Origin of the sequence: Fructobacillus papyriferae, from assembly GCF_018437225.1 — a bacterium.
GTDB lineage: Bacteria > Bacillota > Bacilli > Lactobacillales > Lactobacillaceae > Fructobacillus > Fructobacillus papyriferae.
On record NZ_JAAMFI010000001.1, the window covers coordinates 400,315 to 753,209 of the forward strand.

The window sequence follows — 352,895 nt, forward strand, 5'->3', positions numbered from 1 at the left end:
ATTTTATTCTGTTGACCAGCCCAATCTGCCTGACCACCAGGTTGATCAGCATCTTTTCCACCCTTACCGTTGTTGCCATCAGGGTCATGACCATCTGAATCATCCCCACCGCCATCACGATTACCAGGATTGTCCGGTGTATCACCACCATCAGATCCCTTATGGCCTTCTGTTGGCAATGGTAAATTGTTGATTCGTTCAACCCCATCAAGAGCGGCATCAAGCACTTCTTCCTTCTTTTCGGCTGCATCAATGGCGTGACTTGTTTCAGAAACAACGTCGGCCATGTCGCTTAGAATCTCAGTTTTTTCATCTTGATTAGGGTTTTCAACTTTATTGATCAGCTTCGTCTTCACTTTGGCCGCGTTGTTAACTCGCGCCTTAGCACGTCGCCGGTCGGCACGAGTCGCGGCATTCGCATCAGGGTCAGGTACGTTTTGAATCATGTAGATCGCAAGTGACTTGGTCCGGTTCAACTCTGCAACCGTTTCACTTTGACGAAGGGCTGGTAATTGGCTATTTACAAGAGCTGTCACCATCTTTTGTTGCTTACGTAAGATTTCTCGGACAACATTTTTGACCTCAGCCATTTCGTTTTTACGTTCACGGCCGGCCTGACGCACTTCTTGGATAGCCTTTTGAATCATCTTTTTGGTTGGCTTTTGATGATCAGCATCTGACGCTGGATTGGCCACTTCATTGATCGCCTTTTGTCCGGCTTCCACTACGCGGTCCAATTCGCCAAGGGTTTGACTCTCATCGACTTGCTTTAAGAAGTCAGCCAACAGATCATCGACAACTTGCTTTTGACGAGCCAAAGCTTCTTCTTGAACGAATGGCACCATATCAAAACTACTCTTTTTCGCGTCGGCGCTATCCGTCAAAACTTGTTTAGCATGGGTACGATCAATAGCCGTTGGGAGGGCGTGGTCCCGATCGATGTCTGGTCGTTCGACCATCTGAATCTCACCACGGGCAACAGCCATAACAGGGGCCAGTTCCCGGTTCAACTTCAACGGTTGAATATTGTTCTCGCCACGTTGCAAAGCTTCATCCACCAGCTGCTTTTGGCGCTTTAAGGAATCAAGCTTGACTCCAGCAAGGCTATCGAAGTCGCGTTTTTTCTGACTGGCCAAGTTCACCAGTTCCTGAATGGCGTTCTTCTTAGCCGCTTCACTCAACGAACGATATCCCCATTCAACATCGGGATTTGGTACATCATTAATCTTCGAAATACCGTAAACTAAAGCAATTCGTAACTCGTATTGTCGCTCACACGTATACAATTCAGCATCTTGACGCTTGTGCTCAATGTTCAAAATAGCCAGCTTATCCTTCAACGAATCGGCATCAACATGCGGGATACTTCTCATCGTCTTTTCTTTGTCCTTAGCCACCTTATCCAAGGCATCAAGTGCGGCATCTAACTCCTCATCCGTCACAAAGTCTTTGCCAGGAAGTAAGTCAGGTTCTGGTACGTCGGCAATTTCACCCATGAAATCGCCGTGAATCCGGACAAGCGCATGACGAGTTGAGGCTTGTTCGATAATCGCAATGTATTTATCAACAATATGGTCCAAAACAAGGCATTGCTTTTCTAAGCTCTTTGGATCAACATATTCGATCTTACGGAAGACGTCTTTGCGGTTCTCAGCCCCACGGCGAAGATGCGTAATTTCAGCGTCAATATCCACCTGGGTAGGCTTTTGATAGCCATATTCGACCTGTGGCGCTGCGACTTTTTGAACCATTTCGACCGCTTCGTGATAGGCTTTTAGAACCTCAACATTTGTCTTAGCTTCTTGAATATTCGTATCACCTGCTTGGGCAGCCTCTCCCAACTCCTTTAGAGCGTAATAGAGGGAAAGATCATCCACGTGCTCAATATTCTCGAAGACAAGACGGCGTTTGTTCGCCAGATCAAGAAGTCGATCCTCGTAAAGCTTCTTCATCTCGTCGCTTGCAGGACGATAATCATCATCCAAAACAGGATCAGGAACTTGCTTGATATCCTGAATTGCTTCTTGCACGATCCGATCTAAGTCCCCGTTCGTCTTTGCCATTTCAATCTGACCATTGGCCGTCATCGTGATACCATCGACGAGCTTCTTTTGTTGCACCACACTTTCCTTCTTCGCATGGACAACACGGTCAATCGCTGACTTACGTTGGTTGGCTTCGACCATGATACGTCCTTTAGCAGCTTCACGGTCGATGTCTGTTGCTGGGACATAGTCATGGGCCAAACGCGGTGCCTTGACATCGGCCACCGCTTGCAGTCCCTGCCTCAAAGCATGGTCCACAGCACCCTTTGTTGTTGCTGCTTGAATGTTTTGTGTTCCCGTTTCCTCCGCATCGTAAACCGCCTTCTTTTGCTTCGTCAAACTAGCTTCATCTACGTGCTCAAACGCTTCAAAGTCCTTCACCCGACGGTCGGCTGCAGCATACAAGACGGCTGTCGCCCGGTTGCGGTCTTCTTGATTAGCAGGACGGTAGGCCGCCTCCAAAGAAGGTTCACTCACCTTCATAATGGCTGCTTCGCCCTTCTGTCCTTCAAAAGCAACCTGACCACGCGTTTTCGCCTGATCAATTGCCTTCATAGCTGCCGTTAAGGCTAGGTCAACGAAGCCACGTTGAGTCTTCAAACTGACAAAGTCCGTGTGTGGAATGCTATCGAAGTAATTCTTGCGCTGGTTAGCAATTCCCGTTAAGCGTGTCTTTTCACTTTCACGATCAACCTCAGAAGCTGGCTTCAATTCGTCCACAACGGCTGGGTCCGGTACCTGATCGATGTCAGCCAAGCCATCTCGGTAGGCTTTATCGACGTCACCTTGGGTGCCAGCATGGTCAATATTCGATTTTGCCTTTTCAGCCGCTGCATCCACTGCCTTCTTTTGCTTATCCAAATCCGTTGGATCAACACCTGGAAGACCATCGAAGCGCTGCTTCTTATCGGCACCCGCATGATCAATGCTCTGCTTAGCGCTGTCCTTTGAATCAGGAGTAGCTGGTAAATAGGGCGCTAAGAGGCTCGGGTCAGCCACGGCGCCAATGTTTGTCAAGCCAGCATCCAACGCATTTTTCAATTCGCTTTGAATCGATGCTTGCTCAATGGCTGTCTTCGCGTTCGATCCAGCTTCCTCAACACTTTGGCTTTGTTCAGACAAACTATCGGGATCAACGTGATCGATTTTGCTAAAGGTCTGCTTTTTAAAGTCAACGGCCCGATCAATTAAGTTCTTCGCGTTGTTCTTTTCAGCAGCGGTTACTGGTCGGTAGTCTTCTTCAACATCTGGTGCCAAAACGTCTTGAATGGCAGCCAAGCCATCACGCACTGCTTGATCAACTTGTCCCTTCGTTGACGCCTTTTCAATATGCTCTTTAGCTGTCAAAACCGCATCATCAATCTCAGCAAGTTGACTCTTCAAATCATCTTGGTCGACATGATCAATCTTATTAAAGGCGATCTTTTTCGCCTTTTTAGCATCTTCGATTTGCTTGATACCAGTGGCCCGATCAAGATCAGAAGCCGGCTGGAAGGCTGTCTGTACCATCGGATCAGGGATCTGATCTAAAGCGTTTAACGCCTTATCTAAGGCCAGGTTCATCTCGCCATTCGTCTTAGCAGCATCAATGGCTTCTTTCCCATCGTTCACCACTCGGTCGACTTTTTCAGCTTGCTTATTCAAGCTACTCAGGTCAACGTTTGGAATGTTTCGAAAGCCGGTCTTCTTCAAATCACCAGCTTGGTCTAAGGTTTCTTTAGCTTGCTTGCGGTCAACATCGTCTGCTTGTCTGTAATCAACATTTAACTGCGGATCAGAAACAGCGTTGATATCCGTCATCCCCTGCTTTTCGGCAACGTCTACATCCTTATTCAGGTAAGCATCACGCACCGCATCCTGCGCCACTTTTAACACGTCATCCACTTGCTTCTTTTGGGCCACTAGGGAATCCTGATCCACGTGAGCGATCTGGTCCATTAAGCTTTTGCGGGTGTTAGCGGCAATTTCAAGACGCTTGATCGAGCGGTTCTTAGCTGCCTGAGATGCTTGACGATAATCTCTTTCAAGGGAAGGTGTAGCAATCGCTGCAATGCTTTTCTTGGCATTAGCCAAAGCCTTGGCCACATCCCCCTTCGTCTTGGCTTGTTCAATGTTTTCTAATCCATCTGCCCAAGTCGTATCAATCAAATTCTTTTGCGTATTTAATGAATCGAAGTCAACGTGTTGGATTTGGCCGAATTCCGCCTTCTTCCGGTTCACAACGTCTGTCAACTTCTTTTCAGCCCGCTTCTTATCGTCTTCTGTGGCCTGCTTATTTTCTTCAATGACAGCAGGTGCTGGAACAGCATCAATTGCCTTTAAGCCCTTGCGATAGGCATCGTCAACATCGGCGGCAGACTTAGCCTGATCAACTTCGTCAATGGCTTCAAGCAGAACTTGGTCGACCTTCTTTTTGGCATCAGCCAAACTTTCTTCATCAACGCCATCTAATTGGTCAAAGCTATCTTTCTTCGCATCTGCTTCTTCCGTCAGCCCCTTCTTAGCCGCTGCTTGATCAGCAGGATCCGGCTTACGGTAGGCCGCTTCCTTGGCAGGATCGGCCAACTGGTCAATGTTTTTCAAGCCTTGTTCGACTGCCAGTTTCAAATCATACTTCGAGTTCGCCGCATCAATGGCGTTCTTGGCTTTGTCAACAATTGCCTTTAATAAGGTGACTTGCTTTGTTAATGAATCTTGATCAACGTGCGCAATAGCGGCCATCTCTTGTCCGCGTGTGTCAGCCGCGGCATCAATCTCAGCCTTGGCCTGCAAACGATCTTCCTTTGTCACTGGTTGGTAGCGGTCTTCAACCAATGGATTGGCAACCTTTTCCAAAGCCTCCAGTCCATTGTTCAACGCTTGCTTCACCTCGCCCTTCGTTTCGGCTTGGTCGATCGCAAATTCCGCGTCTCTAACCGTCTGGTCAACCTTCACGTTTTGCTGTGCCAAACTGACTGGGTCAACGTGGGCAATGGCAGCAAAAGCAGTCTTCTTCGCAGCAGAAACCGTGTGCAAAGTCTGTTTAGCTGCTTCACGGTCATCATTAGAAGCAGGCATAAAGTCAGGCTGCTGGTCTGGTCGGCCGACAGCATTAATCAACAGCTCTGCCTTTGTCAAAGCATCACGTATTTCAGACATCTTCTTTGCTATCTTGATCTTTTCAGTGTATTCATCGACAATCTTATCAATGTCCCCACAGCGAGCGCTCAAAGAATCTGGGTCGAGGTGATCCATGCTATAGAATTCGGTCTTTTTCAAATCACCGGCTTCCGCCAACTTCATCACTGCAAAGTTACGGGTCGTGTCGGCAATGAATTCATCATCGTCACCATATGGGAAAAGCTTGTTCAACCGATCGATAATGGCCTGTGCTTCATCATCGTAGTAACCCTTTGAGAAATCGTTAGTAAAGCGGGCCTTTCGCTTTGAACGTCCTTCTTGATCAGCGGCTTTCACTAACTCCTTCAACGCTTCTTCAACAAAGGCATTCATCTTTTCAATGGTCTTTTGCTTTTGTTCAAAAGACAAAGTCTGATCATCATTGATATGAATCGTTTGATTATACGCCCAGTCGTGCACTTCCTTGATAGCGGCCGCTAAACTCCCTTTTTGATAGCCAGAGGCAAAATTCTCGTCATTGGCCAAGCCATCAAGATCGTGCAATAAGTCATGACGAGCCGTCACAGCCAAATCAAAGATACCATCTTCCGTCTTTTGGTCTTCCATCTGCCGGTTCACTTCAGCCAATTGCTGTTCTTGTTTGACTAGCAGTTTTGCTAACTGGTCATCCTTTAGTTTGTTTGCCATGTTAGAAGCGGTATTCTTGATGACCTTGGCCTGCTCTTCTAGGCTCTTCATTGTGTCTTGACGTAAATCCGTCAACAAGTCCACGTGCTTTGAGTCCTGCTGGACGACGGTCATCTTCGTTGTTCGAAGCGGAATCCGTTCTCCTGATGAAAGTGTCGTTTCACCAGAGTAGTAAACCGTAAATGGTCGATTATAGATGGCAAAGTCTGATTCCTTAGTCAGTTGACCATCCGGATCAGTTGATTTGACCAGCTTGATCGACTGCACCTGATCATTTTCATGGAACCCGTCCTTATCCAGCAAGACATCGCCAGTAAAATAATCAATCACACGATCAAAGCGATCACGATTACCATAGAAGGAATCCCCGTCATCTAAAATCAACCGTCGGTTATCAAAGTCTCGGCCAGGTAATACTTCGCGCTGTCCTTTTTCTTCCACCCACTCTGCTGAAGAAGCCGTTACCTTCTTCAAATTATAAGAGTGCTTTTGATCAATTGGCGAAATATAGGCACGCCAAGTTGCAATCGGCGAGGTCTGCAAGGCATGGTCGTGAATTTTATCTGGAACAACAGCCAAATCAGTGCCAAAGTTACCACCATGAGGCCATGAATGCTTTTTACTTGAAACTAAGCCGTTGGCGTCAATGGAGTTGGCTTTCACCGTTAGCCTGCCATCTGCGTGCGGTGGTAACTGCCCACGGGTCAAGATCTTATAAGGACTATTATCTGCATAAGCCATTAATGGATCGGCTGTTGAAATACCATTTTGCTTTAATTCAGCAGCCGAAGGATTCCCCTCGTAACGGTCAACGTCAAAGTTCAGATAGCCGTAGGCTGCACCGGCAATATCACCCACCCAAGCCATGGAATTCATGACAAACTTTGTGACCATGATCTTAGCCTTCAAATAAGTCGAATCAAATTGACTTAGTTCAGCACCGCGAACAAGCAAGTAAACACCCCGCGGATCTTCTTTCACATTGGTCTTAATATCATTTGGGTAAAGAGTAATGGGATAAAATGGACTTTCAGCGCCCTTTTCAGAAACGTGAGTACCAGCTTCATGGTTAATTTCCCACAAAGCAGATTGTGTTAACAAGTCTAAAACCGATCCTTGGTAGCCTGACAAGGAAACCCCGATGGTCCGTTGCACGTACTCATCGATACCAGGGATCTGTTGCATGAGTTTATCGATGCCAAAGTTCACGTTAAAGTCCATCTGGGCGCCAAACTTCGCCTTGTCGAGATTCAACATTTTCACAAAAGTATTTGGATCCGTACCTTCTGGCGCTTCCAAACGGAGATAAATACCGTAACGACCGTCTTCATAATCACGATCAATGTAGCTATGCAAACGACCACCAGTGGCAATCGACCCAATGGACTGCATCACTTCTTCGATGTTCGTCAGATAAAAGTTCGGGCTCAAAAGGGAGCCGTTACTTGATTGCAAAACGGCATAAAATGGCAGTCCACCAGAATAGGCCAACGTTTTGCTAACTGGCAAATAAGTCATCGACGTGCCTTCATAGGCCCCACCATTTGCCAATTTCTTTAGCTTATCCGCAACCGACTTTACAAAGGCCTTGTCTGTCTTTAACCGCATGTATGAAACTTGCGAATAATCATTTTGCTGTCCACCAAGGCCAAAGAGGAAGTAAGCTGGCTTTTGGAACTGCATCACAGCCGGTTGATTCACATAATTTTCAAATTCGTCCATCTGTGTATGACCGGGATAGGCGAAGTTTGGCAAATAGCCACCCAGCTTGTCGACCAGCTCTTCAAACGAACTCGTCTTCGTCAATTCATAGATTGGTTGAAGCGGGTCGTTGTTGGGGTTACTTGAATAACCAGTCTTCTCGTCTGTCTTTAAATCAGTGGAGACCTGCGTCAAAATTTCCTTTGCCACTTCTGAAAGCTCCTGCTTATCCTGCTTTGACACGATTAAATCAGATTCTGGTAAGAGATCTTGATCTTGTTGGTAAGCCTTGCTCAAAACGTCTTTGACGGCTTGATCATTAAAAAGCGCGTTGCTTTCTTCGGAGCCACCCTGAGCCGCCGTCGTTTTGTCATGAACCGTTTCTTTTTGGTCTTCAGAAGATGTCTTTTCTTGGTCCTTTGCTCTTACCGACTGTTGACCAGCACTGTCCGCTGCCGATTGTCCCGAATCGGCCGTTTTTGCTGTGGTCGTCCCAGCGGTAACAACAGCTGACGAAGGCGCATCGACTAAGCGCTTTTCGTTGTCTTTTGCTGCAGTCGGTGAGAACTGTTCGTTATTTGGTCCTTTAGCCTGACTGACCGATTGGTCGTCTGCATGTGCGAGCAGATGATTTTTCTGCGTCATTTCGCTGACACCAGTTGACATCAACATGGTGGAAGCCAAAAGCCAAGCTTTCTTAGAACGCACAATATTGAAGCGGGATCGATTTTCTTTTGTCATATATTCATCCTTTCGTTTAGGGGTAGCTCATATAAATCAAATTATATATGATACTTTTTAAAAAACAAGGCCATGATTTTCAATAATCAAAAGTTATGAATATATAAGAATTGAAACTGTATAATAAAATTGAATAATTTAAACATTTTGTTCAGCATGGGCATCTTTGCATATTTAAAAAATCCGCTTTCTTGCTGAACTTTGGTCAAATAAAAAAAAGACTGTTTTCACAGTCTTTTTAAAAATATCAAAAATCATCAAAATTTATGCCTATGACACGATTGCATAAATTATTTTTTTAACATTGGTTTGGCCCAATACTGAAAATAGTCAACGCGCAGTTGTCCGTTATACAGTTTGCGCTTTTTAGTCGCTTTTTGACCGTATACTTTTTCAAAGGACAAGTCCGAAGTCAAAATGTACTTCGACCAGTGGGTTAATGGTTTGTACAGCTGCCCCATCACCTTGTATAGATCCTCCGCCGCTTCAATTTCACCAAGGCGTTCCCCGTAAGGCGGGTTGGCAACCAAGACTCCCTGCTCTTCTTCTGGCCGCCAGTCGGCTAAGTCCAGCGTTTCAAAGCTAATATCTTGCGACAACCCCGCGTGTTTGGCGTTTTCTTTTGCAATCGCTACCATCCGTGGGTCAATATCGAATCCCTTGATGTTTAGCACGCTATCATAATCAGCCTTGTCTTCTGCTTCATCTCGGATGCTATCTGACAAGGAAGCGTCGAACCAGTCCATCTTTTCAATGACAAAGGTCCGCGTCAGGCCTGGCGCCAAGTTGCGACCAATCAAGGCCGCTTCAATGGCCAAGGTTCCAGAACCACAGGTCGGATCAACAAAGGGCAACTCTTTTTTCCAATTTGTGAGCAAAATCAGTGCCGCTGCAAAGTTTTCCTTCAAAGGGGCCGGCCCCTTCTCAACTCGATAGCCCCGTTTAAAAAGTGACGGACCAGTTGTGTCCAAAACTAACATGACCTGATCCTTATTGATCATCACTTCCAACTGGGCAAAGAAGCCGTTTTCGGGTAACCGTGTCCGAACGTGGTAAGCTTCTTGCAGCTTTTCAACGATCGCTTTTTTGGTAATCGACTGAACATCTGGAACGGAGTGCAAAACTGACTTTTGCGAACGCCCGGCCACTGGGAATTCCGAGTCATAGTTCAAATAGTCTTCAACAGGCAGCGCTTTTATTCCCTGGAAAAGCGCTTCGAACGTTTTGGCCTCAAAGGACCCAACCACGATTTTGACACGGTCGGCCGTCCGCAGCCAAAGGTTGGCACGCAGAATGTCGGCCTGGGTTCCTTCAAAGAAAACCCGGTAGTTATCGACACGAACCGCATAGCCCATGTTTTTTAGTTCCTGACCGACTACCGATTCCAAACCGGCTGCAACGGTCACCATTAAGGTGTATTTCTTTTCCATCATTTTCCTTTATAATAAAGCTATTATGACTGTTTTTGACTTTTTTACACTAACCACTTACATCGATCGACAAACCCCTCTTTTTGGCCAAGTCGATCAAGACCGCGATCACATCCAAGCCGTCAGCGCACTACGTTTCCTAGAAGACGATCGCGACGTCGCCTTGGTCCTTCAAGAAGGTGCACGACCACTGACCCTTGAACAAGCACAAACGCGCCTGTCCCAAATTGGTCAAAAGGCCAATCTTCACCTTCAGATTGCCGGACAAGCAAAACCCGTCTTAGGTTTCCACCAGGATGAAAAAGGGCGGATTGTCATTCAATAAAGTAGTCAAATTTCAAATGATACTTTACTAGCACTGACTCAGCAAAGCCGTCTTGTAACCAAACGATCCGAGTGCTTACAGGTCGTCCAACTTAAAAATGGGCACTGTCGGCTTTTTTTTATTGCCCTGCTGACCAGTCGTTTGACCACGACTCGGTCCAGAAGTCCCCGTTTTCCGCCGGTTACCCGTTTCATAGCTGACGCCACGCCGACGTTCTTTATCCAGCTGGACAGCCTGTGGGGAAGTCAAGTTCGCCTTCTGCCAATTGATCAAGATACTTTCGATGTAGCGAAGGGAACGCGCATTATTGGCAATCGCTTCGCGAATGGCCAGGACCATCATATTCGGATCGAAGTGCTCCACGTCAAACCATTGATGAATCGTTTGTAGTTCCATTGGTGACAATGGCCGACCAAACTCCCCTTGCAAGACGCGAACCACTTGACGACGGCTTTGCTCCCCAGCAGAGACAACTGGATTTTCGTTTGAAGCTGCCTGGCCCTTCAATAACTTGTCAAAAAGTGGCGTGAAATCGAAAAATTCCTGTCGATTGCCCAGGTTTTGGACGGTCATCCAGTCTTGTTGAACAAAGCGCTTTAAACGCTCAGAAACCGCTTGTTCCGTCACTTTCATTGTGGCAGCTACGAGTTGTGGGCTGGCTTGATCGCCTTGACCTTGCAAACGAGAAATCTGCAAATAAATCACCAGGTCGTCATTGTCCAATCCAAGGTCGCGGTAATGAAGCAGTAAATAATTGTGGATGCTGGTCGAACCAGCGCTTAATAAGCTTTTGACGTTTTCTTCCATCGCTTGCCTCATCTTTGTAGAAAAGCGCCCAAGTCAACTTGGGCGCTTTTTAGTTTGCTATTAAGGGCGCAAACGGTGCATCATCCGTGGGAATGGAATAGCTTCTCGAATGTGCTCTTCGCCAGTCACAAAGGTCACCATTCGTTCTAGACCAAGTCCAAACCCTGAGTGTGGTACAGAACCGTATTTGCGCAAATCCAAGTACCAATTGTACTCGTCTAAGCCTAAGCCTTCGTCTTCAATACGTTGCTTCAGATAATCATAGTCCGTATCACGCTCGGAACCACCAATGATTTCACCGTAGCCTTCCGGTGCCAACAAATCAGCAGAAACCACAACGTCTTCACGTTCGGGGTGACGCTTCATGTAAAAGGCCTTGATCGCCTTTGGGAAATTAACAATGAAAACCGGCTTGGAGAAGTGGTTAGCCAAGAAAGTTTCTTCTGGTGAACCAAAGTCGACGCCCCATTCGACGTCAAAGTCATTGTCCTGCAAGAGCTGAATGGCCTCATCGTATGAGATCCGTGGGAATGGCAATTGCGTATACGAACGCAAGAGTTCCTTATCACGGCCAAGCAAATCTAATTCTTGATCGTTTTGTTCCAAGACTTTTTCGATCAAGAAAGAAACATAACGTTCTTGCAACTCCAAGGAAGCATCTTGATCAAAGAAGGCCATTTCAGGTTCAATCATCCAAAATTCCGTCAAGTGACGACGAGTTTTAGACTTTTCAGCACGGAAAGCCGGTCCGAAGGTAAAGACCTTAGAAAAGGCCATGGCGCCAGCTTCAGCGTAAAGCTGACCCGTCTGCGATAGGTAGGCTTCCTGGCCGAAGTAGTCCGTTTCGAATAATTCGGTCGTTCCTTCTGGTGCAGAACCCGTCAGCAAAGGCGCGTCCAGCTTGATGAAGCCTTCCTTGTTGAAGAACTCGTAAGTGGCTGCGATCAGTGTATTACGAATTTTCAACGTGGCAAAGGGCTTGATGTGTCTCAAGTACAAGTGCCGTTCGTCAAACAAAAAGTCCGTTCCATGTTCCTTTGGCGTGATGGGGTAATCGTGGGATTCGCCAATCACATCGATCCGGTCGATCTTGATTTCGTAACCAAATGATGACCGATCATCGGCGTGAATCACACCATAAACGTACATGGAGCTTTCTTGCTTCAATTCTTTGGCCGTTTCAAAGACTTCTTCTGAAACGTCAGCCTTGGCAACAACTCCTTGGAAAAAAGCCGTTCCGTCGCGCAATTGCAAGAAAGCCATCTTGCCAGAACCACGCTTTTGACGCAACCAGGCGCCAATCTTAACACGTTGCCCTACGTATTTTGCTGCATCCTTAATCTGAATTGTCGGAATCGTTTCTGTCATATGCAATCGGGGGAAAGCCCCCGCCTCCTTCTCACTGTCGTGGCGATTTTTATCGTTTTATTTAAATTTCTGGTCAATGGTCGATCAGACAAGCCGCGACCAAAAACAAAATTTGGCGCTACAAACCATTCACAGCCCGGTAGACCGTTCCGTTCTTATAATCAAGCGTCAGGTAATTCAAACTACCGTCTTTTCCTTGGTAAGAAAGCTCCCAAACCAAGGCGTTTTGATATTCTGATAAGTTAGCAGAATAAATCTTTTTGGCCTGATAATCGCCCTTCAATTTGGCTTTAAGCTGCACCTTGGTCATGCCATTGCCAAAATCGAACACCTTGACCTTGGATGACTTCCCATGAATGATGGCCACTTTTTCTTTTCCGTTTTCGCTTCCTATCACCGCATAAGTCGAACCGTCCCGATAATCAACGGTCATATCATGCAAATTTGTCAGCTGGGTCTTTTGCTTGACCACTGCCTGTACATTGCTTTCGGCTTTAGCCATGGGACGTAAGGCAAGGTAGGCGTAAATCGCCAGACCCGCGCCGATCACAATGACAAAGGCTAGAATAATAACGAAAAACTTGGACCAGGAAAAGCGCTTGGGTCGAGCCATATTAACCCGTAAATTATCGTGTATTTCCATGGAAACCTCTTCAAAATTCGCTCTACTGTTACACATTATAGCAAAAAAGAGCCGCTCAACGTGCGAAAATTCAAAAGAAAAAAGACAGTTGTCACTGTCTTTTTTCAATCACTTATTTGACCTTTAGTTGGTCGACTTTGGCCAGGCGTCGGCCGCTATTTAGGACGAACAGCCGATTCTGAACCGAACGCAACTGCTTTTGGCTCAAAGTCCCCAAAAGCAAGGATTGCGGATTCTTCAGCATGGCCACCACCAGAAGCTGCAACGCTTCCTTTTTCAGATAACGGTTGGCCCGTGGCAACACGGCCACTTCGGGAATTGGGATACTCTGCTCAAAGAGTTCTTGGATGTAATCCGGTGTCACCACCAGAATCGATCGTTCTTCACCAGATGCCTGCCAGGCAGCCTTTTTCAAGGGAGCTGATAGGTCTTGTGCGTAGACGACGTATTGATCGCCATAATGATTGGAAAGCTTGTAATACCAATGCTTGACGGAAGCGAAATCTTCAACAACGAAGAGAAAATGCTTGCGGCCAGCCGCAAACACGGCCTGGATCTGTTTGTCTTCGTTTCGTTCTGCTGACAAAACCGCCGGAAGTTTGGGATCGTCGTCGCTTTTTTCCCATTCGACTGTATCCTGTTGGATCACGCCTTTTGGCACGTCTAACAAGAAATGCTTCAGCTCTTCTGGATAGAAAGAAGCGATAACCAGCAACTGACTGAGTTGCTTTAAGAAATACTTCTGATAGACGACATCCTCTTTAACCGCAAAGGTCAGATCCTGTTGCTTCTTTTCGTCTTCAATCGTCCAAAAAGCCCGCTTTAGCACTTCTTGGTGAGCAGCCAGCCAGCTCAGCTTGGCCCGCTTTTCGTTCAACTCAAAGCCGAGTAACTTGGTCGAAAAGTCGGCTTTTTCAGCCAGCTCTTCCAAGGCGATCAAGCGATCCAAGATGGCTTTTCCTGACTTTAGCGCCTCTTTTTCGGAAAGCGTTCGATCAATCTTTTGGCAAGCAACTGACCAGTTGTGCAGGTTAACTTGCCAGACCCCACGAGCTTTTGCTGGCAGCTGGGCGGCCTGATCGGCCAGTTTGGCGACCTGATCTTGGTAGAAACCAAGTGGTAACGTCAACCCTAGGCTATTTTGGATGGCCTTTTGAAGACCAAAGGGCTTTTCCAAGATGACAGCTGGTTTTTCTTTTTGGCCCTGGTCCTGATTTAGCTTTTTCCCCCAGGCAAAGAAGGTCTGGTAGGTCGAGATCACCACGTCAGCTTGCTTGGCCGCCTGGTAGGCCGCCTGGAAACTTTCTGACTGCGCATCAGCCGCCACTTCCTTCAAGTCTGGGTGAGCGCGAATGCCGCGAGGTAGCTCGGCGAATGCCGCAGTTGGCGTTTCGGATAGCCAGACTAGAATCTGAGCCTGCCAAAAAGTTCCCCCTTTGTTTCGGGCCCGCTTGATAGCCGAGCGGAACTTCTGCTCATCTAGGTAACCAGACGGTTGATAGAGCGAAGCAAAGCGAAGCGAATGCTCGGGCAAGCGTTCGTTCAAATCCTTTAGCAATTGCTTTTGATGAACAATTAAAGACAAGTCATCACTGAGCAGCCAGTTCGTTTTGCGGCCTTTCATAAAGAAAAGTGGCAACAAATAGGAAAGCGTTTTTTTGATTTGTGGTGCCGGTTGCAGCACTGACAGCTCATGTTGACTGCCATTTAGCAGGCGGTGAACCTGATTCATCAAACGGTTGCGCTTGGCATCAAGGTCGAGAAAGCGACCGAATAAAGCAACCTTTTCGGCTGCTTTAACTGGATAAGGAAGGCGCTTTTGCTCGCTTTTTTTCTTTTTGTTTGGCTGACGGTGTCTCAGAGCTCGCCTTTCAACGGTTTCAACCACTAAAGGCACCTTGGCATCATCAGCAAAACTCCCTTTCGACTTGGCGGCCATCGTCAAAAATTCCTGGCTTTGCCGGATCAAGCCCCAATCAACGGACAATAGCGTTCGCTTTGTCTTTTCAGGTAGCGATTGCGCCTTTTGCCAAAGGGCTAACATCAGATAGGCCGTTGCTTCCGCATCCGCGTTTGCCCGATGGGCCTGTACCAAAGGTAAATCCAGGTAGCTTGTCAAATCAGACAGCCGGTACCCGGGCGCGGTTGGGAAAAGAATCTGAGCGAGTTGCACCGTGTCGATGGCTTGCAAATCAAGTTCCGGCAAGCCGACCCGAAGGAACTCCGCATTTAGATAAGGAAGATCGAAGTTGACATTGTGTGCCACAAAGATCTGCCCTTTCAACAGGGCTTGCAACGACGGGGCGATCTCTTCAAAGAATGGCGCGTCTTGAACATCCTTTGGATTAATGTGGGTCAGTTGCTGAATCTTTTTGTCGATTGGCTGTGCTGGATTCACAAAAGAGTCGAAGTGTTCGACGATTTTTTTATTTTTAACAAAGGTCATCCCGATTTGGATAATGCGACCGCCGTTTTCAACGGAGGGCGACGTGGTTTCTAAATCAACGATGACAAAGGCGGCTGATTCTTTCATCAGGTCTCCTTTCGTAATCACTGGGTGTTTTTTTGAAATCAACGAAACAAAGCGAGCTTCTGACTCGACTTTTTAGCTCGTTTTAAAACACCGGTCAAGGCCATTTTACACTACTTAGGACAGTGCGGTACAATATGTTTAATTATTGGAGTCATTTACTTATGAAAAAACATGCTATTGGAACTGGCCATGCCCATGCTAAAGCCATTCTCATTGGCGACCACGCCGTCGTCTATAACCAGCCTGCCGTTGCCATCCCCCTGCTCGATTTGCAAGTAACCGCTCGCTTTCAGCCATTAGAAGCAGGACAAACGATTATTTTGGCCGGAGAGGCCATGGAACTATCCGATCTCGGCGCTGATCTAGAAGGCATTCGCCAATTGATCGTGGCCTTATTAAAGGACTATCAACTAACAAGCACCGGCTTTCTCCTTGAAGTCGAATCCATCATTCCTCAAGAACGGGGATTTGGTGCATCGGCCGCCTTAGCAACCGCCATCACCAGAGCTTTCTTTGACTGGCAAGGAAAAAAAGTTGCAAAAGAAACCCTACAAACATACACCAGCCTGGCGGAAAACATTTCCCACGGTTCCCCTTCTGGAATTGATGCAGCCACGGTGTCCTCTTCTGAACCTGTTTGGTTTGAAAACAAGCAGATCGCTACTTTTGAAACCAGTTTGAATGCAACTTTAGTACTGGCCGACACCGGCGTCCGTGGTCAAACGGTGCGCGCTGTCAACATTGTCAAAGAACAGCTGAAGAATCACTACAACGAAAGCTGGCGAGCCATCGAGCATTTGGGCGAACTCGCCTTTGCAGTCCGAGAAGCCCTTCAAGAAAATGATCCGGCCACCCTGGGTCAGCTCTTCACCTCAGCTCACCACGACTTGCAGGCCTTGCAGGTTTCTCATCCAAAGCTCGATCAACTCGTTGCTACTGCGATTAAAGCTGGAGCCCTAGGCGCAAAACTGACCGGTTCTGGCATCGGCGGGGCGATGCTCGCATTGGCGTCAAACGACAATGAGGCTAAAAGAATCGCAGAAGCCTTGCGCGAAGCTGGCGCCAGAGACTGCTGGATTCAGCCACTATAAGTCACTTTCCACGTTTGATTTTCGATTACTAAAAATTAAGAGGACCCTTTATGACGGATCAAAACGGCCAAACGGCCATTGCCCATACCAACATCGCTTTCATTAAATATTGGGGAAAGGCTGACTTAACGCTAAACCTTCCCACTACGTCGTCGCTTTCGTTGACGTTAAATGAGTACTATACGAAGACTCGGGTCGAAGAAGCAGACGAAGACAGCCTGCTGATTAACGACTTGCCTCAAGATGGCAAGCGAATTCACCAGTTCTTGGACGTCTTGCGGGCTGAAATGGGCGATTTTCCGCCTCTACGTGTGATTTCTGAAAACAAGGTGCCGCTGTCGGCTGGTTTAGCCTCTTCGGCTTCTTCCTTTGCGGCTTTGACCGCAGCAGTTGCCAAATTCAATCACTGGGATCTGTCACTAGAAGAACTGTCTCGCCTGTCCCGGCGTGGTTCTGGTTCGGCGACCCGTTCCTTCTTTGCCGGCTTTGCCATCTGGGAAAAAGGCGACAAGGATGAAAATTCCTATGCCCACGCGCTAAAAACCCCCGACCTGCCCATTGCTCTTGTGGTTTGCAAGGTGTCTGGCATGGTTAAAAAAGTATCCTCTTCAGATGGCATGCGTCGCGCGCAAACGTCGCCTGACTACCAGGCTTGGGTGGACGAATCAGCCAAACAATTAGACGAGATGAAGGCTGCCCTTGCTGCTGCCGACATCAAAAAAGTCGGCGAAATTGCGGAAGCAAACGCTTTGGCCATGCACAATCTGAATTTAACGGCTGAAGACCGTCGCTTTACCTACTTGAACCAAGAAACAGTCAAGGTCTTAGAGCAGGTCAAAGCACTCCGAAAGCAAGGCTTTATCGCCTATGCCACAATGGATGCGGGCCCAAACGTCAAGATTATTACAAAAAAGGATCAGGCACCCGCTATCAAGGAACATCTGGCAAAACGATTCCGAAAAATCCAGTTCGATATTGCTACGGCCGGACCAGGTATTTCCTATGAATAAACCCCTTCGTTTACAAATCCCGGGCAAACTTTTCTTGGCCGGTGAATACGCCGTGACGACTCCAGGACAGCCAGCTTTGCTTCGACCAGTCGATCGGGGGATGGTGATCGAAGCCAGCCTACAAGAAGAGCAAAGCGGCCAAATTACGCTTTATTCGGACCAGTTTGAAGAAGCCGAGAAAACAAGTTGGTCAGCCCTGTCCGTGCAAAACGAGCAAGCGCTCAAAGAAGACAACTGGTCCTTTACCAAAGTCGCCTTGCAACTTTTCCAAGAAGCGCAGTCTCAACTGTCGCTCAAGGAACGGCCCGGCATTAAACTGACCATCCGCTCGCAAATGACAAGCCAGGAGGGTAAGCTTGGCCTTGGCTCCTCTGCAGCCGTCACGGTAGCCATCATCATGGCCCTACACCAGGTTTATCTGCCAAAAAAAGAAAACAACCAAAGAGCAATCTTCAAGGAAGCCGCCTTCGCCCACTACTTCGTCCAAGGCTCAGGTTCTCTAGGCGATATTGCCACGGCCACTTACCAAAAGACCATCTTTTACCAAGCGCCAATCTGGATAAAAGAAAAGCGCCAATGGCAGCTTCAAGACTTCCACACGCTTGACTGGTCCAACTTACAAATAAAATCCCTTGACTGGCCAAAAAGTTGGTCCTTTGCCATCGTGGCCACCCATGAGCCCGCCTCGACTAAAAAGGCTTTAGCTAAAGAAAGTGACAAAGAAGCCCTGCTTGAGCCATCTAAAACAGCGGTTATGGCAGCCAAAAATGCAATTGAAGAAGCTGATTATGACGCATTAAAAAGCGCACTGAAAGAAAACCAAAAAGCCCTAAAAGCACACCTACCAAAGGGCTATGTCACAGAAAAGCTCCAGGATTTCTTAACGATCACCAACCGACTCGACTTGGCGGGAAAGATTTCTGGTGCTGGCTTTGGTGACAATGGCTTTGTGGTTGGTAACGAAACGCACTCTTTATTCCCAATGAAAACGGCCGCCCGCAAAGCAGCCCTGACGATCATCGATTAATTCTTAGAGGTATTGGCATGCAAACGCCCCACTCCAATCGAAAAAACGAACATTTATCTTTAGCGACTAAATTTTGGCGCGACGACAACAAGGAAAAAGTTGGCGCCGGCTTTGACGAAGTCCGTTGGCTGCCTGGTGCACTCAAAGACATTGCTGTAAAGGACGTACAGCCCCAAGTGCAACTTTTTAATCAGGAGTTCGCTTGGCCTTTTTACATCGAAGCAATGACTGGCGGTTCGGAATCCACCAAGAGGGTTAACGCCGAGCTAGCCCGAGTGGCTGCAACAACCGGCCTCGCCATGGCAGTCGGTTCGCAATCAGTAGCGATCAAGGATCCGACGCAGGCTGATTCTTTCCGCATCGTTCGTAAGCATCACCCAGAGGGCTTTTTGATTGCCAACCTCGGTGCTGATCACCCCATCGAAAACGTTCGGGCAGCAATCGACATGATCGATGCCAACGCCATTGAGTTGCATGTCAACATCGGTCAAGAAATCGCCATGGCCGAAGGCGACCGCTCCTTCTATTGGTTGGACAATCTAAAACAAATCATCGCCCAATCCCCCGTGCCCGTCATCATCAAAGAGGTCGGCTTCGGTATGAGCGTTGAACTACTCAAACAACTCGACGCCCTGCACCCAGCCGCCATTAACATTGGCGGAGGAAACGGCACTTCCTTTGCTCAGATTGAACAGGCCCGCGATAAAAAAAACGAAAACCCGATTGATCTATCCGCCTTTGGTCTGTCCACTGTCGAGTCGCTGCTGGCCGCAAAGAAAGCAGGCATTCAAACACCGATCATCGCCACCGGTGGCCTTAGCTCGGCTAAAGAAGTCACCACCGCCCTGCTGCTTGGGGCGACAACGACGTCATCAGCCGGTCACTTCCTTGAAGTCTTGATGCAAAAAGGACCAGACGGCTTACAAGAAGAAATCGAGCTCTGGCAGCAACAACTCCCCCTCTACATGACTTTGCTGGGGGCCAAAACAACGAGCGAACTAAAAAAGGTCCCACGCCTTTACTCCGCTGATTTACAAAATAGCATCCAACAATTTTAAACAAAAAACAGGCCACTGCATTAACAGTGACCTGTTTTTTTGTACAGAAAGCTAATTTTAGTATTGAACTTTCTTTTGCAAGTATTCCTCAGTGTCATCCCAATGTGACACATTGTCCTTCACACCGGTTTCTTCGGATCCCTTGTGCCAAGCAAAATCTTGGTGCCAAATCGTATGCTTTTCTTTATTCATGGCCTGAATTTGCTTCATTTCGTCTTCTGACAAAGCAAAGTCATCGATCGCCGCATTGGCAATAATGCGCTCTTCGTGAGCAGACTTAGGAATCGTGATGACCCCCATTTGGTAGTCGAAACGAAGAATCGTCTGAGCTGGCGTCTTGCCGTGCTTATCAGCAATCGCCTTGATTGTTCCATCATTCAAGGCTTCACCACCGCCCAGTGGTGACCAGGCTTCCATGGCAATGCCCAAACCGTTCATTTTGTTCAAGAGATGTTCTTCTTGAACAAGTGGATTAAACTCCATCTGGTTCACTTGTGGCATCAGGCGATGCAAGTTTTCGATATCAGCCAAGTTCTTTTCGTCAAAGTTTGATACACCAATGGCACGAACCTTGCCTTCGTGGTACAACTTTTCCAAAGCCGTCCACGTGTCCAAATACTTGCCGTCAACCGGCCAGTGAATCAAAAGCAAATCCACGTAAGTCAAGCGCAAGCGCTTTAATTGCTCATCGAAGTTTTTCAAAGTGGACAAGTAACCCTGATCCCCGTTGAAAATCTTTGTTGTGATAAAGAGGTCTTTTCGGTTCAAATGATTATCCACCAAAGCCTGTTGGATACCATAACCAACACCTGCTTCGTTACCGTATTGCTTAGCCGTATCAATCATGCGGTAACCATTTTTAATGGCGACCTGAACTGACTGAGCCGCTTCGGCGTTGGAAGACTTCCAAACACCCAAACCAAAAACGGGCATCAAAACGCCGTTTGACAGCTTCGTTGTTTCTTGTAAGATCTTGCTTGTCATGTGTTGCCTCCTTTATTTGTTCTCCTCTATTGTAGAACAAGACTGAGTCCACTTTCAAATGAAAAAAAAACCGGTCAATAAAAAAAGCGAAAAAAACATAAAAAAAAGCTCGCTTTCGCGAGCTCCCCGACAGGTATCTGTAGGCCATGTTTTGTTCCAGTTAGCATTGGGGAATCACTAACCTTCAGTAATCATCTATCTAAGCATTTAAGCCATACCGACCATCGTTTCAATTCACTAGGTCAGCCGCCCCTACCAAAGTTTGGGTTGCCCGCTTGTGGGGTTTACCTCGTCTCAAGTTCCAAGCTTTCGCTTGAAAATACGTTTCTATGGCACTTTCAGGTCTAATAAGGCATAGTCGAAACCTTAGCCTGTTCAACCGCCGTCGTGCAAAGCACGCCTGGGTTTATTTCTTATCCCAGCACAAACACTACACCCATCGCAGAGTGTGCGAGCATGGACCTTCCTCACACCGGATAACCGATGCGCAATTACTCAATACCTGCCAAAAGCCATCCGGCTTTCACCATCGTTTATAAAGCTTTCTTAGGCTTCGTGATCCGTTCCAAAGACAGCACGCTCCAAGTTAGCCACACGCTTGATCAGATCAAGGTTGGTTGGCGCTTCTTCTTTAGCGGGTGCTGGTGTTGGTTCCACTGGTGCAGCGGCCTGAACAGGTTCCTGTGGCGCCGCTTGTCCACCAGCCAGTTCGTTTTGTGCTTCTTGCAAAGCATTTTGCAATTGACCAACTTGGTCTTGCAATTCCTTGATCCGTTTTGTGAAGACGCCGTAATCGGAAATAATTCCGTCAAGGAAGTCATCCACATCTTCAGGATCATAACCAACGCCCATTCGCTTTTGCTTGAAGACGCGATCGTAAATATCTTTTTGCGTGTATTTTACTTGTGCCAAAAGAATCACTCCTTTGAATTCATTTCTTGAATTACCCTAATCATACCAGTTAAAGCCCATCAGGGCAAACTTTATGAAGATTTGGTTACGCTTATTATTCCTAATTAAGATTAAATGAGCGCTAAAGATTCGAAAAACGTGCCATCCTGCTCTTTTGAATCAGAAAAAACAAGCCACCCCGACAAAAAAGCCGCTCTTTTTGCTCTTATCCGTTCCAACGCTCCTCATTCACCGCTTCTTGATAATCATTGGCGTATTCTTGTAAAGCTTCCATATCGAGGCGGTTCACCGGATAAGGGGCTTTTTCTTGAAAACGTGTCATGGCTTGAGCGTCATAAGCAGACTTCCCTTCGAATTCATTATCATAAACCAAAAGCGCGCCATCGGTATGATTTAGAATAAAGTCTTGATAGCCCTGCAGCTGGAAGGGCCCTTGATAATCGCCCTTATAGGTAGCAGCAAAAAAATCAGCCTGGCTTTTCGCCTTTGCCAACTTCGCCTGGTTGGCCTCTTTCCAATTTTTGCCAAAGCCTTCAAAAGGAACAAAAACGGCCAAGTGCAATTGCGGGTAGTCTTTTTTCAATTCGACAGCCAAATCCGCTGCCCAGAGTTCGACACCGGGCTGGCCACCGGTAATCAGCCAATCCATCCCCTGCTCAAGCTGCTCAACTAGCCGTTTTTTCAGCGCATATTTTAAAACCGTCACCTTTGGATCCTTGTCTTTAAAAACCCCCAATTCATAAGAACGGTAGCCCGTTACCCAGATGCGACTCATGAAGGCCCTCCAGTTTTCTTACTTTTCTTTGGACGGTCAGTGCGTTTACCTGAAGCTAGATCCGTCAAATAAGCATCAACGGCTTTTAGATAATCAAGCGATGGGGTCAGTCGCTTTTCGACCAAATAAGCATCGTCTTTCAATTCAGAATAAGACAAGGACTTGTGTCCTTCCAAGCGTTGCCAGGCCGCCACTAATTCCGGTGCCGGGTACAGATAGGTTTCATCTAAGGTGGTAAACTTAATCAACAAAAAACCAACGCCACCCTGGGAAACAATGTTAGCAAGGTGGCGAACCTGGTGTTCATGAACGTTTTTCATTGGAAAAGACGTCTTGTTTTTGGTTTCTTTGGCATCAAAATCGAGGTAACGTCCTTGATAGACACCGTTGTAATCAGTCGTCGAAGGCCTTTGGAAGTAGGCTTCTGTAATTTTTGCAGCCGACCGCGCCGGATAGTCGACTTTGACGATGGTAACCGGGGTTGGTTTTTTATAGATTACCGCCAAGTGATCGGCCAAATAGAAATCGTTGGCGGCGTTGATTTCTTCTTCTAAGCCCATCCCCCGTTTTCCAAATGTTAGTCCCCGCTTGGATTGGCGTCCCGCCTTAATTTGATTGGAAACAGACGAGCCCGTATTGCGCACGCCCTTTGGATAATTCACCATGGCATCCTCCAAATCGATCTTTCTTTTATTTTAGCATAGGCCAGTCGACCTGCGGTCCTCTTGTAAAACAAAACTCTTCCACTCCCACTCTTGACTTTTTCTCATTTTATTTTAATATTAGATCAAAGAACTTAGGAAAGAAGGCAGCATATGAGCAAAGCAAAAGCAGCAGATATCGATTTTAACTCCCTGGATTTTTCCTATAAGGACCTTCCCTATCGCTATCAGGCCGAATACCATAATGGTCAATGGGAACCGGGCGAACTGACGACCGATTCCAACGTTCAGCTATCCGAAGCGGCCGTTGTTCTTCACTATGGTCAAGAAGTTTTCGAAGGATTGAAGGCCTATCGGCGCAAAGATGGCGGTGTTAACTTATTTCGGCCCGACCGTAACGCCAAGCGAATGCGCCAATCAGCCGAGCGTTTGCTCATGCCAGGCTATCCAGAAGCCGACTTTATTGAAGCGGTTAAGGAGGTTGTCAAAGCCAACTCGGACTTCATTCCGCCATATGAATCCGGTGGCTCCCTCTATATCCGCCCCTTCCTCATTGGCACATCACCAATTGTTGGGGTTAAGCCAGGAAATGACTTTATCTTTCGCATCTACGTCACGCCAGTTGGGGCTTACTATCCAGGGGGCTTAAGGCCGACAGCCTTTGTCACCTCAGAATTCGATCGTGCTGCCCATGGCGGTACCGGTCAGGCCAAAGTCGGAGGAAACTACGCCGCCTCCATGTTACCAGGCGAAGAAGCGCACCGGGCCGGTTTTTCGGATGTCGTTTACTTGGATCCACGCGAACACCACTATATCGAAGAACTCGGTTCAGCCAATTTCTTTGGCATTACCAAAGATGGCCAGTTCAAGACACCAAAGTCTCCTTCGATTCTGCCATCCATTACGAAATTCTCCTTACTGGAACTGGCAGAGGAAATGGGGATGCACCCCGTCGAAACGCCAATTGGCATCGACGAATTAGACCAATTTGAAGAAGCCGGGGCCATGGGAACGGCAGCTGTCATTTCGCCGGTCGGCTCCATTACCCACCAAGCAAAAAAGCATGTCTTCTACTCAGAAACTGAGGTTGGGCCAAAGACAAAAGCCCTTTATGACCGCTTAACGGCCATTCAATATGGTGATGAAAAAGGACCTGCTGGTTGGGTAGTCGATGTTCCGTTAGACAAATAAAAAAGCACTTAAAAAGTCGCCGAAGCAAGCTTCGACGACTTTTTTTACTTTGACAAGTTAATGAATTTGGACAAAGCAAAAATGATAATCCCACCAACAACCAGTGACGCCAATTCACCAGGCACCAGCATCAAGTAATAAGATAACCAGTTGGCCCAGATTGAACCGGCATGGTCAGGGGCAAAGGAGCCAGCTGCGTTAATGGCAAAGGCAAAGGTAAATTCCGCTGCCAAAATGGCCATCCCCACCGTCAAGACGGAGAAAGTCGAAATCACAATCTTTTTCAAAGGGGAAGCGATCCGACGGGTCAAGTAATAAGTCAAGGAAGTCATGATCAATGTATCCAACGTTCCAAAGACCCAGTCAATCCAACCCATTGGTGACATCAAATTAGCAATCAAAACACCAAGTGACAAAGCCACGATATAGCGCTTATTCCATGCCGCCAAATGATTTAATCCCTCTGACAGGCGCAACTGCACGGGGCCAAAACCAATGGGGGCCACCATCATCGTCACGGCAGCATACAAAGCTGCTACAACGGCTGTCAAAGTCAATCCTTGCACTCGCGTGCGCGAGTTTCTGTCCAAATTATTCATAAGTACTCCTAGTTTTGTTTCCGCGGGATGGTAGATGAACCGCGTGTTTTAGTCGAAGACCGCAGCCCGATTTTCACCGGGCCTTAGCCATAAAAAATCCGACCGAAGTCGGATAAATGAATCGAGCCATTCTTAGTTTTCGTCCATGAAGTCCTTCAAGTGCTTAGAACGCGATGGGTGGCGCAACTTACGAAGGGCCTTGGCCTCAATTTGACGGATACGTTCACGGGTAACGCCAAAGACGCGCCCAACCTCTTCCAAGGTACGCGTCCGACCATCTTCCAAACCAAAGCGCAAACGCAAAACGTTTTCTTCACGGTCGGTTAAGGTGTCCAAAACGGATTCGAGTTGTCCGCGAAGCATTTCGTAAGCAGCAGAATCAGCGGGTGAAACCGCCTCGTTATCTTCAATGAAATCCCCAAGGTGGGAGTCATCCTCTTCACCAATTGGAGTTTCCAAAGAAACGGGCTCTTGTGCAATCTTCAAGATTTCACGAATCTTGTCCGCCGTCAAATCCATTTCGGCACCGATTTCTTCTGGCAAAGGTTCACGACCCAAGTCCTGAAGCAGCTGGCGCTGAATACGGATTAACTTATTAATCGTTTCGACCATGTGAACTGGCACACGGATTGTGCGCGCCTGATCAGCAATGGCACGTGTGATGGCCTGACGGATCCACCAAGTGGCATAAGTAGAGAACTTGAATCCCTTGGTGTAATCAAACTTGTCAACGGCCTTCATCAAGCCCATGTTTCCTTCTTGGATCAAGTCCAAGAACTGCATGCCACGGCCGACATAACGCTTGGCAATGGAAACGACCAAACGCAAGTTAGCCTCAGCCAATTCTTGCTTGGCTTCTTCATCTCCTGCTTCGATGCGCTTAGAGATTTCGATCTCTTCGTCGCCCTTCAACAACGGTACCTTACCAATTTCTTTCAGGTACATGCGAACCGGGTCATTGATCTTAATCCCCGTTGCGGCATCAGCAGCCTGGCGTTCTTCTTCAGAAGGCTTGTTTTGCTTCGCCTTCAAGACTTCTGGTGCAGGTTCACCCTTTTCATCGACGATGGCAATTCCGGCGTCTTCGACCTTTTCCATCAAACGTTCGATATTTTCTGTATCCAAATGGAAGGGTTCTGCAATCCTTTTCGAAAGTTCAGCGTAGACGATTTCCTTAGCCGGCTTGTATTCCTTCAAAAGGTTCCGAACGGCTTCATCGTACTTCTTTGACTTCATTGGGCCAGACTTCTTAGCTGGCTTTTTGACTGGCTCATTCTTGGCAATCTCAGCAGCTTCCTCCGGCGTTTTACCTTCAGCCAAAGCCAACAATTCTGCCTTACGCGCACGGTTATGGTACGAGATGTGGTTCTCATCCAAATATGCCTTAATATCAGAAATTTTACTATTACTTGTAATCTTAGCCATGTTTTCTCCTATTGCTGAAAGTGCTCTTTTTTCAGATTGATGAGTTCTGTCATTAATGTCATCAGCGCGGCATCATCGTGCTGGTTTTTTGCCTGGGCAATTTTTTGCTGCAAGGACTGCAACTGTGCTTCGTATGGGGCCACGTCCACGATCACCTTCAGGTAATCCTTGGCTGCGTCCATTTGCGGCCGAATGGTGCCAAAAGTGCGGTCCATGGTGAGTAACTTCTGATTCAAGTCTGGCTTTTGCACATAATCCATGAAAGCCGCCAAGTCAAAGTCAGCCCCCGCCCGTTCCTCACTGTAAGCCTCATATAACAACAGCAGCAACTGATACTCCGGGTGAACAAATGAAAAGTCCGCTTGTTCTTTAGCATAGGCTAAAATCGATGGTTCTTGAATCATCGCCATCAGCAAGCCCTGTTCGGCCTTTTCCACCCGTGAGATCTTTGGCTTTGGCGCGTCTTGCCAGTTCGGCGCTGGCACGCCTTTGGCCGTGGCGGCCGGGGTTTCAAAACCACCGCCAGCCAGTGGGTCGATGTCGGGGATGAAAGAATCATCCCAGTCACCGGCAGTCGGATACGCCCCTTCTGAGCCATTGCCCGGACCAGCCGAATGTTTCTGACCACGAGAGCCAGACGAACGCTGACCGCCTTGACCAGCCCGACCCGGATTCTTTTGGGCCGGATGGGCTGCCTGATAATCCTTGAATTCGGATTGCAACGCCTCCAACGAAGACCCGTAATCCTCGCTGATTTTTTTCAAGAAGTAGTCCTGCTCAACAGCCGAAGCGTCAGTCAAGATCGGCCAGACATCCCTTAAGAAATCCAAGTACTGAGCCTGGTTTTGCAGGTTTTTGTCTTGCTTGGCCGCGTTAATCAAGTACTCGGTTGGTGTCTGTGTGGCCTGGTCCAGCGCTTGCTTCAAAGCAGGCAAACCAAGTTCACGGCGCACTTCATCAGGATCCCGGTTATCTGCCAAAGCAATCACACCGATTTCAACCTGCGGTGCCACCGAACGGATTAAGGGGATCGACCGCTTAGCGGCCTTTTGACCAGCCGCATCGCCATCGTAGACCAAGGTGATTTTATCGGTCAACTTGGTCAGAGAAGCGACGTGCTCTTCGGTCAAAGCCGTTCCCATCGTTGCCACGGCACCGCCAACACCAGCCATAGCCGCTGAAATAACATCCATGAATCCTTCAAAGATCATGGCAGGCTGACCAGCGCGAATATTGCCTTTGGCCTGATCCAAATTGTAAAGTAACTTTCCTTTATTAAAGAAAGAAGACTCCGGTGAATTCATGTACTTGGCTGGATTATCTGGATCTAAGGACCGACCAGAAAAGCCAAGCACCTGCCCCCGATCATTTTTGATCGGCCAAACGATGCGATTATTAAAGCGGTCACGCACGAGTTCTTCATCTCGATCAATGAACAATTCAGCGGACTTCATGACGGTTTCGTCAATGTTGTGCTCGCGGGCATAAGACAAGAGCACATTATTACTTGGTACAAAGCCCAGGCCGTATTGGCGAATCGTTTCTTCGTCCAGCTGCCGGTCGTCTTTCAGATAAGAAAGCGCCTGCTCCCCGGCCGTCGTATTTAGCAAAATGTGCGTGTAGAGTTTTTGCGCCGCATCGTAAAGTTCGTAAATTTTTTGGAATTTTTCTTGTCGCAAAGAAGGCTGACCCTGGTAGCGTTCCAAGCCAGAGATCCCTTCGTCTTCCGCCAACTTCAAAATCGCTTGCGGATAAGTATAGCCTTCTTTTTCCATTAGAAATGAAAAGGCAGTCCCCGAGCGCCCACATGAAAAGCAGTGGAAAACCTGCTTCTTATCGTCGACGAAAAAAGAAGGCCGCCGGTCTTCGTGGAAAGGACAAGAGCCGTTCCATTCACGACCCCGTTTGACCAGTTGGGTATATTGAGAGACCAAGTCGACCAAATTAGTCTGCGCCCGAACTTCGTCAATGACTTGTTGCGGAATGCGTTCTGCCATGGCCCCTCCTTCCATTTTTAGGGCGTACTCCGCCCGTGAATTCTGTCAATCGACTGGTTTTTATTATACGGGAAAAACGCCCCTTCTGTCAAAATTTCAAGCCGCGTTTTCGCCTCCAAAAATTCTTGTCAAAATCCGTGCAAGAATGTGTTCCATCAGCCGTCAACAGTGTTATTATAGGGTTAGAATCAATACAAGGAAGGAAGATAAAATCCATGCCTACATTTAATCATCAGGAATTCGTCAAGATTCGTCACTCCGTAAAAAAGGACGTCGAGGCGGCGATGGTTGGTTCTCTTCTTTTGGTGGCTGGTGCCGGTTTAACCGCCGGTGTGACAAGCATTGCGCCAAGCAGCTTACCATCTGTTCACATCACAGCCAATGCTGATGCGACCCACCAAAGCTTTACGATCACACCAAGTGGCTATTACGGCTACGATGGTCACTTACACGCCTACGGTGAAGACGGCATTAACTTTCCAAAAAATATTCAAAAAAGCGACTTTTACAAGACCTATACCCGTACGATTCGGTATCAAGACGAAAAGGGCAACACCGTGGCCCCTACCAAAACAGAGAGCGTGCCACTGGTTCGTTGGGGAACCTATGATTTTACCAATAACGTCATCACAAACTGGGGTGAGTACTCACGCGCTGAAGACGATAACCCAGTTGGCATTACCGGCACCTTCGATGCGGTTAGTTCCCCCGATCTATCCAGTCAAAACCTGGTCGATCCTTCCCAACAGTCTGTCCAAGAAGAAAGCTTCGATACGCAGCAGATTTCACCCGATGATTCCGGACAAACGGTGGTGGTCACCTACAAGCACAGCACCCGTCCCGTTCAACCAGAAGATCATGCGCAAACGCAAAAGACAGTCACTCGGACCATCAACTTCGTCAATCAAAAAGGCCAGCTGATGGGAACGATGAATCAAAAGGTCACTTTCCAACGGAAGGCCTTAGCCTACGATTTGTATGATCATCAAGTGCTCTACTCCGATTGGGAAAAGGGCTCGGCCGACAGCCACTGGGCATCCTTTAACGCCCCCAGTCAGTTTAGCTTCGATGGCAATCAATATGACCAGCCATCCCCCGCTAACCTAGCAGAAGTATCCGTTACAGCCGACAGTCAGGATCAGACGGATACCATTACCTATCAGGAGGAAAAGCCGGTTACCCCTACACCAAAGCCAACACCGGTTAATCCAACGCCTAACCCTACACCGGTTAATCCAACGCCAACGCCAAAGCCAACACCTAAGAGCGGCGGCGATACCCCTGCGCCAAATGGCGGAAATAACAGTCAACCAAAAGCGACGAACAGCGATCAAAACCACCAGTCCACTAGCACACAATCAACCGGACAAAGTGGCCAGACAAGCAGCCAATCGCAAACAGAATTACCAAACACAGCCAAGACTGATGACCGTCGGGTAACGGATCTCTTGCCTGCTTTCATCTTAAGTAGTGGCTTTATGGCTTGGCTACGTAACCGTCGTCACCAATAAACAACTATTCCAACGGTTCATCACATGATGAGCCGTTTTTTGCTAGACTAAAGCCAAGGAGGCAGGCTGCTCTTACAGCCTTGCCTCCTGCTTGGTCGCACTAATCCCTGCGATCAAGCACTCCTTTCTTTAATTCGCTTACGGTTTTCTCGTAAGCATCACCTCCTTTCCAGCGACGGGGCCGTCTTCTTCCCAGACGGCCCCGTTTTTTTGCACAAAAAAGGACAAGCCTCAGCTTGCCCACCTTTTTAGAGCAATGATTCATTTTAGCCAAAAATCGGTAAACATCAGAAAATAAAAAGACCAAGCCCTTTCGCACTTGATCTTTTCACTGAAAGAAAACCTTAATTCTTCTTCCGCATTGCTTCTGACATCAACCAGAGTCCTGCGGTCGCAGTTAATCCAATCGTGGTCATCAGCAATGAATGACTCTGGTTTGAGGCTTTACGAGCAGTCGCTGGTAAGACGACATTGTCCTTTGTCGCATTCGCCACATTGCCAGCATTGTTGGCTGGTGCCTGCTGAACATTGTCAGACGATCCGCCACCAGTTGATGGCAAAACAACGCCTGCCGTGTTGTTGCCGGCGTTGTTACCGCCGCCATTAGTATTTGAGTTATTGTTGCCGGCGTTGTTACCGCCGCCATTGGTATTTGAGCCATCATTACCGGCGTTGTTTGAACCGTTGCCGTCATGATTTGGCGTTACTTTGTTTTGGTAAGTTACCACAATGTTTTCATCGCTACTATCTACAGAAGGCGTTTCAGCATTGATTGCTGATACCGCCTGACCATTGAGCACAATGTCAGGGCGCTCATACTTAGCTGTGTCAACAGAATGCTGCACATCAACAGCTGACCAGGATGACGGTGTACCGACTTCATGCCAGTCATTGTTATACGCAACCTCGCCAGTATTCGAATCATAGACAGCCGAACGTTCGAAATGAACCGTTACTTTTTGAGATGGCGCGATCTCACGTCCGTCAATATCTTGGAAGATTACTGTACGAGTGACTGACTTTGAAAGGTTCTTCGTGATATCGTTTGGCACATTTGGTGTGTTAGGACCAACTGGCGTTGGTGTTTCACCATTCTGCTTATATGTCACCACATCATTGATATCTCGTGAATTGCCATCCACGGTTTGCGCATCGATCACAGCCTTATCAGGGGTGTAGCCCGTGATAGCCGGGCTATTTACAGCAGCAAAGGTCTGATCAGCCGACCAGTCACCGTAGCTAACATCGCCAGTCACGGCATCCGTATACTTTGGACGGGTGAAGGTAACTTCCTTGGTATAAGTATCCGCAGCCTTTGTCCCATCGGCATATTGGTATTGAATGGTCTCCTTGACCGTCTTTTTGTCCGTTGATTCAACTGGCGATTCTTTATTGTAAGTAACGGTGATATTCAGATCGCTTGAATCGGCGTTCACTTTTTGAGCGGTAACCGTCTTCTTATCGGGTGTGTAGCCCTTAATGGCTGGGCTATCTACTGCGGCAAAGGTCTGATCAGCTGACCAGTCACTATAGCTGACATCGCCAGTTTTTTCATCTTTAGTAACCGTCCGATTAAAGGTTACTTCCTTGGTATAATCATCAGCTGCCTTTGTTCCGTCAGCATATTGATAGTGAATCCTTTCATTGACCGTCTTGGTTTCAGTCGAGCTAGTTGTTCTCGCCTTCACTGTAACGTTGGCCGTCTTCGTATAAGTATTACCCGTTGAATCAGTATAAGTATAGGTCAACGGATAGACGCCTGGCTTTGATGTATCAACTGTTCCTTGAACATTAACATACTTCAGATCCAAACTATTGCCATTATCATCTTTTGCACTAACCACGTTATCCTTTGAAGACCAGGAGTCCCCAACCCAGAGCGTGGAATCTTTGACAGTAAGACTAGCCTTTGATGCAACAACCGTGACTTGAGCTGTCTTCGTTTGTTCCATTCCGCTCTTGTCTGTGTAGCTATATGTTACTGGATAATTTCCTGGCGTCTTTGGATCAACGTTGCCCGAAACCTTTAGATCAGATAAGGACACCGTCGAGCCATCGGAATTGATTGCCCGAAGGAAATTATCCGACGAATTCCAGCTAGCAGTTGGACCCGCTACAATGGTCGAATCTTGAACATTTAACGTAGCCTGATTGGCATTCTTTGTATATTTAACGGTATAGCTTGATGATCCAGAATCTTCACCAACCGTGGTAGCCGCAAAATCAGTCTGTTGCCCGGATTGAACGGTATAGCCAGCAATAGTAGGCGCTTCTACTTCTGAGAACTTGGGATCGCCTGAAATTAACTGCCAATCCGTGTAAACAGCTTGGCCATCTTGCAGGCTTCCCGTCCGGCGATATACTGCCTGTTGAACCGTTGGCGAAGCAATCTCATTCCCGTCCTGGTCGACGTAATGAATCGTTCTTGTCGCCGGGTTCGTCTGTGCTGGAACAAACTGGAAGGAATTAACCGAAACGGACTGAACGTTGTCAGCAATACCCGTCGATCCACCAATGGATAATGAGAGCGGGTCTTGATAATCATCAACATCAATCGTTCGACTGACGCCCAGATAAGACAGCGTCATGTGTCCTTGACCATCGTAGGTCAATGTGAATGGAACATCCTTACCAGCAATGTCTTCAACGTTCAAGTAATCTGGTTGACCCGCATAGCGCCAAGGATCATTCTGATCCTTCTGATCGACATCACTGTGAATACCAGACATATAAATCTTCGAATAATCCCCATCGTTTAAGGTCCAAGTATCAAAGACAAAGCCAGATGATTTAGGCAACCCCTTTACCGAAATACCGCCACCTTGGTAACCGATCTGACCATCCGTCCCGTGGTGGAAGGCCATGGCGATGCCATCACCACCATTAAGACCATCCAAAGTGGTCCCCAAATTAATGGTTCCGGAAATCGTAAAGGGAACATTAGCATTAATTTTGGTTTTTAGCGTGATGTTACCATCTTGGCCATTTTCATTCTGAGTCAGGGTCGTTTTATTGGTGCTGGCATCATAAGAAGCCGTTCCGCCTGTTTGAAAGTACTGGAGAAAGTTATCCTTAGTCACCGTCACAGGTAGATCATCCGTATCGACCGCTGCCCCAACACTTTGACTTGTTGTCGCCTGATTGGTTCCATCGGCCTGAGCCGTTTGGGCATTGGCTGCAATGGTGAAAAAAGCCAGCCCAGCTACACCAGTCAGCCAAAACTTCTTGGCTTTATACAATTTAATGGTCTGCTTTGTCTGCATCGTCATATTCCGTCCTCTTTTCGTGTTCATCACTTGGTTCGAAATCATACAAATCGTTCGAACTCGAGAGTTACGGGTATTCATTCTTAGTGCGAATGTAACAGCAAAACGAAACGATTCACTGCCTGGCGATTATTTTAAAAAAGAAACGTCCAGATCCTATTCTCGTCTAACTCTCTATCAATATTGTAACACGATGAAAATTAGAATGTAACCATTCTGAAATAAAAGAATAACCTGAACGCAAAAAAAGACCAAGCACTTTCGCACTTGATCTTTTCACTGAAAGAAGACCTTAGTTCTTCTTCCGCATTGCTTCTGACATCAACCAGAGTCCTGCGGTTGCAGTTAGTCCAATCGTAGTCATCAGCAATGAATGGCTCTTTTTCGAAGCTTCTTTAGCTGTCGCTGGTAAGACGACATTGTTCTTTGTCGCATCGGCCACATGAGAACCATAAGCCGGATTGGTAGTCGTGGCCGTACCATTCAAACCATTGTCATCATCGGTCGATGGCGTGTAGTGATAACTGGTTCCTGGCGTCGTGCCGCCATTATTGCCGTTATCACCACCGTTGTTCGATGGTGTGTTACCACCATTACCACCATTGCCGCCGTTGTTCGATGGCGTGTTATCACCATTACCACCATTGCCACCGTTGTTTGGATTTGGTGTTGGGTTTGGTGTTGGGTTTGGTGTTGGGTTATCACCCTTTGCTGGATAAGTAACAGTGACTGTAGCATCCGTCATATCGGCCGTCACATTCACTAGCTCAACGTCTTGCTTATCAGGCGCATCGAAACCTTGCGCTGACAAATCAGGCGATTTGACATCAGCCCACTGGTTCGTCCCATCAACTTGCCAATCGGTGTAGGAGATCACCTCCCCACTCTGATCATCCACGATGGCGTCACGTGTAAACTTGACGTCTTGTTTAACTGGATCAGCCACTTGTTTTCCATTTTTATCCACGTAATTGATGGTACGAGTGATTGTCTTCTCCAACGTCTTAACGTCAACATTACCAGGATTGTCAGGCGTCACCTTGTGACTTCCCTTGTCCGCGTAGGTAATATCAATCGTCGTGTTATCCGAACTTGAAGCGACTGTCTGGGCAGCGACGTCCTTGGTACTTGGATCACCATAGCCACTAAGAGCTGGTGATTGTACATTGGCCCATTGGTCCGACCCATCGACTTGCCAATCATCATATTGAATGTGGCCTTGGCCATCGACCGTCGCACCGCGGGTAAAGTTAACCGTCTGGATAACCGAATCGGCCACTTTCTCGTGCTTCTTATTCCAGTAATTAATCGTCCGCGTGATGCTCTTCTTCATCGTCTTAGGATCAACAGGTCCTGGGTTAACTGGCGTGTAATGGTGGCTTCCCTTCGTATAGGTTACCGTTACCGTTGAGTCTTGCGAATCAGCAGAAATGTTGTCCGCTTCAGCCACAGCGTCTGGTGTATTGTAGCCATCGACAGCCTTCGGTGAGAACCTGGCAAATGACCCCGTCTTAGCATCTGAGCCAGCAACGTGCCAGTCACCATAGGTCCACTCACCGGTCACAGCATCTTGTTCCGCTGAACGTTCGAAATTCACAGTCTGAACTTCAGGATCCATGTTCGCCATTGGCTGCTTGGTATCCCCATCGACGAAGTTAATCGTACGGGTGACGGACTTCGAGGTGTCCTTGTCACCATGGTTAGAAGGTGTTCCAGGAGTGAGTTTGTCAGCGTAGGTGACGTTAATTACTTCATCTTGCTCATTCGTTGTATCATCCACTTTTGGTGTTTCAGCATCAATCTCAGTAACGGACTTACCATTAACCTTAGGATCTACATACTTATCTGATATAGTTTGAGGGACGTTAAGGGAACTAAATTGACTTAGCTCACCTTCGGCTTTCCAATCACTATAGCTCACATCACCTAGAATATCAGTTGTCTGCGTTCGCTGATACTTTATTTCTTGGACAGTGGGATTCTGAATGTCATGAGCCATACTGTCCAGATAATGAACGGTTCGTTTAATAGTCTTTTCTTGTTGGACAGTGGTCCCTTTCTGGGTACTTCCTAAAACATACCAGCCAGGTGTTTTATAACTACCGGCATCACCAGCGTTGTTCCAATCGTCCAAGCTTTTGAATGTTGTTCCCTTTGGGTTGGTCAATGTACCGCCATCTGCTTCATCTACCGGTGTTACAGAAGGATACTGAAAACCTTCTTCCTGAAAAAGATCAGTCAAAAAACTGTCGTCTGATGTGGGTATGGCGGGGAGTTTAAGATAAAAGCTCTTACCATTCCCGATATTTTTAAACATTCCAGATGGGGAGGAACCCATATCTGCAAAATCCACAAATGAAACATCTAAGTAAGTTAGGGAAGTACAGTTTTGAAAGGTATAGAGCGAACTGATTACTTTCTTACTTTTAAAACTTGAAAAATCAATTTTTTCAAGTGAGGAGCAATTTTGAAACATTGACTCAATATCAGTACAGTTTGGAGCCGTAAAGTTTGATAAATCAATCGATTTCAATGAGCTATCGCCAGAAAACATTTGCGAAGCGATAGACAGTTGATCAAAATTAATTTTATTAAAGCCAGAAATATCTTGAAGCGATGGTAAGTTAGCAAACATCATTGAAAGATATTGACCCGAATCAATCGGTTGGCTAATCACAACGTGCTCAGTGTCAGGAAAAAGTGAGCTGATATATTGATCGGGATTATTACCGAACGTTCCGGAACCGGTAAACGTGAAGGTTTTGCTATTTGGATCATAGCTGTAAGATATTCCCTGAATGGTTCCGGTAGTCGGAGTTGTATCTGCATCCGCCTGCATTACTGTTTTAGGAAAGATTGATGGATGTACTAGATTCGCTGTCAATCCAATTCCACCAAACGCCGCCAAAGAAGTAAGGGATAACGCCAACCCCTTCTTTTGTACCTTTGACTTTAACTGATGTTCTTTCAAATAATCGTTATAGCGTTCAATTCGTGTTTGCATAATATAAATCCTCCATCAATCAATCTCTTGGGTGCTTTCTTCCATAAAAAAAGCACCGACTCTTATAGAATCGGCGCGGCGCTTAAGATTAGAAGTGCTTTGTCCTCGGGCGTTGCCCGGGAAAGCGAATGGCGGAGGAGTTTTGTGTCACTTCTTCGTAACCCGTTCTTAACTCTCTATAACATATTACAACACTTTAGAATGATTTGAAACAATAAAGATACATAACTTTCTTATTTTTGACCAAAAAAGACCAATCACTCGGATTGGTCTTCGATTTACTTGTAGCATCGGGCCTTACATTAGCCCTTTCCCTGATTATTTTGATCACCGTTTGCCTTGGCAACCATTGAACTTGTGGCCGCCTCATGTGAGCTCTTGTGAGAAGCAGTGGTATGGTTAACGGCGACCTCTGAAGAAACGTGGCTATTTTGCTGGCCTAGTACGAAGGCAGCGGTGATCACCACGACTGCCGCAATAAAGACACCCACGATATAGTATTCACGCTTACGGGTAACATGTGCTTTGATAAAGTTTGTCATGGAGTACTTCCTCCTTTGACTCAAGAGTAGTCCTATTCACCTGCTTTTTCAAGCAGTAGTTCCGCTTTTTTATGATCCTACTGCGCCAACACGAACCAAAAAACCTCTGAAAATGATTCCAGAGATTCTTTTTACTTACTTTAAAATGCTTAATCTTCTTTTCGGCTAAACTTTTTGTATGCATAGGCGGAAATCGCCATTAACGAAGCGGTCATCGCCATCATCAAAGACCACAAATTTTGTGCAAGACGCATAGCGGTCTGAGGTAATTCAGCAGGCTTCTTCGAGCTGACCTGTGTTTTGTTGGCAAGTGTTACCGGACCATTGGTAGCCGTCGAATTGGACAAATTACGCCCGTCATTGGTCGTCTGGTTATCCTTCACATCAACGGTCAGACTGTTATAGCCAGTCTGCACAGCATTGCCCATATCATCTAGATTATCACTCTTATCAAGATCACCATGGGCCTTTTTGGCATCACTGTCCAAACGGTCCTTCGCCTTTTGCTTTTCGTCAGGGGTCAGATTATCCATGTGGTCAATCTTATCCTTATCCTTTTGAACGGCATTATCAATGTCTTGATGAGCTGCTTTCTTAGCATCGTTAAAGACGTCTTGGTCGCCCTTCTTTCCAGCGGCTGCCGCATCTGGTCCGTTGGTTGCCGCGTCCGTTGCCTTTTTAGCATCATTGGCATCTTGATCAATCTTGGCCTTGGCATCCTTCTTCTGATCAGGAGTCAAATCGCCCATATTGTCGATCTTCGCTTTGGCGTTATCGGCGCCTTTATCGATATCTTTTTTGACGTTATCTTTTACATCGTTGTGAATGTCATTTGTGCCGTCTTGATCCGCCTTTTTGGCATCGGCTGGTGTTGTCGCGTTATCAATGTTCGTCTTCGCCTTGTTGGCGTCATTATCGATGGCTGCCTTAGCCGCCTTCTTCTGGTCAGGTGTCAGGTTAGGTAAGTTATCAATGGCATTCTTCCCATCTTGTGCGTGACGGTCAATATCGGCCTTCGCATCAGCTTTCGCCTTATCGGTATCCTTAGCGTTTTCGGCATCGTCATCAATGGCTTTCTTACCATTGGTCGTTGCACTATCGGCATCGTTGTCGTTAGATGCGTTGTCGATATTCTTCTTCGCATTGTCGGCATCGTTATCAATGGCCTTCTTAGCAGCAGCCTTATCATCTGCTGGAATGTCACCATTGGCATCAATTTCGGCCTTCTTTTTGTCGGCCTCGTCGTTAATCGCAGACTTATCGCTGGCCTTATTGCCATCTGTATTGATGTTATTCTCGCCATCACTTTGGGCTTTGTTCACACCATCTGTGTCCGTGGCGTTATCGATATTGCCCTTGGCCTTTGATGCATCATCATCAATCTTTTGCTTTTCTTTGTCTTTATCGGCTTGTGGCAGGTTGAGCCCATCGATCTTCTTTTTGGCTGCATCCGCTGCGTTGTCGATTGCGGCCTTGGCTGCTGCTTTTGCCTTACCAGCATCTGCCGCTTTATTCGCATCGTCATCAATGGCTTTTTTACCATTGGTCGTTGCACTATCGGCATCATTGTCATTGGCCGCGTTGTCGATATTCTTCTTCGCATTGTCGGCGTCGTTATCAATGGCCTTCTTAGCGGCATCCTTATCGTTTGCTGGGATATCGCCATTGGCATCAATCTCAGCCTTCTTTTTGTCGGCCTCGTCGTTAATCGCAGACTTATCGCTGGCCTTATTACCATCCGAGTTGATGTTTTTTTCACCATCACTTTGGGCTTTGTTCAAACCATCTGTGTCCGTAGCGTTATCGATATTGCCCTTGGCCTTTGATGCATCATCGTCGATCTTTTGCTTTTCTTTATCTTTATCGGCTTGTGGTAGGTTGAGCCCATCGATCTTCTTTTTGGCTGCATCCGCCGCGTTGTCGATTGCGGCCTTGGCCTTATCCTTGTCGGCCTGAGTTGGACCAGTTGGCTCTGATGGCACGTTACCATTAATTTGCTTAATGCCAGCGTTCTTCGCGTTGTTCACGCCGTCAGTAGTCGTGGCATTATCGATATTACTATCGGCTGCCTTTCGATCTGCTTCTACCTGCTTCTTCGCGTTATCTTTATCCGTTTGTGGAATATTCAAACCATCAATTGTGTTATCCGCAGTTTGAGCAGCACGATCGACGTCAGCCTTTGCACCGTCTTTTGCTGCGTTGGCTTTGCCGGCAGCGTCATCGGCGTTATTCACGTTGTTATCAATGCCATTCAAGCCATTAACGAAATCCGAATCCGTTCCGGTATTATTGACTTCATTGTGGAAGTCCGTCTTTTGACCATTCGTCAAATTCTTCTTATCGTCAATGTTGGCATTGGAATTCTTCTTCATCTGGTCCAAAAGCTGTTCGTTAAAGAGCTTACCAAAGTCGTTATAACCCAGTGTACGAACAGACGAGAAGATCACGTGGTTATTAATTGTATTGGTATCAGAAGAATACATACCTGAAATCTGATCGCTATTTGTGATCTTAACAGGATCAATATCAATCGTCAGCTTTGAAACACCACCAACGGCACCGCCGGCAACGAAGCTATTACTATAAACACCGTTTACACTAGACAGTGGAGTCGTCGTGTTGTTGTGGTTCACAGCAGTCAAAACCGTGTTACTAGTCTTTTTGGACATTGAATTCGAGAAGGCCAAATCGAAATAAGAAACACGACCGGCACCCGACGTCGTAATCTGAGGCGACGTAAAGGTCAGTGACATGGTAAACTTTTTCGTTTCAGAATTATAGGTCAAGCCGTCGAAGGTAAACGTCGTTTCTGACTTAACACGATCAACTTCTTTTCCAGTTGCCTTACCTAACCAACCATCTTGTTCTGATTCTGGAACAGTTGATGTCTCAGGAGTTTCCTTATAGTGCTTAAAGTAATCGGTACTTTGACCAAACCAATAAGGTAAAGAAACATCATCCGCCGAGACCTTCATGGCCGCTGGATAATGTGGTAAAGCCAAGCCGGTCGCAACGCCTTGGGCACCTGCGCCAATTGTTAATCCAATGATTCCGGCAAAAAGCCATTTCTTGCCGGCTTCATACATTTTCACGTGTTCTTTTGCTTGAACTTGATTTTGATTCTTCAACAAAATCAATACCTCCCAATTCCCCTTACTGCTTTTTGTTGACGCCTTTTTGAGCAAACAAAAAGCACCAAACTTTGATTCAAAGTGGCGCGTTTCTTGAAATATTCAGGATCGTTACGTGCTCGTCAGTCAGACGGCCGGCGAAAGAGCTTTGGCAACAAGAATTCACTCGATTAGCCAACCACTCTTGACTTTTTCCAGTTTTATTATAACACTTTTATGTCGAATGCAACGTCCTTAATTAAAATTAGAAATAAATGACATCGTTTAGAATTTAACGTCATCAAAAAAACACCTTTCTAATTTGAAAGGTGTTTTCGTTGAGGATTTATTTTTCCTTACGGTTCTTCTTGGTTAGCAAGGTGAAAGCCCCTGCTAGCACTGTGAAGAAGCCAAGCACTTGGTTACCCATGTTTCGAGCAAGCGTGCCGGCCTTTGGCATCGCACTTGCTTGATTCATCGTCTTATCATTAATCGCCTGACTTGTCTGGAGGTTTTCGTTAAACTTCTGACGACCATTAAAGAGCGCCTCGTCGATGTCAACCAATTCATTGCTATCGCGAACAGATTGATAGGCGTTGTTGGCGTCATGATCCAGCTTGTCCAAAGCGTTCTTTCGTTCCTCTGGCGTCAAGTTCGTCATGTTTTGGATGCGCTTTTTAGCCTGATCCACTGCATGGTCAATGGCTTGGTTGGCAGCCTTTTTGGTGTCATCTAAAATCTTGGCCTGGCCATTCTTATCGGCTGCTCGAGCATCGTTACTATCTGTGGCCGCATCGACTTGACCCTTGGTCTTGTCGGCGTCTTGTTGGATGGCATCGATCGCCTTTTGCTTGTCGGCGTCTGGCAAGTTATCCATCTTCTTGACCTTGTCCATAGCCTTTTCAGCGTGACGGTCAATGTCTTGTTTGACATCGTCTTTCATGTCAGCAGTGATCGCCTTTTGACCATCTTGTTGTCCTTGGTCGATACCGTTTTGATCGGTTGCATCGGCGACTGCCTGCTTCGCGTGGTTCGCATCGTCATCGATCTTTTTCTGAGCGTTGGCTTTATCATCCGGTGTCAAATTAGGCAAGCTGTCAATGATCGCCTTGGCGTTCTTCGCTTCATCATCAATCGCTTTTTTGGCTTGATCCTTTGCTTTCGCTGAAGCCGCGTCGTTATCCATTTGATCATGACCCTTTTGCGCCGCTTTGTTCACCTCATCGTCATTTTGGCTACTGTCAACAGCCGTCTTGGCCTGATCAGCATCTTGATCAATCACCTTTTTCGCCTTTTCTTTTTCATCTGGCGTCAAATGAGGCAAATTATCAATATCTTTTTTAGCCTTCTTGGCCCCCTTATCGATATCAGCCTTCGCCTCGCCCTTACTATCGTTACGCTTGGCCGCATTCTTGGCATCGTCATCGATTTTTTGCTTTCCATCGGTTGTGGCATCCGTCACACCTGAAGGATTCTTGGCTTCATTGGCCGCGTCGATTTTTTGCTTGGCTTTGGCCGCATCCTCATCGACTGCTTTTTTGGCGTTATCGCGATCGTCATCGGATAGGTGACCAAGGCCATCAATGCTTGCTTTGGCACTGTTGGCTTCATCGTTGATCGCCCCCTTGTTCTTGGCTGAATCAACGTCTTGGTTCATCTTGTCGTGCCCATCTTCTCTCGCGTTGTCAAAGCCAGTACTGTCGGTAGCTGCTTCCACGTTCTCCTTGGCCTTCTTAGCGTCTTGATCGACCATGTCTTCAGCATGCGTTTTTTCTTCTGGTGACAAGTTGTTTTGCTTTTCGATGGTTTTCTTGGCGGCGGCGGCATCCTCGTCGATCGCTTTCTTGGCCGCATTTCGAGCTGCTGCATTCTGAGCAGCAGCGTTGGCATCCCCTTCGATTTTGGTTTTGCCATCCTTCGTCTTTTGACTCATGTCCGTGTCATTTTTGTTATTGTTGGCTGAATCAACGTCTTTTTTGGCAGCGTCTGCATCATTGTCAACGGCCGATCGGGCCGCTTCTTTTTCCTTATCCGTCAGACCGTCTTGCCCGTTAATGTTTTCCTTCGCCTGATTGGCGGCGTCTGCAATCGCATCTTTGTCTTTGGCCGCGTCCACATCCCGCTTGAAGTCTGCTGCCCCTTGTGCTTTCGCCTTGTCATTATCGTCGTTTGACGTTCCTTTATCGACTTCGCCCTTGGCAGCTAGCGCATCGGTGTCAACCTTATCCTTGGCCTTTTGTTTTTCATCCGGGGTCAGATTGTTCAAGCCATCAATGGCCGTTTTAGCATTCTTAGCATCGGCATCAATGGCCTCCTTGGCTGCTTTTTTGCCCTTCGCAGCATCGGCGGCGGCTGCCGCATCTTGGTCAATCTTTCCTATTCCATCTGTCGTGTGATTGTTAATATCTTGATCATTATTGTCACTATCGATCACGTTCTTGGCATTGGTCGCATCCTGATCGATGTTTCCAGCAACCTTTTCTCGATCGGGTTGTGGCAGGTCAGCCAAATTCTGCACATCGCTCTTCTTTTGAGCAGCTTCATCATCAATGGCCTTCTTAGCACTGGCCTTCTTCACATCGCGATTAATGTCTGCTTGACCATTATTGCCGGCCCGATCGATGTCATCGGCGTTCTGGGCATTATCAATATGGCTTTTCGCTTCTTTTGCATGCTGATCAATGTCGTTAATCGCCTTGTTCTTGATCTCTTCTGGCAAATTGGCCACCGCTTTTTTGGCCTTGTCCGTTGAATCGTCGATATCATGCGTGGCATTGGCCTTCTTAGCATCGTTATTCATGTCATTTTGACCGTCAGAAGTCGCATCGGAGATTCCTTTTGAATCCGTGGCATCGTCAATTCGGCCATTTGCCTTGGCGGCATCGGCTTCAATCTTCTTAATTGCATTCCCTTTGTCAGGTTCTGGCAGGTCCTTTACCGCATCTTTGGCACTATTTTCAGCATTTTCGATCGCTTGTTTCGCGGCTGCTTTGGCTGCTCCGGCGTTTTTCGCATTCGTTACGTCTTGATCCATTGCTTGCTCCCCGTTAGTTGTCGCGCCATCGATTCCGTTTTCGTCTGACGCGTTATCAATCTCACTCTCGGCTTTTCCTTGGTCCGCTTTAATCTGCGTAATGGCTTGTTCTTCATCACGCGTTGGTAAATGCAGATTCTTCACAGCGGTTTGATCGTCTTCAGAACGTTGCCGAATGGCATTTTTGGCTGTAGCCCGGCCAGCTTCTTTGTCGATATTATCGATACCAGCTTGACCGGCCGCTTTGATATCATCTTGCTTAGACTTCTTATCAATATCGGCTTCAGCATTGGTGACCGCTTCATTGACTTTATCAATGGCTTGCTGTTTTTCGGTTGAATCCAAGTGGTCTGAGTGATTAATCGCAGCGATCTTTGCCTTAGCCTCGCCTTCAACGGCATCTTTAGCGGCTGCTTTAGCAGCATCCGTATCAATGGTGTTGATCGCCGCGTCCTTAGCCTGATTAATGTCGGCCGTTGCGTTCATCTTGTCGATATTCTTGATGGCGTCGCTTGCATCGTTACCGACCTGATCTTCAGCCTTTTGCTTATCGGTGTCACTCATGTTAGACAAACCAGCGATCGCTTGTTTCTTATTTTCTGCTTCAACGCTAATCGCTTTTTCAGCAGCTGTCTTAGCGGCCCCAGCATTCTTAGCATCATCATCGGCTTGATTCACATTATTATCAATGTTGTTCAAGTCGTTAACAAAATCATTGTCCGTATTTAAGCCATTAACCTGTTTATGGAAGTTCGTTTTTTGGCTGTCGGAAAGATTCTTCTTACCATCGATGTTGTCGTTGGAGTTATCTTTCAACTGCTTTAACAAGGCATCGTTATACTGCTGACCAAAATCATCAAAACCGATGGTACGTGGCGATTCGAAAATTGGATGATAGCCAACCGTATCGGTTGTTGACGAGTACATGGCCGTAATACGATCATTTTTCGTCATCTTAATTGGATCAAAATTAATATCCAATTCATACTGACCACCAATATCCGACCCTGCATTCAAGGCATTACTATAGACGTGATTTTTCAATGCCAGTGTCGTTTTTCCTTTGTTACGATCAGGTTGATTACTACGTGTAAAGTAAACGTCGGTCGAACGCGACTTCTTATTCAAAGAAGAAGTAAAGGCAAGATCAAAATAGGAATTACGTCCAGAACCAGACAGTTCAGGAGCGGTATAGGTTAGTTTGACGGTAAAGGAGCCGTCAGCTTGGTTATAGGTCAACCCATCATATTTAAAGGTGACGTCATTCTTAATTTTGGTAATCTCGCCAGTGATATCCCCGGCTTTATTGAATTTTGCCTGTGCTGCTTCATCAATTGAGTTATTTTGGGCAATATTAAGCGGATCATACTTTTGGAAATAGGTCGTATTCTGATCAAACCAATATGGGCGACTACCATCATCAGCATCATCATTAGCCGAAGCCGTCATGCTCATTGGCAGAGCCTGCAAATGCCAATTCTTGTTCAGATTTTCAACACCTGCTGCCACCGTCAGTCCGATCACGCCAGCAAAGAGCCACTGCCTGCCAGCTTTGTACATTTTGATGTGTTGTATCTGGTCGTTATTTTGCTTTGTTTTCATCTTAAAATCCTCAACGTTTTGTCCTCTTCTCATGGTTGAAAAGATCCATTATAAAAAAAGGATGATACCGATTATTTGATCCAAAGAACGGCTTTGCTGGATTCCGTTGATTCGATTCGATTAGTTGGTGGCAACTGTCATCTTGAACAGTTTTCAGAAAACAAAGGGAATGATCGTCAATTTCCGGGAGGTAAAGTCAATTCATCGGCCAAAACGCCTATATAAAGCGTGATTAGCGTATCGAATTTATTTTACAACCAGCAGAACTTTTTTCAATAAGATACAACAGAACTGTATTTTTTGACATTGAAAAGTAATAAAAAAAGAGGCCAGTTGGCCTCTTTTTCTAATAAATCGACATTGATTCGATCCTTATTCCCACTCAATAAAAATGGTATGTGTCATAAAACGCTTTCTAGTGCCCTTATAGCGCCCTTTAGTTCATCTTGGCGACGCATTTGGCGACACTGCTTGATTTCCATTAAATGAAAATTGCTTGCTTGTGGCTAAATTGATTTGAACAACCCCTGCCATTTCGTCTGCTAATTCCGTATCAATACCATGCCAAAGATGAGCATAATACTTCAAGGTTATATCCGGCGAACTATGGCCTAATCGCTTTGAAACAACCAATACCGATGCATTCAATTCATTGATGAGAAAACTAACATGCGAATGTCGAAGCCCCTTTGTTTGAATTGGTGTGACACCCGCTGCCTTGGCATAACGCGAAACAATTCTTCCAATAGTAGACTTAATCATTGGCTTACCATCATAGGAAAATATAAAGTCACTTGTTGTATGTTCTGACTGACGACTTTTCCATTTTGCCAATATATTAAGCGTATCATCGTCTAAAGCAATTACTCGCTTTCCATCAGCAGTTTTAGTATGATTAACACGAGTGTAATTATTGCGGCTCCTTACAATAAGCATGTTATGAACTCGCAATTGATGGTTTTTAAAATCAACGTCATTCCAAAACAAGGCAGTGCCTTCATTAACCCGAACTCCTGTCATGTAATAAACCCACAACATTACAAAGCAAAGGTGCTCATAATAATCAGCAAGGTAAATTTTAGAAATGACTTGCTCAAATTCCGACCGCGTCCAATAGCTAACATCTGTTGTTCCTTTCGAAATTCCCTTGACCTGTTGGGCAGGGCTTTTATCTAAATAGTTTAATGAGACTGCAAATGTTAGTATTTTTTTTAACGTACCAAAAGCCATAGCAGCATAAGACTGGGCATAATTAGCTCCCTCTCGATCCAATAACCATATTCTAAAAAACTGAACATCATTAACAGTAATTTTACGTAACTCTTTTGATCCAAATCGATCAATAAGAGTGCATAAAATCGACTGTCTCGATTCATAAGTGTTTTCGGTTACTTCAGTTCGATAGTGCGGCATGTAAACTTGATTCATAAACTGTTCAAAAGTTATTGCATAATTTGAGTAGCCCTGACCATGTTTCTGTAACCAGTCGTTTTTAACACGCACCGCTTCAGCATGTGCTTCCTTCAGTGTTTCGAATACTTTCCCCGTTTCTGTTTTTCTTCCTTTTTTTCTGATGCGTTTACCTGTAACTCGGTCAGTCCCGAGACTTACTTCAAAATAATAATGTCCTTTTGAGTCGGTAAAAACATCCTTCATACTTGTCTTTGGCATGGCTAATTTCCCTCATACGAAAAGTTAACGTCACCCAAGACTGCTTTAACTGCCTGCGCCGGTACAACTGCTACTCGACGACCGGAATAAAATTCATAACCCTGTTTTACCATATATGCTTTGGCTTGTCGAATTATCCCAGCAGCCGTATAAGGAGCAAACCCTGCTCTTATCAAGTCTTCTTTATTTATCATTTCCTTCATGATTTTCCTCCTTACTCTGTTTAATTATTTTGGAAACACTTTCATCATTATTTTCAACCATTGCTTTAGTGAAAAATTGTGTTGTTTGTTCTCTTGAACTTTGAATTAAATTCTGAGTATGATTGATGTTACGCTTTCCCCCTGACCATTTATTTACTACCCTATTTTCTTTATCCAAATCATAATGATAATGTCCATCGTATCCCTTAAAAGGTAATGCCGGATAAATAAAATCATCGTCAAAGTACAGCACCGCTGTTAAGCGCCGTAATAGTTGATCAAAATTATCATCTATCTCAAACACTTGTAAGTCTTCTACAAAAATATTAGGAGCTAATGGAGTAGTAATAATGTAAACGTCTACTTGTAAATTCTTGTCAGCATAGCGTGATCCGACCGATACTTCCGTTTCCCACGGATCAAACATCCGCAAAAGTTCTTCATATGAAAAGCTCCCTCTTGGCCTAATATCGTCCAAAATAACCTTATGAGCAAAAGTTTTAGTATAATTCTGAAACGGATCACGATTCGACCCCGTAACAAAGACATCACCATCATCCAATTTAGCCAAATAATCTTTAGCATATCTCGTCTTCCCAGCACCGGCTAATCCGTAAAACCAAAGAACTTGGACTGGATTTCCAGTTTTCTTCTTGTTTGCATACCATTGTTGAGCATTCAATTCCATACGAGTTTGATAAGCTGCTTGAAGTTTTGCCCGGTGCTTGCCTGTTATTCTCCCCGGCAAAACATTAAAGGCCTCAATAAGCGTTAAATTGCCGTCTAAGAGGTCATCAAGGACTTCATTCAACATCGCTCCATCTTTTTTACCCGTTCTTTGCTGAATACCCTGTTCAATTTGATCCATTCTTTTAACAAAATTAAAACTAGCCATGACCTCTTCTAAACCATACTGATAACGTTCTGCAGCAGCATTTGTACGATGTACAAGGTAAGAATACATATTATTCGCTGAACCACGCCATTGATCTATATATTGTGGTTCAACATTCAAAGACTTTGCAAGTTGTTTCAGGGAAACAGGGTTCTGAAAACGCAAAGCTAAATGAAGATGAACGTCAACCAAACTGCCATCATCCTTAACATCTTTGTCATGAACAATGTAGGCATACTCTAATGGCTTAATAGCTGATAAACGTTTGTTCAGGCCATCTAAGTCATAACCTAAGTATTGCAACTGTTGTACAAACATAAATTGACGATATTTTTTCCCTTCTTCAGCATTAATTAACTCTGGTTCACTTCTATCAGTCATTTTTAGACTTTTGTTGTTCATTATCATGTCACCTCCTTTTGTGGAACACTGGAACACCATTCGATTGACATAATAACAAGCCCATGTCAATCAAGAACGCTTTGACAGAGGGGCTTGGTAAAAAATTGGAACATAATTACACATCTTGCGGGGCTTTTTCGCTGTTGCCTATAGGCAAGCGAAAGCCCCATTTATCGAACTGGTACTTCTGTTCCTTCAATAACGAGACTGTTTCCCTTACGCTTTAGATTGGATAGCGTATAAGACTGTGTCATACTCACCAACTGAGAGACCAAATCTTCCGTTGAATTGAAGATTAACCGTTGAGTTTCGTGGTCATTGGGCAAATTAATCACTAAAGTAAGATTCTTACCTTGTACATTGACATACGCCCTTTTTGTAAAGTGGTTGTATCGATCGATCAGATCACCGTTGCCACTCATCTTTAAGTAATTTCGAAGCGTCAAAGTAAGCCTAACAGATTCTTGAAGATGGCTAACTGAATCATATCTTAATCGATTAATAATTTCTGGACCGCTAATGAACATAACTATCAATACTAATAGCAACAACAATGCCGCCAGTAGATGTACAGCCAAAATCATAAAATCAGCAGTGTTATGAATAATTTCTACGAACATCCCTGTCTGATGCTTCACTTGTAACAGCCATCTATTAAGTATAAAAAGCAAAAACATTATGATTGTATCCCACAATGATAACTTCAATAGACTCTTCAATAAATCAATAACTTTAAAAAAGTACCCCTCTCTCATCACAATACCTCCTTTGTCTTAAATGAAGGCGTAAGCAATGGTAACACTTGATATGGATGCTCCGAGTCGATAATCTGAATCAGTCCAGAACCAATTCCTTGTGGCACGACAATGCCATTAGGATCCAAGTCAGGCATCAGGAAACTGGTTGTTCGACTATTGATATTACCAATTTGAATTAGCACATTTAACTGTTCCCTAGTTGCTGTCGAAAGGGCATGGGCATCGAAGCGCTGAGATACCAAAATTAAGTGAACGTTTGTGGCTCTTCCTAAGAGCGCTATTTGTGAAATAACGCTTTGGAACGCTCCAGCAACGTTCTTTGCTACATTTTCAGTCAACGCAAGTAATTCATCTATGACAATGTAGTTATGCTCAAATTTAGCATTCGGATCTTTGTATAATTCTCTTTGACGGTCGTGAATTAGATCCAAATGTTGACTTAACATTGCTGTAACTGAGGAAACAAAATCGTTTTGATTTTGCACCTCTACTGGTGCTATAACCGGAATATCAAATTTTCGAGCAAAACGGCTTGGACTATCAAGCTTTGGATCACAAATCGTGATAGAACCTCTCTCCTTCAATAAGTAAAGCAAGAAAATAAGAAATGTTGATTTACCAGATCCACTTTGCCCAGCAATACCAATATGATTTATCTTATCTATATTAATATCTAAGTTCTCCATTATTGGTAGCTTATTGTTAACCCATTTTTCAGTAAACTCATCGATATCATCGATTACAAGTCTTTTCGCATTTCCCTCAACCCAGGGGAAGAAAAGAGCTCTTTGAGTATGAAAGTCTTGAGAATGAGTTGGAACAAAGTAAGCACCATTCTGTTTCAATAAGGTCCAGTTTGGATAAAGAATTGCGCCACTAATCCGATAAATTTTATCGTACAAAGCTGAATCAACCACAAAGCCCGCTGGAAGCCGGGGGATGAACCAGAAGCCATCTTGATTGGCTTGAATATCAAATGCATGGTTATAAGATGTCTCATTATCAATATTTAGTGCTAAATTTAATGATTGAATCAACTGCGTTTCAATGTACTCATAAGATTCTTGCATTACTTCACCTCCTTCACGGAAGAGGCCTTAAAGTATACGTTAGTCCGAATTTCTAAAGCCTCTAACTGCTCCAGGGCAACCTTTCCTAAGAATTTCGGTACAGTTGGTTCTGCATCAAATTTCACATTGAATGGCGGAAGTCCCTCTTGAACAAAAGTTAGCTGATATCCGGATACTTCATTAGTTGGCTTGTTGTCCTTCCACTTGTATTTGATCTCCGCGTTGGTGGACACGCTATAAACAGGCTTTGCCGTTGAAACATATTGAGCAGCAGTACTTTCCAGATACTGGTTGCTTTTATTAACGATTTTCATATAAAATTCCTCCTATATGACTACTCGTAACGATACGCCGCTACTACAGTGACAATGTTAATCAAACATATAATTGCGTATTACATTCAATCGACTTTCTTATTTTGATTAACGAAACTACAAAGCATAACTGCCTTGTGTTGTTAATATTAGTTGGTCTTCCTTTGAATCAACACGACACGCAGTGAGGCACTTCTACAAACTCCTTTAGGACAGGACTTAAAACTACATTGCAATAAAAAATATGATATTTTTTTTGTTCTTTTAACTGCTCCAAACAAAAAAATCCCCTCAATAAATGAGGGGATTTACTAAATTAATTTTCAATTATTTAATTCTAATCGATCCATTAAAGATTCGATATGTTCAATATTATCAAAATATGAATCATTTAAAATAATTTTTAATTTTATTCTATCTAAGCTATTAGTTAGATTCCATTCATATAAGTTAAACATTTCATGTCTAATTATTGGATTCAATTCTAAGCCCATGCAAAGCTTAACAAAATTTTTTCTACTGGGCTGATTGCCTCCCGACTCGATACGTTGAATGGTTTTAACTGGGATTCCTGCTTTTTCTTCTAATCCTTCTTGAGTTAATTCCTCTTTTTGTCGTAAATACTTGATAGCTTCATGAAACGTATTTGGCAGATTTTCCAATATTTTTTGCGTTCCTTCTGCTAATTTATTGATTTCTGAAGCCTCTTTGCTCAATTCCCGATCGTATTCTTCAGGATTAAGCACATCAAGTTTTTTAGATTCAACGTATTGAAATTGGGGTACTGGGTTATTACTTTGCAACTTATCTAAACGTATAGTGCCAATATGATCTTCATGAAGCATTTCTTTAAAATTACGAAACTTTTTCATACAATCAAACATTTTAACTATCCTTATTATTAAAAAGTTCTTCGATAGGCTTCCAATAATCACCAGTCATTTCATCGACCCAATCACCGTTATTAAGATAATATAGTTGCTCATTTAAGTCTCTAACAAAGGCCCATTGAATATTATGCTTTGAAGCATACTTTTTTAGGGCTTCATACTTAGCTGGAGCATATGCATCAATATTTTTATCATGTCCCTTAATGTCTTCTCCACCTTTTGTTTCAATGATGTAAATGTTTCCATTCTTCATCTTGATAATAAAGTCCGGATAAAAATGGGAAACGCCGCCATTTGTTGTATAAACAAGTGAAAAATATTGTGGACCCTTATCGCCATTTTTATACACGTAATCGATATTTTCAGGGTGATCCTCAACCCATCTTTCCATCAATTTTTCAACCAAACTTGGACGTGTGTTGATTGTAGCAGACGTATATTTTTCATATGCATTCGTTTCTATAACCGTTGAATCAGATTGCTTTGGATTATAGGTATAACGTTCAGTCAAAGGTATTGTAAAATCATTTTCTTGAATATTTTGTAAATCAAGACTTCCTTGAGTAGCTTGCAATACATCGATACGTCTAAACTCATTTCTTAGTTCTCTCCAATTATTTAAAATAAATGCTGTCCACTCATTGGCATCTAATTTTAGAATAGCGTTATCTGAAGGCGCCCCTTTCCATAAGAAGAAGCGCTTTAATATAGCTGTAACCCTACGTATTGGTAAATGCAGCACTCGACTAAGCTCATGAGAAGCATGTAGTATGTCAATATGGTTTTCTTTATAATCGGCCAATACCAAACGTTCATGATCACTAAGCTTTTCAGCGTTTTGCAAAGTATCAAAACGTCCTTGTTTAAACGTGGTAACAAGTTTATTTCCCATCTTGTAACCGTGATTTTTCAATATCATATAATTTTCATCTAAATCATCTGTGAAATTAAAACGTTCCTTTAATCCATCGTAAACATTTTCTAAAATTAGTTTTTCATTTAATATTGCATCATATTCCAAGACACGTTCAGAAATCAACTTTAAATCTTTTGCTTTATCTTTAAGTTGAAGCATTGGCGTTGGAACAACCGCACCACCTTGAGCAAATGCTCCATTTAAGAAATCCACATCAAACGTATAAAGGTATGCATTATCTAACACATCTACATTATAATGTCCTCGCCAAGGCTGAGGCATACGTCGAATTCTACCAAGAGTCTGAATGGTAAACTGTTCTCCCATATTCTCACGAATCTTAATAAGTATTTTAGCTCGTGGAGCATCCCAACCAGTAGCAATTGCTTGCTTTATTATAAGATACTCTACTGAACTATTAAGATTTGTTACATCAACAATGTTTTTTTTCCGCTCTGAAAGCCAAATTCCTAATTTTCCATTATCATAGGTTTTATTCATATTCTCTTGTAAAAAATTTTCTATTTTTAGAGATAAGCCCGGAGTAGATTCATCTGGAAGTTGTACTAATACTAGTGGATTTATATCGTCAATATTTAAATGATTGTACTCTTCAAGTATTTCTTGCCGCTTTTTTTCTGCCGCGTCAAAGAGTACAACAAACTCATCTAAATCATCATGACTAGTGTCAATGTTTTCATTAACGACAACAGATTTGGTAATAAGACCTGATGCAATAACTGTTTCTTCCGGTACTTCATAAAATTCAGTAACATTAGGATTTTTAGGATCATCAATTGTAGCTGAAACTCGTACCATTTTAGCTGCGTTAAAACGGTCAATTATATCTCTGGCCTTGTTAGTGTTATTACGGTGTGCTTCATCAATAATAACTATAAAATGTCTATTGTTCTGATTAGCCTTTTCTATTTTGTCAATAAGACTATCATGCTCACTAACAGTTAGCATCGCTTTTGTATTTGCACCCACCACTCGTTCATAATTGATAAATGTAACCGAGTTTCGCTCAAATCCATTCAATAGAGCATCATCCACTGACTGAGCAATGATACTAGAAAAATCATTAGCTTTATTATAAGACTGCTCTTCGAGTTCACCCGCACCAGGAGTGAACCAAACAAATGCGACATTATCGTTAACTGATCGAATATACTCATCAATCCATGATAAAAGAACAATAGTTTTACCTGCACCTGTTGGAGCTTTTATCACCAGCTCATTTACTCCATATTCTGGTGCAGTAAATGTCAAGAGCTTGTCAACAGCGTTTTGTTGAAAATCTTTTAATTCAATCATTTAATCCACAACTCCGATCCAAAAAAATAGTTTGGTATTTCTTGTATTTCGATTTGCAACTCTCTCAATACTTGATTTTGCTTTTGATCAATAAAAATGTCCGGATGCATAAACAGTGTTGAATTGCTAATCAATTGATTGTTATTAATCAAAGTTTCCAATTGCTCTTCACTCAAAACAATTTGAACTTTGGGATTATTAATATCAAGACCAAATTCTAATTCAACTAAAGGTGTTACATAACGTAAAAGTTCATATTCAAGAAAAACATTAGGAAACTTTTCTTTTACTACAAAATTTGTTTTGTAATATTTTAAGTTCATAGGAACTTTTTTATTTATATTCTGCATTCTCTTATATGTTGTGTTAATAACTTCGTCATTTGTAGCTAGAATAAATTCTCTTTTACCCTTATCTTCACTATTTAATTCAAGAACCGCTTCCCCAGTAGTTCCACTTCCTGCAAAAAAATCTAATACAATTCCATTTGGTCGGTTAGCCCACTTCAGCAACTGTTTAATAAGTCTTACTGGTTTTTTACCATTTTTTAACGAAACCCCTCCTTCCTTTCCAATATTTCCCATATCAATCCAGAAGCCCTTCCAAAAATCGCCTCTAGTTGTTGAACGCCCAAATACTGGCTTAAAATCATCTGTCCAATGGTATGTTGGCTCCATTGTCGCCAAATTAATTGGCATGTTATTCGCAATTGTCAAATAATATGGATCAGATCGTTTATCTGATATATATTTAATCCAATTATCTTCAGAAAGTTTAGCAATGACATCTTCTGGAATTTTAGGAACTTCATTTCTTGAACGTGCCAATCTGGCAACATTTTTTTTAGCAAATTCACTAAACACTGGCGATTGATCAAAATATTTTGCAAAACTTTTCAAAGTAAATCGTTCTTTAGGATCCGCAAGTCTCCCGAATTCCTTTACAAGGTCTAAATTATTTTTCAAGACATCAATAGTTTTTTCAATGCTTCCATCATCATTTAGAAACAGAGAAAAATGTGTGTCAAATCCAGGAACCAAGTCAAACAACGGTTGTCTATTGGTATTAGTAAAGTCAGATGCTGAATAAACTAAGATATATTCCCCATTCTTAACTAAGCCACCTTTTTTGGCTGCTGCTACTTTATTACCTGTAGTAGCTGACAATTCAATCATCAAACTTTCTTTAAACGAATTTTCACCGAACACATCATCCATTAATAATTTAAGTTGAGCAAATTCCTCATCACCGATACTTACAAAGATAACCCCATCCTCTTTTAATAATTTTTTTGCAAGTTTCAATCGGTTCGACATAAAGCTCAACCACATAGAATGTTTAAAAGAATCATCTTCCCTTACAAATCTATCATTATATTTAAAATCTTTGTTGCCAGTATTGTACGGAGGATCAATATAAATAACATCAATTTTTCCAAGATGTGTTTTTTCTAGTAAGTGTAAACTGTGTAAATTATCACCTTCTAAAAGAAAATTAAACTTATCTGTATCAGATGAAGAATTTATTTTTTTCTCTTGATTCTCAGTGAATACAGGTATTTTAAATTGCATTTCTTCTTCAACTTTTTCCGAGTGCTCTTCCCAAACCAATCCATATTTTTTTGTATCAATTATTTGAATTAATTTTTCAAGCTTATGAATATCACTTTCTCTTGATTCTTTTTGAGCTTTTTTAATTAATTCCTTGACATAAGCAATGGCTTCTTCTTTTTCATTTATATGACGTCGTTCAATAAAACTATTATCAGACATAGAAATCTCCTATCATTCTTTAAGATCAATAATGGTTTGAATATTAAAAAATACCCTAAGTTGTACCCAACTTTATCATCTGATGATCAACATATGGACACCCTAAATATACCAAATATATGAATAAATATCGAAAATATTAACTAAAAATATATACTTAAAATAAAAACCCTTATCTCATTATTTGAGTAAGAGTTTTTTGGCGACAATCCTGGCGACAATTTAAGTTAATTATCGCTATTTCATGTCTTATGAATTTTATTCAAATGCAGTTAAATCAACCTATTCGGCAGGATAACTCATCGTTCAATTATTCCCATTCCACTGTTGCGGGTGGCTTAGCGGTAATGTCGTAGACAACGCGGTTGATATGATCCACCTCATTAACGATCCGTGACGACACCTTTTGCAACAAATCCCATGGCAAGCGGGCGAAGTCCGCTGTCATGCCATCGATTGACGTAATGGCACGAATGGCAATCGTGTATTCGTAAGTCCGAAAATCCCCCATGACCCCAACGGACTTGTTGTTGGTCAAAACGGTGAAGTACTGCCAAACATCATCTTCAAGCCCAGCTTTGGCCACTTCGTCACGCAAGATCCAATCCGATTCGCGGACGATGGCTAAACGATCTTCGGTAATGGCGCCCATCACACGGATTCCCAGGCCAGGACCTGGGAACGGCTGACGCCAAACGAGTTCGTGGTCCATGTTGAGCTGTTCGCCCAATTCACGCACCTCATCTTTGAAGAGCGTGTTTAATGGCTCGATCAATTTGAACTGCATGTCTTCAGGAAGACCACCGACGTTGTGATGCGACTTGATCGTCTGAGCGGTTTCCGTTCCAGATTCGATCACATCCGTGTAGAGTGTTCCCTGCGCCAGATAGTCCATCCCCTTCAGCTTGGTTGCTTCATCGTTGAAGACCTCAATGAATTCGTTACCAATAATCTTACGCTTTTGTTCAGGGTCAGTAATCCCGTCCAACTTGGACAAAAAGCGATCCTTGGCATCTACCTTAATGATGTTCAACCCAAATTTACCACCAAGCATCGTCATCACCTGTTGGGCCTCGTTTTTACGGAGGAGACCATGGTCCACAAAGATACAAGTGAGTTGGTCGCCAATGGCTTTTTGCAAGAGAACACCAACAACTGACGAGTCAACACCACCGGAAAGACCGAGCAGGACTTTTTTATCGCCCACTTCTGCTCGAATCTTTTCGATCTGTTCATCAATGAATTCGGCCATTGACCAAGTTGCCTTGGCACCAGCCACGTTCATAACGAAGTTCTTAATAATTTCTTTTCCGTGCTCTGACAAAGTCGTTTCGGAGTGGAACTGAACCCCGTAAATCCCGGCTTCATCGTTTGCAATGGCAGCGATTGGTGTCTTCTCAGAAGCGGCGGCCACCTTGAAGCCTTCTGGCAACTTCGTCACGTTATCCGAGTGGGACATCAAGACGATTTGCTTTTCGGGCGTGCCGGCAAAGAGCTTGGATGGGGCCGTCAGGGTGATTTCGGTCTGACCGAATTCCCCGTTGCCTGGATTGGCTTCGACTTTTCCGCCCAAGTGCCAGGCAATCAACTGCATCCCGTAACAAACACCCAAGACTGGGATGCCCAGTTCAAAGATTTCCGGATCGATGGTAAAGGCGTCTTCGTCGTAGACGGACTTAGGACCACCGGAGAGAATAATCCCCTTTGGATTGTATTCCTTAATCTCCTCAACCGTCATCTTATTTGACTTCAGTTCGGAATAGACACCGAGTTCGCGGACGCGGCGGGTAATGAGTTGGTTGTACTGAGAACCGTAGTCCAGCACTAAGATTTTGTCATTTGAAATGGCCATCTTTAATCTCTTTCCTGTTCAACGTAGTTCGGTGCTTTTTTCGTGATTTCCACATCGTGTGGGTGGGATTCCTTCAAACCATTGTCCGTGATCTGGACGAATTGAGCCTCTTCTTTCAGTTCACTAACCGTGTGTGATCCAGTGTAGCCCATCCCGGCGCGCAAGCCCCCATCGATTTGGAAGATGGCGTCTTCTGGCACTTCTTCTTTCACCAAGTAATCAGAAACCATCACGGCATCAGCCCCACCAGCGATCGCTTTAACCACGTCTCCTGAATAGTGAATGCCACCTTGAGCAATCACGGCCGTTTTCTGCTCAACCAAAGCTTCGGTTAACGTCATCACCGTCGTTAAGAATGGATAATGCGCGTCATCCGCTTTTTTGGAATCCACGGCCCGACCAGCGATCACGGCATCGACACCAACTTTGGCCAATTGCTTAGCCACTGCTGGATCTTCAACCGTTCCAACGATCACCGCTTTGTCTGCAAAGAGGGTTTTGGCTGCCTTGATATCTTCCAAAACGCTGGCATCAAAATGGGCTGGCAAGTATAAGATAACGGCATCAATCTGTTCTTCAGACAACGCTTTCAACCGATCGGCATGGTTTTTCGTCAGCCAGATTTCAGCCGCTAACTTTGCTGTCTCGTTTTTGGCTTCGGCACGGATATTCTGGATCGCTTCAACTTGGTCCGCCACGGCTTCCATGGCCGGCACAATCCCTAAGCCGCCGGCTTTGGCCATCGCGGTCGCCACGGCATCAACCTTATGTTCCGTAAGATCACTGGCCATCAATGGATTGGTAAGGGTTAACTGGCCAATCGTCGTTTCGAGTTCGACCTTATGCGGCAAGACATTGGAGGCTGCTGGAACCAGCAGCGTTTCGTCATAGCCAAGGCCGTGCTTGGCCAAATCCTTATCGGCTTCAACCAAGCCCTTTTGATAGTCATAGGTCGGCGTTGTTTTCTCAATTGAGCTGGCATGGGCAATTGCTTCTTTGATCGTGTGAGCGCCCATTTTGGCCAAACCAGTCACCAAATGCGAGAGGATGGGCTGCAAAATATCCTTCAGTTCGCCCTTATAGGCCACGCGCGCCTCGATACCTTCTGGCACCATCTTCTTGGCCTCGTTCACCTCACCTTGGAAATAACGGTCTTTTGATCCGTTTTCCATGGCCGCAATTGATCCCATTCCACGGTAGAACTTAAATTGGTCGCCATTTTCCTCGAAAACATCGCCTGGCGTTTCTTTTGTTCCGGAGAACATTGAGCCAAGCATGACCGCATTACCACCCATGGTAATCGCTTTCAAAATATCGTCTGCCGTCTTAGCTCCACCATCAGCAATGATCGCCTTGTGGCGGCGCTTTGCCTCCTTTGCCGCATCACGAATCGCGGACAGTTGTGGCACACCGATTCCAGCCACCACACGGGTCGTACAAATTGAACCGGGACCGATTCCAATCTTGACGACATCAGCACCAGCGTCATAAAGGGCAGCAGCTCCAGACTCTGTGGCGATGTTCCCCGCAATAATGTTTAGCTTAGGAAAAGCGTGCCGAACCTCTGAAACCTTACGCAAAACACCCTCTGAGTGACCGTGGGCTGAATCTAAAATAATCGCATCGACACCTGCTTCAACCATGGCCCGGGCCCGGTCAACCGTGTCGTTTGTCACGCCAACGGCACCGGCTACCAGTAGCCGGCTTTGGTCATCAACGGCAGCCATGGGCGTCTTTTTCAAATCAACGGGGGTTTGCTTCACCTTGGCCACTTCATTAGCTTGAGCGGCAATGGTCATGTTTTTATGAATGACCCCAAGGCCACCAAATTGCGCCAAAGCAATGGCAAATTTAGCTTCCGTAACCGTATCCATGGCTGCTGAAAGCAATGGGATGTTTAAACGTAAGCTGTCCGTGAGTTCGGTTCGAAGCGACACGTCAGCAGGCGCCATTTTTTGTCCCTGTTCACCAGTCATCGCCATATCATCAAAAGTTAGGCCCATCGGCACAAACTTATTAGTCATCTGAAATGCTGCCATGATTCTCCTTCATCCATCCAAACGATATTGCACAAAAAAGCGTTCTGCAATCTCTAACCAGATCCGCAGAACGCCTATTGAAAAAGAGTCTTCTAGAAGCATTCACGGATAGTCACGACTTTTGGGGCGTGGTAGAGACTGCTGGCCATTTTCCAGCGATATATCTGTTTCTTACTTGAATTGTTATCCTTCATTATACAGAAAAACCTAAAAAATACAAGCTGAATGCCCCTTTCTACTTTCTTGTCCTCCCCCCCTTGCATTTGTTCTCATTTTATTTTAATATTTCAGTAACCAAAAAACTTTTTGACAATTTTTAGGTGCTTTCCATGAAAATTTTTTCTTCGCCAGTCGGCCCCATTCAAATTAAACGTGTCCAGGTCAAGTACGCCGCTTCGCTCTTTCACGCCATTGCGACAAGTCGTGAACAAATGGCCACTTTTCTGCCCTGGGCCAAAGAATTAACATTAAAAGACGAAAAGGACTTTTTATTTCGCGAAAAAGATCGGCACTATCACGGCCAACCGCTCGTCTTTGCCATTATCGTTAACAGCCAACCAGCTGGCATGCTCGATCTACATCAGGTGAACCAAAAAGACGCATCTGCTGAGATCGGTTACTGGCTGTCTTTTGACTACCAAAACCAAGGAATCATCAGCCAGGCTGTCGTCGAAATTCAGGATTACGCCTTTTCAAAACTCAAATTAACGAAATTAAGACTCAACATTAAGCCAGACAACATCGCCAGCCAACGGGTTGCCGAAAAAACGGGCTTTCTTCAAACAACAACCGATAACGAGTTCATCATCTATGAAGTAAACAAATAAAAAAAGAATGTGTTGACCCTGTCAACACATTCTTTTTTACTGCTCGTGATGTTCTTTTTGCGCTTGAATCTGAGCGAGTTGTTCTTCCAATTGCTGCTCGGCTTCCAACTGCGCATCAATCGTAACCGCCTTGGGCCCAATCGATTTTTTCATCTGCAGCTGCCGGTCAGCATCCCAGAATTCGCCGGCCACCGAAACCGTTGAAAGCAAGTTAATAAAGGCCTTGGGATCAACGGAGCGAACAGCCTCTTGCATTTCGAAGAGTTCAAAACGAGATAGGACCATCATAAGGGTCGTCGATTCACGCTTTGTGTAAGCACCAGACGATGGCAGAATCGTGATACCACGAATCAAGTCGCGGTGCAAAACATCGACAACTTCTTCCCCCTTTGACGTGACGATCATCGCAGTCAATTTCTGGTAACCCGTATAAAGGGTGTCGACTACTTGACCGGTCGCATAGATACCAATCAAGGTGTACATGGCGTTTTGCCAGCCAATGAAGAATCCGGCGATCAACACGATAACACCGTTGGCCACGTTCATGAAGGCCCCGATCGACTTACCCGTTCGCTTCTGAATAATCATGGCGATGATATCAAAGCCACCCGTTGAAAATCCATAACGCATGGCCACACCAATGGCCGCACCAACTAAGAGACCCCCAAAAAGGGTTGCCAAAAGTGGCTGTGTCGTGAATGGGAAAGTTGGCAAAAAAATCAAGAGAAAGGAGACGACCACTGCGTTCAAGAAGGATAGAATGGTGAATTTTCCACCAACCATCTTGAAGCCAACAATACCAATTGGAATGTTGAAGAGCAAGAAGAAAACTCCGGTCTGAATATGCCAGCCAAAGAACTGAGCGGTCGATAAGGACATCAGTTGCGCGATTCCGTTTAAGCCGACAGAGAAAATGTCATTTGGAATCAAAAAGAAATTTAGTCCGGCCACTTGCAGCGAAACGGACAAACAGAAAAAGATGATTGTTAAGGCGACCTTACGCCATTTCTTCGTTTGCTTTGGCATGGTGCACCCCCCTTTATTATGCGTTTTGATGCTGTTGCATCACTTTTTCCATCATATCACAGAACTGGCTTGCCCATAAGGGGCGATCTGCTTTATTTTTAAATCAAAAAAGCCCAGCATAGCTGGACTCTTCTTTATTTTTACCCGCGGTTTCGAAAAATTCAAAAAGCCGCTAGTTGGCATCATTCACAAGACCACGGTTTAATACTTGGCGGAGCAAGCCAAATCGCTTATAGAGATAAACGAGCACCCCTGCCCCAACTAAGACGGATAGGAAGGTTGCCAGACCGGCCCCAAGCTTCGAATTAGCTGGCATGAGTAAGGTCGTTGACAGCTTTGAAGTGAAATAAGCCAAAAGAGCCATCAAAACAGAAGCCAGATAAGCGGTCAACAAGGACTTTTGCATGGCTTTGAACGAGAGCTGATATTGCTTGACCAAGAAGGCCAGCATGGCATAAAGCGAGTAGCCAAGGCCTAAGCCAGTAGCGATCAATGCGCCCATTCCTTGGAACAAAAAGATCAAGGGCGCTTGGGTGAGCAATTTGATGACAAGCCCGAAACCAAAGGCCCGCATCACTACTTTTCCCTCGGATAAGGCCTGCAAAACAAAAGCCAAAAGCATGAATAGTGCCATCACAATTGTCAACAAAGCCGAAAACTGCAACAAATAAATCCCTGCCTGAGCCGTCTGGTCAATTGGGTAGAAGAATTTATACAAGACATCGGAAATCGCATACATCCCCAAAGCCGATGGCAAAAGAACCAAGGAGGTCAACTGCAAGGTAGCGACCAGTTGTTGCTTCAAAGCAACACCATCCTTTGAAGCCTTCTTCGCAGCCAAAATTGGCAATGCCGTTGCGGCAATCGACGTCGCAAAGGAAATGACAATCATCACTAATTTGTTCGGGTTGGCCGAAAATAAGGCAAACTGCACCTGTAAATCATCGGCATTGGTCTGGAAGAAAGCCTTCATCAATGGGAAAAAAGAATACTGATCGACAAACAAAAAGAGGTTAGTCGAGGCGCCAATGATGACAAAGGGCCAGGATTCTTTCAAAATATCTAGGACCAAGGATTGGGCCTTGTCCGGTTTCAAGAAAGAAAGCACATTCGCCTTGGCTTTGGACTTTTTCTGGTAAACCAAGGAGCCATCCCGAATGGATTTTTGGGGGTGGAGCAAATCCTTGTAGCGGATCCAGCCATAAGCCAAGACCGCAATGGCAAAAAGTGCACCGATAAAGGCAGCAAAAGTTGCCTGAACAACGGCACCCGTCCAATTATGGCTGTTTGCACCAAGTACAATCCAAGTCGCAATCAATAGATAAATAATTCGTCCCACCTGCTCGACGATTTCAGACAAGGCCGAAATGTGCATCAGTTGGTGTCCCTGGAAGATACCACGAACCATCGACATGGCTGGAAAGACCAGAACAGCTGGAGCAAGCGAATGCAAGACTGGAATGACGTTAGCATTTCCATTTGACAACAGTGGCGCTGCCAGATAAAGCAAAAGAGCAAAGAAGATACCCAAGAGCGTCCCAATCTGAAGGGATTGCTTGGTCAACGACCACAAGCCGTCCTCGTCTTCTTTTGCAATCAGCTGAGCCATCACCTTAGAAATGGCAGATGGAAAACCAAAGGTCGCAATGGACAGCAAGATACCGTAGATGTTGTACCCCTGCGAGAAGAGCGCGTTGGCTTGATTGGCTGCAGCGCCCAGCATGGCCAACCATGGCAAAATGAAAGCAGCCCCGAGCAGTCTGGAAATGATGTTCCCAAGGGATAACCAGAAAGAACCACGCACCAGGGCTTGGTCATCTTTGTTAGGGCTGGTCTTGGCTGGGTTGGCACTGGCCGTGTTCTGGGGCTGGCTTTGGCTTTCGGCCGGCTTAGAAACGGGAGCTTCTTGAGCTGCAGCATGTTCAGGGATGGCAGCTTCTTGGGCTGGCTCACCAGCCGCTGCCTTGGTCTCCTCTTCCGCCTGCTCCCCGACTGCCTCGGTTTGATCCATGGCTTCTTCAGCAGAAGCGGCTTGGTCGAAGTTTTGAGCGGGCATTGGCCAGGCGGCTAAGGATTCTTCTTCGGACGCTGGCTTTTCATCAGCTGGCGTAGAAGCAGGCTGCTGCTCATCTTGTCCCTTCTCCGCTTTTTCGAACCAGGCGTGGGTTTTTTCAGAAGATTCCGAGTGCTTGGATTCGCGGGCATTGCGGGCGATCAAGCGACGGAACTCGTTCTCTTCCTCGTCTTTTTTGTGCTTCAAGAGCGACCACTTGCTCTGCTTTTTCGGCTGCAAGTTGATTTCCAGTTTTTCCAAGAGCTCTTCGGCCGTCAAATACTGACCGTCGACTTCGGTCTCTTGGACGCGACCGTGCCCTTGTTTCGGATCCTTCTGGGTCATTTTCGCTACTCCCTTTAATTATGTACCCGGGCGGGCCTTATAAGACGATCTGCCCGGTTAATGTCTAACAAAGTGGTCTTATTTGGCCACGATGTTGACGAACTTACCTGGAATGGCAATGACTTTCTTCACGTCTAAGCCTTCCAAGTGGTGTTGAATTTTTTCATCAGCAAGAGCCGCTTCTTCCATCACTTCCTTCGATGTGTCGGCAGCCATCATCTGCTTGGCGCGAACCTTACCATTGACCTGGAAAACAATTTCCTTTTGTGCGTCGACCAAGGCCTTTTCGTCGTAGGTTGGCCAGGCAACATAGGCGATCGATTCACTTGAGCCCGTCAACTTGGACCAAAGTTCTTCTGCCAAATGTGGGGCAAAGGGTGCCAGGAGTTGCACAAAGCCTTCCATGTAGGCGGCTGGGCGCTGGTCTTGCTTGTAGACCTCGTTGACAAAGACCATCAACTGGGAAATGGCCGTGTTGAAACGCAGGTTTTCCAAATCATCGGTCACCTTCTTGACCGTTTCGTTGTAAACCTTTTCCAATTCCTTAGTCGTGCCGTCCGTCAACTTGTCAGTCAATGAGCCATCGTCTTGGACGAGCATGCGCCAAACACGGTCCAACCAGCGACGGGATCCCGTCACCCCTTCTTCGGACCATGGCTTGTTTTGCGTCAAAGGTCCCATGAACATTTCATAGATACGAAGCGTATCGGCGCCGTATTCGTTGACGATGTCATCTGGGTTGACGACGTTGCCCTTTGACTTGGACATCTTTTCGTGGTTTTCACCAAGAATCATCCCCTGGTTGACCAGCTTCTGGAATGGTTCCTTATTTGGCACCACCCCGAGGTCGTACAAGACCTTGTTCCAGAAACGGGCGTAGAGTAAGTGCAAAACGGCGTGTTCAGCACCACCGACGTAAAGATCAACGTTTGACCAATAGTTCAAGGCTGCTTGACCGGCCAAAGCATCCGGGTTCTTCGGATCCATGTAACGTAAGAAGTACCAAGATGAGCCAGCCCACTGTGGCATCGTATTCGTTTCGCGGCGGCCCTTGACACCGTCTTGACGCGTCACTTCCAGCCAGTCTTTGGCGTTAGCCAATGGGGATTCCCCAGTACCGGATGGCTTCATTTCATCTTGGCTCAGTTCTGGCAAACGCAAAGGCAGTTCGTCTTCTGGAACCAATGACTGTGTGCCGTCTTCCCAGTGGATGACAGGAATTGGTTCACCCCAGTAACGCTGACGGGAGAAGATCCAGTCGCGCAAGCGGTAGTTGACCTTTTTATTGCCCGCATCGTGTTCTTCCAACCAGGCGATCATCTTGTCGATCGCTTCGTCCTTTTCCATGCCATCAACAAAGCCCGAGTTGATGTGTACCCCTTCGCCCGTGTAGGCTTCCTTTCCGACATCCCCACCTGCGATAACCGGCTTAATTGGCAAGTCGAACTTCTTAGCAAAGTCCCAGTCACGTTGATCATGAGCAGGGACACCCATCACCATTCCCGTTCCGTAAGAAGCCAAGACATAGTCGGCGATCCAGATTGGTAACTTGTCACCATTAACCGGGTTGATGGCGTAAGCACCGGTGAAGACACCGGACTTATCCTTGTTCAGATCCGTTCGTTCGAGGTCGGACTTCAAAGCAATCTGCTTTTGATAAGCCGCGACCGCTTCTTTTTGCTCAGGTGTCGTAATGGCGTCGACCAAGTCGTGTTCCGGTGCCAAAACGATGTAAGAGGCACCGTAAAGCGTATCGGCACGAGTTGAGAAGACTTCGATCTGGTCATCTGCGTGGTTTTCGATGTTAAAGCGAATCGAAGCACCAATCGAACGACCGATCCAGTTACGCTGTTGTTCCTTAATGGCTTCCGGCCAGTCTAAATCATCCAGGTCGTCAATCAAACGATCCGCGTAGGCCGTAATCTTCAAGACCCATTGCTTCATTGGCTTACGGTAAACAGGGTAACCCCCACGTTCTGTTTTACCATCGACAACTTCTTCGTTGGCAACGACCAAGCCACCACCTGGAAAGTCCGGTGCCCAGTTGACCATCATTTCGTCTTCATAAGCCAAGCCCTTCTTGTAGAGTTGCTCGAAGATCCACTGTGACCACTTGTAATACTCCGGATCCGTCGTGTTGATTTCACGATCCCAGTCATAAGAAAAACCAAGGGATTGAATTTGATTCTTGAACGTTTGGACGTTCTCGTTCGTAAAGGTGCCTGGATTGTTACCAGTCTTCAACGCGTATTGTTCGGCTGGCAGACCAAACGCGTCCCACCCCATTGGGTGCAAGACGTTAAAGCCCTTGGCACGCTTATAGCGTGACACAATATCTGTTGCTGTATACCCTTCTGGGTGACCAACGTGTAAGCCTTGCCCAGATGGGTATGGGAACATATCCAAGACGTAATACTTTTGCTTTGAGGCATCCTCTGTCGTCTTAAACGTCTTGTTATCCTGCCAGTAGTGCTGCCATTTCTTTTCAATATTTTGGTGATCGTATCCCATCTTTTTCTCCTTTTTAAATAAAAAAGCCCTACGCCAGCCTAAAAAAGCCAACGTAGGGCGGTTGAAACCGCGGTCCCACCTACATTTTGCAAAAGCCTACGCCTTCGCCTCAGTACCTTAACGCGGCATAACGGACTGACTACTGCTTTTCACCAGTCGCGCTTTCAACCGAGTTCATAACGTTGGTTGGTAAGCTTGCAGCCCCGCTTACTTTCTGATGCTCCGTCGTTATTACTAGTGTTGAAAAGTACTGTTATTATACCACAAGATTCGCTATACTAGCAGTAGAATTCATTGGAGGACGGTCAAATGGCATTTTCAGCCGAGCACTTTTTACAAAACTTTTTAGAAAATAACGTCCAAACCGGGATGCTTGTGGTCGATGGCCGTGCTGGTAACGGTCAGAAGACCCGTTTCTTAGCTTCCCGCGTTGGCAAAGACGGCATGGTGCTCTCCTTTCATAAGGAGCGCGAGGAAGCCAATAAAACAGCTGCTTCACTTTTTATGGCCGGTCTGCAAGAACGGGTCACGATCGAAAACGGCCAGATTTCAGAAGAGAGTCTGACAAAAGAACTGGGTCGCCTGACCAAAGTCGACCTGGTCCTGCTTGACTACAGCAAGAACAGCCAAGCGGTCGCAGAGGAACTCAATGCCGATTCCGAAGCTGCCTGGCCCTTCCTCAAGGACGGCGGTAAGCTGATCTTACTGCTGCCAAATGACGTTGATTTGAACAACTGGCAGAAATCAATTCGAGAAAACCAAGACGACAACTTCTCTATGGCGGCATTTTCAGCAGAAGACAGCTCTTGCCTGCTCTTTGAAAAAGAAGCAGAGGAAGCACAAATACCCAGTAAAGCCTTCGATTGACTGATCCCATACCTTTTATCTGGGTTTAATCGACTATTTTGTATAATAACTATAGAAAAACCTAAAGGAGTACACGCATGGCACGTATCGTTAACCAAGAAGAACACCTAAACAATCCGCTTGAGGATTTCATCAGTTTTCCAGATCCAATTTCTGAAGAAGATAAGAAAGAACGAGCTAAAGCCCTGGGTCAGAATCAGAACAATAACGAATAATTTGTATTAGAAAAAGCGCGACCGATTTGCTTTGAGATCGGTCGCGCTTTTTTGTGTGCTTGAATGTTTTTTGAAACGTTTTATTTTAACGCTTCTTTTTCGTTAACCAGAAATTTAAACCAATAATCACTACTGGCAAAATTAGCCAGACATTGTTGGTCTTTTGCTCTTTAGCTGTTGCTGGCAGCAGGAGCTGGCTGTCATCTTCTCCTCCAGTATTTGGAAGAGCTGGCAGCGTTGGTTCTGCTGAAAGCACAGCATTCGAAGCGTCATCATCTCCTTCGCCCCCAGTGTTGGGTAATGTTGGCAAAGCAGGAGTTGGTTGGTTATTTGAAGGTGTTACGATGTTGTCATTGGTAGAATCCTTACCGTCTGAGTAACCAACACCATTGGATGAATCATTGCCGTCTGAAGAGCCACTGTTATCAGAAGAATCGCCGCCGGACGTGTTCGGCAGAACTGGCGTTGGTTCTGGCTGGACAGGTTCTGGCTCAGGATCAACGGGTGTGTTATCACCACCGTTGCTTGGCGCTGGTTCAGGAGCGGGGGTTACTGGCGTATCGTTACCACCGTTATCGCCCCTGCCTCCATCATTGTTGTTTGGCGTGTTGCTACCATCACTATTTCCGCCGTCATTGTTGGGCGTTGGTGTTGGTTCAGGATCAGGATTTACCGGTGTATCGTTAGCACCGTTATCACCCTTACCTCCATCATCGTTGTTTGGCGTATTGCCACCGTCGTTCTTCGGCGTGTTGCCACCATCATTGTTTGGCGTATCGCCACCATCACCATTTCCGCCGTCATTATTAGGTTTTGGCGTTGGTTCGGGATCGGGGTTTACAGGCGTATCGTTACCACCGTTATCACCCTTTCCGTCATCATTGTTTGGCGTATTGCCACCGTCGTTTTTTGGTGTGTCGCCACCATTGTTAGGTGTTGGCGTTGGTTCAGGATCAGGATTTACCGGTGTATCGTTAGCACCATTATTACCCTTGCCACCATCATCGTTGCTTGGCGTGTTGCCACCGTCGTTCTTCGGCGTGTTGCCACCATCACCATTTCCGCCGTCATTATTGGGCGTTGGTGTCGGCGTTGGTTCAGGATCAGGATTTACCGGTGTATCGTTAGCACCGTTATCACCCTTACCTCCATCATCGTTGTTTGGCGTATTGCCACCGTCGTTCTTCGGTGTGTTGCCACCATCACCATTTCCGCCGTCATTATTAGGTTTTGGCGTTGGTTCGGGATCGGGGTTTACAGGCGTATCGTTACCACCGTTATCACCCTTTCCGTCATCATTGTTTGGCGTATTGCCACCGTCGTTCTTTGGTGTGTTGCCACCATCGCCATTGCCACCATCGTTGTTTGGTGTGTCGCCACCATTGTTAGGGGTTGGCTCGGGATCAGGATTTACCGGCGTATCGTTACCACCGTTATCACCCTTTCCGCCGTCATTATCGGGCGTTGGTTCGGGATCGGGATTTACTGGCGTGTTGTCTCCACCATTATCATCCTTTCCGCCATCATCCGTCGGACCGTTCGAGCCACCATGACCACCGTATGCGGCGGTTGGCACGTTGTCGACCGTCTCACGATACTTGTTTCCAGTAAAGACGACACTATTGATATAAACCGTTCCCTTCGGGGCGTTTTCGTCAAATTTAACGTAGTAAAAAATGTTGTAGGCACCTGAGATATCACCAAGATCAACCGTGAAGCTGGTTAGGTCTTTATCAACCGTTAGGCTCTTTGGCGAAATCGTCCCGACTTGGCTGACGTTATCACCATCAACTTTACATGAAAAGACCGTGATGCCACGGCTCATATCTAAAGTCTCACCAGGACCAAGCGTATCTTTAATCACCGCATTTTGAACATTATCTTCCGTGTAGTTCACGCGTACAACCCAATAAATCAGGCCAGGGCCTTCACCAGCAAAGTCGCCGTCCTTTCGCAAAGGGCGCTTGCCATCACCACTAGTATCGGGCACAATGTCAGCACTCTTTGGCACGCTATTTGCTACCTTTCCAGACACACCCCAATCAATCGGAATCTGCTGTGCCTTGCTCTTATCCGACACATTAAAATGAACCTGTCGATCAAAATAGCCATGGAAGTCCATTTCAGAAACCGTCTTTTCGGCGGCCTTTGTCCAGGTAATTGTTAGCTTATTGTCATTTGCATCGATTTTACCAACACCTGTCTTGGCCTTGGTGCTGTCCCCGTTTTCATAAATATCAAATTCCGTAGGACCTTTAGCGACGAAAACATCCGGAAAAGCCACCGTCAATTGGTCGCCAGCTTTCAAATCCGTTCCCTTTGGAATCAGATAATCCCACTGGATCGTCATGTTGTCATAGGGGCCATAACTACTTGCACCAGGATGGCTATCGTCAGTCAGATGAATGGCGGTAATCCACTCACTTGTCTTTGGACCCGATTCATTTGTCGTGTCGGCCATGCCCACCACATTCATCATTCCAGAAAGAAAGACAACGGCCATGGCAGTCATTATTTTCTTTAACATTTGCTTTTCTTTATATTCTCTCAAAAACATGTCTTTTGTAACAAAACATTACGAATTATACAGGATTTTGATTTAAAAATAAAGAAAGATATTTTATTCAGGCGAGCATTTTGAATTTTTTCTAGACATTTTGGGTAAATTAAAAAAGCGCCCAACAAAGGGCGCTTTCCATCAAAGATTTTTTACTTTTTTGTCTGGATATAACCAAAGAAACTAGCAATGACAGCAAAAGTCGTCGCCAACGCTAATAGCGTTTGCTTAGCATTGACCTTATTCGTTTCAGGAAGTACAGATGTCTTCTGCCAGGAAGCTGTCTTATTCTTCTGATCACCAGCCGTATCCGGTAAGTCCTTGTTCTTTTTCCCTGACTGGTCCTTTGGAACTGGCCTTGGCGCTGGGCTCGGATCAACCGGTTCAGGCTGTGGCGCCGGACCTGGTTTAGGACTTGGATTTACAGGGGTCGGCTTTGGTTCTGGATTGGGTTTTGGGGATGGACTAGGATTCACAGGGTTTCCTCCAGGATCATTAGCGCCACCATCACCACTATATGCGCTCGTTTCTGTCTTCACCTCAACCTTGTCAATATCATCTCCAGTCAGCACCGCCGCATTTGTAAACTTTGTCCCCTGTGCGGCTTTGGTATCAAACTTAGTAAAGTAAAAGATATTGTATGGGCCTTTAATATCACCCAAGTCAACAACGAACTCGCGATCATTTAAGTAGGTCACGCTCTTTGGCTTCACCTCGGGTCCCTGTTTAACCGTGTCGCCATCCACTGTGCAAGAAAAAACAACAATGCCACGTTCTGGATCAAGCGACTGATCGGACCCGACCGTATCGGTCACCTTGGCATTATTAATCTGCTTTTGCGCCCAGTTCACGCGCACTGTCCAGTAAATCAGATTACTACCTTCACCAGCAAAGCCCCCGTCCTTACGCAAAACGGTATTTTTAGGACTGGGTGCCGGTGGCGCAGGTAAAATGTTAGCACTTCCGGGTACATTGGCACTATTGGTCACGTTCCAATCAATCGGATCCGTTGATTCTGATCGATAATCTTCACTTGCCAACGCGATGTGACTTCGAGATAACCCACTAAATCTTTTTGCGAAGCAATCGTCGTTGCGGTATCGGTCCAAGTCACCGTCAAATCTTGATGATTGTCCGCTGTTTTACAGTGAGCGATCACTTGTCCTTCGGAATCAGTGATATCAAACGACGGTGATCCTTGCAAAGAAAAGACCTTTGGCACCGTCACTGTCATTTGCTCCCCAGCTCTTAGAGCAGTGCCTTTTGCCACAAGAAAATCCCAATGAATCTTCATATTGTCATATGGACCATATGATTGACTATCCGGGTGATCCAAGTCGGTCAGACTCACCTTCGTGATATAGGGATTAGCAGCCGAATCGGCCTGAGCCTTAGAAAAACCAGTAACCATCATGATTACCATTAGGACAACAACTGGCCAGCATAAGCGCTTTTTTTGCATAACCTACTCTCTCCTTAAAAAGACAAAACGATGTCGTTTTTGCGTCTTTTATTTCAATTGATTCTAGTATACAACCAACAGCGTCATTTAGAAAGTAAAAGTGCAACAAAAAAAAGCCTGCCGAAGCAGACTTTTTTTTACTAATTAGAATTAGCCTTCGATTTCAGTAACCGTTCCGGCACCAACAGTGTGGCCACCTTCACGAACAGTAAACTTCAAACCTTGTTCAATGGCAACTGGTGCGATCAATTCAACGTCAAACGTTACTTGGTCACCAGGCATAACCATTTCAACACCTTCAGGCAATTCTACGACACCAGTAACATCAGTCGTGTGGAAGTAGAATTGTGGACGGTAGTTAGTGAAGAATGGCGTGTGACGGCCTCCTTCTTCCTTCGTCAAGACATAAACTTCAGCCTTGAACTTCTTGTGCGTCTTGATTGAGCCAGGGGCTGCCAAAACTTGTCCACGTTCGATTTGGTCGCGGTCAACACCACGGAGCAATGCACCGATGTTGTCACCAGCTTGTGCTTCGTCCAACGTACGACGGAACATTTCGATACCAGTAACCGTCGTCTTTTGGATTTCATCCTTCAAACCAACGATTTCAACTTCAGTACCAGTAGTCAAGACACCACGGTCAACACGACCAGAAGCAACAGTACCACGACCAGTGATCGTAAATACGTCTTCGACAGGCATCAAGAATGGCTTGTCAGCTTCACGGTCTGGCGTTGGGATGTATTCGTCAACGGCCTTCATCAAGTCCAAGATAACTTGTTCTTGTTCCTTGTCGCCTTCCAATGCCTTCAAAGCTGATCCCTTGATTACAGGAATGTCATCGCCTGGGAAGTCATATTCTGACAACAATTCACGAACTTCCATTTCAACCAAGTCAACCAATTCTTCATCGTCAACAAGGTCCGTCTTGTTCAAGAAAACAACCAAGTGTTCAACACCAACCTGGCGGGCAAGCAAGATGTGCTCACGCGTCTGTGGCATAGGACCATCAGTTGCGGCAACAACCAAGATAGCACCGTCCATTTGAGCGGCACCAGTGATCATGTTCTTAACGTAATCGGCGTGACCTGGGGCATCGATGTGGGCGTAGTGACGTGCTTCCGTTTCGTATTCGATGTGGGACGTGTTGATCGTGATACCACGTTCCTTTTCTTCAGGTGCGTTATCGATTTCAGCGAAATCAGTAGCGTCCTTACCTTCCTTTTCAGCCAATACCTTTGAGATAGCGGCAGTCAAAGTAGTCTTTCCGTGATCGACGTGACCGATCGTACCAATGTTAACGTGGGGCTTATTGCGAACGTAAGTTTCCTTAGCCAATGTAGTTTCCTCCAAAATTTTATTTCTCGGTTGATCCGAGAAAATCGTATGTTTATATTTTACAACGCTTGTCTGATAAAAACAACCATAACAACCGTTTTTCTGGCCTTCGAGCCGAAATCAATTATACTAAGTTCTTAATTTTTTGTAAATACTTTTTTATGCCAGGAAAGCATTGTCCAAAAAGAGGGTCAAATCCCTGATATAACAGCATTTTAATCAAGGTCCGGCATCAAGAAGCACCCATCTCTTCTAAGAAATGGTGCACCATTTCATGCAAGTTCTTTTGGTCGGCAGATTCCGCAAAGTCCACCCGCCCTTCCTTGTCATTAAACATGGCCACATCCGCTTGCACCCAGGCAATTGGATCGGTAATTCGGTCAAGTTGTGGAAAAACCGTATTCATCTCGAGTCGCAGCTGATCCAAAAGCATGCCATAAGCCACTGGGTCTTCTTGCCCGACAGTCCGGCTTAGATATTCCCGCGCCTTAGAAAAGGCAGGATCACGAAGGGGCTTTGGATGATCACACAGGATCGTCGTGTAAACCTCACCGTCAATGAAGCGGTAAGAAAACTTCTGATGCAAAAAGAGACACTGAATATCGGTCAGAATGGAAATTCTTATCAAAGCAAAGCAATCCGGATCTAACAAAACATTTCGAGCCGCATCCACAAAGTCCCGAACCGGCAAATTCAAGGCATCCTGGTAAATTTGTTGCTGGGTCAACACGTCAAAGGCTGCAATGTGGCGAAAGCGCCGAACCGCTTGGTCAATCACTTTTGGATTTTCCGCCCGTTCGTTTTCCTCGGCTGCAGCGACCTCTTCGATCCGACGTACCTTGTCGCTTTCTTCAATGGATTCGACCGCCATCCGACGGGCCATAATAAAATGTTTGGCCTTTAGACAAAGTTCAAAGTAAAACTGGTAATCCTTTTGTTGCCCAAGGTATTCACCGACATATTCTTGAGCGATGGTCAAAGCAGAGTCATTTTGACCATTTTTAGACAGCGCACGGGCGAAAAGTTGATTGTTTTCAAAGGTTCGGTCGTAATCGTAGACCTGATTCAGGCAATCCACTGCCAGTTGATAGTTCTCGGTCGCCAGAGCATCGATACCTTGCTCTTTTAACTGTTGGATCACTGTCATTTTCTTCTCCAAAATGATTGCTTCAAAAAGCAACACGATTTTTCTACGAACAAAAAGGGCTCACAACAAGGCGAGCCCTAAAACAATTAGTCAGCAGACTTTTCTGCTTGCTTTTGATCGTGCTTTTTTTCTTGACTCTTTGACTTCTTGTTTTTTCCGTTTTGCTTTTGATTCTTCTTATTGTTTGGCTTCTGACCCTTTTTATCGGATTCAGCCTTGTGGTGTGGCCTTCGGTTCTGATTGACTTCCATCACCACTGGCATCACCATTGGCCGACGTCTTGTTTCATTGAAAAGAAAACGGGCTAATTTTTCACGAACGCCATTCTTCAGTTCGTTCCAATCAAAGGCCTTGGCGTTTTTCAAATAATCTTCAATGGATTCAATGGTTAACTTTCCAGCTTCCTTCATCAGATCGCGATTGGCCTTCACATAGACAAAACCACGAGAAGTCATCTTTGGCTTCGAAACGACTTTGCGCTTCTTGCGATCAATCGTCACAACCGTAACAAAGACCCCATCTTCTGACAAGATTCGGCGGTCACGCAAGACAACGTTTCCAATATCCTTTAGCGAATCCCCATCGATCATCGTCTCTGCGACGGAGACCGCGCCGGCCTTTGAAAAAATCGACCCGTCGTAGACCAACTGATCGCCGCGCTTGGCCATGATCACTTGATCCTCTTTCATCCCGATCTCTTCAGCCGCTTGCTTGGCGGTCACCATCACGCGGAATTCGGCTGAAACCGGCATCAGCATGGCTGGCTTAAAGAAGTTCATCAAGAGTTGCAAATCAGCCTTTGAACCGTGACCAGACGAGCGTAGGTCACTTGAAATCTGCTTAACGTTGGCCCCCTTCTTGAAGAGCATGTTCCGCGTTTGGGCAACGTAAGACTCAACAGCAAAGGCTGGATTGGTCGTAATGAAGACCAAATCGTTTGAGCCAATGTTGATCACTGGGTCCTCACCCTTAGCCATCTTGTGCAAAGCCTTAACAGGTTCGCCAAGCCTGCCAGTTTCAAGAACAACCGTCTGGCTGTCTGGCATGGTAGCCAAATCCTTCACATTGGCAAAGAGCTTTTCTTTTGGTTCCGGTAAGGACAGTAAGTCCAACTTCAACGCCGTCGCCACAATTTTTTCAACGTCGTGACCGGTTAGCACTAGGCGGCGGTGTGTCTTAGCGGTTGCATCGATGACCTGTTGAATGCGTTGAATGTTGGAGGCAACGGCCGCCACAATGATCCGTTTGCCCTTTGCTTCTTCAAAGGCTTCTTGAATATAATCATGAATTTGCTTTTCAGAAGCTGGCGCCTTGACCGTTTCTTCTGTTCCCGCACCGTCTGCCAACAGAGCCAAAACCGGCTTTTGACCGATTTCTGCCAAGCGCTGATAATTAGTCTGGTAGGCTTTTTCGACCGTTTGATCGAATTTAAAGTGTCCAGAATAAACAATCTGCCCTTCATCAACTGAAAGCACCACGCCTAAAGCTTCCGGAATCGTGTGGGTTGTATTAAAGAAAGAAAGTTTGACGTCACCAAAATCAATTTCGGTCTTTTCGTTGACCACATGGAAATCGTCAAAGTCTTTGATTCCCTTTTCGTCTTCGATGGCTAACTTAGCCAACGCAATGGTTAGTTCAGACCCAAAGACGGGCGCTTGAATTTGTTGCAACAAGTAAGGCAAAGCCCCAATAGCATCCGAGTGGCCGTGGGACAAGAAGATTCCAGCAATCTTATCTTGGTTTTGAATCAGGTATTCAAAGTCCGGAATGACCACGTCGATTCCCAACTGTTCCGTATCTGGATACTTCAGCCCTGCATCCAAAATAAAAATTTCGTCGTTGACTGAGATGGCATACATATTTTTGCCATTCTCGCGAACTCCCCCAAGGGGCAAAATAGTCAGATCTGTCATAATGTTTCCTTTGTTCGTGTTCAATTATTTATCACTTGAGTCTCGCATGAAGCCACGACTCTTGTCTCGATTTCAATTACTTCTATCTTATCATATTTCCTTAAAAAAGAACCAGAACATTGGATGAAATGACCTTGTTTCCCCAGTATTACAAGACTTTCTCCACAAAAAAAGCTACCCAACCGGGTAGCTTTTAATAAATGATTAGCGGTTAACCTTAACCGTCTTGTCAGTCGTCGCAGCGTTGCGTTCCTGTACCAAAACGTTTTCCTTCTTCAACGCTTCCTTTGCTTGATCAGCAACCTTTGAGAACGTGTCAAAGTCAGATACGGCCAAGTCAGCCAACATCTTACGGTTCAATTGAACACCTGCCAAAGTCAAACCGTGCATCAACTTTGAGTATGACATACCGTTCATGCGGGCTGCCGCGTTGATACGGGCAATCCACAACTTACGGAAGTCACGCTTGCGGTTCTTACGATCGCGGTAAGCGTACAAGTATGACTTGTAAACTTGTTGCTTGGCAACCTTGTAGTTGATACGACGTTGTCCGCGGTAACCCTTGGCCAACTTAATAAACTTCTTACGACGTGCGCGTGAAACTGTTCCACCCTTTACTCGCATGGGAAATTCCTCCTAAATATAGTAACTTACAGACACCCTGAAATTAGAGGGTAGACAACATCTTGGCGTACTTCTTGATCGTTGTCTTGTTCATCATGCGCGTACCACGCAATTGACGACGTTGCTTCTTCGTCTTACCGTGGAAACGGTGTGACGTGTAAGCTGAGGCTGACTTGAAGCCACCCTTTGCGGTCTTCTTGAAGCGCTTCGCAGCAGCGCGGTGAGTCTTCATCTTGGGCATGTGTCCATTCTCCTATCGTTTTTCAAGTATCTAAAGTCGGTGTCTTTTTCTTAACCCTTCTTAGGCGCTAAGACCAAGAACATTTGCCGACCATCCATCTTAGCACGTTGTTCAACCTTGGCAATGTCGTCCAATTCGTTGGCCATTCGTTCTAAGACTTCCCGACCAATGTCTTGGTGGGTGATCATCCGGCCACGGAAACGCAAGTTTAACTTGACCTTGTTTCCCTTTTCAAGGAACTTAATCGCTGCTTTCTTACGTGTTTCGAAATCACCGGAATCAATCACTGGTGACATGCGAACTTCCTTAACCTGAACAATCTTTTGGTTCTTGCGCTGTTCTTTTTGACGCTTCTGCGCCTCGAACTTTGCTTTTCCCCAATCCATGATTTTGGCAACAGGTGGTTGGGCGTTGGCCTGAACCAGAACCAAATCTTGGCCCATGTCATCGGCGCGCTGCTGTGCCTCGCGCGTTGACATCTCTTCTTGCTTACCATCGTGAATCAGTAAAACCCGATTGGCACGGATATTATCGTTGACTAGATCAACTTGTCGTGGTTGACGTGCTATGGCTCGATACCTCCAAAATATTTTTGTGTGAACAACGAAGAAAAAGGTGGACGAACCGAAGTTCGCCCACCTTACCTGTCTGTACACTGAAGTACAACGTGTATCTGCCTGGCAACGCGAGTCACAAGGCGAGAAGCGGGCGCTTCTACTTGTTCAACGTCATTAAGTATAGACGATCGCAGGCACCCTGTCAACGACTTTATTGATTTTTTTCTTCTTCATCAAAGGCCATAACAGCCGCTTCTTCTCGGGCCGTCTCTTTAGCTAAAGCAATCAGTAAACGACCGCCGTAATGATAGATCACTAGAATGGCAAATTGAGCCAATGCAAAGAGGCCAACAAAAGCAAACATGTGCTTTGAAATTGACGCTTCCACGTTCTCTAAAACCAAGTCAAAGTTGGTCAAAATGTCCCAGGAATTCAACCGTAAGAAGCGGCCCAAGTAAATGCCAAAGGAGGACAGAAAGGAAACGATCCCCAACGTCAAGATAACCGCTAGGCCAGCCCTTCCCTTTAGGAAACGACGCATCATCACTTCTAATGATAGAATCCCCAAAAAGACACCAATAAAGATCCCAGCAGCCAAGACCGAATAATTAAAGTATTGGTAGCGCACGTCAAGTGCGGTCGAAATATACTGCAAATGGATAAAATCTGTAATCATGTACATGGTGTTCGGAAAGAAAATCAACCACAGAAATGAGAAAAAGACCTGCGTTAACTTGAAACGCGCCACCAAAACGACCAAAGCAAAGTCTAAAGGCAACAAAGCCAAGAAAACGTTCCACATCAAAAAATCGAAATGGGTCGGCGTGACAAAGACAAAGGCAATGAAAAGAAGGACCACTGCGTGGACTGCGATGATATTATTTTTATTTCTCACTGTCATGTTCATTTCAACCTTTTTACCATTTGTGTGCAAACTCTTATAAAAAGAGTAATTATCTATAGTTTACCAGAATTCAAAGGCTTGGTTAAGGGCTTTTTGAGTGAATTAGAAAAAAACATCAGCGCTAATTTTTTGTTTCTCCTTTTGTTTTTTACTTCTATTCTTCTTTTTTATTCGATTCATTCATCACCAACAAAATTCTTGATTTTTCTCATGACTTTTCCCGCTACTTATTGACAAGAACTGGAATCTTAGATAAACTTAAAAAGTTGATAAATTGAACCGAAAGGAGGTGCTGTAATGGCTACCCCATCAAACAAGAATTCTAAGTCTCACAAGCGTAACCGCCGCGGACACATCGGGTTGAACGTGCCAAACATTACTTTGGACAAGACTACTGGTGAATACCGCGTTGCTCACCGCGTTTCTCCTTCAGGAATGTATAACGGTAAGCAAGTTACTGAAAAGAAGTAATTTAACTAAAAGCGCCATTCTGTTTAACAGAATGGCGCTTTTTTCTTTTGCATTTCCTTAAAGACTAACAGTTCCGGGTGGCATCCTTGCTCAGATGTCCTATAATATAGGTAATCACATTAAAGGAGGAGCTTATGCCCCTTGACGGTCTCTTCGTGCACGCTTTGGCGCACGAATTCAATCAAAAATTAGCCGGCGGTCGCATTACCAAGGTCCACCAGCCCTACCCTAACGAAATCATTCTCGTTGTACGCAACAATAGCCAGAACTATCCGGTGCTACTGTCGGCCCACCCTGCCTACGCACGCGCACAGGTCACCAAAATTCCGTACCAGAATCCAAAGACCCCTACCAACTTCGCCATGTTCTTAAGGCGTAATTTGGAAGGCGCCCGGCTAAATCAGGTCGAGCAGGTATCAAATGACCGAATCCTGCATTTTGCAGTCAACACCCACGACGAGCTTGGTGACGAACAAACGCTTTTGCTGACGCTTGAAATGATGGGCCGGCACTCCAACCTCTTCTTGGTGCGAGAAAAAGATCAACGAATTCTAGAACTGATCAAGCACGTTCCCGCTGACCAAAATCGTGTGCGCTCCCTAATGCCCGGTGCGACCTACACCCTGCCACCAGCACAAAATAAGGAAAACCCCTTCACCTCGGATCTTGGCTCACTGGCTAAGATTTTGCTAGATGAAGACAAAGCCAACTGGGCCCAAGCCATTCAACAACATTTTGAGGGATTCTCAACACAATCCGCCAAACAGTTGGCCCAGACACTCAGTCAGGCAGCGGATGCACTCAAGACAACATCGGAATGGTTAGCCAACTTCGATATGCCGGCACCAACTTTGTATCGTTTTGCCCAAAACAAATTGTCCTATTCGGCATTTGATTGGGGACAAAATGCCGATCAAAAAGAACAGTTTGCCTCTCTTGGTGACCTGTTGGATGCCTACTTTGCCGGTCAAGCCGAAGCCGATCGAGTCAATCAGCAAGCCGCCAGTCTGGTACGCCTGGTCAAAAATGAGCTGAAAAAGAACACAACCAAGCAAAAAAAGCTCGAGCAGACCTTATCTGATTCTGAAAATGCTGAAAGTTTTAAGATCAAGGGCGATCTGTTGATTACCTATCCGCACCTGGTTCATAAAGGCATGACGTCAGTTGACATCGAAAATTATTACGACGACAACAAGTTGCTAAAAATCGAACTTGACCCCCGGTTTGACGGTCTAAAAAACGCCAACCGCTACTTTCACAAATACCGAAAACTACGTTTAGCAAAAGACTACGTCTTAGAACAGCTCGAAGAAACGAAAAAAGAAATCGACTATTTTGCATCAATTCAAACGCAACTGGCGGTGGCGTCACCAAAAGATGTCGAGGATATCAAAATCGAGCTAATCGAACAAGGTTATTTGCGTGAAAAGGTTAAAGTTAAAACCAAAGGAAAGCAGACTAGAAAGCCAAAACATGTCATGGGTCAGCCGGACCGCTTCGTTGCCACCGATGGCACCATGATTGAAGTTGGTAAAAACAATTTGCAAAACGACCGGTTGTCGTTAAAAAAGCAAAATCGCCACAAAATCTGGCTGCACGTCCAAAATCTTCCTGGTTCCCACGTTTTGATTGATTCCGATGCGCCTTCCGAAAAGACCTTAGAAGAGGCTGCTCAATTAGCCGCTTACTTTTCAAAGGCGCGCGATTCGGCCAATGTTCCCGTCGACTATTTACCGGCAGGAAGGTTACGAAAGCCAAATGGAGCCAAACCAGGTTATGTGATTTTTGAAGGGCAACAGACGACTTATGTCACGCCGGATCAAAACCTTATTTCAACATTGAAAAAAGATGCACACTAAAAACGTTTTACCATTTAAAGGAGGCAACATGAAAATTTTGAAAGAATTTAAGCAGTTTATTAACCGGGGTAACATCGTGGACATGGCCGTTGGTGTCATCATCGGTGGCGCTTTTACCACTTTGGTCAAATCCTTTACCGTGAATTTAATCAACCCATTGCTTGGTTTGGTCACTGGTTCTGATCACCCACTTTCCGATCTTAAACTACAAATTGGTCGGCGGTTGGTCTTTACCTATGGTGAATTCTTAAACGATGTCGTTTCCTTCTTGATCACGGCTTTCATCGTCTTCTTGGTGGTCAAGTTCGTGAATAAAACCATCATTAAGCCAAAGCAACAAGCAGCTAAGCAACCTTCTGACGAATTGGTCACGCTGCGTGAAATCAAAGACTTACTCGCTGAACAAAAAAAGTAAAGCGATACAAAAAATTCCGAGCAAGAGATTTTCCTCTTGCTCGGAATTTTTTTATTGACGGATTTCAGCTAAAGCATCTTCAATTTGCTTCAAGACGATTTCTTGATTCTTTTCATCTTCTAAGTCATACTTTTGCAAATCGACACGAATTTTTGGTGACTTGTCATAAGCTTCAAACCAACCGCGATAAGCAGACCACATCTTGTGGTAGTACTGGTAAAGCTCATCATTGTCTTCGAATTGCTCATAATCACGTCCCCGTTTTTTAATTCGGTGAAGGATTGTGTCAAAATCCGCATCCGCATAAACCATCAAATCCGGGGCCTTCTTTGGTAGCTCATCCAATTCGGCCATCATCCGTGTAATCAGATTATGATAAACGTCCATTTCCATGTCGGAAATGTTGCCATCCTTGTGGTTTTCCTCAGTAAACAATTCGTCTTCATAAATTGAGCGGTCCAAGACGTTGTTATCATCAGCCAAGGCCCGTTTGATCATCGAAAAGCGACGATTCAAGAAGAAAATCTGAAGCAAGAAGCCGTATTGCTTTGGATCCTTATAGTAAAGCGGCAAAACCGGGTTATCGCCAACCGGTTCGAAGAAGGCTTTTGTTCCAAAGTGCTTGGCTACTAATTCTGTTAAGGTCGTCTTACCGACACCAATCATTCCTGCTGTAATTATCACCATATCTTCTCCATTTCGTTCTCATTCACCCGCAAATAGCGGTGTGTTGCATTAACCCTGGACCAAAAGGGTAAGCCCTTTTGACACCAAGTCCGAAGTCGACCCCGTTTCCATCGCCAAGGCCTTCTTCACTTTGGCGAGATCGCGGGCCGCATAACCAAGTGCCTCCAAGGCAGCCAGGGCATCTTCTAGATTGGAACGGTTGGCCGCCTGCTTTCCTTCCTTTGCTTCAGCAAAAGTTGCACTGGCGCCTTCAACCAAAGTTGAAAAGTCATCCATCTTACCTGACAAGTCCAGCACAATCTGCTGAGCAGTCTTCTTGCCAACGCCAGGGAACTGGGTCAGGTAATCGACTTGACTATTTTCAATGGCTTGAACCAGATCGGCTGGTCTTGCGCCAGCCAAAATGGCCAAGGCCGACTTGGGACCGATTCCGGATACGTTTAGCAATTTATTGAAGAGTTGCTTTTCGGTCACCGTCGCAAAGCCGTAAAGGGATAACTCGTTTTCACGAACAATCTGCTCCACAAAAATTTGCGCTTCCTGATTGACCTCAAAGTGGTAGGGATTAGCAGGATAAATCCGATAACCGACACCGTCTTTTGTTTCTAAAACGATGATCCCCGGAGCGATCTGCGTAATCTTCCCTTTCAAATATTCGTACATCAATCCATCCTTTATTAAGGCAAAACATTCGTCTTTTGCTTCTTGAGATCAAAGTGACTGAGCTCGTCACTTTTGGCATCTTGCCAACTGTGATGATCCAGGTATTTGGCGTGCGTAATAATTCGCTTGGTCGTATCTGGGAAGAGGCAGGTGACAATGGTTAATTTGGCTTTGTTATCGAGTCGCTCATCGGGATTCAAAACTGAACTATCATTTTGATCGACCGCCGTTTGCCCAGTCACCTTGTAGCGATAGATACCGTTTTTGTTGGCCAAATAAATGACGGTCCCGTTTAACCAAGCTGATTTTCCTAGCGCACCATTTTCATCCTCGTAAGGTGCGTTTTGCTTTAACTTTTCCTGCAAAGCCGAAAAACCAGTGTACCCATTATCCCAATTGTGCGCGGCTAAGGTATAGTTCCCCTGCCCCATCACCGGAACGGGCCAATTCTTCTGAGCCGTGTTGGCGCCTTTATCAAGGGCCACTTTGGAATAAGCATTGTCATAGATTGGCAAGAGGATCGATAACTTTGGAATGGCGATATACCCCTGCTTGTTTAGGTTTAGCCCCTTTTGATCTTCTGCTGCAACCGCATCACGAATAGTCTTGCGTTCCTTTTTGGAATACTTTCCCTGCTTTTGGGTTAAGATTCGATTCGTGTTTTTCTTAAACGGATTAGTAGCGGGCTGACTTTGTAACCATTGCCAGGCCAGTAAAAGCGCCAAAACAATTGTTAAAACTCCAAAGAATCGGTGGAGCCATTTCCTTAGCTTTTCGTTCATTTGTTCGTTTCCTTCTTTCCCTTGCTCTAGTTTACCGAATTAAAATTGCAGGGCGAAGTCTTTCTATAACAATTTTTGTAAAATTGTTTTCAAAACGCCGTCGTGATTATTATCAGCAACTGCCTTCTTAAAGCCACGTCCTAGTAGCATCGGATCGGCATTTGGCATGATATAGGGTTGGCCAACGTATTCGAGCATCTCGAGGTCATTTAACCCATCACCAAAGGCGGCCATCGCCTCTTTTTGAATGTTCAGGCGTTGACTAAGATCAAAAAGGGCAACCCCCTTATTCACATTGGGCGCCACAAAGTCGATGGCGCCATATCCAGAAGTCGTCACGTGAACGGGTAAGGCCATGTCCTCAATTTGTTTTATAAAAGGCAGCTCATATTCAGGAATGTTAACCGTCATCTTCAAGATGGGCTCATCGATTTCCGACAAGTCGTCAATTAAGGTCAAAGACTTAAAATACGAGGCCGCTTTATCAAAACCCAACCCAAGGTCAGCCTGTGACCGAAGCATAAAGGCCTTTTCGGTACCCGTAAAAACTAGGCCCATCGATATGCGTTCCTTCATGTTATCGATCTGCTCAACGACCGGCGCAAAAGCACTTGGATCAATCGCAAAAGTAGCCAAAACTTGGCCACTTGAGGTCACCACTTCAGCCCCGTTGTTTGCAATCAACAAATAGGACTGATCAACACCGGAAAAGTAGTGGCGAACCTTGTCAGGGTGATTTCCAGTAGCCACTACGAAAGTGACCCCTTTCGCCTTAGCCTTTTCGACCATTTCTTGGTAAAGGTTCTGGTCAAAGGTCTTCTGATCGTTTAAAAAAGTCGCATCTAAATCCGTTGCAATTAATTGAATCGTCATGAACCTATCCTCTGAAATTGTCCTTTATCTTTTGATGAATAAAGAACTTTTCTAGCCAATTCATCCTGAAACGCTTACTTTTTACCACGCTTCTTCTTCATCTTTTTCATCTTGCGGGCGGCTTGCTTCATCGCAAAGTTTTGAACCTTTTGACCAAAGTTACCACCAGGCATGCCTTGGCCACCCATCATGGATGACATGTCCATACCTGCACCGCCCATCATCTGTTCCATGCCAGAGAAGTTACCCTTCGTGGCCTGGTTCATCATCTTCTTCATTTGGTCGAACTGCTTGATCATCTTGTTGACTTCGACAATCGGACGGCCGGCACCAGCAGCCAACCGACGACGGCGAGAAGGATTCAGCAAATCCGGGTTTTCCCGTTCCTGCTTCGTCATCGAAGACACAATGGCTTCCATGTGGGTAAAGGTCTTAGGATCAATGCTCAAGTTCTGCAAGGCAGGGTTGCCGGCCATTCCCGGAATCATCTTCATCAGATCTTCCATTGGGCCCATGTTTTGGACCTGCTTGAGCTGGTCGACAAAGTCGTTGAAATCAAAGGTGTTTTGACGCATCTTCTCCAACTGCTCGGCCTGCTTCTTTTCATCGACTTCCTTTTGGGCTTTTTCGATGAAAGTCAGCATGTCGCCCATGCCAAGAATACGGGAAGCCATTCGGTCTGGGTAAAAGACGTCCAGATCCGTTGGCTTTTCCCCCTGTCCGACAAACTTGATTGGCTTACCCGTCACGTCACGAATCGACAAAGCGGCACCACCACGAGTGTCACCATCCAACTTAGTCAAAACGACTCCGGTCAAGTCCAACGCGTCAGAAAAGCCCTGGGCCGTTTCTGTCGCGTTCTGACCAGTCATGGCATCGACCGTCAGCAAGATTTCATCAGGCGAAGCAATCGTTGCGATGTCCTTTAATTCGGTCATCAATTCTTCGTCGATCTGCAAACGACCGGCCGTATCGATGAAGACGTAGTCGTTCTTGTTGGCCTTTGCTTCCTTCAGACCGTGCTTGACGATCTCACGGGGATCCACGTCCGTGCCTTCAGAGAAGACCGGGATGTCCAAATCTTTTCCAAGTACTTCCAACTGATCGATGGCCGCCGGACGATAAACGTCGGCTGCAATCATCAAAGGACGAGCCTTGTCTTCCTTTTTCAACTTATAAGCCAATTTGGCAACAGTCGTCGTCTTACCAGCTCCCTGAAGTCCAGCCATCATGATAACGGTTGGAATTTTCTCCGATTTGTTCAAAGGCGCCGCTTCTTCACCCATCAGAGCAGTCAGTTCGTCGTTGACAATTTTGACAACTTGCTGTGGCGCGTTCAAGCCGTCAAGAATTTCAGCTCCCTTAGCCTTTTCCTTGATGTTTGCGATGAACTTCTTAACCGTAGCATAAGAAACATCGGCTTCCAGCAAGGCTAAGCGAATTTCGCGCAAAGAAGCCTGCAGATCCTCTTCATGAATCTTTCCCTTACCGGTTAGATTTTTCAACGCCTTGGACAAGCGATCTGTTAAGTTTTCAAAAGCCATAGTCTACTGACTGGGCGAAAGCCCAGCTGCCTCCTTTTTAATTAATTTCTTGGTTGACCATTTGGTCGATTAATTCTTTTAAATGTTCATCGCCTTGGTATTGTTGCATCACGTAAGAAAGAATTTCTTCTTCTAAGGCCTCGCGCTTGAGTGAATCCTCATAAAGCGACAAAACAGCTTCGTAATGTTCCAACACTTCGCAGCCCTTTTTCAAATTATCGGAAACAGCTTGCCTGGACACTTGTTCTTCTTCTGCAATTTCGATAATTGAAAAATCATCTTCGTAGTAATAACGCAGATAAGCTTGTTGCTTTTTTGCGAGAAGTTCGCCATAAAAAGCGAGTAAGGCGTTAATCCGGTTCTTCTGCTCAATGTCCATTAGGGGTTCACCAGATCTTTAAAGAGCCCAAAGACAAAGTCCTCTGCAGAAAAGACGCGCAGGTCTTCGGCCTTTTCTCCAAAACCAATCCATTTGACCGGCAAATGTAATTGATCACGGATAGCAAAGACGATGCCTCCCTTAGCCGTACCATCCATCTTTGTTAGGACCAGACCGGTCACTTCGGATGAATCTTTGAACAACTTGGCCTGTTGTAAAGCATTTTGCCCAGTTGTTGCATCCAAAACCAAGAGTACTTCTTGTGGGGCTTCTGGCAAAACCTTTTGGATAACGCGGTTCATTTTAGCCAATTCTTGCATCAAGTTAACATTGTTTTGTAAACGACCGGCGGTGTCGACAAACAGTATGTCCGTCCCCTCGGCCTTGGCTTTTTCCACCGCTTGATAGACAACCGAAGCGGGATCAGCCTTTTCAGGGCCAGCTACGACCGGTACATCGGCTCGATCACCCCATTCTTGCAATTGCTTCACCGCCCCCGCACGGAAGGTATCAGCGGCAGCCAACATGATGGATTTTCCCTGATCCTTATAGCGCTTTGCCATCTTACCGACCGTGGTTGTCTTACCGACGCCGTTCACGCCGACAAAGAGAATCACTGTGGGCTCCCCGTTTTTTGCAAAGTGCATGGATTGGTCTTCTTGTTCCCCTTGCTTTTCATAGGACGCCACCATGAGCCGGATAATCAGCTCCCGAATCTCTTGAGGATCCTTGACGTTTTCAAGCTTCACTTCTTCGCGCACCTGATTTGAAATACTAATGGCCAGATCAAAACCAAGATCTGCGCCAATCAGCGTGTCTTCCAGCTCTTCAAAGAAGTCTTCGTCAACCGAACGGAAATTAGCTAGGAAGCGGTTAAAGCGCTCTGCAAAGCCCTTGCGTGATTGAGTTAACCCTTTTTCGTAAACGGCTCGTTCGCTTTTACTAGATGAATCAGCCTCTCCTTCGGCCTTGGCATCTTCAGCGGCCTTAGCTTCTGAATCTCTGTCAGACGTTGCCGCATCAGTCGCATCAGTGGCCTCTGTCAGCTCTGCACCAAGCGCTTCTTCTGCAGCGCTTTCGTCTGCTTCGGTGGCATCGGTGGCGTAATCAGTCGGCTCAACGACTTCGGCTTCCTCAGGCGAAAGCGCCGCTTCCGCTTCTTGCTTCTTATTCTTTTTAAAACGATCAAAGAGTCCCATCTGGTCCCTCCTTTAGGCGAGTTTTTCTTCTGCTTGTTCCAAGTTAACGGCCACCATCTTGGAAACCCCGGCCTCTTGCATGGTCACACCATAGAGAACGGAAGCGGCCACCATCGTTCCCTTACGGTGGGTGATGGTGATAAATTGTGTGCTACCACCGAAATTCTTCAAGTAAGCAGCAAAACGATCCACGTTGGCCTCATCCAAGGCGGCTTCGGCCTCATCCAGTACGGCAAAGGGCACGGGACGGACTTGCAAAATGGCAAAGAGCAAGGAAATGGCGGTCAAGGCCTTTTCCCCACCAGACAACAAGGACATCTGCTGGAACTTCTTACCAGGTGGCTGAGCCTTGATATCGATTCCAGTGGTGAGCAAATGCTTTGGATCGGTCAATTCAATTTGCGCCTGCCCCCCCGCAAACATCTTGGTGAAGACGTCCTTAAAGTGTTCAGCCACTTGATCGAAGGTCTGCTTAAAGCGGACCTGAACCTCTTGATCCATTTCGTCAATCGTGGCTTGCAAGGTGGCCTTGGCCTGCTGTAAGTCTTCTGCTTGCTTGGTCAAAAAGCTGTGGCGTTCCTTAATCTCTTCATATTCTTGGATGGCTGCCACGTTGACTGGGCCAAGGGCAGCCAAGGCCCGCTTCAACTGGGCCAATTGCTGATCAATCGCTTGATCTGGCAAGTCGGATTTTTTCAAATCCGCTTGGCTTTCGACTGTCAAACCGTAGGTCTGCTGCAGGGTCGCCATCTGCTTGGCTAACTTTTCTTGACCGGCTTGCAAACGGTGAGTAGCATTGGCCTGGTCCATCATGGCCTGGTTGACTTCCTCTTGTTTTTGCGACAAAGCCGCTTCCATTTGGCTGACCTTTTCGGTCAAGTTCGAGAAACGCTGGGTCAGTTCGTTAGAATGCTGTCCAGCTTGTTCCAGCTCTTCTTTTAGCTGTTCTAGTTGCGCTGAAAGCGCTGGCCCATTTGCCGCTTGTTCGAGCCGCTTGTTGATTTCATCTTGGCGATTTGACAGTTCGTTTTGCTGATTTTGCAATTCGGACAAAAGCGCCTGCAATCGCTTTTTGTTGGCATCGGCCGCCTCCAATTTAGCTGCAACCGTAGCAGCTTCTGCTTGGAACTGGGCCTTTTCTTCTTGATAAGCAGTCTGCTCCTCTTCGACTTGTGCCAATCGATCGGCCAAATCAGCTGACTTGGCCTCGGCTTCCTTTTGGGCAGATTCCTTTTCCAAAAGGGCCTGCTTAGAATCCTGCTGCTCTTGCACGCTGTCTTCTTCGGCAGCCTTCAAGTCGGCCAAATCCAAAGTCAGCGTTTGCACGCGAGTCTCTTCCTTTTCGACCACGTCTTTTAAGGCCGTCAGCTTGTAATCCACCTGCTGGCCTTGGTTTTCAAAGTCGTAGTAGGAAGCGGAAAGCTCCTGGACTTGTTCAGAAAGCTCGTTGACCAAGTTCTGTTGCTCGTTGCGCTTTTGCTGCAAGTCCTTGACTTCGCCTTCCTGCTTGGCCAAGGCATCAGCCCTTTCCTTCAGTTCGGCCTGACGAGAAAGGACGGATGGGCCTTGCCTGTGATTGGCACCACCAGTGATTGAACCACCAGCGTTAACCAACTGACCATCCAAAGAAACCACACGCATGCGATTTTGCACGGCGCGGGCCACACGGGTCGCAGCATCCAAGTCCTGGACAACCAAAGTCGTGCCTAACAGGTTAGACAAGATGTTGTCCATCTTCTTTGGCATCGTGACCAAATCAGCGGCCACACCAATAAAGCCAGCTTCCTGTTCGGCACGGTAAATGTCTCGAGCTGAACGTGGCTTGATGCTTTCTTCAGGCAAGAGCGTGACACGGCCCTTGCGGTTCTTAGTCAAATAGTTAACGATACTCTTGGCCGTCTTGGTTGAGTCGACGACCACGTTTTGCAAAGCACCGCCAAGGACCGTTTCGATGGCCTTCGTGTATTGCTTGGGTACGTCGACCAGTTCGGCGACAACGCCACGAATTCCCGGGAAGTTGCGCTTGACCGCTGGCACCATCAAGTTCTTCACTCCCTGGTAGAAACCAGCATACTCATCCAAAGCCGATTCAGCTTGGTAGACCGATTGCGCCTTATCTAAGGCATAGGCTGCTTCCTGCCAGGCGGCTTGTGCTTTTTGGTAATCGTTTTTGGCTGCTGAAAGCTGGTCCTTTGCACTCGTCAACCGGGCTTCGTAAGGATTCTCACCCGTCGTCTGATCGGGATGTTCTTGTTGATAAGCGGCCAATTCGTTTTGCGCGACTTGACGTGCTGCTTTTGCTTCTTGCAAAGCCACAAGCTTTCGCTCTTTTTGTTCCTGATTTTGTTGCAAGGCCTTTTCTTCAAAGGTCACCTTGTTGTGCAACGCAGCCAGTTCTTGCATGATGGAAACGTAGGCCTGCCGGTTTTCTTCCAACTCGTTTTTAATGCGTTGGACTTGCTGCTGACCATGTTCTTTTTCGATCTGTTGGATCGTCTTTTTCAGCTCTTGGTCCTTGGCTGACAACGTCTGCTCTTCGCTATCGGCCGTCGCCAAATCCTCGGCTGCTTGTTGCCCTTGTTCCTGCAAATTATCGAACTGCTTAGTTAACGATTCCGCTTCATGTTGAAGGGATTCAGCCTCTTGAGAAGCCAACTTTTGGTTTCCAATCAGTTGTTCTTTTTGCTGGGTCTTTGACAAAATGTCTTGTGCCAACTGGTCTTTGTTTTCCTGGACCGCAGACAACTGCGTGCGGGCCTTGCCCAAGCCTTCTTTTTGCTCAGCCAATTCACCTTGCTTGCCCTCAACTGCTGCGTTTAGCTCTTTCAAGCCGCTGTCATCTTTGACAACCTGTTCTTGCAAGGACAAAATCGACCGGGTCAAACGAACCTGGTCGAGCTTTTCATAATTCTCACGCTTTTCAAGGTAATCCTTAGCGGTTTCGGCCTGCTTTTCAAGTGGTGTCAAACGGCCCTCGACTTCGTGAACAATGTCTGCGACACGGTCCAAATTGTCGTCTGTGACGGCCAGATCCTTTTCAGCTTGGCTCTTGTTTTGCTTGTACTTGTAGACACCAGCGACTTCTTCGATGATGCCGCGCCGTTCTTCCGGCTTGGCAGAAAAAATTTTTTCGACCTGACCCTGGGAAATGATAGAAAAACCATCGCGACCCAAACCCGTGTCCATGAAAATCTCGTGAATATCTTTCAACCGGCATTCCGCCCCATTTAACTGATAAGAAGATTCACCAGACCGATAGAGTCGACGAGTAATCCGCAGTTCTGAAAAGTCCGATTGGATGTAGTGATCGGAATTATCGAAAGTAATCGATACTTCCGCCCGGTTCACTGGCTTTCGATCTTTTGTCCCAGCAAAAATAACGTCCGCCATTTTATTACCACGCAAGTCCTTTGCGGACTGCTCGCCCATCACCCAGCGGATCGCTTCAATAATATTTGATTTACCAGAACCGTTCGGACCGACAATTCCAGTCATTCCCTGTTGGAAATCAATCACAGTCTTATTGGCAAAAGACTTGAAGCCAATAATCTCCAGCGTTTTTAATTTCATACTTTTCTACTCAAACTATTCCGTTAGGTCAACTAATGCCTGTTGGGCAGCAGCTTTCTCGGCATCTTTGATCGACGAACCGTAGCCATAGGCTAAAATGTGATCATCCAAGGAAACGGATACCTTGAAGACCTGCGTGTTATCCTCGTTACGTTCTTCGCCTTCAATCGTGTAATCAATATCGACTGCGCCCTTAGCCTGCAATTTTTCCTGCAAGCGAGACTTAAAGTCAATAAATTGATCAAAGAAGTTTTCGTCAATGGCCGAAAAAACAGTCTGCATTAACAAGGAATCCACTGCTTTTTGCCCTTGATCTAAGAACAAGGCGCCAATAAAGGCTTCCCAAATATCTTCCAGGAGTGATGGTCGTTCCCGAGCACCGCTCATTTCTTCACCTTTTCCAAGGCGAATTGCCTCGTTTAGGTGAATCACTTTAGCAAAGTGAGCAAAAGACTTGGTTTGAACCATGGTGATCCGCATTTCGGTCAGTTGACCTTCATCCCATTCAGGATAGCGTTTAAACAGGTACTCCGTAACGGATGCTTGCATGATCGCATCGCCTAAAAATTCGAGGCGTTGATAATCACGGCCCGTCTCTTTCGGGTTCTCATTCAAAAAATTGCGCTGGGTCAGCGCCTCTTTCAAAAGATCCAAATCAGAAAAATTAATCTGAAAATTTTTCGCTAAATAGTCTGTAAATTCTTTTGGTGACAATTGGACGTCCTCTCTTGGTTCACTTATTACATATTATACCAGATTTGTCGGTCATTCTTGGTCTTCATCGCATTAAAAAGCCAAGAAAACGGACCCGTTTTCTTGGCTTTTAAACCCTTTATTTGTTAGCAATCGCTTGAACGGTTTCCACCAATTCAGCCACGTAGCCTTCCACCAATTCAGGGGTCTTGGCTTCTGCCATCACGCGAACAAGAGATTCAGTTCCAGAAGGGCGCACAAGCACCCGACCATCGCCAGCCATCTGATTTTCGACTTCCTTAATCTTTTCAGCCAGTTCTGGTGCAGCCATCACTCCCTGCTTGTCTGTCACTGGCACATTGACTAACTTCTGCGGATAAATCGAAACTGGTGCAGCCAGTTCCTGCAAGCTCATGCCCGTTTCCTTCATGACCTGCAACAATTGCAAGGCAGTCAACAGACCGTCGCCTGTCTTAGCCCAATCCTTAAAGATGATGTGTCCGGATTGTTCACCGCCAAGGTTGTCATCATCTTCAAGCATTTTCTCCATGACATAGCGGTCACCGACCTGGGTCTTCTCCGATTGAATTCCTTCAGCTTCCAGCGCCTTGTAAAAGCCAATGTTAGACATAACCGTTGAGACCACCGTTTGATGTTTCAAACGGCCTTGGTCGTTCATATGCTTAGCCGTGATGTACATGATTTTATCACCATCGACCAAATTTCCTTCGGCATCAACGGCGATCAACCGGTCGCCATCACCATCGAAGGCCAAACCAGCGTCGAATTCACCATCTTGAACCATTTGAACCAACGCTTCTGGATGGGTAGATCCGACCTGATCATTAATGTTTAGCCCGTCTGGCTCAGTTCCCATCGTTTCAAAATCCAACCCCAGGTCGGCAAACAAGCGAGGTAACAAGTCAGACGTCGCACCATTGGCACCGTCAAGGGCAACCTTAAATCCAGACAAGTCGCCAGGAATCGTCTTTTGCAAGAAGGCCATGTACTTTTGCGCCCCTTCTTGGTAGTGAGAGACAACCCCAAGCCCTTCTGCAGAAGGACGTGGTAACTGATCCCCGTCTTTTCCATCCAAAATGGCTTCGATTTCACCTTCCAAGTCATCCGATAGTTTGAAGCCATCTTGACCAAAGAATTTGATCCCGTTATCCTTAGCCGGATTGTGTGAAGCGGTGATTTGAATACCGGCATCGGCCTCCAAACTTTCGACCAAAAACGCCACGGCCGGCGTCGTAATCACGCCCAAATTCAAGACGTCGACACCAACTGAAAGCAAACCGGAAATCAGTGCTTCCTGAAGCATCTCGGAAGAAATGCGTGTATCTTGGCCAACAACCACAACCGGACGCTTATCCGGATTATCGTTATGCCGGGTCAAAATCGCACCGCCAGCGCGGCCTAATGAAAGGGCTAATTCTGGTGTCAAGCCTTCGTTAGCAACACCGCGGACACCGTCTGTTCCAAAATATTTTAACTGTGATTCTGTCATCGTTTTTTCTCCAAATAAATGGCACTGTCGAAAATTCAACCGTTAATTACTCGATTTAGGCGTAATTGTGACGGACACCTTTTGGTCGGACAGTTGGTCGACACCAGATGGTTTGTCTAAGCTAATACTCTTTGTCGTTTTCTTGGAAATGTCAGACAAATCAAGAGGAACTGTCAAAGAATCAATGTTATTTAGTGTATCACTTGACCCATAGATTGTCACTGTTGACGGATCAAGTGTGAGATCAAAGTTATCCAAAGAACCAGCTGTGGCCTGGGCTTGTAGCTTCACCTTTTTGCTGTACTGACTCTGGTTAATGGTCAGCTTAACATTGGCCTGTGTCTGTGACAAGGAGACCTGGACTGGGTCACCATTTTTATCATAGGCCACTAATTTGGCCGTGGTTGAAACGGTCGCCTTCGTGTTCGAATTCAAGGAAACATCAGCGCCCACATAATCAACAGCATCCACGTTTTCTTTAGGGCCAGACACCGTGACTGACTTCACGTCTGTGCTCGTATCTGAAACCGTATAGCCTTCAGCTAACTTATCCGAATCGTATTGGACTTTGACATCCTTTTTAGCTGAACTTTTTTCGGCCAAGGTCACTTGCACCGTTTGTGGCGAAGGGGTCGCCGTCAAAGAGGAGCTGACACCGGACAAGGCCACGTTGACAGTATGTTGACCAGCGCCTAATGATCGCAAATCAGCCGAGGCTGAGATATCATTGTGATTTTTAGCCGCCGTCACCAAAGCAGAGGATCCCTGCAAATTAACCGAAATCGAGGATGGTCCGCCAACAATGACGTAATCGTCGGAATTGTAGCGGAAAGTAAGTGGAACGGAAACCGTTTCTTTCTTTTCTGGAATCAAAGAAGAATACTGGTTAGAAGAATTATTATTGCTGTAATTCTTAATTGAAAGGACGTATGCCGCCAGCAAAATGGCTAAAAGCAACGAGAAAATAATGTTGATCCATTTAGATGAGCCTAACTTTTTCATGACTTTCCCCCCTTCAATAAGAATTGGAGCCAAAGCTTTTTGCGATTCTTTTGGACCGGTTCAATCCATTGCTTTTCAAAAAAGTTCAGGTAAGATTCTTGGTCCATGTTACGTAACAAATCGCCTCGTTGCGTAATGGAAATTTCACCGGTTTCTTCCGAAACCACTACTGTCACGGCATCCGTTGCTTCTGAAATACCAACTGCGGCACGGTGACGAGTACCCAGTTCTTTTGGAATTCGAGTTGATTCGGAAAGCGGCAGGTAGGCGGCAGCAACCGCTACTTCGTCGTTATTGATAATGACAGCGCCATCGTGCAAGGGCGTGTTTGGAATAAAGATATTGATCAGAAGCTGGCCCGTCACTGTCGCATCCAACGGAATTCCAGTCTTGATATATTCTTCCAAAGTGTCTTTTCCATTAATGGTGATCAAGGCCCCGATTCGACGTTTTGACATGTACTGCAATGCCATATCCAAGCCTTTGATCAACTCACGGGCCTGCTCATTATCCAAATGCTGCTTGCGAACCGTTAGCCGACGACCCAAACTTTCCAATCCCCGCCGAATTTCTTGCTGGAAAATCACGACCAAAGCGATTGGCGCCCAGGTGATAATCTGATCCATCAACCAAGATAAGACAACCAGGCCAAGCGACCAGGCAATTACTTTAACCAACACAATGGCCCCGACCCCAAAGAGGATCTGCAGAGCCCGCGTGCCTTCAACAAATGTGATGACCTTATAGAGCAAGAACCAGATGATCAAAATATCGATCAAGTGGACGAGGTTGCTTGAAGTCATATACGTCCAAATTCCCATGTTTTACTCCTCATTGCGGCCGACCAAAGCCCTGGTCTCCGCATAATTAATATACTGTCTTAAATTGATACTTGTCTGCCGCGAAATGCGCTTTTGGTCATAGAGTTCTTGGACCATTTCACGTTCGGCAGAGAGGGTTTTTAATTCTAATTCTAAGCGCCTCTTGTCGTCTTTTTCCTGTTGGTCGAAAGAAGGCACGTGCTTGGTCTTTTCAATTTGATAGCGGTAAACCACAATTAAGTTGTAGGCCGTCTGGCGCAAAATTCGGTGTGCAGCGGTATCGCCCACTTTCGTACTGACAAAGTCAGACAAAGCCTGAATGGCCGCTTTCGCCATTTCACGAATCGCCACATCCGCTTCTTCACGAACCGTTTCGGATTCCTGATCCGATAACCAGATACGGAAATTGGCGCGAAGCCGACGATAAAGCCACTTCACACGAACAAAGCCCGCTAACTCACGATCAGAGCCCAGGTCGGCTTCCAATTGATCCAGATGTTTGGCCTGCAAACTATACGTGATTGGTGAAATCGTCTCTTCTACTAACAACTGTTGCAATCGATTGCGTTCAGCCTGCAAAGCTAATTCCTGTAACTCAAGTTCCTTTTCAGCTGCAAAGTCTGACTGATCCAAGTCATCGTGAATACTATGGCGGAGGACACGAGCTGTTTTTTGCCGGCGAGAAATCAATTCGTGAATGATTCGTCGGTTTTCTTCTGTCTGCAAGTCACGCAATCGTTGAATTCCCACACGCGTGATCCAGAGACGGGCCCGTTTTTCAGACATCGCTTTTTGGACCGACCCTCCTTCATCTTCTAGGGCGATGGTTGATTCCGGCTGGGTAAAATCATGTTGTGTCACTTCTTTTGTCACCAATGGCAACATAATTGAGGCGACGATTAGAGACAAGACAACAACAACCGCTGCAATAAAGATCACCAGATCTCGGCCAACAAAAGCTCGACCAGCATCCGTGACTGTCGGTACTGTCAAAACAGCAGCCATCGTGACCGCCCCGCGAACGCCGGTCAAACCAGAGACAATGGCGGAGCGAAAGGATACACCCGTTTTGCGGTGGTGCCAGTGCTGCCCCCATTGAATGGCATAGGCCCAAAGGACCCGCAAAATAAACACGATTAACCAGACCAAAAAGGCGTAAGTAAAGGCCTGCCAATTTTCGATAGCCGTGTTCTTCAAGATATTGTGTAACGCATTGGGCAAGGTGATCCCCAAAAGAACGAAAATCAGACCGTTCAAAACGTAGACAATCACTTCCCAGGAATGCACCGACACAATCGTTGCCTCCGCAGAAAGCAAACTCGACTTGCGATCAGACAGGATTTTGGCAGTAATGCCTCCCGTGACCACAGCGATCAGGCCAGAGGCGTGTAAAAAGCCCTCGGCCACCCAATAAATGATAAAGGGCATCAGCAAGGTAAAAATCGTGTAGAAAACAACATCAGCCAAGCCCGACCGTGAGACCCAGTTACGGAAAATGATCATCCCCGCCCCGAGTAAGATACCGACCAAAACGCCAATTACCGTCATCCAGGCAAAATTCAAGAGCGCATCACCTAAAACAAAGGTTCCTGCAACCGTCGCTTTGACCGCGGTATTAAAGGAAACTAAGCCGGTGGCATCATTCACCAAACTTTCACCAGTCACCACATGCAGTAAGTTTTCCGGCAATTTGACACGCTTGGCAATCGCTTGTACCGCGACCGGATCCGTTGGCGATAGCACGGCTGCTAAGGCTAAGGCCACCGACAATGGTAATTGTGGTATCAACCAAGAGATGGCATAACCACCGACAATGGTCGTCACCAGCACCAGCAAAATCGCATTTCCAAGAATTGGTACACGAAGCTCCCAAAGCTCTCGCTTAGGAAAGCGCCAAGAATCATTGAAGAGGATCGGCGCGACAAAAAGCATCATAAACCAATGCGAATCCACTTCGACATCGACTTGGGCCACAGTAGCTAAAAACACACCAATGGCAATTTGAAAAAGGGAAATTGGGACGGCCGGTACAAAGTGCGAGATGATGCTAGAAAGCGCCACCCCAGTCACTAAGACGACCATTAGCTCAATGAGGGTCATGGTTATCGGTCTCCTATAATTCGAACTTCTGGTTCCAGTGCTACCTGGTAATGATCAAAAACCGTTTTTTGAACGAGATGAATCAAATCTTCATAATCATTGCCCGTTCCGTGATCCACATTGACCATGAAACCAGCATGCTTCGTTGAGACCATCACGCCACCAACACTGGTGCCTTGAAGGCCTGAATCCATAATTAACTTACCAGCAAAATAACCTTCGGGACGCTTAAAAACAGAACCATTGGACGGCCAGGAAAGCGGCTGTTTCAACGCTCTAGCATAGTTAAATTCATCCATCTTTTCTTGAATCTTGGTTCGGTCCCCCCTTTTTAATGTAAAGGTTGCCTGAACAATCACACCGCCATTGTCTTGAAAAACGGAGTGACGGTAGGAAAAAGCCAATTCATCTCGTTTGAAAGTTTGAAGGGTCAAGTCCGGCATCAAAGCGGTGACGGTATCCACCACCATGTCCGTCTGACCGCCATAGGCCCCAGCGTTCATGAAAACTGCACCGCCAACAGAGCCAGGAATGCCGGCAGCCCATTCCAAACCAGTCAGCCCTTTATCCTGTGCCAGCGCCGAGAGCCAAATGATGTCACAGCCGGCATCAGCAATCAGCCGATCACCTTTTTGTTCCACTCGCTTTAGCTCTGTCATCAAAATGACAAGCCCACGTAGGCCGCCAGAGCGGACCACTAAGTTCGACAAGCGGCCAAAGACATGGACAGGCAGCCCTTCATCCCTGGCCCAGAAAAGTAACTGACCAAGCTCTTCCAACGTCTTTGGAATGGCCAAATAATCCACGACACCACCAGCCTGTGTATAGGCGTATGGGGCGAGAGCAGTATCTTTTAAAAGGTCTGGGACTGTCGTTGACATTGTTTTCTCCATTTGCTTTCTATCTCTTCTATCATAACAAATTTTCACCTCTATATATGAAAAAAGACGGTTAAACCCGTCAGCGCGAAGAAAAAGTGTTCCCTTTTAATCGAGACAGTGCCACACATTACGGTTTCTTTCAAATAAACCGCAGGACAGCAAAAAGCAGTCGATCCTCTATTGGACAGACTGCTTTTGAAAGTATTTTAAATAAGTCAATAAGCCGCGGTTCGACCAGAAAGCAGACATTACAAAATGTCTTCGAATCACCCGCGGTACTTCTTGCTCATCCCAGCCAACAGTTTACGAACGTAGCGATCACCAGCTTCACGGTAATTGCGGTGATCAGGACGACGCAAGATGGCCGACAATTCGCCGTTGGAAATATTGTCACCAGCTAACTTCATCAACTCCTGAATGTCATCTGACGTGTAAGCCATCGCGATTTTGATCTTTTTAATCGTCACGTTATTGACTAATTTTGGCGTTTTAATATCGAAAGTTGGTGGCACAATGTGGCCATCCTTGTCCTTTCGTTGCCCGCGTCTGTCGATCAAAAGGCCGTTCAAAAATGCTTCCAAATCATGGTTGGACAAGCTGTGATCATAGGGTAAATCCTTATCCTGACGAGTCAAAATGCGGTCCAAATCACTGTCTTTTATCGTCACGCCACCAAGTTTGAAAATCGCTTCAATCTGCTGATTGGTTAACGACAGCGCGTAACGCAGGCGAATAATGACATCATTGTTATTCATCATGGTCCTGCTCTCCTTTACTATACAAATTCTCTTAGAATGGATGCGTATCGTAGTTCTGCCAAGACTCGTGGGAGTCCTGGATTCGCTTGAACATGCGCTCCATTTCGGTCAGGGTGAAGGCTGTCAAAACAGGCCGTCCGTGCGGACAGTTGTAAGGATTTTCGGCCTTAGCTAAGTCAGCAAGCAAACGACGTGCTTCGTCATCAGAAATGTGCCAGTTGGCCTTAATGGCCCGTTTACAAGACATCATGATAGCTGCTTTCTCGCGGAAGGCCGCTACCGTCAGCTTCTCGCCAGACAAAATCCAGTCAATCATTTCTTTGACCGTGTCCGAAAGCTGATCGGCCTTCATCCAAGTTGGGTGCTCGTATAAGGCAATCGTGTTCGGACCGAACTCTTCAATTGCGAGACCAACTTCAGCCAAAAGTTCTTTAACGTCCAATATTTTCAAGACATCAGCAGTCGAATAGTTCAACATCAGTGGCTGCAAAAGCACCTGCTGATTATCGGACACTTCGCCTACCTGCTTGCGGTAGAACTCGTAGTTCAGCCGCTCCTGGGCCGCGTGCTGGTCAATCAGATACAACTTGTCCTTGTCCTGTGCAAAGAGAAAGGTCCCATGCATTTGCCCGATGTAATCCAGCTTCGGAAAGCCTTGCGGATTAATGTCTTCTTGCTGGTCATCCACGTCCAAATCAACGTTTTCGACCTTGATCTTTTTGGCAGGTGCAGCCGGTTCTTCTGCTGTTATCATGGCATCCGAAGCCGCTTCATAAGTCGCCATCGGCTCGGCCACCTTGTTGGCCGACTCGAAGGGATTAACCGTCCCGAGCTCAGCTGTTTCTTCCGCTTCAAAAACAGCACCCGATGCCTCCATCTCTTCAAACGGCTCAATAAAGCCCTCATCCTGATAACGCTTGGCAAAAACCAGGACCGCCGCGTCCTGCAAATACGCCTTGTCCGTCAGCTGAATAACCGCCTGGTCGTCGACAGCAATTGCTGGCAATTCCGACAACTTGATCGCCCGCTTCGAAGCATTCAGCCCACTGTCATTAACGGCTGCAAATTGACCGGCTGATGGCTTTTTACCCGCCAATTTTCCCTGCGAGTCCGACAACGATTTCTCGGCGACCGAATCTAAAGCAGGCGCCGCCATCCCCGGATGCTTCAGCTCTTCACTTTGCTGGCCCAAGTTCTCCAGGGCGTCTGGAATCAAGTTCTCCTCTGACAACCGGTTAGCCACTACCGCCGTTAGTAAGTCCGTCAGCTCGCCTTGTTCGGACAAGCGAATTTCAGCTTTTTGCGGGTGAACATTGACATCTACCATCAGCGGATCGAGCTCGATCGACACTGCGCCGATTGGAAAGCGTCCGACCATCAGTTTAGAGCCATAACCCTTAATAATGGCATTTGAAACCGAGAAGTTCTTGACGAATCGATGGTTGACCAAAACCGCCAAATACGATCGCGAGGCCCGGGTCTGTTCCGGCAAAGTTAAGTATCCCGATACCTTGAAGTGTTCAGACTGGCCGGCAAAGCCCACCATCTTTTCAGCCGTTTTACGGTCATAGATTGCAGCCAAAACCTGACGCAGGTCACCATTACCCGCCGTTTTGACCAAGGTTTTGCCATTGTGGGTCAAAGTCAGCGCCGTTTTTGGGTTGGCAAGCGCTAGATGGTTGACGACATCAACGATCAACGATAATTCCGTTTGTGGTTTTTTTAAGTACTTTAGCCGTGCTGGCGTATTGTAAAACAAGTTGCGAACCGAAACAATCGTTCCCAAGCGTCCCGGCGCTGGACTCTCTTGGACGACTTGGCCCCCTTTCACTTGGTAGGTAAAGCCGTTTTCAGCATCAGCTGTCTTCGTTTGCAAGGTAACATCGGAAACCGAAGCAATCGATGGTAAAGCTTCTCCTCGAAAACCAAGGGTCATCACTTTAAACAGATCATGTCGGTTTTCAATTTTTGATGTCGCATGTCGGACAAAGGCCAAGGGAACCTGGTCGCCCGGAATTCCTTGGCCATTATCGATCACCTTGATGAGATCCAAACCGGCTTGATCGACGACCACGTCAACTTGACTAGCATTGGCATCAATGGCGTTTTCGACCAACTCTTTCACAACCGAAGCCGGTCGCTCGATCACCTCACCTGCTGCAATTTGATTAGCAATGAGATCGGACAGTTCGTGAATCTTAGCCATGGTGCTCTCCCATCTCTTGAAGCTTATAGAGCAAGTTAAGTGCTTCCAATGGGGTCAGCTTGTTCAAGTTGGTTTGCGAAAGCTTGGCCAGAACGGCCCGGTCGCCTGCATCCAAAGAAGCGACTTCTTCGGCTGGTTTTGACTCAGCCACCTCAAAGAGTGGCAATTCTTGTGCCAGGTTGTTGGCTTGGGCTAATTTCGCAGCTGATTCGTTCAGCTTGTCAGCCACCGCCCCATCTTGAGAATCTTCTGAAGCGGCACGCTTCACCGTTTCTTGGACTTCAACTTGTCCAGCCCCATCTTTTTCAAGGGCCGCCAAAATACTCTCAGCATTTTCAAGTAGGCCAGCAGGTAAACCTGCTAATGCCGCTACCTGGATACCGTAGGACCGGTCTGCTGCACCAGCTTGCACTTGGTGCAAGAAATGTAAGCGACCATCTTTTGTCAATTTGGCACCCACGTGAACGTTTTCAATGGCCGGGTAAGCTTTTGCCAACGCGGTCAGTTCGTGATAGTGGGTGGCAAAAACCGTGGTGGCGTGCAAATGCTTGGCCAGGAACTCGATGATTGCCTGTGCCAGCGCCATTCCATCATAGGTAGCCGTTCCCCGTCCCAATTCGTCAAACAGAATCAAGGATTGAGCCGTCGCGTTTTGCAAAGCCAGATTCGCTTCAGCCATTTCAACCATGAAGGTTGAACGACCAGAGACCAAATCGTCGTTAGCCCCGATTCGTGTAAAGATCTGATCGAAGACCGGCAATTTAGCCGCATCCGCTGGCACAAATGACCCCATCTGAGCCAAAATCACGATAATGGCGATTTGGCGCATATAAGTCGACTTTCCCGCCATATTTGGCCCCGTAACGAGTTGGATGAATTGATCCTGTGGGAAAGTTACGTCGTTTGCCACGTATTCCCCAGCCCCGAGCAACGATTCGACCACTGGGTGACGGCCCTGAACAATCTCCACGGCGCGACTGCCATCGTCATGAAAGGTTGGCTTCACAAAGTGTTTTTCTTCTGCCACGTCAGCCAAAGCCGCCAAAACATCAATCTTGGCCAAATCATGCGCCAGCCCTTGCAGGCGGTGCATCTCTTCTTTGACCTGGCGACGAATGGCTAAGAAAAGCTCGTATTCGCGGTCGTAGCGCTTGGTTTGAGCCGCAAAAATCAGATCTTCGTGTTCCTTTAATTCGACTGTTGTAAAACGTTCGGCGTTGGTCAGCGTTTGCTTGCGGGTATAGCGGCCCTCTTCTAATTTGGACAAGTTGGCCTTGGTGACCTCGATGAAGTAACCAAAGTTCTTGTTGTACTTGACCTTTAAAGTCGGAATACCAGTCGCCTCGCGCTCCTGCTCCTGATAGGAAGCCAGCCAGTCCTGGTTGTCAGTCAAGGCTTGTTTGTAGGAATCGACCAGTGAGTCGTAGCCTTCCTTAATCAGCTCGCCATCGCGAACGGATACGGGCGGATCATCAACCAAAGCGGCCTCAATCACGTCTGCCAAATCCGAAACTGGATCTAAGGCAGCACCCAGGTCTTGCAAAACAGGATCGGAAGAGGTTCCCATCAAGGCGCTTTGCAAAGCAGGCACGGCCTGCAGCGACTTCTTCAGCTGGACCATGTCCTTCGCGTTTAAAGTACCAAGAGCAGCCTTGGCCGCCAAGCGTTCCAAATCATAGACGTACTTCAGCTGGTCTTGAACCGTTCCACGAGTGAAGAAGTCTTCTTTAAAGGCAGCTAAAATGTCTTGGCGTTTTTTGATGTCTGACACGTTTTTCAGCGGCTTAATCAACCACTGCTTGAGCAAACGGCCACCCATGGCCGTCTTTGTTTCGTCCAACAAGGCAAAAAGAGAACCGGCCTTTTGCTTCGTTCGGGCATTTTGTACCAGATCCAAATTAACGCGGCTGACCTGGTTGAAGACCAAGTAAGCCTGGCGTTCGTATGACTGCACGGGCATGATATGGTCCAACGACCGCTTCTGCGTATCGAACAAATACTGGAGCAAAAGTCCCGTAACAGCCTGACCCAAAGCGTCTTTCAGATCTTTGGTCAAATACGTCAGTGTGGCTGATGGCTGGGCTTTCCCTTGGAAGGAGACCACCAAGCCCTTTTCGCCGACCTGCGTGGCGACGTCGGCCGCCTTCAGCCCATCTTCTTTGGCTAAGACAACTTCTTTGACTTCCAAAGCACCCAGTTCGTCTTGGACTTCAGAAACGCTTTCCAAAAAGGTTGCCTTTAGCTCCCCGGTTGACAGATCAATATAGGCCAAGGCATACGGACGGGGTGTTTCCCCCTTTCTAGCCGGCGACAGACCTGCATTGTCGTGAACGACCGCTGCCAAAAAGTTATTGGTCTTACCATCCCCGTTTTGTCCAGCAAGCTTCGTTCCAGGCGTGATCAGCTGCACAACGTCGCGCTTGACCATTCCTTTGGCCGTGGCCGGATCTTCCATTTGTTCAACGATCGCCACCTTGTAGCCCGCATCAACCAAAATATCGATGTAGTTCGAAGCGGCGTGGTAGGGAATCCCGGCCATTGGCACCGGATTCTCGGAGTTCTTGTTGCGCGATGTCAGCGTCAACTCCAAAATCTTGGCACCCTTGATAGCGTCTTCTTCGAAGAGCTCGTAAAAGTCACCCAAGCGGTAAAACAAAAAGGCATCGGGATACAGGTCTTTGATCTGATGATACTGTACCATCATTGGTGTATCGGTTGCTTTAGCCATGGGGTCGTCCTCCTTATAATAAGTATTTGCTATGTACAAGCTGACACAGTCAGCTTTTATTTAGAAATGATCCCTTACTTTTTCACCAGCTTCACCACTGCTTCAACGTGCATCGTCTGTGGGAATTGATCGACCGGTTGCACGCGACCATCGACTTCATAGCCTTGCGCCAAAAGGTCTTTAACATCGCGAGCCAGCGTGGCTGGGTTACATGAGACATAAACCAGTCGTTCAGGCCTCATGACGCCAACGGCCTCGATAAAGTCCTGGGTCAAGCCCTTACGGGGCGGATCGACGAAGACGACGTCGGCCGTCTTGCCTTCTTCAGCCCAGCGGTGCATCTGCTCAGGGGCGTCTGCCACAATGAAGTCCGCGTTCCAAATGCCGTTTAGTTTGGCATTCTTCTTGGCATCTTCAATGGCTGGTTCGACCACTTCAACGCCGAGCACTTTTTTGACTTTGTCTGCGACCGTCAAAGCAATTGTTCCAATCCCACAGTAGGCATCGATAACCGTGTCAGTGGGCTTTAAGTCCGCCAAATCCTTGGCTAAGTTGTAGAGCTTGGCCGTCGTCTCCGGGTTGACTTGGTAGAAGGAATTGGGACCAATCAGGTAGGCTTTGCCCAGCAACTGATCTTCAATCTCTTCTTGTCCCCAGAGCAAGTGGTTTTCCTGCCCCATGATGACGTTGGTCTTCTTGTTGTTCACGTTTTGGACCAAAGAAACGAGCTTTGGTAAACGAGCACGCAAGCCTTCAACAATCGCGTCTTTTTCAGGCAAATCTTCCTTGGCCGTCACCAAGACAACCATCAGTTGACCGGTTGCCTTGCCATAACGGGCCATGACGTGGCGAACCAGCCCCTTACCCGTTTCTTCGTCATAGGCCGAGACGCCCAGTTCCTGCAGAACATCGCGGGTTACGCGAATCGCTTCGTCCACGTTTTCGTCTTGAATGTAGAAGGAATCGGTAGGAATCAACTTGTGTGAACCACGGCGGTAGAAGCCGGTTTCGAGACGGCCGTTGACCATTTGTGCCGGCACTTGGGCCTTGTTGCGGTAGTGGGTTGGCTCAGCCATCCCCAAAGTTGGCGCCACCGCCACGCGCAATTGCGCTTTCTTGAACAGTTCACGAACCTGGCGCTGCTTCCAAGCTAACTGGGCTGGATAAGACAGGTTGGCCATTGGCGCAATTCCCGTCGTCAAAGCCAACTTGTCCTGCAATTCGACACGGTCAGGTGAGACTTTGACAATTTCTTGAATGCGGGCAAAGCCGTAGTTCTTCAAAACTTTTGTCACCGTTAACAAGACCTTTTCTCCAGGCAAAGCGTTGGCCACAAAAAGTGGAAAACCTTCTACTTTAGCCACGCCCATCCCCTGATAGGTCAGATCAATAATATCGGCTTCCACGCGGTCATTCTTGGCCACGGGTGCCTTCTTTTTATATACTCGGTTGGCTTTTGCCATGCTTGCTACGCGCCTTTCCCTCTTCTTCATCACGCAAAATTGGCCGCACCAAAGGTACCGCCAGTTTGTTTACTTATCGGCTTGTTCGGCCGGTTCTTCGGGCAAATCATGGTGACCACCCTTAGCTTCTAATTTTTCGACTTGTTCAACGAATTGCTCTTTAATCTTATCCGTCGTATCATCCGTGCCCATGGCCTCAATGTTGGCCACGAACTCGATGTGCTGCTTTAAGTTATCGAAGGTCATTGGGGCATCGCCACCGTATTCCCCATCCAAATTCACCTTGATTGGATCCCCATTCAAAGGATCAATGCGGACCTTGGAAGTTTTTTTGTAGATTAGGTTGGGGTTTTTAATGTGTGCCCCACCCTTCAACACTTGAGAAACCAGTTGGGCAATCTGCCAAAGATTGGACTTTTTGACGATCAGTAAGGTGAACTTTCCATCGTCTAATTTGGCGTCCGGCACAATCGTTTCAAATCCGGCAACCGAGTTGGTCAAGGCCAAGAAGATCATCGAAATATCGCCTTCGTACTCCCCGTCGTCAAAGCTGACTTTGGCGGACACAGGCTTTAAACGCGTCAGTAATTCCGCCCCCTTAACCAAGTAAGCCAGATATCCGTAAAGTGACTTCATGGCGGATGGCACCGCATAAGTCAGTTCAGACAAGGTTCCCAAAGCCGCGATGTTCATGAAGTAGCGAACCGGCTTTTTCTCACCCGCTTCGCCATTTTCACCTGGCAAAAAGGCTTGGATCTTTCCAATGTCCATCTTGATCGTCTGGTTCTTTAAGATCACCTTGGCGGCTTCCAAAGGATCGTCACGAGAGACTTTCAAAGCCCGAGCGTAGTCGTTGGTGGTTCCAGCCGGAATGATGGCCATCTTGGGCCGCTTCTTTAAGGGTGCAATGCCGTTGACCACTTCGTTAATCGTGCCATCCCCACCAGCGGCCACAATCAAATCAAAACCGGCTTCAGCTGCTCGGGTTGCTTCCTTTTGGGCCGAAAGCGGTGTTGGGGTGGTCGCAAAAGTCGACGTTTCGTAACCAGCCTGTTCGTAGACGTTTAAGATATTGAGCATGTCCCGCTTGACCATTTCTCGTCCGGAACTTGGGTTGTAAATAATGCGTGCTCGCTTCATCATGTGCTAAAAGAGTGCGGCGTTTCAAAGCCAAAGGAAAAACCACCAGCGTTGGTTTTCCCAGTCACACTCCCTTCCTCCTAAATTTATGTACGCAGGAGCCCGCCTGCTAGACCCAACTGCCAAATCATAAGACAGACAGACAAGCAAGCAGCCCCCGCTTAAAATCAAAAAATGTTTAGCGCTTGTTCAGCTCTTCTAACAACAGCTTGTTCAAGACACCAGGGTTGGCCTGACCCTTGGACTTCTTCATCAGTTGCCCAATCAAGAAGCCAGTGGCCCGGTCCTTTCCACCCTTAAAGTCTTCAATTGACTGCGGATTGGCATCCAAGACTTCTTCAATCCATGGCAAGAGCGTTGCGGGATCAGAAATCTGAACGAGGCCCTTGGCCTTGGCATAGGCTTCGGGTTCTTCCCCTTCCATGATGGCCTCAAAGACCTTCTTGGCTTGCTTGGTTGAGATCGTGCCGTCTTCGATCAATTTCACCATGCCGGCCAAGTTTTCAGGAGTCAGTTTCGTGTCTTGCAACTCAACCTGATTCTTGTTCAAGTAGGCGTTTACGTCACCAATCAAGTAGTTGGCTACACGTTTGGCAGCCGCCTTTGAATCGGCACCAGCTGCAACCGAGGCATCGAAGAAGTTGGCCATGGCCAATGTCTGCGTCAAAACGCCGGCATCGTATGGCTCCAAACCAAGTTCTGCCACGTAGTCCTTTTGACGGTCCGTGGCCGACTTTGGCAAGTCTTCCTTGACACGGTCGATCCAGGCTTGGTCGATGCGAACAGGTGACAGATCAGGTTCTGGGAAGTAACGGTAATCGTCAGCGACTTCCTTGACACGCATCAAAATCGTTGACTTTGATGGATCATCGTAACGACGCGTTTCCTGACGGATCTGGCCACCGGAACGGATGACCTTACTCTGACGCTTTTCTTCATATTCCAAAGCAGATTGCACGTAGTGGAAGGAGTTAATGTTCTTCATTTCCACACGCGTACCGTATTCCTTAGAGCCGTGTGGGCGCAAGGAGATGTTGACGTCGGCACGCATCTGCCCTTCTTGCATCTTAGCTTCCGAGACACCGGTAAAGAGAATCACGCGGCGCAACTGTTCCAAGTATGCGTAAGCTTCTTCGGGCGAAGCCAAGTCGGGCTTGGAGACGATTTCGACCAAAGGCGTTCCCTGACGATTCAAGTCGACGTAGGAGTAGCCATCCGTTCCGTGGGTGTTCTTACCGGCATCTTCTTCGACGTGAAGCTCTTCGATTCCGATACGCTTCACCTGGCCATCCGGCATCGTCACGTCCAAATAACCGTTGCGGGCCAAGGGCGTTTGTTGCTGAGTGGTCTGGTAAGACTTGGGGTTATCCGGGTAAACGTAGTTCTTCCGGTCCCAGCGAATCTCTTCAGTAATGTCGGCGTTCAAAGCCATGGCCACGCGCATCCCATAGTCCAAGGCGCCCTTGTTGGCGACGGGCAAAACCCCTGGGTAAGCCCAATCGATCACGTTGGTGTTTTCGTTTGGTGAATCCCCGTAGTGGACTGGGGATGGTGAGAGCAGCTTCGAATTCGTCTGCATCTCGACGTGGACTTCGAGTCCAATGACTGTTTCAAAATTTTCATTTCCCATCAGTTGGCCTCCTTAGAAATCCTTGCCAATGGCTGGCACGTTGTCTGCAAAATGATTTTCTTGTTCAAAGGCGTAAGCCAATTGGTAAATCGTCTGTTCGTCAAAGGCCTTACCGATAATCTGCAAGCCAATTGGCAAGCCCGCATTGAAGCCGGCGTTCACCGACATGGCAGGCAGGCCGGCCAAGTTGACTGGAATCGTCAACACATCGCCCATGTACATGGCCTTTGGATCGTCGATTTCAGCCCCCAGCTTGTAGGCCTGGGTTGGCGTCGTTGGTGCTACGATCAAATCATAATCTTCAAAAACCTTGTTGAAGTCTTGGATAATCAAAGTCCTGATCTGAGCCGCCTTCTTGAAGAAGGCATCGTAGGCCCCTGCTGAAAGGGAATAGGTTCCCAGCATAATTCGACGCTTCACTTCAGAACCGAATCCTTCAGAACGGGTCTTCTTGTAGACTTCTTCCAAAGACTTGGCGTCTGCTGCACGAAAGCCGTATCGAATACCGTCGTAACGCTGCAAGTTCGAAGAAGCTTCCGATGACATCAACACGTAGTAGGCGGCCACACCGTATTGGGTGTGTGGTAAGGAAACTTCGGAGACATCAGCGCCCATTGCCTTTAATTGAGCAATGGCCGCTTGTACTTGCACTTGAACTTCTTCTGAGATCCCCTCTTCGAAGTATTCCTTTGGCACGGCAACCTTCATGCCCTTCACCGACTGGCCCATCTTCTCAGTGAAGTCAGGCACAGCCAGTTCGGCAGAAGTTGAGTCGCGTTCGTCAAAACCAGCGATGGCGTTTAGAACCAAAGCGTTGTCTTTAACCGAGCGGGTCAAAGGACCAATTTGGTCCAACGATGAAGCCATGGCAAAGAGGCCAAAACGAGACACGCGGCCATAGGTCGGCTTCATTCCTGCCAAACCGTTAAAAGCAGCCGGTTGCCGGATGGAACCACCCGTATCTGATCCAAGGGCGTAAGGCACTTGTCCAGCAGCAACGGCTGCTGCCGAACCACCGGACGAACCACCGGGAACGCGGGACAAGTCCCAAGCGTTCTTCGTTTGCTTGTAGGCCGACGTTTCAGAAGAACCACCCATGGCAAATTCGTCCATGTTGGCTTTACCCAAGATGACTGCACCAGCGTCCTTCAATTTCTTGGTCACCGTGGCATCGTAGACCGGCTTAAAGCCAGACAAAATCTTAGAAGCGCCCGTCGTTTCGAGCCCTTCTGTTGCGATGTTGTCCTTCATGGCCATTGGAATGCCGGCCAAGAGGTTGTCAAAGTTTCCCTCTTCATCGGCGACACGAGCCGCTTCCATGGCAGCCTCTTCGTGCAAGCGCACAAAGGCTTCTAATTGGTCGTCTGATTGCTTAATGTTTTCAAGCGTGTCTTCCACCAACTGCGTGGCGGTAATGTCCCCAGCTTGAAGAGCGGCATGAATGTCTTCCAGTGAGTGTTCGAAGTAGTTATAAGTCATTAGGCTTCTTCTCCTCCCTGCAAAATGGCTGGAACCTTGATCAGATCCGCGGCTTCTTCAGGCGCTTGCTTTAACAAGGCCTTCTTTTCATGCCAGTTGTCCGCCTTGTCTTCTCGCAAGTGGTTAACGTTTTGCGTGACCGAATACGTTGGTTTTACTCCCGTCGTATCGACTTCAGCCATTTTATCGACCAAAGAAACAATGTCTTGGAGTTGGCCTGTGTAAGCTTCTAATTCTGCATCGGTAAAAGCTAACTTGGCCAAGTCAGCCACGTGGGCGACTTCTTCTTTAGAAATTGATGTTGCCATGTATTCACCTGCATGGCAGGCCCCAAGGGGCTTACCACGGCTTTCCTTTCAAGAATAATTACTGTTTTATTTTACCATTAAACGCGCCTTTCTGCCCCTTGATTTTATTCTAAAAATCCGTATAATTAGGTCTGTTGTCAAAACAACTGTCCAAATTCTTAGATTAACGTCTCACCGTCGTTTTTCTCAGAGCTTTGGAGACATTTTAGAAAGGTGGAAATGATTATGGCCCTTACACAAGAACGTAAGAACGAAATCATGAAAGAATATGCTCGCCACGAAGGCGATACTGGTTCAGTGGAAGTTCAAGTTGCGGTTTTGACTGCAGACATCGCAGAATTGAACGAACACATGGGAGCGCACAAGCATGATTTCCATTCACAACGTGGTCTTTTGAAGAAGATCGGTCGTCGTCGTAACTTGCTCCGTTACCTCCGTGGTAAGGACGTTACGCGTTACCGTGAATTGATCAAGCGCTTAGGTTTGCGCCGTTAAGCTATTGCTTTTCAAAAACCAGCATCAAATTTAAGGAGATAGACATATGCCGATTATTGAATCATCTATTCAACGTGTTCGTTTGAGCAAGAAGCAACACGATCGCAACGAACCACAACGTTCTGCTTACCGCACTGCCGTTAAGCGTTTCGTTAAGGCTGCTAAGGCCGGTTCAGACGATACTGCTGAATTGTACAAGCAAGTTTCTTCTGCTATCGATCGCGCCCACTCAAAGGGCTTGATCAAGAAGAACAAGGCTTCACGTCAAAAGTCACGTTTGGCTAAGTACGTAAAGTAATTGATCTTAAAAGAAACCCCCTTCACCGTTTGGTGGAGGGGGTTTTTGTGTCAGAGGCGTATTTGTAAAAAAAGGAATCACCGTCATGATGATTCCTTTTTTTATCAAATCAAATTTACTCAATAAGTTTGAAATTTAACTTTTCAACCGTCGATCGGCCGCCGTTGGCATTCACGAATGACAAGACGTCCGACACCGTTGCCCGGTATTGACCATCATCATCCTTACTAAACGACAGAGGTTTTTTCTGTGACTCTGTATCATTGCTATTCATGACATAACGGTAATAAGCCTTTGTTGAACCACCATTCGTTGCTGTTGCGACAAAAGTTGGTGTTGAATCCGACTGACGCGTCATCGTAATTCCCGAAGCAGACTGCAAAGCCTTCCAAGATGAATCCCCATTCACCATACCGTACAACGTGAGCATCCGATAGGCCAAATTATCACTGGATCGAAAATCATCTTCGGTCAATGTGTTGCTCGTTGAGTTGGAACTCGATGAAGAGGAACTAGACGAACCATTGGCCGATGAATGATTGTTCGCCCCCTCTTTTGTATCCGCATTTGTATTTTGATCAGAGTCGTCTACAATGGTCCCTTCACTTACTGCATTCTTCTTCCATGAGCCATCCTTACTAGAACTCGATTGACTAGCACTTTTCTTGACAAGCTCAAGGTTCGCTGATGAATTTAATTTTTTTGTGGTGAGGACTACTGCCCCGGTTCCTACGACAATCGTTAAAACAATTGTTACCAGTAATTTGTTTTGCTTAATCACACTGGTCGATCTCCTAAAAATTAATATTGAGATGACATCAAAGAAGACATGTCTTTTCAATTTCAATATTATAATCATTTCATGGAGATTGCAACAAGATGTGCAAGGTTTTTCGAAACATTTTCGATTATTATCGTCTAGAATATAAAAATCACTAAAGCATCTGTTTTTAGAACTTTACTACTACAGAAATTCGAGTCATTAATGGATGTATTCAAACTGATCACTACCATCAACCCAACGTTCAGAAACACCACCAAACCCTGCGCGTGCATTCATTTCGCTGATGCGAATTCGATTCCCCTGTACCTCTTTTACGACCGCAACATGTCCATAAGTACTATCAGCAAATGCTTGACCAGGCTGGAAAACAACTGCTGATCCAACACTCGGATGGTTATCAACAACATACCCATGTTGCCGTGCAGTCGCTGACCAATGACGAGCATTTCCCCAATAATTTCCAATGAACGGCAGTTCTTGTTTGACATAATACGTACAGTATCCGAAAGGATAGGTATTATTTGCACTAGCCTGACTGTGGGGGTAGGCGCTTCCTTGTAACCGACCTTCACTATCAAAATGATATAGTCTCCCATCAATCCAATGATCCCCCGTCACTTTCAAGTAACTTACCGGATCAAAATAGTACCGACTGCCGTACCAATCTTTCCAACCCGTAATGATTCGTCCATCTTGGCCAAACATGTACCACAACCCCCATGAACTTCTGACATATTGGCTATTTAATTTGTAGTAGCCATTCGAGTCAAAAGCATAGTAAGTTCCATCAATCGCCTTAACATCGTGATAGAATTGTCCATCTGGGCCTGCATAATAGTCATGGCCCCACTGTTGCACCCATTGATTGGTCCGCTTGTAATAAGTGTTATCTTCCCCAAAGTAATAATAATCATTACCGATCTTTTGAACGCCCTGTAAGGCGCGTCCATCTGATCCTACATAATAGTCATGCCCCCATTGCTGTATCCATTGATCAGTCCGTTTGTAATGTGTGTTATCTTCTCCAAAATAGTAATACTCATTACCGATCTTTTGGAAGCCCTGTAAGGTGCGGCCATCTGACCCTACATAATAATCATGTCCCCATGCTGACGCCCAGGTATTTGTCCGCTTAAAGAATCGATGGTCATCACCAAAGTAATAGTAGTCATTTCCAATCTTTTGAATTCCCTCGACCATCTTTCCTTCGTCATTTACATAATAATCCAATCCCCAGGCCGACACCCACTGATTATGTCGTGCATAGAATGTTCCGTCGTCACCAAAATAAAAGTAATCATCTCCAATTTTTTGAACACCTGATAAAGCCCGACCATCACTGCCGATATAATACTTATTGCCCCATTCAAAAGCCCAACTATTACGGACTAATTGCCCATCTTGATAATATTCATAACCGCCATTAGTTGGTCGGAACCCATTGTTCTCATCGGCCTGAGCAATTATTTGGTTTGTTGCAGGTAAATCAGCGGATTCTGTGACTATACTCGCCGAAAAAACACCAAAGGCCATAGCAAAAGGAATTAATAGTTGATGTTTCATTGTCATCTCCTTTTCAATTATTCAATGATCAACAATATAGAAATAAACTATCTCTTTCATTGGAAACTGGAGAAGAGTCAGCCGAACCCCTTGAATCTCATGTCAAATTAAGCAAAGCTTATTTTTCATTCATCCTCCCGACATTCGATTTTTCCACTCTGAGTGTAGCAGGTAGAGCACTGACAAAAAATATGCCTTTTGTATAATATTGCTATATATCACGCCAATATATTCTTATATGACATAAAAAAGGTGGTTACCAACCGGTAACCACCTTTTTTACTCTTCAATTTTCTTAAAGATAAACAACTTACTCAAGACGTAATTCGAGACAATCACGAAGATGTTCTGAATGCCGTTCCATACCAGATCATTCTGATGCAAGATCTGTACACCGAAGGCCAGAATCAACCAGCCAATCACACCGGTCACAATTCGCGCCAAATAGAACTGCCAGATCTCACGGGCTAATCCGGCCAAGTCTCTCACCTGAGACTTAAAGACCCAGATGCGGTTCGTCAGATAAGCGAAGAGCACCGCCAGAAACCAAGAGGCCACATAGGCCAAAGTATAGTCCCAGTGCAGCACGGCTGAGAAGAGCGAATAGGTCACTACGGACACAACAAAGGTCATGCCCCCAAAGAAGAGATATAAGATAGATTCTTCGTACTTTTTGTATAGATCAAATAATGCATTCATGACATTCCTCAATAAAATAAAACTATAATTAACAGCTTACAGGAATGGGGCGACAGAAACAATAAAAAATTTTGTTCTATGCCCTCCTTAGCCAATACACCACTTTATAAAGAGTTAGTATAAAAAAACAAATACTCAAAATCACAATCCATTTAAAATACGATAAACTATCACCAGAATTATATTTCAAAAGTAATCCAACGATCCCCTTTGATAAATGTTTATTGATAAAAGCTATAAAAAAGCTTAACAATAAAAATTCAATGATAAATATAGTATTATGAAACTTTATTTTTTTCTTCTTGAATGATTTATTTAAAAAGACTGAGAAAATAATAAATTCGAAAGCCAATAGTGGAATTATAAAAAAAGCAGTATTGATCAAAGTATTCACAATATTATAAATAAGAACATAAATATTTCTCCCGACTGTCGGAAAAATAATTTGCCAAAAAAAGATAAATTGTAAAAAAGCCATTAAAAAAAATAATTCTCTTTGTTTTTTTGAAATTCTATTCCATGAGGACTTCAAAATAAAATAAATATGATTACCATATTGCCTCATATCAATGTTATCAACAATCCCCCCCCATAACCTTTGAACCGTATACCTACGAACCATATCAATGAGTATCGAGAAAATAAAAATAGTGGCAATAACAGCAATTGCAAAAGGAAACAATCGAAAACCTGTATGATAAAATGATTGAACATTAAAGAGCGTATGCCATATATATCGTCTCATATACGGATTATCGTGAATTAAGTAAACACCAAAAGTTGAACCACTAATCAAATTTACCATACGATTATACCTTGGTTTAGCGGTTATGGTCATGATGAATATTTCAACAGTTGATACCAAAACAATAAAACTATGAAGGTCCCAGTATTTACTATTTACAATCGACATAATATATAGAGCTGACACCGATAAAATTGTGAAAAGAATATGTTTCTTATGATTTAATTTATGAATATCAACAAAATACCTAATATACCCAGCAACCATATATAGTAAGATAAACCAGCCTAAGTAACTTAAGGGGGCAGAAACATTGAAGAAAGTTGGTAAAAAAGAACAGAATAATACGGCCAATAATAAAATACGTAATATCACTGGTTGTTTGACGTATTTAAAAGTGACGTTCAACAATGGCGATAATGCCATCAAAAAGATGAAATTAGTAGCAAACCAATATCGATTATAAATAAGTGGAAAAAAATTGTAAAAAGCATCTATCTTCGTTATCGGAAAAAATGGGTGCAAACAAAAGGTAAACAATAAAAAGATTCCAACCGAATAAAACCATATTTGCGCATAAATAAGCAAAAACTTTTTTAATGTGAAAGCTTTTTTTGATACGAAATATCCTGAGATTAAGACAAATATATCAACACCTAATTTTCCACCGCTCCTAAAAAAATCTAATATAAAAACGTCGATACCGCCAGAGAGGGAGGATGTATCAACCCATTCAAATCCATGCAAGGCAAAATGATGAGCGACAATAAGTAACATCGCAATTATTCTTAAGAATTCCAGATTTGAATTCCTGACTTTTTGTGATTTGATTTCAGTATTCATTTAAACTTCCTCAATAAAATGAAAAAGCCACCTAACGATGGCTTCAAAAAAGAATTCACTTCTCTATCTTGATGCTTTAAAATGATTTTTTTCATCTTTTTGCATCTTGGTATTTATCAACATTAACAACATCGGTGTTACGGCAATCAACCCCAAAGTATATCGTGTCGAGTTTGATAAAGGTGAAAGCATCGCAATCGGAATTTGCAATAGAACTGGCACAATTAAAGTAAATTTTTTCCAATTACTGAAATAAGCTGGTGCCATAAGCAATAATACAACAATCCAAAAATTACCATGCATAAAAAAAGCAAAATGAGAATTAAAAACCCGATCATATATAATTCCCAACCCATTTCGAATAATATTGTGATATAACTTATGAGTCCATTTAGAGTATTGCAAACTACCATACCCATGTCCTATAGAATCTGATGGAATAGTTGTAGCAACATCATCCATAGGTATCCTTGATGGCTCCAAATAATTACCAACTTGAGCCACAAAGCCATCATTCATTACCTCAGGATGCTTTTTATAAAGTTCTAACCATACTTTATTGAAATCTTCCCAGTCCTTCTTTTTGACGGTCTGGAATCGATATCCAAGCTGTGTTGATGCTTTGGAGAATTTATCTGGATAACCAGAAGATTTCAAAGGATCAACATTATAGGTTTGATACAATTTCCCCATGTTTTCTACTTTGAAAAGTTTATTCAAGGTTTTGTATTGGCTTTCTGAGAGATCATTAGGATAATACTTTAAATATCTTCCCACCTGTTGAATTTGTAATCCCTTTCCTTCAATCGGATCTCCATTTAAAATAACGCCATTGCTGGATAAAATCAGCAACATAATTTTAATTACAGCAACTGGCAGTAATACGGATATACTTATTTTTTTCAGCCCGGCTTTTTTTAAAGAAAAAACTAAAAAGACACCAACCAAGAAGAAAAGTATCGAAGCCCACTTAACCGCTATGGATCCAAGAAAAACCGCAAAAAACGTCATGGTCATCCATCGAATATCCATTCTTTTGTTTTGTAAAAGAATCTGAATAAGAAGACCCATAAAAAGTACAAATGCACTCAAAAATAATGGATTCTTCGAGAGTGAAATAGTACTTAGGAATATAACGGGATTAAAAATGATAAATACAGTTCCGATCGCCTTCAAATAAGTACTTTTTGCTACATTATGAATAACACTTAGCGTGTACGAATATGAAAAAACTGCAAAAAGAAAATGAGACAATCCCAAAAATAAATAAGCCGGTAAATATGAATCAAATATTAACCAACTATATTTAATAGTAAGCCCATAAAATGCAGTTAAAAAAGCACCATGCTGATTAGTCCAGACTGTATTAGTACCATCAGTTAGATATTGGCCAATTGGATACACATTAAAAATGTTTGCAGCAGCTACAGACGATTTAACATCAACCATCTCGTGAATTTGTGCAACAAGATCCCAACCCGAAACAACGGGAAAGAATGGTAATAAGAAAATTCCCCATAAAACTAAAATAAATAAAAATGACTTTTTCTTAGTTTTGAAGAAAATCATCTTATGATCAAGCCAACTTACTAATTTGTTTTTCTCTTGGACAAAACTATCCTGGTATGAGATAAAGCCCAAACTTAAAGTCGCGAAAAGTATTGACAGTAAAACAAATTTAGCGAATAAGCCAATATCATTATAACTTCCAGACATGGTCCCTAGGCCGTCTGGATAATTGACTTTTAAGCCATAAGAATTGAAAAAAGATAAAATTAACGAAACACTAACTACAGTAAATTTTTGCAGTAAGTTTAAATTATTTAATCGAATAAACTTCTTACTGCTTCCCATTAAGTAAACCTTTCAAACGCTCATCTGCGCGAACCAAATCCAATTCAAAGTTTCTTTTTTCATTATTCTGAATTGAATTCAGAATAGAACCTGAGAAAAATGTAATTACAGAAATCAACAAGAAAATCATAGAAACAATCAGAGTTGGAAAGTTGGCCACTGTATATGTTTCAGAATATGGTAATAGAACGCGCCATACGAAAGAAACAACAGCAATCAAAGCTGAAACAAAGGAAAATACTGAATAGAAAGCAAATGGATGATATCCTCGATATAAATTGAGAACAGTTTTTAAAACTTTAAATCCATCACCATAAGTATTTAATTTTGACTCCGATCCCTCCGGACGGTCACGATACGAAATTACTTGGTTTTCGACAAGCATCCGTTTCTCAGTGGCGTGAATTGACATTTCAGTTTCAATTTCAAACCCTCGTGATAAAACTGGAAAAGTTTTTACAAATTGATATGAAAATGCACGGTAACCTGTTAAGATATCGCGAATGTTTGTTTTAAACAAAAAATTAATTAGTGTACGTACTAAACTATTTCCAACATTGTGAAACGGCCGTTTATTTTCTTCAAAATAAGTTGATGACAGGCGGTCACCAACAACCATGTCAACATGTTTATCAATAATTTTTTTATACATTTCTGGAATTGCTTCCACAGGATATGTATCATCAGCGTCAATCATAATGTAAGCTTCTGCATCAATCTCACGGAACATACGGCGAATAACTGCACCTTTCCCTTGTGCATATTCGTGTCTTACGACGGCTCCGGCCTTTTCAGCTAATTCAGATGTATTATCTTTCGAATTATTATCGTAAACATATATAACTGAATCAGGAATTTCACGGATCACATTTTTCACATCGTTCACAACTTTTGAAATTGTCAACGCTTCGTTATACGCAGGAATTAAAATTGCCAATTTATCCATTTTTTCTCTCCGATTTACTTACTTCACAAGAATCATCTACATAATAAAATAACACACTCAAAAACATTAAGGGAAGAAAATAACGCATTTGTAATCCTTTAATATCGCTGACATCATAAGTTTTATCAATACCACCGGGGTATACTTTCGTCCATGTTACCAATAAAACAAACAACGTTAATAGTAGTACAGCAAAATAAACTGTAACTGCTAAAATGATTGGGAAATACTTTGAAATTCGAGATGTCAATTTTATATTATCATTTCCAGAAAATGAGTTGTAATTGAAAATAATTGATAATACCAGAATAAAAATCCCAAACATTGCTGTTAATGCGCTAAGTTTTGCACCCGCACTATCTGTCCCAATTGCGGATAGAAAATATAAAGGCGTGTTTAATGCAAAATTCCAACAAGCGAAAAAAGCACTTATTAAATGATGTTTAACAAAAGACACATTATCTTGAAGTCCATAGAAACTAGTCAAAACTGTTGAAAAGGTTTTCGACCACAGAAAATAAGAAACTAAACCAATAAGAACAGAACCAGATCCTGCCAATAATTTTTTTCTTATAGAAAAGAATTTATTTGGTAATAAAAATACAAGTAATAATACCGGTACATATGCAACCTTTAAATTGAAAAAAATCACAGTAAATAACATAAGAAACGCTATTTCAGTATGACTAATCTTATTATTTAAAGTTGAAGATTTCTTTAAATTAAGAATAAAAGCAACAAACAAAGCTGTTACTGAGATGTTTGTAGCATCGGCACTAACCGATGATGCTAAAAAGACTGATAATGGAAAACTACCGATTGCAGAAAAAAGCCACTTTCCCTTTGGCAACAATGTGATTGAAAGAGCCATTATAAATACGTACGACATCAAATTTGCAATTCTTGCTAAAGTCCATGCTTGAAATGTGCCTAATTTTAACAACATGCCAACTTTTAAACCAACAGCAGGAAACATCCAATTAATCATCGGGTACTGCGTTCTAACTAGTTCCTTAGTTGAAGTGTTTGGGCCATTAAATGATTTAACTTGGAGATCTAAATTTTCATCCTTTTGAAATGGATTAATGACACTATTCTCATAGGCCCAATTTGCCCCCTCTCTTGAAAGATATGATTTTGACCCATGGATCACCATTTTTTTCATATTATGGCTATCAGAATCAGCTTCAAAACTACCTTTGACTTGGCCAGTTGCCAATGCATATGTATTAAACAAATGCATGTCATAATCACCTAAGGTTTTTGGACCAATGTTTGTTACATATAAACTACCAAGTGAACATGCAAAAATTAAGAAAAATACTAATGGAAAAAAACTCTTTGAAAGACTATCCTTGATTGATTGTTTTTTATTCATTGCACGCTCACAGTCACTTTTTTTCTTCAGCAAACTCAATCACCGGATTAAAAGTCTTTCCAGCCTTCATTCCTTTCTTCATAACCGCTAACTTTTCAGCCTTGCGATCAGTCTTAGAAAGCTTAATTTGCCAGTATTCTGCTAACGTACGCAAACGTGCGCGATTTTTGCGATACCAATCACGCTTACGAACATAGTAGCCCTTATTACGGTATGAGTAGAAATAACGAGGAGTACGGTTAGGTCCATCGTTCAAAAGACTTGAGCCAACATTAGCCCCCATTTTGTGTGTGACCTTGGCTGATGGCACAAAGTAACCTGGTGCCACACGACCAGCACGCTCTGTATATTCGATGTCGTCTCCCCAGATAAAGAAGTCCGTAATTGGCAACCCGATTTGACCAACAATATCACGCTTGAGTAGTAACGATACGAAAGTGGCATTCTGTAATTGAACTGGTTCCACCTGATCCTCTGGAATTACATGCAAACGGTTCATGGGCGCGGGTTGATTCATCTTAGCACGATGACCATCTGTCCAACGAACATCAGAAGCTAAGAATCCAAATTCTTGCTTTTCATCAGCAAAAGTTAATAGATTCTGAAGCGTATCAGGGTGAGCCATCGTATCATCATCCATCAGCCAAACAAAGTCGTCATTCGTCTGTTCCATAAAGTAGCGAACACCTTTATTGAAGCCACCAGCGCCGCCGAGGTTTTCTTCTAAGCGGACGTATTCGATTTGATTACCAAGTGATTCCAAATATTCTTTCGTATCGTTCTCACTAGCATTGTCAACTATAATGATATGGCTAACTGGAACAACTTGATTTTGCAAAGCTTGGATAGCTTCTTTTAACATGTCCAGTCGATTGTACGTAACAACAACTGCAGATACTTTTTTTGTCATAGCGACTTCCTTTATTTTAAATTAACCAGTTTTTTAAAATTACACCCAATTATTAATGGCCCATTATTATTTTAGCAGATTATCCTGAATGATAAATCGTGGACGCTTTTTAGTTTCCTTAAAAACCTTACCGATATATTCGCCAATAATTGACAAAGCAATTAATTGAATACCACCAATAAACCAAATGGAAACCATAAGTGATGACCACCCTTGGATTACATGTCCATTAAGATACTGAATGGCAGTATAAAACAGCATAACAAAGGAAACAAAAGTTGTTAAAATTCCCATGAACAAAACTAAATGCATAGGGGCAATTGAAAAAGAAGTAATACCATCCCAGGCCAAAGCAAGCATTTTCCTCAGTGGGTATTTCGATTCACCCAGTTCTCTTTCTTTACGTTTATAGTAAACAACAGTACTTGGAAAACCAATACTTGGTAAAATTCCTCTTAAAAAGAGATTTTGCTCTGGATAATCCAAAAGTTCATCCACAACCCTACCTGACGTCAAGCGAAAATCCGCAGACTCAGGAACTAATTCGACTCCAATTTTGTTCATTAACTTGTAAAAAGTGTCAGCTGTCCATCGTTTGAATCGCGAATCAGTTTCTCGGTCATTTCTGGCACCATATACCACATCGTACCCATCCAGATAATTATCCACCATCTCATAAATGGCCTTTACATCATCTTGTAGATCGGCATCAATGGTTATAAACACATCACCATATGGACGACTAGCTGTTAATCCTCCGATAATCGCGTTCTGATGACCAAAATTTCTTGAAAAATTAATTCCAGAGATGTAATCGCTTTGTTTAGAAGCGTCCTCGATTATTTGCCAAGTTTTATCTTTTGACCCATCATTAACAACAACGAGCTTACTTTCATTAGATACCTTCTGCTGTTTAATCAGTGTTAACAGTACGTTTTGAAGTACATCGAGAGACTTACCAAGTGCTTCTTCCTCGTTATATGCAGGAACAACAATAATAAGTCTATTTTTTTTATTTGTCGTTAACATCAAAAGTACTCCTTAAAAATTGATTTTCTACTCAACCTTTTTAAAAGAAGAGCTCCTTGAGTAGCTAAAAGAATAATTAATGGTAAAAATTGGATCACATATCGCGATCTTCCCCCTTCAAAAAGTAAAAGAAAAAGGAAAAAACCAAGAATTGATAATTTTAATACTAAATCAAACTGTGATTTTATAAAAATACCAAAAATGGACAAAATTATAATTATTGTCCACAAAATTTGTTGGACAAGACGGAAATTGTACTTAGAATCTGTAGCTACGCCTTCTTTATTGACAAATAATTTTCGTGGTAACGTATTCGCTTCTTGTTGATTATTGGGATGATTAACCAAAAGGTAGAATTTTGATTCTTGGCCCCATCCAAATGTACCATCTGCAGTGTTTAACTGTTGTTTCTTCACAATAAATTTAAGGTATCCTACAAAACCAAATTTTTTCAATCTAGTTTCAATCAATTCGATAGATTTTTTATTTCGTTCTTTTGGGTCTACAATTGCCTTCGAAGAGGAATCATCTTTCACATTAAAAGAACCGTTCCCTTTCATTCCCATTGCCATGAAGTGCGTTAATGGTAATGATCTCCCCTTTTCAATCTTAACAAGACCATTATGGTTTACTAAGAATGAATTTGTAGAGGAAGTTGCTCCCCAAAAAGTTAAAACGAATATAATCAAAAGAAAAACATTTCGCCAAAAATGTTTTTTATTCTTAAACAACAAATAAACAGCCGTACAAATTAATACAGCCAAAGGTAAAATTATGGTTGATGGTTTCAACATATAAGCGACTGCTGTTTCAAGACCAATAACAACCACAATAGTGAGCATTTTTATCAGATTTTCAATTTCATAATACTGCTTAAACTTTAACAAACTGAAAATTAACAGAGACACAGTAAAAAATGAAAAAGTATCTGTATAGGGAATAACGACGAAAGGTAATAACGTAAAAGAAAATAGAGACAAGAATAAGGTTATTTTCCTCCCTGATTTTCCAAATAACATACTTGATGATAAATACAACAGAACCGTGGCGATATCAATTAAAATCGTGTTGAACCAGTTCAAATAATAGAAAAAAGCTTCAAACTCAGGTTTCCCTGTCAAAATCCAAACTATGTGCTCAACTTTTAGTAAAAATAAATTATTAGGATAGAATGAAAAATATTCAATTTTTTTTTCATGACCAGGTAAGACAGATTGCGCAACAGTCGCCCAATCCCAAGCACCCCAGCCAGTTAAATTCTTAATACAGTAGTATTGCCAAAAAAGAAGTAGAAAAACAATACTACAAACACCAAAATGACTGACTAATTTAGTATTAAACACAGACTTCTCAAAAAATTTTTTTACAAAATTGAAATGGAATAAGAATTTATTTTGGCAAATAACAAAGAAAGCAAATAATGCAAAAATAAACAATAAAAATAGAACAAAAAATTTGTTTGAGCCCGTAACAATTCGGGGAAAAAGCGAAACTGTTCCCAAAAGCGAGATTGAAAGCAAAGCCAATAGTAGTGTATTAGTTATTCGTTTTAAAAATGAGTACATAATAATTTACTTCTCTTCTTTTGCTAAATAAATTGGTCGATTCTTAGTTTCGAAAAAGATCGCGGCAATATATCGTCCGATTACGCCAATCGAAAGCATTTGAACACCCCCGATGAACAGAATAATTGTCACCATTGATGGCCAACCCGCGACTGACGAATTGGATACCAGCGCCCGTATAACAATGAAAATCCCGGCTAGGATAGATCCAGTGAAGGTTAAAAATCCTAATAAAATAACGAGCGTTAATGGCACTGTTGAAAAAGAAACTAAACCTTCAACTGCGTATCGAAATAACCCCCAGAAGGACCAGGAGCTTTGACCAGCCGATCGATTCCGATCCTCGTAACTTAAATACTTCGTTCGAAAACCAACCCACGAAAAGATGCCTTTTGAAAAACGCTGATTTTCAGAAAGCGTCAGCACAGCATCCACCATTGACCGATTCATCATCCGAAAATCTCGAGCCCCTTCAACAAATTCTGTTTGTGAGAAACGATTCATCACTTTGTAAAACAGAGATGAGAAAAAAGATCGAATAGCCGATTCCTGACGTCGATCGGAACGTTTGGTAGCCACGCAATCGACTTCGTTAGATACTAGTGCTGAAAGCATTTCAGGCAACAACTCAGGGGGGTCTTGCAAATCCACATCCATCAAAGCAACTAAATCGCCTTTCGCTTTCTCTAATCCAGCATATATTGCAGCTTCCTTACCAAAATGCCGTGATAAGGATACATAATGAACATTGTCATCTTGCTGATTTATCTGACGTAAAACAGACAAAGTTTGATCCGTAGAACCATCATCAATAAAAATGAACGAAAATGAATAAGGAATTATTTCGCGTTTTAATGCCACCACCTTTTCAAGAAAGAGTGGAATTGTTTCTTCTTCGTTGTAGACAGGTACAACGATTGATAATACTGCGTTCTGTTGCAAATCCATCGATGTCCTCCCTCCGGGTGAATGCAATGAACTACTTCTATGTACGCATCTCCTCATCAGAGATGCTTTAAATCGACTTTCTTACTTCACCTCATCATGTGCAAAGTTAAAGTCATCATCGATACCGAATTCTTGACGAACCGTGTTCAACGCATCGTTGAAGACTTGGTCCATATCGAAGTAACGGTACTTACCCAAACGACCACCAAACATCACTTCAGGGGCGTTTTCACGAGCTTCTTGGACGTACTTCTTGTACAATTCCGTGTTCTTTTCGTTGTTGACTGGGTAGTACGCTTCCTTCGTGCGGTCCCAATCTTGTGGGTATTCACGCGTGATGATCGTCTTCCCTTCGTCAGCCAAGCCGTCGAAGTGCTTCCATTCCATTTGACGAGTAAATGGCGTTTCAGCATCCGTGTAATTAATCACGGCGTTCCCTTGGTAGTTGTCGGAATCAATCGTTTCGGATTCAAAGCGCAGTGAACGGTATTCTAATTCACCATGCTTGTAATCGAAGAACTGGTCGATCATTCCCGTGTAGAGCACCTTAGGGAATTCAGCCAAGAATTCATCCTTGTGGTCGAAGAAGTCCGTGTCCGTCATGACATCGATCAAACCATCTGCACGTTCGACCATGTGTTCGAAGATTTGCGTATAACCGCCAACTGGGATTCCTTGGTAGCGGTGGTTAAAGTAGTTGTTGTCGTAAATGAAACGAACAGGCAAGCGCTTGATGATGAAGGCTGGCAATTCCGTTGCCTTACGTCCCCACTGCTTTTCCGTGTAGCCCTTGATCAAGGCTTGGTAGATGTCCGTACCGATCAATGAGATGGCTTGTTCTTCCAAGTTCCGCGGTTGACGGTCGCCCAATTCCTTCAAGGCTTCGGCCTTTTGTTCTTCGATCTTGGCCTTGGCTTCGGCTGGCGTCTTTGTTCCCCACATTTGGTAGAAGGTGTTCATGTTAAACGGCAAGTTGAAGAGCTTACCGTTGTAATTAGCCACCACTTGGTTCTGGAAACCGTTGAATTCGGCGAACTGACGAACGTAGTCCCAAACCATCTTGTTATCCGTGTGGAAGATGTGGGCACCAAAATCGTGAACCGTAATGCCGTTTTCAACGTGGGTGTGCGTGTTACCACCAATAAAGGCGCGCTTTTCGACAACCAATGAACGCTTACCGCGCTTGGCTGCTTCGTAAGCGAAGGTCATACCGAAGGGACCAGCCCCAACGATCAAGTAATCATAGTTCTTTGTGTTAAATTTGTTAGTCATTAGAAATGTACCTTTTTCTTTGAATTTGGGAAGAACTTTCGTTTCAAGAACTGCGTTCCTTTATCGAACCAGTTGGTCTTTTCCAAAGACACCACCGGAACTTCCGTGTAAGAATAACCACGCGTATAGAGCCAAGTGTCCATCAAACGTTCGGACAAAAAGCCGAAGACTCGAAGGTCCTCGCCTTCCAGTGTGGATAAGTCAACTTCTGCCTCCACCTTTTCCAAAACACCAAAGAGGAAGCTCGCATAGTCTTCAAAAGCTTCCTGCTTCATGATAAACATATTGAAAAGGTGCGCCTTGGTCGACTTTTCCATCTTCTGAAAAGCTGGATAGAACTCAGCAAAATCATTCTTGATGACCTTTTCCATAATGAAGTAGGGCTTGTTGGCATGGGCATGCAGATAATGATTGCGCTGATTTTCAATAAAGTAATTTCGAGCCTTTGGCAAGATCACCTCATGATCGCGAAGCAAAAATTCGATCTGCGATCGACTCAATCGATCGGATACGTCATGAGACGCCTTCGAACCCAAGTAACGACGGTAGTGCATCAGGCCCGTGAAAGCACCTTTTTGATTCTTCCAAGCCCAATAAATAGCTGTCAATTCGTTGAAATTCGGGTTCTTAGACGAGATATTTTCTCCCTGATCATCACGTTGATACCCCTCTGGAATCGCATCACGTAGTGATGAGCCAACCATAATTGGCTGATAACAGCCTCCTGTTGGAATGTTATATGGTTTGTGTGTGGCAACATATACGGTCATGATTGAAGCTCCTTTTCAGCTCGGATCAGATGCTCACGATAGAAGAAAAACATGAGCAGATAAGGCCAAAGGTAAATCCGGATAATAAAAATGGATGAAAACGCAATCATCACAATCATCGTAATGAAGGCAATATGCAGTGTCTGATCCCATTTTATATCAAAAACATTTAAGTTAGCATGGTCGATTCGGTAAGTCTTCAAGAAAGAGCGTGCAACCAAACGAATCAATAAATAAATCGCTGGAAGCATCACGACCAATCCAAACGAGGCAAACCACCCCATAACCTCAGATAGAATTGGAAATCCGTATTGAGAATACACATGCTCATACTCAAAATTATGAGTAAAAATCTCAGGAATATTCTGAATAGTGAAATAAGAAGTGAACCCCGTACCAACGCCTGTAAGAGGATGAGAAAGGAAGGTCAAAGCCAGGGCAATCGTTCCACCCGTTCGATTATCCGTCCCCTGCTTTGCGAACAAGAACTGATTCAACGTATTGTGAATCGTTGGTACGCTGCTATAGCCAACAGCTAACAGCAGAACGCCAAGCAAAGCGACAGAAATGATCGAAAGACGCAAATACCCTCTTGACCATAATACCCAGAGAATAAAAGCAATAACTGCAGCAAAGATACCAGTTGACGTTCTGGCCAAAACCAACGTGCCCATAATCGTGAAAGTGAAGAGAACATTAACAATCACGTTTTGCTTAGCCGTTTTTAACCTATTCCAGAGTTGATAGCCAGAAGCTGAAAGCCCAACTAAAATCGGCAAATAAATGACACTCAACATATTAGCCAAATAAGAAGCCTCTGGCTCAAAGCCATTCACCCGATACAAGGTCGTGGCATATGAACCGTTAGCATAAAAATTATAGTCACCATGTGCTTGCCAGTGGCTCTCAAAAAATGAAGCTAAGGTATTCACGTAGCCATTTAGACGTTCAACGTGCAACGTAACAAGTATCTGTGGAAAAATAACAAAAATCAGATAAATCAACAAAGCGATTAAGCCTGATTTAACAAATTTTTTTTCATCCTTTTCACTGCGTACAAAAAGTTGAATAACTGCCCAAGAAAGATAGACAGCAACTGTCCACCCCCCTAAATTGATCAGCGAATGAATTAAGCCCCATGTCACTTTGCTTTCGCCAACGTGCATATAGGAGCTCAGGATAGTCGCAAACTGGACAACCCAGACAAACAGCCCCATGACAAAAGCCGTCTTAGAAGGAACAATTTTCTTCCAAAGCAGTGGCTGTTGGTACAAACGGAATAAAATAGCAATTACAAAAAAAGGAAATGCAACCATCGTCATTGGCTCTGCCAAAGAGTAAGTATACATTTTCGAAAAAAATGTGATTGGTAAAAGAAAGTTAACCATCGCCGCTCAACTTATCCTTGTTTTTTTAACTGCTTATAATTAGCAACAATACCCGTAATCATTAACACGAAAACGGAGGCAACAAATCCGAAAGCTGCACCAAAGATCGTCAACTTTTTGCTGTTCTTCATGCCGACAGTGGTTACATCAGAACCATTAGCAGCAGACATCAACGTTGGTTGCCCCATATCCGGATACAACTTTGGACCATATTCTGCAAATACTTCAGCATAAGTATTTGCGAGATTCTTAGCCTTATTTGTTGAAGCGCCCGTAGCCTTAAAATTAAGAACCAACGTATCAGTAGCGTTCGTAACTGATACCGCTGAATTAATTTCAGATTTCGTCATATGGTCTGATAAACGATCCTGTACTGCGGATAGCAGTGAATCGTCTTTCGAAAGTTTTTCATACGTTGGCAACATCGCTTTATCTGCTGAAAATCTTGAACTTGGGTCTTTTACATCTGTATTGTTCTTGGCAACAATAACAGAACGAGTTGCTGAATAGTTTGTGCTTGTCTTAGCAGACTTAGCGTAAGCAAAACCTGCACCAGCAAACAAAATAGTAACGAGTACAATCACCCAACCAAACTTCATCAAACGCTTAACCATATCCATCACTGAAAATTCCATACTCTCCACCTTATTCTTAATACGCGCCATCGCCCTTAAAAATCGCAATAACCGTCATAAATAATATTTTAAAATCTAAACCTAAATTAGCTCGCTCAACGTAATCCAATTCAATCTCGGCACGTTCTGGATAACCGATGTTGGACCGTCCTGATGCTTGCCAAAGCCCAAAAACTCCCGGCTTAACCGACAAGAATTCGTTAATTCGCTCTTCGTCGCCATATTCGACCAACTCACGTTCGACTACTGGTCGCGGTCCGATTATAGACATCGTCCCTACTAAAGTATTCCAGAACTGTGGTAATTCATCTAACGACGTACGTCGTAAGATGGCCCCGATTTTCGTAATTCGTGGATCCTCTTTAGTAGGTAGCTTGTAGCCATTTTCCACGAATTTCTGATACAGCTTTTTATCCGACTTCAAGATCTCATCGGCATTATCAACCATCGATTGAAACTTGTAAATTTTAAAATGCTTTCCATTTAGGCCAACACGATCTTGACTATAAAAGACATGCGTCGTTCCCTCTGAAAACTTAATCCAGATTGCAATTATTAAGAATACTGGTGAGAATACCACCAATGCAACGATGGATACCACAATATCTAATAAACGTTTGGGAAGACGATAGAACAAGAGCTTTTTCAATGCCCCATCCTCCATTAATTTAGTGTATGTTCACATTGGCTAATTATACCAGAAAGCGCTTCTTAGCGGAAGAAAGTGCGATTTTTTAGCTGATCTAAAATTGGCGCACGAAGTACTAGCAAGGCAATGGCATAGACGAACAGTCCGATGATTGTTTCCACCACTGTTGAAACAAAACCAACCCCATGACTGTTCACGTAGCACATAACCGCCACATACATCACAGCCGATGCAACAAGATAGCGCCAGATTCCTGTGAAGTGTGCCAATACCGCCATATCTTTACGGGTCACCACAAGCTGATACCCGATTACCGCTAGTTCAGAAAGCGATGTCGCAATAGCCGCTCCCTCAACGCCCCAGACAAAGATGAAGAAAAAGTTCAGCACAACGTTCAAGAGCGCGCCAAAAGTAACCGACCAGGTGAAGTCGTGAAGCCGTTTTGTTGGAATCAAGAACTGGTTTCCAATCACGTTCGACCAGCCGATAAAGACGATAATGGGTGTCAACAAGACCAAAGCTGTCCCAACTTCGCCCCATGACTTTCCCAGGAACCACAACATTGCCGTTGGGCCAACAGCTGCAATTCCCGTTGCCAAAGGAATGGCGATGGCTGAGACAAAGTCCATTGACGAATGAATAGCTTTTTTCATCTGATCGTGTTCGCCCGCAGCAAAGTGCGCAGACATGCGAGGCAACATGACCATTCCTACAGAGGTCACTAATGCCAAACAAACTTTAATGATCTTATCAGCGTTGTCATAAATACCAGAAGAGGCCGTAACACCCGTGATAAAGGGCAGCATCGTTTTGTTCAACTGCAAGTAGATCTGCGTGGCAATCGTTGGCAAGAACATCAAGAAAACTGGCTTCCAGTGCACGTTCAATTCAAGGCTGGAAAGCTTGGGCAGCTTGAACTTACCAATCAAGTAGAACCACATTGACAGGTTTCCAACTACTTGCGAAATGGCCAAAAGCAAGATGTAAGCACCAACGTCGCTTGGCTTTTTGACCAGCCAGAAGATCAAGGCCGTCATCAACAGCTTGATTAGCATGTTGCGCAAGACCGTTTTCTTAAAGTCCTCCAATCCCATGAAGTACCATGAGATATCAAAGATTCCGGAGAAAATGACCCAAATCTGATACCAGAGAAAAAGCTCGTTTTCATGGATTCGGTGATTGACCGCTCCACCACCATAGATAAAGGCGATATAGAGCAAAATGGCCACGAATCCGGCCAAAAAGTGAATCGTTTGAATTTCCCAGAACTTCTTTTGACGAAGTTCGAAATCATTATGAATGTAGGCGATTTCACGGGATCCATAGGTCACAATTCCTAATGATGCAATCAAGAGGAAGTAAGTCACCAAGGAGTTCGTCCAAGAGGCAATTCCGACCCCGTCTTTGCCCAATACACGAGCCAAATAAGGAAGCGTGATGATCGGAACAATAATATTCAGCAGCTGGTAGGCTGCGTTGTAGAGATAGTTTTTAGCGACTTGCATGATTACCCCACTCAAAAATAAACGCCTTCAATGAAGATGCGTCCCGTCCCCAACACAATTCAATCTGGTATAAACTAAAACATTCACTAATATTTTAGAAAAATAGAAAATCTGTAATATATTTGATCACTGTCATTATAATATACAATCACACTCATAAATACACTACAAAGGACACAACTATTATATTTTACCAAAAAATCTTAATAGTTTGACAGCAGACACCACCTACCGTTTGTTACCTATTAATTTAAGCTGGAAAAATTTTTAAATAAAAAACCGAAAGCCTCACAAAACTTTCGGTCAAAATGTCTATTTCAATTAATTAATTATTATTTCTAACTGATAATTGCACCAGAAAAGTTATCACAATGATAGAGGACACCGTTAAACATTACATCGCCGTACTCCATATCACCAGTTTCCTGATTATATATCACCCACTTATTACCTTGTGACAAGTACTGCTTCCCAGTTTTCATCTCACCAGTCTTTTCGTCGAATAGATGCCACTTTCCATCAATCTTGATCTGACCACTCTTCCGTCCGCCATCCCAAGTATCAAAGTAGTATTTCTTACCGTCTACCGTTTGAAGACCATATTGCATTGTACCATCTGTTCCATACAATACCTGGCGACCATCAACCGTCTTCAGACCAGTTACCATTTCACCTGTCTTTTCATCGAAATAGTACCACTTTCCATCAATCTTGATTTGACCACTCTTTCGTCCGCCATCCCAAGTATCAAAGTAGTATTTCTTACCGTCTACCGTTTGAAGACCATATTGCATTGTACCATCATACATGTCATAGTAATACCAATTATTATAGTCTTTCAAAAACTGGAGACCATATCGCATGGCTCCGTTCCAATTATCGAAGTAATACCAATGTCCTTCATCTTTTTGCTGACCGTAGAGCATTTGACCATTTTCCCGATCATACAAGACCCACTTTGTACCACCATTCCCATCAGAAACCTGCTTACGACCATATACCATGGCACCAGACCACGTATCAAAATAATACCAATGTCCTTCATCTTCTTGTTGACCATACAACATTTCCCCAGTTTTCCGGTCATACAGAACCCACTTCTTTGAATCCTCCAAATATTGAAGTCCTACTTGTTTTTGACCAGTAGAATCATCGATTAGGTACCACTTTCCATCGATATTCTTTTGAACAAACTTTTTTTCTGAAGCCATTCCAGCATAGTCAATCGACATATCAAACGTACCGTTTATCCCGGGAACCTTAGCATTTGACGTCCATTGCCACATTCCATAGCCTTTATTCCATAAATCACTCGAACTAGGGTTATACGGATATGATGCCATCCAAATACGATCATTAGAAATAAACGGAACATTTAGGCGCATGGTATTCCAATAGGAAGTGTAAGTGTACAAAGCACGATTTTGAAATCCACGAGCTTTAAGCTGCTCGTTAAACATCCAGGAACTACCAGAAACCCCACCATTCTTTGTCGAGTTATCCTCCAAATCATTTACTAAAAGGTCCTGATCACTAAATCCTAATTGCCGAGCATAATCAGCAAAATAATTTGCTTCAGCTTGAGCAGCCCAACCATCGCCATATACAGAATAATGATAAGCAGAAACTCTCATTCCGGCAGTACGAGCATTATTGACCTGCGATTCAGCATATGGATTACGATAATAATTTCCTTCAGTTAACTTAACAATGACTCCTCTAATCCCATAACTTTTCATTTTTTGAAAGTCAGAAACAGACAATTTTCCGTTATGAGAAGAAATATCAACAACATCCATTGCGGGTATTCCAGATTGCCCTGCTGTAACTTGTGCAATATCCGCAGCATTTACGACACTATCTTTATTGAAGCTAACGCCAAATGTAGAGAGAGCTAGCACAGTTAGTAAAGTGATTTTTTTATTCATTTTTAAATCTCCTTATTGATGATAGTTCTCTTTCGCATAAGTCACAGCAGAAACCCCTTGTTGTGATGCTTGAGTAATTATAGATTTAATATCAGAAGGTGCCCAGGTGTCAGCTGGTAAGCCCGCTTCGTTTAATTCTTGCGTAACTTTCTGAATCATAGCTGAATCCACAGTAACGCCACTGGCTGTTTTATTTGGATCATATTGATTTGTATTTTCCGGATTTTTCTTAGAAACAGAACTTGATGAATTTGATTCCTGGATTGAAGAGACATTATTGGAAATTTTGGAAACTGAACTTGAACTAGTTGAGTTATTATTCTTTTGCGATTCGCTGGTTCCGAGTTTATAAGCACCGAAGATAACTACTACGGCTACCAACAGAGCCGCAACAGAAATTAAAAATTTTTTCATAATTTTGTTCCTATATTCATGTTGTTTTGTTTTACAAGACTAATTAGTATTTTACACAGTCTCGGGCATTTTTAAAGCATTTTTACTATTTTATGATAAATTTTAAATATTGTTTAAAATATAAGATTGCTATTCAGAAAAATTTTTTTACATTTCAATCTGTTTATTAATAAAAAAGTTCAAAAACCTTATTAAAGCTAAAATAAGCTTCACATAAAATTTTTGAACAATATATATATCTAACAAACTGTGTGTTATTAAACCAAAATCATTAATTTGACTTATATTCGAATAGATTTCTAAACCTATATGTCTTCATTTCTGGCGCATCTGTTTTGTAATCTGAATAAGTACTTTTTTTATCGTTCTTAGCAAAGAGCGAAGTTGAGTTCTTATTGTTCGAAGATGTTTTCAGCCGATTGACAGTCTTTTTAACTGAATAATCAGAAGAACTAATCTTACTCTTGACGAATCCATTTTGGTAAAAGCGTAAAAGATTTCGTTCGTTCATTTCATCAGAAATGTTTAACTTTTGTTCTGCTGCCTTTGAATTAGCAGTTACCTGCTGTTTTTGCACAGCAGATAAATTTTTAATTTCCTTTTTTGTTTGCACATCCCAGATTTTCTTAGAAATTGACGCGAGTGTTGGTGACACCCAATCACCATTTCTCATGACAACCAATTGGGAACGATTTTGTGATAACAAATCTTGGCCTAGCTGAAGATAGTTATTCGTTGAAACCCCCATCAGATGCTCAATTGTTGGCAGCACATCAATTTCACCACCATAGGTATGGTTAACACCACCATCAGTCATTCCAGGGATATGAATGATTAACGGAACCTTCTGAACATTTTGGCTATCTAAGTCTGTCCAAGATGAGCCCTCTTTACCGGTGGCAGCAGTCAAGGCTTTATAGTCCGTGCTCGAAATGCCGTAATGATCACCATAAAGAACAACCATCGTGTTATCGTACAATCCGGACGTTTTGAGATAAGTAAAGAATTCCTGTACTGACTGATCTAAATAATGGTTGGTTATAAAGTAATTATCGACGACTTTGCTACCAGAGTTAGAAGTTTTAAAGTTAGCGTCTTGATCAACTTTATCCAGCGTATAGGGAACATGGTTCGTAACAGTTAGATACTTAGCGTAGAATGGCTGTTCTAATCGTTCCAAATAAGGAACCGATTCTTTAAAGAGCAACTTATCTTTCAAGCCATATGTAGCAAGATTTTTCTTAGAGTTATCGAAGTAGTCAGAAGAAATAAAGTTCTGATACCCCATATTCTTATAAACGTTTGACCGGTTATAAAAGAGCGGGTTATTAGCATGAAAGACAGCCGATGAATAGCCCGCTTGCTGCTGCAAAATTCCTGGCAATGCTTGAAATACTTGGCTAGAACCCAATTGATTAAAAAGCGATCCCTGTGACAAACCAAAAGTCGAGGTATCAATCAGGTTTTCTGCATCAGAAGTTCTTCCCTGCCCGACTTCATTATAAAAGTTATCAAAGGAAAGGGAGCTGTCACTATGGAAGAGCGAGTTCAAGAATGGCGTCACCTCTTGGCCATTCACCTTTAAATCAATGGAAGACATCTGTAAAGATTCCAGGTGGATCACAATGAGGTTTTTACCATTCGCCTTACCATAGTAAGACATATTCAAATCCGTCTGATTATTCTTAACGTATTGCTCTACCGTTTTAATGTCTTGAGAACTAGCATTTCGACGCTTTTCGTTTAATTGATGCGAATTATAACCATCAACTGCCAAAAAGGGGAAAAGACCGTTATTCCGAACAACATACTCTCGATTAAAAGACTTTCCATACGCTTCTGAATCATGAAAGAAGGAAATTGCAAAGTTGAAAATCAATAGGGCAAATCCTACTGCGATAAACTTCAAAATTCTGGACCATCGCAAGGCATAATTTTGATCATAACGAATGACTAAAATGGCCGCAATCAAAGCAAAAAGATCAAAAAAATACACAACGTCATGCTTAGTGAAAACAATTGCCTGTGCTAATTCCCCTTGCTGACCACTAATCGAGGAATGCAAAACCGTATTGATGGTTAGAAAATCTGAAAAGCTCCGGAAATATAAAATAAAGGCATAAAAGAAAAGCGATAAGAGCACCTGGCTAATGATCAACGTTCCATAAAAAAAGCTTCTTCTTTTCACAAATAGCGGAATTGCGAAATAAATCAATAAGAAGCTTAAAGGTGTGGTGATAAGCATCACATATTGAAAAATACTACTCGTGTGCAAGCCATGGAATTCTTTCCAATAGGCCGCAACCGTTTTTATCCAAAATAAAATTACAGTTAATGCGTATAACTGTAATTTTTGATTTCCACGATGAATGCGATTCATCATGTTTGTATAAATTTTATTCAAATTTTCCTGCATGTCCATTACTAAATAATATAATAATCACTTTTGATTGGCAAATGGTTCACAGTAATATTCACCTTGTTTTACATGCCTTTTTAAAAGGGTGTATGAACATACTTTAAGCTTTACTAAACATATTAAACAAGGATACCGTTTGCTACTGTTGTGTCTGATTTTCCAGAGTAGAGAAAGGCTTACAATCATAGATGACAACTTGATAAGACAAATAATAATTATTGTTATCTATTATCACTGAAGAGCCGGAAAATAATTTTTTAAACAAGTTAGGCTGTTCATACAGTCCAACTATGACAGAAGCATTGCCAACAGGAACCAGATCGATTGAAACTGTCCCCTTTTTTACATGTTCTGTCAAAACATATTCATTATTAACTGGCAAAAGTTCACAATTGTTGACATATACTTTTAAATTCTTGCTAGGCACTAAATTGATTTTAAATTCATCAATATCCTGTTTAAGGGGTATCTTAAATTGCTCACTCTTATCAATGGCTACATTTTTAATAATTGTAGACGAACCAAATATTGATAATTCCCATAAGAATTAACAGAAGTCAGTCTTACACTGTTCAAATTAAGGAAAAGCTTGCTATCCTTGTTTCAGTAAAAAACTTTGTCTCATTATTTTTAGCACTTTTATAAAATACTTTTTAGCTAATTCGAGAACTATAAGGCAATCCATCCCCTTACAAAGCCATAGCCTACGAAAATAATAATTAAAGACATAAACACTGTAGTTAAAAGGTTTAACCAATTTAACTTTTTAATATTTCTAGCAATGAAACTAACATAAGACATAAGCCCTTGAATCACCAAATAAATAAAAACAGTTAAAACTCCTGCCATAATCAACTTAGTTCCAATAGTTCGAGAAGATGCATCGTTACCAATCGATAAAATTTGATTCATTAAATTCACAGCACCAAAAGTTGAAAAAGATATAGCTGTAAAGATTCCTAAGACTGAGACAAAATTAGAATATAGTTTACTAGTGGCATTCTTTACTTCTTCTTTAGCCTTTTCAACCTCCTCACGAAGTTGAATAACTTCTTTTTGTGCTTTTTCTATTTCTTGAGAAATTAATCCGAACTGGACAATTGAAATATCAATAGTTCGATATATCTTATCTAAAAGATTTAGATAGCTTTCATCCTTATCTTTTTCCTGTAACTTAGAGATGTTATCACTCCAAGAAATAGTTTCTTTCTCATCAACATCTAGCTCATCAAAGTTTTCATATACATACTTTGTATAAATTGCACTTGGAAAACGATTTGAACCATCAATATAAAGTTGTTTTATTGAACGATACGTCTGAGAAATTGATTCATCAGATAAATCTTTTGAAAATATTTTTTTTAAGACAAATTCTTCCCATGCCGGGATTGTTTCTTTGGTTTTTTCTATATTATCTATTTACAAAATAATTAAATATCTCTTCGTCTGAATATTGAAGATTACGAACTCCAGCCTCAATATCTTCTTTTCTGTTCATCCACATTGGCTCCGAATGAGTTTTTTCAACTAAAGCAAATGGACGTTCTGAATATTCATCTAGATAGTCTTTTACTATTTTTTCAAAATAAGAAATATCATCCCCATTTTGTACAAAAGAATCTTGTACTCGCTCAGAATTGAAAGGCTTAATTATCGTCCCGAATAAGTCAATATCGCCTTCTTCCTTTTCGCCACCTTCTATCATGATAGGAGCTGGAATCTGGATTGACGATATTCCATTTGATTTAAAATTATGGTAGACATCAGGAAGAACAGGGCCATATCCCCATTTTTCAATTGGTTCATTAAACAACTTAATATTTTTATTAACTAAGTAATCCACGTAAAGGTAATAAAGCACTTTCTGCAGAAGGAGATTACTAATTGGCTTGCCTATTCTTAATGCATATACAACCACATAATTAGCAATATTCATAACATCATAATCACGTTCAATAAATTTTGGTGTTGTCATTTTCATCCCCCCCTCATTTCTAGCTTTAATAAATTATACCCGAACATTAACGTCTAAAACAATAAAAAAAACTCCGAATGTCAATTCGGAGTTTTTTTATTACTTCCCCACAAACGCACCGAGCATTGCCGTTGCAATCGAGAAGTAGATTAAGATTGAGGCCCAGTCACAGACCGTAGCGACCAATGGGCCGTTGACGATTGCTGGGTCGATGTCGAAGCGGTTTAAGACTGCTGGGACCAAGTGAGCCAACAGAGAAGAAGCCAAGATCGAAAGACCAAGAGCCATCCCCACCGTCAAAGCCAAGCCTTCGTTTCCCTGGAAGAGCATGGTCACAAGGGCCAAAACAACCCCGCCAATCACTGCCAAAACCAGGGCGGAAACGAATTCTGAAATTAAATTCTTCCAACCCGATTGGTCCTGACCATTACCGAAATGACGGATGGCTAAGGCCAAGGATTGCGTGCCAGCATTACCAGCCGTACCGGCGATGATGGTGATGAAAGCGGCCAGGATTGGTGCTTGACGAATCGTGTGCTCAAAGAGACCAATCAAACCCGTTGAGGCCAAGCCAAGAACCAAAAGGGTCAAGAGCCATGGAATTCGTTTAATGGCCGAATGCCAGGCCGAATCGTCGGTGTCCGAAACATCGACAGCAGCTAAGCCGGAGTAGTCCCCGACAGCTTCTTCGTCGATAACATCGACGATGTCATCCACGGTGATAATCCCAAGCAGGTGCTTTTCCTTATCGATTACGGGAATGGAGAAGAAATTGTAGTCGGCCACCACCTGAGCAACGTCTTTTTGATCGCTGTCGGCTGATACCGAGATCACACGAGTATTGGTGATCGAATCAATGGTCATGTCATCCGGGTGAGTCAAGAGATCGCGAAGCGAAACAACCCCGATCAACCGTTCCTGGTCATCGACCACATAAACATAGATGATGGATTCAGCCTCTTCCGCTTGCCTTTTGACTTGGACAAGAACGTCTTTGACTTTTTCAGACTTCTTGACGGCCAAGTATTCAGTGGCCATTAAGGAACCCGCTGTGTCTTCTTCATAGTTGATCAGCTGTTTGATTTCGTTAACTTCGTCAGCTGGCATCAAGGCCAAATAATTTGACACCTTCTTGGCTGGCATAGCCTGCAGCAAGTCCGCCTCGTTGTCGGCAAACATGGCCACCAAGATATCAGCCCCCTTTTGACTTGGCATTTCTTCCAAAAGCGAAACAATGTCTTCTTGGTCGATTTCCAAGTTATCAAAAATCGTGGCCAGCGTTTCGTCGTCCATGATCCGCCAAGCGACTTCACGGATCCGCTCAGGCAAGGCGGCGTAAACCTGCCCCTTTTCAAAGTCGTGCAAGGCCGTAAAACGCGTCATAAAGAGGTCGTCTTGACCGGAATTAATCAGGTTTTCTAAATCATGAACAGTTTGTTCGAACTGCTGATCATTATCAAGTGCCATCGTTTTGTCTCTTCCTTTCAAGGGCGGTTCGACCGTCCCGCTCATCGTTATAATTGAATGTTTAATTCTCTTCGAGAGTCTTTAGCGCTACTAAATCCTCTGGCAAATCTGTCTGCAAATGACGGGTCATTTCCGCAAACGGATCGTAGAAGGCCATTTGATAGGCGTGCAAAGCTTGACGCTTCAAGCCATACCAGAGCGGACCACCATAAAGGTCATCGCCCACCAATGGAAAGCCGAGGTGCTTGAAGTGCACACGAATCTGGTGGGTCCGGCCAGTGTGCAACTGGACCTTCACCCGGGTCATGGGGCGCTCAGGATCTGCTTCATAACGCTGTTCCACCCAGTATTCGGTCTTGGAAGGCTTCCCGTCTTCTGTCACCGTTCGCTTAATGAAGTCGCCTTCCAGCCGACCAATTGGCGCTTCGATGATGCCGTGATCATCGGGCAAGATACCCGACACGTAAGCCGTGTAGAATTTCTCAACCGAGTGGTCCTGCAACTGCTGGTCTAAAACAGCGTGGGCGAAGCGATGTTTGGCCAGCAAGACCAATCCGGATGTATCCCGATCTAAACGAGTCACCACGTGTGGCACCAAGTCTTCGGCCTCTTCGTCGATAAGATGACCTTTGACCTTGTTGACCAAGGTGTGCAAGCGGTCGGCATGGCCCGGCACCGTCGTCACCCCAAAAGGTTTGTCAACGGCCAAGAAATGATCGTCTTCAAAAATCACCTTAATCGGTGAAAAGTCGGGCACGACCAAGTCATTTCCCTGTTCGACGGGCATGATGATGGTGGCCACATCCCCTTTTTTTAAATAGTCGGAGGTATAGACTTGTTTATCATTGACCAAAATGGCGCCACCGTTGTGCTTCATTTGCGAAAACATGCGGTGGGAAACGCCATGGCTTTGGAGAAAGGAACGCACCTTGCGGTCGTCTTCTCCCTCGTAAGTCCAAGAAAATTTCATAGTGTATGGGTTAGCAACCGGTGACCGACCGGTTTCCCTTCCTTTCGAAGTTAAAAATTATGATTCATGCTGTTTTGCTGGCTAGCAGAAAGAACTGAAGTGATGCTATTGGCAATCAGAAATAAAAGCTTGACGAACGCGGCGCCAAAAGTCTAAGTGTCGGTAAGAAGCGAAGTGAATCGACTGCTCCGCCACCTCAAAAGTAACCGACTCGATGTCTTCGGCCATAATTTCGAGCTGGTCGCAGGTAATCAAAAAGGCGTTGTGCTTTGGTTTAATCGTGATACTTTGACCAGTCGGCACAATTAATGGTGACCCTAACGTACGGAAAACTCGATTATTGATCGACGCGATTTCAGACATTTGAATGGCCTGCAAAGAAGGGTGCAACACAGCACCGCCGTTGGCTTTGTTATAAGCTGTCGAACCCGTTGGCGTGGCAATGGCCACGCCATCGCCCCGAAAGCCTTCAAACAAGAGATCACCCAGATAAATATCAGCAACTAAGGTACCGATTGGCTGCTTGATTGTCGCTTCATTTAAGGCTAAATATTCGGTCGTCGTACCATCCGTCTGAGTCGTCACCATTTTGAGCAATGGATAAGAAACTCGCTGACTTGAATCGTTTAAAAGTGACTGAACCAATTCATGAACTTCATCACCCAGCCAGTCCGTGTAAAACCCAAGGTGGCCAGTGTGCAGGCCGACAAAGCGGAGATCTTCCTTCAAACCGATGTATTCGTGGAAGGCCCCGAGCAATGTACCGTCCCCTCCGACCGTGATGACCAGGTCTGGGTTGGCATCGTCTTGTTCAATGCCCTGATCATCCAGCTCCTTTTTCAGTTCTTTCACAATTTTCAGTGACCGCTCTTGGTCATTGTGATAGAGTGCGACTTTCATAAAACTTCTTTCTTTGGTGTAGTTCGAGTCTGGGCGGGTGCATCATCAAGTGAGGCGCGATCCGGGAGTCGAACCCTAATCCAGTTCCTTTACTTCGGCCAATTCCTGCTCTAAAGCAAACGTTTGCTCTGAAATTTCAGCTAATTGATTCGCCATCTCTGGCTTAATTTCACCATGCTTATAGTTCAGATCATGCTCAATGGTCGACCAAAAATTCATTGCCATTGTCCGGATTTGAATTTCAGCTAGCACCTTTTTTTCGCCTGAATACAACGATACCGGATACTCGATCACCATGTGATAAGACCGGTAACCAGATGGCTTGGCATTCATCACGTAATCCCGTTCTTCTAAAATGGTGAAATCCGTTCGTTTGCGCAGCAGCTCAACCACTTTATAGATGTCATCGATATACTTTGTCATGATGCGAAGGCCCGCAATATCTTGTAGATCCAAAGCCAACCGATCCTCATGCAAATGCCGGCGGACAATTTTTTCTTCAATAGAGGCCTGGGACTTGACCCGACCGGTCACGGATTCAACCGGGCGGGTGCCGGATTGGACCTGTCCGGTCGTGAAATAGCCAAGCTTAACTTTTAGCTCAGCCACGGCCTGTTCATATGGTTCGAAAAACGTTTCCCATTCCATGATTGGACCTCCTTTGACGCTTTTTGCAAAATAACGCCACAATACCTTTTTATTTTACCATAATTTGATTTTTTCTTATTTATTGACAAGAAAAAAGAGCAGTCAAAAGACTGCTCTTTTTAAATGTTTTAGTTTTTCTTTGCCAATGAAGCAGCACCGATCACACCGGCATCGTTTCCGAGTTCGGCCAACTTAACAGTCGTTGATGTGCGAACCGTTGGAAAGGCAAACTTTGACCAGTTCTTTTCCACGCGTTCACGCAAGAATTCACCGGCTGCGGCCACCCCACCACCAATTACGATGGCTGAAGGATTCAAAATGTTTGAAATCGTTGCCGCTGCATAGCCCAAGTAGAAGCACAACTTGTCGACCGTTTCATTAGCCAAGAAGTCCCCTTCTTTAGCCAAATCAAAGATAATCTTAGACGTGACTTCCTCGCCATCATCAATCATCTTTTTCAAACGTGATTCACCAACGTATTGTTCGGCAAAATCTTGAGCCAAGTGGACAACACCAGTGGCTGAAGCATATTGCTCCAAGCAGCCATGGTTACCACAAGTACACAAGTAACCGTCAGGTTCAACGATGATGTGGCCAACTTCACCACCAGCACCGGCAACTCCGTGAATCAAGTCGTGATTGGCAACCAAGCCACCACCAACTCCCGTCCCAAGCGTGATGAAGGAAACGTCGGCATCGTTGTTCCCAGCACCCTTCCAGGCTTCTCCGAGGGCAGCCACGTTGGCATCGTTATCGATGTGAAGTTCAAAACCGGTTCCGGCTTGGATTGGTTCCTTGACGGCTTCTTCCTTAGCCCAACCAAGATTGTAAGCCCCCTTCACCGTTCCGTTTTCACGATCAACCGTACCAGGTGTTCCCATTCCAATTCCGATCACACGTGAACGGTCCAATTGGTACAAATCCAAATGGTGGTTAATTGATTCGATGATATCAGGCACAATGTGCTTGCCATCACCCAAAACGTTGGTCTGAATCGACCACTTTTGCTGGACCTCACCTTGGTCAGTCAAGATTGCAAACTTGATGGTTGTCCCACCAAGATCAACACCAATTAATTTATCTTTTGTCATGATGATCATTGGTCCCCATTGGCCAAGGCAAAATGGGTCCCGCCTCCTATTTTCTTTATTACATATTTATTTTACAAAGTTCAGGAAATTTTTGCAAGCGTTTACATCAAGTAAATCGAGACACAAAGACAAGCTGTCATCACCTAAACGTTAAAAAGAATTTTCTTCAAAAAGAGCGCTTGGTCAGTTGACCGTTTGCTTTGTTTCCTTATAATGGCTGTTATCCCCAGTCCGTTCGACTTCTTCCCGATGTTCTTTTGCCAAAATCACCTTCATCGTCTGGTAGTCGGGATCGGACAAAACTTTCGCCTTGTAGAGATTATCCACCTCAAGGGCAGCCACTTCAATGTCCCAGAGTCGTTTACCGACGTGAATATAAATCTCATAACGCTTCAAAAACTGCAAAATATCGTAAAAATTCTTCACGTTGGCTCCTTTTGCGGGTGTCCGTCTGACGACCTCCACCCCGCGCTTCTCGAACTTGTTGCCATTATAGGCGCAACCAAAGGAAAGTGCAAGGGGTCTGAAAACGGCTAAGCAGCAGGCTTTTTGCTAACTCCCCCTCCTTCGACAGTTTTTTAAACTCAATCAAGCGTCAAGCTCATCCCGGCAGACAGCAAAATCAATCGACCAGGTAAGACGTTATAATCCGGGTACTGATCCTGCAAAGCTTTCCGATACAAATTCAGCTGGCCCGTATAGTTTTTCTTCATTTTCTGTAGAGCCAGCTTTTGCCGGTCACCTGCTCGCTTTGGCACGTAGTCGGTCTTGTAATCAAAGATCGTGATCGTCTTCTTGCCCTCATCAACAAAGTAGCCGTCAATAATTCCGTGCACCAGAATTGGCTGCTCGTCGTCCAAGTCGGCATAGACCTTATTGGCCGGTATGACCATGGCAAATGGCGCTTCGCGCTTCAGCGACTCGTCGTGACGGGCAATCTCTCGTGCAAAGTCCGTCCGCAGGAAGTCGATAATCTGGCCCAAGTCGATCAAAGGCGCAATCTCTGGTGCAATTTTTCCATGGGCGACCAAGCGGTCGACCATCACCTGCAAGTCACGTTCTTCCAACCATTTCTCAAAGTTCAGCAATTGCAAAATCAAGTGGGTGGCCGTTCCAACGGCTGTTGGTGACGGCTTCACCTTGCCGTCTTCCATGAAGGCCGGCAGTGGCAGCTCGTTTTGAGCGAAGGTGCGGGCGGCTTGGGTATTGTCCTCGGAAGCATCGGCTGCGGTTGGCGCGCTTTCACTTCCCGCTTTTACTTCGGCTTCTGCTTCGTCCGACGTCGTTGCCTGGCCATTCTCATCCAAATACAGATCCGTCAAGAATGGCCGATCCGGATCCTCGAAGAGTCCCTTAATTTCAGAAACAGACTGGTAGGCAGCCGTTTTGGTGGAAGCTTGGTGAGGGTAGTGGTAGGTGAGCTTCTTTTCTAGCAAGTTCCGGTTAACCTTTTCTTCCTTCTTCGGCTGTGTGTAATCTTTTACCTTCAACGGCAAGGCCGCAAGTCCGGCCTCCGTAATTTCAGCAATTTCGTACTTATCTACGAAACGTACATCAATTCGACCATTGCGATTTGTTTCCGGACCAACCCAGGCGCGTTCCCGATTGAAGACGCCAAAAATCTTGTCCAACTCACTATTTTCCAATCGTGAAAAGGCTTGTAAGGTCCAGTCCAAATAAGATTTTGCAAGCAGACGATCCGATTCTGGAATAAACTGTTCTGAATGGTTCAACACATCCTTGTACAATTTCTCTTCTCGACTACCACTTTCCGTCATCGGATCGATACGGCCAATCAGGAAGAGCTGTTGCTTAGCGCGAGTCAAGGCCACATAGTAAAGACGCATTTCTTCTGACCAAAGTTGTCGCTTCAACGCTAATTTAACAGCGTATTTGTCAAGCGAAGGAATCTTAATTTGAGAATGTGGCTCCAAGTAGTCTAATCCGACACCGGCATCCTTTTGCAAGATAAAGGGACCTGTCATATCCGATTGGTTAAAAGGTTTATCTAATTCCGGCAGGATAACAATCGGAAATTCCAGTCCCTTGGACTTGTGAATCGTCATCAATGAAATTGCTGATTCCGAGCTATCTTGAGCAACTTCCCCGACATCGTGGCCACCTTCTTGGAGTTCTTCAATATAACGCGTAAAGGCATACAAGCCGGAACGGCCGTTATCTTGGAAAGTTGCGGCACGCTCATACAGGGCATGCAGGTTTGCTTGTCGTTGCGCACCACCCTTAAGGCCGGCCACATAGTCAAGCCAGCCTGTGTCTTGATAGATTGCCCAGATCAAACCAACTAAGTCATTTTGCATGGCATAAGTTCGCCACTTGGCCAACTGCTTCAGTACCACTTGACCCTTCTCCTCATTCTTTGAGAAAGCCTTTAAAGCAGTGTAAAAATCATGATCTTCATCAGCCAATCGAATCCGAGCCAAATCATTTTCCAAAAAGCCAAAGAGTGGTGATCGTAGGATTGCCGCAAGCGGAATATCCTGATGTGGATTATCAATAACACGCAAGACATCCAAAACCAGGTAAACTTCCATTGCTTGATAGTAATTACCCACGGATTCTGACTGCATTGGAATCCCAGCTGCGCTCGCCATTCGAAGCAAATCAGGATAAATCGTTTTTGAACGAGTCAAAATGGCCATATCGTCATATCGAACCGGACGCATTCGTGCCTCATCTTGATCGTAAACTCGACCATGCGCAATCAATTCTTTGACCTTATCTAAAAGATAGGCCAGCGTCTTCTCTCGAGTGTCACGATCATCCTCCGTGTCATCATCTTCAGCATGACCAGCTGGCCGTTTAGGTAACTCAACGAGATCAAGATGAAAGATTGGCGGCACTGACTCAGGAAAGGCTGCTTTTGCGACCAATTTGGCAGTCCCCTCATAAGCAACATCCCCAAGCGGTTCATCCATGATTTGCGTGAAAATTTGATTAATCACTTCCGTCACATTATTTTCAGAACGGAAGTTATCAGCCAACTCGATTCGCTCATCGTCGTTTTCATCTTTAGCAAAGTCGCTGTATTTTTCTGCAAACAGCTGTGGTGCCGCTTGGCGGAAGCCATAAATTGATTGCTTGATATCACCCACCATGTAAAGGTTGTGTCCGTTTGACATATCCTTTAAAAAGGCTTCTTGCAGTCGGTTCACATCTTGGTATTCATCAACCATGACCTCTTTGAACTGTGCTTGGACCAACGTTCGAATGTCCTCATTTTTCAAAATTCGGCGGGCCAAAACGACCAAATCGGAAAAATGAAGGATGTTTTCTTCCTGCTTTACCTTATTCAAAGCATTCTGATAATCTTTCGTAACCTGAACAAGAGACTGAACCAGTCGCCGGCTTCGAGCGTTAACCGTTTGCCACTGTTCTTCTGTCATCCGGAAAAAATTGTCAGCAAGCTCTTTCAAAGCCCCTTTTTTACCTGGAAAATACTGATCTTTGAAAGCCAAGGCTTTGGCTAACATTTCTTCTTTTTGGGCAAGATCGTCATTTTCTTCGGCTTTTTTACCATACTTTGATGGGAATTTTTCTGAGAAATCCTGTTGAATGGCAGAACGAAGCGCTTCGTAAGAGCTATCTTCAGCCATACAAGCAGACAGCTTTTCCAGGTAATCCTGACGTTCAATCAACGCAGCTTGAGCTTGCTGAAATTTTTTCTCTTCTGTTTCCCCTTCAACCGCTGACAAAGCGGGGCCAAGATCGGCCAACGCTCTTGTCACTTCAGGCTGGACTTCCTCTTTTATAAAAAGTTGATAGGAAGCTTGTTCTGACAGTGCTTTATCAGTTTCGATCTGGTCTGCCAAATGATTTAGCCAGTCATCCTCGACCGGTTTAGCTGAATCAAAGCCATCCAGCTTGAGGAGGTTATCTTTCAAAGCACCATCCTTGGACGATTTGGCAAAGTTTTCAATTAAGGCCATGAAGTCCTGATGGTGTGGGTGATTCTCTTCGTATAACTCAGAAAAGGCCTTTTCAAGAACGCCTTGCTTAAAGAGACTTTCTTCAGCACTATCCGCTACTAAACGGAAGGAAGGATCTAAATCGATTTCATAATAATAAGCCTCAATCAATTGGAGTGCAAAACCATCAATCGTCGTCACTGAAGCAGTAGGCAACAGCTCGAGCTGTTTTTGCAAGTATCGCTTTTGCTCGCTATCTTGGCTTGCTTGAAGTTGTTTAGTGAGTGACTTCTCCAAACGCTCTTTCATCTCACTGGCAGCTGCACGAGTGAAAGTCACAATCAAAAACTCATCCACGCTTGTACCAGCAAGAATTTTCTGAATCAATCGTTCAATCAAGACGGTTGTCTTTCCAGAACCAGCCGATGCGGAAACCAGAATATTGTGGCCAGTATGCTGAACGGCTTTTTGCTGATTTTCAGTAAATTGTGGCATCCTACTGTTCCCCTCCTTGATTCTTTTCCAACTCGTCTTCACGAGCTTCCGTCACGAATTCGACTCGCAAACGCTGAAGCACCTCTTTTTTAGTTCCAGTATATTTTGGCGTTTGATACTCATCACCTAAGGAGCGATCAAATCGCATGACGTCTTGGTAAGGTGAGTAAGCCAAACTTTTCTCAACTGGGCTCAATGGCAAATAGCCGCGTTTAATCGCATCGCTGGCTTGCAAAATCAATTGTCGATTTTTGTATATTAGCAGAACCATGTCTTCAGGCGATACCACATCAGAATCCGAACGGAAAGTTCCGTCCTTTTTTCGATCCAAATGATAGGCTTCTGATTTGGCGTCATCATCACGCGTTTCTAGCGCATCCACGTAATTAGTATCATCGACCACGATACCGTTCAATTTCGTGTCCAAGGGTTTTGCTTCACCAGCTAGCAAGGCGTCGATATCGCCCGAATAATCTGAAAAACGACCAACGTTAGTATTAATCGGTGCAAAAAAAGCACCTCCAACTTGTCCATCAGCCGACAGTCCCATCTTTTCAGAGCTCTCGTTAGCTGCTTGCCAGTAGGCTAAAAGTTGTAATTCTAGGCCATTAACGGCATCGCGGTAATTAAACTTTTTACCGTTTAATTTATAGTCGATGATTGTTCCATACTCACCGAGAGCATCTTGTGCGTCAAAGCGGTCAACCTTCCCTCGCAAGAGCACCTCATGAGTTCCCGAACTCATTTTAACTAACGGAAGATCTGATCCTGGGAAACCAAATGGCGCTTCCACGCGAGTTGGCTTTGAATGATTATTCAATCGTGCCGTCGTCCGAAGTTGTTTCAGCACAGAAATAGCCTGTTGCTGCATTTCTCTTGCTTGGGCTTGTCCCTTTGCATCTTCTTTCAGTTCAGAAAAAGCGGCTTCTTTTGTTAATTCCGATAATACGTTCTCAACCTGTTGTGCAATGATTTGGTCAGAAAGATCAGCTAAACGACCATTCTGCTTAATCACTTCATTCACCACTTGTTCAAAAATAGCGTGATAAACTGTTCCTTCGATTCGAGCATCAATTTCAACCGAAGGCCGCTCTTTCAAACGCAAGCCATATTTCAGGAAATACTCGTATGGATTTCGATAGAAGGATTCCATTTGAGAAATTGATACGACCAATGGTGCGTGAAAGAGTTTCTTGGCCATTTCACCCCATAGCTGTTGTGGCTTATTTTCGTAATAATTACTTGCCAACACACGCTTAGCGCGCTCACGATGGCCAGCTTCAGCTAATGTTTTCAAAACATCAGAAAAACCATTGGTGGTCCGGTCCTGATCTGGAATCCGTACTAACTGGCTCAAAGTCGAAGCAGCCGTTCCAGAATACTTTTCTGCTAACTCCGCTGCGCTTTGAGCTTGTGCACGAACCGTTTCCAAACTTTTATCAAAGGCTGTTAACAATCGATTCACATAGGGTGATGGTTCATTGACTTTTCCATCCTGATCCAAGAGTGCATAGGATAACGTCAATTTTTCAAAAGCCGATTGCAGGGCATTATAAAAGAGCAAAGGTTCTTCGGCCATTTGCTGCTGAGCGGTTTCTTGTAAGTAACGTGGATCTTCTTGTTCCGCCAAAGCTGGTGTGACCAATAATCGATCAGCATCCGACAAAAGTGACTTATTCTTAATCTGAGCAGGTAAAGCGTTTCGTGTTGCTCCAATAAAGTACAAATTCTTATAGCGCTGACTCTGAACAATACCCGCCTCTGAAATCGTCAGCTGATCTAATTGGTTCGGAATACCGGAGAAAGTCCCCCCGGAAAAACCAGCCTGCAATCCTTCTAAAAAGACAGCCCGATCGAATGGTTGTTTCCCAGAAACGGTTACTAATTGATCCAATATATTAGTGAACAGTTGCCACACTTCTAGCAACTGTTGTGCCTTCATCAGTTCGCCCTCTTCCAAGAGCTGGTCTCGCTGCTTTAAAACGGCATCAGGCAAACAGTTTTCCTGCAAGAATCCCATCAAACCACGTGCAGCATCTTCAATTGTTTTGGACTTATCGAAAATTCGTTCTAAATTCTTGAACAAATGATGAACGTAAACTTTCAGTTTACTAATATTCTGATTAACTTGAAGATCTTGGCTCAAGCCTTCCTCTTCGTCGACAGGTACTTGGAAGAGTGAGAAAGTTTGACTGTCATCTTCCCAGATTTTTTTGGAAACACGATGTCCAGCCAAATAATTTTCCAAATGAGAAACAGCCTCAAAATAAGTCTCATCATCGATAATTTGACCATCATGAACCGGTCGCAAATACCCCGTCTTCAACACCGTCAGGAGCTTATCCTTCTGGTAAAGGACGTTCGGGTTGGCCAAAAGCGTGGTCGTCAATTCGACCAGAGGGTGATTGCCCATCTTGACATCGTTATCCAAGAAATAAGACAAATCGAAGGCATCCATCACGGCTGGCAGGTGCTTACTGTATGGCGTTAAGTCACGGGCCAAGACCAAAATGTCTCGTAAATGCAAGTTAGGGTTCGTCCGCAAATCCTCTCGGATGCGACGGGCGACTTCTTCCAACTCGGTGACGACGTTGGCACCAACAAAGCCCTGTAGCTTCGTCTCTTGTTTTTGAACATCATCTGCGGAAAAGTCCTGGTAGGCCCCGAGCTTTTCCCAAGCTTGCAAGAGATTGGTCCGGGTGGCCGATAGTGAGACATCCGAAGCTGAATCGTCTAAAATCTCAATCTGGCAATCGTTGTTGTCCTGATTGGCCATCCCCCGAATCGTCCGAGCCGTCTCCAAAGGCTTTTCAAAGACAGAACCAGCAGCCACGTTCTTCAGCGGATCAGAAGCGTTCACCCGTCCGAGTAACGCAATCGTCAGGTCCGTTGACCGGATAAAGCGTTGGATAATCGCCCATTCAGCAGCCGTGAAGCCGGTAAAACCGTCAAAGTAGAAGAGGCTTTCCGTCAGGTCGATGTCTTGCATCTTTTCGGCAAAGCTTGGCAGCATTTCCTGAGCCAACAAATAGTCGTCGCCCATCTTTTCATTAAAGGCATCGGCCACGATAGCTAGGTCGCGGAGCTTTTGCTTCAGAGCTGCGGCCGTCAACGCTTCCGCCTCGCTTTGGCTCTCAATGCTTTCCACAATGGCCAGCAAATCTTCCGCAGACACGCGGGAAGCCCGTAATTCGGACAGTTGGCCAACCAATTTGTCGAGGAAGCCCTTCTTGGCTGCCATGCGGGCAAAGATTGGTAGACGGTCCTTTTGCTCTTGAAGAATGTCTGAGACCAGCACAAAAAGTCCGGCTGAGCCAAGAACAGTAGGCTGCGTCATTCCTTTTTCATCCATCAAGCGATAAGCCAGTCGACTAAGTGAATAGACTTGGACTTGCGATTGGGCGTATGAATCCGTTGTAGCCTGCCCTGTCGCTTCTTTCAATCGGGACAAGACATCCACTTCGCCATCAAATTTCACGTGGTTGGGCACCAGATAAAAGATCCGACGCTTTTCACCTGCTTGGATCTTCTGGGCGATCTCTTCGACTAAGTTTTGTCGACTATCGACTTCACCTGGTGCGATTTTGATGGTAACGGTCATGACACTCCCCTTTTCGCCTTAAACAATTTTCTTCATTTTCCAAAGCTTTGTTCAGTGAATCGTATACTTCCTATTGTACAAAAAAAGCCCGGAAAAAATCCGGGCTTTTTTCTGGGTCAACGACGATCATTCAACCGCTGTTGCATCAAATATTGGTAACGGGAATACCAGACATCCACGTACCCTTTGGAAAAAGGTCCCTTTCCCTGATCGATCCAATCGACCAAGATTTTAACATGGGCCTTCAAGATCTGGTCTACCTCTTTTGGATAGTGCCATTTCTTACTGTGAGCCGCGTATTCATCCGCGTCTAACAGGTGCTTCTCACCGTCTGGAAAGACTTTGACGTCCAAGTCATAATCGATGTACTTGAGCGCCTCTTTATCTAAAGTATAGGGAGAAGCCAGGTTACAGTAGTAGGAAACCCCGTTATCGCGAATCATCGCGATAATATTAAACCAGTACTTCTTATGAAAGTACACAATGGCCGGTTCGCGAGTTACCCAGCGCCGGCCGTTATCTTCTGTCACCAAAGTATGGTCGTTTAATCCAATGATGGCATTCTCACTGGTCTTTAACACCATGGTGTCACGCCATGTCCGATGCAACGAGCCGTCGTGCTTATAACTTTTGATCGTGATGACATCCCCTTCGCGTGGACCGCGACTCGGTTTATCAACAATCATGCTCGTCCCACTTTTCTGACAAAAAATTCCTTTTCGATTATATCATATATTTTCGGAAAAGAGATTAAAGTTTGTACAGGCGCTTTGGCTTAGCACTGTGGGCAGCACAGCCAATTGGCTCAATTACCTTAGTCTAGGCCAAAATCAAATTGTTTCAGCGCCCACTCGATGGTTTCGCCATCAAAGCCCTTGGCATAAAGCTTGCTTTTGACTTTATAGAAGCGCTCCTTGGGCGTGCCCGTTCGTTGGCGACGGATGGCCTTCTCGGCTTCTTTTTTGGCATTTTCCCGCTCATCTTCTTCGTTCGAAGCAATGTTGATCCCATTAATGGCCTGGCTCGCAATGTCAAAGGAAAAACCCTTTTGTGCCAAGGACTGAGCGGTCTTTTGCTGGCGGATGCGTGTCGAGTCCCGCTTGTGAGTGCGGGCAATCTTTTCGGCTAGCTTGGTAGCGACTTCTAGCTGATCTTCTTCGGAATACTCGGTCAGAGCATCCTCGATTAAGTTTTCGGACACGCCAGCCTTCTTCAAATCCATGGCAATCGCCCGTGGCCCCTTTGGCGAGAAAACTTGCTTGGTATTGACGTAGGCCTTGGCATAGGTGGCGTCATCAACCAGCTGCTGGTCAACCAGACGATCGATAACTTGATCGATGACTTCTTCTTTGATGTCTTTTGACTTCAGGCGATCTTCGACCTGCTTTTGGGTGCGTAGAGCCGGCGACAAGTAGTTCAAAGCGACCTTCAGCCCTTGGTCGACCAGATCGGCTTTTTTAATTCGCTCGATTTCTTCCTTGTTTAGCTCCCGCCCCTTCATTAAGCCGAACTTGGCCAAGACGTTTTCAGAGATTCCAAAGGCAAAGCGCCCGTCTAGTTCCAGATTGTAGCGTCCCGCGCGTTTCTGCGTGGCGATTTTCGTGATTTTTGCCATACTCCCATTCTATAGAAGCCGTTCAAAAAAGGAAAGGTAACCGTTCTTTCAGCCGCTTTAGTTCTAATTTATCCAACTACTTTAGAGTAGATTAAAATCAATCTAAAAAAGTTCGTGACAATCGCAAGGGATACGTTATAATATTTTTATCAAAAAAAGAAATGAGGAGTGCGAAGCATGGATATGAATCCCGCAAAAGCGCAGGATGTCTGGAAGGATATCGGACAAAGCGTACAGTTCACGGTATTGAAGTTTAAAGATTTAGAAGCAGCCGATTTAAAGGAAATGATTGAGGATTTTGCTGACCGGTCACAGGCGATCATTCGCTCCCTGCGAATTCGCGATGGACAGCAAGATGGTCAAGCGTCGACATTAAAAGTGGCTTTCGGGATTTCCAATCACGCCTGGGACATCGTTTTTCCAAACACAAAAAAGCCAAAGGAATTGACAACTTATGAGACTTTGACGGGTCCAAAGTATGAAATGCCTGCTACGGAAGGCGATCTCTTCTTCCACATTCGTGCCAACAACCAGGCCGTTGTTGTTGAATGTCAAACGCAGTTCATGAAGTTTTTACGAGACTACACCGAAGTGCTTGATTCGACTCAAGGATTCCGCTACTTCGAAGGTCGCGCCATCATCGGCTTTATCGATGGAACCGAGGCTCCTGCTGAAGCAGATGCCGCACCATACGCCATCATCGGCGACGAAGATCCCGACTACATCAACGGTTCTTACGCCTTTGCCCAGAAGTGGGTCCACGACATGGACTTCTGGAACAAGATGAAAACAGAGCACCAAGAAAAGGCCGTTGGTCGCGAAAAGTTCACCGACCTGGAATTGGAAGACGAAGACAAGTACGAAAACGCCCACAACGTCGCTTCCCAATACGACGAAAACGGCGAAGAACAAAAGATCATCCGCATGAACGTGCCATTCTCTGACCCCGCAACGGGTAAGACCGGGACTTACTTCATGGGTTACTCCCGCTACTGGCACGTAACCAAGGGAATGCTCATCAACATGTTGGACCAATCCGACTTCTTGCTGACTTTCTCAGACATTTTGACTGGTCAACTCTTCTTCATCCCATCACGCGATACGCTTGCTGCGATTGCCGATGGCGAATTTAACTAAGAGTGATATACAAAACCCCTGCCACGCTTTGTGGTGGGGGTTTTTGTTTGGCATTATGAAGGGTTGGAATATGGCTTTTCAAAAGCCAAAAACTTGGTATAATGAAGATGAAAAGAGAGCTGAGCGCGAACTCAACTCTCTCCGCGATGCCGCTTTCACGGTGCCGCCTTTATGTTCTTAAAAAAGAACCGTCAGCTGGGCAAAAGCTTTAGCGGTTCTTTTTATTTTGCTTGTCTTTTCGCTTTTCGGCGAATTCGACGTAGTGGAAGTACACTTCCACTGCAGTCAAAATTAAAAGTAGAATGTCCACCATCGCTGGTCGACTGCCTCCTTTCATCGAAATTTAGTAATGCTGATTCCAAGAATCATCTGCTTACCTCCTTTCTTCTGAAAAGCGACACCGTTAAAGCTTCATCGCTGTTTGAAGCATAACAGATTCTTTCAGAAAAATACCCCATTATGCCGAATTGGTATAAAAAACGCCCTAACTACAAAACGCCCTAACGACATCAGTTAGGGCGTTTTACTTTACTTTTAAAAATTCACCATGAAGGTCTCGAACAAGAAGAGCGGGTCCACCCGCTTGGACTTCATCTGGATTTCCATGTCTAGGATCTTCAAGAAACCCTCGCGGATCTTGCCCAGCGGATAGGTTCGCAACGATTGCCGAGCCAACTTCACTCGAAACGGATGGATGCCAAGGGCCTTGCCGGCTTCTGCATCAGAGCCTTGCAAGGAAGCGACTTGCAATAAAAGGCGGAACTGACCGAGCAAAAGCGCGTTCAGGCGCAGCGGTACTTCGCCGTTTTTGACAAGGTCGTGATAGGTCCGGATGGCTTCTTCCTGCTTGCGCTTCAGTACCAGGTCAGCCAAGTCAAAGGCCTGGGCAGTCGATTCTTTGATAACCAAATCATCCACCGCTTGGCTGGTAATTTTCTTGCCTTCCGAAGCGTAAGCCAACAACTTTGGCAATTCCTGCAACATCATACTGTAAGATGCCTGCGTCCGCAGCAAAAGTTCGCGTTCGGCAGCCGGCTCAATGGTAAACCCGCGCTGTTCCAGCAGCTGGTGGAGAGCTTGCCCGACCTGCCGCTCGTTCAAGCGAGGCAAGTCCAAGTTTTCGGCCTCCGCCAAAACCCTTTTGGTGATCTTCTTTCGTTTGTCCAACTTCAGATCGCCAGCAAAGAGAACCAGCAAATTTCCTGGCACTGGCTGTTCGATGACCGACGTCAGCGCCTTTTCCTGGCTATCCGTTAGCTTACCATTGGCCGTCAGGAAGGTCGGGTTGGTCAACAGCACCACGCGGTGGTCGCCAAAGAAAGGCGGTGCCGTGATGTCTGCCATTGCATCATCCAAACCGACCGTAGAAAAGTCGTAAGAAGCAAAGTTCATCTCCTGGTCTTCTTCAGGAATGATCGACGTGAAGAGCCGCTTAGCCTTCTGCAGCAAGGCGGGTTCCTCCCCTGTCACGATGTAAAGATCAGGGAGGGCCTGGTTTTCAATTTGTCCTTTTAGGTCCTGCAGGGTCATGATAACTCACCTCGAAATGTCCGTGCTTTTCTTGATATACATATCTTAGCATACCCTGGCTCTGCGTATTGTAGACAATCATCTTCTCTTCTTTGGCCACGTCTAAGACTTCCTGGTGTGGATGCCCATAGCGGGAATTCCGACCGGCCGAAATCAGCCCAATGGTTGGCTGCCACTGAGCAAAGACCTTGGGGTCTGTCGCCGTTTTGGAACCGTGGTGGCCGAATTTGACGATGTCTGGGACAAATTCAGGATATTTGGTTAATATTTTGGTCTCGCCCGACTGGTCGAGATCGCCCGCAGTATAGATGGTCTGGCCCCCGAGCCGACCACCCCAGGCCAGTGAATCGTCATTACCGGCCAAACCAGCCGCGAATGGGTAGAGAATCTGCAATGGACAGTTAGGCACTTTGGTTTGGTCGGTTGCTTCGATAACTTTTGTCTTTTGCAAATAGGGCTGAATTTTTCTTTGAAAGGCCGGTAGCGACCTCATCCCTGCCGGTATCACGAGCTGGTCAACCTTGAAATTTTGTAAAATGACGCGGCTGTCGCCAATGTGATCCTGGTCTTGATGGGATAGGGCCAACGTGTTGATATGTGCGATACCTTTAGCATGCAAGTATGGCACAATGACGGATCTAGCCAGGCCTTCCTGCTGCTTGAGCGCCTTGTTCTGGACGACTTTTGGTCTCGTATCCGTTGGACGACCGGTGCTGTAATGCGGCCGCGGCCCGAATTGCACTTTGCCACCGGTATCGATCATCGTGATCGTTTTGTGCCGGGGTTCGATGAGTACTGCTGCGTCACCCTGGCCGATATCAAAGGTCGTCCACTCCCCCTGCTTGGGCCAATGGACGAACGCGCTATTGCCGAGAAGAAGAAAAAGCCAAGTAGCAATGGCCAATTTTTTACTGCTTTTCTTAGCGCCCAATGCGAAGAAAGGCAATAAGAAGAGTAAAACCAACACCGGCCAAGACAGGGCACCAATAACGATTTTACCAGGTAGTGCCCCGGCTAACGCCACTGCTTTGTCAAAGAGTTGAATAATGGTATTGGTGATTGGGCAAACACCAGGTATCCAGCAAGCAAAGTAGCCAACGAGCGTTACTGGCAAAACGACGACCGTGAAGACCGGCACCGCCAAGATGTTGGCCAACGTTTGCCAGAGGTTCCAGCTGTATTGTGTGGCCAGAATGAACGGAAAGGTCACTAAAGAGAGGAAGAGGCCGCGCTGCCAAATATTGCTGCCCTGGCTTATGATGACGGCCAGGGTCAGCGCAAAAGAGAGCTGTCCACCCATTGTTAACAGTAGTTGCGGGTAGACAATCAATGAACCAATCAACGACCAGGACCAACTTTTTATGGGATCGATTCGCAGGCGAAAATTACGACCGAAAAGCTTCATCTCGCCCGAGAGCATCGCCCGAAAAAGCACCGCCGGCAAACCCGTAAAGAGGAAAAAGAGTGGCAAGAAGAAAGCCAAGAGGCCATCCCCCACTTCACGGCTGATTCTCGCCAGAAGAAACCCTTCCCTTAAAAAACGCGTCAAAAAAGCGACGTGCAAGCCTGACAATGCAAAGAGGTGAATCAGCCCAAGCTCGGCAATCATCGGATTATTGTCATAGAGCTGGCTGCCTTTGCTAGCAAGGATTAAAGACAGCGCGTAGTCCCGCAACGGATTGGGCAGCCGATCCGTCCAGCGCTCAGCTGCGGCATGGGCGCGATGACAGGCAAAAAGGAGTGCTTGCCATGGATTTTGCGCATCAGCCGGCTGAATCGCGACCTCTTTAAAACAAAGCGTGTGGGTCACTTTTTGACTTTGCCAGTAAGCCCGAAAGTCGAACTGATAGTCGTTGGTCGGGCCCATGATAGGCGTCTTATCCGCCTGTCCAAACAACCAGTAGGTGCCAGATAACTGAGCCCACCGATCCACATCTGCTTGATCTTTCGCTGCGTAGGAAAAAAGGAGCTTCTCCCCCCTGGCCGTCTTCCCCTGACCACGAATCCGCCCATCTTCTGCAATTTTCAACTGATCTGCATGAACAAGGAGTCGTTCTTGTCCTTGGCTAGCAGGTCGCAGGGCCTGTTTTTCCAAATGTCCATGTCCCACTTGTAGATACAAAACAAAAGGCAGACAAAGCGTCCAGAAAAGCCGTAATTTTTTGCCAAAGCCCAACGTCAAAGATAACAAGGTCATCCCCACCATCAGCGTGACCGTCAGCGCATTGGGCCGATTAATCACAAGCGAGAGCGCAGCAAAAACCAGGGCCAACAAAAAATGAAAATGCCTCGTCCTCATGGCTGCACTTGGTCCTTCAGCTGCTCGAAACGCTTTGGCCCAATGCCAGAGATTTCTTTTAGCTCATCGACCGACTGAAAAGGGTGTTCTTCCCGGTAGGCGATGATTTGCTCGGCCTTTTTGGGTCCAACGCCGGTCAAGCTTTCCAGCTCCTTTTGACTGGCCGCATTCAGGTGGATTTTGCCAGCAGAAGCTCCTTCAGCAGCAGTCCCTTGACTCGCTGAAACTCCGCCGCCTGGATGCGTTCCCGCATTCTTAATTTCCGGTGCTGTCTCCCCGACTTTCAAGACGTAAACCGCCATGCCGTCCTCTAACAACTGGGCCAGGTTTAACGCATTCGCATCCGCCTCAGCTGTCAATCCACCAGCTTTCTCAATCGCATCAGCCAAACGAGCATCGGCCGAAAGCACATACAATCCCGGCTTTTTGACCGCCCCTTTGACGTCAACTTTGACTGAACTTTTCATTTTCTCATTAGCAGCAGAACCAGTCTTAGCCGCAGGCTTCGTCGCAGTCGATCGACCACCCGCTTTCAAAGTAGCTGGTTCGGCCATTTCCACATGCTTGGGCCGCATCAAAAGCACCAAGAAAACAAGCAGCAAGCCCGCTAACCCAACAGCCGCCAACCAGCGCCAGCGCCTTTTTGCCCAGTCCAGCCAAGCTTGCCAATCCATCATCTCAAACATGTCACCACCTCCTAGTAAATGACACGAAATCGACAATTAAAAGCTTCCAGATTCAACTGGAAGCTTTTTAAATCATGATTCAAAGTGGTCTTGCAAGGCCTTAACCACAACTGGCGGTACGAAAGCCGCCATGCGGTTCGAAGACAGCTTGGAAATTTCTTTGACCATGGAAGACGAGATGTTTTGGTTCTCCGGCTTAGCAAAGAGAAGCACCGTCTCGACATCATCTAAGACGGAGTTAGCACCGGCAATGTCTCGCTCGTATTCGAAGTCTTTACAGTTTCTAAGCCCCCGAATGATATAGCGAGCACCAACTTCTTTCATGTAATCAACCGTCAGGCCATCGATCTGGCCAACCGTCACGTTTGGCAGATGGGCCACGGCCGCTTTGGCCAATGCCAGGCGCTCTTCCGGTTGGAAAAGACCCTTCTTGTTCGTGTTAGTTCCCACCGCCACGACGACCTCGTCAAAGAGCGCCGAAGCACGTTCGATGATGTCCAAATGGCCATTAGTCAGCGGATCAAAGGATCCTGGAAAAACTGCTTTTCTCATGTTCACCCCCTAGGCCTCGTAACGATACAATGAGACCCGCGTTATGCCGTAATCTTTTTGCTTCAATAAAGCCAATCGCTCATCTGCTTTTGGCAAATCGGCCACCTGGTCAGATTCAATCATGACCACAGCACCCTTTGCCAAAAGGCCAGCAGAGATCATCCGATCAATATCTGCCTTCAACTTCTCTTTAGCATATGGTGGATCCAAGAGTACCAAATCAAAACGCAGCTGCTGGGCCGCCAAGCGACCCAAAACGGTAGAAGCCGCACCACGAAGCACGGTAAAGGCTGATTCGGCATGGGTCTTTTCGATGTTCTTTTCGATTACCGCCAAAGCCGCTTGCTGCTTATCGACCAAAACCGCCTCGTCCATCCCCCGCGAAATGGCTTCAATCGCTAAACCACCGGTTCCCGCATAGAGATCCAGCACACGTCCACCATTTAGGTAAGGCAGCAACATCGAGAAGATGGCTTCCTTGACCTTATCCGTTGTCGGACGGGTGGCCCGCCCCTTGACGGCTTCCAAGCGAAGCCCACCAAATTTTCCTGCAATCACACGCATTTATTTGCCCTCGCTTTGCTCGGCTTCATCACCCTTATTTTCAGATGCTGTAGACGGGTTTTCAGCTTTTTCATCAGTCCGCTCGCCTTCCGCCTGCTCCTGATCATAGGCTTCAAAGAAAACATTATCGTGTTGATCGCCCAAATCTGGATCAATATCTGGACGAGGTGACGCCTTAACCGCTTTAACAAAGCGGTACTTTTTTAATTTGGCTGACAATTCAACAACCTGTTCGTCATTAACATAGAGCGCCACGTAATTCATTTTGTTAGAAATATAGGTAATCTCGCCAAACTTTTTTAGCTGATTCACCTGCTTCAAGCCACGCATGTAGACATACAAAGCCCGGCGTTTTTTCATATCAAACATTAGTGTTTTAATTCCCTTCGTGCCGCGTCATCTTGCGGGTTAGGTCGTGCGGGTTGTTTGTTTTGAGCGGCAATGTTTAAAGCAAAGCCAACGGCTGCCGAGAAGAAGACAAATGACGATCCTCCCCCTGAGATAAAGGGAAAAACAACTCCGGTGATGGGCAAAAGACCCAAAACGCCGCCCAGGTTAACAAAGGACTGCATGATCAACAATCCCGCCAACCCGTACAAAAAGAGTCGGTTATATTGCGACTTTTGCCTGATGCCAATCAGAACCAAGCGGCCGATCAAAATCATCATCAAGGAAAGCACAACTACAACCACAACGGCGCCCAATTCTTCGGTGGCAACCGCCATGATAAAGTCGGTGTTTGATTCTGGCAAGTAAGGCTTGATCAATGAGTTTCCCAAGCCAACCCCGAAAAGGCCACCGTGTGAAATCGCGTAATAGGAATACAACAACTGACGACTCTGGTCCATATTATACCAAGGATCAACGAAGTTCGATAACCGTCGGATTGCATAGGAGGAAGATTCCTTCAAATCGAAAAAGGAAATGATCTCCGGCAAAAAAGCCAAAATCAGGAAAAAAGCCACGACCAGAATCAAATTGGCCCTCGGCTTAACCCCCGAGGCCAAAACCAACAGCGTCAAAACGGCTAAGGTAATGAAAAAATTCCCCATATCAGGCATTGCCAATGTTAATGCTAGGATAACGATCGGCCAAAGTAATTTGGCTGGCCTGCCTGGCCTTAACCAAGATCGAATAAAACCGGAAAGACCCTTTCCAGGCTGCCACGGTTGAACGGTTAACCAGTGAGCAAAATACAAAATCAAAACAATCTTGGCCAGCTCAACAGGCTGCAGCGTCACCGGTCCAAGGTTGATCCAACCGTGGGCACCATTAACAGCCGGCGCTAAACGAGCCACCACGAGCAACGCTGTTGTGATCAGTAACAAAGCGTTTAAAAGTGGCTGCGCGCGCAGGACTTTTCGGTTAATTTTAAAAGTGAAAAAAGCGGCCGACCAACCAAAGAAAACGAAAATCGCCTGCTTGGCAAAGGACATCACCGGCGCTAAGTATGCGTTTTGTGTGGCCGAAAAAACCATGACGATTCCTAAAAGCGACAAAACAGCGAATGGAACCGCAATCCAGTAGTCTAAACGTTGCAGTTTTTTAAACATTAGAGCCCCACAATATCATCAACAGTCGCTCGGTCCAACTTTTTGGAAAGGGCAACAATCAGTTCACGAGCAGCGTCAAAGTCTGGGATCGACCAAACGGTTTCATGTGTGTGAATATAACGGGAAGCCACTCCCAAAGCAACGGCTGGCATTCCGTTACCATACTTTTGCACAGCCCCAGCATCCGTGCCCCCCTTTGAGACAAAGTACTGATAGGGAATGCCTTGATCTTCTGCGGTTTGCAGGATAAATTCTTTCAAACGAGGGGAGGTAACGACAGTTGGATCAAAGACACGGATTAACGTTCCCTGGTCTAAGATGCCTTGGCGCCCAGTTGTATTATCCAAGTCATTGGCTGCTGACGAATCCACCGCAAAGAAAATGTCTGGTTGAAGCTGTTGAACAGCTGGCAGAGCCCCCCGCAGGCCAACTTCTTCTTGCCCGTTTGCCCCCATGATCAACGTGTTCGGCGTTACAACTTCTTTTAAGTCCGTCAATGCAGATAAAACAGCTGAAACCCCAAAGCGATTGTCGTATGCTTTGGACAATCCTCGGTTGGGATTGGCCATCTTCACCGTCTTCGTTTCTGGCACAATAAAATCACCTGGGAAAACGCCCATGGCTTCTGCCTGTTCCTTTGATTCAAAGCCAGCATCGAATAGAATATCTTCGATTTTTAGGGCAGCCGCCCCACCTTCTTTCCCCCGTAGTAAATGAGGGGCAACAGAAGAAGACACCACTGGATATTGCCCAAATTTTGTATAAAGGGTAAACCGATGGGCGGGCACCGTCATCGGATTCCAACCGCCAAGGGCAACGACCTGCAGGGCACCGGTTGGTAAGATACCAGCTACCATGAAACCGACCTCATCAAAATGAGCCGCAAACATCACCCGGGGGTCGTCTGCTTTTCCTTCTTTAATACCAAAAAGGCCCCCCATCGCGTTTTTTTCAACTCGATCAACGAGCGGAGTCAGATCCTTTTCAAAGGCCGAACGGACCGCGTCCTCTTGACCTGAAGTTCCTTGCAATTCGGTATACTTCACAATTCGTTCCCAAGTTGTCTGATCCATCTACGTTTCCCCCTAAAAATAATGGTTACTTTATTATAGCCTAGGGACTAACAAGCTGGCAAAGGGAGGGGTCATTTTTCTGATTCAGCCGTTCTTCTTCCTTTGATCAAAGCAGGGAGTTCTTTTGTCTAATACGAACCGAAACGGATCTTAAATGAAAAAATCAGCAGATAAAACGTGAACAATGACTAACTTTTGTTAATAACGTTCGGCTTTTAATCGATATTTTTCCGTTTTTCTCCAAACAAATCCGGTTATTCCTGCTAAACTAGATAAGTAGTCAAATCGAAAACGAGGAGTTTTATATGTCACGCATTGCTTCCTATTTCCAGTTTGAAAAACTGGGCACTTCTTTTAAAAAAGAAGTCACTGCCGGACTGACCACTTTTGTGGCCATGTCCTACATTTTGTTCTTAAATCCCAACGTGTTGTCCGCAGCCGGCATGGATAAGGGCGCCGTCTTTACGGCTTCAGCCATCGCGGCTGCCGTCGCCACGCTCTTCATGGGATTGGTCGCTAAGTACCCGATCGCCATTGGTCCTGGACTTGGCGTGAACGCCTACTTTGCTTATTCCGTTGTCATCGGGATGGGCGTTTCCTGGCAAACGGCCATGGCCGGCATCTTAGTTGCGGCCCTGATCTTCTTGATCTTAACCCTGACCCACATCCGTGAAAAGATCATCGAAGCCATCCCCCACAACCTGCGAATCGCCATTGCGGCTGGAATTGGTCTCTTCATTGCCTTCATCGGCCTGCACAACGCTGGTTTGATTGTGGCCAATCCTGAAACGATGGTGGCCATGGGTAGCCTGACAAAGGGCACGACCTTGCTAGCCATCTTCGGTATCGCCTTAACCTTGATTCTGATTGTCAAAAAAGTACCAGCTGCCATCTTCTTTGGAATGGTCGGTACGGCTCTTGTCGGCATTGTCACCGGCTTGATCGCCTTGCCACACTCAATCGTAGCAACCGCTCCTTCTTTGGAACCAACTTTCGGCCAAGCCTGGTCACACTTGGGCGACATCAACAACTTCGAAATGATCATCGTCGCCTTAACTTTCTTGATCGTTGTCTTCTTTGACACAGCCGGCACCTTGATTGGTTTGACCGAACAGGCCGGCTTGCTTGAAAACGGCAAGATGCCACGCGCTGGTAAAGCTTTGATGGCCGATGCCGTTGGAATGACGGTCGGGGCCACGTTGGGCACGTCCCCAACGTCCGCCTTCGTCGAATCATCTTCTGGTATCGCCGTTGGTGGTCGTTCCGGATTCACGTCGATTGTGACAGGTGGCCTCTTTATCTTGGCCCTCTTCTTCTCACCACTGTTGGCCGTTGTTACCTCTCAGGTTACGGCCCCTGCATTGATCGTGGTCGGCATTATGATGGCCGGCAACTTAAAGAAGATTAAGTGGGAAGACATGGCCATCGCGGCGCCATCTTTCTTGATCGTCATTGGTATGCCGTTGACCTACTCGATTGCAGACGGCATCGCCCTTGGCTTCATTGCTTACCCAATTACGATGATTGCCGCGAAGCGTGGTAAGGAAGTCAACGTGTTGATGTACCTGTTGGCCATCATCTTCATGGCTTTCCTCTTTTATACGCATAGCTAAAATTAATCTAAAAAAGCCTTCCAGTTGGAAGGCTTTTTTGCTTGCTTTTGATTTATAAAAACGGCCCTGCGGGCCTGCTTCAGGACAACGAACAGCGAAACGTCACTTTCCTGCATTCTTCCGCAATTCCTGAGCATTGGCCAAAGCCGCCTCTGAAATCTCATCTCCAGAAAGCATCATGGCCACTGCCTGATCACGCTTTTCCTCAGCCAAATCCGTGACCTGCGTCACCGTCCGGTCGCCTTCTGCACTTTTCTCAATCAAGAAATGGTGGTCGGCTGCCGCTGCCACCTGCGGCAAATGCGTGATGGCCAGCACCTGTGTCTGAGTAGAAATCGCCCGCATCTTTTGGGCGATGGCGGAGCCAACACGACCGGAAACTCCGGTATCGATCTCGTCAAAGACAACCGTCGACAAGCCCTGTTCAGCGATAAAGACCGTCTTCAAGGCAAGCATCAGACGGGAAGCTTCACCACCGGAAGCGGCTTTTTCAAGTGGCTTGACACCTTCTCCCTTGTTGGTCTGGACGTTAAAGGTGACACGATCAGCACCACTTGGCAAGAAGCCCTCAACCGGTTTTAAAGAAACCTCGAAGAAGGCTTCCTTCATCAGCAAGTCTGAAAGCTCTTGATTAACCGCCTCTTCCAACTTCTTGGCAATTCGTTTGCGACCGTCTCGCAAACGTTCGGCAGCAGCTTGGATCTTTTCCTTCATGGCCGCCTTTTCAGCCGTCAACTGGTCGATATCCAATGCGCCCCCATCTAACTGCGAAAGATCGGCCTCGACTTTTTGTTGGAAGGCCAAAATATCGTCAATCGAATCACCGTACTTGCGCTTCAACTGGTGGATAACCTGCAGGCGATCGTCGATTTTTACCAAAGTTCCTTCGTCAAAGGAAAGATTGTTCACCGACTCATCCAACTCACGTCCGGCATCCTGGGCCGCGTAGTAGGCCTCGGACAATGACTGGGCCAAGTTCTCGTAGTTCTTATCAAAGGAAGCGGCCGTCGCCAAAGCCGAGTTGGCCGAAGCCAACAAATCAATGGCCCCACCTTCCAAACCAGGATTGAGCGCCTGCTGGGCCTGGTCCAAAGAATCCGCAATCTTCTTGTAGTTGGAAAGCTTGGCTCGCTCTTCTAAGAGTTCTTCCTCTTCACCAGGCTGCAGGTTGGCTTGCTTCAGCTCTTCTTGCTGGAATGTCAGCAAATCCAAGCGCTGGTTCAGGTCCTGGGCCTGGTTCTTGACTTGATTCAAGCGCATGGCCAGATCGCGGTAACGGTTAAAGAGTTGCTCGTATTCAACCTTGGCCTTCATAAGAGAAGCATCCGCAAAATCATCCAGCAAGCCCAGGTGGGAGTCCGGATTCAAGAGCAAGGACGTGTCATGTTGTCCTTGAATCTCGACCATGCGCCCCCCCAAGTCCGCCAAGGTCTTCAAAGGCACAATCATGCCGTTTATCCGCGAAACCGAGCGGCCCTTCTGGTTAAATTCACGGTAAATCACAACCTGTCCGTCCGAGACATCGACGCCAGCCTCGGCAAAGGCGGCCATCAATTCCGCTTTTCGGGTATTCTTTTTGTCGTTTAGGGAAAAAACGGCTTGCAGGATCGCCTTATCGGCCCCTTTTCGAATCATTTCCGTGCTAGCCCGTCCGCCGGTCAACATAGCTAACGCATCGATGATGATCGACTTTCCAGCACCCGTCTCTCCGGTCAAAACCGTCAAGCGGTCGTCAAAAGACAGGTCGACCTGCTCGATGATGGCAAAATTTTCAATGACTAGTTGTTCAAGCATTTTCTGCCTCCAAACAAAATATGGTCCCGCCTAGCCTGCCGCGAAGGCATTTTCTTAGCCTTCTTGGTCCAGTTGACGATGCGCGGCTTCGATCACGGCATCGATCGTCACGTCTTCTGCAATAGTTGGTTCCTCAGCACGTTTTAAAAAGGCCAGAAACTCGATGTTGCCCTGGCCACCCTTGATGGGCGAATAGGTCAGGCCCTTTACAGAGAAGCCGGATTCGACCATCATCGGCAAGGTCCTTTCCAAAACCTGTCGGTGCACCGTTTTGTCCTTGATGATGCCGTGCTTACCGACCAATTCACGGCCGGCTTCGAACTGGGGCTTAATCAAGGCGGCCACTTCACCACCCTTTGCCAAAATATCCTTTAGCGTTGGCAAAATCAAGCCAAGGGAGATAAAGGACACGTCAATGGTTGCCCGAGTCGGCTGCCCTTCCATAAAGTCAGCCAGCTTAGCGTAACGGAAGTTGGTGTTTTCCATTACTGTCACTCGTTCGTCAATCCGCAACTTCCAGGCCAGTTGGTTGGTCCCAACGTCCAAGGCATAGACGTGCTTAGCCCCGTTTTGCAGCGAAACGTCGGTGAAACCCCCGGTTGAAGAACCGATGTCTAGGACAATCTGGCTGTCCATTTGCATGCCAAAGGTCTCGATGGCCTTAACCAACTTGTAGCCACCACGAGAGACAAAGGGCAACGGTTGTCCCTTAAAATGTAATTCGGTTGTCACCGGAATTTTCTGTCCGGCCTTGTCCAGGCGCTCCTCGTTTTCCCCAAGAATCTGGCCGGCCATGACGGCTCGCTTAGCCTGCTCACGAGAGGTAAAAAGCCCCTGCTGGACAAGTAAAATATCGACACGTTCTTTTAAAACTGCCATCCTTATGCTCCAATTAAATCGATCAAATCAGTCAAGAGTGCCGAATCGAAAGCGGCATCGTAGGCCGCCAATTCCGCCAAGGCTTTCTTGGCTTGCTCGCGCAAATTCATGGCCAACTGCTTCGATTCGTCTAAACCGTAAAAGTGAACCAAGGACAAAACGCCCTCTTCTTCGTCCTGCTCGTAATCGTCGACGTCGTCTTGAATTTGGAACAACAAGCCGAGGTTTTGCGCGTAGCGCTCGACCATCGTTTGCGCCTCTTGGTCCAAGCCGGCGTACTGACTACCAATCAAGGCCGCTGCGACCAGGAGGTCGGCGGTTTTCATTTGGTAGACCTTGTTTAGAATTGAAAATTGCTCAACTCGAGACCCGACATTGTGGTTTTGCATATCTAAAACCTGTCCGTAGACCATGCCAAAGGCACCTGAACGGCCAGACAAAGTCGAGACCATTTGAACCTTTTGCTCGGCAGAAACCTTTTTCAACGAAGACAGGATCTGGTAAGCATGCCCTTGTAAAGCATCTCCGACCAAAACCGCCAGAGCCGGCCCATACATGGCGTGCACGGACAGCTTCCCACGTCGGTAAGCGTCGTTATCCATCTCTGGTAAATCATCGTGAACCAAAGAATAGGCGTGTACCCACTCGATGGCAGAAGCCGCAGTCACCGCGTCCTCGTCGATTTTCTTACCAAAGGAGTCCAAAACAGCCAAAGCCAACAAAGGACGTAAGCGCTTGCCTGGTGTGAGCAAGGCATACTGCAAGGCCGAAACGTAATCGTCGTCTTTTTCGTAGCTTGAAATCTTTGTCAGATCTGGACGAGAAGACTCCTGGACTAAGGCCTCGTCGACGGCCGGCTTATAGCTTTTTATGAAGTCCTGAAACTTAGTCATTGTTGGTCAATTCCAAGTTCGTCATCGAACCATCGTCTTGCATAACCTTGGCCAAGGTTTTCTCGGCTTCAGCCAAAGTCTTCTGCAAGTCCTTCGAAAGCGTCACACCGGTCTTGAAATCAGCCAAGGCCGTTTCTAGTGGGCGATCCCCTTTTTCCAAAGCCGTGACGATCTGGTCTAACTGCTTCAACTTTTCTTCAAATGATGCTTGTTCAGTCATGTTTCTCTCCTAAAATCTCCGCTGACAATTGACCGTCTGCAAAGGTCAAATCAACTTGCTGGCCGGCGTTCAGGTCTTCTTTGGACTTGACCACTTGCCCTTCTGGGCCCTTCACAATTGTGTAGCCAGCAGACAAAATCTTCAATGGCGACACCAGATCCAGCTTTGCTGCAGCCAAAGCCACTCGTTCCTGATATGGGCGAAGGAGCTGGCTTTGTTGCTTGGCCAGGCGTTCGCTCAAGGCTTGATGCTGGTATTTGGCCTGGTCGATCCTGCGACTAAAGGCTTGCAGCAGGCGCTTTTCTAAGGAATCGACTTCCTGCTGGTAGGCCGCATACAGCCGGTCTGGCTGCTTCATGATTGGTCGGTCGATCACGTACTTCAGGTCCTGTTGCTTTTGTTGAATCAGCTTCTGTCCGGCCAAGTTCAAACGGGAGGATAGCTCGACCACCCGGTCGACCAAGTTCTGCTTGGAAATTGGCGTTGCCAGTTCGGCCGCGGCCGTTGGCGTGGCAGCCCGCTGGTCAGCGACCAAGTCGACTAAGGTGTTGTCCGTTTCGTGGCCAACCGAGGCGATAATTGGCGTCTTGAGCGCGGCCACCTTACGAACTAAGGCCTCGTCGTTGAAGGCCCAGAGGTCTTCAATCGATCCCCCACCACGACCAATAATGGCACTATCAAAGCCGAGTTGGTCCACCTTTTCAAGTTGGGCCAAGAGGGACGGCACAGCCCCATCTCCTTGAACAACGGCTGGCAACAAAACCACCTGTGCCTGCGGCAGACGGCGTTCAACCGTCTTGGCCACGTCTTCAACGACCGCACCAGTTGGCGAGGTAATCACGGCGATCTTCTTGGGCAAAGGGGGAATGGGCCGCTTTGGAGCGGAAAAGAGTCCTTCTTTAGCTAATTTGTCCTTTAATTGCTGGAGGGCCAAGAAGAGGTCGCCGACCCCTGCGGGGGTCATTTGCTCTAAGATGATCGAATAGGAACCAGCTGGCTCGTAAATCTGAACCCGTCCAACGGCCTGGACCTTCATTCCCTCTTCCGGCTCGAACTTTAAGCGAGAGGCGTAGGAAAACATGGCCGCACGAATAACCGCCTTTTGTTCCGGATCCTTAATCGAAAAGTAGAGGTGGCGGGAGCGACGGTTACCCAAGTTGGAAATTTCACCAGTCAAATAAACCTTTCCCAGGTGCGGATCCCGGTCGAATTTCGCACTCAAATATTTAGTTAACGCGCCGACGCTGACGTACTGTGATTGAACCACGGATCGTCCTCCAAAATGCTTGTTAGCTTTCTTTATTATATCAGAAAGTGGGTGGAATTTAGGACAGTAAAAAAGGACGAACCGTAGTTCGCCCTTAGTTTGGCATGCCGAATTCGCTTCGACGGGCGGTCTGATTCAGTCACGAACCAGACAAGTCTTGCGTCACCCTAGCTTGCGCTAGTAGTCATGGTGAGAAATGGCAGTTCCACAACAACCAAAACACCTGCACCAATCCGTGGCTTGGAATTTAATCCGAGCAGGCCGCGTGAGCGTCCTAAAAGACGCGTTCGACTCATCGCATACCTTTATTATGCCAGCTGGAGGCTGAAAATGCAAGGGATTTCCTTTACATCAAGAACCTGAGCGCCTATAATGGCGCTATGCTTATCATTGAAAAAATTACCGTACAGGAACTAAAAGCCATCGGCCAAGCCGAGACCATCGCTTACGATGATCTCGCCATCCCTGAAACCGAATACGGCTCCAAAAAAGACCTGGTCCAGGCCGTCATCGAGGCTTATGACCTCGGTGAGCTAACCACCCTTTCCCATATTTCCTCGCCCCACGTGCTCAAAGCTGCCATCGAAAAAAGCGGTCACGATTACCAATTACAAGCCAAAATTCGCCAAGAATAATCAAAAAAGCAGGCCCGCTACAAGACGGACCTGCTTTTCATTTGTCTTATTTTTTGCTTTTAGCAGAAGACTGCTTTTTGGACACCTCTTTTTCGGCCTCCTTTTGTTCTTCTGATTCGTTCATGGCCGCTTCCTGGTTTTCTCGAATCAAATCGAGCAATTCGGCAAAACGACTAGCCGCCTTAGCCAAAACAGAATCCGGATCGTCCAAGAAGGCAGACAGTGACGACAGCTTTTCGATCTTCAAGGCTGACTTGGAAACGTGGGCGTTGTCGACCACCAAGTAAACGTTCAGTTCGTATGCCTGATCCACGTAGACCAGCTTCTTTTCCTGGTTCTTGTACCGCAGTGGCAAATTAATGACGTTCAGCTCCATGGACAAGGTCGTGCCACCCTGCTCGATACCACCTTCAATGTTCAACGCTGCGCGAGCTGGGAGCTCTTCTTTGGCCAGATCAGAAAAGTCCTTGAAGAGCGCGTCCAAGTCAACGGCCGCTTTGGCTTGATTATCTTGAACGTTTTCTTGATAAGACTGGTTGTCGACCAAATCGACGATGGTTTCACCTGATAGTTCCATGCGCAACTCCTTTGCTTAATAAAACGAGTATAGCATAGGCCTGCAAGCTGAAAAAGAAAAATCCACTCCTTTTTTGAAAAGAAGCGGATTTTTGGTTTTAAACGAGTGGCAAACGGCGTTGCAGCGTGTAGGCAATGGATGGGAAGACGTAAACGAAGTCGTTGAGCTCTTCTTTTGTCAAAGCCATCTGAACATATGGCACGATTGTGTTAATCGTTTCCTCCGCAGCGTTGGCCTTTTCAGCGGCACCAACCAATTTCTGATTGGCCTTTTCAAAGATCAAAGCCAATTGACCACGCTGTTCGTTTTCGACTTGGCGGTACCAATCGCCATCGTAAGAAGCCGAAACGACTTCGTACTTGTCCGGATTAGCCTTGGCCTCATCCAAATGAACGCCAACTTGCGCAATTCGTGGTGAGGTAAAGACAATCTCTGAAATGGCTGGATAAGCGATTGGGCCCTCGTTTGTTCCCATGAATTTCGCGGCCAAGTATCGGGATTCGAAAGCAGCCGTTGGCGTCAGCTTTGGGGTTGTCTTGTCAATGGCATCCCCTGCTGCATAAATATGAGGCACGTTTGTCTGCAAGTAGTCGTTTACTTCGATACCGTGCGCGTTGGCTTTAACACCAGCTGCTTCTAGATTCAACTGGTCGTGATTTGGTACGCGACCGGTCGCATCCAAAACATAATCAGTTGTGAGAACGAAGCCTTTTGGCCCGTTCAACGTAATCTGGCCAGAAGAAGTCTTTTCAGCAGACTGAACCGCCATATCCGGAATAAAGCGCACACCGGCTTGCTTTAAGTCCGCCTTGATCGAAGCCACGTATTCACGTGGGAATTGCTTTAAGATATCTGCACCGCGCGTGATGACATCAACTTTAGCGCCGACAGCTGAAGCGATCGTGGCAAACTCAATCCCGACAAAACCGCCGCCCAAAATCGTAACGTGTTCTGGCATGTGTGGCAAAGACAAAAAGTCTGTTGAATTATCAAAGTGCTCGGCACCAGGAATATCCAAGCGGTGAGGACGCATCCCACTTGCAATCACAATTTTGTCCGCTGTATAGGTCTTTTTTCCAACAGCAACGGTGTGGGCGTCAACAAATTCGGCATGGCCGCTAATCGTTGTGATCCCGACATTATCGAGCCGATCCTTGCCGTGCTGATCCTGAGGTACGATTAATTCATGCTTATGGGCCATCAGGTCTTCCCAATTGACATCCGGTACGCCATCTAAACCACGGCCTTGCAACGCTTTAATTTGGTCAATTAACTGCAAGGGCTTATCCAAAATAATCTTGGCATTGCAGCCCTTGTTTGAGCAGACACCACCATATTGTGATTCTTCAATCACACCAATTTTGACACCGGTCTTAGCTAGTGGAACGGCCCCGTTCCAGGTTGCCTGTCCGGATCCAATGTAGAGTACTGAAAAGTCCATTTAGCACACTCCTTTTATACGCATCATCTATCGAACTGCTTGTTTCATTGTAGCATAAATAATTCGTTTTTTCCTATTGGTCTAGCTGTTATTTTATAAAATTAGCAGAGTGAATACCTCGCCTAAACAAAAGAAAAGAACGGCCACAGCCGTCCTTTTCAAATCATTTATTTTTTATGTGGCATGCGATCCCAAAAGTTTTCCTTGTTGGTCTGGCGCGAACGAGCAATTCCCATCGCATGCTTTGAAATATCTTTTGTAATCGTCGAACCGGCTGCGGTGATGGCCTCGTCTGCGATCGTCACTGGGGCAATAATCTTCGTGTTCGACCCAATAAAGGCACGGTCGCCAACCTGGCTATCGAATTTATTCACGCCATCATAGTTAACAAAGATCGTACCAGCCCCAATGTTGACGTCTTGTCCAAGAACGGCATTGCCGACATATGACAAGTGGCCAACTTTAGAACGCCAACCAACCGTCGCTTTCTTAACCTCAACAAAATTTCCTAAGTGCGCTTCATCTTCAATCACTGCTTGAGGGCGCAGGTGAGCGTATGGCCCAATAGTCGTCTTGTTCTTAACCGTCGCTTCTTCCAAGTGAGAAGCCGTAATCACATTATGATCACCGATCGTTGAATCCTCAATGCGCGTGCCAGCAGTCAACACGTTATGGCGGCCAATCACCGTCTTTCCAATCAGTGTCACGTTCCCCTCAATAACTGTGTCTTGTCCGATTTGCACATCTGGTTCAATGTATGTCTGATCTGGCGCCAACAACTCGACGCCGTTTCTCATGTGCCGTTCATTGATGCGGGTACGCATAATCTCGTTTGCCTTGGCCAAGGCCACCCGATCGTTTACACCAAGCGATTCGTCAAAATCCATCGTTTCATAGGCACCGATTGGCTGACCAGATTCCCTTAGAATATCCAGTGTGTCTGGCAAGTAGTACTCGCCTTGAGCATTGTCGTTGCCGACTTTTGAAAGCGATTCGAAAAGCAATTGGTTATCAAAGACGTACACTCCCGTATTGATCTCTTGAATGCGGCGTTCCGTAATGGAGGCATCCTTTTCTTCTACGATCTTCAAGACCATGCCCTCGTCGTTACGAACAATGCGGCCATAACCCGTTGGGTCATCGGCATGGGCGGTCAAAACCGTCACCGCTGCCTTGGTCCGCGCATGTTCGTCTAATAAGGCTTCTAGCGTCTTAGTCGTAAAGAGTGGCGTATCCCCGGACAAAATTAACGTTGAACCAGCTGCTTTGCCCAAGAAATCTTTAGTTTGTAAAACCGCATGCCCAGTACCGAGCTGCTTTTCTTGAATGACAAAATTCGATCGGCCAGCTAAATGGTCTTGCACTTTTTCAGCACCAACGCCCGTCACCGTCAAAATATGGTCGGGCAAAAGCGGTTCCACGGCCGAAATCACCCAGTCAACCATGGCTTTACCGGCCACCTGATGCAAAACCTTTGGTAAAGTTGATTTCATCCGCGACCCGTTGCCAGCCGCCAATATGACTACGTTGTTTCCTTCCATCGTTAACCCTTCTTTTGGTAAATTCTTGTTCGATAGTTACCCGTTTCGACCTTGATTTGTTCCTTGGTCTCAAGGCTCGTTTCAACATGCAAAAGCGAGGTGAAATCCTCAATTAAACGTACGTTCGAGCGGCCTTCTGCAAAAACCGCCGTGCCAACAACCGTGCCGCCAAATTCGCGAACCAAGGTTTGCATTCCTTGAATTGTGCCGCCGGCCTTCATAAAGTCATCGACGATCAGCACACGGGCACCAGAACGTAGCGAGCGCTTTGAAAGCGCCATCTTTTCAACACGCTTGGACGAACCAGTCAAATAGTTGACCGAAATCATCGATCCTTCCGTCACCTTAGCATCGTCTCGAACGATCACAAAAGGGACGTTCAGTTCGCTCGCCACGGCCTGCGCCAAAGGAATCCCCTTCGTGGCGGCCGTCATAACGGCATCGATTTCTTGATCGACATATTCTGTTGTCAGCAAGCGGCCCGTTTGGCGAAGGACGGCTGGATCACCCAACAAATCAGACAAATAGACGTAACCACCAGGTAAAACACGGGCCTCATCGGCAACGTCAGAACGAATCTTTTCAACAAAGGCGTCCGCCTCTTCTTGGCCCATCATTGGCGTGTAGTAAACCCCACCAGCAGCACCTGGATAAGTTTTTAAATCCCCAGTTCCGCGTGTCTTAAAGACACGGCGAACAATGGCTAAATCCTCTGAAATCGAGGACTTAGCCGTCTCATAACGTTCAGCAAAAAAATTCAAAGAGACCAACAAACGTGGGTGCTCCAATAAGTAATGGGTCATATCGACCAAACGGTCAGCGCGACGTGTCTTCATAGCTTGTGTCGGGCACTTTTGCCCGCCCCCTTGTTAAACAAAATATCCCAATAATTATAGCATAAAAAAAGCCTGAAAAAACGAACATTCGTCTTTTCAAGCACAAAATAATCACGATGCCTACCCCTTAATCGACCTTGGCCAAAGAAAGTGACAGCAGATACAAGGCCACTTCGATCAAGGCAATAAAGACCGAGGTCGGCAGGTTGGTCAAATAGGCCAGGGTTAGTCCAGCCCATGTCCCAAATAGAGCAAAGAAAATGGCTAGCCCAATCAACCCGGCAATTGATTTCTGATACATCCGAGCAGAAGCAGCCGGCAAAGTTACCAAAACAAAAACCAAAAGCGAGCCAACAAGCTGAGAAGAGATCGCAACCGATAGCGCCATGATCAATAAGAAAGCCACCCGCAACAAGCCCTTTTTCCTTTCTGATTGAAGTAAGCCGGCTTCATCAAAAGCCAAAAGGGACAAAGGACGAAAAAGCCAAAAAATCAACAAAATGACCACAAAAGCCATCAAAAAGAGTAAGAAAAGATCGCTTGTCGAAATCCCTAACACCGAGCCAAAAAGAATACCGGTCGCAGACGATGCCGCTGAATGGCCAAGGGCCAAAAAGAGAATCCCAAGGCCAATCGCCAAAGCGGAAATGGCCGAGGTCACGTTGTCCGATTTAACTTTGGCATTTTCAAGCGACCCAATCGCCAGAGCCGAAGTGGCCGTTAAAAAAACCATCCCAAGCAAAGGGGCAAAGCCCAGCCAAAAGCCAAGGGCCGCCCCAGCAAAAGCAATTTCTGATAATGAGTGTGTCAAGAAATTATAGGAACGCGCGACGACAAATGTCCCGACCAAAGCCGAGATCACAGCAATCACCGTTCCAGCCACAAAAGCATTCACCATGTAAGCTTCAGAAAACATGTAGGACCTCCTCGCGGTGTTTAGAGTCCGCTTCTTTTGGCAAATCTTTAGCTGCCCCCATCGTCACGGTCTGATCATGGAGCCATAAGAAGGAATCCGCAGTCTTTCGAACCCATGACGTATCGTGCGAAATCCAAAGCACCCCCATCTGAAAGTCTTGTTGAACTTGTCTGATCTGCTCAACCAAAAAAGCGGCGTGCTTCCCATCAAGGGCAGAACTCGGTTCATCCAAAATCAACAGATCCGGCTTTTTCGCCAAAGCTTGCGCAATGTATGCCCGCTGCTTTTGCCCACCCGAAGCTTTAGCCAAAGGTAAGTCCGCAATCTCTGCCAAATCCAATCGTCGTAAGGCATCCGATACTGCAGCCTTTTCTTTTTTGGTCAACCAAGGAAGGCCATGGTCACGGATGCCAAGACCAACAAAGGATTGGATCGATAACGGATAATCCGCTCCCAAGTCCCGAAATTGTGGTACGTAGGCCAAACGCTTGGCTTGAACCTGAATCGTCTGGACAGGCTTACCCTTGCTTTTGACCAGGGCCGCCTGCAAAATGGCCTTAATTAAGGTCGTTTTTCCGGCCCCGTTTTCACCAAGCACAACAGTCAACTGATTACCTGCTAATGAAAAGGACAGATCCTTTAAAATTGTTTTTTTACCAAAGGTCGCCCCATAGTGACTGACCCGAATTTGCTCATTCATTTTGACCTTGCTTTCTATAAATAAAAAAGACCCTAAGGGGCCTTTTTACCAAATCAACTTATTCAGCAAAGTTGACATCGACGTTTTTAGTTAAAACGTCAGCATAGCTGTACGATGCTTGCTTGAACTGGGCTTCTTCGTCCAGCTCAACAACGAATAATGATGGGAAAGTTGAACGTAAAATCCCAGAACGTTTCGTATATTTTTTGCGGCCCGCCTGTGAAACAACCGTAACTGTTTCTCCGATGTGCGCGTCTAACCGTGATTTAATTTCTTCTAAGGTTGACATAAAAACCGCCTTTCTCTATTGACAAGCTTTAGTATAGCCTAATGTTCAGTATTTTTCAAGCAAAAATGGAAAATAGATTAGAACTGTTCGAGATTTATTAGAGAAGCTCTTGCTTTTTCAAGGCCAGATAAAGGTCAGTAAAATCGCTCAAGGTCAACCGTTCAGCTCGAATTCCAGACTCAATTCCAGCTTCTTGCAAGGCTGCTCTTAGCTGATCCTTAACCCCCTCTTCTTTTCCAAAGCGCTGCAAAAGATTGTTCCATAGCGACTTGCGCCGGTGGGCAAAGCAGGACTTGACCAATGAGAAAAGTTGTTTTGGCGAATCAACCGGGCGTTCTGCTGGCTTTGGTGTCAAGGACACGACGGCCGAATCAACGTTTGGTGCCGGATTGAAGGCGGCGGCAGGTACTTTTAAAGCAACCGAGACAGCGGCATAGTAATCCAACATCACCGTCAATACGCCGTATTCTTTGGTGCCTGGTTTAGCTGACAAGCGATCGGCCACTTCTTTTTGCATCATGACGACCAGTTGCTGCCAGTTCAAGTCGGCCTGCAAAAGGGCCAGCAAGATCGGCGTGGTAATGTAGTATGGCAAGTTGGCAACAACCTTAACAGCCGCGCCTTCACCAAAATATTTTGCCAAGACCGTTTTCAAGTCCGCTTCCAACACGTCTTGTTCGCGAACCTGAACGTTGTCATAAGGCGCCAAAGTCTCCGCCAAAATCTTGACCATGTCCGGGTCAATTTCAAAGGCCAAAACAGCCTTTGCCGCCCGAGCCAAGTACTCGGTCAAACCGCCAATTCCGGGACCAATTTCGACCACGTGGTCTTCTGGTCCTAAATCAGCAGCACTGACAATTCCAGACAAAATGTTGCCATCAGTCAAAAAGTTTTGACCGAATTTCTTCTTGGCCCGTAGGCCGTATTGATTCAAAATGGCCTGTGTCCGGGCCGGTGAAGCAATATCAATCGTTTTGGCCATTTGGCCCTCCTTTTAGTGCGGCAATAACCTCTTCTTTGTCAAAACCCAGTGCCTTCAAACGTGCCAGAAGCTGCTTGCCATTCGCATAGCCAATCGACAACTGATCGCCTAAGATTTGCCGGCGTTTCTTAGCATCGCCTGCGCCGATTAAGCCACAGTCAAGCAAAAAAGCCTGATCAATATCAGAGACCTTTCGCTGCTTCTTGGTTTTTGCATCCGCCTTTTGCAAAATCTCTTGCAAAGCTTTTATCGGCGCATGCTCAATGCCCAAGGACTTATGTGGATTATCTTTTTCTGCCCGACCTTGATCACGCGAAATACTTGCTAACGTCACCCCAGGGACCGCAGCCAAAATCAACTGACGCAAACGGTTCCCGTTAAAATCGGGATCTGTTAGCACAATGACACCCCGTTTCTTTTCAGCCAAGGCAATGCGTTCGATGACCGCCTGATTTAAAGCGGATCCGCCCGTTTCGATCGTGTCACAGTAAACGGCCAAGGCCAACCGCTGTGTATCGGACCAGCCTTCAACGACAACCATCGCGTCGATGACCGGGCGTTTTTTGTCAACCGCAGCGGCCCTTTTTGGCTCAGTCATGGCCCAAAAAAGCGCGATGGGCGTTTTTGACGGTCTGCTTAGCCAATTCGTCACGGTCCATGCCTAAGGTTTCAGCCAACGAATCCACGACATACTTCGTCCAGCCAGGTTCGTTAGTCTTGCCACGAAATGGCGTTGGCGCTAGCCAAGGGGCATCCGTTTCCACCAAAAGTTGGTCAAGAGGGACAGCTTTCGCCCCTTCTCGGACCTCTTTTGCCTTCTTGAAAGTGGCTACGCCAGAAAACGACACGTAGTAACCCAGCTCTGCCCAGGCCTTTGCCTGTTCTGCTGTTCCAGAAAAGGAATGAATTACCGCCTTCTTCACGTCGTGTTTCGTCAGCGTTTGATAAACGTCATCAAAGGCCTCGCGATTGTGGATAATGACGGGTAAATCATATTTTTTAGCCAGTTCGATTTGGTACTCAAAGGCCGCCATTTGGACGTTTGGGTCCGTGTCCCAGTGATAGTCCAGACCAGTTTCGCCCACACCGACAACGGCAGCATCTTTCAGCTGCTCTTCCAATTCAGCCCTTGCCGAATCATCAAAGTCCGGTGTATCCTCTGGTTGAAAACCGATCACCGCAGCGATGCCCTCGTATTGGTGGGCCAATTCCAGTGCCCGCCGGTTCCCCTCGCGGTTATAACCAACCACGTTCATTTCAAGCACTTGAAATTCGTGTGCCCGACCCAAATAAGCCGGTACATCAAAGTAGAGCTTGTCATCATTTAAATGAGTATGCGCATCGTAGGTTGGTGCAGGTTGTTCGTTTGGGTGATAGATTGCCATGAAAGCCTCCTCAAATTCTTCTTCTATTTTAGCACAGGATCAGCTGGTTCAGCCCGTCTCAATTCATGAAAGCGACTTCTTTTAAAGACCATCCAAAAATCGTGAGAGATTTTCCCAAAAAATAAAAAAGCCGACCGAAGTCGACTCTTACATTCAGGTTTAGCCTGCAATTTCTGGTGCGTAGTTCTTCAACACGCCATTAACAAATTGGGCATCTTCCTGCGTGGCAAATTCTTTAGCAAGCTCAATTGCTTCATCAACCACTACCTTATAAGGTACTTTTTCTGGCATGGTCAACTCATAGGCTGCAATACGCAAGATGACCAGGTTGACCCGGGCGATCCGATCCAACTTCCAGCCAGTGGCTAAATGTTTTGCCAAATCGTCATCTAAGTCAGAAGACGTGGCCAACACACCGTTAACCAGTTGTGGCAAAAACGCTTCGTAAGAGCGGTCGTTGACAACCAAGTCGTAGTTCAAGTCCATTTGATTATCATCAGGAACTTCTTTCAAAGCGGCAAAAAGAATCTGGACGGCCGCTTGCCGTTCCTCGTGTCGTGACATTTGTGTCATTTGGCAGACTCCTTCTGCGCATGTTCATCAAAGAGGTGTTCTGGGTCAATCGTCTGGTGGTCATCGTCTGGGACCAAAGCGGCAACCGTCACATTGACCGTATCAACCGTTAAGCCAGCCAAATTGGCCAAATCCGTCTTGACGGCCTGTTGCACCGCAAAAGCGACCTTTGGGATCACAGCCCCGTATTCCAAGATGACAGCTAAATCAAAGGAGACGTTGTTATCACCGTCTTTTCTCATCGCCACGCCAGAAACGGCTGGCTGAACGCCCGTTACCTTCGTCAAGTACTTTGGCAGGTGATCGTATACCTTTGCCTGCATCGCCACAACGCCATCAACACCTTGAGCAGCAGCTTTAGCGACCGCCTCGAGAGCAGACTTTGAGACGAGCATTTGCCCGTCTTTCATCTGCTCTTTTGTCAGTAAAAAGTTCTTGTTTGTTAAATCAGTTGACTTTGCCATGGGCCTTCCTCCTTGATTAACCAAAATTGACTGTACGAACAGTCTAAGAAACACAAAAGACTGCCTTACCAAAGCAAAGCAGTCGTCATCTTTATGCGCGACCCTTGTATGAACCGTCTTCCGTGTTAACGATGATCATATCACCTTCGTTAACAAAGTCAGGAACCGTGATCGTAGCACCCGTTTCAACAACGGCTGGCTTACCAGAACCAGTTGCCGTTGCACCCTTGATTCCAGGTTGCGTTTCTTCAACCTTCAAGGTAACGGAAACAGGCAATTCAGCACCGAGCACTTCGTTACCATACATCGTGATCTTGACTTCCATGCCTTCTAGCATGTACTTCAAAGCGTGTTCCAAGTTTGCATCTGGAATATTGATTTGTTCGAACGTTTCCGTATCCATGAAGACACGACCATCGTTTTCGGCGTACAAATAAGACATTGGACGCGTCGTGATTTCGGCTTGTTCAAACTTGTCACCAGGACGGAACGTCACTTCGTTTACCGCACCAGTACGCAAATTCTTCAACTTTGAGCGAACAAAAGCCGCTCCCTTACCAGGCTTAACGTGTTGGAATTCCAAGACGCGCCAGATTGAGTTTGAATACTCAATCGTCAAACCTGTTTTCAAATCGTTCATTCCGATTGCCATAAAGCATATCCCTCGTTTATTCGTAATTGATTCTCATTATAGCAGAAAAAACGCGTTTCCGCACCTTTTCTAAGAGATTTTTCCAATGACTTTTATCTAATAAAAGTCGCCGCTTACTTCTATTTATGGTAAAATGGCTTATAAGGTTTTCGTTTCGTGACAAAAAGAATTTATTATTTTGGAGGAACCAAATGGTTTACAAAGTTTATTATCAAGAAAGTATGGATCAAAACCCAAAGCGGGAAATGACACAATCCTTCTTCTTAGAAGCTGACTCACACGCCGAAGCATACGCCATGGCGCAAAAGAACACGGATTACAACATCGAAACAGTCGAAGAACTCTCTGACGCAGCACTGGTGTACGAACAGGCTGACCCAGAATTTTCACTGACAACGTTTAATTAAGTTTCATGGATAAAATCGATATCAAGCCCAACGAAGTTGCGGTTTACGCCCTTGGGGGCCTTGGCGAAATCGGAAAAAACACCTACGGGATCGAATACCAAGACGAAATCGTCATTGTCGATGCCGGGATTAAGTTTCCGGAAGACTCCCTTTTAGGAATTGACTACGTCATTCCAGACTACTCGTACTTAGTCGAAAATATCGACAAGGTCAAAGGCCTTGTCATTACCCACGGACACGAAGACCACATTGGGGCGATCGCCTACTTCTTACAAGCGGTAAACGTCCCCGTTTACGCGGGTCCTCTGGCCATGGCCTTGATCCGTAACAAATTAGAAGAAAAGCAGATGTTAAACCGGGTGGAACTCCACGAAATCACCGATGGTTCCGTGGTCAACTTCGGCAAGACTTCTGCCGAATTCTTCCGCACCACCCACTCAATCCCGGATGTCTTTGGCATTGCCATTAAAACACCAGTGGGTACCATTGTTGAAACGGGTGACTTTAAGTTCGACTTGACCCCCACTACCAAGCAAAAGCCAAACCTTTGGTCCATGGCTCGCATTGGTGAAGAGGGTGTCTTGCTCTTAATGTCTGATTCAACTAATGCCGAACGGCCGGAATGGACCAAGTCCGAGGCCTGGGTTCAAAAGACAGTTGATAAGCTGTTCAACCAATTGAAGCATGGCCGCATTATCTTTGCCACCTTTGCTTCTAACATGAACCGAATCAAGATGGCGACGGATGCCGCCATTAAGCACGGCCGTAAGATTGCCGTCTTTGGTCGTTCCATGGAATCAGCCATGACCAACGGTCGCGCCCTTGGCTACCTGGACATCCCAGACGACGCCTTAATTGAACAATCGCAAATCAAAAACATCCCAGACGATGAGCTCTTGATTATGTCGACGGGTTCTCAAGGTGAATCCATGGCGGCTTTGGCTCGAATCGCCAACGGTACCCACAAGCAAGTGCGCTTGAAACCAAAGGACAACGTCATCTTCTCTTCTTCACCAATTCCTGGTAACACCGCTTCGGTGAACGCCGTCATTAACAAGTTGGAAGAAGGTGGCGCAAACGTCATTCATGGAAAACTAAACAACATTCACACTTCTGGTCACGGTGGTCAAGAAGAACAGAAGTTGATGCTTTCTCTGATGAAGCCCAAGTACTTCATGCCCGTCCACGGTGAGTACCGCATGTTGAAGGTTCACGCTGGTTTGGCTGAAGAATTAGACATTCCAAAGGAAAACACCTTCATCCAAGAAAATGGTGACGTCCTGGCCCTAGACGGAGTTAACCCGCCACGTTTGGCCGGCCACTTCCCTGCCGACGATACCTACATTGATGGTTCTGGCATTGGTGATATTGGCTCCGTTGTCTTACACGACCGACTCAAGCTATCAGAAGACGGCCTGGTGATCGTAACGGCCACCATTGACTTGAAGAAAAAAGAAATTCTTTCAGGACCAGACATCCTCTCCCGTGGTTTCGTTTACATGCGAGAATCCGGTGATTTGATTAATGACGGTCGCCACGTGATTTTTAATACGATTCGAAAAGCAATGGCTCAAAAGACGCCATCCGAATCCGACATTCGTCAAGCAATCATTGACGACTTGTCCAAATACCTACACAAAGAAACTGCCCGAAAGCCAATGATTTTGCCGATGCTCATCATGGTTTAAGGCCGAAGGCATGCATTCGCATGCCTTTTCTTATCGCCATTTTTAGGAGGCGCAGATGCCAACAGAAGCACACATTTTCATTGAAAGCGCGCTTTTGCCCCACAAGAATCAGCAAGGAGTGCTTGATTCGATCGAAGGTGAAATGACCGCCGTTGGTCTTGCTAAAACACTACAAAAGTCAAAACCACATCATTCCCTTTACCAGAAAGCGCGTTTAGTGGCCCGTGACAAAGAAACTGAAAAAACCGAGTTGCCGATCATCGTCATTGGAAACGAGGCCGCTGTCAATGAGGTCCTTTCAGGTTTTTTGGCCGTTGATCAAGCACAAAAGCGCCCCGTTTTGCTCTATCCATTAGTTAACGGCAAATCACTTGACGTCCACCAGATGATGGAAGCCCTCTTAACTGCCTTGAATAATTGGCAAATAACAAAACAGCCCATGGCAGTCTTGACAGGAAATGTCCCCAACCAAGGAAACCGATACTTCTTGGATTACCTGCAGGTTGGTCCGGACTTTTCCGCGCTTTTGCCAACCTTTAACCAAAGGCTTGTCTGGAAGTATGCTTGGCAGCAATTCTTAGATTTCTGGAATCTGTTTTCTAGAAACCAAGACAAGGTGACCTTTGCCTGGACACTACGCAATGGACACAACTATCAACACAATGCCAAAACACTTGGTTTACAAGTGATGGTCAATCAAGAAGGCGAAAAGGATCCTTTTACGGTACGAATGGTTAATCAAGTCGCCTGGCCAAAGATTCTATTGACTTACCTGCAAGGCAAAAAAGGTCGGGAGAACCCGTCAAGGCGTGGATTCATCACCTTTCCTCTAGATGGCCAGTCTGATTTTCACATCCGCGATCTGCAGCGTTTGGCCCTTGATGGCAATCAGTTAGAAAACGGTGCTTATTCCTTTACTTTGAAGCAGGCGGGCAGCTATCCGATACTCGAATTACCCGTAGCAAAACGAGATAAAAAGAAGAAATAATAAAAAACAGGAAGCGTTTTAAAAACGCTTCCTGTTTTATGTTTACAAAAGAGCTTGTTGAATGGCGTCCACCATGTCCAGTCGTTCCCATGGCAAATCCAGATCTGGCCGGCCAAAATGGCCGTAAGCCGCTGTCTGCTTATAAAGCGGACGTTGCAGATCCAAGGACTGGATAATAGCCAACGGACGGAAGTCGAAGAGTTCTTGAACAATCGCTTCGATTTTGTCTTCTGAAACCTTAGCTGTTCCGAAGGTCTCGATGCTCAACGAGACCGGCTCAGCCACCCCAATGGCATAGGCCACTTGTAATTCAATCTTATCAGCCAAGCCAGCCGCAACCAAATTTTTGGCCACGTAACGGGCGTAATAAGCACCAGAACGATCAACCTTGGTGGCGTCCTTTCCAGAGAAGGCACCCCCACCGTGATGAGCCGCACCACCGTATGTGTCCACAATGATTTTACGGCCAGTCAAACCCGAATCCGCCTGTGGGCCACCATGAACAAAGCGACCGGAAGGGTTAATGTAGAACTTGGTTTTCTCATCAACCAAATTCTCAGGTAGAATTGGGTCAATCACCAAGCGTTTCATATCCTTTCGCAATTGGTCCATGTCGACGTCTTCATCGTGCTGGGTTGACAACACAACGGCCGCGATCCGTTCGATCGAGCCATCATTGCCCAAAGCCAAGGTCACTTCCCCCTTTGCGTCTGGGCGCAAGTAAGTCACTTGTCTTTCTTCACGGACAGCACGAATTTGGCGCATCATTTGGTGCGAGAGATCCAAGGCCAGCGGCAAGTAGTCGGCTGTTTCATTGGTGGCATAACCAAAGACCATCCCCTGGTCGCCGGCCCCCAATTGGTCCGGATCATCATCTGCAGCGTCAACGGCTTGTGCGATGTCTTGTGATTGTTCGACAATCTTGTTGGAAACATTAATCGAATCAGCCGAAAAACCAAGTTCAGGCTTATCGTAGCCAATCGCTGCAACCGTTTCTACCGCAATTTTGCGAATGTTAACGTAAGCCGTTGTTGATAGTTCACCAAAAATGGAGACATCCCCTGTTGACGTGGTGACTTCAATAGCGGCACGGGCCTTTGGATCTTCCGTCAAAACAGCATCCAAGATGGCATCGGCAATCTGGTCAGCTACCTTGTCTGGATGCCCATTTGAAACGGATTCAGCAGTAAAATATTTAGTCATTATCGTTCTCCTCATTCCCACATCAAGAAGGGCAAATAAAAAACGCCCAGGACCAGCCTGAGCGAATCATGTGACTTGGTCTATCTTACAGAATTACCACCGTGCTTTTGCCGGTTGGTGCAGGTTCATCGTGCTGTATCACTTCCCTGCTCTTGATAGTGTTGTAATATATATTTCATATTGTACATGATAGAATAGAAAAGTACAAGAATTCGATTCGAGGATCTTCTGATGAACGATAACAAGCGGCCGAACAATCAAGAACAACATCATCAAGAGCAAAACGCGACCCAGAATTTTTTCTCTCGCAGCAAACGCCGGCATGAAAATGCTCACTCAGTAAGGGATAATCAGCCCCGTTATGCCTCACTGCCTGCCGTGCACCCATCCACCATTCCAGTGATCACGGTGGTGCTTTCCTTGATTTGGTGGCTGAAGCCAATCGTTTCGGGCACGCTCGGTAGCCAGCTACACTTTGAACAGATCTGGCCGTTGTTGGCCTACTCGCTCTTTTGTTCGGCAGCAATCGGTTATCTGGTAGCCAGTCGTTTCGAGCATAAGGACTGGCGCCTATACGCTTGCTTACTCGGCTCAACTTTAGTTCTTTTTTCTTCTTCACTTCGGATGCGCTTTGAAGTCTTGGCGCTACTCTTTTTATTCCTCCTCGTACTGGCACTACTTCCGTTAAACCTGGTTCAGCTGAAAAATGGTATCGGCCTGATCGCCCTTTCCACCTTGGTGACCTTCACCGTTCCAGTCTGCATTGCTTTTCTCGGTCACAATTACGTGGATCAGGCCTTTTTAAAAAGCTCCTGGGACCTTTTTTACGGCAGCCTCTTCTACCTGACACCACTCTTTTTGCCAAAGGCCGCTGGACGTCTAATGGGGCTTGTAACCGGAGCACTTTACCTTAGTCACCTGCTTTTCTTCCATGCTTTTGGGCCGGGCGTCTGCTTTTCCTTGGTACTGGCACTTGGAATCTACACACTGTCCTTCATTCGACCCCTGACCTACCGCTATCAGCCAATCGCCGCAGTGATCGGCCTCTTCCTGTCGGTATTGGCACTGTAACGAAAGACTTTAAACAAAACAACCCCTCTCTAGTAACTAGAGAGGGGTTTTGTTTTGAACCTTTTTATGTGTTCTTGTTCTCGAACGCTTACTGGCGCTTTTTCCATGTCAGCACAAAGGCTGCCAGGGAGAACCCAGAGGCGGTAAAGATTGAAATAGTCTTGACTGGCCAAGACTTTGGTAACTCTTCCCCATCAATGGGCAGGCGGTCTTTGTTCTTTTTGAAGAGGCTGGTTTTGTTGTTCGTCCTGTCCGTTGCGTCGATCACCTCGGCCGACTCGTCAGCAAAATCATTAGCTGACGCCTCTTGGCCAAAGGTCATGGCACGAAAGCTTTGTTGCAAGCGGTTCGACAAAGCTTCGACAGCTTGTTCAGCAAGACCAGAAAGGCTGGTATTGGACTGGCTTTTCTTAGCATTATGACCAGCTCCCTTAGAAGAAGAACTGTTACTGTCGGGTGTGCTGCTTGAACCGGCGTTCGCACTACCAGCGCCGTTGTTTTCTGGGTGATTGGCATGCGGCTTCGTAAAGTCGTCAACGTTCAGGTTGGCCAGGTCAGCGGCATAACCGAGAACGTCAGCGTTGGCACTGTTTTTAATGCGCTTACGATCCTCTTCAGCCTGCTGATTCAAGGCTTCTTTGGCACGGGCTTTTTCTTCACCTGACAAATCATTGATACCGTCAATGATTCCCTCATTGGCTTTTATACGATCGTCCAGCTTATCCTCGGCCGCCTTCTTCTGATCGGCCAAGCTAGCATGCTGATTCTGCTCATCATGCAACCCATCGATGGTTTTTTGATAGTCCAAAGCCGCAGAGGACTTATCCAAATCATCGTGGCGAACAATCTTATCCAGGTCATCCTTGGCTTTCTTCGCCGCGTCATCAACGCGCTTTTTTTGGTCGCGCTTTTCGGCTTGGTTCAGGTCGTTGCGCTTTTCAATTGCGTCTTTTTCGTGCTGGCTCTTGTCATCGATCTTGAGCTTTTCCGACTTCTTCTTCGTGTTCAGCTCACCATTATCGACGCTGTCTTGCTCAACCTGGTCAGCCTTTTTGGCAAAGGCTTCGGATTGATTTTGTTGGTTCAGATCGTCAGCATTCTTGGAATTATCGATAGCTGCCTTGGCCTTGAAGGCCTCGCCATCGACCGCCTTATCGGCTGTCGACTTCTCGTCGTCACTCAACTCGTCTCGACCGTTAATCTTGCCCTTGGCCTTGAAGGCCAAATCGTCGATATTATTTTTGGCAGCGTCCTTCTTCTTAGAAAGATCGGCATTCTTGACCGTGTCATCAATGCCGGCCAAATCGCCCTGAAGGCTTTCAAAACTCGTCTTCTTGGCCTTCTCCAGGTCTTCAGCGTTATCGATACCTTTCAGGGCTTGATATGCTTTATCCGCCGCATGATCCACATCACCAGCCAGCTTATCCTTTTCAGGACGAGTCAGGCCGTCTTGGCCTTCGATGTGGCGCTTTTCTTGGTCGGCCTCCGCGCTGATTGTTTGGTTGGCATCAGACTTTTGCTTGGCAAAGCTGTCGTGTTGGTCCAAATCCTTTTGGACGTCTTGAGCGGCTTTGTCGAAGTCACCATCAATTGGCGTATCCACCAACTTCTGGGCATCCGGCGTGTTTTCAGGTTTTAGCGACTCATTGGCCTTCTTTTCGGCAGCGTCAATGGCTGCCTTAGCCTTGGCCTTTTCATCATTGGTCAAATCCTTGCGATCATTAATGTCTGCACGCTTCTGGTCAGCCTTTTGCTTGATGTCTTCTTGAATGTCCTTCTTCTGATCAGCCAGACTCTTGTGCTTTTGAACATCGTTATCCAAAGCCGCCTTCTTTTGATCAAAATCGTTCTTTGCAGTGGCTGCCTTCCCGGACAAATCATCAGCATCGGTCGCTTTCTTGATGCTTTCCTTGGCTTGTCCAGCCGCCTGGTCGATGGCTGCCTTAGCCTTGGCCTTTTCGTCTTAGTTCAGGTTCTTGTTCTTGTCGATATTGGCCTTTTCTTGCTTGGCTCCGTCATCGATACCAGTTTCGGACTGGTGCTTCTTGTCAAGCAAGCCCTTGTTGTCATTATCCAAGCCATCCACGATGCCGTTGACGGCACTGTCAAATTGTGACAAAGCGTCGTCCTCACCGCCCTTGCCGGTTGGCAATTTATCATCGGATGCCGCTATGTCAATGGCTGTTTTGGCTTTCTTGACCGCGTCGTCAATCTGGTCCTTGGCTTTGTCACGATCCTGTTGGGGCACGTTATCCATGCCGTCAATGGCCTTTTTGTGCAAATCCGCAGCGTGATCAACCTGGTCATCAAGCTTCTGTTTCTTATCCGATAGTGGCAGCAAATGATTCACATCATCGGCAGTCTTTGCCCCCTCCTTTTCTTCAGGCGTCACCGTGTCGGGTAGCTTGTTCTTTTGCTCATCCAAGGATTCATGATTCTTAAATTGATCATCTACCTGATCTTTGGCATCATCAAAGGATTTCGACGCTTCTTTATCAGCTTCGCCTGCCAACTCGTCGGCATTTGTGGCCGAATCGAGACTGTCCTTAGCGCGCTTGGCCCCTTTGTCGATTACATCTTGTTTTTGCTTGCGGTCATAGTCAGTCAGATCCGGGCGGTTCGTAGCATCGAGCTTTTCTTTTTCGACCGTTGCCTTGTGATCGATCGCATCCTTTTTGTCTTGCTTTTGCTTATCAAGGGAAGGCTTTTCATCGACTTGGACAGCTACCTTTTGGACGTCTTCTCCAAAGTCAGTCTTTGCAGCATCCCCCTTGTTATTCAACTCATCCTTATTCTGAGCACCGTCGATGGCCTGCTTGGCCTTATTAGCCGCCTGATCAACGGCTTCTTTAAAGCCAGACTTTTCGCCCGTCGATAAGTTATCCTTTTGATCAATGCCGTCTTTCTTGGATTCAGCCTCCTTGTCGATGGCGTTTTTAGCCGTTTGTTTCTGATCGTCGATTGAAGGTATTTTGTCCAAATCAGCTGAGACATTCTGCTGATCGTTGTCGACCTTTTGCTTTTCTTCAGCAGCCTTTTGGACCAGTTCGTCCTTGTTTTGGGCCTTATCAACAGCATCTTGCGCATCTTTAACAGACTGATCGACCTTACCGGTGGCAGACTTCTTCTCATCCCCACTCAGTTTATCCATGCCATTGATGTCGCCATCCAGCTTTGATTGGTTGGCCGCCAAGGCAGCCTTTGCTTTTTGCTTCTGTTCATCAAAAGAAGGCACGTTATCGATAGCCGCCTTTTTCTCATCGGCATGCGTGCCTGCAGCCTTCGTCGTCGCATCCGTTCCAGCCCAGTCTTCAGCAGACATGGCGGCTTTTTCATCCCGCTGCTTTTGCGCATCTAAGTCAGTCTTTGCTTTGTTGAATTCAGCATCTGTATAGGCAGACTTCTTGCCATCCAAGGCAGTTTCAGCTTTCTTGTAGGCGTCGTCAACAGCCATCTTAGCTTTTTCACGTGCCTTTTCCAAGGCATCTGGATCCGAGTAGCCATCTCCTTGGACTTGCTTGGCATAATCGGATCCTTCACCAGTCTCAAATGCCTTCGAATCGCTTGGTAAAGCGCTGTCAATAACATCCGTGACGTTGTTGAAGTCTTCCTTTACCTTGTTGATCCGTTGCTCACGGTCATCCGGCGACAATCCCTTATTGTTGTTCAGGTCTAAGATTTGCTTCTTGGCAACCTTTTCGGCTTCTGCACGGGCCTCTTTTTTCTTATCCGTCAACCCAGTGATGTCGTTTGCCAAATCAGCCTCTTCGCGGTTGATTTCATCAGCGTTTGTCGCCTGTGAAATCTGGTCTTCCGCTTTTTTGGCAGCCGCTTCAATTGCCTTCTTCTGCTTGTCCTTTTGTTCCTTAGTCAGCAGACCGTTTTGGTCAATGCCAGCTTCGGCTGCTGATTTTGCTTCATCCAAAACCTTTTGCGCAGACTTCGATGCATTATCTAATGCCTCTTGGGCCTTTTTTATCTGGTCTTTTACAGATGGCTTGGCCTTTTCCTGATCCATCAAATCCGTTAAATTCTGAGTCAAATCCGATTGATCAACGGCATCTAACAGGCTTTGTGCATTCGTTGGATTATTGATTTCGTCAGCGGCTTGTGCTTTTTTGACGAGTTCGTCGATGGCTTGCTTGTCGTGATTCTTTTCGTCTTTGGTCAGCTTGTCAAAGATCGAATCATCCAATTCCTTCTTGGCCTCTTCCCCCTTTTGGCGCAACTTTTCTTTCGCATCGCTCACCTGATCGACCAACTTCTTCTTCGCCTCTTGGTGGGCCTTGGCCAGCTTGTCCTTCAAATCCCCGGCATTATTCAAGGCGTCCAAGGCCTTTTGAGCCGATTCGGCCGTCTCGATGTTTTGCTGCATCTGATTGACCGCAGCAGTCACAACTGCCATTTGGTCATCTTTTTCAGTCTTCGTCAAATTGACGTCTGACGTGATTTCATCGATCACCTTTTGAACGTCTGCCTCGTTTTTAAAGCGTTCGAAAAATTCTTGATTGCGCTTGGTGCGATCCACATTTTCGTTGTCTTTTTCAAAGGCTTGGTTTTCCGCGTCCATGACGGCCTTAATGTCATCTAAGGTCTTGGCAGTCGCCAACTCACCCTGAGCTTTAACGTGGTCTTCATCTAACTGTTTCAGGCGAACCGTCTTTTCGGAATCCAGCAAGGTATCATTAGCCTTAATCGCCTTTGTACTTTGTAAATAATCTTCTTCCAGACGGTTCTTTGCAACTTGCAACCGCTCATCGTCTGATAGAACCGGCTTCCAAATTGTCTCGTCATGGCGCTTTTCTTGATCCGTCTCAGTTGCAGCAGGCAGAATCTTGTCCGGAACGTATTCGTTATCCGCTTGATCTTTCGCTTTCTGAATATCTTCGTGGACCTGCTTTTTTTGCCTGTCCTTCGTTTCCTTATCCAAGGTGTTGTTGTGATCGATGTTATCGATCAATGTCTTTTCAGTCTCATCCAACAGTTTCTTGGCTTTATTTGCCTTGTCCGAAACATCGTCGGATGTTTTCAGGGGGCTTTTGATTTCATCTTTTAATGCCTTATCCGAGCGAACTAATTTAATCGGCGCATCGATTGACACATCGGATCCGGTGGCACCATTTCGTTGCTTATTTGAAATATAACCAGCCTTTAATTTTAAGTCATCTGACGTAATGGAGTTGGGCAAGGTATACGATTGGGGCGTATCGAGTGTTTGTGAATGAAACAAAACGGTGTAGAGATCGTCTCCATAACGATTGGGCGCTTCCGTGTTAATGTTGGCCCTAAAATCGCTCTCTGTTTTCACGGTTGACCGAAAAATCTCCTTATAGCCGGTTGAATCATTTCCGACCTGGAGCCATACCGTATTATTATCCCCACGGGGTGTAATCTCAACAACCGTTTTGTTCCCAACATATGAAGCTACTCGGCTTCCTTGGCTATCCATCCGAACAAAAACGTTACGAACAACGTAGTCGATATATTGGGAAGGATCTTTCTTATCTTGGGCCACGTGATCGATTTTAAGGGTCACCCACTTACCAGCAAGCCCTTGAGCCGCCGTCTTGAAGCTCACCTTCGTAATGTCGTCGACAACTTCTTGGTTCGCTTTCCCCGCATCATCCAGCTTATCTTGCGCCTTTTCATCGTAATCAACAGACACTGAGTCGGTGGACTGAGTAGTTGTTGTCGCATCTGCCTGCACATGCATCGTATGAGCTAATGTACCTGCTGCCAAAGGAGTCAAAATGGCGACCGTTGCCAAAGAGGATTGAATCCATTGCCGTTTTGTTTTTTTGCTGATGTTTTGAATGTTTTTCATAATCTTTTTCGCCTAATTATCTCTTATCTTCCCTATTCTAATCCTTTTAAAAAGTCCCTTGGTTACTGATATTTTGGGCTTCTATTGCGATTTTGTACCGAATCATTTCGTTTATGGCAACATACTGAAATCAATTCGTCTCATTCTAAATCAGATGGTAAAATATTCTAAATAACAATAAGAAATGATAAAGCGGACTTCAAAAAGGAAAAAAGACGCGACAACAGTCACCTGTCCGCGTCTTTTTTATCCATTTATTGACGAGACTTCTTCGTCTTAATGAAGAAGAAGGTCGTCATTGACAAGAGAAGAATGGTCAACCAATTTCCATTCTTGATAGCCTGCTTGGCCGTTTGTGGCTGAGCAGTCGTCGTGTCTTCAACCGTTTGAATTTTTGACAAACGATCCATTAACGCTTCTTTTTGACGATCAAACGTCAGATCTTTGCTGTCCAAGAGAATCTCATCTGCTGATTGGTCAGCATCAATTTTGGACTTCGCTCGATTAGAAGCCGCATCGATTTCCGCTTTGGCTTGGGCTTTTTGCTCTTCGGACAAGTTGGGCATGCTGTCAATCGTTGCCTTAGCAGCCGCTACTTTTTTGTCCACCAATGCTTTTGCCGCCGCCTTTTGATCCAAAAGCGAATCGTGGGTTCCTAACTTTTCTAGCACCTGTTGGGATTGATTCGTAAAGGTCGTATCCAACTTGTGTTCGATAACGGCATCCGCGTTGTCATCAGCTGCAATTAAGTTCTTGGCCGTCTTAGCAGAAGCCTTGATTTCAGCTTTCGCCTTGTCTTTTTGCGCCGTTGACAAATTCATCATGCCGTCGATTTTATCTTCAGCCTGCTTGGCCTCTTGATCGATTGCTGCCTGTGCTTTTTGCTTTTGCACCGCTAGCGAATCACGCGTTTGCAAATCCCCCATGATATCTGAAACGTCAGACTTGAAGGTTGACTTCTTCACCAACTCACGAACTTGGTCCGCCGTTTGTCCTTGGTCAATTTGTGACTTAGCCGTTTCAGCCTGCTTATCCAAGTCTTTTTTGGCAGTTGCCTTTTCGTCTTCTGTCAGTTGGTTCATCTGGTCGATCTTGGCCTTTTCGTCAATAATCGCTTGGTCAACGTCCTTCTTAGAGTCCGTCAACGCCTTGGCAAAGGCCTTCACCTTGTTCTTGGCATCCGCGATATCCTGGTCAAAGCTCGTGTGCTTAACAATGTCTGTCAACACACTGTTCTTATCCCCATTGTTCACCAATTGCTTTAAGCCGGCCACCTTGTCTTCGATACCGTCAAAGGCCGCCTTGGCGTCAGCTTGAATCTTACCTTCCAAAGCCTTCTTGCTATCGGCATCAAGATTGTCCATGGCTTCCAATTGGCGCTTGGCTTCATCAATTTTTTCTTGGACAGCCGCCTTGGCAGCTGCCTTTTCCTTGTTCAATTGGTTCAGGTGATCCAATTGATCCGACACACCTTGTGTTGGTGTTTTGACGTCAAAGTTAGTCTGGATACCAGCCAGGTTCTTAACATCGTCAGTGTTGCCGATGTTTTCCTTGACCTTAGCCAAGTCCTCTGCAATCTTTTGACGGGCCGCCTTGGCTTTTTCCTTCATCGATTCGTCAATCTGATCGCCATCCTTGGCCAGTGCTTCCATGGCATCGATTTCAGCCTTGGCGTCTGCTGCTTGCTTTTCGATAGCAGCCGTTGCAGCTTTTTTACCTTCGGCCAAGCCTTTTTCATTGGCGTGGTCTTGGTCAAGGTTCGTTGCTGCAGTTGTCACCTTTTCCAGGTCCGAATTCACATCAAGGCCCTGGTTAATCTGGTCGAAGTCCGCTTCATTTTTGGCAGCATTGATCTTCTGGCGGGCGTCTCCAGCCTTCGTATCAATATCTTGCAACTTGGCTTGCTTTTCATCTTCTGACAAATTCGTCAAGGCGTTAATGACTTTCTTAGCATCCTTCACCTTGTTGTCAATCAATGCGTTTTCAGCCTTTTGCTTGTTTTCAAGCTTCAACTTGGCTTCTGTTGTCTTAGCTGCTTCGAAGCTTTCCGTCAATTGATCTTGCTTCTTCGCATCAGACAAGCCGTCCAATTGCGTCGTGTCATTGATCTTCTTGTTGATGGCTCCTTCGGCCGCCGTGATCGCTTGCTTCATCTTTTCCCGTTGGTTTTCAGACAAAGTGTCCATCTTGTCGATGGCTTCGCGATCTTCTTTGGCCTTCTTCGAAACGACCGCTTGTTCTTCAGCCTTTCGTTCGTCCAGTGACTTCACCTTGGACAAATCACTTTCGGTTCCAGCAATATTGTTCGTTGCATTTGCTTGGGCAGCCGTTACAGCGGTAATGTCTTCGCCATTTTCCGCCTGGTTCACGTCTGCTTCCTTGTGCTTGGTCAACGCATCTTGGGCCTTGTCAAAGTCCGCTTGAGACATGTCGGCTTTCTTCGCGTCCAAGTCGGCTTGTGCCTTGGCATAACGACTTTCCACGTCTGCCTTAGCAGCCGCTTGGGCCTTCTTTAGGGCATCGTGATCGTTAGCCCCTTCTGAGTGAACCGTGTTAGCAAATTCGGATTGGTCGGACACGTCTGGGACAGCCGTTGTTGCTTCGGCATTGTCGATGTTTTTGGTGGTGGCATCATAAGCGGCTTTCACCTTGTTGACCAAGGTTGTCTTTTCATCTGCCGTCAAGCCTTTGTTGGCATTGATGTCATCGATTTGAGCTTGGGCAATCTTTGCGGCAGCCTTTCGTGCTTCACGCTTCTTTTCATTAAACTGTGCCAAATCTTCTGAAGCGCTCTTCTTGATTGCTTCGACTTGGTCAGCCGTCTTCACGTCGGATTGCTTGAGTGCTTCCTTGGCCTTGTCCGTTGCCTTCGTGATAGCCGTCTTTTGGGCTTCTTTTTCATCAGCGGTCAAATCACCATTTTGGTCAATAGCATCTTTAGCCGCCGTTGCTTCCTTGTCCAGGTTCGTTTGCGCAGTTGTCGCTTGCTCAGCCAATTCACTGGCCAAACGAGCGGCACGATCTGCAACGGATTCCTTCGCCTTGTTCGTCTTGTAAATCGAGTCAAAGTCCGACTTCGGATCGTTGTTTTCTTGACGCTTTTTCAAGTCATCTTTATCCGTTGCCCCGTCCAAAGCGTTTTGAGCAGGGGCGACCTTGTTTTGGATTTCTTGCTTGGCTGCATCTTTTTCGTCAGCCGTTAAATTGTCCAATTGGTCGATCATACGAGCTTGGCGATCTGCTTCGTCTTGAATGGCTTGCTTAGCATCTTGGACCTGCTTATCAACCGAATCATTTGGTCGATAGGCATTTTGAATCTTCTTCACGAGTGCCTGTATCGTTACGTCGTCTCCGGCCTCCACGACCCCTTGGGCAGTTGTTGCCGCGTTGATGTGTTCTTCAAGCTCTCGCTGGGCTTCTTCAACGGTATGTTTTTGTGTTTCGCGTTCGCTTTCATCTAAGGTCTTGTCGCCCTTGATCTTTTCCAGCTGCTTTGTCAATTCCGCTTGGGCTTCTAACGCTTGGATCTTGTTGCTTTTTCGATCTGCGACTGCTTCGCCATCTTTGATATCAGTTGTAGCTGCCTGATCAAAAGTCTGCTTGGCTTCGTCAAACTGCGCGGCCTTCGTCGCGCCATTAATGGCCGTGGTCAATTGCTTGTAATCAGCACTAAGTTGGTTTAAGCGCGTCTGCTTTTCGTCTGCGGTCAACGTATCATTTTTTTCAATAGCTGCAACTGCTTTTTGGTTTGCTTCTGTTGCCTTTGAAACGGCTTCTTTTTTTTGTTGGTCGAAGCTTTCTTTAGGCGCAATGACAATATCTTGGTAAGCCGGGCGCTGACCAGTATCATCGGCCAATAATCCCTTTAAAGTCGTATTAATCGCTTTCGTGGCTTGATCTGGATCAGACTTAGCCAACTTTTCAGCGTCACTAATCGCTTGATAAAGCTTATCGGTGTCCGTCTGCACTTTAGCCAAAAGTTCCTCTTGTTCGGCTAAACTTAAGTCTTTATTGTCTTTAATCGCCGCTACCTGAGCTTCGTTTGCTAAATAAATGGCCGACCTGGCAGCTTCGATTCGCTTTTCAATCGATGGATTGGAATGAACGTCTTGAGCGTCTAACACCGCTTGTGTCACGATGTCCGTGACGTTTTTGGCATTATCTTGCTTTGCCAGATTTTCTTTGGCCTTATCGATAATCTCATCAATCTTTTGCTTTTTTGCGCCCTTTTCAGTTGAATTAATGGTGTTGTCATTATCAACATCATCTTTCATCTTAGTCCGGGCCGTTTCCAACTTCTGATACCCTTCTTCTTTGGCTGCATAAGATGCCTGAGCTTGGGCCTGGGCTTGTTGAATTTCTACCTTCAAATCAGGAGCTGTACGCATCTGAATCTTGGGTGTGGTATAAAAAGCATCGTTACCTGAAGCCTTTTTACCTGCATTGTTGGAGGTGTAGGCTACTCGAAGGGTATCATCCCCTTTTTTAAATGTTTCGGGCAGTGTAAAAGGCATGGCCTTATCTTGCGATTTACCATCCGGTGCGTAAACGACTTCTCCGTCCTGGTCGGTTTTTGACTTATCTCCTGGAGCTGTTGAAAACCTCTTGATTTGGTGGAAATTCCCATTGGATCCCGCCTCAATCCAAACCGAATTATTCGAACCACGAGGCGTAATCGTTACAACCGTTTTTCCACCAACATAAGCTGAAATAAGCTGACCAGTGTCCTTGTCCTTACGAACAAAAACATTATTAATCTTGTAGTCGATGCTCTGATTACCATCAACAGCAACCCCAGAAACCGTCGCTAAATTCACCCACATACCAACCAAGGCTTTTTCTGGGTCGTCAAATTTGACGTCTTCAATCGTTTGAAACTCTGGATGATCACCAGTTGCATCGTCAACAATGGATCCGGCATCTTTATTCGTATTGGAGTCGTCACTAGTTGAGGCATTCGCCAAAAGGCCAATCCCGGATGGGGTTTCTGTCATTGGCAACGCCGTACTTCCTGCCATCAAGGCCATGGTAATGACTGAAACGTAAAGCCAGCCCTTCCTTTTTTGTCCTCTCTTCACCACCATATTCATTCAATACTCCTCATTTTTTATCTCTAAACAGTTTACGAAAGGACTATTACAACTTTAAGACGAATTGTAACAAAGTTGTTTTAATCACATTGTTTTTTAATAACTTTGTATCAATTTTGACTCGTTCTAGATACATTCGTCGCATGAGGACGTGAACTAAAAAAGCCATCCGTCGGTGCGGATGGCTTTTTTATCTTTTTACATGTAAATCATCGTATAAGATTTTTCGTCAGACTTACGATTCAAAATAACCTGCGTTTCATTGGCTGTCTTAATCGTGATCTGAACAGGAGCTGACGATGGCAGGAACTTAACGGCTGCCGATGCGACATAGTTCGCAAAGGCTTCAATTTCGGTCTGTGAATAGAACTGGGTCGTCACGGTCGCTTTCATCGAAGTCAACTTAGAATTCGTGAAGTGACCAATGGCCGTTGCGCCAGCAATGTTTGGGAAGAAGTTGGCGATATCGTTTTTAAAGTTGGTAAAGCCAGTGTTCTCATCGTTTCCAACAGAAGATGAATCCGAGCTTTCCTTTGGGAAGACGACGGTCTTATCATCAATGTTGGTCCAAGCAGAAATGTTGGTGCCGGACTTAGACGTGGCTTCCGAATAGAAGGCGCCGCCGCCAAGCGAATCTTCCGGTGCATTGGCATACATGGCAATCACAATCGGAATGTTTTTGGCCACACCCGTCTGCGCACGGATCTGCTTAATTAATTTAGGTGCAATTTTTTTACCATAGGCAATTCGCGCTTCTTCTGAAATCGACTGGTAGTAGTTCGCTCCATACTGTTCTTTTTGGTAGACGTCTTGGGTGTTCATGGCAACACCAACAACCATTCCGGCTAGCTTAAGGTTTGAGCCTTCCTTGGTCATGAAGTCTTGCTCCGTCAAGCTTTGAACATAAATCGGTTCTCGAGAAGAATCCGTCTTACCGTTATCCTTTGGATTCAAAGCAGTTAAGTTCGAATCTGTCTGACGACTGAGCAGACCGTTCACCGTATCTGATGACAGGTATTGGCCCTCTTGGAAGATATAGCGCCCCGTCTTAAAGTGATTTTTGGCCAAATTCAACAAGCCGGATTCAAAATCCTTAGTATCCACTTGATTTCCCTGCGAAGTGGCCGTCAAGCCCCGGGCTGCAGAGGTCAAATAATGACCGTCTTTGATAACCGTTTGATACTGACCTGCCGAATTTTGTGTCAATTGGACACCCTTGGTTTTTGAAACCGATGGCGACATCGTCGCTCGGTTCATGAAGAAAAAGAAAAGAGCGAGCACGATGATAGCGCCAGCACCAATGATTAGCCAGGTCTTTAATTTAATACGTTTCAGCATGAGTAATCCTCTTAGAAAAGCCGGCTTTTAAGCCTGCTCATTTTGCTTAGCGGACAGGAAATCCTGTTCGTTCCACACAGTGATGCCGAGATCTTCTGCTTTGGTCAGCTTGGAACCGGCGTCTTTTCCAGCAATCAGCAGATCGGTTTTTTTCGAAACCGATCCCGTAACGGCTGCTCCGTGGCCTTCAAGCCAGGCCGCCATTTCACTGCGTGAGCTTACCTCTAGTTTACCAGTCAAAACAATCTTTTTACCATAGAAAAATGAATTTTCATCAATTGGCCCCTGATCGGACTGATAGGTCATGTTAACCCCAGCCTGTGCAAGTTCAGCAAGCAGTGCTTGAGCTTCTGGTTCCTTAAAATATTTGACTAAGGAATCGGCAATTGCTTGACCAACCCCATCGATGGCAACGATGTCTTCTACCGAAGCACGAGCGACCTTTAAAAGATCTCCTAGAGACTGCAGGATCGTCTTGGCAGCTTTTGCACCGACCAGACGAATGCCTAAACCGAAGAGCAGGCGATCAGCGGAGTTTTCCTTGGAAGTGGCGATAGCAGCCAAAAGGTTGTCGGCCGACTTTTCCTTGAACTTATCCAAGGTCAGCAATTCTTCTCGAGTCAAGGAATAGATCGAAGCCACATCTTTCACCAAATCTTTTTCCAAAAGTTGAGAAACAATCTGTGGTCCAAGGCCGTCGATATTCATCGCATTTCGCGAGGCAAAGTGGGTTAACCCTTCTTGAATCTGTGCTGGACAGGCCGGGTTCATGCAGCGCAAAACCACCTCGCCCTCCACGTGCACCAGATCCGCTCCACAGGCTGGACAAGTCGTTGGAATTGGATAAGGCTTAGCCTCATCTGGCCGTTTTGACAACACCACCTGGCCGATTTCTGGAATAATGTCACCGGCCTTGTGCAAGGTCACGGTGTCGCCAACGCGAACATCTTTCATCTTCAGATAGTCGGGGTTATGGAGCGAAGCTCGTTGAACTGTTGTGCCAGCCAAAAGAACGGGCTTCATGGCCGCCGTTGGCGTGACAGCCCCGGTTCGACCGACCGTCCATTCGATGTCTAAGACAACCGTCTCCTCTTCTTCTGGTGGGAATTTGTAAGCGATGGCCCAACGTGGGACTTTGACCGTGTTGCCCAAATCGACTTGATCATCAAAGTTATTGACTTTGACAACAACGCCATCGATACCGTAGGGCAGGCTGTCGCGTTTTTCGGTATATTCTTCCAAATAAGGGCGGATATCGGTCATCTGATCGATCACCCGGTTATCCGGATTCGTTGGTAGGCCGAGCTCACGAAAGCGTTCTAGCAAACCGTCTTGGGTCGTCACGCCAATCTGGTCAGGTTCGGCAGTGTAGTAGATGAAAGCAGACAATTGGCGCTTTTTTGTCTCGTTAGCATCCAACTGACGCAAAGACCCAGCCGCTGCATTGCGAGGGTTGGCGAAAGGTTCTTGTCCCTCTGCTTCCCGTTCTTCGTTTAATTTGGCAAAGGAAGCCTTGGGCATGTAGATCTCGCCTCGAACTTCCACCGTAACCGGCTCTTTCAAAATCTTTGGCACATCATCAATCGTGTTCACGTTGGCCGTCACGTCTTCTCCGACCAACCCGTTGCCACGGGTTGAGGCCTGGATAAGCTTGCCTTGTTCGTATTTCAAATTGATCGCCAGCCCATCAATTTTCAGCTCCAAATTGTACTTTGGTTGGAAGCCCAGCGATTTTTTGGTACGATCTTCCCAATCCTGCAATTCGTCTAGAGAAAAGACATCCCCCAAAGATAACATGGGCACGGGGTGCTGCACCTTTGGTAGACCCGATTTAGTCGCAGCACCACCAACGTTTTGTGTGGGTGAATCCTGGCTGATGAACTGTGGAAAAGCTTGTTCTAACGCTTGCAAACGTGCGTACTGCGCATCGTAGACATGGTCTTCAACCAGTGGGGCGTCTTTTTCGTAATAAGCGATGCCATAATCAGTCAAACGATCTTGGAGTTCTTGAATCTCCTGCTTGGCTTCCTTTGTTGTCAGCTGCTTGATCTCTTTTTCTGCCATGATTTTTCCTTTCATCGCTTGCTATGTACGAGCAGAAGTAGGCCGGGCCTTCTTCTACTCTTTTAACGTTCATTTTTTTAAAGCCAGACTTCCTAATCCGCCTTTTTAATCGGCGCAAAGGCAGCCAGCAACTGCTTAATGCCATCATCTGGAAAGGCCACCTTCAGCTCCTGATCCTCGCCAGATCCAGTCGCTGAAACCACGGTTCCAATGCCCCACTTCTTGTGTTGGACCTTATCGCCAGCCTGCCAAGAAACGCCTTCGGCACCAGTTGTAGCCGCCGATGACTTTTGCACGGCAGAAGCCTGAACCGGACGCCCGTTATAAGTCGTCTGTGTGGCCCGCAAGAACTTCGAGGACAACCCGGGTTGGGTGGCCGATGAGCCAGCTGGGTAAGCCTTTTCAATCAAGTTGTCTGAGATCTCATCAATGAAGCGTGAAGGCTGATTGGCCTGTGTCTTTCCGTACAGCATGCGCGAAAAGGCGTTGGTCAAATATAATTTCTGCTCCGCACGAGTGATCCCAACGTAGGCCAAACGGCGCTCTTCTTCCAGCAAATCCTCGTCTTGGGCCGAGCGTCCCAGTGGGAAGAGCCCTTCTTCCAAACCGATCAAAAAGACGATTGGGAATTCCAATCCCTTGGCTGCGTGTAAAGTCATCAAGGTCACCTGACCGGAATCTTCTTCGACATTGTCTAACTCCGCCATCAAGGCTGTTGACCCCAAAAAATCAGTTAATGGGTCAACTGCGTCCTCAGCATCTTTGTCGTATTTGGCCTCGAATTCCTTGGTAACCGAAATGAATTCGTCTAAGTTTTCCAAACGAGACTGGGACTCCGGATCCGACTTTTGCTGGAGTTCCTTGCGGTAACCAGACTGATCCAAAATCAGATCCGTCAATTCGGAAACCTCTAAGAATTCGGCTTGCTGGCGGAAGTTGTTGATCATTTCGGCAAAAGCCAGCAACTTCGTGGCAGCTGCCGGCCGAACGTCTGGGGCCATCTCGATTTGGTCAATGGCTTTTAACATTGGCAAGTTGATGGAATCGGCAAAAGCAAAGAGCCGATCAATCGTCGTTTGACCAATCGAACGTTTAGGCACGTTGATAATCCGTTCAAGCGCGGCATTGTCTGCTGGGTTGGCGACCAAGGACAAGTAGGCCATGATGTCTAGAATTTCTTTGCGATCATAGAACTTGTGCCCACCAACAATCGTATAGGGCACGTTTGCTTTGACCAAGGCTTCTTCCATCGCACGGGACTGCGCGTTGGTCCGGTACAAAATGGCAAAGTCCGACAGGGACTTCTTTTGCTCCCGCTGTCCCTTTTGAATCTTACCCAAGACATAATAGGCTTCATCTTGAGCGGATTGGGCGCGATAGTAGGTCAGCTTTTCACCCTGACCGTTTTCCGTCCACAACTTTTTGGGCACCCGCTCATTGTTATTGTTAATGACCTCGTTGGCAGCGTCCAGAATGTTTTGCGTGGACCGGTAGTTTTGTTCCAAGAAGACCGACTTGGCTTCAGGCCAATCTTTTTCGAAGTTTAAAATGTTTTGCATGTTGGCGCCACGCCAACCATAAATCGACTGATCGGCATCCCCAACAACCGCCAAATTTTTAGACCCTTGAGCCAATAAGTTGACGATTTTGTACTGGGCATCGTTGGTATCCTGGTACTCATCGACATGCAGATAGCGGAACTGCTCTTGGTAGCGTTTCAAAACCTCCGGTACTTTTTCAAAGAGATCGATGGTCTTCATAATCAAATCATCAAAGTCGACCGATTGGGCTTGGGCCAAGGCCTTTTGGTAGGCCTTGTACACTTCGGCCACCCGTTCTTCGTAAAAGTTACCAGCCTGTTTCGCATAGTCCTTTGGCGTCAGCAGTTCGTTTTTGGCGTTTGAAATGGTTCCCAAAATGGTCCGCGGATCGTATTGATTGGAATCCAAGTTCAACTCGTTAACCACCCGCTTAACCAAGGTTTTTTGCGCCGATGAATCCAAAATCGTGAAATTCTTGCCCAAGCCAATCTGTTCACCATCGCGGCGCAAAATGCGCACGGCCAAGGCGTGGAAAGTGGAAACCCAGATCATCTGCGCTTGTTCTGGATCGACCAACTTAGCAATTCGCTCACGCATCTCCCGAGCCGCCTTATTGGTGAAGGTGATGGCCAGAATCCGCCATGGTTTCACGTCCAAATCCTCGATCAAATGCGCCACCCGGTGCGTCAACACACGGGTTTTACCTGAGCCGGCACCAGCCATAATTAAAAGCGGCCCCTCTGTCGTGGCAACCGCTTCGGCCTGCTTATCATTCATTCCTTTGGTCAATTCTTCAACAGTCATTTTGCCATCCTAAAGTGTATTCTTGCTCCTTATATTTTAGCATAGAAGAGGCTCCTTGACGGCGAATCCACTAGGTAAAATCAATGCGTTTTTCTTCATTTCTTCACAAAAAAAGTCCGTTAAAACGGACTTTTTGTTCTTTTGTCTAATCAGCCAGATCAAATCGGTGCAAATGGTACTTCTCGATCACCTGGATGAGTTTTTCGGCATAATCAGGGTCGGTCGCATAACGATCGGTTACAAGGCCCTGGGCTGCTTCTCGATAATTCGCAGCAGACAAAACGTGAGCATACTGGGTTGGATTCCAGGAAGTGCCCTCTTTTAGTAATTTGGCGTGGGCCAGCATGGACGCCTGCCAAGAAGCATAGGACACAAAGGGGGCTTCGACCGTCGTCCAACCATCAGCCGTGTACTCCTTGGTTGGCAGCGTCACAGATGGCTGACCGGCGGCCGCCTTTACACCATACAAATTATGGGCTTGTTGCGCCAAAGTAGACTGTCCAAAATCAGATTCCAAAGCGGCCTGGGCCAAGGAGATCGAGGCAAAGACACCGTATTGACGCTGCAGTTGTTGGGCATATGGCGCCCAGGCCTTTAGCTGTTTGGATCTCTGATCTTCAACTTGAGCCTCTTTTCGCTCCGCCAGAAACTCGGGGGTCAAAGAAGCCGCCGCGACGACAAGACTGATGAGGGCAAAGAGGGCAATAAAGTAGCGACGCCGGTCTTTTTTACGACGCGGTAACTTGAACCACTTATGTTTTTTTCGAGCCATCAGCCCCTCCTTTTTTCTTAAACTTTCTAATTTAAAAGTATACAACTTTTTGAAAGCGTTGAAAAAAATCCCCGTGATCAAAAGAAAAAAGCCCGCAAGGCAGGCTTTTTTCAAAGTGATTTCATGGACTGCTTACTTTTTGTAAGTGGAGCCTTGCAGGTTAATCCTCTTCTTGTTGTTCGACAACTGGAAAGCAACCCCGCGGATACCGCCTTCTTTAGCAGCCGTTGAATCCTTGTCGTAAAGCAAAACCAAAACGTTATCCTTCACGTAGTAGTGGCCTGAAAGCGTTTCGCTCTTATTCGTTTTACTGTAGAGTTTATAGCTGTCCTTGTTGAATTTAATGGCCGTTCCACCCTCTTTGTAGGTGTAAGTACCAGACAAACGCTGCGTGTCTTCATAGGCCTTATAAGAGAAGCCAGCAATGGCCAAAAGGAGCACAACCAGCACAATGATGCCAGCGATCCACTTGGTCTTCTTTGAGAAATTCTTAGGGTTCATTTTTTCTAACGAAAGCTTTTTCATGAGTTGATTCTTCCTTTCTTCTCTAGATTAGTCTTCTCATCTGGAAAGTCAAGGTTCTTTCGACTCTTTCTAAGGTAATTTACTCTTTATTGTCTTATAACTGCTGCTTCGATATCGCGTTTCACACGTTTCCCCAGCCTTTTCGACAAAAAAAGCCCGCCTTTAAGCGAGCTTCATGCGTCGTGTTATTCAAAGTTGGCGTCATCATCCAAGAACGTGTTCAACACTTCTTCGACCATGGCCCATTCGGCATCATCTTCGATTGGCATCAAATCGCCATCCTTCGATTCGCCATCTTCTTCAGGGTTAAAGATGTAGGCCTGAACATCAACTTGTTCGTCTTCTTCGACACCATCTGGTACCAACAGAATGTAAGACTTGTCGTATTCTTCTGAGTGGAAAGTAAAGAGGACTTCGTATAATGCCTCGTCACCGTTATCATCCACAAGGGTAATCTTATCAATTTCGGGGTTTTCTTTTGCCATTCGCTTTTCCTTTTTGTTCTTAATTCTTCGTTAGTTTACCGTTGGCATCCAAATAGTTTTGCAAAATGAATTCCGCAGCAATCTTATCGATAACCTTCTTACGCTTCTTGCGCGAGACATCCGCCTCTTCGATTAGCATCCGCTCGGCTTGCACCGTCGTCAGCCGCTCGTCTTGAAAGTCAGTCGGCAAGCCAAAACGTTCTTCAACCATCTTGGCATAGGCCCGCGACGCTTCGGCACGGGGGCCTTCAGAGTTATTCATGTTTTTGGGTAAGCCCAAAACAACGGCTTTGGCACCGGTCTTTTCGATCAATTCACCGAGTCGGTCGAGGCCGAAGACCTTTTCGTCTTCGTTAATCCGGATGATTTCGACTCCTTGGGCCGTCCAGCCCATCGGATCGGAAACCGCCACACCAACTGTTTTGGAACCTACGTCTAATCCGAGTATCCGCATTACTTTTTCAAATAAGCGTGTACGAGCTCTTCGATAATCTCGTCACGTTCGTGGCGCTTGATCAGGTTCCTGGCGTCGTGCAGACGGGGAATGTAAGCGGGGTCACCAGACATCAGGTAGCCCACGATTTGGTTGATTGGGTTATAACCCTTTTCTTCCAAAGCGGCATAAACCAAAAACATCGTATCGTGGATATCTTTTGGCTCCTGTTGTCCAAAATTAAAAATGGCTGTCTTATCACTGACACTCATTGTACACACTCCTTTCTTTATCTAATCTTAAGGTTTTCTGCTTGCTTCTAGTTTAACACGATTTCTCGTGTTCATGAGCCGTTTGTTAAAAAAGCAGGAGATGGTCTAGACCTAGTCAGCAGCTTTTTTAAGCCGCCTTTTTTCTGCAAAATGGACAGATTGCTCACCCAAGAGGTGGGCGCTAGTCCATCTCGCTTGGTGAAAGCCTTAGCCTTCTGCCAAGATTGTCTTGGCCTTTTTTAAGGCTTCATCAATCTTAGAAGCATCCTTACCGCCGGCTTGGGCCATATCCGGACGGCCACCGCCGCCACCGCCAACGATTGGCGCAATGGCTTTGACCAGGTCACCGGCCTTCACACCAGCTTGGTTGGCTTCCTTGTTGGCAGCCACCAGTAAGTTGACCTTTTGGCCGATCGCCGCGGCCAAAATCAAGACGTTTGACGCGTTCTTGTCACGCCAGGCATCGGCCATTTGACGAAGACCGTTGGCGTTGTCCACCTTGACTTGGGCAGCCACGACGGACAGACCATTGATGTCTTCTACACTTTGCAACAATTCCTTGGCTTCTACTGCTGCCAATTGTCCTTGGACACTTTCAAGCTGTGCCTTGATGTCCTTTAATTCAGCCGTCACGTCAGCTACACGATCCGACACGGAAAGCAAGTTTGGCACCTTCAAGTGCTTGGCTACCTTGGCCAAAGTCTGTTCTTCTGCTTGATAGTCCGTCAAAGCAGGCAAGGCCGTCTTGGCTTCAATACGACGAATACCAGCAGCCACACCAGCCTCCCCTGTAATCTTGAAGAGGTTTAGCTCAGCCGTTGACTTGGCGTGCGTGCCACCATCGAATTCTTGGTTGTAGTCACCGATCGAAACAATTCGAACCGTGTCGCCGTACTTGTCGTCAAAGACGGCAACGGCACCGAGCTTCTTTGCATCCTCGATGGACATCTCTTCCCAAGTGATTGTCAAGTTGCGTTGGATTTGCAAGTTGACTTCGTCTTGGACGCGGTTCAACGTTGCTTGATCAACAGGTCCTTCGTGGTTGAAGTCAAAACGCAGGTATTCGGGTTCGACCAATGAACCGGCCTGGTGAATGTCACCACCGATGACGTTACGCAAGGCTTGGTCCAACAAGTGAGTAGCCGTGTGGTTCAGTGAAACGGCGTGGTGCCGTTCCATGTCGACGGCCAAGTCAACCGTTTGGCCAACTTGAATGTCTTCTGCCAGTGTGACTTCGTGGATGTTTTGGCCGTTTGGTCCGGCTTGGACGTCTTGCACTTCGGCAACAATCGTCCCATTTTCGTCCTTGACCGTCCCAAAGTCAGCGACCTGACCGCCCATTTCAGCATAGAATGGCGTTTGGTCAAAGACCAGCCAGGCTCTGTTGCCGGCCTTAGCACTGTTGGTGTTTACCGCCACACCGGAATCATCGTGGGCAATGATAGCCACAATTTTAGCACCAGCAACCGCTGTCTTTGACCAACCAACATAGGTCGAATCAACCGTTAAGTCAGTCAAAGCCGCGTTTTGCACGCCCATGGCATGTTCCTTACCGCGAGCGGCGCGGGCCCGGTCTTTTTGTGCTTGCAAGGCCTTCTTGAAGCCTGCCATATCGACCGTCATCCCGACTTCTTCGGCCTGTTCGGCCGTCAATTCGACTGGGAAGCCGTAAGTATCAGACAACTTGAAGGCATCTTCACCGGCAATTTCCTTGGAACCCTTTTCCTTGGCTGCTGCAACAAACTGGTCAAACATGGCAAGACCGGCCTTCAAGGTTTTGTTGAAGCGCTTTTCTTCGGCCGTCATAATTGATTCGATCAAGCCTTGTTTTTCTTTTAGTTCTGGATAGAAGCTATCCAAAGTCCCGACCATGGCCGGGACAATCTTGGCCAAGAAGTTTTCTTGGATCCCTAACTTTTGACCATGTAAGACCGCACGACGCAAAAGACGGCGGATGACGTAACCACGGCCTTCGTTTGATGGCTTAGCGCCGTCCGCAATGGCAAAGGCCACGGCACGGATGTGGTCGGCAATGACCTTGAAGGAGACGTTATCTTCCGTATCCTTTGTCGTGTCGTAGACTTTTCCTGCAGTCAACGGCTCCGTTGCCCGAATAATTGGCAAAAAGAGGTCCGTATCAAAGTTAGTCCGCGCGTGCTGGAAGACAGAAACCAAGCGCTCGAGTCCCATTCCCGTATCAATGTTTTTGTGGGGCAATTCTGGATATTCGGAGTTATCCGTCAGGCCAGGTAAGTGGTTAAACTGAGAAAAGACAATGTTCCAAATTTCCATGTAGCGTTCGTTTTCACCACCTGGATACATTTCAGGATCGTCTGCTGGCAAATCCGCATATTCCTCGCCCCGGTCGTAAAAGACTTCCGAATCAGGTCCTGATGGGCCTTCCCCGATATCCCAGAAGTTGTCATCGACTTCGTAAATGTGCCCATCTGGCAAATCCGTCTTTTCTTCCCAGATACGTCGGGATTCCTGATCCTTTGGATAGATCGTGACATAGAGCTTTTCCTTATCCAAGGCGTACCAGTCAGGAGAAGTCAACAATTCCCAAGCCCATGGAATAACGTCTTCTTTAAAGTAATCGCCAATGGAGAAGTTCCCCATCATTTCAAACAAGGTGTGGTGGCGAGCCGTCTTACCCACGTTTTCAATATCGTTTGTTCGAATCGCCTTTTGTGCGTTGGTCAACCGGGGCTTTGGCGGCACAACGGAGCCGTCAAAGTACTTCTTCAAGGTGGCAACTCCCGAGTTAATCCACAACAATGAAGGATCGTTTTCTGGAATCAGTGACTTCGAAGGCACCACCAAGTGGTCCTTTGATGCAAAGAAATCCAAGAACATTTGCCGAATTTCGGCTGATGATAATTCTTTCATGATTACTCCTCTAAAAAACAAAAAGCCATCACAAAGAGCGGACGCGTGACCGTGGTACCACCGCTGTTTGTAATGACTGGAAAAGTCTTACCTCAAACCTTGTAACGCCAGGAAAGCGCCCTTTTTGGGCTTGCAATTGGGAGCACGGTCAAAAAAAATCTAACCCCTTTCACCAGCCGGGGCCTCGCTAGAAGATTCGTTAATCACCGCATGACCAATCAATGACTTAATTATAGCATAGAGAACGTCTAGCAGCAGCTGACAGCAAGAAAAAAAATCGCCTGTTCAGGCGACTTTTAAAACATTATTTTGAATTTTTAGCACCATAGAAGGCATACACAATCAAACCAAGAACAAACCAGCCAACGGAGTAGAGTTGGGCCTGAGAATCCAATGTATAGAAAATGTAAGCCGCCCCCAATGCCGCCAATGCCGGAAGAACAGGATAAAGTGGCATCTTAAAGGCTGGCATGGGCAAGTCCACGCCTTCGCGTTTGCGCAGGGCGTAAATACCAAGTGAAACCATAATGAAAGCAATTAAGGTACCAGCTGAAATCAGCCCGGCTAACTCTGTAAAGGAGAAAATCGAGCCAACCAAAACGGCAATGACTGACAAAGCAACCAAAGCGTTGTTGGGTTGTCCCTTCGACGAAACACGGCCCAAGAAAGGTGGCAACAAGCCATCACGACCAAAGGCATAGAGCAAACGGGAGCCTGCCAGCATCATCCCAATTAAGCCGGTAAACATACCAGCCAAGGCCACAACAGAAAGAATGTGGGAGGTCATCGTGTGTCCAGAGGCGAGCAAAGCCCAGGCAGCCGGTGCAGCGTTGTTTTCATACTGGCTATAGTGGAACATACCGACCAAAACAAGGGAGACCGCCACAAAAAGAGTGGTCGCAATGATCAAGGAACCAATGATTCCCCGAGGCATTGTTTTTTGTGGCTCCTTGGCTTCTGCAGAATTGGCCGCGATGGAATCAAAGCCAATATAAGACAAGAAAATTTGAGAAGCCCCAGCCGCAATGCCCTGCCAGCCACCAAAATCCGTGCCCGGCACATGGGCCGGCACAAAGTGCGCGTAATTAACAGGATGGATGGCTGTCGCACCGACAATGATGAAAAGAACAATAACGCCAACCTTTAAGACTACCAGAAGGTTCTCCACTTTGGCCGTATTCTTCGTTCCACGGTACAAAAGCGTGGCGACAATCAAAACCGCTAAAAGCGCGAAAAGATCGATTACCCCGCCCTGCCCGGCAGAGAAAGGATTAGCCAATGATGCCGGCAGTTGCAAAGCAAAAGAAGACAAGAAAAGTTTCATATTGGCCGACCAACCGGATGCCACAAAGGCAACCGCAATAAAGTATTCGGCTAATAGTGCCCAACCGGCAATCCAGCCAAAGACTTTCCCAAAGACAACGGAGGCCCAGGAATAGGCGGAACCGGCAAAGGGCAGGACCGCAGCAAATTCCGCGTAAGCAAAGGCCGTCAAGCCGGAAACAATGGCCGCCAAAATAAAGGAGATCGTCACGGCTGCTCCGGCATGGGTAGCAGCGACAATTCCTGGCAAAGTGAAGATGGCGGCGCCGACAATGGTCCCCACACCAAGTGCCAACATTTCTTTGACCCCAAGGGTTTTTTGCAAGTGCTGATCCGACTGTTCAAAGGCCGTTGGATCAGCCTTTTTGAACCAATTACCACGCTGTTTTTTCGTCATTTTTTTGCCTCATATTTTTTTAACAAACTAGCCTTTACTCTACCAGCAGCACCTCTTCTTGTCAATTCGAAAGCAACCGTCACCGCCTTTTTAAAAACAAAAAAGCCCGACCTTTCCAGTCGGACTTTCATCGTTTATTCAGCCTGTTCAAGCGGTTCTTCATAATCAACCGTATCGTTGACTTTCTTAGCCCGCTTGAAGTGCTTGGTGATCAAGTGTGATCCCTTACCCCAGGCGTAGAACGCCAAGGCAACCAAGGCAACCATCAAGAAATCCCATGGGTAGTGAATCCAACCTGCACCGTTAAATTCGGTCGACCCAATGTAGGATTCGATCGAAAGAGCGACTAGGTAGAAGAGCAACCATGAGGAACCATGAAGCTGCTTTTTTGCACGTTCCCAAGAGAAGCCTTGCTTCCACTCGTAAAAGAAGTAGAAAGGCAAGCCCAAAATGATGATCAAGATCACTTCAATCGTTGTTGGCCACATTGCCCAATACGTTGCCAAAGAGGCCAAAACGAAGGCTAATGGGGCCACCCACTTCATTGACTTTGACTTAAATGGACGAGTAAAGTTTGGTGCCATTTCACGAAGTGACATCACCGTCACCGGACCAGTCAAATAGGCAATCAACGTCGCCGTTGAGATAACGGCTGCCAAGGTTCCCCAAGAACGGAACAAGGTCACCATGATCATGGACAAAACCGCATCGGTAACCATGGCCATACGAGGAATACCGTACTTTTCGTTAATCTTTCCAATAAATTGCGGAATGTGCTTATCAGAAGCCATCGCTGCCAACACACGACCAGTAGAAGCCGCAAAGGAAACGCCAGTACCAAATGGTGAAATGAAAGCATCCGTGTAAAGCAAGATCGACAACCAATTCAAGCCAAGCAAGATGGCCAAATCAGCAAATGGTGATTGGAAATCAATGTTGTGCCAACCGTGTGTTGCGATTTCCCAAGGTTCAATAGCCGTAATGAAGGTTGATTGAATCAAGATGTAAAGCAAAGCGGCAATTCCAAGAGAAATCACGATTCCACGTGAGATGTCCTTGGTTGGGTCCTTCACTTCCGAACCAAAGTTAATGATGGTCTGGAAGGCGTTGAAGGAGAAGATGATTCCAGAAACGGTTGTGGCCGCAAAGATTGGTGCCGAACCGTAAGGCATGAATTCATGCATGTTGGAACCGTAGTTTGATGGGTGGAAGGATGCAAAGGTCAACATCACGATCGTCAAGAGAGGAACACCTAACTTGAAGAAGGAGATAAATGACGTAAACTTTGTCAACAGTGAAACAGACCAGTAGTTCAACAACGTGAAGATGATGATGAACGCAAAGACCACCAACAATCCAGGGGTCGTAATCTGGTTATTTTCCAAGAAGTGGTGTGTCCAGTTCGCCCAAGACCATGGCCAAGTAGCCATGTATTGAACGGCAGCAACCGCTTCAATTGGAATTAACGTGATGAGTGAGACCCAGTTCGCCCATGAGGCGATGAAACCAAGCAACGACCCGTGGGTATACTGAGCAAACTTCGACATACCACCCGATTGTGGAAACATCGTGCCCAATTCCACGTAGGTGTAGGCGATGACACCGATCACAATCGCTCCAACAATCCAAGAGATGATAGCCGCTGGTCCTGCCACTCGAGTGGCCTCCCATGATCCGAAGAGCCAACCAGAACCGATTAACGATCCCAGTCCAAGCAAAACCAGCTGCAATAAACCAATTTTATTAGATTTCATAATAACCTTTCAACTCATTTTCAAAGTGACCACTCCTATGTGATCATCCGATGGTCACTATTTTACCAGAGTGTGTCAAAAATGCCAAATAAGATTCTAAAAAAACCACCGGAATTTTATCCGGTGGTTTCGGATCTTATACTAAGACCGCCGTTAAAATCAAGATAATGGCCAATCCGACCACTGAAATGACCGTTTCCAGGACAGTCCAGATTTGGAAGGTCTGCTTAACCGTCAAGTCGAAGAATTCCTTGAAAATCCAGAATCCCGCGTCGTTAACGTGTGAAGCAATCAATGAACCGGCACCGATGGCCAAGGCCACCAAAACTAAGAGCAAGTCGCCGTGTGGGTTAGCGGCCAAAATACCGTTTACCACACCAACGGCCGTGATACCGGCTACCGTGGCAGAACCAACGGCGATACGGAGCAATGAAGCGACTGCCCAGGCAAAGACCACAATGGCAACGGGCGACATTGAGCCTGATGACTGGAAGAGGTCAGCAATTTTGTCTGACAGTCCGGAAGTGACCAAGACACCACGCAGGGCGCCACCACCACCAACAATCAGCAAAATACCAGAAACCGCATTCATTCCTTCATTCAAAGAAGAACCGACCGTCTTCATGTCACGTTTTTGCATGAGACCCATGGTGAAGATAGCCAAAACCAAAGAAATCGTCATGGCGATCGCTGGGTTAGCCAAGAAGTCAATGACTTGGTAGAGGGCATCCGGATTCTTTGGTGTTTTTCCACCGGTCACCACCAGCTTGTAAACCGTTGCAATGATCATGAAGACCAATGGGAAGACGGAGGTCAAAACAGAAAGACCAAAGGATGGCGTCTTGTCCAAGTCGTATTCCTTGACGTCCCCAACCGCTTCAATGTGTTCCTTGAATTTGAAGGCGTCTGGTGCGTACTTTTGAGCCAACTTGGTAAAGACAGGTCCGGCTACAACAGCCGTGATGACAGAAACAAGCAAGCCAACCAAAAGCATCAACCCGATATTGGCCCCCAATTGGGAGGCAACGGCCGTTGGTGCTGGTTGTGGTGGTAAGAAGCCTTGAGCAGATGACAAAGCAGCCGTCATCGAAACGCCCAAATAAAGCAATGGGACGCCGGCTTCGATCGCAACTGCAAAAACAATCGGGATCAAAAGAACCATTCCAACACCGAAAATCATCGAAATTCCGATAATGAAGGAAGCCAGCAAAACGGCCCACTGTAAACGCTTCAAGCCAAACCAGGCGATCAACGTCTTAGCAATTCGGTACGAACCGCCGGCATCGGCAACCAAACGGCCGATCATGCCACCAAAAATGAAGATGACAGCATTTGATCCCAGGATGTTTCCCATTCCTTGGTTACCCAAGACAGCGTCAGGAATTTTGGATGGGTTCATTCCCAAGAGCAAGGCCAAAACAACAGCAGTAATGACCAAGGAAACGAAGGTGTTCAATTTGAATTTGGTGATCAAGAGCAACAAAAGCAAAATGGACACGATTAACATGATAAATTCCATCGTATTTGTTAGGGCTAATCCCTACTCCTTATTTTTCTTCTACCGGCCGAGCGTGCTTACGCTGGAAGTCGGCAATGTTGTCGTATTCGGTCTGCAATTGACGTGACAGACGAATAAAGATTGGGGCCAATTCACGATAAGCTTCGAAATTTTCAGGTTCTGGCTGGTAAGTGTTTGACTTACCGATGTACTTTGAAATTTCGTACAAATCATCAATTTGACCAAGTGCCTTTTGAGCCACCACAACGGCTGCCAAAGCCCCTGATTCAAAGGCCTGTGGCACCGTCACTGGCTGCTCAAAAATGTCAGCAAACATTTGACGCCAAAGTGGTGAACGCGCAAAGCCACCCGTTGCTTGGATGGACTTCAGTGAGCCAACCACTTCTTCTAGAGCAAGTGAGACCATGTAGACGTTGAAGGTGATCCCTTCCAAAACAGCGCGGAGCATGTTGGCGCGGGTGTGCGAGTGGTTCAAACCGAAGAAGGAACCACGAGCGTTAGCGTCCCAAATGGGCGCCCGTTCCCCACCCAAGTATGGGTGGAAGAGCAGACCGTCAGAACCGGCCGGAATCTTTGAGGCAATTTCTGTCATCAAATCATAGGCGTCTTGGCCAAGCAAGGCAGCCGTTGATTTTTCAGCATCGAACAAGTTGTCTTTGGCCCAACGGAAGACATCGCCTCCGTTGTTAACTGGCCCACCGACAACCCAGTGATCCTTATCCAAGGCATAGGTAAAGGTACGCCCCTTTGGATCAATCACTGGTTTGTCTGAAACAACACGGATGGCACCAGACGTTCCAATGGTGATGGCCGCTACTCCTGGTTGGACAGCATCCACGCCGAGGTTGGACAGCGGACCGTCACCGGCTCCGTAGACAAAGGGCACGTCTTCTGGCAAGCCAAGCACAACGGCCAATTCCTTGTTCATTCCCGTTTCATACTCATATGGGGAAACGGGTTCTGGCAACTGGTCCTTCGAGACACCGGTGACTTCCAGTGCCTGAGGATCCCAGTCAAGGTCAAAAATGTTAAACATTCCGGTACCAGAAGCAATCGAAATATCCATCTTATTCGTACCAAAGAGACGGTAGAAGAGATATTCCTTAATTCCTAAGTAGTGTGCGGCGTTTTTAAAGATTTCGTTTTGGTCGTTTTTCAACCACAACATCTTAGACAAAGGCGCCATCGGGTGAATTGGTGTCCCAGTCTTTTGGTAGATTTCCATCCCAAGTCCAGAAGCCTTCAATTCATCCGTGTACTTAACCGCACGGGTGTCGGCCCAGGTGATCACCCGAGTAAGTGGTTGCCAATCCTTATCAAAGGCAATCAGTGAGTGCATGGCCGAGGAGAAGGAAACAGCCTTAATGGTGTTTCCCTTTCCCAATTCCGCCTTGCGGACAACAGCCCCCAAAGCGTTCGTGAAGGCCACGAAAATTTCATCCAAGTCTTCTTCGGCCATATCGGTCGTTTCCCGATAAAGGGGGTAACCGTAGTTGGCCTGCGCAACGACTTGGTTTTGGTCATCGAATAAAACGGCCTTTGTTGAGGTCGTTCCTAAATCGATTCCGATCATGTAGTCCATGTCATGTCTCCATTTGCTTCAATACGAGACAAAGTGGTGCCCAAAAGTATAATTTTGGTAACGCTTACTTTATCTAACAAACAAAAAGCTCCCGCGTTTGGTGGGGAGCTTTTGACTGTTTTTCGAAATTACTTGCTTGCTGAGTCCATTGCGTGACCACCGAAGCCGTTACGCAAAGCAGAAACAACCTTTCCAGTAAACGTGTCTTCTTGCAATGAACGGTAACGCATCGCAAGTGACAAGTAGATAACTGGAGCAGGAACTTCCAAGTCAAGTGATTCTTCGACCGTCCACTTACCTTCACCAGATGAGTGCATGCGACCAGAAATTGCTGACAACTTAGGGTCCTTGGCGAATTGTTCTTCGATCAATTCCATCAACCATGAACGGACAACAGAACCGTTGTTCCAAAGCTTAGCAACGGCTTCGTAGTCGTAGTCGAATTGTGAAGCTTCCAATACTTCGAAACCTTCGGCGATGGCTTGCATCATACCGTATTCGATTCCGTTGTGGACCATCTTCAAGTAGTGACCTGAGCCAAGGCGACCCGTGTACAAGTAACCGTCCTTTTGGGCGATTGATTCGAACAAAGGTTCCAAGGTCTTCCATGCTTCGGCGTTGTCGCCACCGATCATGAAGTTACCACCGTTACGGGCACCTGACATTCCACCAGACGTACCAGCATCGAACAAGTTGATACCAGCAGCAGTCGTGCGCTTGTTTTGTTCCAAGTTGTCCTTGTAGTTTGAGTTTCCACCATCGATGATGATGTCGCCCTTGTCCATCTTTTCGATCAACGTGTCGATCGTTGAGTTCGTTGGCTTACCAGCTGGTACCATTACCCAAACAACCTTTGGTGATGGCAACTTAGCAAGCATGTCATCAAGTGAGTTCACACCTTCAACCTTGTCTGAGTATGCATCTGCTTCTGCGACAAAGTCCTTGTTCAAATCAAATGCAACAACTTCGTGGCCATTGTCAACGGCGTTCTTAACCAAGTTAAGACCCATCTTTCCAAGACCGATCATGGCAAACTTCATGTGTATTACCTCTTTTATCAAATATCTTTATTTACTACGCTTCCTATTATATGAAAAACATTTTCAGAACACAAGCTATAAATTGAAAATAACTTTCATCTTCTGTATAGTAAACATAACAAAGGACGTTAACTATGAAAGAAAGCACCGCACGGGTCATCTTTGCCCAACTTGGCAAGGGACCCAACAATTATAATCAAACCGAACAAAAACTGGTCGACTACATCTCAGACAACCTCGATCAGGCAGCCGAAGACACGATCCAATCGATGGCTCAAAAAGCCAACGTATCCGCCGCATCGATTTCGCGCTTTGTCAAAAAAATCGGTTTTTCCTCTTACCGCGATTTTTCGGTCGCCTTAGCCTCTTATCAGCAGGGAAAGGCACCACTCGACCTGTTTGGTGAAATTTTAGACGACGACAATACCGAAGCCATCAAGAAAAAAGTGTTCTCAGGTGCCCAAAATGCGCTAACCATGACCTCAGAAGCCCTTTCAGCCGAAATGTTAGATAAAGCCTTGTCTTGGCTCATCTCAGCCAAGCGGGTTGGCTTCTTTGGAATTGGCGGTTCCTCGATTGTCGCTTTTAACGCTTATCACAAATTCTTGCGTACCCCCATCGATGTCATCTCTCATCCAGACTATGATATCCAACTCATGCAAGCCGTCAAATTAACACCCCAGGACACCGCTGTTGTCATCTCACACTCAGGGCGAAACGACGACACGCTCTTTTTAGCCCAAAAACTAAACGAACACCAGGTTCCCTTCATCGCCATCACCTCTTTTGCTGACTCCCCCCTTGCACAAATGGCCGACATCGTCTTGCTCTCGCTTGCTGAAGAGGTCAATTACCGCTCCGAATCAATGTCTTCTTTAATCGCACAATTAACGATTATCGACACCCTTTTCACCCTGACCGGATCCAAACTCCCAAAGGCCACGCAATCTGTTGTTGACACCATGCGTGACGTCATCGAAGGAACCAGAAGACAATAAAAAAAGACGCGCCCCACAATGTGGTCGCGTCTTTTTATTTTTAATCTTCTTTTTTCACCATGGCAATCGCCTGGTTCATCAAAATGTCGATGGCGACATAGTTACCGCCACCTTCTGGAACGATGATATCAGCGTAGCGCTTGGTTGGTTCCACAAATTGATTGTGCATGGGCTTGACCGTTGCCGTGTATTGTTCGATCACCCCTTCAACCGTTCGACCTCGTTCGTGCGTGTCTCGTTGAAGCCGACGAATAAAGCGAACATCATCATCGGTGTCGACATAGACTTTCAAATCCATCAACTCCCGAACGCGAGAATCATTAAAGAGCAACACCCCATCAACAATGACGACATCGCCAGGCTCAATGTGTGTTGTCTCTTTAGAACGTGTGTGCTCGGCATAATCATAAACCGGCGCATCGATTGCCTCTTGATGGATCAGCTTTTTTAAATCAGCCACAAAACGATCAACCTCGATTGAATCGGGATGGTCATAATTGGTCTTCATCCGCTCCTCCATTGGCTTAGCGGATTGATCTTTATAATAGACATCCTCTTGAAGCAAAATCGGGTTATTATCCGAAAGACGGGTAATCAACGCCCTCGAAACAGTGGTCTTACCCGAACCAGAACCACCTGCAATCCCAATCAAAAACGGTTTCTTAGCCACAATAGCCTCCATACATCACGTACGCTGTCTGTCCAAAAAAATTCTCATTTCATCCATTGTACGTGATTTTCTATACAAAAACCAGTAAAAAAAAGACGACCTTTCGTCGTCTGTTGGCTTACTTTTTGGATTTAATGCGGCTCGCCAAGAAATAGCCCGTTAATGGGACCAAAACAAACCAAGCGGCCGTCAAGTTCAGCGCCGAACCGTAACTGTGTTCCTGATGGAAGAAGCCGATTAAGAGACCGGCTAGCAAAATGGACAAAGCCCCGATCAACTGACGCATGGTCGTGATAATGGCTGTTCCGTGAGAAATCAAATGCTTTGGTAGCGCGTTGGACGCTGCGGTCACGGCCGGCATCATGATGAAGGCGTTACCTCCTTCAAGCATCATGGCACCCAGGATGGCAAGCAAGAGGAACTTCGTCCCAAAGACGGCCAAGAACAGGTAACCTAAAAGCATCATCGAGGATCCAATGTAAACCAGAGGACGAAGCCCGATTTGCCCAAGAAGCCGGCCTGCTTTTGGATTTAGAAAGGACAGGAAGACCGCGCCTGGAATCATCAAAAGGCCGGACCAAATTGGGGCTAATAAGAAAACTTTTTGGAAGTACAAGGGCATGATCACAGTGGCCGTAATCAATCCGGAATATGACATCCCCGTCAGCAACATGGCTGGCAAGTAGCCCCGGTGCTCAAAAACACGCAGATCCAAGAAAGGATTGTCCATCTTCAATTGGCGAATCACAAAGATGACCAACAGCAAGAGCGAAACAATTAGCGTGACGATCAACGTCCATGACCAACCCTTTGCTGGCAAGATCGAAACAGTGTACAAGATTCCAGCAAAGCCAATCAGCAAAAAGGCCGATAAGAAATCAAAATCCCGCTTGTTTAATTGATGCGTATTTTGAATTTGCTTTTGCATGAAAAGAATCAGGCCAAGCAAGACCACAAAGAAAAAGGCAAAGAGCAAGCGCCAGGTCCCAAATTGCAAGACGATACCAGACACGATTGGACCAACGGCCAAAGCCGATGACATCACCAGCCCAACGGCCCCCATGGCAATCCCGCGATCTTCTTTATTCGTGTTCTCCATGATGACGGCTTGGTAAGTTGGAAAGAGCGCCCCAACAGCCACCCCTTCGAGCAAGCGACCGACAATCACGCCCAAAAAGTTTGGGGTCACCATTGCAATAGCAGTCCCGACTAAGAAAACAGCCACAATTAAGTTCAGTAACTTCTTCAAATGCAGATTATCAAGCAGCCATGGCGAAAGGGGCATCACCAAAGTCATCGCCACCATGAAACCAGACGTTACCCACTGAACGGCAGCGGCATCGATGCCAAACTGCTTCATCAAAATCGGGTAAGCCGTCGTCATCGTCGATTGGGAAATCGACATGGTAAAAGAAATCATTAATAACACCAAGGAAAATGGTGAAAGAAAACGTATATTTTTCAAGAACCTAACCTCCAAAGACTATCTTTGACTAGTTTAGCGGAGCTGGCACAAAAAGGCAATTACTTTATTTTCATTCTAAATAAAAAGAAGTAAATCCAAATTCGGTTCACTTCCCAGCACTTATTTTGTTGAATTTCTCTTAACCATCGTATAAGGCAGTAGCACTTGCTTTTCAGATAGATTTTCATGATCCATCAGTTTGGTTAGCATCCGCATGGCGACCGCACCGATGTCATACTTTGGCTGATCGATGGACGACAATTCTGGCCGGGCTACCAGGGTGAAGGTAGTGTTATTAGCCGAAACGATCTCGACTTCTTCTGGCACATTGACTCCCCGATCCTGCAGGCCGTTCAAGACCCCCAAAGCCACCTCATCATCGTAAGCCACAACAGCGCTAGCCTTTGCCGCAATGACACCTGCCGCCATCTCTTGCCCGTCTTGATAAGAACGCGCACCAGTAAAAATCAACGACTCGTCTAAAATCTGACCGGATGTTTGCAAGGCTTCTTCATAACCTGCTCTACGATAATCGACATCAATGGCCCGATCCTTCGAACCAAGCACCAATGCCAGGCGCTCTTGTCCCTTTTTTAAGAAATGCTGACTGACTTCAAAAAAAGCTTTTTGGTAGTCGATGTTTACAGAAGGCAGCACCCGACCGTGGTCGACAGATCCGGCCAAAACGACGGGAACACCGGTTGCCTGAATAGCGGACAACACTTCGTCTGACAGCTGGCTACCCATAAAAATCAGGCCATCGATCTGCTTATCAGCCAAATTTTTGACAGCCGTTAGCGCTCGTTTCGGGTCATCATCCGTATTGGTCAACAACACATCATACTGGTACATGTTGGCCACGTCATCAATGCCACGTGTTAATTCCGAGTAAAATAAGTTGGTCATATCTGGCATGACGACCCCAACCGTTGTGGTCTTTTTTGAGGCAAGTCCACGGGCCACGGCGTTTGGCCGGTAGCCAAGGTCTTTGATGGCCGCTAAGACTTTATCACGAGTGGCTGGTCGAACGTTGTCCGAGCCGTTAACAACTCGTGAAACCGTCGCCAAAGAAACGCCAACTGCTGCGGCAACATCGTAAATTGTAGCGTTTTTCTTTTCGTCGACCATCGTTTCAATCCTCTTTTTGAAAGCGCTTTATTACTGAAATTTATCATAGCAAAAAAAGCGCCCTGTCGCAAATAACGGAACGCTTTTGACTCGAACAAAAAAATTGATCGAAAGGCGATCTTGCCTATCCTAAATCACTTTCTAAATGTAAACGGCCACGACACTGGCCACAGCGATAGCGCCTGACGTCGATTCGTCGAACGCGCTCGATCAGATGACCATTATCGCAGCGATACCGGTACTTTTTGTTCATCTGACGCCGGTTGCCAATATCCGGTGCATAACGCGAACCACCGACCGCCGCAAGCAGGTGCTTAAAATCCTGCTGTCGATGTTGATAGCCGCGCCCAGCCAAATGCAAATGATAATGGCAGAGCTCATGCTTGATAATCGCATCAAAATCGCTTCGATCGGCCATTTTTGGATTAAAATCCAAGTGATGGTCCGACAGATGATAGCGGCCCCCGGTCGTTTGCAACCGGTTATTATAAACCGCTTGGTGCAAAAAAGGCTGCTGGAAGGCAGAAAGGGACACCGCCGCCACTCGCTTTTGTAAGGCGAGTTGTGCAGGTGTCCCAATCGTCTTTTGCCAAGCCATATGCGCTTGATTGACTGTCTTTTGCTTTTTTCTTTTGACCATGGGTCGAGCGGATTGCTTCCCTTCCTTCTTAAAAAAGGAAAAGGCGTTACTTCGACTTCGACTCATGTGCATAAATATAGTCCGTGACCTTATTCAACGATGTCAACTCGTCCAAATCCTCGTCTGGAATTTCAATATCGAATTCGTCTTCCACTTCCACAACGAGTTCGACAACATCGATCGAGTCGGCGCCGATTTCTTTTACAAAATCGTGATCCCCTTGAATCTTGTCTTTCGACACCTCGAAGCGTTTGGCTACTTCGTCTTCGAGTTTTGCATAAATCTGCTCTTTCGATAAGGCCATTGTTCTCTCCTCAAGCTAAATCAAATCGAACTAATACTACCACAAAATGAAGGCCTTGCGGTATTTATTTTGCGTTCTTTTTTACCTTCATCTTGTCGGCGTTTTCCTTGATGAAGTCAGTCGTCTTTTGAACCAAGTTCTCTTCGACCATCTTTTGAATCTGGCCCATGGAGTTGGCCACCGCCGTCGCTTTGGCAGAACCGTGCGTCTTAACAACCGGTGCCTTGACACCAAGGACGACGGCCCCACCATTTTCGTTAAAGTCCAACTTGTGCTTCAACGAACGCAGGGCTGGCTTCAGCAAAAGCGCACCCAAGATACCACGAATTCCAGAAGCCTTGATGGATTCCTTAATTTGCCCCATCATCGTCAAGGCCGTTCCCTCAATGGCCTTTAACGTAGCATTTCCAGAAAAGCCGTCAGCCACAACCACATCAGCCGTGCCATCCATGATTTCACGGGCTTCAACGTTTCCTAAGAAGTTGAAGGCTTCCGTGTCCTTCATTAATTGATGGGCGGCCTTGTGGACGTCATCACCCTTATCCTCTTCGCCACCGTTGTTCAACAGGCGAACACGTGGATTTGAAATTCCCATGACAGATTCTGCATAGAAAGTTCCCAAGATCCCGTATTGGTAAAGGTGGGAAGGTTTGTTTTCAGCGTTGGCACCCAAGTCCATAAAGACGAACTCGTCGCTTTTTTCGCCAAAGCTTGGGAAGGCCGTTGCCAAAGCAGGACGCTCCACGCCACGGATGCGACCGACAATAAAGATCGCAGAAGCCAAAATAGCCCCTGTGTTACCCGCTGAGAAGAAGGCATCCGCTTCCCCGTTTTTAACGGCCGTTGCAGCACGAACCATGGAAGAATCCGGCTTGTTTTTCATTGCCTTAACAGGCTCTTCGCCCATTTCGATTTCTTCTGTCGTGGGCACCAAAGTCAACCGGTCCATGTTTTGGATCAAAGGCTTGACCTTTGCTTCCGTTCCGAACAACAAGAATTCCAATTCAGGGTATCGGTCACGGGCAAGCTCAACACCCTTTACAATTTCGTCTGGGGCATAATCGCCACCCATCGCATCAATCGCAATCTTAATCACAACAAATCTCCTTCGAGTCTTTCTTTAACTATAAAACATTATCAATCAAAGTGTCTAAAAGCGGCCATCGTTTGGGAAAGGTGATCAACCAAGGCTTGGTGGCCTGGCTTCTCGTCCCATTTGTCCGTTCGAACCAGCTTTAACGCTTCTTCTTGGGCAATCGTCAGCATCGTCAAATCCTTGACCGGATCGCCGACCTTGAAGTCCGGCATCCCCGACTGCTTCGTGCCCAAAATATCACCGGAACCACGCAGTTCCAAATCGCGCTGCGCCAGCTCAAAGCCGTCCGTCGTCTCAACCAAAGCTGAAAGCCGTTCCTTTCCATAATCGGTCTTCGGATCGGCCAAAAGCACCGTGTAGGACTGGCGTTCCCCACGGCCGACACGACCACGCAACTGGTGCAGCTGCGCCAGGCCAAAACGGTCAGCATCTAATATTAACATAACCGAGGCATTTGACACATCCACGCCAACTTCGACAACGGTTGTCGACACCAAGACCTGAATCTGGTTGGCCGAAAAGCCGGCCATCAAAACATCCTTGTCTTCTTTTGGCAAGCGACCATGCAGGAGACCGACCTGATAATCCGGCAGTTCTTCCTGTAGTTCTTGGTAGACGGCCGTCACGTTTTGGACATCTAGGCTTTCCGACTCTTCAATCAGGGGCGTGACCACGTAGGCCTGCGCGCCTTTAGAAAGCTCCCCCTTCAGCAAATCCATCGCCTGATCGTACTGGCGGTTGGACAGCTGGCTGGTGATAATCGGCTTTCGACCAGCCGGCAACTCGTCGATGATCGACACTTCCATTTCGCCATATGAAGTGATCGCTAAGGTTCGTGGAATTGGTGTGGCGGTCATGGCCAAAATGTCTGGGTTCACGCCACCTTCTCGAAGCTTCGCCCGCTGCTTGACACCAAAACGGTGCTGCTCGTCGATGACGGCCAGCCCGAGGTGGTGGAAGTAAACGCCTTCTTGGACCAAGGCGTGGGTTCCGACGACAATGTCGATGTCACCCGCCTCCAAATCTTCTAAGATCTGACGTCGTTGTCCAGCCTTCAAGCCCGACGTGAGCAATTCCACCCGCAGTGAAATCCCCGCTGAATCAAAAAGCTTGGCCAGCCCCTTGGCGTGCTGCTGAGCTAAAATTTCGGTTGGCGCCATGATCGCCCCCTGGGCGCCGGCCGTGACCGCCGCGTACATGGCAATCGCAGCCACAACCGTCTTACCGGAACCAACGTCTCCTTGCAGGAGGCGGTTCATGTGCTGTGGGGCAGCTTGATCAGCTAAGATCTCGTCGACCACCCGCTTTTGCGCGTCGGTTAGCGTAAAGGGCAGGGCGTCGATGAAGGCTTGCACCTGCTTAGCGTCGTAGGCCAAAGCCTCGCCCAAAAAGGACTTATCGGCCTGCTTGACCAACTGTAGGCGCATTTGGAAGAGGAAAAATTCTTCAAAGGCGGCTGAACGACGGCCAGCTTTGGATTCCACTTTATCCTTTGGAAAATGCGAGTATTCCACCTGCTCATTCTTGTCCAAGAGCCGGTACTTTTCTCGCAGTTCGTCTGGCACCAAATTGGGTAAAGTACCACGAAGTTGTCCCCAGGCCTGCTCAACCAATTCTGCGATGGTCTTAGCCTTAATGGCCTTGGAGACCGGGTAGATCGGTGCCAGACCGTCAACGGAGGCCGGCACTAATTTGATCGCTGTCAAAGCCGCCCGGGCCGCGTTATAGGTCCCGTAGACAGCCACCTCCTGGCCAACTTCGAGGTTCTTGCTGATCCAGGGCTGATTGAAGAAAGTCACGCGGACGTTCTCCCGGTCGACCAGCAGGCCGACCACCGTTTGCGAACGCTTCCCATAACGACGAACGACGGGCGGTGTGGAAATCACGCCTTTAAAAGTGACCTTTTCACCATCCAAGGTCTCGGATGGCAGGCGCTCGCCCAAATCATCATAGCGATAAGGATAGTAGGAAAGCAGATCGTCGATTGTAAAAATTCCGAGGTCCTGGAGCGCTTTTTCGCGCTTTGGCCCGACGCCAGACAAAACGGATACAGCATCAGTTAATTGAATCGACATCGACTCCCCTCCCTTCATTCGATAAGCATTATTTTACCACCAGCATCTCGGAAATGAAACGAGTCCGCCACGCCTTTGTTAAGCGCAATAAAAAAGGTCAGCACCCTCGGGTGCTGACCAACATTATAACTGCTATTAGTGAATGTAAATCGTCACAATTGTGACCAATCCAAAGAAAATACCAGGCACATTAGAAATAATGATTGGCCAATCCTTGTAAGTCTTCAACCAACCATAACCGGTCCAAAGCGTTGCGTTAATCATTGCAACCGCTGGCTGAACAGGGTTTACTGGATTACCGGAAAAGTTCGCGATAATCTGCGGGATGTATGAGACATACATCAAAATACAAGTTGCCGTCGCAATCTTTGAGAAAAGCTTCAGCATCTTGATTCGCTTTTCGTCAACCACTTTCTTTTCTTCCGGATGGACATAATTATCAACACGCATTCCCATGAATTGTATCTCCTATTCCATTATTCGCTCGAATAACTGCCTTTAGTATAACACATTTCGAGAATATTTCAGTAAATTTGATCATCTTTGTTCAATTATTATTTTAATAATAACCTGATAACAAGCCTTTTTTAATAATTGATCACCCGTTTTGTTCAGTTACGAACAAGTCGTAATCATTCTAAAAAGAGCCACTAAAAAGCATCGGTGACTTGCGCGCAGCTTCGTTCCATCCATGATCTTTTTGCGGTCTTTGATTCGACAACACAGCGAACCTTAGGCACCGTAACCGGTTATGCCCTTTTATACCAACGTTTACAAAGAAAAAAGGCCATCTTCCAGAAATCCTAGAAAATGGCCGAAAAGGTGGTAACCACATCAACCGACGACTTAATATCAGTACATTAACCAATATTGTGGCAAAAATGTGGCAAATTAAAAAGGAAGCTTATTGTCATCGCTTCCCGGAAGTCGTCTGGCAGTTGACGACGATTTTATTATAACATTTTACGTCTTTCTTCTATTAATAGTGACAATTCGTCTAAGTCATATCTTTAAATAAAAAAGGCCCGCAATTAAGCAGGCCAACCATCATTATCTAATCCATTTCATCGACTTTATTTCAGTCAATCTACGTTCAGTAAAAATGTTAGGTGTTTTCCTAACATGAAGAGTAGCAGGTACATAGTACCCCTTATTATTTGGAGAAAAGCCGATGAGTACCATCTTTTTTCTTTTTGGATCAAGATAATCATAGATAAGAAATTCAACATTACCTAACCTAGGCGGGCGAATATCTCTAGTAATTACCATTAGTTGCGACGAATTACTTTTGAATACTTCGTTAAAAAATTCATGATACTTGAACCTATCCTTAATCCGATCCCCAAATGATGGATCTCGTTTAATATCTTCTATAGTTAAAGTTCCAGATTTTATCATCTCAATATTTTTACTAGCAGACCTTCGCTTTGATAAATATTGAAGTCCTAAAAGATGTGGAACATCTAAAACATCAAAGTTTATTACGATATTCTGGAGGGGCTTAAAATTAGTTGTGATTTCTACTGTATGTCCATGAAAGTCACGTTCATAATTATCAACAATTTCTTTCAATGTATTCAATTCTATGTAATCAAAGGATTTATACACTTACTATTCTCCAAAACTAAAAAAAATGCCCGGGATTTTACCCGAGCAACAATATGTACGCTGGCGTACCGTCAGGCGTCACGGTAGAGACATACAATGATGTACAAGGCCCAATCATTAGGCTTCCATTTTCGCCAGTCTAAAAATGGTGGGTTCAAACAAGACGGAACTATGAAATTAAGTCTTGTTCGTGACTACAGTATATCACAGGTTTTTAATTTTGTATTCAATTTATATGTACAGGGCCGAAGCCCTTTAATCAAGGATGCGCCAGAAACTTATCAGCATCAAACCAAATCATGTCACGATATCCTGCAAAGTAAATACCAACAGCGTTGTCGTTGTTATCGTATGCAGAAATGACACCAGAGTTAACGCCATCCTTAAATCTAACAGCAGCACCATCTTCGAATGAACGTCCTTCTGGATCAGATACATCTTCAAGAAGTCCAGTAGGAATTCCGTTATAATACCAAGAATTTGGTTCGACATTAAGGTCATCCGTCAATACTTGGAACATGCCATATACCTTTTGGCACGTACGAATCGTGAACTTCCCACGAATAGCCCACCGTTTTTTCCACTTGTTTTGGAATTCCTTGATAGATGCTGAACGGTTGTCTACTTCCTGCTGTTCGGGTTGTGACGTTTGTGCTGCTTGAGTAGCAACGTTTCCATTACCATCAGCAATAATGTCATTGGCCTTGTCGGCAATTTCCTGCAGCTTGTCCTTCAACTTACCAGGGCAAGCCGTGGACGTGAATGATGAGTGTGGGAACAAATTCTGATATGGGACAACTCGTCCAAATCCATAGCGCTGTGCAATATCCGCAACTAGCTTAGCTGAGGCATCAATCGTTGCTTGAGCGATATCATAATCGGGAGCGCCAGTTAGATTTGCATGTTCGATACCAATAGAGGATGAGTTAGCATCCCAGTTACCAGCGTGCCATGCCGTGTTATCTTCATTCGTCGGGGTTACTCCGAATGCAGCCATCAATGAACCACGCTTAGCGTATGCGGCAGCTTTCATCGATTCCTGACTGTTGTTAGAGGAAGTGACTGGTAATCCCTCAATGGCTAAGCTCTCTCCTGACTTGTGCGGGATGTAAGTAACAACGTGTCGGCTATCATGTCCTGAAGCGTTCATATTTGTGATGATTGCCTGTGAGAATGAAAGGCCGGGCTTGGCTTCCTTGTTCGCCTTTCGAATCGCTTGTGCTACATCGTTCAGGTCAGCATACTTCGCCCCTGAACTCCAGTCCTTGTTTTAGTTGGTTGCTTAAGTTTATCTTGCAACTTACTCAACGCCTCGAAAAATTCGGCCTGTGGCTTATCGATGTTGTAGTTCTCAATCATAAGTTCTCCATCTCTTCTTCATATTCACGAAATTCTTCGTCACATTCCTCAATTTGTTCATCGAGTTCTTCAACTTTTGATTGGTATTCTTTAAATTGTTGAACAGACAGTTCAACAAAATCTTCATACACTTCATCGAGAATGTCTTCTCGCCTACTATTTAGTTGGTGACGCTTTTTTCAGAAAACTCGATTACATCACGCCAATCTTCGTACTCTTATTCTTTTTGAATGTTTTCTTGGTACATCAGCATGCTGTTTTCAATTGTCATAGTTCTCGTGCCTCTTGTTCTAACTGTTCGATTTCTTCCAGCAACTTTTGTCGGTCTATGGTTAGATCTTCGATCATTTACGCATTTTTAGCTAAAGCATCACGCTTCGCATAAACAGCATCTTGCAATACTTCATAAAGCCGCAGATCTTTCTGCTTCATTTTCTTTTGTTCAAACGTCATATAGTTCCCCTCCGTGATATAATAGGGCATAATTTTCTGTCTTGGAAATATTATGCCTAAGCTCTCTTGGTTGCAGCCTTGAGAGCTTTTTTCTGTTCTTTAATGATTCCATTAATTTCCGATTCATGATTTTTTCGAATGTCATTTTGAATGTCGTTTTCGTTGTATGTTGATTTTTGATATTTGTAAAAAAACACCGTTAACGAAATACCAGCTCCTGATAAGCAAATACCAAGAACAACATTGTTACAAAACATAATTTCGTTCATCATGCACCTCCATATTTTTCTATCTTGTCGCAAAATTCTTCAATTTTTATTCCGCGAAATAAAACCTTATTTCCAGACTGTGTAATTGGTTTTGGAAACCATTTGTGATTCCGCCAATGTGAATCGAAAAATTGTCTAGAAAATCCTGCATACTCACAGATTTCAGAAATCGACCACGAATATTTTGATTTAAAACTAGTCATTGTTATTCCTTTCTTTTGGTATGATTTAGATATTAATAATCAAAACGGAGTTAACCAATGCTTACAAAAAATGCTGAACACCTTCTAAAAAAATTCGTAAATGATGAATTTCAAACAATCCACCAAAATGATCAATACATTCCTGAAGGAGAAATTTATAGAAACTTTTCGCCAAACTATCAATCAAAAACAGAACTGGCATTAGCTGAACTAATTGAAAACGGATATGTATCAAAAATTGCTCAATCTCTTTTCTATACAACAACATCAGGAAAAACATATTTCGATATAAAGAAAATCAATTTTAAAAACAAGATCATTTGGAATATTACTATTCCAGCACTTCTTGGTTTTATCGGTGGTACTATTCCTGTCTGGTTTAATGCGTTAATAAGATAGTTACTATAGTTCCTAAAAGTAATCCGACAAGTTAAGATAAAATTCTTACCCGCCATTAGAAATCTTCATCTTCATTTCTCATTTCAATTCCTTTCTTTTGGTATCCTTTATTTACAGGCACTGCTATGCCGAGTAAATGAAAGGAGAACACTATGCCAGCAAATATTGAAGGTCTCGATGAATTGATGAATTCCCTTGAAAGCCATCAATTCATCGAAGAATTTGCCAAAAAACAAAAGTTTGAAATTGAATGTGGTAGTTGTGGCAAAACGTATAAAGCAACTAGCGGTAAAAACGTTTGCCCTCACTGTGGTGCGATTACCAATCTAAACCTTACATTCAACGAAGAATCATAATTCTTCAATTTCGCGCTTCAGCTGTTTAGCTCTGATAGTTTCTTGTCAAACTTTCGGAGCTTTTTCTTTTTCTTCTTACCTACGTTAATCGAAATAAAAGCATCAAATTCGTTGTCGCTTATTTGATCAATACGATTAAGCGTACATGGGTCACGTTTCATCAATTACCTCACGCCATCTCTTCATATTCCTGTTCCTTCAACAACTTGTTTACGAAGTAAATCTGCCCTTTACCAGTAATCTTCGTCGTTCGAGCCGTTCGAACAGAACCGTCTGTGTTATTAAAAGTGCGAACCTTTGTTTCCATAATCCCACGGTCAACACTCTTTTGCGTGGGTTGATTATAGTTCTCACCTCGCGTACCAAGGTAACCGTTCTTTCGCATCCATAGGAACAATCGGTTTTGTCCAATTTCCACACCGTTTTGTCTCAAAATCTTAGCAAGCTGTCCGATCAGAATGCTGTTATTACTTCTGTTGACTGCATCTGCGAACAATGCCTTTGATTTCATTTCTGAAATCTGCAAGTCTTTAGCCTTGAGCTGTTCACCAGCTTGGATGAGCAAGTCTGACAAGGTATTATCACGATTACTAATCAGCGCCGCTGCCTTTTCGTCTGTCATGTATACCCCGCGTTGCCCAAACTCGTTCCCATTTTGGGATTGAGTTTTGTCTTCATCATCAACGTGATTCTGAACAGCTTTATTGCTGTTAGAATAACCAAGAGTTTGCGCAATATCTTTACCTACGAACCACACTTCTTTATTAATGATTACTGTTCTAACGTCATCGCTTTCAAAGTTGAAAGTCTTTACTTCGTTTGGCATTTCGCCTCCTTACAATCCAATTCCTAAGATTTTTGCAGCTTCCTTTTGAATCTCACGATCTTTCGGCGCAACGTTTCCTTGGAATGCCCGACTTACTTGAGCATGAGAAATTCCAATCATTTCAGCAATTTCAACTTACTTCAGTCCTCGCTCAAATAACGCAATCTTAAATTTTTTCGAATATCAAACGCCGCTTTTTCACTTTCCGTCATTTTTTCTCTCCTTTCAGTATTTTTTATCAAGTTATTGACTATTTTTACCGTTAACAGTAAAATCAAGTCATAAGTAAATAAGCAGTACAAAATTACATTAAGGCCGCCGACAAGCTAGTTTTTGAATATGTTTGTTTTTTATTGCTTAATAACTCGATGAATTAATAATATCTGTTTACAGTAATTTCGTCAACACATTAGTTCTGTATTAGGTAATTTTTATTCATCAGAACTCAAAGGAGTGCTGATATGACGCTTTTTGAAAATATCAAAGAAATATCGAAAAAAAGAGGAATCAACCTTAAAACGGTTGCCAAAGAATCCGGTCTTGGAGAAAACGCCATTTATAGATGGAAAACTGAAACGCCCCGTATTGATTCGCTTAAAAAAGTCGCTAATACACTAAATGTTGATGTTAAAGAACTACTTGGAGATGATGCCATTGATCATACGCGAATAGAAGATTCTTTTGATAATATCCAAATCGCCGGTATGTTCCGTAAATATACTGAGGATAACCACCTCAGTTCTGACGAAAAAGAAAAATTAGTGGATGATATTTCAGATTACATGAAATTCAGAGCAGAACGAATTGCTAAAGAAAGAGAATAAACAATGAGCAATTACGAAGAAGTCATAAAAAAAGCCGATTCATACTCAAAAATATTCCAAACCAAATATATGGGGTCAAAGGACCTAAGTCAGTATGCGCTTTCCATGCAGGCAGATAGTTTTGCAAACGTCGTAATTGACGAAATTGGACATGTGGATTTTTTTAAATTCAATAATGAAGACTTGCTTGGTTTTGCTTTTTCTGATGAATACGAATCAACAATTGTTATTAATGAAAGGCTACACTACAAAAATCAAGACGTTCGACTAGGATTTACAATCGCACATGAAATTGGACATGTGGTTTTAGGACATCCGATATCAAAAACGTTCACAATCAGTGAAAGTTTGTATGATGAAACCAATCATTATGAATTTGAAGCAAATACTTTCGCAGCTAACCTTTTACTTCCATTCAATGTTTTTTGTAGACAAATTAATAAAGGATTCCATTTGAAGCAGATTAGTGCAGCTTCTAAAATTTCAAAATCGGTAGTCACGAACAGAATAAAATCTATACTGTCTAGACGATTTCTACTTTCAGAAGAAGATGTAAACTTTATATATGAAGAGTATGCACAATGTAATAATAAATACTCAGTTAAAAAAAGTATGCTTCATAGAATGTTGGATCAATACAATATGTTGTATTCTGTTCAGCAGCAATCTAGTTTGTATGTAAGGCTTCAACAATTCGGGAATACAATTGCCAACGACGTTCTTCATTTCCACAATTCGATTTATAATCAAGAAGAACTTGCGTAACTTTTAAGATCATATTGAAAATTTGATATGTGCAGTACGGAACCACGTAAAAAACTGAACGGGAGAGAGAAGTGAAGTCAAAACGTTTTTATCAACATGTATGGTTCTGGATCATGGCATTAATAACAATTTTCGCAATTGGATTTGCTACATACGTTGCAAATAATGACGGGCAATTACCTACATTTTGTAAGTCGAAGACAAGTAATAAATGGCATTTTAGAGGAAATACATATTACGCTGGTAAACTGAACACAACTTTCACTTCCGGAGAAATAATCGATGGAATGAACGGCACAAAGGTTTTCATTTTACATGGAAAAATGACTAACGTATCGAAAGAAGAAGCTGATGCGTCAGCAATGTATGCAGTCGTTCATGCTTATCAAAAAACAAATTCAACAAATCAGAAGCTAGATCCAGGCGTTCCTGCTGTTAATGATGATTTTAGTGTTCCTTATCAAACTGAAAGTGATAACTTAAACCAGAAAGTTTTGCCAGGTAAAACGGTTCCTGTTGTACTTGAATACACGCTTGTTAATAATAATCCAATCAACGTAACTTTCGAAGATGCAAAGTTCAATAAAGTTGGAAGCAAGTCATATAAAATTAAGATGTAATCAATGCCCTTTTGGGCGTACATACCTACCGAAAGGCCTAGGCCTTTTTATTTTTACCTAAAAGGAGGAAATCATGGCTATTTCGAAGCGTGAAAGCACTTGGCAAGTTCGAGTTTCTTACAAAGATAATAATGGAAATTATAAACGTAAGACCAAAGGTGGATTCAAAACAAAATGAGAATCCATGGCGTGGGAAACGGACCAAGACCATGACAAGTACCACAACAAAATGAACATAAAAGATGGCATGTTTTCTGACCTATATTGGTCATGGTATGAAACATTCAAAGAACCTCACCTTGAAACCAATGCAAAAAGTACTTACAAGCAAGGATTCAACTCACTGAAAAAGCACTTTAATGATGTTGATATTACTGAAGTCAAGGCATCCATGTTTCAGCGAGCTATTAACGACTATGGAAAAACACATGCCATGATTACCGTTTCAAAGGTAAAAAACGTTATACAGCAATTTGTAAGATATGCTGTTGACGAAGAATATATTGGACGAGATTTTACTAGAAGCACAAAAAGTTATTCTGCCATACCATCAAAAGATAAATCGTTGAAGTTTCTTGAAAACGATGAACTAGAATTATTAAAGAAAAACACCTTGGAATCTGATGATGTAACATCTCACATGATATTGACGGGCATTTATTCAGGATGCCGCTATTCTGAAGTAGCAGCTCTTGGTAAAGATGATTTTGATTTTAAAAATAAAACACTAACAATCAACAAAGCTTGGCAAGCAACTGACCGTGAGATTAAGAAGACAAAAACACCTTACTCTGTTCGAACGATTGACATGCCAGAAAGACTCTTTGAAATCGCTAAAAATTGGAAGTTCGGCGAACACTTTGCATTTACTTACGATGACCAAACACCACCAACTAATAATGCCTGCAATAAGAAGTTAGCTAAATTATTAGGCAACGATTCAAAGACCGTCACATTCCACGCTCTTAGGCACACACGCTTCATATCTACTGCTAATGATATTGCTCTACAATACGTTAGCGAGCGTCTTGGACACTCTGGTATTAATATTACGTTGCGTACCTACACACATCTTTTGGAAGACAAGCGAACTACTGAACGTGAAAAAAAACAATTCAACTTCTAGAAGGTTTTTAAACCTTCTTTTTTTATTTATGGCAAATTATTCCTCAGTAAATATTCAAATCAAAAATAGAGCAAACAGAAACGCTGATAAACACTCAGTTTACTTTAGTTTACCTCAGCTAAAATTGTGGCAAAAATGTGGCAAATCATTGGAAAATATAAGTAAACTGACGTTAACTTACAATAACAAGAAACCATTATAAACGCTTTTATACCAACGTTTACAAAGAAAAAAAGGCCATCTTCCAGAAATCCTAGAAAATGGCCGAAAAGGTGGTAACCACGTTAATCGTTGCTTTAATACCAGTAGTTTTATACGTTTTGGTCTTAATTTGGTCTAAATATTAAAGATTGATATTTTGCAATAATTGAGAACGGCTAATTTAAACTTGGGGCATGTTTTAAAATAAACCTTCCTTATTTATATAGATTTACTGTTAAATTATACTTTATCTTCAAAACTTCAACAGCATCCATGACTGCGTCAACATTTCCTGGATTATACGATGCTACTTCACGAGAAATAGTGGCCCGCCCAATCTTGTTCCATTCAAAAAAGACATTGATGTCATGCTTAAACTCTGGCATTACGACACGAATAGCATAAATGGTGTTTGGTTGTTTCTTCCATAACGGTTCAATCTCTTTAAAAACTTCCCAAGCTATTTGTTTACTATCCTTCTTTGCCAATATTCTTACTTCTTTCTTCTATCAATTTAGTCAATTCCTTTAAGTCTTCTTCTGTGGCTAAATTTCGAATAAATGATCGTGACGTGGAACGATACTTCAAGTACTTACTATGTTCCTTATTTTTTTCCTGCCAAAGTTTATTTTTTTCTGTTTGTGTTAGTGCCATTTAAATCACCCATGCAATAACTGCAATCACAAGCGCCAAAACGCTAATAGCCAATGTAATATAGTTATATTTTGTTTTCTTGTTCATAATTTGTTAATATGAAGGTACACAAAACAGCCCTTGCGGGCTGACTGTTCATTTGAACAGGTTTGATAATAAGCTGATTAGTGCAGCGATTAAGTTGATTACAGCAACTTGTCGCATAATTCTTGCATTGGTCAGCTTTTTTCTTTTGTGTTTCTTCATATCTTTCCTCCTTCCTATACTTATTATAATACTACTGATAGTACTATTTGTCAACATTTTTTAGACTTTTTTGGCACAAAAAAAAGACGGGCACACGTCTGCGTTTTCCCCGTCTTTTTCGCTATCCCACTGCGTACAGCCCGAGTAGCTTTCTAATAAATTAGATTAGGTCATTGTATACAAAAAGACCTACTTAATTGCAGGTCTTTTTGTATAATCTAAGCTCTTCGGTAGTTACCAAACAAATCCTCCGAATAAACTTTGTCTCTATTTTCGACTACTTTATTCTGAATTTCTTTAGTTAATTCTTTTGAGTATGCTTCAAATATTTTTTCCATCTGATTCACCTCTTTATTCCTATAATCATCTTTACAAATAATTTTCATTATGTCAACAATCAAAAAATATAATTACTTTTTCCAATTATCATATAATGTCCTAATATTAATAAACGGTACCTCATCAGTTATTAAATGATCAAAAACATCTTTATTCCGTTCTATAAAATTACAAAATACGTTATGAACTGCATTATATATTAATGAATCATCAACCAATCCATAATTAATATATACAGAAACATGTTCTAAACTATTAAATGTTTTTAATAAGTTAGATTCCATTTTGGTTGCCAATACTATCTGATCAACTAACTCACTAGGCAAATCTTCAACGGTTATTATATTCGCTAATCCGGATTCTTTTGAAGCTTTATTAATAGCATCAACAGCCTTTTTCTTATTCTTTGGTATTTCTTCATAAACTTCTTGTTCGTATTTTCCCATATCAGGTATTATACGATTGGAAAATATTTCTAGAACTTGAATGGACGTAAGTATAATCCGCCTATCCTCACTCTTAGATTGAATAATTTTACCTTCTTTATATGTTTTAATCGTTAAAAATAGTCCAATAACACCTACTACTGTTGCTAATGCAGAAAATATCTGTAGTACTTTTAATATTAAGTCTAGCACGTTAAAACTCTCTTCACTATAATGTATGTCAAATTATACCAGTGATATGCACAGGGTAAAAGCCTTATTTAGTTGATTTATGTACGCCCCGAAGGGCTTTTTTATTCGTGATTCCAGAACTTGTCAGCGTCAAACCAGATGATACCGTTACCGTCTAAGAAGTCAATACCAACTGCATTAGCTGAACGGTCGTACTTATCAATCGTGCCACGTTGGTTGTTCTTCTTGAATGCGACACGATGGCCATCTTCAAATGAACGGCCGTCCATGTCGTCCAAGTCATCCAACAGCTTAGTTGGAATACCATTATGCGACCAGTCGAATGGGTCAGCACACAACTCTTCCGACTTAACCTGATAAATATCATTTTGTAACTCACATGTATCAATCACAAACGATCCTGCGAGGATGAACTTGTTAGCCACGCTGATAAACTTATCAATCGCAGAAGTTGCAGGCTCGCTTCGAAACGTCGCTTGGTTATCACTAGGTTGTGAGTCGCTACCCGTTCCACCGGCTAGCTTATCCCACGTCCCTTCATCGCCATAGAAGACGGAACGATCATATGGAACAGAATCATATTGCCACATCGTGACTGTTGACCAGTACTTCAACACGTTAAAATGGTGGCTGTCTTCCCACTCTTGCAACTCTTGTGAGTATGGCGAACCGTCATTACTTGGGTAGTCAGCTACCCACAGTGGGCGGTCTTTCATGTCGTTCCATGTGTAACCGCTTTGAATGTCTGCATAGCCGATATACAACCAAGTTGTCTTGCCCGTCTTGGCGTCGATATAATCCGCAATCGCCTTTGGTTCATTGCCCGTCAACGTTGGATATTGCGTACGGTTTGACATGTTTTCAAAGTCGAGCATAAGGGCTACGCCAGCTTGATTAGCATACCCACCGATCGTATCCAAGAAATATTGGGCCTGCGTATTGTTATCAACACCGGCATTGATGAAATGGTACAACCCCAACTTCTTACCAGCGTTAAGAACTTTTTGCGCCTGTGTCTGCCAATTTGGGTTCACATAATAGTTACCCTCTGTGACTTTAACAATCACAGCGTTGTTATCTGCAACAATTCCGTCAATATTGTCACCCTGGTGTGAAGAAACATCGCCTACGTATAATGTCATTACTTAGCCTCCTTATTTAACTGCGCCACTGCCTGTTCAATAACCGCTGATAGCTGTTCCTGTGAGAACTTACCTGCTAGCTTGTTTGCCACGAGTCGCTGCGAAACGAAATCAATCGCCTCCTGCTTCTTCTGTGTGCCAGCTAGATCACTCTTTTCAAGCAAAGCAACGGCCTGGTCTGCCCAGGTAAGCAATAGCTGGACGTTCCCATTCTTCGTCTTCGTTCGCAACCAGCGAATCAAGGCGTGCTCTGCCGGTGCAGCAACGGCCGCAAAAGCCAATGACAACACCAATGTATCGGTTAAATTCATCTTTATTCCTCCAATAAAAAAGACGACTAATTAGCCGTCATCAATTCATCAATTTTGTTAGTCAAACTACGGACTTCGATTCGCAACTCTCGATTTTCGTTCGTTAAGTTTTCGTTGTCTGTCCGTAACTTTTTGATTTCCGTGTTAAGATCGCTAACCTGTAACGAAAGGTCTTTCACTAAGTCACTTTGAGCTTTAAACATCAGGCTCAACGTGTCATCATGTTTTTGTGTTGTGTCCTCACGTTTCCCTCGCCAAGCAAAAAAGGCGGTGGCAATTGTCCCAATCACAGCAAAAAAAGCACCTAGATTTTCAAACATGCTCACCTCCCTTCAACTTATAACGTGGTTCGTCCCATGCACTAAGAAACACGTTTAGTGTGATAATTCCAAAGATAAATGGAACAATCGTGACATTGTTTGTCACATAATCGTTAATAGCATAGCTAAACGTCAGGGCTGTCCACATACCACCAGATAAAGCAATCAATACTAACCGAATGCGATACCAATAGAAGTCCCAAAGAGAGTTAACTAGTAGCACTACTCCAACTGTGATGTACAGCATTCCAAAAGGTGCATCATCTAGTAACCCTAGTGCGGGTGGCAACCGAATATCAAGTTGCTGGTAGTGCAACATAACCACAAGACCAACAACAATTTCCTCAACCGCAATGGTTACCCACTGACGATTTTTCCAAAAATGTCGCTTCATTTAACCTCCTTAAAACGAATACAAAGTACCAGTGATTTGCTGGTATTGGTCCGCTGTGATAACCTCTCCGATTACCCAATTCTTAAGACTATCGTTGCTTTCTAGTCCCATCTCATACCAATTTTTTAAAACGTCAAACATCACTTAGCCTCCCTTTCAAGAGCCGATACTCGTTGTGACAATGCAATATTTTGTTTCAAAAGCTGATTAGCAATCGTGTTTAATTGCTGTTGCTGTGGGTCTAACTGTTGCTTTGCATTTGCCTTTTGTTCTGCCAAATAATCACCAATCGACTGACCTGTCCATGAGTTAGTGGATGGATTCCACTTAGGAAGTCCATAGAATCCAGTTGGTTCAATATCTGTTGTATTCTCCGGCTGTTCTTCAGCTCGAATAGCTCCTGGGATAAATTCAAAAGTGTTTGGGTTATATTTAAAATACCATTGCATTTATTAGTCCTCCTTATTCTGGGAAATCGTCTTGCGTTATCCAAACAGATGAACCCTGAACACCACGTTCTCCTCCGTTTGAAGACCCATGTGTGCCTGTCATAACTTGACCACCGGTCGTGACAAGAAACGTCATTAAATTGTCCCAAATCCCTTCTACAATGAAATAATTGTTAGAAATTGGGCGGTAACCAGCTGGGACAGTTGCCAACAAAACGTTAGAACCTGTTGCGGTTGGATTCCCGCTGAAAAAAGCAAACACAATATTTCCAATTCGATTGATTGTAAATTGAAGTCCATTATTATCGGTAATTGTTTTTGAGTAATTTTTTTGATTTGGCGCAATAGTCAATTGACCATTCACTGTCAAATCATTAACCGTCACATCACGCTTTGGGTCTGACAATTCGTTGAAGTTGCCATTAATTACATCTGGTCCGTTATCCATGCCCTTAAAAATCTTTTCCATGATTTCTCCTTTATTCTAATTTGAACTTCAAAGACTTAATGCCTTCGACTAAATACCAGCTATTACCATGTTGTTCGATTGTGCCGTCCATCTTGTAATCTAGTGGAAGCACCACTTTGACCGTATTCACGTCTGAATAGACAACATTGCTGGCAACCGATACTGGATTAGTTCCACCAAATAACCCTTCTGGTTCTGTTCCAAAACCATTAGGCGCTGTTCCAATTCCCCACTCATAACTGAATGCAGACACCGTTGGCATGCGATTTAAGTTGTGCTTAATCGTTACTTCAAAACCTTGTGGCACGTACTTGGCAAGCAAGGTCTCAATGTTTTCAAAGCGCTTGTCTAGTACATCGAACTGGCCGTATGTCTGGCTGTTGCGTGCGTCAATAACCTCACTATCTTTAGTCGCTCCACTTAATACTCCAGTAAAACGAGTTTCAAGGTCAGTCTGTCGTTTTTCAACCTGTGATTGACGATTAGCGTTTTGATCAATCAATTCTTTGTTTCTGTGCCATTTGGTACTTAACCACTCAACAAAAAGAGCCAATGCCTCTCGGACATCGACTCCCCATTGTTTTTCACGTAACCATTTAGCTAACGTGCGGCTGTTCTTGTCAACAACACCATTATTAATGTCTTGAGAAAACTCATTTTCGCTGGGAATATGAGTCGGGTCATGGTACTGATCGCCGTTACCAGCCTGTGGCGTAATATCCACGAAGCCATTATCATTTGCCATTTACTACTCCTTTTTTAAGTATTGATTCTTGAAGCGGTCCGAGTAATTTTTGCTCATATCAACATTTCCGTTAATGCCACTAACCGAACCAGAACTGGTGTACTGCCACAAGTCATAAGCATGGTCTGGTGGTGTTGAACGATAAGCCGGAATCATGATTGAACCAGCACGTCCCACATTTAAATTGAGTTGGCTGTACAGTTGATTAGCAATGTACAAAACAATTCGATTATCCGGAACACCTAAACTATTCAACTTGTTCATGTAAGCATCAACAATCCCTCGCATATCGTTGCCTGTGGTCTCTTCCACATCAATCATATAGAAGCGAGGTTGCTTGCCATTTCCTGCTTGCTGCGCCCTCGTATAAAGCGCCTCTGCCTCCCTTTCAGCACTCGCTGTATCACTAGCAGTCATGTAGGAATAAACGGCGTAATTAGCGCCTAGATTTCCTACTGCTGACAAATTTTGTTGATATTTTAAATCAGCACGATTAGCACCGTACTGCACTCTAACAATGGCCAACGATAAACCACTAGCAGTTACTTTTGACCAATCAATATCACCTTGGAACTCGGATACATCAATAATCACACCATCAAAATACTGTGTTTGTTGCGCTTCAAGTTCTGCCAGCCTCTTCTTTAGTTCCTCAATCTCGGCATCCTGCTCCGGAATACGGTTAGTTGTCTCAACTAGCTCCTTGATTCGATTCTTCAAATCGTTAGCCGTCTGTTGTGCATTCTGTCGTTGTTGTTCGGCATACTGCATGGCGGCCTGATAGTCGAGCTGATACTGGGAAAGGGTTCGATTCTTCGTACCAATCGTTAAGGACATCTTGTGTGGTTGTGTTATATCAATTTTCTTAGCGACAACCTGCAAGTCTTCAACCAATCCCAAGAATTGGTCATGAATGGGGTAAAAGTTCCCCATTTCAAAGGACTTGTAAGTCGGGTCTAAAAGCGAAATATCAACCACCTCAACGGACCAAGTCAAGAGAGCCACTCGTTGCTTTTGCAAGTATTCTTGTCCCTTACTCATCAAGATACTAGGCACCTTCACGTTGTTCCACTCGACTGCTTTTTGAATAATGCCAAAGCGACTAATCAAGGCCGTGTCATCTAAGTAGCGAATCCCATTATTGACCGACTCAATCGTCGTTTTTGGTTGAGCAGCGGCCGTGTCATCACTGGACTGTTCCGTCTGCCCCTGTTCAAGCGGCGACCCAATTGGTACTAGTCGAGTGATAATGTCTCGGACATCATACTCACGCTTGGCACTCTTAAGGTTCTTACCAAGCTTGATGGGTGTATCAATATGTTCGCCAACACTGGCTAAATACTCCAACACTAGTTGCCCGTTGACGTCACGATGCCAAATTAAAAAGCCGCCTAAGCGACTGACTAGCTTGTCTTTAATTGTGTCAAAAGTGTCCTGTGCGTCGTCTGTGTATCGATAGACGTTATCTGTACTATTCGATACGGTCACACGCCCTAACTGGAAACGCTTGTAGGGTTCAACCTGCCGATTGTGTTCATCTACAATCATCTGCAAGAAGTCTCGAACGCTCGTGTTTTGGACCTTGCGATAAACCTGCGTGCTATCGTGCAAATAGGCCAAGCAGTCCTCACACTGTAACGTCTGGGTGTGGCTGCCACGAAAAGACCCGTCAATTTTCACCACACGGCCGTCAAAGACGACTTTACTTGTGTTGGTGTCAATCACCTTAACAAGGTTAGCAATGGCTTCTGCCTGACGATAGAGGCTATTTTTCATTGTGATAGTAAATGAAGCCGTCGACACACCGTTAAACTGCATGTCCAACTCACCAGAAATTGCTTTGTTTCCATAGTTACGTGGCTCATGAAGGACCTCGCCCACTTGGTCACTGGCGTTCTTATAAACAATTACTCGATACATTACAACAACACCTCACTTTGGATGACAAAACGAACCGTTGCCTTGCCCTTAACCGTCACATGGTTGTTGCCACGCTCCAGAGAAAACAGGTAGTCCTTTGCCTTGTCGGGGCCGAACTGATATGACTGCCCGTTTTTAATTACTTCAATAACATCACTCGTCACAACGGTTGGACTTAGACTATTCTCACCAATGTTCATCAAATCAAGTTCACGTTGCCCGTCAACCTCATATGAAAACGGTTGAATGAAATCATTAGCAAAATCAAAGCTATCCCAATCATCATAGTTATCAATACCACTATTATTTTTGATAGCAAACGGGTAAAGGTCAAAATCGATACTTAAAACTAACTTGTTGTTAGCTTGGTCATCATCAATTTTAACGCTCTTGGCTTTGCCAACCCAGTAATAACCATTATCGTGACTGTCATAGAGGCGTTGGTCAAACGGCGCCATAATCATTCGCTTAACCTTGTTTTCTACGAGCTTTCGTTCCGAATAAGCAACGTTTGGCATCGTAAACTGATAATTAATTGTCCGCTGGTCATAAAAGCGTTCACCAGTGATATTGGAGAAGTCCAAGATTCCGTTGGCATAACTTAAGTTTTCAGTGACCGTCTTTTCCGAAGGAGTGGGAGCGTCTCGCTCGACCAAATAAAACCCTTCTTCCTTAGAATCAAACTGACCAAATTGTATTTTTTCAACAATGTCAATCATAGTTGGTTACGCCTCCTATCAGTCATAATGTCTCCCAGTGCGCCGTCATATCCATTGGCAGTAGCGCCAATCATTTGATTACCGTTAATGGTAATAACCTGTCCCTCACGAATAGCCTTCACGACTTCTCGCAATAACCCATTGGTTGAGTTATTAGCCGTCAATTCAACTTGGTTAATGCTTCGGTTTGTTTGTGTTGTATCCGCACTCAATTGTCCACTAAATTGAGTTTGCAAGTCATCTGCCATACTGGACACGCTTGACTTCACATCCTTGTATGAGTCTTGTAGCCCTTGATTAAGGCCATTCATAATAGCATTACCAGCAGGAATTAGTAAGCGAGCATCATAACTAATTGGTCCCTTATGTTCCTTAATCCAATCAGCAATTCCACTAACGAATTTCTTACCAGCTTCCCAAGCTGATTTAAGACCTTTGACAAAACCATCAATAATCGCCTTGCCTGCACCCAACAAATCGATGTTCATGGCCGCATGAATTGTGTTCTTAACACCATTCCAAATCGAAGAAACGATAGAACCTAAACCAGACCAAGCATTTTGCAACTGTGATAATATCCACTTACCTAATTCGCCAACGATTCCACCAATAGCATTCAGACTATTTGAGAATATAGCAGTTACGCCATTCCAAATGGCTCCAGCGATGTTCGAGATAGCTTGCATTGCCCCCGACCAATCGCCTGTGAAAATACTAGTAACTAACTTAATAATGTTAGCAACAACATTAATAGCTGTTGAAATAATTGTTGTGATGTTATTCCAAGCGGTTGAAATTACAATAGCGATAATATTCCAAATCGTTTGTATCGTAATCATGATTGAATTAAAAACTGTCGTGATAACATTCCACGCCACACTAAGCCACATGCCAATCTCATTAACAATCACACCTAATATAGGAATAATAACCATTTGAATGGCTTGCCATATTCCTTGGAAATAAGGAACTAAGAAATTCCAAGCAATGACAATAGCACCAATTGTGCCAGTCATCATAGCAATCATTGGTGCGAAAGCGACTGCAATACCTGCTAACAATACGGGGAAGAAATCCTTTAATGAATTCCACAAATTCTTTATAGCTTCAATAATCGGTTTCAAACCATCAACTATCCCGTTCCACAAGTTAGTAAAAAATTCGGCAATTGGTGACCATACTGGTTTAATAACTTCAACTGCCGTTCTAAAAATTCCTGTAATGGTATTCCAAACGTTTTTAGATACTTCAACCAATCCATTCCAAGCGCCAGTTAACCAACCGATAAATCCTTGCCATATTTTCTGACCAGTCTTTGTCTGAGTAAAAAACCAAACAAGTGCACCAACAAGCGCTACGACTGCTAATACAATTGCCCCTATAGGATTAGCCCCTGTCGCAACATTAAAAGCAACCATGGCTGCTTTAGCTGCGCCTATAGAGGCACGGACATTATTAAACGCAAATACAATTAGTTGGATTTCTTTAACAATACTAGATATTACAGCTGTTGCTTTCATCGTTATCATGAATGCTTTAAAAGCAATTGTAGCGGATAGTACCCCAGCTACTAAAGGACCTAGCCAATCTTTGTTGTTTTCAACAAAGCTAAACAAGCCGCTTAGTATGGCTACAATTTCAGGAATAGCTGAACTAATAAATTTATTAATGTTCGCAGAGGCTGATTTGATAGTCGCTGTCACTTGATCTAATAGTCCTGCAATGCCCCGGTTAATGCCCGCGCTTTTTAAACCGTTATCAACAGATGTCAGAGTATCCGTAATCCCTTTAACAACGGCATTCTTCATGTTTGCAAATGATGTGTTAATACCACCAGTTGCAGTACGTGCAGTATTAGCGAATCCGTTTAGTCCGCCATCCAGTTGCATAAATCGATCATTCAGCTGGGACATTGTGATGTCTCCGCTTTGCAACTTATCATATAGGTCTTTCTGCGCAGAAGCTCCCGTTAGTCCAAAGGATTTGGCTACCTCATTTAACGCATAGGGCATTGTTTCTTGAAGCGTTCTCCAAGACTGCATATCAACCTTACCGGCCGCTAACATTTGGCTATATTGTTCAACACCACGACTTGCGTCAGCAGCACTGGCACCCGAAGCCAAAAAAGCATCATTCAATGCATTAGCCGTATCAGCTCCTTTTTTTGCAGATCCAGTAATAATCGAAAATCGCTGCGCACTCTTGGTGATGTCCTGTAAAGCAGTAGGCAGGCCTTCAATTCCACTCTTCAAAACATTAATAGCCTGGTTCGTATCATCAGTACTGTAGCCCATTTGCTTCATCACTTTTGGATACTGATTTAGCGTATCAAAACGAGAAACCGCGCTACCTACACTATCTTTAACTGCATCTAGTCCTTTACTAACAACAGTAAAAGCGCCAGCTCCCTTAGCAATATCCATTAAGCTTGCCGTCAGCTTTTTAGGCTGTTGAGCAGTTTCGTTCATGTTCCGTTTAATCTTATCAAGAGGGCCTGAGAACATGTCTTTCAAACTAAAAACAGCATTAATACTGTAATTATCTGCCATTAATTACCTCCTTTCTTCAAGTCTTTTAAGGCTTCTTCTCGGGCCCTTTGTGCTCGATCAGAAAGTTCCTTTAATTGATTAACCTTGGCCTCGTCTTTTTCGATTTCTCCAGTAATCTTCTTACGGATTTTTGTGTAATTGGCGATTTGAGATGGCTCCTTAACAACATAATTGCCATCTTTGTCAGCACCCTGGACCATACGATTTTCGAAAGCAAAGTTTGTCATCAACTCTTGCTTGTCTATCAATTGCAAATTATGGGCTTCCTCTCTAAGATGAAGCTCCTTCATAGTCATCATTTCAATTTGTTCCATGCTGGCACCAGGCCATACATAGAATGCTCGACGAATTAAGCTGGAATATTTGACTTTGCCGTCAGGTTTCCGTCCTTCATTGCTTCTTCCATCTTCTTGTCCATGTTGTCGAACGTTTCCTTGATTGGCTTGATAATCTTTGACACCGTCGTCTTGGTTAATGGACTTGTTACCAATAAATTTTCAACTGCTTGGAACGCTTCGTCTAAATCATCAGCATTTTCAACGTCCGCTTGAACATCTGCTTCGCTTTTACCTGACATTGCAGACAATGCTTTTGTAAGAGCGAAGGCGTCCCCACCTACAATTCCCATGACGATGTTTCCCATCGCTTCGATATTGTTTTCAAAATCGTTCTTCACAATTCCAAAAGCAGACAAGAACTTAAATGTAACCTTCAAGTCGTATTGGTTTCCGTTAATAGTAATCGTTGTTTGTGCCATAATTAATTCCTTTCATAATCAGCCGCCCTTTCCAGTACTGTGTATTTACTCGGCGACGTTTAGTTAATTTACTTAGATGGTGTAGCAGAGGAAGATTGTGTGCTCTTTTGTTCAGTCCCATAATCTGGGGCTTCATCAATTGGAGCGACTTCTGTTGGGTTTTTCACCGTGTCACGGAAGAAGTTTTTAACAGTGGCCACATCAACGGCTGATACCGTAGCAAGGCCCTTAACCAATTCACCAGAAATGGTCAAAGTAGTCTTGATTGTGGTATTGCTGTCAACTTCTGCTGGCACTTCCCAATCAGACAAGTACCCAACGCCATATTGCGCCACATACTTACCGTTTTGAGGTTCTTGAGAAAAGTCAATTTCCCATACTTCAACTTCCAGGCCCTTCTTTTGGGCATAAGCCAAAACTTGATTTGTCAAATCATCCGAAGCGATGGCCTCAATGTCGATTGTTGTTTCCAATGTTCCGGGAGAAACAATGTTTCCATCTTTAGTTGCCGTTGAGTCGGTCTTACGACTATTCTTAATTGAATGAGTCGTTTGCAATCCCAAACGTGTTGCATCTGCCTTGTTCTTATCCTGGAACAAGCGGAACATCAAGACCTTGTCCTTACCCTTTTTAGGTGTATTCATTCCTAAATCTCCTTCTTATAAATACTGAATATCAAGTTCCAAAATACCGTGCCACAACGGGATTTCCGTTGATTGATCAGCAATCATTTGTTGATTAGTATTAGTCACTTGATACTTGAAATTCTCTGTACGTTGGCAATCAATAACCGTAGCTTGCAAATCGTCCATGATATTCATTACTTCCGACCGATAGTTAAACTCGGCATACACATCGACTTGAATGTGTGTCGTCCCTAACGTTCGGCCCTTAGTAGGAATATCTGTGTTTTGCTGATTACCGACAAAAACAAAAGGATATGACTGGTTTTCATCCGGCAAATAGTCGAATGTGTCATATCCTTTCTTCCTAGACAGTTCAATGACCGTCTGAAATATTTCGTTGTATGGGTTGTTCATTTTGCCAACCTCTTTAGCTTTGAAATAAAGCTATTTCTTTCTTTGATGAATGGCGTACCAAGATACTTACGTGCCGTTTGATAACGTGTTCCGTATTCCTGATAGGCTGCGTAGTCAGTATTGAACGAAATCATGCCAGTGTAGTCAGTAATCGTTACTTTTTGGCTACGCTTCAATGTTCCACCTACATATCCAGCAGGCTTCTTTGACTTAACAGGGTAGCGTTCTCCATATCCAACAGGAACAAGTTCTTGGCTCTTTCTTGCGACGTTGACTGTTGACTCTTTGACAATAGCTTTGGCTTCCTGCATCTTGCCAACTTCATCAATTCGCTTAATCAAATCATCAAAACCATCAAATTTTACTTCAAAGTCTGCCACGATATTCCACCCCATAAATGGTTGATGAGCGATCAGTATAGGTACTGTTCTCAATCTTAAAATTATCGCCATCGATTACCATGTATCCTGACCGGACATTCACCCTATTTTGGAAACGAACCGCAATTCGCCCCTGCTTGAACGACCCAAACACTAGATTCTGGGCTTTAATACCCATACTCGTGACATTCACTGGGTATACGTCTTCTTGCTTAGCTAACTTGTCATCAATGAACTGTAATCGCTTGTTATACCGCATATAATCACCACATGATAATCTTTCCACGATTTTGCTCAGACATATAACGAGAGATTGTTGAGGAATATTCATCGAAATCACTGCTAGGATAGCTAATTGACTCACCTTCTTGTGAATATGAAGAATAGCCCTCGTTACCTAATCGATTGAACCGAGCAAGTACTACGTTCTTAACAATTGGTTCGAGCTTTTGAGGAACAGTTTGTTCGTCTACCATCATCGCCAATTGGTCACGGGTCATCAATTCTAGCGTTTGGATTACGTCATCTTGTAAATTGTCCTTAATGCCAGCCAATGTCTTGACCGTATCAAGGACACTTGGCTTATCAGTCATTTAAGGACTCCTTACTTTGCATCAGTAGCTGGCTTTGCCTTAGTGTTAGCCTTTGCGTTCTTGTCATTAGAGTCTGTTCCTTCTCCAGGAACGGCACCTAGAACATCATCACCAGTGGTTACATTCAATGTTGCAAATGCGTCCTGACGTACTGGCAATACGGCAACGTCCATTGTCACCTTCATAGCGACCATGTCCTGTTCGTACAAGTTGATAGGCGTACCATCAGCATTCGTCAATGTTGACAATTGAGCTGACTTGTCCAGTTCAACTTCCAAATTACCTGGCAATCCGTAGTACAAGTAATCAAAGTTACCAAATACCAAGTCGCCCTTGTTCAATACGCCTTGTTGCGTGTCAACGACAGGCATACCGTCCAATGTCTTTGCTGCTGAATCATACAACTTATCTGGATACAAACCAGCATCCTTTTGAATAGATGTACGCAAGGCTGGGTTATTCGTCAAAGTTGACAGGAAGGCGTTACCTTGCAATCCCTTGTCATAGAGCTTGTTTTCCAAAGCCAAAATGTTTTCATAGTTGATATCGCCAGTCAATACTGCGCCATTCGTCTTAGCAGCGTTAGCCAAAGAATCAGCGTAAGGGGTGTTAATTCCCTTGATAACGGCCAGATCAATTGCCTTGTCCATTTGTTCAACGATCAATGGTGTTACTTCTGAGAAAAAGTTTGAGTATGAGTAGCTCAAGAATTCCTTAGACACAGGAATAATCACTGCCAACTTCTTTGCTTCCAACTTTGCCTGCAAGAATGTAGGCTTGGAAGTGGCAATACGCTGTGTTTCACCAGTCCAGTAAGCACCGCCCACTCCAGTCATGAATGAGAACTTCTTCGTCTTTTGGCCTTGCATTTCAACGTTCTTAGCGACTTGCAAGATAGCTGATTGCCCCATGATTCGGTCAATAATAGTTGTGGCCACGTCTGATGGAACAGATTGAGTGGTCATCACGTTGTTCGGGTTAAATTGTTGTACCATGTTTTATTCTCCTTTATTTGATTACACGGTTTTTTTGTGCCAATTCAGCAATTGAAACAGAACCACTTAGCTTGGTAGATGAAGAACTCGGAGTCTTTTGCTTAGAAAGCTCATCAACTCGTTTATTGACAGAATCGGCAATCACCTTCTTGAGATAATTGATGTTATTGTTGGTCGTCTCCACTTCATCGCTTAGAATCAACGACACCAATTCATCTTCGTTAGGTAATCCAGCTTCAGCCAATGTAGACTTGGCTTGAATTGAATATTCGAGTCGCTTCAATTCCTGCTCACGCTTCGACAATTCCTTATCTCGGTCAGCTTGTTCTGCCTTAATTCGGTCAGCCTCTGTCATGCGGGCCAACTTCTTAGCCTTGTCTTCACGTTCTTTTGCTTCTTCTTCCCACTTACCACGGGCAGTTTCAATCGCTTTGGACACCTTCTTGTCCATGAAGCTATCGAGTTCAGATTGAGATTCAAAGCTGATGCCGTCTTTATTGGTTTCAGCTTGTTTATCTTCTGTCTGTTCTTCAACAGCTTCGTTTTGTGGTTCGTTTTCCATTTCTTACTCCTCCCATACACACCTAATCGACAGCAAAATAAAAAGACCCATACACGGCTCACAGAACCCCATACACGCCTTTAAATTCTTATTGCTATCAAATACTAGTCCGTACACGATAATTGTTATTTGAACAGTTTAAGGACTTATTCAGGTCACGTTATTAATCACCTAATACTGGCATAATAGAACACATACAATTCGGGTGGAACGGGTACATATTCGTCCCAACCTCCGCTTCCGATAATTTATATGGCCCTTCTTTGGCTATGCTAATGCACGTCTGGCAAGCTCTTCGTTCATACACAATGTCGTACTTATCAATTCCTGACTGCTTGTAAGAGTCACGCTGAACGTCACCTTGTACCCTGGCCGTCTCAGTGATTAACAAGCGCCCTGATTGTGATGGCTGAACATCGAACATATCTCGAAATTCCTTGTTGAATTGGTTAGGATTCTTTCCCTGCAAGATAACCTTATTCAACGTCTCATTTAGCTTATTCTTAAGCTGTTCTGTGTTCTTCCAGATGTTTGTACTAAACGTGTAAGAACCTTCTCCAGCAAGCGAATAAGCGGCATTAACAAGTTGTTTTGCTGACAGAACGCTGTAAGCAACACTTTTTCCCAGTATTGTTGACTGGCGCTTGTATTCATCAACAGCTTGTTGCGTTAAATAGTCTTCAGTACTGCTTGTTATTCGACCGTTTAATCTGTCAATTTCAAGAGACATTTCAAGCTGTAATAACTTGAGCCGGCTAACACGAATTTTAAGATTGTAGATTTTCAAATCAGAGTTAGCTTGTTCAGAGAAGTCTTTGTCGGCAACATATTGCTTCACTTTGTCAACGAATCGAGTCACATCAGTTTTATCAGCCAACTTCATCGCTTCGTCCATCGTCATTCCCTGACCTTTGGCGTACCGAATGAAGCTGCGGTTGATGTCATCAGTAATATCATCAAGTGCTTGGTCATATAGCTTGTTAAGCACTTTTAGCTGGTCGCCAGCGGACTTTTTGATATCGTCAGCGTGATCTAACTCACGTTGAACCCAATATGATTTACTCTGTTTGTCCGCCATCTACTTCATCTCCTTTGTTGGAGTCAAATTTGACGTTATTCATTGGCTCTGACTGGTCTAGCTGCTCTTCTTGTTCGTTGGCTAGATTGTTCTCTTCGGTAGTAGCATCCGTGAAGTGAGTCTGGTCATACATTGTCTTACGAGATAGTGGAATACCAGCATTTGTAAGCATTTGTACTTCTTCGCTAACTGCGTATGGCAAGTTCGGTGTAAATGTGACATTGACCGGAACATAGTCAGACAAGCCACCCTTCAAGTTAGAAGTTAGTGTTCCTAACAATTCATACCGCCGACCAAGTGACCGTTTGAATGAGTTCATCGTCTGGGCGATTGCCTGTTCAAATCCAAAAATCTTATAGCGCATTGCAACGCCACTAGCATTTCCACCAAACGATTCATCAGCCAGATTAGGCACGTTCGACATCATGAAAATGTCCTTGAACAGCCGTTGCTGATAGTTTTCACTCGCCGTTGAATTAAACTCTGGGTTAATGTACTTGGCATCAATACTAGTACTGTTACCTTCTCTGTCCGTTCCTGACTGCAAGGCCAACACACCATACTGCTTGATATTATTGATAAGCCGGCTCACACCATCCTTGCCATTAGGAGCTTGAAAGTCGCCACTAATGACCAGCAATGAATTAACCACATCAGTCATGTAGTTAGAAGTGTCAGAATTAACAGCATCATAGGCATCAATCAGACTGATCACATCCTCATACCACCCTGTGCGGTATCGATTGCTTGAATACTCGATAATTGGCACTTGGTTGTAGAAGTGAGGCGTGCTGTCTGTTACCTTCAACGAACCAACAGCCTGTGTAATGTTAGCGAACGTGATAATCTCATTATCTGTATACAAGTTGACACTGTACTGCGTCTGGTTATTATCCAGCGTATCGATTTCAACCATTCGAACGGCCGCCAACGGATTGCGCTCAATCGTGTTGTCATAAATCACGAACGTCTCGAACACATTAGACAACTTAACATTGTTGTTCGAGTTTTCATCACGATACTGCAATTCATACGCTCGTCCATACTTGGCCACGTCATACATCAATTCGTTGTCAAGCGTAGGAACATCGTTGTATTGATTGAATTTATCGATTAACTCCTGCTCGCTGTCATCACCAACTGTGTATTTAACTGGAACTGAAGTCGTGTATCCAGCCACAAACTGTGCAATAATCTTGCCGAAGTTGTGCGCTCTACGATAGTCAGCCTTGTTTTCTTCCTTCTTCTTGGGACGGCTATAGATTGTTGAATTAAGCCCCTTAGAATATTCGTCCAACACTTGCAATCGTGGAACTTGATTGTCTAAAAAATGCTTGATAATCTTACCAAGCATTAGATAGTTATTCTTAGTTAAGTCGTCTAGTGAATCGACTAAATAATTGATATTGCTTGCCGTATCGAACGGGAATGATTCACCGTTCATAATCGACTTAATATCTCTCTCAAAATTATTAACTACTGCCATTACATATATCCTTTCAGCTTGGCCAAATCAGCAACATCCATTGTGTTCTGTTCCATAGCTAGCTTGTCGTTATAAATTACATAGCGGATGGCATCCATTAAGTGGTCATTCTCCTTCACCACATCACCGTTCTTGCCCCACACATAGCGATATATTTCGCTCCTGAATGTCGGGCAGTCGTCATAGACAACATCGAACTGATTGTTGTGAATCTTATCAGCAACCGCTTCAATACCATTCGCTACATTCTTGTTGGCCTTGAGTGCCCTGATTCCGTTCTGCTTCAAGTCATAAATATGCTCTGGGTTGGCCGTATCACAGTAGAAGATAATATCGCCGAATCTTTCTTGAATATCTTTGGCAACGTTGATCCAATGGTCAATCGACTTCTTACTGTCTACATGCTCTTCCATCAGCGTATACTTGCCGTCTTTGAAGCCAATCACTGCAAATGCTGTGGGGTGATTGAACCCCCAATCGACACCGACCATAAATCTCTCGTAACTCTGACCAAACGCCTTATCACGAGTAACTGTCATTGTGTCCTTGTTAAATTCAGGATAGACAGCACCTTCACCACTGACCCAGAGCCCTTTGATGTAACGGTCATAAAACATACCAGGCGGAACAGTTGCCTTGTAATTTTGTTTGTATCCTTCGTCCAACATCTCGTTGTCATCGAACTCGAAGTGATAAGCTCGGATACCGTCCTTACCTGACTTTTCGATATAGTCTTTCAATAACCAATGCTCTGGATTGTCTGGGTTGGTATCACAAATAACAACAGCCCCCTTACCAGAACAACGGGAACGAATCTCATCAAAAACAACCTTATTGCAAAGACTTGCTTCGTTGATGTATGCGCCAAATGCCGTCATTCCACGAATACGTCCTATACCCGATATTGAACCAGTCGAAGTCTGTACGATGCGGACACCCATTAATTCAAACTCGTTGTACTTGTTCATTTGAATACTGATGCCCATATTCTGCAGTTCGGCAATGATGTTTCGTTGAATGTTGGCCATAGTATAACCAGCCAGAATGTACTGCGGATTCGTTACACCAACTTTGTCAGCATTCTTCTTAGCATTAGCCACTAGCATGAGGAAAAGTAAGTTATCTAGGAAGGTTTTTCCACTTCGCTTAGCCCCGTACAAAATAAGCAATTTTAGATCGCCTAATGTACGATTTACCTCGGCAATTACTTGATGTTGTTTAGTTGTTAGTTTCATTCAACATCTCCTAGACTATCTGCAATACTACGTAGCAAATCATCTTGGTTATCACCACCTTGCAACTCTTTAGCCTTAGCTTCCATCAAATCGGCTTCAGCTTTGTCTTTGCGTTGCTTGTTTGTTCTGATATATATTGACCCATCATCTCGCAAATACTCCAGTAACTCCTTACGAGCCTTATTGCGATCATGCAGCTCTACAATCGGGCCATCTTTACCAACGGTAATCTTCTTAATAGCCTTAGTATCGACTTTGGATTTATCTTTTAAGGCAACCCAAGACTTGTGTCCTGTTAGCTCTTTTCCGGTTGCTTCATCTTTGTATTGAAACTCATCAGAACCCCAATCAGCATACGATCCAATATCAGCTTTGGCCTCTTTGACCATATCGTCAACCAACGAAAAAACGTCTATGTCTAGCTCTGATAATCGAGCCTGACGTAGACGTTTTATTTCGGTTTGAATCCTAGCATTTCCTAGCAATCTAGGGCCGTTAACTGTTGCTATATTGTAGTCAACATCATACACATTGATATAAGCCTGTGTCGCATTAGCAAGTCTCACATACTCGATAACAAAGCGCTTTTGCTTGTCATTTAGGTTGCTATCCTCTAACTCTTGAATAGCTGGATGTAACTCTTTTTTATGTGTAACCTTTTTTGTAACTTTTTTTGTAACTTTTTTAGGTTTGGTTACATCACTATCTGACCAGTATCTTCGTTTCCATTGCTTGACTGTGCTCTCAGATACTCCGTATTTTTCTGCAATTTCCTTATATTTCATTCCAGCTAAGTAGTCTTGCTTAGCTTCATCACGTTTTGTCATGTCATTGTAGCTCCTCCTTTCTTTTTGATATATGTACTAAAAAAGACAGCCTAAACTGCCTCAGTTATCATTCACTTTTTTACAAATGCAATCGAATGAACAAGCTTAAGATTGTATTCAAACACTCTCTTTTCTGTTTTTAATACAAGCACATTACCCTTATTCTTTAAATCAGTAACTCCCTGAACCAGAACACCATCAGAATTTTGAAAATTTAACTGTACAGCCATTCCTTCATCTGAAACATTCACAACAGTTATTTTATATTTCATCCATCCACCTCATGTGCTTTGCATATATGCTACTGTTCTTCAACTCATCACGCATTGCCGCATGACGTCTTTTTCTGTCTTCCATACTGCGGTTGCTCTTTTTAATTTCACGCTGGTTAACTTCCGTTGATTGAATCTTGCGCACGACTTCCTTTGGCAGATACTGCGCTGCTACTTCACTACTGACTTCCATGATTACAACGTCACTCCGAACCAAGCTAACTTAATTGCAATCATGATGATCCCAACACTGGCAATCATGACAGCTAACAAAATACTAAATGCGATAGACAGCCCGAGAACCAGAACTCCTTCTTTTAACTTGCTGATAACCTTTTTCATTCTTCTCCTCCAAAAAAAATGAACTATTGCATGATTTGCAACAGTTCGTTATGTACACAAAGCAATTAATAATGCAACTATGCCAATTACTACTTTGCTTTTGTGTTGACCGTCAGGCGTCACGGCCGGGATATACGATGATGTATAAGGCCCAATCATCAGGCACGTATGTACACAGGTAGCGACCCTGCCTACCGCCTCAAACCTAAACAAACGGATTAACTCTTCCGGATAGAGCGTTTTTAATCAAAGACGACTTACTCTCGCACATTCGCTTCCACGCGCTCTGACATAGGGAATATGTACCGTGGCCATAACCGCCAGGAAATGGTCACATTTGCTCGCTACCAAGGTATCTAATCTTGGGTCTCGGCAAGCTAAGAACAACACGGGAATTGCACCCGTAACGATATTTCTAACCGTGGCGTTGATTTAACAACCGCTTGCAGGCAACCACGAGCCACTCGGCTTTGTTCATAACGGGAACGAGCTAACCAATGAGATAAATTGAAAGGCAGGTACCCATGAAAAGACACCATGTGGAGATGGCCGCTCATTCCCTTGGCTATCTGAAATAACCACAATACAAATATAACACGTTTTTTAAGGCAAAAAGTGCAATAAAAGTGAAGTCTTTTGACACTACAAAGTTTTCCACAGGAATGATGGGTCCCAGTAAGCTCCTTCTGAAAATTCTTGCTTGATTCGCTTCAAGTCGTTGTAGCACTGACGCTTTGATTTGTAGAGTTCTTTGGCCACTTTATCCCAACTGTAAGGCTTACGTCGGTATCGCATTAGAATAAGTTGTCGTTCATGTTGAGTTAGCGTAAGCATAAACTGCTCCACGTTCCATTTGTCCTTATTCCACTGCGCAATATTCCAGTCGTCCGTCTTTTTGATGATTCGATTCTCAATGCCATTTTTGGCAACGTTGACGTTTTGGACTCTTCCTCCGCCATAGTTCTCATCTGCACTACCAGTATCTTCCTCTAATTTTTTGATTCGACACTTGATTAGTGCATCAATCTTACCTGATATACATGCCTTAAAATATCGGTCAATTTCGTCCGCCAATTCAATCACCCCCTTTAATACTGATTGTCGTTAATCTTGCTTACCTCAATGACAATTCTCTCTTCGTCGCTAAATCGCTTCTTAGCGTTAATGTCACATAGCATGGCATCGTCCTTCCACAGAATGCCGTTTAAGGCGTCCTCGGTACTCTTAATGTAGTTGCTAAGGTCTGGCTTCTTGAAGGGCAACAGCTCGCCCTTAGTAGCCATTGCGTGCCTAACCTTACTTAGTGACTTAGGAGGCAGAATGTAGAATGTCACGTTCAGTGCCAGCGCCCCACTCAATGGTTCGAAGTAATTTACACTTTTCTCAAGATTAGCGAGGTAAGCCAATTGCTTTTTATATTCGGTTGTCTTTTTCGGATCATACAAGAAAGGCTTCCGCCTCGTGTATGTCTTCGAGCGGTTATATTCACTCTTCATTCCAATACGAGGACGTTCTTGTTGCTGTGGCTTGATGTCAAACTCAATCTTTATCGTTTCCGCCATCTAATTCTCCCCGTTAAAATTAAAGCCATCACGATTAACTAATCCTTGTGATTCCAGCTCCCTGTAGTAGTCAGAAAAGCGCCCGTACATAATCATGAAACCACCGTCTATCTTATCAACTGACAACTGCTCCCAGTCATCGTCAATCATGTTTAGAATTTCAGGAGTATGTTTGTTCAAGTTACTTACGATGATTACTTTTGTTTCAAAAAATATATCCATCAGAGACCCTTCTATGGTTTCTTTTCATAGGGTGTCAACTTCTCAAATTCGAAATCAGTTTTTTTAGCTTCTGTTTCGGTAATTTTGATAGCCTTATTTAAATTAACGTCAGAAGTCACCATTCCGGAAATATTATCCTTTACCAACCAGAAACCATTAAATGTTCGCCAGTAATATGGATTTTCTCCTCTAAAACCTTCTGAAATTTTTTTACCATGCATTTTCAAATCTGTTTCACTGCTCATCACTCCACCTCTTCTCGGTCGAACATTTCTGGCGTGTAGCCCCATCCCCTAATTTCTGACTCGGTAACTACAGCGGCAGGAAAAATTTTAGTGTTACAAATTGACTTAAGCGTAACAACACCGTAATCATCAATCGTGATATAAACCGGGTCGTCATCATTGTCCTTTTTCTTACTACGCCAGCGATACTTCTTCTCTTTCTCGACGAACTGGTCATGCGCCCATTCACGAGATTTTGGAAGTGCGATTAAAGTAAGTTCTTGCCTCGGTTCCTTGAATTTTTTATATTCTTTTAGCGTTGAGGACTCTTGAACTAGTTCATAAACTTGTGTAAGCGCTGTTGTGTTAATCAAGTCTAAATAATTGATATTACCGTCAGCAATATCAACAATCTTCTGATATTCTTCTTCAGTGAATTTTTTAGTCATTTTTTCGTCTTCCTTTTCTTCAAAGTGATCAGCAACCATTTTTGCCATAAGCTTAGCAATCATTTTTGCTGCTTCATCAGATAATGGCCCGTTCATTGAACGAATGCCATACTTTTTATTTTCAAAAACCATCTATACCAATTCCTCTTTTACCAGTAATTCAAGTTGTAAATTCTTGCAATTTCTTCGTTCACCGGAACACCCTGCAAATGATATTCAGCCATGCGTTCTTTTTCCTCGTGATGGAACAAGTCGTGATGTTCGCGACACAAGGCAATCAAGCGCCGGCCTTTATGGTTAACCTTCGTGCGGTCGTTACCCATGCCGACCTTGCTGCCTGTGATGTGATGATGGTCTGCCTTAAGTCCGCAAATCACGCAGCGCTTATTCATTAGGCAGGAATACTCATATCGAGCAATGGACGGATCATCTAATGCATCTAGCGGATGATGGCTTAATGCAACGTTGTGTTGCAGGCAAAACTCCAGCAGCATGTTGATAAACGTGTTGGCATCCGACATATTTCCCCGACCGTTTGACAAGCTAAAATTTTCGATACCATAGAACATATCCATGGCGAAGTAGAATGCCCGCTTAATTAGTTCAGGTTCGCCTGCCCATTTGCCACCAATTTCAGCTTTGGCAATATCGCCGATAAGAGCAAATGCAAAATTACGCTGTTTAGGGCTCACAGAGCGTCCGTCATGTATGTTTAGTGTGATTACACTATCCTGCACTTTATCGAGCTCATTGAGCTTCTCTGGCTCTGAGACATCAATCGTAACGACAGACCCTTGGCGACTAATCAGATTTCCTGTTATTTCCATCTGCCACCTTGCGAAAATCTATCGCACTCTCCGGTCAGACGCACCAATCAAATAGCTGACCCAAACACCGAAGTACTCAGAAAACATCTGCCATGTATCCGTGGCCGGTTCGTTAACTTGCTTCTCTACTCCGCGAACCAATGACACATCAACACCTAAATCTTTAGCTAGCTGTTCTTGACTGATTCTTTTTTCTTCTCGAAGTTCCTTGATTAGGTTCTTGGCCTGTAATCTGCTATATCGTCTATCAAACTTATACAGCTTATCTGCCAACTTTTCATAAACGCTGAGTTGAACAGCAGTGCGCTTTCGATTCACCAGTCCGCTCAATAATGTTTTACTGACTCCTGTTAGTTGATGAAGCTCTTCATACGAATAGAACATCAAGTAATCGTTCAAGACCCCTAACTGCCATTCAGAAATTTCTTTCATCATGTGGTTAGTCTGATTACTCTCTTGGCGCTTCTTTTTCTCTTCCAGCTTTTGCTTCATCATCTCCGGTGCAGCAATCAACTTATTGACATGTTCCTGCCTCATTCGCTGAACGATGTTGCGAGCCACTCCAATTCTTTCGGCAGCATATCGATTCGACCAATTTAATCGAGCCATTAAATCAAGCACTTCTTGCCTTGCTTCGGATGGCACCTCGACAGTATTAGAAAAATGCTTTTCCATTACTGCTCCTTTCATTCTTCGTCATCATTAATTTCATACATTTGCATCTTATTGCCATAATCTTTTTGCTTTTGGTAGGCCGGAGTCGTGAGATGGTACAAGTGATCCACACGCTTCCCCGTCATTTCAGCAATTTCTTTAAAGGTTCCACTGGCAATAAAAGTGTCCCCCTTGTACATCGCCCAAATGCGATTTGCTTTCTTTACTCGTGCCATAGGCTAATCCTTAGTTTTAAAGTTCTTCATCAACGCCAAAGTATCCTGCACATCTTGCTGGTTAACTGGTTCAGTCACTTCATTCTTGGCCATTGGTGGCTCTTGTTTAACAGGCTTTCCATTGCCATTAGTTGGAATAGATGGCGTCAGGTCATCCTCCCAAACTCGGTTACGAAAGAACGTATCCCCATTTTTCATGTATTTCTTTTCAGTGTTTTCAGCACTGACTTTTTTGGCGTAAGCAACAATGCCGTCTTGAATCGTTTTATTAGTAACCCCATCTCTAACCGCCTTCACATAGGCTCGTTTAGCTGGTGTCTTACCTTCCTTGCAGGGATACAACTTCCAAAGTGCCTCGAAGTCTTTTTCTTCCTGCTTGGTGATTCCAGATGATTTACGAGACTTTTTCAATTCCCCCTCTGGGGGTTTGGGGGTATCTTTATCTATCTTTATCTCTAACTCTTTCTCTAACTCTTTCTCTGTTGGACGGTTGTTGGACTCCGGTTGGACATTGTCCAATTTTTCTTGTTTTCGTGACTCTCTCTTATATCTTGCCCAGTTGGTCTCCTGACTGATAAGGGCAGGTACTTGAGCCATTTTCACATTTTGACCGTCTTCAATTTGAATCAACCCAGACTTTGTGAAATATGCAAGTGTCATTGCAACTTGATCAACATCTTCATCAATCATCAAAGCAAGTTCTTCTTCAAGTTTTCCATACAGCCCTTCGTAATAAATTACGCCATTCGTTTCTAGAGAACTGAGCATCAATTTTTGGTAGATGACGACCATTGTGTCGCCTCCGGCAAGTTTCCTAACTTTTTTAATTGCTAGATTTTTATAAAAGTTATTGTCGAGCCTCAACCAAAAGTAAATAGGTTTCTTTTTGGCCACTGATTACCTCCTTTCTCTTTCAACAAGATCATCTAGTGACATCTCGAAGTAGTCCGCAATGTCAATCAAGACGTCAAAGCTTGGCTTTGAATAACCGTTCTCAAGGTTTGCAATCGTTCCTGCTGACATGCCGGTATGCTTCGCCATTTGTCGCTGTGTGACCCCTTCTTTTTCTCGTAGACTCTTAAGTCGTTTTGAAAACTGATACATAGCTATACCAATTCATTAAAATGGCAGGTCATTTGGATCAATATCTACCCCACCGTTTCCATTAAATGGGTTCAAGTCACCTTGCTGTGCTTGTTGATTACCTACAAATGAGCTTGCATTTGTTTGCTGTTTTGAACCATTAGCCACTTGGTCACGAGTGATTCCGTTTGGCTTTGAACCTTCTTGATCAACCTTGTTCTTTGCTTTAACCACCAAGTTCGTCTTTCCGTTATAATCGCTAGTTTCCCATTCGACCTTGATGTTGATTGTCTTTCCGACCAACGTCTGAACAAATTGTTGGATAGATGTGAAGCTAACGCCACTCTTTGCTCCAGCAGCAACTGCCATGTTGTTGAAGTTCTTTTGGGAACGTTCAGCAGCTTCTTGCGTGTCATCCTTCCACACCATGTTGTCGTATCGAACTTGACCACCAGCGTAAACACCATCTACAACTTCATAATCGAATACAGCCATCTCATTACCGTTTGATGATGTCTTAACTTCTGACTGTGGCAAAATCTTAACGTTATATGTCCCTGCTTCTTGTACTGATTGTCCGAATACGTTGTTCTCGTCTGTAGTAAATCCAAATGCCATGTTAGTTATCCTCTTTCTTTTCTTCTTCGTTATTTAGTAGTTCGTTTGCCTTAATCAAGGTACGGTCATCAATACGATTCTTCGCATGATTTCCGTTCTCTGTGTCCATGTCGATGAACCGCTCACCTTTCTCTTTGTAAATACGGCCAACAACATCAAACGGTCCTGTAAAGGCGTTAAACGTCTTCTGGTTCATGTCCGCTTCAAAACGTCCTTTCCCATCAAGACCGTTTCCACCGTTGTCAATCTGATGGGCAGTCGCCAAAATGGTTTTATGACTATCCCGCAATGAGTTCGCCAATGATCGGAACCACGCCTGTAACTTCTGATAATTCTGGCGTCCGTCCTTACTAGCCCCGTCAATGTTTTCAAGAACAAAATTTTGCAAAGCAGTCACGTTATCCAAAATGATTACATCGAAAGCATCATTAACTAGGTACTGGTTAAGATACTTATCTACCGTGCGTTGTAGCGTCGCCTCATCCGACTTACCAAACGCCATCACAGCAGTGTCTGTCGTACCTACTAAGGCGTTCCATGAACCATCGAATGTAAGTAGCAGCTTCTTTCCAGAAAACAACTTGGACAGGCTAGTTTTTCCTGTTCCTCCGTCTCCATAGATGAAGTACATATCACCGGACTTCTTGATTTCTCCTGGTTTAAAAGTAATCATCTCGCCTCCTTATTTGTACGTCAGTCGTTTTTGTTCGGAGTACACAGTGACCTTTTCTAGGTCTTCTTCGATAGCTTTTCCAAACTCTCGCTTTAGTTGTGCTGGTGTATTAACACTTACCGCTCCCCAACCGTACTTCTTAACAAATGCCATCTTCGTTGCTTCTGATTGGTCAACCGCAGAACGCTTTGAGGTAGAGTAGCTAATATTCTTAAACTGCTGTCCTTCGTTTAAACGTTCCTTGACCATGTCTTCAACATTTTTCAAAGGTTTCTTAAGTTCCTTAGCTTGGTATGCTAGACCTTCCGCTTGCTCGACAGTGAGTCCGTCTAAGTATTCCTTACTTAACATCTCGCTTACTGGTGTTGGTTCGCCATAAGCGTTAACAATCATCATTTCATGTGTCATAGTTCAGTTACCTCCCTTTGCAAGTCACCAAGCTCCTCGTACTTCTCGTCAATGTCAGCTTCCAAGTCTTCCTTGGTGCTTTCCATCTTCTTTATTTCGTCACGCTTGGCATAGATTTCGTCTTGCAGTTGCTCGTATCGTTTAAGCCGTTGCGTGTTTTCTGGGTACATCAACATACTATTTTCAATTGTCATCGTTACCTCCTACCTAAATACGTCTAAACTGACTTCCAGAGCATCAGCTATGGCAACCATCTTCTCGAAACTTGGCTGCATATCCCTATCTCTTTTGATTGAATAAATAGTCTGGACAGGTATTCCCGTCTGCTTTGCAAGCCAATATCCTGTTTTATTTTTCTTATTTAACTGTTCTTCAATTTTTTCCCACATATCAACCTCATTCCGGACAGCTTTAGGCCTTGAAGTTATTATCATATTTGATAACATTACTTATGCGAACAAAAGGGGAATAAAAAAACAAAAAACGAAATTCCGTTCTTGCTAAATTCGCAAATTACCGGTTATCCACCAAGAAAGGAGAAAGAATTTGGCTAAAACTTCAACCTCACGAGTTTCTTCTCGTAAATCAGCTTCAAAGGCTTCAAAGGCTTTGAAAAATAAGGGCACTAGTAAGCTAACTAAATCATTAGCTGGCAGTGTTTTGTCACAATCACGCTCACGTCATAAGTGATTATTTTTTGGAAAACCCTGTTACTACAACCTCTTCTGATAATTGCTCTGTTAAATCACTAATCAATTCAGTTAAAGTTTTGATTGTTTCTGATTGTGACTTGATGATGGTGATATAGTTGTTTTCCATCTCTATCTCCTTGTTGTGGTAGAATGGTGGCATAAATTTCTGTCTACGAATATTTATGCCTTAGCTCTCTTGGTTGCAGCCTTGAGAGCTTTTTTCTGTTGCTTGTACAAACGTTGCGCTTTCTTGCGCTCATTATTTGCAATGTCTCGATCGGTATCGTTATCGCCAAATAACGGCTTTTTATCCAGCGAAAGAGTAACCAAGTAGATAAATCCACCTACTGCTAAGCTGGTGAACACCCATCCAATAACTTCATTCCAAAACATGCTATTTGTCATCACACACCTCCATGCTTTTCTATCCTTTCTACAAACTCTTCAATTTTTGTGCCTCGATAAAGAACCAAATTTCCTGATTTAAAATATGGCTTTGGAAACCATTTATGATTACGCCAATGCGCTTCAAATGTTTGGCGAGAAAATCCAACATTTTTGCAAATTTCTTCGATAGACCATGAATATTTTGATTTGAAACTAATCATTTTGTCATCCTTTCTTTTGGCATCATTTTGAAAACATATACATTAGGAATGTAGTTGTTAGTGAACCAATGAGCCCGCCGATTACACTAACGACTATAGAAACCCAATTGGGGATTTGATAAAACTCTTCATCTTCTTTTTTCATGCTTTGCTCCTTTTTTGCTATCCTTTAGTTACTGGCATTGCAGTGCCTAGTAAATTGAAAGGAGATTGTTAATGAATAAATTTATTGTGTATTTTAATATGCCTTTGAATGGGTCTGATGAAAAAAGCATTGAGTCTCGTGGTTTACTTGAGGACTTGGTCGGACAAGGAAATTGGCTTCAGCTAACCGGTGAACTAATTGTTATCAAAACAAAAATGTCATTAAATGATTTTTCTCATGAATTTTTAGAGATGAATCCTCCCCATGATTTTTTTGTACTTGATGTCCACGACTTTTCTTCAAGTTATGATTCAGATTACAAGCGCAACTTGTTTAACGACTTGTAATTCGCTTAGCCAATTCATTCAGAATTGAAGCTAGTTCAGGGTCACCATTAAAGTTCCTACCTCTAAAATAGTTTTCCTGAATAACATTTGAGTCAGCCTTATCGTCTGTCTCTTTTGCGTCTATCTCTAGTTGGTATTCTTTAACTTTTTTAGCTAAATGCATAATTCTTGCAGAAGTGGAGAGTAGTGTATCAGCACTGCTCTTTTTATTTACATCGATACTATCGAACATATTTTTAATGTTATCTAAGGCTTTAGATAGCTCTTGTTGCGGACTTTCTAACTTCTTCCCAGTTCGTGACATTGAGATAATGTAGTCAACCTTATTGGTTGGCTTATTTTTTTTGTCCATTTTTCGTTGAACCCTTAATCCGTCAACATTCCAATTTTCAAAATATCGATTTAATGAATTCAATATTTCTTTCTTTTGTTCTAATTGCGATTTACTTTCCATGTCTCTCCCTTTACGCCGTCTGGTCTTGTTCAATCAATGGCAGGACGCCGTTATCTTTCAACAGCTCATACAACCCAAGACGTCCCTTTTGAGTCCACTTAGTACTTGCTACAAGCTTCTTTGAACCATCAGCACGCCGAACTTCCTTCGTTTCTGACTGTGTCCATCCCTTTTTCTGATGCTTTGCATACAATAACCAGGTGTCGCCTTGTCGGTATTGAACGCCCAACTCGTGAAGCAATTTGTTCATCGCTGCGCCACTCATTCCATAGTCCTTGGCAATGAACGTGATGGTTACCAACGCCTTGTTCTGCAAGATTGAGTCAGTGTAATCAGCCTTTGGCTGTAGCTCGTTCACACGCTGCTTCAATAGCAATTTCTCTTGTCGTTCTTGCTTAAGGGTTGTTGCCAATCGAATAATCGTATCTGGATCAGTTAGCGCCTCTTCAATCTTCGAATCCGTCATGTAAGCACCGTGCTTGCGAATGCTTGGCAGGACTTCTGATGTGACCCACTTTTTAAACTTTTTGGCACTATCGAGCGTGCTTCCAAAAATAAGAGCATGAACACCAGATTCGTTAATTAGTGTTGTCTTAGATTTATAGTTAGAACCAGTTCCCTGAATCAGGGATGTGGTTTTATCATCACTATCAACATGAGTAAGCACCGCATTACTTGGTTTTTGATATCCTAATATGCTTGCTACATCTTTCCCTACGAACCATGGTTCGTTATCAATAAGTACAGTTCGTACTTCATTACTTTCAAAGTTGAAAGCTTTTACTTCGTTCATTTGTTTCTCCTTTTTGGTAAAATGAATTTAAATGTCGTCAAGTTAATTTAAGGTAACTCTAACGATAGTTACCTTGTTCTAACCATCTAATGATCTGAAATAACTAAAGGGTGTGATAGGTATGAACAATGAAAATTATGCTAACCTAAGCGAAAAAGAAATCGAAGAGCTACAATCTTTACACTTGTTAAACATTTATTTAGAAGAAAGTTTAATCAAAGGTGATAAGTCGTTTTCTATCCCATTAATCACTTTCGACGGTATCTTTAGCTATAAAGAGCATATTTTAAAGTTTGAAAGCACTAACAAACATTCAATAACGCATACCATCGATTATGTTGAGCGTGTTGTTAAATTTCGTATTGATTCATAATGTCTTCTGCACGGATACTAGATAACGTAAATAACCTCTTGTTTACGACTAGCAAAGTTGATAGTTCGCCTTCAAATGAGTTATCAAGTAGAATTTGAGAAACTAGCAAACCATTGTATGGAACAGAGTTAATCATGAACGTTCCAAAATTGGCTCGCCCTTGAAACGATATATTCTCTCGAGAATTTTTGATCAACAACAAGGCATACTCTTCATTGTTTCTCTTCTCTGCTTCTCTTTTAACTATTCGATAATGCGTAATCAACTTATCAATTGTTGTTTTCATCATTTTTCCTTTATCACTACTGCCAGTCATACAGCCACCTATATGGTGGTTTTTTTATTGCCGGACACTCGTGGACTGATTATTGTTAGCTACCTACGCTATTTGACTTTAAGGTTGTCAAACACCCTTACTTCATTTGCCATGTTGGCCTCCTTTATGCTGGTTGCTTATTATCTTCTGGTGAGAAAAGGTAAACTAAATCGAATTCTGGGAAGAAGTTCTGTTGAATCATCACAGCTTCTTTGAATTTGAAGTCTGAATCTCCAGAAATCTTATCTGACACAGTTTGATAACGAATATGAAGCAAATCAGCAATATCAACCAAAGTAACACCACGTTCTTTGCGTAACTTTTCCAAATTGTTAAGCATACGTCCTCCTTATCTATACGAAAATTCGTATTTTTTGTTTAAAAATTTTTGTGCTATCTCTCAAGCACATCTTTATGTTATACGAAAATTCGTACAGAGTCAATACGAAAATTAGTATTTATTTAACTTTTTTCGTTGTTATACGATTTTTCGCATGTTATAATTTATGTACGGAGGTTCATTATGAATCGAGAAATTTATCTTAAAGATCTTATTGAAACTAAATATGGTAGTGTTAGGCGTTTTGCAGAAACGATATCAGTTCCTTATACAACGATTCGATCAATTCTTGAAAGAGGAGTTCTTAACGCAAAGATGGATAACATTATTCATATTTGTAAGGGATTAGGAATAACTCCTGAACAATTATATAATTTTGATTCATCAATCATCACAAACATAAATAAGACCCTTATCCAATTAAATGAAGAACGTAAGAATAATGTATATAATTTTGCCAACAACCAACTAGATGAGCAGAACAAAGTCGTTCAAATGCCAACGTCTAACACAGTTGAAGTATACGGTGCAGTATCTGCCGGAACTGGCGAATACATGGTTGATAACCAGCCAGAAGAAGTTTACTACAGTGGTACTGTTCCAGAACACGACTTTGCCGTTACTGTTAATGGCGACTCGATGACTCCCTTATTTGATGACAAGCAAATCATTTTCGTTAAAAAAGCACAAGAGGCCCGCTCTGGTCAAATTGTCATTGCTGACTATGACGGACAAGCTTACGTTAAAAAGTTCGTACAGGACGAAAACGGGTGCCGTCTAGTATCACTTAATAAGAAGTATCATGACCTACCCATCAATGAAGAGCGCGAAATGTCCCTATTTGGTATCGTCGTTCTATAAGGAGGAACAATGAACGTTGATGAATTAGATCAATACATTAAATCTGAATGTAAGGCTTACGATATTTTCATCGAAAAAGCTAGAGAAAATCAAAAAGAGAAAAATCTTAATCGCCAATTCAAAAAACGATTTAATCCAGAAAAAGTTGAGCGTGAAGCCCAAAAAATGTGGGTATCAGTCGTTACCAATCTGCAGGGTAAGTTAAAAAGTGATAAGTCACTAAAAAAAGCTCCCTCCTTGCGATGGAAAAGCTTTATGATGGAGAACAACATTCTGGAAAGCTTTGAAGATAGCATGGGTGAACTTGAATTGAACGAATAAACCGCATTAGCGGTGTACATATTACGTGCAGGACGGAAACACGTTAAAAGCTGATAGGAGAAATATCGTGAGCAAGAACATTACTGACGAAAACGGAAATACATACGTGCAAAAGAAGCCATTCTACAAGCGTATTTGGTTTTGGGCCCTCGTTGTTGTGCTTATCGCTGTAGGCTCAACTGCAGGAAGTGGTGCAAAGGACTCATCAGATTCAAATGGTTCTTCAAAAACGTCAAAAACGGCTAAGGCCTCCAAAGATGTTATCAAGACAACACCAGAAGAAATTGTTGCCAACTACACACAGAAGACTTCTTCACAGGCTGATGCCATTTATAAGGGTAAAACAACTCAAGTAACAGGTAAGGTTCTTGATGTTAAAGATGGTGTTATTAGCGGTCACGATGTCACAATCGATGCCGGAACTGCTGAAGGTAACGAGTTTGAAAAGCAGTCGCTTTCATTCAACTTTAAGGGTTCTAACAAGAACGACGCCCTTTCTATCCAACCTGGTTCAACCATTACTGTAGAAGGAAAGTTTAGCAATGCCATGATCATGGGTGGAGACGATGGAGACCCAAAGTGGGTTAGCTCCGTTTCATTCACCAATGCTTCATTAGTAAAGTAAAACAATGCCCTTTTGGGCGTACATACCTACCGAGAGGCCACAGGCCTTTTTATTTGTGCCAAAAAGGAGGAAACATGGCAACTTTTGAAAAAAGAGGCAATAAATGGCGTGCCAGAGTTAGCTTTAAGGAAAACGGTACATTTCGACAAAAATCTAAAGGTTCATTCAAAACCAAAAAAGAAGCCTTGGAGTGGGCTAATGAACAGGAACACGAAAAATACCATGATCGCATGAATATTCGTGATGGCCTGTTTTCTGATTTATATTGGTCATGGTTCGAAACGTTTAAAGAGCCTCAACTCGAAACAAACTCTAAGAGCACCTACAAACAAGGACTTAACCTTATAAATAAGTACTTCAATGATATGAAAGTCTCAGAAATTAGGGCATCAATGTTCCAACGTGCAATCAATGACTATGGAAAAACGCATGCCATGATCACCGTGTCAAAAGTTAAGAACGTAATTCAGCAATTTGTTATCTACGCTGTTGATGAAGAATATATCGGCCGTGATTTTACCAGAAGCACAAAAAGCTATTCTGCTATTCCAGCGAAAGATAAGTCTCTTAAATTTCTTGAAAACGATGAACTTGAATCGTTAAAGAAGAACGCCATGGAGTCTGACGATGTCACCTCTCACATGATATTAACTGGTATTTACTCTGGTTGTCGCTATTCTGAAATAGCGGCACTTACTAAAGGCGACTTCGATTTCAAAAATCACACCCTAACAATCGATAAAGCATGGCAAGCAACTGATCGGGAAATCAAGAAAACTAAAACCCCTTATTCCGTTCGCACAATTGATATGCCAAAAAAATTCTTTGATATGGCCGAAGATTGGCATTTTGGAAAAAACTTTGCATTCACATATGATGACAAAATGCCCCCAACTAATAATGCTTGCAATAAAAAATTAGCCAAGTTACTCGGTGACAACTCTAAAACAATCACATTTCACGCCCTAAGGCACACACATGCTTCTTATCTACTTGCTAATGACATAGCTTTACAATACGTCAGCGAGCGTCTAGGACACTCTGGTGTTAATATAACGCTTCGCACTTATGCTCACTTATTGGATGACAAGCGTACCAGTGAGCGAGATAAAACGATATCGCTCCTGGAAGGATTTTAGGCCTTCCTTTTTTATTGGTCTAAATAATTTTTCCAATAATTATCTAACAGCTAACAAGCGCTCAAGCAAGCCAGTTTACTTCAGTTTACGAGAGTTTGTTTTGGTCTAAATTTGGTCTAAATAGTATGAAAACTGACGTAATCTTAGGTAAACTGACGACAATTGAAACTCACAAACAAACCGCTATATATCAACGTTTTCAAACAAAAAAGGCCACTCCCTAGGAATCCTAGAAAATGGCCGAAAAGGTGGTAACCGGGATCGAACCGGTGATCAGGGTGTTGCAGACCCATGCCTTACCGCTTGGCTATACCACCAAAAAGCGTTAAACAACGCTTATGATTATAAAGAAAAACGTGGGGCTTTTCAAGCGATTCCAAGAAAGTTGAAAAAGCTTTTGGCGGTTACTCGCCCTGAGCAGACTGTCTCAGCCAAAAACTAGCCCAGTTTGTTATCCAAAAGCACTTGCTGCATTTCCTTTTGGATTTCTTCTGGTTTGACCCACTCGTCAAAGTGATCAGTCTCGATTGGTAATTCCTCGTAGGTCTCGTTCAAATACTCTTCGACTTTGATCAAGTGGGACGAACGAGGCACGTTCATCTTCAAAATTCGAACTTCTTTAATGAAACCATGATCCGCGGCATATTCAGCGCGGGAATTTTCAGAAACATTACCAAGCTCATAGTAAATGCTGCCATCATTTCGTGTAATTTCTTCGATTAAATTAAATGTCTGGTTCATTTAAAATTTCCCTTCCTTCTCGTCGGAATGCGCGTTCAACCAGGTAGATAGCAAGTTTGATCGAACTTAAAATACCAATCATGCCAAGTAACATCGTGACAATTTCAAAAATGAGCAGCTTGCCATTTAGAAATTCAGCCAACGAATAATGCAAGCGAAAAAACCAAACGAGCAACGGAATATTGGCACCAAGCATCCCGAAGAAAAGCGTATTCATCGCTGTTCCTAAGATTTGCGAGCCAATAATCCGTCCCTGCTCGTGCAAATTAGCGGCCGAAATGGCCGGCGTTCGTTCGACCACTTCGAACAAATCAGCCGTCACGGCCATGGCCGCTTCCGCGATCGCCCCAAGGGCAGAGATCACCATGACGACAATCGCCAGATCACCAAAGTCAATGCCCACCGCCAAAGACAGGCCTTCCAACTCATCGGAGTTTTCGAGCGTGTAGCCCTGCAGATGGCCCTGGTTTTGAGCGAAATAAGCCAGTGCAATGATCAAAACAAGCACCATCACCGAGGCCTGCCAGGTAATGGTCAGAACGCGAGCACGCCCAGCCGACAGGTAGATCGCCACCGACAAGATCAAAAGCGCCATCACCGGCAGCACAACGATCGTGGCAAAGCCCCAGTTGATCAGCGTAATCAAGAGGAAAATCAGAAGGCAGTTCAGAAAAAGTCCGAAGTACGTCAGCAGCCCTTGTTTGCCAGCGACTGAAAACAAGGACAAGAGCAACAAAACAATCAGAATCAAAATCGCGTTCATGCCTTTGCCCCCTTCCTTTTGGTCAGAATGCTTGCGGTCAAAAAGGCCGTCACGGGTACCGACCAGACGATTCCAAGGGCTGAAACGACCGTTTGCAGGATGCCCAGGTTCATTGTTTGGTCTAAAATGTAGGACCAGGTGTTGCCGTTTTGCAGCATCAAAATGACCATTGGCAGTGTTTCGGCGATAAAGATCATGAAGAGCACGTTGGTCAGAGTACCGAGAATTTCCCGTCCGACCGAAAGGCCGGATGTCCAATACTCAGACCAGGCCCTGTCCGCATGCTCACGATGCAAACCAAAGAGCCCAGCAACGATGTCGCCCGACTCGTCCATGACAGCACCCAAAACGCCAATCACCGCCTGCGCGTAAAAGATCGGCTCTGGAACCTGAGTCACGTAGGACATTGTTTCAAAATGAACACCCTTTGCCCCAGTCAAAAAGATCACGACCGCCATAACGAAAAGCGCCAGCATCGTCGAAAGGCAAGTGGCCAGCCAGGTGATCAAGGCCTGCTTTCCATGACCTAGCACAAAGTACAAGGCTAGAGCGGACAGCAAAACAGCTAAGACCGCAAAGACAGCAAGCACCGGCAATGATCGAGCCGAGGCGTCCCAGATGATGACGGCCAAAAATAGCCCAGCATTCACCAGCAAAGACAAGAACAAGAAAGAAAACTTCTTTTTACTCATCGACAGATAAAGGCCGGAAGCAAGCAGGCCCAGCAAAGCAAAAAGCAGCGAATCCCGCTTCGGCATATCGATTTGATACTGTTTGTTTCGATGATTTAACAAGATCTGATCATATTTTTGATAGCGCTCACTTTCAGCCTTGGAATCCAAATAGCGGTTCTCAATCGACACGACTTTTTCGTTTCGGTTCAGCAACTTGACCTTGAGCTTTTGGCTGTGCGATTCGTCCTGATTGCCGTGTTCATCGGTCGATTGGTCGCTCGAAACTGTCTTTGAAGATAGCACCTCACCAACTGGCTGCTGGTAAAAAGAACTATCGAAGCGCCCGACCAAAAAACAAAACAGCGTCAGGCTGAAGATAAAGAGTATTTTTTGCCAATTTTTCTTCATAAACTGCCTTCTTTAAAGAACATTTAGGGTGAAAGTGTATCAAAAGGCCCGCACGGACCACACAAACTGCACAAAGTCGAACAAACCGCACCCGACCGATATGCGCCACGTACCACAGCACGAAGCCCCACGCCACTCCTATCGATCCAAGCGACGATTCTTTCCCGCCATCGCCACCGGCTTTGACAAGAATAGCACCCGTTGCATCAACCGAGCAGCCTTACCAGGCTCCTGGCCGTCACGGGTCTGTGCCAGGTACTTTTCCAAGGAGTCCAAATCGAAGTTGGACGTAAAGCAGGTCGTCAACTCATGCTGCATCCGGTATTCCAGAATGACAGCCAAAACGGAGTCACGGGACCATGAGGAAAGCGTATCAGCCCCCAGGTCATCCAAGATCAAGACTGGCGCCTTCTTGGCCTCGTCTATCATGTCCAGAAGGGACTGGTCACCATTGCTTCCAAAGGACCCCTTCAAGCGCTCGATCATCGTCGACCAGTGAACCATCATGACCCCGATGCCGTTGTAGGCCAAGGCGTTGGCCAAGGCCCCCATGAGGTAGGTCTTTCCGATTCCAAAGTCCCCGGACAAATAAACACCGGGTACGAAGTCGTCGTTCGTTCCCCGCTGGTTTTCTTTGTTCACCAGCGCGGAGAAGGTGGCGACAACGGCCGCAACCGCAGGGGCGCGGCCTTCGTCGTCTTGCACTTCAGAAACGATCTGGTTCAGGTCCGCCTTGGCCACCGACTTTGGCACCGCAACCGACTTCAGCAAAGCGGCCTGGCGCAGCGCCTTCTTCGTGTCTTCGCTTGGTTCGTAGGCCACGTGTGGATAGCCTTTTTCCAATACCAAACGAGGGTGGTAACCAGGATAGAGCGCCTGCTTACCTTCTTTCACCCGCTTCTTTTCACGGACGAATTCGAAGAGATCGGTAATCGAGACGACCAAAGCGTCTGGCTTCAGCGCTGCTTGATTGTCGTTGAAGAAAGCCTTCACTTCTTCATCTTGTTGGATGGCTTCAAAAGCATCTGCTGCGCGCGACTCGGTCAAGGCCGGGAAGCGCTTTTGAAAATCCTTCAAAACCGTTGCTAAATCTTGCATGAATTAATCCTTCGTCTTGTAATTCTTCATCAAATCCAGGGCCTTCTTCACAGCGTCTTGATCGACGTTCTGCTTGGCCGCCGCCTCGTTGGAGGTGAAGCTTGGCTCCTGCTTGTTGCCGCCACGCTGCCAGCTGCCGCGGGCTGAGCCCGCAGACGGGCCGTTTTGGCCAGCTTGGCTTTTCTGCTTGTGGGCCTTAATGGCGGCCACCGCGTCTTCGGCCGACTTCACGCCGGCCTTAGCCCAGGAGTTGGCGATGGCATCAACCAGGTTACGCTTCAAATCGGACTGGTCCATGTTCACCAAGACCTGGTAAGAAAGCATGTTTAAAGCCGGCACTGGCAAAATCCGTCGCTCGACCAAATGGGCGAGCAAGTTTCGCTCACTATTCGTCACATAACCATGGTTTTGTTCTTTAATTTGTCCGATAAAGTCCACTGGCGACAGGTTGTTAGCCGCCTGATAAAGCGCGTCCAAGGCGGCATTACCGGTCTTCTTAGATTGGGCGGGAGTGGTTTTTTCACTGTCAGTCGAGCCAGCAGCGCTTTTGCCGTCAGCCGCATTTTCTGTAGCCGCCTGCCTCTTACCCTGATCAACCAGCTGTTCTTGCTGGCGGTTGTCAGACCATGTTCGCTCCAAATAAGAAAGAAAGGCCGCTTTGTTCAGCTCGTGATCGTCTAGGTTGATCGAGCGAGTGACGGCCGTGGCCATTTGCGCTTCGTTAATACCGTAGAGTACCTGCTCGGTTAAAATGAGTTCACGGGCCTTTTCGACCTTATCTTTTGTCGTCCCGTGAACCAGTTCGGCCATCCCCTCAAAGTCAAAGACGACCTCGTCCAAACCAGAATCGATCGGCGCACCAGAAGCAGAACCAGCGCGCTCCGCGCCAGCCACATCAGCACCCGACACCTTTGCCACATCCACCTTCGGCTTCAATGACGCATCCGGCAACTCAAAGACAGACAAGAACGAGGCCGTTGCCTCGTGCTCGCCCTGCAATTTGCCAATCGCTGCTTGCTCGTAGCGCTTGGCCAAGGCTAAATAGCGCGCCTCGCCAACGTAGTGGAAGAGCAGTCCGGACAACAAATCTTCCTTAAAGAAAGCAGTGGCCGTCAACGGCTTCAAGAGCAGATAACGCACCGCCTGCTTCCCGTGGACACTCCCCTCATAGTGTTTGAGCAACCCGACACCCTCCAGTGCGCGACGAGCGCGCACGAAGTCAGGTGCAGACAGCGAAAGGGAGTCGAGCAACAAATAATGGTCCGGCTCTTCAGCCTTTTCCATCCCCGCTGCCCGCTTTTCTTCCAAAAAGAATTGGTACAAAGCAAAGCCCTTGGGTCCCAAAAACGGCAGGTACAAGTTGAAAAGTAGTGAAAGATCGCTTGCATCCACCACCCCACTCTGGTCAATCAGCAGGGCATCGCTTGCCTGAAAATTGTCTGTGTGCATCTCTGCCATTACTTCTTCTCCAAGTTTTTCAATAATTCGGCCACTTGTGCAGCCAGTTCGGCCTCGCTGCCATCGTTATTGATCACGAGGTCCGCTTTTTTAATCTTTTCTTGAACGGGCATTTGCGACTTGATACGCGCCTGTGCGGCCCACTCGTCCAAATGATCGCGGGCCATCAACCGTTCCAGTTGCTTTCTTTCGCTAGAAGCAACCACGACAACTTCGTCGAACCAGCCCGTTTTTTCATAGTGCTGCTCGAAAAAAAGCGGAATGGCGGCAAAGACCACCGGTTCGCCCTTAATCTTAAAGAAACTCAGCTGATCTTTGATGACGGATTGAATTTCCGGACTAGTGATCTTGGTCAGCTGCTTGAGCAAGGCATCGTTTCCAAAAACCTTTTGCCCGAGCGCTTTTCGATCCAAAACCCCATTTTGGACAATGGCTTGCCCAAATACTTCTTTGATTTCTTCTAAGGTATGCGTGCCTGGCTCGACCACTTGCCGAGAAACCAGGTCGGCATCGACCACCTTGTAGCCGGCTTTTCGAATCTGATTGGTAACAGCGGACTTACCAGAAGCAATACCGCCCGTTATGGCAATAACCTTCATGACTGCACTCCTTCGATCGCTTTGGCAAAAACCTGTGTCGAGTAGACGACGCGACAAGTGTTCAAATAAGGCGTGACAAAAAGATACCCCAGTCCAAGGGTCAAAATAGCAAACAAATGCCAGCCAATAAAAGACAATTCTAAGAGAAAAAGTTCTCTTTTCCGTCCCTGCATAACCCGCCTTGAGATCGTGATGTAATCCGTCAAAGATCGTTGCTTACGATCAAAAAGCAAATCCATTTTGTAGGCGTAATAAGTTTGCGAGTAAGAAAAGACTTTAACGAGTGGTGGAAGGACCAGAAATGACCAGAAAAAGAGCTGAATTCGTTGCACGAAAGCCAACAAAAAAGCAGCCGAAAAGCGACGCGGCGAAAAGGCCTGAAGCGCCGTCCAGAAACTTTTCTTCACGTCTGGCTTTTGGAAAAAATCAACGATGGCCCACTTCGCAGACCAGGTCAACAAAAGACCTAGTGCTGAAAAGAAAGTCCGACTAAGATACCAACTGCCATCGGCCGACGATGGGGACAGCACGTAACCCTGATAGACAAAAAAAGCGATCACAAAGAGCAGAGCTGTCTGTGCGATTTGCCAAAAAACCAGCGGCCAAGTGGCTCGCAGGCTGTTTTGAAATTGTTCCTTCAATTGTTTTTTAGCCGTCAACTTGATTCGCCGACGAGAAATTGGTTCGAATGTGTTCATAAGGCTTAATCATCAACTACCTATTTTTTTATTTGACATTTTGGGCAAAAAGTCGTGCCCCGTTGGCCGACCTTGATCTTTTTCAACGTTGTGCCACAACGAAGACAAGGCAAGTTCGCTCGACCGTATACCTGCAGTTTATTTTGAAAATGACCGGTCTCACCAAAAATATTGGAAAAGGAATGGACGGTTGTACCATGGTGTTCGGTCGCCCGATTGATTTCTTTAATAATGTTTGCCCGCAGTTCGGTTAACTTCCGAGTCGAAATCTTGTCGGTCCTCGTTTCCGGATGAATGCGGGTCATCCAAAGCACTTCGTCAGCGTAGATATTGCCTAAGCCAGCAATGTTGGACTGGTCCAACAAGAAACTTTTGACCACCCGATGACTCTTATGAAAAATTGTTTTCATATAGTCTAATGTGAGCTCTGACTCGGTTGGCTCTGGTCCTAAATCTTTCAGACCAGAGACATCCTGCAGTTCATCACCCGTTTTCACCAAGGTCATTCGGCCAAAACGTCTGGTGTCATTGTAAAAGAGCTGCCGGTCGTCTGCCAAATGAAAAGCAACTTCGGTGTGCTTGTGAAGCTTGGCCCCTTCGGGTTCGACCGAATACTGCCCCTCCATACGCAAGTGGGAAACCATGGTTTGGTCATTGGACAAACGGAAAAGTAGGTATTTACCGCGGCGATCTATCCGGTCAATCGTCACACCAGCCAACTCTTTTTTAAAGTCCTTTAAATCCGACGTGACCACCTTTGGATAAGGCACATCGACCGTTTTGATTTTAACGCCTTCAATCAGACTTGTTAGTCCCCGGCGAACCGTTTCGACTTCTGGGAGTTCGGGCATTTCTCTTCCTCCATCCAATTATGCAATCCACCACTGATGGACTTAATACTTCCTCCATTTTAGCATAGGCCGGGATTGATTTTACCAGAAAGAACGTTAGACACTTTTGGCTAAATTTTCTAATAAGATCCGCATTTATCTTCTTGATTAGAAAAACAAATGTTTTGATACGACAAATCGTTTTTGCTTATTTTAGAATCAAAAAAACAAATGAAAAATCCATTGATTTCAATACTCAAAGGAACTATGATTAAAAAGTTCTAATTTTTAGGAGGAAAGAAATATGAAAATTGCCATTACAGCCGATGTCAACTTACAAGACACGCCGATTATCAATATGCAGTACGCAAGTTACGTACCAAAACCAATTGTCGATATCGTCATGGAACAGGGGCACCTGCCCGTCGTCTTCCCAATCGCCAAAAAAGAATTGGCGGCGGAATTTGTTTCCATGGTCGATGCCGTCATTATACCCGGTGGTCCCGATGTTTCACCCTTTGTTTACGAAGAAGAACCCCACCAAATGATTGGCACGACCTACCCGGAAAGAGACATCTTCGAACTCGCCATCATCAAAGAAGCCGTTAAGGCGGGTAAGCCGGTCTTTGGTATTTGTCGAGGGGCCCAAATTATCAACGCCTACTACGGTGGGACCATGTACCAGGACTTGACCAGTCAATACCAACAGGATCATTTAATGCAGCATAGTCAAGCTGCCCGGGGATTCATTCCCGTCCACCACGTCAATGTCGAAAAAGATTCCTTTCTTGGACAGGTGTTTGGGGACAAGGCTTTCGTCAATTCCCGTCATCACCAGGCCATTCACCAGGTTGGCGACGGCTTGGAAGTCACGGCCTGTTCGGCAGACGGCATTGTCGAGGGAATCGAACACCAAGTCGATCCCGTCTTGGCCGTTCAATGGCACCCCGAAAACCTCTGGCTGGACATGCCAGAAGAAAAAGCCCTCTTCACTCACTTCTTTGATTACGTAAAGGAACAGCAACATGGAAAATAAAAAAGCAGCAGTCCAAAAAATGGGCTTTCTCTCATTAATTCTCTTCGGCATTAATGCCGTCATCGGGTCCGGAATCTTCTTGTTACCTTCTGCAGGAATGAAGATGTTTGGGCCGGCCAGCATTCTGGTCTTAGTCTTTGATGCCGTCTTGGCCTTCTTAATCGCCATGTGTTTTGCTGAATGTGCTTCCTACTTTAAGCAGACCGGTGGCGCCTATGTTTACGCGAAAGAGGCCTTTGGTAACTTTGTCGGCTACGAAGTCGGCTTTGTCACTTGGGCCATTCGAATCATCGCCGAAGCCACCATGTACGTTGCCTTTGCAACCGCTCTTGGAAGTGTCTTCCCCTCACTTGCAACGTCAATGGCAAAGGACATCATCGTCACCGTTCTCTTCATCGGCCTTGGCCTTTTGAACATTGCCGGCGTTCGTTTGACGACCTTGATTTCAAACGTCGTGACCGTCGGAAAGTTAGTGCCAATCTTTTTGGTTATCATCTGCGGCCTTTTCTTTATCAAGCCCACCCACTTCGATCCCTTCTTTGTTCAAAAGCTGGCAACGACACCAAACTTTGCTGCCGCAGCCATCACCCTTTTCTACATCTTTACCGGTTTTGAAGGCGTGGTCATCACGGCCGGGGACATGAAGAACGTCAAGAAAAACCTGCCCAAGGCCCTCTTGATCTCACTTGGAACAGTTGTTGCCACCTATGTACTGATCATGGTCGTTTCAATCGGTGTCCTGGGTGGTAATCTAGCCCACTCAACCGCCCCACTGAAGGATGTCTTTACGGTCATTGCCGGAAACTTTGGTGGTAACCTCGTGTCATTTGGTACCCTGCTTTCTATCGGGGGTCTCTGTGTGGCTTCCTCCTTTGTCACGCCACGTTCCGGTGTCGCCTTAGCCGAAAACAAAATGATGCCACAGGTATTGGCCAAGAAGAACCGGCGCGAGGCTCCTTATGTCGCCATCGTTGTCTCTTCTGCCATCTCATTGATCATCGCCTTCTCTGGTTCCTTCACGGCCCTGGCTCAGATTTCAGCAGTCTCCCGATTTGCCCAGTTTATCCCAACCATCATTGCCGTCATGGTCTTCCGTCGCACTAAAAAGGACACGGAACACTCATTCAGCATGCCATTTGGCCCGGTCATTCCAGTCTTGGCATTGGCCGTTTCGGCCTGGTTGCTATGGCACGTGGATGTCAAGAGCCTGATTTGGGGACTTGGCGCACTGCTTGTCGCAGTACCCTTCTATTTTTTCACGGGCAACCACAAAAAAGCCTAAACTACAAAAACACGCGAGTTTGTCCCTCGGGTGTTTTTTATTGACACTAAAGGCCTCGTCCTATCAACCTTCGTTGACAGATGATTTCAATTAAACTATCATTAGAAAAGCATATTTTCTATCAGGCAGCCCTTTGACTGCCTTTTTCAATGAAAAAGTAGGGGAAACCATGGGACAAGATCGCACAAGCACACAAAAAATGGGCTTTATCAGCCTGATTCTCTTCGGAATTAACGCCATTATCGGCTCTGGCATCTTCCTTCTGCCTTCAACAGGGATGAAACTTTTCGGACCGGCAAGTATCTTAGTATTGCTTTTCGATGGTTGCTTAGCTTTCTTCATTGCCATGTGCTTTGCCGAGTGTGCGTCCTACTTTAAGGAATCCGGTGGGGCCTATGTCTATGCCCGCGAGGCCTTTGGCCGCTTTGTCGGTTACGAGGTCGGCTTTGTCACCTGGGCTATCTGGATCATTGCCGAAGCCACCATGTACACGGCTTTTGCCACCGCATTAGGTGGGATTTTCCCTGCTTTGGCTGGCCCGGTTGCTAAAAACGTGATTATCACCTTACTTTATCTATGTTTGATCACCTTAAACATCTCAGGCGTTCGCCTGACGACCATTATTTCAAACGTCGTCACGGTCGGTAAGCTCGTGCCCATCTTTCTGGTTATCATTGTCGGCCTCTTCTTCATCAAACCAACCCACTTTGACCCATTCTTCGTTCAAAAACTTGCCACAGTGCCCAACTTTGCGACTGCCGCCATTACCATGTTTTACATTTTTTCAGGATTTGAACGGGTGGTCATCACGGCAGGCGACATGAAAAACGTGCAAAAGAACCTACCAAAGGCCTTGCTCATCTCTCTTGGAACGGTCGTAACGGTCTACATCCTGGTTATGACAACTTCGATCGGCGTACTTGGCAACCGTTTGGCTAGCTCAACCGTACCGTTAAAAGATACCTTTCAAGCCGTAGCCGGTAACTTCGGCGGTAATCTGATTTCCTTTGGGACCATCGTTTCCATCGGGGGAATCTGCCTGGCTTCTTCCTTCGTATCACCACGTTCCGGAATGGCTTTGGCTGAAAATAAAATGATGCCTGCTTTCTTAGCCAAGAAAAACCGACGTAACGCTCCTTACGCAGCCATTCTGGTATCCGCCACGACGTCGCTTTTGATCGCCTACTCCGGTTCCTTTGCGGTTTTGGCGCAGATTTCAGCCGTCTCCCGCTTTGCCCAATTCATCCCAACGATCTTGGCGGTGCTGGTCTTCCGGAAGACGATGAAGACCAGCGATTCCGGCTTCCGCGTTCCATTCGGGCCGCTCGTGCCAATCCTGGCCTTGATCGCTTCGATCTGGCTGCTCTTCCACGTTTCCGCAGCGAACCTGCTTTGGGGATTGGGCGCCTTGATTTTGGCCGTTCCATTTTACTTCTTAACGAAGCGACACCATCAATAATGAAACAAAAGAAGCAGGAAAGTTAAATAACTTTCCTGCTTCTTTTTTCTACTTTGATAAGGTAAAGAGGCGCATTTAGTCTCTCTTCTCCGCCCATTTTGGCTTTCCCTTGTTCTTCTTTTTGCGGGCTTGGTGCTTTTGCTTGGCCTTCTTCAAGGCTTTTGGATCCTCTTGCTTTTTCAACGCGGCCTTTTTAGCAGCAAAGCCCTGGCCAGGTTTCTTAGGTGAGGCAGCCGGCTTTGCTTTCTTTGTTAAAGCAACCGAAACCGCTGGCCGACCTTCGACTTCCGCTGCTTCTTCACGGAGAACAGCCGCCACCTTTTTATCTGCCACCGTTGCCCAAGAGAACTTGTTCAGCGCAACATCTTCTGGCAGATACTGCTTCAGCATTCGAATATCATGATCATTTCCAAGCGTGAGCACCTGACCAGGCAAACCGGCACGACCGGTACGACCGGAACGGTGCAAATAAGCGGTCAGGTTTCTTGGCACCTGGGCATTGACTACCAGTGGCAAGCCCGTGATATCCAGCCCACGGCCAGCCACATCCGTTGCTAAAAGCAAGTCCAAATCCCCTTTCTTGAAGGCCTTGAGCGCATCGGCGCGTTTCAAGTGGGACTTTTCGTTGTTACCAACCGACATCACTGAAGCATGTTCGTGCCGCAAAGCCGCTTGAGCAGCCACCAAGGCGTTAATCGAGTTAAAGAAGACCAGCGCCTGCACGTGCCGTCGGGCCAGTTCGATCAAGACCTTGTGACTGGAACGGGCGTCCACGTGCAAATAGGTGTGCGCAATTTCCTTTGGTGACTGCTGACCAACGGAGACCGGCTTGACGGATTGCCCGAAAAGCTCCTGTACCCAGGCTAAATCAACACCGGAAGTCGCCGAAAAGAGCGTCACTTGCTGTAAAGCCGGCAAGTTGTCGGCCAGTTTTTCCAAATCCTCTCGGTGCTCGTCCGTCAAGGTCGCGTCGGCTTCATCAACAACCAACATGGAAAAATCCTTGGTCTTCAAGGCTTTCCCATCGATCATCGTTTGGATTCGGCCCAAAGTTCCAACCACAACGGCTGGCTTTTCCTTTTTCAGCTTGTCCGCTTGGCGCTTCCCGTTCGCCCCACCTATCAAAGAAGCGACCTTGACGCCAATCAGGGCTGCATAGGGACGAATAACCTGAGCCAACTGAGCACCCAGTTCTTGGGAAGGGGCCAGAATCAAGAGCTGGTGGCTCTTCTTTGTTCGGTCCAATCGCGAAAGCAAGGGCAAAGCGAAGGCCAAGGTCTTTCCAGAACCGGTTGGCGCCAGACCAAAAAGCGACTGCCCTTCTGAAAGTGGTTCGAAAAGGGCCTCTTGAATGGGCGTTTTTTGCTCAAAATGTTTCGTAAATTCTTGTTCAAGTTCGGGTAAGATCATGTCATTCTCCACGGAAATATCCGCTGTTTACTTTTCTTTATTATAACAGTCGAGGCCGTCGTCATAAAAAGGACGAAGCGACTTTTCCAATAAAAAAACCTGGTTGCCCAGGTTTTTTCTTAATCAGAATATTCAAAGACAAAGTTCGTATTGTTGATGCGAACGTCGTCGCCGTCCTTGGCCCCGACTTCGCGAAGCTTGTCGTCGACACCCATATGACGGAGCTGACGGGCAAAGCGCATCACCGTCGCTTCACGCTGCAAGTTCGTCATGGCAGCCAACTTCTCGACTTCTGGTCCAGAAATCAACCAGCAACCATACTCGTTGTCCCAATCGACCGAAACAACCGGCTTCTTGTCCTCTTCGAACTTATAAACCTTGCTGTTGTCGTCTTCTGCTTCTTCCTTTGCCTTGTAGGCTTCGGCAACCGGTGCCTTGTCCAGCAAGTCGGCTGTTTCACGAAGAAGCGTATCGACACCGTCGTGGGTCACAGCCGAAATGGCCATGATCTCAGGGGTTTCCTTCAGCCCAGAGTCAGCCTTAACCTGCTTGACGAATTCCTTGTAGTTTTCTTCGGAATCCGGCATGTCCATCTTGGTTCCAACCACGATCTGTGGTCGTTCCAAAATGGTTGGGTCGTACTGTTCCAACTCAGTTAAGATCTTTCGATACTGCGTGTAGGGATCTTGTCCTTCAATACCAGACATATCGACCAAATGCAGGATCACACGGGTCCGCTCCACGTGACGAAGGAACTGGAAGCCCAGCCCAACGCCTTCAGAAGCCCCTTCGATCAAACCTGGTAAATCGGCCATGACGAAGTCGCGGTCGTCAGACAGACGAACCATCCCGATGTTGGGATCAATGGTCGTAAAGTGGTAAGCGGCAATCTTTGGCTTCGCGTTAGAAACAACGGACAGCAAGGTCGACTTACCAGCAGAAGGGAAACCAACTAGGCCGACATCGGCCAGAACGCGCAATTCCATCTTCAGGTTACGAATCTGACCCGGCTCTCCGTTTTCAGAGAGCTCAGGGGCTGGGTTTGCTGGCGTGGCAAAGTGGATGTTACCACGGCCGCCACGGCCTCCGCGAGCCACGACAAGCGTTTGCCCGTCGTGAACCATGTCCCCAAGAACTTCGCCAGTGTCGGCGTCAGAAACAATGGTTCCTTGTGGGACCTTGATGATGCGGTCTTCGGCAGACGCACCGGTCATTCCCTTGGTACCACCCTTTCCACCGGACTGGGCCTTAAAGTGGCGGTTATAACGGAAGTCCATCAACGTGCGTAGTCCTTCGTCTACCTTCAAAATGATGGAGCCACCATGACCACCATCCCCACCGAAGGGACCGCCCATGGCGACAAACTTTTCGTGTCGGAAGGAGACGATCCCATCGCCACCCTTACCGGCTTTTAATTCTACTTGTGCTTGATCGACGAATGCCATGACCGGTCTCTCCTTTTACTCAATCGTACTACAGACATATAATTTTAACACAGAAAAGTCAGACTAGCTACATGCAAAGGCCTGCTATAAGGGAATTTCTGGGAAAATTTGTCTATTTTATTCGATCGCTATCCTTTACTAGCCCATCACTTCGAGCTGCTACAGAAAAGACCTGCTTTTATCCGCTGGATAAGGAGCAGGTCCACGTATTTAATTGATTTGACCAAAATTACCATTTTATCCCAATAGATAAGGCTGCTACACCAATAGAATAGCACAACAATCCAGCAATTTCTAACGGCGATCCAGCATTTTTGGTCGCTTGAACCCACTAAACTTAAGATATTCTGCTCTTGAGCATTTTTCTTTTGCTGACTTTCAAAACCACTATGAACACAGCTAAATCGATCAGGCCGTATAAAAAAGAGAGCAACAACCCGCCCCGTTCATTAGCAAGCGTCGACTGCACCAACCAAAAAGGAAAGATTCGGCTAAACATCGCCAGCCAATCCGGATAAAAACGAATGGGCGCAATGGCAACCGAGATAACGGGCAACAGGCCGATCAACAGATTGCTAAAGAAATACGGGTTAGGACGGGTAATGGACAAAAAGGACACAATCAAGCCTAAAAGTTCCGCAAATAGCATTGCCTGCCCCATTCCCAACAAAAACGTTGGCCAAGATTGTATCCATAGCTCCCCCGTAATTCCAAAGAGCACTACAAAAGCCAAGCTTTGCAGCAAGATGACGAAAAAAGAAACACCTACCATAATGCCAATCAAATAAACCAGCGAACGGAAACTGAGATAAAAATCGAGTAGCAAGCCATCCACTAATGCTCCGACTAAAATCTGTGCCAAAATAGCGACAACCTGCATTTCAATTGATAATGCGATAAAAGATTGTAGGGCGGACGCTTCCAAAAAGTTAGTACGCAAAAAGGAAAAAAATAAAACCGTAAAAAGGGGTTCAATAAAAAAGCTAACCAGCAGCGTTTTGGGATTGGCAAAAACGCCCAAATTTCTCATAACTGTCAATATCATCTACAACACCTCCAGCTCGGCACTCACTCGAATTCGCAACAAAATCTTTCGAAAGAGGGCATCCGAAGCGAATAGAAAAAGAGATATGTCGATCAACCAAATAGCCCAAAACCACCAGCACGGCCAATCCGAAAAAAGCACCAAACGAATCGGCAATCGCATTGGTAAAAGATAGCTGAGCACATCCAAAAACGAACCCGAGGGGAACAACGGTCCAAGAAGCCCTGAAATCAAAAGCAAAGGCAACACGCATAGTCCCTCATAGACAAAGGCATGGCGACTTAATAAAAACAAACTGGCCAAAACATAGGTGATTGGTAATGCTGATAGCCAAAAGAGCAGCATGCCAAATACAACCTGCGAAGAAATAAAGGGCATCGAACAGCCGTTAAGCAAAAAGGCCAGTCCAAAAACGATTGGCAGAGCAATCAAACCAAAAGTTGAAGATGAACTAATTAGAGCCAATAGCGCTGTTCTTGGATTTTTCGAAGCGTTCACCAAATAGACCAACACCCCTTGGTTCCGCTGAAAATGTAAAATGCCAGCAGCCGTTACTGCACTATTCCAAATACCAAATAGCACACTTGTCGCAACAGCTCGCCCAGACAAAAGATGATTATTGGCAAAAGAGCCAATGTATTGCAGCAATAACAACGAGACAGCGTTCATTAAAACCAGAAAGAAGAAATAGGACTGAGTGGCTGTATTTTTCAAATGAAAAAACAGCATCGATAAAAAGCTCATGCTCATCCTCCTAACTGATCGATAAGGGCTAAGTAAGATTCCTCCAACGTTGCCGGTCGGTCAATTCGTTTCAAGCCAGAAGCCTCAGCTAGTTCGGCCACGGATCCCTCAAAAGAAAAGTGACCTTGGTACAGCAATTGGATACGATCAGCCAAATCACTCACTTCGTGAAGTTGGTGACTCGTCAGAATAATCGCACGGCCACCTAGGGCAATTTTTTTGATTAGTTGGCGAATGGCTACTGCCGTTTTGGCGTCAACACCGTTCGTGGGTTCGTCCAATAACAAAACTGGCGTTTCTTTCAGCAAGCCACGTGCAATGTGCAGGCGCTGAAGAAGCCCCATCGAGAGTGCTGAAACTTTTTTATCCGCATGTTCGAGAAGCGCAGTGTCGCCCAAGACTTTTTCAATTCGACTTTTACGTTCTTTTTGGGGGATTCCCATTAAAGTTGCAAAGAAGACCAAGTTTGACAAAACCGAACTGTTCCGATAAAAACCACGACTGCCACCAAAGACTACCGCAACATGACGATTCAAAACGTTCAGCTGGTTGGTTCGATCTTTGTCATAAAGAAAAACGCGGCCTTCATCAGCTGTCATGTATCCTGCAGCGATTTGTAGCAAGGTTGTTTTTCCGGCACCGTTTGGCCCAATCACCGATAAAATTTCGCCAGGGTATACGTCTAAAGAGACAGCAGCCAACGCTTGATCATCGCCATATTTCTTCGCCACATTTTGTAGCTGTAAAACAGGCCGAAGCTTTCTTTTTTCGTTCATAAATAGAGTTCCCAATGATTTTCTTTTAATGCAAGCGCAAGGCCTTTTGTCTTTTCAAAATCCCCCAGCTTGTTATACGAAGCCAATAAGATTTTATAGACACTTTTCATGGCCGTGACATTTCCAAACAACCGATAATTCTCTATGGCCGCTCGACCGTTTTCAATTGCTGTTTGGTAGTTTTCACTCTTATACTCTAGAGCCGCTAGGGCACCTAAAGTTTCAGCAATGTATTCCGAATCATGTTGAACATTTCGTTCAAGATTGTGCTGTAAAATCTTTCGCGCTCGATCGTGTTGTTGGGCCAACAGATAGACTTGCGCTCGATTCAACGCCACCTGTCCAAGATAGCGTAAAATCATGTCACGCCGTTCGTCATCCGTTTCTCGTTCCAGAGCAACATTCAGCACAATATCAGCGTTAATCATCGTCAATTCCAAGGTCGCATTGTTTCCCTCTTCTTTAATCAAATAAAGACCAAAAAGGTTATCAATCAAGCCAGTCACTAGCAAAGAGGCTTCATATTCCTTTGCTTGGTAACTAGCTAGTATCTCAGCAATCGCACCCTTAAACTTCTCGACGTCATGCATCCGTTTTAGCTCACTCACCGCAATGCGATGTAAGAGAACGAGTCGTTGCTCAGTTGTCACGTTTTCAAGACGACTAGCGTTCGTAAAGAGCTCACGAAAGCCCGGGTCTTGATTGGCTGATAAAATCGTTGCGCTATACAAAAACAGAAGAAAATCATTTTCTTGACTGATCTCATCCAATCTTTTTCGAACAACCTGTTCCAAAGCTTCATAATTACCCGTTAGTAAAACGACAATATCAAGCCAATATTTCAGACGATTAATCGGTACAGCCAATAGCTCATCTACCAAAGCATCTGTTTCCGGCAGTTTCATCTCAAACTTAGCAGCTACTAACTCGGCATATTTTTGGCCATCCGACAATCGACGAACACCTAAATCGCTCAGATAATGTGGTGTCGATAAGCTTCGATTTAGGTCAATATCATTATCGCCATTCAGCACTCGCCTGGCTAGTTTTAGTCTAGTAAAAAAGGCCGGGACCTCTTGTAATTCAGCAAGGCCGACCTTTTCATACTGACCAATGTATTCTTTAAAATTCATTGATCACTCCTTTTAATGTGCCCATGAAAACATCATGTCACTGATAACGATTGTCATTCGTTCATCGAGTTCGTTATTGACATCATCAACAACTTCTTGAATATCATCTTTTTCTACAAGATCGATCATTGTCGGCCTCCTTTTTACTAATGTAATTTCTTTGTTCACCCCAATCCTACTCCCAAAGTCAAGAAATATAAGAAAAAGCAAGAAATTTGGACAAAACGAGCCCTAACCAACCGTTATAAAACAGTTCTATTAATTCCGTCCTTTTTCCCATCAAAAAAGCCAAGGAGTCTTTGCTCCCTGGCTTTTCAAAAATTGATTTACTTTTCCACTTTTGACTGCGATAGCGACCAGTGCACCAACTGCGCTGTTTTTTGTGACAGCCCTAGCTCTTGCAATTCGTCAATCGAAGCCGCTTCGATTTTAGCAAGGGAGCCAAAATTGCTGAGCAATTTCTGCCTCGTCTTTGGCCCCACACCCGAAATGGCGTCCAGCCTTGAAGCCAAGGACTTTTTCGACCGGGATTTGCGGTGGAAGGTGATAACGAAGCGGTGCACTTCGTCTTGTACCCGCTGGACTAAGAAGAAGCCCTGCGAGTGGTGGTCCAAAGGCACGATTTCTTCGGTCTTACCCGAAATCAAATCAGCCGTCTTGTGCTTGTCGTTTTTGACCATGGCTGCCACCGGAATGTCTAAGCCAAGCTCGTCCTCCAGGACTTCCTTGGCCGCGTGCAGCTGGGCAATGCCCCCATCCATCAGAATCAGGTCTGGCATCTCCTCGTGTTCCTTTAGCAAACGGGAATAACGACGGCGGATGACTTCCTGGGTCTCCGCCCATTCGTCTGCGTGGTGAACCGTTCGGATTTTGTACTTACGATACAAATCCTTGTTCGGCCGGCCATCTTCGAAGACAACCATTGCCGAGACGATCTCATCCCCCTGGGTGTGCGAGTGGTCGAAGGCCTCAATTCGGTGCCCCATCGAAATGCCCAGGGCATCGGTGACTTCCTTCATCGCCTGGGTCGTCTTTTGTTCGTTTAATTCCATCAAGCGGAATTTTTCTTCTAAGGAAATCCGGGCGTTCTTTTCCGCCAGATCCAACAGGTCCTTTTTCTCCCCGCGAACCGGTGTCCGCACGGGTAGGTCCAAGGCTTCCGACAGCAAATCCGTATCGATCACGTCAGGTACCAGGACTTCACGCGGCTTCTGGATATTCTTTTGCAGGTAGAATTGCTGAATGAAGGTCGTCAATTCGTCGACACCGTCTGAGACGACCGCAAAGGTCTGCTTGGACTGACGAATCAAGCGGGCCTGCCGCAAGAAGAAGACCGAAACGGTCATCCAGCCCTTGTCCATGTAGAAGTTGAAGAGATCGCGTGGTGTCGAGTCCTTGGACAGCATCCGCTGGCTTTCAACCGTCTCATCGATGTACTTGAGCTGGTCGCGCAGATCAGCGGCCCGCTCGAACTCCATTTTGTCGGCCGCCTCTGCCATCTCTTTTTCTAAGCGCTTTTTAACCACTTTCGTGTCACCAGACAAGAAGCGCTTAATCCGATCGACCTGAGCGTCGTATTCGGCCATCGGCACGGTCTTGAAACAAGCACCCAGGCACTGTCCCATTGAATAGTAAAGGCAAGGCCGTCCCTGCCGTCCTTTACAACGGCGCAGAGGATAGTTCTTTTCTAAAAAGTGCAAGGTTTCTTGTGCGGCAAAGACGTTGGGATAAGGCCCAAAGTAGAAGGCCCCGTCCTTTTTAACTTCAGATACCAAAGCCAAACGCGGATTGCGTTCCTTGGTGATCTTGATATAAGGATAGCCCGTTCCGTATTTCAGCCGAATGTTGTAATAAGGCTTGTACTTCTTGATCAATTCGTTTTCAAGCAAAAAGGCTTCTTTATCGGAATTGGTCACGATAAAGTCAAAGTCGACGATGTTTTGGACCAATTCAGCCGTCTTACCTTCATGATCTTGCTTAAAATACGAGCGGACACGATTTTTAAGATTCTTCGCCTTACCGACGTAGATAATTTTGCCCTGAGCGTCCTTCATCTGATAGGAACCAGGCTCGCTTGGTAGAAGCGATAACTTATCTTCGATATGTTTTGACGTCTTTGCTAACATAGGTCCATTATATCCTTTTCGTCACAAAAAGACCGCCTGTAAAGCGGTCTTTTTAAGAACAAATTTACTTGTGTTGTCTTATTAGTTCTTTTCGTCTTGTGCGATCGCAGCCTTGATGAAGGCGTGGTAAAGGCCTTCTGGCTTGTTCGGACGAGAGATGAATTCTGGGTGATACTGTGCCGCGATGAAGAAGTCGTTCTTTGGATATTCGATGACTTCCATCAATTTGTCGTCAGGTGACGTGGCAGAGAAGAGCATACCATTTTCTTCGAATTCCTTACGGAACTTCGTGTTGAATTCATAGCGGTGACGGTGACGTTCGTCAACTTCTTGCTTGTTGCCATAGGCAGCAGCCGTCTTGGAACCTTCAAGTAAGCAAGTTGGGTAGAAGCCCAAACGTTGCGTACCACCGAGGTCCGTCACTTCGTTTTGCTCGTTCATCAAGGAGATGACCGGGTGGGTCGTTTCTGGGTTCAACTCGATTGAGTTAGCATCCTTGTAGCCCAAGACATCACGGGCAAATTCCACGGAAGCCAACTGCATTCCCAAACATACCCCAAGGAATGGGATGTTGTTTTCACGGGCGTACTTGATGGCCTGGATCTTGCCTTCAGTACCGCGAGGGCCGAAGCCACCGGGAACCATGATGCCATCGTAACCCTTCAACATGTCAGCCACGTTGTCGGCCGTCACCGTTTCAGACTTGATGTGATCAATGTGCACATCCGTGTCTTCGCTGTAACCACCATGCTTCAGTGATTCGTTGACAGAGATGTAAGCATCGGGCAAGTCCGTATACTTACCAACAACAGCAACCTTGATTTCCTTCTTAGGGTGCTTGATGCCTTCGACCATCTTGGCCCAATCTGACATGTCTGCTTCCGGTGCTTTGATTTGCAACTTGTCCAAAACCACATCATCCATGTGTTGGGCTTGCAAGTTCAAAGGAATTTCATAAAGTGTTTCCACGTCACGCGATTCCACAACAGCCTTGGGATTGACATCCGTGAAGGTGGCTAGCTTTTCGACAATGCTTTCTGACAAAGGCTTTTCCGTACGCAAGACCAGCATGTCTGGTTGGATCCCAAGCGAACGCAACTGTGTGACCGAGTGCTGCGTTGGCTTCGTCTTAGCTTCCCCTGCAGCGCGGAGGTAAACAATCAAAGACGTGTGAATATAAAAGACGTTTTCGTTACCAAAGTCTGACTTCATTTGACGCAAAGCTTCAATGAAAGGCAGTGATTCGATATCACCAACCGTTCCACCAACTTCGACGATGACCACATCGGCGTCCGTTGATTCCCCGGCTTTGACGATCTTATCCTTAATGGCGTTGGTGATGTGAGGAATGACCTGAACCGTGCCACCGTTGTAATCACCGCGACGTTCTTTAGCCAACACCTCAGAATAAATGCGACCAGTCGTCACATTAGAGTACATGTTGGTATTGATGTCCATGAAACGCTCATAGTGTCCCATGTCCAAATCAGTTTCCAAACCATCTCCCGTCACGTACGTTTCACCGTGTTGGTAAGGTGACATCGTACCTGGGTCGACGTTAATGTATGGATCCAGCTTTTGGATGGCCAACTTGAGGCCGCGGTTTTTCAGCAAGCGTCCCAAAGATGCTGCCACAATTCCCTTTCCAAGTGAGGAAACGACCCCACCGGTCACGAAGATGTACTTGGTTTGTTTCTTAGCCATACTGCCTCCTATGTAGCTCGACTGCTTTCGGCGATCTCAACCCGATGGGATTCGGTCAACCAGCCATATAAAAATAGAAAAACTCCCAAGCAATGCTTGGGAGCTATAAACGTTTTCACATTAAATGTGAGCCCTAATATATATTACTGATTGCCCCTATTGATGTCAAGAAATTTTCTGAAAAAGTATGTGTCGGAATTTTAGTTAAACAGCAATAAATTCTAAAGAGCAATAGAAAAAGGACAACAGGCCCAGTTGGCGCCTATGTATGCGTCGGAATTTTAGTTAAACAACAATAAATTCTAGAGAGTAATCGATACCATCCACAAGAGGCACGGACACTTGCACAGTCTGAATAACCCCCAACCTAGCAAAGCAGCGGCGGTTATATTTTAGCTTTGTTCAACGAACTTAATCAGGTGGTTGATTCTTTTTTTATATTTTCTCAGCCCTTCCAATGCCAGGGATCGGCGTGCCAAGAAGCATAGGAAGCTGTCTTTTCATCCGACAGGCCGACTTTGTCACGGTATTCGGCAAGTAGAGCCGAATAGGTCACGATGGGCTTAAAAGTCAGCCCGGCCGCCGCAAAATTCTGGCTAGCATCCGGAAAGTCGTAGGAAAAGATGCTCAGCACCCCGGTCACTTGGTAACCGGCTTCTGAAACCGCCTTGGCGGCCTGCAAGACCGAACCGCCGGTTGAAATCAAGTCGTCAATTAAAAGCACCTGATCACTTTCGTTCAAGACCCCTTCAATTTGGCTTTTCGTTCCGTGATCCTTTGGCTTCGAGCGGACGTAGACCATGGGCAGATCCAGTTTTTCAGCTACCAAAGCAGCCTGTGGAATCCCGGCGGTCGCCACACCGGCAATCACCGTGGTCTTCGGATAAGCCGTCTGAACTAAATCCGCCAGTGCTTCAGTAATTAAACGCCGGGTCTTTGGATAGGAAATCGTCTGCCGTAAGTCCGCGTAGATGGGCGAATGAATCCCCGAGGCGAAGGTGAAGAAACCCTCTTCCTTAAATTGGACAATCTTTTCTTCAATCAACTGGTCGATAATCATCTTTGCAACAGTCATCAAAATAGCTCCTTCATTCTTCTTTTGTTCCCTCTTGCCAGTCTGCCAAATACCGTTCGTAGGCCCTTTTTGGCTGGGGACTTTGGTTAATTGGCCGACCTACCACAATGGCTGAAGCCCCGGCCTTTGAAGCCATGGCTGGCGTGGCCACCCGAACCTGATCGCCAACTTGATCATCTGCCATACGAATGCCTGGCACCAGGTAGAAAAAGTCATCCCCCACCGCTCGCCTTAAGGCTTCGACTTCTAAAGCCGAGCAAACCACGCCATCACAGCCGCTATCCTTGGCCAACTTAGCTAAGGAGAGCACCTGCTCCTTTAAAGACAACCGGCAGTTTTGCTCCCTTGTTACGATTTCTTCTGAAGCAGAGGTTAGCTCGGTAATCGCTAACAGTTTGGGTGCTGGTAAGCCGCTTTCAGCAGCTCCTTGAACCAAGCCGCGCTTTGCTGCCTGCAACATTTCGCGCCCCCCCATGGCATGAACCGTCACGTAGTCGACACCAAGCCGCGCTAACTGCAGCATCGCCTTTTCAACCGTATGCGGGATATCATAAAGCTTTAGATCTAAGAAGATCGCGTATCCTAGTTCTTGAAGTTTTTGTAAAATTTGAGCGCCCTCTTTATAGTAGAGTTCCATGCCAACTTTGACGGTCTTTCCCCGGCCGTCTGGCCCAAGGGCCTGGGCTAGCTTCAGAGCCGTCTGCTGATTCGAGACGTCAAATGCCACCATTAATGGTCGATTCATCATGCTTCCTTTCACAGTTCGCGTAGCTGACCACGAAAATCCGAAAGACGTTCATAGCCCTTTTCTGTCATGATCGCCTGCAGTTCTTCAGTCAACCGATCGTAGACCCCAAGGCCTTCCTTAATCACCTGAGTTCCAACGGAAACCATGTCCGCGCCGCAAAGGATGTGGGCAAAAACGTCAGCTCCCGATGTGATGCCACCAGTTCCAATAATGGCAATCGACTTGTTCAAGCGCTGGCGCAAGGCACGAACATTGGCAAGCGCCGTTGGTAAGATCATGGTTTTGACCGCCCGTTTCAAAGTCGGCGCCGCCTTGCCATCCTGATAGGCCAGCGCCAAGTCGACCAAGGCCAGCAAGTCCTCCTTGGACAAGTCCGCTAAATCCACCATGTTTTCTACTTCAACTGCCATCTCTTCCCCCATTTACCCGACAAAAAAAGCCCTGATCTGTGATCAGAGCTTTACCGTTTGATATCTTATTGGGGTCTTCCGCTAACAGCTTGGCTTTTTGCTTGCACAAAAAAGCTGTCCGTCTTCATCTTTTTTGATGGACTGCTCCCGCGTATTCTGGGAGGGGTCAACCGCAATCGCATACCTTGGTGATTCTCTGATCAACATTAAAGGTGTGATTCGATTTTTTATAGTTTACCACTTCACAAAGTAGAAAACAAGAAAAATTCTAAGAAAGTTGACCATCCTTTTGACTTTCCTTTATTGAAGCCTGAAAACGCTTTGCTATAATAAACTTATTCCAATTAGAAAGTGTATCCCCTTTGTTTTCTTATTTTTTTAAAACCAAAAAAGGCAAAACAAACCTGGTCATTGCTGGCCTTTCACTCATCATTGTTATTTTATTTAGTCTTTTACAACAGCCCTTTAATAGGCAAACCACCCGTTACCAACAGGCCGTGCACTTTACCCGGGCCAATATGAATCAGCTCCAAGAGCAGATGCAAAACGTGAACTATCGCATGCCTAACTTCAATGCGGATAAGCTCGGAAAAACCATTCCCAATGCCAAGGTTTACGATCAAAACGGCCAGGCCCATCAAGTCGTGCTTTGGGATTCTTGGCCCGTTACCGATCAAGAGGGGACGCTTGCTAATTATCACGGCTACCATCTGACCATCGCCTTGTCTGCCGTTGATAAAAGGCGGGACAAGAAAGGGGTCAAAATGGTCCTATTAGCCCAAAAAGCAAACGCCAAAAATCAGGGCGTCGCTTCTTGGACCTACTTAGGTCCCCTCATGAACACGTTCACGGAGGGAAGTCGTCAGCCCGACCGTTTACTATCTAAAATCAACAATGAATGGTCCGGTTCTGCTGTCTTGATGAATGAACAAGATGACCACATCAGGCTCTTCTATACGGGAGCCATGACAAAAAATGGGCAGGCTCAGGCTTTGACCACTGCACAGATCAGTATCCAGGCCAAAGACAAAAAGAATTGGGCATCTGGCTTGACCATTGCCCATGAACAGACAACCGATCACAAAACGGTCTTTTCTGGTGATGGTCAGCTCTACCAAAAAGTCAGCCAATTAAGCAATCAAAAAACCGACTCCTTTGCCATGCGTGATCCGCACTTTGTTGTCGATCATGGGCACTACTACCTTGTTTTTGAGGCGAACACGACGGAAAGTGGCCAGCAAGTTTTCAATAATCCAGCCAATTACGGCAGTCTTTTTGATTACCAAAAGGACAAATCGGCCCTCTTAAAGAGTCATCTGGACACCATTAGCCAAACTTCTTCCGTTTCCTTGTCCAATGCTAGCAAGATGGCTAACAGCGCGATCGGTCTCGTTGAATTAAATCGGGACTTTACCGTTAAAAAAGTTGAAAAACCACTCATGGTTGCCTCTGGAGCAAACGATATCACCGAACGTCCCAACCTATTGAAATATCAGGGGAAATGGTACCTCTTCACCTGCTTTCAAGGCAAGTCCCTCGCCTCTTCTAACAAGCAGTTTTTGAACCAAAACTACCTCCTTGGTTATGTTTCTTCAGACGGGCTCACTGGTCACTATCAAAAATTGAACAAAACAGGCCTTGTTCTTGGTTCCAACAGCAAACGTAAAACCAAGAAGTTCACCTATGCCTACCTCGTGGTCCCTTCGAAAGAAAACGGACAAACAAAGTTTGTCATCACGGCCTTTGCTGGTGACCGAACGTTGGCACCATCCGTTGCGCTCAAGATTAACAAACAAACAACCAAGGTTGACAATCAATATGTGTTCAATCAAGGCGCGTTAACAACAACCGGAAAACGCTTCAAAACCAGTCCGCAAAATTGGTCTTAGAAGGAATAGTAAAAAAAGAAGCACAAAAAAAGATCCAGATTCCCCATCTGGATCTTTTTTATTGCCTTATTTAATGTGTCACCTTTTCTAAACCGCTGTAATGCCAATAAGTCAAGGCGATCAACCAAGAAAAAGCAAAAAGGGAGACCAAAACGATGCCGAGCTGATTAAAATCAAGGGCAGACACATGCTCGATCAAGCTGTTTTCCCAACCAAAGGCCGCATGCAAAACCTGAACAAAATCAACACCAGCAATCATCGCTGCAGCCAACACCGAAATAGCCGTCATCACCAAATTAAAGTAAACTTTGCGAAAGGAAGAAGCGATCATCCAAGAGTAAGCGTGGGACATAAAAAAGCCATCCAAAGTGTCTAAGGTGCACATCCCAACGGTGAAAAAAAGCGGAACGGAAAGGGTGGCATACCAGGGAACACCAGCAGTTGCTGCAGTCGCCGAAGTCGCTAAGACCGCAACTTGGGTGGCTGTGTCAAAACCTAAGCCAAACAAAAAGCCAACGAGGGCCACTTGCCAATCATGATGGATTAGCGATAAAAATTTTTGAAAAAGACGGTAAACAAATGATTTTTCAGCCAATTTTTGACTCGTCTTCTGATCACCACCTTGACGAAGCATCTTGAACTGTCGCCAAATACCAAAAAGAATGGATGTATTCGCCAAAGCTAAGATAAGAAGCAGAGTGGCTGCAATACTTGTGCCAACAATCCCACCAACTGCCTCAAAATCAGGAAGGGCCTTTTTTGCCCAATCAACAAAACAAACGGTCAAAATCGTCAATAGCAGCACAACAGAAGAATGTCCCAAAGAGAAGGCAAAACCAATACTTGTTTTCTTTCGTCCCTCATGTAACATCTTACGGGTCATGTTATCGATGGCTGCGATGTGATCAATATCAAAGGCGTGACGCAGGCCAAAAGTAAAGGCCAAAAAACACATCCCACCAAGTGGTGGGTAAGCGCTCACCCCAGTTGAAAGAAACAGCGTCCCAAAAAGACCAATCAGCCCGATGACCACGCCATACTTCAAAAGGATATAAACTGTTTGCTGTTTTTCTGTCATATTTATTTTCTCCTGTTCGGATCGGTTGCCTTGTTTAAACCGGCCAGCTGGGTCTTGTGTTCAGCCAACCGATCCAGTCATTTCAAATTTCATTAGTCGATTTAATTCCACGGCGTATTCCATCGGTAGTTCTTTTGTAAAGGGCTCCACAAAACCCATCACAATCATTTCCGTTGCTTTTTCTGCAGAAATACCGCGAGACATCAAGTAATAGAGCTGTTGTTCAGAAACTTTTGATACCTTCGCCTCATGCTCCATCGTGACCTGCCCATTTTTGACGGTGTTATAAGGAATCGTATCTGCTGAAGAAGCTGCATCAACAAGAATCGTATCGCACTCAACATGGGCGAAGGAACCAGCTGCCTTGCGACCAAATTTAACTGTCCCACGATAGTCCGTTCGACCTCCTTGGTGAGCAATTGATTTGGAAATAATCGAAGAAGAGGTATTGGGTGCTCGATGAATCATTTGCGCACCCGAATCAAGGGTCACTCCCTGTCCAGCCACCGCAATGGAGAGCATGGTGCCCTGTGCCCCCTCCCCGTCGAGGTAAACAGAGGGATACTTCATCGTTGTTTTCGAACCAAAATTACCATCTACCCATTCCATCGTGGCATTCTGCCCCGCAGACGCCCGTTTTGTTTCCAACGAGTAGACGTTATTCGACCAATTTTGAATGGTGGTATACCGACAATAGCCATCTTTTTTGATCACCACTTCCACAACGGCTGCATGCAAAGCGTCCGCTGAATACATGGGCGCCGAGCAACCCTCTACATAGTCAACAGAAGCACCCTCGTCGACAATGATTAACGTCCGCTCAAACTGCCCTTCATTTTCCATGTTAATTCGAAAGTATGACTGAATGGGCGTGGTGACGCGGACGCCTTTTGGAACGTAGATAAAGGTTCCACCTGACCAAACGGCTGTATTCAAGGCCGCCAGTTTATTGTTTGTTGGCTTTACTAAAGAGGCAAAGTACTCTCGAAAAAGCGTCGGATATTCTTGCAAAGCAGTATCCGTATCCGTGAAAATAATGCCGCTTTTTTCAAACTCTTCTTTCATTCGGTGGTAGATAACTTCCGATTCGTATTGGGCAGATGAGCCAGCCAACCACTTCTTTTCTGCCTCTGGTACGCCAATCCGGTCAAAGGTTTCCTTCAAGTCATCCGGCACTTCTTCCCAGTCACGGTACTTTTGGTCCGTCGGCTTATTGTAGTAATAGATGTTTTCAAAATCGATGCCCGACAAATCTGGTCCCCATTCTTGCATCGGCATCGCCAAATAGGCCGCATAGGCACGCATCCGATAATCAAGCATCCACTGCGGTTCCTTTTTCTTTCTCGAAATACGGCGAATCACCGCTTCATTTAGCCCCTTCCCCGTTGAATACACATTTTGATGATCATCATGAAAGAAAAGGTCTCCATGCTTCCCCGTGTTTTTTAACAGGGCTTTTGTTTGAGAACGGCCTACCCGTTGATCTTGTTCGTTTTGGTCCTTTTGTGTCATTTACTTGCTCCTCAAACCGACTGGTCCATTCGGGCTTTCGCTAAAGCATCGGATAAGGCGTGCCCCGTCAAAGTCGCACATTTCACGCGACTCGGATAATGCCCCACATGAATGATCATTTCCAATTCGCCTAATCCCGTCACGTCTGGTTTTTGTTTACAGCCAACAGCCACAACCGCATCAAAATATCTTCGAATGATGCTTTCGGCCTCCTCTATGGTTTTTCCTTGAACTTGATCGAAGAGCATCGATGAAGCGGCCATCGAAATCGCGCAGCCATCTCCATCAAAAGCTAAACGACGAATTCTCCCTTTTTCGATCTCCACCTCGACACCATAGGCATCCCCGCAACTTTGATTGATCTTTTTGGCAAAAAAAGTATTGGCTCGCTTTTTCAATGGATGAAGGTGATGAGGCGCTCTTGCATGATCCATCATCACTTGCCGATAGAGTTGTCGGCTAACCTCTTTTTGATTCATGAAAAAACCTCCAATACCCGTTTTAACGACAGAATCAACCGATCAATCTCTTCTTTTTGAGAGTACACGGAAAAAGAGAGTCTCAAAGTCGAAGAGACCCCTAAAGCAGTCATCAATGGTTGGGCACAATGTTGTCCTGCTCTTAGAGTCAGCCCATCCATATCCAAAATAGTGCCCACATCATGCGGATGCACGCCCCGAACATTGAAGGCGATTAAACCAGAACGACGGGCTGCAGAAAGCGGCCCGTAGATCACGATTTCTGGCAGTTTCGCTAATTCTTTTAAGGCATAAGAAAGTAGGCCCTGCTCTTCTTTTTCAATTTGACTAAGGCCAATCTCTTCTAGATAGGTCATCGCACGGGCCAGACCAATGGCGCCAGCAATATTTGGAGTGCCTGCTTCGAATTTAAAAGGACTTTTGGCAAAAGTAGCACTGGTCTTTGTCACGGTTTCAATCATTTCCCCGCCCAGTTGAACCGGGGCCATTTCTTCTAGTAAGGCTGATTTTCCATAAAGCACCCCAATTCCTGTCGGCCCTAAGGCCTTATGTCCGGAAAAGGCATAAAAGTCAACATCCAAATCCTTTAGATCAACTGGAAAATGGCCGATCGCCTGAGCGCCATCAACCACCACTGTGGCTCCATAAGCATGGGCCAAACGTGTTAACGCTTTAACTGGAGCTACAGAGCCAAGCACATTGGAGACATGGGCGAAAGCGACCAATTTTGTCTTTTGATTCAGCTTCTTTTCAAACGCCGCCCAATCAATTTCACCATTAGCATTCAGGTCAACAAACCGCAGACGAGCCCCCTTCTGTTGAGCCACGCGCTGCCAAGGCAGTAAATTCGCGTGGTGTTCGGCTACTGTCAAAAGGATTTCATCACCCGGCTGCACTTCGCTCAACGCAAAACTCTGAGCGACAAGATTCAATCCATCGGTCGTCGATTTTGTAAAAATAATGGTCGAAGAAGGCACCTTTAGGGCATCGGCAATCGTTTTTCGGGCCCCTTCGTAAGCCTCAGTTGCTTCTTCTGCTAACTGGTAATTTCCCCGATGCACGTTGGCATTGCTTTTTTGATAAAAGGCGCGCATCGCCTCTAACACAACCGTTGGTTTTTGACTTGTCGAAGCAGAATCCAAATAAGCCAAGGGCGCCCCGTTTTCTTGTCTTTGCAACATGGCAAAATCATCTTGTCGGTTCATAGTAGGTGATTTTCCTTTCAATGGAATTTTCTAAAAAGGCCAAGAGTTCATCTTGTCCAATACCCGTTTGAATGTGATTCAAAACCCCTCGAATCACGAGTTGTTCGGCCTGTTCCTTTCTCAATCCACGGGACATCAAATAGGCCAATTGCTCTTGATCGATTTGACCAACTGAAGCTGCATGACCAGCTGTCACATCAGGCTCATCAATTAGCAAAAGCGGATTCGCCTCCCCGCGGCCTTTTTCAGACAACATCATAATCGACGATTTTTGATCCGCATCGGCTTCCTTGGCGCCCAAGTTAATCCGACCAATCCCATTGAAGATCAATTGGCCGGCCTCCATGTTAACGCCTCGCTGGTCGATTCTGGCCACCGTGTGGCGGCCGACATGATTGACTTGAGATTGAAAGCCCAACTGTTCTTTTTCTCTTGCTAAGGCGACCACCTGAACTTTGGCTTGACTGCCATGCCCCTTTAACAACACACCTTGCGAACTAGCTACCTGATGAGCAGATAAACCAGCCAAGCGCCAATCTAAATTAGCCCCTTCTTCCAAAAGAATCTGCCGATTGAGATAGGCCGTGGTCTGCTTGTTTAACTCGTCAATTGTGATCAGCCGCACGTCAGCTTCACGTTCTATAACCAGTTCTTCAACTAAACTTCCCCACACTTTCTTTTGTAAATTTGTTTCATCTGTGGGTCCTTCGATCTTTTCAAGAATCGTGACTTTGGCACCCGCTCCAATGTGGATGGCGGCGCGACTAGCGAAGTTTTCATGACCAAGAATTTGTTGAACGAATATCGGTTTGGTCAGTTGAACACCGGCCGGTACCAAAAGTTGATAGCCCCCCTGATAAGACGCTTGATTTTCTTCAGTTAAGCGGTCTTGATTCGCTTTTGCGACCTGCCCGAAGGCTTTAAAACCAGGGACAGTGTTTTTTTCTTGATTGGCTAGATCAATAAGCGTGACCCCCGCCTTTGTTGCCTCATCGGGGACAACCGCTTTTAAAAAATGCTGCGCCGTTTTATTTAAATCAAGGTCCTCCAGCTGCCAAGCCTTCAGGTTCACCTTGTCAAAACGCGGCAGTGGTGCACGACTTTTTTGTTCTTTCATCTCGTCTCGCATTATTCTTCACTCAAGCCCAGTCCTCTTCTTCATCCGTCAATGAAAGATCAAGACCAAGCTCATCGCGCAGTCCAGCATAGCCTTCTTTTTCCAAGCGTTTTGCCAAATCAGGACCAGCACTTTTAACAATTTGACCGCCCATCATCACATGCACCTGATCCGGTACAATATAGTCCAACAAGCGCTGATAATGCGTAATCATCAAAGTGGAAAAATGAGCCGATCGCATTGAGTTAACGCCTTTTGCAACGACTTTCAAAGCATCGATATCAAGTCCAGAATCAATTTCATCCAAAATCGCGAGGTTCGGTTGAATTAAAAGCATTTGTAAGATCTCGTTTCGTTTCTTTTCACCGCCAGAAAATCCTTCGTTTAAGTAACGATGGCCCACTTCTTCTTTCATCGCTAAAAAGGCCCGCTTTTCTTCAAATTGCTTCATAAATTGCAAAGAAGAGACAGGTTTATCTGGTCTTCTAGCATTCACCGCCGCCTTCATAAATTCAAAATTCGTGACACCCGGAACAACAGACGGATACTGCATCGCTTGAAAAAGGCCAGATCGTGCACGCTCATCAACGCTAAGTTCGGTTACGTCCTCTCCATCGATTTCAATTTTTCCAGCAGTTATCTGATAGTTTGGATCGCCCATAATGGCAGCCGATAAAGTCGATTTACCCGTTCCATTCGGTCCCATGATGGCATGCATCTCCCCGGACCGAATGACCAGATTGACCCCGGTCAGAATTTCCTTGTCATGGACACTAACGTGTAAATTTTTAATGGTCAGTTCGTTCATTTATACTTTCTCGCTTTCTTAAGGGGGCAGGTCCAAATTAATGCACAATCACGGGTAAAAACTTAACGCTTTAGATCGGCCCAAATAATGACTTGATCCTTTTCAATGGACTTCGGCACATCAATGATGCGTTGATTGGAGGAACCTCGGAACTGAAGGGTCAGATCCTTCTTTTCTTCTAAGAAACGACCATCAACCAAGATATCCAGATAAGAAAGCAATTCGGCCTTATCTTGCGTTTCGTCTTTCAACTCATCCCAGGTATAGCCTGTCCAAGACCAAATGTCTTTTTGATGACCAAATTCGCGGCGAATCCGTTTTACCAATTGCAAGCAAACCGGTGTATTCAAGAAGGGTTCCCCACCAAGCAAAGTCAATCCTTGAACATAAGGCTGCCTCAGATCTTCGATAATCTGGTCCTCTAAATCCTTCGTGTAAGCCTGGCCGTAGTTAAAATTCTGAGCCACCACGTTATAACAGCCAGGACAAAGAAACTGGCAGCCAGAAACATAGAGCGAACAACGAATGCCCTCCCCATCAACAAAGTTAAAGGGCTTGTAGTCTGCGATCTTATTTTTGGATAACTGATCGGCTCGCCATTCTTTGGGCATCGGATTGTTTGGTTTTCGAATAGGACGCGGCATGTTGTAACATCTCCTGACTTAAATGTTTTTCACGTGAGGAAATTTCGACGTGACGACCATGAACCATCGGCCGTTGTTGCGGGTTCCCCAGGTAACCGCAAGTTCTTTTGACGACGTCACAGGTTTGGGGATCATGATTGCCACATTGTGGACATGAAAAGCCCCGGGCTGTGGCTTTAAACTCCCCGGAAAAACCACAGGCAAAGCATTTATCGATGGCGGCATTGGTTCCCAGATACCCTACGTGATTGTAGGCCCAATCCCAGACCGCTTCTAAAGCCTTTGGATTTTGGGTCAAATTAGGATACTCACAGTAGTGGATAAAACCACCGGAAGCATACTTCGGAAAGACTTCCTCAAAGGTGATTTTGTCAAAGGGCAGCGGATGTTTGCGAACATCATAGTGGAAGGAATTCGTGTAGTATTCCTTGTCGGTAATGTCTGCTACCTGGCCAAACTTCGCTTCATCGTCCCGACAAAAAGTATCGGTTAATGATTCCGCTGGGGTGGAATAAAGGCTGTAATGATAACCCGATTCCTTCGACCATTTCACACAGGCTGCGTGCATTTCTTTTACAATCGTCTCAGCAAAGTCATGGGCCGCCTGATTGCCTTCCCAGTGCGAGCCATAAAAGGCCGTAGCAGTTTCGTAGAGCCCAATGTAGCCAAGGGAAACCGTCGCCCGTTCATTCTTAAAGACCTCATCGACGTCGTCTTCTGGTCTGAGGCGTTTGCCAAAAGCCCCATACATATAAAGAAGTGGTGCGTTTTCTGGCCGCGCCTCCTTCGTACGTTGAACCCGGTAGAAAAGGGCCTGCTTTGCAAGCGCCAGCTTATCCTTAAAAATCGTCCAAAAAAGTTCTTGATTACCATCTGCAAGCAAGGCAATTCGAGGTAGGTTAATGGTGACCACGCCCAGGTTCATCCGGCCAGAATTGACTTCATTCCCATTTTCATCTCTCCATCCCTGCAAAAAAGAGCGACAGCCCATTGGAGTTTTAAAGGAACCGGTCAACTCGACCAGCTTGTCATACATCAAAAGATCGGGGTACATGCGCTTGGTAGAACATTCCAGTGCTAATTGCTTAATATCGTAGTTCGGGTCATCTGGCTTTAAGTTCAACCCCTTTTTCACTGTAAAGGTCAGTTTCGGGAAAATGGCGGTTCGGCCTTCTTTACCAAGACCATCAATGCGAACTTGCAAAATGGCTCTTGAAATCTCTTTTTCAAACCATGAAGTTCCTAATCCAAAGTTAATGGTAGTAAAAGGTGTCTGCCCCTGGGAGGAATAGAGCGTGTTGATCTCGTATTCGAGCGCCTGCATGGCCTCCTTAATATCCTTCTTCGTCTTTTCCTTAGCGTAGGGTTCCTCTTGCCCTTTTTGCACCCATTTTTTGGCGTCTTGCAAATGTTGCTCGTAATTTTTCTTGGCAAATGGTGCTAAGAGCTGATCGATTCGGTTGGCTGACGCGCCACCGTATTGAGAAGAGGCTACGTTGGCAAAGATTTGGGCCATTTGTGCAGTGGCCGTTTGAATGGAATGGGGCTGTCCTACCCAAGAATTACCGATCTTATAGCCATTGTTTAGCAGGTTATCAAAATCAATGAGGCAACAATTCGTCGATGGTAAAACGGGAGAATAATCAAGATCATGCCAGTGGATATCCCCCCGCATGTGACCCTTCGCCACCATTTCAGGTAACATTTGTAGACCAAGTGCCCGCGATGCTGTTCCGGCCTGTAAATCTCGTTTTGTATTAAAGACTTTGGCATCTTTATTAGCATTTTCGTGAACAATCGCCTCGTCTTTTGAAAAAAGTTTTGCCATATTTTTTGAAACACTCTTGGCCTCAGCAAAACGCGTCTCTTCCAGCTGACGGTATCGCCGATAGGATAACAGGCCTTGTTCTTGATCAAAATCGGCAAGCAGTGTTTCTATCATTTGTCGAATGGTTTCGGATTCAATCAGACCCACCACTTTTGAAAAGGCTTGATTTAGTTCATGATAAACACTTTTTTGCACTTCCTCATCTAATGAAAGTTCTGCCAGAATAAAGTTTATTTTGTACGCATAGAAGGGTGTTTTTACCCCGGAATGCTTAACAACCGTTATTTGTGGCTGCTCCATAATTTGTTTTGATTGCATGTTCCCCCTCCTTTTTCAAGTGCACGATTAGCATACAAAATAAACGTTTGTGAGAACAGATGTTCGAATGCTTCTAAAAAAATTGAGCAAGGAATAAACATAGGGACGAACGGGATTTTCAAGACAAATTACCTTTTGATATCAATTCCAAGCACATTTAACGTAATTGTTATCTCAGTTTAGACCACTTCTTTCTTCTCTTTAAAAGAAAGCTCACGCTCATCCAATTCAAAAAGAAAATCAAACTAAAATAACAAACAAACCAACCGCACCGCTTTCTGTCATCAAAACGCAATCAAGACAACCATTGACCTAGCCAAAAAATGAATAAAAAAACTTTCACAAGTTGATTTCACAAAGCCAGCACCTGGGACTTCATTAAAAAAAGGCTTGTGCACTCAAGACAACAAAAGCCATCAACAAGGGATCAAAATCACTATCATTAATCACAAAAAAAGAGCGAACCGTTTGAAACGGTTCGCTCTTTTTTTAATTTTAGTCTGCAACTTCTTGTTGTGCCGCATCCTCTTTCAAATAATCATAAAATCCGGCATATGTCAGGTACATGTATGGCAAAAGGATAATCATTCCGATCCCCATCACCATGTTAGCTAAGATCAGCCAACCGATGAACGACAGTTGCAAAACAAAATATTCCCACTTATGGCCCACCATCAATTGACGAGAGCGCGTGATGGCATCGCGGAAACGAATTGATTCGCCATCAGCCTTTGCATCCTTGTACACATAAAAGGCCTGTGAGTAGGAAAAGCTCTTAATTACGCCGGGAATAAAGAAAAGAAGCGTCCACAGGAAGGTCCACACAAATTGCAAAATTGCAATCCCAATAGTCCCGAGGAAAAGTCCTTTCTCGCGGTAAACTTCAATGGCCTGCAGGAATGGATGAGACTGCTTTTCTTCGAAACGCATAAAGTTCAGCAATGAATACATGGCGGCCGTTCCAGCAAAGAAAGCTAGAATGCCCATAGCGGTACCATCGCCAATTGATAGATAGGTTCCCGTTCCATCTACCCATGGAAAATCGCCATTCATGATGGCAAAGGTATCCACTACTTGAAAACTACGGTCCCCAATCCAGCCAAAGAGAACGGCTGGTAAAGTCACCAGAACCAAATAAATCCAGTTGTTGGCCAATTGTTCCTTGGCCTTCGCCTTAATTTGACGACGTACTTCTCTCTTTGTCATGTTTCCTCCAGAAACTCTTTAAATTACATTCAATGTAACATGTTTTTAAAAGTTTTACCAATTAAAAAGACGCCCAAAGGACGTCTTTTAACTATTATGACCGGTTGCGGTGCTTGATAAAATAGAAAACTAACACAAGCGCTAGCAAGGAGAAACCAATCAACAGTGGAATCTGCGTGTCCGGGTTGATGGTCATGAAGACCAGCGTAATGATCAGCATGAACATGGCAAAGTAATTGGAGATTGGCGAGAGGGCCAACTTGAACGGGTGCCCCTCCAAATACTCTGGGTGTTCCTTTCGGAACTTAATTTGTGACCAAAGAATAACAAACCATGGGACCATTCCTGGCAAAGTCGAGGCCGAGTAGACCATGACAAAAATCTTCGATGAGTCGTGCCAGATCAATGGCAAAATGGCATTCAACACAATGCCAAGCAAGATACCGGCTGACATAGCCAAAACGGCGACTTCAGGAACACGACGCTTTGACAGCTTCAAAAACTTTGGTGAAATTTCCTTGTTCATGGCAAGCGTGTAGAGCATTCGAGAAGATGAGAAGAGACCAGAATTCAAAGCCGAAATGGCCGCCGTCATCATGACGAAGTTGATGATTCCGGCTGCGGCCGTAATTCCAACACGAGCAAAAGTTTCAACGAACGGTGAGCCCACCTGGTCCAACTGATTCCATGGGTAAATCGTGATAATGACAAAGATGGACCCAACGTAGAAAATCAAGATTCGGGCCACAATTGACTTGATGGACTTCACGATGGCCACCTGTGGATCCTTGGCTTCACCAGCCGTGATGCCAATCAATTCAATAGCCTGGTAAGAAGTCATGACAATTGACAAGGCGAACATGAAGCCCTTAATGCCACCAGCAAAGAAGGAACCATGTGACCAAAGGTTTGAAAAGCCAAGCGGGTGACCGTGGTTACCAACACCAAGCAAGATGACCAAGAAGCCCAGGATAATCATGAAGACAATCGTCAAGACTTTAATCAAAGAGAACCAAGATTCCATGGAACCATAAGCCTTAACTGTGACCAAGTTAGCAGCCGTTAAAGTTGCCAAAACGATCACACCGGTTACCCAAGTTGGAATACCTGGCCACCAGTAATCGAGATAAACACCAACGGCAATGGTTTCAGAAATTCCAACCATCAGCCACTGAATCACGTTGGCCCAGACCGTCAGATACCCGGCTGCTGGGTGAATGTAGTGTTTGGCATAGTTGGCAAAGGAACCAACTTCGGGATCGATGTAAAGCATTTCACCCAGGGCCCGCATCACAATATAAAGGACTAAACCTGAGATCAGGTAGGCCAAAATGACGGATGGACCGGTCCAGGCAATGGTTGAAGAGGCCCCCATGAAGAGACCAACACCAATTGTGCCCCCCAATGCAATCATTTCCATTTGGAAAGATGAAAGGGAGCGATTTAATTCTTTATTATTTTCTGCCATGAAAGACACTCCTAAATTTCAGTTCGTCGTTATCCTGTGTTAACAAAAAAAGGCGCCCCTAGCCAAAAAGCTAGGGACGCCGGCGCGTGGTACCACCCAAATTTGCTACGTTAACACACGTAACCTTAATCTGACCGAGGTAACGGTTGGTCAAACCGGGCATACTTTCACGCGCTACTCGTATGTCATCAACAAGAGGTAGTCTTCAATCGATCCGGCCGCCATTCTCACCAACCATGACGTCGCTTAATGCCAGAACCGATTTACTCGTCCTCTTTCATGTTGTGTCTATCATATAGGATACCATCTTCCTTTGCAAGCCTTTTTCAAGAAAAATGAAAGAAAAATGAAAAAAACTAGAGCGTAACCTTCCGCTCTAGCCAAAACTACAAATTAATATTTTACGTAGAACCCTGCCCATGAAATTAGGAACCGATTACTTGCCCACCGCACTTGCTTAGCACGTCTGCGCGATCTCGCAATCGCTTTACGGATTAAATTGCTATCCTCATAACTTTCGATTTCATTTTTTTTGATATATAAAATCTTTTGCTCATTCCGCTTTTTGATATTTATTAGGACAATCCCATAGGTGTCGTCATACTCAATGATTCCCCATGTCCAGTAGTATGATGGTTGACGAAAAAGGGCAACAAAGACACCAAAAGTAGTGAATCTATAAAAAACATTTTTCCTGTTTTCTTCTAGCCACTCTTTTGTCTGAGAAAAACCAGATAGCATGGATACAGATTGCTCGTTAATTTTAGGAATGATCGAAAAGAAAGGTTTAAGCAATAAAAGCCGGCCGACTAATACAGGGTCAGCAACACAGATAAGTAAGCTATATTCCCAAAAAAGGTAGGGCTGATTCATGTACATGAATGGAATAAAATTACTATATGCAACAAGCACAAGGGCGAAAATGATCCATTTTGTATTCTTTTTTCTTTTCAATAGTAATTCATTTTTTATTTTTAAAAAATCAGACAAATGATACTCCAACTATACATAAATAATCTAAATCGGTGCAACAAAAAAGATAAGAATCAAAGCAATCACAAATCCTACACCGGCAATACTACTTGTTTGAAAACTAGCAGGAATTTGTCCCACACTTTGCAAAATTGATGAAATTGCACTCATCAATCCGAATAAAGCTTGCCCAATCAGATTTAGGCCACCTTCAAGCAAAGCAATCATGCTTTTAGAAGATTTTTGCAACGCATTAGTCGTTGGCTTAACCGCTTCTTCTAACAACTCATTTTTAATCTTGCTCCAATTAAATTCAACATCAATAACAACAACATCATGATTAGAGAAGTCATCACCTTGTGGGCGAAGTTTTTCATCCGAAATTTCAATTGAAACCTTATTCAGATAGTGAGAATTTTTCTCCATTTCTGCGTTAATTGTAACATAACCCGATTCTAAACCGGCCGTGAATTTATTTAACAGTTGATTCAACTCACTAGAAACGTGCACACCGCCCTTTGCAAAATCCATTGAAATAGATGAATCAATTTTTCCATTCTTGATCGGATAAGAAAAAGTAATATCATTGTCTGTATTTACAGAAGTGACATTTTTGTAGGAAACAGATACCTTCATCATCGCATCATTGATTAACACGTAAGGCTTTCCGTTTAACTCTACTTCATGCGTTCCAATTAACTGCTTCATCACTTTCCAGTTGGAGTCCTCAATCCAGTTTGTTGGCTGGCGACTATCCACTAGATTAGTAACCCCTTCGTCTTCATATGAGACACCAACCTTGTCACGAGCTGGCAGATTACCTTCAGAGCCAACTTCATCGAATTGATGAAGGCCCAGTTAAGGGGTTGGGAGAATCCGAGGTTTCCTGAAAACCCAGTCGACATATTCGATACGTAGGAATACTTTACAGCTGACACAGCATCTGAAACCATCAGGCAGGTGTTTCGTGGACCATACACACCAATCTTGTAGTGATTCATGACGGAGGCGACACCCTTAAAGTAAGGAATCGCATTGGCCAAGTTTTCATCTTCGGTCATGTCAGTATCAACAGCGAAGTAAATGGTATGGCCGTCAGGAATACCGAGTTCTAGTGCGGCATTACGAGCCTTACGACCATCGGATTGACCGGAAGAGTAAGTATAATCGTCAATATCTCCGGTATTATCTTGATCGATTGGAACTAGATGAAGACCAGCATTCAGAATATTCTGGGTGGCAAAAACCGTTATCGCGGTCAATATTCAACCTATCAAAATGAGTAATGTGAAATTTGTATCTAAAACCCCCTTCATGATAAAATTATTCTAAATTAAACGTATTTCAAAGAACTATAGAAAGGGAATCCATGGTAAAAAAAGCCATTTCAATCGTTTTATCATTTGTGCTCATTAGTACTGTTTTTATTCTAAAAAACATCAATACTACCGTCCTTGCAGACGATACGCTTTCACCAGATGAAGCACGGAGAACGTTGATTCATTCGCTCCCTGTTCCTGCTGGTGTTTCAAAAGAAAACTTTTATTACTATGCAAACTATGCCAATGTGATTTCCCTTCCAGATCAAGATATTGCGGATGACTGTCTAGTATTCAAAGATACTCAATCAAACGTTCTAATTGGAAACACATTCCATCTGTTGGAAAAAGATTCTGATGGCCACGTCCTTCGTCATCTTGATGTAAAAGATGGTCAGTTCCACCTGACCACCGTTGGCGAGTTAAAAACGATTTTAGAAACCGTGAAAACCAACTACCCTTGGCTGATGAACGCCCAGCAGAACGACGATGCATCGTAAAAAGCCCCTGAACTTTCTTAGGGGTTTTTATTTAGCAATTTTCCCAAAACAAAAAGCGTCCGACATTTCTGTCGAACGCTTTTTTGGAATCTCCCAAGGTCTCCTGATAAGAATATCAGTGCTTCCGCTCGGATTCGAACCGAGGACCTTGGGATTAAAAATCCCCTACTCTAACCAACTGAGTTACGGAAGCAATCAGTGCGTTAACACATTTATATAGTTTACCGAAGGACCTTCCAAAAAGCAAGGGTTTTTGGAGGACTTTTTAGTAAAATTAATTCTCGGCGTCACCATCTGAAAGATCATCCAAGTCGTCAGATCCGGCCAACTCCGTCAAATGTTCGTCAATGGACTCATCCTTTGAGTCTTCATCATCGGCGTCATCATCGTCGTCGGTTTTTTCTTCTTCTGGTACGTCATCAAAGTCATCGTCTTCTGGATCATCATCGTTGTAATCGATGACGTCATCATCGTTAGCGTTATCCGCAAAGACATTGACCTTTTTGGCAGCCTTCTTTTTCTTCTTTGGCTTTTCTTCTTCGTCATCGATTTCGTGAATGGATTCATCGATGGCATCAACTGGGTACCAGGCACGCAATGCCCATTCGTTGTTTCCAAGGGAAATGAATGAACCGTCTGTGTTCAAGTCCGTGTAGAACTGTGACAGACGTGACTTGAAGCTCTCGTCATCGACTCCCAGGAAGTTTTCGATGGCTTGAACCAAATCAGCAAAGGCCATGGCCTGCTTTTGCTCGGATAGGATGGCAGTGGCGATTTCCACCAGGGCCATTTCTTCTTTTAGTTGACCGTTTTCAATTTGTGACATGGCTGATATCCTTTCGCGCTTCTAACTAGTTAACTATACTGAATTATTGGACAAAATGCAAGGAAACCTGGTATTGACCAACAACTCGACCATTGGCTGACAGGCTGTAGTCCAACAGAACTTTTCCTTCTTTGCCCACTTCGTCAATGCTGACCAGAAAATCCTTCGTATTGGTGGCCAAGATGAACATCCCCGCCGCCGTTTGGTATGGCTGATTATCGACTAAGCCTTTTTCAAAGACCAAGCGGGTCTTGGTCACGTTCGAGCGAGTAATCGCTACCCGGTCATCTTCGATCTTGACCAGGACTTTGGTGACCGGTTGTTCGGGCAACGCCTCATCATAGGTCAAATACCAGGCTGCGCCCTTTTGAACGAGCTGGCCGGAGGCTGTCACCTCGTAGGATTCATCCCCGCCATCTTGATAAATTTTGGATTGAAAGGTCACCTTGACGGTTTGTCCAGCCATGTTTTGCCTCATTTTTCGCAAGTTTTTCTTCTTTCTATTATAATAGGTATATCGACGAAGGGAAAGGTGAAAGTTTTGCAAAAATTGGCCCAAGAAAAAGTCCTCCGGGACCCGATTCATGACTTTATCCATATCCAAGATCAACTGATCTTAGACCTGATTAATACCAAGGAATTTCAGCGACTCCGCCGCGTGCAACAACTCGGCGTCGCCAACACGATCTTCCACGGCGCAACTCACGATCGGTTTGGCCACTGTACCGGGGCCTATGAACTAGCCCGGCGTGTAACCGATTACTTTGGGCGCTACTATGCGACCAAAGAAGCTGGTGACGGGTTGTGGAATCCAGAAGAACGCATGGTCACTTTGGCCGCTGCTCTTTTGCACGATGTCGGCCACGGGGCTTTTTCACATACCTTTGAACATCTCTTCCATACGGATCACGAAGCGATGACCCAACAGATTATCATGGGCGACACCGAGATTCACCAGGTTTTGCTCCAAGAGGGGCCTGACTTTCCAAATAAAGTTGCCTCTGTCATCGCCAAAACATATGAAAACCAACAAGTCGTCCAGTTAATTTCTTCCCAGCTGGACGTCGATCGGATGGATTACCTGTTGCGCGATGCCTACTACACGGGCGCTTCTTATGGTGAGTTCGACCTGTCGCGCATTTTACGCATGTTGCGTCCTTGCGAACGTGGCATTGCGGTGAACATTGGCGGCATGCATGCAGTCGAATCCTACCTGGTTGCCCGCTACCAAATGTACTTACAAGTGTACTTCCACCCCGTTTCTCGTGGGATGGAAATTTTGCTGGAGCACTTGCTCGGCCGGGTTAAGGAACTCTTGGCTTCCGGTAAGGAGCCACAATCTTTGGTTGGCCCTCTTTTGGCACCGGTCTTTCAGCCCGATCATGATCTAACGGTAGCCGAATACTTGCGTTTGGATGACAATCTTTTCTTAACAGCGATCAACGGCTGGCAGGATTCGGACGACACGATTTTAGCTGACCTGTCCCAGCGTTTCTTGGGTCGCAAGCCATTAAAGTCCATTCAGATCAACGAGCAATCGGCACCACAATTAGACAGTTTGGAAACGATTGTCAAAGAAGCCGGCTTCGATCCCCGTTACTACACAGCTCGAAACGACGCTTATGATCTGCCATACGACGACTACAAACCCGCATCAAAGAAGCCTCGGACTCAGATCGAACTTGTTTTGGCCGACGGTAGCCACCGCGAGCTGTCCGAACTTTCCACTTTGGTCGGTGCCATTAAGGGAAGAGCTTCACTGGACCAGCGCTTCTTCTTCCCACGAGAAATGTTGGACAATGGTCCAGACGACCTCTTCACCGAGGTCCACACCGACTTCCAATCCTTGATTAAAAACGACACCTTTATTCCGGGTGAAGATTAAAAAGCGGCCCAATTCATCCACATATGACCCAATAAAAAAACGCCCTCACGGGCGTTTTTTATTTACTTCACTAAACCGTTCAAGGCCTTGGCAACAGCTGCTTCCTGCTCTTCCACCAATTTCACACGGTTTTCAATCATTTGGGCATCGACTACGATTTCACGAGCAATCCCCGGTTGGTTCTTCTTATCTTCAAAGAAGGCGTTGAATTCGTCCAACTTTTCACGGGTCTTAAAGATACGGGCAATGACCGTGATGTAGGAAGAAAAGGACATGTCCCCACCGAGGCGGTCAACCAACCAGTCCCAGTTCTCTTGGAACCAAGCCCAAGCAGCATCTTGACCAACGGGGTTGGCCAGAACACCAGCGAACCAGTTCCGCAAATCCTGCGGCTTAATCACCTCAGGATCTTGGAAAGAAGCGATCAACGTCTGAATCTGCAAAGAATTTGGCGTTGCGGCCAAGGCAGAAGACAAGTCACGCTTCAAGGAAGCATTCGCTGTTTCTTGGTAGTCGGCCAATAGACCAGCAAAGCTTTCTTGGTTGTTGAAGTTAACCAATTCATTCTTCAAAATTTCAGTACGGCCGTCTGCTGGCAGCTTCTGAGCAGACCCAGCCTTGGCAAAGACCTGGTGGGCTTCAGCCAACAATTCAGGATTCTTACCAAAAAGGGCAGCACCCACAACCACTGGACGGGCCAATTCATCCGAAACGGAATCGTCTGCCTTTTTGGCTAAGCCAAGGGCTTCGAAACGTTTTGTTGACAAACCACGGGTGAAGACCTGCAGATAAGCTTCCGTCTTGGAATCGGGTTCTGCAAAGACCTTGATCGCCGCAATCGCCTGATAGAGGAAGTTTTGGACAAGGGCTGACTTTGAATCAGCCAACAGAGGCATGATCGGCAAAAGATCCGCATAGCTCACTTGATTATTCTGCGCTAACAAGAGAGCGTTTTGTACGAACTGGGCCTGGTCGATCGCTGACAAAGTGGTCAAAGCCTTCACTTGTTCGGCCAAGATCTCGTCATCGTATGAAACAATGTAGTGACCGGCGTTGCCAACGTTCAGACGGAATGGTCCCTTAGAAGCAGCCTTGATCGCTTCCCAATCGCCCAAATCGGCGCTTTCTTTCGTCAGCAACTTTGGCAAGCCAGGAGCTGAAGCAGCCAAAGGCACCTGCCAGAGGCGCTTGTCGTCTGCTTGCTTATCACCAAGAACAAACGGTGTCTGGGAAACCTTCACCCGGCCATCTTCGATCGTAACGGACAACACTGGGTAGCCCGGTTGGTCCAACCAGGTTTTCATAATTGCTCCGATATCTTGTCCAGAAGCAGCCCCAAGGGCAGCCCAGAGGTCATCTCCAGTAGCATTACCATAAGCCTTCTTATCAAAGTAGGCTTTGAGTCCCTGACGTAAGGCGTCGTCACCAATCAAAGAACGCAACATGACAAGCAAGTGGGCACCCTTGGCATAAACGATGGCAGGGTCAAAGAGCGCATCAATTTCTTCTGGGTGGTGTACGGCCACGTGGACTGGTTGAACACCTGGCAATGCATCGCGACGAAGGGCTGCTTGCGCATCATTAGCGTTGAAAGTTTCCCAAATGTGCCAATCAGGTTCAATGGCATCGATCGCCACGAATTCCATCATGTTGGCAAAGGATTCGTTCAACCAAAGTTCATCCCACCACTTCATCGTGACCAGATCCCCGAACCACTGGTGAGCCAATTCATGGGCAATCACAGTGGCAACCGTTTGCTTCATTGACAACTCAGTGTTATCTGGATCCACTAACAAGTATGCTTCACGGTAGGTTACCATCCCCCAGTTTTCCATGGCGCCGGCTGAAAAGTCAGGCAAGGCCACTTGCAACGATTGCGCCAATGGATAAGGCGTCTGGTAAAAGCCCTCGTAAAAGTCAATTGACCGCTTGGCGATGTCCAAGGCGAAGTCCATATCCTTTGCGGGATGGGCCTTTGTCGCATAGACACCGACCTTAATCCCTGACTTTGTCGTCGTTTCGATCGATTGGAAATCACCAAAAGCAAAGGCGACCAGGTAGGTCGACATCTTGACCGTTTTTTCAAAGTAGTGCACACCGTCTTCTACACGTGTTTCTGGCATGTTGGCAATCGCCACTTCGCCCGGTTTTTCATCGAACTTTAGCGCCAATGAGAACGTTGCCTTGGCCTCGGGCTCATCGATACTTGGGAAGGCTTGGCGGGCAAAGTAAGTCTCAAATTGCGTGGAGACCACTTGCTTGGCTTTTCCATCAACAGAATAATAGGAAGGATAGATCCCGTTCATATTATCAGTCAAAGGGGCCTGATAAGAAACTTCGATGGTTTGTTCGCCAGCTTCTTTCACGTCAAAGCGAATCTGGTCGTTGGCCTTATCGACATTAAAGTCGACGGATTGTCCATTAACTTTGACGGATTCGACTGCCAAATCATGTTGGTGCAAAGCCATGGCCGTCTGCTTCGCCCTTCCCTTAACGATCGTCTTTCCCTTGATGCGCTTATCTTCACGCGACACATCCAAAAAGAGATCGTAGTGTTCAGGTTCAAAAAAATCATAGAGCCGTTCAATACTTGCCATCGATATACCTACCTTTTATTAAAGAATTATGATAAAATCTCACGTTGATTTCATTATAGCGAATGTCCATTCAAAAGAAAAGGGAAAAGAATCGATTGACCCCCTGTTGCTTCAATTTGAAACTTTTGACACATTTCTTCACTACTGATTATAATAGAAATAACGAGACACTGTTCCCGCTATCTGTAAAGGAAGAAATATGTCCCAACTTTATTTAATTGCCCTCTTATTACTGGCTGTCATCGCTGCCAACATCGTAAAGCCTTTCATCCCCCGCGTACCGGAGGCCTTAGTTCTCATTGCGGTCGGTGGCCTTTTTACCGCCATCCCAGTCTTTCGTGGCTTTGAACTCGATCCGGAGTTCTTCTTATTTCTAATCATCGCGCCGTTGATGTTCCAAGAAGGACAAGGGATTTCCTTTGCCACGATGAAAAAACACTTCAACGCCATCTTCCAGTTGTCGGTTATCTTGGCCCTTTTCGTGGTCGCCATCGTTGCGATGATCACAGACAAGATCAACGCCGACTGGCCGTTGACTTTAGCCATCGCCTTAGCCGCCATTGTCGTGCCAACTGATGCGGTGGCCGTCAAATCCATGACGACTGGCTTGAAAATGCCAAAAGGTCTCAACCAATCCCTAGAGCTTGAATCGCTTTTTAACGACGCGACAGGAATCGTTTTGCTGGATTTGGCTTTATCCGTCTACAAGCAAGGAAGCTTTAACCTGACAGAAGCCATTGGTCACTTTGTCATTGTTGCCTTGGGCGGCCTTATCGTCGGTGCTCTGGCTTCTGCAGTAATTGTCGCTTTGCGCCTCTATCTTTCCTTTCATGCGTCATCAGCCCAAGCGACAACAATTCCCTTAAACATTTTGACCCCCTTTGCCATCTATTTACTAGCTGAACACTTTCATTTATCTGGTATTTTGGCCGTGGTGGCGGCTGGAATCGTTCATAATTACGAACAGTCTCGCTTACAGTTAATCGCAACGGAATCGCGGGTCGTTTCTGGAACAATCTGGCAAACTTTGACAACACTTCTAAACGGAGTCGTTTTTGTCATTTTGGGACTGTCGATGCCAAAGATCTTAAATCTAATCGGTGATTTTGGTTTTTCAAAATCCCTCGGTCTTTTCTGGCTGGCCATCTTGATTTATCTGGCCATGTACGCCGCCCGTTATCTTTGGGTGACCTTCCAAAAACAGCAACGGCTAGTCGGCTTCTTCGGTAAGCACCAGACAAAAGACCGGGCCAAGCGCGCCCAAATCTTTGGTATTGCCGGAGTTCACGGCGCCGTGACATTAGCTTTAGCGATGTCATTACCAAAAACGGTGCACGGACAGCCGCTGCCCTTCTTAAATGAAATTTTGCTAGTATCAACACTCGTTATTTTGATTTCCTTAATCGCTGCTGCTTTCGTTTTGCCTCAGTTATTGGACAAAGAAGAGAAGATTTACAGCGATGAAGAGCTAAACCAGGCCCGCTCAGCCATGATCGACTCAGCCATCATCCAAGTTGAACAGCGCTTAACAGATCATGCGACAAAGACGGCTATCGTCCAAACTTTGCAGACGCAAAAACTGACGGTTGGTCATCCAAAGGTCGATCACGAGCAGTCGTCTTTGGTTCTTTTGACCAAGATCTCAGATGAACTGCAAGCAAAGCTTGATCAAATGTCAGAAGAAGGTTACGACCAAGACATTCTTGATCGCTACGGCCGGTTCTTACAGCGTGGCCTTTTGTCTCCTGCTGCTTCAAGGCACCCCTTAGTTCGATTCAACCAGCAACTTCACCACTTGCACCACGAGCTTGCCTGGCACTGGAAGACCAAAACATTTACCAGGGCCCAACGCCTTCGCTACCGCGAAAAGTTGATCCAGGAAAATCCAAAGATCGCGCAAAAGGTGGCCCGCTGGAAAAGTGGTCGTTTAGCGATGTTGGCCATCAATGACGAGATGCAACAATTGGCCGATCGTTTGCTTTCACAAATGCTACAAAAAGCGCTCGATGAGAAGAAAGACACAGAAGACGTCGCCGAAGTAAGGCTCTTACTTGAGCGTTTCTTCCGTATTGTGGCCCACGACAATCGCCAAGAAAACGTGGCGGTCAAAGCCTCTGAATACATCCAAGCCTTTGCTGATGAGTACGCTTATCTGTCCACTCAACTGGCTGCCGGACAGGTGAAAGCCGCCGTTGCAGACGAGCTTTACACCGAAATCAACCAAGCTCAGACCCTCCTCTTAATGGAGCGGGGTGAAAGCGAAGAAGAGGCGGTCGTAACAGAAGAAGAAGCCTCAAGAGACCAATAAACACCCGCGATAAAAAAGCCTGATGAAACGCTTCAAAGCGTCATCAGGCTTTTTTATTTGTCATTAACCGTCAGTCTCTGCCAAGCGTTCATAAAGTGGCAGCAGCTCTTTCAAGGTTGCTAATAAAAAGGCGGGCAATTCGTTGGCACGTTCATTTAAAAGTGGCGCATCCTTTTTTATTTGTCTTCCAATCAAGACTTCGGCCGCTTTCACTTTTCCAAAACGTTTTACAATGGCTTGATACTCGTCTTTTGCATGTTGGTTATTGACCATATGATCGGTCGACAAAACGAAGTCAGCCGGCAAAGCCGATACAGCATCCGCCAGGCGGTCAAGCGCAAGGGCGATCCTTGGCCCATCCGTTTTTTCTTTTTTCATATTTTCTTCAATTGCTAAATACAAATACAGATGGTCATCAAAAAGCCCCAATTCAAAATGCGGCTCCATTTTATAGCCCCGCTTGTTCGGCGCAAAAGCCACCCAGGTGTTCTTTGGTGGATGAACCTTGCGCATTTTATGCTTGGCCACGTGCGTCACCCACTGACGTCCATCCGCCTGTAAAATCGGCTGAGCCTCTTCGGCAAAAGCCTCGAATTTTGGATCGATGATCCGGCGAATTTTATCCATCCGGGCCGCTAAGGTTGGATCATCGAAAATGGCAAAATCACTTTTCTGAAACATGTCGCTCCCCTCTCAACTGACGAAAACCGGAAAGCCAGTTCATCACAACAAAGCCAAAAACCAAGACCATGGCCACCAGGTTTAACCAAAGCAAAAAAACAATGATCGATGTCAACGACTCATAAAAACTGTATTTACCAAATTGCAAATTCGCCAAAAGTGCAAAAATCTTGTTCAACCCGTTCAGCAACAACAAGTCCAAAAGCGACCCGGCCAAAGAAGCCAAAAATGGTGGCCGAGCGGCTTTTGCTGGCAACTGGTAGTTCATCCACAGCAAGACCAGCCAGAGACCAATTAAGAGCAAAAAGCGCGTTGGCGTGACCCAAATGCCCATTCCTGTGATTTCGCTCAAATAAACCCCCAGAATATTACCGGAGAATACCAAAACGGTAAAGGCCACAACCATCAACAATAGCCACAAAAAAGACCAAAAGCGAGCCAGAATTGGCAAGAAAGGTTCTTCGACATCCGCAATCCGATTAAAGGCTTCCCGTAGCACGGTGATCACACGCGAAAGCGACCAAAAAATGAAGACCAAAGAAATCGACCAATACGACTGCGTATTCGAATGCGCGACAGACGTCAAGACAGGCCCTAAAAAGTCATTCACCGAGCTTGGCAGAAAATCAGCCATCATCGTTGTCAGGCGACCCGTTGACATGTGCACGGCTGAAATCAAGAGGGCCACTGCAATCAATAGGGGAAAGAGCGTCAGCAAGACATAGTAGGCAAAAGTTGGCCCAACCATGTTGATTTGTGACCGACTAAAGTAAGTCACCAGATCGTTTAAGTGAAGCTTCTTATCTAAAAAAGCCCACATTTTTTTGATTGAATTCGTCATAGTATCCCTATTATATAAAAAAAAGACGTCCGAAGACGTCTTTTTTTTGACTTTTGGCCCATTAAACGGATGGAATCTGTCCCAAAGCCGTCTGTGCGGCCAAGTTCAAGACAGACCACTGACGGTCAAAACCAGGTTGGAAGAAGAAGTCAGCTTCTGCCAAATCCTCCAAGGTCATCTTGCCCTTAATGGCCAAGGCGATCGTGTTGGCGTGAGCCGTCACGTCTTGCTTTGATAAGATTTGACCACCCAAAATTTCGTGGTTTTCTGGGTTATACGTCAACTTCACCAAAATTTCTGGGTTACCATCCGTGACAAAGCTTGGGCGAACCGTTGCCTTGTACAAGGAAGTGGCCACGTCCAGATTCATCTTGGCGGCGTTATTGGCATTCACGCCAGTTGTTGCTAACTTATAGCCAAAGACAGAAAGAGCAGACGAACCATTCACGCCGGCAAAGGCACGGGCTGGCTTGTCAATACCGATATTTTCAACCACATAGCGGGCTTCACGGCGAGCCGTCGAAGCCAACGCAATCGGTGCAGGCGCTCCAGCCGGTGCAAAGAGTGGCTGAATCGCATCGCCAATGGCGTAGACGTTTTTAGCTGACGTTTGCAAATAGGCATTCGTTTGGATAAAGCCTCGTGAATCCAAATCCACGGTGTCCTTCAAGTAAGCCGTATTTGGCTTCACACCAGCGGCGACGATCACCAAGTCGGCAGCAAAGCTTTGGCCAGCGTCATCCTTAACTGCGGATACAACATCCGATCCTTCGAAGGCTGAAACCCCATGACCCAAGTGCAAGTTCACACCGTGAGCGCTCAGCTCGTCAGCGATTGGATTAGCCAATTCTTCGTCTAAGTAGTTGCCCAAAGGCCGGTTAATCATATCGATCACCGTCACCTTTTTGCCTGCTTCTGCAAAGACTTGAGCCGCTTCGATACCAATGTATCCCGTACCAACAACCACGACATTTTGCACAGCATCATCGTGAAGCTTCTCATCAATTTTTGTCGCCCAGTCACGGCCACGCATCAAAAAGACGTTTTTTAGGTCAGAACCCGGAACTGGCAAAGTCATCGGCGTTACACCTGATGAAATGACCAACTTATCGTAAGAATCGGTCAACTGCTCTCCAGTTTCAAGGTTTTTAACCGTTACTTCTTGCTTGTCTGTATCGATTCCTTGAACAAGATGGTTGGCAAGCACCTTGCCACCATATTGTTCAATATCTGCCGGCTTGAAGTTCCGGACATCATCACGCTTCGTGACCTTCCCCTCCAAGAACAACTCCATGCCACAGGACATAAAGGAGATAAAATCACCCGCTTCATACACTGTGACCTCTACATCGTCGTAACGCGTCAATAATTCATGCGCTGTCTCGTGGCCTCCGTGCGAGGCACCAATGACTACTACTTTCATGTCGACATCCTCCGTATAATTACTAATAAACACCTCTATTATAGTGTTTATCATCACAAAAGAAAAGCCCGAATTTCATAAAATTCGAACTAAACCAATTATTTATATTAGAATAACAAACCAATCCCATAGTGAATGGCAATCGTCACCAATCCGACCCAAATATTTCGCCAGATCGCCCGCTTAGCCATTCCCTGTGAGAACAAAGCCGAAAGCAAACCGGTCAAGGCGGAAGCCACAACCGTCGCCAAAATAGCAGCTAAATACTGGTATTCCACTGGAAAAATCAAAAGAGCGACTAGGGGGAAAACACCGCCCAAAGCTGCGGAAAAAGTTGACGACACTGCCGCTGCAATTGGCGACACATAGTGTCCCAAAGTCATGTCGTATTTGACCGACAAAACGGTTTCCAAAGGCTTTTCAGCCAACAACTCCACGGCGATAGCTTTAGCCGTTTCAGGGCTCACCCCACGGTCCTCATAGAAAGCAGAAACCGTGGCAACCTGCTCATCAAAAGCTGACTTCAGCAACGCTTGCTCGCGCACGACCGCCACTTTTTCAGAATCTGACTGAGAAGAAACAGCGGCAAACTCGCCAGAACCCATCGATAAGGCACAGGCAAAAAGATCCGAAAGACCAGCCAGCACGATCACCAGTCGATTGGAGGTGGCTGCAGCAACGGAGAAAACAACACCAACAACAGTCAAGATACCGTCGTTTGAACCAAGAATACCAGCACGAATCGTGTTCAACCGTTCCTCCATCGTTTGTCCCGATTTTTTATCGGCACGGTTTTTCTGCCATTTTTTAAAGAATGCAGTCATTGTTCCCCTCCCTTATTTAAAGAGTGACCCGATCAAAAAGGTCACGACCATGGTCAAAATACCAGACAAAAGATTTCGAATCGCACCCTTTGTCCGGTTAGCCCCATTCACCACAGCAGCCAGATATCCTGTCACGAGTAGGGCAATCAAAACCGCCAAAAAAGTCGCCATGACCCGAAGCCGAGGCGCAGCCAAAGCCATGAAGGCCATTGGTAAAGCGGCACCAGTTGGAAATGTCACAAAGGACACCAATGCAGCCCCACCCGCCGAAACTTGGGATTTTAACGAAAAGCCATGGCGCTCACGGACCGTCGTTTCCAAGGGATCCTTTGTCATCATTTCTTCGGTGGCCTGAGTTGCCAGCTCTTCTGAAATGCCTGCTGCTTGATACTTTTGTTTAACGAAATCAAATTCTTCGTCATAGTGATCCTTTAATGCGCTTTCTTGACTCATGCGCGCCTTTTCTTGCGCATCGTGTGAGGATCGAACCGAAACGAACTCACCCATGGCCATTGAGACCATGCCAGCTAAGGTCCCGGCAAAACCTGACAACATGATTGCTGCCAAGCTTTGCCCGGCCGAAGCGACGCCAACGATGATACCGGCAACAGACAAAATCCCGTCATTACCGCCCATTACGCCGGCGCGCACCAAATTGTTGTGCGCCATCAATGATTGCTTTTCCATAAAAACTTCTCCTGTGTAGTTAAGAATGATTCTAAACTATTATACTAAGAAATGATTCAGATGTCAATCTTTTGTATTGTTTCATTCTAATGTTATAATTGACATGAAGTTAATATTAATTAGGAGGTTAACATGCTGAATCCATTGAAAAACGTTCTACAAGAACATCAATTGAAGGCAACCAGTCAACGTTTAACGTTGTTGGAATACATGATGACACATGATAATCACCCGACAGCCGAAATGATCCACAACGATTTACCACATATTTCGTTGGCGACCGTTTACAACACGCTTGAAAAGTTTGTTGAAAAAAAGCTTGTCGTGATTATCGATGGCATCTCAGACGGTAAGCGTCACTACGATGCCGCCGATCACCCACATTACCACGTCATCAACACGCGCACCAATGAAATCATCGATGCCGCTAACTTTGATCCCGCGCCTTTGATTAAAGCCGCCCAAGCGGCCACCGGCTTGAAGATCACGGAATACCGCATCGACTTGTACGGAGTTGAACCGGATGATCAAACAAAACAATAAACGACTCAAAAAGCCTTCTTGATGGTGTCACCATCAAGAAGGCTTTTTTTAATGACAATTGTGTCACGATCACTCGTTTGTTTCGATTTGGTCAAAACAAATGCCGTTTATTTTAGAATTAATTTTGTTGCGCCACTACCATCTGCCAAAAGGCTTCGATGATCTGCTTGGCAATCCGGCCGTTCGTACCATCCAAATAAGAATCCATACCAGGAATGGCCAAGGACATCGCAAATGGCGTGCCTGGCACATAGACAACCATCGACTCGGTGAAGGTTGTGTTCCCATTTGTCTTGGTTTCAGCCGTTCCCGTCTTGGCATAGACCTTTGGGGTCATGTTGTGCAAGGCAGAACCCGTGTTGTGAGAAGACGAACCGTTTGCCACTTGGTACATTCCGTCCTTAATGACCTTCCATTCATCATCTGTCAAAGAAATTTGCGATTGCAATTGTGGTTGAGCCGTCCAGACCGTCTTTTGGTACTTGGCATCCTTATCCGTTTGCATCACAGAACCAACGAGGTGTGGCTGAACCAAGTAACCGCCGTTGGCGATCGCCGACACGTAGCGAGCCAGTTGCAATGTTGTATAAGAATCGTACTGACCAAAGGATTCATACAAATACTTACCAATGTTGGTTCCCGTTGTGAGCCCCTTATAACCGGCTGTTTCGCCCTCGACATCGATACCAGTCTTTGTTCCAAGGCCAAACTGGCCAAGGCCATTTCGAAGCGTCTGGAAGGCGTCTGAGCGCAAGTGTAAGGAAGAACCAGCTGAATAAGTCTGTCCACCAATTTTCATCCCCAATTGAACGAAATAAGTGTTCGAAGACGTTTCCAAAGCCGTCCGGGCATCAATTGCGGTTGGGGTTCCGTTTTTGTTCCAGTAAGACGTAATCTCTGGTGTTCCCTGAATCTTAATTGCCTGATCGTTCATCGTGTTCGAACTTGGCGTGACAATGCCGCGTTGGAAGCCAGTCGCCAAAATAGCTGGCTTCACGACAGATCCCATGACAATCGCCTGGTTAATGTTTCCCAGCTGGTTGGGGGTCTTTTTGCCAGTTGACGAGTCCCGACTAACGCCCGCCATGGCATAAATACCACCAGTATATGGGTTAATGACCGTCGAATAAGCTCCCTGAACGTTTCCACCCGGCAAATTATCTTCCAGAATCTGTTGCACTTTTTTCTGATACTCTGCGTTGATGGTCAGTTTCAAAGCATCCCCTGCCTGACCCTCGTACTTGATCTGCGAGGTCTTCAGGTTACCCAGAGTCGTCACTGTTGTCTGTGATGGCGACCCCTTCAACAAAGATTCATACTGACGCTCCAGAGCAGAAGTTCCCACCGGCTCATTGTGGGAGTAACCCTGGGCCAACAAACGATGCAAGCGATCAGCAGGTAATCCTGCGGACTCGTCCGAGACCGTACCGGTTAAGGATTTAAAATCATCGCCTTCCGGATAATTACGAGACCACGATTCACCAATCTTAACACCAGGCATCGTTGACAGACGCTCGGCAATTTTTGCCTGTGCATCATCAGAAATATCGGAATCCTTAATATAAGTGGTCGACAGAGCCGATGCACCCGACATCTTTTGGAAGATCATCGCCACGTTGTTGTCGACATTTTTCGCCAAGTTGTGTTTCATCACATACTGGGCCATCTCATTGTTTAGTCGTGTGGTTGACCAAGAAGAAGCCTGGCCAGGATTTTCTTTCTTGACCGCGTTTTGAACCTTTTCAGCAGCCTTTTCGTCCGAAATCAAATAGTAATCCGATTTTGAGCGGTCGTTTAGTCTGGTTGAATCAATGGTAATGTATTTGGCTAATTTTTTAGCCACCTCAGCAATCTGAGATGTCGTGGTCGTTGCGCCACGGGTATAAGTAATCGCCAAAGACGATTGGTTCCCCGTGATAACTTTGCCAGTCGAATCATAGATTAAACCGCGGGGGGCATTCCCCTTTTCCACCGTTTGATCGGAACGGTCCACTTCGGACTGAAAGCCGGGTCCTTGTTTAATGGTCAAAAAGGCCAACTGTAAAATTAAGGCCGCGATCATGGCGATCACTAACCCCAACAGCAGCTTCAAACGACCAGGTAAGTTGGCCCGGGCGTCATTTTTATTGGCATCTTCTAAATAACGATTACGATTCATAATTAATGGCTCGTCTTTCCAAGAAAAATTCGAGTGAAACAGTCTTTCTCAATCCCTTCTACTTTACCATATTGACCGAATTTTCCGCTAAAAATTGCTGATTTTTTGGTATTCTTAAACCATGACAAAGCACACAAACAACATCAAAAAAATAACTTACGGGCCACTTGCCCTCTCTTTTTGGCTGCCCTTCTTTTTCCTATTAACCTATTTTATCTATCGCCACATGGCGCCCTTTGGCTCGCAGACGATTTTAACGGTTGATTTAGGTCAGCAATACTTAGACTATTTTGCTCAGTTTAAAGAAACCATTTTACATGACCCGTCTGCTTTCTTTTATTCCTTTTCCTCTGGCCTGGGCGGCGACATGATCGGGGAGTGGTCGTATTACTTGATGTCACCCTTCAACTTATTCTTCCTCTTTGCCAACGCCACGACCCTGCCAGCTTGGATTTTACTGGTGACCCTCTTTAAAATTTCTTCTGCCGGCCTCACGATGGCTTTCTATTTGAAAAAAGTAGCCAAACTAACTGGTTATGAAATCACCCTCTTTGCCATCAACTACCCCTTGTCCGCCTGGTTTATCGCCAATGCATTGAATTTACTTTGGCTAGACACCGCCGTCTTACTGCCCCTTTTACTCTGGTCGCTACACCGGTTAATCACCCAAAAAAAGGCAGGGGCTTTCACGTTATTGTTAATGGCCACCATTCTGTCCAATTACTACGTGGCATGGATGATCGGGCTCTTTTTGTTACTCTACCTACCCATCGCACTCGCACAAGAGAAGCGTTTTAAGCAGGCTTTTAGCAGCAGGCGCTTCTTTTGCCAACTGTTTTTTTCTGGCTTAACTGCCATTTTAGCCACCGCCTGGCTTTGGCTGCCAACGATTGCCCAGCTAAAGTTAGGCAAAACGACTCACAACCCCAATTGGACATTCGGCTTTGAAAATAACCCAGCCGACCTTTTCTTCAAGCTAATTCCCGGATCCTTTGATTTTGACCAAATGCAAACGGGCATGGCCAATTTTTTAGTTGCCCCAATCGTTTTCTTCTTCCTTTGGCCCTTTTTTACGTCGAAAAGCATCCGAATGGCAGAGAAAATAGCGAGTGGCGCAGCCTTAACCATTCTATTCTTAGCCACCACTTGGACGCCGCTGGTCTTACTTTTTCATGGGGGTCAATACCCAGTTTGGTACCCGGTTCGTTTTTCTTTTTTAATTTCCTTTTTACTGATTTTCTTGGCTGCGCGTGGCTATCAGCAAAGCGAAGTAAAAAACGCCTGGCTCCCTTCTATTCCGGCACGCCTCCTTTATTTGCTGTCACCCGTTTCGATCACCATCACGGGGTCGCTTATGATCGGAAAGCTTTCTTACATCAATAAAACGGAGCTGTTAGTCTTTTTATTTGCTTATCTCCTCATTCTTTTGGTGCTTCTTTTTGCTCGAAAGAATACCCGTTTCTGGACCTTATTTGCGCTGACCGCTCTTTTCTTGGCGGCTAACCTGGCCCTGACGCTAAACCACTTAGCCTACTTGACCAATCAGGAATATCAATCCGGGGCCAGCCAACTCGTGAAAGTTAATCAGGCGCTTAAAAAGGATTCTTCCTGGTATCGAGTGGAAGAGGGCTTGGGGCGCACCTACAATGACGGCTTTCTCGGCCAGTTCAAGGCCGGTTCGCACTTTTCTTCCCTGCTACCTGCCCAGTCCAGCAGCTTTTACCAGAATATGGGCCAGATTTCAGGTGATTCCAAGCTTTCTTATAATAACGGGACGACCGTTTTAGATAGCTTGCTGTCATTCAAATACTATCTGACAGACAACGCGACAGCAAGACAAAAGACGGATAACAGTCTTATTAAAAGCAGTCGTTTCGACTACGATCAGAAAAAAACCTTTGCTTCTGGAAGAGGCTGGGCGCTGAAAGAAAACGACCAAGCCCTTAGTGTGGCCTATGCCGCTTCCAAAGAAGCGCTGAAAACGCCGATCAATAACCGCTATCCACTAGCCAATCAGGAACGTCTTTTGACTTATTTGGCTGGTAAACCCGATCAAATTTTACTCACACAACAACCAATTAAGATGACCGGTTCCTATAATCTGAAACCAATGAGCCGGTTAACCGGCGGTGTGATGCGCCCCATCAATAAAAAAAAGGCAATGTCGCTGGTTCTAAGCTTTACGCCCACAACCGATGGTGCATACTACCTCAACCTTGGTGGTGCCTTGGACTTATCGGCAGTCACGCTCAAGCTAAACGATCAAAAGTTAACACAAGAAACCGGCTACAATCATACGGTGGCGCTAAATGTCGCAAACGATCAATTGGGAAAGGTGCAGACCTTATCCATTTCAGTTTCCCCAGGGGTTGAAAGTCGCTATTTGGATGATTTTTCTCTGTATGCCTTTGATCAAAAAGCAGTAGCAGAAGATCTCAGTCTTTTGAACAAGCACGAACTCCACATTGAAAAATCAAACGCCCGCCGCATTGAAGGCCGTATCCAAACGACCAAGTCGCAATCACTGATTATGACTAGTATCCCAACCGCTCCAGGATGGACAGCCAAAGTGGATGGCAAAACCGCCAAAATTAAAACCGTTGCCGGCGGTCTGATCGCAGTCCCAACCAAGCCAGGACAACACCAGCTGGTTTTGACTTACACCCCGCCACTATTTTGGCCTGGTGTTGCCCTTTTGCTTTTAACGCTTTCAAGCTACTTTGGCTTTCTGATTTATAAACGAAAGTTCTCACTTGCGCCCAAGAAGCGGCCGTGATATAGTCAGTTTGCTGTATTTTTTATGCCAAAGGCATTGAAAGGATGAATAACCATGGCGGAAGAAAAAACATTCCCAATGACGGCCGAGGGCCGCGACAAATTGCAAGCTGAGGTGGAAGACTTAATCACCCGGCAACGTCCCGAAATCACAAAGCGCATTCAAATTGCTCGTTCATATGGTGACCTTTCGGAAAATTCCGAATACCAATCCGCTAAGGACGAGCAAGCCTTTGTTGAAGGCCGAATCGTAACCTTGCGCAAGATGATCGAAAACGCTGAAATTATTTCTGCTGACGATTCAGCTGCTGATGAAGTGGCGATGGGAAAGACTGTGACATTCCAAGAATTGCCTGATGAAGAACCAGAAACCTATTCGATTGTTGGTTCTGTCGAAGCTGATCCATTGTCTGGTAAGATTTCAAACGAATCACCAATGGCAACAGCTTTGATCGGCAAGCGCCAAGGTGAAACGGTCAACGTCCCATTACCAAACGGGGTTCAAATCAAAGTGAAGATCTTAAAGGTTGAAACAGCCAAATAAAAAAATAACGTAAAAGGGCTTTCGAAAAGCCCTTTTTCTTTTTGCCTTTAACGCATTAAAAAAGCCAGAAAGTCACATAATGACTTTCTGGCTTTCCATTTATATTAATCAGTTAGGCAAAGGAGTGGATATTTCCGATAATCATCGCACCAACCACCACCAGGATGGTTCCGAAGACGATTGCCTTCATCTGTGCAGAAGACTTCTTTTCCTTCAAGATGTAGATACCACCAAACGTTCCAACGATGATGTTCAATTGTGACAACGTCGTTGCGATCGTTTGACCAACGTGTGGGTTGGCTGCGGAGATGAACATGAAGATGTTTCCAAGTCCCCAAACGATACCCGTAATGATATTCTTCAACGCTGGCTTTTCAACCATCTTGCTCGTTTCGCGGAAAGCAACCACGACGATGAGGGCACCGATGAATTGACCGATTCCTTGTGGACCGACAATCGCCGTCATATAGTTCAGGCCCTTACCTGCAGCCCGAGTCGTTTCCGATACGTAACCGATCTTGGCCAAGAAGTTTGGCAAAATGAAGTAAAGCATGAAGCCAACCGTTGACAAGACCAGGTACAAAACAGCCTTAGCATCGAAGTTTGACTTAACTGCCGCTGCCTTGTCAGGCTTTGAAATGAAGACGGCACCCGTGACAACCAAAGCGATTGAGATGATACCGACTAACCACATTGCCCCGTTTGACCATTCACCAAGCATCGTGGCCGCCAACAAGGCGTTCATGATAATTTGACCTGCCGTTGACAATGGCACACCGAGAGAGACACCCATTTGCTTGAACAACAAGAATTGGAAAGCCATTCCCATGGCCCAAACAAGTCCGGATAGCAAACCAACGACCCAGACGTCCATTCCCATGTAGAAGCCGTTTGGCAACACAAAGGCAAACATCGTAGCCAAGCCGAAGATCAAAGCACCGGTTGCCATTCCGATTGTTTGTTGTGGCGCCGTTCCACCCATCTTAGATGAGACCAGTCCGACTGACCCCCAGAAAAGCGCTGGCAAAAGCGCCAAAATAATTGCAAAGTCCATATCGTGAACTCCTTTCATCTGTTTACAAAAACTATTATAACCTGATGTAAACGCTTACACAACCTTTTTTTGATTTTTTTATCAATTATGTCAAAAAAACGTCTCATGCCAACAATTTCACGCCCTATTTAGCTGGAACATTCTAAAAAATCGCCTTACTTTTGAAAAGTAAGGCGATTCATTTAAGTTACTTATCGTATTTTGCTAAGTTCCAGTTTTGAATGATCCGGATAATGGCTGCTGGATAGTTGGGATCCGTAGCATACGCATCATCATACAGAGCCTGCGCTGCTTCCTTATAATTTGAAGCAGCCAAAACATCCTTGAATTGATCCGCATTCCAAGTGTTTCCCTGTACCAGGGTCTTGGCATGGGCCTTCATCGAATCTTTATACGAAGCATAAGCAGCAAAGCGCGCATTCTTCGTAACCGTTTCACCATTTTCCACTTCTTGCGTCTGCAAGACAACCGACTTACCTGGCGTTGTATCGTCACTTTTGACTCCGTAGAAGTTATTGTACTTAGACGAAAGTTCCGAGTCATCCCAGTTGGATTCATGGATAGCCTGTGCAATCGAAATCGATGGCAAAATGCCATATTGGCTCTTCAATTCTTTTGCATAAGACGAAATTTTCTTAATAAAGGCCAGGCGACGATCGAATTCCTTTTTCCCACCATTTTCAGCAAGTAACACAGCAGTTGAAACCGGCAACCCGTTTTCCTTCAGTTCCGCATAATAGCTCTTCATCTCTTTGTCGGTCCGCTTCAAGAAGAAACGAACGAGATCATCAGCGGACTTTTGATCCTTAATCTTGTAGATTCCAGGCATGACTAGGTCATACAAGGTCAGGCCTGACTTCGCATTTAAGAAGAGCTTCGGATACTTCGCCTTCATTTCCTTCATCAGTTCTTTGTCCGTGTAGGCTTTCAAAAGAGCGGCGCGCGAAACGTTAGCAGCGTCAGCTAAGCCTTGCGCTGTTTGTTCATCCGTTTTGTTGCCATCAATGTAAGTGTAGGCAGCATCGAGCACCGGCTGTTCGCTTGGCCCCTGTGCCAATTCTTGATAGACGTTATCAATGCTTTGAACCGGTGAGAACAGATAAGTACCGGCCGTAATCGGCTTGGCTCCGTAACGCTTGGCATAGCGCGTCAAGTACTTTTCATTTCGAATTAAGCCCTTTTGCCGTAATTTCTTTCCAACCTGTGAAACGGACTCGGAAGAAGAAACCTGAACTTCCGTTAATGACATATCATTTGGATTCTTGGCTTGGTAGCCCTCGTGGTTGACGTAGGCAAAGGCTCCAGCTCCCACAAGCAAAATGGCGACAAGAGCCAACAATGTATTGCGCACCGGGTGTTTTTTCTTCGTCTTACGACGCTTTGTGAATTCCGTATCCATCATAATCTGATTCCTGATCCATTCATGGAAAAGACACCGTGCTGTTTCAGCCGGTGCCTTTTCTTGCTTTTCAATTTCGAATCGTTTACTTCATCAATGACTGCACGTCACGCGCGATCATCAATTCTTCATCCGTTGGGACAACCAAAGTCTTGATCTTAGCGTCGTCAGCTGAGATGTCCGCTTCTTTCCGGCAACCTTCGTTCTTTTCAGCATCAATCTTAATACCGAAGTAACCAAGGCGGGCCACCACTTCTTCACGAACCCAATCCGCGTTTTCACCGATTCCAGCAGTGAAGACGATGGCATCTGCCCCGTCCATCTTGGCGATGTATTGGCCGATGTATGAAACAACACGGTCAACGAAGATGTTGATGGCCAATTCAGCCTTGTCGTTGTCCTTACGGGCAGCACGCAAGTCACGCATGTCAGATGACAATTCGGAGATTCCTTGCAAACCTGATTTCTTGTTCAAGACGGTCAACATGTCGTCGTTGGACAAGTTTTCCTTTCCTTGAATGAAAGAAACCAGTGAGGCATCGACATCACCCGAACGAGTGGCCATTGTCACACCAGCTAGTGGTGTGAAGCCCATGGACGTATCAAATGACTTGCCATTCTTAACGGCGGTAATCGAAGCACCAGCACCCAGGTGGAGGGTGATCAACTTCAAATCGTCAAGCTTCTTACCCAAAAGTTCGGCTGCCTTACCGGCAACGTAACGGTGTGACGTTCCGTGGGCACCGTACTTACGAGCACCATACTTTTCGTAGTATTCATATGGCAATGAGTAGAGGTAGTTCACCTTTGGCATACTTTGGTGGAAAGACGTGTCAAAGACAGCGACTTCCGTTGCCTGAGGCAAAAGCTTTTGAAAGACCCGAATCCCCATGGCATTGGCGGGATTATGCAATGGCGCATAATCAGCCAATTCGTCAATTTTAGCCAAAACGTCGTCTGTGATCAAAACAGACTGGTCAAAGTATTCACCACCAGCCACAACGCGGTGACCAACGCCAACGATTTCATTGAAATCGCCAATGATATCGAGCGAAGACAGCTGCTCTAACATCATGTTAATGGCCACGCTGTGATCCTTGATGGCCGTTGTTGTTTGGAACTTGGCTTTTTGTCCCTTCACTTCGACTTGATCATTTTCTTCCGCCTTTTTATTGGCAGTGAACTTAATCGTAAAGATGGCGTCTTCCATCCCAATTCGTTCGACCAATCCTTGGGCAATCACTTCTTCCTTTGGCATCTCCAACAATTGGAACTTTAATGAAGATGAACCAGCGTTAACGGCCATAATCTTTGCCATGAATTTTCCACCTATCCTTAGTCTAATCTACGCTTTTTCTTTATTCAGTTTACCCCAGTCACTTAAATCTTGCAAAAATTCTTCAAGTGCCTGACTCTCCTTAACGGATGGGTACTGGCCAAGCATTACCTCGGTCTTTGGCTTGGCGCCATTCTTGCGAATCACAAGGAGGGCCTTTTGCTGATTCTGCTGCTGGAAAAAGCTAGCTGGCAAAGTCAAGAAAGCCTTCAATTGCGCCTTTTGTGCAAAGAGTTTCAAAATACTTTCCCGCTTTTCACCAGACAAAATGTCTGCTGGCACAACTAAGTACGCCCAGCCGTCATCCTTCAATAAATCAATCGCCTTTTCGATCATCAAAAAGTGGGCATAGGACTTTCCATCCTGAAAAGCCGTCACCATTCCCTTAGGCGCTTCGCCTGGGTAGTATCCGATTGGCAGATCGCCAATAACGACATCCGATGGCAGTAGCTCACCTTCTGGCAAAGAGACGACATCCCCTAAGAAAAAGTCTGCCTGGTTGTCTTGCAACAAATCGGCAGAAACGGAAGCCAAAGCCAATTGTGGCTCGGCAATATCAATTCCAGTTGTTTTAACTTCAGCTTTTTTGGCTTGCAAAACTTCTTGGACTGTCCAAAGCAAGTTAGCCGATCCAACCGCCAAGTCCGTGATTGTCGTAGCTTGGCCATTCGCCTTTTCAAGCTTAGCCGTTTTAGCCACCAAATCACCGACCAAATAACCAATCCCATCTGGGGTCAACTGGTCGTTTGCAGGCAATTGATCATCTTTATCAGCTTTTAAGATTAGGAGCTGTAAAAGATGCCTTTTTTCTTGAAAAGAAAAAGCCGACCACTTAATGGAAAAAAGTCCTTTCAAAGCCAGTTGGCTATCGGCTGAAAGAATTTCTTTGTCTTTTTCCGTAATTTCTTGTTCGTTCAAAGTCGATAGCACCTGAACCAAAGCTTGTCGCTGATTAACCTGTTCATTTGCTTTCACTTGGTTGACCACCTCGTTGATGGCCGTGAATTGTTCTGGAATATTTACTTTTGTCATACCTTTATTTTAGCTTCTTTTAGATACCTAAACAAGCTCGGGACGCAAAAGTGGCCGGCTGGCTTTCCGCCCGTTTAAAAAGGTGATCACCTGGTCTTGATCGATACGGTAATCCAGGCCAAATAACCGCCCCTGTTCTTGACCATTTTCAGCAAAATCCTTGGAGGCGCGAAGTTGAATGGTGTCGATTTGCTGGCGTTTCTGAACAGCTCGAATGCCTGCCACTTCTTCTGCAAAAAGTCGAGCTTGAAAGAGATACGTTAAAGACATAGCAGCCAAAATCACCAACGTTGGCAAAAGCACGTACCCTTTTTTGACCTTAGTTCCGACCATCTGCTTCCTCCGTTATGCGTGGTAAAAATAGTAAACCTTTCAATTCCAACCCATGCCGACTTCGGGCCCGGAGTTCTTGATAACTCCCGTGATCGATAACAGCAAAAGATCGGATGTTTCCCAACACGACCATTCGCCCATTGTGTCGACCGTCCACAACCAGCTGGTTCTTGTGTTGTTGTAGCCGCCTGTCATCTTGTTGATCCCCTTCTTTTACGATCACTATCCGCTTTCTTTCGACCCGCTTTAGCCTGTAGCCCTGGTCTTGTAGCTGCTGACAAGCAACCTGCAGGCTTTCAGGTCCTAGATTCGGCTCAGAAGCGTGAAAAGCCTGGTGAAGATTGGCCAAACCAAAGAAGACAAGGCAGGCCACAATCAGAGCCAAAACAACTTCGACCAAGGTAAAAGCTGGCCGACCGCCGTTAATCCTTTGCATGTGCTTTCTCCTTTTCCAGGTATTGATTCCAGTCCTTTAACGCCCGTTCTTTTTCCGAAAGCGCCTGCTTCAACGCTTCTTGTGCGGCTGCCTTTTGGACACGGTGCTGTTCTAACAAACTTTGTTCCAACAATACTGCACCCGTTAACACTGTTAGCGCAAGCAGTGACTCAGCCAGCACAAAGGCCGGTCGTTCACATCTCTTTAAAATAAACATCCCCTCCTCCAAAAACGATAACGAACCGTAAGCGCTGCCTCCCTTTCGTCCAGTAAACGGATTGGGGTGCGATAAAGCCACTTTCCTGTACCTTGATCGTCCGGCTTTTCTCAATTTGGTAGCCCCGGGGGTAGGCAATGTGCCGACCGGAAACGTCTAAACCATCACTTGCAAAGTCAAGCATCTGCTGCTCGTTTTGAACCTGTGCCCGCTTCTTCGCCTGATCAAATGATTGAATGACCGCGCGTTCAAAGTCTTTTTGGCTCGGTCGAAAAAAGCCAGCACCCGGACGAAATTGCAACCCCAATAGCAAAAGGAGCGCTACCAAACTCAACACGATCACCGACTCAACCAAGGTAAACGCTTCCCTAGGCCTTTGCTTCATGACCCTGAATACTGATCTTCAGCTGCTTAGCCTTTTCCAACTGGGCCTCCGTCAAATAATCTTCTTTCTTAAGATCAGCAAAAGAGACGGACTGTTGCCCAGGGTGATCATTCAGATACAAATCAACTTGCGTTTGTACCGTACCGACCATGGCTTTCCGGTGCGTTGCTTCTGCCTTATCCCGCTGTTTATTCAGATTTGGCAGTATCAGCAGCATGAGCAAGGCAATGATGAAGAGGACAACCGTCGCTTCAATTAGTGTAAAACCAGGCTGCGCTTTTTTCAGAAAATGACTTTTCTTTATTAACTTCGTTTGGTTCTTCATACTTGATAACCTCCTAGATTTTGGTACAAGGGTAGTAACATCGCCAAGTAAAGCAGCACAATTGTCAGACCAATCAGTCCAAATAAAATCGGTTGCAGCAAAGCAAAAGCCCGTTTCGCCGTTCGATCAAAAGTGGCTAACTCCAACTTGGCGTAATAAGACAAATAAGCAGCTAACGTTTTTGAATCAAATCCCCGTGTTAGGTATGCCGCCAATCCCGGTTGAAGATAGGATTGCTGGTTCAACCAGGAAGCTAATTCGCCACCGGCCTGTAAATGTTGCTGGGCTGAGCGAGCCAATTCCTGACTAAAATGTGCCTTTTTGGATGGCTGAACAGAAAAATGATCAATTAAACCGGCCAAGGTCAAACCCGCACCCAAAAAAATGGCTAAGTTCTCCGCCAAAAGGCCAGTCAATAAGGGCTTTTCAAGCGGTCTCACCAGACGCAAAGCAGCCAGTAACCGCCATCTTTGCAGTGGACTTTGCCGCATCAGATACAGATAGAAGAGGACCAAGGTCAACCCGAGCAAGACAATTAAACCAAACAAGCCATGGAGCGCCCAGAGCACCCCATTTCCATTCGCTTGCTTGCTAGACATGCCCGACAACTGGTCGAAGACTGGATAAAGGGTCCTTTCCAAACCAAGCACCATCAAAAACAACAAAGCCATTAGAAAAAGCGGATAAGTCAGTGCCTGCTTCAGCTGTCGTTGATAGTTTGAAAGACGATCGACTTTTTCGACCAGGAGCCCAAGCGTCTGATCAAAGCGGCCGTGCTGCTTGGCTAATGCCAGATAGCTAACAAAGTTTTCGGACAAAAGACCAGCAAAAGCCTGTGAAAAATCACTACCGACCGAAAAAGCACGCTGCACTTCGCTAATCTGATCGGACCAATTCGGATGTCCGCTTTTAATCATGTCCAAGGCCTGCGGCAAAGCATAGCCAGCCGTCGTTAGCTCGGACAGTTCGGACAATAACACGGCCTGTTCTCTTTGCTTCAACCGCTTTCTTCTTTTATTTACCATCTTCTTCTCCATTCGTTGTCATCCCCCAATCAACCCGAACAAAGGCCGCAGCCAAGTGACCAGCCCCATCTGGCTCTAACCACTGGTACATAGTCGAGACCAAAGCTTCTTTGACCAAAACTTCTGGCAAACCAAGTTCCACCAGACGAGACAATACCTGCTCCGCCGAATTGGCATGAATCGTCGTCAAGACCAAGTGTCCTGACAAAGCGGCCTGCAAAGCCGCCTCGGCTGTTTTACCATCCCGAGTCTCCCCAATCACCAAAATATCGGGCCGATGGCGCAAAGCAACTTTGATCAAATCCTGATAATCAACGCCCGCCTGCTCGTTGACCTGCAGCTGCAAAAAACTCTCTTGCGCCACCTCGACTGGGTCTTCAACCGTCAGCACCACTTTGTCCTTTGCCCATTCTTGAAGCAAAGCATATAAGGTGCTCGTTTTCCCCGAGCCAGTCGGCCCGGCAATGGCAAAGAGTCCAGCCCGAGGCACCCGTGCAACAAGTTTTCGCCAAGCTGCACCATCGACAAAGCGGCCTTTTCTCTTTCCATCATCAATTAAACGTAAGACCACACTTTCCCGATCTAAATAATCGCCGACTGAAGATAGCCGCACGAACCGCCCCTCAAATTCAAAACGACCCAACTGCGGCCGCCTGTTTTCCGCCAGATCTAACTGGGCCCAATACTTCATTAAGGCAATCAACGATTGGGCAAAGTCGCTGCTGACCTTGGCCACTGTGACAAAGCAATTACGCTGCTGACCAGACAGCAGATAACCGTCTCGTTTTGGCAAAAAATACAAATCCGAATACCCGGCGGAAAAGGCCAAACAGAGTAATTCACGTAAATACTTTGGCACTGACTGACCGTCTGCCGACAAGCCCTGCACGTTCACGTCCAAAAGATTCGAGCGCTGCTTTTCTTCCATCGTTTCGTCCCCCTTCACCTTAATAACACGAAATAAAATATTTTTTGCCACACAAAAAAAGCCGGACCGAAGTCCGACTTTTATCATTACCGATTAAAACTGTGCCGATGCAGCTCAGCCACTAAGTCGTTGTAAGAGCAACCGGGTACGAAGCCAATTAGCAACGAACACAGCCTGCCAGTTCCTTTATTTTGCTTGTTCCAGCGCCGCTTCCATCGTCGACTCCAAAAGAGTGGCAATCGTCATCGGCCCAACGCCCCCAGGCACCGGGGTCAGCCAGCCGGCCTTATCGGCCGCAGCCGCCTCAACATCCCCGCAAGCTTTGCCGTCAACTAAGTTCATTCCCACGTCGATGACAACCGCCCCTTCTTTGATCTGCGAAGCCTTGATAAAGCCGGGAATCCCGACGCCGACCACGATGATGTCCGCTTCGGCCAGTAAATTATTCAGCGTTTCTTCTTTCGTGTAGCGGTGCGCCACCGTCACGGTCGCATCGGCGTTTAAGAGCAAAGCCGCCATCGGACGACCAAATAATTGCGAGCGGCCCACTACGACGGCGCGTTTACCCCGGGGATCGATATCGTAGTAGTTGAGCAAGGTCATGACACCCTTGGGGGTTGCCGCCACCGGATAGTTACCGGCTTCGTTGGCAAATAAGCGTCCCTGGTTGGTCACACCAAGCCCATCGACGTCTTTTTCCGGTGCGACCTTGGCAAAAATCGCCGCGTCATCGACTTCCTTTGGTAGTGGGGCTTGAATCAAAATTCCAGATACCGAAGCGTCCTGGTTCAGTTTGGCCACGATTTTCTCGACCGACTCAGTCGTTGCATCGGCCGAAACCGCGATATCCCGGGTTTCAATACCGACCTTGGCGGCTGCCTTCTGCTTCATGCCAACGTACAAACGAGAGCCGTCATCTGCTGGATCAAAAACCACGGCCAACGTAGGCTTCAGACCCGATGCCGCTAATTCCGTCGTTAATTGCTCGCGCAAGGCTTTGGCTACTGCTTTTCCATCTAAAATCTGAACCATTTTGCTTCCTTATCTCGCCCATTTTGATGAACTGTTGTAAAATAACGTTATTATCTATTTTAGCAGAAGCATTTTTCCAAAACTAGCTCAGTAAAGCAAAGGAGACACCATGGCCGATCAACGCATTTCTTGGGACCAGTACTTCATCGCACAGTCCGCCATTCTCTCAACCCGCTCAACTTGTACCCGCCGCCACGTTGGTGCCATTTTGGTGAAAGACAACCGCATTATCGCATCCGGCTACAACGGTGCCGTTTCCGGCACGCCCCACTGTACCGAAATTGGGGATTACATTGTCGACGGCCACTGTATTCGGGCCGTTCACGCCGAACAAAACGCCCTAATGCAAGCCGCGGCCATGGGCATTCCAGTCGAAGGATCGACCCTTTACGTGACCGATGCCCCCTGCGTCTTTTGTACCAAGCTCCTGCTTCAGGCCGGGATCAAGAAAATCAATTTCATGCGCGATTACCGCAACGACGCGTTCGCCGAAAACCTCTTGTCAGAAAAGCAGGTGCCACTCGTCCAAGTACCCTTTGAGGCAGAAACAGCTGACCAAATCAATTTGGCCCAATTTATCAAATAAAAAAGACTGACTTTCACTCTGCCAGTCTTTTTTATTGGAAAGCATTCTTTTTTATCTTGTAAAAGTTCCAAAAGTTCTGCATACTGAATAAAAGAATTAGCATGAAATTGAGGTTGTAAAATGAGCAAGAATGAAGAACAATACCTGAATTTGGCCCAACGCATTTTGGACGAAGGCCACGCAAAGGGTGACCGGACCGGGACCGGAACCTACTCGATTTTCGGAACACAGATGCGCTTTGATCTATCCGAAGGCTTCCCAATGTTGACGACTAAGAAGGTCTTCTTCAAGCTTATCAAATCCGAGTTGCTCTGGTTCTTGCGCGGGGACAACAACATTCGTTTCTTGCTCCAGCACAACAACCACATTTGGGACGAATGGGCCTTCCAGCAATGGGTTGAATCTTCTGACTACGATGGTCCTGACATGACCAACTTCGGTTTGCGTTCCGAGCAAGACCCCGAATTCAAGGCCGAATACTTGAAGCAAAAGGACCGCTTCGTCCAATTGATTCTAGAAGACGACGACTTCATGGAAAAGTTCGGTTACATCGGTGAAGTCTATGGAAAGCTCTGGCGCTCATGGGCATCGGTTAAGCCTGGCGGCCAAGAAGTCGATCAGATCAGCAACTTGATTGAACAAATCAAGAAAAACCCGAACTCCCGCCGCCTCATCTTGACGGCCTGGAACGCGGAAACGACGCCAGAGGCACCATTGCCATCTTGCCACGTTCTGTCCCAGTTCTACGTGGCCGATGGTAAGCTGTCCGCCCAACTCTACCAGCGCTCCGGCGACTTCTTCTTGGGCGTGCCATTCAACATTGCCTCCTACTCACTGCTGATTCACATGATTGCAGCGCAGACTGGCCTAGAAGTCGGTGACTTCGTCCACACGATTGGCGATACCCACATCTATAAGAACCATGTCGAGCAAGTCGAGGAGCAACTCTCTCGGCCAATGCATGACCTGCCAAAAATCTGGCTGAACCCAGAAGTAAAATCCATCTTTGATTACACGATGGACGACATCAAGCTGGTTGACTATGAATCGGAACCCGCCATCAAGGCCCCAGTTGCGGTTTAACAAATGAAAAGAACGCCCGACGACCGATGGAGGTGGTGGGGCGTTTTTTTGGACAAGGAAAAAAGGCCCGTTCTTTCCAGCTGGGGCCTTTTTTGTTTGACTATTTTTGTGATAACCGTTTCCCTTGAGCGATGGCATCAGCTTCGGTCATTGTCACAATGTTTGCATGATTCGTCCGTGCCGGCATCCGACTAGTATCATACCAATAGACAGCTGACTTCCCACCGCCAGTCACATAAACTGTTCGATCAGAGCCATTCTGCGTTGCAGCGGCCTGTTGGGCCGCTTGTTGCTCACGTTGCGCTTGTTCGCGAGCCTGCTGTTCACGCTGCGCTTGTTCTTGTGCTTGCTGCTCACGTTGCGCTTGCTGGGCTGCTTGACGGTCAGCCTTTTCCGCCGAACGCTTTTGACGAGCTGATTTTTCCGCTTCGGCCTTTTGCGCGCTAGCTTTGCCAACCGTGTTGGTTGCTCGACCCGTTGCATAATCAATCTCTGCATTCGGCGATACATTATCCAAAACGACGTGCGTGATACCATTTTCGTCAACGTTTTCTTTGTCAGAATCAAACTTAATGGTAAGCAGCTTACCATCGGAATCCAAACCAACATAAGACAGTTGCACCTGACGAGGAATCAACTCATCCCCTTGATAAATTGGCTTCACCTTATAATCTAGCCAATAGTGTGGATGATTAGCCAACCAAGAATCGAGTCGGTTTTCATAATAAAGCATAGCGCTTTTGTTCTTATCATCTGCACCCCGATAATTACCGGCGTTCATCCAAGCCGTTTCAGGAACCAGATTCTTTGGTTCGTCATTCAACCCACTGAACTGATAACCGATCAAATGACCACGGTTCATCAGCCAAGCTTGTTTCGAGCCATCCCCGTAGTAAAACTTAAAGTTGTGCCAACCAACCGGGTTAAAGGTCAAACGAGCCGCGCGCTTTTTCTTAGGTTCATCCTTATCTTGCAACTGAATATGCGAATAAGTGGCACGCTTCAAGCTGTCCAACTTTCCCATCGTGTGTTGCTTTTTACCAGTGAAATCAAGAATACCGTCCGGTTCTTGAACATTACTGTTGGACTTTTTCTTTTTGTCAGAAGACTTTGAGCTCGTTTTTTTCGAACTCGACTTCTTCGAACTTTCTTTCTTAACTGAGTTTGTTTTAGCTGGCTGATTAGCGTTAGAGCTATCCTTATCATCGCCATCAGCTGTCATCCCACCTAACAAGCTGAATGCAATCGCAACCCCAAGCAACCACTTCGTTTTCTTTTGCATTTTTAATCCAGCTTTTCGATTCTTTCGCCACTCAACGAAGAACCAAACGATCGAAATCAAAAATACAAGTACAAAAAAATTCGCCATAATATTTATACCTTTTCTCCCAATTTGTATAAAAACAATACTCATTTATTCTATCGGAGTAGGCAGCAAAGCAGTAGGTATAAAAGAAGAATGTTATCGCAATGTTAGATTTGAAATTATCGCATCATTTGAGCACAAGAAAAAAGGCCCCCGCTCTTTCGAGCGGAGGCCTTTTCTTATAAAAACATCAATTCTCCGACAACGTCTTCTGCTCATTCTTATTAAAGTAAGCAAAGCCGCGTACCATGTAGTTCTTGACGTGCTTTTTCTTCTTGAATTTGTTGGCCTCGATCAGAGTGTCCTTATTGCCATCCTTGTTGGCCAAGAAATCATGAAAAGCTTGCAGGTCGGCCTTGTTCAACTCGTTAACTGTATCACCGGGCACAATTCGGGCCGTTTTGACAAAGGAGCCCTTGTGAATAACCATGACGTAAGGGGCGTCGTAGCCAGGGTTGACGCCTGTAGCAAGCGTCAGCTTCCACCATTCGTTGCCCATCATGTTGTCCGTGAACCAGCCAGTCCAACGGCCGTTGTTCTTGTCTGTTGGCGTGACAACACTTTCCGCCGGCAGCTTCGTGTAGGCCGTCTGGTAGCCCAAGAAAGGATTCACGCGATCAATTTGCTCAACGCCCTTGGCGTAACCAAAGGTCAGCGTGCCCGCCCAGAGGACGACCAAACCGATGACCGTTGCGAGTATAAGGGTCGTGTTTTTGTACCATTTCTTCTTCATGCGATCGCCATCCACCCGGTTGGCAATCGTGTCATCTTTTTTCGTCATGTGATCTTCTCCAAAAACTAATTTTTCAAAAGAGAGGCCAAACAAATCGCTCAGTTTGCGCAAGACTTCCAAACTTGGATAGTTCTTGCCCCGCTCCCAGGTCGAAACGGTCTGTCGGCTGACGTGTACTTTGTCAGCCAAATCCTGCTGAGTTAAGGAATGTTCCTCGCGTAATTGTTTAATATCTTTCTCGAAGCTCATCTCTTTCTCCTCTAGTTAAATGCTTTGGCTCCTACAATACTAGCAAGAAGGACTAGCATTTGTATAGCAAGTAGGACTAGCGGAGGGTAGAAAGCTGCGATTTCTTATACAATGGCTTGCCAGTTGTATTCACGAAAAAGATTATGACAGTTATAATCCCTGCCATGATAGTTATCGCTATTCGTTATGAAACGTTTCTTTTATAATTGTTTCACAAATGAAAAAAATCAAAACTTACGTTTGATAAGATGATTCTAAACTAAGTTCTCGAAATCACTATAAAAGTTGTAGGAGAATCTCATGCTCAAAAACAAGAAATTCGTTCTGTCAGCCATTGTAGTAGCTGTTGTCGCCGTTCTTGGTGTCGCCTTTTCTACTTTCCAGTCACAGAATACAGAAAAAGCTAGCACAACTTCTAAGACTACGAAGTCAGAAAAGACCCAGGGTAACGACAAAGAATGGTCCGTTAAAGGGCACGTTTTCCACGGTGGTAGCTTGGTATTTGATATGAAGAATTCTGAAGTTGTCGACAGCACCGATGGTTCGAAAATCATCGCCATCCACACTAAGTTGTCAGACGTTTCGGACATCAAGACGGTGTCATCTGCCGCAGTATACGGAGCGATTACAGCCAGTCAAAAGGTCAACGGGCAAGACAAAGAGCTTTATCCAGCACCAAGCCAGTCGAAGAATGATCAGGTCAACGAAGCGTCACGCCAATTAAAGCAAAAACTAGAACCAGGACAAAGCCACAACATCGCGCTCATGTTCGCACTTGAAAACAACAGTGACGTCACGCTCCACTTCCAGAATCCAGATAAAAAGGAAATTGGAACGACGACTTTCAAAGTCAACTAACTAACCAATAAAACGGGCAAAACTCGGAATCGAGTTGCCCGTTTTTTTATCAAAAGTTTCTCTTTCCATCCGCCAAAGTATCCTTGTAAAGAAAAAATGTCAGTTAAGACGCAAAAACACCCCTCCTAGCTCTATTCATTTCAATCACGACACTAAGAATAGAAAAGAAAACGAAAACAACGATAACCTTCAATATTATTGGGGACAGAAAGCCCAGACGGTCCCAACGACCAATGGATAAATCACACCCGACAACAACCATAAGACGGCAGCACCTACTGGACAGCCAAGTTGACGGTGAACGGCAAGGAGCAAACGGTTGTTGCTGCTTACGAGCGCATGGGCTACTTCCAGATTTTGACAAAGACGCCAACTGATCAGAGCCAGATAATTTCTAATAATTAGACAGCAAAAAAGCCAACACCGAAGTGTTGGCCTTTTCATTTAATAGCCCCAGAGGGAGTCGAACCCTCGATTTCGGCCTGAGAAGCCGACGTCTTAACCACTTGACCATAGGGCCATGTTTTTAGCACTTAATCAGTTTACTAAATTCTGCCAGGTCGGTCAACCTTTCCAAGCGATTTGTTTTCCGCTCCTTTCAAATAAACAAAGCAACCAAGCGTTCATCACCATGAAACCTGATGAGCTGTCCATCCCCTCGTTTCCTTTCCAGTTGCCATCCCCGCACACAAGCGACCCCCCCTTTTCTGTATAATGGAAAGGAATGAGTGCCAAGCGCACGAAATACAATAAAAAGGAGCGGCCTATGATCAAGATTTCTCATCTGAATAAGTCATTTGGCGACCACCAAGCGGTTTCTGATTTATCATTTACCATCGATCCGGGTGAAGTCCTTGGCTTAATCGGACAAAACGGAGCGGGAAAGACAACCACTTTCCGCATGATTTTAGACTTTATCAAAGCTGATTTTGGCAGCATTACCTGGAACGACAAGCCCATTACGGATACCATGCGTCAGCAAATTGGCTTTCTACCAGAAGAACGCGGGCTTTACCAAAAAGAAACCATTGAAAATCAGGTGATCTATTTGGCAGAACTGCACGGCATGAACAAACAGCAGGCCAGAAAAGAATTACAAGATTGGCTGAACAAACTTCAAGTCGTTGGCAAACCGACCGACTTGGTACAGACCTTGTCCAAGGGAAACGCTCAGAAAATTCAGATGATTTTGGCCTTGATCTTTAAGCCAAAATTCATCATTTTGGATGAACCTTTTTCCGGCTTGGATCCAATCAACGCGGCAATCTTTATGGATACGATCAAGGAACTCAAAAAGCAAGGGGCCATGATCATCTTCTCTTCTCACAACATGGACAACGTCACAGAAATCTCCGATCACTTGATCATGTTAAAGAACGGTCGCACGGTTTTGCAAGGCGAAGTTCAAGCCATCCGCGAGTCCTTTGGCCGCATTCGACTCTATGTTGAAGCACCAGACTACACGCCAGCTGATTATCAGGCCATGGATGGTGTGGAGCGCGTGATCAAGCAAGGCGCTGGTTATTTGCTTTATTTGGCTAATGAAGCAGCTGGCTACAAGATCTTTGATCAAGTGACCCAAAACGGTTACATCCCCGCCTTCTCGCAACAGCCGCCGACGCTGGCCGAGATTTTTAAAACGGAGGTGATGAACCATGAATAAGCAAATGTCAATCGTTGCCAAGCACACCTATAAGACACGGATCAAGAAAAAGTCCTTCTGGTGGCTCCTGCTGACCCCACTAGCACCGGTTTTGGTTGGTGGTATCGTTGGCTTGGCAGTCGCCGCCTTCTCCTCCAACAACACAGCTGATATCGCGGTGATTGCGCCGGAAGAAGTCCGCCAAGCCATCCAACATGAAGAAAAGAGCCTCAATCTCTCCGTTAGCTCGGACCAAAACGAAGACAAGGCTCGCAAGTCCCTTGAAAAAGAAACCATTGACGGTGTCTTAATCGTAAAAGACAACGAGGGCACCTTACTCACCCAGCCAAAGTCTGAAGAGATAAAAACTGAAAACTTGCAGAATCTCTTGTCCAAGATCACAGTTTCAAAAAAGGCTCAGAAGTACAAACTGACCCAAGCGCAGGTACAAGACTTGCAGACCCCTTTCAAGCTGACAGCAAAGGTTCAAGACAAGAACGCAAGCAAGGACTCGGACGCTGCTGATACCGTTAAATCGATGTTAACAATGGCGGTCGGTGTGCTCGTTTTCATCATCGTGTCGATTTATGCGTCGATTATCGGAAACGAGATTGCAAACGAAAAGTCATCCCGAATCATGGAAACGCTCTTAGCAGCCTCTTCTGCCAAGGCCCAGTACTACGGTAAGATCGTCGGTGTAGCCGGCTTGCTCCTAACACAGATCGGCATCTATGCCGTTGTTGGAACAATCGGAACGGTGGTAACGATGCGTGCTTCTTGGTATGCATCCCTCGCGCCTTACCTGTCCGCCTTAACGCCCGGCTTTTGGATCTTCACGTTACTCTTCGTGTTGATCTCAACTGCCTCTTACTTGGTTTTATCGGCTATTACAGCTTCATTGGTCAACGACCAGAGCCAGATTTCCCAAGCCATGACACCCATTTCCATGCTGGCCTTGATTCCATACATCGTGGCCATCAGCTCATCGTCAACCTCTGGACAAAACCTCTTTATTCAGGCCTTGTCCTACGTGCCATTAATGGGACAATCCATCATGCCTAGCCAGCTTGCAAACAACTACGCCACGTGGTGGCAAGCTAGCCTATCGCTTGTCCTTGCGCTTCTTGCCTTGGTTTTGTTACTACATTTTGGTTTAGCTTTGTACAAGAAAAACGTTCTCTCCTATTCAGAAGAAAACATTACAAAGCAGCTTCTAGCCGGTATCTTACCTCACAAAAAGCACAAGCGTCACAAGTAAACGCATAAAAAAGACCGATCCAAAGGGATCGGCCTTTTTTTTACTGACAAATGAATGTCTTTTTTTGTTTTTTACTTAAACCAAGAGTTAACCTGCGACTTGTGCGCCTTGATATAGTCGTCGGCTGCCTGCTTAGGCGACTTACCATTTTGGATATCAAGCATCACAGACTGCATCTCGTCTTGTGACCAGTGGAAGTTCTTCATGACCTTGTAGGCGTCTGGGTTGGCCTTCTTAAAGTCCTTGCGAACCATCGTTTTAATTGCTTCAGAAGTTCCCATCGTCTTCTTAGGATCGTCCAAGAACTTCAAGTGGTACTTGTTGAAGATCCAGTGTGGCGTCCAACCAGTAATAACAATTGGTTGCTTTGCCTTGTAGGCCTTATCCAAGGCGGCAGGCATGGCACCTGATGATGAAGGCGTCAACTTCCAACCGTTCAAGTTCGAGTAAGTATCGATTGTCTTTTGAGCCGCCGACATGATACCAGCACCGGCTTCAATTCCGACAATTTGCTTATCGGCTTGGTTGTTCAAATCAGAGATAGAGTTCACATCCATGTAATCCGGAACAACCAAACCAAGCTTAACATCCTCCAAGTTAGGGCCTAGGATATCGACCTGATTCTTGTATTTGTCATACATGGCCTTTTGCGTGTTAGGCAACCAAGCAGAAACCGTACCATCGATTTGCTTGTTGGCAATTGACTGCCAGTTCACCGCGTTATCCAAAGGCGTCATGTTGACTTGGTAACCGTGCTGACGCATTGCTTCAGCTAAGACGTTTGTCGAGGCAACTTCGGAATCCCATTCAACATATCCCAAGTCTACCTTCTTACCAGCTTCCTTTTGTGCTGCAAAGGAACCAGCAATACCAGCAATGGCAATAATGGCAACCATTGCCCAAGCAGCAATTTTACGCCACTTTGGCAACTTTGGCGTTGTCACTGGGTTCGTGTTCAACTTTTGCACGAAACGGTCGATAATGATGGCCAAGATAACCAAAGCCAATCCGTTTACGAATCCAGCTCCAACATCAGCGTGTTGTACGGCTGAGAGGACACCACGACCAAGTCCTGGTGCACCAATCATTGAAGCCGTCACAACCATTGACAAAGCCAACATGATCGTTTGCTTTGAACCGGCGATGATCGATGGCTTAGCAGATGGCAATTCTAACTTAAACAACTTTTGCCAAGTCGTTGATCCAAAGGAGTCCGCGGCTTCGACCAAACCAACGTCCACTTGCTTCAAACCAAGGTAAGTCAAGTTAACAACTGGAGGCAAAGCAAAGATCACTGAGGCAAAGGTTCCTGGAACCATTCCGATACCAAAGAAGGCAACGGCTGGAATCAAGTAAACAAAGGCCGGCATCGTCTGCATGAAATCCAAAATTGGCTTGATAACAGCGTATGCACGTGGTGACTTTGATGACCAGATTCCAAGTGGAATTCCAATAACCAAGGCAATCAATGATGACGTGAAGACCAATGTCAAGGTCTGCATCATGTCACCCCAAAGTCCCTGGTTAAAGACCAATGTCAACCCAAGAACGATCAACGTAGGCAGACCGTACTTCTTAGGCGTAGTGAAATAAGCCAAAAGAGCAAGGGCAATCACGAATACAGGAACTGGAATGGCGTTCAAGAAGCCAGTTGTGGCATCCATCATGCTTTGTCCAGAAGTTTGGATGGCGTTGAAGAAACCAGAAAGGTTTTCCGTCATCCAGTTTACGCCATCAGAAACCCATTGACTCAAAGGCAACTTGGCAATTTTGAATAAACTATTCAGCATCTTGTCCGTCTCCTTCCGTTTGTGCTAAGGCTTCGATGACCGCACCACGAATGATAATACCGCGCATCTTGTTATCGTCATCAACAACTGCAACTGGCGTGTGGGCATCGTAGATAATCGTCATGATATCGGCAACCAGCGTATCTGGCTTAACCGTTGGCATGTCAGACATCACATCACGCAAAGGCAACTTTTCGCGACGGGCCTTAACGGCCGCATCGGATGTAATATAACCTGCAAATTGACGCTTTGAATCAACGGCAACCAGTCCAGAAACTTCTTCTTCTGACATCCGGTGCAAGGCCACGTTTGGCCCATCCGCATCGACGTTAATCGTCAATCCCGGAATCATGATTGATTCAGCATTTAACACCTTCGAACGATCCACATCTTCAACGAAGTTTTCAACGTAATCATTGGCTGGGCTAGTCAAAATTTCTTCACCAGTACCAATTTGTTGCAACTTTCCATCCTTCATGATGGCGATACGGTCACCGATCCGAAGCGCTTCGTTCAAATCGTGGGTAATGAAGATAATTGTCTTCTTCACGTTTTGCTGTAAGTCCAACAATTCGTCTTGCATTTCGTGACGAACCAATGGATCCAAGGCAGAAAAGGCCTCATCCATAAGCAAAATGTCAGGATCGTTCGTCAACGCACGGGACAAACCAACACGTTGTTGCATTCCACCAGAAAGTTGTGATGGATACTGATCCTTAAAGGAAAGCAACTTGGAGTTTTCCAAGGCCTTTTCGGCACGTTGCTTGCGTTCTGCAGCTGGCACCCCTTGGATTTCCAAACCGTATTCGGTGTTTTCAAGAATCGTGCGGTGTGGGAACAAGGCAAAGTTCTGGAAGACCATGGACATCTTCTTGCGACGAATGTCTAGCATTTCCTTCTTGTTGTAGTGGGTGATATCCTTACCGTCAAGAATGATCTGTCCTGACGTTGGTTCTATCAAACGGTTCAGCAAACGAATCAACGTTGACTTACCTGAACCTGAGAGACCCATGATCACGAAGATTTCACCTTCGTTGACTTCGAGATTAATGTCATAGACACCAACTGTCGAACCAGTCTTTTCAAAGATCTCGTTTTTCGACTTATTTTCCTTAACCATCTTCAAAGCAGCCTTCTGCTTCTTACCGAAGATCTTGGTTAAGTGCTTGATTTGCACTTTTGGCATAAATCCTCCTATAAGTTGACTATCGCATTAATTTAAAATAAACTAACAAGTGACCACCTGTTTAAAATGACAGATGGGCAATAGTGACCATCTACTATAATACAGGGATTGGCACTTTTGTCAAATGAAGATTAAAAGAAAAATACCCTTGTTAAAGGATTTCACAAGATGCCAAAAATCAAAGAACCCCGCTATCACAAGATTGCTCAGGAAATTTCCGAAGCCATCGTCAACAAAAAATTCGAAGTTGGCCAAAAACTTCACGCACGCTCGACCCTAGCGGCAACTTTTGGTGTGTCTGCCGAAACCGCTCGAAAGGCGATTTCGGTTCTCGCCGATTTAGACATTGTTAAACCCGTTCACGGATCTGGTGTCGAAGTGCTGTCACGTGAAAAAGCACGTGAGTTCTTGGCCCAGGCCAAAGAATCTCGCAATCTCCACGAGACACATAGTGAAATCAAGGACTTAATCCAAAAACAAAAAGAAGATTTAAGCAACTTAGAACAATCCTTTTCCCTACTTTTGGATCAAACCCAGCGGGTTCGACAACAAAACCCAATGTCACCTTACGAATTTCTGCCCGACCAAAATTCTGAAAAGCTCAATCAATCGATTGGCTCGTTGAACATCTGGCAAAATACCGGGGCAACGATTGTGGCTATCTTGCATGATGACGATCTAATTCTATCACCTGGTCCTTACGCCAACATTTTACCCGGTGACAGGATCTACTTCATCGGGTCCGACAAAACGGTTGAAGCCATGCAACAATTCTTTAATGGGGTCAGCACCGATTAGATAAATGTGTTCAATAAAAAAAGCAGACCGACTGGTCTGCTTTTTTTATTCTCTTTTATGACGGAGCCGCGCGCGATACTTTTCCGTTTCGTCTTCATAACCCGGCTTACCTAAGAGTGCAAACATAGCCGTTTTATAGGCTTCTACTCCCGGCTGATTAAAGGGATTAATGGCAAATAGATACCCCGAAATGGCCACAGCCATCTCAAAGAAGTAGATTAGTTCACCCAAACTCTTCTCATCTTGTTTTGCCACATAAACAGCCATGTTAGGCACACCACCGTCAATATGAGCCAGTGCCACACCATCGGCTGCCGTCTGATTCACTTCTTCTAATGTTTTTTCTTCGAGGTAGGCAAGGCCATCCCCATCGCCCACCATTTTTGGAATGGCCAGGTCACTTTCAATCTGATCGACTCGAACGACGGTTTCAAAGAGATCACGACGGCCTTCTTGAATATATTGACCAAAGGAGTGCAAATCCGTTGAGTAATTGGCAGACGATGGGTAGATTCCCTTTCGATTCTTTCCCTCAGATTCGCCCATTAACTGTTTCCACCACTCGGAAAAGTATTGAAGTGATGGCTCCCAATTGGCCAAGATTTCAGTCGTATACCCCTTGTCGTAAAGGATTCGGCGACTAGCGGCATATTGCAGCGCTGGATTATCCGTGAAGCTTTCTTTCTGGTAGGTTTTTTCAGCTTGAGCTGCCCCTTCTAAGAGTTCGTCAATGGCAACCCCAGCAACGGCAAGCGGTAAAAGTCCTACTGCTGTCAGAACAGAAAAACGGCCACCAATCCCACTTGGCACAACCAAATTATCATATGAAGCGGCTTTTGTTTCTTGCCGAAGCGTTCCTTGACTGGCGTCTGTTGTCGCAATAATCCGTTTGGCTGCACCATCTTGCCCATAACGCTTCATCAGTTCATCTTTAAAGAAGCGAAAAGCCAAAGCAGCCTCAGTGGTCTGTCCAGATTTAGAAATCACGTTAACAGAAAAATCCTGGTCACCAATCACCTGAAGCAGCTGATTTAAAGCCATAGCGGAAAGTTGGTTCCCAGCAAAGTAAACCTTTGTCTCCTGATCGTCGGCCAAATCGTTATACCAAGGGGACTTCAAAAAATCGAGCGCCATCTTGGCTCCCAGATAGGAGCCGCCAATCCCGATCACGACCAGGACTCGCGATTGCTGTTGCACCTTTTTTGCCAATTGTTTAATTTTAGCTAAGCATTTACCGTCAAAATTAGAAGCCCAATCGATCCAATCGGTATAGGCTGCACCAGCCCCCGACTTTTCCTTTAGCAGCGTTTGGGCCACCTTTAGCTGGGGGGCTAATTCTTCGTATTCATGTTCTTTGATAAAGGACCTTAAACCAAAGGAATCGAATTGAATCGCGTTCATGAGCATAGCTCCTTTCGTCTGCATATCTATAGATAGTATAACATTATTCAAAAAGAAAAGGACTTGTTTAAAATTATTAAACAAATCCTTTTCTTTTATTCTGTATCGACTGGTTGTCCGGCTAATTCCAGTGGAATTTCTTTTTGCTTTTCTGTTGTTTCTGGCAACCATTCCGCCTTGATCTTAACCGCAATGTGCGCCAATGTATGCGTTTCAGAACCACTTGGTCGATGCTGCAACGTTGGCGTATCCAATAACTCAAGAGAAGACTTAGACTTGGTCCAGTAAGTTGTCAACTTAGCGACCTGAACTTTAGCCCGCGTTTTTTCGTTTTTGATCGGCAAGGTGGATACGCCAGACAGGGTTGAACCGGCTTGATAGTCGTGTGGCGTCATTTCGTCCAAAACTTGCCCGACCATATCAACCGTCTTTTGGAAGCGTTCTGTGCTATCTGTATAGTTCGCTGCCCCATTGATGACCGTCAAGAAAAGGTGTCCCTTTTGATCTTTCACAATTCCGGTATATGATGCCCCCGATTCAGGCGTTGACCCCGTTTTTAATCCAAGTAACTGTAAGTTATTGGGATTGTCTAAATTGGCCACCATATTGGCAAAGGAAGACCCAAAATCCGAATTTTGCCGAATCTTAGACTGGTTCTTCGTGTAGGTTAACGTATTCGAAGCGGTAAGCTTCATCAAATTCGGATCCATCTGGACAATTTTCATCGCAATCTGGGCGACCTGCTTGGCTGATGCTTTATTGTAGGCCGATGACGAAGCCGATGAAATTTGGTTATCCAAGGCATCGCCGTTCTTTTGTCCAGCGCCGTTATACCACTCTGAACCGTCCAATTTTAATTCCTTGGCCCAGGTCTGCAAGAGATGCTGATCCTTTGACGAACTACCCGAAAGATAAGTGACCAAGGCAAAGGCAGCATCATTAGCCGAGTTGGTGAACATCGCCCAGTAGAGGTCTTTTACTGCTACCTTGTCACCGGCTTGGATGTTCAGGTGCGAAAAAAGATTTTTGCTTTGCTTAGATAGGTCAGCAGAGGCTGGAATCGTGACCTGATCCGTCCATTTAATCTGACCATCCTCGACGGCTTTTAAGACGCCATAGGCCACCAGCATCTTGGATTGCGAAGCGATGGCCACCTGTTTATCCGCATTTTTTTGTCCGAGCACCTGCCCCGTATTCAAATCCACCACAAGGGCCGACTTAGCGTCTACTGATAACTTGACGGGTTGCTCTTTTTTAGTCGTCGTTTGAACCACGGTCTGGTGCACATGCGGCCAAAAAACAATGGTTAAGGCAGCCACGACCATGACCACAAGCGCGCAGAGCGCTGCAAACATGTGCCACTTTTGGCGGTTTTTGTTGTTCACCGGTTGGCTGTAGACCTGCCGCTTTTTCTTAAACATAAGCTATTCTTCTTTTTCTTGTTTTTTTGGAAGCGTGATAATAAAAGCCGTCAGCTCGTCGTTGGATTCCACGCGAACTTTTCCATGATGCTTGTCAATCACACCCTTGACGATGGACAGGCCAAGACCGGTTCCACCAGTTTTAGTATTTCGAGACGATTCCACCCGATAGAAACGGTCAAAAAGCTGTTTTTGCGCTTCCTTTGGGATGGCTGGTCCGTTGTTTACGACACGAATTTCGACTTTACCATCCGACCGCTCTTGGCCAGTAAATTTAATAAAGGAAGCGCCATTTCCATACTTTAACGCATTCTCTAGCAAATTAATTAAGACCCGAGCCAACTTTTCGGAATCGCCAGCCATGACGATTAGCTCAGGAGCTAATTGCGTCGTAAGCTGAATTCCCTTCTTTTCGGCCTCGACTGCGTAGTTAGCCAGCACTTGTTCAAATAGATCGCCCAATGAAAAATCATTGATGTTTAACGAAATCTGCGAAGATTGGAGCTTAGCGAATTCAAAAAGATCTTCGACAAGCATCTTCATCTGGTTGGCTTTTCGATAAGCTGTTTCCAAATATTTTTGCTGATCGTCTTTGGCCATCACGGTGTTTGGCGTCACCACCAAGCCCAAATAGCCGATGATTGCGGTCAGTGGCGTCCTCAAATCATGGGAAATGTTGGTCATCATTTCTTCTTTGGAAGCCACTTCACGCAGTTGTTTTTGATGCTCTTTTAAGAACTGGTCAAAAGACAATTCAAAGAGTTGGCGGAGTGCTTTATCCGTGGCACGCTTTTGCTTTTTGGGCAGCCTTTCTCTTATGTCAGCCGGCAATTTGGCCGTCATGTCACTTAGTAAATTGGCCAAACGGATCTTTTGACGGGCTGCCTGAATCACTAAGAGGAGTTCCATCAAGAAAAGCAAGCCAGCAAAAAGGCAAAAAGAAGGCCAACCAGTCCATGATGACCAGCTGGGCCTTACTTTTAACAGATCAAAAAAGAGCACCCAGGCCGCTGCCAGGATAAAGCCAGCGCCAAAAATTAATTTGAGAAGGCTCCGGCTGATAATTGTCGCTTTTTTAACCATCTTAATTCACTTCTATTTTGTAACCAACGCCCCAGACAGTCTGGATGACTTGGTCCCCACCGGTTGCTTCTTCTAACTTATCACGAAGGTGGGAAACGTGGACCATAACCGTCTTGGCAGATACGACAGACTCTTGCTGCCAGACACGCTCAAAAATGTCATCGGCAGAAAAGACGCGGTTCGGATGGGACGCTAACAGATAAAGAATACCAAATTCCAGAGCCGTCAAATTAACTAGTTCCCCAGAAGTTGTCTTGACGTCGTGAGAATCTTTGTTAATGACCAAAGAAGCAATGGACAAAACATCGGGCTTTGCTTCTTGAACGGCGTTTTTTGATCGACGAATTAAGGACCGGATTCGCGCCATCACTTCAAGTGGATTGAACGGCTTGGTGACATAATCATCTGCTCCAGAGATTAACCCTTGGATCTTATCCATGTCAGAAGACTTTGCCGAAAGCATTAGGATTGGAATATGCGTGTCTTTACGAACTTCCTTCAAGACATCAAAGCCCGTCATATTTGGCATCATGATGTCCAAAACCATGAGCGCAATGTCAGGATTCGTGTTGAATTTCGACAGTGCTTCTTTTCCATCTTTTGCAATTAGAGGTTCGTAGCCTTCGTTTTTCAGATAAATTTCGAGTAATTCAGCAATCTCTTGATCGTCATCAACAACTAAAATTTTCATGTTAGCCTCGCTTTTCTTCCTCTTGCTTCATCCGTTCTTGTTGTGCTAAGCGTGAAATGGCCAAGAGACCACCCTGCTTCAAGCCAGCGTGTTTGCGGTTCCAAATGTAGGCAATAAAGGCTAAGAAGAAAACGATCGCATTGCCCCAAACCGGCAAAACTGGGTTAATCACGGAAGGCAAAAGCAAAATCATCGAGAATCCACCAACCCACAAAACGACCACAAGAATCATCATTAACCAAACAGGCATCCGCTTCTTGTTAGGGTCAACGTTTGCGTTAGGAACCAGCCGTTGCATGGCCTTCGTGTAGATCACCCCACCCCAAATAGCCAAGAACAAGACAGAAGTCATGCCAATGCCCTCAGAGCCTTGCTTGGAACCGGAAAAGGCCATGGTCACCGTAAAGAAACCAGTCAAGAACATGATCAAGACCAAGGCCGTGTCGGCTGCCAAGAAAGCAAAGGAATAATCGTGAAAGCCCTTTGCTAGACGCACCGGATTCAAGTACTTTTGCATGGCTTCAGCCGGCGTGCCGAAAAGTTGGGCCGCCGTGTGGCCCAGCTTTTGACCTGCAGTCAGCTTTTCTTCCACTTCAGCTAGAATTTCTTCTTTTTGCTCCTCTGAGATTTGGTCAGAATCGGCTAATCCTTTGTTTAACCGGAAAAGAAAATCCTGGTTCTTTTTCGTTAATTTGTGTTCGACCTCAGTCATTTTCTCACCTTTTTCTTAATTAAACGTTAAAGCGGAACTCGATAATGTCGCCATCTTGAACAACGTATTCTTTTCCTTCGGAACGGAGTTTACCCGCCTCTTTAACGGCTTTTTCTGAACCATATTCGTCCAAGTCAGCAAAGGCAAAGGTTTCAGCGCGAATAAAGCCACGTTCGAAGTCGGAGTGAATGACACCGGCAGCTTGTGGCGCTTTGGCCCCGGCCTTAAATGTCCAGGCACGCGTTTCCTTTTCACCAGCAGTGAAGAAAGTCCGCAAATCAAGCAGGTGGTAGGCAGAGCGAATCAACTTGTTCAAGCCAGGTTCCAAAACGCCGGCCAATTCAAGATAATCCGCCTTTTCGTCTTCATCCAACTGAGCGATTTCTTCCTCAGCGTTAGCAGAAAGCGCAATCACCTCGGCCTTTTCCGTATCCGCAAATTCTTTAATTTGCTTAAAATAAGGGGAGTTTTCAGGGTTTGCCATATCGTCTTCTGCAATGTTGGCCACGTAAAGCGTTGGCTTTGACGTGAGCAAGAAAAGGCCCTTGACGACGGCTTGTTCTTCTTCTGAGAAGTCAATCGTACGAACAGCCTTGCCTTCTTCCAAGACCGGCTTGATCTTTTCCAAAACAGCCGCTTCGGCCTTGGCATTCTTGTCAGAACCCTTGGCTGCACGGGCAACCTTAGCATAGCGCTTTTCAACCGATTCCAAGTCAGCCAAAATCAACTCGGTGTTGATGGTTGAGATGTCATCCAATGGGTCAACCTTTCCGTTAACGTGAATGATTTCATCGTCGTCAAAAGCACGCACAACCTGCACGATGGCGTTTACCTGACGGATGTTTTCCAAGAACTTGTTACCCAGTCCTTCACCCTTGGAAGCCCCCTTCACGATACCGGCAATGTCGGTAAATTCGAAGGTCGTGGGCACGACTTTGTCGGCCGGGATCAACTCTTGGATACGAGCCAAGCGGCTGTCAGGCACTTCCACGATGCCCACGTTTGGTTCGATCGTGGCAAATGGATAGTTGGCCATTTCGGCTCCGGCCTTTGTAATTGCGTTAAATAGTGTTGATTTTCCAACGTTTGGCAAACCAACGATACCAGCTGTTAAAGCCATGTTGCTTGTCTCCTCTTTTGACTAATCTTTTCTTTCGTCTGCCTTTTTTAAGACTTTTTTCAAGCGCTTGTCAAAGTTAAATCGGGTCAGCATAATCGTACGCTTGCAAGCCGAACAAGTCAGCTTGATGTCAGCGCCCATGCGATTGATCACCCAGGCATTGGTCCCACAGGCGTGGGGCTTTTTCATTTCGACAAGGTCGCCTAAACCATACTCTTTTTTTTCAACCATTAGTCAACCTCGATGGCTAAAATTTCCATGATACGTTCCAGGTCGCGGGCGGAAACGTAATTGATTTCAATCTTTCCAGATCCCTTCTTGCCCGCATTGACCTTCACTTTTGTACCGAACTTTTCTTCCAAACGAAGAGCCAAATCATCAGCAAATGGTGATGACTTCTTATCTTGCTTCTTTGGTTGCTCTCCCTGGTTCGCCTTCTTGACGAGGGCTTCAACCTGGCGAACGTTCAAGCCTTCTTTCAAAACAGTCGAGAGCACGCCGTTCAGCTGCGCTTCTTTCTCCAAACCGAGCAAAGCGCGGGCCTGTCCCATCGACAATTCACCCTTTTGAACTAATTCTTGAACTTTGTCCGGTAACTTCAGCAAGCGCAGCGCATTCGCCACTGTTGTTCGCTCTTTTCCGACCCGGTCGGCCAACTTGGATTGCGTTAAGTCAAGCTGTGCCATCAGGTTCGCATAAGCGCGCGCTTCTTCAATCGGATCCAGATTATCACGCTGCAAGTTTTCAATTAAGGCGAGCGTGGCCATGGTCTCATCGTTGGTTTCACGGACAATGGCCGTGATCGTCTTTGTCTTTAACGTCTTTGTGGCCCGAAAGCGACGTTCCCCGGCGATGATTTGATATTTAGCCCCGGTCTTACGAACGATGATCGGTGTCAGCAAGCCATTTTCCTTAATCGATTGAGCCAATTCCTTGATGGAGTCTTCGTCAAATTTCAGACGAGGTTGAAAGGGATTGGCTTCGATTTTGGCCAGTGGTAAGTCGACAACCTTCTCACTATCATCGGCCGCACGGGCAACCGTTTTGGAATGTTCCAAGGCTTGTTTTGAAATGCCATTTGATCCGAAAAGTGAATCCATGTTCTTGCCCAAACCGCTTTTTTGCTTAACCATATTGCGCGATGACCTCCTTGGCAAAATCGGTGTAGAGTCTTGCACCGGGTGACTTTGGATCGAAGTCAATAATGGCTTGTCCATAAGATGGTGCTTCTGATAATCGAACGGAACGTGGAATAACAGTCTCATAAACCCGGTTTTCAAAATAACCACGAACTTGTTCGGAAACTTGTTTAGCCAAATTTGTTCGACTGTCGTACATGGTAAGCAAGATGCCCGCCATCTCGAGTTCCGGATTCAAGCCCTGACGAACCAATTCAATCGTGTTAATCAACTGGCCTAAACCTTCTAGCGCATAGAATTCTGTTTGAACCGGAATCAGTACAGCATCCGCTGCAGTAAACGAATTGATCGTTAATAAACCAAGGGACGGTGGGTTATCAATGATGACATAGTCATAATTTCCCTGTACCTTAGACAAAGCCTGCGACAGGCGATATTCGCGCTCTTCCATCTCAACCAATTGGACTTCAGCTTCTGAAAGTTGGATCGTCGTTGGTAAAATGTCTAGGCCCTCTGTTGAAGACGTCATAATCGCTTCTTGGACCGGATAGTCTTGCACCAAGACATCGTAAATATCGTGTCCTAGCGTCGACTTATCGACCCCGACACCTGAAGAAGCGTTACCCTGAGGATCGGCATCCACTAAAAGAACCTTCTTACCAGCTTTTGCTAAGGCAGCCGCAAGGTTAATACTGGTCGTTGTCTTGCCGACACCACCTTTTTGGTTCGCCAATGCAATGATTTTTGCCACAGTTGGCTCCTTTCATTTTTACAGGGGTTTTTTCGTAGGAGTTCCCGCTTGGCGGGGATATTTCTTTGGCGTTTTGCCGATTTTGTCAACAACTTGGACAACACGCGGATCGCCATTTGGCAGCGTAAAGGTCATTTCCTGAACCATCTTTCCGCCAAGAAGCTGCAAAGCTTTCTGCCCAGCTGCCATCTCTTCTTGACCAGCCGATCCCTTCATGACCAGAAATTGTCCGCCGACTTTGACAAAGGGCAACGTGTATTCTGCCAACACTTGAGTGCGGGCTACCGCCCTTGCCGTCGCAAAGTCAAAAGACTCACGCAAGGAAGGGTCTTTCCCTAGGTCTTCGGCACGGCCGTGCAATACCGTCACGCCAGAAAGGCCCAGTTTATCGACCATTTCTTTCAAAAAGTTCACTCGCTTATTCAACGAGTCAACCATCGTCACCTGCAAGTCAGGCAAGGCAATCTTTAATGGTAAGGCAGGAAAACCAGCACCAGAGCCAACATCAATCAGGCTAGCACGGCTGTTTTTCAATTCAGGAACCTTTAAAAGCAGTGTTAAGGAATCAAAAAAATGCTTTAAATACACCTCTTCTTTTTCCGTAATGGCGGTTAAATTAAAGGACTGGTTGGCAAGCACTAATTCTTTAAAATAAGTGTCGAACTGGGCCAGCTGCGTTTCAGAAAGCGAAATGCCCGCTTCATTTAACGTTTTTTCAAATTGTGATTGGTCCAAAATTTTCCTCCAAACCAGGCCACTTGTCCCTAGTTTACTAATACCAAGAATACCTAAAAAAGCCCTGATAATCAAGGATCTTTCGCTTTCATTTTGCTTACAAAAAAACCTGGACCAAAGTCCAGGTTTATTGAAATGCCCTCGGTGGGAGTCGAACCCACACGGTGTTGCCACCACTGGATTTTGAGTCCAGCGCGTCTACCAGTTCCGCCACAAGGGCAATATAAAGTAGAAATACTTTATTAGGGCGATAGAAGGGGATCGAACCCTCGCATGCTGGATCCACAAACCAGTGTGTTAACCACTTCACCACTACCGCCATGGCAGGGATAGAGGGATTCGAACCCCCATCAACGGTTTTGGAGACCGCTATTCTGCCCTTGAACTATATCCCTAAATTAGTAAAATAATCAGTCTGAAAACTGAACAACATGCTAGGGACTCGCACCCTACAAGACACTCTTGCCCATGCTGTGAAAATAAAAAAGAGAATAGAATGGACGCTACAGGGATCGAACCTGTGACCCCCTGCTTGTAAGGCAGGTGCTCTCCCAGCTGAGCTAAGCGTCCGAAGAAATGGAGAAGAAGGGATTCGAACCCTCGAAGCGGCGTTAACCGCTTACACGGTTTCCAACCGTGCTCCTTAAGCCTGACTCGGACACCTCTCCAAAACTCTTTTTTATTTTCATATGTACAGGCATCGCGTCGTCCTATCCTCGCAGCCAGCGTTCCGGCAACTACTTTTGGCGCTAAAGAGCTTAACTTCTGTGTTCGAGATGGGTACAGGTGGTTCCTCTTTGCCATCAACACGACACCTTTTGAGCTTTTACACTCAAAACTAAATAATCCTTACTTCTCTTTTTCCTTAAATATCCCTTTACTCATTTGACTCTTTGGTTAAGTCCTCGACCGATTAGTACTAGTCCGCTCCATCCGTCACCGAACTTTCACTTCTAGCCTATCTACCTCATCATCTCTGAGAGGTCTTACTCTATTCATTAGATGGGAAATCTCATCTCGAGGCGAGTTTCACACTTAGATGCTT

At 45.4% G+C, this 352,895-nt stretch carries 322 protein-coding genes, 8 tRNA genes, 2 rRNA genes, 1 other RNA gene, 1 pseudogene, 2 riboswitches and 1 other annotated feature (1 of these 337 running past the window's edge); of the genes and pseudogenes, 52 read left to right on the plus strand and 282 right to left on the minus strand.

The features are described 5' to 3' along the window. Positions 1-8,294 carry the 5' portion of a DUF1542 domain-containing protein gene (locus tag G6R27_RS01965; protein ID WP_213819404.1) on the minus strand. The gene continues 214 nt to the left of window position 1, outside the view, so only the first 8,294 of its 8,508 coding nucleotides appear in the window; the start codon lies at positions 8,292-8,294; the stop codon falls past the left edge of the window. 290 nt (positions 8,295-8,584) lie between these two features. Next, positions 8,585-9,724: a THUMP domain-containing class I SAM-dependent RNA methyltransferase gene (locus tag G6R27_RS01970; protein WP_213819405.1), complete on the minus strand. Its 1,140-nt coding sequence runs from the start codon at positions 9,722-9,724 to the stop codon at positions 8,585-8,587. 25 nt (positions 9,725-9,749) lie between these two features. On the opposite strand from G6R27_RS01970, the gene G6R27_RS01975 reads away from it, so the two are divergent. Beyond that, entirely contained in the window at positions 9,750-10,049 is a 300-nt protein-coding gene (locus G6R27_RS01975; RefSeq protein ID WP_213819406.1) for a hypothetical protein, read from the plus strand. 75 nt (positions 10,050-10,124) lie between these two features. Here the strand turns inward: G6R27_RS01975 and G6R27_RS01980 are convergent, their stop codons facing one another. The 4 genes from G6R27_RS01980 to G6R27_RS01995 form a co-directional block, all read right to left on the minus strand. Further along, on the minus strand, positions 10,125-10,856 hold the full coding sequence (locus G6R27_RS01980) for a DnaD domain protein (RefSeq protein WP_230791132.1): 732 nt from the start codon (positions 10,854-10,856) through the stop codon (positions 10,125-10,127). A 60-nt stretch (positions 10,857-10,916) separates the two neighbouring features. Beyond that, positions 10,917-12,224, minus strand: coding sequence for an asparagine--tRNA ligase (gene asnS / locus G6R27_RS01985; protein WP_213819408.1), 1,308 nt, complete (start codon positions 12,222-12,224; stop codon positions 10,917-10,919). A gap of 118 nt (positions 12,225-12,342) precedes the next feature. Beyond that, entirely contained in the window at positions 12,343-12,867 is a 525-nt protein-coding gene (locus G6R27_RS01990) for a hypothetical protein (RefSeq protein WP_213819409.1), read from the minus strand. 112 nt (positions 12,868-12,979) lie between these two features. After that, the gene (locus G6R27_RS01995; RefSeq protein ID WP_213819410.1) at positions 12,980-15,400 is read right to left on the minus strand and encodes an exonuclease domain-containing protein; all 2,421 of its coding nucleotides are present in this window, start codon (positions 15,398-15,400) and stop codon (positions 12,980-12,982) included. Between the two features lie 161 nt (positions 15,401-15,561). On the opposite strand from G6R27_RS01995, the gene mvk reads away from it, so the two are divergent. From mvk to fni, 4 genes are read left to right on the plus strand one after another with little or no spacing between them, the layout of a single operon-like run. Beyond that, positions 15,562-16,491 carry a mevalonate kinase gene (mvk, locus tag G6R27_RS02000; protein WP_213819411.1) on the plus strand — a complete coding sequence of 310 codons (930 nt, stop codon included), beginning with the start codon at positions 15,562-15,564 and terminating at the stop codon, positions 16,489-16,491. Between the two features lie 50 nt (positions 16,492-16,541). Next, on the plus strand, positions 16,542-17,501 hold the full coding sequence (gene mvaD / locus G6R27_RS02005; protein ID WP_213819412.1) for a diphosphomevalonate decarboxylase: 960 nt from the start codon (positions 16,542-16,544) through the stop codon (positions 17,499-17,501). Next, positions 17,494-18,528: a mevalonate kinase family protein gene (locus tag G6R27_RS02010; protein ID WP_213819413.1), complete on the plus strand. Its 1,035-nt coding sequence runs from the start codon at positions 17,494-17,496 to the stop codon at positions 18,526-18,528. The genes mvaD and G6R27_RS02010 overlap by 8 nt, the downstream gene beginning before the upstream one ends. A 17-nt stretch (positions 18,529-18,545) precedes the next feature. Further along, a complete protein-coding gene (gene fni / locus G6R27_RS02015; RefSeq protein WP_213819414.1) occupies positions 18,546-19,586 on the plus strand; it encodes a type 2 isopentenyl-diphosphate Delta-isomerase in 1,041 nt (346 codons plus the stop codon). 57 nt (positions 19,587-19,643) lie between these two features. Here the strand turns inward: fni and G6R27_RS02020 are convergent, their stop codons facing one another. The 5 genes from G6R27_RS02020 to recU all read right to left on the minus strand — a co-directional run bounded on the left by G6R27_RS02020 (position 19,644) and on the right by recU (position 22,922). Continuing rightward, the gene (locus tag G6R27_RS02020; protein WP_213819415.1) at positions 19,644-20,570 is read right to left on the minus strand and encodes an aldo/keto reductase; all 927 of its coding nucleotides are present in this window, start codon (positions 20,568-20,570) and stop codon (positions 19,644-19,646) included. A 135-nt stretch (positions 20,571-20,705) separates the two neighbouring features. Beyond that, positions 20,706-21,073, minus strand: an RNA gene (gene rnpB / locus G6R27_RS02025) — RNase P RNA component class B. Between the two features lie 43 nt (positions 21,074-21,116). Next, on the minus strand, positions 21,117-21,482 hold the full coding sequence (gpsB, locus tag G6R27_RS02030) for a cell division regulator GpsB (protein WP_213819416.1): 366 nt from the start codon (positions 21,480-21,482) through the stop codon (positions 21,117-21,119). 205 nt (positions 21,483-21,687) lie between these two features. Next, on the minus strand, positions 21,688-22,257 hold the full coding sequence (locus G6R27_RS02035) for an SLOG family protein (protein ID WP_213819417.1): 570 nt from the start codon (positions 22,255-22,257) through the stop codon (positions 21,688-21,690). Next, on the minus strand, positions 22,254-22,922 hold the full coding sequence (gene recU / locus G6R27_RS02040) for a Holliday junction resolvase RecU (RefSeq protein WP_213819418.1): 669 nt from the start codon (positions 22,920-22,922) through the stop codon (positions 22,254-22,256). Before recU ends, G6R27_RS02035 begins: the two co-directional genes overlap by 4 nt. Positions 22,923-23,072: 150 nt before the next feature. Here recU and G6R27_RS02045 point away from each other — a divergent pair, with 150 nt between their 5' ends. Further along, the gene (locus G6R27_RS02045; protein ID WP_213819419.1) at positions 23,073-24,110 is read left to right on the plus strand and encodes a branched-chain amino acid aminotransferase; all 1,038 of its coding nucleotides are present in this window, start codon (positions 23,073-23,075) and stop codon (positions 24,108-24,110) included. Positions 24,111-24,154: 44 nt separating this feature from the next. Here G6R27_RS02045 and G6R27_RS02050 read toward each other — a convergent pair whose 3' ends face one another. From G6R27_RS02050 to dnaG, 3 genes are all read right to left on the minus strand, one after another. Next, the gene (locus G6R27_RS02050; RefSeq protein WP_213819420.1) at positions 24,155-24,709 is read right to left on the minus strand and encodes a QueT transporter family protein; all 555 of its coding nucleotides are present in this window, start codon (positions 24,707-24,709) and stop codon (positions 24,155-24,157) included. Between the two features lie 132 nt (positions 24,710-24,841). Then, positions 24,842-26,134: an RNA polymerase sigma factor RpoD gene (gene rpoD, locus G6R27_RS02055; protein ID WP_213819421.1), complete on the minus strand. Its 1,293-nt coding sequence runs from the start codon at positions 26,132-26,134 to the stop codon at positions 24,842-24,844. An 8-nt stretch (positions 26,135-26,142) separates the two neighbouring features. After that, on the minus strand, positions 26,143-28,131 hold the full coding sequence (dnaG, locus tag G6R27_RS02060; protein WP_213819422.1) for a DNA primase: 1,989 nt from the start codon (positions 28,129-28,131) through the stop codon (positions 26,143-26,145). A gap of 215 nt (positions 28,132-28,346) precedes the next feature. On the opposite strand from dnaG, the gene G6R27_RS02065 reads away from it, so the two are divergent. Beyond that, positions 28,347-29,642: a mucin-binding protein gene (locus G6R27_RS02065; RefSeq protein WP_213819423.1), complete on the plus strand. Its 1,296-nt coding sequence runs from the start codon at positions 28,347-28,349 to the stop codon at positions 29,640-29,642. 344 nt (positions 29,643-29,986) lie between these two features. Here G6R27_RS02065 and G6R27_RS02070 read toward each other — a convergent pair whose 3' ends face one another. From G6R27_RS02070 to G6R27_RS06410, 16 genes are all read right to left on the minus strand, one after another. Next, positions 29,987-32,911: a mucin-binding protein gene (locus G6R27_RS02070; protein WP_213819424.1), complete on the minus strand. Its 2,925-nt coding sequence runs from the start codon at positions 32,909-32,911 to the stop codon at positions 29,987-29,989. A 289-nt stretch (positions 32,912-33,200) separates the two neighbouring features. Further along, positions 33,201-35,912, minus strand: coding sequence for a mucin-binding protein (locus G6R27_RS02075; RefSeq protein ID WP_213819425.1), 2,712 nt, complete (start codon positions 35,910-35,912; stop codon positions 33,201-33,203). Between the two features lie 302 nt (positions 35,913-36,214). Further along, positions 36,215-36,454 (minus strand): hypothetical protein, encoded by a 240-nt coding sequence (locus G6R27_RS02080; RefSeq protein WP_213819426.1) that lies wholly within the window; start codon positions 36,452-36,454, stop codon positions 36,215-36,217. Between the two features lie 149 nt (positions 36,455-36,603). After that, positions 36,604-39,585 carry a DUF1542 domain-containing protein gene (locus G6R27_RS02085; RefSeq protein ID WP_213819427.1) on the minus strand — a complete coding sequence of 994 codons (2,982 nt, stop codon included), beginning with the start codon at positions 39,583-39,585 and terminating at the stop codon, positions 36,604-36,606. 325 nt (positions 39,586-39,910) lie between these two features. Further along, a complete protein-coding gene (locus G6R27_RS02090) occupies positions 39,911-44,200 on the minus strand; it encodes a KxYKxGKxW signal peptide domain-containing protein (RefSeq protein WP_213819428.1) in 4,290 nt (1,429 codons plus the stop codon). 441 nt (positions 44,201-44,641) lie between these two features. Then, positions 44,642-45,871, minus strand: coding sequence for a tyrosine-type recombinase/integrase (locus G6R27_RS02095; RefSeq protein ID WP_213819429.1), 1,230 nt, complete (start codon positions 45,869-45,871; stop codon positions 44,642-44,644). Between the two features lie 2 nt (positions 45,872-45,873). Next, on the minus strand, positions 45,874-46,074 hold the full coding sequence (locus G6R27_RS02100) for a DUF3173 family protein (RefSeq protein ID WP_213819430.1): 201 nt from the start codon (positions 46,072-46,074) through the stop codon (positions 45,874-45,876). Next, positions 46,055-47,377, minus strand: a complete 1,323-nt coding sequence (locus tag G6R27_RS02105) for a Rep family protein (protein ID WP_213819431.1) — start codon at positions 47,375-47,377, stop codon at positions 46,055-46,057. Before G6R27_RS02105 ends, G6R27_RS02100 begins: the two co-directional genes overlap by 20 nt. A gap of 164 nt (positions 47,378-47,541) precedes the next feature. Beyond that, on the minus strand, positions 47,542-48,126 hold the full coding sequence (locus G6R27_RS02110; RefSeq protein ID WP_213819432.1) for a hypothetical protein: 585 nt from the start codon (positions 48,124-48,126) through the stop codon (positions 47,542-47,544). After that, positions 48,126-49,199, minus strand: a complete 1,074-nt coding sequence (locus G6R27_RS02115; protein WP_213819433.1) for an ATP-binding protein — start codon at positions 49,197-49,199, stop codon at positions 48,126-48,128. The genes G6R27_RS02110 and G6R27_RS02115 overlap by 1 nt, the downstream gene beginning before the upstream one ends. After that, positions 49,199-49,513, minus strand: a complete 315-nt coding sequence (locus G6R27_RS02120) for a hypothetical protein (RefSeq protein ID WP_213819434.1) — start codon at positions 49,511-49,513, stop codon at positions 49,199-49,201. Before G6R27_RS02120 ends, G6R27_RS02115 begins: the two co-directional genes overlap by 1 nt. Before the next feature lie 323 nt (positions 49,514-49,836). After that, the gene (locus tag G6R27_RS02125; RefSeq protein WP_213819435.1) at positions 49,837-50,397 is read right to left on the minus strand and encodes a helix-turn-helix domain-containing protein; all 561 of its coding nucleotides are present in this window, start codon (positions 50,395-50,397) and stop codon (positions 49,837-49,839) included. A 1-nt stretch (position 50,398) separates the two neighbouring features. After that, positions 50,399-52,636, minus strand: a complete 2,238-nt coding sequence (locus G6R27_RS02130) for a DEAD/DEAH box helicase (RefSeq protein ID WP_213819436.1) — start codon at positions 52,634-52,636, stop codon at positions 50,399-50,401. Next, a complete protein-coding gene (locus tag G6R27_RS02135; RefSeq protein ID WP_213819437.1) occupies positions 52,633-54,408 on the minus strand; it encodes a site-specific DNA-methyltransferase in 1,776 nt (591 codons plus the stop codon). The genes G6R27_RS02130 and G6R27_RS02135 overlap by 4 nt, the downstream gene beginning before the upstream one ends. Before the next feature lie 310 nt (positions 54,409-54,718). Beyond that, positions 54,719-56,260, minus strand: coding sequence for a glutamine-hydrolyzing GMP synthase (gene guaA / locus G6R27_RS02140; RefSeq protein ID WP_213819438.1), 1,542 nt, complete (start codon positions 56,258-56,260; stop codon positions 54,719-54,721). Between the two features lie 2 nt (positions 56,261-56,262). After that, positions 56,263-58,299, minus strand: a complete 2,037-nt coding sequence (locus G6R27_RS06410) for an IMP dehydrogenase (protein ID WP_213819439.1) — start codon at positions 58,297-58,299, stop codon at positions 56,263-56,265. 89 nt (positions 58,300-58,388) lie between these two features. Next, positions 58,389-58,485, minus strand: a riboswitch (purine riboswitch). Between the two features lie 143 nt (positions 58,486-58,628). On the opposite strand from G6R27_RS06410, the gene G6R27_RS02150 reads away from it, so the two are divergent. Further along, positions 58,629-59,126, plus strand: coding sequence for a GNAT family N-acetyltransferase (locus G6R27_RS02150; RefSeq protein WP_213819440.1), 498 nt, complete (start codon positions 58,629-58,631; stop codon positions 59,124-59,126). A gap of 36 nt (positions 59,127-59,162) precedes the next feature. On the opposite strand, the gene G6R27_RS02155 is transcribed toward G6R27_RS02150, so the two are convergent. The 3 genes from G6R27_RS02155 to leuS all read right to left on the minus strand — a co-directional run bounded on the left by G6R27_RS02155 (position 59,163) and on the right by leuS (position 65,061). After that, the gene (locus G6R27_RS02155; RefSeq protein ID WP_213819441.1) at positions 59,163-60,152 is read right to left on the minus strand and encodes a YitT family protein; all 990 of its coding nucleotides are present in this window, start codon (positions 60,150-60,152) and stop codon (positions 59,163-59,165) included. Between the two features lie 172 nt (positions 60,153-60,324). Beyond that, positions 60,325-62,550, minus strand: a complete 2,226-nt coding sequence (locus G6R27_RS02160; protein WP_213819442.1) for a polysaccharide biosynthesis protein — start codon at positions 62,548-62,550, stop codon at positions 60,325-60,327. 78 nt (positions 62,551-62,628) lie between these two features. Further along, complete coding sequence (gene leuS, locus G6R27_RS02165) at positions 62,629-65,061, minus strand: leucine--tRNA ligase (RefSeq protein ID WP_213819443.1); 2,433 nt, start codon at positions 65,059-65,061, stop codon at positions 62,629-62,631. Between the two features lie 309 nt (positions 65,062-65,370). Between leuS and G6R27_RS02170 the strand changes: the two genes are divergently transcribed. Together G6R27_RS02170 and G6R27_RS02175 are read left to right on the plus strand one after the other, a co-directional pair. Further along, a complete protein-coding gene (locus G6R27_RS02170; RefSeq protein ID WP_213819444.1) occupies positions 65,371-65,928 on the plus strand; it encodes a hypothetical protein in 558 nt (185 codons plus the stop codon). Positions 65,929-66,005: 77 nt separating this feature from the next. After that, positions 66,006-66,143, plus strand: a complete 138-nt coding sequence (locus G6R27_RS02175) for a hypothetical protein (protein ID WP_213819445.1) — start codon at positions 66,006-66,008, stop codon at positions 66,141-66,143. 85 nt (positions 66,144-66,228) lie between these two features. Here G6R27_RS02175 and G6R27_RS02180 read toward each other — a convergent pair whose 3' ends face one another. The 10 genes from G6R27_RS02180 to G6R27_RS02225 all read right to left on the minus strand — a co-directional run bounded on the left by G6R27_RS02180 (position 66,229) and on the right by G6R27_RS02225 (position 76,883). Further along, positions 66,229-68,670, minus strand: a complete 2,442-nt coding sequence (locus tag G6R27_RS02180; protein WP_213819446.1) for a collagen binding domain-containing protein — start codon at positions 68,668-68,670, stop codon at positions 66,229-66,231. Positions 68,671-68,852: 182 nt separating this feature from the next. Then, the gene (locus tag G6R27_RS02185; RefSeq protein WP_213819447.1) at positions 68,853-69,740 is read right to left on the minus strand and encodes a collagen binding domain-containing protein; all 888 of its coding nucleotides are present in this window, start codon (positions 69,738-69,740) and stop codon (positions 68,853-68,855) included. After that, positions 69,686-70,162, minus strand: a complete 477-nt coding sequence (locus G6R27_RS02190) for an Ig-like domain-containing protein (protein ID WP_213819448.1) — start codon at positions 70,160-70,162, stop codon at positions 69,686-69,688. Before G6R27_RS02190 ends, G6R27_RS02185 begins: the two co-directional genes overlap by 55 nt. 150 nt (positions 70,163-70,312) lie before the next feature. Beyond that, entirely contained in the window at positions 70,313-71,500 is a 1,188-nt protein-coding gene (gene tuf / locus G6R27_RS02195) for an elongation factor Tu (protein ID WP_213819449.1), read from the minus strand. A 232-nt stretch (positions 71,501-71,732) separates the two neighbouring features. Then, the gene (locus tag G6R27_RS02200; RefSeq protein WP_213819450.1) at positions 71,733-72,647 is read right to left on the minus strand and encodes a hypothetical protein; all 915 of its coding nucleotides are present in this window, start codon (positions 72,645-72,647) and stop codon (positions 71,733-71,735) included. Positions 72,648-72,733: 86 nt separating this feature from the next. Further along, complete coding sequence (locus G6R27_RS02205; RefSeq protein WP_213819451.1) at positions 72,734-74,560, minus strand: ribonuclease J; 1,827 nt, start codon at positions 74,558-74,560, stop codon at positions 72,734-72,736. 204 nt (positions 74,561-74,764) lie between these two features. Continuing rightward, positions 74,765-75,184, minus strand: coding sequence for a 50S ribosomal protein L20 (gene rplT / locus G6R27_RS02210; RefSeq protein WP_213819452.1), 420 nt, complete (start codon positions 75,182-75,184; stop codon positions 74,765-74,767). A gap of 43 nt (positions 75,185-75,227) precedes the next feature. Beyond that, on the minus strand, positions 75,228-75,425 hold the full coding sequence (rpmI, locus tag G6R27_RS02215; protein ID WP_061993849.1) for a 50S ribosomal protein L35: 198 nt from the start codon (positions 75,423-75,425) through the stop codon (positions 75,228-75,230). Between the two features lie 50 nt (positions 75,426-75,475). Further along, a complete protein-coding gene (infC, locus tag G6R27_RS02220) occupies positions 75,476-76,015 on the minus strand; it encodes a translation initiation factor IF-3 (protein WP_213819712.1) in 540 nt (179 codons plus the stop codon). An 11-nt stretch (positions 76,016-76,026) separates the two neighbouring features. Then, positions 76,027-76,151: a sequence feature (ribosomal protein L20 leader region), on the minus strand. 42 nt (positions 76,152-76,193) lie between these two features. Then, positions 76,194-76,883 (minus strand): DUF1361 domain-containing protein, encoded by a 690-nt coding sequence (locus G6R27_RS02225; protein ID WP_213819453.1) that lies wholly within the window; start codon positions 76,881-76,883, stop codon positions 76,194-76,196. A gap of 300 nt (positions 76,884-77,183) precedes the next feature. Here G6R27_RS02225 and rpmF point away from each other — a divergent pair, with 300 nt between their 5' ends. From rpmF to mscL, 3 genes are all read left to right on the plus strand, one after another. After that, positions 77,184-77,357 carry a 50S ribosomal protein L32 gene (rpmF, locus tag G6R27_RS02230; RefSeq protein WP_091501350.1) on the plus strand — a complete coding sequence of 58 codons (174 nt, stop codon included), beginning with the start codon at positions 77,184-77,186 and terminating at the stop codon, positions 77,355-77,357. A 134-nt stretch (positions 77,358-77,491) separates the two neighbouring features. Then, entirely contained in the window at positions 77,492-79,216 is a 1,725-nt protein-coding gene (locus G6R27_RS02235; protein WP_213819454.1) for an NFACT RNA binding domain-containing protein, read from the plus strand. Between the two features lie 34 nt (positions 79,217-79,250). Next, a complete protein-coding gene (mscL, locus tag G6R27_RS02240; RefSeq protein ID WP_213819713.1) occupies positions 79,251-79,631 on the plus strand; it encodes a large-conductance mechanosensitive channel protein MscL in 381 nt (126 codons plus the stop codon). A gap of 51 nt (positions 79,632-79,682) precedes the next feature. On the opposite strand, the gene G6R27_RS02245 is transcribed toward mscL, so the two are convergent. The 22 genes from G6R27_RS02245 to gatC form a co-directional block, all read right to left on the minus strand. Further along, positions 79,683-80,318: a deoxynucleoside kinase gene (locus G6R27_RS02245; protein ID WP_213819455.1), complete on the minus strand. Its 636-nt coding sequence runs from the start codon at positions 80,316-80,318 to the stop codon at positions 79,683-79,685. A 48-nt stretch (positions 80,319-80,366) separates the two neighbouring features. Then, the gene (gene ruvA / locus G6R27_RS02250) at positions 80,367-80,981 is read right to left on the minus strand and encodes a Holliday junction branch migration protein RuvA (RefSeq protein WP_213819456.1); all 615 of its coding nucleotides are present in this window, start codon (positions 80,979-80,981) and stop codon (positions 80,367-80,369) included. Between the two features lie 14 nt (positions 80,982-80,995). Further along, positions 80,996-81,763 carry a class A sortase gene (locus G6R27_RS02255; protein WP_213819457.1) on the minus strand — a complete coding sequence of 256 codons (768 nt, stop codon included), beginning with the start codon at positions 81,761-81,763 and terminating at the stop codon, positions 80,996-80,998. Between the two features lie 63 nt (positions 81,764-81,826). Continuing rightward, positions 81,827-82,636 (minus strand): HAD family hydrolase, encoded by an 810-nt coding sequence (locus G6R27_RS02260; protein WP_213819458.1) that lies wholly within the window; start codon positions 82,634-82,636, stop codon positions 81,827-81,829. Between the two features lie 74 nt (positions 82,637-82,710). Then, on the minus strand, positions 82,711-84,180 hold the full coding sequence (gene ffh / locus G6R27_RS02265) for a signal recognition particle protein (RefSeq protein ID WP_213819459.1): 1,470 nt from the start codon (positions 84,178-84,180) through the stop codon (positions 82,711-82,713). Positions 84,181-84,217: 37 nt separating this feature from the next. Further along, positions 84,218-84,559, minus strand: coding sequence for a YlxM family DNA-binding protein (gene ylxM, locus G6R27_RS02270; RefSeq protein WP_213819460.1), 342 nt, complete (start codon positions 84,557-84,559; stop codon positions 84,218-84,220). Further along, complete coding sequence (ftsY, locus tag G6R27_RS02275) at positions 84,559-85,758, minus strand: signal recognition particle-docking protein FtsY (protein ID WP_213819461.1); 1,200 nt, start codon at positions 85,756-85,758, stop codon at positions 84,559-84,561. The genes ylxM and ftsY overlap by 1 nt, the downstream gene beginning before the upstream one ends. A 12-nt stretch (positions 85,759-85,770) precedes the next feature. Further along, positions 85,771-89,328: a chromosome segregation protein SMC gene (gene smc, locus G6R27_RS02280; protein ID WP_213819462.1), complete on the minus strand. Its 3,558-nt coding sequence runs from the start codon at positions 89,326-89,328 to the stop codon at positions 85,771-85,773. A 15-nt stretch (positions 89,329-89,343) separates the two neighbouring features. Then, the gene (rnc, locus tag G6R27_RS02285; protein ID WP_213819463.1) at positions 89,344-90,042 is read right to left on the minus strand and encodes a ribonuclease III; all 699 of its coding nucleotides are present in this window, start codon (positions 90,040-90,042) and stop codon (positions 89,344-89,346) included. 118 nt (positions 90,043-90,160) lie between these two features. Further along, positions 90,161-91,531, minus strand: coding sequence for a phosphoglucosamine mutase (gene glmM, locus G6R27_RS02290; protein WP_213819464.1), 1,371 nt, complete (start codon positions 91,529-91,531; stop codon positions 90,161-90,163). 42 nt (positions 91,532-91,573) lie between these two features. Further along, on the minus strand, positions 91,574-92,533 hold the full coding sequence (locus tag G6R27_RS02295) for a CdaR family protein (RefSeq protein ID WP_213819465.1): 960 nt from the start codon (positions 92,531-92,533) through the stop codon (positions 91,574-91,576). Further along, positions 92,530-93,354 (minus strand): diadenylate cyclase CdaA, encoded by an 825-nt coding sequence (cdaA, locus tag G6R27_RS02300; RefSeq protein ID WP_213819466.1) that lies wholly within the window; start codon positions 93,352-93,354, stop codon positions 92,530-92,532. The genes G6R27_RS02295 and cdaA overlap by 4 nt, the downstream gene beginning before the upstream one ends. Positions 93,355-93,357: 3 nt before the next feature. Beyond that, complete coding sequence (locus G6R27_RS02305; protein ID WP_213819467.1) at positions 93,358-95,454, minus strand: Na+/H+ antiporter; 2,097 nt, start codon at positions 95,452-95,454, stop codon at positions 93,358-93,360. Between the two features lie 2 nt (positions 95,455-95,456). Then, on the minus strand, positions 95,457-96,347 hold the full coding sequence (murB, locus tag G6R27_RS02310; RefSeq protein WP_213819468.1) for a UDP-N-acetylmuramate dehydrogenase: 891 nt from the start codon (positions 96,345-96,347) through the stop codon (positions 95,457-95,459). Between the two features lie 254 nt (positions 96,348-96,601). Beyond that, a complete protein-coding gene (locus tag G6R27_RS02315; RefSeq protein ID WP_213819714.1) occupies positions 96,602-97,090 on the minus strand; it encodes a YehS family protein in 489 nt (162 codons plus the stop codon). 34 nt (positions 97,091-97,124) lie between these two features. Beyond that, positions 97,125-99,299: a DNA mismatch repair endonuclease MutL gene (gene mutL / locus G6R27_RS02320; RefSeq protein WP_213819469.1), complete on the minus strand. Its 2,175-nt coding sequence runs from the start codon at positions 99,297-99,299 to the stop codon at positions 97,125-97,127. Next, positions 99,292-102,027 (minus strand): DNA mismatch repair protein MutS, encoded by a 2,736-nt coding sequence (gene mutS / locus G6R27_RS02325; protein WP_213819470.1) that lies wholly within the window; start codon positions 102,025-102,027, stop codon positions 99,292-99,294. The genes mutL and mutS overlap by 8 nt, the downstream gene beginning before the upstream one ends. Before the next feature lie 74 nt (positions 102,028-102,101). Further along, complete coding sequence (rlmD, locus tag G6R27_RS02330; RefSeq protein WP_213819471.1) at positions 102,102-103,490, minus strand: 23S rRNA (uracil(1939)-C(5))-methyltransferase RlmD; 1,389 nt, start codon at positions 103,488-103,490, stop codon at positions 102,102-102,104. 69 nt (positions 103,491-103,559) lie between these two features. Next, entirely contained in the window at positions 103,560-104,630 is a 1,071-nt protein-coding gene (locus tag G6R27_RS02335) for a diacylglycerol kinase family lipid kinase (protein ID WP_213819715.1), read from the minus strand. Positions 104,631-104,808: 178 nt separating this feature from the next. Beyond that, positions 104,809-106,260, minus strand: coding sequence for an Asp-tRNA(Asn)/Glu-tRNA(Gln) amidotransferase subunit GatB (gene gatB, locus G6R27_RS02340; protein WP_213819472.1), 1,452 nt, complete (start codon positions 106,258-106,260; stop codon positions 104,809-104,811). Between the two features lie 12 nt (positions 106,261-106,272). Continuing rightward, positions 106,273-107,739 (minus strand): Asp-tRNA(Asn)/Glu-tRNA(Gln) amidotransferase subunit GatA, encoded by a 1,467-nt coding sequence (gene gatA / locus G6R27_RS02345; protein WP_213819473.1) that lies wholly within the window; start codon positions 107,737-107,739, stop codon positions 106,273-106,275. Next, the gene (gene gatC, locus G6R27_RS02350; protein WP_213819474.1) at positions 107,739-108,047 is read right to left on the minus strand and encodes an Asp-tRNA(Asn)/Glu-tRNA(Gln) amidotransferase subunit GatC; all 309 of its coding nucleotides are present in this window, start codon (positions 108,045-108,047) and stop codon (positions 107,739-107,741) included. Before gatC ends, gatA begins: the two co-directional genes overlap by 1 nt. Before the next feature lie 225 nt (positions 108,048-108,272). Between gatC and rpsO the strand changes: the two genes are divergently transcribed. Both rpsO and rpsT read left to right on the plus strand, forming a co-directional pair. Beyond that, the gene (gene rpsO, locus G6R27_RS02355) at positions 108,273-108,542 is read left to right on the plus strand and encodes a 30S ribosomal protein S15 (protein ID WP_213809476.1); all 270 of its coding nucleotides are present in this window, start codon (positions 108,273-108,275) and stop codon (positions 108,540-108,542) included. A 46-nt stretch (positions 108,543-108,588) separates the two neighbouring features. Further along, positions 108,589-108,840 carry a 30S ribosomal protein S20 gene (gene rpsT, locus G6R27_RS02360; protein WP_213819475.1) on the plus strand — a complete coding sequence of 84 codons (252 nt, stop codon included), beginning with the start codon at positions 108,589-108,591 and terminating at the stop codon, positions 108,838-108,840. A 115-nt stretch (positions 108,841-108,955) separates the two neighbouring features. On the opposite strand, the gene G6R27_RS02365 is transcribed toward rpsT, so the two are convergent. The 32 genes from G6R27_RS02365 to recX form a co-directional block, all read right to left on the minus strand. Beyond that, positions 108,956-109,621: a hypothetical protein gene (locus G6R27_RS02365; protein ID WP_213819476.1), complete on the minus strand. Its 666-nt coding sequence runs from the start codon at positions 109,619-109,621 to the stop codon at positions 108,956-108,958. Positions 109,622-109,822: 201 nt separating this feature from the next. Continuing rightward, positions 109,823-111,187: a CHAP domain-containing protein gene (locus tag G6R27_RS02370; RefSeq protein WP_213819477.1), complete on the minus strand. Its 1,365-nt coding sequence runs from the start codon at positions 111,185-111,187 to the stop codon at positions 109,823-109,825. Positions 111,188-111,466: 279 nt separating this feature from the next. After that, positions 111,467-111,886: a GtrA family protein gene (locus tag G6R27_RS02375; RefSeq protein ID WP_213819478.1), complete on the minus strand. Its 420-nt coding sequence runs from the start codon at positions 111,884-111,886 to the stop codon at positions 111,467-111,469. 76 nt (positions 111,887-111,962) lie between these two features. After that, positions 111,963-113,474, minus strand: a complete 1,512-nt coding sequence (locus tag G6R27_RS02380) for an acyltransferase family protein (RefSeq protein ID WP_213819479.1) — start codon at positions 113,472-113,474, stop codon at positions 111,963-111,965. Positions 113,475-113,537: 63 nt separating this feature from the next. Then, positions 113,538-115,328, minus strand: a complete 1,791-nt coding sequence (locus tag G6R27_RS02385) for a DUF6020 family protein (RefSeq protein WP_213819480.1) — start codon at positions 115,326-115,328, stop codon at positions 113,538-113,540. Then, positions 115,315-116,274, minus strand: a complete 960-nt coding sequence (locus tag G6R27_RS02390) for a glycosyltransferase family 2 protein (RefSeq protein ID WP_213819481.1) — start codon at positions 116,272-116,274, stop codon at positions 115,315-115,317. Before G6R27_RS02390 ends, G6R27_RS02385 begins: the two co-directional genes overlap by 14 nt. Then, complete coding sequence (locus tag G6R27_RS02395; RefSeq protein WP_213819482.1) at positions 116,267-117,652, minus strand: DUF2142 domain-containing protein; 1,386 nt, start codon at positions 117,650-117,652, stop codon at positions 116,267-116,269. The genes G6R27_RS02390 and G6R27_RS02395 overlap by 8 nt, the downstream gene beginning before the upstream one ends. A gap of 13 nt (positions 117,653-117,665) precedes the next feature. After that, entirely contained in the window at positions 117,666-118,562 is an 897-nt protein-coding gene (locus G6R27_RS02400) for a glycosyltransferase family 2 protein (protein WP_213819483.1), read from the minus strand. A 66-nt stretch (positions 118,563-118,628) separates the two neighbouring features. Beyond that, the gene (locus tag G6R27_RS02405) at positions 118,629-119,591 is read right to left on the minus strand and encodes a glycosyltransferase family 2 protein (protein ID WP_213819484.1); all 963 of its coding nucleotides are present in this window, start codon (positions 119,589-119,591) and stop codon (positions 118,629-118,631) included. Continuing rightward, positions 119,591-121,156: a glycosyltransferase family protein gene (locus G6R27_RS02410; protein WP_213819485.1), complete on the minus strand. Its 1,566-nt coding sequence runs from the start codon at positions 121,154-121,156 to the stop codon at positions 119,591-119,593. The genes G6R27_RS02405 and G6R27_RS02410 overlap by 1 nt, the downstream gene beginning before the upstream one ends. Before the next feature lie 6 nt (positions 121,157-121,162). Beyond that, positions 121,163-122,104 carry a glycosyltransferase family 2 protein gene (locus G6R27_RS02415; RefSeq protein ID WP_213819486.1) on the minus strand — a complete coding sequence of 314 codons (942 nt, stop codon included), beginning with the start codon at positions 122,102-122,104 and terminating at the stop codon, positions 121,163-121,165. An 81-nt stretch (positions 122,105-122,185) separates the two neighbouring features. Next, positions 122,186-123,376 (minus strand): UDP-galactopyranose mutase, encoded by a 1,191-nt coding sequence (gene glf / locus G6R27_RS02420; protein ID WP_213819487.1) that lies wholly within the window; start codon positions 123,374-123,376, stop codon positions 122,186-122,188. Then, on the minus strand, positions 123,376-124,146 hold the full coding sequence (locus G6R27_RS02425; protein WP_213819488.1) for a DUF4422 domain-containing protein: 771 nt from the start codon (positions 124,144-124,146) through the stop codon (positions 123,376-123,378). The genes glf and G6R27_RS02425 overlap by 1 nt, the downstream gene beginning before the upstream one ends. Further along, on the minus strand, positions 124,143-125,468 hold the full coding sequence (locus G6R27_RS02430; RefSeq protein ID WP_230791140.1) for a hypothetical protein: 1,326 nt from the start codon (positions 125,466-125,468) through the stop codon (positions 124,143-124,145). Before G6R27_RS02430 ends, G6R27_RS02425 begins: the two co-directional genes overlap by 4 nt. A 77-nt stretch (positions 125,469-125,545) precedes the next feature. Beyond that, positions 125,546-126,169 (minus strand): YveK family protein, encoded by a 624-nt coding sequence (locus G6R27_RS02435; protein WP_213819490.1) that lies wholly within the window; start codon positions 126,167-126,169, stop codon positions 125,546-125,548. A gap of 16 nt (positions 126,170-126,185) precedes the next feature. After that, entirely contained in the window at positions 126,186-126,818 is a 633-nt protein-coding gene (locus G6R27_RS02440) for a sugar transferase (protein ID WP_238480067.1), read from the minus strand. Positions 126,819-126,880: 62 nt separating this feature from the next. Further along, positions 126,881-128,323 carry a flippase gene (locus G6R27_RS02445; RefSeq protein WP_213819492.1) on the minus strand — a complete coding sequence of 481 codons (1,443 nt, stop codon included), beginning with the start codon at positions 128,321-128,323 and terminating at the stop codon, positions 126,881-126,883. Positions 128,324-128,661: 338 nt separating this feature from the next. Continuing rightward, positions 128,662-130,251: a GH25 family lysozyme gene (locus G6R27_RS02450; RefSeq protein WP_213819493.1), complete on the minus strand. Its 1,590-nt coding sequence runs from the start codon at positions 130,249-130,251 to the stop codon at positions 128,662-128,664. A gap of 12 nt (positions 130,252-130,263) precedes the next feature. Next, positions 130,264-130,665, minus strand: a complete 402-nt coding sequence (locus G6R27_RS02455; protein WP_213819494.1) for a hypothetical protein — start codon at positions 130,663-130,665, stop codon at positions 130,264-130,266. 271 nt (positions 130,666-130,936) lie between these two features. Further along, positions 130,937-132,661 (minus strand): LTA synthase family protein, encoded by a 1,725-nt coding sequence (locus tag G6R27_RS02460; RefSeq protein WP_213819495.1) that lies wholly within the window; start codon positions 132,659-132,661, stop codon positions 130,937-130,939. Between the two features lie 1,092 nt (positions 132,662-133,753). Further along, entirely contained in the window at positions 133,754-133,996 is a 243-nt protein-coding gene (locus G6R27_RS02465; RefSeq protein ID WP_213819496.1) for a hypothetical protein, read from the minus strand. A 499-nt stretch (positions 133,997-134,495) separates the two neighbouring features. Then, positions 134,496-135,059, minus strand: coding sequence for a Panacea domain-containing protein (locus G6R27_RS02470; RefSeq protein WP_213819497.1), 564 nt, complete (start codon positions 135,057-135,059; stop codon positions 134,496-134,498). A gap of 99 nt (positions 135,060-135,158) precedes the next feature. Next, complete coding sequence (gene mgtE, locus G6R27_RS02475) at positions 135,159-136,526, minus strand: magnesium transporter (RefSeq protein WP_213819498.1); 1,368 nt, start codon at positions 136,524-136,526, stop codon at positions 135,159-135,161. 61 nt (positions 136,527-136,587) lie between these two features. Then, positions 136,588-137,496 (minus strand): RluA family pseudouridine synthase, encoded by a 909-nt coding sequence (locus G6R27_RS02480; protein ID WP_213819499.1) that lies wholly within the window; start codon positions 137,494-137,496, stop codon positions 136,588-136,590. Positions 137,497-137,601: 105 nt separating this feature from the next. Continuing rightward, entirely contained in the window at positions 137,602-138,396 is a 795-nt protein-coding gene (locus tag G6R27_RS02485; protein ID WP_213819500.1) for an NAD kinase, read from the minus strand. A gap of 75 nt (positions 138,397-138,471) precedes the next feature. Continuing rightward, on the minus strand, positions 138,472-139,044 hold the full coding sequence (locus G6R27_RS02490) for a GTP pyrophosphokinase (protein WP_213819501.1): 573 nt from the start codon (positions 139,042-139,044) through the stop codon (positions 138,472-138,474). Positions 139,045-139,172: 128 nt separating this feature from the next. After that, positions 139,173-140,135, minus strand: a complete 963-nt coding sequence (locus G6R27_RS02495; protein ID WP_213819502.1) for an ROK family glucokinase — start codon at positions 140,133-140,135, stop codon at positions 139,173-139,175. Between the two features lie 183 nt (positions 140,136-140,318). Beyond that, the gene (locus G6R27_RS02500; RefSeq protein WP_213819503.1) at positions 140,319-140,561 is read right to left on the minus strand and encodes a YqgQ family protein; all 243 of its coding nucleotides are present in this window, start codon (positions 140,559-140,561) and stop codon (positions 140,319-140,321) included. 158 nt (positions 140,562-140,719) lie between these two features. Beyond that, on the minus strand, positions 140,720-144,556 hold the full coding sequence (gene addA, locus G6R27_RS02505; RefSeq protein WP_213819504.1) for a helicase-exonuclease AddAB subunit AddA: 3,837 nt from the start codon (positions 144,554-144,556) through the stop codon (positions 140,720-140,722). 1 nt (position 144,557) lies between these two features. Further along, entirely contained in the window at positions 144,558-148,157 is a 3,600-nt protein-coding gene (locus G6R27_RS02510; RefSeq protein ID WP_213819505.1) for a PD-(D/E)XK nuclease family protein, read from the minus strand. A 116-nt stretch (positions 148,158-148,273) separates the two neighbouring features. Next, a complete protein-coding gene (ntdP, locus tag G6R27_RS02515; RefSeq protein WP_213792337.1) occupies positions 148,274-148,843 on the minus strand; it encodes a nucleoside tri-diphosphate phosphatase in 570 nt (189 codons plus the stop codon). 128 nt (positions 148,844-148,971) lie between these two features. Continuing rightward, positions 148,972-149,772 carry a recombination regulator RecX gene (gene recX, locus G6R27_RS02520; protein ID WP_213819506.1) on the minus strand — a complete coding sequence of 267 codons (801 nt, stop codon included), beginning with the start codon at positions 149,770-149,772 and terminating at the stop codon, positions 148,972-148,974. A 177-nt stretch (positions 149,773-149,949) separates the two neighbouring features. On the opposite strand from recX, the gene G6R27_RS02525 reads away from it, so the two are divergent. Continuing rightward, the gene (locus tag G6R27_RS02525) at positions 149,950-150,909 is read left to right on the plus strand and encodes a Dyp-type peroxidase (RefSeq protein ID WP_213819507.1); all 960 of its coding nucleotides are present in this window, start codon (positions 149,950-149,952) and stop codon (positions 150,907-150,909) included. Between the two features lie 534 nt (positions 150,910-151,443). On the opposite strand, the gene holA is transcribed toward G6R27_RS02525, so the two are convergent. The 8 genes from holA to pepA form a co-directional block, all read right to left on the minus strand. Beyond that, the gene (gene holA, locus G6R27_RS02530; RefSeq protein WP_213819508.1) at positions 151,444-152,439 is read right to left on the minus strand and encodes a DNA polymerase III subunit delta; all 996 of its coding nucleotides are present in this window, start codon (positions 152,437-152,439) and stop codon (positions 151,444-151,446) included. Continuing rightward, positions 152,408-154,738 carry a DNA internalization-related competence protein ComEC/Rec2 gene (locus tag G6R27_RS02535; protein WP_213819509.1) on the minus strand — a complete coding sequence of 777 codons (2,331 nt, stop codon included), beginning with the start codon at positions 154,736-154,738 and terminating at the stop codon, positions 152,408-152,410. The genes holA and G6R27_RS02535 overlap by 32 nt, the downstream gene beginning before the upstream one ends. Continuing rightward, positions 154,735-155,424, minus strand: coding sequence for a helix-hairpin-helix domain-containing protein (locus G6R27_RS02540; RefSeq protein ID WP_213819510.1), 690 nt, complete (start codon positions 155,422-155,424; stop codon positions 154,735-154,737). The genes G6R27_RS02535 and G6R27_RS02540 overlap by 4 nt, the downstream gene beginning before the upstream one ends. 72 nt (positions 155,425-155,496) lie before the next feature. Continuing rightward, positions 155,497-155,976, minus strand: coding sequence for a pantetheine-phosphate adenylyltransferase (gene coaD, locus G6R27_RS02545; RefSeq protein ID WP_213819511.1), 480 nt, complete (start codon positions 155,974-155,976; stop codon positions 155,497-155,499). Positions 155,977-155,985: 9 nt separating this feature from the next. Then, a complete protein-coding gene (gene rsmD / locus G6R27_RS02550; protein WP_213819512.1) occupies positions 155,986-156,540 on the minus strand; it encodes a 16S rRNA (guanine(966)-N(2))-methyltransferase RsmD in 555 nt (184 codons plus the stop codon). After that, complete coding sequence (locus tag G6R27_RS02555) at positions 156,541-156,909, minus strand: YlbG family protein (protein ID WP_213819513.1); 369 nt, start codon at positions 156,907-156,909, stop codon at positions 156,541-156,543. Next, on the minus strand, positions 156,909-158,093 hold the full coding sequence (locus G6R27_RS02560) for an FtsW/RodA/SpoVE family cell cycle protein (protein WP_213819514.1): 1,185 nt from the start codon (positions 158,091-158,093) through the stop codon (positions 156,909-156,911). Before G6R27_RS02560 ends, G6R27_RS02555 begins: the two co-directional genes overlap by 1 nt. Beyond that, positions 158,093-159,166 carry a glutamyl aminopeptidase gene (gene pepA, locus G6R27_RS02565; RefSeq protein WP_213819515.1) on the minus strand — a complete coding sequence of 358 codons (1,074 nt, stop codon included), beginning with the start codon at positions 159,164-159,166 and terminating at the stop codon, positions 158,093-158,095. The genes G6R27_RS02560 and pepA overlap by 1 nt, the downstream gene beginning before the upstream one ends. 305 nt (positions 159,167-159,471) lie before the next feature. Between pepA and G6R27_RS02570 the strand changes: the two genes are divergently transcribed. After that, a complete protein-coding gene (locus G6R27_RS02570; RefSeq protein ID WP_213819516.1) occupies positions 159,472-160,779 on the plus strand; it encodes an NCS2 family permease in 1,308 nt (435 codons plus the stop codon). 102 nt (positions 160,780-160,881) lie between these two features. On the opposite strand, the gene recN is transcribed toward G6R27_RS02570, so the two are convergent. The 5 genes from recN to xseA are packed head-to-tail and all read right to left on the minus strand — an operon-like array spanning position 160,882 to position 165,832. Beyond that, positions 160,882-162,573 carry a DNA repair protein RecN gene (gene recN / locus G6R27_RS02575; protein ID WP_213819517.1) on the minus strand — a complete coding sequence of 564 codons (1,692 nt, stop codon included), beginning with the start codon at positions 162,571-162,573 and terminating at the stop codon, positions 160,882-160,884. Between the two features lie 54 nt (positions 162,574-162,627). Further along, a complete protein-coding gene (locus G6R27_RS02580) occupies positions 162,628-163,452 on the minus strand; it encodes a TlyA family RNA methyltransferase (RefSeq protein ID WP_213819518.1) in 825 nt (274 codons plus the stop codon). 2 nt (positions 163,453-163,454) lie between these two features. Next, the gene (locus G6R27_RS02585) at positions 163,455-164,345 is read right to left on the minus strand and encodes a polyprenyl synthetase family protein (RefSeq protein WP_213819519.1); all 891 of its coding nucleotides are present in this window, start codon (positions 164,343-164,345) and stop codon (positions 163,455-163,457) included. Further along, positions 164,338-164,565 carry an exodeoxyribonuclease VII small subunit gene (locus G6R27_RS02590; RefSeq protein WP_213819520.1) on the minus strand — a complete coding sequence of 76 codons (228 nt, stop codon included), beginning with the start codon at positions 164,563-164,565 and terminating at the stop codon, positions 164,338-164,340. Before G6R27_RS02590 ends, G6R27_RS02585 begins: the two co-directional genes overlap by 8 nt. Continuing rightward, complete coding sequence (gene xseA / locus G6R27_RS02595) at positions 164,558-165,832, minus strand: exodeoxyribonuclease VII large subunit (protein ID WP_213819521.1); 1,275 nt, start codon at positions 165,830-165,832, stop codon at positions 164,558-164,560. Before xseA ends, G6R27_RS02590 begins: the two co-directional genes overlap by 8 nt. A 380-nt stretch (positions 165,833-166,212) precedes the next feature. On the opposite strand from xseA, the gene G6R27_RS02600 reads away from it, so the two are divergent. After that, complete coding sequence (locus G6R27_RS02600; protein ID WP_213819522.1) at positions 166,213-166,467, plus strand: hypothetical protein; 255 nt, start codon at positions 166,213-166,215, stop codon at positions 166,465-166,467. Positions 166,468-166,513: 46 nt separating this feature from the next. Here G6R27_RS02600 and G6R27_RS02605 read toward each other — a convergent pair whose 3' ends face one another. The 13 genes from G6R27_RS02605 to efp all read right to left on the minus strand — a co-directional run bounded on the left by G6R27_RS02605 (position 166,514) and on the right by efp (position 176,823). Continuing rightward, a complete protein-coding gene (locus G6R27_RS02605) occupies positions 166,514-167,044 on the minus strand; it encodes a hypothetical protein (RefSeq protein WP_213819523.1) in 531 nt (176 codons plus the stop codon). A gap of 97 nt (positions 167,045-167,141) precedes the next feature. Further along, on the minus strand, positions 167,142-168,485 hold the full coding sequence (locus tag G6R27_RS02610) for a dihydrolipoyl dehydrogenase family protein (RefSeq protein ID WP_213819524.1): 1,344 nt from the start codon (positions 168,483-168,485) through the stop codon (positions 167,142-167,144). Between the two features lie 167 nt (positions 168,486-168,652). Further along, complete coding sequence (glmU, locus tag G6R27_RS02615) at positions 168,653-170,026, minus strand: bifunctional UDP-N-acetylglucosamine diphosphorylase/glucosamine-1-phosphate N-acetyltransferase GlmU (RefSeq protein WP_213819525.1); 1,374 nt, start codon at positions 170,024-170,026, stop codon at positions 168,653-168,655. Positions 170,027-170,028: 2 nt separating this feature from the next. Next, positions 170,029-170,862, minus strand: a complete 834-nt coding sequence (gene purR / locus G6R27_RS02620; RefSeq protein ID WP_213819526.1) for a pur operon repressor — start codon at positions 170,860-170,862, stop codon at positions 170,029-170,031. Between the two features lie 127 nt (positions 170,863-170,989). Next, entirely contained in the window at positions 170,990-171,778 is a 789-nt protein-coding gene (locus G6R27_RS02625; RefSeq protein WP_213819527.1) for a metal ABC transporter permease, read from the minus strand. After that, the gene (locus G6R27_RS02630; protein ID WP_213819528.1) at positions 171,768-172,478 is read right to left on the minus strand and encodes a metal ABC transporter ATP-binding protein; all 711 of its coding nucleotides are present in this window, start codon (positions 172,476-172,478) and stop codon (positions 171,768-171,770) included. Before G6R27_RS02630 ends, G6R27_RS02625 begins: the two co-directional genes overlap by 11 nt. 58 nt (positions 172,479-172,536) lie before the next feature. Continuing rightward, the gene (locus G6R27_RS02635; RefSeq protein ID WP_213819529.1) at positions 172,537-172,767 is read right to left on the minus strand and encodes a Veg family protein; all 231 of its coding nucleotides are present in this window, start codon (positions 172,765-172,767) and stop codon (positions 172,537-172,539) included. Between the two features lie 97 nt (positions 172,768-172,864). Then, entirely contained in the window at positions 172,865-173,749 is an 885-nt protein-coding gene (gene rsmA, locus G6R27_RS02640; RefSeq protein ID WP_213819530.1) for a 16S rRNA (adenine(1518)-N(6)/adenine(1519)-N(6))-dimethyltransferase RsmA, read from the minus strand. Further along, positions 173,733-174,347 (minus strand): ribonuclease M5, encoded by a 615-nt coding sequence (gene rnmV / locus G6R27_RS02645; RefSeq protein WP_213819531.1) that lies wholly within the window; start codon positions 174,345-174,347, stop codon positions 173,733-173,735. Before rnmV ends, rsmA begins: the two co-directional genes overlap by 17 nt. After that, entirely contained in the window at positions 174,340-175,134 is a 795-nt protein-coding gene (locus G6R27_RS02650; protein ID WP_213819532.1) for a TatD family hydrolase, read from the minus strand. Before G6R27_RS02650 ends, rnmV begins: the two co-directional genes overlap by 8 nt. 159 nt (positions 175,135-175,293) lie before the next feature. Further along, positions 175,294-175,707 (minus strand): transcription antitermination factor NusB, encoded by a 414-nt coding sequence (gene nusB, locus G6R27_RS02655; protein ID WP_213819533.1) that lies wholly within the window; start codon positions 175,705-175,707, stop codon positions 175,294-175,296. Then, positions 175,704-176,171 carry an Asp23/Gls24 family envelope stress response protein gene (locus G6R27_RS02660; RefSeq protein ID WP_213819534.1) on the minus strand — a complete coding sequence of 156 codons (468 nt, stop codon included), beginning with the start codon at positions 176,169-176,171 and terminating at the stop codon, positions 175,704-175,706. The genes nusB and G6R27_RS02660 overlap by 4 nt, the downstream gene beginning before the upstream one ends. A 91-nt stretch (positions 176,172-176,262) precedes the next feature. Further along, entirely contained in the window at positions 176,263-176,823 is a 561-nt protein-coding gene (efp, locus tag G6R27_RS02665) for an elongation factor P (RefSeq protein ID WP_213819535.1), read from the minus strand. 191 nt (positions 176,824-177,014) lie between these two features. On the opposite strand from efp, the gene G6R27_RS02670 reads away from it, so the two are divergent. Genes G6R27_RS02670 through G6R27_RS02680 form a run of 3 tightly spaced genes read left to right on the plus strand, consistent with a single transcriptional unit; the run spans position 177,015 to position 179,906 of the window. Further along, the gene (locus G6R27_RS02670; protein WP_213819536.1) at positions 177,015-177,230 is read left to right on the plus strand and encodes an RNA polymerase epsilon subunit; all 216 of its coding nucleotides are present in this window, start codon (positions 177,015-177,017) and stop codon (positions 177,228-177,230) included. Between the two features lie 5 nt (positions 177,231-177,235). Next, positions 177,236-178,918, plus strand: a complete 1,683-nt coding sequence (rnjA, locus tag G6R27_RS02675) for a ribonuclease J1 (RefSeq protein WP_213819537.1) — start codon at positions 177,236-177,238, stop codon at positions 178,916-178,918. Between the two features lie 55 nt (positions 178,919-178,973). Then, the gene (locus G6R27_RS02680) at positions 178,974-179,906 is read left to right on the plus strand and encodes a hypothetical protein (RefSeq protein WP_213819538.1); all 933 of its coding nucleotides are present in this window, start codon (positions 178,974-178,976) and stop codon (positions 179,904-179,906) included. A 42-nt stretch (positions 179,907-179,948) separates the two neighbouring features. Here the strand turns inward: G6R27_RS02680 and metK are convergent, their stop codons facing one another. Continuing rightward, on the minus strand, positions 179,949-181,109 hold the full coding sequence (gene metK, locus G6R27_RS02685) for a methionine adenosyltransferase (RefSeq protein ID WP_213819539.1): 1,161 nt from the start codon (positions 181,107-181,109) through the stop codon (positions 179,949-179,951). Positions 181,110-181,186: 77 nt separating this feature from the next. Then, positions 181,187-181,271, minus strand: a riboswitch (SAM riboswitch). Between the two features lie 69 nt (positions 181,272-181,340). Here metK and G6R27_RS02690 point away from each other — a divergent pair. After that, positions 181,341-182,180 carry a hypothetical protein gene (locus G6R27_RS02690; RefSeq protein WP_213819540.1) on the plus strand — a complete coding sequence of 280 codons (840 nt, stop codon included), beginning with the start codon at positions 181,341-181,343 and terminating at the stop codon, positions 182,178-182,180. An 88-nt stretch (positions 182,181-182,268) separates the two neighbouring features. Here the strand turns inward: G6R27_RS02690 and G6R27_RS02695 are convergent, their stop codons facing one another. The 17 genes from G6R27_RS02695 to gnd all read right to left on the minus strand — a co-directional run bounded on the left by G6R27_RS02695 (position 182,269) and on the right by gnd (position 211,832). Continuing rightward, complete coding sequence (locus G6R27_RS02695) at positions 182,269-184,056, minus strand: DUF1542 domain-containing protein (protein WP_213819541.1); 1,788 nt, start codon at positions 184,054-184,056, stop codon at positions 182,269-182,271. An 87-nt stretch (positions 184,057-184,143) separates the two neighbouring features. Next, entirely contained in the window at positions 184,144-188,004 is a 3,861-nt protein-coding gene (locus G6R27_RS02700; protein WP_213819542.1) for a DUF1542 domain-containing protein, read from the minus strand. Positions 188,005-188,258: 254 nt separating this feature from the next. Continuing rightward, the gene (locus tag G6R27_RS02705) at positions 188,259-193,094 is read right to left on the minus strand and encodes a DUF1542 domain-containing protein (RefSeq protein ID WP_213819543.1); all 4,836 of its coding nucleotides are present in this window, start codon (positions 193,092-193,094) and stop codon (positions 188,259-188,261) included. 198 nt (positions 193,095-193,292) lie between these two features. Then, positions 193,293-194,429 carry a CamS family sex pheromone protein gene (locus tag G6R27_RS02710; RefSeq protein ID WP_213819716.1) on the minus strand — a complete coding sequence of 379 codons (1,137 nt, stop codon included), beginning with the start codon at positions 194,427-194,429 and terminating at the stop codon, positions 193,293-193,295. Between the two features lie 30 nt (positions 194,430-194,459). After that, a complete protein-coding gene (ligA, locus tag G6R27_RS02715) occupies positions 194,460-196,496 on the minus strand; it encodes an NAD-dependent DNA ligase LigA (protein ID WP_213819544.1) in 2,037 nt (678 codons plus the stop codon). Between the two features lie 92 nt (positions 196,497-196,588). Continuing rightward, positions 196,589-198,841, minus strand: a complete 2,253-nt coding sequence (gene pcrA, locus G6R27_RS02720; RefSeq protein WP_213819545.1) for a DNA helicase PcrA — start codon at positions 198,839-198,841, stop codon at positions 196,589-196,591. Between the two features lie 145 nt (positions 198,842-198,986). Continuing rightward, entirely contained in the window at positions 198,987-199,613 is a 627-nt protein-coding gene (locus G6R27_RS02725; protein ID WP_213819546.1) for a glycoside hydrolase family 73 protein, read from the minus strand. A 132-nt stretch (positions 199,614-199,745) separates the two neighbouring features. After that, positions 199,746-200,138: a hypothetical protein gene (locus G6R27_RS02730; protein ID WP_213819547.1), complete on the minus strand. Its 393-nt coding sequence runs from the start codon at positions 200,136-200,138 to the stop codon at positions 199,746-199,748. Positions 200,139-200,323: 185 nt separating this feature from the next. Continuing rightward, on the minus strand, positions 200,324-200,623 hold the full coding sequence (locus G6R27_RS02735; protein WP_213819548.1) for a DUF1292 domain-containing protein: 300 nt from the start codon (positions 200,621-200,623) through the stop codon (positions 200,324-200,326). 19 nt (positions 200,624-200,642) lie between these two features. Then, the gene (ruvX, locus tag G6R27_RS02740; RefSeq protein WP_213819549.1) at positions 200,643-201,077 is read right to left on the minus strand and encodes a Holliday junction resolvase RuvX; all 435 of its coding nucleotides are present in this window, start codon (positions 201,075-201,077) and stop codon (positions 200,643-200,645) included. After that, positions 201,077-201,328: an IreB family regulatory phosphoprotein gene (locus G6R27_RS02745; protein WP_213819550.1), complete on the minus strand. Its 252-nt coding sequence runs from the start codon at positions 201,326-201,328 to the stop codon at positions 201,077-201,079. Before G6R27_RS02745 ends, ruvX begins: the two co-directional genes overlap by 1 nt. Positions 201,329-201,535: 207 nt before the next feature. Further along, on the minus strand, positions 201,536-204,217 hold the full coding sequence (gene alaS / locus G6R27_RS02750) for an alanine--tRNA ligase (protein ID WP_213819551.1): 2,682 nt from the start codon (positions 204,215-204,217) through the stop codon (positions 201,536-201,538). 304 nt (positions 204,218-204,521) lie between these two features. After that, on the minus strand, positions 204,522-205,937 hold the full coding sequence (locus tag G6R27_RS02755; protein ID WP_213819552.1) for an APC family permease: 1,416 nt from the start codon (positions 205,935-205,937) through the stop codon (positions 204,522-204,524). 134 nt (positions 205,938-206,071) lie between these two features. Further along, positions 206,072-207,691, minus strand: a complete 1,620-nt coding sequence (locus G6R27_RS02760) for an APC family permease (RefSeq protein WP_213819553.1) — start codon at positions 207,689-207,691, stop codon at positions 206,072-206,074. A gap of 136 nt (positions 207,692-207,827) precedes the next feature. Further along, positions 207,828-209,210, minus strand: coding sequence for a gluconate:H+ symporter (locus G6R27_RS02765; RefSeq protein ID WP_213819554.1), 1,383 nt, complete (start codon positions 209,208-209,210; stop codon positions 207,828-207,830). Between the two features lie 28 nt (positions 209,211-209,238). Beyond that, positions 209,239-210,792, minus strand: a complete 1,554-nt coding sequence (gene gntK, locus G6R27_RS02770; protein ID WP_213819555.1) for a gluconokinase — start codon at positions 210,790-210,792, stop codon at positions 209,239-209,241. A gap of 128 nt (positions 210,793-210,920) precedes the next feature. Beyond that, complete coding sequence (gene gnd / locus G6R27_RS02775) at positions 210,921-211,832, minus strand: phosphogluconate dehydrogenase (NAD(+)-dependent, decarboxylating) (RefSeq protein ID WP_213819556.1); 912 nt, start codon at positions 211,830-211,832, stop codon at positions 210,921-210,923. 134 nt (positions 211,833-211,966) lie between these two features. Between gnd and G6R27_RS02780 the strand changes: the two genes are divergently transcribed. Then, positions 211,967-212,830, plus strand: a complete 864-nt coding sequence (locus tag G6R27_RS02780; protein ID WP_213819557.1) for a MurR/RpiR family transcriptional regulator — start codon at positions 211,967-211,969, stop codon at positions 212,828-212,830. A 40-nt stretch (positions 212,831-212,870) separates the two neighbouring features. Here G6R27_RS02780 and udk read toward each other — a convergent pair whose 3' ends face one another. The 11 genes and pseudogenes from udk to G6R27_RS02835 form a co-directional block, all read right to left on the minus strand. Further along, a complete protein-coding gene (udk, locus tag G6R27_RS02785) occupies positions 212,871-213,500 on the minus strand; it encodes a uridine kinase (protein WP_213819558.1) in 630 nt (209 codons plus the stop codon). 118 nt (positions 213,501-213,618) lie between these two features. Beyond that, positions 213,619-214,920, minus strand: a complete 1,302-nt coding sequence (locus tag G6R27_RS02790) for an MFS transporter (protein WP_213819559.1) — start codon at positions 214,918-214,920, stop codon at positions 213,619-213,621. 165 nt (positions 214,921-215,085) lie between these two features. After that, positions 215,086-216,093 (minus strand): substrate-binding domain-containing protein, encoded by a 1,008-nt coding sequence (locus tag G6R27_RS02795; RefSeq protein ID WP_213819560.1) that lies wholly within the window; start codon positions 216,091-216,093, stop codon positions 215,086-215,088. A gap of 124 nt (positions 216,094-216,217) precedes the next feature. Next, positions 216,218-216,691 carry a SprT family protein gene (locus G6R27_RS02800; protein WP_213819717.1) on the minus strand — a complete coding sequence of 158 codons (474 nt, stop codon included), beginning with the start codon at positions 216,689-216,691 and terminating at the stop codon, positions 216,218-216,220. A gap of 88 nt (positions 216,692-216,779) precedes the next feature. Continuing rightward, positions 216,780-217,037 (minus strand): acyl carrier protein, encoded by a 258-nt coding sequence (locus G6R27_RS02805; protein ID WP_213819561.1) that lies wholly within the window; start codon positions 217,035-217,037, stop codon positions 216,780-216,782. A 64-nt stretch (positions 217,038-217,101) separates the two neighbouring features. Further along, positions 217,102-218,130, minus strand: coding sequence for a phosphate acyltransferase PlsX (plsX, locus tag G6R27_RS02810; RefSeq protein WP_213819718.1), 1,029 nt, complete (start codon positions 218,128-218,130; stop codon positions 217,102-217,104). Between the two features lie 44 nt (positions 218,131-218,174). Next, positions 218,175-220,208: an ATP-dependent DNA helicase RecG gene (gene recG / locus G6R27_RS02815; RefSeq protein WP_213819562.1), complete on the minus strand. Its 2,034-nt coding sequence runs from the start codon at positions 220,206-220,208 to the stop codon at positions 218,175-218,177. A 135-nt stretch (positions 220,209-220,343) separates the two neighbouring features. After that, positions 220,344-220,658, minus strand: a complete 315-nt coding sequence (locus tag G6R27_RS02820) for a SemiSWEET family transporter (RefSeq protein WP_213819719.1) — start codon at positions 220,656-220,658, stop codon at positions 220,344-220,346. Positions 220,659-221,258: 600 nt separating this feature from the next. Then, positions 221,259-221,816, minus strand: a complete 558-nt coding sequence (locus G6R27_RS02825) for a PBECR4 domain-containing protein (RefSeq protein WP_213819563.1) — start codon at positions 221,814-221,816, stop codon at positions 221,259-221,261. Between the two features lie 259 nt (positions 221,817-222,075). Further along, a pseudogene (locus G6R27_RS02830) lies at positions 222,076-223,056 on the minus strand (peptidoglycan recognition protein family protein); the annotation flags it as partial. Positions 223,057-223,684: 628 nt separating this feature from the next. Then, a complete protein-coding gene (locus tag G6R27_RS02835; RefSeq protein WP_213819565.1) occupies positions 223,685-223,897 on the minus strand; it encodes a hypothetical protein in 213 nt (70 codons plus the stop codon). Between the two features lie 260 nt (positions 223,898-224,157). Between G6R27_RS02835 and G6R27_RS02840 the strand changes: the two genes are divergently transcribed. Next, positions 224,158-224,499, plus strand: coding sequence for a hypothetical protein (locus G6R27_RS02840; protein ID WP_213819566.1), 342 nt, complete (start codon positions 224,158-224,160; stop codon positions 224,497-224,499). Positions 224,500-224,651: 152 nt separating this feature from the next. Continuing rightward, positions 224,652-224,855: a hypothetical protein gene (locus tag G6R27_RS02845; protein WP_213819567.1), complete on the plus strand. Its 204-nt coding sequence runs from the start codon at positions 224,652-224,654 to the stop codon at positions 224,853-224,855. A gap of 169 nt (positions 224,856-225,024) precedes the next feature. On the opposite strand, the gene G6R27_RS02850 is transcribed toward G6R27_RS02845, so the two are convergent. Then, entirely contained in the window at positions 225,025-225,681 is a 657-nt protein-coding gene (locus tag G6R27_RS02850; protein ID WP_213819568.1) for a phage antirepressor KilAC domain-containing protein, read from the minus strand. Between the two features lie 461 nt (positions 225,682-226,142). On the opposite strand from G6R27_RS02850, the gene G6R27_RS02855 reads away from it, so the two are divergent. From G6R27_RS02855 to G6R27_RS02870, 5 genes are all read left to right on the plus strand, one after another. After that, positions 226,143-226,505 (plus strand): helix-turn-helix domain-containing protein, encoded by a 363-nt coding sequence (locus tag G6R27_RS02855; protein ID WP_213819569.1) that lies wholly within the window; start codon positions 226,143-226,145, stop codon positions 226,503-226,505. Between the two features lie 3 nt (positions 226,506-226,508). Next, the gene (locus G6R27_RS02860; protein ID WP_213819570.1) at positions 226,509-227,270 is read left to right on the plus strand and encodes an ImmA/IrrE family metallo-endopeptidase; all 762 of its coding nucleotides are present in this window, start codon (positions 226,509-226,511) and stop codon (positions 227,268-227,270) included. A gap of 71 nt (positions 227,271-227,341) precedes the next feature. Further along, positions 227,342-227,890, plus strand: coding sequence for a DUF5067 domain-containing protein (locus G6R27_RS02865; RefSeq protein ID WP_213819571.1), 549 nt, complete (start codon positions 227,342-227,344; stop codon positions 227,888-227,890). A gap of 73 nt (positions 227,891-227,963) precedes the next feature. Beyond that, positions 227,964-228,068, plus strand: coding sequence for an Arm DNA-binding domain-containing protein (locus G6R27_RS06360; RefSeq protein WP_230791215.1), 105 nt, complete (start codon positions 227,964-227,966; stop codon positions 228,066-228,068). Positions 228,069-228,074: 6 nt separating this feature from the next. Beyond that, positions 228,075-229,016, plus strand: coding sequence for a site-specific integrase (locus G6R27_RS02870; RefSeq protein ID WP_230791213.1), 942 nt, complete (start codon positions 228,075-228,077; stop codon positions 229,014-229,016). Positions 229,017-229,432: 416 nt separating this feature from the next. Here the strand turns inward: G6R27_RS02870 and G6R27_RS02875 are convergent, their stop codons facing one another. The 48 genes from G6R27_RS02875 to G6R27_RS06395 form a co-directional block, all read right to left on the minus strand. Further along, positions 229,433-229,705 (minus strand): hypothetical protein, encoded by a 273-nt coding sequence (locus G6R27_RS02875; protein WP_213819572.1) that lies wholly within the window; start codon positions 229,703-229,705, stop codon positions 229,433-229,435. After that, positions 229,689-229,871 (minus strand): hypothetical protein, encoded by a 183-nt coding sequence (locus tag G6R27_RS02880; RefSeq protein WP_213819573.1) that lies wholly within the window; start codon positions 229,869-229,871, stop codon positions 229,689-229,691. Before G6R27_RS02880 ends, G6R27_RS02875 begins: the two co-directional genes overlap by 17 nt. A gap of 656 nt (positions 229,872-230,527) precedes the next feature. Further along, positions 230,528-231,094 carry a hypothetical protein gene (locus G6R27_RS02885; protein WP_213819574.1) on the minus strand — a complete coding sequence of 189 codons (567 nt, stop codon included), beginning with the start codon at positions 231,092-231,094 and terminating at the stop codon, positions 230,528-230,530. A 101-nt stretch (positions 231,095-231,195) separates the two neighbouring features. Further along, a complete protein-coding gene (locus G6R27_RS02890; protein WP_213819575.1) occupies positions 231,196-232,236 on the minus strand; it encodes a GH25 family lysozyme in 1,041 nt (346 codons plus the stop codon). Next, positions 232,236-232,547 carry a phage holin, LLH family gene (locus G6R27_RS02895; RefSeq protein ID WP_213819576.1) on the minus strand — a complete coding sequence of 104 codons (312 nt, stop codon included), beginning with the start codon at positions 232,545-232,547 and terminating at the stop codon, positions 232,236-232,238. The genes G6R27_RS02890 and G6R27_RS02895 overlap by 1 nt, the downstream gene beginning before the upstream one ends. Before the next feature lie 26 nt (positions 232,548-232,573). After that, positions 232,574-232,867 carry a hypothetical protein gene (locus G6R27_RS02900; RefSeq protein WP_213792957.1) on the minus strand — a complete coding sequence of 98 codons (294 nt, stop codon included), beginning with the start codon at positions 232,865-232,867 and terminating at the stop codon, positions 232,574-232,576. Continuing rightward, complete coding sequence (locus tag G6R27_RS02905; protein WP_213792958.1) at positions 232,860-233,261, minus strand: hypothetical protein; 402 nt, start codon at positions 233,259-233,261, stop codon at positions 232,860-232,862. Before G6R27_RS02905 ends, G6R27_RS02900 begins: the two co-directional genes overlap by 8 nt. A gap of 9 nt (positions 233,262-233,270) precedes the next feature. Next, on the minus strand, positions 233,271-233,402 hold the full coding sequence (locus G6R27_RS02910; protein ID WP_213792959.1) for an XkdX family protein: 132 nt from the start codon (positions 233,400-233,402) through the stop codon (positions 233,271-233,273). Next, positions 233,402-233,710: a hypothetical protein gene (locus tag G6R27_RS02915; protein WP_213819577.1), complete on the minus strand. Its 309-nt coding sequence runs from the start codon at positions 233,708-233,710 to the stop codon at positions 233,402-233,404. Before G6R27_RS02915 ends, G6R27_RS02910 begins: the two co-directional genes overlap by 1 nt. Before the next feature lie 13 nt (positions 233,711-233,723). Beyond that, positions 233,724-234,179, minus strand: coding sequence for a hypothetical protein (locus tag G6R27_RS02920; RefSeq protein ID WP_213819578.1), 456 nt, complete (start codon positions 234,177-234,179; stop codon positions 233,724-233,726). Between the two features lie 10 nt (positions 234,180-234,189). Beyond that, the gene (locus tag G6R27_RS02925; protein ID WP_213819579.1) at positions 234,190-234,924 is read right to left on the minus strand and encodes a hypothetical protein; all 735 of its coding nucleotides are present in this window, start codon (positions 234,922-234,924) and stop codon (positions 234,190-234,192) included. Positions 234,925-234,927: 3 nt separating this feature from the next. Further along, the gene (locus G6R27_RS02930; RefSeq protein WP_213819580.1) at positions 234,928-236,844 is read right to left on the minus strand and encodes a phage tail spike protein; all 1,917 of its coding nucleotides are present in this window, start codon (positions 236,842-236,844) and stop codon (positions 234,928-234,930) included. After that, positions 236,844-237,563, minus strand: coding sequence for a hypothetical protein (locus G6R27_RS02935; protein WP_213819581.1), 720 nt, complete (start codon positions 237,561-237,563; stop codon positions 236,844-236,846). The genes G6R27_RS02930 and G6R27_RS02935 overlap by 1 nt, the downstream gene beginning before the upstream one ends. After that, positions 237,560-240,112 carry a phage tail protein gene (locus G6R27_RS02940; protein WP_213819582.1) on the minus strand — a complete coding sequence of 851 codons (2,553 nt, stop codon included), beginning with the start codon at positions 240,110-240,112 and terminating at the stop codon, positions 237,560-237,562. The genes G6R27_RS02935 and G6R27_RS02940 overlap by 4 nt, the downstream gene beginning before the upstream one ends. After that, complete coding sequence (locus G6R27_RS02945; RefSeq protein WP_213819583.1) at positions 240,112-240,426, minus strand: hypothetical protein; 315 nt, start codon at positions 240,424-240,426, stop codon at positions 240,112-240,114. Before G6R27_RS02945 ends, G6R27_RS02940 begins: the two co-directional genes overlap by 1 nt. A gap of 35 nt (positions 240,427-240,461) precedes the next feature. Beyond that, positions 240,462-240,869 carry a tail assembly chaperone gene (locus G6R27_RS02950; protein WP_213819584.1) on the minus strand — a complete coding sequence of 136 codons (408 nt, stop codon included), beginning with the start codon at positions 240,867-240,869 and terminating at the stop codon, positions 240,462-240,464. Positions 240,870-240,937: 68 nt separating this feature from the next. Next, positions 240,938-241,513 carry a phage major tail protein, TP901-1 family gene (locus G6R27_RS02955; RefSeq protein ID WP_213819585.1) on the minus strand — a complete coding sequence of 192 codons (576 nt, stop codon included), beginning with the start codon at positions 241,511-241,513 and terminating at the stop codon, positions 240,938-240,940. Positions 241,514-241,528: 15 nt separating this feature from the next. Beyond that, complete coding sequence (locus tag G6R27_RS02960) at positions 241,529-241,909, minus strand: hypothetical protein (RefSeq protein ID WP_213819586.1); 381 nt, start codon at positions 241,907-241,909, stop codon at positions 241,529-241,531. Next, entirely contained in the window at positions 241,906-242,361 is a 456-nt protein-coding gene (locus tag G6R27_RS02965) for an HK97-gp10 family putative phage morphogenesis protein (RefSeq protein ID WP_114636135.1), read from the minus strand. Before G6R27_RS02965 ends, G6R27_RS02960 begins: the two co-directional genes overlap by 4 nt. Before the next feature lie 191 nt (positions 242,362-242,552). Further along, entirely contained in the window at positions 242,553-242,882 is a 330-nt protein-coding gene (locus G6R27_RS02970) for a phage head-tail connector protein (RefSeq protein WP_213819587.1), read from the minus strand. An 11-nt stretch (positions 242,883-242,893) separates the two neighbouring features. Beyond that, positions 242,894-243,877 (minus strand): phage major capsid protein, encoded by a 984-nt coding sequence (locus G6R27_RS02975; protein ID WP_213819588.1) that lies wholly within the window; start codon positions 243,875-243,877, stop codon positions 242,894-242,896. Positions 243,878-243,890: 13 nt separating this feature from the next. Next, positions 243,891-244,439: a DUF4355 domain-containing protein gene (locus tag G6R27_RS02980; RefSeq protein WP_213819589.1), complete on the minus strand. Its 549-nt coding sequence runs from the start codon at positions 244,437-244,439 to the stop codon at positions 243,891-243,893. Between the two features lie 163 nt (positions 244,440-244,602). Then, a complete protein-coding gene (locus G6R27_RS02985; RefSeq protein ID WP_213819590.1) occupies positions 244,603-245,517 on the minus strand; it encodes a minor capsid protein in 915 nt (304 codons plus the stop codon). Further along, positions 245,498-247,003, minus strand: a complete 1,506-nt coding sequence (locus tag G6R27_RS02990) for a phage portal protein (RefSeq protein ID WP_213819591.1) — start codon at positions 247,001-247,003, stop codon at positions 245,498-245,500. Before G6R27_RS02990 ends, G6R27_RS02985 begins: the two co-directional genes overlap by 20 nt. Then, positions 247,003-248,238 (minus strand): PBSX family phage terminase large subunit, encoded by a 1,236-nt coding sequence (locus G6R27_RS02995; RefSeq protein WP_213819592.1) that lies wholly within the window; start codon positions 248,236-248,238, stop codon positions 247,003-247,005. The genes G6R27_RS02990 and G6R27_RS02995 overlap by 1 nt, the downstream gene beginning before the upstream one ends. Continuing rightward, positions 248,235-249,065: a terminase small subunit gene (locus tag G6R27_RS03000; RefSeq protein WP_213819593.1), complete on the minus strand. Its 831-nt coding sequence runs from the start codon at positions 249,063-249,065 to the stop codon at positions 248,235-248,237. Before G6R27_RS03000 ends, G6R27_RS02995 begins: the two co-directional genes overlap by 4 nt. A 71-nt stretch (positions 249,066-249,136) precedes the next feature. Then, complete coding sequence (locus G6R27_RS03005; protein ID WP_213819594.1) at positions 249,137-249,337, minus strand: hypothetical protein; 201 nt, start codon at positions 249,335-249,337, stop codon at positions 249,137-249,139. After that, the gene (locus tag G6R27_RS03010) at positions 249,327-249,530 is read right to left on the minus strand and encodes a hypothetical protein (protein WP_213819595.1); all 204 of its coding nucleotides are present in this window, start codon (positions 249,528-249,530) and stop codon (positions 249,327-249,329) included. Before G6R27_RS03010 ends, G6R27_RS03005 begins: the two co-directional genes overlap by 11 nt. Positions 249,531-249,532: 2 nt before the next feature. Further along, on the minus strand, positions 249,533-249,679 hold the full coding sequence (locus tag G6R27_RS03015) for a hypothetical protein (RefSeq protein ID WP_213819596.1): 147 nt from the start codon (positions 249,677-249,679) through the stop codon (positions 249,533-249,535). A 642-nt stretch (positions 249,680-250,321) separates the two neighbouring features. Then, entirely contained in the window at positions 250,322-250,753 is a 432-nt protein-coding gene (locus tag G6R27_RS03020; RefSeq protein ID WP_213819597.1) for a DUF722 domain-containing protein, read from the minus strand. Between the two features lie 14 nt (positions 250,754-250,767). Then, positions 250,768-251,241, minus strand: coding sequence for a RusA family crossover junction endodeoxyribonuclease (locus tag G6R27_RS03025; RefSeq protein WP_213819598.1), 474 nt, complete (start codon positions 251,239-251,241; stop codon positions 250,768-250,770). Next, on the minus strand, positions 251,242-251,421 hold the full coding sequence (locus tag G6R27_RS03030) for a hypothetical protein (RefSeq protein ID WP_213819599.1): 180 nt from the start codon (positions 251,419-251,421) through the stop codon (positions 251,242-251,244). 53 nt (positions 251,422-251,474) lie between these two features. Next, entirely contained in the window at positions 251,475-251,708 is a 234-nt protein-coding gene (locus tag G6R27_RS03035) for a hypothetical protein (protein WP_213819600.1), read from the minus strand. Then, on the minus strand, positions 251,708-252,268 hold the full coding sequence (locus G6R27_RS03040; RefSeq protein WP_213819601.1) for a hypothetical protein: 561 nt from the start codon (positions 252,266-252,268) through the stop codon (positions 251,708-251,710). Before G6R27_RS03040 ends, G6R27_RS03035 begins: the two co-directional genes overlap by 1 nt. Positions 252,269-252,285: 17 nt before the next feature. After that, a complete protein-coding gene (locus G6R27_RS03045) occupies positions 252,286-252,963 on the minus strand; it encodes a putative HNHc nuclease (protein WP_213819602.1) in 678 nt (225 codons plus the stop codon). Between the two features lie 18 nt (positions 252,964-252,981). Beyond that, the gene (locus G6R27_RS03050; protein ID WP_213819603.1) at positions 252,982-253,638 is read right to left on the minus strand and encodes a helix-turn-helix domain-containing protein; all 657 of its coding nucleotides are present in this window, start codon (positions 253,636-253,638) and stop codon (positions 252,982-252,984) included. An 11-nt stretch (positions 253,639-253,649) separates the two neighbouring features. Beyond that, positions 253,650-253,853 (minus strand): hypothetical protein, encoded by a 204-nt coding sequence (locus G6R27_RS03055; RefSeq protein ID WP_213819604.1) that lies wholly within the window; start codon positions 253,851-253,853, stop codon positions 253,650-253,652. A 3-nt stretch (positions 253,854-253,856) separates the two neighbouring features. After that, a complete protein-coding gene (locus G6R27_RS03060) occupies positions 253,857-254,747 on the minus strand; it encodes a phage replisome organizer N-terminal domain-containing protein (RefSeq protein WP_213819605.1) in 891 nt (296 codons plus the stop codon). Positions 254,748-254,750: 3 nt separating this feature from the next. After that, the gene (locus G6R27_RS03065; RefSeq protein ID WP_213819606.1) at positions 254,751-254,957 is read right to left on the minus strand and encodes a helix-turn-helix domain-containing protein; all 207 of its coding nucleotides are present in this window, start codon (positions 254,955-254,957) and stop codon (positions 254,751-254,753) included. A 15-nt stretch (positions 254,958-254,972) separates the two neighbouring features. Further along, complete coding sequence (locus tag G6R27_RS03070; protein WP_213819607.1) at positions 254,973-255,554, minus strand: DUF669 domain-containing protein; 582 nt, start codon at positions 255,552-255,554, stop codon at positions 254,973-254,975. Between the two features lies 1 nt (position 255,555). Beyond that, positions 255,556-256,227 carry an AAA family ATPase gene (locus G6R27_RS03075; RefSeq protein WP_213819608.1) on the minus strand — a complete coding sequence of 224 codons (672 nt, stop codon included), beginning with the start codon at positions 256,225-256,227 and terminating at the stop codon, positions 255,556-255,558. Between the two features lie 9 nt (positions 256,228-256,236). After that, the gene (locus tag G6R27_RS03080) at positions 256,237-256,635 is read right to left on the minus strand and encodes a hypothetical protein (protein ID WP_091503297.1); all 399 of its coding nucleotides are present in this window, start codon (positions 256,633-256,635) and stop codon (positions 256,237-256,239) included. Continuing rightward, entirely contained in the window at positions 256,632-256,829 is a 198-nt protein-coding gene (locus G6R27_RS03085) for a hypothetical protein (RefSeq protein WP_213819609.1), read from the minus strand. The genes G6R27_RS03080 and G6R27_RS03085 overlap by 4 nt, the downstream gene beginning before the upstream one ends. Before the next feature lie 9 nt (positions 256,830-256,838). Continuing rightward, positions 256,839-257,024 carry a helix-turn-helix domain-containing protein gene (locus tag G6R27_RS03090; protein WP_213819610.1) on the minus strand — a complete coding sequence of 62 codons (186 nt, stop codon included), beginning with the start codon at positions 257,022-257,024 and terminating at the stop codon, positions 256,839-256,841. A 301-nt stretch (positions 257,025-257,325) separates the two neighbouring features. Further along, positions 257,326-257,454: a hypothetical protein gene (locus tag G6R27_RS06390; protein WP_274381136.1), complete on the minus strand. Its 129-nt coding sequence runs from the start codon at positions 257,452-257,454 to the stop codon at positions 257,326-257,328. Between the two features lie 53 nt (positions 257,455-257,507). After that, a complete protein-coding gene (locus G6R27_RS03095; protein WP_213819611.1) occupies positions 257,508-257,732 on the minus strand; it encodes an Efg1 domain-containing protein in 225 nt (74 codons plus the stop codon). Next, positions 257,732-257,935, minus strand: a complete 204-nt coding sequence (locus G6R27_RS03100) for a hypothetical protein (RefSeq protein ID WP_213819612.1) — start codon at positions 257,933-257,935, stop codon at positions 257,732-257,734. The genes G6R27_RS03095 and G6R27_RS03100 overlap by 1 nt, the downstream gene beginning before the upstream one ends. A gap of 22 nt (positions 257,936-257,957) precedes the next feature. After that, positions 257,958-258,080 carry a hypothetical protein gene (locus G6R27_RS06395; RefSeq protein ID WP_274381135.1) on the minus strand — a complete coding sequence of 41 codons (123 nt, stop codon included), beginning with the start codon at positions 258,078-258,080 and terminating at the stop codon, positions 257,958-257,960. 71 nt (positions 258,081-258,151) lie between these two features. Here G6R27_RS06395 and G6R27_RS03105 point away from each other — a divergent pair, with 71 nt between their 5' ends. Further along, positions 258,152-258,427 carry a hypothetical protein gene (locus G6R27_RS03105; protein ID WP_213808644.1) on the plus strand — a complete coding sequence of 92 codons (276 nt, stop codon included), beginning with the start codon at positions 258,152-258,154 and terminating at the stop codon, positions 258,425-258,427. Here the strand turns inward: G6R27_RS03105 and G6R27_RS03110 are convergent. After that, a complete protein-coding gene (locus tag G6R27_RS03110; RefSeq protein ID WP_213808643.1) occupies positions 258,414-258,881 on the minus strand; it encodes a hypothetical protein in 468 nt (155 codons plus the stop codon). The two genes, G6R27_RS03105 and G6R27_RS03110, sit on opposite strands and share 14 nt — an antisense overlap. Before the next feature lie 10 nt (positions 258,882-258,891). Further along, on the minus strand, positions 258,892-259,674 hold the full coding sequence (locus tag G6R27_RS03115; protein ID WP_213819613.1) for a phage antirepressor: 783 nt from the start codon (positions 259,672-259,674) through the stop codon (positions 258,892-258,894). Positions 259,675-259,795: 121 nt separating this feature from the next. On the opposite strand from G6R27_RS03115, the gene G6R27_RS03120 reads away from it, so the two are divergent. Then, positions 259,796-260,047 (plus strand): hypothetical protein, encoded by a 252-nt coding sequence (locus G6R27_RS03120; RefSeq protein ID WP_213819614.1) that lies wholly within the window; start codon positions 259,796-259,798, stop codon positions 260,045-260,047. Here the strand turns inward: G6R27_RS03120 and G6R27_RS03125 are convergent. Both G6R27_RS03125 and G6R27_RS03130 read right to left on the minus strand, forming a co-directional pair. Beyond that, a complete protein-coding gene (locus G6R27_RS03125; RefSeq protein ID WP_213819615.1) occupies positions 260,025-260,363 on the minus strand; it encodes a hypothetical protein in 339 nt (112 codons plus the stop codon). The genes G6R27_RS03120 and G6R27_RS03125 overlap by 23 nt on opposite strands. A gap of 124 nt (positions 260,364-260,487) precedes the next feature. Beyond that, on the minus strand, positions 260,488-260,703 hold the full coding sequence (locus G6R27_RS03130) for a helix-turn-helix transcriptional regulator (RefSeq protein WP_213819616.1): 216 nt from the start codon (positions 260,701-260,703) through the stop codon (positions 260,488-260,490). Positions 260,704-260,886: 183 nt separating this feature from the next. Here G6R27_RS03130 and G6R27_RS03135 point away from each other — a divergent pair, with 183 nt between their 5' ends. The 4 genes from G6R27_RS03135 (at position 260,887) to G6R27_RS03150 (ending at position 263,649) form a co-directional block, all read left to right on the plus strand. Further along, on the plus strand, positions 260,887-261,564 hold the full coding sequence (locus G6R27_RS03135; RefSeq protein ID WP_230791209.1) for a helix-turn-helix domain-containing protein: 678 nt from the start codon (positions 260,887-260,889) through the stop codon (positions 261,562-261,564). Between the two features lie 9 nt (positions 261,565-261,573). Then, positions 261,574-261,885: a hypothetical protein gene (locus tag G6R27_RS03140; protein WP_213819617.1), complete on the plus strand. Its 312-nt coding sequence runs from the start codon at positions 261,574-261,576 to the stop codon at positions 261,883-261,885. Positions 261,886-261,952: 67 nt separating this feature from the next. Next, entirely contained in the window at positions 261,953-262,510 is a 558-nt protein-coding gene (locus G6R27_RS03145) for an OB-fold putative lipoprotein (protein WP_213819618.1), read from the plus strand. A gap of 74 nt (positions 262,511-262,584) precedes the next feature. Further along, a complete protein-coding gene (locus G6R27_RS03150) occupies positions 262,585-263,649 on the plus strand; it encodes a site-specific integrase (protein WP_213819619.1) in 1,065 nt (354 codons plus the stop codon). 246 nt (positions 263,650-263,895) lie between these two features. Here the strand turns inward: G6R27_RS03150 and G6R27_RS03155 are convergent. The 9 genes from G6R27_RS03155 to mutM all read right to left on the minus strand — a co-directional run bounded on the left by G6R27_RS03155 (position 263,896) and on the right by mutM (position 270,939). Continuing rightward, a tRNA-Cys gene (locus tag G6R27_RS03155) sits at positions 263,896-263,966 on the minus strand. A gap of 121 nt (positions 263,967-264,087) precedes the next feature. Continuing rightward, the gene (locus G6R27_RS03160; protein WP_213819620.1) at positions 264,088-264,390 is read right to left on the minus strand and encodes a hypothetical protein; all 303 of its coding nucleotides are present in this window, start codon (positions 264,388-264,390) and stop codon (positions 264,088-264,090) included. After that, positions 264,374-265,153 carry a YibE/F family protein gene (locus G6R27_RS03165; RefSeq protein ID WP_213819621.1) on the minus strand — a complete coding sequence of 260 codons (780 nt, stop codon included), beginning with the start codon at positions 265,151-265,153 and terminating at the stop codon, positions 264,374-264,376. Before G6R27_RS03165 ends, G6R27_RS03160 begins: the two co-directional genes overlap by 17 nt. Further along, the gene (locus G6R27_RS03170) at positions 265,150-266,235 is read right to left on the minus strand and encodes a YibE/F family protein (protein WP_213819622.1); all 1,086 of its coding nucleotides are present in this window, start codon (positions 266,233-266,235) and stop codon (positions 265,150-265,152) included. The genes G6R27_RS03165 and G6R27_RS03170 overlap by 4 nt, the downstream gene beginning before the upstream one ends. Before the next feature lie 138 nt (positions 266,236-266,373). Next, positions 266,374-267,333, minus strand: a complete 960-nt coding sequence (gene dnaI / locus G6R27_RS03175; RefSeq protein ID WP_213819623.1) for a primosomal protein DnaI — start codon at positions 267,331-267,333, stop codon at positions 266,374-266,376. 3 nt (positions 267,334-267,336) lie between these two features. Continuing rightward, a complete protein-coding gene (locus tag G6R27_RS03180) occupies positions 267,337-268,791 on the minus strand; it encodes a DnaD domain protein (protein WP_213819624.1) in 1,455 nt (484 codons plus the stop codon). Beyond that, on the minus strand, positions 268,791-269,390 hold the full coding sequence (gene coaE, locus G6R27_RS03185) for a dephospho-CoA kinase (protein ID WP_213819625.1): 600 nt from the start codon (positions 269,388-269,390) through the stop codon (positions 268,791-268,793). Before coaE ends, G6R27_RS03180 begins: the two co-directional genes overlap by 1 nt. Continuing rightward, complete coding sequence (locus tag G6R27_RS03190) at positions 269,387-270,088, minus strand: DUF975 family protein (RefSeq protein ID WP_213819626.1); 702 nt, start codon at positions 270,086-270,088, stop codon at positions 269,387-269,389. The genes coaE and G6R27_RS03190 overlap by 4 nt, the downstream gene beginning before the upstream one ends. Before the next feature lie 20 nt (positions 270,089-270,108). Then, complete coding sequence (gene mutM / locus G6R27_RS03195; RefSeq protein ID WP_213819627.1) at positions 270,109-270,939, minus strand: bifunctional DNA-formamidopyrimidine glycosylase/DNA-(apurinic or apyrimidinic site) lyase; 831 nt, start codon at positions 270,937-270,939, stop codon at positions 270,109-270,111. A gap of 283 nt (positions 270,940-271,222) precedes the next feature. On the opposite strand from mutM, the gene G6R27_RS03200 reads away from it, so the two are divergent. From G6R27_RS03200 to G6R27_RS03210, 3 genes are all read left to right on the plus strand, one after another. Then, entirely contained in the window at positions 271,223-271,954 is a 732-nt protein-coding gene (locus tag G6R27_RS03200) for a gamma-glutamyl-gamma-aminobutyrate hydrolase family protein (RefSeq protein WP_213819628.1), read from the plus strand. After that, positions 271,944-273,236: an APC family permease gene (locus tag G6R27_RS03205; RefSeq protein WP_213819629.1), complete on the plus strand. Its 1,293-nt coding sequence runs from the start codon at positions 271,944-271,946 to the stop codon at positions 273,234-273,236. The genes G6R27_RS03200 and G6R27_RS03205 overlap by 11 nt, the downstream gene beginning before the upstream one ends. Before the next feature lie 169 nt (positions 273,237-273,405). Then, the gene (locus G6R27_RS03210; protein ID WP_213819630.1) at positions 273,406-274,695 is read left to right on the plus strand and encodes an APC family permease; all 1,290 of its coding nucleotides are present in this window, start codon (positions 273,406-273,408) and stop codon (positions 274,693-274,695) included. Between the two features lie 75 nt (positions 274,696-274,770). Here G6R27_RS03210 and G6R27_RS03215 read toward each other — a convergent pair whose 3' ends face one another. The 11 genes from G6R27_RS03215 to G6R27_RS03265 all read right to left on the minus strand — a co-directional run bounded on the left by G6R27_RS03215 (position 274,771) and on the right by G6R27_RS03265 (position 287,311). After that, positions 274,771-276,105, minus strand: coding sequence for a DEAD/DEAH box helicase (locus G6R27_RS03215; RefSeq protein WP_213819631.1), 1,335 nt, complete (start codon positions 276,103-276,105; stop codon positions 274,771-274,773). 119 nt (positions 276,106-276,224) lie between these two features. Beyond that, a complete protein-coding gene (gene obgE / locus G6R27_RS03220; RefSeq protein WP_213819632.1) occupies positions 276,225-277,550 on the minus strand; it encodes a GTPase ObgE in 1,326 nt (441 codons plus the stop codon). A 337-nt stretch (positions 277,551-277,887) separates the two neighbouring features. After that, complete coding sequence (locus G6R27_RS03225; RefSeq protein ID WP_213819633.1) at positions 277,888-278,595, minus strand: hypothetical protein; 708 nt, start codon at positions 278,593-278,595, stop codon at positions 277,888-277,890. Next, a complete protein-coding gene (locus G6R27_RS03230; RefSeq protein ID WP_213819634.1) occupies positions 278,596-279,339 on the minus strand; it encodes a hypothetical protein in 744 nt (247 codons plus the stop codon). It abuts the gene before it with no gap. A gap of 2 nt (positions 279,340-279,341) precedes the next feature. Continuing rightward, positions 279,342-280,115: an ABC transporter ATP-binding protein gene (locus G6R27_RS03235; protein WP_213819635.1), complete on the minus strand. Its 774-nt coding sequence runs from the start codon at positions 280,113-280,115 to the stop codon at positions 279,342-279,344. Next, the gene (locus G6R27_RS03240) at positions 280,112-281,248 is read right to left on the minus strand and encodes a tetratricopeptide repeat protein (RefSeq protein ID WP_213819636.1); all 1,137 of its coding nucleotides are present in this window, start codon (positions 281,246-281,248) and stop codon (positions 280,112-280,114) included. Before G6R27_RS03240 ends, G6R27_RS03235 begins: the two co-directional genes overlap by 4 nt. Before the next feature lie 326 nt (positions 281,249-281,574). Beyond that, entirely contained in the window at positions 281,575-283,374 is a 1,800-nt protein-coding gene (gene uvrC / locus G6R27_RS03245) for an excinuclease ABC subunit UvrC (RefSeq protein WP_213819637.1), read from the minus strand. Positions 283,375-283,455: 81 nt separating this feature from the next. After that, positions 283,456-285,078 carry a CTP synthase gene (locus G6R27_RS03250; protein WP_213819638.1) on the minus strand — a complete coding sequence of 541 codons (1,623 nt, stop codon included), beginning with the start codon at positions 285,076-285,078 and terminating at the stop codon, positions 283,456-283,458. 445 nt (positions 285,079-285,523) lie between these two features. Next, entirely contained in the window at positions 285,524-286,153 is a 630-nt protein-coding gene (gene pyrE, locus G6R27_RS03255) for an orotate phosphoribosyltransferase (RefSeq protein WP_213819639.1), read from the minus strand. Positions 286,154-286,166: 13 nt separating this feature from the next. Next, positions 286,167-286,898, minus strand: a complete 732-nt coding sequence (pyrF, locus tag G6R27_RS03260; protein ID WP_213819640.1) for an orotidine-5'-phosphate decarboxylase — start codon at positions 286,896-286,898, stop codon at positions 286,167-286,169. 11 nt (positions 286,899-286,909) lie between these two features. Beyond that, positions 286,910-287,311, minus strand: coding sequence for an alpha-hydroxy-acid oxidizing protein (locus G6R27_RS03265; RefSeq protein ID WP_420798187.1), 402 nt, complete (start codon positions 287,309-287,311; stop codon positions 286,910-286,912). 362 nt (positions 287,312-287,673) lie between these two features. On the opposite strand from G6R27_RS03265, the gene G6R27_RS03270 reads away from it, so the two are divergent. Further along, positions 287,674-289,200 (plus strand): glycoside hydrolase family 68 protein, encoded by a 1,527-nt coding sequence (locus tag G6R27_RS03270; RefSeq protein WP_213819641.1) that lies wholly within the window; start codon positions 287,674-287,676, stop codon positions 289,198-289,200. A gap of 70 nt (positions 289,201-289,270) precedes the next feature. Here the strand turns inward: G6R27_RS03270 and G6R27_RS03275 are convergent, their stop codons facing one another. The 13 genes from G6R27_RS03275 to G6R27_RS03335 all read right to left on the minus strand — a co-directional run bounded on the left by G6R27_RS03275 (position 289,271) and on the right by G6R27_RS03335 (position 303,097). Next, the gene (locus G6R27_RS03275; protein ID WP_213819642.1) at positions 289,271-290,278 is read right to left on the minus strand and encodes a HoxN/HupN/NixA family nickel/cobalt transporter; all 1,008 of its coding nucleotides are present in this window, start codon (positions 290,276-290,278) and stop codon (positions 289,271-289,273) included. 60 nt (positions 290,279-290,338) lie between these two features. Then, positions 290,339-291,790 carry a Fe-S cluster assembly protein SufB gene (sufB, locus tag G6R27_RS03280; RefSeq protein WP_213819643.1) on the minus strand — a complete coding sequence of 484 codons (1,452 nt, stop codon included), beginning with the start codon at positions 291,788-291,790 and terminating at the stop codon, positions 290,339-290,341. An 11-nt stretch (positions 291,791-291,801) separates the two neighbouring features. Then, positions 291,802-292,269 (minus strand): Fe-S cluster assembly sulfur transfer protein SufU, encoded by a 468-nt coding sequence (gene sufU / locus G6R27_RS03285; protein ID WP_213819644.1) that lies wholly within the window; start codon positions 292,267-292,269, stop codon positions 291,802-291,804. Further along, positions 292,266-293,474, minus strand: coding sequence for an aminotransferase class V-fold PLP-dependent enzyme (locus tag G6R27_RS03290; RefSeq protein ID WP_213819645.1), 1,209 nt, complete (start codon positions 293,472-293,474; stop codon positions 292,266-292,268). The genes sufU and G6R27_RS03290 overlap by 4 nt, the downstream gene beginning before the upstream one ends. Next, positions 293,458-294,591: a SufD family Fe-S cluster assembly protein gene (locus G6R27_RS03295; RefSeq protein ID WP_213819646.1), complete on the minus strand. Its 1,134-nt coding sequence runs from the start codon at positions 294,589-294,591 to the stop codon at positions 293,458-293,460. The genes G6R27_RS03290 and G6R27_RS03295 overlap by 17 nt, the downstream gene beginning before the upstream one ends. 22 nt (positions 294,592-294,613) lie before the next feature. After that, complete coding sequence (sufC, locus tag G6R27_RS03300) at positions 294,614-295,399, minus strand: Fe-S cluster assembly ATPase SufC (RefSeq protein WP_213819647.1); 786 nt, start codon at positions 295,397-295,399, stop codon at positions 294,614-294,616. 62 nt (positions 295,400-295,461) lie between these two features. Next, positions 295,462-296,043, minus strand: coding sequence for an anaerobic ribonucleoside-triphosphate reductase activating protein (gene nrdG, locus G6R27_RS03305; RefSeq protein WP_213819648.1), 582 nt, complete (start codon positions 296,041-296,043; stop codon positions 295,462-295,464). Continuing rightward, a complete protein-coding gene (nrdD, locus tag G6R27_RS03310) occupies positions 295,970-298,189 on the minus strand; it encodes an anaerobic ribonucleoside-triphosphate reductase (RefSeq protein WP_213819649.1) in 2,220 nt (739 codons plus the stop codon). Before nrdD ends, nrdG begins: the two co-directional genes overlap by 74 nt. A 495-nt stretch (positions 298,190-298,684) precedes the next feature. Then, positions 298,685-299,395 (minus strand): DUF975 family protein, encoded by a 711-nt coding sequence (locus G6R27_RS03315; RefSeq protein ID WP_213819650.1) that lies wholly within the window; start codon positions 299,393-299,395, stop codon positions 298,685-298,687. Between the two features lie 94 nt (positions 299,396-299,489). Next, entirely contained in the window at positions 299,490-300,863 is a 1,374-nt protein-coding gene (locus tag G6R27_RS03320; RefSeq protein WP_213819651.1) for an amino acid permease, read from the minus strand. Positions 300,864-301,256: 393 nt separating this feature from the next. Then, on the minus strand, positions 301,257-301,853 hold the full coding sequence (locus G6R27_RS03325) for a hypothetical protein (protein WP_213819652.1): 597 nt from the start codon (positions 301,851-301,853) through the stop codon (positions 301,257-301,259). Between the two features lie 27 nt (positions 301,854-301,880). Further along, positions 301,881-302,594 carry a hypothetical protein gene (locus G6R27_RS03330; RefSeq protein WP_213819653.1) on the minus strand — a complete coding sequence of 238 codons (714 nt, stop codon included), beginning with the start codon at positions 302,592-302,594 and terminating at the stop codon, positions 301,881-301,883. Next, positions 302,594-303,097 carry a glycoside hydrolase domain-containing protein gene (locus G6R27_RS03335; RefSeq protein WP_213819654.1) on the minus strand — a complete coding sequence of 168 codons (504 nt, stop codon included), beginning with the start codon at positions 303,095-303,097 and terminating at the stop codon, positions 302,594-302,596. The genes G6R27_RS03330 and G6R27_RS03335 overlap by 1 nt, the downstream gene beginning before the upstream one ends. A 107-nt stretch (positions 303,098-303,204) precedes the next feature. On the opposite strand from G6R27_RS03335, the gene G6R27_RS03340 reads away from it, so the two are divergent. Continuing rightward, positions 303,205-303,654, plus strand: coding sequence for a hypothetical protein (locus tag G6R27_RS03340; RefSeq protein ID WP_213819655.1), 450 nt, complete (start codon positions 303,205-303,207; stop codon positions 303,652-303,654). 119 nt (positions 303,655-303,773) lie between these two features. Here G6R27_RS03340 and G6R27_RS03345 read toward each other — a convergent pair. The 3 genes from G6R27_RS03345 to G6R27_RS03355 form a co-directional block, all read right to left on the minus strand. Then, positions 303,774-303,847, minus strand: a tRNA-Lys gene (locus G6R27_RS03345). Positions 303,848-303,928: 81 nt separating this feature from the next. Next, positions 303,929-304,480, minus strand: coding sequence for a DNA-directed RNA polymerase subunit delta (gene rpoE, locus G6R27_RS03350; protein ID WP_213819656.1), 552 nt, complete (start codon positions 304,478-304,480; stop codon positions 303,929-303,931). Positions 304,481-304,523: 43 nt separating this feature from the next. Then, the gene (locus G6R27_RS03355) at positions 304,524-304,946 is read right to left on the minus strand and encodes a YwiB family protein (protein ID WP_213819657.1); all 423 of its coding nucleotides are present in this window, start codon (positions 304,944-304,946) and stop codon (positions 304,524-304,526) included. Between the two features lie 66 nt (positions 304,947-305,012). On the opposite strand from G6R27_RS03355, the gene G6R27_RS03360 reads away from it, so the two are divergent. Then, positions 305,013-306,365, plus strand: coding sequence for an HD domain-containing protein (locus G6R27_RS03360; protein WP_213819658.1), 1,353 nt, complete (start codon positions 305,013-305,015; stop codon positions 306,363-306,365). 62 nt (positions 306,366-306,427) lie between these two features. Here G6R27_RS03360 and G6R27_RS03365 read toward each other — a convergent pair whose 3' ends face one another. Further along, the gene (locus tag G6R27_RS03365) at positions 306,428-308,962 is read right to left on the minus strand and encodes a M1 family metallopeptidase (RefSeq protein ID WP_213819659.1); all 2,535 of its coding nucleotides are present in this window, start codon (positions 308,960-308,962) and stop codon (positions 306,428-306,430) included. A 199-nt stretch (positions 308,963-309,161) separates the two neighbouring features. On the opposite strand from G6R27_RS03365, the gene G6R27_RS03370 reads away from it, so the two are divergent. Further along, positions 309,162-311,270, plus strand: coding sequence for a cation:proton antiporter (locus G6R27_RS03370; protein ID WP_213819660.1), 2,109 nt, complete (start codon positions 309,162-309,164; stop codon positions 311,268-311,270). A gap of 63 nt (positions 311,271-311,333) precedes the next feature. Here G6R27_RS03370 and G6R27_RS03375 read toward each other — a convergent pair whose 3' ends face one another. From G6R27_RS03375 to G6R27_RS03395, 5 genes are all read right to left on the minus strand, one after another. Further along, on the minus strand, positions 311,334-311,951 hold the full coding sequence (locus tag G6R27_RS03375; RefSeq protein WP_213819661.1) for a DUF1054 family protein: 618 nt from the start codon (positions 311,949-311,951) through the stop codon (positions 311,334-311,336). Further along, positions 311,935-312,792: a YihY/virulence factor BrkB family protein gene (locus G6R27_RS03380; RefSeq protein WP_213819662.1), complete on the minus strand. Its 858-nt coding sequence runs from the start codon at positions 312,790-312,792 to the stop codon at positions 311,935-311,937. Before G6R27_RS03380 ends, G6R27_RS03375 begins: the two co-directional genes overlap by 17 nt. 61 nt (positions 312,793-312,853) lie before the next feature. Then, on the minus strand, positions 312,854-314,215 hold the full coding sequence (locus G6R27_RS03385) for an FAD-dependent oxidoreductase (protein ID WP_213819663.1): 1,362 nt from the start codon (positions 314,213-314,215) through the stop codon (positions 312,854-312,856). Positions 314,216-314,322: 107 nt separating this feature from the next. Beyond that, a complete protein-coding gene (locus tag G6R27_RS03390; RefSeq protein WP_230791208.1) occupies positions 314,323-315,039 on the minus strand; it encodes a VIT1/CCC1 transporter family protein in 717 nt (238 codons plus the stop codon). Between the two features lie 12 nt (positions 315,040-315,051). Continuing rightward, entirely contained in the window at positions 315,052-315,726 is a 675-nt protein-coding gene (locus tag G6R27_RS03395; RefSeq protein WP_213819664.1) for a VIT1/CCC1 transporter family protein, read from the minus strand. 132 nt (positions 315,727-315,858) lie between these two features. Between G6R27_RS03395 and G6R27_RS03400 the strand changes: the two genes are divergently transcribed. Then, on the plus strand, positions 315,859-316,269 hold the full coding sequence (locus G6R27_RS03400) for a Fur family transcriptional regulator (protein WP_213819665.1): 411 nt from the start codon (positions 315,859-315,861) through the stop codon (positions 316,267-316,269). A gap of 118 nt (positions 316,270-316,387) precedes the next feature. On the opposite strand, the gene G6R27_RS03405 is transcribed toward G6R27_RS03400, so the two are convergent. Further along, entirely contained in the window at positions 316,388-318,427 is a 2,040-nt protein-coding gene (locus G6R27_RS03405) for a peptidoglycan D,D-transpeptidase FtsI family protein (RefSeq protein ID WP_213819666.1), read from the minus strand. A gap of 121 nt (positions 318,428-318,548) precedes the next feature. Between G6R27_RS03405 and G6R27_RS03410 the strand changes: the two genes are divergently transcribed. Continuing rightward, positions 318,549-321,203 carry a YfhO family protein gene (locus G6R27_RS03410; RefSeq protein ID WP_213819667.1) on the plus strand — a complete coding sequence of 885 codons (2,655 nt, stop codon included), beginning with the start codon at positions 318,549-318,551 and terminating at the stop codon, positions 321,201-321,203. A gap of 54 nt (positions 321,204-321,257) precedes the next feature. After that, positions 321,258-321,746 carry a transcription elongation factor GreA gene (gene greA / locus G6R27_RS03415; RefSeq protein WP_213819668.1) on the plus strand — a complete coding sequence of 163 codons (489 nt, stop codon included), beginning with the start codon at positions 321,258-321,260 and terminating at the stop codon, positions 321,744-321,746. A gap of 112 nt (positions 321,747-321,858) precedes the next feature. Here the strand turns inward: greA and G6R27_RS03420 are convergent, their stop codons facing one another. The 12 genes from G6R27_RS03420 to G6R27_RS03475 form a co-directional block, all read right to left on the minus strand. Continuing rightward, a complete protein-coding gene (locus tag G6R27_RS03420; RefSeq protein WP_213819669.1) occupies positions 321,859-322,800 on the minus strand; it encodes a GRP family sugar transporter in 942 nt (313 codons plus the stop codon). Positions 322,801-322,987: 187 nt separating this feature from the next. Continuing rightward, positions 322,988-324,202 (minus strand): endolytic transglycosylase MltG, encoded by a 1,215-nt coding sequence (locus tag G6R27_RS03425; protein WP_213819670.1) that lies wholly within the window; start codon positions 324,200-324,202, stop codon positions 322,988-322,990. An 82-nt stretch (positions 324,203-324,284) separates the two neighbouring features. After that, positions 324,285-325,517, minus strand: coding sequence for an acetate kinase (locus G6R27_RS03430; protein ID WP_213819671.1), 1,233 nt, complete (start codon positions 325,515-325,517; stop codon positions 324,285-324,287). A gap of 27 nt (positions 325,518-325,544) precedes the next feature. Continuing rightward, a complete protein-coding gene (locus G6R27_RS03435; RefSeq protein WP_213819672.1) occupies positions 325,545-326,567 on the minus strand; it encodes a class I SAM-dependent methyltransferase in 1,023 nt (340 codons plus the stop codon). A gap of 27 nt (positions 326,568-326,594) precedes the next feature. Next, positions 326,595-326,900 (minus strand): hypothetical protein, encoded by a 306-nt coding sequence (locus G6R27_RS03440; protein ID WP_213819673.1) that lies wholly within the window; start codon positions 326,898-326,900, stop codon positions 326,595-326,597. Then, positions 326,887-327,336 carry a hypothetical protein gene (locus G6R27_RS03445; RefSeq protein WP_213819674.1) on the minus strand — a complete coding sequence of 150 codons (450 nt, stop codon included), beginning with the start codon at positions 327,334-327,336 and terminating at the stop codon, positions 326,887-326,889. Before G6R27_RS03445 ends, G6R27_RS03440 begins: the two co-directional genes overlap by 14 nt. Then, entirely contained in the window at positions 327,323-327,553 is a 231-nt protein-coding gene (locus tag G6R27_RS03450) for a hypothetical protein (protein WP_213819675.1), read from the minus strand. Before G6R27_RS03450 ends, G6R27_RS03445 begins: the two co-directional genes overlap by 14 nt. Next, positions 327,531-327,938 carry a hypothetical protein gene (locus G6R27_RS03455; RefSeq protein ID WP_213819676.1) on the minus strand — a complete coding sequence of 136 codons (408 nt, stop codon included), beginning with the start codon at positions 327,936-327,938 and terminating at the stop codon, positions 327,531-327,533. Before G6R27_RS03455 ends, G6R27_RS03450 begins: the two co-directional genes overlap by 23 nt. Beyond that, positions 327,922-328,263: a competence type IV pilus major pilin ComGC gene (gene comGC, locus G6R27_RS03460; protein WP_213819677.1), complete on the minus strand. Its 342-nt coding sequence runs from the start codon at positions 328,261-328,263 to the stop codon at positions 327,922-327,924. The genes G6R27_RS03455 and comGC overlap by 17 nt, the downstream gene beginning before the upstream one ends. Beyond that, positions 328,260-329,288, minus strand: coding sequence for a type II secretion system F family protein (locus tag G6R27_RS03465; RefSeq protein ID WP_213819678.1), 1,029 nt, complete (start codon positions 329,286-329,288; stop codon positions 328,260-328,262). The genes comGC and G6R27_RS03465 overlap by 4 nt, the downstream gene beginning before the upstream one ends. Next, complete coding sequence (locus G6R27_RS03470; RefSeq protein ID WP_213819679.1) at positions 329,278-330,216, minus strand: ATPase, T2SS/T4P/T4SS family; 939 nt, start codon at positions 330,214-330,216, stop codon at positions 329,278-329,280. Before G6R27_RS03470 ends, G6R27_RS03465 begins: the two co-directional genes overlap by 11 nt. A 186-nt stretch (positions 330,217-330,402) precedes the next feature. After that, on the minus strand, positions 330,403-331,248 hold the full coding sequence (locus G6R27_RS03475) for a bifunctional 5,10-methylenetetrahydrofolate dehydrogenase/5,10-methenyltetrahydrofolate cyclohydrolase (RefSeq protein WP_213819680.1): 846 nt from the start codon (positions 331,246-331,248) through the stop codon (positions 330,403-330,405). Positions 331,249-331,357: 109 nt separating this feature from the next. Between G6R27_RS03475 and G6R27_RS03480 the strand changes: the two genes are divergently transcribed. Together G6R27_RS03480 and G6R27_RS03485 are read left to right on the plus strand one after the other, a co-directional pair. After that, positions 331,358-331,834: a deoxycytidylate deaminase gene (locus tag G6R27_RS03480; RefSeq protein WP_213819681.1), complete on the plus strand. Its 477-nt coding sequence runs from the start codon at positions 331,358-331,360 to the stop codon at positions 331,832-331,834. Positions 331,835-331,954: 120 nt separating this feature from the next. Beyond that, entirely contained in the window at positions 331,955-332,917 is a 963-nt protein-coding gene (locus G6R27_RS03485) for a thymidylate synthase (protein WP_213819682.1), read from the plus strand. Between the two features lie 100 nt (positions 332,918-333,017). Here the strand turns inward: G6R27_RS03485 and G6R27_RS03490 are convergent, their stop codons facing one another. Further along, a complete protein-coding gene (locus tag G6R27_RS03490; RefSeq protein WP_230791207.1) occupies positions 333,018-334,199 on the minus strand; it encodes a DNA/RNA non-specific endonuclease in 1,182 nt (393 codons plus the stop codon). A gap of 274 nt (positions 334,200-334,473) precedes the next feature. Next, entirely contained in the window at positions 334,474-335,265 is a 792-nt protein-coding gene (locus G6R27_RS03495; protein WP_213819683.1) for a helix-turn-helix transcriptional regulator, read from the minus strand. Between the two features lie 300 nt (positions 335,266-335,565). Here G6R27_RS03495 and G6R27_RS03500 point away from each other — a divergent pair, with 300 nt between their 5' ends. Next, positions 335,566-336,123, plus strand: a complete 558-nt coding sequence (locus G6R27_RS03500) for a DUF5067 domain-containing protein (RefSeq protein WP_213819684.1) — start codon at positions 335,566-335,568, stop codon at positions 336,121-336,123. 448 nt (positions 336,124-336,571) lie between these two features. Here the strand turns inward: G6R27_RS03500 and G6R27_RS03505 are convergent. After that, positions 336,572-336,643 (minus strand) — tRNA-Glu (locus G6R27_RS03505). Between the two features lie 246 nt (positions 336,644-336,889). On the opposite strand from G6R27_RS03505, the gene G6R27_RS03510 reads away from it, so the two are divergent. Together G6R27_RS03510 and G6R27_RS03515 are read left to right on the plus strand one after the other, a co-directional pair. Next, entirely contained in the window at positions 336,890-337,786 is an 897-nt protein-coding gene (locus G6R27_RS03510) for an ABC transporter ATP-binding protein (RefSeq protein WP_213819685.1), read from the plus strand. Beyond that, positions 337,779-339,023: an ABC transporter permease gene (locus G6R27_RS03515; protein WP_213819686.1), complete on the plus strand. Its 1,245-nt coding sequence runs from the start codon at positions 337,779-337,781 to the stop codon at positions 339,021-339,023. The genes G6R27_RS03510 and G6R27_RS03515 overlap by 8 nt, the downstream gene beginning before the upstream one ends. Before the next feature lie 71 nt (positions 339,024-339,094). Here the strand turns inward: G6R27_RS03515 and G6R27_RS03520 are convergent, their stop codons facing one another. Both G6R27_RS03520 and G6R27_RS03525 read right to left on the minus strand, forming a co-directional pair. Beyond that, the gene (locus G6R27_RS03520) at positions 339,095-340,813 is read right to left on the minus strand and encodes an ABC transporter permease/substrate binding protein (protein ID WP_213819687.1); all 1,719 of its coding nucleotides are present in this window, start codon (positions 340,811-340,813) and stop codon (positions 339,095-339,097) included. Continuing rightward, a complete protein-coding gene (locus tag G6R27_RS03525; RefSeq protein WP_213819688.1) occupies positions 340,803-341,999 on the minus strand; it encodes a quaternary amine ABC transporter ATP-binding protein in 1,197 nt (398 codons plus the stop codon). Before G6R27_RS03525 ends, G6R27_RS03520 begins: the two co-directional genes overlap by 11 nt. 168 nt (positions 342,000-342,167) lie before the next feature. Between G6R27_RS03525 and G6R27_RS03530 the strand changes: the two genes are divergently transcribed. Continuing rightward, positions 342,168-342,797: a GntR family transcriptional regulator gene (locus G6R27_RS03530; RefSeq protein WP_213819689.1), complete on the plus strand. Its 630-nt coding sequence runs from the start codon at positions 342,168-342,170 to the stop codon at positions 342,795-342,797. Positions 342,798-342,842: 45 nt separating this feature from the next. On the opposite strand, the gene G6R27_RS03535 is transcribed toward G6R27_RS03530, so the two are convergent. From G6R27_RS03535 to G6R27_RS03615, 17 genes are all read right to left on the minus strand, one after another. Next, a complete protein-coding gene (locus G6R27_RS03535; RefSeq protein ID WP_213819690.1) occupies positions 342,843-344,198 on the minus strand; it encodes a glucose-6-phosphate isomerase in 1,356 nt (451 codons plus the stop codon). 95 nt (positions 344,199-344,293) lie between these two features. Further along, positions 344,294-345,619: a D-alanyl-D-alanine carboxypeptidase family protein gene (locus tag G6R27_RS03540; RefSeq protein ID WP_213819691.1), complete on the minus strand. Its 1,326-nt coding sequence runs from the start codon at positions 345,617-345,619 to the stop codon at positions 344,294-344,296. A 3-nt stretch (positions 345,620-345,622) separates the two neighbouring features. Continuing rightward, a complete protein-coding gene (locus G6R27_RS03545; RefSeq protein WP_213819692.1) occupies positions 345,623-346,702 on the minus strand; it encodes a sensor histidine kinase in 1,080 nt (359 codons plus the stop codon). A gap of 1 nt (position 346,703) precedes the next feature. Next, the gene (locus G6R27_RS03550) at positions 346,704-347,393 is read right to left on the minus strand and encodes a response regulator transcription factor (RefSeq protein WP_213819693.1); all 690 of its coding nucleotides are present in this window, start codon (positions 347,391-347,393) and stop codon (positions 346,704-346,706) included. A 1-nt stretch (position 347,394) separates the two neighbouring features. Next, entirely contained in the window at positions 347,395-348,105 is a 711-nt protein-coding gene (locus tag G6R27_RS03555) for a DUF1129 domain-containing protein (protein ID WP_213819694.1), read from the minus strand. A 19-nt stretch (positions 348,106-348,124) separates the two neighbouring features. Beyond that, complete coding sequence (ychF, locus tag G6R27_RS03560; protein ID WP_213819695.1) at positions 348,125-349,225, minus strand: redox-regulated ATPase YchF; 1,101 nt, start codon at positions 349,223-349,225, stop codon at positions 348,125-348,127. 21 nt (positions 349,226-349,246) lie between these two features. Beyond that, complete coding sequence (locus tag G6R27_RS03565) at positions 349,247-349,456, minus strand: DUF951 domain-containing protein (RefSeq protein WP_213819696.1); 210 nt, start codon at positions 349,454-349,456, stop codon at positions 349,247-349,249. Further along, positions 349,456-350,358, minus strand: coding sequence for a ParB/RepB/Spo0J family partition protein (locus tag G6R27_RS03570; protein WP_213819697.1), 903 nt, complete (start codon positions 350,356-350,358; stop codon positions 349,456-349,458). Before G6R27_RS03570 ends, G6R27_RS03565 begins: the two co-directional genes overlap by 1 nt. After that, positions 350,351-351,115, minus strand: coding sequence for a ParA family protein (locus tag G6R27_RS03575; RefSeq protein WP_213819698.1), 765 nt, complete (start codon positions 351,113-351,115; stop codon positions 350,351-350,353). The genes G6R27_RS03570 and G6R27_RS03575 overlap by 8 nt, the downstream gene beginning before the upstream one ends. Before the next feature lie 18 nt (positions 351,116-351,133). Then, complete coding sequence (rsmG, locus tag G6R27_RS03580) at positions 351,134-351,850, minus strand: 16S rRNA (guanine(527)-N(7))-methyltransferase RsmG (RefSeq protein WP_213819699.1); 717 nt, start codon at positions 351,848-351,850, stop codon at positions 351,134-351,136. A gap of 136 nt (positions 351,851-351,986) precedes the next feature. Continuing rightward, positions 351,987-352,070, minus strand: a tRNA-Leu gene (locus G6R27_RS03585). 26 nt (positions 352,071-352,096) lie between these two features. Then, positions 352,097-352,169: transfer RNA gene (locus tag G6R27_RS03590), tRNA-His, on the minus strand. A gap of 2 nt (positions 352,170-352,171) precedes the next feature. Then, positions 352,172-352,245, minus strand: a tRNA-Trp gene (locus G6R27_RS03595). Between the two features lie 102 nt (positions 352,246-352,347). Beyond that, positions 352,348-352,420, minus strand: a tRNA-Val gene (locus G6R27_RS03600). Positions 352,421-352,427: 7 nt separating this feature from the next. After that, positions 352,428-352,518, minus strand: a tRNA-Ser gene (locus G6R27_RS03605). A 29-nt stretch (positions 352,519-352,547) separates the two neighbouring features. Further along, a 5S ribosomal RNA gene (gene rrf, locus G6R27_RS03610) occupies positions 352,548-352,664 on the minus strand. A gap of 79 nt (positions 352,665-352,743) precedes the next feature. Beyond that, positions 352,744-352,895, minus strand: a 23S ribosomal RNA gene (locus G6R27_RS03615); the annotation flags it as partial.

What these genes read in the sequence shown, in the direction of transcription:
- purR (WP_213819526.1), bottom strand. Translation starts at nt 170,862, where the DNA reads ATGAAGACACGTCGCGCTGACCGTTTGGTCGATATGACCCATTACTTA.
- G6R27_RS02925 (WP_213819579.1), bottom strand. Translation starts at nt 234,924, where the DNA reads ATGGCAAATGATAATGGCTTCGTGGATATTACGCCACAGGCTGGTAAC.
- rpmF (WP_091501350.1), top strand. Translation starts at nt 77,184, where the DNA reads ATGGCTACCCCATCAAACAAGAATTCTAAGTCTCACAAGCGTAACCGC.
- G6R27_RS03385 (WP_213819663.1), bottom strand. Translation starts at nt 314,215, where the DNA reads ATGAAAGTAGTAGTCATTGGTGCCTCGCACGGAGGCCACGAGACAGCG.
- G6R27_RS03120 (WP_213819614.1), top strand. Translation starts at nt 259,796, where the DNA reads ATGAACAATGAAAATTATGCTAACCTAAGCGAAAAAGAAATCGAAGAG.
- G6R27_RS03555 (WP_213819694.1), bottom strand. Translation starts at nt 348,105, where the DNA reads ATGACTGAGGTCGAACACAAATTAACGAAAAAGAACCAGGATTTTCTT.
- G6R27_RS01990 (WP_213819409.1), bottom strand. Translation starts at nt 12,867, where the DNA reads ATGGAAATACACGATAATTTACGGGTTAATATGGCTCGACCCAAGCGC.
- G6R27_RS02245 (WP_213819455.1), bottom strand. Translation starts at nt 80,318, where the DNA reads ATGGTGATAATTACAGCAGGAATGATTGGTGTCGGTAAGACGACCTTA.
- G6R27_RS02870 (WP_230791213.1), top strand. Translation starts at nt 228,075, where the DNA reads ATGGCGTGGGAAACGGACCAAGACCATGACAAGTACCACAACAAAATG.
- G6R27_RS02605 (WP_213819523.1), bottom strand. Translation starts at nt 167,044, where the DNA reads ATGGAACTATCAGGTGAAACCATCGTCGATTTGGTCGACAACCAGTCT.
- G6R27_RS02820 (WP_213819719.1), bottom strand. Translation starts at nt 220,658, where the DNA reads ATGCGTGTTGATAATTATGTCCATCCGGAAGAAAAGAAAGTGGTTGAC.
- G6R27_RS02155 (WP_213819441.1), bottom strand. Translation starts at nt 60,152, where the DNA reads ATGCCAAAGCAAACGAAGAAATGGCGTAAGGTCGCCTTAACAATCATC.
- G6R27_RS02525 (WP_213819507.1), top strand. Translation starts at nt 149,950, where the DNA reads ATGGATATGAATCCCGCAAAAGCGCAGGATGTCTGGAAGGATATCGGA.
- G6R27_RS02725 (WP_213819546.1), bottom strand. Translation starts at nt 199,613, where the DNA reads ATGGCTCGAAAAAAACATAAGTGGTTCAAGTTACCGCGTCGTAAAAAA.
- G6R27_RS03190 (WP_213819626.1), bottom strand. Translation starts at nt 270,088, where the DNA reads ATGAACACATTCGAACCAATTTCTCGTCGGCGAATCAAGTTGACGGCT.
- G6R27_RS03545 (WP_213819692.1), bottom strand. Translation starts at nt 346,702, where the DNA reads ATGGTTAAAAAAGCGACAATTATCAGCCGGAGCCTTCTCAAATTAATT.
- pepA (WP_213819515.1), bottom strand. Translation starts at nt 159,166, where the DNA reads ATGGATCAGACAACTTGGGAACGAATTGTGAAGTATACCGAATTGCAA.
- ligA (WP_213819544.1), bottom strand. Translation starts at nt 196,496, where the DNA reads ATGGCAGAAAAAGAGATCAAGCAGCTGACAACAAAGGAAGCCAAGCAG.
- G6R27_RS02680 (WP_213819538.1), top strand. Translation starts at nt 178,974, where the DNA reads ATGCCAACAGAAGCACACATTTTCATTGAAAGCGCGCTTTTGCCCCAC.
- G6R27_RS02065 (WP_213819423.1), top strand. Translation starts at nt 28,347, where the DNA reads ATGCCTACATTTAATCATCAGGAATTCGTCAAGATTCGTCACTCCGTA.
- G6R27_RS02745 (WP_213819550.1), bottom strand. Translation starts at nt 201,328, where the DNA reads ATGAGTGTCAGTGATAAGACAGCCATTTTTAATTTTGGACAACAGGAG.
- G6R27_RS02590 (WP_213819520.1), bottom strand. Translation starts at nt 164,565, where the DNA reads ATGACTGAACAAGCATCATTTGAAGAAAAGTTGAAGCAGTTAGACCAG.
- G6R27_RS02225 (WP_213819453.1), bottom strand. Translation starts at nt 76,883, where the DNA reads ATGACAGTGAGAAATAAAAATAATATCATCGCAGTCCACGCAGTGGTC.
- rpmI (WP_061993849.1), bottom strand. Translation starts at nt 75,425, where the DNA reads ATGCCCAAGATGAAGACTCACCGCGCTGCTGCGAAGCGCTTCAAGAAG.
- G6R27_RS03215 (WP_213819631.1), bottom strand. Translation starts at nt 276,105, where the DNA reads ATGATCTTACCCGAACTTGAACAAGAATTTACGAAACATTTTGAGCAA.
- G6R27_RS03290 (WP_213819645.1), bottom strand. Translation starts at nt 293,474, where the DNA reads ATGAACCGACAAGATGATTTTGCCATGTTGCAAAGACAAGAAAACGGG.
- G6R27_RS02965 (WP_114636135.1), bottom strand. Translation starts at nt 242,361, where the DNA reads ATGGCGATAATTTTAAGATTGAGAACAGTACCTATACTGATCGCTCAT.
- G6R27_RS02580 (WP_213819518.1), bottom strand. Translation starts at nt 163,452, where the DNA reads ATGGCAGTTTTAAAAGAACGTGTCGATATTTTACTTGTCCAGCAGGGG.
- G6R27_RS02370 (WP_213819477.1), bottom strand. Translation starts at nt 111,187, where the DNA reads ATGAAACATCAACTATTAATTCCTTTTGCTATGGCCTTTGGTGTTTTT.
- G6R27_RS02400 (WP_213819483.1), bottom strand. Translation starts at nt 118,562, where the DNA reads ATGACAAAAAAAGTATCTGCAGTTGTTGTTACGTACAATCGACTGGAC.
- nusB (WP_213819533.1), bottom strand. Translation starts at nt 175,707, where the DNA reads ATGACACAAATGTCACGACACGAGGAACGGCAAGCGGCCGTCCAGATT.
- G6R27_RS03565 (WP_213819696.1), bottom strand. Translation starts at nt 349,456, where the DNA reads ATGGTTGAAAAAAAAGAGTATGGTTTAGGCGACCTTGTCGAAATGAAA.
- G6R27_RS02845 (WP_213819567.1), top strand. Translation starts at nt 224,652, where the DNA reads ATGCCAGCAAATATTGAAGGTCTCGATGAATTGATGAATTCCCTTGAA.
- G6R27_RS02260 (WP_213819458.1), bottom strand. Translation starts at nt 82,636, where the DNA reads ATGACGATTCAATTAATTGCAACGGATTTAGATGCGACTTTTTTAAAC.
- G6R27_RS02125 (WP_213819435.1), bottom strand. Translation starts at nt 50,397, where the DNA reads ATGTTTGATTGTATGAAAAAGTTTCGTAATTTTAAAGAAATGCTTCAT.
- mutM (WP_213819627.1), bottom strand. Translation starts at nt 270,939, where the DNA reads ATGCCCGAACTCCCAGAAGTCGAAACGGTTCGCCGGGGACTAACAAGT.
- G6R27_RS02860 (WP_213819570.1), top strand. Translation starts at nt 226,509, where the DNA reads ATGAGCAATTACGAAGAAGTCATAAAAAAAGCCGATTCATACTCAAAA.
- G6R27_RS03480 (WP_213819681.1), top strand. Translation starts at nt 331,358, where the DNA reads ATGGCCGATCAACGCATTTCTTGGGACCAGTACTTCATCGCACAGTCC.
- G6R27_RS03100 (WP_213819612.1), bottom strand. Translation starts at nt 257,935, where the DNA reads ATGATTAGTTTCAAATCAAAATATTCATGGTCTATCGAAGAAATTTGC.
- rsmA (WP_213819530.1), bottom strand. Translation starts at nt 173,749, where the DNA reads ATGGCCAAAACGATTGATATTGCTTCACCGGCCCGGACACAGGCCATT.
- rlmD (WP_213819471.1), bottom strand. Translation starts at nt 103,490, where the DNA reads ATGGCAAAAGCCAACCGAGTATATAAAAAGAAGGCACCCGTGGCCAAG.
- G6R27_RS02570 (WP_213819516.1), top strand. Translation starts at nt 159,472, where the DNA reads ATGTCACGCATTGCTTCCTATTTCCAGTTTGAAAAACTGGGCACTTCT.
- G6R27_RS03015 (WP_213819596.1), bottom strand. Translation starts at nt 249,679, where the DNA reads ATGAAAAAGGTTATCAGCAAGTTAAAAGAAGGAGTTCTGGTTCTCGGG.
- G6R27_RS06390 (WP_274381136.1), bottom strand. Translation starts at nt 257,454, where the DNA reads ATGGAAAACAACTATATCACCATCATCAAGTCACAATCAGAAACAATC.
- G6R27_RS03140 (WP_213819617.1), top strand. Translation starts at nt 261,574, where the DNA reads ATGAACGTTGATGAATTAGATCAATACATTAAATCTGAATGTAAGGCT.
- G6R27_RS02915 (WP_213819577.1), bottom strand. Translation starts at nt 233,710, where the DNA reads ATGCAATGGTATTTTAAATATAACCCAAACACTTTTGAATTTATCCCA.
- G6R27_RS02495 (WP_213819502.1), bottom strand. Translation starts at nt 140,135, where the DNA reads ATGACAAAAGATAAATTAATTGGTGTTGATCTTGGTGGGACAACCATC.
- fni (WP_213819414.1), top strand. Translation starts at nt 18,546, where the DNA reads ATGCAAACGCCCCACTCCAATCGAAAAAACGAACATTTATCTTTAGCG.
- G6R27_RS02335 (WP_213819715.1), bottom strand. Translation starts at nt 104,630, where the DNA reads ATGAAGCGAGCACGCATTATTTACAACCCAAGTTCCGGACGAGAAATG.
- G6R27_RS02950 (WP_213819584.1), bottom strand. Translation starts at nt 240,869, where the DNA reads ATGGCACAAACAACGATTACTATTAACGGAAACCAATACGACTTGAAG.
- holA (WP_213819508.1), bottom strand. Translation starts at nt 152,439, where the DNA reads ATGACCCTGCAGGACCTAAAAGGACAAATTGAAAACCAGGCCCTCCCT.
- G6R27_RS03455 (WP_213819676.1), bottom strand. Translation starts at nt 327,938, where the DNA reads ATGAAGCAAAGGCCTAGGGAAGCGTTTACCTTGGTTGAGTCGGTGATC.
- G6R27_RS02670 (WP_213819536.1), top strand. Translation starts at nt 177,015, where the DNA reads ATGGTTTACAAAGTTTATTATCAAGAAAGTATGGATCAAAACCCAAAG.
- G6R27_RS02900 (WP_213792957.1), bottom strand. Translation starts at nt 232,867, where the DNA reads ATGTTTGAAAATCTAGGTGCTTTTTTTGCTGTGATTGGGACAATTGCC.
- G6R27_RS03470 (WP_213819679.1), bottom strand. Translation starts at nt 330,216, where the DNA reads ATGGAAGAAAAGCAGCGCTCGAATCTTTTGGACGTGAACGTGCAGGGC.
- G6R27_RS03340 (WP_213819655.1), top strand. Translation starts at nt 303,205, where the DNA reads ATGGTAAAAAAAGCCATTTCAATCGTTTTATCATTTGTGCTCATTAGT.
- G6R27_RS03055 (WP_213819604.1), bottom strand. Translation starts at nt 253,853, where the DNA reads ATGGCACGAGTAAAGAAAGCAAATCGCATTTGGGCGATGTACAAGGGG.
- G6R27_RS03075 (WP_213819608.1), bottom strand. Translation starts at nt 256,227, where the DNA reads ATGATTACTTTTAAACCAGGAGAAATCAAGAAGTCCGGTGATATGTAC.
- G6R27_RS02315 (WP_213819714.1), bottom strand. Translation starts at nt 97,090, where the DNA reads ATGAATAACAATGATGTCATTATTCGCCTGCGTTACGCGCTGTCGTTA.
- G6R27_RS03425 (WP_213819670.1), bottom strand. Translation starts at nt 324,202, where the DNA reads ATGATGGATACGGAATTCACAAAGCGTCGTAAGACGAAGAAAAAACAC.
- G6R27_RS02755 (WP_213819552.1), bottom strand. Translation starts at nt 205,937, where the DNA reads ATGACGAAAAAACAGCGTGGTAATTGGTTCAAAAAGGCTGATCCAACG.
- G6R27_RS02850 (WP_213819568.1), bottom strand. Translation starts at nt 225,681, where the DNA reads ATGCCAAACGAAGTAAAGACTTTCAACTTTGAAAGCGATGACGTTAGA.
- G6R27_RS03435 (WP_213819672.1), bottom strand. Translation starts at nt 326,567, where the DNA reads ATGACAAAAGTAAATATTCCAGAACAATTCACGGCCATCAACGAGGTG.
- G6R27_RS02790 (WP_213819559.1), bottom strand. Translation starts at nt 214,920, where the DNA reads ATGATTTCTTTTACCATGTCGATTTCCCAATCGACGATGACGACGGCT.
- gatC (WP_213819474.1), bottom strand. Translation starts at nt 108,047, where the DNA reads ATGGCAACATCAATTTCTAAAGAAGAAGTCGCCCACGTGGCTGACTTG.
- G6R27_RS03370 (WP_213819660.1), top strand. Translation starts at nt 309,162, where the DNA reads ATGTCCCAACTTTATTTAATTGCCCTCTTATTACTGGCTGTCATCGCT.
- G6R27_RS03355 (WP_213819657.1), bottom strand. Translation starts at nt 304,946, where the DNA reads ATGGCTGGACAAACCGTCAAGGTGACCTTTCAATCCAAAATTTATCAA.
- gatA (WP_213819473.1), bottom strand. Translation starts at nt 107,739, where the DNA reads ATGACTTATAACTACTTCGAACACTCACTGGAAGACATTCATGCCGCT.
- G6R27_RS02835 (WP_213819565.1), bottom strand. Translation starts at nt 223,897, where the DNA reads ATGAACGAAATTATGTTTTGTAACAATGTTGTTCTTGGTATTTGCTTA.
- G6R27_RS02485 (WP_213819500.1), bottom strand. Translation starts at nt 138,396, where the DNA reads ATGAAAGTCGCACTCTATCACAATGACCAAGAGCGGTCACTGAAAATT.
- G6R27_RS03380 (WP_213819662.1), bottom strand. Translation starts at nt 312,792, where the DNA reads ATGACGAATTCAATCAAAAAAATGTGGGCTTTTTTAGATAAGAAGCTT.
- G6R27_RS02435 (WP_213819490.1), bottom strand. Translation starts at nt 126,169, where the DNA reads ATGGAATTTTCAGTGATGGATATGGTTAAGCGTTTGATGAAGTTTGGT.
- G6R27_RS02455 (WP_213819494.1), bottom strand. Translation starts at nt 130,665, where the DNA reads ATGAAAAAATTTTTAATTTCTGTTGCGGCTCTGTTGGTAGCCGTAGTA.
- G6R27_RS02020 (WP_213819415.1), bottom strand. Translation starts at nt 20,570, where the DNA reads ATGACAAGCAAGATCTTACAAGAAACAACGAAGCTGTCAAACGGCGTT.
- rnjA (WP_213819537.1), top strand. Translation starts at nt 177,236, where the DNA reads ATGGATAAAATCGATATCAAGCCCAACGAAGTTGCGGTTTACGCCCTT.
- greA (WP_213819668.1), top strand. Translation starts at nt 321,258, where the DNA reads ATGGCGGAAGAAAAAACATTCCCAATGACGGCCGAGGGCCGCGACAAA.
- G6R27_RS02465 (WP_213819496.1), bottom strand. Translation starts at nt 133,996, where the DNA reads ATGAATCAAATTTTATCGATTGGTAACGATGCATCTTCTCGAACTATT.
- recG (WP_213819562.1), bottom strand. Translation starts at nt 220,208, where the DNA reads ATGTCGATTCAATTAACTGATGCTGTATCCGTTTTGTCTGGCGTCGGG.
- coaD (WP_213819511.1), bottom strand. Translation starts at nt 155,976, where the DNA reads ATGAGAAAAGCAGTTTTTCCAGGATCCTTTGATCCGCTGACTAATGGC.
- G6R27_RS02070 (WP_213819424.1), bottom strand. Translation starts at nt 32,911, where the DNA reads ATGACGATGCAGACAAAGCAGACCATTAAATTGTATAAAGCCAAGAAG.
- G6R27_RS02375 (WP_213819478.1), bottom strand. Translation starts at nt 111,886, where the DNA reads ATGAATGCATTATTTGATCTATACAAAAAGTACGAAGAATCTATCTTA.
- rplT (WP_213819452.1), bottom strand. Translation starts at nt 75,184, where the DNA reads ATGCGAGTAAAGGGTGGAACAGTTTCACGCGCACGTCGTAAGAAGTTT.
- G6R27_RS02610 (WP_213819524.1), bottom strand. Translation starts at nt 168,485, where the DNA reads ATGGACTTTTCAGTACTCTACATTGGATCCGGACAGGCAACCTGGAAC.
- guaA (WP_213819438.1), bottom strand. Translation starts at nt 56,260, where the DNA reads ATGGCCATTTCAAATGACAAAATCTTAGTGCTGGACTACGGTTCTCAG.
- G6R27_RS02540 (WP_213819510.1), bottom strand. Translation starts at nt 155,424, where the DNA reads ATGTTTGAGATGATGGATTGGCAAGCTTGGCTGGACTGGGCAAAAAGG.
- mgtE (WP_213819498.1), bottom strand. Translation starts at nt 136,526, where the DNA reads ATGGCACTTGATAATGATCAGCAGTTCGAACAAACTGTTCATGATTTA.
- G6R27_RS06410 (WP_213819439.1), bottom strand. Translation starts at nt 58,299, where the DNA reads ATGGCAGCATTTCAGATGACTAATAAGTTTGTGCCGATGGGCCTAACT.
- G6R27_RS02415 (WP_213819486.1), bottom strand. Translation starts at nt 122,104, where the DNA reads ATGGATTTGCAACAGAACGCAGTATTATCAATCGTTGTACCTGTCTAC.
- G6R27_RS03210 (WP_213819630.1), top strand. Translation starts at nt 273,406, where the DNA reads ATGGGACAAGATCGCACAAGCACACAAAAAATGGGCTTTATCAGCCTG.
- mutL (WP_213819469.1), bottom strand. Translation starts at nt 99,299, where the DNA reads ATGGCTAAGATTCACGAACTGTCCGATCTCATTGCTAATCAAATTGCA.
- rsmD (WP_213819512.1), bottom strand. Translation starts at nt 156,540, where the DNA reads ATGCGTGTGATTGCAGGAAAATTTGGTGGGCTTCGCTTGGAAGCCGTC.
- G6R27_RS02305 (WP_213819467.1), bottom strand. Translation starts at nt 95,454, where the DNA reads ATGACCCTCATTGAGCTAATGGTCGTCTTAGTGACTGGGGTGGCGCTT.
- murB (WP_213819468.1), bottom strand. Translation starts at nt 96,347, where the DNA reads ATGGAGAAAACAATGTCAACGACAGTCCCAGACCTTTTAAAAGATACT.
- G6R27_RS03540 (WP_213819691.1), bottom strand. Translation starts at nt 345,619, where the DNA reads ATGTTTAAGAAAAAGCGGCAGGTCTACAGCCAACCGGTGAACAACAAA.
- G6R27_RS02970 (WP_213819587.1), bottom strand. Translation starts at nt 242,882, where the DNA reads ATGACTGATAAGCCAAGTGTCCTTGATACGGTCAAGACATTGGCTGGC.
- cdaA (WP_213819466.1), bottom strand. Translation starts at nt 93,354, where the DNA reads ATGGGAATTTGGACGTATATGACTTCAAGCAACCTCGTCCACTTGATC.
- G6R27_RS02235 (WP_213819454.1), top strand. Translation starts at nt 77,492, where the DNA reads ATGCCCCTTGACGGTCTCTTCGTGCACGCTTTGGCGCACGAATTCAAT.
- G6R27_RS01995 (WP_213819410.1), bottom strand. Translation starts at nt 15,400, where the DNA reads ATGAAAGAATCAGCCGCCTTTGTCATCGTTGATTTAGAAACCACGTCG.
- pcrA (WP_213819545.1), bottom strand. Translation starts at nt 198,841, where the DNA reads ATGACTGTTGAAGAATTGACCAAAGGAATGAATGATAAGCAGGCCGAA.
- G6R27_RS03485 (WP_213819682.1), top strand. Translation starts at nt 331,955, where the DNA reads ATGAGCAAGAATGAAGAACAATACCTGAATTTGGCCCAACGCATTTTG.
- G6R27_RS02425 (WP_213819488.1), bottom strand. Translation starts at nt 124,146, where the DNA reads ATGACCGTATATGTTGCCACACACAAACCATATAACATTCCAACAGGA.
- G6R27_RS03005 (WP_213819594.1), bottom strand. Translation starts at nt 249,337, where the DNA reads ATGAAATATAAAATAACTGTTGTGAATGTTTCAGATGAAGGAATGGCT.
- G6R27_RS03525 (WP_213819688.1), bottom strand. Translation starts at nt 341,999, where the DNA reads ATGCCAAAAGTGCAAATCAAGCACTTAACCAAGATCTTCGGTAAGAAG.
- glmU (WP_213819525.1), bottom strand. Translation starts at nt 170,026, where the DNA reads ATGGAAGGAAACAACGTAGTCATATTGGCGGCTGGCAACGGGTCGCGG.
- G6R27_RS02625 (WP_213819527.1), bottom strand. Translation starts at nt 171,778, where the DNA reads ATGTTTTCTGAAGCTTACATGGTGAATGCTTTTGTGGCTGGAACGGTG.
- G6R27_RS03550 (WP_213819693.1), bottom strand. Translation starts at nt 347,393, where the DNA reads ATGAAAATTTTAGTTGTTGATGACGATCAAGAGATTGCTGAATTACTC.
- G6R27_RS02445 (WP_213819492.1), bottom strand. Translation starts at nt 128,323, where the DNA reads ATGCAAGTCGCTAAAAACTATCTCTACAACGCAGCCTACCAGCTGCTG.
- G6R27_RS03135 (WP_230791209.1), top strand. Translation starts at nt 260,887, where the DNA reads ATGAATCGAGAAATTTATCTTAAAGATCTTATTGAAACTAAATATGGT.
- G6R27_RS03510 (WP_213819685.1), top strand. Translation starts at nt 336,890, where the DNA reads ATGATCAAGATTTCTCATCTGAATAAGTCATTTGGCGACCACCAAGCG.
- rpoE (WP_213819656.1), bottom strand. Translation starts at nt 304,480, where the DNA reads ATGTCACAAATTGAAAACGGTCAACTAAAAGAAGAAATGGCCCTGGTG.
- G6R27_RS06360 (WP_230791215.1), top strand. Translation starts at nt 227,964, where the DNA reads ATGGCTATTTCGAAGCGTGAAAGCACTTGGCAAGTTCGAGTTTCTTAC.
- ruvA (WP_213819456.1), bottom strand. Translation starts at nt 80,981, where the DNA reads ATGTACGAATATTTGAAAGGGAAGATTACGCAGATCGCTCCGGGGATC.
- G6R27_RS02380 (WP_213819479.1), bottom strand. Translation starts at nt 113,474, where the DNA reads ATGAATACTGAAATCAAATCACAAAAAGTCAGGAATTCAAATCTGGAA.
- G6R27_RS02110 (WP_213819432.1), bottom strand. Translation starts at nt 48,126, where the DNA reads ATGAGAGAGGGGTACTTTTTTAAAGTTATTGATTTATTGAAGAGTCTA.
- G6R27_RS03530 (WP_213819689.1), top strand. Translation starts at nt 342,168, where the DNA reads ATGCCAAAAATCAAAGAACCCCGCTATCACAAGATTGCTCAGGAAATT.
- G6R27_RS03230 (WP_213819634.1), bottom strand. Translation starts at nt 279,339, where the DNA reads ATGAGCTTTTTATCGATGCTGTTTTTTCATTTGAAAAATACAGCCACT.
- G6R27_RS02095 (WP_213819429.1), bottom strand. Translation starts at nt 45,871, where the DNA reads ATGCCAAAGACAAGTATGAAGGATGTTTTTACCGACTCAAAAGGACAT.
- gntK (WP_213819555.1), bottom strand. Translation starts at nt 210,792, where the DNA reads ATGGACTACATGATCGGAATCGATTTAGGAACGACCTCAACAAAGGCC.
- G6R27_RS03095 (WP_213819611.1), bottom strand. Translation starts at nt 257,732, where the DNA reads ATGACAAATAGCATGTTTTGGAATGAAGTTATTGGATGGGTGTTCACC.
- uvrC (WP_213819637.1), bottom strand. Translation starts at nt 283,374, where the DNA reads ATGTTAGCAAAGACGTCAAAACATATCGAAGATAAGTTATCGCTTCTA.
- G6R27_RS03040 (WP_213819601.1), bottom strand. Translation starts at nt 252,268, where the DNA reads ATGGTTTTTGAAAATAAAAAGTATGGCATTCGTTCAATGAACGGGCCA.
- G6R27_RS02385 (WP_213819480.1), bottom strand. Translation starts at nt 115,328, where the DNA reads ATGGGAAGCAGTAAGAAGTTTATTCGATTAAATAATTTAAACTTACTG.
- G6R27_RS02920 (WP_213819578.1), bottom strand. Translation starts at nt 234,179, where the DNA reads ATGGAAAAGATTTTTAAGGGCATGGATAACGGACCAGATGTAATTAAT.
- G6R27_RS03365 (WP_213819659.1), bottom strand. Translation starts at nt 308,962, where the DNA reads ATGGCAAGTATTGAACGGCTCTATGATTTTTTTGAACCTGAACACTAC.
- G6R27_RS03125 (WP_213819615.1), bottom strand. Translation starts at nt 260,363, where the DNA reads ATGACTGGCAGTAGTGATAAAGGAAAAATGATGAAAACAACAATTGAT.
- G6R27_RS02930 (WP_213819580.1), bottom strand. Translation starts at nt 236,844, where the DNA reads ATGTATCGAGTAATTGTTTATAAGAACGCCAGTGACCAAGTGGGCGAG.
- sufC (WP_213819647.1), bottom strand. Translation starts at nt 295,399, where the DNA reads ATGAACGAACTGACCATTAAAAATTTACACGTTAGTGTCCATGACAAG.
- G6R27_RS02170 (WP_213819444.1), top strand. Translation starts at nt 65,371, where the DNA reads ATGGCATTTTCAGCCGAGCACTTTTTACAAAACTTTTTAGAAAATAAC.
- G6R27_RS02295 (WP_213819465.1), bottom strand. Translation starts at nt 92,533, where the DNA reads ATGAAAAAGTTAGGCTCATCTAAATGGATCAACATTATTTTCTCGTTG.
- G6R27_RS01970 (WP_213819405.1), bottom strand. Translation starts at nt 9,724, where the DNA reads ATGGAAAAGAAATACACCTTAATGGTGACCGTTGCAGCCGGTTTGGAA.
- G6R27_RS03315 (WP_213819650.1), bottom strand. Translation starts at nt 299,395, where the DNA reads ATGACAAAGAGAGAAGTACGTCGTCAAATTAAGGCGAAGGCCAAGGAA.
- G6R27_RS03390 (WP_230791208.1), bottom strand. Translation starts at nt 315,039, where the DNA reads ATGACTGCATTCTTTAAAAAATGGCAGAAAAACCGTGCCGATAAAAAA.
- G6R27_RS02555 (WP_213819513.1), bottom strand. Translation starts at nt 156,909, where the DNA reads ATGTTTGATATGAAAAAACGCCGGGCTTTGTATGTCTACATGCGTGGC.
- smc (WP_213819462.1), bottom strand. Translation starts at nt 89,328, where the DNA reads ATGAAATTAAAAACGCTGGAGATTATTGGCTTCAAGTCTTTTGCCAAT.
- G6R27_RS03225 (WP_213819633.1), bottom strand. Translation starts at nt 278,595, where the DNA reads ATGATATTGACAGTTATGAGAAATTTGGGCGTTTTTGCCAATCCCAAA.
- G6R27_RS03495 (WP_213819683.1), bottom strand. Translation starts at nt 335,265, where the DNA reads ATGAGCTTCGAGAAAGATATTAAACAATTACGCGAGGAACATTCCTTA.
- G6R27_RS02955 (WP_213819585.1), bottom strand. Translation starts at nt 241,513, where the DNA reads ATGAATACACCTAAAAAGGGTAAGGACAAGGTCTTGATGTTCCGCTTG.
- G6R27_RS02190 (WP_213819448.1), bottom strand. Translation starts at nt 70,162, where the DNA reads ATGCAAAAAAAGCGCTTATGCTGGCCAGTTGTTGTCCTAATGGTAATC.
- gatB (WP_213819472.1), bottom strand. Translation starts at nt 106,260, where the DNA reads ATGGGAAATGAAAATTTTGAAACAGTCATTGGACTCGAAGTCCACGTC.
- G6R27_RS01980 (WP_230791132.1), bottom strand. Translation starts at nt 10,856, where the DNA reads ATGGAAGAAAACGTCAAAAGCTTATTAAGCGCTGGTTCGACCAGCATC.
- G6R27_RS02910 (WP_213792959.1), bottom strand. Translation starts at nt 233,402, where the DNA reads ATGTTTGACGTTTTAAAAAATTGGTATGAGATGGGACTAGAAAGCAAC.
- G6R27_RS02600 (WP_213819522.1), top strand. Translation starts at nt 166,213, where the DNA reads ATGCTTATCATTGAAAAAATTACCGTACAGGAACTAAAAGCCATCGGC.
- mvaD (WP_213819412.1), top strand. Translation starts at nt 16,542, where the DNA reads ATGACGGATCAAAACGGCCAAACGGCCATTGCCCATACCAACATCGCT.
- asnS (WP_213819408.1), bottom strand. Translation starts at nt 12,224, where the DNA reads ATGACAGAAACGATTCCGACAATTCAGATTAAGGATGCAGCAAAATAC.
- G6R27_RS02895 (WP_213819576.1), bottom strand. Translation starts at nt 232,547, where the DNA reads ATGAATTTAACCGATACATTGGTGTTGTCATTGGCTTTTGCGGCCGTT.
- G6R27_RS02205 (WP_213819451.1), bottom strand. Translation starts at nt 74,560, where the DNA reads ATGACAGATCTGACTATTTTGCCCCTTGGGGGAGTTCGCGAGAATGGC.
- G6R27_RS02635 (WP_213819529.1), bottom strand. Translation starts at nt 172,767, where the DNA reads ATGTCAACCTTAGAAGAAATTAAATCACGGTTAGACGCGCACATCGGA.
- G6R27_RS03090 (WP_213819610.1), bottom strand. Translation starts at nt 257,024, where the DNA reads ATGTGGGAAAAAATTGAAGAACAGTTAAATAAGAAAAATAAAACAGGA.
- G6R27_RS03150 (WP_213819619.1), top strand. Translation starts at nt 262,585, where the DNA reads ATGGCAACTTTTGAAAAAAGAGGCAATAAATGGCGTGCCAGAGTTAGC.
- recX (WP_213819506.1), bottom strand. Translation starts at nt 149,772, where the DNA reads ATGGCAAAAATCACGAAAATCGCCACGCAGAAACGCGCGGGACGCTAC.
- G6R27_RS02855 (WP_213819569.1), top strand. Translation starts at nt 226,143, where the DNA reads ATGACGCTTTTTGAAAATATCAAAGAAATATCGAAAAAAAGAGGAATC.
- G6R27_RS01975 (WP_213819406.1), top strand. Translation starts at nt 9,750, where the DNA reads ATGACTGTTTTTGACTTTTTTACACTAACCACTTACATCGATCGACAA.
- G6R27_RS03515 (WP_213819686.1), top strand. Translation starts at nt 337,779, where the DNA reads ATGAATAAGCAAATGTCAATCGTTGCCAAGCACACCTATAAGACACGG.
- ruvX (WP_213819549.1), bottom strand. Translation starts at nt 201,077, where the DNA reads ATGCGGATACTCGGATTAGACGTAGGTTCCAAAACAGTTGGTGTGGCG.
- G6R27_RS02940 (WP_213819582.1), bottom strand. Translation starts at nt 240,112, where the DNA reads ATGGCAGATAATTACAGTATTAATGCTGTTTTTAGTTTGAAAGACATG.
- G6R27_RS02650 (WP_213819532.1), bottom strand. Translation starts at nt 175,134, where the DNA reads ATGGCAATCTATCACCCAAACGAACAACCTGCACCAACCTACGATGCG.
- G6R27_RS03110 (WP_213808643.1), bottom strand. Translation starts at nt 258,881, where the DNA reads ATGGAAAGTAAATCGCAATTAGAACAAAAGAAAGAAATATTGAATTCA.
- coaE (WP_213819625.1), bottom strand. Translation starts at nt 269,390, where the DNA reads ATGAAGGTTATTGCCATAACGGGCGGTATTGCTTCTGGTAAGTCCGCT.
- G6R27_RS02905 (WP_213792958.1), bottom strand. Translation starts at nt 233,261, where the DNA reads ATGAAGCGACATTTTTGGAAAAATCGTCAGTGGGTAACCATTGCGGTT.
- G6R27_RS02800 (WP_213819717.1), bottom strand. Translation starts at nt 216,691, where the DNA reads ATGGCTTGGCAAAAGACGATTGGGACACCTGCACAACTCGCCTTACAA.
- mvk (WP_213819411.1), top strand. Translation starts at nt 15,562, where the DNA reads ATGAAAAAACATGCTATTGGAACTGGCCATGCCCATGCTAAAGCCATT.
- G6R27_RS02985 (WP_213819590.1), bottom strand. Translation starts at nt 245,517, where the DNA reads ATGGCGGACAAACAGAGTAAATCATATTGGGTTCAACGTGAGTTAGAT.
- G6R27_RS02010 (WP_213819413.1), top strand. Translation starts at nt 17,494, where the DNA reads ATGAATAAACCCCTTCGTTTACAAATCCCGGGCAAACTTTTCTTGGCC.
- leuS (WP_213819443.1), bottom strand. Translation starts at nt 65,061, where the DNA reads ATGGGATACGATCACCAAAATATTGAAAAGAAATGGCAGCACTACTGG.
- G6R27_RS02660 (WP_213819534.1), bottom strand. Translation starts at nt 176,171, where the DNA reads ATGGCAAAGTCAACTGATTTAACAAACAAGAACTTTTTACTGACAAAA.
- G6R27_RS02780 (WP_213819557.1), top strand. Translation starts at nt 211,967, where the DNA reads ATGAAAGAAAGCACCGCACGGGTCATCTTTGCCCAACTTGGCAAGGGA.
- G6R27_RS02510 (WP_213819505.1), bottom strand. Translation starts at nt 148,157, where the DNA reads ATGACCGTTACCATCAAAATCGCACCAGGTGAAGTCGATAGTCGACAA.
- G6R27_RS03160 (WP_213819620.1), bottom strand. Translation starts at nt 264,390, where the DNA reads ATGAACCAGACATTTAATTTAATCGAAGAAATTACACGAAATGATGGC.
- G6R27_RS03375 (WP_213819661.1), bottom strand. Translation starts at nt 311,951, where the DNA reads ATGTTTCAGAAAAGTGATTTTGCCATTTTCGATGATCCAACCTTAGCG.
- G6R27_RS03430 (WP_213819671.1), bottom strand. Translation starts at nt 325,517, where the DNA reads ATGGCAAAGATTATGGCCGTTAACGCTGGTTCATCTTCATTAAAGTTC.
- alaS (WP_213819551.1), bottom strand. Translation starts at nt 204,217, where the DNA reads ATGAAAGAATTATCATCAGCCGAAATTCGGCAAATGTTCTTGGATTTC.
- G6R27_RS02395 (WP_213819482.1), bottom strand. Translation starts at nt 117,652, where the DNA reads ATGAATAAAAAACAATCAATCAAGGATAGTCTTTCAAAGAGTTTTTTT.
- pyrF (WP_213819640.1), bottom strand. Translation starts at nt 286,898, where the DNA reads ATGAATCGACCATTAATGGTGGCATTTGACGTCTCGAATCAGCAGACG.
- G6R27_RS03165 (WP_213819621.1), bottom strand. Translation starts at nt 265,153, where the DNA reads ATGAACGCGATTTTGATTCTGATTGTTTTGTTGCTCTTGTCCTTGTTT.
- G6R27_RS02090 (WP_213819428.1), bottom strand. Translation starts at nt 44,200, where the DNA reads ATGAAAACAAAGCAAAATAACGACCAGATACAACACATCAAAATGTAC.
- G6R27_RS03450 (WP_213819675.1), bottom strand. Translation starts at nt 327,553, where the DNA reads ATGTTTATTTTAAAGAGATGTGAACGACCGGCCTTTGTGCTGGCTGAG.
- nrdG (WP_213819648.1), bottom strand. Translation starts at nt 296,043, where the DNA reads ATGCCGCGTCCTATTCGAAAACCAAACAATCCGATGCCCAAAGAATGG.
- G6R27_RS03000 (WP_213819593.1), bottom strand. Translation starts at nt 249,065, where the DNA reads ATGACAAAACGTGATGAAGCTAAGCAAGACTACTTAGCTGGAATGAAA.
- addA (WP_213819504.1), bottom strand. Translation starts at nt 144,556, where the DNA reads ATGCCACAATTTACTGAAAATCAGCAAAAAGCCGTTCAGCATACTGGC.
- G6R27_RS02765 (WP_213819554.1), bottom strand. Translation starts at nt 209,210, where the DNA reads ATGGAATTTATCATGTTAATCGTGTCCATTTTGCTTTTGTTGCTCTTG.
- G6R27_RS02255 (WP_213819457.1), bottom strand. Translation starts at nt 81,763, where the DNA reads ATGAACGAAAAGCTAAGGAAATGGCTCCACCGATTCTTTGGAGTTTTA.
- G6R27_RS02840 (WP_213819566.1), top strand. Translation starts at nt 224,158, where the DNA reads ATGCTTACAAAAAATGCTGAACACCTTCTAAAAAAATTCGTAAATGAT.
- G6R27_RS02975 (WP_213819588.1), bottom strand. Translation starts at nt 243,877, where the DNA reads ATGGTACAACAATTTAACCCGAACAACGTGATGACCACTCAATCTGTT.
- obgE (WP_213819632.1), bottom strand. Translation starts at nt 277,550, where the DNA reads ATGGCATTCGTCGATCAAGCACAAGTAGAATTAAAAGCCGGTAAGGGT.
- G6R27_RS03395 (WP_213819664.1), bottom strand. Translation starts at nt 315,726, where the DNA reads ATGGAAAAGCAATCATTGATGGCGCACAACAATTTGGTGCGCGCCGGC.
- G6R27_RS02630 (WP_213819528.1), bottom strand. Translation starts at nt 172,478, where the DNA reads ATGAATGAGCAAATTCGGGTCAGTCACTATGGGGCGACCTTTGGTAAA.
- ffh (WP_213819459.1), bottom strand. Translation starts at nt 84,180, where the DNA reads ATGGCTTTTGAAAACTTAACAGATCGCTTGTCCAAGGCGTTGAAAAAT.
- G6R27_RS03535 (WP_213819690.1), bottom strand. Translation starts at nt 344,198, where the DNA reads ATGAACGCGATTCAATTCGATTCCTTTGGTTTAAGGTCCTTTATCAAA.
- G6R27_RS02880 (WP_213819573.1), bottom strand. Translation starts at nt 229,871, where the DNA reads ATGGCACTAACACAAACAGAAAAAAATAAACTTTGGCAGGAAAAAAAT.
- recU (WP_213819418.1), bottom strand. Translation starts at nt 22,922, where the DNA reads ATGGTGAATTATCCAAAGGGCGTGCGCAATACGGGCTCGTCTGTTTCC.
- nrdD (WP_213819649.1), bottom strand. Translation starts at nt 298,189, where the DNA reads ATGCAATCAAAACAAATTATGGAGCAGCCACAAATAACGGTTGTTAAG.
- G6R27_RS02115 (WP_213819433.1), bottom strand. Translation starts at nt 49,199, where the DNA reads ATGCAAGAATCTTATGAGTACATTGAAACGCAGTTGATTCAATCATTA.
- G6R27_RS02535 (WP_213819509.1), bottom strand. Translation starts at nt 154,738, where the DNA reads ATGAGGACGAGGCATTTTCATTTTTTGTTGGCCCTGGTTTTTGCTGCG.
- G6R27_RS02470 (WP_213819497.1), bottom strand. Translation starts at nt 135,059, where the DNA reads ATGACAACACCAAAATTTATTGAACGTGATTATGATGTTATGAATATT.
- G6R27_RS03410 (WP_213819667.1), top strand. Translation starts at nt 318,549, where the DNA reads ATGACAAAGCACACAAACAACATCAAAAAAATAACTTACGGGCCACTT.
- G6R27_RS03045 (WP_213819602.1), bottom strand. Translation starts at nt 252,963, where the DNA reads ATGGAAATAACAGGAAATCTGATTAGTCGCCAAGGGTCTGTCGTTACG.
- G6R27_RS02960 (WP_213819586.1), bottom strand. Translation starts at nt 241,909, where the DNA reads ATGAACAACCCATACAACGAAATATTTCAGACGGTCATTGAACTGTCT.
- G6R27_RS03475 (WP_213819680.1), bottom strand. Translation starts at nt 331,248, where the DNA reads ATGGTTCAGATTTTAGATGGAAAAGCAGTAGCCAAAGCCTTGCGCGAG.
- G6R27_RS02890 (WP_213819575.1), bottom strand. Translation starts at nt 232,236, where the DNA reads ATGACATTATACGTAGGCGATGTTTCTTCACACCAGGGTGACAATATT.
- G6R27_RS03200 (WP_213819628.1), top strand. Translation starts at nt 271,223, where the DNA reads ATGAAAATTGCCATTACAGCCGATGTCAACTTACAAGACACGCCGATT.
- ftsY (WP_213819461.1), bottom strand. Translation starts at nt 85,758, where the DNA reads ATGGGACTCTTTGATCGTTTTAAAAAGAATAAGAAGCAAGAAGCGGAA.
- G6R27_RS02180 (WP_213819446.1), bottom strand. Translation starts at nt 68,670, where the DNA reads ATGTTAAAGAAAATAATGACTGCCATGGCCGTTGTCTTTCTTTCTGGA.
- G6R27_RS03130 (WP_213819616.1), bottom strand. Translation starts at nt 260,703, where the DNA reads ATGCTTAACAATTTGGAAAAGTTACGCAAAGAACGTGGTGTTACTTTG.
- sufU (WP_213819644.1), bottom strand. Translation starts at nt 292,269, where the DNA reads ATGAATCAAAAAGAGGTTAGCCGACAACTCTATCGGCAAGTGATGATG.
- G6R27_RS02990 (WP_213819591.1), bottom strand. Translation starts at nt 247,003, where the DNA reads ATGGCAGTAGTTAATAATTTTGAGAGAGATATTAAGTCGATTATGAAC.
- G6R27_RS03105 (WP_213808644.1), top strand. Translation starts at nt 258,152, where the DNA reads ATGAATAAATTTATTGTGTATTTTAATATGCCTTTGAATGGGTCTGAT.
- G6R27_RS03420 (WP_213819669.1), bottom strand. Translation starts at nt 322,800, where the DNA reads ATGGACTTTGCAATTATTTTGGCGCTTTTGCCAGCGCTTTTCTGGGGG.
- G6R27_RS02150 (WP_213819440.1), top strand. Translation starts at nt 58,629, where the DNA reads ATGAAAATTTTTTCTTCGCCAGTCGGCCCCATTCAAATTAAACGTGTC.
- G6R27_RS02160 (WP_213819442.1), bottom strand. Translation starts at nt 62,550, where the DNA reads ATGACCCAGAAGGATCCGAAACAAGGGCACGGTCGCGTCCAAGAGACC.
- ntdP (WP_213792337.1), bottom strand. Translation starts at nt 148,843, where the DNA reads ATGATTGTTGATAAACCGAGTCGCGGTCCACGCGAAGGGGATGTCATC.
- dnaG (WP_213819422.1), bottom strand. Translation starts at nt 28,131, where the DNA reads ATGGCAGAACGCATTCCGCAACAAGTCATTGACGAAGTTCGGGCGCAG.
- G6R27_RS03405 (WP_213819666.1), bottom strand. Translation starts at nt 318,427, where the DNA reads ATGAATCGTAATCGTTATTTAGAAGATGCCAATAAAAATGACGCCCGG.
- G6R27_RS02200 (WP_213819450.1), bottom strand. Translation starts at nt 72,647, where the DNA reads ATGACAGTGATCCAACAGTTAAAAGAGCAAGGTATCGATGCTCTGGCG.
- gnd (WP_213819556.1), bottom strand. Translation starts at nt 211,832, where the DNA reads ATGAAGTTTGCCATGATCGGTCTTGGAAAGATGGGTCTTAACTTGGTT.
- G6R27_RS02760 (WP_213819553.1), bottom strand. Translation starts at nt 207,691, where the DNA reads ATGAAATCTAATAAAATTGGTTTATTGCAGCTGGTTTTGCTTGGACTG.
- G6R27_RS02450 (WP_213819493.1), bottom strand. Translation starts at nt 130,251, where the DNA reads ATGAATAAAAAAATCACTTTACTAACTGTGCTAGCTCTCTCTACATTT.
- G6R27_RS03520 (WP_213819687.1), bottom strand. Translation starts at nt 340,813, where the DNA reads ATGCTGAATAGTTTATTCAAAATTGCCAAGTTGCCTTTGAGTCAATGG.
- G6R27_RS03240 (WP_213819636.1), bottom strand. Translation starts at nt 281,248, where the DNA reads ATGAATTTTAAAGAATACATTGGTCAGTATGAAAAGGTCGGCCTTGCT.
- efp (WP_213819535.1), bottom strand. Translation starts at nt 176,823, where the DNA reads ATGGCAATCGGAATGAACGATTTGAAAACAGGTTTGACGATTGAGTAT.
- G6R27_RS03115 (WP_213819613.1), bottom strand. Translation starts at nt 259,674, where the DNA reads ATGAACGAAGTAAAAGCTTTCAACTTTGAAAGTAATGAAGTACGAACT.
- G6R27_RS02490 (WP_213819501.1), bottom strand. Translation starts at nt 139,044, where the DNA reads ATGGAATGGGAAACGTTTTTCGAACCATATGAACAGGCCGTGGCTGAG.
- G6R27_RS02945 (WP_213819583.1), bottom strand. Translation starts at nt 240,426, where the DNA reads ATGGAACAAATTGAAATGATGACTATGAAGGAGCTTCATCTTAGAGAG.
- G6R27_RS02120 (WP_213819434.1), bottom strand. Translation starts at nt 49,513, where the DNA reads ATGAAAATCGTTAATAAAAGCAACCAGTATCTGGAAAGTACTGCTGCT.
- recN (WP_213819517.1), bottom strand. Translation starts at nt 162,573, where the DNA reads ATGCTTGAACAACTAGTCATTGAAAATTTTGCCATCATCGAGCAGGTC.
- G6R27_RS02050 (WP_213819420.1), bottom strand. Translation starts at nt 24,709, where the DNA reads ATGAATAATTTGGACAGAAACTCGCGCACGCGAGTGCAAGGATTGACT.
- G6R27_RS02995 (WP_213819592.1), bottom strand. Translation starts at nt 248,238, where the DNA reads ATGAAACTAACAACTAAACAACATCAAGTAATTGCCGAGGTAAATCGT.
- rpoD (WP_213819421.1), bottom strand. Translation starts at nt 26,134, where the DNA reads ATGGCTAAGATTACAAGTAATAGTAAAATTTCTGATATTAAGGCATAT.
- metK (WP_213819539.1), bottom strand. Translation starts at nt 181,109, where the DNA reads ATGACTAAATATTTTACTGCTGAATCCGTTTCAAATGGGCATCCAGAC.
- rnmV (WP_213819531.1), bottom strand. Translation starts at nt 174,347, where the DNA reads ATGACTGAGCCAAAAAGGGCCGCTGCGGTTGACAAAAAACGCCCGGTC.
- G6R27_RS03170 (WP_213819622.1), bottom strand. Translation starts at nt 266,235, where the DNA reads ATGAAGAAAAATTGGCAAAAAATACTCTTTATCTTCAGCCTGACGCTG.
- G6R27_RS03250 (WP_213819638.1), bottom strand. Translation starts at nt 285,078, where the DNA reads ATGGCTAAGAAACAAACCAAGTACATCTTCGTGACCGGTGGGGTCGTT.
- G6R27_RS02705 (WP_213819543.1), bottom strand. Translation starts at nt 193,094, where the DNA reads ATGAATATGGTGGTGAAGAGAGGACAAAAAAGGAAGGGCTGGCTTTAC.
- dnaI (WP_213819623.1), bottom strand. Translation starts at nt 267,333, where the DNA reads ATGCAAGATTTAGCAACGGTTTTGAAGGATTTTCAAAAGCGCTTCCCG.
- G6R27_RS03180 (WP_213819624.1), bottom strand. Translation starts at nt 268,791, where the DNA reads ATGGCAGAGATGCACACAGACAATTTTCAGGCAAGCGATGCCCTGCTG.
- G6R27_RS03440 (WP_213819673.1), bottom strand. Translation starts at nt 326,900, where the DNA reads ATGGTCGGAACTAAGGTCAAAAAAGGGTACGTGCTTTTGCCAACGTTG.
- G6R27_RS02730 (WP_213819547.1), bottom strand. Translation starts at nt 200,138, where the DNA reads ATGAAAAAGCTTTCGTTAGAAAAAATGAACCCTAAGAATTTCTCAAAG.
- sufB (WP_213819643.1), bottom strand. Translation starts at nt 291,790, where the DNA reads ATGACACAAAAGGACCAAAACGAACAAGATCAACGGGTAGGCCGTTCT.
- G6R27_RS03465 (WP_213819678.1), bottom strand. Translation starts at nt 329,288, where the DNA reads ATGGTAAATAAAAGAAGAAAGCGGTTGAAGCAAAGAGAACAGGCCGTG.
- comGC (WP_213819677.1), bottom strand. Translation starts at nt 328,263, where the DNA reads ATGAAGAACCAAACGAAGTTAATAAAGAAAAGTCATTTTCTGAAAAAA.
- G6R27_RS03295 (WP_213819646.1), bottom strand. Translation starts at nt 294,591, where the DNA reads ATGAAAGAACAAAAAAGTCGTGCACCACTGCCGCGTTTTGACAAGGTG.
- ylxM (WP_213819460.1), bottom strand. Translation starts at nt 84,559, where the DNA reads ATGGACATTGAGCAGAAGAACCGGATTAACGCCTTACTCGCTTTTTAT.
- G6R27_RS03275 (WP_213819642.1), bottom strand. Translation starts at nt 290,278, where the DNA reads ATGACAGAAAAACAGCAAACAGTTTATATCCTTTTGAAGTATGGCGTG.
- G6R27_RS02130 (WP_213819436.1), bottom strand. Translation starts at nt 52,636, where the DNA reads ATGATTGAATTAAAAGATTTTCAACAAAACGCTGTTGACAAGCTCTTG.
- G6R27_RS02795 (WP_213819560.1), bottom strand. Translation starts at nt 216,093, where the DNA reads ATGGTCGACGAAAAGAAAAACGCTACAATTTACGATGTTGCCGCAGCA.
- G6R27_RS03065 (WP_213819606.1), bottom strand. Translation starts at nt 254,957, where the DNA reads ATGTATCAGTTTTCAAAACGACTTAAGAGTCTACGAGAAAAAGAAGGG.
- G6R27_RS02805 (WP_213819561.1), bottom strand. Translation starts at nt 217,037, where the DNA reads ATGGCCTTATCGAAAGAGCAGATTTATGCAAAACTCGAAGACGAAGTA.
- G6R27_RS03445 (WP_213819674.1), bottom strand. Translation starts at nt 327,336, where the DNA reads ATGCAAAGGATTAACGGCGGTCGGCCAGCTTTTACCTTGGTCGAAGTT.
- G6R27_RS02080 (WP_213819426.1), bottom strand. Translation starts at nt 36,454, where the DNA reads ATGACAAACTTTATCAAAGCACATGTTACCCGTAAGCGTGAATACTAT.
- G6R27_RS03010 (WP_213819595.1), bottom strand. Translation starts at nt 249,530, where the DNA reads ATGGAAGTCAGTAGTGAAGTAGCAGCGCAGTATCTGCCAAAGGAAGTC.
- rpsT (WP_213819475.1), top strand. Translation starts at nt 108,589, where the DNA reads ATGCCGATTATTGAATCATCTATTCAACGTGTTCGTTTGAGCAAGAAG.
- G6R27_RS02390 (WP_213819481.1), bottom strand. Translation starts at nt 116,274, where the DNA reads ATGGATAAATTGGCAATTTTAATTCCTGCGTATAACGAAGCGTTGACA.
- G6R27_RS02035 (WP_213819417.1), bottom strand. Translation starts at nt 22,257, where the DNA reads ATGAGTCGCATCTGGGTAACGGGCTACCGTTCTTATGAATTGGGGGTT.
- G6R27_RS02045 (WP_213819419.1), top strand. Translation starts at nt 23,073, where the DNA reads ATGAGCAAAGCAAAAGCAGCAGATATCGATTTTAACTCCCTGGATTTT.
- G6R27_RS02735 (WP_213819548.1), bottom strand. Translation starts at nt 200,623, where the DNA reads ATGGCAAAAGAAAACCCCGAAATTGATAAGATTACCCTTGTGGATGAT.
- mutS (WP_213819470.1), bottom strand. Translation starts at nt 102,027, where the DNA reads ATGGCTAAAGCAACCGATACACCAATGATGGTACAGTATCATCAGATC.
- G6R27_RS03205 (WP_213819629.1), top strand. Translation starts at nt 271,944, where the DNA reads ATGGAAAATAAAAAAGCAGCAGTCCAAAAAATGGGCTTTCTCTCATTA.
- rpsO (WP_213809476.1), top strand. Translation starts at nt 108,273, where the DNA reads ATGGCCCTTACACAAGAACGTAAGAACGAAATCATGAAAGAATATGCT.
- G6R27_RS03570 (WP_213819697.1), bottom strand. Translation starts at nt 350,358, where the DNA reads ATGGTTAAGCAAAAAAGCGGTTTGGGCAAGAACATGGATTCACTTTTC.
- G6R27_RS03265 (WP_420798187.1), bottom strand. Translation starts at nt 287,311, where the DNA reads ATGGCAGTTGAAGTAGAAAACATGGTGGATTTAGCGGACTTGTCCAAG.
- G6R27_RS03070 (WP_213819607.1), bottom strand. Translation starts at nt 255,554, where the DNA reads ATGGCATTTGGATTTACTACAGACGAGAACAACGTATTCGGACAATCA.
- G6R27_RS03025 (WP_213819598.1), bottom strand. Translation starts at nt 251,241, where the DNA reads ATGGCGGAAACGATAAAGATTGAGTTTGACATCAAGCCACAGCAACAA.
- G6R27_RS02075 (WP_213819425.1), bottom strand. Translation starts at nt 35,912, where the DNA reads ATGCAAACACGAATTGAACGCTATAACGATTATTTGAAAGAACATCAG.
- G6R27_RS03490 (WP_230791207.1), bottom strand. Translation starts at nt 334,199, where the DNA reads ATGCAAAAGAAAACGAAGTGGTTGCTTGGGGTTGCGATTGCATTCAGC.
- G6R27_RS03080 (WP_091503297.1), bottom strand. Translation starts at nt 256,635, where the DNA reads ATGACACATGAAATGATGATTGTTAACGCTTATGGCGAACCAACACCA.
- G6R27_RS02175 (WP_213819445.1), top strand. Translation starts at nt 66,006, where the DNA reads ATGGCACGTATCGTTAACCAAGAAGAACACCTAAACAATCCGCTTGAG.
- G6R27_RS06395 (WP_274381135.1), bottom strand. Translation starts at nt 258,080, where the DNA reads ATGAAAAAAGAAGATGAAGAGTTTTATCAAATCCCCAATTGGGTTTCT.
- glmM (WP_213819464.1), bottom strand. Translation starts at nt 91,531, where the DNA reads ATGACAGAATCACAGTTAAAATATTTTGGAACAGACGGTGTCCGCGGT.
- G6R27_RS02935 (WP_213819581.1), bottom strand. Translation starts at nt 237,563, where the DNA reads ATGATTGACATTGTTGAAAAAATACAATTTGGTCAGTTTGATTCTAAG.
- glf (WP_213819487.1), bottom strand. Translation starts at nt 123,376, where the DNA reads ATGACTAACAAATTTAACACAAAGAACTATGATTACTTGATCGTTGGG.
- G6R27_RS02430 (WP_230791140.1), bottom strand. Translation starts at nt 125,468, where the DNA reads ATGACGATGGTTGCATTTCCTTTTTTTGTAATTGCTATTTTATTCCGT.
- G6R27_RS02700 (WP_213819542.1), bottom strand. Translation starts at nt 188,004, where the DNA reads ATGAAAAACATTCAAAACATCAGCAAAAAAACAAAACGGCAATGGATT.
- ychF (WP_213819695.1), bottom strand. Translation starts at nt 349,225, where the DNA reads ATGGCTTTAACAGCTGGTATCGTTGGTTTGCCAAACGTTGGAAAATCA.
- G6R27_RS03085 (WP_213819609.1), bottom strand. Translation starts at nt 256,829, where the DNA reads ATGACAATTGAAAATAGTATGTTGATGTACCCAGAAAACACGCAACGG.
- G6R27_RS02480 (WP_213819499.1), bottom strand. Translation starts at nt 137,496, where the DNA reads ATGAAATTTTCTTGGACTTACGAGGGAGAAGACGACCGCAAGGTGCGT.
- G6R27_RS02135 (WP_213819437.1), bottom strand. Translation starts at nt 54,408, where the DNA reads ATGTCTGATAATAGTTTTATTGAACGACGTCATATAAATGAAAAAGAA.
- G6R27_RS03400 (WP_213819665.1), top strand. Translation starts at nt 315,859, where the DNA reads ATGCTGAATCCATTGAAAAACGTTCTACAAGAACATCAATTGAAGGCA.
- G6R27_RS02405 (WP_213819484.1), bottom strand. Translation starts at nt 119,591, where the DNA reads ATGTTAACGACAAATAAAAAAAATAGACTTATTATTGTTGTTCCTGCA.
- G6R27_RS03500 (WP_213819684.1), top strand. Translation starts at nt 335,566, where the DNA reads ATGCTCAAAAACAAGAAATTCGTTCTGTCAGCCATTGTAGTAGCTGTT.
- pyrE (WP_213819639.1), bottom strand. Translation starts at nt 286,153, where the DNA reads ATGACTGTTGCAAAGATGATTATCGACCAGTTGATTGAAGAAAAGATT.
- G6R27_RS02100 (WP_213819430.1), bottom strand. Translation starts at nt 46,074, where the DNA reads ATGAAGGAAATGATAAATAAAGAAGACTTGATAAGAGCAGGGTTTGCT.
- G6R27_RS02690 (WP_213819540.1), top strand. Translation starts at nt 181,341, where the DNA reads ATGAACGATAACAAGCGGCCGAACAATCAAGAACAACATCATCAAGAG.
- G6R27_RS02980 (WP_213819589.1), bottom strand. Translation starts at nt 244,439, where the DNA reads ATGGAAAACGAACCACAAAACGAAGCTGTTGAAGAACAGACAGAAGAT.
- G6R27_RS02585 (WP_213819519.1), bottom strand. Translation starts at nt 164,345, where the DNA reads ATGACTAAGTTTCAGGACTTCATAAAAAGCTATAAGCCGGCCGTCGAC.
- G6R27_RS03050 (WP_213819603.1), bottom strand. Translation starts at nt 253,638, where the DNA reads ATGGAAAAGCATTTTTCTAATACTGTCGAGGTGCCATCCGAAGCAAGG.
- G6R27_RS02560 (WP_213819514.1), bottom strand. Translation starts at nt 158,093, where the DNA reads ATGTTTAAAAAACTGCAACGTTTAGACTACTGGATTGCGGTTCCATTC.
- G6R27_RS02105 (WP_213819431.1), bottom strand. Translation starts at nt 47,377, where the DNA reads ATGATAATGAACAACAAAAGTCTAAAAATGACTGATAGAAGTGAACCA.
- G6R27_RS03035 (WP_213819600.1), bottom strand. Translation starts at nt 251,708, where the DNA reads ATGAGCAGTGAAACAGATTTGAAAATGCATGGTAAAAAAATTTCAGAA.
- G6R27_RS02410 (WP_213819485.1), bottom strand. Translation starts at nt 121,156, where the DNA reads ATGTACTCATTTTTAAAACGAATAACTAATACACTACTATTGGCTTTG.
- G6R27_RS03235 (WP_213819635.1), bottom strand. Translation starts at nt 280,115, where the DNA reads ATGAACGAAAAAAGAAAGCTTCGGCCTGTTTTACAGCTACAAAATGTG.
- G6R27_RS03320 (WP_213819651.1), bottom strand. Translation starts at nt 300,863, where the DNA reads ATGGCAGAAAATAATAAAGAATTAAATCGCTCCCTTTCATCTTTCCAA.